Origin of the sequence: Citromicrobium bathyomarinum, from assembly GCF_021021475.1 — a bacterium.
Classification (GTDB): Bacteria; Pseudomonadota; Alphaproteobacteria; order Sphingomonadales; family Sphingomonadaceae; genus Alteriqipengyuania; species Alteriqipengyuania bathyomarina.
In genome coordinates this window covers 108,313-556,449 of the sequence record NZ_JAINWL010000002.1, presented here as the reverse complement: position 1 = coordinate 556,449, position 448,137 = coordinate 108,313, and the positions used below count along the sequence as shown (strand labels likewise).

The following is a 448,137-nucleotide window of genomic DNA, read 5'->3' as shown; positions in this document are numbered from 1 at the left end:
TGGCGGGTGTTGATCTGGTAGAGGACCGCATCGCGGCTCCATTCGGGATGCTCGATCTCGACGAAGGGCCGGGGTTGCCACGGATCGGCGGTCTGCGCGGCGGCGGGCGCTGCGGCGCAGGCCAGCAGCGCGGCGATGGCGAGTTTACGCATCGGTGGTCTCCGTACTGGATTGCGCGGGCAGGACCGATCCGACCCGCAGCATGGCCAGCGCGGCGAGTGCCCACGCGGCGGCGGCGAACAGCATGGTCCAGATGGGTTCGCCGGGGAAGAACGCCTTCATGATCGATCCCATGATCGTCGCCACCAGCAGCTGCGGCACCACGATGAAGATGTTGAACAGCCCCATGTAGATACCGAGCTTGGCCTGCGGCAGATTGCTGGCGAGGATCGCGTAGGGCATCGCGAGGATGCTGGCCCACGCAATGCCCTTCAGCACCTCGCACCCGATCAGCAGCATCGGATCGCGCAGCACGAAGAAGCCGAGGAAGCCCAGCGCGCCCGCCAGCAGGCATGCCATGTGGGTGTATGCCTGGCCGAACTTGCGCGCCATCACCGGCAGCACGAACAGCGCGGCGATCGCGGCGACCCCGTTCTGCACGGTGTAGATCAGGTTCCACCAGTTGGCGCCGTCGTTATAGGCCGCGCTCGCCGCATCGGCGCTGCCGTAGAAATATTGCGACACGATCGGGCCGGAATAGATCCACATGATGAACAGCGCGGACCAGCTGAAGAACTGCACCAGCGCGAGCCGTTTCATCACTTCAGGCATGCCGGAAAAGTCGCCCACGATGCTCGACAGCATGTTGGCCGACTGGCCTTTGCGCGCCATGGAAATGCCGATCGCGCTGAGCAGGCCGTAGGTCGCGAGCAGGCCGCCGAGCAGGTAAATCTCCTTCTCCAGCCCCAGCGGCGCAACTGCGAGGATCACCGCCGCGCCCGCCACCAGCCAGACCAGTGCGAAGCCGTAGTTCTTCGCCGCCAGCGCGCGGATCGTGTGGCTTTGCTCGATCTGGTTCTCGGCCTCGAACGCGGCCATTTCCTCGGGCGAATATTCTCGCGTGGTCAGCACGGTCCACGCGATCGCCACGAACAGCGCGCCCCCGCCCGCCCAGAAGCTCCACCGCACGGTGTCGGGAATCTGCCCTGGCGGCGCGATATTGGCGACGCCCAGATGCTCCAGAAACCACGGGAAGATCGCCGCGACCACCGCGCCGCTGCCGATGAAGGCGGTCTGCACGGCATAGCCGGTCGCGTGCTGCGACTTGTCCAGCATGTCCCCCACAAAGGCGCGGAACGGCTCCATCGAGATGTTGAGCGATGCGTCGAGCAGCCACAGCAGGCCTGCCGCAAACACCAGCGGCGCGGCGAAGGCGGGCGCGAAGGGCATCAGGAATAGGGAGAATGCGGCGAAGATCGCCCCGGTCAGGAAATAGGGCCGCCGGCGGCCCAGCCGGTTCCACGTCCGGTCGGACAGGTAGCCGATGATCGGCTGGACGATCAGCCCGGTCAGCGGCGCGGCAACCCACAGCGCGGGCAGATCGTCGAGCGATGCCCCCACCGTCTGGAAGATGCGGCTCATGTTGGAATTCTGCAGCACGAAGCCGATCTGGATTCCGAAGAAGCCGAAGCTGATGTTCCACAGCCCCGCCCAGCTCTGGCGTGGTTTCTCCATCGGCCTTGTTATCCTTTCCCCTGTCGGCGGGCGAACTCGCGTCACCCTGCCGATCGATGATGGGGCAAGGCTTTCACCAATCCGGGAGGCCGGACAAGCAACATACGAATGCGCTCAGGAGCTTGCGCGCACGATCAGCCTGGTCGGCAGCCGCGTGGGCGGCGGGTCGGAGCCTTCGATATGCGCCAGCAGCGTTTCCACCAGCAGCTCGCCCGCACCCTGCGTGTCCTGCATGATGGTGGAGAGCGGCGGGTGGGTCATGCTGGCGGCAGGGATATTGTCGAACCCGACCACCGCGACATCGCCCGGAATAGACAGCCCCGCCTCATCCAGCGCGCGCATCGCGCCGATCGCGATCACATCGCTCGCCGCGAACACCGCGTCGAACGCAGCGCCGCTTTCGATCAGGCGGCGCGCGGCGGCATAGCCCGCCTCGTCCGATGTCACCGCGTCGAATTGCAGCGCCGGATCGGGCTGCACGCCGTTGCTGCGGAGCGCCTCGCACAGGCCCTGATAGCGGTGCGCGAATTCGGGATAATGCTCGTCCGCATGGCCCAGAAACGCGACCTTCATGCGTCCGCGCTCGATGAAGTGTTCGCCGACCAGCCGCCCCGCGTCGATATTGTCCGAACCGACAGTGGCCCCGCTGCTGTCGCTGCTGACCGATCCCCAGCGGGCGAAATGCGTCCCCGCCTTGACCAGCTGGGCGAGCCTCTCAGCGTAGAGCGTGTAGTCGCCATAGCCGAGCAGGATCAGCCCGTCCGCCCGCTTGCTGTCCTGATATTTGACGTGCCAGTCGTCTTCCATGCGCTGGAAAGAGATCAGCAGATCGAGTCCGCGGTTTCCGCAAGCGCGGGTAATCGAACCGAGCATCGAGAGGAAGAACGGGTTGATCATGCTCTCGTCGGGCGTCGGGTCCTCGAAGAACAGCAGCGCGATGGTATTGGTCCGCTGGGTTCTGAGCGAGGAGGCATTGCGATCGACCGCATAGTTCAGCTCGCGCGCAATCCGCTCGATCTTCTCGCGGGTCGCCTGGCTGACCGACTTGTCGCCACGCAGCGCACGGCTGACCGTGGGCTGCGAGACGCCGGCCCGGTAGGCGATATCGAAGCTGGTCGGCCTGCCTGACGGGGTGCGGCCCATGCTCTCTCCCGAAAGGCGTCGTGCGCCTCTCATGCTTACGTATTCATCGGATTACGTCAGGTCGCCGTGCAAGGCAATTGCCGCACCCCGGGCGGCGCACCTCGCAGCCGCGAAAATGGCGTGATTGCGCCTATGATGGCCCCCTGCGCGCCGCGCAAGCGGGCCATCGACATTTATGCCACAGCCCCACGCGCACCATCGCCGCGCAGGGCACGCGTATACGTATGCGATCTTCCGGCGCGCCCACGGTGCTGCATTATGACCGCCGCAGACGCGCCAAGGACCGGCCGATCGAGACCGGGCCACGCGCATCTGGCGACGCTGGGAATGGCAGCGCCGCACACGGGAGAGAGAGAAGAGTCATGTCCTACCGCAATTCGCTTCGCAGCGGCACCAGCCTGCGCACCTGTGCCATCGCCCTGATCCTGGCCGGTGCTGCCGTGCCGGGCATCGCCGCCGCGCAGACCACCCAGCCGCCCGTCCCCGATACGGAAGAAGACGGTCAGCCGGTTGCCGACGACGATACCGACGAGAACGTGATCGTGGTCAGCGGCTTTCGCGCCGCTCTGGAGAGCGCGGTCAACGAGAAGCGCAACAGCGACCTGATCCTGGAATCGGTCACTGCCGAGGATATCGGCAAGCTGCCCGATGATTCGATCGGGGAATCGATCGCCCGCCTGCCCGGCATCACCTCGCAGCGGCTCAACGGTCGCGCCAACGTGATCGCCATTCGCGGCCTCGGCCCCGACTTCTCCCAGACGCTGCTGAACGGGCGCGAACAGACCTCTACCGGCGATAGCCGCGCGGTCGAATTCGACCAGTACCCCTCCGAAGTCGTCAGCCAGGTCAATGTCTACAAGACCCCCTCGGCCAGCCTCGTCGGCCAGGGCCTGGTCGGCACGATCGACGTGCGCACGATCCGCCCGCTGGAAGTGGACGAGCCGATCTTCGCGATTGGGGCCAAGGGTTCCTATGCGGATATCGGCGCGCTCAACGCGGGCTCGCGCGATTACGGCTATCGCCTGAACGCGACCTTCGTCGACCAGTTCGCCGACGACACGATCGGCGTCGCGCTGGCGGCGGCCTATACCGACGAGCCCTATCAGCTGCAGGAATTCAACGCCTGGGGCTATGCCGGCGATGGCACGCCCGGCAATCCCTACATCATCGGCGGCAACAAGAGCTTCGTCACCTCGACCCGGCTCAAGCGCTTCGGGGTCAACGGCACGCTGCAGTATCAGGCGTCGCCCAATTTCATGGTCACCGTCGACGGCTTCTATTCCAGTTTCGACGACGACCAGTCCAAGCGCGGGATCGAGCTGCCGCTGGGCTTCAGCAACCCCTACACCACCAGCAGCGTGGTCGACGGGCCGTTCGGCGGTTTCGCCGAGTCCGGCACCTTCACCGATGTGCGCGGCGTGGTGCGCAACGACGTGTTCCAGCGCCAGGCGGACCTCTATTCGGGCGGTCTCAACCTCGATTACGACGGCGACGACGGGTGGAGCGCGTTCTTCGATTTCGGTTATTCGCGCACCGACCGCAACGAACTGAGCATCGAAAGCTATTCGGGCACCGGCTATGGCGGGGGCAACGGCGCGGCCGATACGATCGGCTTCACCTCCGACACCAACGGCACCGCGTTCACCCACACGCTCGACTACAGCGACCCGAGCCTGATCCGGCTAACCGACCCGCTCGGCTGGGGCGGCGCGCGGGTGCAGGCCGGCTACTGGAACAACCGCATCATTGCCGACGAGCTGTTCCAGTATCGCGTGGGCGTATCGAAAGAACTGGGCGGCTTCCTGTCGGCCATGCATTTCGGGATGGCCTATACCGACCGTTCCAAGAGCCTGACGCCGGACGAGTTCTTCGTCTCGCCGCCGGGCGGCGCAACCGAAGTGGCCATTCCCACGGGCGCTCTGCTGCGGCCGACCGACCTCGACTATCTCGGCCTCGGCCCGATCGTCAGCTACGATGTCCGCGACCTGATCGCGGATGGCACGCTGATCCTCGACCCGAACACCTCCAACGATGTTCCGGCCAAGGCCTACGGCATCACCGAAGACCTGATGACCATCTACCTGCAGGCGGATATCGAGCAGGAACTGGGCATCGGCGTGCTGACCGGCAATTTCGGCGTGCAGGCCATCAATACCGACCAGAACTCGACCGGGCTTGCGTTCGCCGGTGGCCAGCCGGTCGACGTGTCGCTCGGCGCGGACTACTGGGACGTGCTGCCAAGCGCCAACCTCTCGCTGCGGCTCGATAGCGGGTGGGTCTTCCGCCTCGCCGCCAGCCGCCAGATCCAGCGCCCGCGTCTCGACGATCTGCGCGTGGCGATCAGCTATGGCGTGAACACCAACGCGGGCGAAAGCCCGACCGGTGTGGCGCCGTTCATCAGCGGCGGCGGCGGCAACCCGCTGCTGCGCCCGTACCGGGCCAATGCGGTCGACTTCAATATCGAGAAGTACTTCGCGAACGGTGCGGGCGTCGTCGCCGTGCAGGCCTTCTACAAGGATATCGTCAACTGGATCGCCAACGGGCGCTACACCTTCGATTATTCCGGCCTACCGACCCCGGCGGGTCAGACCCCGGCGACCACCATCGGTTTCCTCGATACGCAGGTGAACACCGGCGGCGGTAACTTCTACGGGGTCGAACTGTCGGCGACGGTACCGTTCGACGCCTTCTTCTCCGGCCTCGAAGGCTTCGGCGCGACCGGCGGCGTGGGCTACACCAAGTCGGAAGTGGAAGACTTCAACGGAGATATCGCACCGATTTCCGGCTATTCGGAATGGGTAGCCAACGGCACGCTCTATTACGACCTCAACGGCTTCAGCGCCCGGGGCAGCGTCCGCTATCGCTCCGAATTCATCGGCGAATTCAGCGGCTTCGGCGGTTCGCCGACGCGGCGTCTGGCGCGGGCGGAGACGATCGTCGATGCGCAGATCGGCTATGAATTCCAGCCGGGCAGCGCGCTGGAAGGGCTCTCGGTCTACCTCCAGGGGCAGAACCTCACCAACGCGCCGTTCGTCTCGCAGTTCAACGTGCCCGAACCGCGCGCGGTGATCGACTATCAGGAATATGGCCGCCGCTTCCTCGTCGGCGCGACCTTCAAGTTCTGATAGCCAAGGTCCGGAGCAGGCGGCGCATTCCTCCCAAGCCGCGCCGTCTGCCCCGGGCCCTAATTCTTGCCATGCGCCCTGCGGGCGGGTGAGGATGGGAGGTGAGCGTGATCCGGACCAGTTCCAGCGAAACCGAACCGCCCGCCATCGTCATCGTCGGCGGCGGCACCGCCGGGTGGATGGCGGCGGCGGCGCTCGCGCGGCTGACGCCCTGCGCGGTCACGCTGGTCGAGTCCGAGGCGATCGGCACGGTCGGCGTGGGCGAGGCGACGATCCCGCAGATCCGCCTGTTCAATCAGGCGCTGGGGATCGACGAGGCGGAGTTTCTGCGCGAGACCAAAGCCACCTTCAAGCTGGGCATCGAATTCGCCGGCTGGTCGCGCGCGGGTGCCAGCTACATGCACGCCTTCGGCGAGATCGGCACGGGCGCGGGCCTGCTCCCCTTCCATCAGCTGTGGCTGCGCGGCCGCGAGCTGGGCGTGGCAAAAGACCTCGCGACCTATTCGCTCAACGAGCGCGCCGCCCGTGCGCTCAAGATGCAGATGTGGCGCGGTGATGCCGGGCACAGCGTGCCCGACATGCCATGGGCGTACCACTTCGACGCCAGCCTCTACGCCGCGTACCTGCGCCGCCTGGCAGAAGCCCGCGGCGCGTCGCGGATCGAAGGCAAGGTCGCCTCGGTCGAGCGCGATGGCGCAAGCGGCGACATCGCGGCGGTTACGCTGGAGGACGGACGCCGGATCGCGGGCGATTTCTTCATCGATTGCAGCGGCTTTCGCAGCCTGCTGCTCGGGCAGGAACTGGCGACGGCGTTCGAGGACTGGAGCCACTGGCTCCCCTGCGACCGCGCGGTCGCTGTGCCGTGCGCCACGAAAGGGGAGTTCACCCCCTACACCCGCTCCACCGCGCACTCCGCCGGCTGGCAGTGGCGCATTCCGTTGCAGCACCGGATCGGCAACGGGCTGGTCTATTGCAGCGACTATCTCTCCGATGACGAGGCCGAGGCGCAGCTGCTCGCCAATCTCGACGGCGCGCCTCAGGCCACGCCCAATCGCCTGCGCTTCACCACCGGGATGCGCGCGCAGCAATGGTCGCACAACTGCCTCGCGCTGGGACTGGCCGCCGGGTTCATGGAGCCTCTGGAATCGACCAGCATCCACCTGATCCAGTCCTCGATCGCACGGTTCCTCAACATGCTGCCGAGCAAGCAGCCTGCGCCCGCGATGCGCGCGGAGTTCAACCGGCAAGCCGAGTTCGAATGGACCCGCATCCGGGACTTCCTGATCCTGCATTACTGGGCGAACGGGCGCGTCGGCGAAGCTTTCTGGGATCGCTGCCGGGAAATGGCCCTGCCCGACACACTGACCGCGAAGATCGAGCAGTTCAAAGCCAGCGGCTTCATCCATCGCGAGCACGAAGAGCTGTTCACCATCCCCGGCTGGGCGCAGGTGCTGATCGGGCAGGAGGTGATGCCGCAATCGCTCCACCCGCTCGCCGCGTCGACCGATCCGGCTGCGCTGGAGCGGATGCTGGGCGAGATCGAGGCGGGGATCGGCCGATTGGTCGATGCCATGCCGTCGCATGTCGAGTTTCTGCGCGCCTACTGCATGCCCCGCGCTACCAATCCATCCCCCACCCCGGTTCCGGAGACCGCCCGATGAAGCGCGCCGTCACCCTGCTCGCCGCAGCCAGCCTGCTCGGCGTTGCCACCTCCGCGCTCGCGCAGGAGCCAGCCGCCGCAACGGGCGAGCGCCTGTCTCAGGACGAGGTGATCTACTTCGTCCTGCCCGACCGCTTCGCCAATGGCGATACGGCCAACGATACCGGCGGCTATCCGGCGGACCGGCTCCAAAGCGGCTACGACCCGACCCATCGCGGCTTCTATCACGGCGGCGACCTGAAGGGCCTGACCGAGAAGCTCGACTATATCCAGGGCCTCGGCGTCACCGCGATCTGGTTCGCGCCGATCTTCAAGAACAAGCCGGTGCAGGGCCCGGCGGGTGACGAGAGCGCGGGCTACCACGGCTATTGGGTGACCGACTTCACCTCGGTCGACCCGCATCTGGGCACCAATGCCGAATTCAAGGCCTTCGTCGATGCGGCGCACGCGCGCGGGATGAAGGTCTATATGGACATCATCACCAACCACACCGCCGACGTCATCCAGTATGCGGGCGGCGACTATGCCTATCGCAGCAAGGCGGACTATCCCTATTCCACCCTTGGCGGGCCCGAGGGTGAGCGGATCAACCCGGGCTTCGCGGGCGACGATGATCCCAGCCCAGAGAACTGGGCCAAGCTGACCGATCCGCGCTTCGCCTACACCCCCGTGGTGCCCGAGGCGGAGCGGGACATCAAAGTGCCCGCATGGCTCAACGATCCGATCTACTACCATAATCGCGGCAACAGCGAGTGGTGGGGCGAAAGCGCGGTCTACGGCGATTTCGCGGGGCTCGACGATCTGGCGACCGAGCATCCGCGCGTGCTTGCCGGGATGATCGATATCTTCGGCAGCTGGATCGACCGGTTCGGGATCGACGGTTTCCGGATCGATACGGTCAAGCATGTGAACCCCGAGTTCTGGCAGGCCTTCGTGCCCGCGATGCAGGCGCGCGCCGAGGCGAAGGGGATCGCGGATTTCCTGATCTTCGGCGAAGTCTATGTCGACGGTGCGCGGCCCGGCCCGCTGGCGGCCTACACCCACCGCGACGCCCTGCCCGCCGTGCTCGACTTCACCTTCCAGTCCGCGGTGCGCGATGTGGTGGCAGACAATGCCTCGCCCGAAGTGCTGGTGCAGATGCTCGAAGGCGATGTGCTCTACGCGGGCGGCGAGGAAGCCGCGCTGCGCCTGCCGACCTTCCTCGGCAATCACGACATGGGCCGCTTTTCGATGTTCGTGAAAGCGGGCAATCCGGATGCCGGCCAGTCGGACCTGCTTGCGCGCACGATGCTGGGCCATGCGATGCTGCTGACCCTGCGCGGCATCCCGACGGTCTATTACGGGGACGAGCAGGGCTTCATCTCCGACGGCAACGACCAGCAGGCGCGCGAGGACATGTTCGCCAGCCAAGTTGCCGACTACAACGACAACGACCTGCTCGGCACGCAGGCGACTACGGCGGACGCGAACTATGCCGCCGACCACCCGCTTTACCGCATGATCGCGCGGCTTTCCGCGCTGCGCAAGGCGACGCCCGCGCTGAGCCGCGGGCTCACCGAAATCGGCACGTTCGACCGCGAGCCGGGCCTGCTCTCACTCATCCGCCGCGACCCCGAAAACGGGCAGACTGTCCTGCTGGTGTTCAACACCAGTGGGCAAGCGATCACGCGGAACGTGGAAATCGACATGAAGGAAACCACGCTGAAAACCCTCGACGGCACCTGCCCCGCCCAACCGACCGCGCCGGGCAGCGCGCGGTTCACCCTTCCCCCCTTCGGCTGGGCCGTGTGCGAGCTGGGGCGCAACTGATGGCGAGCGCGATGCAACCCTCTCCCGCTGCTGCGAAAGACGCGCAATGGTGGCGCGGCGCGGCGATCTACCAGATCTATCCGCGCAGCTTCATGGATTCCAACGGCGACGGCATCGGCGATCTGCCGGGCATCACTTCGCGGCTGGAGCATGTCGCCGATCTGGGCGTCGATGCGATCTGGGTCAGCCCCTTCTTCACCAGCCCGATGAAGGATTTCGGCTACGACGTTTCCGATTACTGCGATGTCGATCCGATCTTCGGCACCCTCGCCGATTTCGACGCGCTGGTCGCCCGCGCGCACGAACTCGGCCTCAAGCTGCTGATCGATCAGGTCTATTCGCATACCTCGGACGAGCATGAATGGTTCGCGCAGAGCCGTTCGGACCGGACCAATGCGAAGGCCGACTGGTACGTATGGGCCGATGCCAAGCCCGACGGGTCGCCCCCGTCCAACTGGCAGTCCGTGTTCGGCGGCCCGGCATGGACCTGGGATGCGCGGCGCGGGCAGTATTATCTGCACAACTTCCTCAGCAGCCAGCCGCAGCTCAACGTGCACAACGCGCAAGTGCAGGATGCATTGCTGGGCGTGATGCGCTTCTGGCTGGATCGCGGGGTCGACGGCTTCCGCATCGATGCGCTCAATTTCGCGATGCACGACCCGCAATTGCGCGACAATCCGCCCGCGCCCGCAACCGACAAGCCGCGCACGCGCCCGTTCGATTTCCAGCTCAAGAAATACAACATGTCGCACCCCGACATCCCGCATTTCATCGAGCGGATTCGCGCGCTGACCGACGAATACACCGACGATTCGGGGGCAATCTTCACCGTCGCCGAGGTCGGCGGGGACGAGGCGGAGGCGGAGATGAAGGCCTTCACGCAGGGCGAGGCGCATCTCAATTCCGCCTATGGCTTCAACTTCCTCTATGCCGACCGGCTGACCCCCGGGCTGGTCTGCGCCGCGCTGGCCGAATGGCCCGACGATCCGGGCACCGGCTGGCCCAGCTGGGCGTTCGAGAACCACGACGCCCCGCGCGCGGTCTCGCGCTGGTGCCCGGCCGGTTGCTCGCCCGAAGACATCGCCGCCTTCGCGCGGATGAAGATGGCGCTGCTCGCCTCGCTGCGCGGCAACATCATCATCTATCAGGGCGAAGAGCTGGGGCTGGAACAGGACGACATTCCCTTCGAACTGCTCCACGACCCCGAAGCGATCGCCAACTGGCCGCTGACCCTCTCGCGCGACGGGGTGCGGACCCCGATGCCGTGGGTCGCGCATGATCCAAGGGGCGGGTTTTCCACCGGATCGCCGTGGCTGCCGGTCGGTGAGGCCAACCGGACCCGCGCGGTCGATGTCCAGGCGAACGATCCCGAGGCGCTGCTTGGCTTCACCCGCCGGATGCTCGCGCTGCGCAACGAAACCCCCGCGCTGCGGCAGGGGCGCGTCGCGCAGTGCCGCGCCGATGGCGACCTGCTGTGGCTGACCCGCGAGGCCGCAGGGCAGAGCGTGCTGTGCGTCTTCAATCTGGGCGCGAGCGAGCACGCGATCGACGTGACAGGGCGCGAACTGCTCGCCACCAATGGCGCCACCACCAGCGCCCTGCCCCCCTTCGCCGCGCTTATTCTGGAGACCGCGTAATGCGTGCCCTGCTGGTTGCCCTGTTCTCGCTCGTCGCGCTCGCCGCGCCGCTCTCCGCTGCCGAGGTATCCTCCCCCGACGGGCGGATCGTGGTGCAGCTGGACGTCGATAACGAAGGCAAGGCGTTCTACCGCGTGGACCGCGACGGCGAGCCGCTGATTGCCGACAGCGTGCTCGGCTTCACCTTCACCGATGCCGAGACCATGCGCCGCAACTTCGCGATCGAGAGCGAGGCGCGCACCAGCCACGACGATACGTGGGAGCAGCCGTGGGGCGAGCGGCGCTTCGTGCGCGACCATTACAACGAACTGGCGGTCACCTTTCGCGAAACCCGCGATACCTCCAGGCGCGCGCTGACCGTGCGGATGCGCGTGTTCGACGACGGGATCGGCTTCCGATACGAATTCCCCGGCAGCGATGCGGCGCCGGTCACCCGGATTGCCGACGAGCTGACCGAGTTCGTGATCGCGCCCGAAGCCGCAGCAGACGGCACCGCGTGGTGGATTCCGGGCGGCGACTGGAACCGCTACGAATATCTCTACAACGAGACCCCGCTGGCCGAGGTTTCGACCGCGCACACGCCCATGACCGTCCGTCTGGCAGACGGCACGCACCTCGCCTTCCACGAGGCGGCGCTCGTCGATTATGCTGGGATGTGGCTGCGGCGCGTCGACGGCACCCGCTTTCGCGCCGTGCTCGCCCCGTCGAGCCGCGGGGCCAAGGTGGTCCGCGAAGGCGCCTTCACCACTCCTTGGCGCACGATCCGCATCGCCAACGGGCCTGCCGGGCTGGTCGAGAGCAACCTCGAACTCAACCTCAACGAGCCCAACAAGCTGGGCGATGTCAGCTGGTTCGAGCCTGCGAAATATATCGGCATCTGGTGGGGCATGATCCGTGGCGACTGGACCTGGGCGCAGGGGCCGGAGCACGGCGCGACGACCGAGCGGGCCAAGCAATATATCGATTTCGCCGCCGCCAACGGCTTTCGCGGCGTGCTGGTCGAAGGCTGGAACGTGGGCTGGGACGGCCAGTGGTTCGGCAATGGCCGCGATTACAGCTTCACCCAAGCCTATCCCGATTTCGACTTCGACGAAGTCACCGCCTACGCCGCATCGAAGGGCGTCCACCTGATCGGCCACCACGAGACCGGCGGCAATATCGAGGTCTACGAACGCCAGCTGGCAGACGCGCTCGATATGTATGCCGCGCATGGGGTGGACGTGGTCAAGACCGGCTATGTCGCCGATGCGGGCGGGATCATCAGCTGCAACGCCGATATCGCCGAGCCTTGCGGGGAAGAGGTGTTCGAGTGGCACGACGGCCAGCGGCAGGTGCAGCACCACCTCAAGGTCGTCACCCAAGCGGCCAGGCGCGGCATCGCGATCAATCCGCACGAACCGGTCAAGGATACCGGCCTGCGCCGGACCTATCCCAACTGGGTCAGCCGCGAGGGCGCGCGGGGGCAGGAATATAATGCCTGGGGTGCCTTCGCCAACGGGACCGAGCACGATCCGACGCTGGTCTATACCCGGATGCTGTCCGGCCCGATGGACTACACACCCGGCGTGCTCGGCCTGGTCGGCAATAATGGCGATCCGATCGCATCGACGCTGGCCAAGCAGCTCGGCCTCTATCTCGCGATCTATTCGCCGATCCAGATGGCCGCCGATTTCGTCGAGAGCCTCGAGGCGCATCCGAAAGAGCTTGAGTTCATCCGCATGGTCCCAGCCGACTGGGCGGAGAGCCACCTGATCGCAGGCGAAGTGGCCGACTACGCGATCTTCGCGCGCAAGGACCGCCATAGCGAGGACTGGTATGTCGGCGGCGTCAACGACGCAACCGAGCGGACGGTTGAGTTGAGGTTCGACTTCCTCGACGATGGTCAGGCCTACACCGCACGCGTGTGGAAGGACGGCCCCACCGCGACCTACGAGACCGAGGCGCGGCACGACATCGCCTACGACACGCTGACGATCCGGCGCGGCGACACCTACACCGTGCGCCTCGCGCCCGGTGGCGGGCTTGCGATGCAGCTCAAGCCTGTCGGATAAGACCGGGGGGCGTGGCCGTGCGCCGAATATCTGTAGCTGCAATCCGCTGGGGGGAATGAGCCGATGGCGCTCGAGACGATCGACCTGATTATCATCGCGGGTTACGCGCTCGCCCTGCTGGGCATTGCGCTGGCGGTGTCGCGCGAACCCAAGGGGCGCGACAAGAATACCGAGGATTACTTCCTCGCCGGGCGCGCGCTGCCGTGGTGGGCGATCGGCGCATCGCTGATCGCGTCGAACATCTCCGCCGAACAGATCATCGGCCAGTCGGGCCAGGGCTATGCGGTGGGGATCGCGATCGCGGCCTATGAGTGGCAGGCCGCGCTGGTCCTGATCATCGTCGCCAAGTTCTTCCTGCCGATCTTCCTCAAGCGACGCATCTACACGATGCCGCAGTTCCTCGCGCAGCGCTATGGCGAGGGGGTCAAGACGCTGATGAGCCTTTTCTGGGTCGCGCTGTACACGGCGGTCAACCTGACCACCGTGCTGTGGCTGGGCGGGCTCGCGATCTCTTCGCTCACCGGGTGGAGTGTGTTCGGCGCGATGGCCGCGCTGGCGGGCTTCGCCGCGCTCTATTCGCTCTACGGCGGGCTGAAGGCAGTCGCGCTGACCGACATCATTCAGGTGGTGATCCTGATTATCGGCGGGCTGGCGATCACCTGGATCGCGCTCGACGCGCTCGATGGCGCGGATGGTGCGATGGCAGGCCTGGCGCTGCTGATGCGCGAGATGCCGGGGCATTTCGAGATGATCCTCGCCCCCGACAACCCCGCCTATGGCGATCTGCCGGGGATCTGGACGCTGCTGGGCGGGCTGTGGGTGCTCCACTTCAGCTATTGGGGCTTCAACCAGTACATTATCCAGCGCGCGCTGGGCGCGGAGAGCCTGGGCGAGGCGCAGAAGGGCCTCGCCTTTGCCGCCCTCCTCAAGCTGCTGACGCCGTTCATCGTGGTCATTCCCGGCATCGCGGCGGTGATGCTGGCGCAGCAGGGCACGATCGACGGAGCGGCAATCGCGGCGCAGAGCGACCGCACCTATGGCGAGCTGATGGCCTTCGCACCCGCAGGCCTGCGCGGCCTGGTGTTCGCCGCGCTGATCGCGGCGGTGGTCTCCAGCCTCGCCTCGATGATGAACTCCATCTCGACCATCTTCACGATGGACCTTTACCGCGCATGGCGACCCGACCGGGCCGAGACGCATTACGTCACCGTAGGCCGGATCGCCGCCTTTGCCGCGATGGGCATCGCGCTGGTGCTCGCCCGCCCGTTCATCGGCGGCTTTGCCAGCGGGTTTCAGACGGTGCAGGAATATACCGGCTTCATCGCGCCCGGCGTGGTGGTGGTCTTCCTGCTCGGCTTCTTCGACCGGCGGAGCAATGCGGCGGGGGCCTACACCGCGCTGATCGGGTCGCTCGGCGTCAATGTGGTGCTGAAGTTCGCCGCACCAGACGTGCCCTTCATCATCCGCATCTGGATCGTGTTCGTGATCGCGCTGGTCGCCGCCGCGCTGGTATCGCGCGTCACGGGTCGTCCCGAGGAGGAGCGGACGGTGCGGATGGGCGACATCGCCTTCGCCACCAGCCCGCTGTTCAACACGCTCAGCGTAGCGGTGATCGCAATCCTCGCGGGCCTGTACGTCTGGCTTTGGTGAGGGTTGGTGGACCCTGCTGGGCTCGAACCAGCGACCTCGATATTAAAAGTATCTTGCTCTACCAACTGAGCTAAGGGTCCGACCGGGTGCGCTCACTAGGCAGGGCGCGCGGGCGGGTCAAGCGGGCGTGAAGCTGTCGCAAAGAAAGCCCGGTGACAGGATCATGCCAGCCGGGCGCAATCGCGCATGCCGGGCCGAGCACGAAGCTGCGCCGCGCAAAGGCCGGGTGCGGGATCGTCAGGTCATCGCCAAGCCACGCCCCGGCCGACCACAGCACGATATCGCAATCGAGTACACGGTCGCCCCAGGCCTGCCCGCGCCGCCTGCCGAACCCGCGTTCAAGCCGCTTGAGCTCGCCCAGCAGTTCCGGCGGGGCATGGTCGCTCTCCAACTCGGCCACTGCATTGGCGAAGCGCCGCCGCGCAGGGCCGATCGGGGCGCTCTCGATCACCGGGCTGCGTTTCGTCACCGTACCCAGCGCGCTCAGTTCCTCCATCGCGGCACGCACGACCTCATGCGGGCGGCCGTGCTCGCCATGCCGCCGGTTGCTGCCCAGCGCGATCAGATAGGTCTCGCTCAGCTTAAACGTCCTCAGCCAAGCGGCCGTAGAGTTCAGGCCGGCGATCGCGGAAGAAGCCCATCCCCGCGCGGTGCTTCGCCGCCGTATCGAGATCGAGCGTCGCGACCAGCACGCCGTCCTCCTCGCGCCCGAACTCGACCAGCTTGTCGCCCCATTCGTTGGTGATGAAAGAGTGGCCGTAGAAGGTCTGGCCGTCTTCGGTGCCGATCCGGTTCGCGGCGATCACCGGCATGCAGTTGGAGACCGAGTGCCCCTGCATCGCGCGCTGCCACATGCGGCTGGTATCGAAGCTGGCGTCGTAAGGCTCGGAGCCGATCGCGGTGGGGTAGAACAGCAGTTCCGCCCCCATCAGCGCCATCGCGCGCGCGGTTTCGGGATACCACTGGTCCCAGCACACGCCCACGCCGATCTTCGTTCCGAAAACATCCCACACCTTGAACCCGGTATTGCCGGGGCGGAAGTAGTACTTCTCTTCGTAGCCCGGTCCGTCCGGGATGTGGCTCTTGCGATAAACGCCCATGATCTCGCCTTGCGCGTCGATCATCGCGAGCGTGTTGTAGTGGTGCGGGCCGTCCTTCTCGAAGAAGCTAGTCGGGATCGCCACGCCCAGCTTCTTCGCCAGCTTCGCCATCGCGCGCACGTTGGGATGCTCTGCAGTCGGCGCGGCGCGGGCGAACAGCGCCTCGTCCTCGTGCTTGCAGAAGTACGGCCCATCGAACAGCTCGGGCGGCAGGATCACCTGCGCACCGCGAGAGGCCGCTTCCTCGACCAGCGAGGACACCGCCTCGATATTCTCTGCCTCGTCCTGGGCTCCAAGCTCCAGCTGGAGCGCGGCTACGGTGATTTCACGCATGGCCGCCGGTTACTTGGGCACCAGCGCGAAGTCCACCTGCACCGACACGCGGCTGGTCGTCTGGCCGGGCTGGATCACCCCGCCCGCCTGTTCCTCGGGCATGGCCTGCGTGCGGACCACCGGCGAAATGGGCGGCGGCGGAGGCGGCGCACCGGGGATATAGCGATTGCCCTGCGCCCCGCCGCCGTCGCGGATGGTGAGCACACGGGCGATCTTCATGTCGGCGGCATCGGCATAGGCCTGCGCGCGTGCCTTTGCTGCCTTGAACGCCTCGCCATAGGCGGTGTTCGCGGCCTTCTCGCTGTCCGAGATGCGCAGGTCCGGGCCGGAGAACACGTTCGCGCCCGCTTCGGTCGCAGCGGTCACCGCGTCGCCTGCCTTGTCGATATCGCGCACGGTGACCGCGACGATGTTGTTCGCCTGGTACTGGCCCTTGCGATCGCCGTACTGGATGCGCTGGATGCCGACGGTGCGCGTCTGGATGTCCTTCGCCGGGACGCCCGCCTCCTTCAGCGCGGCGACCACCTTGGCGATATCCTCTGCATTGGCATCGCTCGCCGCCTTGCCGGTGCGCCCGAAGTTCTCGACCCCGACCTGGAAGAACGCCTCGTCGGGTCGCACTTCGGATTCGCCCGTTGCGCTGACCGAAAGCAGCGTTTCGTCATGGTCGACCCCGCGCGGGTCATAGGCCGGTTGCTGGCACGCGGCGAGCGTCAGCGGTGCGGCAAGCAGGGGCAGGTACTTCGAACGCATGGCATATCCTCCGATGAGACTGTATCTCACGCGCCATCTGCCGCCGCCTGCCTGAACCGCGTCTGACAGGGCTCAGCGCTTCCTGAAGAGCAGCGTCATTCGGTCGCTTTCGCCCGTGTCACCTGCCCCGGCGACATCGCCGCTATTGCTCGGCGGCAAGGTCCACACGCCGCCTTCCCAGTTGGAAGGGTCGGCAGGGTTGGCGTTGATGTCGCTCATCCCCACCAGCTCGAACCCATGCGCCTCGACCAGCGCGATAACGTCTTCCTGCCGCAGGTAGCCCTTGGAGCCATTGGTGTAGTCACCCGGCGCATCGGCCTTCGCGCGGTGCTGGACGATGCCGAGCATCCCGTCGTCCTTCAGCATCGAGCGGATGCGGGTCAGCTCGGTATAGAGCACGCCCGAGCGCAGCAGGTTGTGCATTTCGCGGAAGATCAGCGCGCGATCGACCTGGCCCGCCATCGCTTCCGGCACGTCCTGCGAGGCGTAGATGCTGACCGGCGCGCCGCTGAGGTTCCAGCCGCCATAGGTCTCCTCGAACTTGCCCGGCAGGCCGCCGAAATACTCGCCGAAACGCTCCGCATCCGCCGCTGCGGGATCGGGGGTTAGGCCGACATAACGCCCCTCGCTGCCGAGATACGGCACCAGGATGCGCGTGTACCAGCCGCCTGCGGGCATGTAGTCGACCACGGTCATCCCCGGCTTCACCCCGAAGAAGTCGAGCGTTTCGAACGGGTGACGCCACTGGTCGCGCTGCGAATCCTCGCCCCGCACATCGGAGGCGACCGCCGCTTTGAGCGCGGGATGGTGGGAATGGCTCTCCCCCATCATCGCTTCGCCGTGGTGATCCGCCAGAGCAGGCGTGGCGACGGCGAACGCGGCAAGCGCGAGCAGGCTGGTGAAACGGCGCATCAGAAATTCTCCCCGGGGTTATGTGTGGCCCGCATTCTAGGGCCACGAGGAGCCAAGGCAAGCAGAGCCGCCGCGCGAGGATGGCAATCGCGCGCAGGCTTCCTACCTCCCCTGCAAAGGAGAATACCACAATGGCAGAGACGGCAATTTTCGGAGGCGGCTGCTTCTGGTGCACCGAGGCGGTGATGAAGGACGTGATCGGCGTCGAGAGCGTCGAGAGCGGCTATATCGGCGGCACGACACAGAACCCGACCTACAAGGAGGTGTGCACCGGCAATACCGGCCATGCCGAGGCGGTGAAGGTGACCTACGACGCCGACGCGATCAGCTATGCCGAACTGCTCGATATGTTCATGGGCACGCACGACCCGACCCAGCTCAACCGGCAGGGCAACGACGTGGGCACGCAGTATCGCAGCGCGATCTTCCCGCTCGACGCCAGCCAGGCCGAGGAAGCCGAGGCCGCGATCGGCCGCTGGAATGCCGCCAACGGCGCGATGGCGGTGACTACGATCGAAGGCATGGCGGGCGGCGAGCAGACCGCGACCTGGTATTCGGCCGAGGGCTATCATCAGGACTATTGGGACGGCGAAGGCCAGCGGAATCCCTATTGCCAGGCGACCATTCCGCCCAAGCTGATGAAGCTGCGCAAGAGCTTCCAGAAATACGTGAAGGACGACGCGTGATCGGTCGTCCGACGCGGAGCCCCTGACACACCTGGCACACAGTCCAGGGCTTAGAAAACCACCGCCGGTCCGGGCGCCATGAAAGGCTGCCCGGGCCGGCGTTTTCGTATCCTTGCGCATCGCGCGAGGATGGCATGCGCGCAGGGCTGTAGGACAGCGCCAAATCGACAGATTTGCCCTTCGGGGTTGCACCTCGCGGCTTTGGCCCCACGTTGGTGCGCATCGAATATTCCCGTGGCCGCGCAATCGCTCGCAGCCCCAACCCTCAGTCAGAGAGGAAATAGCTTATGCCTACCGCAAAGAACGGCGACACCGTCGCGATCGATTTCGTTGTGAAGACCGAAGCCGGCCAGGTCGTCGGCAACACCGAGGAAAGCGGCCCGCAGGTCGTCACGCTCGGCAAGCAGGAAATCTTCCCCGCGATCGAAGCCGCGCTCGACGGCATGGAAGTCGGCTCGGTGCAGCAGGTCAAGATCGAGAGCGACAACGCCTTCGGCCCGCGCCGCGAGGAACTGGTGATCGACGTGCCGCGCGAGAACCTGCCCGCAGAGCCCGCCCCGCAGCCGGGCATGCAGCTTTCGGCGCAGGGCCAGGACGGCCAGCCGATCCAGCTCGTCATCACCGAAGTGCACGACAACTCGGTCAAGGCCGACGGCAACCACCCGCTGGCAGGCGAAGACCTGACCTTCGGCGTGACGCTGGTCGAGATCAAGGAAGCCGCGTAAGGCTTCCAAGAGCCTTTTAAGGCTCTGAAAACATGAAACCCCGGTGCGATTGCGCGGAACGTGCAGATCGCGCCGGGGTTCTTTTTGGCAGACACGATGAGGAGTCTGCCCAATGCCCAAGCCTGACAAATCGATGATCGCCAAGACCATGCGCAGCATGGATCTGTGCATGATGACGACTCATGGCGAGGGTGGCACGCTCACCAGTCGACCGATGAGCAACAATGCGCAGGTCGATTTCGACGGCGACAGCTACTTCTTCACCGCTCCGGACACGCGCAAGCTGCGCGATATCGCACGCGACGATCACGTGGCGCTCGATTTCCAGGGCGACGGCGTGTGGCTCACGATCCGCGGCACCGCGAGCGTCCACGACGATCCCGAGCTCATCAAGGAACACTGGACGCCCGACATCGAAAAGTGGTTCGGCCACGGCCCGGACGAGCAGGATGGCGTGCTGATCGTGAAGGTGACCGCCCGCGAAGCAGAGCTTTACGGCGAGAACGAGGGCGTGGTGGATATGAGCGGCTAGTATCTCCTTCCCCGAAGGGGAGGTCGTGTGGGGGTGTGCAAAGACCGGTGGTGCAGAGCCCCCACCCCCAACCCCTCCCCACCGGGGAGGGGAGTTAAGTGGCTAACTGTTCCGCCAGCGCGCGATGAAGAACCCGTCGAGGCCGCCGTGTTCGGGCAGCATTCCCGGGTCGGTGCGCAGGGTGCCGTGCGCGGTGGGTGACAGGCCTGCGGGCAACTCCTCTGCGCTGACCGGTTCGCGCGGGAGCCAGACTTTCTCCGCCTGCTCCTCCCCCTCCTCGCTCTCGAGCGAGCACACTGCATAGACCAGCGCGCCGCCGGGCGTGAGCCAGCCGCTCGCGCGCTCGATCAGGCGCGCCTGTACCTCGGCCATCTGCTCGATCTGGCGCGGGCCGATGCGGTGGAGCACGTCCGGGTGGCGGCGCGCGGTGCCCGTCGCGGTGCACGGCGCGTCGATCAGGATCGCGTCGAAGGGGGCCTCCGGCTCCCATTTGAAGGCATCGGCGGCGATCACATCCGCCGACAGGCCGGTGCGCCTGAGGTTTTCCTCCAGCAGTTTCAGCCGCTTGGCCGAGATGTCGAGCGCGGTGACCTGCCACCCTTGCGCCGCCAGTTGCAGCGTCTTGCCGCCCGGCGCGGCGCACAGGTCGAGCGCGCGCCTCCCCTGCCCGTCGCCCAGCAGGCGCGCAGGCAGCGAGGCGGCGAGGTCCTGTACCCACCATGCGCCATCCTCGAACCCTTCGAGCCCGTGCACCGCCTGCCCGCGCGAGAGGCGCAGGTGGCCCGGCATCAGGCTGTCCGCGCCCAGCTTCACCGCCCATTCGGCGGTCTGCGAGGGGTCTTTGAGCGTCAGGTCGAGCGGGGGCGGTTCAGCCAGCCCCGCCGCGATGGCTCCGGCGCGTTCGCCCCAGCGCTCTGCGACGGCCTCGGGCAGCGTCGGCGCGGCGGGAAGCTCGACCCCGCGCTTGGTCAGCGCGCCGAACACGCCGTGCGCCAGCCGCTTGGGCCCGCCCGACAGCAGCGGCAGCGCAGTCGCGATCACCGCGTGCGGCGGCGTATCCAGCCGCAGCCACTGCGCCAGCATCAGCCGCAGCACGGTGCGCGGCTTGGCATCGTCTGGCAGGACCTCACGCGTCGCGGAGTCGATCAGGGCATCGAAATCGGGGAGCCAGCGCAAGGTCTCCGCCGCAATCGCACGGGCGAGCCCCGCGTCGGAGGCGGGCAGGCCGCGCAGGGCCGCGGTCTCGTTCTGCTCCAGCGTCTCGCCCCGGCGGAGCACGCCGTCGAGCAGGCGCAGCGCGGCGCGGCGTGCGGGCAGGCCGGGAATATCGTTGCTGTTATTGGCCATGCTTGAAACCGGGGGCGAACAGGATCATTTCTCTCATATGAAACGCGCTACCGAACGCCCCGAAGACTTCAAGAAGCCTGCGCACTGGAGCGACGATCCCGCGCCCGCGCCCGAACCCATCGACGCGAGCGTGGAGGACCCCAAGGGCCTAAGCCCCACGCGCTACGGCGACTGGGTGAAGGACGGAATCGCGATCGATTTCTGACCATAATCCTCTCCGCTTCGCGCAGCCAAACGGGGAGCGGGACCACGACACCGCAGGTGTCGTGGTGGAGGGGCGCTTGCGCCATTACCCCTCCGTCAGCCGCCTGCGGCGCCTGCCACCTCCCCATTTGCGCTGACGCGAAAACGGGGAGGAGCGACTTTTCTCAAATCCGTACCAGCCTGATCTGTAGCCCGTCCTTGGGCTGCGGGATCGGCCACGCCTGCCAGTCGGGCGCGTAATCTTCCGCCACTTCGATCCGGTAGCGGGTCAGCATGTGCGCCATCAGGATCTTGATCTGCATATAGGCGAAGTGCAGCCCCAGGCACATGTGCGCGCCGCCGCCGAAGGGCACCCAGGCATATTTGTGCCGCGCCTTCTCCGCCTCGCGGGTGAAGCGCATGGGATCGAATGTTTCAGGCGAATCCCAGATTTCCGGGTCGTTGTGGACGAAGGTCGGGTTCACGCCGACGGGAGTGCCCGCGGGGATGTGATACCCGCCGAACTCGAACGCCTCCAGCGCACGGCGCGGGATCGTGGGGACCGGCGGGATCATCCGCAGCGCTTCCTTGAACGCCATCTCGGTCAGTTCGGCCTTGGCCAGCTCCTCGTAATTCAGCGCACGCCCTTCCCCGCCGGTGATCGCGCGCAGTTCCTCGCGCAGCTTCTCCTGCCATTCGGGGTTCTTGGCGAGGTAATAGACCAGCGATGTCGCGGAAGACGTGATCGTGTCGTGCGCGGCCATCATCAGGAAGTTCATGTGGTCGACCACCTCGTCGACCGGCAGCAATTCGCCATTGTCGCGGGTCGCGGTGGCGAACTGGCTGAACATGTCCTGCCCCCCACCTTCCGCGCGGCGGCGCTGCGTTTCCTTGGTGAAATACTCGACCAGATAGGCACGGCCATCGGTGCCGCGCTTCATCTTGGTGAAGGGCAGCGACCGGCGGATCGGCGCGACCGAGGCCTGGACCATGTCGACGAAGGCCTGGTTCACCTTGTCCGCTTCCGCACCGAAGGGGATGCCGATGAAGCTGTCCGCCGCAAGGTCCAGCGTCAGCTGCTTGATCGCGGGGTAGAAACGCATCTCCCCTGCGCCCCATTCCTCCATCCGTTCCGAAATCCCGCGGTTGAGGCTGCCGACGTAATGGCGCATCGGCTCGGGCTTGAAGGCGATCGACAGCGCCTTGCGGTCGGCCCGGTGATGGTCGAAATCCATCAGCATCAGCCCGCGCGGGAACAGCTTGTCGAGAATCGGGCCCCAGCCCTGTTCGCTGGAGAAGATCTTCTGCCGGTCGAACAGCACCAGCTCGTTCGCATCCGCGCCGATCAGCGCCACCACCGTGCCGCCGAACGCGTTGTTGCGATAGACGCGGCCGTATTTCTCGACCATCGACTTGGTAAACCCGACCGGATCGGCCAGCATCTTCAAGGTGTTGCCGACGACCGGCAGGCCCTGTTCGCCGGGAATATGCGACAGGTCGGCCTTGGTCGGATTGGCGTCCTTCCAGTGCTGCGGACGGACGTTTGCGGGCTGGTGAGCTGCGAGCGTGGCCATCGGGTATCCTCTCCTTATTAACCCCAATGTAAATTAGCTCGCGCGGCAAATCCAGTCGTCAGATCCACCCTGCCAGTTCGCGCCGCAACAGCGCCTGGAGCATGGAAAGCCCGGCATCAGATGTATTGAGGCAGGAAAGCGCGGCGAATTGTTCGCCCCCCGCTTCGACGAACTGCTCATGCCCTTCGATGGCCAGCTCTTCGAGCGTTTCCAGACAATCGGCGGAGAAGCCGGGCGCGACCACCGCGATTCGCTTCGTGCCGCTGCGCGCTTCCTCTTCCAGCACAGCATCGGTCGCCGGTTCGAGCCACTTGGCCCGGCCGAAACGCGACTGGAAGCTGGTCCGGAAACGCAGGCCCTTGTGAACACCGCGTGACGCCATCTGCGCTTCGAGCAGGCGTGCGGTCTTGTGGCAGTGGCAGTGGTACGGGTCGCCCAGCGTCAGCGTGCGCGCGGGCATGCCGTGGAAGCTGAGCAGCAGCAGTTCGGGCACGAAGTCCAGCGCATCCAGCTGGCGACCGATATCCGCGGCCAGCGCGTCGATATAGAGCGGCTCGTCGTGATAGGGCGGCAGGGTGCGCAGGCTCGGCTGCCAGCGCTGTTCGCGCAGCCAGTCGCCCGCCTTGTCGACCACGGTGGCGGTCGTCGCAGCGCAATATTGCGGGTACATCGGCGCGAGCAGGATGCGGTCGCACCCGGCATCCTGCAAGGCGGCGAGCCGGTCGGGGATCGACGGCGCGCCGTAGCGCATCGCCCAGTCGACCATCACGCGCCCGTCGCCACCCAGCGCGCCCTGCATCGCGACCGCCTGCCCCTTGGTAATCGCGGCGAGCGGAGAGCCATCCTCGCTCCACACCTTGCGGTACGCCTCCGCCGATTTCTGGGGCCGGGTGTTGAGGATGATGCCGCGCAGGATCGGTTGCCAGACCAGCGCGGGAATCTCGATCACCCGCTTGTCGGACAGGAATTCCGCCAGATAGGTCCGCACATCGGCGGTTGTCGGCGCGACGGGGGTGCCCAGGTTGACCAGCAGCACGCCGATCTTGCCCGAGCGAACGGTGGGGTGCCCCTCGGGGAGTTGCTGATCCTGCCAGGTCATCCGCACCGCCAAGGGCAAGCGAGCGCATTCGTCAAGGTGGCAGTGTTCACGATGGCCCGTCTCACAATGCCCCGCCCCCCGATGGCTGCGCCGATGCGAGATCGAGCGGAAGGCTGCGGAACCGCTGCCCGGTGGCCGAGGAAAGCGCGTTGGCGATCGCCGGGGCGGCGATCACTGTGCCCAGCTCGCCGGGATCGAACGGCGGATCGTCGCTGGCGACGAATTCGACCGCGATCTGCGGGCTGTCCGCCAGCGTGGGCAGGTTGAGCCCGGCAAGGCGGCTGGTGGTGGGCAGTCCGCCGTTGAACCCGATCGCCGACCCGACCGCGAGCGAGAGGCCGTAGATCAGCCCGCCTTCGATCTGCTGGCGCGCCAGATCGAGATTGACGATCCGCCCGATATCGACTGCCGCGCTCAGCCGGGTGACTCGCACCCCGCCCTCGCCCGCGCGCGCCTCGGCAACGCAGGCGATCCGCCCGGTGCGCGTGCCCAGCGTCATCTTGTGGCAGGCCAGCCCCTGCCCGCTGGCAACCTCGCCGCCGTTCCATTCGGCCAGCCGCGCGGCGCGTTGCAGCACTTCGACCATCTTCAGGTCCGGCCCCAGCATCGCCACGCGGTAAGACAGTTTCTCGCGCCCCAGCGCCTCGGCCAGTTCGTCGATGAAGCTCTCGGTGAAGAACGCGCTCAGCGCATCGCCGCCGCCGCGCATCCGCGCCACCGGCAGGCCGATCGAGACCGGTACGTGATCGACCGCAAGATTGGGGATTTCATAGTCCGGCACCGCGCCCGACAGCGCCAGCGGGTCCGCCTGCCCCGCGCTCTCCTCGCGCGCGGCGATGGTGGTGCGGTTGTCGAACAGGCGCGCGCCCTGTTCGCGCATGAAGGGCGGGATCGCGATTGTGGTCTTGAGCGCGATGATGCTGCCGTCGCGCCCCAGCCGCGCGGATATCTCTGCGGCGGCTGGCGCGCGTGGCGGGCTGCCGATCATCTCCTGCCAGCGCGACCAGACCAGCTGCACCGGGCGGTCGAGCTCGCGCGCGATCACCGCCGCCTGGATCGCGTGGGTGTGGTCGAGCCGCGCGTCGAAGCTGCCGCCTGCCGCCATCGGCACCAGCACGACATCTTCCACTCCGATGCCGACCGCGCGCGCCGCCGCGACCCGCGCGCGCTCGGGCGCCTGGCTGGCGATCCACAGCGTCAGCTTGCCGTCCTTGAGCCACGCGGTCGCGCTCGCGGTTTCGATCGGCGCGTGCACGGCGGGGGCGACGTCGTAGCGGCGCGTGACGGTCGGCTTGCCGTCGACCACCTCGCTCGCCCCGATCAGCGCGATCCTCTGCGCCGGGCCTTTTTCCAGCCCTTTCGCGAGCGCATTGGCAATGGTGTCGCTATCGGCAGGGTCGGCCAGCGCGAAGATCGGCTTCATCGCCGCCAGCGCGCGCTCCGCCGCCCACCAGGTTTCTCCGGCCGCCGCGAGCCAGCGGTTGGCTTTGACGATGCCCAGCAGCCCGCGCATGTTCGCCGCCGCCTTGCGGTCGAAGCTCTTGAGCCGCGCATTGGCGAGCGGCCCCTGCCGGATCGCGACGAAGGCCATGCCAGGCAGGCGGATATCGCCCGCAAACAGGAAGCTGCCGTCGACCTTGGCGGGCAGGTCCACCCGGGGAAAGGCCGTGTCCCCGCCCGTCCCCGCGCCGGTCGGTGCCTCGGCGGGCTCTTCACTGAGCAGCGGGGCGACCGACGGTGGATCGCGCCGCGCCGCGCCCTCGGCAAGCTCGGCAAAGCGCAGGCGGCGATTGCCCGCGACCACGAAGCCTTCTGCCGCGCGGCACTGCTCGGGCGCGATGTCCCACCGCGCCGCCGCTTCGGCGATCAGCATCGCCCGTGCGGTCGCCGCAGCTTCGCGCACGGGAATTTCGTACGAGGCAAGCGTGGTGCCTGCGGCGGTGGCGGTAAAGCGCGTGCGCTCTGCGAAACGGCGGGCCAGCAGCGAGTCGGGATCGCTGGCGAGGTCGGCTCCGCCCGCCATCCACAGCGGTGCCCAGTGGCTGGCGAGCGCGAGATTGGGATAGGCGCCGGCAGGCGGTGCAGGCTCGACCGCGATCTGCCGCCAGTCCGCGCCCAGCTCCATCGCGGCGAGCTGCGGGATCAGCGTGGTGACGCCCTGCCCCATCTCGCATTGTGGGACCGCGACCGTGATCACGCCATCCGTGGCGATCTTGATCCAGGCGTTGAACCCGGCTTCGCCCTCGCCGGGTTTGAGCGGTGCGTCGAATCGCTGGGGCAGCAGCAGATAGGCGACCACCAGCCCGCCACCCGCAGCCGCACCCGCGAGCACGCCGCGCCGGGAGACGTGAAAGCCGCGCCGGGCCGGAGCATCCCGGCGCAGCACGGTCATGCCTTCGCGATTCCCTCGGCCACCGCGATCTGCCGCGCGATGGCGTGGAACGCCTGCGCTTCGGGCGTGTCCCCCAGCGCGACCGGATCGCCCGCATCGCTCGATTCGCGCACCGAGTGGCTGAGCGGAATGCGCCCGAGGAACGGCAGGTCGAGGCGGCCCGCCGCGCGTTCCACTCCGCCCGAACCGAACGGGTCGCTCGCCTCGCCGCAATGGGGGCAGACATAGCCCGACATGTTCTCGACCAGGCCGAGGATCGGCACCTCGCCCTGATCGAACAGCGAGCCCGCGCGCGCCGCATCCGCCAGCGCGAGGTCCTGCGGAGTCGACACGATCACCGCACCATCGGGTTTGAACTTCTGGAGCATGGTGATCTGCACATCGCCGGTGCCCGGCGGCAGGTCGACCAGCAGCAGCTCGGTATCACCCCAGTTGGCTTCGAACAATTGCGCCAGCGCGCGCCCCGCCATCGGCCCGCGCCACGCCAGTGCGCGCCCCTTGGCGACCAGATGCCCCATCGAAAGCATGGGAATATCCGCCACGCCGCGCACGGGTTGCAGCGTCTCGCCTTCCGCCTCGGGCTTCAGATCCTCGCTCTTGAGCAGGATCGGCTGAGAGGGGCCGTAGATATCGGCGTCGATCACGCCGACCTTCACGCCTGCACGCTTCAGCGCGACCGCCAGATTGGCGGTCACGGTCGACTTGCCGACCCCGCCCTTGCCCGATCCGATCGCGATGATCCGGCGGCGCACGCGTTCGCCCATGAAGGCGATCGCGGGTGCGGGATCGGCATCGCCGGGCGAAAGCGCGCTGTGCAGCTGCGCCTCCATCCGCTCTCGCGCGGGGGCATCCAGCCCCTCGCCATCCACCACCAGCGTCCATCGATCCTCGCGCTGCCGCGCCGAGATGATCCGCACGGCCAGGTCGGCGGGTAGCGCCTTTCTGACCGTCTCCAGCTCTGTCTGTCCGTTGCTCGTCACGCGCCCGTCATTAACAGCAAAAATGCGCGGGCAACCCCTGTTTTTCGTGAAACTTGGTTCCTATACAGGATGACATGAAAATCTTGGACGGGTTTCACTCGCGAATCGCGCTGGCGATGGCTGGCAAAAATCCCTGGGGCAGTTCTTCCGGCGGCGACGACGACGGTAGCGACCGCTCCGGCGCGCCCGACGGCGATGGCGATGGCTCGGACGGCAAGCCTTCGGAGGACCGGCCCAAGGGCCCCCGCAATCCGTGGCTGCCGCAGGGCGGCCGCGATGGAGAGCGGCGTTCCGCCTCGATCGAGGATATCTTCAAGAACCGCGGCCCCGAAGGCCCGCGCCGTCGCCCCGGTGGCCCGGGTGGCCCCGGCGGTCCCAATTTCCGCATGCCCGAACGGCCCGGCGGCAAGAGCTGGGTGCCGGTGATCGTCGCGGTCGTGGTGCTGATCTGGATCGGCGTGACCAGCACGCACCTGATCGGGCCGCAGCAAAAGGCGGTGGTCCAGACCTTCGGCGCCTATACCCGCACGCTCGATTCCGGCCTCAAGTTCACCGCGCCCTTCCCCATCGAAACCGTCGACGTCGTCGATGTCGAGGGGGTTCGCGCGGTGCAGATCCCGGGCGGCCAGGCCCGCGCCAAGCTGATCCTGACCGGCGACCAGAACCTGGTCGACCTCAGCTATATCGTGCGCTGGAACATCAAGAATCTGGAGCAGTTCAAGTTCCGCCTCGCCGAGCCGGAAGAGACCGTCAACGAAGTGGCCGAGGCTGCGATGCGCGCGACGGTTGCGGAAAAGACCCTCGACGAGACGTTCTCCGGCCAGGGCCGTGCGGAAATCGAACTGGCGGTGCGCGAGCGGATGCAGCGCGTGCTCGACCGCTATCGCGCAGGGATCAACGTGCTCGGCGTCGAAATCGACAAGGCCGACCCGCCCAACGAGGTGGTCGATGCCTTCCGCGACGTCTCGGTCGCCGAACAGAACGCCGATGCGGCGCGCAACCAGGCGCGCGGCTATGCCCAGCAGGTGATCGCCAATGCGCAGGGTGAGGCCGAGGCGTTCGACAAGGTGTACGAGGAATACCGCCTCGCGCCCGAAGTCACCCGCCGCCGGCTTTACTACGAAACCATGGAGCGCGTGCTGAGCCAGACCGACAAGACCATTGTCGAGACGGACAATGTGACGCCCTATCTGCCGCTGCCCGAGATCAACCGTCGCCGGTCCACGACGGTGACGCCCGCGCAGTCGGCCCAGCCTTCCACCAATTCCAACGCCAACGGGAGCCAGTGATCATGAGCAACCTGTGGCAAAGATATAGTAGCCTGCTGGTCCTCGCCGGCGTCGGCCTGGTGGCGCTGATGCTGAGCATCTACATCGTCCCCGAAGGCGAGCAGGCGGTCGTCCTGCGCACCGGTGAGCCGGTGGGCACGGTCAACACGATCAACGGCACCAAGGGTGCCGGGCTCTATCTGCGCATTCCGTTTGTCGACACGGTCCGCCGCGTGGACAAGCGCGTGCTCGACCTCGAAATGACCGACGAGGAAGTGCTCTCGCAGGACCAGCAGCGCTTGCTGGTCAACGCCTATGCCCGGTTCCGGATCGTCAATCCGGTGCGCATGGTCGAACGTGCGGGCACCACCGACGGGGTGCGCACCGCGCTGGAACCGATCCTCAACTCGGTCCTGCGGCAGGAACTCGGCCGCCGCACCTTCCAGGCCATGCTGACGGCGGAACGCGGCAGTGCGCTGGCCGTAGTCCGCACCAATCTGGACCGGCAGGCCCGCCAGTACGGCGCGGAAGTGATCGATGTGCAGATCAAGCGGACCGACCTGCCCGATGGCGCGCCGCTGCAATCGGCGTTCCAGCGGATGGAAACCGATCGCGAGCGCGAGGCGCGCACGATCCGCGCGCAGGGCAGCCGCGATGCGCGGATCATCCGCGCAGAGGCCGATGCCCAGGCCGCGCGGGTCTACGCCACCGCATTCGGCAAGGACCCGGAATTCTACGATTTCTACCGCGCGATGCAGAGCTACGACACAACCTTCGCGGCGACCGACGAAAACGGTCAGCCCAAGAGCGAGAGCAATATCATCCTCTCGCCCGACAACGAATATCTGCGGCAGTTCCGCGGACGCCGTTGACCGTTCGTCGAACAGTTCGGCGTCCGCAGTGCGCGATGCCGGGCTGTTCAAACGCGATTAAGCGCCCGGCCCTTTGAGTGCGGCGGGGATAGAGAACGGCCCCCCTGCGTTACCGACAGGGCTGAGGTCGACGAGTAGAAAAAAGGAACCAGAAGGACGTGAGACCCGTGCGATATGCTTATGGCCTGACTTCGGCGCTGCTGATCGGCGGCGCGACCATTTCCCTCGTGACCGGCCAGCCGGCTGGCGCGCAAGTTGCCCAGAATGCGGACCCCCAGATCCAGACGGCGGTCCCCCGTGCGGGCGCCCCGGCGAGCTTCGCCGACCTGACCGAACAACTCGCCCCGGCGGTGGTCAACATCTCCACCCGCCAGCGGGTCGAAGTGCAAAGCACCAACCCCTTCGCGGGCACCCCGTTCGAAGGTATGTTCGGCGATCGTGGCGGCGGCCAGCCGACCACCCGTGAAGGACAGTCGCTCGGCTCGGGCTTCATCGTCTCCGCCGATGGCTACGTGGTGACCAACAACCACGTCGTCACCCCGCAGGGCAACGGCACGGTCGAAGAGATCACAGTGACCATGCCCGACGGCACCGAATATGAGGCGAAGCTGGTCGGCAAGGATGCCGAGTCTGATCTCGCGGTGCTCAAGATCGACCGCCGCGAACCCTTCCCCTTCGTCAAGTTCGGCGATTCGGAGAAGGCGCGTGCGGGTGACTGGGTGGTCGCGATCGGCAACCCCTTCGGCCTCGGCGGCACGGTGACCAGCGGGATCATCTCGTCGGTCCTGCGCACGGCAGGCGCGGGTGCCTACGACCGCTACATCCAGACCGACGCGGCGATCAATCGCGGCAACTCGGGCGGCCCGCTGTTCGACATGCAGGGCAACGTGATCGGCATCAACAACGCGATCCTCTCGCCCTCGGGTGGCAGCGTGGGCGTGGGCTTCGCCATTCCGGCAGACACCGCCGCGCCGATCGTGGAGCGGCTGCGCAAGGGCGAAACCATCGAACGTGGCTATCTGGGCGTCAGCATCGGCCCGGTGACGGAAGATTTCGCCGCCGCGCTCGGCCTGCCGCGCAACCGCGGCGAGATCGTGCAGTCGGTGGTCGATGGCGAGGCGGCAGCGCGCTCGGGCATCGAGGCGGGCGATGTCGTCGTCTCGGTCAATGGCCGTGAAGTGACCCCGGACCAGACGCTCTCGTTCCTGGTGGCCAACATCAAGCCGGGCACGACCGTCCCCGTCGAACTGATCCGCGACGGCAAGCGGCGCAAGCTGAACGTCAAGGTCGGCACCCGCCCGAGCGCGGAAGAGCTGGCCCAGTCGCAGATGTTCGGTGCCGACGACGAAGAAGACGAGATGAACGCGCCGCTCGATCAGGGCGAATTCCTGGCAGAGAAGCTGGGCCTTGGCGTCGTGCCGATCAATCCGACGATCGCGCGCCAGCTGGGCGTCTCGGCGGATACGCAGGGGCTGGCCGTGGCAGCGGTCAACCAGAACTCGGACGCGGCGCGCAAGGGGATCCAGCGCCGCGACATCATCCTTTCGGCCAACTACCAGCCGGTCACCACCACCGCGCAGCTGGAGGAAATCGTTCGCGCTGCCGAGGCCGACGGACGCCCCTCGGTCGTGCTGCGCATCCAGCGCGTGCGTGGCCCCTCGGGCTATATCGGCGTGCGGATCCAGTAAGGGTTCGCCACCGACGCCCCCTTGTGGGAGCCTAAAGACAAGAAAGCCCCGGAGGAGCGATCCTCCGGGGCTTTTCCTTTGGAGTGGTGGCGCGCCCGGCACGCCGGGCTGGTGATCGCGCCTAGTAGATCCGCTGGCGCTGCTGCGGAGGCTCGTTACGCTCGGGCTGCTGACGCGGTTGAGGCGGGGGCTGCTGCGCGGGCGGCTGCTGGCGATTGCCCTGCCCGCCCTGGCTGTTGCCACCGATCGCGCGGTCGAGGAAATCGTCGTCGATCGCCTGCGGCTCGCCATCCGCGCCCTCGCCCGGTTGCCGAGGGCGCTCGGTCGCGCCCTCGCTCGCCGGGCCTTCCTCGCTCGGGCGGCGGCCCGGCTCGATCAGGTTGCCCTGCTCATCGATGAAGTAATAATCCTCCGGATCGCCGTAGTAGAATTCCTCGTCCGGCTCGACCTGCCATTCGGGCAGATCAGTATCGGTGTCGAAGGGTTCGACCGGGCGATCCTTGACTGCAAACCGCATGAAGGCGGCAAAGGCCTTCGCCGGTGCCGCTCCGCCGGAGAGGCCAGCGACCGCCTTGTTATCGTCGCGCCCCATCCACACGCCGGTGGTCAGGCCGGACGAAAAGCCGACGAAATAGCCATCCTTGTTGGAGCTGGTCGTGCCGGTCTTGCCTGCGACCGGGCGGCCGATCTGCGCCGCGCGACCGGTGCCGGTCTGCACCGCCGCCTGCAGCAGGTCGGTCATCTGGCTTGCGACATAATCGGGCACCAGCCGCACCTGTTGCGGCGGCTCGCGCTCGTACAGCGTCTGCCCGTCGGCCGTGGTCACCTTGGCGATGCCATAGGGCTGCACGGCCATCCCACCATCCGAAACCGAGGCGAAGGCGCGCGTCATGTCGAGCAGGCGGACTTCGGAGGTGCCCAGCACCATCGAGGGGTAGGTGGAGACATCCGAGCCGATGCCGAACCGGCGGGCCATAGAGGCAACCGTGCCGAAGCCGACCTCGTTGCCCAGCTGCGCAGCGATGGTGTTGACCGAGTAGGCGAAGCCCTGCCGCAGGGTCATCTCGCCCGCGTAGCGCCCGTTGTAATTCTTCGGGCTCCAGCCATCGATGGTGATCGGCGCGTCGACCACGGTGTCGTCCGCGCGGTAGCCGGATTCGAGCGCGGCGAGATAGACGAACAGTTTCCACGCCGATCCCGGCTGCCGCTGGGCAACGGTCGCGCGGTTGAAATTGCTGGTCACATAATCCGTGCCGCCGACCAGCGCGCGGATCGCGCCGTCGCGGTCCATCGATACCAGCGCGCCCTGCGTGTCCTTGGGCGCGTTGGCCTTGACCGCGGCGGTGGCTGCGCGCTGCATCCCGGTGTCGAGCGTGGTCCACACTTCGATCGGCTCCATCGTGTTGGGCAGCAGCAGATCGAGCTGCGGCAGGGCCCAGTCGGTGAAATAGCGGACCGAGTTCTGGCCGACATCTTTCTTCAGCTTCACCGCAGAGGGATCGACCGACGCCTGCGCGGCGGTGATCCGGCCCTGTTCGCGCATCAGCCGCAGCACGACCTGCGCGCGCGCCACGGCGGCGTCGACATCGGCGGTGGGGGAATAGCGGCTCGGAGCCTTGACCAGCCCGGCGATGATCGCCGCCTCTGCAGTCGAAAGCTCGGTCGCGGGGTGGCTGAAGAACTTGCGGCTGGCGGAATCGATACCGTAGGCGCCGCCGCCGAAATAGACCTTGTTGAGGTACAGCTCGAGGATCTGCTCCTTGCTGAACTTCGCCTCCAGCGCGAGCGCAAGCACGCCCTCGCGCAGTTTGCGGTCGAGCGTGCGGTTGGAATTGAGGAAGACGTTGCGCGCAAGCTGCTGCGTGATCGTGGAGGTCGCGGCGATCCGCCCGTCACCGGTGAGCGCGACATACAGCGCACGGGCGAGGCCGATCGGATCGACCCCGGGATGCGAATAGTAGCGGCGATCCTCCACCGCGACCATCGCCTGCTTCATCTCGTCGGGAATCTCGTCGCTGTCGAGCCATTCGCCATAGCTCGGCCCGAGTTCGAAAATCTCGCTGCCATCTGCCGCGCGCACGACGATGGTCTGCGCGTTCTGCGCCGCCTTGAGCTCATTGTAGGACGGCAGCGAACGGGCGGCAAAGGCCACCGCCAGCAGCAGGAAAACAACTGCCAGCGTGGCCAGCCCGGCGCCCCACATCAGCGTGAGGCGAAGCCAGCGCGGCGTCTTTTCCCACGTCTGCGCGCCGGGAAAGCGTCGCCCCGCTCCGCGTGCGGTAGTATTCCTCGCCATTCAGGGTCGTCCCAGCCTATGGCGCGTCGTCATGCGCGCCCGTGAATTTCGCCGCTATGCATAGGCGAAGCTCAATGGCGAATGAACGACATTTTTTTGCCGCAATTAACCACTCAGCTCCCGACCGGGGGATCGCCCGCCGCCTCGAACTCGAGCGCGGCGGAATTGATGCAATAGCGCAGTCCCGTGGGCTTGGGCCCATCGGGGAAGACATGGCCCAGGTGCCCGTCGCACTTGGCGCACATCACCTCGGTTCGGGTCATCCCGTGCGAGGTATCCTGCTCGGTTTCGACCGCACCGTCATCCGCCGGGGCATAGAAGCTGGGCCAGCCCGAACCGCTGTCGTATTTCTCGTCGCTGCGGAACACCAGCGAGCCGCAGCCCGCGCAGTAATATTCGCCCTCGTCCTTCAGCTTGTCGTAGGCGCCGGTGAAGGCACGTTCCGTCCCGCCTTCGCGCAGGACCTGGAACTGTTCGGGGGTCAGGCGTTCGCGCCATTCGGCTTCGGTCAGATCGAGCTTGTCGGACATATCGGGAAATCTCCTTTTGCCGGACCAACGCCTGCGCGGCGCACGGGTTTCGTATCAGTCGTCGAGCTGGGCGTAGTGCGCCGATGGCTGGATCACGTCCATCTTGTCCGCCAGCAGCGGGCCGAAGCTCGGACGGCTCTTGAACGCGGCGTACCAGTCGCGCGTCGGCTCGTGGTCCTTCCAGTCGATCCCGCCCAGATAGTCGGCCACGGAAAGCTGCGCGGCAGCGGTGATATCCGCCAGGCTCATCTGCGGCCCGGCGAGCCAGGCGCGATGGTCCAGCAGCCAGTCGAGGTAGTCGAGATGCGCGTGAGCCAGCTTCATCGCCTCACGGATGATCCGCGAGTCGGGCGGCTCGCGCAGCACCAGCCGCTTCTTCATCCGCTCGTGCAGCATGGGCATGGTCACATCGCCGAACAGGTTTTCCTCGAACAGCGCGACCAGCCGGCGGATTTCGGCGCGGTTGAGCGCGGAGCCGTTGATCATCGGCGCCTTGTCGACCGTCTCTTCGAAATATTCGCAGATCGCGGTCGAATCGCTCAGCACGATGCCCTTCTCGGTTTCCTCCACCACGGGCACGCGGCCCGCATGGTTCATATCGAAAAAGTCATCCGCCGCCTTCCAAGGGTCGAGCCGCTGGAGTGCGAAGGGCACGCCCTTTTCGCGCAGCAGGATGCGTACCTTGCGGCTGAACGGGCACAGGGGGAATTGGTGGATGGTCCACATGGCCGATGCAGATGGGCCATGTGGGGCGGCAAATCCAGATGCTGAAAAGAAACTTTGCGCAGCGGGCAGTTCAGCCCGCCGTGCTAAAGCCCCGATGCGTCGAGCAGCATCAGGCAGGCGGGCATGATCTCGTCGAGCGAGCCCTCTGCAAGGATCACCCCGGCCTGCGCGCGCAGCCGTGCCTCCACCGCCTCGCGGGTCATCCCGGTCTCGTCCATCAGCCTGGCGCCGGTGCGCACGAAGAACTCGCGCCCCCGCTCCCCCACCGGCGGGTAGACCAGCGCAGCCTCGTCCCCCTGCCGCTGGCGCTCGGCAACCAGCGCGAACGCGGCGGAGCAGCGGATCGCGCCCTGCTGGTCCGCCGGCAGCGGCGACAGCGCGTCTGCGGCAGGCGCGTCCTGCGGTGCGGGCTGGAGTGCGGGCTGGGTGGGGGCCTGGGCCGCGAAAAAAACGAGGGCGAGGAACTTGGCGATCATGGCCCGGACCTATACCTGATGCCGCGAGCGACCGCTGCCCCTTTCTGGTGGGCGGGGCCAAAACAAGACGAACCGTTGCACAAGAGGAGCGCCAAGCCATGTCCGACCATTCCAATCTCCACCTTCTGATCGGCGGCGAGAAAGTTTTCGGCGGGGGCCGCGACATGATCGAGGTGATCGACCCCGCAACCGCCGAGGTGCTCGGCAGCCTGCCCACCGCGACCACCGACGATCTCGACACCGCGCTCGCCAATGCGGACAAGGGCTTCCACGCCTGGCGCAAGGAAAGCGCGGACAAGCGCGCTGCCGTGCTGACCAAGGCGGGCCAGCTGCTCCGCGAACGCGCGAAGGACATCGGCACCCTGCTGACCAAAGAACAGGGCAAGCCGGTCAAGGAAGCCATCGGCGAAGTGATCTACTGCGCGATGCTGTTCGAATTCTACGCCGGCGAGTGCAAGCGCACCTACGGGCGCGAACTGGTCCGCCCGACCGGCCAGAGCGCGCGGGTGATCTACGTGCCGGTCGGCCCGGTCGCCGGCTTTGCCGCGTGGAACTTCCCCGCGATCAACGTCGCACGCAAGATCGGCGGCGCGATCGCGGCGGGCTGCTCGGTCATCGTCAAGCCGTCCGAGGAAACCCCTGCGGCGGGCATCGCGCTGGTGCAGGCGCTGCTCGACGCGGGCGTTCCGGGCGATGTCTGCCAGGTGGTGTTCGGCGTGCCCGACGAGGTCAGCCGCCACCTGCTCGCCAGCCCGATCATTCGCAAGGTCACCTTCACCGGCTCGACCGCCGTGGGCAAGCACCTGACCAAGCTGGCGGCCGAGGACATGAAGGTCACCACCATGGAACTGGGCGGTCATGCCCCGATCATGGTATTCAAGGATAGCGACGTCGACACCGTGCTCGATACGATGGTCGGCGCGGCATACCGCAACGCAGGCCAGGTCTGCGTCAGCCCGACCCGCTTCCTGGTCGAACAGGACCTGTTCCCCGCCTTCCGCGACGGCTTCGTCGAGCGGGCGAAGGCGATCACAGTGGGCAACGGCTTCGACGATGCCACGCGGATGGGCCCGATGGCCAATGATCGTGGGCCCGAAGGCCTCGCCAAGAAGATCGCCAACGCGAAGGACAAGGGAGCGAAAGTGGATGCCGGGGGCGAGCGGATCGGCAACCAGGGCTTCTTCTTCGAGCCGACCGTGCTCAGCGAAGTGCCCACCGATGCGGACATCATGAACGAAGAGCCGTTCGGCCCGATCGCGCTGATCAATCCGATGGCCAATGCCGACGCGATCATCGAGGAGGCGAACCGCCTGCCTTACGGCCTTGCCGCCTATGCATGGACCAACGATCCCAAGCTGCGCAGCCGTCTGGCCGCCGATGTCGAGGCCGGGATGCTGGCGATCAACGGCGCGAATGTGAGCGCGGTCGATGCGCCCTTCGGCGGGGTCAAATGGTCCGGCCACGGGCAGGAAGACGGCGCCGAAGGCGTGATGCACTGCATGGTCCCCAAGACCGTCCACGAAAGCTGATCTTGAGAAAAGGGGGGCCAGTCGCCCCCCTTTTTTCTTGAGCTGCGGGCCGCATTTCGTTCCGCTTCCTCAACTGGCCGGTTTGGTGTATTGCACGCCATGGCCTTCACGGAGCATCCCTTGCGGCGTGAACTGGTGCACGAGATGCACCTGCGCCGCTTTGCCCCGGTCCATGCCCCCGCCCGCATCGTGCAGATGGTCTACCTGATCGCCGAGGATCGTCGCGGGGAGGAACAACGCCACCTTTCCTCGCTGCCGCTCAAGCCGGTCTCGATCGAACAGGAAAGCCGCCACGCGGTGCTCCGTTTCGCTGGCGACCTGACCGTTCTTTGGGAACGCCACACCGAAGCGACCACCATCACCCTGATCGCCCCGCGCGAAGGGCAGGACGCGATGGCCCCGCTGACCGAATGGTTCGGCGCGTGGCCCGGATCGGTCCTGCGCGCCACCAGGGTGTTCGTCGAACCGGGCGAGGCAGAGGCAGAGGCGCTGCTCCCCGAAATGGGCTTCGAAGACGCTGATCTGGTATCGTGCCACGTGTGTTCGGGCGTGCGCGTATGGTCCGATTTCCGCATCCGCGAGGATGGCTATGGCCGCCTGCTGGTCTCCGCGCCGGGTCGCCAGCCCGACGATCTCGGGCGGATCGTGCAGCGGCTGCAGGAGCTGGGCAATTACCGCAATCTCGCACTGGTCGGCCTGCCGCGCGTGCAGCGGCTGATGCCCGAACTGAACGCGCTGGAAGAGCGGCTCGCCGCCCATGCGCAGGCGCTGGTCAATGATGGCGATGCAGAGGGCGATGGTGGGGGCGACGATGAGCGGCTGCTGCGCGAACTCTCGCAGGTCTCGGCCGAGCTGGCACAGATCCGGGCGGAGAATTCCTATCGCACCAGCGCCAGCCAGGCCTACGCGCAGATCGCCGCCGACCGGCTCGGCGCGCTCGATGTCCAGCCGATCGACGGGTACCAGAGCCTGACCGATTTCACCGAGCGCCGCCTGGTGCCCGCGACCCGCACGATCGAAACCTTCGTCAATCGGCTGCGGCGCCTGTCGGAACGCAGCGGCGACGTGATCGCGCTGCTCAACACGCGGATCGATACGCGGATCAAGGCGCAGAACCTCGAACTGCTGCGATCGATGGAGAGCAGCTTCAACCTCCAGCTGCGGCTGCAAAACCTGGTCGAGGCGCTGTCGGTGATCGCGGCCAGCTACTACGCGGTCGCGCTGATCGCCTATATGGCCAAGGGCGCGGTCGGCTTTGGCGAGGAAGGACACGAAGTCGACGTGGCGATCGCACTGATCGCCCCGGTCGTGATCCTGACGATCTTTCTGCTCGTCTCGCGCATTCGCCATCGTTTCATCAAGGAAACCGAAAACGCCGCCGCTCGTTCAGACAAAGGTCGTCCTTTGAATGACGACTGAAAGGGTTTATACCGAGTCTGTTAAGTGAGTTGGTTCAGGTGAGGAGATAATTAAATGCAGAAATCTCATGGTTTTGTCGGCAGCATGGCTCTGGCGTGCCTGCTTGTCTCCGCTGGCTGTAATAGCCGCGCCGACGAAGAACCGGCTGCTCCGGCGACCACCACCACCGAGGCGCCTGCGACCACTGCGGCCGCCGACACTGCGGCCCCTGCAGCCGACGTCGAATTCGCCAGCCTGACCGGCGATCCCGCCGCTGGTGAAAAGGCGTTCGCGGTCTGCACCACCTGCCACTCGGTCGAAGCGGGCGTGAACAAGACCGGCCCGTCGCTGCACGGCGTTGTCGGCCGCGAGGCCGGTACGGTCGCAGACTTCAACTACACCGACGCGAACAAGAACAGCGGCATCACCTGGACGCCGGAAGAACTGTTCGTCTACCTCGCCGATCCGCAGGCGACCATTCCTGGCACGAAGATGATCTTCCCGGGCATCAAGGACCCGCAGAAGCGCGCGGACGTGATCGCCTATCTCGAAACCCAGTCGTAAGACCGGATTTCACAATCGACACAGAAAGGGCGCTGCCGCGATATGCGGCGGCGCCCTTTTCTTTGTCTTGGGGGAGTCTCCGATCTCGGCGTCAGCCCCGCTCGACCTCAGTCGACCTTCGGCCGCCCCTCCTCGCGCCGCTCTTCTTCCGCTTCGCGGCGGCGCATCTCTTCAGCAGCCTTGCCCTCGGGCGTGTCCATCGGATGGCGGTTGGACCGCTTGCGAATGAAGAGAAAGAACACCACCGCGATGATCGCGAGCACGATCAGCAGCGTCATGATGTTGAGCGGTGCGGCCACCGCCAGCAACGGCATGTTTGAAACGGACATGAGGGATTTCTCGCTTTCTCCCTCCAGCCCCTTTTCTTTCAACGGGTTAGTGCGGCATTTAGTTCCGGACGCGCGCCTGTGCCATCAGGCGACCGCGTCCATCCGCGCCAGTTCGCACTGCGACCAGATCTCGCTCAGCGCGTCGATCAACCGCCCGATATCGCCATCGGTGTGCACCGGAGACGGGGTGATCCGCAGCCGCTCGGTCCCCACCGGCACGGTTGGGTAATTGATCGGCTGCACGTAGATCCCGTGATTGTCCATCAGCCAGTCGCTGATCATTTTGCACTTCTTGGCATCGCCGACCATCACCGGGATGATGTGGCTCGGATTGTCGAGATGCGGGATGCCGATCGCATCAAGCCGACGCCGCACCTGCGCCACCCGATCCTTGTGCCGCGCGCGTTCCATCTCGCTCGCCTTGAGATGACGGATGCTCGCCGCCGCACCCGCCGCCACGGCGGGGGGCAGCGCGGTGGAGAAGATGAACCCGCTGGCAAAGGTGCGGACATAGTCGATCAGGTCGGCGCTCGCGGCGATATAGCCGCCCATCACGCCGAACGCCTTGCCCAGCGTGCCTTCGATCACGGTGATCCGATCCATCAGCCCTTCGCGTTCGGCGACCCCGCCGCCGCGCGGGCCGTAGAGGCCGACGCCGTGCACCTCGTCGATATAGCTCATCGCGCCATGGCGTTCGCAGACGTCGAGAATATCCGCGATCGGCGCGATGTCGCCATCCATCGAATAGACGCTTTCGAACGCGACCAGCTTGGGCACGTCCGGGCCGTAGTCCGACAGCTTGCGGTCGAGATCCTCGACGTCATTGTGCGACCAGATCTTGTACGGCGCACGGCTGTGACGAATGCCCTCGATCATGCTCGCATGGTTGAGCGCGTCGGAAAACACGACGCAGCCCGGGATCTTCGCCGCCAGCGTGCCCAGCCCCGCCCAGTTGGAGACATAGCCGCTGGTGAACAGCAGCGCCGCTTCCTTGCCGTGCAGGTCCGCAAGCTCCCGCTCGAGCTCGACATGATAGTGGTTGGTGCCCGAGATATTGCGCGTGCCGCCCGCGCCCGCACCGCATTCGTCCAGCGCGGCGTGCATCGCGTCGACCACCACCGGATGCTGGCCCATGCCCAGGTAATCGTTGGAGCACCACACGGTGACGGCTTGCGTCTCTTCGCCGATGAAGCGGGTCGCCTGCGGGAAGGACCCGCGGTGCCGCTTGATATCGGTGAACACACGATAACGCCCCTCTTCGCGCACGCCATCGAGCTCGTCCTTGAAGAAGGCATTATAGTCCATCGGGGAAATCTCCGTCTCGTGCATTATAGACCCCTCATCGCGTTCGTGTGCGCCCGCTTGTCGCGCGCGGCAATAGCCCATCCCCATAATGCGCCATCGCGCAACGGCAGGGCAAAAAACAGGTGTTCGAGCGCGCCCAGCGCCGCCATCGCGAACAGCAGGCTCGCCGCCACCGACGCACCCGGGCCGCTCGTCTCCGCCGCGAGCGCGCCCAGCCAGCCGGCCAGCACCAGCGTGCCCGCAATGCTCAGGGCGAGCAGCGCGGTGAAGCGGTTGGGACCGAAATAGCTGGTCAGATAGGCGAGGTGGCGCGGCAGGATATCGGTGCTGGCATTGGGCACGCCCGCAAACAGGTTCAGCTTGGCGACCAGCCGCAGCGCGAACAGCAGCACGAAGACCTGCGCGCCGATCGGATTGGGCTGGCCCCAGCACAGCGCGATCAGGATCGCCGCGGTCGCCGCCAGCGCGATCTCGTGATGCAGCACCGCCGCGCTCGCCTTTGCGAAGCGCACGATGCCGTGCGCGCCCTCGGGGCATGGCTCGCGCCGGGGGCCTGTGACCCCGCCGGTCAGGAATGCAAATTCGTGCCAGCCCCAGATCGCCATTGCGCCTGCAAAGCCGAGATAGGCCCCGCCCGCGCCCGTCACTCGGGCCGAAGCAATCACGCACAGCATCCCGCCCGCACCCACCACACCTGCCCATATCAGGCTGCGGCCATAGCTTTCGCGCGGAGCGTTCGCCGCCCATGCGATCAGCCCGGTGGCGAAGAACCACACCGCGATGGTCGCCAGCACCGGCAGGACATGGCCGGTAAAGCTCACCATGCCGGTTGCAGCCTGACGCTCTGCGGCAGTTCATTGGTCCGCGTGCGGTGGAAATACATGCTGGCAAAGGCAGCGCCCGCGCCGGCCATTCCGCCGACACGTTTCAGCAGACCGCCAATGCCGCCCTCGGCCTTGCCCGCATCGATCCGTTCTGCCGCGCGGCGCAACCGGGCCATCTTGGCGCGGAAGGCGGGATCGTCCGTCTCCAGTTCGACCGGGAAGACCTGCCGGGCGATCTGGTTGCAGACCGAGAATACCTCGTAATCATACTCGGTCGGATCGACGCCCAGCGCCTCGTGGAACACCGGGCGATTGTGATCGCGCACGAACATCGTCGCGTAGACCGACAGCAGGAAGAAGCGGATCCACAACTTGTTCTTGCCCTGCAGCAGCTTTGGGTCGGAGCGCAGAAGCATGGCGAAGGCCTCGCCATGGCGGAACTCGTCGTTGCACCATTCCTCGAACCAGTCGAAGATCGGGTGGAACTTGTGCTGCGGGTTCGCGGCCAGATGCCGGTAGATCGTGATGTAGCGTGCGTAGCCGATCTTCTCCGACAGATAGACCGCGTAGAAAATGAACTTCGGTTTGAAGAAGGTGTATTTCTTGGTCTTCGTCAGGAAGCCCAGATCGACGCCGATCCCGGCATCCTTCAGGCTTTCGTTGATGAAGCCTGCATGGCGGCTCTCGTCGCGGGCGAGCAGTTTGAACAGCTGCTTCACGTCGGGGTTCTTCGTCCGCTTGGCGATCTCGGCATAGAGCACGCAGCCGGAAAATTCCGAGGTCATCGAGCTGACGAGGAAATCGGTGAACTCCTTGCGCAACGCGGGCGGCAGGTTCTCGATCACGCCGGTGAAGCTGTCATTGTGCTTGAAGTGGGTCTTGTTGGGATCGCCGATCATCTCTTCGATCAGCGCGTCCCACTCATCGCGTACCGGCGACACGTCGATCGCATCGAGCGCGTCGAAATCGGTGGTGTAGAACCGCGGGGTCAGGATCGTGTCCTGCGTGGCGAGAGCCATCGCCTCTTCGCTGGTCATCGGCTTGTAGGCGTTCATTTGATCCTCCCGGCGTTGAAGCTGACCTCGTAGAGTTCGGCGAGGTCGAAATAGGCCGCGATCCGAGTGAGGCTGCGCATGACCGGCCCTGCCCGGGTGACGGTGGCGGTGCGCTCGAACACCTCGCGGCTGCCAAAGGGGATCGAGATCGGATCGCCCTGCACCCGAACCCTGTCGCCCGCTTCCATCGCCACCGTCTTCGGCAGTTCGACATGCGCGTGGAAATGCTCGGAGCTTTGCTCGACCAGGATGCGGCAGGGAATCTCGAAGGTCTGGCGCGCCATTACGCGGCCTCCTCTGGCAGCAGCGCGGCGAAGACCGCGCGGTTGTCGTCGCCGAACCCGCCCAGTTCGAGCGCGCGGCCGGTCGCGGGATCGCTCAGCGTCAGCGAGCCGTCGTCCCACCGCGTCAGGGTGAAGGGCGTGCGCGCGGAAATGCCCTGGCTGCGACGAATATGGACGAGGCTGCGCACGGTGGAGCGGATGAAGCCGCCGGTGCCCGGCTCGACCCGCACAATCCGCTCGCCTGTCGTGCCGTCGTCGATCAGCACCGCACCATCGGGTGCGTCGGCAAAGGTCAGGCTGCGGATCGCGCTGGCCTCGGTCCCTGCGGCGGCGCGCGACACATGGGGCACCGCGTCGCGCTCGACCAGACCGAAGCTGGCCGACGCCGCCAGCGCGAGCGACAATGCGGCGATCGCCGCGATCACCAGCAGCGGCGCCTTGGGAGAGGGTTCGGCATGATCGTGATGCAGGCTCATGCCAGCGCGCCCTCCATCGCAGGCGTGCGCGCCTGTGCAGGCCGCTCCTGCGCCTGTCCGCGTTCGATCGCCTCATACGCCTCGACCGCCCGGGCCAGTTGCTCGGCGACATCCGCCGCCCCCGGCAGCGCACGCAGCATCGGCTGCGGCTTGGCGAAGCGCCACGGGCGCGCATGCGGCCACAGCAGCAGGTAGCCAAGCGTACGCTCTCCATTCGGCTCCAGCGCGATCTCCCCGAAGCCGTGGCCGCGCTCGCTGAGATGCGCGGCACCGATCTGCTTCAGCGGGATATTGACCGTCTTCTCGATCGCGATGCCGATATGCAGGATCACCCGCCGGTCGGTCAGGATGTAGCGGGTGGTCCGCGCCGAGGCGAAGGCCGTCGCATAAAGGATCGCGAGCACCGCCGCGCCTGCGGCGAGCGTGGTCGCAATACCGCCCGGTCCGCTGCCCATCACCACGGCGATCAGGGCGAGCAGCGCGAAATAGCCGGCGATCAGCGGGGTATGAAACGCGCTGCGGGCAAGCACCATCGGATCGGGCCTTCCCTGCCACAGCACCGCTTCGTCCGCCTGCGGATGCCACAGCACATCGATCTGAGTCGGACTGAGCGAAGGAGATTTGCGTGCCGTCACAACGCAGGCTCCTGCCGCTCGGGCGTGGCGTAGAGATAGCCGCCGCCGAAATAGGCGACGATCCGCTCTTCCTCATAGAAAGTGATCTGGTCCGGCGCTGCGGGAACAGGAGCGCCCGTGAACTGATCGGCAGTCAGCGCATCTATCACGATCCGGCCCTGCCGTCCGCGCACCAGCGCCATCGCCATGGGCGCAAGCACGGTCCTGCCCATGCCGAGATCGACCGAGAGATAGCGGATCACATGCTCGGCGCGGTCGATCCACACTTCGCTGACCGTGCCTGCGACCTTCCCATCCGCCCCGATGACGCTCATCCCGATCGGATTGGGATCGCGCGCGGCGATGGCGATGTGCGCGTCGAGGCTCAGCGGCACGATCCGCGGGCGACCATCCGCCGCCAGATCGGGCAGATCCTTGCGGTTCGCCCACGCTGCGGGGCCAAGGCCGTCGACCAGCGGATTGCCGGTCGGGATATAGGGCGCGCCGGAAGCGGCAAAGCTGCGCACCGCGGCCACGTCGAAGCTGTCACGGCCGCCGGTGGGGGTGGTCACCGCCCCGCGTCCATGGGGCAGGATGAAGGTCTTGGGGCTCGCCTGGCTCAGCGCGCCGCCGGGCGATTCCACCAGGCCGGTGCTCTCATCCTCCAGCGGATAGCCCTCGCGCCGGTCTTCGCGCCGCAGGTAGAATATCAGGCCGATGAAGAACAGCACGAAGGCCAGAAATACCAGCTCCGCGATGTCGATCGAACCCACGATTGTCGGGTCGCTCATTGGGATTCTCCTTGGGTGGCCATCATGTCGGGAACTCGCACAGGCCGAAGGGGCGCGCGATGGGCTGCGGGCTGTCGGCGCGATGCCGCGCGACAAGCGGGCCGAGCGCCACGAGCGCGGCCAGCAAGAGCATGATTTCGATGATGTAGACCCCGGCATAACCGGCGGCAGGCGTGTTGAGCGCGCCCGACAATCCGCCAGCGGATGCCGTGTGCGACAGCGCATCGCGCAAGGCCCCGCCGATCGCGATCGCAAGGCCCGCACAGCTCGCCTGCACCGCGCCCCATGCGCCCAGCGCAAGGCCGGCCCCCTCGCCCCGCGCGCGAACCATGGTTTCGGTCAGCGTGCCGACCGAAAACAGGCCGAGGCCAAGCCCGATCGCGAAGGCTCCGGCATAGAGCAGCAGGATCGAGGCAAAGGGCGCGGCGAACAGCACCAGCAGGAATGCGGCGATCCCGGCGACCAGACCAGTGCCCGCCAGCCGCAGGGGGTCCCCTCCGTGCGACAGGCTGCGCCCGGCAAGGCAGAAACCCGCCAGCGCGCCCGCGGCCCATGCTCCGGTCAGCATCGTCGTGCTGCCGACCGACAGGCCCAGAATCTCGCCCCCATAGGGTTCCAGCAGCGCATCCTGCATCGCAAAGGCCGCCGCACCGATGCCGATCGCGGCGAGCAGGCGTGCGGTGCGCTCTTCCGCGACGAATGCACGCCACAGGGTCGCAAAGCTCGGCCCTTCGGGGTCAGAGGGCATGCGCGAGGAGCCGCGCGGCTCCTGCTTCCACAGTGCCACCAGATTGAGCACCAGCGTCAGCGCGGCGGCTCCCTGAATCACCTGCACCAGCCGCGTGGGCGAGAAATCGACCAGCAGCGATCCGATCGCCAGCGCGGCCAGCATCGTGCCCGCGAGCAGCATGACGTAAAGCAGCGCGACCGCGCGCGGGCGCTTGTCCTGCGGGGCAAGATCGGTCGCCAGTGCCAGCCCGGCGGTTTGCGTGGTGTGCAGCCCCAGCCCGGTGAGCAGGAAGGCGATGGCGCTGAAGACGATCCCCAGCCGGACATGATCGGGGTCGGACATCAGCAGCAGCGCGAAGGGCATGATCGCCAGACCGCCGAACTGCATCAGCGTCCCCAGCCAGATATAAGGCACCCGCCGCCAGCCGAGCACTGAGCGATGCGTGTCCGACTTGTGGCCGATCAGCGCGCGCAAGGGTGCCACCAGCAGCGGGATCGCGATGATCGTGGCGACCAGCCCGGCGGGGATCGACAGCTCGACGATCATCACCCGGTTGAGCGTGCCGGTCAGCAACACCGCCGCCATCCCCACGCTCACCTGAAACAGCGCCAGCCGCAACAGGCGCGACAGCGGCAGCTCCGCACTCGCCGCATCGGCGAAGGGCAGCCACGCGGTGGCCACCTGCATCCATTTTGCAGCAAGAGGCGCGCTCTGGCTCATCCGCGGCGGACCAGTTCGATCGCGTGGCTGATGTAGAACCCGCTGGAAACCCGCTCGCTGCGAGCCACGCGCCAGTCGGGCAGGTGGCTTTCCAGCTGTGCGCGCAACCTGTCTTCCAGGATCGGGACCAGCCGGGGCGACCGGTCGCTGCGCGGGAACAGCTTGCCCGCCTGGTACATCGCGAACAGCAGCGGCGTCCGCGGCACGAAGGTGAACAGCATCGAATGCGAGGTCCGCTCACCCAGCTCGGCCAGCGCCGCGACCAGATCCGCCTCGCGGTAGTGGATCAGCGAGTCCATCGCCACGACATGCGCGAACTCGCCCAGCGCGGGGTCGAGCATGTCGCCCGCGCGCCAGGCGATCCTGCCATGGCCGAGGAACGATGGCTCGCGCCGCCGCGCCACTTCGACCAGCCCCGCGGCAACGTCGACCGCGGTCATCTCCGCGCCGCGGAACGCCGCTTCGACGCTCAAGGCACCGGTGCCGCACCCGGCATCGAGCACGCGGGTGCGCCGCAGGTCTTGCGGCAACCATGACAGCAGAGTCTGACGCATCGCATCGCGCCCTGCCCGCACGGTCGCGCGAATCCCGCTGACTGGCGCGTCCGAGGTCAGGTCGATCCACGCCTTCTGCGCGGTGCTGTCGAAATAGGTCGCCAGCCTGTCGCGATTGAGATCGTAGGGCGTGGCCCCACCCTGCTGAATTGCATGACTTGCCATCACTCGAACCCCAGAAAATCGAAGATATCGCGATCCTTCATCGCGGTGGCGTCCTGCGGATCGACACCGTCCCACAGCAGCTGCGCAAGGCGCAGATATTCGTTCTGCGCGGCGAGCACTTCGGGGCTGTCGTCCATCTCGAACAAGGTGCATTTCTTCAGGCGGCTGCGACGGATCGCGTCGAGATCCTGAAAATGCGCCAGCCGCTGCATGCCGATCTCGTCGCAGAAGCGATCGATCTCGTCGGTCTCGCGGCTGCGATTGGCGACCACCCCGGCGAGGCGCACATCGTAGTTCTTGGCCTTCGCGCCGATCGCGGCGACGATCCGGTTCATCGCGAAGATGCTGTCGAAATCGTTGGCAGCGACCACCAGCGCGCGTTCGGCATGTTGCAGCGGCGCGGCAAACCCTCCGCACACCACGTCGCCCAGCACGTCGAAGATCACCACGTCGGTGTCTTCGAGCAGGTGGTGCTGCTTGAGTAGCTTGACCGTCTGGCCAACGACATATCCGCCGCACCCGGTGCCCGCTGGCGGCCCGCCCGCCTCGACGCACATCACGCCGTTATAGCCTTCGAACATGAAGTCCTCGGTCCGCAGTTCCTCGGAGTGGAACTCGACCTGTTCCAGCGCATCGATCACCGTCGGCATCAGCTTCTTGGTCAGCGTGAAGGTGCTGTCATGCTTGGGATCGCAGCCGATCTGCAGCACCCGGTGGCCGAGCTTGCTGAACGCCGCGGAGAGGTTGGACGAGGTGGTCGACTTGCCGATCCCGCCTTTGCCGTAGACGGCGAAGACCTTCGCGCCCTTGATCTTGTCGCTCGGGTCGAGCTGGACCTGGACGGAGCCGTCGCCGTCCGGCGGTGCCTGTGTCGCGGCGTCTAGCATCATAGTCTCCTCATTCGGCCGCGACCACGCCTTCGAGCCGATCTTCCAGATCGTCGCTCGCCGCACGCAGTGCTGCCAGTGTGTCGTCGTCGGGTTCCCAGAGCTTGCGCTCGCAGGCTTCGAGCAGGCGGTTCGCCACCCGCGCGGATGATTTCGGGTTGAGCGCGGAAAGCCGCGCGCGCATCGCTTCGTCGAGCACGAAGGTCTCGCTGATCTGCTGGTAGACCCACGGCTTCACATCGCCGGTCGTCGCCGACCAGCCGAGCGTGTTGGTCACGTGCATTTCAACATGACGCACGCCTTCGAAGCCGTGCTTGAGCATGCCTTCGTACCATTTGGGGTTGAGCGTGCGGGTGCGTGTTTCGAGGTCGATCTGTTCGCCCAGCGTGCGGACCTTGGCCGCCCCGTGCGTCGCGTCGAGGATATAGACCGGCGCTTCCTGGCCGCCCTTTGCGCGGGCGATGGCGCGGTTCATCCCGCCCAGCCCGTCGACATACTGGTCGAGATCGGTGATCCCGACCTCCACGCTTTCGAGGTTTTGATAAGTGAAGTCGACGCTGGCGAGCGCGGAGGCGAACAGTTCGCGGCGCTGCACCGGCGCGCCCTTGGGACCGTAAGCATAGCCCTTGTGCGTCTCGAACGCGTTGGCCAGCTCGTCCGGATCGGTCCACACGCCGCCGTCGATCAGCTGGTTCACGTTCGCGCCATAGGCCCCCTCGGCATTGGAGAAGACGCGGAGGCTGGCGGTTTCGACGTCGCAGCCATGCGCCTCGGCAAAGGCGAGGCTATGCTTGCGCACAAAGTTCTGCTCGACCGGCTCGTCTGCGATGGTCGCGAGCCACGCGGCTTCGGCGAGCATGCGGGTCTGGAGCGGCAGCAGGTCGCGGAAGATGCCCGAGAGCGTTGCGACCACGTCGATCCGCGCGCGGCCCAGCTCGTTCAGCGGGATCAGTTCGGCCCCGCTGAGGCGACCATAGGAATCGAGCCGGGGACGCGCGCCGATCAGCGCCATCGCCTGCGCCAGCTGCGTGCCCTCGCTCTTGAGGTTGTCGGTGCCCCACAGCACCATCGCGATACTCTCGGGCGCTTTGTCTTTCGTAGCGCGGTGACGGGCGAGCAGTTGCTCGGCCTGCCGTGCGCCTTCGGCCACCGCGAAGCTGCTCGGGATGCGGAAGGGATCGAAGCCGTGGATGTTGCGCCCGGTGGGCAGGACGTCCGGGTTGCGTAGCAGGTCGCCGCCGGGCGATGGCAGCACATAGCCACCATCGAGCGCATGGATCAGCGCGGACATCTCGTCATTGGCATCGAGCTTGTCGGCTAGAGCATCGCGGTCCGCATCCGCGTCGGCGCACTCGATAGCGTCGAGCAGGGTTTCGCGCTCCTCGCCTTCGGGGTTGGCACCGAACACGTGCAACCCGTGCGGGATCAGCGTGCGCTCTAGCTCGTAGAGACGGCCCGAGAGGTCTTCGATATCGCCCATGAAAATCTCGAGCGTGTCGCAGGCATCGGCGATCATCGCCTCGACCGATGTGCGTTCCTCCGCGTCGGTCGATCCGCGCCAGCGCTCGGTCAGCGCCTTAAGGTCGGCAAAGCCCTTGTAGAGGCCCGCCTCGGCCAGCGGCGGGGTGAGGTAGCTGATCAGCGTCGCCGAAGCGCGCCGTTTGGCCAGGATGCCCTCGGACGGATTGTTGGCCGCGTAGAGATTGAAGTTGGGCAGGTCGCCCAGCAGCCGCTCGGGCCAGCAATCCCTGCTCAGCCCCGACTGCTTGCCGGGCATGAATTCGAGCGCGCCGTGCGTGCCGAAATGCAGCACCGCATCCGCGCCGAAATCGCGCCGGATCCAACGGTAGAAAGCGGAGAACGCATGCGTCGGGGCGAAGCCGCCCTCGAACAGCAGCCGCATCGGATCACCCTCGTATCCGAAGGCGGGCTGCACGCCGACGAAGACATCGCCCAGCTCGATCCCGTAGATGTGGATCGCCGAACCGTCCGCCTGCTGCTTGCCCGGCGCAGGGCTCCACTGCGCTTCGATCTCTTTCAGGTGCGGCTCGGCGCGGACATGCTCGTCCGCCGGAATGCGCGCGGCGACATTGGCGTCGGCGCAGAACATGTCCGCGTTGCCGTGTAGCACCGCGTCGCGCAGCGCGTCGATGCTCTCGGGCACATCGACCGCGTAGCCTTCGGCGTCGAGCCGGACGAGCGTGGCGTGGAGCGACTCGAACACCGCAAGATGCGCGGCCGTGCCGGTCGCGCCCGAATTGGGCGGGAAGTTGAAGATGACGATCGCCAGCTTGCGGCTTGCCCGCGCGGACTTGCGCAGCGTGACCAGCTTTGCGGTCTTCGCCGCAAGCGCGGCGGCGCGCTCCGGATGACCGCGCATCGCACGCACCGGGCCTTCGGCATCGTCGCTGCGCCCACCGAACAGGCTGGGCGCGATCGCTCCGTCGAGTTCGGGGATTGCGACCATCATCGTGGTTTCGAGCGGCAGGAGTCCCAGCCGGCCCTCGGCCCAGGACTCCAGCGACTGAAACTCGATCGGGTGCGCCGCGATATAGGGCAGGTCGAGGCCGGACAGCGTTTCCACCGCCGCCGCCGTGTCGTTATAGGCAGGCCCGCCGACCAGCGAGAAGCCCGTCAGGTTGACGATCGCATCGACCGACGGCTTGCCGTCCTTGACGAAGAATTTCTCGATCGCAGGCCGCGCGTCGAGACCGGCGGCGAAGGCCGGAACGACCTCCAGCCCGGCAGCCTCCATCGCCGCGATCACGCCATCGTAATGCGCGGTGTCGCGGCCCAGCAGGTAAGAGCGCAGCATCAGCAGGCCGACCCGCCCATGCGCGCCCTTCAGACGCGGCAGCAGGCGCGCGCTTTCCGAAATCAGCTGGTCGGTGCGCGGATGATATACGCCGACCTCGGGATATTCCTGCGGCGCGTCGGCATGGGTCGCCCCGCGCCGTGCCTCGCGCTCGCCAGCGGCGTACCGGTCAATCAGCGCGCGCGCCATGGCGACCACGTTGTCGTCCGACCCGGCGAGCCAGTATTGCAGCGTCAGGAAATAGGCGCGCACATCCTGCGCGGTGCCGGGGATGAATTTGAGGATCTTGGGCAGCCGGCGCAGCATCTTCATCTGGCCAGCGCCCGAGCTGGCGCCCGGCTTGCCCGAGCCGCGCAGCTTCTTGAGCAGCGCGAGCGGGCCCTTGGCAGGCGCATCCATGCGATAGCCGCCCATCCGGGTCAGCTTCACCACTTCGCCCGCCGACATCAGACCGAGCATCGCGTCGCAGTCTTCGCGGCGAGCCTCGAGCGCGGGCATGATCGCGCGGACATGGTCGTCGAGGAACAGCATCGTCGCGATGACGATGTCGGCCTGCGCGATATCGCTTTCCGTCTGTTCGAGCGATCCGGGTACCCGGTCCCAGTCGGACGCCGCGTGGAGCACGATTTCGATATTCTCGTCCGCCAGCCGCGCGCTCGCCCGCTCGACCGCACCCTTGAGGTGGTTGTCGAGCGTCACGATGACGACACGCGTCTGGGGGAGCGCGCTAGCGGGCATAATGCGCCTTCGCATCGTACAGCGTCTCAAGGTCGATCGCGGCGCGGCCCTGCTCGGCGGCGAAGCTCTCCGTGTTCCGCTTCGCCTTGCCGCGCACGAAGAATGGGATTTTCTTCAGCTCGGCCTCGGCCTCTGCGGTCCAGAGCGTATCTTCATCGTCACCCCGGACTTGTTCCGGGGTCCAGTCTTCCTCCTGGATGGCCGGTGCCATTGGCGCACTGGATGCTGAAACAAGTTCAGCATGACGAGAAGGCGAATGGGCAGACAGGTGCGAGGCCCCCGCGGCGTCGGAGAATTCGAAATCCTCGCGGAACATGGTCAGCAGGTGCTCTTCCAGCCCCATGACCAGCGGATGCACCCAGGTGTCGAACAGCACGTTCGCGCCTTCGAAACCCATTTGCGGACTGTGGCGCGCGGGGAAATCCTGCACGTGGACGGGGGCCGAGATCACCGCGCAGGGGACGCCCTGCCGCTTGGCGATGTGGCGTTCCATCTGCGTGCCCAGCACCAGCTCCGGCGCAGCGGCGGCGATCGCGTCCTCGACCTCCAGATGATCGTCGGTGATCAGCGGCTCGACGCCATACAGCTTGGCCGCATCGCGCACTTCGCGGGCGAATTCGCGGTTGTAGCAGCCGAGCCCGACCACCTCGAAGCCCAGTTCTTCCTTCGCGACCCGCGCGGCGGCGACCGCATGGGTTGCATCGCCGAACACGAACACGCGCTTGCCCGTGAGATACGTCGAGTCGACCGAACGGCTCCACCACGGCATGCGCGACTCGCCATCCGCAAGCGCAGGCTCGGGATCGACGCCAGCCAGCGCCGCGACCTCTGCGATGAACTCGCGCGTTGCACCGACGCCGATGGGAATGGTCTTGGTGCGCGGCTGCTTGAATTCGCGCTCCAGCCAGCGGGCGGCGCTGTCGCCGATTTCGGGATAGAGCACGATGTTGAAGTCCGCCGCGCCGATCCGGGCGATGTCGGCGGGCGAAGCGCCCAGCGGCGCTACGCAGTTCACATCGATGCCGAGCCGGTTGAGGATACCACGCACTTCGCGCACATCGTCGCGATGACGGAAGCCCAGAGCTGCGGGGCCGAGGATGTTGACCAGCGGCTTACGGCCATCACGCGAGGCGGGGCGCACATCGCGGTCCGCGATATGACGCACGATCTGGTAGAAGGTCTCGCCCGCGCCCCAGTTTTCCTTGCGCGAATAGCTCGGCAGTTCGAGCGGGACGACCGGGCACGGCAGGCGCATCGCCTCGGCCATACCGGCGGGATCGTCCTGGATCAGCTCGGCGGTGCACGAGGATCCGACCAGCATCACCTGCGGGTCGAACCGCGCGTAGGCATCGCGCGCGGCACGCTGGAACAGGTCGGCGGTATCCTTGCCCAGATCGCGCGCCTGGAAGGTGGTGTAGGTGACCGGCGGGCGCGCATTGCGCCGCTCGATCATCGTGAACAGCAGGTCGGCGTAGGTATCGCCCTGCGGCGCGTGGAGCAGATAGTGGACCCCGCGCATCGCCGTCGCGACCCGCATCGCGCCGACATGAGGAGGTCCCTCGTAGGTCCAGACAGACAGCTGCACCGCTACACCTGCAACACGTCGCGGCGGCGCAGCGGGCGCGCAAAGAGTTCGGCGAGGTCGCCCGCCTGTTCGAACCCGTGGATGGGCGAGAAGACCAGTTCGATCGCCCACTTGGTAGAGAGCCCTTCGGCCTCCAGTGGGTTGGCGAGGCCGAGGCCGCACACGGTCAGGTCCGGCCGGTCGGCGCGCACCCGGTCGAGCTGGCGGTCGACATCCTGCCCTTCGCTGATCCGGGTGCTTTCAGGCAATTGCTCCAGATCGCGGGCGACCAGCTTGCGGTTGAGATAGGGCGTGCCGACCTCGACCGGCTCCATGCCGAGTTCGGTGGCGAGAAAGCGCGCGAGCGGCACTTCGAGCTGCGAGTCGGGCAGGAAGCTGATCCGCTTGCCCGCCAGTTTCTCGCGATGGTGTTCGAGCGCGCGTTTGGCCCGCTCGCGGCCCGGCGCGATGACGCTGTTGGCGTGCATCTCGTCGATCCCGAAAGCCTGCCCCGCCGCCTTGAGCCATGCGGTGGTGCCCTCGGCACCGAACGGGAACGGCGCGTCGATCCGCTGCGCGCCGCGCGCCTCGAGCGCCTGCGCGGTCTCGCCGAGGAAGGGCTGCGCCAGCAGCACGCGCGTATTCGGCCCGACCGCCGGAAGACCATCCGCCGTGCGTGCAGGCAGCACGCCGACATTCTCGATCCCCAGCTGGGCGAACAGGCGCAGGAACTGGTCCTCGACGATGTCCGGCAGCGATCCAACCAGCAGCAGCTGCGGTGCGGCATCGGGCGCGCTCGTGGGCATGACGGGGACGAGCGAGGCGAGGCAGGCATCCTCGCCTTCGGTAAAGGTCGTTTCGATCCCGCTTCCCGAATAGTTGAGAATGCGGACCTGGCCTGCATGCTTTGCGCCGAGTCGCTCTGCCGCTTTGCCAAGGTCCAGCTTGATAACCTCGGAGGGGCACGAGCCGACCAGGAACAACTGCTTGATCTCGGGACGGCGAGTGAGCAGCCGGTCGACCACGCGGTCCAGCTCTTCATGGCAATCGGCCATGCCCGCCAGATCGCGCTCTTCGATGATCGCGGTCGCGAAGCGCGGCTCGGCGAAGATCATCACACCTGCCGCCGATTGCAGCAGATGCGCGCAGGTGCGCGATCCGACCACGAGGAAGAACGCGTCCTGCATTTTGCGGTGCAGCCAGACGATGCCGGTGAGCCCGCAGAAAACCTCACGCTGGCCGCGCTCGCGGAGCACCTCGCGTTCGGGAGGTGCGCCGCAGCCGCTATCTGCGGGGAGCGAGAATGCGTCGGCCTTCATGCCGGCACCGCCATTGGCTGCGCGGCAGGCTGCCCCGCGAGTCGCGCGGCGCGCAGCTTGAGGAGGAACTGCCCGGCATTGATGACGTAGGCGGCGTACCCGGCAAGCGCGACCAGCAGCCGCGTCTCGACACTACCGATCCCGCCGAAAAGCATCACCAGATAGGCCGTGTGCAGGCCGATCACGACCATGCTGAACACGTCTTCCCAGAAGAACGGCCGCGCGAACAGCCATTTGCCGAACACGACCTTCTCCCAGATCGAGCCGGTGATCATGATCGCGTAGAGCGCGAAAGTCTTGGCGAGGATGGAAAGCTCGGCGGCGAACGCGCCCTCCCCCGTCACCAACGTGCGCAGCACCAGCGCAAGACTGATGAGAAAGATCGCGAACTGCACCGGGGCGAGGACGCCCTGAACGATCGTCCACACGCTCGAGTCGCGGCGCACGCGTTCCTCCGGAGTATAGAGCGCAGCGGCCTGCGGACGTGTGGTCACGCCGGTCTTCAGGGCTGCTTCTGGCGATCCGTCGTGCGTCATACTGGCTTCGACGACCTCCTCTCTCGCGATGAAGACTAGGCCTCATTGCGCGAGAGTGTCAATCTCTCATGACGACAAGTAGATTGGACAGATGAGGATTTGCGCTTCTTCAACTTAAGGCGTACGCTTCTCTCAGCCCGGGCCGAGTGGCACTCGCAAACGCATGCCCGAGTCGACGCACTCCGCGCCGCTAACAGACTGGGGAGAGTCTGAAATGGCATCGGTATTTGGCAAGGGTTCCACCGCCTTCCGCAGCATGATCCCGAGCCCCCGGGGCTCGAGACGACGAGCGGAACAGGCCCACACCAGAGATCTGGTCGACATTGTCGAGCATCAGATGATTCCACGCCTGATGCTCGCGCATTCGCGCGAACGCCCGGCAACGATCGTCGAGGAGCGCGCTCCGATCACGCCCGACGATGCGGAAAGCTTCGCGGTCAATCTGCTCGAATGGGAGGCCGACCGCGCTCTGCTCGAAGTGGAAGCGCTGATGAGCGCCGGGCAGGATATCCGTTCCATCTTCCTCGACCTTCTCGCCCCTGCCGCCCGCAAGCTGGGAGTGTTGTGGGAAGAGGACGAATGCGATTTCGTCGAGGTCACCATGGGCCTGTGGCGCCTGCAGGAAGTGATGCGCGAGATCGCCTCGCGCACCCCGCCGGTCGAGCGCGCCATGCAAGCCCCTGCACGGGCACTGTTTTCCGCCATCCCTGGAGATCAGCACGGATTCGGTGCACTGATGATCGATGAAGTCTTCGCCCGCGCAGGGTGGGAAAGCGAAGCTCTGATCGATCCGCAGCGGCGCGAACTGCTCTCCGTGATTTCTCGCAAACCCTTCGATCTGGTGGGATTGACCGTAACAAACGATTGCCCTAGCTCCGCGCTCCAATCCCTGATCCGGGCGATCCGCACGGTTTCGTCCAATCCACAAACCTGCGTTATGATCGGTGGGCGGATGGTCAACGCCAACCCCGGCATCGCAGACGAGGTTGGCGCAGATGGTACGGCGAACGATGCCTTTGCGGCACTCGAACTCGCCGAACAGATGGTCGCGAAGACAGGACTAGTCCTTAACCCCACTTGATGAGGGGGCGAGTACCAGATGCTGACCAAGAAGCACCGCTCCGACGCGGATCGCAAATTCGGCAATCCCGCCGAGCATTTTCGCGCGCTCGACGCAGATTCCGCCCAACGCCTGGCCCTAGCGGCGGGCGACATCGCGCTCGTGCTCGACGATACCGGTCACATCCTCGACGTGTCGGTAGACGAGCGGGAGTTTCCCGATCTGGTGGAGTGGGCCGGGGCGAACTGGCTCGAAACGGTAACCATCGAAAGTCGTCCTAAGGTGATGGAAATGCTCGCCGCGGCGCGCAAGGGCGAAGCCGGACGCTGGCGGCAGGTCAACCACCCGACCAGCCAGGGCGATGTGCCGGTGCGCTACGCGCTCGTCAGCCTCAGCGAAGGGCGGCACCTCGCGCTGGGCCGCGATCTGCGCGACGCAGCCCGCACCCAGCAACGCCTGTTGCAGGTGCAGCAGGCGCTGGAGCGCGACTATATGCGCATGCGCCAGCTTGAAGCGCGCTATCGCATGCTGTTCGACCGTTCGCGCGAGGCAGTGCTGATCGTCGAGGCGGACAGCCACCGCATCCGCGAGGCGAACCCGGCAGCCTACAAGCTCGCCGGAGTGCGCCCCGACAGCCTGCAGGGCAAGAAGCTGGAGGGGCTGTTTCACAGCGGCTCGCGCGATCGGCTGGCGAACCAGCTGGGCTCCGCCCTTGGCGCGGATGCCGCCGCGCCGATCCCGGTCAGGCTCGCCAAGGGAAGCCGCGAAGCCGTGGTTACCGCGACCGGGTTCAGCCAGAATCGCCGCCAGTATCTGCTGCTGATCGTCAACCCGACGGACGAAAGCGCGCCTTCGGACGACCATGTGCTCGCGTCGGTGATCGAGGGAATGCCGGACGCCTTCGTCGTCGCCGACGAAGACATGCGTATCCTGCGGGCCAACGCGGCCTTCGTGGAACTGGTCGACGCCGCGAGCGAGGAGCAGCTGCACGGCCGCTCGCTCTCGCGCCTCATCGGTCGCCCCGGGATCGATCTGGACCTGATCGCGGGGCAGATGGAGAAGGAAGGCGTCGCCCGCAACGTATCGAGCGTCGTGCGCACGCTGAGCGGGACGGCGGAAGAGCCGGTCGAAATTTCCTCCGTCGCGACCGGCACCGAAAAGGACGGCGAACCGCGCCATTTCGGTTTCGTGATCCGGCCGATCGGCCGCCGCCTGCGCGATGTCAGCGGAGCGGGCGAGGAACTGCCCCGCTCGGTCGAGGAGCTGACCGATCTGGTCGGGCGCATGCCGCTGAAGGACATCGTGCGCGAAAGCACCGACCTGATCGAGCGTCTGTGTATCGAGGCGGCGCTGCTCTACACTTCGGACAACCGCGCCTCCGCCGCCGAAATTCTCGGCCTCAGCCGGCAGAGCCTTTATTCCAAGCTCAACCGCTATGGCCTGGGCAAGCAGGGCGAAGAAACCCGGTAGATTTTACCTGACAGATTGACTGTCAAAATGGTTTGACGAGGGCTGTGCCGAGGCATACGCTGCCCGGCATGGAACGTTCGGCGCTCCCCCTGAAAACGTCGCCGCCGCCTGCGGCTCGCGATGTCCTTGCGCTGCTCAAACCGATCACCTGGTTCCCCCCGATGTGGGCCTTCGCGGTCGGAGTCGTTTCCTCCGGCACCGCTGTCGACGGGCGCTGGCTGCTCGTCGCGGGCGGCGTGCTGCTGGCCGGACCGATGGTGTGCGGCACCAGCCAGGCGATCAATGACTGGTTCGACCGGCACGTCGACGCGATCAACGAACCCGACCGCCCGATTCCCTCGGGCCGGATCGCCGGTCGCTGGGGCCTGTTCATCGCCATCGCCGGCACGCTGCTCTCGCTCGCGCTCGCGGCGGCGCTTGGCCCGCTGGTGCTGGGTGCGGCGGTGATCGGGCTGGCGCTGGCCTGGGCCTATAGCGCCCCGCCCTTCCGGCTGAAGTCGAGCGGCTGGTGGGGCCCCGCCGTGGTCGGGCTGACCTATGAGGGGCTGAGCTGGTTTACCGGGGCGACGGTGATGCTGGGCGCAATGCCCTCCGCATCGGTCCTGACCGTGCTGCTGCTCTATTCGCTGGGCGCACACGGGATCATGACGCTCAACGATTTCAAGGCGGTCGAGGGTGACCGGGCGACCGGGCTGCGTTCACTCCCGGTCGTGCTCGGCGTGCGCCGCGCGAGCCTGCTCGCTTGTGCGACGATGGCAGGCGCGCAGGCGATCGTGGTCGCGCTGCTGCTGGCCTGGGGATTGACCCTGTCGGCGGTAATTGTCGCCGCACTGCTGACCGGGCAGTTCGCGCTCATGCCCAAGCTGCTGCGCAATCCAGCCCGGAATGCCCCGTGGTATGGCGCCACCGGGGTAACGCTCTACGTCCTCGGGATGCTCGCTGCCGGGCTTGGCCTCGGAGGCTACATCTGATGGGCAGCACCGCGTCGCATCCGTCCCCGACCGGTCTCGGCTGGATCGCGATCATCCGGCTGGGCCTGGTCCAGGCAGCAATCGGCGCGATCGTGATGCTGGCGACCTCGCTGCTCAACCGGGTTATGGTGGTCGAATACGCGCTCGCCGCGGCGGTCCCCGCCGGGCTGGTCGCGTGGCATTATGCGGTCCAGCTGGCGCGGCCACTGTGGGGGCACGGATCGGATCGGGGCCGCAGGCGCACGCCGTGGATCGTCGGCGGTATGGCGATGCTGGCAGGCGGGGCACTGCTGGCGGTGCGCGCGACGGTTATGCTGCCCGACTCAGCATTGCTGGGCGGCGCGCTGGCGATCTTCGCCTTCACCATGATCGGAGCAGGCGTTGGCGCGGCCGGCACCTCCATGCTGGCGCTGCTGGCCTCGGGAGTCGTGCCCGAGCGGCGCGCCGCCGCGGCGGCAGTTACTTGGACGATGATGATCGCAGGGATCGTGGTTGCCGCAGGCGTTGCGGGCGCCCTGCTCGATCCGTTCAGCGAGGCGCGACTGATCGGCGTTGCCGCAGGCGTCGCCCTCGCCGCATTCGCGCTCGCCTGCGCAGCGATCTGGCGGCTGGAGCCGCGCGCGATGCAGGATTTCTCCGATCGACCCCGCGGCGAGGTTCCCGGCTTCGCCGAGGCGCTGCGCGAGATCATGCAGGAGACCCCGGCGCGGCGCTTCACGGTGCTAATCTTCGTCTCGATGCTCGCCTATTCGATGCAGGACCTGATCCTTGAGCCCTTCGCGGGGTTGGTCTTCGGCATGTCGCCCGGAGAATCGACCAGCCTTTCGGGCACCCAGCATTCGGGCGTGCTGCTCGGAATGATTATCGCGGGCGTGGGCGGCAGCGCCTTTGCAGGACGGCTGCCCGTGGACCTGCGCGTGTGGATCGTCGCAGGCTGCACAGGCTCTGGCCTTGCGCTCGCAGGCCTCGCGATGGCGGCGCTGGCCGGGCCGGGCTGGCCGCTGAGCGCCAATGTCTTCGCCCTCGGCCTGTGCAACGGCGTGTTCGCGGTCTCCGCGATCGGCGCGATGATGGGTCTTGCCGGTGCCGGTGAGAACACCCGCGAGGGGGTGCGCATGGGCGTGTGGGGCGCAGCGCAGGCGATCGCCTTCGGGCTCGGCGGGCTGACCGGCGCGCTCGGCGTCGATGCGGCGCGCCACCTTATCGGCCGCGACGGCGCGGCCTTCCAGCTGATCTTCGCGATCGAGGCGTGCCTGTTCATCCTCGCCGCCGTGCTGGCGGTGCAGGCGACCCGCAGGGCGCCAATGGCAGACAAGGGAGTGGCGACGGCATGACTGAGACGGTTTACGACGCAGTGGTGGTCGGCGGTGGCCCCTCGGGAGCCACGATCGCAACCGACCTTGCCCGCGAGGGGCACCGGGTGCTGCTGCTCGACCGGGCGGGCCGGATCAAACCGTGCGGCGGCGCGGTGCCCCCGCGCCTGCTCAAGGATTTCGAGATCCCGCACCACCTACTGGTCGCCCGCGCCCGCTCGGCCCGGATGATCGCCCCGTCGAACCGCACGGTCGACATGCCGGTGGGTGAGATCGGCTATGTCGGGATGGTCGACCGCGACGTGTTCGACGAATGGCTGCGCGAGCGTGCGGCGGAAGTAGGCGCCGAGCGGCGCACGGGCACGTTCGAGACGATCGAGCGCGAAGAAGGCCAGCCGCCGACCGTGTGCTATCGCGAGCAGCGCGGCGGCAATATCCAGCGGGTGCGCACAAGGCTGGTGATCGGCGCGGACGGCGCACGCTCTGCGGTCGCGGCACAGAACATCGCCGGGGCCGAGCGGATGAAGTGCGTGTTCGCCTATCACGAAATCATCCAGTCGCCCGCGAACGACAGCGATCACTTCGACGCATCGCGCTGCGACGTGTTTTATCAGGGCCGCCTGTCGCCCGATTTCTACGCATGGGTGTTCCCCCACGGCGAAACCGCGAGCGTGGGCGTCGGCAGCGCGAACAAGGGCTTTTCGCTGCGTGGCGCGGTTGCGCGGATGCGCGGCGATCTGGGACTCGATGGCTGCGAGACGATCCGCCGCGAAGGCGCGCCGATCCCGCTCAAGCCGCTCAAGCGGTGGGATAACGGCGCTGACGTGATTGTCGCGGGCGATGCTGCGGGGGTGGTCGCTCCGGCCAGTGGCGAGGGCATCTATTACGCGATGATGGGCGGGCGCTGCGTGGCGCAGGCCGCCGCGCAGTTCCTCGCGACCGGGCAGCCTGCGGCGCTGCGCAGCGCGCGCAAGGCGTTCATGCGCGAACACGGCAAGGTGTTCTGGGTGCTCGGGATGATGCAGCACTTCTGGTATTCGAGCGACAAGCGGCGCGAGCGGTTCGTGACCATGTGCGCCGACCGCGATGTGCAGCAGCTGACTTGGGAAGCATATATGAACAAGCGGCTGGTGCGCGCGAAACCGGTTGCGCATGTCCGCATCTTCCTGAAGGATTGCGCCCATCTGCTGGGGTTGAAGGCACCCGCTTGAGGATACCGACGTAATGGGGCGCAGCTGGTTTTTGCCGATTCTGGTGGCGGGCATTGCCGCGCTTGGCGTGGCGATGCTGGGCGGCACGATCACCGATCTGGGCCCGTGGTATCAGTCGCTCGCCAAGCCGGACTGGACCCCGCCCGGCTACGTCTTCCCCATCGCATGGACCGCCATCTTCGCGCTGGCCGCGCTTGCTGCGGTGAGTGCCTGGCTCTCTGCCCCCAATGCCAACGCGCGCACCACCACGATCGGTCTGTTCGCGCTTAACGGCTTCCTCAACATCCTATGGAGCCTGCTGTTCTTTCGTCTGCAGAGGCCCGACTGGGCCTTCGCCGAACTGGTAGCGCTGTGGCTCTCGGTGCTGGTGCTGATCCTCTATTGCGGGCGCTTCTCGCGCCTCTCCGCACTGGCGCTGGTCCCCTACCTGATCTGGGTCAGCATCGCGGGCGCGCTCAACTGGAACATCGTCCAGCTCAACGGCCCGTTCTAGCATGGCCGCAGCCATGATGGAGGCGCTGTTCGCCAGCGGTCACGCAGCGGACATCGTGCTCGGCGTGCTGGCGATCGAAGCGCTAATCCTCGCCCGGCGCGGCTGGGCCTTTACCGCGATCATCGGCCTGATCGGACCTGCCGCGCTGATCGTGCTCGGCCTGCGCGCGGCCCTTGTAGACGCGGAGTGGTACTGGGTCTCGCTGCCGGTCGCGCTCGCCTTCCCGCTGCATCTGCTCGACCTGCGGCACAGGCTGCGCGCGACCCGCTGATCCCGAAACGACAAGAGCCCGACCACCGGGGCCGGGCTCTCGCGTGTCGGAGTTTGAAACCACGCGTCAGCGCGGCGGCGGGGCGTAGTGGTGCTCCTGCGCCCACAGGTACCAGTTGTCGACCACGGTGCCGGTCAGCAGGATGCCGATCCCGCCGGTCAGCGTGGTCAGGATGGCGAACCACCAGGCCCAGCGGTGGATCGATTCCATCGTCGCGTTGAAGCCCATGGTCCAGCGCCAGAACAGGCCAGCCCTTTCGGACGCGGTGCCGCGATCGGTAATCTGCTCGATCTCGCGCTCCCCGCCATAGCGGCTGACCGCCAGGATAGTGCCCCCATGCATCGCGAACAGCAGCGCGGATCCGTAGAGGAAAGCGATCGATAGCGCGTGGAACGGGTTGTAGAACAGGTTGCCGTAGATGAGCGAGAAATTGTTGGTCCAGTCGAGGTGCGGGAATATCCCGAAAGGCACCGCCTCCGACCAGCTGCCCATCAGCCCCGGGCGGATGAAGCCCAGCACCAGGTACAGCCAGATGGCGCTGGCGAAGGCCCAGCAGACGTGCAGGCCCATCCCCAGCGCTTTCGCGCGGCGGTAGGTCCGGGCCCACCACAGCAGGATCGACGTGGTCAGGAAGAACCCGGCCATGATCCACCAGCCACCTTCGGCCAGCGGGACGAAGGGCGAGAAGCCCCATTCAGGCCCCGGGGGGTCGAGCGAGAGCCAGAAGAACTCGCGCACGAAGGCCACCGGACTCCAGTTGACCGAGGCGAGCATGTTGAGCCCGATGATCTCGATCGCGATGAAGCCGAACAGCAGCGAGGCGACGCCCAGCCAGCCGAGATAGATCGGCCCCAGCTGCGCCTGGCCAAGCTTGCCGAACCAGTAGGCGTTGGAGTGGATCGGGATGCGCGGTTCGTCGGTGAAGGGAAGGTCTATGCCCATCTCGGCGGGCCCTTCAAGCTGCACCTGCGTGAAGATATTCTGGTAGCGTGCCATGACGTACTCCCTTCCTCAGGACCAGATCGGGATGCTGCGCCACCAGCTCCACCATTCGGGAAAGCTGCCCTGGTACAGCGGCCCGGCGAGGATCATGCAGGCCGCACTCCAGAACCCGGCGTTGAGCGCCAGCAGCAGGCCCAGCCGGTGGATGCCGATCGTGCCAATCGAATAGCCGACGAAATCGCGGAAATAGGTATCTTCGTACTCGGGCGACTTCACCTCCGTACCGCGCGGCACGTTGACTGCAGACAGGACCAGCGCACCGTGCAGCGCCAGCGCGAGGCAGGTCGTGAAGAAGAACGTGATCGCGACCATGTGCAGCGGATTATAGTGGAAGTTGACGTAGGAATATCCGGTGTTGGATACCCAATCGAGGTGGGTGAATATGCCGTAAGGAAAGCCATGGCCCCACGCCCCCAGCCATAGCGGTCGGATTACAACCAGTGTGGCATAAGCCAGAATGGCGAAGCTGAAGGCGACCGGCACGTGATAGCCCATCCCCAGCTTGCGGGAGATTTCCACCTGCCGCAGCGCCCATGAAACAAACGCGATCAGCGCGCACACAGTGATGATCTGCCAGTAGCCGCCAGCGTTGAGCGGCGCGGCGGCAAGCCCCGCATCGATGGGGGGCGGTTCGATGGAGATCAGCCACGGATTCCACGTTGGCCCCTGTGAGGCCGAAGCGAAGATCAGCAACGTGCCCAGCAACGCCGCGATCGCCGCGGTCACACCGAAGAACCCGACGTAAAATGGACCGACCCAGAAATCGAACAGGTCGCCACCGATCAGCGTGCCGCCACGCACACGGTATTTTCGCTCGAAGCTAAGGAGCGCCATAGGTCCATCCTTCCCGCCCCGTCACGCGGGGCTTCTAGGGTTCATCCCAGATACTCGTGCCGTGCCGCGCGAGCGACGCCGGCTGCGGGGACGGAAGTTCAGGCCCGCCCCCGTAACGTCCGGCGGGTTGCTAACCCGTCGTCGCCGGGCCTTCGACCGCCGCAGTGGTCGTCGCCGGGGCGGCACTTGCGCCATCCAGCCAGTTGTACCGGTTGGTGCTGAGCAGAATGAAGTGGATCAGCAGCGCGAGAACGAAGAGAAACACGAACAGGCCGGTAAGCGCCCTGCGCGGATCGAAAATGAGCCAGATTCTCCACATTTCATAATTCCTTTCATGTGGTTACGGCAGATGTGGCTCGCTGACGCCAACACGCGTCGGGCGAGCGAGGCGGATCGGTCAGAGCCAGGGCTTGTAGATCCACAGCGCGATGTGGGCGAGGACGGCGATCCCGGTGAAGCCCATGAAGGAACCGAGGAATATCTTGTGAAATTCCTTGGCTTCTTCCGGCGTCAGATAGGTCCGCAGACCGAAGCGATCATCGCCAGGTGTCGGATCGTTCATTGGTCAATCTCCAAACTTGCTGGACAAGGTGGGGCGTCGCCGCCCCGGCGGTATCCGCGTGAGAAACAGCTCTCCCCCACGAATTTCTGGGCCCGAAGCCGGGCAGATCGGATGGCCGCGCGGCTCACCGACCCGCTCCTTCGAGCAGGGCATCGGCAAGCCGGTCGGCGGTGACAGTGGTCTCGCCCGCGAGGCGGGCGGCAGCTTCGGCCGCATCGCGCCAGCGCTTGGCGGCGGAGATACGCACCAGCACGGGCTGTGCCTCCACGATCTGGTCGAGCCTGGCCTTGGCCGCAGGCTCCCAGCCCAGCGCAGCTTGTTTGCGCGCGGGGGTAGCCTCGGCCTTGTCCATGTCGGTGCCGAGCGGGAGGATGTGGAACAGCGCATCGAACAGCGCATTGCAAACCTCCTGCACGAGGTAGGTTGCGCCCGAATAGCCCATGAAGGGCGTTCCGGTGTGCCGCCGGATCGCCGCGCCGGGGAAGCTCGCCGGGATGAACTGGCCCTGCGGGCCGTGGCCGCGCCCTGCGACCTCGGCCATGTACATCCGCTCGTTATAGCTGCCGAACACGACCAGCGGCGGATTGGCGTGGATCGCCGCGCGAACGTCCTCGTTCTTGGGCTTCACGCCGGCGGAACGGGAAAAGGCGAAGCTGCACGGCAGGCCCATGTCGTCTTCGAGAAAGTGCCGGATTCCGCGCGCGTAGGTCTCGTTCGCGCAGATCCCGAAATTGGCGGTGCCGAAGAAATCCTGCGTGACCGAGCGCCACAGATCCCACAGCGGCTTGATCGTGGTGTGTTTTTCCTTCTCGATGAAGGGTTCCGGATCGAGCCCCAGTTCCTCGCCCAGCGCGCGCAGGAATTTGGTGGTCGAGGTCAGCCCGATAGGAGCCTGGAAGAACGGCCGCTCAAGCAGCTCGCACAGGTTGCGGCCATATTCGCGGTACATGCACACGTTGGCGTGCGCGTTGGCGAGCTTGCGCATGTCGGCGAGGTGGCTGCCGAGCGGGAAGACGCAGTTCACCTCCGCCCCGATCCCTTCGACCAGCCGGCGGATTTCGACCATGTCGCTGGCCATGTTGAACATGCCGTAAGCGGGACCGATGATGTTGACGAGCGGCTTCTCGCCCTCTTTCAACGCCTTGGCCTTGGGCATCTTCTTCGGCCCGAACTCGGTCCACAGCCAGCTGAGCGCACGGTCCGCACTCTCCCACTGGTCCTCGTCTATCGTGCGCGGCAGGAACCGGCGGATCGTGGTGCCTTCGGGCGTCACCCCGCCACCGATCATCTCGGCTATCGAGCCTGTGACGACCACCGAGGGCAGTTCGGGGTCGAGCGTCTTCCACGCGCGCTTCATCGCGGCTTCGGTGCCGGTCTTGCCCAGCTCTTCCTCGCCCAGCCCGGTGACGACGATCGGCAGTTCGTGCGGTGGCAGGCCGTCGGTGTAGTGCAGAACGCTGGTCACCGGCAGGTTTTCGCAGCCGACCGGGCCGTCGATGACGACCTGCAGGCCTTTGATCGCGGTAAAGACGTAAACCGCGCCCCAGTAGCCGCCGGCCCTGTCGTGATCGAGAACCAAGGTCATGCCCCGCCTCCCGAGCGACAGGAGATCGCGACGAAACCAAAGGCGCCGTGATCGAGGACGAGCGTCATGATCCCACCGCCTCTGCCGCCTTGAGCGCGGCTGCGGTCTGCGCTGCGAACTTCTTCTTGAACTGCGGGCGGTCGACGGGGGTATCTTCCCAGATACCCGCATTGTCGTCCGCGCCGACGCCTTCGAAGAAGTCGCGCATCCGGTCGAACCGCGCCTTGTTGCCCACCGCGGCGTTGACCACCTGCGCGAGGCTGCCCGCACCCGCCGGCCCCATCAGCGGGCGGGCCGAGATGAGATTGGTGAAGTAGAGCGCCGGGGTGGCGCGCTGCTTGGCGTGCTGGACCACGGGGGTCGTGCCGATGGCCAGATCCGGGCCGAATTCCTCGACCGCGGCGATGTCTTCTTCCAGCGTGGCGCGGTAATTGACGCGCACGCCCTTCGCTTCCAGCCATTCGCGGTCGGGATCGGACCAGCGCGTCTTGGGGCAGGCGGTGCCGACATAGGGCACATCCGCGCCGCTCTCGATCAGCATCCGCGCGACCAGCAGTTCGGAGCCTTCATAGCCCGAAACCGTGATCCGGCCTTTCACCGGCATCGCAGCGAGCGCACCCTCGATAGCAGGCAGGAACGCACTCTTAGCCGCGTCCACCTTGCCCTGCGCAACACCGCAGGCCGCGCCTATCGCATCGAGCCAGGCCGCCGTGCCGTCGCGCCCGACCGGCGCGGAGCCGACGACGGAGCGCCCCGCCGCCTCGAACTCGCGCACGCTGGCGGTGTAGAAAGGATGGATCGCGGCGACGACCCCGCAATCGAGTGCGCTGTACAACTCGCGCCATTCGCGCGTTGGCACCACCGGCCCTGCAGTGAGGCCCAGCGGCTCAAGCATCATGCCGATGCCGACCGGATCGGCGGGGAACATCTCGCCCAGCAGCGCCACGCTCGGGCGATCCGCCATCGGGCCTTCGGGCCGCGCAACAGGGCCTTCTTCGGCCTCCTCGCGCGCATATTTGAGCATCGCCCCGGCGAGGACGTCCTTCGCCTCAGCATGGGTCGGGATGCCGAAGCCCGGTACGTCGATGCCGATCACGCGCACGCCGTTGATCTGGTCGGGCAGCAGCCGCAGCGGCACGCCGCTGGCGGTGGGCACGCACAGGTTGGTGACGATGATCGTGTCGTATTGCGCCGGGTCGGCCAGCTGCTCGACCGCTTCCTTGATATCCTCGAACAGCTTGCCGGTGACCAGCGTTTCGGAGCTGAAGGGCACGTAGCCGACCGTGCGTCGCGCGCCGTAGAAGTGTGAGGTGAAAGTCAGACCATAGACGCAGCACGCACTGCCCGAGAGCACGGTTGCGGTGCGCTTCATCCGCAAGCCGACGCGCAGCGAGCCGAATGCGGGGCACATGCTTTGCGGCTGGTCGTGCGGGCCCTGCTTGGCCTCGTCCAGGGGATAGTCGCGCGCATACTGGTCGAGGATGTCGCTCTTGCCGGCCTCGCGGGCAGCCTCGCGCATCGTGTCGCCACTGGCGCAGTCGCCCCCGTCGGGCTTGCCAAGATCGAGCCGGTCGGCGCTTCTCGTATCGGGGATGATGGCGTCGCTCATTCCATCAAACCTCGTCGTACACGACTTCGAGGCTCGGCTTTGGCTCAAACGAGCCGCCGCGCATATCGGCTTGGGTGGCCGGGATCAGCTGGACGTTGCCGCCGGTATCTTCAGGGCTGAACAGGTCGAGCAGGCCGTCCCCTTCAAGCGGCGTCGGCCGCTGCGGCGGGGCGCTGGCGACGTTCAACGCCAGCTCCTCGAACAGCGGGGCCCATTCGCCGCCGGGCTTGCCGATGATCTGATAGTTTGCCGATTTGCGGCGGATTTCCTCGTTCGCGGGGATCGCGCATAGCACCGGGATGTCGACGGCTTTCGCAAAGGCCTGCGCCTCGCCCGTGCCGTCGTCCTTGTTCACGATCATGCCCGCGACGCCGACATTGCCGCCCATCGAGCGGAAATATTCGACCGCCTTGCACACGTTGTTGGCGACGTAGAGCGATTGCAGGTCGTTCGACCCGACCACGATCACCTTCTGGCACATGTCTCGCGCGATCGGCAGGCCGAAGCCGCCGCACACCACATCACCCAGGAAATCGAGCAGTACGTAATCGAAGCCCCATTCGTGGAAGCCCAGCTTCTCGAGCAGTTCGAAACCGTGGATGATCCCGCGTCCGCCGCAGCCGCGGCCGACTTCGGGCCCGCCAAGCTCCATCGCGAACACGCCGTCTCGCTGGAAGCAGACATCCTCGATGCTCACTTCCTCGCCCGCGAGCTTCTTCTTCGACGAGGTTTCGATGATCGTCGGGCAGGCCTTGCCGCCGAACAGCAGGCTGGTGGTGTCGCTCTTGGGATCGCAGCCGATCAGCAGCACGCGCTTGCCCTGCTGCGCCATCATGTAGCTGAGGTTGGACAGCGCGAAGCTCTTGCCCGAACCGCCCTTGCCATAGATCGCGATGACCTGCGTTTCCTTGGTCACCTCGCCGTCGTGGACCGGATCGGGCTCGATCGCGGCCTCTTCGCGCAGGGCGTCGAGGGCAGAGGGTTGGTCCAGATGGGTCATGCAAGTTCGCTCCAGTCCAGCACCAGCTTGAGGCATTCCTGATCCTCGAAAGCCGTGGGATATGCGGTCCGCGCATCGCTGGCCGGGGCCACGTCGGTGACGAGGCCGGCAAGGTTCAGCGCGCCGCTTTCGATGAGAGTGTGGGTCGCGGCGAGGTCTTCGGGCTGCCATTCGGCGGCAACGCGCAGGCGCGCCTCGCGCTGGAAGGCTGCAGGAAAGGCGAAGCTGATACGGTTGGCGTAGAAGCCGGCCAGCACGATCTCGCCTTGCCGCGCGAGACACCGGATCAGGATATCGATCACGTCGCTGCTGCCGCTGGCATCGTAGATCGCGTGGTAATCGTGCCGGTCGTCGTCCTTCGGCGCGATCACGTCATAGCCGATCGCACCGGTACGGCGGTGGGCCTTGTTGTCCCACACGGTGGGGGCAGGTGCGCCCGCGGCGATCGTCATGCGCGCCAACAGGCGGCCGAGCACACCGTGGCCGACGATCAGATCGGGCGGCTCTCCGCCTGCCAGTGCGTGCTGCGCGGTCGCGGCGAGCGCGAACAGCACGCCCTGCTCAGCCAGCGACTCCGGGATAGGCAGCGCTCGGGCGGATGGGACGATCAGCGTTTTCGCGGCGCCGCCGAACAGTCCACGTGCATCGGCGTAGCAGCTGGCACCGGGGACGAAGACCCACTCGCCAATGCGGCCTTGTGCATCCGGCCCGGCATCGACGATCCGGCCGACCGATTCGTAGCCGGGCACCAGTGGATAGCCCATGCCGGGGAAGGACGGCATTTCGCCGGTCCACAGCAGCTTCTCGGTACCGGTGCTGACACCGCTCCAGTGAATGGAGACGACCACGTCGGATGCCTCGACCGCATGCAGCTCGAGACGCTTGAGCGCGAGGCGCCCCGGTCCTTCGAGTGTGACGGCCATTGCATCCATTGCGTCGGTCCCTCTCTTAACTTGGGTCCGTCGGCGCCCGGAAGGTGCGATGGCCCAACCTTTGGCTACGCCTGACAACCAATACTGTCAATTCCGTATGACATATTAGTTGTCAGGCAACGGCGACGGTTAGTGACGCAATCAGCGGCTGACGCGTGGCAATCCGGCGGATGCGCGCGAAGCCAGCGTCGCGCAGCATTGAACGGATTTCCTTTGCGGTTCGAGGGCGGCCCTGGCCCATGGCCCAGAGGTAGAAGCCGAAATAGGCATCTCCCATCGGTTCGGCGCCGGGCGTGTCGGCCATTGGTTCGGCGATCAGCAATGTACCGCCCGGCTCCAGCGCGGCGCGGATGTTGCGCAGGATTTCCAGCGCCGGGCCGTCGTCGTGATCGTGGAGAATTCGCACCAGCGAGATGCAGTCATAGCCGCGCGGCAGGGCATCTTCGAAGAAGCTGCCGGGATGAACGGCGACTCGGCCCGCCTCGAGTCGCGCGGTCACTTCGGGCAGGTCGAACAGGCCGAGTCGGAGCGCGGGATGCGCGGCACCGACGGCCTCCAGAAATGCGCCCTGCCCGCCGCCGACATCGAGCAGGGAGGCATGGCGCGACAGGTCGTACGCTGCCAGAACCTCCTGCGCGACGGGCGCCTGCGAGGCGGACATCAGCTGCGAATAGGCGCCCGCACGCTGCGGATCGGCCTCGGCCGCCCTCCCTGCATAGGACCAGAAATGCGACAATGCGGTCGGCTGCGCGCGGTCGGCGCGCAGCAAGGCGAGCGGATCGGCGAGATCGGCATAGAGCAGCTTGTGATGGCGGATCATCGCCAGCGCGCCCGCATTCCCGTGCAGCGCAGCGCCGTGACGACCGAGCACCCACCAGTCGCCAGTCACGTGCTCGACAATCCCGATCGCCGCCGCCGCGCGCAGCAGCCTGAGCGTTGCGTCGGATGACAATCCAGCGAGTCGCGCCAGCTCGTCCGCGCTTGCGGGCCCTTCGCCAAGGCGCTGCACACAACCGCTCTCAACCGTGCACAACAGCACCTGAGAGTAGGTGAAGCCCGCCACCAGGTCGAACAGCGCGCCAGCACGCCGCCTCGCGATCGGACGCAGAAAAGGGTTCGCCGCCGCGTGGCGCTGGAACCGGGCGCTGCCAAGAATCCGGTTACGCCAGCCCAGCAGGCGCATTCTCCAACCACGGGGAGGACCATCCGATTGCGCTTGACCGATTATCATTTGTCCAGTGTGTTGGACACATGCTATGTCAATAGCAATCGTCTTGTGGGAGAGCGCGAGGATGAGCGGCAAGGCTGTCGTGATCGGAGCCGGCATCGGCGGGCTGGTCTGCGCCGCGCTCCTCGCCGCGCGCGGGCACGACGTCACCGTGATCGAGAAGGAGCCCAATGTCGGCGGCAAGGCCCGCAGGCTGGCGGTCGACGGCCAGCCGATCGACGCCGGGCCGACCGTGTTCACCATGCGCGAGGTGTTCGAAGAGGTGTTCCGCGCCTGCGGCAGCGACATCCACTCCGCGCTTTCGGTCAGGCCCGCACAAGTCATCGCACGCCACGCATGGTCGCAGGACGAGCGACTCGACCTGTTCGCCGATCCGATGCGCAGCGAAGAGGCGATCGGCGATTTCGCCGGAGCCGATGCGGCGCGCGGCTATCGCGCGTTTCGTGCCGAGGCGCGGCGGATCTACAACATCCTCGACGAAAGCCTGCTGCGGCAGAGCAAGGTCTTCTGGCCGCTGCCGCTGATGCAGCGGATCGGCCTTACCCGGGTCGGCGATCTCGCCGCAATCCGCCCTTACGAGAGCCTGTGGAAGGTGCTGGGCGAGCATTTTCAGGACCAGCGCCTGCGCCAGTTATTCGCCCGCTACACCACCTATTGCGGCTCTTCCCCCTTCTCCTCCCCCGCCACGCTAATGCTGATCGCGCATGTCGAGGCGCGCGGCGTGTGGCTGATCGAGGGCGGGATGAGCGCGCTGGCCGAGGCGCTCAGGACGCTGGCAGAAGCGAACGGCGCACGTTTCCGGCTGGGCGAAGGCGTCGCCCGGATAGAGACCGATCGCAAGGGCGCTTCGGGCGTCATCCTGGCCAACGGAGAGCGGATCGCAGCCGACGCAGTGCTGTGCAATGCGGATCCGGCAGCGCTGGCCCACGGGTGTTTCGGCGAGGAGGCACAGCGCGCGGTCGGCCGCGTGCCGCAGGGCCGCCGCTCGCTGTCCGCAATGGTGTGGCTGGCGCACGCGAAGACCGGCGGCTTCCCGCTCTCGCGCCACAACGTGTTCTTCTCGCCCGACTACCGCGCCGAGTTCGACCAGCTGAAGCAGGGCCGCCAGATCGACGATCCGTCGGTCTACATCTGCGCGCAGGATCGCGCGGCAGACCTGATCGAAGACACCGCTCCGCCACCCGGGCGCGAGCGCTTCCAAGTGATCGTCAACGCCCCGGCCAATGGCGACCGCCACGACTTTACCCAGAAGGAGCTCGACCAATGCACGCGCAGCATGACACGCAGCCTCGCCCGCTGCGGGCTGGAGCTGGAGGCGGATTTCCCGCACCGGCTGGTCACCCCGGCGGATTTCGACGCGCTGTTCCCTTCGACGGGTGGGGCCCTCTATGGACGGGCCTCGCACGGATGGGCGGCGTCCTTCCTGCGCCAGGGGGCAGCCACGCGGATCCCTGGGCTCTTCTGCGTCGGGGGGAGCACCCATCCGGGCGCGGGCGTGCCGATGGCCGCCTTGTCCGGGCAGATCGGGGCGCGCGCGGCGATGGCACGCCTCGCTTCGATGCGGCCATCCCGCCGGGCGGCTATGGCTGGTGGTATGTCGACGCGATCTCGGAAGACGGCCAGCACGGCCTGACCATCATCGCCTTTCTGGGCAGCGTCTTCTCGCCCTATTACAAGGCCAGCGGTCGCGGCGATCCGCTGAACCACGCGGCGCTCAATGTCGCACTCTACGGCCCCAGGGCGCGCTGGGCGATGACCGAGCGCGGCGGCGAGGCGGTGGTGCAGGAGCGCGACACGCTGGCGATCGGGCCGAGCAGCGTGCACTGGACCGGCGAGGCGCTGGAAATCGCGATCGAGGAGCGCGACAAGCGGCTGGGCATCCCCTGGCAGCGCCCGGTTCGCGGGGTCATCCGGGTGATCCCCGAAGCGCTCAACCCGGTCGGCTTCGCGCTCGATCCGGGCGCAAAGCACCACTGGCACTGCCTCGCCCCGCGCGCGCGGATCGAGGCGGAGATGCACGAGCCTTCGCTCAGCTGGACGGGCCGCGCCTATCTCGATTCCAATTTCGGGAGCGAGTCGCTCGAAGACGGGTTCGACGTTTGGCACTGGTCGCGGGCGCATCTGAAAGAAGGCGCGGTGGTCAGCTATGAAGGCAAGCGCAGCGACGGCTCGCGCTTCGCCAGCGCGATCCGGTTCGATGCCTATGGCCTGCCGCAGCAGGCCGAACTGCCGCTCGCCGCGCCGCTGCCCAACACCGCGTGGCAGATGGAACGCCGCACGCGTGCGGATCGTGGCCATGCGAGCGTGATCAAGACATGGGAGGATTCGCCGTTCTACGCCCGCTCGACGCTGGGCGCGCGGATCTACGGCGAACAGGTGGTGGCGGTGCAGGAGAGCCTCAACCTCAAGCGCTTTGCATCGCCGGTGGTGCAGTTCATGCTGCCCTACCGGATGCCGCGGGTCGGCGCTTAAGCGCGAAGCGGCCTCACTCGTCGCGGGCCTCGCGCTCCTTCTCCTCCTTGTCGCGCCTTATCTCCCGGCTGACGGACCAGTATTGCCAGCCGGCGAAGCCCAGCGCGACAACCGCTGTGAACACGATCTCGATCCAGCCGAAATGCTCGCCGAAGCGTTCCATCGCTCGCTCTCCCCTGGCGACTAGATAGCACGGCCTTCCAGAAACGCGCGGATCAGCTGCGCAACCCGCTCGGGCTGTTCCTCGTGCGCGAGGTGGCCGAGGCCGTCGAGCACTTCCAGCGTGGCGTCGGGCAGCTTGCGCGCGGCATCCTGCACGCCGCTGAGTGGAATGGCATCGTCGCCGCGCGCATGGATCAGCAGCACCGGGTTCGCGATGCCCGGCAGCGCGCGGTCGAGCGTGTCCAGATCCCAATTGGCCATCATCGCCAGCGCACCGCGCGCGTGGCGGCTATTACCCAGCAGCGTCGCGTAGCAGCGCGCGCCCTCGCGATCGAGGCGAGAGCCGGTCGACCGCTGGATGAAACCCTCGGTATCGCCCGCAAGCCGCGTCATGCCGGAGAAGAACTTCGGCACCAGCGGATTGAGCGCGAGCAGCCGCGCGACCGCCGGGAAGACCTGCGTCGCGGGCCAGGGAAACGGCGCGAGCGCGGGGTTGAGGCCGATCACCGGCGTATCGGGATAGCGCCCCTGCACCAGCGTGAGCGCGATCGCCGCGCCCGCCGAATGGCCGATGATCGCGGCGGGCGCGATGTCCATCGTCTGGATCAGGCCATGCACCGCGTCGGCCATGCCCGGCAGCGTCATCTGCGAATCGCGCACGCTGCCGGTAAAGGCGTGGCCGGGCAGATCCGGCGCGATCAGGGTGTAGCGGTCCGCCAGCTGCGGCATCACGCCGCGCCACGAGTGGCACGATGCGCCCGTGCCGTGGAGCAGCAGCAGGACCGGCGCGGTGCCAAGCGCCCGCCCCATCACCTGTACATGCCAGCGGATGCCGCCGCTTGTCACGAAGCGGCTGGCGTCGCGATGCGGCCAGTGGCGCCCGTCGCGGTCCCAGTCGAGCGGGTCGCTCATGCCGCGCGCGCCTGCGGGGCGGCAGCACTGACCGCCGCGTGCAGCTTCGCCGCATCGGCCATCGGCAGCGCGAGGAAGCGCGCGTGCATCGCCTGTGCCAGCTCGCCCGCCTCGGGCGCGGTGCGCGCGGAGATGTCGACCACCAGCGCATCGATCCCGCGCGCGGCGATCGCTCGCGCAGCATCCAGCGCGTCGGCCTTGGCCTGCGGGCGTCCACCCTTGCCTTCGGCGTCGATATTGGCGCGCCCGTCGGTCAGGATCACGAGATGCGCGGTCTTGCCCCGCGCCTGCACCGCCTCGGCCAGCTGGTGCCCCGCCTGGAGCCCCAGCGCGAGCGGCGTCCCGCCCCCGCCCGGCATTCCCGACAGCACGCGGCGTGCGCGGGTGAGCGAGCGGGTGGGCGGCAACAGCAGCTCGGCCACCGTGCCCCGGAAAGCGACCAGCGCAACCTCGCTGCGCGTGACGTAGGCCTGCGCGAGCATCAGCTCGACCGCACCCTTGGCCTCGGCCAGCCGCGCCGCCGCCGCCGAGCCCGAGGCATCGACGCAGAAAATGGTCACGCGCCCGCTGCGCTCTTCATAACGCCGCACGCGGATGTCGGAGCTGCGGATGATGAGGCGGTCGTTGGCGGCTTCGTATTCGCGGCGGCGCAGCTGCTGCCACGGCACGGCCGCGCGCAAGGTATCGACCAGCGCCAGCCGCGCCCCGCCGCGCGGCCTGCCGGGCCGCGCGGAGAGCGGCTTGCCGCGCAGGCAGGAGATACGCTTTTTGCCCCCGCCGCTCCCGCTGCTGCGCCGCGCCTTGCCCTCTGCGAGCCGTGCGAGAAGGTCGGGCGGAATGCTCGCCAGCGCGGCGTCGAGCACGACGTCGTCCAGCGGGGTGTCGCCGGGATCGGATGCCTCGTCGCGTTCGCGGGCGTCGGTGTCGTCGGGCGGTGGGGTGGGCTCATCCTCGGGCTGCTCGGGCATCTCGGGCAGCCGGGTCGCGCGCGGGCCGAGCACCAGCCGCGCGGCGGCGGCGATGTCGTCCTCGCTCACCACTACGCGCCCCTCCAGCGCGGCATGGGCACGGGCAGCGGCGTTCGCGAAATTGAGCGCGCGGATCGAGTGGACGCCCAGCGCGGCGGCTGTGGCGGCAAGAGCGTGCAGCGCTTCTTCGTCCAGCGGCGCGACATTGGCGGGGTCGGCGCTGCGCAGCGCGCCCTCGACCAGCCTCGCGTGGGTCAGGTCGCAGTGGAAGGCGATCCGCTCCAGCAGCGCGGCAGGCGGTCCTTCGTCCTCGATGCCATCGTCGAGCAGCACCAGGCCGAACCGCGCATCGCCATCCAGCGCCTGCGCCAGCCGCCCCGCTATCGCGTGGTCGAGCCGTTCGGCCAGCGGCACCACCAGCACCCCGCCCGCGATCTCTTCCAGCAGGCCGCGCGCGCGCACCGTGCGCCCGCTTGCAAGGCTGACGGCGAGGTCGACCCCGCCCAGCAGCCGCTCATCGTCGACATGCGCGGGCATCCGCCGCACCGCCACGCCCGTATCGCGCAGCATCTCCAGCAACGCCTCGCGCGCAGGACCGCTACCGCGCAGGCTGAGCCCGCCCAGCTGGGCCGGAGCGGTCAGAAACAGCGAGAGGGCGAGGCACGCATCGCGTGCCGGGTCTGGCGGTGCGGGCTCTGACCCGCTCACGCAAACACTTCGTCGAGCGCACGCTCGATCCGCGCGGTCGAGCCGGTCTCGTCGAGCACATCACGCCGCAGGCGGTGCCGCAGCGCCGAGGGGGCGACCGCGACCAGATGCCCCTGGCCGACCGTCTTGGCACCTTCCAGCGCAGCCAGGGCCTTGGCCGCGCGCATCAGGGTCAGCTCCCCGCGCAGACCATCCGCGCCCACCGCCATGCACAGCTCGGCGGCCTTGTGCAGCACCGCATCGGGGATGGCGACGGAAGCAAGCCGCTTGCGCCCCCGGTCCACCCGGCGCAGCACCTTGGCGTCTTCGTCCGCCCAGTCGTCGGCGAAGAGTTGAGAATCAGCCTCCTGCGCCGCACACCGCCGCATGATCTCGACGCGAGACTCGATGTCGCCCGGCGTGCGCACTTCGACCGACAGGCCGAACCGGTCGAGCAATTGCGGGCGCAGTTCGCCCTCTTCGGGGTTGCCGCTGCCGATGAGCACGAACTTGGCCGGATGGCGGACCGACAGGCCTTCACGCTCGACCACGTTCTCGCCCGAAGCGGCGACGTCCAGCAGCAGGTCGACCAGATGGTCTTCGAGCAGATTGATCTCGTCGATGTAGAGAAAGCCGCGATGCGCCTTGGCCAGCAGCCCGGGCTCGAACGCCTTTTCGCCGCTGCGCAGCGCACGTTCGAGGTCGAGCGCGCCCAGCACGCGGTCTTCGGTTGCGCCCAGCGGCAGGTCGACGAAGGGCACGGGGCGCTTGCGCAGCGGGCCGGTGCCGCAGACATCGGGGTAGCGCGCCTGATCGTCCTTGGAGCAACCGTAGGGGCAATCCTGAATTGCGCTGATCGGCGGCAGCAGGCCTGCCAGAGCGCGCGCAGCGGTGGACTTGCCCGTCCCGCGGTCGCCGAACACCATCACCCCGCCGATCGCAGGATCGACCGCGGCGATCAGCAGCGCCTGCTTCATCTCGTCCTGACCGACGATCGCTGAAAACGGGAAACGCGCCATCTGGACAGCAGAGTGTCGTAGCGGGAGGGCGCTGGCAAGGGCATTCCTCCCCATTCCCGCATTGTACGACGCGCCCGCGCTGCTAGGGAAAGGTGGCAGACTGAAACCAATATGGGAGAGTGAAAAATATGTTCAGCCACGTGATGCTCGGCGCCGACGATATCGAGGCGTCCAAGACCTTCTACGATGCGTGCTTCAAAGCGCTCGGCGGGCGCGAGGGCTCGGTCGATCCCAAAGGCCGGGTGATCTACATGCACAATGGTGGCATCTTCCTGATCACCAAGCCGATCGACGGCCAGCCCGCAAGCTGCGGCAATGGCTCGACCATCGGCTTCGCCGCCACCAGCGAGGAACAGGCCAATGCATGGCATGAGGCCGGCCTTGCCCATGGCGGCACCGCGATCGAAGACCCGCCGGGCCTGCGCGAAGGCGCGGGGATGAAGCTGTATCTCGCCTATCTGCGCGATCCCGCGGGCAACAAGATCTGCGCGATGTATCGCCCAGGCTGATGCCCGCCACTCCCCCTCCCTGAGGGGAGGCAAGATTGCGGCGCTAACCGCGCCCGATCAGGAACAGGGCGAATTCGGCGCGCAGGTTTGCGCCGAATTCGCCGATCTCGCGGCCCTTGCCGAAATACCACGCGCGCTCGATGCGGGCACCGCGATCGCTCACCAGTTCCTTGAAATCGACCACGGTCAGATTGCGGATATTGCCGGTCGCGTGCCAGCTTTCGGGCAGCGCGGGTGTCACCGGCATGCGCCCACCCAGCCCCAGCGCGACCCGCATCCGCCAGTGCGCGAAGTTGGGGAAGCTGATGAAGGCGGAGCGGCCCACGCGCAGCAATGCGTCGATCACCTCGGCAGGCCGATCGACCATCTGGATCGTCTGGCCGAGGATCGCGTAATCGAACGCGTCGTCCGGGTAATGCACCAGATCGGCCTCGGCATCGCCCTGCACCACCGATAGCCCGCGCGACACGCAGGTCGCCACGCGCTCGGGGTCGATCTCCAGCCCGCGTGCGTCGATTCCCTTGTGCTCCGCCAGCGCGGCGAGCAGCGTTCCCTCTCCGCAGCCGATATCGAGCACGCGCGATCCGTCGGGGATCGTCCCGGCAATCGCCGCAAGGTCGGGGCGCAGATCGGGAAGCGTGCTCATGCGTAGATGTCCGGAAAATGGCGCTGCATGAAAAGGCTCGGGTCGGGAAGAGACTGCCAGCCGAGACTTTCGTACAAACCGTGCGCATCGCGTGTCGCCAGCATCCAGCGGCGCAGCCCCTGCAATTCGGGATGCTCCTGCAAATGGCCGACCATCGCCTTGGCCAGCCCTTTGCCTCCATGCCCGTCGAGCACGTAGACATCCGCGAGATAGGCGAAGGTCGTCCGGTCGGTGATGACCCGCGCCATGCCGACCTGCACGCCGCCATGCAGCGCCGACACGCACAGGCTGTTGGCAAGCGCCCGCTCGACCGTTTCGAGCGGGATGCCCGGCGACCAGTAGCTTTGCGTCAGAAAAGCGTGCGCGGACCGGGCGTCGGCCCCCTCGCGCAGGTCATAGCCTTCAGGGACTTCGGTCACGACACGAACCCCTGCACGACCTCGTCCAGCCCCGGCGTATCGAGCAGGAACCCGTCATGGCCGTAAGGCGATGACAGCTCGACGAAGCTGACCGGCGCGCCCGCAGCGTTCAACGCACGCACGATGTGGCGGCTTTCTTCGGTCGGGTAGAGCCAGTCGGTATCGAAACTGACGATGCAGAACCGGGCAGTGGCCTGCGCGAAGGCATCGGCCAGCCGCCCGCCATGTGTTTCCGCCAGATCGAAATAGTCCATCGCGCGGGTGATATAGAGGTAGGAATTGGCGTCGAACCGGCGGGTGAACCCGCTGCCCTGGTATCGCAGGTAGGATTCCACCTGGAAATCCGCCTCGAACCCGAAGGACTTGGCACCGTCGCTGCCATCGGGCCGCTGTTGCAGCCGGCGTCCGAACTTCTCGGTCAGCCCGGCTTCGGAAAGATAGGTGATGTGCGCCGCCATCCGCGCGACCGCGAGGCCCGCGTCGGGATGCGCGCCACCGTGGTACTCGCCGCCGTTCCAGTTGGCGTCGGCCATGATCGCCTGCCGCCCGACCTCATGGAAGGCGATGTTCTGCGCGGACTGGCGCGCGGCGCTGGCCAGCACCAGTACGCGTTTCGCCCGCCCGGGAAAATCGGACACAAAGGCGAGCGCCTGCATCCCGCCCATCGATCCGCCGACCGCCGCATGGAGCCGCTCGATCCCCAGCGCATCGAGCAGGCGCGCGATCGCGCGGACCATGTCGTGGATGGTCACCACCGGGAAGCGCTGGCCGTAGGGCGTGCCCTCGCCGCCAGCTTCGGGATCGACACTGGCCGGGCCGGTCGACCCCATGCATCCGCCGATCACATTGGCACAGATCACACAGAAACGGTCCGTATCGATCGGCTTGCCGGGGCCGACCATCCGGTCCCACCAGCCGGGCTTGCCGGTCGCCGGATGCGGGCTCGCCACGTACTGGTCGCCGGTCAGCGCGTGGAAAATCAGCACCACATTGTCGCGCTCCGGCGAAAGCTCGCCATATTGCTGGTAGGCGATGGTAACGGGCGCGAGCGTCGCGCCGCTATCCAGCGGCAGCGGATCGGGCAGCGTCAGGCACAGGTCGGGATTACAGGCTGGCATTGTCGCTGGTCGCCTTACCGCCACTTCGCATGCTTGTGAAAGTGCAGATTTTGCGTAAGCGCTTGGGTCCATGACAAACCCGTCCATCCCCACGCCCAAGCCCTACATCCTCGACATCGCGCCCTATGTGCCGGGCGTTGCCAAGGCGGCGGACGGACGCGCGCTGACCAAGCTTTCCGCAAACGAGAACCCGCTGGGGTGCAGCGAAGCGGCGCTGGCGGCGATGATGCAGAGCCGCGCGGCGGCGCGCTATCCCGATCCGGACAGCATCGCGCTGCGCAGTGCGCTGGGCGAACTGCACGGGATCGACCCCGCGCGGATCGTGTGCGGAACCGGCTCGGACGAGCTGCTCAACCTCGCCGCGCAGGCGTTCGCAGGCGTCGGCGACGAAGTGCTGATGCCGCAATTCTCGTTTGCCGTGTACCCGATCGCCGCCCGGCGTGTGGGCGCGGTGCCGGTGGAGGCGAAGGCGAAGGATTTCGGGGCCGATGTGGACGCGCTGCTCGCGGCGGTGACGCCCGCGACGCGGATCGTGTTTATCGCCAACCCCAACAACCCGACCGGCACCTGGCTGCCCCATTCGGAAATTATGCGGCTGCACGCGGGCCTGCCGGGCGACGTGCTGCTGGTGCTCGACCAGGCCTATGCCGAATATTTGGACGACGAGGGTGCGCCCGGGCTCGCTCTCGCGAGCGAGGCGGAGAACGTGCTGGTTACCCGGACCTTCTCCAAGATCTACGGCCTCGCCTCGGCACGGGTCGGCTGGGCGACCGGCGCGCCGCATCTGGTCGATGCGCTCAACCGCATTCGCGGGCCGTTCAACGTGACCGGCGCCGCGCAGGCCGGGGCTCTGGCCGCGCTGGGAGACCAGGATTTCGTGCGCCGATCGCGCGAGGCGAATGCGCGGGTGCGCGCGGATTTCGTCGCGCGGCTGGAGGGTCTGGGCAATCGCGGCGTTTCCGTGGTGCCGAGCGAGGCGAATTTCGTGCTGGTCCGCTTTGGCGACCAGCCGACGGCGGAGCGCGTACGCGATGCCATTGCCGATGCAGGCTACGCGGTGCGGCATCTGCCCGGCCAGGGCCTGGGCGAAGCCTTGCGCATCACCATCGGCAGCGCCGAGGATATGGCGGCGGTCGGCGACGCGATCGAGAGTGCCATTACCGGTTGAGCGCGTTGATCGCCTCGCGCACCAGGCGCTCAACCTCCTCACGCGGCAGGCCGGGTTCGATGGCTGCGCCGAAGCGATAGGTGATCTGGCCCGGGCGCTTGACGAAGCTGCGATAGAGCGGCCCGCTGTTCACCGCGACCGGCACCACCGGCAGGTCGAGCAGCTTGTAGAGCCCCGCAAAACCGGAGACGATATCGCCCTCTTCCCCATGCGGGGTGCGGGTGCCTTCGGGAAAGATCAGGAACGGGCGGCCTTCCGCCTTGGCCTCTTTCGCGGCGCGCATCAGATCGCGCAGTGCCTTGGCCCCGTCCGCGCGGGCGACCGGAATGATGCCGTACTTGGTCGCGGCCCCGCCCCAGACGGGAATTTCGAGCAGCTCCTGCTTCGCGAACACCACCGGCGCATCGAACAGCTTCGCGGAGTCGATCGCTTCGAAAAAGCTCTCGTGCCGCATGGCGTAGAGTGCGGGGCGATCGATCGGCGCGCCCTCGCAGATCACGCGGATGCGCAGGATATGGCGCAGCGCCCAGCGATGCAGCCCGCTCCACGCGCCTGCAACCCGGCGCATCCCATGCCGCCCCTGGAAGGGCACCAGCACCAGCAACACCAGCGTGCCGACGTAGAAAACAGCATAGAACAGGAGGCTGCGGATCATGTTCATATCAGGAGAACAGCGGCCCGACCGTGCGGCTGACCAGCCACTTGTGATATTCGATCAGCAGCAGCCACAGGCTCGGCTCGCTGCGCACGGCATCCTTGATCAGCTTCACATCGCCGGGCAGCTGGCGGCGCAGTTCGGTCGCCGCACGGCGCATGTGCCAATCGCTGGTGACCAGACGCAGGCTCTTGATCCCATGCGCCTCCACCCATTCGCGCGTTTCCTGCGCATTGCCGCGCGTATCGGTCGCCGCGAAGCCCAGCGTGACGCAGCACTCCATCACATCTTCGGGCACCTTGAACTGCGCGGCGAACTCGCCCGGTTTGACCTCGGGATCGACGCCGGTGACCAGCAGGGTGTCGGCGCTGTCGGTCTGGACAACCTCCAGCCCGCGCTCGATCCGCCCGGCATAGCCGGTGGGCACGATCACCGCATCGGTCCGCTCCATCGGCGCAGGGCCCGGCAGCCAGCCGGCAAACCAGATGAAGCCGAGCACCCAGACGAGCACGATGGCAAGGCCGACACGCCAGATCACAACATCTTCCTTACTGCCGCGAGGACGGTGAAGCGGGCAGTCGCGACCGCCAGCAACACCCCGAAAACCGGGATCAGCGCGATCACGATCCAGTCGACCCAGTCAAGCCCCGCGCTCGCGATCATCCCGCTATCGAGCGCCGCGAACTGGTAGCCGAGGGCGAGCACCGCGGCGAGCCCAAGGACCAGCCCGGCCGCCCCGCCGAGGATCGAATCGACCAGCACCGCCCGCTGGAACAGCTGTGCGATCTGCCCGTCGGTCCCGCCCAGCAGGTGGACGATCTCGATCGTCGCACGGTTGTTGCCCAGCGCGCTTCTGGCCGCGAGGAACACCGCCGCCGCACTGGTCACCGCCAGCAGCAGGACCAGCGCGAGCGCGAGATATTGGAGCGACCTGAGCGCACTGAACACCGGCTGCAGCCAGGATGACTGCGCATCGATCCGCGCATCGGGCGCGGTCCCGGCGAGCGCGTCTGCCAGCGCCTCGATCGCCTGCGGGGTCGCCTTGCCGCCCAGCCGCACGTCGATCAGCGCGGGCACCGGCACGGTCTCTGCATCGCCCGCATTGCCCAGCCACGGCTCGATCAGGCGGTCGAGCTCTTCCTGCGGCACGATCCGGCTTTGCGCGACCATATCCATGCCCTGCAGCACGGCCTGCGCAGCCTGCGCCTGCTCGGCCCGGCTGCGCGGATCGGCGTCGAGGATCTGCACGGTCACCCCGCCCGACAATTCCGAGCGCGCATCTCCCGCCAGATTGCCGAGCGACAGCCCCGCGCCCGCCGCCAGCACGGTCAGTGCGACCATGATCGCCAGCACCCACGGCATCGGCCCGGCCAGCCGCGCCTGCGGAATCAGCGCGCGCGCCTTTTCGCCTGCGAAGGGCGAATGGCCTGCGCGCGCCGCATCGCTGAGCGGCGGCTGGCTCATCGCGGCGTTTTCCCGCCCGCGGGGCTGCGCGGGGGATAGCGCAGCGCGCCGGTCGGGTCCGCCAAGCGTCCCTTGTCCAGCCGCATGATCATCGAACTGCGCACGTTCTGCAGCAGGTGCACATCGTGGGTCGCGACGATCACCGTCGTGCCCAGCCGGTTGAGCGATTCGAACAGGCGCATCAGCTTCAATGCCATGTCGGGATCGACGTTACCGGTCGGCTCGTCCGCCAGCAGCATGTCGGGCCGGCCGATCACCGCACGCGCGATGGCCACCCGCTGCTTCTCCCCGCCGGACAATGTCTCGGGCCGCGCCTCGGCCCGATGCGCCAGACCGACCCATTCGAGCATGTCGGATACCGGCTGCACCAGCTCGCTCTCGTCCACCCCCGCAATGCGCAGCGGCAGCGCGACATTGTCGAACGCGGAGAGATGGTCGACCAGCCTGAAGTCCTGGAAAACCACGCCCAGCCGCCGCCTGAAGCCAGGCAGGCGGGATCGCGGCAGGGTGATGACGTCGCTGCCGAACATGCGGATGATCCCGCGCGACGGGCGCTGGGCAAGGTACAGCAGCTTGAGCAGGCTCGTCTTGCCCGCCCCGCTTGCGCCGGTCAGGAAATAGAAGCTGCCCGGCCACAGCGAGAAGCTGACGTCGGTCAGGATTTCCTTGCCGGTCCCGTAACGCAGGCCGACATTGTCGAAGAACGCGACTTCGCCGTCACCCCCCGACATCGTGCTGCCTCATCACCTGTCGACCCGTCCCATCGTTAACCAAGCAGGGGATATAGGGGGCATTGTGTGTGGACAAAAGGCGCAAAACCGGCCCGTCCACCGACGGGAAGCTTGCCTGTCGCCGCTTGCCGGGCGTAATGCAAAAGACACTATGATACTCGCCTGCCCTGCCTGCGATACACGCTATGCCGTACCCGATAGCGCGATCGGCCCCGAAGGACGCACGGTACGCTGCGCCCGGTGCCGCCATAGCTGGTTCCAGTCGGGCAGCGAACTCGACCTCGAAGAGCTTGAGCGCGATGGCACCGCGACCAGCGTCGAGGACGAGCCGACCGCGCGCCAGCCCTGGCACGACGTTCCTCCGATCGCCGCTGCCGAGCCGCGCGAACGGGCGAGCGAGGACCGCTCCCAGTTCTCGGCCGAGCCGCCGTTCCGCCCGCGGCGCAATCCGCTCAAGATGTGGGGCATGGCGGCAAGCCTGTTCGCGGTCATCTCGGTCGGTGCGATCGCGGCGGTAAGCTATGCGGGCCTGCCCGACTGGGTGCCGGTGAGCCGGCCGACTTTCGCGATGGAAGAGCCCGACCTGGTGCTCGAATTCCCGGCCAGCAAGCAGGATCGGCGTACTCTGCCCGACGGCAGCGAATATTTCGGCGTCGCGGGCGAGATCAAGAATGTCGGGCGCGAGACCAAGACGGTGCCGCCGGTGCTGATCGTCCTGTACGATTCGCGCAATCGCAAGGTCTACAACTGGGAAATCCTCCCCCGTCAGGGTCGCCTGCAGCCGGGCGAGACGCTCAGCATCAACGAGGCGATCACCGACCTGCCCAAATCGGCGCGTTTTGCGGAGATCGGCTGGAGCCCGTCCTGACGCAAAAGCCACACAGCAGGCGCGTGTGGAGGTTCTTGCAAGATTGTTCCGCAAACCCGCTTGCGGGGTGCCGCGCCCCCTGCTAGTGGGCCGCTTCCTCACGGGGCAGAGCCTGACTGGCTGGCCCCGGATGCAGCCCGAAACTTACGGGCTTGTGTGCGGTCGTGGCGGAACTGGTAGACGCGCAACGTTGAGGTCGTTGTGGCCGCAAGGCCGTGGAAGTTCGAGTCTTCTCGACCGCACCAAAATCTCCTTAAGGGATCCGGACAAACGATACCGGCCCTGCCGGACCACCCAAAGCGCGTGCTTGCGCGGGCTCGCGGCGAATGAATGGACGACTGAAGGCCAAGAATTCCTAGCTCTCCCTCTTCCTCGCCGAAGACCCGCCAATCCCGGCAGCGCATTTTGCTGTCCGAAAAGCCCCTGAAACCCGATTCGTCTCGCGCGGCATCCAGCCGCTGGCGGAGGTGACATTGCCTTGCCGGACATGCCGCCAAGCGGTCCGCTCAGCCTTGTTCAACCAACAAAAAAGGCCCCGAAAACGGGGCCTTTCGTTGATTGAACTGACGATCGCTTAGCGACCGAAGATCCATTCCCAGATATCCCACATAATTCGTCCCCTTGGTTCTAAGGATAGAGGACGTTTACCTATATTAACCAAGATTGTTAGTAAACCCTTAACCATAATCCGGACGTGGTGTGACATACCGGTTGAGCTCGATCAGACTGGTAAACTGGGACACCAGCATCGGCTTGGCGATGAAGTAGCCCTGGCCGCGATCGCAGCCCAGGCTGGATAACCAGGTGTGCGTCTCGAGATCCTCGATCCCTTCCGCGACAGATGTCATTCCCGCCTTCGAGGCAGTGTGAAGGACGCCCTCGACGATCGCGCGTGTCTTGCATGATCCGGCGAGCTGCTGGATGAAGAGCTGGTCTATCTTGACCTCGTCGAACGGAAGCCGTTGCAACGCCTCCAGATTGGCGCTGCCTACGCCAAAATCGTCGAGCGAGAATGTGATGCCTTGCTTGCGAAGACGCTCGACGATCTGGCAGGCGGTTTCGAAATCCTCGATCCGGGCGGTTTCGGTCACTTCGATCTTCAGGAGCGAGGGATCGACGTCGTACTCTCTGAGGCTCTTTTCAACGATTTCGGCGATGCGTTCGTCCACGAACTGCACGGCTGATACGTTAACCGAAAGAGGAAGGGCGCATCCCGACTCCTGCAAGGAACGCAAGGCAGCCATTGCCTTGTCGAGAATTCGACTTGTGAGCTCGTCGAGCCGTGCCATGCGCTCGAACTGCGGGATGAAGCGCGCCGGCGAAATCTCGTTGCCCGCTTCATCCTGCCATCTCGCCAGCACTTCGGCGCCCACGAATTTACCGGTCTTGAAGTCGACTTGCGGCTGGAGCTTGATCGAAATGCGATCTTCGGCAAGCGCTTCGGCCAGTCGCGCCGTCAGCGAATGGTCCCATTCATCGTCGTCATGGCAGGCGTCCGAAACGATGAAGACGGGCTGGAATGCTTCGCGCGCGTGATCCGCTGCCGCAATGGCCGAGCTCATTCTGTGCGCGGGCAGCCCTCGTGAAGAAAAATCTGCCCCGACCGTGACCGCGACGTCGATCGATTTGCTGGCGATAATGATGGGCTGCGAAACGATTGCGCGCAGACCCGACAGGTGGGACTCATAGTCGATCGCCGCATCCAGTATGAATGCGAAGTACTTCCCGCCGTCGAAATAGATCTTCGTATCCTTGCCCGTGATCGACAAGCGGTCCGATATCTGCCTCAGATAGGCGCGCTTTTCTCCCTCGCTGAGGTGCGCAAAAATGGAGTCCAGGCGGAGGATTTTGACGACCACTACACCCAGATCGCCCTGCCCTTCGCTAGCCGAGAAATCGCGCCTCAATGCCGAGAAATTGGGCAGCTTGCTGATCGGGTCGATGTAGAGGTGGCGCTGCTTGTACAAGACGAATCCGCGCATAATCGCGTAAAGCGTCAAGAGTAGGAACGTGTCGCCGAAATTCGCCTGCATTCCTGCAACGCCTGTCAGAGCAACTCCGCCGAGGAGGGCAAGGACGCAGGCGGCATAAAGAATTCGCCTCAGCCTGGCGGTTCGCGCGAGCCACACACTGAGCAGCAGCGCAAATCCGACCGCGAGCGGGAAGGCATAGAACGGAATGTGTTGTCCTGTACCGCGGAGTAGGGTTTCCGCGGCGAGGATGTGCGGAACCGAATCCGCCACGTAGCCGTCGTTCGCAATCCGCAGTTCGTTACCGAGCCGCGTGACGCCTATCACGAACGTGGTGTTGGGGATGTCGAAGCTATCAATGGCAGCATCGAGGTTTTCGTCGTCGATTCTGGGAATCGACGAGGCATCGATCGTTCCATCGATGAAGACCTGGCCCCGCGCCTCACCGCCCGGAGGAAGCGCGAAGGCCAGGCTTTCGCGCCCGTCGCGCCCCCGCGCTTTGATGTTCCATACGAAACCCAGGAAGTCCTGTTCGATATGGTTGTCGAAAGTTTGCGATCCTGCGGCAAAAGAAGCGTCTGGACGCCGCTCCAAGACACCCCCTTCCCTGCGCGGGGGGCCCTTGTCCGCAAGAAAGACATGATTGCGATTCTCGGCGAAAACGCGCTTGAGGCGTAGGTCGGCTGAAGGCGTGTCGCTACGCCGGAGAGGGATGTTCACGAAGATCCGGCGCGCGCCCGCATCGCGGAGCTTGCTGACCAACGACGCTATGCGGCGATTTCCTTCGGCCGCATTCTGGTCCGTGTATGCACCCACTTCGACAAGCGCGATGGTGCCGCTAGACTCTCTGTCGCCGAGCTTGGACTGGATCGCCCACGCAGTGATGTCCAAGGGCTTGAGAAGGGAAATCGCACCCGCCAACAGCGCGATTGCAATCGCGATGTACACGTGGCGCGATCTCTCGCTCAGCCAGAACTTGCGATGCACGAAATGAGGCCCTTCCGGTTTTGCGCATCCGTCCTAGTAAATATGCGTAAAAGGAGTGTTCACAGCGGCGAGGCAACCGACGCGGCGCTCTCGTGCCGCCTCGCTGATGGTCTGCTCCGCCGCGAAAATGCTTGCGAAGCGTCCTTGATACGCCAAGAATCTGAAACTTTCCGGAAACGGCAAGCCGCAACCGGCCGTTAACCAAGCAAGAGCCGATCGGGTCAATCACGCGATGTTCGATTTTCTGCCATTCAAAGATGCTGGGTACGCCCGATGATCGATATCGGCAGCATCGTCGATGGCACCTTCGCGTGGATCTGGGACCACCTCTTCGCAATTATCGGCTGGATCATCGCCATGATTGCTTTCGTGGTGGTGCCCTTCCGCCGCCCGCCAGCAGAGGCGCGTAACTGGCTGCTGATCTTTTTTGCGCTGCCGTGGGTCGCGCTGCTCATCTACTGGCTGATCGGTCGGCCGCAATATGCGAAGCAGCGTCAGGAGCGGGTCGCGGACCTGCCGCGCATTCTGGACCGGATTACCCGGCAATCGGGGCTCGACAAGGCAGAGATATCACCCCGACTTTGCGAGGATAATCACTCGCTGGCCAACCTGGCACACGGGCTGGGCCAGTTCCCGGCGGTCGATGGCAACCGGATCGCGCCGCTCGGTGACTATCACGCCACGTTCGACCGGATCGTCGAGGATATCGACCGCGCCCGGCACCACGTGCATGTCGAGTTCTACATCTTCAAGAACGACCGTGCGGGCGATCGCGTGCTCGCGGCACTCGAACGGGCGAGCACGCGGGGCGTGACCTGCCGCCTGCTGATCGATGCGCTGGGCTCCTACGGCTCGGTCGCATCGATCAAGCGGCGGCTGGAGCCTGCGGGCATCGAGGTGCACGACATCCTGCCGCTACGCCGGCGTCTGTCCAGTTCACGCGTGGACCTGCGCAATCACCGCAAGATCGTGGTGGTGGATGGTCGGGTCGGCTACACTGGCTCGCAGAATATCTGGGCGCCAGAAGATCATGGGAGACAGGCCAACCGCGAACTCGCGGTTCGCGTTACGGGGCCGCTTGTCGTTCAGCTGCAGGCGATCTTCGTGTGCGACTGGTATCTCGAAACGCTCGAGCAGCTGGTCGAGGAAGCGATGTTCCCTCCGCTCGAACCCGGGGAAGCCGGACTGGCGGCTCAGATGATCGCCACCGGGCCGGACAATCCGGTTGGCGGGATGGATCTGATCGTGGCGCAGGCGATGCACAATGCGAGCGAAGAGATCGTTATCGTCACGCCCTATTTCGTGCCCAATGACTCGCTGCTGACGGCCATCCGCGGCGCGGTGTTGCGCGGGGTCCGGGTGCGGCTGATCACTGCGGCGAAATGCGATCAGTACCTCGCCGGGCTGGCGCAGCGCAGCTATTACGAGGAAATCCTCTCGCTCGGGGCAGAAATTCACCTGTTCGGCCCCGAATTCCTGCACGCCAAGCATTCCCGGGTGGATCACGAGGTTTCGATCCTGGGATCGAGCAATATGGATATGCGCTCGTTCGAACTGAATGCCGAGATCGATCTGCTATGTTACGATCACACTTTCGCCGAGGACCTCCAGCAGGTGGAAAATCGCTATCTCGAACAATCCACTCCCGTGTCGTTCACCGAATGGAAGCATCGCCCCCTGATGCACAAGGTGCTGGAGAACACCGCACGAATGCTGAGCGAGCTGATCTGAAACGATGGCCAATCCCACCTTCAAGCTCGCCAGTTACAACATCCACAAGGCGGTCGGCACGGATCGCAAGCGCGATCCGTCACGCATCCTCAAAGTTCTGGGTGAGGTCGATGCGGACGTCGTGATCCTGCAGGAGGCAGACCGGCGGTTCGGGCAGCGCGAGCGCACCCTGCCCGATTTTCTGGTCGAGCAGCATACCGATTACATGCCGGTGCCCTTCGACGTGCAGCACGATTCAATGGGCTGGCACGGGAACACGATCATGGTCCGGCGCGACATCGCCGTCCTGGAGCATGACGTCCTCCATATTCCCTATCTCGAACCGCGCGGGGTCGTGACCGCGACCCTGCGGCTTCCCACCGGGCCGGAACTGACCGTGTTCGGTATGCATCTCGATCTGTCCGGCCTGTGGCGCGTGCGACAGGCGCGCGCGATCGCCGAACTGGCACGCGTGGCGCAGGAGCAGCGGCCCACGCTGCTGGCGGGTGACCTCAATGAATGGCGACCCAACGGCGGCTGCCTCAAGGAATTCGCACGCCACTTCACCATGCTCGATTGCGGGCGCAGCTTCCACAGCCAGCGCCCGATGGGGCGGCTCGACCGGATCATGCACGGAGCACCGCTGGAGGCCGTGGAGTTCGGCGTGCACCACAGCCCGCTCGCCTCGCGCGCGTCCGACCACCTTCCCGTCTGGGGCGTGTTCCGCATACCGGATTGATGCGCCGACGCTCTGGTAGACCTGGCTGGAGAGAGGCGGCGCTGGTCGGCACACGCCGAACGGCGAAGCAGCCCCGCGTCTCTCGCGTCAGCAGTGATCCGCTAGAACAGCGCAATATTGTCGATCAGCGGTTCCAGTTCCGGCGCAATGGGTGAGACGACGGGCGGCTGATGCAGCGCATCGCCCAACAAGTTCTCCTCTGCCTGCAATGCGCGGAGCGCGGCACTTGCGGCGCCGTACTCAAAGCCCGGCTCGACAACATGCGTGTCGGGCGCACCGAAGACCTGCAGGCCGGCGAGTTCGACCTCGCTCTCCATCACCGAGGCGCGGCCCCATCTGGAACTGTTTTCGAAGCGGAAGACGGGCTGGTCGGGACCGATCAACAGCTCGCGCGATCCTTCGTCGAACACCACGGGGTGCAGCACCCTGTCACTGGGCAGATGGACTTCGTTGTCACGCAGTTCGCCGAACAGGGCCTGATTGGACGCGACATCGAACAGCAGGTCCGCACCGGTTTGCGCGGTCCCGAAACCAGGCTCACCGGAATAGTCCAGCGCGGGGCCGATGCGGACCCAGTCACTGGTGCCGCCGTAAGCGACGACTACGCCGCCGGACGAGAAGCCGACGATATCGTCGGTCCCGTCGCCATTGATATCGGCCAGAATGCGAGGGAAACGATCATTGGTGGCCCAACCTCCGGCTGCATCACCATAGCCGAACTGATCGGTCGCGAGCGTTGCGTTGGAAAACCCGCCCTCACCATCGCCCAATGCCACCCACGTGCCGTTCGAACTGAAGCCGACGATGTCCACGGCTCCGTCGCCATTCAGATCGCCAAGCATTCTCGGGAACCGGTCTTGTGTCAGCCACCCGCCGGCAGACGGGGCCGAGCCAAATCCGCTATAACCGAGGACGGGGTCGGTATAAGTTCCGTTTTCGAGCGCGTAGGAGATGTAGACCCCGCCACTCCCGAAACCGACAATATCCGCACGACCGTCGCCATTGATGTCGGCAAGAGTGCGTTGGTAGAGGTCGTTGTTACTCCAGCCGCCAGCGGACTGGCTAAAACCAAAGCTGTTGGTTGCCAGATAGGTGTTCCCGAAGCCGCCATCGGCGCGCGCCAGCGACACGTAGACGCCTGCGCCGCCAAAACCGATCAGATCGTCGCGTCCGTCGCCGTTCACGTCCGCTACTTCGCGCGGGAAGCGTGTGTTGTCGAGCCATCCGCCCGCTGCGTCGGCGGAGCCGAAACCCGCCAAGGCAAGCACCGGTGCCGCGAAGGTGCCGCTCGCCTGGCCGTAAGACACGTAGGCACCACCGCTGCCAAAGCCGATGATGTCTGCACGGCCATCGCCGTTTACGTCACCCATCGTGCGGGGGAACCGGTCGCCATCCGCCCAGCCGCCTGCGGCATCTGCCGATCCAAAGCCGGCAATGCCCAGCTGGAGCGGCGCGAAGGTGCCATTCGCCTGCCCAAGCGCCACGAAAGTACCCGAAGACGCAAATCCGATCAGGTCGGCGCGCCCATCCCCATTCACATCCGCGACGGTCCTTGGATAGCGCTCGTTGCTCGACCAGCCGCCTGCGGCATCTCCGGCGCCAAACTGGTCATACCGGAACTGCAACTCGCCAGCCTGTGCGCCGAGCGCGTAAATGCCATCGTCAAAAGCGAGGCGTTCAACGCTGAACAGCGTGTCGACGCCGTCGGGCCCGCTGATCTGCTGGACCTGACCATTGGCAATATTGAAGATGGTATAGTCCGACCGGTTGCCAGAGAACACTGCGGTATCCGTGCCAGCGCCCCCGTCGATCGCATCGTTCCCGCCGCTTCCCACCAGAATATCGTCGCCTGCGCCTCCGCGGATCACATTGTCTGCCGCGTTCCCACGAAGAAGATTATCCAGGTCGTTTCCGGCAGCCTCGACTGCACCCGATCCACTGACGAGCGTGAGGTTTTCGATATTCGCGCCGAGTGTGTAGGATACACGGCTAAGGACCGTGTCGGTGCCTCCTCCGGCATATTCGACCAGCAAATCGCCAGCGCCAGCCACCTCATAAACATCGTCGCCCGTCCCCCCATAGACTGTCGCAGCAGCACTGAGCGACGGGATGGTCGTCCCGGTGAGGGAAACATTCATGGTGTAGGAAGAGCCTGCGGGCATCTCCCCGCGCTCGTTGGTGACTTCGATGTAATAGGTGCCGCCTGCTTCGAACGTGTGCGTGAGATAGGCATCGTAGGTAAAATCGCTCCCCGGATCGATCACGCTGGCAGTCGCGTTGGCCGAAATTGTCTGCCCAGCGGAATCGACTATCCTGAGCGCGCTGTCGAAATCGGTCGTCCGATCGATATCGATGATGATCGTGGCCCCTTGGGCCACGGTCACCGCGTAGAACTCCCGCCCGCTGCTGGAGACGGCATTGACGGTCGCATGCGGGATTGTCGCGGAGTCGCCAATCCTCCAGTCGGAGACAAGGTCGAACCCCCCTTCGAGCGCGATCGCGGTTTCGCGGGTTCCATTTACCTGCGTTACCAGCTTGACGATGTCGGGCCGATCTACCGGCGCGCTTCCGGAATCGATGATGAAGCGGTCGTTTCCGCTGCCCCCGAACACGATATCCGCCCCGCCGTTGGTCCGGATGACGTCGCCTCCCGCGCCGCCGTCGAGGCGGTCCGCATACGCACTGCCGACCAGCATGTCGGCGCCATCCCGACCGGTCAGATTGGCGACTCCGCCACCCGCATAGAAGGTATCGGCGCCTTCATCACCCGCCAGAACAAGCTCGCGAGGTGCCGCGTCTTCGGCAGGGCCGGAGCCTGCGACGCTGGTGCTGACCGCGATGACGTAGACGCCCGCATGTTCACCGATGCCGATGCTCCGGATCGACGTGCCAAGCAGGCTTGGGGCGGCTTCAGCGTCGGCAAGGAAGCGCGAAAGAATGTCTTCGGGCTGCACATCGTCGGAATAGACCGCAAAGAACTGGAGGTTCGCACTTCCTCCGAGATAGGATGCGAATGCGTCCGGAATTGCCTGCCCGTTGGACATCGTGGCGATCCAGCCTTGCAGATCGGTCGGCGTGAACGCGACCGAAGGCTCCACGAGCCGGTTGACGGCAACGTCCTGAGCGATCCGGTTGGCAAGCGTGAACAGCGCACCGCTCAGGCCCAGCTCGGATCCGGCGGTTCGCGCATCGTTGAGGGTGGCGGCAATCCCGATCTCAGTGGCGGAAGCGGTATCGCCCGAAAAATCGCCGGCTGCCTGGATGAAGAGCGCGCTGTTGTAGCCTTGCCGGGCGAGCTCTGGGGTCGTCTCGCTGGCAATGGCCGAGGCCGGGATTGGAGCCACCCCCTCTGCGGGCGCATAGCCGAGCGCCGCCCCCACGCCGATATAATGCAGATAGGCGGTCGCATAGTCGCCGTTGGCGACGGCGGTCGCAGCGTCCGCATAGGTGTCGAGATAGTAATCGGCATCGAAGCTTATCGGCGCGGTATTACTGTCGGCGTAATCGGTGTCATACACGTATGGCAGATCATCGAGAGACTGGAAGGACTCCCTGTAAAGCGTCCTCGCATAGTCTTGCACGTCATCACTGAAGAAAACGGTATACGCGACACCTCCGACGAAGCCCGTGACGATACCAAGGGCGATACCTATCGGATGTCGCGTCATCGCGCCTACGGCGGCAGGCCCGGAAGAGACGAGAGTCTCCGTTGCGGCATCGAAAGCCTGTACGAAAAACTCTTCGCGAAAATCTTCCGCATTACGAACCCGGCTAGTTCGAACGGAGGCATCGAATACCAGCCCGACAAGGCTGTACACCCCAGCCACCTTGCCCAGCAGCCGGGCAGCACTATCGGGAGAATCGACGCTTGCCGCGATTTGGAGAAGTTTGAACTTCGCTTCCTGAAAATCGAATGTACCGCCCAGTATGTCCGCTGCCGTGTCGCTGACCCAGGCATCCATGAGCCGTTCGGCATCCGGTTGCTGAATGTCGACATCCATCCGAACGGTGTACGACTGGTCGCTTGTATAGGCCTCTGGGGGCCGGAAGCTGAAAAAGTTACGTCCCTCGGTCACTGCGAAGGTGATTGCGCGGATGTTTCCCGGATCGGAGTCAAGCGCGACGGTAAGAGTAATCGCCCCCGGGGCCGCTGCCGTGAAGGCGATCGTGTCCAAGCTGTCGCCGGGGCCGAGCTCCTCACTGAAGACCAGCGAAGATGGGCCGACCTGTCCGAAATCGCGATCGAGGAGGAGAGCGCCTGCCGTTTGGCTCACCACAGGCGGAGAGAGCGAGGCGACGGGATCGCCGAAAATCACCGTGTCGATCGAGAACCCGGCGGCGTCATAGGATTCATCAATCACACGGACCGAGGCGATGCCCGCTTCGCTGGTAAAGCTGTAGGTCTGTACGCCGAACGCGGAATTGAGAATCGAACTCAGTACTCGGCCAGAACCGTCCAGAAACTCGATCCGCGTGCTGCCGAGATTGTCGAAATAGCCGGCGGCGAGCGAGACCGAAGTAACGGCCCGCTCGAAAAACAGGAAAACAGGGCCGAAATAGTTACTGTTTGCGGCAAAAGAGGGGGATGCTGGCTGAGCGCCATCGCGAACGATCTGCCCCGATGTTCGAACGGTGTTCTCGTCGAAAGAAAATGTTGGGTTACGCGCTCCTACTGATCGCTCGCTGAACGTAATTGTCGGCATAAAGCCACCCCCCTCACCCAATCGCCTCTGCCCGCAGCGAAATCAATCACTACAATTAAGCCGAATCGCCCAATCCAATTTTTACATGCCAATCTATTTTTGGGCAACAGTGATCAATTCGCAATTCCAATCATCTATAGGCAGGAGATTCTCGACGATCTCGCCGCCTGGCAACGATTGATCGGGGTCTGTGCTACAGATTCTTGACAATAGTCCGGTGCAAATGGTGTTCGCCCGACAACGGCATCGCGGCCTGCATGCCCGGTTGGACAAGCCCGCGCACAGCCCTACAACGTTTCGCCTCCCTTCTACGGCAAGACGAGCGAGCCTTCGTGACCGAACATTCCCGCGCATGGCGCTTCGCGGTCGACCGCGGCGGTACTTTCACCGATGTGGTCGCAACCACGCCCGACGGGCGGCTGGTGACCGACAAGCTGCTGTCCGAAAATCCCGGCCACTACGACGATGCCGCGACCGAAGCCGTTCGCCGCCTGATGGCGCAGCACGGCGAGGCACCGATCGCGGAGCTGCGGATCGGCACCACCGTGGCAACCAACGCGCTGCTGGAGCGCAAGGGCGAACGGCTCGCGCTGGTGACCACGCGCGGCTTCGGCGATGGCTTGCGGATCGGCGCGCAGGCGCGGCCCGAGATTTTCGCCCGCCACATCATCCTTCCCGAGCAACTGCCTGCCAAGGTTGTCGAAATCGACGAGAGGATCGGAGCCGACGGAACGATCCTGCACCCGCTCGACGATGATGCCGCGCGCGCGGCGTTGCAGAACCTGCGCAACGAGGGGTTCGATGCGCTGGCGATCATCCTGATGCACGGCTGGAAATACCGCGATCATGAGGCGCGGCTGGGCGAGATCGCGCGCGCACTCGGCTTCACGCAGGTCAGCGTCAGCCACGAGGTCGCGCCGCTGATCAAATACGTGCCGCGCGGCGATACCACCGTGGTCGACGCCTATCTCTCCCCGGTGCTCAAGCGCTACACAGACGGGCTTCAGCGGGACCTGCCCCCGGTCGAGCGGCTCGGCTTCATGCAATCCAATGGCGGGCTGGCGGAGGTCGGCGCGTTTCGCGGCAAGGACGCCATTCTGTCCGGCCCGGCTGGCGGCGTCGTGGGGATGGTCGCGGCGGGCGAACCGCTCGGCCATCGCAAGCTGATCGGCTTCGACATGGGCGGGACCAGCACCGATGTCGCGCATTATGCGGGTGAGCTGGAACTTGCGGCGGAGAACCTGGTCGCAGGCGTTCGGGTCGCCGCGCCGATGATGCAGATCCACACCGTCGCGGCGGGCGGCGGCTCGGTGTGCAGCTTCGACGGCGCACGCTTCCGCGTTGGACCCGAAAGCGGCGGTGCGGACCCGGGCCCGGCCTGCTACCGCAAGGGCGGCCCGCTGACGGTGACCGACTGCAACCTGTTTCTCGGCCGGATCGACCCGGCCTTCTTCCCGCATGTCTTCGGACCGGAGGGCAACCAGCCGCTCGCCCCCGAAGCATCGCGCAAACGGTTGGAAGAGATCGCGGCCCAATTGCCCGAACCCAAGCCGCTGGAAGACATCGCACGCGGCTTCCTCGCGATCGCGGTCGACAACATGGCCAATGCGATCCGCAAGATCTCGGTCGCGCGCGGGCACGATGTGACCGAATATGCGCTCGCCTGCTTCGGCGGCGCGGGCGGGCAGCATGCGTGCAAGGTGGCGGACGAGCTGGGGATCGAGACCGTGCTGGTCCATCCGCTCGCCGGTATCCTCTCCGCCTATGGCATCGGGCTCGCCCCCGTAAAGGCGATCCGCGAGGTCAGTCTGGTCCGGCCGCTGCACGATGGCTTTGCCGAAGAACTCGATACCTTGCGAGACGAGGCTCGCGCCGCGCTGACCGAACAGGGCATCGCCGCGAAAGACGTCACGCTCGCCGCCCGCGCGCGGCTGCGGTTCGACGGCAGCGATTCCATGCTGACCATCGAGTGTACCGATGCGGACGCGATGGATGCCGCCTTCCGCGTGCTCCACCGCCAGCGCTACGGCTATTCGGACAAGGACGCAGCAATCATCGTCGAAGCGCTTAGCGTGGATGCGAGCGGGACATCCGGCGGGCTTGGCGACGCGAGGATTGAGCCGGTCGCAGTCGATGGCGAAGCTTCGGGCGAGTGGCCGACCTACGAACGCGCCGCGCTTACCACTGGACAGGTGATCGCAGGCCCCGCGCTGGTGATCGATCCGGGCTCTACCACCGTGGTCGACGAAGGATGGGAAGCGCAGCTCGCCAAGGAAGGCAGCCTGGTGCTGACCCGCACGGTCCCGCTCGAACGCACGCGCGCGGCGGGGACCGAAGTCGATCCGGTCAGGCTGGAGATCTTCAACAACCTGTTCATGGCGATTGCCGAGGAAATGGGCGTGGTGCTGCAGAACACCGCGACCTCGGTCAACATCAAGGAACGGCTCGATTTCTCCTGCGCGCTGTTCAACGCACGCGGAGAGCTGATCGCCAATGCGCCGCATATCCCGGTGCATCTGGGCAGCATGGGCGACTCCATCGCCCGCGTGATCGAGGTGCGCGGAGATGCGCGCGACGGCCGAGGCATCCAGCGCGGCGATGCCTATGTGGTCAATGATCCGTTCCGCGGCGGCACCCACCTGCCCGACATCACGGTGATCGCGCCGGTATTCTATTCGGACGACGACGACACGCCCGACGCGTTCGTTGCCGCGCGCGGGCACCACGCGGATATCGGCGGGATCGCGCCCGGCTCGATGCCGCCCGAAAGCCGCACCATCGAGCAGGAGGGGGTGATGATCGACAACCTCCTGCTGGTCGATGAGGGCACCTTCCGAGAGGATGCGGTGCGCGCGGCGCTGGCCGATGCGAAATACCCGGCGCGCCGGCCCGATCGCAACCTGTCGGACCTGCGCGCGCAACTGGCCGCCTGCACCCGCGGCGCGGAACTGCTGCATCAGGCGGCGCATGAGCGCGGGGCGCAGATGGTCTCCGCCTACATGGACCACGTCCTCGCCAATGCGGAGGAGAGCGTGCGCGCGCTGCTCGGCCGGCTGGAGGATGGCGCGTTCACCTACCCGATGGACAACGGAGCGCAGGTGCAGGTCGCGATCCGGATCGACGATGCGACCCGCTCCGCGGTGTTCGATTTCACCGGCACCAGCGCACAGCAGGACAACAACTTCAACGCGCCGCGATCGATCACCCGCGCCGCCGCGCTCTATGTGCTGCGCACGCTGATCGACGATCCGATCCCGATGAACGATGGTTGCCTGCGCCCGGTCGAACTGATCGTGCCCGAAGGATCGATGCTCAATCCAAGGCCCGGCGCTGCGGTGGTCGCGGGCAATGTCGAGACCAGCCAGGTGGTAACCGATTGCCTGTTCGCCGCGACCGGTCGCCTCGCCCCCAGCCAGGGCACGATGAACAACTTCACCTTCGGCAACGAGGATCACCAGTATTACGAGACGATCGCTGGCGGATCGGGAGCGGGCCCCGACCATGACGGGACCAGCGCGGTGCAGACCCACATGACCAATTCGCGCCTGACCGACCCCGAAATCCTCGAAACGCGGCTGCCCGTGCGGCTGGACACCTTCGCGATCCGGCGCGGATCGGGTGGCACGGGCGCGCATACCGGCGGCGACGGGGTCGAGCGGCGGGTGACCTTCCTCGAAGAGATGCGCGCCAACATCCTCGCCAACCGGCGCACCGTACCGCCGCGCGGGATCGCGGGCGGCGGCGATGCGCTGCCGGGGGAAAACTGGGTCGAACGCGGAGACGGATCGCACGAAGACTTGTCCGCGACCGACAGCGCGGACATGCAGCCGGGCGACAGTTTCGTGATCCTCACGCCCGGCGGGGGCGGGTATGGAGAGACAAACGGATGAACTACTGGCCGCTGATCGGCATCGCGCTGGTCGTCATCGGGTTTGCCCTCAAGTTCAATCCGCTGCTGGTGGTGGTCGGCGCGGCGATCGCGACCGGACTGTTGGCAGGGCTGGATCCGGTTTCGGTAATCGAGGCGCTGGGGCAAGCCTTCAACGAGAACCGTTACATCTCGGTCACCTGGATCATCCTGCCAGTGATCGGCCTGCTCGAGCGGTATGGGTTGCAGCAACGCGCGCGCGGCCTGATCGAAAGCGTACGCGGGGCGACCATGGGCAAGCTGCTGGTGATCTACCTCGCGTTCCGTCAGCTGACCGCAGCGCTCGGCATGAAGGACATCGGCGGACACCCGCAGGCGGTCCGCCCGCTGGTTGCGCCCATGGCCGAGGCGGCGGCGGTCAAAACCCACGGCGACCTGCCCCAGGGTGAGCGCCAGAAAGTGCTCGCCATGTCGGCGGCGACCGACAATGTCGGGCTGTTCTTTGGCGAGGACATCTTCTTCGCCATCGCCTCCATCCTGCTGATCCAGGGCGTGTTTGAATCGGCAGGCTATCCGATGACGCCGCTGCAACTCTCGGTCTGGGCGATCCCGACCGCGATCTGCGCCTTCCTGATCCATTCGAGCCGGATCATGACGATGGACCGGCGACTGGGCCGGCTTCCATCGGCCATCGCGCACAGAGACAGGCCTGTCGAAGAACCCACCATCGTCCTCACCAAACGGGGAGACGGTCAGTGATCACCTACGAATGGCTCTATATCCTCGCCGGCATCTTCTTCGCCATCTGGGCGGTGCTGAGCGCGCTCGATCGCAGCAATGGCAAGCGGTGGGGCAATGCCGCCTTCTGGGGTCTGCTTGCGGTCAGCTTCCTGTTCGGGAGCCACTTTACGCCTTTGCTCAACGGAGTGCTGGTGCTGGCGCTGGTCGCCATCGCGGGCGTTGGCGGGCTGGGCCGCAGCGATCCGCCGACCACAACGCTGGAAGAGCGGTTCAAGCTGGCCGAGCTGAAGGGCAACAGGCTGTTCGTCCCTGCATTGATCGTGCCCTTCGTCGCGGTCGCAGGCACGCTCGCATATAACTGGACGCCCCTCAGCGGGACCGGCCTGTTCGAGCCGCGGCGCGAGACGTTGCTGCTGTTCGCGATCGGCGTGCTGGTCGCGCTGGTGGTGGCGATGGCGTGGCTGAGGCCCCCTGCCCTCGCCCCTGCGGAAGAAGGCCGCCGCCTGCTCGATTCGATCGGCTGGGCGGCGATCCTGCCGCAAATGCTCGCGGCGCTGGGCGCGGTGTTCGCAGTGGCCGGGGTGGGCGACATCATCGGCAGCCTTGCCGGGCAGGTTATTCCCGAAGGCAGCGTGCTGCTGACGGTGATCGTGTTCTGCCTGGGCATGGCGATCTTCACCATGATCATGGGCAATGCCTTCGCCGCATTCCCGGTAATGGCCGCCGCGATTGGCATTCCGCTGCTGGTGGAAGGCTATGGCGGCAATCCCGCAGTGATCGGCGCGGTCGGAATGCTGGCCGGCTTCTGCGGCACGCTGCTGACTCCGATGGCAGCCAACTTCAACATCGTGCCTGCCGCTCTGCTGGAGCTGGACGATCAGAACGGCGTCATCAAGCAGCAGGTGTGGACTGCGATCCCGCTGTGGGTCTGCAACATCGCAATCATCTATATCGGAGGGTTCCTGCTATGGAGTTGACGCAGGAAACGGCGACACGCTTTGCGCAGGCCGCGCTGGGCCATGTCGCGCGCGAATATCCGCGCAAGCTCGACCATGTCATGGATGGCGATGCCGACGTTCGGCCCCCGCGCGAACTGCATCCGTGCTTCTTCGGCAGTTTCGACTGGCATTCGTGCGTGCATGGCTGGTGGACCCTGCTGACCCTGCGGCGCCTGTTTCCCGAGAGCGACGAAGCGCACGCGATCGAAACGCTTGGCCGAGAGACCTTCACCACCGATAAACTGGCGGTGGAACTGGCCTACGCGCAGCGACCTTCCTCGCGCGGGTTCGAACGGCCCTATGGCTGGGGCTGGCTGCTCTATCTGCACCACGAAGCGGCACGCCATGACGAAGAATGGGCCGCACGGCTGGAGCCGCTGGCGCGCCATTTCGCGCAGGCGTTCAAGGATTATCTTGGCGTCCTCACCTACCCCGTCTTCGTCGGCACGCATTACAACACCGCCTTCGCGCTGACGCTGGCGCGCGAGTGGGCCGAAACCCGCGACCCGGAACTGGTCGAAACGATCGATAGCTGGTCCGCAAAGGCATTCGGCGATCGCCGCGATTATTGCGGATGGGAGCCGGGCGGCGACGAGTTTCTCTCCCCCGTGCTCAGCGCTTCGCTGCTGATGCGCAACGTCATGTCCCGGGTCGATTTTGCTCACTGGTTCGCCGGACTGGTGCTCGACAATCGCTGGCTTGAGCGGCTTCGGCCCGCCAGCGTCTCCGACCGGAGCGACGGCAAGATCGCCCATCTCGATGGGCTCAATCTCAGCCGCGCCTGGGCGCTGCGCGCGATCCTCCCTGCACTCAGCCATGCCGAGGATCGCGACCTGATCGATGCCTGCGCCACCGCGCACCTCGAAGCCGCGCTGCCCCATGTGACCGGCGACTATATGGGAGAGCACTGGCTGGCGAGCTTCGCTCTGCTCGCCCTGCTGGAGAAGCCCTAGCGGGTCAGGCCGGGTGGCCTGCATCCGGCGACCCGAAGAAGGTCGCATGCGCAGTAAAGCCATCCACCTCGCAGGCGAACCATTCGCTTGCCTCGTCGCCGTATGCCGGTGCGTTGATGGCTGCGAAGCCCAGTCGGGGGAAGAGATCGGCAACCAGCGCGTTCTTGCTGGTCGAGATATACTCGCCAAGCACGCGGCCCGCGCCCTCGCGACGCGCAGCCTCGACCAGCCGGTTGGCGATCTCCTGCTCCACCCCGCGCTGCAATATCCGGCAGGATTGCAGCCAGGTGTCGATCACCCAGTCATCCCCGCGCCTGGCCACGATGACGACCGCGATCATGCCGTGATCGGCAAACCGGTCGCTGAGGCGCACCTGCCAGCACAGCACATCGCCTGATGCCTGCATTCGGGCGAGTTCGTCCTTTCCGTGGCGTCGCGTCGTCAGGTTGAACTGGTTCGACTTGGCCACCAGCTGCGCGATGCGCGGCAGGCCTATATCGTCGAACGGGGTGATGAAGATCTCCATCTGGAGCGCGCGCAGGTAATCCTCGTAATTGCCGATGGCCGCCTGCATTTCGACCCGCTTCGCATCGCTGCCGTAAGACTGCGCGCGGGCGAGATCGTCGCCGCTGAGCGGCCCATGCTCGAATGCGCCCGACGCGGCGAGGATCGTGGCGTAGCGGAACGGCTGCTCGGGCAGTTCGGGCACGAAGACGAAGGGCAGCTCCTGCCGCACCCGTGCGCGTTCCGCCGGGTTATCGTCCATGAAGACGAGCGATTCCGGCCCCAGCCGCAGCGCCTGCGCGATGGCCCTGACGCCGCTTGCCTTGTCGTCCCAAGAGGCATGAAACACGGCGAAATCGTCCAGCCGCAGCAGCATGTCGGGATGCTGTGCGAAAGGCTGGCGTGCGGTCTCGTCGTTGTTCTTGGAGCACACGCATAGCGCAACGCCCCGATCCTTGAGGGTCAGCGCGAGCTGCTGCAGCGCAAGGTAGGCCTCGCCCGCCGCACTGCCCTGCCCGACTTCGATCCCCTCCAGCCCGTCATCGCCGATCACCCCACTCCACAGCGTGTTGTCGAGATCGAGCACCAGCGCGCGCCGTGCCTTTCCGAACGCCCCCGCCAGGTGGCGCGCGACATGGTCCGCGACCACGGGATTGAGCTCCATCGCGAAGGGCACTTTGAGATCGAACAGCCGCATCGGATCGCACCAGCCCGCGTGCCCCACATCGGCGGCGAGCGCGGCGATATCGATCACTGTCCAGTCACCCCGTGCCGCGCCCTCGAACACCGCCGCGTTGGTTTGTGCGACATGCGCCGCCATGGAGCCGGGCGTGATTGCGTCGATCGATGACACGCGCTGCGCAGGCGGCAGCGGTGTGGTCGATACCATCACGTCCGCGCGGCACTTTGTCTGCAGCGCTTCGACCGTCTGTCGCAGCGCCGCCGTGCTCGCATGAATCGCCGCCTCTTGCGCCTGCGCGTCGAGCAGCGCGGTACGCGCGTGGGTCATCGTGGCGTCGTGCCAGTAGAGCACGATGTCCACCGGTCCGCCGAACGGGTCGCCTGCGCCGAACGCCAGCGATGCCGCGCTGCCCGGCGGTGCCAGCACCGGCTCGATCAGCAAAAGCCGCGCGAGCCCGGCTGCCTGGAGCGCGGGGGCCAGAAAATCGAGCGTGCGATCGGAGACGATCCCGACCCTCAGAAACCGAAACGGCTCCAGCTGAGGCACGGCCTGGACCGCACGGCGCGCAAGCCGTTCCAGTTGCAACTGCTGCATGGGCCCCAGCTTTTCGCCGGCCATGCGGTGAAGGCACTCGGCCAGCGGCCGCTGCGCGTCGGGACTTAGCTCAGCGCGGTTTTCCGCCTCGGTCAGCAGCGCATCGGCGGTGGACTTCCACTCGCCCCATTCCGGCGACAGCGGAGGCTTCCATTCGAGCATCGCCATTCTCAGCAGCCCGCCATCACGTCAGCGCCCGCCCCGGCGCGGCTCAGGCCTGGGTCTTGGCGGCGAAGAGATCGACCAGCGCGCCCAGATCGGGCAGTCCGGTGACCTCCTGTGGGGCGCAGCGCACGCCGCACTCCTGCTCCAGCGCGACGACCAGCTGCACATGGCCGAGGCTGTCCCACTGCTCGACATCATTGGCCGTCAGCTCGCCAGTGATCGGCCCGTCGTACTGATCGAACAGCTCCCGAAAGATCGGTTCGAGCTTTGCGTAAACGTCTTCCCTGGTCATCTGCACCCTTTCTAGATCGCGGTCCCGACGACGATGGTCGAGATCGTCAGCTTCAGCTTGCGCGCCCGCTCCAGCGAGGCATCCATGCCGGGAAAATTCACCGTCTCGTCGATCGCGAAGCCCGCATCCCGCACCATCTCGACGATCTCCTCCGGCTCGCGAAACAGATAGATGTGATCGGGCGCAGGCGAGTTGACCGGCGCGTGGACGAAGATCTTGCCCCCGTCGTTGAGCAGCGAGCGGAGCGTCTTCAGCGCATCGCGCGGCTGTTCCAGATGTTCGAGCACTTCGGAGAAGGTCAGGCTGTCGAAATTGCCCGAGGGCGCATCGACGATGTTGTGCGCTTCCAGCGTCACCGGCTTCCGCACACCCATCGCCTCGAGTGCGTGGCGCGTATCGCGCAGGCTGGTCGCGCTGACATCCCAGCCGGTCACCGATCCGGTGCGCGGCGAATTGGCGGCCAGATACAGCAGCAGGCCGTGGCCCGGCCCGACTTCCAGATGATGCGCGCCCTGTTTGATGCGGGACAGGAATTCGCGATGGAAGTGGATGATCACGCGCGAGTGATTGCCCCACCACAGGTGGGAAAACAGCACGCCGTTCATGTATTTCTGCATAAACTCCGCATTGGCGTAGACCGTGCGCTCCGCCTCCTCGAAGGTGGAGAGGCGATAGGTGCCATGGCGCCGGAAGTAGTATTCCTCTTCCAGCATCTCGTTTGTCAGCCACGCATAGTCGCGCGCGATCGTCTCCAGCTTGCCTTCGCCGATCCGCGCGATCACCTGCGCCAGATGCTCCAGTTCGACGAGATGCTCGTCGGAACTGTTCGCGATCCGGCGGCTGAGAAAATCCTCATGCTCGGGAAATACCTCCAGCTGCAGCGCATAAAGCCGCGACAAGGTCGAATGCTGTTCCAGCCTGTTCATGTCGTCGGCCCCTTCTGGTTCATCTCTGTGCCCGCGCCCTGCTCCACATTGCGGGTCAGCCTAGCTGCGTAATTCTCGAAATTCCCGGTCGTCAGGCGATGGCGGCCCCGCGCCATGCTGTTCAGAATAAAGCGGTAGATGGCCGGGTTCTGTACGTGCGCCTCGTCGCGATAATTGGTCAGGTCGCCGGTAATCCAGGTCTCGTTGTCGAAAGCGAACACCCTGACATCGTCACGCCCGGCAAAGGCGCGGACGAGGCAGCGGCGGATCGCGATCTGCTTTGACAGAAAGGGTTCGGCCATGGCAACCTCCGCCGCGACGCCATAATCCTGCCAGCTGCGATAAAGCCGCAGGGAATAGGGCGGGATCACGAAATCGACTGTCTTGCCGCGCGCGGTCATCCGGTCGACCAGTTCCGGGAGGATCTGCGAGACCAGCGGGTAGTCCGCGCAGTCCTGCGATGCGCTGTCCATATCTGCGGCGGATGCCCGGTGCCGGTCGTCCTCCCGCTCTTCTGTCAGCTTCTGCTGGAACGCCGCATATTCCTGCCGTTCGGCCGCCAACGCGGTGGAATACTCCCATCCAGGTAGCCCGATCGGCTCTCCCTTCAGCTTCTGCATGGTCAGCCGAAGCACGTTTGGCGATGCGATCCTGAGGTCGTTGAGCGGATTGTCGTCGTACAGATAGGTCGGCAACAGATCCGATGCGTAGTCGGGCGGCAGCACGAAGAGATAGTCGAAGCTCACGATCACCCGCTCGGCGGGCGAATGGGCGGCCACCTGCTGCAGCAGGAAACGGCGGTCTGCGGGGCGTGGGCCGGAGACCGCGAAGTTGAACGCCTTTTCGACGCCGAAGCTCTTTTCCATCTCATCGCTGGTGATCGCGGCGAGCGTCGAGCTGCTGAGCAGCAGCACGTCCACGTCCGTACGCGCCGCGACCATGTACATCTCGCGATTGGTGTGGCGGTTATAGTCCGGCAGCAGACGCGGCGGCTCACCCCAGTCGTAGAGGTCGAGCGGGTCGATCGCGATCACCGCCCCGGTCACCACCCAGAAGAACGCGACCACCGACAGGATCGCGAGGATGAAGGGAGAGCGCAGGAGCCGGCCGCCGCGCTGGCGTTCGGCGGGAGAGGTCGTGCTGTCGTCGGGCTTCGTCACGGTCGCTCAGAATCCCAGATAGATGAACGGCGGAAGACGGCTGACGTAATAGAGCGTGGCGAGCAAGGCCCCCGCCATGATCCCGCCCCAGATTATGTTGGGGGCCCACTTGATCCGCGCCAGCAGGTTGCGGTTGGCCGGGTAGGTCCAGGTGAACAGCCCCGGCTTGTGATCGCGCGCCAGTTCGTAGGCATTGGGCAGGAACCAGCAGAAGCCGAGAATGGCGAAGACCAGCGCCAGCTCGCCGAAGTCGCGCAGGCCGACCCGATCGAGGGGGAGCGCCTGCTGGCCGAACATGGCGCCCACCATATGGCTCCAAGTGGTGACGCTTTCGGACCGGAACAGCGCGAAACACAGCACCATCGGCACGGTGAAGGCGACCCGGCCGATGATGTTGCGCGCGGTCTCGCTAGAGCGTGATTTCCATGTGCGCCAGGCCGACGTCTTCTTCGCCTCGGTCTCCAGCACGTACCACAACCCGTGCAGCAGGCCGAACAGCACGAAGGTCATCGTCGCGCCGTGCCACAGTGCGATCACCTCGAAATTGACCAGCAGCGGAAGCCAGATCAGCGGGAACCGGGCGAGCGGCTTCCACTTGATATGCCTCGCCGCGAACCGCGCGCCGAACAGCGACAGCGGCGTGTACATGAAAAGCGCGATCACGCGGGTCAGCGTGATGTGCCAGCGGCGATAGAAGTCGCCGATCGAGTTCGCTTTGAGCGGCGAGGCGAAGTTGATCGGCAGGATAATGCCGAGGATGCGCGCCGAGCCGAGCGCCATGTCGCTATAGCCCGAAAAGTCGAAATAGAGCTGCGCGTAATAGCCAAGCGCAGCGGTCCACGCGTCGATCAGATTGGGTTCGCCGCCCGCCGCAACCATGTCGAAGACAGGGTCGACATAGCGCGCGATATTGTCCGCGATAAGGACTTTCTTGAACAGGCCGACGATGATCAGAAACAGGCCGACTTCGATATTGATGCGCACCAGCCGCCCGAAATCGGCGCTGCGGACCTGCGGCGCGAATTCCTTCAGATAGACGATCGGGCCGATCACCAGTTGGGGAAAGAAGGCGATGAAGGCGGCGTAGCGCACGAAGCCGCGCGCCCGTCCGCGCGCGCCCCGCTCCGTCCCCAGATAGTCGATCACCTCGCGGTCGCGCCGATACGCGTCGAGCAGGAAGACCGCCTGCTGGAAGGTGTAGAAGGAAATGCCGACCGGAATCGCCACCAGCCCGGCGTTGAAGGCGGCCGAGCTTTCCGCGTAATTCAGGAAGAAGAACGAGTATTTGAACCAGATCAGCGCACCGAAATTGAACGCGATGCCAGCCCAGAAGATCGCCCTTCGCATCCCGCTTCTGTCGTCGCCCAGATGGATCAGCGACTGCGAGGCGGCCCAGTTCACCAGGATGCTCGCCAGCATCATGATCAGATAGTCGACGCCCCAGCCGACGTAGAATGCGCAAGAGGCGATGAACAGGAACGCGAGCGCCCACTCGACCCCGAAGCGCGAGCGTACGCCTGCGCACACGAAGGCGACTATCGGCAGGAACAGGAAGAGGTAGGCCGGGTCAGTAAACAGCACTGTCAGCAGCCTTTTCGAACCCCGGCGCGCCTCGCCAGCCCGGATGGGCCGGACCGGTGGAGGGAGGATGGGAGATCAACGCAAAGCACTCGCTTCCCCCCTCGCCTGCCCGCTGCGATCATCCAGCTTGCATCAGGCCGTCGGCGAAAAATCCCGCGCGCACCAGTAGATATGGCGGCGGATTCGTCAAGCTGCGCCGTAGCGGTCGCGCCCGGCGCGCGCAGGGGTCAAGTGACGCTGGTCTGCTCGAGCGAGACCTCGGAAAACGGGGGGAACGCCGAAAAAAAGAAGTCTTGCCGCGCAGCATAAGACCGAACGAATTTCCTGCCAATATGCGAGGCGATTCACCCTATCCTTCAGTCAACTCCTACTTATACATACCGCCTTTATTACCTTGCCTTCCTGTTTTTCCGTGGTACCGGCAGGTGCGCCGGATGATCCTGTCCTCCGCTTTCCGGAGGAAACATGGAAACTCGCCTCATAATTGCCTATTCGATTATCGCGCTTCTGATTTTATCGGCCGCGCTCGGCATCGTTGCCTACAGGCGCGATCGCAAACGCAAGCGCAAGGACCGCTGGCGCTAGGAAGCGAGCTTCGATCAAAACCCGCGTTGCTGAAGAGGCCGCCCGCCCCCAGGCCAGAAAAAATATTGCTGGCAGCCGCTCAAATGCAAAAGCCAATCCAGCGCCATTGTAATTTTTTCACTTACTGCTATATTGATCTTGCCTGACGTCGTTTGCGACGGATTGTTACCGCCGAGATACGCGCCTGAGCGCAAGTTCGGCACCAATTCCTTTTCACACACCACGGCTCCGTGACGGAATACGTCCGCACGGATGATTTTACGTACGCTAAGGACTATGGTTTGGCGAAAGAAGAGCTCATCACGATGGAAGGCGCGATCGACGAGATCCTGCCTGACGGACGTTTCGGCGTCACCCTCGATAATGAGCACCGCATCATCTGCTACACTGCTGGCAAGATGCGTCGCTATCGTATCCGATCGGTCGTTGGAGACCGCGTACATGTCGAAATGACGCCCTACGATCTGAGCAAAGGCCGGATCGTCTTCCGCGAGCGCACACCCGGGCAAGGGCCCGCCGGTGCGCGCAGCCGCGGTGGCAGGCGCTGACAATACCAGAAGGCGGCGGGAAAATATCCGCCGGACATACTTACAGATGAATATCTCGAATTCGCACGGCGCGCCTCGCGCCAAGCTTTCGCTGCGCTATGGTGCAGTCCATGCACGGGCACTCACGGGCCACGCGCCCGCCCCTGCGACAATCCCAACCCCCGAGCTACGAAAGATCGTAGCAACGATGGTCGACTGAGCCGGTGCGGTTTGCGCCACTGGCACCACGGGTGCTCGCATTGCGGGCATAATAAAAGGCCTCCGCCCTGTTCCAAGGGGCGGAGGCCTCTTTTGTTGAAAGGGTGAGCGTTAGGCCACTTCCTGGCATCCGGTGCCGCCGACGTCAGGCAGACAGCCCACCCGACTGGTGCCGCACCGGAGTGACCGAAGGACCGCGCACCGCACGCCGATCCGCAGCGGGCTCCGCCGGAACAGAAACGGTGATCGTCTGATTGTGCGGCTGGTTCATGGACGGCAGCATGCCGACAGGTGCCGCAGGAGTTGCCGGGCGTGTCGCCGTCGCCGGTTCGATCGCGACCCCGGCCTGCTCTGCCAGCATCGCGAAGCGGGGATCGGTCTGCACCAGTTGCGCCATGTGCTTGCCAGCGCGGCGCACGATCTGGCGGATCCGTTCACGGGTCAGGCTGTTATCGATGCTGAGCGCCAGCTTGGTATCGCCGGAGAACATGCTGCGCTCGATAATCGCACGATCGCGCTCCAGCCGTTCGTGCAGCTTTTCCAGCTCGACCGGGTCGGGGCCTGCCATGTGGGCACGAAAACTCGCCGGAAGATCGGGGCGGGATTCGCGGATGTCACGGGCGGGTCGACGGGTCCGGGCGCGCTTGCGCAACTGTTCGACGCCTGTCTTGCGCTCGGCTTCGATATAGGCGTCGACCAGCGCGATGCAGGCCTGATTGGCGAGATGTTCCGAGGCGGAGCTCTCGGTCCGCTCCAGCGCCGCTTCGTCTTCGATCAGCGCTTCGAGGCTGGTTTCTTCGCCATCGTCGCTGATAGACCCGGTGGTGAGAGCGATAGTCACCGCTTCCACCTTGCGGGCGGACGGCCGCTGATCGGTCATCAGGCGGAAGCGCAGGCTCTGCAGTTCGCCACGGATCTGCCAGTTGAGGAAGGTGGTGAACTTGGCCTTGGTCGGGTCATAGGCCTCGATCGCGCGGTGGACTGCAATCGCACAGACCTGCTCGGCGTCTTCATAATGAGCAGCCAGGCCGTATTGGCGAATGAAGTGCCGAATACGCGGCGCTGCGATCTTGAGAATTCTGATAAAAGCGCGATCGATATTTGCGCGCTGACGAGCGGACCCACGCGATCCGTCCGAATTCATGTTGGCGATAACTTCTGCTACCGCGACTTCCAGTGCTTCAGTACTTTTCGACATGAGTAAGCTCCCCTTACGTCAAATGCTGTCTTGTGACGATCAAGGGATAGTAGGCAGCCTATAAACGACCTCTTTCTTGGAGGTTCCGGTTTTCTCCTTTAAGGAACCATACCGAACTTGGCTTCAGTACTTTTACGGAAGGGCCACTACGGTCATGCCCGGACGGTTTCGGAGCCCCGCCTCGGGGCGCATCGCAGGCCACCGGGGTCGGCAGATTTCCCCGGAAAGTCAGGCATCCTGCGGGTTGTCGGCAGTCCGTCTGTCTGTCTGTCTGGATCAGCTGCTGGCCGCCTGCGGCAGGGCGGCAAACCGATCCGGCCTGATCTTGCGGGCGATGTAGCCGTTGAGCCAGTCACGGTGCGCCTGCGCGGCATCGCCGGTACGGGCGATCCGCTCGCGCGCCGATGCCGATCCGATCTGCGCCTTCAGTAAAACGGTGGCCCGACCCTCCGCCAATCCGCCCTTAAGGTAGCGGATCGCGTCTCCCGGCCCCAGATGGTGGCCGAGATAGGCAATCCGGGCGAGCGCCTGCGGATCGTCTCCAGTCCTGACGCCCGACCTGCGAATGGTCGCGATATTGGATGTGGCATAATCGGCGATGCTGTTGATCGACGCCGTCGCATCGTAACGCAGCGCGAGTAGCGATCCGCGCGCCGCGGGAGCGACGCGGCCGCTCTCGGTCAGCCACCCCTTCTGCCGTGCCACGTCATACAGCCAGGTGCCGGGCTTCTGGGCCATGCCGATCCATGTGCCGGAAAGGAACTGGCCCAGCCCCGCCGCGCTCGAACGCGGATTGCGCGACATCAGATTCCAGCTGCCATCCGGGCGTTTGGCCGCCTCTGCATCGACGATCGCGGCAAGCGTGGTCGCGGGCAGTCCGCTACGCTCGGCAGCCCTCTGCAAGGTCGCCGCGTAGCCGGAATTGGCCCCCAGGCTGCCCAGTGGGCCGCTGGCGGAACTCTCTTTGATGACGGGGCTGTAGGGCGACGGCGCATCGAAACCGAGGCCCGGCTTGGTCACCGCCGGAACGATCGGTTCGATGCTAATCTCGGGCTTGGCCACCGGGGGTCGAATGGAGTCGATCCCGATCCCCGGCTTCGCACCGGCTCCTTGCATGGCTTCGAAGGCCATCGCCAGCGCGCTGGCATCCTGACCGGTGCCGAACAGGTCCATCATCCCCATCGGGAGCCCCATGGGACCGTGGCGACACGGCCCCTGCGCGCCTGACTTATCGTCTTGCGCACTGCCGATGGCCGCCTGCCACAGGCGGTCGGTCATCTCGGAACGGGCCTGCGTATAGATGACGCGTGCCCGGTCCTGCGGGGAGAGCGATTCGAGTCCTACCTGCTGCATCGCACGTCACCGGGCCGTAAGCTGCGGAATGGTAGGCTTGGTCCGTGTGCGCGTGGCGGGAACCACGCGCGCCGCGCACAGATCGTCCGTTTCGCGCTGCTCGGCCCGCGATTGCTGCCGCCGATGGTCGTCTCGAAACGCCTCGGCGGCGTTTTCCAGCACGTGCTGCGAACCATAGGCGTCGACCGCCTCGCGCCGCAGGCGGCCGATTTCCTCCGATACGGCGACGCGCTGCGCCACCAGGTCCGCCTGCTGCGCCATCCTGCGCCGGACAAATGCCTCGGCAGACGAGGCCCAGCTCTGCGCGCAGACCTCGTACTCGCGCGCCAGCTCTTCCTCCAGCGCGCGGCTCTGCTGATCGATCTCCGTGAGCCGCGTGGTTTCCATGTGAATGGCGATGCGGGTGCGGTCGATTTCCCGCCGCCGCATGCGCAGGACGGTGTCGAAGGGCGTCTTCACTGCGAAGTCTCCGTCATCAGTTCGGCGAGCCGGGCGAAGCTGTGGGCCAGCGATCCGCGATCGTCCTTGCGCTGCTTCAGCAGGTCCTCGATCGCCGGCGCGAGGCGGATTGCTTCGTCCACCTCTGCATCCGAGCCGGACTTGTAGGCACCCAGCCGGACGAGCTCTTCCATGTCGGCATAATTGGACAGGTGCCGCAGCGCCGCGAGGCGCAGCCGGTTTTCTTCCTCCGCGTGGCAGTCGGGCAGCATGCGCGAGACCGATTTGAGGATGTCGATGGCGGGGAAGCGACCACGCTCGGCAATCTTGCGCGACATGACGATGTGACCATCCAGAATGCCGCGCACCGCATCGGCGATCGGTTCGTCGTGATCGTCGCCGTCGACCAGCACGCTGAACAGACCGGTGATCGATCCCTGACCGGGACCGCCGGGCCCCGCGCGTTCGAGCAGGCGCGGAAGTTCGGCGAAAACGGTGGGCGTATATCCCTTGGTCGCCGGGGGCTCGCCATTGGCAAGGCCGATCTCGCGCTGCGCCATGGCGAAGCGGGTGACCGAATCCATCAGGCACATCACGTCGCGGCCCGCATCACGGAAGTGCTCGGCGATGGCGAGGGTGGTCCACGCCGCCTGACGGCGCATGAGGGCCGGTGAATCGGAGGTCGCGACGACAACGACGCTGCGCGCCAAGCCTTCCGGCCCCAGATCGTCCTCGATGAATTCCTGAACTTCGCGGCCACGCTCGCCGATCAGGCCGATCACCGCGATGTCGGTTTCGACCCAGCGCGCCAGCATCGACAGCAGGGTCGACTTGCCGACGCCCGAGCCCGCAAACAGTCCCAGCCGCTGCCCCCGGCAAAGCGGCGCGAACAGGTCGAGCGAGCGCACTCCCGTTTCAAGCCTGCGCCCCACGCGGGTGCGGTTGGCAGCTGCCGGCGGGTCGGCCTTGAACAGGCGCGCTTCAGGGCCGACAGGAAGCGGTCCCTTGTCGTCCATCGGGCGACCAAGCCCGTCGACCACGCGGCCCAGCCACTGGTCGGTCGGTCGCAGCATCGACTGCCCTGGCATCAGGTCAACGCGGGTCCCAGTGGCAATCCCGTGCGGATCGTTGAACGACAGGCAATGCGCGGTCTGCCGGTCGAGCCCGGTGATCTCTGCATCCACGGTCCCGCCCTCGCACTCGATCGCTATGCGCGACCCGATGCGGGCGGAGCCGACCAACCCTTCGACCTCGATCAGCGCGCCGCGTACGGCGGCGACGGAGCCGAAGTGCCGATCGGGCGGAAACGCGCGGATTGCCCGCGCGGCGGATGCCAGCGTCTGCATGGCGAAAGGATCAGGCCGCGTTGGCCGCTTGGACGGTTTCGGCCTCTTCGACCGGGGCGAAACGGGCCAGCGCCTGGGTTTCGTAGGCGATCAGGGCGCGGCAATCGTTGAGCGCGCGATAGAAATCGCAATAGGCGACGCTGCGCGCGAACGACACGCAGTGCGCCTTTGCTTCGGGTGCTTCCACCGCTTCGACGAGATCCTCGAACAGCGAAAGGATGCGGCCCTGATACTGGGTCAGGTTGGCCGGATCGAGATAAGCCATCATGCACGCGAAATAGAGCCGGCGCGCCGGAGTGTTCGCTTCTGCGGGCGACATGACGTCGCGCCCGCGCAGGATTGCCGCAGCGTTTTCGACGACGATCTCTGCGCGACCGGTCGAGCGCAGCACCGCACCGTTGATGACGACCTTTTCGCCTTCGCGAAGAGTAATATGGAGCATCGCATGTCCCTTCTGATTGATGGGACCATTATAGAGGGGTGCGAGTGGTGCCGGGGCCGGGTCGGAAAAAATTGCCTGCTTTTGGGTTTGCCTATGCCGCTCTCCTACAATGCTCTTGTGACCGGGCGCGTGCCCGCCAAGCAGGAGTTGCAATTCAGTGAGCCTATATTCTGCCCTGTACGCCGGTGTGTCCGGCCTCGGTGCCCAATCGAGCGCGATGGCGACGGTTGCCGACAACATCACCAACATCAACACCGTGGGATACAAAGGCGCAGAGGCGGACTTTCGCACTCTCGTCACGGACGGACGCCTGAAGAGCAGCTATTCGGCTGGCGGCGTTGCGGCGGCACCCCGCGCGATGATTTCCAAGCAGGGGCTCCTCCAGGCAGCCTCCAGCCAGACCGATCTGGGCATCGACGGGGGCGGTTTCTTCGTCACCCGCACGGGCAGCGGCGCCGATAGCGGCATCGCATTCACCCGCGCCGGGGCTTTCCGCCCGGACGAGCAGGGCTATCTGCGCAATACTGGTGGCTATTTCCTGCAGGGCTGGCGGCTGGACACGACCGGCGGCTACACCAGCACCGGCGGCGTGAGCGAGCTGGAACCTGTCCGACTGAGCGGGCTGACCGGCACCGCCACGGCCACCACCCGCCTGACCGCTCGCATCAACCTGCAATCGACGCAGGAGCCGTTCACCGGTGCCTATGCCGCAGGCGATATGGCGACCGGCGCTCTGGAGCCGCATTTCTCTCGCACCTTCGAAATTTTCGATGCACAGGGTGGCGGCCATCAGGTAACGATGGGTTTCGTCAAGACCGGCCCCAACCAGTGGGTTTCAGAGATCTATGGCGACCCCGCCGATGTGACCGCGGCCAACGGCCTGCTGGCCAGCGGCAACGTCGCCTTCAACCCCGACGGCAGCCTCGATCTCGCCAACTCCTCGCCTGCCCTGTTCGGAACGCTCAACGTCTCCTGGGCCAACCAGGCCGGCTCCTCTCCGATCAACCTCAACCTTGGCAGTCAGGACGGGCTCGACGGTCTGACCCAGTTCGGCAGCAGCTCGGCGCTGATCGCATCCAGCACCGACGGCGGCATGCTTAACAATCTCGTCTCGGTGGAAGTCAGCAAGGACGGTATCGTCAGCGCCGTCTTCGACGATGGCACCTCGCGTCCGGTGTTCCAGCTGCCGATGGCGACCTTCGCCAATCCGGACGGTCTCTCGCGCCTGCCGGGCAATGCCTACACTGTCTCTCAGCAGTCGGGCAATGTCGCCATCGGGCGCCCGGGAGAGCTGGGCGGCGGCACGATTTCGGCCGGCACCCTGGAAGCATCCAACGTCGATCTGGCGCAGGAATTCACCAACATGATCCGCTTCCAGCGGGCCTACAGCGCATCGTCCAAGATCATCACCACGGTCGACGACATGCTCCAGGAAGTCAGCGCGCTCAAGCGCTAGAGCCTGGTCGGGCGAGGAACTGATTAATGTCGCTGAGCAATATCCTGGGAACGGCGGTGTCCGGCCTGTCGGCGTCGCAGGCCGGCATCAAATCGGTATCCAACAACATCGCCAACATCAGTACGCCGGGATACGCGCGCGAGCGCGTATCCCTCTCTACGGGTGTGACCCAGGGCCGTATCAACGGGGTCGTGATCGGCGAGCCCACCCGGATCGCCGACCGCTTTCTGGAGCAGACGGTATATCTTCGCGCGGGCGACATGGGCCGCGCAGAGGTGACCGCGAACTACATGGATCGCTTGCAGGCATTCCTGGGCGCACCGGGGGCCGAAAGCGGCGTGCCCGCGCGGCTCGACGCGATCAGTGCATCGGCGATCGCGCTGACGAGCGGACGAAGCGCGCCGCAGAACGCGGCGAGCTTCGTCGCCGAGGTGCAGGATGCCATCGGCTCCATCCGCCAGCTCGACGACGATATCCAGGTGCTGCGTGGCGATGTTGAATCGGAAGTCGGCTACTCGATTGAAACGGTCAACGACCTGCTCGAACGGATCCATGGCCTGAACGCTACTGTTGCGCAGCTTCGCGGTCTTGGCCGCAGCGCCGGCGGGGCCGAGGATCAGCGCATGTCCGCGCTCGAGGAATTGAGCGGACTGATGAAGGTATCCATCCGTGAGCAGCCCGATGGGCGGGTCAATATCGATTCCGCCACTGGTGCAGTTCTGCTCGACGGGCGACTTCGGAAATTGTCGTACCCCAGCCCCGGCGACGGGGTTGCGCAGCCGACCTACCCGGTGATCGATATCCGTTTCACCAACGAGGCGGGTGAGCCGACCACTGCGACGGGCGAGAAGCTCGATTCTTCTGCCATTGGCGGCAAGCTTGGCGGCCTGCTCGACCTGCGCGATCGTGCCTTGCCGGAATTCTCCGACCAGCTTGGTTCGCTGTTCGGCGGGCTTGCCGAAACCCTCAATTCGGTGTCCAACTCGGGCACCGCGGTCCCGCCTCCCAACCGGCTTGACGGCCGACCTACCGGGCTGATTGGCGGCGACCGCCTGGGGTTCACCGGACAGGCAACCTTCGCGGTAACCGACAAGAGCGGCATTCTCGTCGCGAGCACCACGGTCGATTTCGACGCACTGGGGCCACTGGCTACCGTCGACGATGCCATCGCCGCGATCAATGGTGGTCTGGCAGGCAATGCCACCGTTGCCCTGCAGGACGGGCGCCTGTCCTTCGTCGCCACAAGCGGCAGCAATGGGGTCGCGGTGGCGCAGGGCGATCCGCCAAGCGCGCGCGCGGGTAACGGCTTCTCGCATTATTTCGGCCTCAACGACGTGGTCCGTAGCGAGTCCGCAACGCTCGTCGCGCCGGGTTTCGTCGCCAGCGATCCGCACGGGTTCGGCGCCGGACAGTCCGCGCAGCTGGTGCTGCGCGATGCCACCGGCCGCTCTCTCGCGACCACGACGCTTACCGGCACGGTCGGCCCCACCATGGGCGATCTGGTCACCGAGCTGGGGCAGAGCCCGCTGGCAAAGTTCGGCAGTTTTGCGCTGGATGACCGGGGCCGCATATCCTTTACGCCCAGCCCGGGGGCCAGCGGTTCACTGCTTTCCATCCCCACGGATTCGACCGACCGCTTCGGCACCGGCGTATCCTTTACCGCGCTCTCCGGGCTGACCGGCGGTGCCAGCGGGCTGAACAAAGCAGGCGTGCGAAGCGACGTGCTGGCCAGCGGCGACCGGCTGCCGCTCTCCCGCCTGCGGACGGATGCCGCCGTTGGTGAGCCTGCGCTGGGCGGTGGCGACACGCGGGTTGCCGGTGCCCTTGTCGAAGCGCTGGGTAAGCCGATCGACTTCGGCAAGGCCGGGTCGGCGACGATCGAGCGTTTCTCCAGCCTGCTGATGGGCCGCGCCGGAACCCAGGCCGCGCGCGCGCAGGACATGCTGGTGGATGCCGCTGCGCGGCGCGACGACGCGATCAACCGGCGCGACAGCTTCTCCGGCGTCAATCTGGACGAGGAACTCTCGCAGATGGTGGTCCTCCAGAACAGCTATTCCGCCGCCGCGCGCGTCATGACGACCGCCACCCAAATGTACGACACTCTCCTCGATATGGTCCGCTGAAAGGACATCCAATGACCCGGGTTGCCACCATTCCGCTGCAACGCACGATGGCCGATGCCATCCAGCGCGCTCAGCAAAACCTCGCCAAGACGCAGACCTCGCTGTCGACCGGCAAGAAGGCGCAGGATTATGCGGGCCTGGGTACCGAAGCCGTGCGCACTATGTCGGCACGCTCGATGCTCGCCAAGCAGGAGGCGCAGGCGGTCGTCTCCAAGCACGTGACCACTTCGCTCGCGATCTACGATGCGCACGTCACCGGCCTCGACAACACCCTGATCGACCTGCGCACCCGCATGGCAACCGCGATCGGGACGGAAGATTCCTCGGGCCTGCAGGAAACGATAAAGGGCGCGTTCGAACAGTTCCGCAGCAGCCTCAACGCCAAGGAAGGCGGTATCCCACTATTCGGCGGCTCGCGCACCGATGTGCTGCCCTTCGCCCCCGAAAGCCTGGCCGACGTGGCCGCCACGCCGGCGTCCGACGCGTTCAGGAACGACGATGTGCGCGCCGTCGCGCATCTCTCCGAGGGCACTTCGGTAACATATGGCATTACGGCCAGCGATCTCGGTGCAGAAATCTACGAAGCGTTTCGCACTCTGGCGGCCGCCGGCCCGATCGGCGAACGGCTGACCGATGCACAGAAAACCGCCTTGCAGGACGCACTCGTGCAGATCGATACGGGCTCTGTCGGATTGCGCGCTGCGAATGCCGAAAACGGGCGCAAGCAGGCGCGCGTGGAAACGCTCGGCGAACGTGCCGAACAGCGATCGTTGGTCCTCAGCGACATCATCGCCGCGAACGAAGACGCGGATCTGGGCCAGGTCGCGGTCGATCTCGCGCAGCAGAAGGCGACGCTGGAGGCGAGCTATTCCGTCTTCGCACAGCTCAGCCAGCTCAATCTCACCAAGTACCTCTAGCCAAAGGCCAGCGACTACGCGCGGGGGATGCATGGCAAGCCATGCCGCCCCCGCGCGCTAGCTAGGATTTTTTGGTTTTGGTCTTTGCCTTGCGGGTTTCGCCCGCCAGCAGGTCGGCGAATTCGCCCGCCGGGCTCGCAGTCGGCATAGCGGCCATGGCCTGCGAAACTGCGGCAGGATTCAGATCTTCAACCGGACCTGTCAGCAGATCGAACGCGGCCGCAGTCGGCTTCCCGGCAAAGGCGGTGGCATAGCGCGCGCGCAAGCTTTGCAGGGACGTCTCGCGGCCCAGCATGGCGAGCGCGACAGCGCGCCGGAGGACGACGGTCTGCTCCACTTGGGTCAGGCCCCCGCTTTGCGAAGGTAACACTTCGTCCGAACCGGTCAGTGCCTGCCAGTTCTGGCGCCCCCATTCGATCTCGTCGCGAATGGCATCGCCTTGCGGCACCCCGTCGAGAACCGCCAGCGCCTCGTCGGTCCGTCCCAGCTTGTGCAGCGCGACCGCCTCTATCCGCAGACGTGCCCACAGCATCGGGTTGGGATAGATATTGCCATCGGTAGCGCGCAGCGCCCGCACGGCATCGGTCGGCTTGTCTGCCAGAATATAGAGTTTCGCCACCCGGACAGAGAGCGGGCCTTGCGCAACGTCCTTGGCCCGGGCCATCAGCTGATAGTCCAGCAGTTCCGCCGCGCGTTCATACAGCCCCTCGCCCTGCAGCCGATCGGCCAGTCGACTGACCAGCAGATCGCCGCCAGCCCCGCTCGGGCTGAGATCACGGTAATCCCAGAACAACCCCGCCGCCTCAGGCAGGGGTACCTTGCTATCCGGCGCAAGGATCGCCTGAAGCCGACCTTGCAGCACCTGCAGCATCTCACCGGTATCGACTGATACCGGATGATAGCGCAGGAGCGCCGCACCGGCGGCCAGCGCCGCACGGTCGTCATGCAGCTCTTCAGCCAGCGAAAATCGCAGCTTGAGCCCCCGTCGTTCGAGCGACCCGCCACGCCAGACGTAGCCGAGCCGTTCAAGCTGCTCGAGCGCCTTTCCCGGTTTGGCGCGGCGTTGCGCGACCAGCCCTTCGAGCAAAGAGATCCGCGCATCGATCTGCTGTTCTTGGGAGCCATTATCCGCAGCCCGGTCGAGCCTGAGCCGCGCCTGCTGCTCGCTGCCGAGCCTGAAGAGCGCGCGACCACGGATCAGATTGGCCTCGGGGTCTGCATCGGGGAGATATTTGAGCAAAGCGAGCGTACTACGCGGGCGTCCTTCATCGAGCGCGGCCTGCGCCGCGGCGAGCAGGAAGGATCCACCCTGCTGCGGAGTGCGCGAAGCGATAGCCCCCCGCGCGCAGGTCCACTCGCCGACCGCCTCGGCGGTCATGTCCAGCGCCGCCATCGCCCGCAGCCGCCAGGCACACGCTTCGGGGTTCTGCGCGAGCTGCTCGGTCGCCAACATATCGAGCGCGTCCATCGGCCGGTCGAGTTCCACCAGCGTGGCCCCGAGCGCAAGCCGGTGCGCCGGGACGAGCGAGAGATCGGGATCGTCCTTCGCCATCGTGACGAGCACGCCATAGGCCTCCGCCGCGCGGCCCTTGCCGATCAGGCTGCGCGCATAGCGCCACCGGGCCGCCTGGCGCGTCTGTTCGTTGCTGGCCGCGATCGCCTGCCACGCCTCGTGGTCGGACACGACCGGCCAGCCGTCGGCATCCCGAGCCAGCGGCTGGTTGGCCAGCGCGGCGGCGAAGCCGGGCAGCCGAACGCTCGGCATCGCGTCCCCGGTAGGCGCGTCGAGCGGGCCATCGCCCTGGGTGGCGGCGTCTGCCTCGGCCTGACCGTCGGCGGGTTTTTCATGGCCATGCGTGCCGTCTTCGGCAAATGCCGAAGCGGCCAACGCCAGCGTCAAGGTGGCAGACAGAGCTACGATTTTGCGCATGAATGTGTCAGCCGACCAGATGCGGCCAGGCGACGAGACCCGCGCCACCAACGGCGCAACCGGCGAGGAACAGAATTGCGGACAGGATCGAGAAGCGGCGAGCGGGCGCGACTTCGACCTCGGGCCGCTGTGCTTCTTCGATTGCCTGCTGCAGCGGCTGTGTGTCGGTGGGCGCATTTTGAGGCGCGCGCGCCGACCCGCCAGTGCTGACAAGCTTGATGCGGCTGGGTTTTTGGTCGTAGCTCATGTCCGCTCCGGTCGGGATATCCTCTATTATAGGGGAGAGACCGGCTTGCAGGCCGGCTGCAGCACCCCTTTTTCGAACAGATTGGCAGCGCGACATGAATAGCAAGAAACTCCTGCTGGGCGGCGCCCTCCTCGCTGCGGTGCCTGTTAGCAGCGCCTCGGGGGCAGGCGGCGGCGGCAAGGGTGCCGCCGAGGACCTGATCGATATGGAGGCGATCGCGGTGCCGATAGTCGATGGTGCCAAGCTTCAGGGTACCTTGCGATTCCGCATCGTGCTGGAGGCGCACGACGCCGAGGCGGCCAAGGAAATTGCCGCAGAGCTGCCGGGATTGCGTGCCGAAGCCCTCGCCACGGGGGCAGAGTTTTCCCGCCTGCGGGCGTCGCCATTCCTGGCGGTGGATGCGCAGCGGCTGTCGGACGAACTGACCGAAGCCCTGCACGCACGCTACGAAGGGATCGACAGGGTGCTGCTGGTAGAGGTGGCTGCCCGAACCTCCTGACCCTCAGCTTCCAGTTAACGTTATTGCTGCCGGGCGAGCGTTCAGCTCACCCGACGGGTTCGGACCTTACCCGTTTGGGCGGCGCAGGCCGCTTGCCCGCCAGCGCCATGCTCAGCCGCGCCGCAGCCGCCGGCGTCATCGCAGCGAGGATCTGCGCGGTCGAGCGCTCGCGCATCTTGCGCGCCACGGCGATCTGCACATCGATGTCCAGCTGTTCGAAAACCACCGCCGCCTGCTTCGGCTTCATCGACTGATAGATCCGCGCCAACTGATCGAGCGTCTCTGCCTCCTCGGCCGCCTTATCGGCTTTTGCGTCGGCCTTGGCCGCGGCCGCGCCATCGGTTTGGGGCCGCTGCTGCTGGTTCTGCAGATTGTCCTTCAGCCGCTTCTCCGACGCTCTGATCGCCTGTTCGCGCAGGTCGAGCGCACGTTCGCGCTCTTTGGCGGTCTGCCTTTTTTCGCTCAGTTCCGACTGGATGGCAGAGCCAAGCCGCGACTGCGACGCCTTGGCCGGTGCCTTCTCCTCGCCTGTGCCCGAGGCGCTGACGCCGTGGGCCAGCGTCGAGAGCGCGGCGGCACCTGCCATCAGCATCAGCAAAGAGGGGCGCTTGATGGTCATGCTGCTTCCTTAACACCGGCAGCACGCGTGGAGCTTTTGCGCGACGTGCGGGCCGGAGTCTTCTTGGTCGCCACAGCCTTCGCTGCGGTCGCGGTGGCGGCAGTGGGCTGCGCGGTGGTGGGCTTTGCGGAGGGTGTCTTCTCGCTCGGAGCTTTTGCACTTGGAGCGGTGGCGCTCGTGCTCGTAGCTCTCTTGGTCTTCGCATCTGCGGCCTTGGTCGCCTTGGGCGTATCGGCCTTGGACTGCGTCGGCTTGGTGCTGCGCGTGCGCGCCGGACGGGTCGCCTTGGCCACCTTGGCCGCTTTGGTTTCCTGAGCCGAGCCAACGGAGGCGGCCTCGATCAGGCGCTCCGCCATCGCATTGGCAATGCCGATCATGAGATGGAGCTCTTCGCGCACCTCGCGCGCATCGCCCAGCGCGCGCGCATGGGCCGTCCCTTCGATCGACAGTGTCTGCTTCAGCTCCGAAAGCACGCCCTGCGCCTTCGCCGTGGCCGTATCGAGAGCGCCAACGGTACGATCGAGCTGGCCCTCGCGAACCTGCTTGAGGCTGCGCATCATCCGTACGCTCTGGATGAGCACCGCGATGCAGAAGAGGACCGTGATGACATTGGTGAAGACGGTGAAGCTCATTGCGATTGACCCTGTTTGATGGTGTCGACGATGCCGATGGCGACGTGATTGCGCTGGCGACCGATCTGCGCCCGTGCCAGCGGCACGCCCCCGCAGCAGACCTCGAACGGGTCGTCCGGCGTCACGTCGAAGGGGATCGTCTGGCCGATTTCCAGCGAGTGAACGTCGGCGAGCCGCATCTCCCGTTCGCCAAGGACGGTGTAGATTTCGACCTCGGTCCGGAGAATCTCGTTGCGCATGTGATCGCGCCAGGTGTTATCGCCGCCAAGCTTTTCACCCATGAAGCGCTGCGACAGCTTGCCGCGCACCGGCTCCAGCGTGGCGAAGGGGAGCAGAATGGTGAAGTTGCCGCCCCGCCCGTCCATATCGACGGCGAAGGTTGCGGCCGATGCGACGTTGGTGGGGCCTGCGATCGCCGCAAAACGCGGGCTGGTCTCGATCCGTTCGAGCTCCATCGTAATCGGCGCGATCGGTTCGAATGCGGTGCTGAATTCGCGCAGCACCAGCTCGATCATCTTCGATACCAGCGTCGTCTCGATCGTGGTGAAGGCGCGCCCCTCGATCTTGCGCGGGGCAGCGCCCTTGCGTCCGCCCAGCAGCGCATCGACCACGGCATAGATCAGGTTCGCCTCGATCGTGACCAGACCGTAGTCCTGCCACGCAGGCACCTTGAATACGGCGATCATGCAAGGCAGCGGAACGCGGTTCATGAAGTCGCCGAAGCGGACCGAGGCAATATCGTCGAGCGAGACCTCGATCGCGTCCGAAGTAAGGTTGCGCATGCTGGTGGCGAAGGAACGGACCATGCGTTCGCACACCACCTCCAGCATCGGCAGCCGGGCATGGCTGACGACGCGGGATTCGATCACTGCGCGCAGGCCGCTCTTTTGTGGCAGGTCCGAGCTGGAATCGCCGAACAGCGCATCGATGCTGGCCTGGTCGAACGTCGCCCCCTCCGGCATGTCCATTGCCGGGGGATCGGGAAGGTCGAACTCTTCGAAATCGTCGTCGGTCATCACTGCTGGACCATGTCCTGAATAAGAACGTCGGCGACCACGCCCTCGCCCACCGTGTCCGCTGCGCGCAAAATGAGTTCTTCCTTGAGCCGGTAGACCGCCGCCGATCCGGCCAGATCTTCCGGGCGCAGTTCGCGCAGGAACGGCTGGTAGCGATCGATGATCATCGGCAGGTTCTCTTCGATCGTCGTAGCATCCTCGGGCGAGCCCGGTGCCAGCATGATACGCAGCTTCAGGAACCGGGCCTGGCCATCATTGGTGCGCAGGTTGACCATGAGCGGGGCGACTTCGACCAGCCCGCTCCCGCCCTCTTCGCCGTGGCCACCACCCGATTTTTCGCCGTGGCCCGCATCCTTCTTGGCTTCCTTGCCCGAATGATCGCCGGACTCCTTGGCCTCGGCATCGCCGCCGCCGCCCATAAGAAAGGCCCCGGCACCACCGCCGACCAGCAGCACAGCGCCCGCCGCGGCAATGATCTTTTTCTTCTTGGAAAAGCGCGGCGGCTTTGCGCCCTCTTCAGGCTTGGCCTCGTCCTGCGTCTCGGTGGTCATGGCTCGAATGCCTTTCTTTACCAAAAGCCGGCGGTCGAAACGTCGGCGGTGATTTTCTCCTATTATAGGATCGTCACCCGGCAAGATTTGCCCAGTGGCGATTTTCGAAGCAGTTTTTTCGGAGCGGCAAGCCGATGGATATTTCCTCATACGTTCTGCTCAGCCAGGAACAGGCGCTGAGGCGACGGATGGACATCGTCGCCAATAATCTGGCCAACACCTCGACCGTCGGCTTTCGCCGCGAACAGCCGATGTTCCGCGAATATGTGGAGCGCGCGGACGAGGCGATCATCGACGATGCGAAGCCGACCTCTTTCGTGCTCGACTTCCGCGCGATCCACGACATGACGCCCGGCGCGTTCCAGCCGACCGGCAATCCGCTCGACGTGATGATCGAGGGGCCGGGCTATCTCGCGGTCGAACTGCCCGATGGGGCAGGCACGGCCTATACGCGGGCGGGCTTCGTCAGTATTCTGGAAACCGGCGAACTTGCCACCGCAGGCGGGCAGCGTCTGCTCGACGAAGGCGGGCAGCCGATCGTGGTGCCCCCGGAAGAGGCCGGCCGCGTCTCGATCGCCGCCGATGGCAGCGTGATGGGCGCCGGTGGGCCGCTCGGCCGACTGGCAGTCACCGTATTCGACGACGAGAGCGGCCTCGTCCCCACGGGCGACGGACTCTATTCCGGCGCGCAGGGCCGCGTGCTCCCCGCCGAGGAAACCAAGTTGCGCAGCGGCGGGGTCGAGGGGTCGAACGTCCAGCCGATCGTGGAAACGACCGCCATGATCGACATCCTGCGCAAATACCAGAGCAGCGTGCGCATGGCCGAAAGCCTCAACGACATGCGCAAGCGCGCGCTCGACCGGCTCGGCCGCGTCGGCTGATCGCCCTCACCCAGACAATATCGAAGAAGGACAGAAAATCATGCGTTCGCTCTCGATCGCCGGCACCGGCATGCTTGCTCAGCAGACCAATGTCGACGTCATCTCCAACAACATCGCCAATATGAACACCACCGGGTTCAAGCGTCAGCGCGCCCAGTTCCAGGATCTGCTCTATCAGCAGGTCTCGCGCCCCGGTGCCTCTTCCGCCGGACCCGAGGCGCGGGCACCCACGGGCATCCAGATTGGCGCAGGCGTGCGCACCGGCGGCGTCTATCGCATCGCCGAACAGGGCGCGCTGGTCCAGACCGACAACCGCTTCGACCTGGCGATTCAGGGCCTTGGCTATTTCCAGGTCCAGATGCCGACCGGCGAGATCGGCTATACCCGCGACGGCACCTTCCAGCTGTCCGACCAGGGCGAGCTGGTCACCTCGCAGGGCCTCGTCGTGGAGCCGGGAATCACCATTCCCCAGGGCGCGGTCGATGTCGCGGTGTCGCGCACGGGCGAGGTCCAGATCAAGATCGCCGGCGAGACCGAGATGCAGACCGTCGGCCAGATCGAACTCGCCACCTTCGTCAACGAAGCCGGGCTGGAAGCCAAGGGCGACAACCTGTTCCTCGCCACCGCAGCCTCGGGCGAGCCGACCATCGCCGCGCCGGGCGAGCCCGGCTTCGGCAGCGTGGCGCAGGGTTTCGTCGAAGCCTCCAACGTCAATCCGGTCGCGGAAATCACCGCACTCATCACCGCACAGCGCGCCTATGAGATGAACAGCCGGGTGGTGAAGACCGCCGACGAAATGCTCGGCACGACGAGCCAGCTGCGCTGATGGCCCGGCGTTTCTTTCTCACCGCCCCGCTGCTCGCCGGGCTGGCGCTGCTGCCATGCGGCGCGCTCCATGCACAGAGCACGGGCGATGGCGTGGTGGCAGACGTTCTCACCCGCCCGATCCAGCGCGGCGACCTGCTGTCGGAGCGCGACTTCGCGCCCGAGGAAGTCACCGCCGCGCAGGCGCGGGGAAGCCTCGCCGCGCAGCAGGCGGCAGGCATGGAGGCGCGGCGCACGCTGCGCGCGGGAATGCCGGTGCGCGCGAGCGACCTCGCCGAACCGCGGCTCGTCAAGCGGGGCGAGACGGTCAAGATCAGCGTGCGCGAAGGCGCGTTGACGATCACCGCCATGGGCCGCGCGCTGGCCGATGCCGCGCTGGGCGAGCAGGTGCGCGTCTTCAGCGAAGCCACCAACCAGACGCTTCAGGGTGTCGTCGAAGGCGCCGGCACCGTTCGTGTGCTCGCCCCCTGAGCCACAAGCCAAGGAAACTCAGATGAAAAAAGTCGTTACGATCGCCGTTACGGCGTCGCTGCTGTCGGGTTGCGGCACGATCGATCGCCTCAAGAATGTCGGCAAGGCACCGTCCATGTCGCCGGTAGAGGCCTACACCACCCCTGCTTACGAGCCGTCCATCGCAAGCACGGACCCAGTCCGGATGCGTGGAACCGTGCCGACCGCGCCCGCTCCGCAAGCTCCTGCCCAAGCTCAGGCCCCCAACGCCTCGCTGTTTCGCGCCGGCGCTGGCGAACTGTTTCAGGATCAGCGCGCCTCGCGCGTGGGCGACATCCTGACGGTCGAGATCAACATCGCCGACAAGGCCGAGTTCGGCAATTCGACCTCGCGCTCTCGCAGTGGCTCGGAAAGCATGGGTATCGGCGCCCTGCTCGGCCTGCAGGACCTCCTCCCCGGCAATCCTGCACAGGCGGTCGATGCAACGTCGAACTCGGCCTCGGGCGGTCAGGGGAGCACCACCCGCAGCGAGACGATCAACATGACGATGGCGGCGATCGTCACCGACGTGCTGCCCAACGGCAATCTGGTGATCCGCGGACGGCAGGAGATGCGCGTCAATTTCGAGCTGCGCGAACTGATCGTGACCGGCATCGTGCGACCGCAGGACATCGCCAAGGGCAACACCATCCAGCACGGCAAGATCGCCGAGGCGCGGATCAGCTATGGCGGACGCGGCCAGCTAACCGATGTGCAGCAGGCGCGCTGGGGCCAGCAGATCTACGAAGCGCTGTTCCCGTTCTGAGACGGCGGCGCGGAACGGCAAAAATATCTGCCGATCCGCTTGGGATGGGGTGCCATTTCTTTCCAGAATGAAAGGCGCACCGCAGTTTTTGTTGTGCGTCGTGGCCAGCGCTTCTGGCCGGGACCGCAGAATGCGGTTCGCCTATCCAAGAAGGAAATGAAAAATGGCGTTCTCAGTCAATACCAACACCGGCGCGATGGCTGCTCTGCAGAGCCTGAACCAGACCAACAAGGGTCTGTCGCAGGTTCAGAGCCGTATCAACACCGGCCTGAACGTCGCATCGACCAAGGACGATTCGGCATCGTTCACGATTGCACAGTCTCTCCGCGGCGACGTGGGTGGTCTCTCGGCGGTCAATTCCTCGCTCAACCGGGGTAAGAGCACCGTCGATGTGGCGATTGCGGGTGCGGAGCAGATCTCCGACGTCCTCAATCAGATGAAGGCCAAGGCTATTCAGGCGGCAGATGACGGCCTGGATGCTGAAAGCCGTACCGCGATCAACGCCGACTACACGGCTCTGAAGGAGCAGATCACCACGATCATCGCTTCGTCGGAGTTCAACGGCACGAACGTTCTGAAGGATGACGCGACCTCGACCGGCAAGGTTTCCGCGCTGCAGTCGCTCGATACGACGAGCACGATCGGCGTGGCCAACCAGGCCTTCGATACCAACGTCACCACCGCCCTTGGTACCGGCCTCGGCACCAAAGCCGATGCCGATACTGCACTGACCGAAATCGCCACCGTGACCGCCACGGTGACGTCGACGCTGAGCACTCTGGGTTCGGCTTCGCGCAAGATCGAAGGGCAGCTGTCGTTCAACAGCAAGCTGTCCGACGTGATCGAGAGCGGTATCGGCAACCTCGTCGATGCCGATCTGGCCAAGGAATCGGCCAAGCTGCAGGCCCTGCAGGTCAAGCAGCAGCTGGGTGTCCAGGCTCTGTCGATCGCCAACCAGGCGCCGCAGACGATCACTTCGCTCTTCCGTTAATCGGTCGACGAAGTCTTTCCCCTTCCGGGGGGAAGGCCACCTGGGGCCGGGCGCAAGTCCGGCCCCTTTTGTTTTCCCGTCGCGCGATGCATGAAGCGCCGCCGACGCTGCCGAATGCGGCAGCAAGAACATCAGGCAGGTATCAGTACCCTTGGCGACGAACTTTCCCCGCATTCGCGAAATTGCCGATCCCTACGGGGAAGTCGTGCGGATCAGCGTAGAGCCCCATCCCGGTGGGGCCTTGATTCTGATAGATCGACCCAATGCCCCGCAGTCGGGCCAGGTCATGCTCGATGCCTACGGCGCGGATATCCTGCTCGGCTACATCATGTCGGCCCGCCTTGCCGTGCCGGGCACCATGCCCGAAGAAGAGATCGGGGGCGCCTTTCCGACCCGCTTCCAGCTGGAGCCCGAGCCTGAGGCAGCGGTGATCATCGACCAGCTCAATGCTGATGAACCGCTCAGGATCGTCCTGGCATTGTGGGATCGCGTATACGCCGAGCTGTGCATAGTCTGCGCGCATGCGCGCGAGCTGGGCCGGAGGCGGCAGTCCTACCTTCACTGACTGCGAGGCGTCTGTCGCGGGGCAGCCCAGGTTGCTGTCGAACAAGGTCGATCCGGGGCCCAGATCTCAGACTTGCACAGGGTCAGCGCGGCCACGGGCACGGGCGAACGAGCGGCGCAAAATTGCACGCGGTCATCGCCCGGCAATCCGGTGGCATTGTCTGCAAAAGAATGAAAAAATTGACCTCCGGGGCGGGCGAGAGACGGAACCGCATCTCTACGCCGCAAGAGGGAGGTGGAGAGTGCCCCGGAAGTCAGGCCTGGCAGAGGGAGACTGGGAAACTGCCGACCTTGTTACATTATAGAGGATTGCGCGGGCGCAGGGACGCGCTCGCACAATCTTTATTGACCTGCGACCACCCGAGCCAGCACGGAGGCAGGGAAGTTCAGGCCGTTGATGCCCAGCAACACCGCGCCATTGCGCGTCACCACCTCGTCGATGACACCGGTGCTGCGAACGCCCACCGGCACGTCCTGCCCTGCGCCGTCGACCGCACTGAGCGAGAGCGTATAGGCCCCCTCCGAGGCCGAGCCACCGCCGGTAAGCGAACCATCCCACACAAAATTGCCAGCGGTCGCCGGATCGAGTTCGCGCGTTTCGACCACGCTTCCGCGCGCATCGGTAATGGTCGCGGTCAGGCTCTGGATCGGGCGATCGGCAGACCAGGCCCACTGCGCGGGCGTTTCCCCAGAGAGGCCGGCGGTGCTGCTGTCGAGTTCCGCGCGCTGGCCCAGGAAGTTCGCCGACTGGGCGATATCCTGTGTCGAAAGCGCAGAGAGAATATCCTTTAGCGCGGCGGTCTGCTGGATCGACTGCTCGACCTGCGAATACTGCGTCAACTGCTGGGTATATTCGGAGGTTTCCATCGGATCGAGCGGATCCTGGTTCTGCATCTGCGTGGTCAGCAGTTTCAGGAACATGTCGAAATTGGCGTTCAGTTCGGCTCCCGCCGCACCGCCGGCGCCATTGCCCTGCACGCCGGACGTCATCGAGGAAATTACTGTCATGTCTTGGTCCTCAAGCGAAGAGATCTAGGCTTCCGCTACCGAGGCGCTTCGCGCGGGCTGGCTGCGCGCCGTCATCGCCCTCGGTTTCGGATTGTGCGGTGTTCGCACCGGAAGGAGTTTCGGGGCGGTTCTGCTGGCCCTGCTGGTCGCCGCGGCCCTGGCTGCGCGCCTCGAACTGGAAGGATTGGCCATCGGTACGCACGCCAGCATCGCCCAGCGCACGGACCAGATCGCCACTATCGCGCCGCAGCATATCCAGCGCCGCGGCGCTCTCTGCGGTCACATGCGCCCGCATCGTGCCCTTGTCGTCGAACTGCAGGCGGATATGAATCTCGCCCATTTCCGCAGGATCGAGGCGAATGGTCAGGCTATCCTTGCCATCGAGGCTGCGCCGGGCGATCTCGACGCCAAGCTGATGCCCGATCTCGCCCGGCCGGGCGGAGACGGTTCCGGGAACCGAGGCGGCGGGCCTGACGGTGTCTAGAGCCGGCTTGGCAGGATCAAGCCGGGTCTGGGCCAGCATGTCAGCCGTGCCCTCCCCGCCTTCACTTGCAGGGGCGGCGGCATCTGCGCCATTCTCTTTCACGAGCTGGGCAAAATCGCCGGTGTTACCGTTTTCAGGTGCCTGGGCCGCCGTGGAGCGGGGCGCAGCGGCATCGGGCGCCTGGCGAGCGTCACGAGCGGACACCGGAATGTTGCTGTCGTCCTGAGCAATATCGTCCGCCGTGGGTTCATCCGAAACCACAGAAGGCTGCCGCGCAGGGGACGCAGGGACCGCCTCGGCCACAGCATCTGCGGGCATCGCCACAACGACCCCATCCGCCGTCTCCGGCATATCATCCGCGCTCGGGACGACGTCGGGATCGCTCTCGGGCTGATCGACCGGCACAGGCTCAGCATCCGTGTGAACGGGCACCTGTTCGATCGCGGTGTCGGTGTTTTCACCGACAGGCGGGGCGGGCTGTTCGAGAGCCTGCTCGGGCGTTGCCCGCACAATCGGTTGCGCAACCGATTGCGCAATCGGCTGCGAGATCGGATCTGGGCGGGCAGGGTTGGGCTGCGAGACGGGCTCCGCATCGCGCACCTGTTCATCCGGCGCAATCGCGGGGCTGTCCCCCTCGGCCTGGACGCCCAGCGACGTCGGCAAGCGCTCGCCATCCGGCGAAGGCTGGAGATCGGCGAGTTGGATGGCGCTCTGCCCGGGATTATCGGCGGGCGGCGCATCGACCGGCTGGGCAGACACGTCGGCCGCGACAAGGGTCGCCACCGGCGGCATTGCGGGATCGGGCATCAATGTCTGGCCCGCCATGCCGGACGCAGCGGCGAGCTGGCCCGGGATCACACCAGGGCGCGCAAGCTGCTGGCTACCGTCGAGGATCATGCCCGGCATATTGCGCAGGCCTGCAAACCCGCTCAGTTGCGTCGCCTGCTGCGACGAAGGCGCAGTCAGCAATGCCGCGAAGGAGGGGCCTTGCGAAGGGAATGGGGTGGCGCCCCCAGACAATCCAGAAGGGGAGCTGTTGCCGGGAACAAGCGAGAGGAGTTGGGTCATGCGGTCCTTTCGCCCGGGGGGCGCCTAAGAGCATTATAGGATGATGAAAGCGATCAGGGCGCTTCGAGCACATTTTGTTGACCGATGCTGCCAACCGAACGAACGCGGGTGCGCGGATGGATCTCGTTTTGCGAGAGAACCACGGTCGCAGGGCGCACGCGTTCGATGATCGAGCGCACGAACGGGCGGATCGACGGGCTGACGAGAAGACACGGAATCTCGTTCCTCGCGGCCAGCGTGTCGTAGAGTTCACGCACCTGGGTGATGAAGCGCTGCAGGTTGGATGGAGCCATCGCGAGGTGACGTTCGTCCCCTTCCCCGATGATGCTCTCGGCAAATTGCTGGTCCCAGTCGGGCGACAGGGTCAGGATCGGGATGTAGCCGTCGCGGGTCTGCTGGGCGGAAATCTGCCGGGCCAGCCGGGCGCGGACGTGCTCGGTGATCTGGGTCAGGTTCTGGGTCAGCGGAGCGGTCTCCGCGATCGCTTCCAGAATGGTCGCCATGTCGCGCACGGAGACCCCTTCGGCGAGCAGGTTCTGCAGGATCCGCTGGATGCCCGAGATGCTGATCTTCGCAGGCACCAGGTCGGCGACCAGTTTCTCCGCGTCGGTATGCACCTCGTTCAGCAGTTTCTGCGTTTCGGTGTACGACAGAAGCTCGGCGATATTGTCCTTCACCAGTTCCGCCAGATGGGTGGTGACGATGGTGCCGCAGTCGACCACGGTCAGATTGCGCAGGCCCGCCTCGTCCCGCAGTTCGCGATCGATCCACAGCGCGGGCAGGCCGAACACCGGCTCCTGCGCAGGGTCGCCCGGCAGGCCGACATCGCCGCCGCCCGGGTTAATCACCATCAGCTTGTCGAGCCGCAGCTCGCCCGCCGCGACCTCGGTCTCGCGGATGAAGACGCGGTAGTCGTGCGCGCCCAGCCCCATATTGTCGATGATCCGCACCGCAGGCAGCACGAAGCCGTAATCGGTCGCCATCTGGCGGCGCAGCGCGCGCACCTGATCGTCGAGCCGCGGCTCGGCGGCCGAACCCTTGATGATCGGCAGCAGGCCATAGCCCAGCTCAACCCGCACCGCGTCGATTGCGATAGTATTGGCGATGGGTTCCTCGGATTCGGCCGAAGCGATCTCGGCCTGGGCCTTCTCGGCCTGTTCGTGCGCAAGCTGCTGCTTGTGCTTGCGGCTGGCCCACCAGCCGTAATAGCCGCTGGCGGCGGACACGAAGGCGAAGGGCAGAAAGGGGAAACCGGGCAGCAGCGCGAACGCCCCCATCAGCACGGACACCATGGCGAACGCCTTGGGATAACGGCCCAGCTGTTCGCCCAGAGCATTGCCGGTCTTGCCCGACATACCGCCCTTCGAGACGAGCAGGCCCGCAGCGGTCGAGACGATCAGCGCCGGAATCTGGCTGACCAGTCCGTCACCGACCGTCAGCAGAGTATAAGTGGTGAAGGCTTCGCCGAACTCGACGCCGTGGATCGCCACGCCGACGATCAGCCCGACGATCACGTTGATCGCGGTGATCAGCAGCCCGGCGATGGCATCGCCCTTCACGAACTTTGAGGCACCGTCCATCGCGCCGAAGAAGCCGCTTTCCGCCTCCAGCTCCTGACGCCGCGCACGCGCCTGTTCCTCGTTGATCATCCCCGCGCCAAGATCGGCATCGATCGCCATCTGCTTGCCCGGCATCGCATCGAGGCTGAAACGCGCGGCGACCTCCGCGATGCGCCCGGCGCCCTTGGTGATGACGACGAAGTTGATCACCACCAGGATGATGAAGATGGTGAGGCCGATGACGGTCTCGCCGCCGATCAGGAACTGCCCGAAAGCGCCGATCACGCCGCCTGCGGCCTGTGGCCCTTCGTGCCCGTGGCCCAGGATCAGCCGGGTCGAGGCGAGGTTCAGGCCCAGGCGCAGCATGGTCGCGATCAGCAGGATCGTCGGAAATGCCGAAAGCTGCAGCGGCTTCTCGATGAACAGCGAGGTCATCAGGATCATCACCGACAGCGTGATCGAGATCGCGAGCCCGAAATCGAGCAACCACGCCGGCATCGGCAGGATCAGCATCGCAATGATGCCGATCACACCGATCGCCAGCGCGAGATCGCGGTTGGCACCGATGCGTTCGAGGAAGCTGGTCAGATTCTGGGGCATGGCACGGGCGACCTGTTACGAGGGTATTACTTGGACGGGGCGACGCTGATGCCCGCCTGAACGAAGCTGTTGATCTTGTTGCGCATCGTGCGCACCGAAATGCCCAGGATCGACGAGGCAGACGTCCGATTGCCGCCGCACCGCTCCAGCGTGTGGAGGATCAGCTCGCGTTCGACCTCGGCGACCGTATGGCCGACCAGCTGTTCGACATGGAGACCGTCTTCGCCGACCGGACGGTCAGGCTCGATCGGCGAACCATCGGCGTGCACCAGCGCCTCGGCACCGATGGTGCCCGATCGCGCGAGCAGGATGGCGCGATGAATGGTCGTCTCAAGCTCGCTGACATTGCCGGGCCAGGTATAGCCTGCAAGCACGCGAGCTGCCGTGTCATCGAAGCCGGGCACCGGCGTCGCGTAAACGTCGGCGAACTGCGCAGCGAAATGCCGAGCGAGTTCTATGATGTCCTGCCCCCGGGCGCGCAGCGGCGGCATCCCGATCTCCGCTAAGCCAAGCCGGGCGTGCAGGTCCGCGCGGAACCGGCCCTGCTCAACCAGCGAGCCGAGATCGACGGTTGAACTGGTGATCAGGCGCGCGCCTTGGCGGGTGCTTCCCGGCGTGCCGGTTTGCCTCGTCTGCAGCACGTCGAGTAGCCGCGCCTGCAAGGTCGGGCAGAGGGCTTCGACGCCGCGCACGAAAATCGTGCCGCCTTCCGCCTCGTCCACACGGCCCACCCGGCGCGCGATCGCGCCAGGGAAGGCGCCCGGCTCGTGACCGAACAGCTCCGATTCGAGCATTTCGGGCGACACGCCATGGCACTCGACGGTCACGAAATGGCCAGCTCTGCCAGAGCTGGCATGAACCAGCCGGGCCATGACTTCCTTGCCGGTCCCCGGCTCCCCCCGGATCAGAATCGGTGCCGCGGTGGCGGCCATGGACGTTGCAAACTCCATCGCCTGCCGCATCGCCTCGCACGCGCCGATCATCTGGCGAGAGGGGCGCGCGACGGACATGATAGCCGCAGCAATCAGGTCACGGTCGGGCGGCAGTGGCAGATAATCGCGCGCGCCGCCGCGCACGGCGGCCACAGCCCTCTGGGCACTGGCATCGATGCCGCATGCGATCGTGGGAACAGCGATGCGTTCGGCATGCAGCGCGGCAATGAAGCCGGGCACGTCCAGCGCCACGTCGATCATCACCAGATCCCCGCCAGCACGACGCAGCAGGTCCATTGCCGAGCGCTCGTCATCCGCCATGGTGACAAGAGCACCCGTCTCGCGCGCCATATGCGCCGCTTGCCGGAAGATCGAGTGCTGCGCGCCGACCAGCGTCATGCGCACCGGAGTTGAGAGAGATCCGTTCATCAGTCGTCTTCGTGCACGATCTCGGTCAGGGTCACGCCCAGCGCTTTGTCGATCAGAACCACCTCGCCACGGGCGATCAGGCGGTTGCTGACGAAGATGTCGACCGGTTCGCCAACCTTGCGATCCAGTTCGACCACGCGTCCCGGAGCGATACTCATCAGTTCGGAGACGGTCATACGGGCGCGGCCCAGCACGGCCTGCATCTTGACCGGCACTTCGTGGACCGCGTCGAGCCCAAGCGCGCCACCGTCACCCTCGTACACGGCAAGATCCTCCAGCGGTTCGGGCGCAGCGGTCTCTCCAAGAGACGGCAGGTCAACGAAGGCTTCCGAGTTCTGCTCGATCGGAGCGGCGGCGATGTCATTGTCCATTTCGGTCATGAGAGTATCCTTCAGGCGCTGAGCCATTGGCGAACGACGGCGGCGGATTCGGCCGGGCTGGCGGCAACCGCGTCACCGATTTTCTTGAGTGCGGAAGCCTTGAGCTTGCCTTCGACTTGAGCGAGCGCGATTTCGTCATCCAGTTCGGGCCCGCTCAGCGCGGGGGGGCCGTCGTTTTCGAGTTGTTCGTCGCCACCCCGCCCATCGGGCGTGAGATCGATCACGCCCTGCCCGGGAGGCGGCAGCTGGCCGGCGGCGAGGGCGGGTTCGGACTTGGGCCGGAGCATACGCAGGACGAACAGGCCGACCACCGCGATGACCAGCAGCTTACCCAGATCGAACAGCTGGCCAAGCGGAAGGTCGGACCAAAAGTCTCCTTCGGCATCGGCAATTTCGTCGGGCTGCGCGAAGGGCATGCTCTCCACGATCACGCTGTCGCCACGCTCTGCATCATAGCCGACCGCGTTCTCGACCAACCGGGTCAGGCGCTGCACCTGCGGCGCAGGCAGGCCCTGTTCGCCGCCATCGACCATCACGGCCACGGTCAGGCGAGAAACCTTGCCCGGCATGCGGGTGGTCAGCGTCCGACGGCTGCTGTTCTGGAAGGTAATGTCTTCGGATGTTTCGTTGCGGGCGCTTTCGCGGGTGTCGCCGCCGCCGCCCATGACATCGCCACCCTCAGGGAGCTGCGCGCCAACGGTGACCCCTGGCGTGGCCCCTGCGTTCTCACGATTCTGATCGCCCGATTCGACAGAGATCTGGCGTGCAATCACCTGCGTATCCGGATCGAACACCTCCGCCTCTTCACGGGTCTGATCGCGGTCGATGTTTGCCGACACTTCCGCGCGGACCTTGCCCACGCCGACAATCGGTTCGAGCAGGGCCTCGATCTGGGTGCGGATGCGGGCTTCGGTGGCGACTTGGCGTTCGTCGGCCTGGCTCGCGCCAGCCTCGCCAGCCTCCCCGGCGCGCGCCAGCAGCGCCCCCGTCTGATCGACGATGGAAATGGATTCGGGCGACAATTCGGGCACGGCGGCGGCGACCAGATAGCGGATCGCCTCGACATTGCCGGACGACAGCTTGCCGCGGGTCTTCACGGTCACGGATGCGCTGGCCTTGCGCGCTTCGGGCGCGAACAGCGCGCGTTCGGGCATGACCAGATGGACCCGAGCGTTGACGATCGACTGCAAGGTCGCGATCGAACGCCCAAGCTCGCCCTCGATCGCGCGGGTCTCATTCATCTTTTCACGGGAGGAAGAGACCCCGAAGGCCTGCTGGGTGTCGAGCACCTCGTAACCGATCGTACCGCCCAGCTGTTCGCCCGCCATACTCATACGCAGTTCGGGAAGGCGATTTTCCGGGGCCAGCACCGCAGTGCCGTCGCCCGAAAGCGAGTACGGCACGTTCTGCGCGCGCAGCTTCTCGGTGATCGCCTGCGCCGCCGTGGGGTCGAGATCGGTGTAAAGATAGCCCATCTCGTCGGACGAGCCACCGCTCATCGCGACCGCCGCCAGTGCAGCGAGCAGCGCGAACGCCACGCCGCCCATCATCAGCACCCGGCGTGGCCCGAGTTGTCCGGCAAAGTTGCGCAGTGCTTCCAAGGTGACCCCGTAGGATTGCGCCGACAAAATCGCCGGCTCTCGGGATCATTATAGAAAGGCTGCGGGGCGGCATTTTTTGCCGGTGGGAAATTTTTGCCGGGTGCACAAAAGCCCGGCGCGACAGGTCACTCGGGGGAGTGATCCATGATCGGAGCAAGCTCGTCCAGCACCGCTTGGCGGCGGCTCTGCGCATCGACGATCACCCCGCCACGATCCCAGCGCAGCACCGCATCGCCGGGGGCGAGCGATGCGTCGCCGGATACGACCAGCGCCAGACGACGGCGGTCGCGACTCTGCCGCTCGGCGATCCGCGCCTCGATATCCTCGACCAGATCCGGGTGGACTTTTACATCGATCTCCTGCCCTCGCGCGACCTGCGCGAGCGCGCGCCCGATCGCTTCGTCGACCGCGCCACCGGGCTGCTGCGCAACAGCCTGTCCGGCCAGCGCTTCGGCCGCCGCAAAGGCGACCTCGATCGCATCGGCCTCGGCCTGGGCCTGCAATTCACCGGACTGCTCGGAAAGCTCGTCCAGCGATGCCTGAACCGCATCCAGCGCAGAAAGGATCGCCGCATCTCGTTCTGCGCGCACATGGCTGCACCCGGCCTCGAACGCTTCGGTTCTTGTCCGGGCCAGTTCTTCCGCATGGCTCTCTTCGATCCGGGCGATCTGCCTGCGCAGGGTATCTACGTCGTGCGCCAACTCGGCCGCGTCGGTCTTGCGTCGATATTGCCGTGCCGGTTCGCGAACCGGCATCGCAAACGTGCGGTCGAAGCCGAACGGCCGGACATGAAGGTTATGATCGTGCATCGTCATGCGATCAGTAGATCATCGATTCATCGGACTTCGGATCGACCAGAACGATCTCTCCCCGATCGGCAAGGGATTTGGCCAGGCGGACAAGCGCGGCTTGCGCCTCGTCGCATTCGCGTGCGCGCACCGGGCCCATCGCGCTCATGTCTTCGCGCAGCATCTTGGCCGCGCGCTCGGTCATCGCACCCAGGAACAGCGTGCGTATTTCTTCCGGCGCGCCCTTCAGCGCCAGCGCCATTTCGCGCTTATCGGCGTTCTTCACGATCGTGGCGATCGATGCGGTCAGGAGATTGCCCAGGTCCTCGAAGGTGAACATCAGCGCGCGGATGCGCTCCGCCGATTCCGCATTGCACTCTTCGAGCGCGCTGAGCATCCGCTCCTCGGCGGACCGGTCGAGCGCGTTGAACACCTCGGCCATCATCTCGTGCGGGTCGCGCTTCTGGGAGCGCGCCAGATTGGTCATGAACTCGCTCTTGAGCGTCTGCTCGATCTCGGCGACGATTTCCTTCTGGACCGGCTCCATCCGCAGCATTCGCTGGATGACGTCGGTCGCGAAGTCGCTGGGCAGTTCGGAAAGCACGCGCGCTGCATGCTCGGCCCGCAGCTTGCTAAGGATCACCGACACGGTCTGTGGGTATTCGTTGCGGAGATAGGCGGCGAGAACCGCCTCGTTCACATTGGACAGCTTGTCCCACATGGTGCGGCCCGAGGGACCACGGATGTCCTCCATGATCTCCTTGACCTTGTCTTCGCCGAGGATGCCGGAGAGCAGTCGCTCTGTCGTCTCGTACGATCCGTGCAGCGACGACATGCTGGAGACTTCGCTGCTGAACTGGACCAGCAAGTGCTCCACCGCCACGGCCGGCAACCGGCCCAGCTGGGCGATCCCGGCGGACAGTTCCTTGATCTCGTCGTTGTTCAGCTGCTCCCAGATCGGTGCCCCGTGTTCCTGGCCAAGCGCGAGCATCAGCGCAGCAGCACGCTGCGGCCCCGAATATTTCTTGAGCTCGGCAGGCTCCACGAGATTGGCGGCCATGGTCATGTCAGTTCCCCAGAGAAAGAAATCCCAGCGCCCATCCCGCATGATGGGAGCGCTCGTCCTATTATAGAGGAACGAACAGCCGATTGGACGGACGTAGCAAGAAGGTGCCGACAAACCTCAACAGCAGCCTCGCAGGCCTCAGCCTGCTCAGCGGAACCAACAGTTTCGCGATGTTCTCACCCGGATCGGGAGGGTTCGAAACGCTCGCCGTTCGGCGAGCAAAAGCGAACTTCTCGACGCCCGAAACCACGCCGCCGTGGAAGGAGGCCCAGCCCAGAACGTCGCTGTCATCGCAGGTTTCCGCAATCCGGCGCATGTCGTCGATAATCGATGCAGGGCCCACCGGCGCCCGCAAGCTGCCGAGCGATGTGGCCACCGCCTTCACCACCTACCGCGCGCTAGACCGGCTCCGCATGCTCGCAGAAGCCGCAACCGCTGGGCCCACGGACTCCGTGCGCGAGACGCTGCAGGGCGTGTTCGCAAAGGGGTTGCAGGATCTTGAGGCCTTCGTCGCCTCCGCACCCCGCGAAAAGCTGACTCTCGCGTTTGACGAGCCCAGCACCAGCGTCCGCTCTGTCGCGGTCGCCGCGGATGCCCCCGTCGGCACGGTCGCGGGCAAGGGCGTGGCCGAAGCGCGCGATGCGCCGCTCAGCGCGCTTACGGGTACGGAACGCTTCGCCATCACCATCCGTCGCGGCGATGCGAGCGACGTGATCAATGTCGACCTGGCCGGAGGACCGCAGCCGCCCACGCTCGATTCGATTTCGGGCTCGATCAACGATGCGATCGCCGCCGTGCCGATGCGTGCACCCGACGGCAGCGTCAACCTCGACGCAGACGGCAACCCGGTGCCCCGCTGGCTGGTCCGCTTCGTGCCGGACAAGAGCACCGGAAGCTGGGGCTTCAAGATCGAAAACCCGGGCCTGGAAGAGGTTTCCATCGACCAGATCGATGCGCCCGATGCGCTGATGGTGGTCACCGGCCAGACCGATCCCGATACCCCCGCATCGACGCAGGTGATGCGGATATCCGATCCGGCCGGCACAGCCCAACGATCGACCCTGTCCCAGATCGCCGGGCTCGACCGGCTGGCGACTGAGCGTGCGGAACTGAATGCACCGAAATATGCGCCGATCGAGGGCGTTGAACCGCCTTCGACAGAGCGATTTGCCGCCACCACTGCGCAATCGGTCGTCACTGCTGCCGACGGCACCAGTTTCGTCGTCGGCACGACTTCGGGCGATCTCGATTCCAACCGGGTCGCCGGTTCGCAAGACCTGTTTCTGACCAAGCTGGACAGCGAGGGCGCCGTTGTCTGGCAACGCGCGCTCGGTGCCAGCGGCTCTGCCAGCGGTGCGGCGGTCGCCCTCGGCCCGGATGGCCAGATCGTGGTGGCCGGCACGGTGACCGGCAGCTTCGACGGGGCCAACACCGACGGCGACATGATGGTCGCGCGCTTCGACGCGAACGGCGCAGAGCTGTCCTCCACCGTCATTCGTGCGGTTGGCAGTGACAGCGCAAGCGCGCTCGCGGTTGCCGCAGACGGTTCGATCTTCGTCGGCGGGCGCGGCGCGACGGGCGGCGGCGATGCGTTCATCGCCCGGCTCGACGCGGACGGTCAGCTGCGCGAGCGCCGCCGGATCGACAGCGGCGGCAGCGACACGGTCAATGCGCTGGCGATCGGAAGCAACGGCGAGCTGCTCGCGCTCACCAGCGAAGGCGGCGTCGGCACGCTGCGACGGATCGACAGCACCTCTCTGGTCAACGATCTCGGCTCGATGGATCTCGGTCGGGTCGATGCCCGCGTGCTCGCGGTCGCCGCCGACGGCACCATCGGGATCGGCGGCTCGGCCTCCAGCGCGGTGACCGGCAACCAGCTCAACGCCATGCAGGGCGGGCGTGACGGGTTCGTCGCGCGAGTCAGCGCCGATCTGGCCAGCAGCGATGTCAGCTATATCGCCACCGGAGCGGACGAGCGGGTAGACAGCATCGCCTTCATGGGCGGCAATCTCTACGCGGGCGGACGAACCACGGGCGACCTCGACGGCGCACGCCGCGGCACCAGCGACGGGTTCGTCGCCCGGCTCGATGCAGGAACCGGCGCGATCGCCGATATCCAGCAATTCGGCCTCGCCACCCGCACGACCGAGCCGGTCCGCATCGCTGCGGCCACCAGCGGGTCGACCGTGCTGGGCGCGCTCGGTCTGAAGCGCGGGCGGCTCGACAGCACCGATTCCCCCCTGCTGACCGCGCAGACCAGCCTGCGCGCAGGGGACCAGTTCTCGATCAAGGTCAACGACGGAATCGCACGGCAGATCACCATCGCCGCGGACGAAACCATGGCGACCTTGTCGCAGAAGATTAGCCGGATCACCGGCACCAAGGCGACCGTCACCACGCCATCGGGCGATGATGGCCGAACTCTGAGCATTACGGCGAAGGCAGGCCAGGCGATCGAGCTGGTCAGTGGCGGTGAAGGGCGCGATGCGCTTGCCAAGCTGGGCCTGCCCGAAGCGAAGCTGGTCGCGCCGCCAGCCTACGACAAACGCGCACCCAAGGTTGTGCCAGGCGGCAGCTACGGCCTCGACCTGACCCATGCGTTCGACATTTCGACCCGCGAAGGCGCGGCGCTTGCCACGAAACGCATCAAGAGCGCGATCTCGATGACGCAGACCGCCTATCGCTCGCTCTACTGGGACGATGGGAAGGCCGCGATCGTGAATGGCGGCGCCGGTTCTACCGGCGGCGCATCCCCGCGCCAGCTGGCGCAGATCGCAAACTATCAGGATGCGCTCGCCCGCATCAGCAGCCTTACCGCCGGGCTCAACTCCGGCGGCTTGTTCTAACAACTCAGACCAGGGAGCATGGCATGAGTGAAACGAGTCCAGCCCTCCTGCGGGGCATTGGTGTCGCCATGCGGCATCTTTCGGATCGCCAGCAGGTGATCGCGCAGAATATCGCCAATGGCGATACCCCGGGCTACAAGGCGCGCGAAGTCGAAGCGCCCAGCTTTGCGGGAATGGTGGATGCAAGCGGCGCGGGGCGCGTTGCGCGGCCCACCGTCCAGATCAGTTCCGAAATGCGCGCGCTTGGTGCACGCCAGCAATCATCGAGCGCGATCATCCTGGACGAGAATATCGTCGAGACGAAGCCGGACGGCAATAATGTCACGCTGGAAGAACAGGTGCTGAAGCTGGGCGCAGTGCAATCCGAATTCACCGCGCTGACCAACCTCTATCGCAAGCAGATGCAACTGCTCAAAACTGCGACCGGTCGCGGCAACGGATAAGCCGATCTAAAAACAAAGCGACCCCGGCTGGCGTTGGTGCCAGCCGGGGTCGCTTTGTATGTGTTGGAATGTGGTTCGGGGCCCGACCCGTTAGTGGTCGGAGAAATCAGGCAATCCCGGCCAGCCCCCAGGCTGGCCGGGATCGTCGTGTTAGAGGCTGGTGTTGACCGAGATCGGGCTGGAATCCTGCCGCCACGTCACCGAACCGGTGTCGCGGTAGCTGCAACTGGAATTCCCGGTCAGCCGCTTCGCTTCGGCCGCGACCGCGTCGATCAGATCGTTGGAAAGGTCACGCTGCCGCCTGACCACGGTCGCGTTGGACATGGCCGCGGCCTGCAGCGTGCCCATCGCCTCGGTCAGCGCGGCGTCCTGCTCTGCGTCCAGATCGCGCAGCCAGTTGGGCGTTTCGCGGTTGAGACGGACGATCTCGGCCTCCATCTGCGCCACCAGGCGGCGCTTGGCGGCGACCAGCTCTGCGTGGTCGGCAAGGCGCCCACGCTGGCCGAGTGCTTCGGTTTCCTCATCCATCAGCGAGGCAATCGAGCGGGCAGCATCGAGAATAGTGTCGATCATTGAGAACCCTCCTGCATTTTGATCATCTGTTCCATCACCGACGGGGCCAGGCCTACGCCGCCCCGTCTGGCGATTTCCGCACCCAGCTTTTCAGCCAGGACTCCGCGAAATATCTGCTCGGCATGGCCGCCGGAGAACTCATCCCCCATTTCGACGCTTTCGAGCATGAGCTTGGACATCTCGCCCAAGAAAACCGCTTCGAATTCCTCGGCCGTCTTGGCGATCTCGGCGCGCGATGCGCCGGGCGATGCGCCGCTCGGCACCGCCGCCGGCAGCCCCTGAAAGGGCGTTGCTGAAGCTGCGCTCGTCATTGGATCGTGATCTCCGCCTGCAGAGCGCCCGCGCCCTTGAGTGCGTGAAGGATCGTGATCAGGTCGCGCGGCGACACGCCCAGCCGGTTGAGGCCGTTGACCAGCGACTGGAGCGAGGTGCCCTGTTCCAGCATCGCAAGCGAGGCCCCGCCGCCGTCATCTACCTCCAGCCGGGTGCGCGGCACCACCGTGGTCTCTCCGCCGGAGAACGGGCCGGGCTGCGATACGATCGGGCTTTCGGCGACGCTGATCGTCAGCCCGCCCTGTGCGATCGCCACCGGGCTGATCCTGACGTCGGCGGTCATCACCACCGTGCCCGCCGCCTCGTTCACGACGATCCGCGCAGGCTGGTCGACATCGACCGGGAGGTTCTCGATCTCGGGCAGGAGCTGGAGAAGCGAGCCGCCATAGCCGCCCGCTCCACCCAGCTCGACCGTCGCCGGATCGAGCATGCGTGCCGCACCGGGGAAACGCTGGTTGATCGCCCTTACAATACGATCGGCGGTGGTGAAATCGGGGTTCTTGAGCGCCAGCTTGAGGCTGTCCGCGCTGCCCAGCACATAGGGAACCTCACGCTCGACGATCGCACCACCGGCGATCCGGGCGGAGGTCGAAACCCCGCGGCTGATGCTGGCACCTGCGCCCTGAGCCTTGAAGCCCGAGACCGCAAGCGGACCCTGGGCGACCGCGAAGATCTCTCCGTTCAGGGCGCGCAGGGGGGAGATGAGCAGCGTGCCGCCCTGCAGACTGGTCGCATCGCCCATCGCAGAGACCTGCACGTCGATCCGCGAACCGGCACGCGCGAAGGGCGGCAGGGTCGCGGTGACGGTGACGGCGGCGACGTTCTTGGTCCGCAGCTGCATGTCGCGCACGCTCACGCCCATGCGTTCGAGCATTGATTGCAGCGATTCCTCGGTAAACGGGACGTTGCGGGTACGGTCTCCGGTCCCGGCCAGACCGACCACGAGGCCGTAGCCGACCAACTGGTTCGTACGCACGTTCTCGACATCGACGATGTCCTTGATCCGCGAACCTGACTGGGCCTGCGCGGGCGCTGCGAGAAGCAGGGCCAAAGCTGTGACGACCATTGTCACGATGCGCATATTCTCGCTCCTGTTTACCAAAATGGCTTCCTTTTCTTATAGAATAGAGGAGGACAAGAATCGCACTTCGGTAGGAGTTTATCGTGCAGATCAGCGCGCTGTTGCCTGCCCCGGCTTTGCTTGCGGGGTTCGCCCGCAAGACCCCGACGTTCAACCTCGGGGAAGAGCCGGACGTGCCCACCGCGCAGGTGCCGCAACAGCCTGCCGTCCAGCCCGGCCAGCCGCTGGGTTCGGTGCAGATGCTGGTGACTCTTGCCGCCTATGATCCAGACCGCGAACGCCGCCGACAGATGGCCGAACAGGGTTTGGACGGGCTCGACGAACTCGAAGCGCTGCAGGTGGAACTGGCCACCGGCGAAGTGACGCCCGAACGGCTGGAGCAGTTGGCCGAATGGGTCGCTCAGGTCGAGCAGCCCGCCGATCCTGTGCTTGCCGAAATCATCGCCGATATCGAACTGCGCGTGCGCGTCGAACTGGCTAAATTCGATATCGAGGTCTAGACTCTCCGCATCGGCGGCGAGGCGCAAAGGCGCGGTTGCTACCGCCGTCCTTGCGCGAGCTTCATCACGTAGGAGATGATTTCGGCCACGGCGAGGTAATGCTCTGCCGGGATCGGCTGATCGAGCTTGGCGCTGGCGTGCAGGGCACGCGCGAGCGGCGGTTTCTCGATAATCGGAATGTCGTTGTCTTTCGCAATCTCGCGGATCTTGAGCGCGACCGCGTCGACGCCCTTGGCGACCACGACCGGAGCCGCCATCGCGCCGTGATCATATTGCAGCGCGACCGCATAGTGGGTCGGGTTAACGATAACCACGCTCGCCTGCGGGACCTTGGTCATCATTCGCCGCTTGGCGCGTTCCATGCCGATCGCGCGCACCTTGGCCTTGATCAGCGGGTCGCCCTCGGCGTCCTTGTGCTCGTCCTTGATCTCCTGCAGCGACATCCGCATCTTCTTCAGGAAGGCGCGCCGCTGATAGATGAAATCGGCGGCAGCGAGCGCGGCGACCATGATCGTCGCGGCCTTGACCATCTGGAACACCAGATCCGCCGCGACCTTGCCGACCGCGTGCGCGGGCGCGCCGACCAGCGTTTCGATCCCGCGTGCGTGCGGCCACACCACGATCAGCGCGACCCCGGCGACGAGCCCGAACTTCGCGAGCGTCTTGGCGAATTCGACGAGACCCTGCTTGCCGAACATGCGTTTCAAACCCGACCCGGGGTTAACCTTGCTCCACTTGATCTTGAGGCGCGACAGGGCCAGCGTCGGCCGACCTTGCAGGAACAGCGTGAGCAGCGCGAAGAACATCAGCATGCCGAGCAGCGGGCCCAGCGCGAGCCCGACTTGGCCCATCAGCAGGGCGGCAAAGGTCTGTCCGCTACCGCGAACATCCAGCTCGTCCGCCCCGCCCCACAGGCTCACGAAGACCGTCAGCATGCGCGAGACCGCCCACGCGCCCATCCCGCCCATCACCACGATCGCGGCAACGAACATGCTCGCGTGGCGCATCTCCGGTGCGCTGGCGACGTCGCCCTTCTTGCGCGCATCGTCGAGCTTCTTGTCGGTTGGGTCGTGCGTCTTCTCGCCGGAATCGGATTGCGACATTGATCAGACCCAGCCCTGCTGAACCCATTCGGCCATCGCCATCGCAAAGCCCATCAGCACCGCGCCCAGCGTTGCGCCGAAAAGCGCAAGGCCGAGCAGGATGTTGAGCGGCTGGGCGATGAAGAACACCTGGATGGTGGGCGCAAGCCGCGCGGCAAGGCCGAGCGCGACGTTGAACACGATGCCGTAGACCACCAGCGGCGCGGCGAGCGAAAAGCCCAGCTCCATCGATCGGGTGGTGGTGGCGATCGCCAGCTGCGCGAAATCGGCGGCGGGCGGCAAGCCGCCGACCGGGAAGACGAGGTAGCTGTTGACCATCGCGGCGATCCACAGGTGATGCACGCCGAGCGAGAAGCACACGATAACCGCGGCCACGCTGACCAGCTTGGCGATCACCGGCAATTGCCCGCCCAGCGCCGCATCGGGCATCACCGCAGAGGTCAGGCCCGTCTGCAGGCTGATGATCGACCCTGCGATGGTGATCGCGAGAAACATGATCCGCACGATCGCGCCCAGCGCCAGCCCCGTCAGCAGCTCTGCAAAGGCAGTTGCCGCCAGGCTCACGGCGTTGCCCGTGGGGGGCACCTGCGGCCCGAGCATGCCGAACAGGCCGAGCGAAATGCCCAGCGCAACCAGCAAACGGATGCGGCCGGGTACTGCATCGTCGGAGAACGCGGGCAAAACCATCAGCATCGCCCCCAAACGGGCGAATACCACCAGGAAGCCCTCCACCTGTACGGGCAAGTCTCCCATAGCCTCAGCCGGCCACGATCCGGTCGGAGACCTGGGCCATGAAATTGCCCATCGCATCGCCGATCATCGGCAGGCACAGCAGCAGGACGAAGCCCATCACGAACAGCTTTGGCACGAAAGTAAGCGTCATCTCCTGAATCTGGGTGAGCGCCTGCAACAGGCCGATCGCCACACCGATCACCAGCGAGGTGAACAGCATGGGGCCGCTAATCGTGAGGATCACGATAAGCGCCGCATGGGCAATCTGGATGGCGTCAGTAGAGGTCATGTTCGCTGCCCGATCGCGACTAGATCTGCATCCGCATGATCTCGCCATAGGCGCTGACCACGCGATCGCGCACGGCAACCACCGTGTCGAGGGCGGTTTCGGCGGCACCAATGGCGGTGACCACGTCGATCAGGTCGCCCTTGCCGGCGACCTGGCGAATGCTCGCCTGCTCGGCAGCGTGCAGCTTGCCCGAGGTGTCGGCGACAAGGCCGGAGACCAGATCGCCGAAGCTGCCGCCGTCTTCACCGCCGGGGGCAGCCTTGCCGGCAAGGCCGCCGGGCTTGGAAACGGGAATTCCGGCAAGACCTCCGCCATAAGCGGTCGCTGCGTCATATGCATTAATGGACATCGGGGGCGTTCCTTACTTGAGGAGGTCGATCGTGCGCATCGTCAGGCTGCGTGCCGCTTCGATGGCGTTGAGATTGGCTTCGTAGGATCGCTGGGCGGACTTCATGTCCGCACTTTCGATCAGCGAATTGACGTTGGGCATCTTCACATAGCCATCGGCATCCGCCGCCGGATTGCCGGGCTGGTGAACCCGGGTGAAGTCCGACTGGTCGGCCTGGATGCCGGTGATTTCGACCGTGGTGGCGCCGCTGGTGCGGTCCAGTGCAGCACGGAAAGTCGGCACCTTGCGCCGATAGGGATCGCCCCCGGGCGTGTCGGCAACGGAATTGGCATTCGCCAGATTCTCGGCGATCACACGCATGCGGAGGGTCTGGGCGCGAAGCCCTGCTGCGGAAACGCCGATCGAACTATCAAGAGACATTGTGTGGCCCCGGTTGTGATGCGCCGAGCGGCGCTGACTCACTACTGATAGGAAAATATTGCCTACCCCGGGGCGGGGGGCAGGACTTTTCTTCCTAGAATGCGGGCAAGGAGTTTGTTGCCATGTCCGTACTCAATGATGTCCCGGTCGACTGCACCATCGCGCTGGGTTCGACGACCCTGCCGATCAAGCAGATTCTCAAGCTGTCGCGCGGCGCGACCATTCCGCTCGACTGCAACGAGGACGATCCCACGCTGATCTATATAAATGGCCAGCTGATCGCGAAGGGGCAGATTCTTGTCGAAGGCGACAAGATGCTGCTGGAGATCAGCACCCTCGTAAAGCGGGGGCGCTAGGATGGACACGCTGGTCCTGTTTCGCACCTTTGGCGCACTCACTCTCCTGCTTGGCCTTCTCTCGGGCGCGCTGTGGGCGGTGCGACGGTTCGATATCCGCCTGCCCGGTGCGGTCACCCGCCAGCCGGATCGGCGCCTCGAACTGGTCGAGCGGCTGGGGCTCGACCAGCGCCGCTCGGCAGTGCTGATCCGGCGCGACGATCGCGAGCATCTGCTGATCATCTCCCCGGAGGGCCAATTGCTGGTCGAAACGCTCGAAGCGCGGCCGACCAAGGCCCCCCCGCCTCAGCCGGAACGCGCCGCACGACCACTTCCGGAATCGTTCACCGCATTGCTCAACCACAAGCTGGCAATGCCGGGGAGCACCTCGTCACACCGCGCGAAGCCCGGTTCCAAGCGAAAGAACTGACATGATCTTCCGCCAATTCCTGCGTACCGTAACCGGTGCTGCTGCCCTGCTGCTGATCCCGGGACACGCGCTGGCGCAATCCGCCACGTTCGATCTGGGCGGCGGAGGCTCGATGTCGGGCAGCGTAATTCAGCTGGTCCTGATGCTGACCGTGCTGAGCCTTGCCCCCGGCATCCTGATGACGGTCACCTCTTTCACCCGTATCGTGGTGGCCCTGTCGCTGCTGCGTACCGGGATCGGCGCGCCCGGCGTGCCGCCCAACCCGGTGATCATCAGCCTCGCCCTGTTCCTGTCGTTCTTCGTCATGGCGCCGACTTTCGAGAAGGCGTGGGAAGACGGTGTAACCCCCTACACGCAGGGTGAGATCGGTGAGGAAGAAGCGTTCGCGCGGACCTCTGCCCCCTTCCGCCAGTTCATGCTCAGTCAGGTCAACGAAAGCGATCTGGAACTGTTCGTCGAGCTTTCGGGTAAGCCTGCGCCCAGCCGCAGCGAGCTTGCCATGTCGACGCTGGTCCCGGCCTTCATGATTTCCGAGCTGCGGCGCGGGTTCGAGATCGGGTTCCTGTTGCTGCTGCCGTTCCTCATCATCGACCTTGCGGTGTCCGCCGTGCTGATGGCGATGGGTATGATGATGCTGCCACCACCCACCATATCGCTACCGATGAAGATCGTGTTCTTCGTGCTGGTCGATGGCTGGGCGCTGGTCGCGGGGTCGCTGGTCAAAAGCTTCGGGGGCGGCTGAATAACAGCCCCCCGCCAACCTGCGGGACAGCACCGGGCCATCCGCCTTTGCAGCCTAAGGAGCGGCAAAACGCAGGTCCGGTGCCTCCAACCAGCGGGCGAAGGACCCGAAGTCGGGCCTGACGTGGAAGATCAGCCCGGCGCGATTGCCGGTCGCCCAGCGGCTGGTACACGCCAGCGGCGGCAGACCGGGGATGGTGAGGGACCCATCCGCCCCGAGCGGAAAGCCCGCGTCACTTTCGACCCGGCAACCGCCAAGCGATATATCGACCAGCCGCAGCGTCAAAGCCTCTCCGGCGGTCTGCAATCGCGCGCGCGCGGTTGCGTGAAAGCGCGGACTACGCGCAGCCAGCCTCTTCCCCGAGGGCCCCACCGGCGGAGAGAGCATCTCCTGATGATCGACGTTGTGGGTGAAGGCGATGCCCGCCGCCAGCTGGTTGGTCCATGCAACCTGCCCGTCTATGCACACGCCGCTGCGCGCTTCGATCGCGACCCGATCGCCCTTTTCGAGTGGCGAACCGGTGTCGATGCGCATGCCGCCTTCGGACACGTTACGGATGCGGCAGATCGTATCGCTACCGCGGTGCCGCAACCGCCCGAGCATGAGCAAGGTGACGGTGCGCTCCAGCCGGGGGATCTTGTGCCCGCCGCCCGCAGAATGCGTAACGCGCGACGATCCGGAACCGATGAATGCTTCGCGCCCCATCTCAGACTGGCCTCGCGCTGGCGATGGCGACCGCGCTGACCGTGCCTTTTTCGAAGGCGACATCGGCCGCTTCCTGAACGATCTGGCGGAAGATCTCGAGCGTCGGCAGGGTTCCATCAGGTCCGCTCGCCATCGGCTTGCGATAGGTACGCATGTTGATCTCGTGGCGCAGCAGCGGGAGGCGCGCAGTCACGTCTTCGGATTGATCTTCGGGCACCTGAAGCGCGATCTGGAACGAGACATAGCCGGCGAGACGCTGCCCGTCGGGCAGCACCAGCGGCGCCATCACATCGTCTACCTCGACCAGCGTGGTGGGCTTTTCCTCGGCGCTGCTCGCGCCATCAGCCTCGGCAGGGCCGAGCAGCATCGTGGTGCCGTAGGCCGCGCCGCTCCCGATCCCGACACCGCCCGCCAGCAGCACGATCGGCATGATCATTGTCTTGATACCCGGCATGGCTGCTTACTCGCTAGAATTCGAAACTTGTGTCGGGCGGCAAGGCGGAGCCTTCCGCCTTGATGATGATCGCGATCCGGCGGTTTTCTGGCCGCATGGGCTGATCGGGATAGACGGGGCGCGTGCTCGCCATCGCGGAAACCTGGCTGATCCGGTCGTAAGACAGCCCCGCCGACTGCATGATCCTGCGCGCCGCCTGGGCACGGTCGCCCGAGAGCTTCCAGTTCGCTTCGCTAAGCCCGCCTTCGGCGTCGGTGTGCCCTTCCAGCGCCACGCTCACCCCGGTTCCGGCAACCTCGCGCGCGATCCGCATCAGCAGGTTGGTGGCGTAGCTGTTGGGCTCGCCCGATCCGTCCTTGAACATCGGTCGCTTGGCCGTGTCCATCAGGCTGATGGTCAGCGTGTTGCCGTCCTCCTTCATTTTCGCATTGTCGGAAACGCGGTCGTCGGCGGTACTATCGATGACGAGGCGCAGCTCCTGTGCGAGCACACGCATCGACGCATCCGGCACGTTCGCGGTGCCCCCCCGGGCCGCACCTGCGGTCGCGGCTTCCATCGCCGGGGTGCCCTGTGGCTTCTGCTCGCTCGATTGCGCCGCCCGGCTATTGCCCGCGCCCGCAGACGAACCACTGCTGCCCGGTCCGACAGCGCCGGGATCGGCAGGCGTGAAATACTCGGCCAGCCCCTTGAGCATCTCCTTGTCGGGGTTGGCCGTCAGCCACAGCAGCATGAAGAACGCCATCATCGCGGTCACGAAGTCGGCATAGGCGACCTTCCACGCGCCACCGTGATGCCCCCCGCCGGTGACCTTCTTGACCCGGCGGATGACTATGGGACGATCGGAGGCTTGAGTAGCCATGTTCAGTTCGCGCGGGTCGCCGCCCGCAGGCGATCCTGCAGCGCTTCGAGGCACACCGCATCAATGGCCTGGTGCGAATGCACGCCCGACGCCAGCCGGTCGAGCACCCGGGCGCTCTCACCCACGCGCTGGATGACGAGATCGAACGCCTGCAGGCGATGCAGATGCCTGAGGGCGATGTCCTCGTCGGCGACGAGGACGTGGGCCAGTTCCTCCACCAGAAGGCTTACCTGACGGATTTCGTCAGCAATGGCCCGGCACAGTTCGGCAGTTTGGTTTTCGAGAATATCCATGGCTCATCCCAGGCAAACAAGAAGACGTTCCGACAAACACATCAGAACAGCTCGACATCATTGGTGGCGATCCGCTGCGGGCGCTGCTCGAGCGGTGCGTCGGTGACCTTGATCGAGCGCACCTTGCCGTCGAACGGCAGGAATTCGACCTTGCGCGCGCTGGTCCCACCCAGGTCGCAATGGCGCACCTCCAGACCTTCCGTCTGCATGAACCGGCGGGCAAACTCGGCATTGCTGCTGCCGATCGCCCCCAGCCCGGCGACGATATTGGCGCCGCCGTACAGATGGCCGCAGAGCCGTTCGCGCTTGGCACCGGCCTGCATCATCGCGTTGATGAGCAGTTCCATCGCGTGCACCCCGTAGCGCTGCATTTCCTCGGGCCTGAGATCGTGCCCGGCGGTCGGTTCGCCGAGCAGGAAGTGGTTCATCCCGCCAAGGCGAGCCACGGAATCGTGGAGGCACACTGCAACGCACGATCCCAGCACCGTGGTCAGCATGACCTCCGGTTCGGCAATGACGCGATGTTCGCCCTGGATGATGGAGACGCGGCGCATGGCGTTCAGGACAGCGCCCCGAAGACGCGCTCGATCTTCTCTTTGAGAGCTGCGGGAGTGAAGGGCTTCACCACGTAGTTGTTGACGCCCATCTCGGCGGCCTTCTGGACGATCTCCTTCTCCGCCGACGCTGTCAGCATGATGAAAACCGTCTTGCCGATCACCGAATCCTTGCGCACTTCCTGGAGGAACTGCAGCCCGTCCATCTCGGGCATGTTGTAATCCGAAATGATCAGGTGGACGCGATTGGACCGCACATCGTCGAGCGCTTCTGTCGCGCTCGCCTTGTCGCGCACGTCACGAAAACCCAGATCCTGAAGCGTGCGGCGGATCATCGCGCGCATGCTGGTCTGATCGTCGACCACCATTACCTTGATTGCAGACGCTGCCGGCATAACCGATCCCCTTACTTGCTGCGGCAGGCGCCGATGATCGCCATCGGCAGCGCAGACAGACTCAATTCTCTTTCGACCGCGCCCATGGCTGCGGCCGCACGCGGCATTCCGTAGACGACGCAGGACTGTGCATCCTGGCCGAAGGTGCGGGCACCAGCCTGACGCATGGCCAGCAGGCCGGCTGCGCCGTCCTCGCCCATCCCCGTCAGGATCGCGCCCACGGCCTTTCGACCGAGCGGCGCAACCGACTGGAACAGCATGTCGACGGACGGGCGATGGCCGGACACGCGATCTCCATCGATCAGGCGAACGGTCTTGCCAGAGAGGATCATGTGGCGATCCCCCCCAGGAGCAATATAGACGGTTCCACGCTCCAGCGGGGCGCGGTCGTGCGCTTCCATCACTTTCACTGCGCAGACGCCGTCCAGGCGCCGGGCAAGGCTGCCCGTGAAGGCGGGCGGCATGTGCTGGACCACCAGCACCGGCGGCGCATCCTTGGGCAGGCTCGGCAGAATCGCGAACAGCGCATCGACGCCGCCAGTGGACGATCCGATGACGATCAGACGATCGTCGAGGAAAACGCCGCCGCCGGAATCGACGGGAGCGGGCGTTGCGACGTTCGGCGATTGCCGCACCTGAGAGCGCGCCGCGGCCTTGACCTTTTCGCACAGCTCGGCGGCTGCACGCGCCATATCACCACCCGCGCCGGTCGGCTTGGCGACAAAGTCCACCGCCCCGAGGCGCAGCGCCTCGATGGTGACCTCGGCCGCGTGCGTGGTGAGCGACGAGCACATCACCACCGGCGTAGGCCGCAGGCGCATGATCTTCTCGAGGAAGGAGAGCCCGTCCATGCCGGGCATCTCGACATCCAGCGTGACCACATCGGGATCGAGCTCGCGCATCAACTGCCGCGCCGCATGTGGCTCGGGGGCGGACCCCACCACCTTGATGCCGGGATCGGCATCGAGTGCGGCGCACAGCATCGTGCGCATCGTCGCGCTGTCGTCCACCACCAGTGTCCGGACCGGGGACGTCATTGGCCGCTACCTTCCTTGCGATAGATCGTCTGGCCGCAATTTTTCAGCACGTCGGCACCAGGGCCGATCAGACGTTCCGAATGGCCGATGTAGAGGTATCCGCCAGGCCGCAGCAGGCGCGAAAACCGGGCGATAAGCTCGGAGGTCGCGGTGTCGTCGAAATAGATCATGACGTTGCGGCAGAAGATGACGTCATATTGCTGGCGCATCGGCCACTCGCCGAACAGGTTCAGTTCGCGCGCGGTGACGAAACGGCGCGCGTCGTCGACAACGGCGAAATCATTGCCCTCTTCGCGCAGCCACTGGCGCCGGTACGCTTCCGGTATCGGCTTGACGGTGGCTTCGGAATAGACCGCCTTGCGCGCCGCAGCGACGACGCGCGCAGACAGATCGGTGGCCAGCAACTTGACGTCGCCGTCAGTCGCCCAGCGCGCTTCCGAACGCGACGTTCCAAGCATGCACATCACCAGCGAGTACACTTCCTCGCCGCTCGAGCATCCGGCCGACCACAGCCTGACAGGGTGCCCTGCGCGAGCCCGGTCCTGCAATTCGCCAAGAACGGCGGCCTTGAAGTGGTCGAAGTGATGGTCCTCGCGGAAGAAATGTGTGTGGTTCGTGGTCAACGCCTCGACCATCGCCGCGCGTTCGACAGCGTCGGATTCCACCAGCGAGAGATACTGGCCGAAAGATTCCAGACCGTGCTCGCGCAGGCGGCGGCTCAGGCGCGAGAATACGAGCGTTGCCTTCGTGGGCTGAAGCGCAATGCGCGCTTCACGCCCCACGATGGCGGCAACCCGCGCGAAATCGCGCTGGTCGAGCCGCGCTTCCGCTGGTGCGAGGCCGGCGGACTGGCCGAGAGCGGAGACCGTCTGCATCATTATGCAGCCAGGTCGAGATTGCGGGTCGGGCTGAGCTTGTCCAGATCGAGAAGCGAGACCATGGTCTGGTCCTTCTGGTCCGCGCTTTCCTTGCTGCGCTGGCCGATTTCGACGAGCCCGCGGATCACGCTGGTTTCGGTCACTTCGACTTCCGGGGCCGGCTGGATCGCGCTGTCCGCGACCGACACGATGTCGGCCACTTCGTCGACCAGGAAGCCGGCGTGCTTGCCTTCGATGTTGACCACCAGAATGCACGAGCGCGCGTGCAGCACGCTCGGCTCCCAGCCGAGCCGTTCGGCCAGACCGACCACCGGCACGACATGGCCGCGCAGATTGGTGACACCCTTGATGTAGGCGGGCACGCTGGGCAGCGGAGTGGGATCTTCCCACTCGCGGATTTCGATCAGCGCGGACATGTCGATGCCGAAGGTCTGCTTGCCGAGCAGGAAGGTCACGATCTTGCGCTCTGCATCGTCGACCGTTTCGGTCGCTTGCACAGACGCAGCGGTCATGGTGTTGAGATCGGCGGTATCGGTCGCGTTCATGCTGCCATTCCTTTCAGGACGAATTTGTTGGGAGAATTTGCCGAGGCCACCAGCGCCTCGATATCGAGAATGAGTGCGATCGAGCCGTCGCCAAGGATGGTCGCGCCACCCAGCCCGCGGATCGGGTAGAGGTTCTGGTCGAGGCTCTTGATCACCACTTCGCGGCGGTCTTCGATGGTATCGACCATCAGGCCGACATTGCCTGCGTCGGTTTCGACGATGATCACGACGCTGTCCTCGTCTTCCCGATCGGCGGGAGGCAGCTGGAACAGCTCGGACAGGCGCTTCACGGGCACGTAGGTGCCGCGCATGTCGATCACTTCCGAACTGTTGGCGACCGGGCGCATCTGCCCGGGCTCGGGCTGGACGGTTTCGACCACGTTGGACAGTGGCAGCACGTAGCGCTGGCCACACAGCCGCACGACCATCCCATCCAGGATCGCCAGCGTCAGCGGCAGGATCATGGTGAAGGTGGTGCCCTTGCCGGGAGCCGAGGTGATCTCGATCCGGCCGCCGAGCGCCTCGACATTGCTGCGCACCACATCCATGCCCACGCCGCGCCCGGAAATGGACGAGATCGTTTCGGCGGTGGAGAAGCCGGGGGCGCAGATCAGGTTGTCGATCTCTTCGTCGCTCAGGGTAGCGTCCGCGGCGACAATGCCCTTCTCGACCGCCTTCGCAAGCACGCGTTCGCGATCAATGCCGCGTCCATCATCGGCAACGCGCAGGAAAATACGCGCGCCCCTCTGCTCGGCAGACAGCTTCAGATTGCCCTGGGCGGGTTTGCCCTTCGCAACGCGTTCCTCCGAACTCTCGATGCCGTGATCGACCGCATTGCGGATCATGTGGGTCAGCGGCTCGCCGATCTTCTCGATCACGCTCTTGTCGACCTCGGTCGCCTCACCCGATACTTCGAGCGCGACATCCTTGTTGGTGGCCGAGCACAGCTCGCGCAGCATCCGTGGCACGCGGGAGAAGGCCTGGCGAATGGGCTGCGCACGCAGCGCCATGACATTGTCCTGAATTTCACGCGTCAAGCGCGCCAGTTCAGGCAGTTCGACCCGTTGCTGGTCCGCCGACGAGAGACGGTCCGCCAGGATCGAGTTGCGAATGACAAGCTCGCCAACAAGGTTGAGCAGCATGTCGAGCTTAGACACATCGACACGGATATTCTGCGGTGCCTCGAGCGCCTTGGCCTCCGCCGGCGAAGCGGCGGGCACCGCCTTCACCGGCGGCGCAGACGGCTCGCTCTCGGCTGCCGCCACGCTCGGGCTGGGGTCGGCCGAGACGGGCTGATCGTCCGCTTCGGGCTCGGCTCCGGGCCGCTCTGCAGGCTCACTATCGTGCGACGGCATCGTCTCGCCTTCGACGATGTCGACCACTGAATCGGGCGCGACAAAATCGAAAGCTTCCTCGATGTCCGAACGCGTCACGCTCGCCGGCATGGTAATGGACCAGGCGAAATAGGCACCTTCGGGATCGAGCTCGCGCAACGGAGGGAGAGAAGCGGTTTCCACAGCGACAACTTCGCCGCCCATCCGCTCCAGCTCGCGCAGGACCAGTAGGGGTTCGCTGCCATTGGCCATCGCATCCCGCGAGGGGGCGAAACGGATCGACCAGCCAGCAGCGGCGGTGCTCTCTTCTGCGTCACCATCGCCAAGGTCCATGAACGGATCAGATTCCCCGTCGAGATCTTCGATGTCCACCACGACCGGCATGAAGCCGAACTCGTCCGCTTCGCCTTCGGCTGTAGGTGCGCTCGCTTCGGAGGCCGTGTCTGCGGCCGGCGCATCGCCTGCCCCCTCAACCAGCAGCGCTTCTAGCGTGGCCAGCATCGCGGCATCATCCGGCACCTCGGCATGCCCCTGCGCCGCCTGCACGTGATCGGAGAGCACGTCGAAGGCGAGCAGCATGTTCTTGCAGATGTGGGCGGTCGGCTCGATGCGGCCAGCGCGCACTTCGTCCAGCAGGTTTTCGAAGATGTGTGAGAAGCTCTGCAGCCTTTCGTGCCCGAAGGCACCCGCGCCACCCTTGATCGAGTGGACCGCGCGGAACACGCCAGCGATCACATCAGCCGAGGTATCCCCGTCGGCCATCGTGCTGAGACCTTCTTCGGCGACCGCAAGACCTTCGTTGCACTCTTCGAAGAAGATCGCCTGGATATCGTCGAGATCGTCGCTCATGGGCACACCTTGCGGATTGCCGCCCCCAGTTTGTCAGGATCGAAAGGCTTGGTAATCCAGCCGGTTGCACCCGCGCTGCGCGCCCGCGCCTTCTTGTCGTCGGAAAATTCCGTCGACAGGACCAGGATCGGGGTTCCGCGAAACTCGGGCATGCCGCGGACCGCCTCGATCAGTTCGAAGCCGTCCATCTTGGGCATGTTGATGTCGGTGATCAGCAGGTCCGGATTGAGCTCGCACATGCGCGAAAGGCCGTGCTCGCCATCATCGGCGGTTTCGATGGCGAAACCCTGCTTGGTCAGCGATGCCTTCAGAAGCATCCGCATGCTCGCCGAGTCATCGACGGTCAGAATGCGCTTGGTCACGCGGCAACTCCTTCAGGATCCAGGCCGATCTGGTCGGTCAGTCGGCAACGTTTGACGCGGTCGCGAAAAGCCGCGCTGGGATTGGTAAAAGTTAGCGGGCGGCCCGCGCTGCGCGCCTCGGCCTGCGCGGCCACCAGCAGCTGCAGAACCGCCTGACCGGCGTTCTCCACTTCGCTGGCGTCGATTTCCGCCGGGGCCTGGCCGTCGAGTGCCAGCACCAGCCGGACCCGCAGTTCCTCCGCGGTGGCAGTGGTGCCGTTCGCCGGAAGCGTGACGGAGTCCTGCGGCTTGCCCTTGCTGTCGCCCGGGGGCGTATTGTCTTCAGGCGGGTTGGGCGTTGAGTTCACTGTTCGCCTCCTCAAGTGCGGTCTCGAGCTGTTGGAAGGAGGGCGCGAAACCCGAAGGTGTCATGCGCCGCGCAATTTCGATGGCCACCTGCGTGGGCAGCCCCTGGGCGTGTCCGATGATCGCGGTCTTCGCGATGATGAACGGCTTGGAATCGGACTCGATCGTTTCGAGCAACTTGGCTGCAAGCGGGCCGACGAGGCAGTACGAGAGCAGGACGCCAAGGAAGGTCCCGACCAGCGCGCCACCGATCATTCCGCCCAGAATTTCGGTCGGCTGATCGATAGAACCCATGGTCTTGATCACCCCCAGCACGGCGGCGACGATGCCGATGGCAGGCAGGCCGTCGGCCATCACCTGAAGCGCGTGCTGCGGCTCCAGCTCTTCATGATGATGCCGCTCGATGTCGTTTTCCATCGCTTCGGTCATCTGGTGCGGGTCTTCGAAATTGACCGTCATCATCCGCAGGTAATCGCAGATGAACTCGACCAGGTGATGATCGGCGAGGATCCGCGGATAACGGCTAAACAGCGTACTCTCTTCCGGTGCGTCGAGATGTGGCTCGATGGCAGTCGCCCCGCCCTTGCGAAAGGTGGTCAGCAAGGTGAACAGCATGGTCAGAAGATCGCGGTAGTCGCTTTCTTTCCAGCGCGGGCCTTTGAAGGAGCGGACAATGCCCTTGCCCGCCTTCTTCACCACCGACATGGAGTTGGCGACGAGGAAGGCGCCGATAGCTGCGCCGCCGATAGCCATCATCTCATGCGGCAGCGCATGAGAAATGATGTCCATCTTGCCGCCGGCCAGAATAAAACTGCCGAACACGCAAGCCAGGATCAGAATAAGGCCGATGCCGTTGACCATGGTTTCTCAGTTGCTTTCCTAAAGGACGGGTCTGTGTTGAATTATAGGCTGGTGACGTGCGGTTCGGATGGTGTTGGTGCGGTTTATTCTTCGGCCTTGCCCCCATCACCGCGTGGTCGCCCGATGATGTCCAGGTAATCCAGCAGTTCCTTTTCGCTCATCGCAGCGACGGCTGCGCTGTCGTGAAACCTGGACAGGCGGTAGGCGAGTTCGGGGGCCCAATCGGCCTCCACATCGAACAGGGCGCAAAAGCCGCCGATCGTGGGAAGACAGGTGTAGGCAAGCGCGGTGCCTTCGTCCCAGACCTCCTGGGTGAAGTCCTCGATCGCGGTCAGAACACCATTGCGAAGGCCGCCCTTGATCGTCGCGCGCTCGATCGTCTCGCCGCGGACGAGGCAGGTTTCGGAGCAATGCCGCCATGGAGCGGGCACGCTTGGAACGCCGACATAATAGTCCCGGCGGGCGATGGTGGTTTCGAGCTGCGGGCGCAGGACCAGAAACGGCGTCTGCTGCCTCACCGTCATCGCGCGGATGACGTGCAGCAATCGATAGGCGTGGTAGTAGTTTGCGACGCCCGGGATGATCCAGGCGCACGCGCCCGAATTCATCGGAAAGGTAGAGGCACCGCAGGCGCAGTCCAGTATGTCGAGCGCGCCGCCCGACCTTTCAAACTGCGCGAGAATGTCTGAGGTCAGCGGATCGGCGCGTCCGATCACGCACACTCGATCGACGCCGGCCGTGTCGAGCGTCTCCTTGATCGCAAGGCGCATCCCGGCAAGAGGATGAGTTGGCAGATCCATGGAGAAGTCCTCGTAATCGCACGAACGGCACGCGCTTTTTGATTATAGGAGGATTTCAGGAGGCCACGGCGGCAAGCGCCAGTAAAATGGTCCTTCAGGCCGCTGGAATGTCCGCGAACTGTCTAAAATAGAAAAACACCGTCAAAGGAGTTTTTTTGATGTCGCTTGCCGCTTACCAGAGTGTTCGCCGGCTCTCCGAAGCGCCCCGCGATACAGAGCATCGCTTGATGGGGCAGATCACCGGAGAGATGATCGTCGCCCGCGATGCGCAAAGGCAAGGGGCCGAACTGGCCGAGCCGCTGCATCGCAATCGCGAGATGTGGAACATCTTCTCCGCCGACTGCACTTCACCCGGCAACGAACTTCCCCGTGAACTGCGCGCTTCGATCATCTCCCTCGCGCTCTGGGTCAATCGCTTCTCGAGCGAGGTCATCGCCGGGCGCGAGAGCATCAATGACCTGATCGAGGTCAACCGCAGCGTCATGGAAGGGCTTGCAGCGCAGCGCCTGGCCAAGGCCTGACAACAACGCATCAAGAAAAGAGGAGCGACAGCGGGCCTGTCGCTCCTTTTTTTGTGCCTGGCGTCCGCTGCAGCCACTCAAGACAAGCAAGTTGTACGCACGCCCCGCTTACACCGCCGGCAGCGGCGATACAAAAAGGGCCGCCGCTTCTAAAGAAGCGGCGGCCCGTCTGAACCGGATGGAATATCCGATCGTCCTAGAAGCTGTTCCAGTCGTCCGCTCCCGAACGGCCGGCGTTCTTCGTGGCGGATGATCCCTGGCTCTTCGCAGCAGTGTGGGCAGGGGTCTGGGGCGACCGGACGTTCGAAGCCGGTGCCGTCACCCTGACGCGGGATGAATCGCCGCCGGTCTGGAACATAGCCGCACGCTCCGACAGGGAACCGACCTCGCTCAGCAGGTTGCGGGCCGCGGCAGAGGTCTCCTCCACCATCGCCGCGTTCTGCTGCGTCGACTGGTCCATGCTGGAGATGGCCGAGCTGATCTCTGTGACCGAAGACGACTGCGTCTGGTTGTCGGCCGCCATGGTGCCCAGAAGGGTGTGCACTTCGCTCACCCCTTCGGTGATGTCCGCAAGTGCGCCGTCGACACGCTCGACCGCACCAACCGCAGTCCCGATGTCGGTCTGCGTCACGGTCAGCTGATCGCGGGCAAGCTTGGCCTCTTCCTCGGCGCGCATGGCCAGCGCGCTGACCAGATCGGCGACCACCGCGAAGCCACGGCCTGCCTCGCCGGCACGACCTGCTTCCACGGCGGCGTTCATGGCGAGCACGCGTGTCTGGAAGGCGATCTTGTCGAGCCCTTCGATCACCGCGTCGATACCCTTGGCACTCTCGCTGACACGGCCCATCGCCTGAACCGCCTCATCCGCGATCGAGCGCCCGCCATTGACCGCCTTGATTGCGGAATCGGCGCGCTCGACGGTCTTCTGGCCCGCATCCGCAGACGCCCTGAGACGCTGGTCGATCTGGGTCAGCGAGGCGGAGGTTTCTTCCAGGCTGGCGGCGTTGCTTTCGGTGCGGCGGGCGAGATCTTCCGATGCCTGCGCAATCTCGCGCGAGCCCGTGCCGATTGCCTCGGCACTGTCGGCAACAGCCGAAATTATCTCGCGCAGGTTCGCCACCGCGTCGTTGAAGTTGGTCTTCACCGTCGCATATTCCGGCGCGAGATCTTCGTCGATACTGGCAGTAAGATCGCCCTGCGACAGGCGGCCAAGTTCGCGCTCGAGCGCCTCGACCACTGTGACCTGCGAAGCCTTGGTGCGCTCGAAATAAATCGAGACCGACAGCTCCATGTCCATCAGCGCGGCCTTGAGCACCGAAATGATCAGCTCAATGTCGTTGCCAGGAAGGAGCCGCTTGACACCCGAGCCGCCTGCCAGCCCGCGGAACATCTCCTCGAGCAGCACGGCGTAGGCGCCGATATACCAACGCGGTTCGAGTCCGATGATGGCATGGCGTTCGCCGATACGCCGGACGCTCTCGTAATAGCCCTCGTCGAAATTCGCGGTCGCGATATTGTTCCAGTGGCGCGACTGGGCAGCCTTGGCACCGGTCATGTGCTTCTCGTCCTTGAAGAAGCGTGCCGTCTCCGGCGTCTTGCGGACGACGTCGTAGAACCGGTCGAGAGCCTTCGGGAGAACCCGGTCGATGCGCGACTTGGACTTGGACAGCAGCGATTGCTGCTTGGCGTCGAACGCGGCGAATTCGAGCCGCGACTGCATTTCTTGCTTAGGCATCTTGGGTAATCTCTCGTTGTTAAGGTGCGGGAGACCATCCTGTCGGCCCGACCGCCCGTGTCCTTTACCTACGGAGCGGAACATCACCGTACTCGGCATGGTGGTTACCGGGCCGACAGCCTTTGGGAGGCGCCGGCCCGATTTCGTTTGACGGCTGGACCTCCCTAAAAGTCGTTCCAGTCGTCCGCACCGCTATGCGATGCGCCGTTCGCGGGCAGTGCCGCGACCGGAGATACGTAGGCCTTGGCAGGCTTAGCCGCAGGGGCCGGAAGCGAGCGGGCCTTTGAGGCGGGCGCCGTAACCGTAACCTTGGCCTTGCCGGTCTGGAACAGGGCCGCACGCTCCGACAGCGAGCTGACTTCACTCAACAGGTTGCGGGCCGCGGCAGAGGTCTCCTCCACCATCGCCGCGTTCTGCTGCGTCGACTGGTCCATGCTGGAGATGGCCGAGCTGATCTCGGTCACCGACGAAGACTGCGTCTGGTTGTCTGCCGCCATCGTGCCGAGCAGATTGTGCACTTCGCTGACGCCCTCGGTGATCTCGGCCAGCGCGCCGTCGACGCGCTCCACCGCGTTGACCGCAGTGCCGATATCGGTCTGGGTCACGGTCAGCTGATCGCGGGCAAGCTTGGCCTCTTCCTCGGCGCGCATGGCCAGCGCGCTGACCAGATCGGCAACCACCGCGAAGCCACGACCCGCCTCACCGGCACGCCCTGCTTCGACTGCGGCGTTCATCGCGAGCACGCGCGTCTGGAAGGCGATCTTGTCGAGCCCTTCGATGACCGCGTCGATGCCCTTGGCGCTTTCGCTGACGCGCCCCATCGCCTGAACCGCTTCGTTGGCGATCGAGCGCCCGCCATTGACCACGCCAATCGCGGAGTCGGCGCGTTCGACGGTCTTCTGACCCGAGCCTGCAGTCGCCCGCAGTCGCTCGTCGATCTGCGCAAGCGAGGCGGAGGTTTCTTCGAGGCTGGCGGCGTTGCTTTCCGTGCGACGAGCCAGATCCTCCGATGCCTGTGCGATCTCGCGCGAGCCCGTACCGATCGCCTCGGCACTGTCGGCAACGGCCGAGATCATCTCGCGCAGGCGCACGACCGCTTCGTTGAAGTTGATCTTGAGCTCGGCATAAGCGGGCGGGAATTCTGCGCTCACTTCGGCAGTCAGATCGCCTTCGGAAAGCTTGGCCAGGTGCGCGGCAAGTACGCGGACGACCTCGGCCTGCTCGTCGGCCTGCTTCTTCTGCTCTACGGCCGCATCGCGGAATGTGAACATGGCCCGCGCGATACGGCCTACGCAGTCCTGATAATTGACGAACTCGATCGGGGAGTCGAGGTCCCCAGCGGCGAGACCTTCCATACGGACCACGGTGGTCACGTAGGGATCAGCGATATTGGTGCGATAGACGACACCCAGCAGCGCCGCGATAATTGTGGCTACCGCTCCGGCAACCATGGTGATGACGTCACCCATGATCACGCCGACGATACCAACCATCGCGGTCAGTGCCGTGAGCGAGCCGAATGCTACAAGCAGCTTCAACCTGATCGGGGCAACTGTTCTGAACCAGTGCATAGTTAAACCTCACTCTCATTGTGCGATACTCTAAGGCGCGTCCGCACGATTACGCTTCCAGCTATTATAGCCGAGCATTATGGGTGAGATGCTTTCCTACTGACATTATATAGGGTTACGTAACTTATCGGAGGCTTTTACAATAACTTATTTAGGCACGTCTTTCAGCAAGCCGTGAGGGACCTACAGCACAAGGTTGCCAGGCCGGTCGCACCCTGAAGGTGGCCGGCCTGGCATCGAGCGAGGAACTAGGACTAGAAGTCGTTCCAGTCGTCCGCACCGCCGGCACCCGCCCCGTTGGCAGGAAGGGCTGCGACGGGAGAGACGTAGGCGGGGGAAGGCTTGGCCGCTGGGGCCGGAAGCGAACGCGATTTGGTCGCGGGCGCCGTAACCGTCACCTTGGCCTTGCCGGTCCGGAACAGGGAAGCACGCTCCGACAGCGAGCTGACCTCGCTCAACAGGTTGCGCGCGGCAGCGGAAGTTTCTTCTACCATCGCTGCGTTCTGCTGCGTCGACTGGTCCATGCTGGAGATGGCCGAGCTGATCTCGGTCACGGACGAAGACTGCGTCTGGTTGTCGGCAGCCATCGTGCCCAGCAGGCTGTGCACTTCGCTGACACCCTCAGTGATGTCCGCAAGTGCGCCGTCGACACGCTCCACCGCGTTCACCGCAGTGCCGATATCGGCCTGGGTCACGGTGAGCTGATCGCGGGCAAGCTTGGCCTCTTCCTCGGCGCGCATGGCCAGCGCACTGACCAGATCGGCAACCACCGCGAAGCCACGCCCTGCCTCACCGGCACGGCCTGCTTCCACGGCGGCGTTCATCGCCAGAACGCGGGTCTGGAAGGCGATCTTGTCGAGCCCTTCGATCACCGCGTCGATGCCCTTGGCACTTTCGCTGACGCGGCCCATCGCCTGAACCGCCTCGTCGGCGATCGAGCGCCCGCCACTGACCGCCTTGATCGCGTTGTCTGCGCGTACGACGGTCTGCTGACCGGCATCTGCGGACACCTTGAGGCGTTGGTCGATCTGGGTCAGCGAGGCCGAGGTTTCTTCCAGGCTAGCGGCGTTACTTTCCGTGCGGCGGGCAAGGTCTTCCGATGCCTGAGCAATCTCGCGCGAGCCGGTGCCGATCGCCTCGGCACTGTCGGCAACGGCCGAGATCATTTCGCGCAAGCGGGCAATCGCCTCGTTGAAATTGATCTTGAGCTCTCCGTACGCAGGCGGGAAGTCGGCCTTCAGTTCCGTGGTCAGATCGCCTTCCGAGAGCGCGGTAAGCCCATTGCTCAGCGCAGTGGTCACCACACGCTGTTCCTCTGCTTCACGAATGGCGTCTTCCGAACGTTTGGCGGCGGCCACTCGGAAACTGTCCACGGCCTTGGCGATCTGGCCGACCTCGTCCGCACGATTGGTCGACGGCACGGGAAGGTCGGCACCACCAGCCAGACGCTGCGTCGTATCGGCCAGCGCTGCGAGCGGCTGGGCGACGCTCTTGTTCAGGCCAAACCAGATTGCCCCTAGTGCGCCGATGCCGAATAGGGCGATGAGAAGCGACAGCATTTCCATGAAGCTGCCGAAGTCGCGCGCTTCTTCGAAGGCGGCCTGACGCGTGTCGACCACTTCCTTTACCAGGGTTTCGACTGCTTCGATGGCATCATGCGAGGCTTCCTTTGCGTCGGTGCGCAGGAACTGGATCGCCACTTCGCGCGGCTGTGAGCTGCTGATCGAGACAAGTTGCTTGTTCGTCGCTTCCAGCCGATCGACCGCGCTCTCTAGCAGTGCGAAGTCGCGGGCCACCTGAGAACCTTGGCGCTGCGAAAGTTCGGCTGCTTCGGCATAGTCGGCCATCGCGGCATGGAGCTCGGTCTGAGCCTTGGCCATACGCTCTTCGGTATTGATGCGATCCTCTTCGCTGATCCGGTTGACGTGGGCAAAAACCAGGATCCGGTACTGCTTGACCTGGTCCTGCACCCGAGCAAGCGCAGAGGTCGCTACCAGGCCACGTTTATTGGCCTGTTCGGAATAGGCGAGCGCGGATTTCTCGGCGACGTACGAAACCGTGGCCATGGCCGCGAAGGCGATGAACAGCGCGCCAAAGGCGAGCAGCATCTTGCGCGACAGGGGCCAGTCGTTGAGGCGACTTAGCATTCAGAAATCACTCCATAATTGAGGGCAAAAAGCCGAACAGATGTCCCAATTATAGAATGTCGGCCGTGCAGCCCGGCTGCGGCGGCGCGAAAATCTCGAACCGCACCCCCGCGATCGCCCAAACCATCCATCGCAAACCGAAAAAGCGCGTCCGTCCGCCGGAACCCTCTTCGCTCCAGCTATAAAGCCAGCACAGGTTTCAGATGGAGTGCACTATGATTTTTGGCGAACGTTCCGGCAGCCGCGCCTCTATGGCCGCGGTTGCGGTGCTGTTGGCCCTGCCGGCCCCCGTGCTGGCCGCCGACGACACGCAAGAGGATGACGGCTTCTCGATCGAAGGCAGCGTGCGTGGCCGGTTCGAGCGGATCGATGACGAATTTCGTCCGGGCAAGCTTCCCGACGAGACCATCTGGTCGACCCGCGCACTGGTGAAGGCCGAATATGCCACCGGGCCCGTGCGGTTCGTCGGCGAACTGCTCGACGCGCGTGCCTACGGGGTCGATCCGGGTTCTACCGTGAACACCTCCACCGTAAATGTGCTGGAGCCCATTCAGGCCTATGCCCAGTTCGATCTGGGCGAGGTGGCCGATGGCTGGAAGACGAGCCTGCAGGCGGGCCGCTTCACCATGAAATACGGATCGGGTCGCCTCGTCAGCCGCATCGGCTTTTCCAACGTTCCGACCTCCTTCACCGGTGCACGCGTCGACCTTTCTTCGGAAGGTGGTGACCAGATCAGCCTGTTCTGGACCATGCCGCAAGAACGGCGCCCTGGCGATGCCGCGTCCATTCGCGACAATGATTTCAAGTTCGACCGCGAGGGGGCGGACCTCCAGCTCTTCGGCGCCAATTACCAGTCCAAGCTGGACGCGCTCGGCGCAAGCCTCGAACTCTACGGCTATGGACTGCTGGAAGACGATCGCCCGGACAATGCGACGCGCAATCGGCAGCTTTTCACCCCGGGCCTGCGCCTGCTGCGCAAGCCCAAGGACGGGATGTTCGATTTCGATTTCGAGGCCGCCTACCAGCTCGGCACGATCCGCAGCGGCAAGGCGGCCAACGCTGCGGAACAGGACGTCTCCGCATGGATGATGCACGCCGAAATCGGTCGCTCGCTAGGCGGCCCGGCTGGCTTGCGTATCGCCGCACTATTCGACGCTGCGTCAGGCGAAAGCGCGGGTGGCGACTACACCCGCTTCGATCCGCTGTTCGGCGCGCGCAGCAGCACCTTCGGACCGACCGCCAATTATGGTCCGCTGTCCTTTTCCAACATTATCTCGCCCGGCCTGCGCATCGCGGCAAAGCCCAGCAAGCGCCTCGACGGATCGCTCTCGGTCCGCCTCGCATGGTTGCAGAGCGAGACGGACTCCTTCGCGAAAACGAGCGTGACGGATCCACTCGGCAGCGCGGGCCGCTTCGCCGGAACCCAATACGAAGCCTCGCTCGGCTACTGGATCGTGCCGAAGTCGATACGCTTTGGCCTCGGCGCAGCCTATCTCAGCAAGGGACGCTTTCTCGAACAGGCGGCCAATGCCCCCGATACCGGCGACACCCGCTATATCCTGTCGGATGTGACGCTCAGTTTCTGACGATCGCCCGTCGGGCTCAACACCGCGCGGCTTACCCTTGGCCGCGTGGCCTCTCGCCTAGGCCTCGACCAGACCGGCGGCGAAGGCCACGCGCAGAGCTTCGGGCAGGCTTTGCACTTCCAGCTTGTCCATCATCTTCCCACGGTAGACCTCGACCGTGCGCGGGCTGATATCGAGTTCGTAACCGATGACCTTGTTGGACTTGCCCTCGATCAGACCTTCCAGAACGTCCCGCTCGCGGGCGGACAGGCGGGACACCTTCTCTCGCGCCTCTCCGGTACGCGCGATCACCTGTTCGGTTTCTTCCAGATTTTCGAACGCCTGGTCGATCGTCTGCAACAGGGCCTTGGGATCGCAGGGCTTTTCGAGAAAGTCGATGGCACCCGCCTTCATCGCCTGGACGGCCATCCGCGTATCGCCCTGCCCGGTGATCACGATCGACAAAAGATCCTTACGATCGCGGATTGCCGCCAGCACGTCGAAGCCGCTGGCACCCGGCATGTTCATGTCGAGCAGGATCAGAGCCGATTGAATGTCACCAAGCTCGGCCAGAAAATCGTCGCCGGACGCAAAGGACCGCAGCAATGTGTTGGGATAGACGGACAGCAGGGAATACAGCTCTGAGCGCACCGACTGATCGTCATCGACTATGTAGATGCTGCGCATAATATCCGCTCGAACTCAAAATGACGGGTCGGAATGGATGGTACCCTATCCGCCCAATGATACGTTTGCCCGCGGGCCCGACAAGAGCACTGCTGGGCTCGGCCAGTCCCAGAGATAGCCCTGTCCGCATTGCGCCCCCAGCGAGGTGGCAAAATCGAAATGCGCGACTGTCTCGATGCCTTCAACCGTGGATGTGATCCCGCGTTCCTCGCAGTAATGGACCACCTCCTTGAGCAGACCCGAAGGTTCGTGCCCATCGAAGCATTTCCAGAAAATCTCCTTGTCGATTTTCAGCTCGGTCAGCGGGAGGTCGAAAAGCCGCTCCAGGCTGGTTGTCCCGCGCCCGAAATCGTCGATCGAGATGCCGCAATCGCGCATCGCAAGGCGACACGCAGCGCTGGCAACCTCATGAAACGATTCGATCGCCGCGTTTTCGGTGATCTCGATCATCAGCGTGCCTGCAGGCATCTGCCAGCGCTCCAACGCTTCGAAAACGATCTCGGGAAGATCGGCGGCGCACAGGATCGCTGGGGTACAATTCACCGAAACCGTGGTGTGGGTGCCCGCATCACGCAGGCTCGATACGAACTGCAAGGCGTCGTCGAGCACCTTGCGCGTCAGCGCGAGCTGGTGTGCCACTTCGACGCGCGCATCGAAGATTGCTTCGGGATTGATGGCAACGCCATCTGCCGAAATGCGCAGCAGGGCCTCGTATCCGACTATTGATCCGTCGGCCAACCGGCGCTTCGACTGGAAGACAGTCCGGGCCTGCTGTCCGATCGCATCGCTACCCAAGAGTTTGTCGATCAACGCCGCCTGGTCGTCCGGAGTGCTTCGCACAGGCGAGGCACCCTTCTCCGCAAGGGCCAGAAGCGAGTGGATCGAGTAGGGTTTTTCCAGCGCACCCAAGACACTCAAACCGACATCCCGGGCATAGCGTACGGCAGCTTGAATGATCCTGTGTTCATGTCCGCTGGCCACGATCACGTGGGACCGGCGGCCCTCCCCTGCGAGCCGCTTGATGACCTGAAATCCATCCATACCCGGCAAGCTGAGGTCGAGGAGCAGGATATCAGGATCCCGGTCGCCCGGCCCCGTCATCCGTTCGGCCGACGTCGCCCACGAGCAATCGTAACCCGAAGCCCGCAGCGCACTGGAAATCTCGGCGCAAGCTTCCTCGTCGTCGTCGATGATGTGGAGACTTGGCCTAGGCATTCGCCGACACCTCCCCCGCAGTAGAGGAAGGCACGTCGGGCGGAACCACGACAAATGCGGGGAAGTCGATCGTCACGATCGCGCCTTGCTCGGGTTCCTCGCGCGAGGTGATCGCAATCTTGCCGCCGATCTCCATGACGATTTGCCGTGAGATATAAAGACCCAGCCCGGTCCCACGATCTGAATCCTTGGTCGTCATGAATGCATCGAACGCAGCTTCCGGGTGGCTGAGCGACAAGCCACCGCCATTATCGGCAATGCTGATCTGCAGTCCGTCCTCTGCCATGTTCACGCCAAGCTCGATCACTCCGGTCAACCCGTCCTCGTCGCTCTCGCGGCGCGTCGCGATGGAATCGACCGCGTTCTGGAATGCATTGACCAGCACCTGTTCGAGGCCGACCCGCGGCGCGAGCAAGCGCGGCGGCGGACCTTCCGGCAGGGTGACTTGTACGCCGACATCGTGCTGGACCAGCAGGGGCCGGATGAAAGACAGGGTCGCGGCGATGACCTCACCCAGATCCAGCGGTTCCGGATCGCTATCCTCGATCCGCGCATAGCGGGAAATCCGCCCGATGATGTCCCGTGCCCGGTGCACCTGATCGCTGATCCGATCCAGTTTTCTGCGCGCACGTGCAGAACCCTCTTCATCCCCCTGATCGAGCAGCAGCCGTCCGTTCTCCGCACACAGCGAAATGGTGAACAACGGTTGTTTGAGCTCATGGCTCAGCGCGGATGCCATGCCGCCGAGTTCAACCAGCCGCGCCTGTTGCAACATCCGGTTCTGGGCCAATTTCGACTGGCGCAGGCGTACGATCCAGCCCGAACGCCAATGCCCCGGGGCGAGCAGATCGCGCGCGACGAGCAGATACCAATCGTTTGAAACATCCCCCCCCCAAGCGGAATTCGATGAAAGCCTCGTCCGCCCTGCTCGCCTCGGAAAACGCCATGCAATCGTTGGGATGTACATCGACCGACCGCTGTTGCGCCAGCCGATCAGTGCTGATGTCCTGGAAACTGAGGGCGCAGGCCTCCCGGTCAAAGAGGATATTGGCGGCCAGGCTAAGATCCATCTCCTGTTTAAGTTCGGTCACCGCACGCGTGATGCGCCTGCGTTCCTCCACCAGCCCGGCGAAACTGTTATTGGCCGCGACGATCGCCGCGATCGGTCGCTCGAATTCCGTGATCGCGAGCTGGCGTGGGGCGGACAGCCCCGGACGACCGAAGCCTTCTGTCACTTCTTTCCAGGCGCGCAGCGATCGCTTGAGCGCGCGCGACAAAAACACCTGCAGCAGAATTGCGAAGACGAGGATCAGCGCCGGACCGATCATCTGGAGCAAGACCCCGTGATATGCCTTTTCTGCGAGGGGCCGGGTTGAATAGAGATAGTAATATTGACGGCCCGCGATCTGCACATCGGCGAGCTGGCATGCCGAAACCCAATAGGCAAATGTGCTCCGATCGTTCGGGCCGCTGACCTGAGCCCCGTCGTCGATCCGCTGGCAACCGAACAGGTCCATCGCAGAGCGCGACCGCAGGCTGGTCTCCTCGTCCGAAATCAGCACCTTCTGATTCTCTATCCCGGCATTTTGCAGACTGGCCATGCCCAGAAAGGGTTCCTGCCGGTATAGCCCGCGGCCGATCCGCAATTCGACCTGGAGCGCCGTATCAGCCCGGTAATTGGCGAAATCCTGGGGAAAGCTGCGCACGCTGCCAAGGAACAGAACGAGTGCGGATGTCAGCACGATGAGCGTGATCGAAGCGGGCAGCAATTCCGCAAGGCTGACCGTTCGCCGCCTGAACAGACGCCCGGTGCGAAGATTGAGTGCCAGCATGGCTACGCACAGATCGACCAGCGCGGCCAGCAGCACTTCGTTGAGGACCTTGCGAATGAGCGCCAGCTCGATGATCGTCGCCGACGCACCGTAGTAGAAATACAGGAAGAGGAACGATCCGATGGAACCGAACGTGAGGAAGAATACGAGCGTTGCTATCGCGAGGGAGCGCCCGGCAAAGCGGACCCGATCGATGAACACTACATGGCCCAGAGCCATCGCGATGGTGAAAAGGTGCCCCCACCAGAATACCGATGCACCCATTGTGAGCAATACCACAGGGATCGCCAGCTTGAGCCCGCCCAAGCGGTACGCCATCAGGTAGAAGAACGGCCCGAGATACAGCTCGAAGCCCGGCGCGAGCACGATCCTGAAAGAGCTCGCCGCGGTCGCAAACACAAGGAGAGCCACGGCGACGACCCATCCCCGGGGCGTCATCCCGCGGCACATCGTCAGTCCGAACCATGACCTGTAGTTGGCGTCTAGGGGGCTAGCCATCAGGTCAGCGCGTCTTCTGTCAGCAGCGGCAACAGCAAGCCGGAATCGACCGGCTTAAAGAGGATGGGAATATCCTGCTTGCCAATCTCGAGGTGAATCTGCTCCGTAAGGTCGATGTGACCGGTCATCAGGATCGAGCGCGAGATTTTAGCTTCCAAAGCGGGATCAGCCGTTATCTGCCGGATCAGGTCGAGGCCGCTTCCGTCGCCCAGACGCAGGTCGGTGAGCAAAATGAGCGAGCTCGAAGCTGCCCTGATCTGCTCCATGCCTGATGCAACACTGTCCGCACCGCTCACAGCGAAACGGCGCAATTCGAGCATTTCGACCAACTCCTCGCGGACGTCGGCCTCGTCTTCGACTACCAAAATCATCGTCGACAGTTCTCGCGCTTAACAACCTCAAAGCAATTAGATGAGGGGTACGACCAAGCCGTTAATGTTTCCAGAACGCTCGGTAGGAAGACTTCCTCTCCGCCTCGCGGTTCTCACCCATTATAGACGCCCGGGGCAACTGGCACCCATGACGCCATGGTGCAAAAGTCGCCAGCGCCCCGTGGGCAAGAAGGCCCGCGACGACCTTATGAAATGCTTGGCAAATCTGGAACAGGCGGCCTGGATGGGCACCGTAAGGGCGCGTGCACCTAAGACTGCAGCGCTGCCTTGAGCGGATCGAGCCATTCCTCATACGGCCGCCACGCGCCCTGCCCCGCCCGCGTGATCGGCTGACGCACCTGCTCGCTGCTGGCGGTGCGGACCGCGCGCTTGGTTTCGTGGAAAGCGAGGCATTGCTCCTCGAAGGGGAGGCCTATGTGGTCGAGCATGCGGCGGGTCTGGCCCTCCAGATCGTCCAGCACATCCTCGTGGCTCACCCGCAGAACCCGCCCCGGCAGCACCTCATCCCAGTGCTGCATCAGGTCGACATAATCGGCGTAGTACCGACCGATCTCTTCCAGCCCGTAGGTGAACTCCTGCCCCTCGGCGAACAGCTGCTTGAAGCCGGAGAAACAGCAATCCATCGGCTCACGCCGCGCGTCGATGATGGTGGCATTGGGCAGGATCAGATGAATCAGGCCGATATGCCGGAAATTGTTCGGCATCTTGTCGATGAAGAACGGCGCGCCCTGCCGGTGGATGCGCGTATCAGCGATATATTGCTCGCCGAATTTCGCCAGCTGCTCGGCGGTCAGATCGTGCAGGATGTCGGGATAGCGCGAAGCGCTCGCCTTGCGCCCGCGCAACCGGTGCGCGAGCGAGAGGATATTGGGCAGTTCCAGCGTCCCGTCGATCTGGCTGTGGCTGGCGAGGATCTGTTCGAGCAGGGTCGATCCCGCACGCGGAAGTCCGAGGATGAAGATCGGATCGGGCGCGCGGTGCCCGTCGCCCTCGTGTCGCGCGAACAGGTCGGCGGTGCATGCCTCGCGCTGGCGAGCCAGCTCGGCGGTCATGGCATCGGCGCTGTAGCGTGTCTGTGCGCGCTTGAGATCGTTGCCTTCGCGGTAATGCGCGAAGCTTTCGGCATATTCCCCGCGATCCTCATGCCCCTTGCCCAGCGCGAAGGCGATGTGAACCCGGTCCATGAAGGCAAGCTCCGGACGGGCAGCCTGTTCGCGCATCGCCGCCATTTCTTCGTCGGTGAAGCGGTAGGTCTTGAGATTGGCGAGCGCATAAAAGGCATCGCCATGATCGGGCTTCGCGGTGAAGGCAGCGCGATAACTTTCGACCGCGTCGGCCTGACGCCCCATTGTCTTGAGCGCGTGCCCCCGGCTGGTCAGCGTCGCGGGATCGTGCGGAAGCGCCTTCAGCACCCGGTCGAACAGTTCGAACGCGCGATCGTAATCGCCGGTCTGCAGGCTCTCGATCGCGAGATGCGACTGGAACAGCGGGTTGTCGGGATCGCGCGCATACAGCGCCTCGGCCTCTTCGCGCGAACGCTCGAATTTCTGGCGGCGGCGCAGTGCGTCGATATAGTCGAGCCGCAACTGGATGTCCTCGGGCGCGAAGGCGACTGCGCTCTCCAGCAGGAATTCGGCGTCATCGAGCACGCCCAGCCGGATGCCGATCTGTGCGAGCAGGCGCATCCCCTCCGTCTCTTGCGGGCGCGCGCGCAGATAATGGCGGCAGATTTCCTCGGCACGGAGCAGGCGGCCCTCGTGGAGGTGGTTGGTGACTGCAAGCAACTCGCGCGGCAGCGCCCCGATACGCTCACGCTGGGCGCTGGCCGCCCGCGCCTCGGCAGTCAGGCCCGCGGCTGCCTGCAATCTTGCCAGTTCCCGCCAGCTGGCCTCCAGCGCGGGATTGAAGCGGACCGCCCGTGAGAAAGCGGCGATCGCGTCCGCCGGCCGATTACGCGCCACTGCCAGATGGCCCGCCTCCTGCCACGCGCGCCCATATTCGGGCATCGCACGGTGGAGCGCGGCGAGATGATCGGCCGCTGCCCCAGCCTTGCCCGCGTAGCGCGCAGCGACAGCGGCGACGTACAGCGCATCGCCATCGCCGGCATCTGCCGCCAGCAGATCTTCCGCAATCGCGAGCGCGCCCGCGTGATCGCCTGCCTGCAACGCCTTACGCGCCGCCTGTAGCTGTTCGTCGCGTCGGTCCATGCGCGCGGCCTTAAATGAAGAGCGGCGGCGAGCGCAAACCGCCCGCCGCCGCATGATGATCGGAAATCGTGTCGATCAGTAGTTGTAGCCGACCCGCAGGCCGATCGTCAGCGGACGGTTGGTCACGATGCGCGGACGATCATAGTAGAAGTCGCCTGCGATCTGCGCCCGTTCGTCGGACAGGTTCTCGCCGAAGATTTCGACATTCCAGCGATCGGCCTCGATCCCCGCGGACAGACCGAAGGTCGTGTAACCTTCCAGCTGCCAGCGGTTGATCTTGATGATGTCGGTGTACTTCGACGAGGAGTGCGTCACCTGCGGCATCACATAGGCATCCAGCGCATTGCTGAGCGCCCACTGATACCGCACCCGCGCGTTGCCCTGGAAGTTGGGCGCATAGGCGAGATCGCTGCCAAGCTCGACGTCGTCGGTCGGGGTCAGCACTTCGGTGATCTCGGTATCGAGGATCGAGAACGCGCCCGAGAACGTCAGCCCCGGCACGGCATAGGGTGCGAAGGTGAACTCCGCCTCGACGCCCCAGATCTCTGCATTCGCCGCATTGTCAGAGAAGAACAGGTTGACGATGCTCGGATCGAAGATCGTCGTCTGCAGGTTGCTGATGTCGACGAAGAAGGCACTGCCGTTGAACTTCAGCTGGCGGTCGAACAGCTGGGTCTTCCAACCGAGTTCGTAATTGGCCACCGTATCGGTCTGCAGTTCGAAGGGAACGGTGAAGTTGCCCGGCCCCTGCGCGCCACCCGGCCGGTTGAGAAGACCGGGGCGGAAGCCTTCCGAATAGGTCGCATACAGCAGAATGTCGTCGGCAGGGGTCAGGGTAACCGTACCCTTGAAGATCACCCCTTCGGACTTCGCCACGTCGGGGGCGCTCAGCGCGTTGAACACCAGGTTGGCCTGCGATTCCGAAAGCCCGGCCGCCATGATGTCGTCGACGGTGTCGCCCAGATTGAACGTCTGGCGAAGTGAGGCGTCGCACGATCCGATGAAGGTGTACTGCCCATCGCCGTCGTAAAGATCCGACAGGTTGGTGCCGAACGCGTTCTGATCTTCGGCAGCGCCTGCGTTGCAGAACGAGCTGTTGGCGGTGCCTTCGAAATCGACCTCTACGTTGTAGTAGCGCGCGCCGAAGGTGGCGGTCAGCAGGTCGGGCACGACATCGAAGCTGGCTTCTCCGAAGATACCGATCTGCCGGTCGGTGCGCTTCACGTCGTTGCGGAAGATCGCGGTCGCGGGCAGCGGACCGGCATCGCTGTTATAGGCGCCCGGGAACGGGAAGTTCGGCGCAAAGCCGCCAAAGGGTGCCGCCTCGATATTGCCCGGATAGTTGTAGTCGTTGCGTTCCTTCAGGATCAGGTCCGAATAGAACCCGCCTGCGGTCACCCGGAAGCGGTTTTCTTCCGGCGTGCTGACGCGCAGTTCCTGCGTGAACACGGTGGTTTCGGTATCCGAGGTCACGAACGCATTCGGGGCCTGGCACGTGCCGCTGGGATCGTTGCCCGCACCCGGATAGCTGACCGAACCGTCGCAGATGTAGTACGGCAGGTACTGACCGGCGAACATGTAATCGGTGTAGTCGATCTTCTGGTCGACCTCGCGATCGGTGTAGGCACCGTTGTAGATCACATCCAGCATGCCCAGCCGACCTTCGACGCTCCACGCAGTGTTGGAGAAGCTGTCTTCCAGCCGATCGTCCTCGTACCGCTGGATTTCCAGCTCATCGAGGTCGAGCTCCGGATCGGCGAAGAACACGCCGTCGGTCTCCAGCGACTGGCGCGTGTGCGACACGGTCAGCTTCCAGTCGGGCGAGAATTCATACAGCGCGGAGGCGCGGAAGCCCGAATACTGCGCGTCGTTGAAGTTCTCTTCGACCAATCCTGCGTTGTTGGCTTCGAGGAAGGTGACATCCGACAGGTCGGCGCCCGCCTGGATACCCTGGCGGCGCGGCTCGACGGGCACGCCGTTGCTGCGCACGGTGCCCGCCTCACGGAAGCGCGCGCTTTCGCTGAGGTCGCGGGTGCCAGCGACATTATCGATATAGCCGCCCTGATCGTCCAGATACACCACCGCGCGCAGCGCGAGGTTGCTGGTCACCGGCACGTTGATCATGCCTTCGGCCTTGTAGCTTTCCTCGCCGCCCTTGGTGAAGGACGTGCTGGCCTTGAAGCTGGCGTCGAACCCGGCGAGGCTCGGCTTGTTGGTGATCAGGCGGACGACGCCCGCCTGCGAGCTGGCGCCGAACAGCGTGCCCTGCGGACCCTTGAGCACTTCGATCCGCTCAAGGTCCGCGGCATAGACGTCGAGGTTGCGGCCGGGCTGCGCCAGCGGCTGCTCGTCCAGATACATCGAGACGTTGGGGGCAAGGCCCGCAACGCCTGCGGTGGTCAGGTTCGGCGTGGTCGAGGCGAGGCCGCGAATATAGATCGTGCTCTGCCCCGGGCCGGAGCCGCCCGCAGTGATCGAAGGCAGCTGCTCCAGGTAATCGTCGAAGGTGCTGATGTTGAGCTGGTCGAGCTCTTCGGCGCCGATCGCGTCGACCGCTACCGGCACATCCTGCAGGTCTTCGCTGCGCCGCTGCGCGGTGACGACGATGGTTTTGACCCCGCCTTGCGCAGGCTTGCGGCGGGCGCCGGGCTGCGCAGCTTGGCCGGACTGGCTCTGCTGCGCGGCAGCGGCGGTGGATGTTTCGGCAGGCGCAGCATCCTGTGCAGACGCGCCCGTGGCGAGCGCGAACGTAAGCGCGCCCGACGAAATGCCGGTTAGAAGTCGATTCATTGATAAGCCCCGTTAGATTTTAAGCCACGCCAGACGCGTGAGCGCACCCGGCGATGTCGACGGGCGGCATGCTCACATGCAAAATGGATCTCGCGGCGGTGGAGAGCCAAGGGTAACGGGGCGGGACAACCGCAACCACCGTTGTGGACCATAATCGGGGCCACAAGCATTTTGCGTTGCACAATTACAACATTCCGAGCTGTGTGGTTGGCCCGGGACCTGTTGTCCGGATCGGCCCGATGCTGAGCGCGCTCAGGCGCCCTCACCCTTCCTTCAAGCGCAGTTCGCAATCGCTCAACTCGTAAACGCGATCCGCTGCGCTCAACAGTGCGGGACGATGGGCGATAACAATCCGTGTAATGTTCAGGTTGCGCAGGTGCTCGGCAATCTTCAGTTCCGAAGCCTCGTCGAGATTGGCCGTGCCTTCGTCGAGGATCAGGTAGCTCGGGTTGCGGTAGAGCGCCCGGGCCAGAAGGATGCGCTGGCGCTGCCCTCCGGACAGTGCCGCCCCCATATCGCCGATCATCGTCGAGAACCCTTGCGCCATCTGTTCGATCTCGGTGGCGACGTTCGCCGATCTGGCCGCCTGAACGACCCTCTCAACGCTCATTTCGGGATCGAAGAAGGCGATGTTCTCGGCGATGGAGCCCGAAAACAGCTGATCGTCCTGTAATACGATACCCGCACGCCCACGCCAGCTGTGCCACAACGGCGGGAGCGCCGGTTTGCCGCCGATCGTGATCTTCCCCCCCGCCGGCTCGTAGAGGCCGGTAAGCAGTTTCAACAGGGTCGATTTCCCTCCGCCCGAGCGGCCGGTGATGGCGATGTATTCGCCATAGTGCACTGTCAGGTTAAGCCCCTGCAGGACCGGCGCGGCACCACCCTCGTATGTGAAGGAAACGTCGTGCAGCTCGATGGTCTCTTCCCCCACCGCGACGGGGGCTTCCGGTCCCAGCTCGGTTGGCTGGTGCACCAGCGGGGCGAGGCGCAGAAGGTGCACCCTGAGAAAGCGCAGTTGCATCGCCTGATTGATGAGCGCCAGCGCCCGCTCGCTAAAGGTCGAGCGGAACGACAGGAATGCGACCAGCATCCCGATCGACAATCCGTCGCCTTCGATAGCGATGTTGGCACCAACCGCGACCAGAACGATCATCTGGACACTGCCGCTCAGCCGTTGCAGCGCGGCCAGCAGACTCATGCATTTGGCAAGGCCGAGCGATGATCCGACAACCTGGAGGTAGCGCTGCCGCCATTCCCCCTCACGGATCATCTCCCCACCAAGCAGCTTGACCGTGGTCGTCGCCCGCATGGTTTCGATCAGGTGGCTTTGTTCGACCCCACGATTGAGAAGGTCGCGCTGGGTGTAGTTTCGCATCGGCGCGAGGAACGCCAGGCCGATCGCGACATCGACGACCAGCCCGACCAGAACGATCAGAGTGAGCGGAGCCGAATAGAAGAAGAGCAGGATGATGGCGAAGATGGCCATCACACCGTCGAGCAGGCTTTCGACCATCGTCTTCGTCAGGATTTCCTGAAGGCTGCGGCCCGATTGCATGCGCGAGAGGAGATCGCCGACGCTTTGCTGATTGAGGAAATCCTGGCGAATGCGGATCAGGCGCGCCACCAGCCTCCCCATGGTCTGATAGGCAATCGACTGGCCGATTTCGGCAAGCGCCCAGCTGCGCGTCAGATCGAGCGCGAAGCGCAGCAGCGCAAGCGTGCCAAACCCGATCGCCAGGATCAGCAGCAGCGACGTGTCGCCCTTTCCGATAGCTTCGTCGATCACCAGCTGGGTGAAGAAGGGGAACGCGAAGGTGATGATGAGCAGCGCGACCGAGATAAACAGGATTTGACCGGCCGATTTCGCAAACCCCTCAATCCTCGGCCACAGTTCACGCAGCCTGGCAGGACGTTCTTCCTCCTCTTGCGATTCCGACGATCGCGGCATCGGCTCGAACACGATGCCCTTGAGCGGGTTGGGGCGATGCACGCTCAGGCTGTGCGCCTTGCCGGCAACGTCGAGCCGCAGAAGCCCGGCATTCTCGGCACCGCCGAAGCCGATCCGGCCATCGGGCAACCGTACGATGAAAGAGGCCGAGGTCAGGTCGGCATGATCGTCGATCGTCACGATCCGACCGGATAGGCCGATCCGCTCACCCAGGGTGACCAGTTGGATCAGGCCGATCTCGGCCCGCAGAGCAGCAGCCTGTTCCCGCAGGCTGTTCAGCGAGATTTCGGCACCATGATGTCTTGCGGCGAGCCAGAGCGAGTGGACCGCGCTCTCCGCAATGCTTGCCGCATCGGCTACGGTCAGTTCACCGCGCGTCGATAGCGGGGCGCCTTTCATGAAGTGCCGGCGCTCGCGAATAGGGGATCGAGCAGCCATTCGACGAGTGTTCTGCGATCAGTCACCACCTCGGCCGTAAGCAGGCTGGAGGGCTGCAGCCGGACGCGTTTGCCGTAGGCTCTGATCGACTGGTCGGGCAGGCGCACGCGAACACGAAACACCGGCTCGCCCACGTTGGGGACCGGGATCTTGAGCTCGTCGGGCGGTATGGCGGCCTGCGATACCGAAATCACAGTGCCCGTCGGTGCGCCGAAACGTTCGTGCGGGAAGGCCTGGTATTGCAGGCGAACCGCATTGCCGGGCCGGATAAAGCCAACCGCGCGCGAGGATACGAACAGCTCTGCGAACAGCGCGGAATCTTTGGGCAGGATCGCGCAGAGCGAAGAACCGCTCACCGTATCGCCGGGGTTCGCCGTCAGCCCCGCGATCCGTCCCGAAACCGGCGCGCGAAGAACGAAACCTTCCGCAAGATCGTTCTGGATACGGCGCTGCTCGATCGCGGCCAGTGCGGCGGAACTGTCTGCCTGCGTACGAAGGTTCTCGGCAGTAAGCCCTGAAAGCTGGGCATCGATCATCCGAATCTGGCTGGCGTTACGGTCGTTCTGCTCGCGCAGCTGGATCATCTCGTCCAGAATGGCTGTGCGCCGCACCTCGATTGCCTCGATATCGTCGAGCGACACGAAGCCCTTTTCCAGCAGCGGTTTGCGCCGCTCAAGCTCACGATCGACGAGGCCGAGTTTTTTGTCAGCCAATGCGAGTCGGCTGGCGGTACTCTCGCTTGCAGCCGCAAGGCGACCACGTTCCGCACCCAGTTCCGCACGCCGACTTTCCACCTGGAGCCGAGATGCGCCGGCGGCTTTACGCGCCGCATCGGCCTCCAGGGTCAGCTGCGAGGTGATTGCGGTGGTCACGTCTCCGCTGGAAAGGGACTGCGCTGACTGGACCGTTGCGATGATCTCACCCCGCTCGACAAACTCGCCTTCCTCAACTCCGAGCGACGAGATAACCCCACCCGCTCGCGGTACGACGCGTACGAGACCCTTTTCCGGCACCAGCCAGCCGATGGCGGTTTCCTTGCGCGCGTAGCTTGCAAGCGAAGCGAAGATGAGTGCCGCGACTACGGTCAAGGCGACGATAAGACCGATGATCGAGCCGTACCTCGGCATACTGATGCGCAGCATCTGCGTGTCGGGGTGCGCGGAGGGCACGCCATGGTCCACCCCCCACTTCGGACGCCAGTTCAAGCAGCACCCCCTTGCAGTTCGAGAGAGAGAATATCCGCCGCGTCGTCAGCCGACAGCTGCAGTAGGCCGAGCCCAATACCTGCGCGCCCAACCATCAGCCCCGGCGTCTCTGAAAATTCCGCTATACCGCATCGATAGCCCCCCTCTGCCTCGTGCTCGCGCAAGGTCTTGGCGGCCAGATTCCGGGCATGCTCGCGCCAACTGCCGCCCGCGCGGCGGAAGATCAGCGCATTGCCGATCGCGCCATGGCACAGGCAGTGGCTGCCCCCCGCGCCATGCCTCGCCATTTCCTCCAGCCCCCGCTCAATGCTCCCGGACAGGCCTTCAGTAAGTTCGCCTGCCAATTCGCGGACGACAAGCCGACCGAGGACGATCCCCGGGGCGCCATGGCACCAGGTGGTGGAGGTCGTGATGCCCTCTCGCTGATCGATCCATGTCTGCTGTTCCTTGGCAAAGGTCCGATCCTCGAACAGCAGAGCGCGCCGCGCGAGATCAAGAGCTTGCTCGTTGGACGAAGCGATGCCGTAATGAGTGAGCGCAGCGGCAATGCCAGTGCTTCCGTGTGAAAATCCGGTCAGCCCGCCCGGCTGGATGGCGGTCGGCCAGAAGGCGGCACCATCGGCGTATTCGGCGGCATCGCAAAGCCGATCGAAACACGCCTTTGCCGCAGCCTCTGCCTCCGCAGGATAGGCATCGACCAGTTGGACTGCGACACGCAGCGCACCTGCAACTCCGCCGATCACATCGATCTTGAGGTCTTCGGGTGCGGCCCTCGCGATCGCACGTAGCCGGCCTGTTACACTCTCCTCCTTGCGCGGTTCTGCGATGGCCGCACTGATCCGTTCTTCTGCGTAAGCGAGGGCGGCGTGCCCCTCGAACCCGCCAACCTGGTTGCCAAGGCTTTCAGGGTTGGAACGGCGAACCGCCTCCAGGCAGCGCCCCGCCATCTCTGCAGCCCTTGGCGCTTGCGTCTGGCGTGACAGTTCGGAGAAAAACAGGCCGATCCCGGCGACCCCGTCGTAGATAGAGGAATCGGAGACCCCGATGCCGTAGCTCTCTGCGGTCAGGTTCGTTGCGCCGAACCAGTAAGGCATGCCGTCAAACACAAACGCCTCACGCGCGAGCGCATCGCCGATGCGGGCGGCGGCGGCGCGCCAGGCGGGCGCGTCGACCGAAGTGTCGGGCCTGTCCTCACGCACGGCGTAATGCGGCTGCTCCGGGCCCCCGGTGAGGCGGCTGGAGCGGAAAGCCTGGCGGATGATCGAGCATTGCCGCGCAAGATCGTCTTCGCCCATCGCGCCGATCCGGTCGCGGGACCGATCGTAGCCTGACTGCTCGAAGAAGTTCGGGATCGTCTCGCCGTCGGACGCATGCAGATCGGTTTCACCTGCGCAATAATGGAAGTGCGGCACGTCACCCCGCTGCAGATCCCGGCATTCGGCTGCGACAAGCCGACCGAGGTAGGGTTCGTGCTTGAGCTGCGACCACAGGCTGGCGAAGGACATCGCCCTTTCCGCCGCATCCCGCGCGACCGTGGGGTGGTAGGAACTTCGCAGCAGCTTGGCGTAGTCCACCGTCGCGCGCGCGACGTGGCGAACCTTGATATCCTCGAACCGGGTGAAGGGGCCTGCAAAAAGTTCACTGCGGCCCTTGGCCACTGCGCGATATGCAGCCGAAAAGCCGCGCACTATCTCATCGACGTAATCGTGCGCGGGCATGATCGTGGAGCCGAGGACCGGGTTTGCCCCACGCGTATCCAGCTCGCCCTTGATCGCTTCCAGGCGCGCATCGTCGCGTCCGATGTCGGTCCACTTGAAAGCCTGGATCGGAGACGGCTGCGCCTCGAACAGCCCTGCCGCACTCAGGTCGACACGCTTTCCATTGATGACGGTCGGTGTCGGAAGATAGCCGACCCATAGCATCGTTTCCACGCGCGCCCTGCCGGAGGACGCTGCGTAGTCCGCGCCTTCGACCGGCTTCGGCAGAGCGGTGAACAGGGTCTCGAGATCGACGGCATAGGGATGGGCCCCGTCGAAGATGAGGTTCTCGAAATGGATATCGCTAGCCGCGATGCAGTGGAGTGCGGCCAACAGCACGCCGAGCCGCTGATAGGCCTGGCGAATCTCGTCCCGACTGGTGCATTGCGAATGCTCGATGAAGCGAGCCCAGCCGTATTCGCCACGATCGCGCACGGGCACGCCCTCCGGAGCGGGTGAGACGCGCAGCGCGAGCCAGTCGAGAAAACTGGCGAAAGCGACATCGCCAGCGAGCGAACGGGGCTTGTAGACGATCCGGCCGTGCTCGAACTCCAAGATATTGACCGTGCGCCCGCCGTGATGCGAATCCCCCTCACCGAAGCTGACATCCTTCAGCGCGCCCAGCTGGCGATCGGCCAGAGCGTCGAGCAGGGGCCGATCGGCGGCGAAACGCTCAGCAAATTCGCTGACGGCGGCCAGCGTCGTCGACGAGAGCTCGCCCAGCAGGCGATCCAGCGACGGGAACCGCGCGAGCAGAATGGGGCGGCGGTGCCTGTCGAGCATGCCAAACGCGAAATCCCGGGCGCGATCTTCCGGGCGATCGCCCGCAAGCTTCCTCTCGACCCGCGCGATGTTGAGCGCCATCAGTAGCGACGGCAGGCTCGCCTGCTGCAATCGGCTGGTGAGATATTCGACCGCTTGGGATTGCAGGCACTCGCGATCGCCCGGCGTCAGGTCGAGCGTGGCGAGATGCCGATTGAGGCGGCGCGTGAACTCTCCCAGGATGGGGACAAGTGCGGTGCTCGGCCCGAGGGATTCGACCAGCGCCTCGCGCCGCGCGTCGTCCCTGGCCAGGCGGTGCCAGTAATCATCGTCGCTCAGGTTGGCGAGCATGGCGTGCCATGCCTTGCCTGCGAGGCAGCTGGCATCGACGGTATCGTCGCGTTCGAGCAGGCCCGCGACGATTGAGGGATCCGAAAGCCCCAGGGCTTCCAGAAAACGGTCCCTGTTGGCGTCGTCGCCTTCGAAATAGGACCTGGTGAACCAGTCTGTTTTCTTGGTGCCAGAGAAATGGGGGGTGGGTGACTGACCAGTGTCGGACAGGGCGTGAGCGCGTTCGGCCATGTCCAGCATTCGAATGGCAATCATTTCCACCTCCCATTTCCCTTCAGTTCTCGATCGAACCGTTCAGCACAGCAGGACGGTGGCACAGGCGAGGCACGGCGTGCCGAAGATGCTGCCACAGGAGCATCCACCGGTGGTCGTGTCGCTGCAGCCGCAATCGGCGGTGTAGCTGTTGACGGTGCCCGGCCCGGGCAGCTTCTCATGCGTGTCGAGAGCATAGACCTCCGCGGGCGAGGCACCCATCGGGCTCTCGGGGATTTCGAAGTCGCCGATCAGGTCCAGATCGAGATCGCCGATGTCCATGCCGACACGATCGACCAGCGCGGTGATAGCGGCGGCACGATCGGTCCGCATTTCTTCGGCAAACTGTTCATCGGTCCATGAAACGACCTGGATCAGGTCCCGCAGTTCCTGCCGAACCTGATCTTCAGCCACGTCCGGACGTTTTTCGAGTGTATCGATCATCAGATAACCCCTTCACATCTTGGCGGAATTGCCAAAAATATGAATGCTCCTGGCAAAAGATTCGATCAATAACTTTCAGTTCCATATTGATCAGTAATAGTATTACTCGGATTTATTATTGATTACCTCTTAAATCCCCATTTGTTTCACCGGGGAAAGACTCCCTATCCAGATCAATACGTCGGTTCCACTGCCAAGAGCGTGGAGACCCTGGGTATTTCTCCAGGTGCCTGGGTCGATCGCGGCCCCCACCCATCGACGTCCCAGCGGACATGTACGAAGCTTGCTCCCCCAAGGGACCGGCGGCAGCCATTCGGGCTTGAACCAGAAGCTGCCCGCCTTCGCCGCCTTCAGCAGAAACGCCAGATCGCCATGCTCCGCCGACGGGAGGCTGACCGCACTTCTGCTGGGCGTCGTCGCTCCGGGGAGGCTGAGCGAGTTCGATGCCGAGAGGTCGATGGCGCTCACCGCGCCTTCGTCCCAGGCAAAATTGACGGACACGTATTTCGCGCCGAGCACGTCGCGGAGATAGCCGCCTACGGACGGAGCGGTTACGCTTCGATAGGAAGCCGGAGCCGCGATCACATGCGTATCGTGGGCAAGGAAGATCAGCCGTCCGCCGTCGCTTGCAGCCTGGACATTGCGGGCGATCGCGCGATCGCGGCGCCCGATGAAGTCCGGCGGGATCGGCATGCTGCGCGCGTCGGCGGGGTAATATTCGAACGCTTCCAGACCGGCCAAGGCGTTTTGGACCAGCATCAGGGCACGGCGCTGTGCCGGCATGTCGGTTGCGATGAAATCGCGCAGGGCACGCGCATTGCGGATCTGCGCCTGATGCTGGTCGTAGGAGCTTGCCGAAAGCCAGTCCGCCAGCTTTGCCCCCCGCTCGGCAAGAAGGGGATCTGCCGCCTTGCGAAACTGAGCCACGCGCCCACCTTGCAGTCCGTTTTCGACCAGCGCCAAGGCAGCGCGAAGTTCGTTGGCCGGATCCTGAATGTCGACCCCGACGATTGTCACCGCGCGCTCCGGATGCTCGCTGTTCCACTGTCTCAGCCATTGCAGCAGGCCGACAAACTCATCCGTCCGCAGCGTGGCGAAAAAGGCAGGCGAAGACATGGCGCGGACTGGATCACCAAGCCCACCTTGGATGTACTGGTTGAGAGCTTCGAGCGGCAGGCGGTTGGCCTCAAGCGCGATGGTGGAGACCTTGCCAGCAGCAACCAGCGCGCGCACCAGTTCGAAACGTACGACCTGCTCTTCCTGCGAGCCATGGGTTGCCTCCCCCAGCCCGACAATCGATGCCCGGTCGATCGCCCGGGCGATACCCGCGACCCCTACCCCGCTACCGCCCCCGCCCGCCTCCGCCTCGTGAGAGGTCGAGATTGCAACGGCGTTGGTATCGAGCCAGCGGGCGATGGCCGCCCGCTCTTCGGGAGTGAATACGCACGACTGCGCGACGGGCGCAGCCTGCGACCAAGGCGCAGCGAGCGCGGCGGGTGCGAATGAGGCAGACAGCGCCAGAAGCGCTCCCGCGGCGACGATCCGATAGAGGAGGCCTCTTGGCTGCGTCACCGCGCCTGCGCCTGTGCTACCCGATCGAGCAGCAAAGACATCTTCTGATGCCCCGCGCGCGACAGGGAGAGCAACATGATCCGCCCGTCATCGGGATGGGGCTCGGAGACCAGAAAGCCGTCGCGCCGCAGCCGGTTCACCCACCGCACCGCCGTAGCTGGAGGGGCGCAGCTTGCGATCGCCGCGCTGCCGCACGACGTACACCGCTCCTGCTCGAACGCCACGAACAGGTCGAGCAGGATGTCCCACCCAGGCTCGTTACCCAATGTCTGAAACAGCGAGTCGCGAATGCGACGCTCTCGATAAATGCGCTGCGCAATGGCGACGCGATCGGATGATGGATCGTACGAGACGGACGGGCTTTGCAACGACATTCTTCACCTCTCTGACAAGGTGAGGTCGGCTTTCGGGATCGGCGCATTGCAGCATCGCGATTACCTGGAAACCGCCCCGTCCAGAGCCATCAGCGACTCCAGATCAGGCGAGGATGCCATCCACATAATTTAAGTCAAGGTTAAATCTTTCTCTGGGTCGCACCCGCAGTTCAGTCGTCGCCGTCATCGGCGGAGAAGTCGTCCGGAGAGAACTCGTATCGCAGGATATCCCCCGGCGAGCACGCCAGCGACGCGCAGATCCGCGCAAGCGTATCGAGACGGAAACCACGCACCTTTCCCGATCTGAGGAGCGACATCTGGGTCTGGCTGAGGCCCACCCGCCGCGCCAGCTCCTTGCCGGTCATCTTGCGATCGCGCAGAACCCGGTCCAGATCGATCATCACCGGCACTACAGGAATTCACCAAGTTCCCGCTTGATATCTCCATAGTCCTTCAGGAGATTTCCAAGCATCGTGAAAATGAATCCCGCCACAATAAGAAGCATAGCCGATCGATCGAAGTCCAAAAATGGCCCTTCTTTGAAAACCATACGATGAACAATAGGATTTCCTATGACCGTCAACATACCGCCTATGGATACGGATATGCCAAACTTCGTAAGCAGACGGCCCATTGTGACATCAAATTCTGATTTTTTGGACAGCCTGCGAAAGATCAGGCACAGGCACACAAGCGCGTAGATGTAAAAGACAGCGGGTAATCGCGACAGCAAGGTTTCCGCGTTCGCCTCCCCCATGATGAGGCCGGCAAGCTCGAACACATGAGCCAGGACATAGAGCACCGTAAGCGCGGCAGTGATGGCGAAGAACTGCGACGCACGGCGGCCCACCTTGTTTCGTGAGCGCTTCGAAATTTCCATATTGAAAAGCTCCGATCCAAGTCTACAATTTAACTTACACCTAAATCAAGCTTCCAGCCGGGCTGTGGGATGGCAAGCGTGACGATCGAGATATCCAATATCACAAAGCGGTTTGGGCGGTACCTCGCGCTTGACGACGTTTCCATCTCGCTCGCAGAAGGGTCGCTCGTTGGGTTGGTCGGCCCCAATGGCGCAGGCAAGACGACCCTGATGCGCGTTTGCGCAGGGGTAATCTCTGGTGGGCGGGCAATGGCGATCGGGCAGGATGGAAACACCCGGCCTGCGCGAGTGTCGGCCCTGTTCAACAATCGCGATCTTTACGACCACCTGAGCGGCTACGACAATCTGAAGCTCGAGTGCGTTCTGCAGCGACGGGACACCAATGAGATCGCCCGGCTGTCTGAATATCTCGGCCTCCACGCGTTTCTGCGCAAGAAGGTCGGCACCTATTCTCTCGGCATGCGGCAGAGGCTGGCCTTCGCCCGGGCGCTTGTCTCGCCCCCCGATCTGTTGCTGCTCGACGAGCCGACCATCGGCCTCGATCCCTCAGCGAAGGAGGAGATTTTCCAGCTGTTGCAGAAGTTGCGCTGCGACGGTGTCGCGATCCTGATGTCGAGCCACGATCTGGGCGATCTCGAACGGCTTGCCGATGCCTATGTCCTCCTGCGATCGGGCAAGGTCGTCGCCACGGCGGACCTCGGCGATCCGACCGCCATCCGAGGCGCTGCGATCGTCAGGACATCCGACGCGAGGGCTGCGGCGGCGCTCCTTGCCAAAAGTGGCTATCTGGTACGCGCACTGCCGGATGGTCAGCTCGAAGTCAGGCCCGACGCACGCCCGCTGAAGCCCGATCATATCGCACGGCTACTGGTCGGCGAAGACGTCGCGCTTTATCATCTTACGTCCAATGACCGTTCACTAAGGGCTTTCATCACGGCCAATGGCGGATTTGGTGGCTGAGATGCGGCCTTCCAACCTTGCACTGGCGAGTGTTTTCGCGCGGGCCGAATTCATGAAACTTCGCGGATCGCTTGCGTTGCTCCTCTGCCTGGTCGCCCCGGTCTCCGTTGTCGTGCTGAATCTCGCGATCAGCCTGGATCAGGATATCCGGAGCTTCGCGCAGTTCGCGTCGGCCAGCGCTGCGCTGTGGTCCTTTGCCATGCTACCGATGGCGGTCACCGCACTAAGCGTGCTGCTGACCCAGATGGAACATTCGCGTCAGGCCTGGGACCACGCCCTGTCGCACGAAGGTGCCCGGCCATTCCTCTACACTGCGAAAATGGGGGTCGCGGCCGTGTTGACCTTAGCGATGCACGGCGTTCTCGCAGTGGCAATGCTGATCGGCTGGCTGCTGCTTCGCGGTCTCCCGGGCTCCGACGCCTGGCTAGGGGAGTTTGCGATGAGTTCGCTTGTTCTAGCGAAGATGGCGGCGAGCGCGATGCTGATGGTCGCGCTGCAGATGGGCTGCGCAATCCTGTTCCGCAGCGCCATCCCTCCACTCTGCCTGGGCATCGTCGGCACGATGGCTGCAACAGGGGCAGTGCTTTCGCGGCAGGGAATCTATTTCCCGTGGCTGTTTGCCATCAACGTCATGAGCACCCCGCATCGCGCCGCCTTCGTCATCTGGTTCGGACTGTTGGGCGGATTGGCGATGTTCGCGGGGCTCAGCGCATTCTTCTCTCTCCGAGAGCGGAACTGAGCGCGAAGTCACCCGGCCCGGTCATCGTGCGAACCCGCAATGGCCCGATTTGAGAGCCACCAGCGTCCCGTTGTCCGAGGCAACGCAGAGCACCAAGTCGAGAACCGATCGAATCGCAGGCCGCTCAAAACCTGATCAAGCCAAAGCCATCAGGCTCGCATTGCCGCCAGCGGCGGTGGTATCGATCGACACAACCACTTCTTCCAGCATCCAGGCCGCCATGTATCCGTCGCCTCTACCGCCAAGTTGCACGATAGGGATCGGACCTTCGCCGGCGGCAATCGCCTTCAAAACCGGGCAGATGTCATCGCCATTATCCTCGATCAGCACGTGGGCAAACTCAGGCGCTTTTTCCCAATTTTGGACCCAGGAAAGCCCGCAGCTCAGTTCTGGCCCAACAGCTGCAAACAGCTCCCGCATCGCAGGTTCGTCGGGGAGGACGGGAATATTTCCTGTCGCGCTCACCAACCCCAGCTGCTCCTCCAGGCCTGCCGCAGTCTTGGGAAGCAGCAGCACCCGCCCGCACGGCCTGACGCTGTAAAGATTGCGTTCGCCGACGGGGCCCGGAAGCCCTGTCATGGCCCCCAAGCTTCGCGTATCGCCGGGATCATCGCTCTTGGCTGAGCTTCCGCAGTCCGGCTGCACCAGCCGCGACAGATAGAGCGGGCCGCCCGCCTTGGGGCCCGTGCCTGACAGGCCGCTGCCGCCGAACGGCTGAACCCCCACGATCGCGCCGATGATGTTGCGGTTGATGTAGATATTGCCCGCCTCGACCTCGGCGATCACCTCGGCGACGGTCTCGTCGATGCGGCTGTGAATGCCGAAGGTCAGGCCATAGCCGGTGGCCCCGATCTCCCGCATCAGCTTGCCCAGATCCTCGCGGGCAAAACGCACGACATGCAGCACCGGGCCGAACACCTCGCCGCCCAGCTGGTCGATAGAGTCGATCTCGATGATCGTGGGCGGCACGAAGGATTCGTGCTCCGTCGCGCCGTCGAGCGTCAGCTGCTCGACGCGGAGCCCCTTGGCCCGCATGGCCTCGATATGGGCGACAATCCCGGCCTGCGCCTCAGCCGAAATGACCGGGCCGACGTCGGCGCACAGCCGGTCGGTCGCCCCCACCCGCAGTTCGGCAAGCGCGCCGCGCAGCATGGTCAGGAGCTGGTCGGCGATGTCCTCTTGCAGGCACAGGATGCGCAGGGCCGAGCAGCGCTGGCCCGCGCTGTCGAAGGCGCTGGCGATCACGTCGCGCACCACCTGCTCCGGCAGGGCGGAGGAATCGACCACCATGGCGTTCTGTCCGCCCGTTTCGGCGATCAGCGGTATTGGCGCGCCATCGGGCAGGGTGCGCTGCGCCAGTTGCCGCTGGATCAGCTTGGCGACCTGCGTCGATCCGGTGAAGATAACGCCGCAGGTCTGCTGCGCGGCGACCAGCGCGGCACCGATATCGCCGGCCCCGGTGACCAGCTGCAGCACCGCCAGCGGCACGCCGGCCTCGTGCAGGATCTGCACCGCCTGCGCGGCGATCAGCGGGGTTTCCTCGGCCGGCTTGGCCAGCACCGTGTTTCCCGCCACCAGCGCCGCAGCGACCTGCCCCACAAAGATGGCGAGCGGGAAGTTCCACGGGCTGATGCATACCATCGGCCCGACCGCTTGCGCCTCGGCCAGACCGCCCCGCGCCTCGTTGGCATAGTAGCGCAGGAAATCGACCGCCTCGCGCACCTCGGCGATAGCGTTGGCGGCAGACTTGCCCGCTTCGCGCATGATCAGGCCCAGCAAGGCCTCCATGCGTTCGTCGAGCAGATCGGCTGCGCGATCGAGGTACGCGGCACGAACGGCAACCGGGGTTGCCGTCCATCCGGGAAAGGCATCCGATGCGTTGCGCGCCGCGATCTGCACATCGTCGGGAAGCGCGTTGCGAACATGCCCCGCGATGTCGTCCCTGCGTGCAGGGTTACGCACCGGCTCGGCCTGCCGCGAACCCTCCATGCCGGGGATCAGCGGCGCGGCCTGCCAGTCCGTGACCGCACTTTCGCACAGAGCCTCGCCAAGCTCTGCCAGCACCGTTTCGTCACTCAGGTCGAGCCCGCGCGAGTTACGGCGATCGGGGTAGAGATCGGGCGGCAGATCGATCACCGGATGGCTCGATCCCACAGGTTCAATGGCCTCGGCCTCCACCACCGGATCGGCGATCAGCTCGTCGATCGAGAGATCCTTGTCCCATATGCGGTTCACGAAAGAGGAGTTCGCGCCATTCTCCAGCAAGCGCCGCACCAGATAGGCGAGCAGCGTCTCGCGTGAGCCAACCGGGGCATAGATGCGGCACGGGCGGTCTAGCCGGTTCGGGCCGACCACTTCGCCATAGAGCTTCTCACCCATGCCGTGGAGGCACTGGAACTCGTAGTCTCCCACCGCGAAATCATCGCCTGCCAGATGGTGGATCGTGGCCAGCGTCTGGGCGTTGTGGGTGGCGAACTGCGGGAACACGTGCCGGCGCGCGGCCAGCAGCTTGCGCGCGCAGGCGATGTAACTGACATCGGTGTGGACCTTGCGCGTGAAGACGGGGAAATCCGCCAGCCCGTCGACTTGGGCGCGTTTGATCTCGCTGTCCCAATAGGCGCCTTTGACCAGCCGCACCATGATCCGGTGGCCCGAACGCTCCGCCAGATCGACGATCCAGTCGATCACATGAGGGCAACGCTTGCCATAGGCCTGCACCACGAAGCCCAGGCCGTTCCAGCCGAACAGGGCCGGATCGAACGCGAGCGCTTCGAGAATATCGAGCGAGATCTCCAACCGGTCGGATTCCTCGGCATCGATGTTGAAGCCGATATCATAGGCGCTCGCCAGCGCGGCCAGCGAGCGGACTCTGGGCAGAAGCTCGCCCATCACCCGGTCCGCCTGCGCGCGGGCATACCGGGGGTGCAACGCGGATAGCTTGATCGAGATTCCCGGCCCCGCATAGACGCCGCGCCCCGAGGATGCCTTGCCGATGGCGTGGATCGCGCGCTCGTATTCGGCATAGTAGCGGTCGGCATCGCGCATGGTCATGGCTGCTTCGCCGAGCATGTCGTAGCTGTAGGTGAAGCCGCGCTTTTCCTGCTTCCTGGCCCGTTGCAGCGCCTTGCCGATGGTCTCTCCGGTGACGAACTGATCGCCCATCATTTCCATCGCCATGTTTACCGCGCTGCGGACCACCGGCTCGCCGGCGCGCTTGATCAGGCCGGCCAGCGACACCGACAGGCCGCGTTCGCGCAGGGGAGCTACGAAGGAGCCCGATACGACCAGCCCCCAGGTCGCGGCGTTGACGAAGATGGAGCGCCCATCGCCCAAGTGATCGCGCCAATTGCCACGCGCGATCTTGTCGCGGATCAGCCGGTCGCGCGTGGCGCTGTCGGGGATGCGCAGCAACGCTTCGGCAAGGCACATCAGCGCCACGCCTTCCTGCGTGGAGAGCGAATATTCCTTCATCAGCCCGTCGACGCCGCCGGGCTGGCCGGTGCGCCGCAGCTTGCCCACGATAGTGCCTGCAATCCTGGCGACCGCCGCGCTTTGGGGCGCGGTCAGCCGCGCGGCTTCGATCAGCGGCGCGACGGCCTCAGCTTCCGCCAGACGATAGGCATTGGTGATCGCGCTACGCAGCGGCGTCGGCATGGCAACCGGCGGCGCAAACCGTGCGAAAGCCGGGCTCGTGCCGATTTCGAACATCTTTCCCATGACTGCAAACTCCGGGCAGGCGCAGCCGTCCATGCCCGCCGTTCGCGCGGCGGGCATGGGTCGGTTCTGGTTTCTTGAGGGTTGAAGGAGAGCGGCTAGCTCACGTAGCCGTTTCCAAGGTCGCGCTGGCGTCGCTCGGCGCTGCGCTGCGCCGGGTCGCCGAAGCCGCCCCCGCCGCCGGTCGCCACGCGCACCACGCTGCCCGCCTTGAGCGGCAAGGTGCTGGTCTTGAGCAGGTCGCCGCGCACCGTGCCATCGGGGGCGACGATCTCGACCTTCGGGCCAAGCCCCTCCGAGCCGCCCGACAGCCCCCATGGCCGCGTGAGCGAGCGCTCGAACCACAGCGACAGCGTGGTGTCGCCGTCCAGCTCATATTCGCGGTAGCTGCCGTTGCCGCCGCGGAACTCGCCTTCACCGCCGCTGTCCTGACGGATGCCGTACTTGGTGATGCGCATCGGATAGCGGTGTTCGAACACCTCGATCGGATAGTCGCGGAAGCTGCCGTTGACGTTGTTGATCAGGCAGTCCTGCCCGTCGCCGCCGTTCCATGCGCCCCAGCCGCCGCAGTTCGCCTCCACCGCAACGAAGAAGGCATCCTCGTTGCGCGCGTCGGTGCCGCTGAAGATGGTGACCATCGAATCGCCATAGTGCGCGGCGGCGGCGCGCTGCGGCAGCGCCGGTGCCAGCGCCTTCACCACCATGTCGATCAGCATGCCCAGCGAAGAGAAGTACCACGAGCACGCCGCCGGTGCCGCCGCGTGGAAGATCGTTCCTTCCGGGGCGACGATGTTCAGCGCCCGGAAGGTGCCGCCGTCCACGGGGCGCTCGGGATTGATCAGCAGCTTGAACGCCACGCGCAGGGCCGAGACCGTCTGGGTGAACCCGCAGTTGACACCGCCGACCGTCTGCTTCGACGAGCCGGTCAGGTCCATTTCCATGGTCTCGCCGCTCACGCGCACGGTCAGCTTGACCGGCACCGGGTCGGCCGAGATGCCGTCGTTGTCCAGCGCGCCCTCGGCGCAATATTCGCCATCGGGGATGGCGAGGATCGCCTGGCGTTCGAGCTCGGCGGACTGGGCGAAGATATCGTCGCGCGCTGCCTGCACCGTTGCATAGCCGAACCGCTCGATCAGCGCACGCATGCGCATCTCGCCGGTGCGCCCGGCCGCGATCTGCGCGTGCAGGTCGCCGATCAGGGCACCGCCGAAGCGGCTGTTGGCGCGCATGAAGGCAAGGATATCGTCCTGCGCCACGCCCTTGCGATAGACCTTGGTCGGCGGCCAGCGCATGCCCTCCTGATAGATCTCGCGGGCATCGGTGGGCGAGCCGGCATCCTTGGCCCCCACGTCGAGCCAGTGCGCGCGCGAGGTGGCGAAACCGATCCGCTTGCCCTCCCAGAAGATCGACCTGATCAAGGTGATGTCGTTAAGATGGGTGCCCGCGATATAGGAATCGTTGAGGAGCACCACGTCGCCTTCCTCGTAATAGTCCCAGCCCTTCATCTCGGCGATGATCTGCACGCACAGCGACAGATTGCCGAGAAACAGCGGCAGCCCCAGCGACTGGCCGAGCACGTCGCCGTTCTCGTCAAGCAGGCCTACCGCGCAGTCCTTGCCTTCGTAGATGATCGGCGTGAAGGCGCTGCGGATCAGCGAGGCGTTCATGTCTTCCGCAATGGCGTTGAAGGCATTGCGGATGATCTCGGTGGTGACCGGGTTGGAATGCGGATTGCTGGTGGTCATGCGCTTTCTCCTGCCGCGACGAGCATGTTCCCGCAGGTGTCGATGGTGATGGTGTAGCCCGGAGGCACCACAGTGGTGGCGCTCTCCTCTTCGATGATTGCCGGGCTCGCCATCGGCTTGCCGGGGACCAGTCGCGCGCGCTTCAGGATCGGCGTGCTGTGGGTTTCACCGTCGAAGATGACATCGCGCGTGCCGACCTGCGGCTCGCCGTCCTCGGGCGTGAAGCTGGCCTCCTTGCCGCCGTGCTCGAACTGGCCGGTGGCCGCCAGCCGCAGGCTGATGATCTCGGTTTCCGATTCCGGTTGCGAGTGGCCATAGCGCCGCTCGTAAAGCGCATGAAAGCGGTCGAGCATGTCGGCCAGGGTGTCCCCGTCTTCGAGGGGCACGGCGATCGAATACTCCTGCCCTTCGTAACGCAGGTCCACCGCGCGGGCGAAAGCCATCGCCCCCTCTGCCACGTTCTCTTCGCGCAGCCTCTCGCGGCCCTGTTTCTCCAGATCGGCGAAGGAAGCGCCCAGCTCCTTCTCGTCGACGGCGCTCATCACGCCGATGTGGCTGGCGACCAGATCGTGGCGGATATCGCTCTGCAACATGCCCCAGGCCGAGAAGGTGCCGGGGAAGCGCGGGATCAGGATCTGGGTCATGTCCAGCTCGCGCGCCAGTTCGACCGCGTGCATCGGCCCCGCCCCGCCGAAGGCGACGAGAGTGAACTCGCGCGGGTCGATGCCCTGCCCCACGGTGATGGTGCGCATGGCATCGGCCATCTTGGCATTGCTGATGGCGAGGATACCCTCGGCCAGCTCGCGGTCCGACAGGCCGATCTCGCTGCCCAGCCGCTCCATCGCTTTGCGCGTTGCTTCGCTGTCGAGCTTCATCTTGCCGTCCAGCAGCGAGTCATCACCCAGACGGCCTAGGAACAGGTTGGCGTCGGTTACGGTCGGCTCGGTGCCGCCGCGCGAATAGCTGACCGGACCGGAAAAAGACCCGGCACTTTGCGGCCCCACGCGCAAGCCCCCGGCCTCGACCCAGGCAATCGAGCCGCCGCCAGCGCCCACGGTGTCGATGCTGACGATCGACATCAGCAGCGGCAGGCCTTCCAGCACTGTCTCCGAGGTCATTTCCGGCTGGCCGTCGATAACGAGGCTGAGATCGAACGAGGTCCCCCCCATGTCGACGCACAGCAGGTTTTGCAGACCCGTCCGTCGCGCCAGCTCGCAGCCGCCGATGCTGCCGCCCACGGGGCCGGACATCAGCGTGGCAATCGGCCGCTCCTTGGCGAGGCGATCGGTCATCACGCCGCCGCTCGATCCCATCACGTGGACGGTCTTTTCCATCCCCGACTTGGCCAGTTCGGCCTTGAGCGTGTTGAGATAGAGCTCGACCACCGGCGCGACATAGGCGTCCATCACGGTGGAAGAGGCGCGCTCGACCTCGCGCCATTCGGGCGCCACCTGATGCGACAGCGAAACCGACACATCGGGCAGGGCCGCCTTCAGGATCTCGCGCGCCCGCAATTCGTGCGCGGGGTTGGTATAGGCGTGCAGCAGGCACACCGCGATGGCCTGAAAACCCTCTGCCTTCGCCTTCTCGATGATCGGGGCAAGGTCTTCTTCGGCCAGCTCGGTGATGACCGAACCGTCCCAGGCGAGCCGCTCGCGCACCTCGTGGACATTGCGGCGCGGGACCAGCTGCTCGGGCTTGCGATAGTGCAGCTTGTACAGCTCCTCGCGGTGGCCACGGGCGATGGTGTAGGTATCGCTGATGCCGCCGGTCATGATCAGCATCGTCTTGGCGCCGCGCCGTTCAAGGAAGGCGTTGAGGCCGACCGTGGTGCCGTGCACGAAGAAGTCGATCTCGGACGGATCGCCGACCAGCTGGCCAATGCCTTGCAGCACGCCCAGCGCCGGGTTCTCCTTGGTCGTCGGGACCTTCCCGATGCGCACTTCGCCCGCATCGTCCTCGACCACAATATCGGTGAACGTGCCGCCAATATCGGCAGAAACCTTGAATTTAGCCATTGTTTCAGTTCCACTCTCTGGGCGCCTGCACGCCCGATTTTTCTAACAGTCGTGGACGACCGTGAGCGTGATCGGCTCGCTCAGGTAATCCGTGTCTTCGGCGCGTTCGTAGATGCACCTGAGGGTGTCGAAGCCCGACGTGACCCGTCCGAAGACGGCAAACCCCTCGCCGTCCGCCTGGCGGGTACCGCCGTGATCCAGTTCCGGTTCGTCGCGCATGCAGATGAAGCAGCTGGGATAGACCTCGCCCTTGCCGAAGCGGGCGGCGGAAACCGCCCACTGGTCGTGCTTCAATCCGCTGGTCTCGGTGCCTTCATGCGCGATCCGGTCCAGCGGTCGTTCGTGGTGGTCCAGACCGAGCTGGATGACCTCGATCGGGACTCCCTCGCCCACCGATGAATTCGTCGGGGTGACGATGCGAAACACGCTCGCATCGACGAATTGCGGCTGGGCAAACTGGCGCATGAAATAGGCGCAGGTTGCGGGCGCAGCCTCGGGGGCCAGCGTGATGCCGAAAGAACCGAGCGTGCTGATGAAGCGGTAGCTTGCCATCGCCTCCTCCTGGGGAAGCCCCGTGGCGGGGCCGCACCGATCGTTAGACCGGCACTGCCCCGCCCGCGGGACCATCAGAAGTTGAACCGGAGGTCGGCACGGAACGTGTCCGGCTGCGCCGCATAGGCATAGCCGCCGGTCACGAACTCCGCGTTGTAGACCTCGTCGAAGATGTTGCTGCCCGAGAGCGTGAAGCTCCACCGGCCATCCAGATCCTCGATCCCGACGCGGGCATTGACCAGCTGGATCGCGGATCGCGCGGTGCTGTTCTCCGGATCCCAGAACTGGCGACCGCGATTTTCGAAATCGCCGCGGACGAAGAAGCCCAGCGTGTTCGAAATGTCGGTGCGATACTGGAAGCCTGCATTGATCGTGTTGCTGGCGATGTAGGGGGCGTCATTGCCCACCAGCGTGGGGTCGACGGCGTACTCCTTGATCTCGGCATCGGTGAAACTGACTCCGAGATAGGCGGTCAGTCCATCGGCGATCTCGGCCGAACCTTCCAGTTCGACCCCGAAGATGTCGATCTGGTCGATCGGCACCAGCACCTGCGCGCTGACCGCGCCGATGAACACGAAGTAGGGCGCATTGCTGAGATCGGTCTTGTAGACCGCGCCGCTCACGCTCGTGCGCGGCGCCAGCTGGGCCCGGAAACCGGCTTCCAGAGTCTCGGTCTCTTCCTGCGGCAGGACGTCGGACACACCGTTCACGCCCGCACCGGCGGCAATAACGCCGACGCCATTGGGGTTGAACTGCCCGCTGCGGAAACCCTTGCCCCAAGAGGCATAGAGCGTCGCCGTATCGGTGGGCTGGTAACGCAGCGTCACCTTGGGCTGGAACATGTCGAAGGTGGCCTTGTTCACCGCACCCGGCTGGCCGATCGGTCCCGTGACATTACCCGCGCCGTCATACAGCCCCTGCGCGGGATCGACGTATTGCGTGCGCTCGTCCTTGTCGTAACGCCCGGCCACCGAAAGCTCGAGGCTGTCGGTAAGATCGTAGGCCGCGTTGAAAAACACCGCCCAGGCCTGATTGTCGTTATCATCGGCAATGAAGCTGGTAAGCGGGTTCGTCGGATTGGTGACGGGCTCGCGCCGGATGCGGATGATGCCCTGTTCCAGATCGCTCGAAGCTTTCCGCACGGATCTGGAGGTGATTGAAAGGCCAAAAAAAGGCCCGTGGCGGAGCGGGAGGGATTCGATCTAAGCTATTAAACTACTGTTTAGAGAACCTTTAAGCGAGGCACCTACCGGCCCTTACCCCGACAAATACCCCGCTTTGCTGGCGAAAAATGAATTTCTTACTCCGACCTTTTGTCACGCGCGTGTCGCCATCACACATCTAACAATACCTTGGTCGTATGCAACGCGCTGCACTGGCACAAAGGGGGCGAGTACCGGTTGACGGCTTTGGCCGCTTTGCGCCCCAAATTCGGTCATTCTGCCCATCGGCCTGTTCACTTAAAAACACCCGTTGGAGCGATGGTGCGCTAACCTTGGTTCAGCAGCTTGATGTCACCCCAATGAGCCAGACTGGCAGAAGCTGTAGAAAGCTCTGATTGTGCCTTTAGGGGAGGAGCCCGGAGCGAGACCGGGCTCCATCCGTGATCGACCAACCGGGACTAGAATTCTCCGACCACTCCGACACGTGCGGTGGTGCTCTTGCCGCCTGCGTAGGAGACTCCGGCGGTAATCGCGAAGGGCTCTTCGGTGTTGGCCCTCGCGGCGATCGAGGCGCCGAAGGCCGCCTGGCCGCGATAGATCGAGGTATTCGCGGTATAGCTGATGCGGCCGGGGGCCGAGGGCATGGGTGCGGCCGTCAGCGCGACCGAGGCAGCGATCCCGCGATTGGTCTCGGTCCGCTCGCTCGCTGCCATTTCGTAGAGATCGAAGACACTGCCCTCGAGCGAGGACAGACGCGTGTCCATCCCGTCGAACCGGCTGAGGTCGAAGGTGGTCGTGCCCAGATTGCCCTGCGCATCGGTGGTGACAAGCGAGACCGGGCCGGACTGGCGGGCATTGCTTTCAGCGGACGCAATCCCGGCGAAAGTATAAGTGCTCTGCGAAGATCCGATCGTGACCTGACCGTCCTGCGTAGCGACGGCGCCCGCACCGATCGCCACCGCGCCGTTGCCGGTCGCGCTGGCCCCGTTGCCGAGCGCGATGGCGCTTTCGCCGATGGCCGAGCTGTCATTGCCAAGCGCCACCGCGCCGGTGCCGGTCGCGGTGTTGTTCGCGCCGAGCGCCACCGCACCGGTGCCGGTCGCGCGATTGGGATCGCCGATCGCGACCGCACCGTCACCCGAAGCGATATTGCCCGCGCCGATCGACACGGCCTGGCCGTCCTGCGCCTGCGCCTGATAACCGATCGCGACCGAGCGTTGGCCGCTGGCGCTGGCCCCCGATCCCATGGCGAGCGCATCCTCGCCCGTGGCAGTGGCGCCGGGGCCGGTCGAATTGCTTTCGAAGAAGGCAAGTTCGGCTGCGTTTGCGTCCGCCCGAGCCAGCGCGGTGTCCGCATCCTGCTGGGCGGCTTTCGCTTCATTCCGCGCAAGGTCGGCCTGGGACTGGGCCTTCACTGCGTTCTCGAATGCCACATCGGCGGTTTCCTGCGCCTCGGCCACGCCGACCGTGGCGTTGTTGGCTGCAATCTGAGCGGCGCGCGCTTCCTCCCGCGCGGCATCCGCCGTGCTCTGCGCATCGGCAGCGCTCTGAAACGCCTCGTCGGCGCGGGCCTGCGCAGCATTCGCTTCGCTGCGCGCGAGATCGGCGGTGTTCTGCGCAGCAGCGGCGGCATCGGCGTTCGCGGCAATCTGCGTGTTTTGCGCGTCGTTTTCGGCCAGCGCCTGATCGGCACTGTCCTGCGCGGTCTGTGCATTGGCGAGGGCCGCGTTGGCCGTGCCTTGCGCCGCGTCGGCAGCCCCCTGCGCATTTTCAGCGGCGGTGGCGTTGTTCGCGATCTGCGTGTCCTGCGCGTCGTTTTCGGCGAGTGCCCGATCGGCACTGTCCTGCGCGTTCGCGGCGTTGGCGATGGCCGTGTCCGCAGTGTCCTGCGCGGCCTCGGCGGTAGTTTGCGCGGTCCCGGCACTGGCCAGCGCTTGGTCGGCAGTGTCCTGAGCGGCTTCCGCGGCGCTCTGAGCCGTGGTGGCACTGGCCAGAGCTTGGTCCGCCGTATCCTGCGCCGCTTCGGCTGTTCCCTGGGCCTTCGCGGCGGCGGCGGCCACAGTATTCAGCTGGCCGAGATTGACCGCATCGGTAGTCTCGGTCCCCGCCGCAACATTGACGATCTGCCGCTGCAAATCCGCGCTGCCGACCGAAATGGTGTCGGACCGCGTCGCGATTGAACGGAAGCCGAGCGCCACTGCGCCGGTGACGTTTTGTTGCACCTCAGAAAAAGTGCCCAGAGCGGCGGAGCCAGCAGCGCCGTCGTTGACGAAGGCTTCACTACCGAGTGCCACACTATAAGCGGCGTCTGCATAGCTGTATTGACCTGTGGCGGTGCTGTAAGCACCGATGGCCCTGCTGAGTTGACCTGTCGCGGTGCTGTAATCGCCGAGGGCCCAGCTTTGCTGGCCTGTGGCGGTGCTGGATGCCCCACGTGCCTCGCTCCCTTCGCCCAGGGCGGTGCTGTACTTTCCGCTTGCCACGCTGCCCCCGCCGATTGCCTGGGAGCTGGACCCGCTTGCCACTGCCGCCGCACCGGTCGTGTTGAAGGCCAGGTATTGCAGGCTTGCGTCAAGCTGGCCCACGGTCACGGCGTCGCTGGCGTTTACGCCGTCTGCCAGATTGACGATCCGGCGGGTGATCGCGGCATCGTCGGCATCGATATCGCCGTCGCCATCGGTGTCTACCGTGCCCGCTCTCGCGCCCAGCGAGATCGTGTCCTTCTCGGTCGCCAGCGAACGGAAGCCGAGCGCCACGGCGCCGGTGACGTTTTCTTGAACCTCAGAAAAAGTGCCGAGAGCGACAGAGCCGGTAGCGCCGATGGCGACGTAGGCTTCATGACCGAGCGCTACACCATAAGTGGCGTCTGCATAGCTGTGTTGACCTGTGGCGGTACTGTAATCGCCTAGCGCTCTGCTGCTTTGGCCCGTCGCTGTGCTGTAGTCGCCGGTTGCCCAGCTGAGCTGGCCTGTGGCGGTGCTGTAATCCCCGCTTGCCTCGCTCCATTCGCCTAGGGCGGCGCTGTAATCACCGGTTGCGTCGGCGTCTTCGCCCAAGGCGGTGCTCAACCTTCCGCTTGCCACGCTGCCTTCGCCTACGGCGGTGCTGTAATTCCCACTTGCCTCGCTGCCTTCACCTACGGCGGTGCTCGCAACGCCACTTGCCTGGCTGTCCACACCGCATTCGGTCGACCTCAATCCTGAGCCAGTGTTGCACTCAGGTGTAGAATCGGCCGCGGCAGGGGCGGCGATGATCGCCAGGATCGTCACGCTGGTCCCGGCAAGAAGGTTGCGGGAGAATTTCTGGATAGTGTTTGACACGGGGATTCCTCCGGATGGTAAAAAGCAGGTGAACAGTCGCGCGGTCAGGAGCGCGGGAGAGGGGCGACGATGCGCAGCAGGCCGCCGTCGGCAAAGTGCTCCCGGGCATCGCGGTGCGTGCCGCCATGCGCCGAGGTGACGATGTTGGAGGCACTGTAATGCCGGCCGCCTTCGGTCTCTCCGTCGGCGACTTCCTCAAGCCCGAATTCGTCGGCAGTTGGCCAGAAAACGCAGCCCTCTACGGCGTCGTGGGTCAGTTCCATGACCTCTCCGTGCGCGCGCGCGAAACCCTCGATGAGAACCGGCCCCGGCGCGTTCGCGCATCCGGCCAGCGCACTCGCGGCAGCCAACGACAATAGGCGCGCACCAGCACGCAGGTTTGAAGCAATCACGGCGCGCCCCGAACGTCTTACCCAATCTTGGCTGGGTGGCATTCGGAGACCTGGCTCCAAGCCCCCAGAATTCCGCCCCCGGAGCCATTGTGACCCCTGTTCGGCGAACGACTGCAAAGCCGCTGCGCGTCCCGCAACTAACGGCTGCCGAGTTGCAACAGCGGTTGCTGAACTGCAGAATTAGGCGAATTTTAACGCCGGAAACGGCGTGGTCGGGGCATTGGCGGCGCGAAGGTGCTTCCCATCGGCGCTCCACAGCTTACGGGATTAAGGCGCAATCTATCCTTCCAACCTGAGTTCGCAGGCGACATCCATGGGTTTCGAACATCGCTATCCGAAAGTAGAAATGCACAGCGGAACGCATCCGCGGCTCGGCGGTGGAGTCGCGGTGTGGAAATTCGATGCCCTTCCCGACATGCTCGGGCCCGATTGCTGGGCCGTGGTGGCGGCCCGCCTGCTCCTGTCGCAGCCATTCGAGCCGGGTCTTGCCGCGATGCTTGAATTCATCGGGCGCTCGGCGCGCGCCGACAGGGCCTGGGTGCTCCGTTTCAACCACGATCTCACGACCATGCGCAACACTAACGAATGGTGTGCGGACGGGATCACTTCGCATGTCGAGGATCTGCAGGACGTCCCCGTCACCATGATCGGCGACATGCTGCTGCCGCTCAGGGACGGGCAGACCTTGGCTATCAACGATGTCGAATTGATCGGGCGCGGGATGCGCTCGATGCAGCGCGAGTTCCGCTTGCAGGGTATTCGCAGCACGCTGACGGTGCCGGTTATGGCAGAAGAAGGGCTGATCGCCTGCATCGGTCTTGATTGCACCCGTCAGCAGCGCGACTGGACCGAAAGCGAAGTGCACGCACTCACCCAGATTGCTGCCCTGATCGGCGTCAGCCGGACCGAAGGGGCACCGCTTACGCGCGAACGGATTGACCCGACCACCAGTGCCTCCGCGCGGCTTTACCTGCGCAGCGGACATTCGGCGCGAGGCGTGGATCCCGAGGATATCTGCGCGGTCGAGGCCGACGGCAGCGGGACGACAATCCACCTGTCGAGCGGGGAGACCGTGCCAGACGATCGACCGTTACGCTGGTGGCATTCGGTTCTGCCCGAACAGATGTTCCTGCGGACCCATCGCTCCGCGATTGCCAATCTGCGCAAGGTCGAGCGGTTTCAGCGCCGTTCCCGCGGGCAAGACCCCGAGCTCATCCTCAAAGGGAGCAAACGCCCCACGCCAGTCGCGCGCAGCCAGGTGCCGGAAGTTCGTCGCCGACTGGGAATGTAGAGATCATCGAGACTGGAAGGTGGGACCAGGTCCGCCGAAGCAATTGGTGAAGCTGCATCGGGCAGTTAGTAGCGAGTGGGCGCTCCCGTGTAGAATTTGCCCCATAGCGCAATGTCCTCTTCGGTCATCGCTGCGCCAGCACCGGACAGTAGGCAAACGGCCCACTAGCTGTCTCGCCGCTTTCAACAAAAGCGGCCAGTCTGCAATGCGCCCCAAATTTTAATCGTTAGATAATGCTTCGGCATTTCCCGTAAGCGGACTTTGTCGACTTGGCGGCCCATTGACCGCATGGTGTCGATCCCGGCAGCCTTACCGGTGAGCGAAGCGTTCTAGTTCAGGGGCGGCCAATCACGGAAGCAGCGTTGCTTCCTCGTCGTGAGCGAGCGCTTGAATAAGCATTTCGCCAGGTCCCGCGGGTTCTGGCATCTTCCGTTGGAGAAGGGGGCGCACTCTCCACGGCGGCTGTCAGGAAGATGCGTCCCAGACATTCCGACACAATGGCACCTGTGGGAGAGCATCAGGTGAACAACACTATGGTTGGAGGCAGGGTGCTGAGAGGTACCCTTCAGCAATTTCCGGCTAATCCCGGCTAATTCTCTCAGAGGAGTTTCAGCCTTGGCTAGCGGTCGGGTTGCGCGAGGCGGCGGTGCATCTGCGCGACCAGTTCGTCGGGAAGGATGTCGGCGAACAGGTCCTGCACCTTGTTCATGATGCCGCTGACCTCCTGCGTCTCGCCCTTGAGAAGCGCGCTATAGCCATCGTGCGCGACCTTTGCCGGATCGGACTTGTTGTCCATTTGCCCGGCCTGCGTGTCTTCCATGCTGGCGCGCTTGAAGAACTGCGTGTCGGTCACACCGGGCATGAGGCAGGAAATCACGACATTGGTGTGCTTGATCTCGTTCGCCAGCCCGACGCAGAAATCGTTCACGAAGGCCTTGGTCGAATTGTAGACCAGCTGATAGGCGCCGGGCATGTCGCCCGCGATCGAGCCGGTGACGAGGATGCGCCCCCGTTCGCGCAGCACCATCCGCGCGCCGATCTTGTGAATCAGCGACACCGTACCCTTGATATTGGTATCGATGACATGCGCAATGTCGGTCCACTGCTGGACGAAGAATGCATCGCCGAGGCCGTGCCCCGCATTGGCGACCAGCACGTCGACCTCGCGTTCGCCGATCTTGTTCATCAGGTCCTCGGTGCCCGTCGCCGTGCCGAGATCGACTTCGATCCGCTCCACCGAAGCCGCGCCGCAATCGCGCAGCGTGGCTTCGGCGGAGGCAAGATCGCGGTCGGCCACGACCAGCAGGTCGCATCCGTCCTTCGCGGCGAGCTTGGCGAGTTCGAGGCCGATCCCGCTGGACGCGCCGGTGACGACGCAGAAACCGGAAAGCTTGTCGATCGGGTTTGTGCTCATGCCGCGGCCTCCATTTCCATGCCGGGTTTGAGGACCACCTTGGTCCAGCTGTCCTGCTGCTCGCGGAAGTTCTTGTATCCGCGCGCAGCGTCTTCGAGGGGCAACCGGTGCGAAATCAGGAAGGTGGTATCGAGCGTGCCGTCCTCGATCTTGTCGAGCAGCGGCTTCGTATAGCGCTGCACATGCGTCTGGCCCGAATTGACCTTGAGGCCCTTCTCCATCAGCGCGCCGAGCGGAAACTTGTCGGTCATCCCGCCATAGACGCCGGGGATCGACACGCGTCCGCCGGGACGCACCGCGAGGATCGCCTGCTTGAGCGCCGCCGCGCGGTCGGCCCCCATGCCGATGGTCTGCTTCACCATGTCGAGCATGTTGTCGATTGCGAAACCGTGCGATTCCATGCCCACCGCATCGATTACCGCATCCACGCCGATCCCGCCGGACATTTCCATCAGCGCCTCGCGCACCTCGGTGGTCTCGAAATTGATGACCTCCGCGCCGAGTTGCTTTGCCAGTTCCAGCCGGTGCGGATGGTGATCGATCGCGATCACCTTGCTTGCGCCCATCACGAGCGCGGACTGTACGGCGAACAGCCCCACCGGGCCGCAGCCCCAGACCGCGACGGTATCGTCGGGCTGGATCTCGGCATTTTCCGCGCCCATCCAGCCGGTCGGCAGGATGTCGGACAGGAACAGGACCTTGTCGTCCTCAAGATGATCGGGAATGACGATCGGACCAACATCGGAGAACGGCACGCGGACATATTCCGCCTGCCCGCCCGAATAGCCGCCGGTAAGGTGCGAGTAGCCGAACAGCGCGGACATCGGATGGCCGTAGAGCGTGGCCGACATGTCCTGCTTTTCCGCCGGGTTCGAATTCTCGCACGCCGAATATTGCGTGATCTGGCAATGGAAGCAGTTGCCGCAGCTGATCGTGAAGGGCACGACGACGCGCTGGCCCTTCTTGAGCGTGCTGTCCTTGCCGGTCTCCACCACTTCGCCCATGAACTCATGGCCTAGGACGTCGCCGGGCAGCACGCCGGGGATTACGCCGTCGTAAAGGTGCAGGTCGGACCCGCAGATCGCGGTCGAAGTGATCTTGAGGATCGCGTCGCGCGGGTTGATGATTTCGGGATCGGGCACATTGTCCACCCGCACATCGTGCGTGCCTCGCCATGTTAGTGCGCGCATTATGCGTTCTCCTGTTGCTTGGCCGCGCGCGTCTCGCTCTTGCGATGCGCGGAAGTTGCGATTTCGCCGGTTTCCATCAGCATCTTGAAGCGCTTGAGATCGTGCCGCGCCTGCACTTCGGGTTCGCGCAGGAAGGCCTTTGCGAGCGCGCGGCCCGCCGCACCGCCCGGGGCGTCGTACTCGATGTGGAGCGACACGCGCGTGCCGCGATCGCCGGGTGCCTGCGTGAAAGTAACCTCGCCCTTCGTCTCGATGTCCGATCCTTCGACCGATCGCCAGGCGATGCGCTCGTTCTCGACCTCCTCGGCGATCTCGGTCTTCAGGTCGACACCGGTCCCGCCGGGTGCCTTGATCGTCCACACCGCGCGGCCTTTGGTGCCGCCCTGCTTGGCGATCGACTCGACGTTCTCCATGAACTCGGGGAGGTTCGCGAAATCGCGCCAGTAGGCGTAGAGTTCGCCGGCGGGCTTGCGAATCGTGACCGAGCGGCCGACCAGCGCGTGATCGCCCTGGTCGTTGCGTCGTGCGAATTGCGGCGCATCGTCCTTGCCGCCCTGATGGCGGCGGGAGCGGAAAGCGCCGAAAGCGGCAGCCCCCAGCGCGACCCCTGCGGCCGCGACACTTCCTGCGCCGATTTGTCGGGTTTGTTTCATGTCGGTATCCTTCCCAATCAGTCCTGCTTCACGCTTTCGCGGTCCCAGAAGCGCAGTTTGCCGCACTTCTCGATGAAGTCGTTCGCGGCATCCTTGCCCGTGGAAACGTCGACGAAGCCGTCGTCCATCCAGTTCCACACACCTGCCGTTTCGAAGAGGGGCTGCACCGCGGGGACGTAGGCGACGAACTTGGCGTGGGCGAAGGCGTCGTTTACGAAGTCGATGCTAGGCTTGTCGGTGTTGTACCGCTTGGCGGAAGCCTCGCTCATCACCACCGCCACCGCGTCGTAGGCCACCGACGGGCCGCCATCGATCTTCTCGTCGGCTTCCATCATCTTCCCGTCGGAAAGCTTGGCTCCGGCCACGTGCGGTGCGATGATCTCGACCATCCCGCCCGCAGCTTCTGCTGCTTCCTTCAGCGCCTTGACCACGCCCGCATCGCCGCCTTCGGCGATGTAGATGCCGAGCTTGCGGCCCTTGAAGCTGTCGGGCCCGTTCTTGAGGATCGAGAGCGCCGGGCTCTCGGGCAGGTCGGCGATCGGCTCGCGCGCGGCGGGCACCTTGGCGGGCAGTTCGGTAAGCCCCAGACCGTCCGCGACTTCCTGCGCGAGACCGTCGTCGATGTGCCGCAAATGGCCGACCATCCGCTTGCGGATGCTCATGCGTCCCACCTTTGAAAGCTCGAAGGTCAGTGCGTTGGCCATGTGCGTCTGCTCGACCGGAGTCTGGCTGACGTAGAACTGGCGCGCCTGGCTGTAGTGATCGGCGAATGTTTCGCTGCGCACCCGCACCTTGGGGCCAGTGACGGGGGCTTCGTAGGAGCTGAAGCCGTTCATCGGGCACGCGCGCGGACCGCGATCCTCTTCCTTCCCGTCGCCGTCGCCCCAGCTGTTGGGCTCGTAATTCACGCGGCCCTTGGGATTGGTCATCGCCATGTGCCCGTCCTGCTGGAAGTGGCGCACGGGGCACTTGGGCGCATTGATCGGCAGATGGGTGAAGTTGGGTCCGCCCAGCCGCTTGAGCTGCGTGTCGAGATAGCTGAAATTGCGGCCCTGCAGCAGTGGATCGTCCGAGTGGTCGATGCCGGGCACGATGTTCTGCGTGCAGAAGGCGACCTGCTCGGTCTCGGCGAAGAAATTGTCGACATTGGCGTCGAGCGTCAGCGTGCCGATGATCTCGACCGGGACCTGTTCCTCGGGAATGATCTTGGTCGCGTCGAGGATGTCGAATTCGAACTCCTCCGCGAAATCCTCGTCGAAGACCTGGATGCCCAGATCCCACTGCGGGAAGTCGCCGGCGTCGATCGCGTCCCACATGTCGCGGCGGTGGAAGTCGGGGTCCATCCCGTTGACCTTCAGCGCCTCGTTCCAGACCACCGATTGCAGGCCCAGCTTCGGCTTCCAGTGGAACTTGACGAAGTGGCTCTCACCCTTTTCGTTGACCAGCCGGAAGGTGTGCACTCCGAAGCCTTCCATGAAGCGGAAGGAGCGCGGGATCGTGCGGTCGGACATGATCCACATGACCATGTTCATCGCTTCCGGGCTGAGGCTGATGAAGTCCCAGAAATTGTCATGCGCGGTCTGCGCCTGCGGGAAGCCGCGATCGGGCGCGGGCTTGGCGGCGTGGATCAGGTCGGGAAACTTGATAGCATCCTGGATGAAGAACACCGGGATATTGTTGCCAACCAGGTCCCAGTTGCCTTCCTGGGTATAGAACTTGGTCGCGAAACCGCGCACGTCGCGCGCCAGATCGGGTGAACCCTTGTTGCCCGCCACGGTCGAGAAGCGGGTGAAGGTGGGCACCTTGACGCCCTCTTCATTGAAGATCCTCGCGCGCGAATATTGCGGGATCGCCTTCTTCAGCTCGAAGTGACCATGCACGCCATATCCGCGTGCGTGAACCACGCGCTCGGGAATGCGTTCGTGGTCGAAATGAAAGATTTTTTCGCGCGCGATATGGTCTTCGAGCAGCTGCGGCCCGCGCGCTCCGGCGGTCAGCCAGTTCTGATCGTCGGCGATCGGATGACCCTGCGCAGTGGTCATCACATCGTCGTCGCCCTTGGGCTTCTGGTGGTTTGCGCCACCGTCCGAAAGGTCGAGTTCCTTGGCCATTGAGTGCTCCGAAGTTGGGATATCTATCCCTCCCCAACGGGGCCCTTGGCCAAGAGTTGCACCATCGACGAAAAATATTTCGCCTTGCGGACCAATAAAAGCGCGCGATTAACAAATCTTAATATCAATGACCATTTTCACTTGGGTGCGTTTTCCGCAGCCCGTCTTCGCATTGCAAACTAACATTTGATATTGCCGCGCACTTGTATTTGTCTGTTCGGGAACGAATACCTGCTTCGCCATGTAGGATACCCGCTCGCGATAGTTCTCGCGGGCGCGAGCAAACCGCGAAGGAGCATCCAATGTCCGCCCCCGACAGCCTCACCGATTGCTACACCGAAGAACTGGCCGACCTGTGGTCCGCCAACGACCAGATGGAAAAGGTCGTTCGCGAACTTGCGAGCAAGGCGGGCGACGCCAAGCTCAAGAGCAAGCTGGAGAAGGGTGCCGAAGGCATCGCCAGGCACACCGAGACGATCAAGCAACTGCTCGACGATTGCGGGATCGACGAGAAGGAGCACTGCAAGGGAATGGAAGGCCTCGTGAAAGAGGCTCGCAAGCATGCCCTCGATGCCGATATCTCCGATGATGATGTGCGCGACGTTGTGATCGTCGCGCAGTATCAGCGGATGTGCCATTACGGCATCTGCGGCTTCGGCACCTCCAAGGCCTTCGCCGAAGCGCTCGGCAAGAGCGATCATGTCGCCAAGCTCGATGCGATCACCGAGGATATCTACGACACCGACGAGAACCTGAGCGATCTCGCCGAACGCAGCGTCAATCTGGACGCGAAATGACGCGAACGCCTGCGGCCGGGTGCTATCGCATCCGGCCTTTTCCTCATTCAATCGCCGACACGGGACCGGTGCATCCGGCTAAAGACGCGTCCATCGCGGTGCCAGTCGAACTGGCTGCGCTTCTGGCCAGCCCTCCGTTCGTCGGCAAGGCCGAGGTGTCCCGCTGCCGGGGTGTACTCGAGCGCGACTGCGATTTCGCAGTAGCTGTCCCGGTCCGCGACGAAGAACGCCGCCTGCCGGCCACCCTCGATGCCCTCTCCGCTGCCATGCGGGCCGTGCCCTTCGCAGGGTGCGCGGTGTTCGTCATCAACGACACGAGCGATGTTTCGGCCGACGTCATCGAGCGATGGGCGGTGCGCGAGAGGCAGTCCTTTCTGGCGCTGGAAGTGTCCTTCGATCCGACGATCCGCAACGCTCCGCATGCCCGCCGGCTCGCCCTCGACATTGCGGCGCGCGCGGTGTCCCGCGGCGCTCTCTTCACTACGGATGCCGACACGATTGTGGGCAAAACCTGGATCGACACGGGGCTTCGCTTTCTCGCCGAAGGCTACGACCTCGTCTGTGAGGATGTCTTGCTCGACGAACAAGAGCTTGCGGCCCTGCCTGCGCAAGTTCGCGAGGTCGGCGATGCCGAGCGTGACTATCTCGACCTGTGCGAACGCTTGTGGCGGTACTGGACCTATGGGCGCGCCGGCACGCTGGGATACCGCCCCTCCGGCGCAAGCCTTGCGATGAAGGGATCGAGCTATCTCGCACTCGGCGGCTTGCCGACCCCTGTCGTCGGAGAAGATCGGGCCTTGTGCGATGCGATGATCGGAGCGGGGTTCGCGGTCAAGGCGATGGAGAACTACGGGACGCGCACCTCGGCCCGGCTGAACGGACGTGCGTCTGGAGGATGCGGCGATGCCCTGGCGGACAGGGCCACCTCCGCGGATCCGGAATGCGATTCCCGGCTGAAGCCGGTCTGGCTGCTGCACGACGAAGCGACCTTGTGGATCGAGATAATTGGCGGGGCGAGCCGTGGCTTCCATGCTATCCCGAAGTCGGGCGGCACGATGACGTTCAGCGCCGTGCAGCGCGAATTGAAGATCGCGCGCAAACTGGCCACTACCTACGGCCTGGCCGATGCCTGAACCCGCCGAGACGGAAAGGATCGAGGCGATCCTTCGCGAACTGGCCCCGCTGTCGGATTGCGAAGGCGGTTCGCTTGCCCGGGAAGTCGCGCTGCTGAGCGAACGAGGCTGGTTGCGCGCCTGCCTGCCACGGCGGTGGGGTGGCGAAGGTTGGGGATGCGAACCTGCCGGGACGCGCGATGCATTCGATGCCCTGCGAGCCCTTGGCAGATCCAATCTTTCTGTAGCACGACTCTTCGAGGGCCATATGAACGCGGTCAAGCTGGTCGCCCTGTATGGCGGCGAGAATTCCGTGCGAGATATGGCGGGTGCGGTCGAGGCAGGCGTCCTTTTCGGCGTCTGGGGCGCCGACGAGCCCGCCGCCCCGCTAGGGTTCGAGAGGCGCGGAGGGGCGCTGGCGCTGACCGGAACCAAGCGCTTTGCATCCGGCCTTGGGCTGGTCGGCCGGGCCGTGGTCAGCGCGGCGACCCCCGAGGGCCAGCAGCTGCTGCTCGTGCCGACCGACGAGCCGGAGCGCTGCGATTACTCGGCCTGGTCGATGGGAGGGATGCGCGCCACCCAATCGGGCCGATACGATTTTGCCTGGCTCGAGGTCGGCAGCGATGCTCCGATCGGTGCGCCTGGCGATTACCAGCGCGAACCTCACTTCGAAGGAGGCATCTGGCGGTATTGCGGGGCGCATCTCGGCGCGGCGGAAGCGCTGTACCATGCGATGCTGGCGCAGCTGACCGAGCGCAAGCACGTCGATGATCCGAACCAGCAACGCCGTATCGTCGCCAGTGCAATCGCGATCGAAAGCGCCCGGCTATGGCTGCTGCGCGCCGCCGATGAAGTCGAGGCGAGCGGAGCCGAGGCGGGTAAAGCCGCGCTCTCGCTGCTTGCGCGCGAGGCGACCGAGGATGCGTGTCGACTGGTCATGGAGAACGTCGAGCGCGCGCTCGGGATGGCGGCGCACGACGCAGGTTCGCTCGTCCACCGCATGACCCGCGACCTTAGCCTGTTCCTGTGCCAGGCCATGCCCGATGCAAAGCGCGGCAGGGCCGCAGAGGCCCTGACCGCGATGGCTGCGCGGCCCGAACAGCTGTGAGTGTTCCCACACTTCCCGAAGGTTCGGTACTGCGCGCCGCCCGGTCCGCCCAGCACGTTTCGCTCGAGGCGCTGGCACCGCCCGGCCGCCTGCTGATCGTCTCTCCGCATCCGGACGATGAGACGCTGGGCTGCGGCATGGCGCTGGCGGCAGCACTGGCCGAAGGGCGGCAGGTCGCCATCCTGCTGCTGACCGATGGCGAGGGCTCGCACCCGAATTCGCGCAAATTCGGCACCGCGCGGCGCATCGCCACGCGCGCGGCGGAGTTCGACAGCGCACTGATGGCCCTCGCTCCCGACCATCTCGTCCCGGTGGTGCGCGCCCGGCTGCCCGACGGACGGACGACCGACAGGAGCGCCGCACAGGTTATCAATCGCCTGCTGGAGCACCGCTGCGTCGCAAATGCGGACACGATCTGGTCGACATGGGTTCACGATCCGCATTGCGACCACCGTACCGCCGCCGTTCTCTCGCGCATGCTCGCCGACCGGTCGGAGGCCGCTTTGTGGAGCTTTGCCGTCTGGGGCCGTTTCGGCGAGCGTCCGGTACCCGAGGGCTTGGGGCTCTTCTTCGACAGCCGGTTCCACCGCCCAAAGCGCGACGCGATGGATGCCTATGCCTCCCAGATGACCCCTCTGATCAACGACGATCCGGGAGGGTTTACGATGCCGCCCGCCTTGTTCGAGCACTTTGCCACCCATCCCGAGGTGTTCTTCCATGAGCGATGACCTGTCGGACCGGCGGCAAACTTTCGATGCGCTCTTCGCGAGCGACCCCGATCCATGGGGCTTCGAAAGTACGGCCTATGAAGCTGCCAAACGCCGCGCGACGCTCGCGATGCTGTTTCCTGACCGGTTCGAGCGCGCGCTCGAGGTCGGATGCGCCAATGGCGTCTTGACAGCCGAACTGGCGGGCGTGTGCGATGCGGTTCTGGGCATCGATGTCTCGCCCGCGGCTTTGCGGCTTGCGGCTGCGCGCGTCGCCCATCTCAAAAACGTTTCGCTCGCCCGAGCCGAAGTCCCCCGGGAATGGCCGGAGGGTACCTTCGACCTGATCGTGTTCTCCGAAATCCTCTACTTCCTGTCGCGTGAAGAGATTTCGCAAATCGCGCGGCTCGCCTGGCGGAGCCTTAACGACGATGGCGTATGCTTGCTGGTGAATTGGACAGGCCCGAACGACCTGCCAGTTGATGGACAAAGCGCTCGCGATATATTCGCCGAAGAATTGCCCTGGCTGAGCGCAGCGAGCGGGGTCTGGCCCCAGTATCGCATCGACCGGTTGCACAAGACTTTCCCTCGGAAGGAGGCCGCTTCAGGGCGTCTGGAGGATTAGTGCGAGGTATTGCCGATGCGCTATGGAGCCGCTGGCGAAGGGCAGCTTTCCCCGTCGCCCAAGCATAAGCCGACAGTCACCTTACGGCCCAGAAGCGGTCGATACTCACACCGGCCCATGAGTTCTCCGAGTACGATCTAGCGCCCATATCGTCCGGAGACGCTGCAAAAGTAGTACACTGGCTGGGTGAACTCGATGGTGAAATGCTTCTCCGACGATAAGTTCGCGTTTCTTGCGTCCACGATGATCATCTCCGGTGACAGATAGCTATGTATAAGGAGGTCGGTGACGGGTCTTCCCACGCATTTCAGTAGGACCGTTTCCGGCAGTTCCATGCCGTAAACGGTGACCGTGTTTTTCGCGAGCCGTATTCTATGCTCGGAGTGGACGATCTTGGCGAACGAGATATGACCAAGATCGACGCTAAATGGCCCCGACCAAGGCGACAAGCACTTCCAGTTGCGAAGCTCGGGCTGGACCGAGCCTTCTGCCTTGAGAGCACGAAGCGCCAGCATGTCGATCGAGCCATCCGCGCCATGCAGGTTCAGCTCGCCTTTCGCTGCATGGCGTCGCGATAGGTCTTTAAAAAGCTCCGCGAGCTGGGGCGCCGGGTCGCTGCAAGATCGAAGCTCGAGGTCGAAGGTGTCAGGTTGCAGGTCTTCGCCCAGACCCGAAACGCTGATGATGTGCGGAAATTCTCCGGTGTAACGTTGCCACTCCGTCCATCGCAGTTTCGTGTCGAGCACGTCTGCGGCGATACCGTATGTGCTGAGCCAGGCGGCGAACGTCTTGCGAACCCTTTTCAGCTGCCCGTGAACCGCATCGGCGATGCTCCGGTAGCCTTCATATCGAAGCGAGGTAAGAACATCGTCCACCAAAGCAGAAGCCCATTCGACGTCGGTGACCTCCAGATCATAGAAGATATGCTGGGCGTCCGCAGCGCAGTACGCGATCTCTGCGACGAGCCCTTCGGGAAGGGCGAACGTGAACAGACAGTCGGGACACTCCATTCCCCGTTCATTTTGGGTTTCGATGGAGACGATCTTGGCCGCCCCATCTCCCCGCTCGTCGAGATGCTTCGCTATGTTCCGGTGGACGGCGCTCATGAACGGTGAGAGAGCCTCCAAGCCTTCCCGGGATTGCCAGATCGCCATCTAGATGGCCTCTCTCTTCTGTGTGTAGAGATGCACCACTTCGGTTTTTGCAAGGCTGGGATTTCCAGAGGTGCGCTTTGCTAGGGTCTGGAAATCGAGCGCTTTCATCACCGCTTCGAGGTCGTCGATCCCTGGCGCGGCCTTGAGGAAATAATGCGCGCTGGGTTTTGCCTTCAGATCATGATGCACCCTGCCAGCGGCAGTACCCACCCGCTGCATGGCAAAATCGGCCTTGTGAGCATCGGGCGGATCAAGAAACTGAAAATCCGCGTGCGTTTTGGGAAGAACGATCTTTTGCCGCCGCACGAGTTTTCGCACCCAGATCTGGAAGGTTGCAGGTACATCCTTGCGCTTACCCTCGAACATGAAGCTGTCTTTTGGGACAGGCGTTTCGGCAAGCATATGGAACCGGGGGTCGAGGCGGTTTTGTACCGATACCTTCTGAAAGGTCAGCGGCACGATGAAGGCGATCACACTTGCCGCTGTTGCCGCATGATTGAAGAACCTGACCGCCAAGCTCGCATTCTTGCCGAACGGCGGATTGCCGATGGCGATCAAATTGCCGGATCTCGGCAACTGCATTCGAAGAAAATCGGCCTCGACTATTCCGGGACCTTGGGGATCGATGTCGAAGGCCAAGCTTCCGGGAGGCAGAAGGCGAAGAAATGCGCCTTCACCCGCACTGGGCTCCATGAATACGGGCGGGTTCGAGCGGCCTGGATCGTGTTCTGCAAATTGGCCATAAAACCAGTCGAAAAGCTCTTTTGCGACCTCGTCGCGCGTATAGAACTGGTCGAGATGCCGTGCCGTCTCGCGGCTCGAGAGCGCGGTCCCAAGCGCAGTATCGGAATTCGAGCACGGAGGTTTCTCAGCAAGTCCAGAGGTTCGACTGACGTGTTTAGCGGCGTCCGCATCAAGCGGGAAAAGAGATAGCTGTTCCATCTCCCAGCTTGTGGCGTGGGCATTTCTTGTTTATGCAACAACGTCACAGATGCGGAGGTGATTTTTTGAAAAAAACGTATCGCTATCGTTTGCCGGAGGGTTTTGTGGCTCTCAAAAACAATGTCGGCGAGTTGCTTCGCGATGCTCGTGAGGCGTCATTCGAATATGGCGAGACGCCAAGGAGAGAATTCGCTCAACTGGTCGGCGTTTCGCGCGAGACCCTGTCGCGTATCGAAAATGGAACGCGATGGCCGTCCTATAGAACGCTCATGGAGATCATGGGATTGCTCCGCATCGAATGGAGCCACATCGCTATCAAAGGCACAAGTTCGAAGAAACCAATTCGGGAGACGCCAGAGACGTGCTGCCAGCTCGGTGAGGCGCTTCGTGCCGGACGCAAATCAGCAGAATTGACTTTGCGGCAACTCGCCGAACGCACTGGAATGTCAGCAGCGCAGCTGTCGCGCATCGAGAATGGTCTATTCGTGCGGGGTGGGCATATCGAGATCCTGCCTGGTAAAGGCAAGAAAAAATTCGACGATTGCACGATCGTGCGGTTCACCCATCCCGTTCTAGAATACCATGCTAAGCTGGGGGGCTACGACAGTGACATCGGCAGGCGACTGGATTACGACTAAGTCGCTGGGTGATCGTCCATTGCAGGCGAGAGAGGACGCCCTTTCCCGGCGAGGCGAGAGTGGATGCAAAAAAAGGGCGCGTGATGCACCCCCTAGTTAGCGTTGAACTCTTGTAGTCGACTTTCTCGCGCGCTCGATAGCTTGCCATGCTGCATGGCTTGCAAGCAGGTTGCGGCGACGATGCGGGGCGCAGGATCTGAACAGCCAGTAGACCCACGCGGCCTGCGCTTCGCTGCTAAGCTGACCGACCCTTTGCAGGGGCGATGGGGCGGAGCTTGAAAGGGTCAGTCTCCCAATGGCCGCCGAATGCGCAAGGATATCCCGCGGCACAACTGCAAACACATTCGACAAAAGCCCGACGCACGGTACGAGATCGAAGAACGACGATGGGAACTGCGCTTTGGCGATCCGGCGCCCCCGGGCGTGGGGCTGGTCGGGCATGCAGATCAGGGCTTGAGTCTCGGGTGTAAACAGAGCGCGGATGTCGCCGCGTATGCGTTGCGGATCGTAGCCCGCGCCATAGCCTTGGGCAGACAGCGCAAACTTTGCTTCGGCATGGCCATGTCGGGCGCAGACGAACGCACCGAACCCGAACGGGCGCAATGGCTCGAATGTGTGCGGAGGCGGTAGGATGGAAAGGACGACCATGCGCTCTGGGATGGTCTTAATGATCCGATTGCGCATGATAAGGTTTCCTAAATAGGAAGCGGGCGGCATTCCGATTGAATGCCGCCCGCAAAGATGGGTGGTAAGGTACTGAGATGAATCGACCCTCTTAGGGATCGGTGAATGCCGGTCGATCCGCAAAGGCCAGCTGCAACAGGTGATCGCTCAAGGACTGTGCACCCTTGCGCGCTGCAAGTTCACCCCAATCCTCCCAGCGATCGAGGCGATGCGCGAGCCAGGCGAACATCCGGTCGCGCGCGTGATCGTCGGGGAACGACATCGACCACAATACCCGTGTGAGCGGAATGTTGTTGCCGAGCTGGGCGCCCATTAACTTGATACCGGGCCGATCCGCGATTGCTTCACGGACAAAGCGGTAGGGCAGATCGCGAGCGAACGCTTCCTGCGAAGCCAGCACGCGCTCGCGCTCATCCCTAGTCTCACCTCGGTCGAGACCCATCCGCGGCGTCAGGGCAGGAAGGCCGATCGGCAAGGGTGCCGATCCCGCGCTGCGGGTCGATGCAAGCATGACGAGCACGGCCCGTCCCTCCTGGGTCAGATCTTCGACGCGATTGGTGGATGTTAGCCCAACGCCTTCGAGCCAATGAGCGTAGAATGCCTGCAGGTGCCAGAGACCATCGAAGAGATCGCGCACGCTCTCCTCGGTCTTCACCACCCGGCGGTCGATGGCGACGAGGACCGCCAGCAGGAATTCCAATTCAGCCTCGACTGCATTGGCAGGGTGATGGCCCATGCGAAGTCGGTCGGTCCAAAGGTAGTCGCGCACGCTATCCCAGGCATTGCCGTCTTCGTCATAGAGCCACTCACCATCTTCGCTGGCCACAAGCCAGTAGCCCCATGGCAGGTTCGGGTTGCGCTTCGCGGCGTAAGGAATGTCGTCCATGATCGCCTCCTTCACGTCTTGTCCGGTTCGGTGTCGGGGGCGCCCAGCCTGAGCGTAACCCCACCGGAAAAGGCAGAGGCATGCTCGATCGCCTTGAGGGAGCGTGCGAGCGATCGGGTTTCCTCGTAGACGTAGTCGATCGAACGATAGACCTCGCCCTCCTCGCGATGCAGGGGTGGCTTGTAGCCATCGGGGACGAGATCGCCGGGCTTGTCGCACCCGAACCCGAACCACCACGTGTCGTCCGAGGTATTCTTTTGGCGGCCAGCCGGGTGCGCACGTTTGTTGGTGCGTCTTTCGCTAACGTGACAGATCGCGATCGATTCCCGCTCGTGCTTGCGGCAGGACTCGGAATAGTCGAGACCGCGATGCGCCGAGATGTCGAGCTCGGCAGGGATCGCATCGTAGGCGAAGCCCCAGAGCGGGTGGCCGATCGGGACGGCGACATACCCACCGAGGACGCCGCTCGCCTGGCGCAGGATGATGCAGGACAGGCCGCTCTCGGCATCGACCCACGCCAGTTTGTCGGGTTCACCGCTCCACGGGCCTGCCTCACGCGGATGGCGTTCGGGGTTGCGGTACAGCTGGAGGGGGTGGATTTCGGTATCGCCGATAGCGAAACGCTGGTCCGGCTTGGCGAGATTGGTGTTTGACTTGATTGGCGCGATAGCGCGGCCGGGTTTCTTCCTGGGCATTGGGCATTCCTTTCAGGCATAAAAAATGCCGCGTGTCCTTCGCTGGACAGGCGGCTTGGGGATGGCCTCGATAGAGGCCGACGTTCACTGGAGTGCGCTAATGGTTCGGGCCGCGCGCTTCGCCCTTCGTTGCAACCGCTAGGTCATTGTCTTTTCCTCCCTCTTATTGCCGTCCAAAAACCTTCACCGATCACGCCATTTCGGGCGCGCGAAAGACCGTGCCACGAAGGCCTGCTTCTGCGTGGCGTGCTCGGGCCCAGGGCGCGAAGGTCCGCTTGCAGAACTGCGAGCTCGGAAACGCCTCACCAAGCGTCTGCGCGAGCGCCAGCAGCGATGCGGGTCGATCGATCCGGATGCGTCCTGCGGCACCCAGCTGCATCATCGCGATAATGCTGGTGGTGATCACATCGGCGAGTACCTGTTCTTCGACCTCGCGCCATGCGCCTGCTTCGACCAGCGGCCCGATGCTCTTGCTCGGGCTGGGCTTGGCAGGAATGCCCATCGCTGTCGCAATTTCGGGCAGGTGCACGGTCTTCGCTGCGACCGATGTGGCAAGACACAGATCGACTTTGCGATCGCTGTGCGGGTGAAGATCGGCGATCTGAGTGGGCAGCACCAGGTCCTGCATCATCGCGACCTGGCGTAGCACGGCGAGATCCTTGGTCTCGCCGCCCCATGTGACAAGCTTCGCGTCGGGCTCGGCACGAAGCGCGTCGAAGAACGCGGAAACAATGGCCGCCTCGCTCTTGGTCTCGGCGGTCAGGACGATCGGTTCTCCGATCTCCGGGAGCGGCTTGCCCGCGACGAAGCGCAGCACGATCCAGCTCGCTGCCGCGATGCGATGGAAGGGCCAACGAATGGTCGGCTCCGCGCTTGCTCCTTCGGCAACCCGGTAAGCGTGATGCCGATCACGGTCGTAAGCATATTCGAAGTCGGCGACGACGATGGTTTGCGCACTGTCGACCTGATTGCTGGCGTTAGCGCAAAACAGGCGCGCATCCTCGGCCCATTGGTCGAGGCAGTTGGGTATAGTGGTTGTCACGAAAATCTCCATTGGATAGCGCCCCCGTCCCCGCGCATCGCGCGAGGAGGGCAGGCGGTGATTGGAATGTCGGTTGAGACGAGCGCTTAGCGATGCCGCTCATGCGCGGTGATCTGCCGCGTGGTCATCGCCGGAAGGCCATTGCGGTAGCCCCAGGCCTGCTCGTGTTCGACGCGACCGGGCGCGAGCTCGATTTCCCAGAACCTCTTCGGTGCATTCCAGCGGTAGCCGCGTGCGCGCAGCGCCTCCTTCTTCGAGAACGGCGCACGCTCGGCCTGGACCATCACTGTGGGTCGCTCGGACGCGTCGATCAGGCGGGCGAGATATGTGCGAGTTTCAGTTTCGCCGGGCCCGCGCTGGCGGTGCTGCAAGAGCCAGTGCAGGGCCCATACATCGGCGGCCGCACGGTGCGCGTCGGAGAACCATCCGACGTGTGCAAGAAGCGCTGATTGCGACCGCCCGTCGAAGCCCAATTGCAGCCAATCGATTTCACTGCACGAACAGGCCCAGGCTTTGCCCGCGAGCTCGGGATAGCGGCGCTCGATAAAGCCCGCATCGAAGCTCGCATTATGCGCCACGATCAGGTCCGCCCGGTCGAGCAGTCCGCGCGCGAAATCATCGTCGATCTTGTGGCCCCGAAGGTGCTGCGCACCGAGGCCGGTCACCATGGTGATCCGGGGGTCGAGTTCGCGCTCGGGATCATCGAGCCAACTGTGGGGCATCGAGTGTCCGATCACCTCTCCGCCATCGTCGACAAAGACGAGCTGGATCGCGAGTTCGATGATGACGTCGTTCTCGCTGTCGAGGCCGGTCGTTTCGGTGTCGAGGATCGCGATGCATTTGCCATCGGGCACAGGGCCCATTCGGGGCAGCGATGTAAAGGGTTTGGGCACGCGCCGCAGCACGCGGTATCCCTCGCAGGCTTCAAGTTCCATCGCCAGCGCTTCGGCGTCTGGCGACAGGTGGTCGGTATTCAGCATTTCGGTTTCTCCTGTTGGTGAAACCGGCGAGGCGGGAGCCGAGCGCTCTTGCTCTTTTCCCTTCAACCTGCCGGCTTCAACCGCCAGGTCATCCTTCAGTATTCCGATATTCGAGCCGCGCCGTCGCAGGCAGTCCGGTCTTTTCCATCTGCGGGCTCAAAAAAGGGGATGGCCGATTAGCCACCCCCGGTAACGTGGTCCAAAGTCTCGATATCAATCTCGGTAGTCGTACCGCGACATATCGATGCCAGCTCCGTCGCCGCTCTTGGAAGCTGCCGAGCTGCGCATGGGGTATTCCCGGATATTGAACCGGCCCAGCTGCTCGACCAGACCGTCGTAGTTGGCGCGCAGTTCTTCAAGCCGGGCTTCGGCCTGCTCGGCACGAGCAAGGTTAGTCGCTGCCAAGGTCTTGGCGGCGTCGCGTTCATTCAAGAGCGTCTCCAGCTTGAGGTCGGCTACCAGCTCTGCTTCGCGAGCTCTGTCCAGTTCGGATTCGAGCGCGACGATTCGTTCTCGCAGCAGGCCTTCGGTCTGTTCGCTTCGATGGCGACCCTCGACAATGGCCTTGCCGGCAAGCCCGGTGACGAGGCTGACGATGTTTTCGCCGTGCGCGCGAAGGTGGTGTTCGAGTTCTTCTCCAAGGCCCGCCGGTGCATGCCCGATCTTGTCGAACCCTTCGGAGAGCTTGCGCTGCTTCCAGTCCTCGAGCTTGGTATAGATCGACTCATTCGCGCGCGTCATGCCGAGCGCGGTTGCTATCCGGTTGCCGGTAACTTTCTCGATGTCATCGCCAGCCTCCCTGAGCAGGTCGTTTGCCACCGCATCGACATGGGCCTGGGTGTTCCAGTCAGTACTTTTCTTCATGGTATTCTATCTTTCCGCGTTTGCTCCAGCGAATGCAGCGAAAGTCGCTGGTTTCGCTGGTGGTCCGGTGAGAGAGCCGATCGCGATGAGCGTCCGACTTAAATTCACGGGCAAACGCGGAGATCATCGAATTCGCTATTGCTGCGAAAACAGCGAATGCAGCGAAGCCATGGAGCGCACCGGCCAAGGCGTGCGAGGGCTTCTGCGCACCTCTCGCGATGGGCACGCCATCGGGTGGCAGCGACCAGCACGTGGTCTATTGCAGGGCCCAGCAATGCGAGGCGGATACCGAGGATCAGGAGAATGACGGCCGTCATCGCTCCACTCCCTGTGGGGTGGGATACAATGGTTTCGACCGCCTACTGTTCTCAATTTGACCATGGTCCGGCGTTGGCGACTGCGGCAAGCCGGGCTTTGGAGGCGCATTTTCCTCGGGAGGCGGCGTGTCCTTCGCTGGTCGCTTCGCAGGAAGCGGCGGCTCGTCTACTTGGACGTTGCTGAATCCACCGTTCCGCTGGCTTTGGCGAGTCAGCTCTCGTCCGATGTCCTTGGCGAGAACATGGTCGCCTCGGATCAGTGCGCGTCTTCTTGGTGCTTCACCAGGCTGCAACCCCGGATCATATGCGAAGCGATCGGGCCTTGCCCGCGCGACCTGGATCAACCGATGGAAAATCGGATCGCTGCGCTGCGCTCTCCAGAAATCCTTCGCCCACGAGGCTTGCCGCTCCTCTATCTCGAGTTCGCCATCGACGATTCTGGCCGCACCTGAAATAAGCGCTGCCGCGATCAGTCGGCGTTTGTCGAGCTGGATCGCCTCGATTGCTCTCAGCCTATTCTGGATCTCACGATCGACCAGCACTTCCGGCTCGGATCCGAACGCCCGGGCGAGGCGCTCATCGTCCAGAAAGCGGTATTCCTGACCTTCGAACTTTTTGTGATAACGAGATGCAGCAAGGAAGAGCCGGTTGTGATCGATGTCCTCGTCGAGCTTGCGCCACGCCTCGATCAATATTGGATCGTCGCCTTTTGCGATTGAACGGGTCGGCTCGCGCTCGAGATACACTGCGATAAGACCTTCCAGGCTCATGCCGAGCGCCGGGCGCGCAAGCCCCGTTTGCGTATCGACGCGCTTGTCGCGGGCTTGCGCGGCCGCCTGCCTCGCCCGACGCCGGTCATCACGTGTCGCATAAAAGCGCCATGAGACATCGAGAATGGGCGCAGCCGACCGACCGGCAATCGCATCGAGATGCGCCTTGCCTGTCTCCGCCTGCTCATCTTCGAGCACGATGCCGAGCTCTGCTGCGATCCTGACCGTATCGAGGGCCGCTCGCTGCGTTCCTGCGATACGCACCCGGCTGTACTTGTCCTCTGCGATCCGGAGCGCATCAATGTTCACCTGTCGACCCGTATCGCTGACCGTCACCAGATTGTCGGTTTCGACGAAGGCGATGGTCGGCTCGCCCGAGGTGCTCCGGAGCCAATACTGGACTTCATTGTCGACGCGCTTGATTTCGTAACGCTGCTCCAGGTCGCGTGGTGGCTTATTCCGGTCCTTGCCAATCCGGAGGTGGCCCCAAATGATGAGCCGCACAGCTTGCCAGCCATTGGCCTTCTTGCTCTTCGCCCCAGCCTTATCGGATCCCTTCCTCGTTCGCCTTGCCCCCTTCGCAATCGCGAACTCGCGCACCACGGCTTCTTCCGATCGGCGGCGCGATGCCTGCTCGGCGACGGCCTCATTGTGCCGGCAGCCAAGCTTGGCATCCTGGATGCTCTGGCGCCTGCGCTTGTCGTCCTTCGATACGTGCTCCTCGATTCTCGCGATCTCGGGCTTGAGATCCGCTGCTTCCTGCTTCGCGCGCGCATCATGGTCGATTTCGGCGGTCGTGGTCTCCTCCGGTGGACGGTTGAATACCGGCATGGTCAGGGGGCGCAGATCGAGCTTCCCGCTCGGCGGTTTGAACTCGGCCTTAAAGCGATCTGAAAGCTTGCCGAGTGCAGCATTCGCGTAGGCATCACCGGCGCCCACCCATTCGCCGGTCGGCTGTCCGTCCGGACCGATCGCCTCCAGGCGGCCCGTATTGCCAACCTTCACATAGCGGATGCCAAGGGGCGCAAGCGAGCGATGGGTTTCCTGCCAACCGCCCGATTGTTTGATCCGCGGTGCCACCACGACTTGCACATAGCGTTGAAGCGACCAGGGAGTGCCGGGCTCGATCCCTTGGGGGGCTTCGTTCGTAGCGACAATCGCGTCGTGCTCTTGGCGCACTCGTTTCATCAGCCCGCCATCGGGTCGCTGGCTGCCGTCGCGACGCACGCGGTTTTTGTCCTTGGAGCGAAGGATACGACCCGTGCGATCCGCAACCTGCGTTCCAGTCAGAAATGCGAATACGCCTTCCTCGGTCGCGATGTAGCGTCGCATCGGTTCCGGCCGCAGACGGTCGTCACGCTCGACCACAGCGATCGCCACCTGCGCAGCTTCCTTGAACCAGCCATCGGCGAGTGGCTTGCCTTTGCCCTTGGCATCGACCGACAGCAGGTTGCCATGCCCGTGGACCTGGGGCTCATTCTGCTTGGAACCACGCTGCTCGCGGTGATAGGCTTCCAGTGACGGGCAGCCCGATGCCTCGAGCACATGACGGATCGTTTGGTTCTGCCGGGCGAGCCTGTGTGGCTCGAACATTTCGCCGTTACGATGCGACCATGTGTAGTGGTAGAAATGATCGAGACCGGCTGCAGCTGCGGCCACCGCAAGCCGCTGAATCTTCTTCAGCGTATCTCCATGGCCAAGGCCGTGGCTCGCCGAACCGATGACATCGTGATCGTCTTCGCGCACGATATACGCGCCCGCACGCGTCGCATCGGAAACGAAGTCGGCCTCGATCATAGCCTCCTCATAGCCATCCCTCTGCACACGTTCGATCTCGAACCCGTTGATATAGCTGCCGCAACCATAGACGATGTCGAACGCGTTCTTCTGGGCCGTGCGGGGCCGGCCCCCGGTGCCATCGGGGGCAATGGCGTAGCGCCAGATCTTGATGATCACGCGCTTGCCCTTCCGCGCTTCTGGCGAGTGGCAGCGCGGTGCTGCCGAACCTCCCAGTCCGCACACGCCTCGCTATAGGTTGCAACCGATGCGATGAGGTCCTGCGACAGATCGACACGGTGCTCATGGCTTTCCAGCAACCGTGAGATGAGCGCGTCTACGTCCTTCTCGATCTTCTCGATGGCAGCGTCGCGCGCCTGCGATGGCATCGTCTGCGACACCTGTCGAAGAGCAGTGAGAGCCCGCACGAGATCTGCAACGAGATGCAATTCGCCTGACAGCTCGTCGGCCAGCCGCATGAGCCGCGCCGCGACATCATGGCGCGGGTCTGCATACCCTTCGTCGAACAGCACGCGTTCGCGCACGTATTGCGATACATTCCGGCTCGCGGCGTTCTCGATGCGCTGCTTTTGCTCCTCGCTTTCCCAATAGACCGTAGTCGCGAATTTCTTGCGGTCATCGCCGTCCTTACACCTGCTCATCGCGCGCGGTCCCAGTTCGGCGCACGACGTGCGACGGCACAAAAACCCAACGTCACGAAGCGCAGCGACACGATGTTGGCAGGGGCGGACATTCCGCCCCCATCCTGCTTAACAGCTACACCCCTTTCGGCTGGGGTTCTCATGACAGGGGTATCCCGAGCTTCGCCATCGTCTGGATGAAAAAGGTCTCGGCCTCTTCGCCGAGCCTTTCCATTTCGTCTCTGGCCCAAGGGTCAGAAGCGAGTATGCGGCCAGCCTCGCGGATGGCCTCCATGTCAGTGGATTGCCAATACGCGCGCCAGAAGGTCTTCGCGGTCGAAGAGTTTAGCTCGTTGAACCTGAAGGGCACTTCGCGGGGGCTGCGTGGCAGATCGTCGATGGACGGCTGCGCTAACTCGGGGGGCGAGGCCTCATGGTTCTCATCGTCATCTGGGATGTTATCGAAGCTGTCGATATGGTCGAAGACGTCGAGCTCGACGTCCAGTGCCACGAGAAAATCTGTGCCAGGGCCATAGGTCCCGCCGGACCGCAGTTTGGTCCTGAACTGCCCAAGATAGCCGATCCAGCCTTCGAGCCAGCTGACCTCGTCGGCGTGTAGGTCGAGATCCGGGTAGGCAGCCCGCAACTTTTTGACCACTAGCTTGGGATAGAACTGCGTGCTGTTGCGGGCCTTACGGTGCAGGTCGGCGGCCAACCAGCCGAACGCTTCCGACCAGAGTTCGTACTTGCCGCCACGACGAATTTTCTCACGCAGGCTGGCGAGCATGGGTTTCTCCATGATGGCCAGCTCCTTGGCTTCCGGCCCGTTCGGGAATTTCTTGGCGAGCCGCACTTTCTGGCGACGCTCGCGCTCAGCCTTAGACAGGACGTTACGCGACCGTTGACCTTTTTGGGGAGGCTTGAGCTTACCTTCTGCCCCATCTGTCTCACCTACCTGATGCTCAGCTTTTGCTGAGCAATCGAGTCCGCTGTCTACTCCGTCCATTTCTCTTGCCTCCGTTGATAATACGAAGGGTTTTAGGAAGGTTCTCTCGTACAGCCAACGCGGCCGGTTTCGTGGCAGGTATTCCGGGACGCTACCACTAGAGTTCTCGAGCTTGAATTAAGTCCGATCAGCTTTGTTGTTGTTGAGGGAAGATCAATCATCGATCGTGGCCACGTTGCATACGCAATGCCACGACTGATATTGGGCCGCAGGCAGACAGTCCGCTAATGGCTGAAACTCGTGAACAGTTGCCATTCCGCTCACGCCCCTATCTCGATCGTCCGACCTCGCCAGGCAGATGCCCCAAAGCGGCCGACCGAGGGTCCACGGCCGACCGCCCATTGGGTCAGATTTCAGTGCGCTCTGCTAGAAGAAGGGCGTCTTCGACATCGACGCCGAGATAGCGGACCGTGTTTTCGATCTTCGTGTGACCCAGCAAAATCTGGATCGCACGAATGTTGCCGGTTGCCCGATAAATCATCGCGGCTTTTGTCCGCCGAAGCGAGTGCGTTCCGTATTCGGACTTTCGAAGACCGATCGCAGTCACCCATTCATCGACGAGGCGGGCATACTGGCGTGTGCTCATATGCCCGGCATGATCGACCCTGCTAGGGAAGAGGTAATCGCCTGTCGAACCACCCCGTCGTTCCAGCCAAGCTAATAACGTCGCTCGCACATCGGCGGTGAGTTCGAACTGTACTGGTCTATTGGTCTTCTGCTGGATGACGGTCGCGCGATTGCGGATGTCACAGCCGGCGACGACGTCGCCAATCTTGATCTTCACCAAATCGCAGCCGCGCAGCTTACTGTCGATGGCGAGATCGAAGAGCGCCTTATCCCTCAACCGGCCTTCTCGATCGAGGTGAAAGCGTATCGCCCATATCTGTTTTTGCGTTAGTGGACGCTTGGTGCCGACATTTTTGCCAGCGTTCCAAGCCACGCGTCTCTGCGTGGCATGATCAAATCGTGAGTATCCCATTGTCTTTCTCCTTGGCCCTCAATGGCCAAGGGAAGAGCAACCGAAGAATATGAAAATCTGGGCCGGAAGCTGACTGCCCGCTTTGGGCGGCGAGACGAAAAAACGGACGTCATAACAATGTCCTCATTGTGACCGAATGGGCCAACATCCGGCATTGGCGAGCTGGCTGACAACTGTTGTCCAAGCGTGAGAACACTGACGTATGTCATCAAGTTTTTCGTTCCGGCGCATTGGCTACGCTACGGGCAACTTCGGCAAGAACATCCTTGCCAGTTCAATGGACATTCTGCTCCTTTTCGTGATGACTGACATGCTGGGGATCAATCCGACACTGGCAGGGTTGGTCATGCTTTCATCGCTGGTGCTGGACGCCTTGCTTGATCCACTAATCGGGCTGGCGAGCGACCGCACGCACGGTGTGCTGGGGCGCTATGGACCTTATATCCTGCTTGGCGCACCGATCAGCGCAGGGCTGTTTGTCGCCTTGTTCCAACTGCCCGCACTCGGCCTCGGCTCCGTCCTTCTGGTGGCCCTGCTGTCATGGGGGTTTCGCATCGGCTATTCGCTGATCGACCTGCCCCACAACGCCTTGTTGACTGCAGTCGCCCCGGCCGGGCCCGAGCGCGCACGATTGTCGACCTATCGGTTCCTGTTCAGTTCACTCGCCTCCCTGGTCATCGCGTTGTCATTGCGGCCACTGGCTGATGGGGACGATGCATCGGGGCTTTCGGCGAGCACACTGGCCAGCCTGTCGATCGCGATCGGCCTCTCTTCGGCACTGGTCATGGTTTTCTCATGGTTGTCCGTTGCAGGGCTAGATCGCAAGCACAGCGCTACCGCTGTCGCAGGGCGGGTGGGCTGGCGCGAGCTCGGTCAGGCCCTGCGTGTCCGCTTCCTGCGTCGTACCATTGCCCTTGGCGCGCTCGCTTCGCTTGGCTTGCCACTATTCGCCAAGTCGCTGCTATACGTTGCTGCCAACCTGCTCGACGATGTTGAAGCCGCTTCAGACATGCTCACCGCCATGTTTACCGGGCAACTGGCCGGAATTGCGCTGTGGATCGGGCTGGCCGCGAAAAAGCCCAGTACCGCGCTCCTCACTTACGCCTATTGCGTCGCCGCATTCGGCCTGGCCAGCGCGATGGCTTTTCTGGCGTTCGCGCCGCAGTTCGTTCTGGTCTCCTGCTTTATCGTGGGGATCGGGGCGGCGGGGGCCTACTCGCTGATCTGGACAATCGTGGCCGACGGAGCCGACTGGGTCCAAGCGAAGCTCGGTATCAGTGCGAGCGGGGCGATCTTCGCGGTGGCGATTCTGGCTCAGAAGGCAGCCATAGGACTTGGCGCGATGATCTTCGGCGCAGGGCTCGATCTTGCAGGATATGAAGCCGGTGGCAGCTCACTCGCTATCGACCGCGCCATTCTGGGATGCGGGCTCGCCCTGCCATGTGCGCTCGCGCTGTCTTGTGCCTGGCTATGCCACGAACTCGGCAAGGGAAGCAGTGCCTAGCGCGTGTGGCTGGGGAAGAGCTGTTCGTAACTGGGCAGAACCGCCGCCCCGATCACGCCAGCCTTGCTGCCCAGCAGCGAGCCCAGCACCTTTGGGCGCGGCAGAAAGCGGTCCATCTCGCAAGTGATGCAGAAGTCTGGCTGGTCGATTTCCACCGCCAGCGCCTGGTTGATGTCGCTGGGCAGCCGCCCGCCAATAATGACTGCCTCGGGATCAACGAGCTTGACCGGGTAGTTGAGCTTGTCGCGCAGCTGGGCGCCAGCTCGCCGGATCCATTCGCGGCACTCTGGTATCGTGAAGGGATCGAGACCGTCGAGATCCGAAAAGTCCGCAAGCGAATGACCCGCAGCCTGAAGTGTGTGCAGCAAATCGATGCCCGAAGGCCTTGGCCTGTCGTCCGGAAAGTGGTTTCCGATGATGCCCGCATTGCGATGCGGCCCGAAATAGGCGCGGCCGCCTAGCACCAACCCGCCGCCGACACCGTGGCCAAGATGAACATAGAGATAGTTCTCGTAATTCTTGCCCGCGCCCAGCACGCGCTCGCCCACCGTTGCACAGTTGGAATCGCTGTTGATGGCGACCGGATAACCAAGCGCAGTTGAAAACTCTTGCGCCAGATCGTGCCCCCGAAGCTCTTGGAACAACGCGTTGGCAGCAACACTGCGTCCGTCCGCAGCAAAGTCACCCGGCAGCGATATGCCGATACCGAGCAAGCGATCGGCAAGGGCAAATTCCTGCGCCGCCGCAGTCTCGGCGAGCCAGGCTTCGATCTGCTGCAGGATCGAGCCGGTGGTGGCCTTCTCAATCGGACGGCGTTCGTAGCGGCGCAGGTTGCCCCCGAGGTCGAGGACCCCGAATTCGATCGCGGTCTGGGTGAAATTCACCCCCAGCGAGAACAAGGCTTGGTCATTAATTGATAACGCCTTAAAGGAGTTTCCGCGCCCTCCGCTGCGTTTCTCAACATCAAGTATCAGCGATTTCTCGCCCAATGAGCGGGCAATGCGCGATACCGACATCGCGGTAAGCCCGGTCATCTCGACCAAGGTTTGCCGCATTACGGGGCCGTATCTCATTACAATATCGAGTACTTCCCGCTCGCTGGGGTTGAGCAGGGCCAAGGCCGACTTTGGCAAGACACTCTCCCTTCTGATCGCCTGCAGTCTCTAGCATCCACGCTTTTAATAACACAGCGTTATTAAAATGTCACAAAGCCTGCCTAGGTGTGCCGCAACGCATTCAGGGGGCTTCGGCCTTTGCAGGACGATCAGAGGGACCATCGATGAACCAGAAATTCGCCTACTCCGCTTCGCTCGTGCCACTCGTGGCGCTGCTTTCCGCGCAACCGGCACTCGCTCAGCAGGCAACCGCCACCGATGCACGCTCCGTGATCTCGTCGGAGACCATCGTTGTGACCGGCCGCCGCTCGGTGGTTACTCCGGGCGAGGCGATCAAGGAGGTGTCGCCGGCGATCGTCGATTCGATCACTTCGGAAGATATCGAACAGACCGCCGACATCACCCTGCCCGAAGCGCTCGACCGCGTGGTGGGCGTGAGTTCGGACGGGTTCTTCTCTTCGAGCGACCCCGGCTATGTCTCGCTGCGCGGTTTCGATTCGCGCTACAACTCGATGGAGATCGACGGCAACCCGATCTGGTTTTCGAGCCAGAACAATCGCGGCGCGCAGATTGGCATGTTCCCCTCGGCGATCGTCAAGGAAACAAGCGTCTACAAGACCGTGCTGCCCGACATGGACGCCAACTCGGTCGGCGGCCACATCGCGCTGCGTACGCTGCGTGCCTTCGACGGCGGCACACAGCCCTATTTCAAGGCCGGCGGGCGGATCGGCTTTGCCGAGAATGACAGCCGCGTGAGCGAGCAGCAGTCTTACCAGGTCTACGGCGCGGGCAAGTTCACCTTCGGCCCGGATAACAATTTCGGCGCCGTGTTCGGCTTCAACCGCCAGCACACCGCCGACTACGACGACCTGGGCGCAAGCAGCGGCTATAGCCAACTCGGCGGCTTCGACGGCGAAATTACCGACATCATTCGCGGCAATGTCTTTTCCGCCGATAGCGCGGTCGACAAGGAGACGCGCAACACCGCCCTGTTCGGCAAGCTCGAGGCGCGCTCGACCGACGCCATGTACGCCTTCCTCAGCTTCAACTATTTCGACGAAACCAAGGACTACTACATCCAGCGCGCGGGCGCCTATATCGCGCCCAATGGCAGCCGTACCGTGACCCCGACCGGCCCCGGCACCGCCGACTTCACCAATGGCAACGCCCAGATCCGCGAGTACGACTACGTGATCGAGCGCAGCGCCTTCGTCGTGGGCGCGGGTCTCGACCTGCGTGTGGCCGACCGCGGCGTGCTGGTTCTGCGCGGCAACTACACCGATTTCAGCAACGATACGCTCACCCGCAACCTCGGCAACGGCTTCCGTATCGGCAGCATCGACGGGTCATACGACATCAGCGGCGACGTGCCAGTGATCACCCCCGCCGACCCAGCGCTTTACAACGACCTTGCCAGCTGGAAGTTCAACAACGGCGGGAGCGGTGCCTACAATCGCTACCAGCCGCTGCGCGACAACGTCTACACGCTCGGCGCGAAGTTCAATTTCAATAATCAGCCCGACGCTGAAGGCCTAGGCGGCTCGGTCGGTGTCAACTGGGTGCGGCTCGACCGCAGCTTCGACGAGCAATACGAATACTACAAGCTCAACTCGGGCGTGGCACTTGGATTTGACCAGGTAGCCTCGGGCACGATGGAGAACAATCAGGCCGCCTTGCAGGATTACGATGCGTTCTGGGACTTCATGTACAACCCGGCCAACGCCAAGATAACAACCGACGACCGGCTCACCTCCGACTATACCCTGCGCGAGGACATAATCGGCCTGCATGCGGCGGCTACCTACGCCACTGGCTCGTTCAAGCTGCTTGTCGGCCTGCGCTACGAACACACCACAGACGACACTTTGACCGGACAGATCGTCTCGGGAACCGAGCAGCCGCTTGATCGCCATAATCAGTACGGCAAATGGCTGCCTAACGTGCAGGCCGGCATCGACGCGACAGATCGCCTCAAGCTGCGCGCCGCCTTCACCCAGACGCTCGGCCGCGCCGATTTCGCCGATTTCGCCCCGGGCATCACCACCACCATCGGCGCTGCCGGAGAAACGATCATCTCGGGCACGAACGGCGAACTCGATACCCGCGTGTCGACCAACTACGATGCCAGCATCGAATACTACCTCGACGACGGTGTGCTGGCAGTGGCCTTGTTTCACAAGGATCTCGATGGCGAAATCTTCGACCAGCGTACCGAGTTCTATGATGGCGAAGGGATGCTGACGGAGGTGCGCACTGTGCCGCTCAATAACGGCATGGCGAGCGTGACTGGAATCGAGCTGACCGCCAACAAGCGACGCCTCGACTTCCTGCCGGCGCCCTTCGACCGGCTCGGCATCGCAGCCAACTTCACCTATATGGATGCGACTTGGGACGTGGTCTTCACCGACGGCAGCACCCGCTCGGTGCCGGGACTGCGCAACCAGCCCGAATGGATGAGCAGTGCGCGCGCCAGCTATGATTTCGGGCCGGTAGACATCAACCTGAACTATCGTGGACGCGGACGTGCTTTCACCGGCTCTTTCGGCACCTCGGCGGAATCGGATCGCTACGTCCGACAGCAGCATTTCCTCGATTTCCAGCTGAACGTACGGGCGATCGACAAGCTTCGCATCACCTTCGATGCCAAGAATCTGACCGACGAATACCAGATCCAGACGACCGGTATTAACGATTCAATCTACAACTCCCTTGGCCGTGGCCGCGAGTTCTGGCTCGGCCTGCACTACAAATATTGATCGGTTCGAGGTCCGGAGAATTTCTATGCGTATCGCTACTTGTCTGGCCGCTACACTCGCTCTTGCCTGTTCCTCGGCTGGCGCGGCGCAACCCTGCCTTCCGAACCCCGATCATTTCGTCGAACTGCGCGAGCGCGTCCTCCACCCGCCCGAGGGACATGTCGTGGTGGTGGCACACCGGGCCTGCTTTTCTGCCGCACCAGAAAATTCGCCCGCCGCTATCGATGCCTGCTGGCGCATGGGCGTCGAAGTGGTGGAAAACGACGTACGCATGCTCAAGGACGGGACGCTCGTCGTGATGCATGATGATACGATCGACCGTACCAGCGACGGATGGGGCTATCTCAACGATCTGACCATGGAGGACCTGGCCGGACTGCACCTACGCGATGGCGAAGGCGGCCCCGGGGCCCCGATCACGCCGTTGCCCGTAACGACGCTGCGCGAATACTACCGTGCGGCCAAAAACAAGGTCATGATCAATCTTGAGCTGAAGCCTTCAGCACGTGCCAACTTGCAGACACTTGTGAACGAGGCCCTCGAAATGGCGCGGGAAGAAGGCGTTATCGGCCAGATTGTGTTGAAGGTCCCCGATCGTAACAGCCATGGTCGGGTCAGCACTTCGCTTCCCATCGCCAGGCTCGAACTGCCCGACGACGTGCTTATCTGGCCGATTATCTGGCAAAGCGAAGGGGCCGATCCGGTCGCTCGGCTCGACCAGATGGAAACCTTCGATCCTGATGGCTTTGAGATTCCGTTTCTTGGCGAGGACTTCTTCACTGCAATTGCCAGAGACAGGCGGATTGCCGGACGGCCGGTTATGGCCGTGGCGGTTCGGCCCTACTGGAGCGGCGGCCTGAGCGATGCGGTATCCCTGCCAGCCCCGCAGAATGGCTGGGGCCGACTTGTAGATCTTGGGGCCAATGTCGTGATGACAGATTACCCGGATTACCTGCTCCGCTTTCTTGAACGGCAAGGCATGCGACAAGCCTATAGCTCCGATCTTTGCGCGAGATAGTTCAAGGTTCTGCACTGGCAGCCGTCCAAGCGACACAGATCGGATGTCCGCTTTTAAGCGGTTGTCGGAGTGGCTTGAGCGACCGAGTTTGGGGCGCAAAGCGGACTTATCTTGCCGCAATCATTTGTCCTGCTAGCCTATACAGGTGACTGATCAAATCGAACCCTGGTCAACCTATCTCGGCCGCACGTCGTTGGTCTCGAGCGGAAGAAAACCCCTCACCATGGCCTTTGGCCAGCTTGTACAATCGCAGGCTGGGTTTCCGCCCCACGAATTGCCTGAGATTTTTTCCGCACCCGAGGACGAAGGCGAGAACGACGCCGCCCGAGACTTGGTCCGTCTTAATGCCGAACACCCTGCACGCATGTTCGCCCTAGGGCGCCTTGACACATTCGCTCGCCCACTCGGCGGCGGCGACGTTGCAGCGATCCCTGCTGCATACTGGGAACTTGATGATCCGATGCTAAGGTTTGCCACCGGGACAATGAACCTCGAGCAATGGGCAAATCCGGATGCATCGCCTACCCACCGCATTTTTGTGTGTTCTGCGCAGTTCGATGAATGGCTTGCTGAATTGAAGCCGCTTGGGCCGCTGACCAATCGCCAGATCGAAGAGATTGTCGACCCGCAGCTACGGGCTGCCCGTGCCGTCGCCGCAAGAAAGGTCACAACGGCGCAAGGAGACAATACCGCGCAAAGTCCGAGATACGTCGCTCCAGCCAGTCCGCCCGGAGTTGGTCCAGCCTTGCTGACGATCAAGGAGGTCAGCAAGCTGATTGGGAAAAGCGAGTCGTGGATTCATCAGTACATAAACTATGGCAAGTTCCCCGAGCAGCTAAAGCTCGGCTCAAGTGCGCGTTGGAAGCTGACCGAAGTGTTGGCCTGGATCGAAGAACAAGCTGCCCGACGCGATAAGAGCTAGCGCCGCTTGCGCCGAGGGCTGTCGATTATCTCTTCGACAGGCAGCGCGCCTTCCATGATCAGGTCAGACCATACCTGCGCCAGTTCCCGGCGACGCCCCATATAGGCGGCACGATTATAGCGCAGTTCGCTGGCGCTCATCCCCTTGGGAGTATGGGCAAGCATCAGGTCGATGATGAGGCGATCGGCCAGCAAACGAACATCGGCGCCCAGTTCGCGCTCGACCTTTTCGTTCATGATGGTCGAGAAGCTTGAACGCCAACCATGGGGAACGTGCCGCCCCTTGTAGCCTTCCCGGTTGTAGAGATAGCCGATGGCGTTTTCGCTGATGGGTTTCAGGCCGGAGCGCGCACCGGGAAACACGAATGGCGAACGGCCTGTAAGCCACCGAACAGCCCGCAATGCTTCAACCGCCTGCCAAGTCAGGGGCACCTTGTGCTGGAAGGCTTCGTCGCTGCGCAGGTGCAGCTCCTGCTTCATGCGCTCGGCTGGAATTACCCACAGGGCCTCGCTGCAATCAGCATGTGGGTCTGCCCAGTCGATCCCGGTAATGTCGTCCCACTGCATGAAACGGACCATGCCGGGGCGCTGGGCCGTGATAGCCAGAATACGCCCTGCGATCCGATTGACAGGGGACGCGCCTGCGCGCTCGATGTCACCGATCATCGACCTGATGGAATCCACATCTGTGAGCGCCGGATAGCGGCGAGAGGGTGGCAGCGGCTTTAGCGCATCGTTGATATCGGTCGCAGGGTTGGCGAGGTCAGCACCCTCGGCATTGGCATAGCGATAAATCGCCGCCACCCGCTGCTTGATACGCCGGGCAGTTTCGATGGCACCACGCGCTTCGACTTTGCGCAAGACCGATAACAACAGTGGCTTGTCGATCTCAGCCAGCGGCATCGTGCCGATCTGCGGAAACACGTCGCGCTCAAGGCTCGTAATGACATCGGTCGCATGCACCGGCTTCCATCGATCAATCTGCAGCTTGTGCCACTCTCGAGCGACCTCCTCGAGCGTTTTCGCCTTATCTCCTGTGCTGACCATCCTTGCCCTCCTGGCAACATGGCGGGGGTCACGCCCATCGCGCAGGATCTTCTTTGCCTCATCGCGTTTCTCGCGAGCATCGGCCAGCGACACCTCGGGGTATGCACCCAAGGTCAGTAGCCGTTCCTTGTTTTCGAACCGGTATTTGTAGCGCCAACTTTTGTGGCCGCTCGCAGACACGTGAAGATGCAATCCGCGGCTGTCGGCAAGCTTATAAGCCTTGTCTCTCGAAGCAGCAGCGCGCACCGCCTTGTCCGTCAGCATCCGATACCCCCAGTGCGGTCCGTTCGTTACCCCCAGAATACCCCGAAACGCTTTTGGCTAGGGGTGAAATGGGCTGGACCGCATAGGAGTCGCAAACAGCGGAATTGTAAAGCTTTCCGCACGGATCTGGAGGTGATTGGACAACCTCGAAGAGGTCGATGGCGGAGCGGGAGGGATTCGAACCCTCGATACGGGGTTACCGTATACACACTTTCCAGGCGTGCGCCTTCGACCACTCGGCCACCGCTCCGCATCGCCCGTTCGGGAAGGGAGCGCACCTAGCTGCGTTCCGTGCGCTTCGCAAGACGCGGATGCTCCGCTAGGCACCGGGCATGAGAGAATTCGGACTTCCCGTGACGCTGGACGAGATGGAAGCGCTTGGCCGGGCGGCGATCGCCGCGCTTCCGCAGGCTTTTGCCGAACAGCTGGGCGATGTGGTGTTCGCGGTGGAGGACTTCGCCGACGAGGAGACCCTGCGCGAGCTGGGAATGGAAGATCCCTTCGAACTGACCGGCGTCTACGAAGGCCACGCGCTGACCGAGCGGAGCATCGAGATGTCGGGCACGCTGCCCACCCGCATACGCCTGTTCCGCCGCCCGATTCTCGACGAATGGGCAGAGCGCGGCGATGAGACTCTCGAGCACCTGGTGCGGCATGTCGTGATCCACGAGATCGGCCATCACTTCGGCCTCTCGGACGACGACATGCACGCGCTGGAAGACATGGCCGACCGCTAAATTTGCGTTCGGCATTGCGGGGAGCATCGCAAGGACGCAATCTGGGGCGGCGATGCGCTCCGCTCCGGATTGTTTCGCGCTGCTCGCCATGAGGGGGAAGCCAATGCGTATTCTTTTTGCCGCCAGTGCCGCTCTTGCGCTCGCCAGTACCGCCTTCGCGCAAGAAGCCGAAGCACCTCCGCCGTCCCCGGGCGAAATCGTAAGCTCGGCGCCCACCGATGACTGGATCGCCATCGATCCGGAGAACCTGGTGGTGATGACGCTGCCCCCGCTCGACGACGGGACCGAGCGCAGGATCGTGATGCAGCTGATCGGCGCGCCGTTCAGCCAAGGCTGGGTCGCGAACATCCGCACGCTCGCCCGCGCGAATTACTGGGACGGCAGCCAGATCCTGCGGGTGCAGGACAATTACGTGGTCCAGTGGGGCCAGCCCGACCCGGAGATGGGCGTCGAGCCCAAGGCCGTGCCCGAGGGGCTGAAAGTGATGACCGAGGGCGAGTATGTCGCCGGATCGCCCAACTGGCTCACCGGGCCGGTGCTGCAGGCCAAGCGCCAGCCGCAGGTGTTCGAGGACTGGCCCGCCCCGATGATGACCGACGCCTATGCCGATTTCGCGAGCTTTCGCGACGGCTGGCCGATTGCCGGCGTGCAGGGAATGCATCTCGCGGTCCAGTGGCCGGTGCACTGCTACGGCATGGTCGGCGTGGGTCGCAACATGTCGCCCGATACCGGCGACGGATCGCAGCTCTACACCGTGATCGGCCACGCGCCGCGCCATCTCGACCGCAATATCGCGGTCGTGGGCCGGATCGTGGAAGGCATCGAGCACCTCTCCAGCCTGCCGCGCGGCACCGGCCCGCTCGGCTTCTATGAGGACGAGAGCAAGCGCGTGCCGATCGTCTCCGTCCGCATGGCCGCCGATCTGCCCGAGAGCGAGCAGCCGCACTTCGAATACCTCTCCACCGCGAGCGAGAGCTTCGCGCGCTATGCCGATGCGCGCGCCAACCGGCGCGATCCGTTCTTCATCCAGCCTGCCGGCGGGGCGGACGTCTGCAATATCCCGGTGCCCGTGCGCAGGACAGACGCCGAGTGAGCACATTTGCGCTTCGCACTGCCGATGCTGGCGATGCAGGCGCGATCGCGGCGCTGCACACCGCCAACTGGCGCAGCACCTATGCCGGCATCCTCGACCCCGCCTATCTCGCCGGGCCGGTGGAGGAAGATCGACGCGCGGTGTGGCATGAGCGTCTGACCGCCGGGCCGGACGACCTTGAGGTTGTCGTCGCCGAAAGCGAACAGGGTATCGTCGGGTTCGCCAGCCTGTTCCACGAGCGCGAGCCCGGCTGGGGCGGCTTCGTCGACAACCTGCACAGCGCCGCATCGGTGCGCGGACAGGGTGTGGGCAAGGCGCTGCTGAGCGAGGCGGCACGACGGGTCGCCGCGCGCGATCGGCACAAAGGGCTCTACCTTTGGGTGTTCGAACGCAACGAAGCTGCGGTCGGCTTCTACCGCACGCTCGGCGGGGAGATCGCCGAAAGGCTCATCTCCGACTGGGACAAGGCGCCCGACGAAGTGCGCTATCGCATGCACTGGCCCCGGGCTGCGGATCTCGCCAAGCGCTAGACCTTCTGCATGAATTCCAGCCGGTTGCCGAATGGGTCGGCGGTGAAGAAACGGCGGTAGCCTGCCACTGGCTTGTCGTCGCGGCAGGCGACACCGGCCTGTTCCAGCCGTGCGCGCAGAGCATCCAGATCGCTGGTGAGGAACGCGGGATGCGCCTTGGTCGCAGGGGTAAAATCGGGGTCGACGCCCAGATGCAGCGCGACCTCGCCCGCCGCGAACCAGCAGCCCTGCGGCGAGAGCGTGTCGGGCTTGGCCACTTCGCGCATGCCGATCAGATCGACGAAGAAGGCGCGCGCGCTATCCTCACCACCTTCGGGGATGGCCAGCTGGACGTGATCATAGGCCAGCAGCGCGGTCATATCCGGTCGGCCTGGGCCACCGCATCGCTCGCCCTCAGCGCGCTGAGGATGCGGGTGAGGTGGGCGAGATCCTGCACTTCGATATCGATTTCGTAGGTCGCGAAGGGGTCTTCGATCCGCACCTTGTCGAGGCTGCGGACATCGGCATTGTTGCGCGCGACGATATTGGCCATCTCGGCGATCGTCCCGCGCCGGTCGTACAGCGTGACCGAAAGCCGCCCGGTCGCAAGGCCAGAGCGATTGCCCCAGTCGAGATCGAGCCAGTCGTTGTCGATCCCGCTGGCAAGGCTGAGGCACTGGATATTGTGCACCTCCACACTCTCCCCCTTGCGCCGCAGCCCGACGATCCGGTCGCCGGGCACCGGGTGGCAGCACTGGGCGAGCGTGTAGGCATTGCCGGGTTTGAGCCCGCGGATGGAGAGCGCCTGCTTCTTGTGCCGCGACCAGTCGGGGTCGTCTTCGAAATCGGCGGTGCTACCGGGGACCAGCGCCTCCATCACCTCGTGATCGGTGATCTGCGCCGCCCCGATGGCGTACATCAGGTCTTCCTCTTCCTCCATGCCGAGGCGTTTCAGCGCCTCGCGCAGCGCCTTCTTGCCGACCTTGGCCGGGGTGCGCGCGGCGATCTGGTCGTAGAGTTTGGAGCCCAGCTCGGCGACGTCTTCGCGTTCCTTGTTGCGTACCGCCCGGCGGATCGCGGCGCGCGCCTTGCCCGTCACCACGAAGCCCAGCCAGGATAGCTGCGGCTCCGCCTCGCTGCCCTTGATGATCTCCACCACATCGCCGTTCGCCAGCGGGGTGCGCAGCGGCATGTGGCGCCCGTTGATCTTCGCGCCCACCGTCTGCGCGCCCAGATCGGTGTGTACCGCGAATGCGAAATCGACCGGGGTGGCGCCCTTGGGCAACTGGAACAGCGCCCCCTTGGGGGTGAACGCGAAGATCCGGTCCTGATAAATCGCCAGCCGCGTATGTTCGAGCAGCTCGTCGGGGTCATGGCTGGCGTCGACGATCTCGATCAGGTCGCGCAGCCAGCCGACCTGCCCGTCGGGCCGGTCATGCTGCTTGTACGCCCAGTGCGCCGCGAGCCCGAACTCGTTGGTCCGGTGCATTTCCTGCGTGCGGATCTGCACCTCCACCCGCATCGAATTCTCGTAGATCAGCGAGGTGTGCAGGCTGCGATAGCCATTGCTCTTCGGGGTGGAGATGTAATCCTTGAACTTGCCGGGAATGAACTGCCACACCGTGTGCAGCACGCCCATTGCGCGGTAGCAGTCCTCGACGCTTTCGGTGATCACGCGAAACGCGAAAATGTCGGTCACCTGATCGAACGGCAGATGCCTCTCGGCCATCTTCTTCCAGATCGAATAGGGGTGCTTCTCGCGCCCCGACACCTCGACGCTCAGCCCCGCCTCGGCCAGCGCCTGCTTGATCGCGAGCGCGATCGCATCGACCTGCCCGCTGTCCTGGCTGCGGATTTCCGCAAGCCGTCCGGTGATCGTCGCGTACGCTTCCGGCTCCAGCTGCTCGAACGCGAGCGCCTGCATCTCGCGCATGTATTCGTACATGCCCACGCGCTCCGCCAGCGGGGCGTAGATATCCATCGTCTCGCGCGCGATCCGGCGGCGCTTGTCCTCGTTCTTGATGAAGTGGAGCGTGCGCATGTTGTGCAGCCGGTCGCCCAGCTTGATCAGCAGCACGCGGATATCCTCGCTCATCGCGAGCAGGAACTTGCGCAGGTTTTCCGCCGCGCGCTCGTTTTCGGGCAGCTGCTCGATCTTGGAGAGCTTGGTCACGCCATCCACCAGCCGCGCGATCTCCGGCCCGAAATTGGCCTCGATATCCTCGATCGTGGCGAGCGTGTCCTCGACCGTGTCGTGCAGCAGCGCGGTGGCGATGGTCTGCTGGTCGAGGCGCAGATCGGTCATCAGCCCGGCGACCTCTACCGGATGACTGAAATAGGGGTCCCCGCTCGCGCGCTTCTGCGTCCCGTGCTTCTGCACGGTGTACACATAGGCACGGTTGAGCATCGCCTCATCGGCGTCAGGGTCGTAGGCCTTGACCCGTTCAACAAGTTCGTACTGGCGCAGCATTTCACCCGCAAATGTGCGGTGCAGCGCACATTATTGCAACGCGCAAAATCGCCGCTTGGTTAATCGGCTGCCATCAGCCGGTCGACACCGGCCCGCGTCACCGCGTGATAGCCGTCGCGCGTTTCGGCATAGATGCGCTTTGCGATAGGCCGCCCCCAGTCGCCCTGGTCCCACAGCACCGCGAATAGCGGGCGGACGAACTTGGCCCGGCCGATCTCGCTCAGGAACACCTCCGCCTGCGGCACGGCAGGCTCGTACCGGTTGGCAAGCGCCAGTTCGAGCCACAGGAACAGCACTTCGTTGTTGCCCGTCTCCGACAGGCCCAGCGCATCATTGAGCGCGGCAAGCTGCGCGGCAGTCCGCTCCTTGGGAATATTGTCGAGGAAGCGCATCTGCTCGGCAGCGGTCCAGCCGCTCCAGCCGGTGGGGATGGTGCCGTTGGCGGCATAGGCGGTCACCGCCGTATCGACCGTGGCGAAGGCAGCAGGATCGGGCTTGGCGACATTGCCCGGCAGGCCGGGCTCGAAGATCCATTCGCGCAGCTTCAACTGCTTCGCTTCGGCGGGCGAGGTGACGAGGTTCGCCAGCATGTCGTCGTAGATCATCTGGCTGGTCGCTGGCTGGAACGCGTGGTTGTCGAACCACTGGCGTAGCCATGCGTCGAACCGCTCGCGGCCCACCGCGCGCTCCACCGTGCGCAGGAAGAAGTGCCCCTTGTCGTAGGCGATCGCGCTGCCGATCAGCTCGCCATCGCCTTCGTTGTGGAGCGCGGTGCCCGGCGCGTCATAGCCGACCTCGTCCAGCGTCTCGATGATGTTGGCATAGGAGAGCGCGGCCTCCTGTTCGGCGCGGCTCTTGCCGTAGACCTTCTCGACGATGCGGTTCTCGAAATAGGAGGTGACGCCTTCGTTGAGCCAGCCGTCGCCCCAGACCGCGTTGGTGACGAGGTTGCCCGACCAGCTATGCGCCAGTTCGTGCGCGACCAGCCCGTTGTTCGACCGGTCGCCCGCGATGAAGGTGGGCGTGAGGAAGGTCATCACCGGGTTTTCCATGCCCCCGTAGGGGAACGAGGGCGGCAGCACGATCATGTCGTACCGGCCCCAGCGATAATCACCGTAGAGTTCCTCGGCCGCTTCGACGAGCTGTTCGGTATCCGCCACCTCGTTATACGCCCGGTCGAGCGTGGCCGGTTCGGCCCACACGCCGGTGCGCGGGCCGGTGGCGCGGAAATCGATATCGCCAGCGGCGATCGCGATCAGATAGGGCGGCACCGGCTTGTCCATCACGAAGCGGAAGGCGCGGCGGCCATTGCCGAGATCCTCGGGCTCACCCTGACGCACGCCGCTCATCACGACATCGAGCGGCTTGGGCGCGGTGATGCGCGCCTCCCAGGTCTGGCGGATACCGGGGCTGTCCTGCGTGGGAATCCACGTGCGGTTGAGAATCGCCTGCCCCTGGCTGAACAGATACGGGTACTTGCCCCCGGCGGTCTGCTCAGGCGTCAGCCATTGCAGCGCGTCGGCATCGGGCGCGCTGCGATAGGCGATGCGCAGCTGGCGCGCGCCGTTCAGCTGGATGGTCAGCGGAGCACCCTTGCCCTCCTCTGCCTCACCGATCGTGAACGGGAGCGAATTGCCCTGCCCGTCGGTCACCCGGTCGATCCGCAATCCGTTGCTGTCGAGCACGATCTGCTTGGCATCGTCTTTGGCGAGGATATCCAGCACCGCACCGCCGCCGATCATCTTGGCGTCGAAGTCCAGATCCAGATCCAGCGCCACATGGGTGACCCGCGCGACCTGCGGCTGGGCATAGGTCTGGTCGTCGACCGCATCGGGCGTGGTCAGGATCGGGGAGACCATCGCGCTACGCTCGACCGGAGCCTCCTGCGCGCTGTCCATCGTGGTACAGCCGCTTGCGAACAGGGCGGCGGTGGCGAGCAGGGTGGCGCGAAACATGGGGTTCTCCGGGAAATTCGGGTCGTGTCGGTTCAATGCGGGGGAGCGCGTTCGGTGCCTAGGTCCACACAGCTTCGGGCGGCAGGCTCATCAGGATGGCGTCGACATTGCCGCCGGTCTTGAGGCCGAACAGCGTGCCCCTGTCGTAGACGAGGTTGAATTCGGCGTAGCGCCCGCGCCATTCCAGCTGGGTGCGCTTGTCCGCGTCGGTCCACTCGCTTTCCATCCGGCGGCGGACCAGCTTGGGGAAAATCTCCAGAAACGCGCGCCCGACATCCTGCGTGAAATCGAGATTGCGCGCGAAGCCGCTCTCGTCGTCGCATTCCAGATGGTCGTAGAAAATCCCGCCGACCCCGCGATGCACGCCGCGATGGGGGATGTAGAAATACTCGTCCGCCCATTTGCTGAAGCGTTCGTAATAGGTCGGGTTGTGCTTCGCGCAGGCGGCGCGGAAGGCGGCGTGGAATTCCTGCGTGTCCTCCTCGTAGGGGATCGGCGGGTTGAGGTCCGCGCCGCCGCCGAACCAGGCCTTGCCGGTGACGAGGAAGCGCGTGTTCATGTGCACTGCGGGCACATGCGGGTTGGCCATGTGCGCGACCAGGCTGATGCCGGTGGCGGAGAAGCGAGGGTCGTCCTCGGCCCCGTTGATCGTCTTGGCGAACTCGGGCGCGAATGTGCCGTGCACGGTGGAAACGTTGACCCCGACCTTCTCGAACACCTTGCCCTTCATCAGGCCCTGCACCCCCCCGCCTGGATTGTCGTTGCCTTCCTCGTCGCGATCCCAAGGGGTGTACCGGAAAGTCGCGTCGGAACCTGCCTCGCGCTCGATCGCCTCGAACTCGGCGCAGATCTGGTCGCGCAAGGATTCGAACCAGGTACGCGCTTGTTGCGTTTGGGCAGACCAGTCGGGCATTGTCTTCGCATCCTTGCGTGGCGTCGTGCATCCCTTGCCAATCCTGCCAGCCTAGGGCAAGTGACGGCCATGGTTCCCCTTTCGTTCGGCACAGCAGAGCTGCTTCTGCGCAGCGACGGTGCGGTCTACTGGCCGCGCGAGGCGACGCTGTTCGTCGCCGACCTGCACCTCGAAAAGGCAAGCTTCTTCGCAAGCCACGGCCAGCCGCTGCCGCCCTACGACAGCCGGGCAACGCTGGAACGGGTGGCTCAGGCGGTGGACGAGACCGGCGCGCGAAGAGTCGTGACGCTGGGCGACAACTTCCACGACGCAGAGGGCGCAGGCCGCCTGGAGGAGGGCGCGTGCGACATGCTGCGCGCGCTCACCGCGCGGGTCGACTGGGTCTGGATCACCGGCAACCACGACGGCCCACCCGACGCAGCCGGAGCAGCCGCGCAGTGCGGCGGGGCCTTGCACGAAGAACTGGAGATCGGCGGGGTGATCTGCCGCCACGAGGCGCGGGCCGGCGAGACGCGGGCAGAGCTTTCCGGTCACTGGCACCCCAAGCTTTCCGTCACCCTGCGCGGTCGCCGCGTGCGCCGCCCGTGTGCGGTGATCGCCCGGCGCAGCGATGGACCTCCGCGCATGGTGCTGCCCGCCTTCGGCACGCTGACAGGTGGAATGGCGGCCGACGATCCAGCGATTCGCAAGAGCCTTAGCCCCGCCGAAACGACCGAGGCGCTGTGCGCCGTGCGGGGGCAACTGGTCCGTCTGCCGCTGTGGCGGGCCGAGAAACGCGCGGCCTGACGCGATCTGCCCGCTGCAAAGCGCGGTTCCTCGCGCAGCCCCCTTTCGCATTGCGGCGAAAAGACCTAAATAGCGCGGACATCTGTTCATAACTTCAGGAGAGCATCCCATAGCACGTCCCCCCCGTCGTTCCCTTCAGCCGCCTATCAAGAGCGGCCCACGCTACGACAATTTTATCCAGTCGCCCAAGGTCCGCGTTATCGACGAGACCGGGGAAAACATCGGTGTGCTGAGCACGCGTGACGCGATCGAACGCGCGGCGGAAGTCGGGCTGAACCTCGTCGAGGTGTCGCCCAACGCAGACCCGCCCGTGTGCAAGTTCCTCGATGTCGGCAAGCACCGTTACGAAGCGCAGAAGAAGGCGAACCTCGCGCGCAAGACGCAGAAGACGCAGGACATCAAGGAAGTCAAAATGCGTCCGAACATCGACACGCACGATTACGACGTGAAGATGCGCAATGTGGTGAAGTTCATCGAGAACGGCGACAAGGTGAAGTGCACGCTGCGCTTCCGTGGCCGCGAAATGGCGCACCAGCAGCTGGGCATGGACCTGCTCAACCGGGTGCGCGACGATGTGGAAGAAATCGCCAAGGTCGAAAGCTTCCCGCGTCTCGAAGGCCGTCAGATGCTGATGGTCCTCGCGCCCAAGTAACTGCCTCTTCTACCTCTGCAGCCCAAGGCCCTCCCCATGCGCATAGTCTCCCTTGCCGGAATCGGCGTCGCGACCCTCGCGCTGGTTGCCTGCAATTCGGGTGGGGAGACGCAGCCGGACCAGGCCGCAAGCAGTGGCGAGAATACGCAGCAGGCGGGCAGCGATACCGAGCAGCCGGCGGGCGTGAACAACGGGATTCCCGACCTCACACCCGCCACGCTCACTCCCGACGAGCAGAAAGGGGAAAAGGGCGCGCGCAATGTGCTGCTGTCCTTCACCCGCGCGATCGAGCTGAAGGAGTTCGATCAGGCCTGGAACCTGATGGTGCCGGAACTGCGTGAGAACCTTCCACGCGACCAGTTCACGCAGACCTTCGCCGGTCTCGGGGACCTGACGGTCTCGGCTCCGGCCGGCACCATGGAAGGTGCGGCGGGGACTATCTACTACGAGGTTCCGATTACCATTCGGGGCGGGACCGGACAGACACTGACCGGGGAGATCGTGCTCAGCCGGGTCAACGATGTCCCCGGCGCGACCGAAGAACAGCTGCAGTGGCGCGTGCGCCGCTTCTCGGTTTCATCGAGCTAGCGCGCCGTAGGGATTACTCGATCCGGAAATCCAGCAGAGTGAAACGCGCCGGGCCGGTGGCGTAGACCCCGTGCCCGCGCAGTGCGGGCGAACCGAACACGAAACCGACCTGTGCCGTGCGCTCCAGCGCGCGGTCGAACGCGTCGGGCAGCGTGTAGCTGGTGCCACCGACCATCGCGATCCACTCCTCGTCCAGATCGATGCTGACCTCGTGCATGCCGCGGCTGAGCGGAATGACCTTGTCATTCGGCGCGTACCAGCGGTGGTGCGGCGTGCGCATCGTCCAGCGGTCGCCTGCGCGCTGGAAATAGAGCGACAGGGTCGCGGTGTTCCGCGGGTCTTCCTCCGGCACAAAGCGCACCCCGCGTGCGGCGTCGATCCGGTAACGCATGGTAATCCGCTTCGCGCCCGCAAGCGGCCGGGTTGCCGTGGTCACGTAATGGACGTGACCCGCCGCCGGGCTGGGATAGGGAAAATCGAATACCGCACCGCGCGCGGTATCCTGCATGGTCGCGGGCATCCGGTACGACGAGTTCTTGCCGCGCACGACCGGGCCGATCGACCAGGTCGAACGTACAGACTGCGCCGCCGCCGGTGCCACGGGCGCGACGGCAAGGCCGGTGCCGAGCAACGCAACGGATGCGACGGCGAGGATCAGGGATCGCTTCAACATGCCCCTGACATTGCTCCAGCGCCAATGGATCGACGCTGAACGGGCCGTTGTCGAGCCCGCCCCCTGCCCCCCCTTGTGCTCAGGGTCGCTTGATCGCGGAAACTCCCGGCGGTACTGGCGCGTTCGAAAACCGGCAGCTGGTGGAGATGCGTTCCTGCGGAGGTTAGGAGCGGGCCGCCACCGGCACAGCCTCCAGCCCAAGCCCCCGCCTTCCTGGGGGTATAGTTGAGGAAGGCCGTTCCCCATGACCGACGCCGTCGACGCAGTCGAAACCCCCACCCCCCGCCGCAAGCCCAAGCCCGAAGTCACGAAGATCGACGGGCGCAAGATGAAGCCGTCGACCCTGATGATGGGCCATGGCTACGACCCTGCCTTGTCCGAAGGATCGCTCAAGGCGCCGATCTTCCTGACCAGCACCTTCGCCTTCGAAAGCGCGGCTGCGGGCAAGCGCCACTTCGAAGGCATCACCGGCCTGCGTGAAGGCGGCGCGGAAGGCCTCGTCTATTCGCGCTTCAACGGACCGAACCAGGAAATCCTCGAGGACCGCCTCGCCATCTGGGACGGCGCGGAGGATTCGCTGTGCTTCTCCAGCGGGATGACCGCCATCTGCGTGATGATGATGGCCTACTGCAGCGCGGGCGACGTGATCGTCCACTCGGGCCCGCTCTACGCCGCATCGGAAGGCTTCGTCGCCAAGATCCTCGCCAAGTTCGGGGTGAAGTATATCGACTTCCCCGCCGGCGCGACGCGCGAGCAGTTCGACGAAGTGCTGACTAAGGCCAAGGCCATGGCCGAGGAGAACGGCGGCAAGGTCGCGATGATCTACCTCGAAAGCCCGGGCAACCCGACCAATGCTCTGGTCGATATCGAAATGGTTCGCGATGCGCGCGACGCGGCGCTTCCCGCCGATTGCCCGATCGCGATCGACAATACGTTCCTCGGCCCGCTGTGGCAGCGCCCGCTGGAGCACGGCGCGGACATCGTGTGCTATTCGCTGACCAAATATGTCGGCGGCCACTCGGACCTCGTCGCGGGCTCCATTGCCGGCAACGAAAAGTGGATGAAGCCGGTCCGCATGATCCGCAACACGATGGGCGGCATCGCCGACCCGAACACCGCATGGATGCTGCTACGTTCGCTGGAGACAGTGGAATTGCGGATGCAGCGCGCGGGCGAGAACGCGGCGAAGGTGTGCGAATTCCTGAAGAAGCACCCCAAGGTCGATGGCCTGGGCTATCTCGGCATGATCGAGGATGATCGCCAGCAGGACATCTACGACCGCCACTGCCTCGGCGCAGGGTCCACCTTCTCGCTGTTCCTCAAGGGCAGCGAAGAGGAGTGCTTCCGCTTCCTCGACGCGCTCAAGGTCGCCAAGCTTGCGGTCAGCCTTGGCGGCACCGAAACACTTGCCAGCCACCCAGCCAGCATGACGCACCTCTCCGTGCCCCATGCACGCCGCCAGCAGCTCGGCATTTCGGACGCGCTGGTGCGGATCAGCATCGGGATCGAAGACCCCGAAGACCTGATCGCCGACTTCGATCAGGCGCTCGACGCGGTCTGATCGGTCAGTTCACCGGAAAAATGCGAATGGGCGGAGGCTGCAAGGCCCCCGCCCATTTTTATATCAGCGCCCGAAACGCGCAGTCAGCTCGACCCCGAACAGGCGTGGCTCTGCGGGGATGAAGGTCGGCACGTTGAACGAACCGCCGGTGTTGCCCGCGTCGAGCAGATAATCCTCGTCGAAAGCGTTGCGGATAAACCCTGCGATCTCGAACCGGTCGTCGGCGAAGGATACGCCCGCCCGCGCGTTGACCAGCGTGACCGGCCCCTGCGAGATCAGCGGATCATTCGGCACTTCGAAGAAGATCCGGCTGCGGTAGGTGATGCTGGGGGTGGCGAACAGACGCGCGCCATTGCCCAGCGGATAGTCGATCGTGAAGCCGCCCGCCGCCTGCCACTCGGGCTGAAGGCGGAAACGTGCACCCGAATATTCGGGCGAGTATGCGCCGTCCTCGTCGATCCCGCCGCTGATATAGCCGACATTGCCGAAAATACTCAGCCAGTCGGTCGCCTGCACCGCGAGTTCCGCCTCGACACCCAGGTTCGATGCCGAACCCGCGCTGGCGGTGATGAAGGAGCCGAGGTTGTCGGGGTCTGCCACGGAAACCTGGAAGTTGTCGTAGACCTGATAATAGACCCCCAGCGATCCGGAGATCGGTCCGGCGCCCAGCTTCAGGCCGCCTTCATAGTTCCACACGGTTTCCTCGGGGATGACGGGCTGCACACCGCCTGCATTGACCGGCACCACCGGCGAACGGCGGCCCTTCGAGACCGTCGCGAACACGTTTACGAACGGATTGATGCGATAGAGGATGTTGAAGCGCGGCAGCACGGCGGTAAAGCTGTCTTCACCGGTGATGGTCTGCCCGCCGGTGTCGACCTGACCGGGGATCAGCGGCGCGCCGCTCAGCACCGAATTGGGCACCGTGGCGGTGAAGCCCGACTTGCGCTCCTCGATCAGGATCCGCGCACCCGCCGTCAGTTCGATGCTCGGGGTCGGGATGTAGGTCACGTCGCCGAACATCGAATAGCTGGTGTTTGTGCCCTGGTTCTCGAACACGGAAGCGTAGGGAATCGCGGTCGCTGCGCCACCCGTCGCAAGCTGGGTCACCACGCTGGCAGGCACGCTACCGTCAGGCGCAACACAAGGAATGCCGGGGATCAGCGGCGCACCGAACAGCGAGCTCAGGCACTGCAGGAAGGTACCCTCTTCGGTGGAGAAAGGCACGTTTTGGCGTCCCTTCTCGGCAAAAACGTTCCAGCCGAACGACGCGCGCCAGCTCGGGTCCGCATAGCTGAAGCGGCCTTCGTGGCTGAACTGGTGCCCGGTCGCGATTTCCGCGAATTCGAGGAACGGCGCTGCCGAGCCGTCGGCGTCGAACACCTCGGCGCTGTCGAATTCGCGGTAGCCGTTCACTGTAGTGAAGGTGAGCGAGTCGTTCAGTTCCACCTGTGCGGTCAGGTTGATGTCGTAGACTTCGCGGTTGAGGCCCAGCTGGTCATCGCCCAGCGCCGCCGCCGAATAAGGCGAACCGGCGAGGTTCGCGGGTTCGAAAGCGTTGGCCGGGCCACCCGGCGCTCCGGCAAAGGCCGGGAACGTGCCCGAGATGAACGGCGTGCCGCCATTGCGCTGCTGGTCGTAGGTGCCGACCAGGTCGACAGTCACGAAGGGGCTGGGCGTGAAGCGCAGCGATCCGCGAACGCCGAACTGGTCCTTGGCGTAAAGCTCTTCGTCCTGATTGGTCGCGAGGTTCTCGACGTAGCCATCACGCTTGCGCCATTCGAATGCCACGCGGCCCGCGATCACATCCGACCCTGCGTTGACGAAGCCCGACAGCAGCGTGGCGTCGTAATTGCCGTAGCCGCCGGTCATCTCGGCGGAGAAGCCGGGCTTCGGCTTGGCGGAGACGAGGCTGATCGCGCCGACAGCGCTGGCGGTGCCGAACAGGGTCGCCTGCGGGCCCTTGATGACCTCGACGCGCTCCAGATCGTAGATCGCCTGGTACGACCCGCGCGAGCGCGAGATATCGACGCCGTTGTAATAGAGCGTCACGCGCGGCCCCTGCTGGGCCGAACCGCTGTCCGAAGTGATGCCGCGGATGACGATGCCGGGGTTGTTGGCGCTCTGTTCCTGGATGTTGAGGCCGGGGACATAGTTCGACAGCTCGTCGAGATCGGTGACGCCCAGATTGGCAATCTGATCTCCGCTCAGGGCGCTGATGGTGATCGGCACGTCGAGCGCGCGCTGTTCGATCTTCTGCGCGGTGACAACGATCATGTTGCCGGTTTCTTCGGTGATTTCCTCCTCGCCGGTGGCTTCATCGGCAGGCTCGACCGGGGCCTGGGCGAGGGCGGCGACGGGCGACAGCGCGGCGGTGCCGAGCAAGACGAGACGGAGGATGGAAACGGAAGAAGAACGCATGGTGAGACCCTTTATGCTGCGATTGCGAAGGGTCGTTAGGGCCAGTGTGTTACCGATCCACTGCGCCGAGGTTACGCTTTGGTGAACCTGCCAGGTGAGAAGCCGTAGTCCTTATCCTGGTGCAGCTCCGCAACAGCGGGGGCGAACGGGTGGCTCATGGCAAGAGGCATGCCGCGCCTCTAAATCGGCTAGACCAAGATGACGGGTTCGGCGGTCCACCCGAGCTGATCATCCGGAAACATCGGCATGATTGGCGCAATCGGACTGCCGGCCGCTGGTTCGTATCCCGAAGCGAATATCATATCGAGTGACACGTCGGGCGTATTGGCGGCGTAGAATTGCGGGATGTCGGTGATGCTCAAGTCCTGATTGATGACGACCACCTGATCGCCGACCGTAACACTCTGCCAGGCACCGCGCAGAAAAAAGTTTACGATCGTCACAGCATTATGTTCCGCGTCGAGATTATCGAAGGTAATCCGGAGATTGTCTCCCTCGCGACCCACGGAGATATCATCAACGCTGACGTCGGCTTCGTAGATCAGGCCATTCAGGGCGGTGGTTCCATAGAGAACTTTATTCCCGTGCGGGGACACCGTGATCGTTCCGAAGTGGGAGCCATCGACCAGAATGACGTCGTTCCCCGCTCCTGTTTCGAGGAAAAAACTCGAATAGTGAGTTCCCCCTGTCACATCCGGAATCTGGAAGAGATTGTTCCCATCCGTGCCGATCCCGTTGATCTTGTATGGGGTAAGCTGCCCATGAGGGGGCGCCGTCAGGGAGAGATCTACTATTGAGCTTTCAAGATAGTCGGTCGGATCGAAATCGTCGAACAGGTCGTCGCGAAACCGGCGTTCGCCGCTGAATTCCTCGCCGGGGGCGTGCTGCCGGAACGTACTGGTACCCGGTCTCTGCGTGAGATGCATCAATTCGTGGCCGAGAACCTCGATAAACGACAAGTCATCGTACAGCGGATCATCAAGCCTGTTTCCGACAATCGTAATCACCGCAGTCGAGTCGGGAAGAAAACTCTGGTCCCCGTTCGGCATCTGTATCGCCTGAAACTCAGCCTCTCCGACGTCATTCCCGAAATCGGAAGGAGCAACCTCGGTCAGATTGATTTCTAGGGTAACATTGAGTTCGGCCATTTCTCGAAAAGCTTGGGCGAGCGAATCGTTTTCCGAAGAGTTAGCCAGCGCTGCCATGATGGCCGCAATCTGCTCAGGCGACGCACCCTCGATGGTGGTCTCCGGGCGCCCGTCCTTCTTGCCAATGACGACGATATCGTCCGTATCCACGGAGATGCCTGACAGGTCGAAGGACGAAAAATTGACCGTAGGAACGAACGCCCCCAGATACTCTGCACCGTATAGTCCACTGATCGACGTCGTCCCATAGGACCCGGTGACCGTGATGGTATTTCCGCTGACATTTGTGGGCATTGAGCCTGACCTCCCAAGGTCACTGATCACATGGTCAATCTACGACGCGATCTTCGAGACTTTCGATCAAGTCCGAAGATATCTCGATTTTGGCGAAAGCTGCCTGGCATTCGGTCTGGACGAAAGTTCCATCCTCGAGCCGCGACAGAGCAAGAAAGGCAATCTCGCCTTCGTCATAGTCCAGCTGCCGATTGCGCGAGCCTAGGACCACGACGCCTTCGTTTGTGAAAGGCTGTAGTGCAATCCGGTCGAACTCGCCCTTCAAAGCAAGGAGCACGACATATTGTTGAGAAATAGCACTGCCCGTTTGAGCATTCTCTATTCTACGAACAAAACCAACAAAATCCGATTCATCGAAAACGCGCTCGACCGCAATTTTTGGGTCCGATTCAAAAAAATTTGAAATACCACAGCGCGCATAGGCACCTTGATGGCAAAAGAATAGTAAAAGCGCGAGCAGCTTCAGCGCCTTCATACCGACCCCTTCAGATACTCAATTCGTCAGGAACAGAAAATTCGCATATTTTTGTTTCAGTGCCATTTCATCCAGCCCATTGGATTTTGCGGTGATTTAGAAACCACCGAGCCAGACACTCTTCCCACTAGTCGGCAGAAGCCTAGCCGTGCCATTCGCGCCGCGCTTCTGCGGCTTTGAGCACCTCGTAGGAGACCTGCAGCTTCTGGAATTCTGCGGCGGCTTCCTTGTCGCCCGGCTTCACGTCGGGATGGACGGTCTTCGCCTTTTCGCGCCAGGCGCGCTTGATGGTAGCGAAATCGGCATCGGATTCGAGACCCAGCGCATCGAGCGCGCGCATCTCGTCTGCCGAGCGCGATCCGTCGCCCGATCCGCCCCAGCTATAATGCGAGGCTTCGGCATAGCCTGCATTGTCGCGCTGTTCGGTGCGTGCGCGTTCGGCCGCCTCAGCCTTTTCCAGACCTTCGAAATAGTCCCACTTGGAATTATATTCCGCCGCATGCTTCTGGCAGAAATACCAGCGATCCGGGTTGTTGGGGGATTTGGGTGCGGGGCAGTCGCCGCGCTCGTCGCAGCCGTGGCGATCGCACAGGCGCACGGTCGCGGCCTCGCGGCTTTCCTCGTAGCCGCGCCAGCGCGGGAAACCCCAATCGTTCGATCTGCGCGGTTTTGCCATTGGTTCAATCTAGAGCGATCGCCCGCGCCCGCAACCTCGCAAACCGGTCTTCGAGGCTCTTCGCGCCACTACAGCGCAAAAGAAAAGGCGGGCGGCCCGCAAGCCACCCGCCCTTCCCGAAATACGACGCTCGCCGCCTAGTTGACGACGACGGTCACCGCGCGGCGGTTCTTGGCCCATGCCTCGGGCGTGGAAGCGGTCGCGACCGGGCGTTCCTCGCCATAGCTGACCGTGCGGATGCGGTTGGCGGCAATGCCCAGGCTGACGAGGTAGTTCTTGGCCGAGTTCGCGCGGCGCTCACCCAGAGCGAGGTTGTATTCGCGCGTGCCGCGTTCGTCCGCGTGGCCTTCGATCGTCACGGTGATGTTCGGGTACTGCGACATGTACTGCGCCTGCGTCTGCAGCGCGGCGGCATCGGCGGTGTCGATGTTGTAGCGGTCGGTGTCGAAATAGATCACGTTCTGGCCGTTCACCGCGCGCACGAAGTGCTCCTGCGTGCCGACGCCGGGCCCGCCGGTATTGCCGCCAGTGGTCGGCTGACTCACGCCCGGCTCGGGCGGGAGCTGTTCGGGTGCGGGCGACTTGCACGCCGCCAGCGACACGGTGGCCGAAAGGACGATCGCTGCTGCAATACGAGAATTCATAGGTCTCTCCTCACAAAATTGCCTTCATTCGTCGGTGCGACCCCACGAAAGAGCATCTGTTTTTCCTAACGCCTCAGGGCAGAATCGGGCCCCATGCCGGGTCCGATGCATCCACCGGAGTGGGCAGACGGCGCAGATTCTCGCCAGTCAGGTCCACCTGATAGATCGCGGTGCGGCCCGTGTTCCGCTCGGTGCGGAAGAACTGGAGGATGCGGCCATTGGGTGCCCAGGTGGGGGCCTCGTCCTGCCAGCCGTCCGTCAGCTTGCGGAAGTTCTTCCCGTCGGGGCTCATCGTGGCGATGTTGAAGTCGCCCGGGATGTAGGTGAACGCGATCTGGTCGCCGCGCGGGCTCCATTCGGGCGTTGCCGCACGGCCACCGAAGAAGGTGATCCGCCGCTGGTTCGATCCGTCGGCATTCATCATGTAAATCTGCTGCGCGCCCGAACGGTCGCTTTCGAACACGATCCGCGTGCCGTCGGGCGAGTAGGACCCGCCTACGTCGATGCCCGGCGCATCGGTCAGCCGCTCGCTCGGCCCGCCATTGGCGGAGACGCGGTAGATGTCCGTATTGCCGTTGACCGCCATCGAATAGAGCACCCAGCGCCCGTCCGGGCTCCAGCGCGGAGCGAAGGTAGGGTTGGCGCTTTCGGTGACCAGCGTCTGCCGCCCGGTGCCGATGTCGTAGACGTAGATGCGCGGATTGCCGTCGACATAGCTGAGATACATCAGCTTGCGGTAATCGGGCGAGTAACGCGGGGTCAGCGCGGTCGCGCGGCCGGTGGTGATGAAGCGGTGGTTGGCCCCGTCGCTGTCCATGATCGCGAGCCGCTTGGTCCGGTTATCCTTCGGGCCGGTCTCCGCGATATAGGCGATCCGGCTGTCGAAGAATGGGCTTTCCCCGGTCAGGCGCGAATAGACGAGGTCGGCGCACTTGTGCGCCGCACGCCGCCAGTCGGACGGCGGAACGACCCAGCCCGAGCGCGCGAGCTCGTCGCTGAGCGCAACGTCATACAGATAGCAGCCGACCACCAGCTTGCCGTCGGCGCGCGGGCGGACATAGCCCTGAACCAGCATTTCCGCGCCGCGCATACGCCACATGTTCCACACCGGATCGGTGATCTGCGGGTAGTTCGGCCTGGGCAGCGCGTCCGGCCCGGTGGGGGCGAAAAGGCCGTTGTTCTGCAGATCGGCCGTAATCACCCGGGCCAGCTCCGCACCCAGCGCGGCGGTGCCCTGCGCATTGGCGGCGGTAGGCACGTCGCGCTCCGCGGCGAAGGCCGGGATCGCGAGTTGCAGATCGTCGAGGCTGCCTTCGAAGGAGACGTTGACCGACAGGCCCCCGTCTTCATCGCCATCGCCCGGCGTCGGCACGGTTTCGACCTCGCCACCCACCGGCGGGGCACTGCCCAGGTCTTCGTTCTGCGCGAGGACCGGCGAAGCAATCAGCAGGGCCAGGCTAGCCAGCAAGAATCTCATTGAGCGAGTCTCCAATCGAGGTTGGCAGTCACCGACTTCCAAGCATTATAATATTCGGGCGGCAAATCGAAGGGGGCGGCCAGTTGCACCGCGCGGATGGCCTGTTCAGCATGTCGTTCGGCCTGCGCGCGGTTGGTCTGGTTGACCCCGGTCTGGCGCACCAGACGTGGACGCCCCTTCAGCGATCCGTCTTCGTTGAGCTGGAAAGAAATGTAGCTGACGATCTGTTCCACGTCGGGCCCGCTGGGCGGCTGCCAGTGCGGCTTGATCTGGCGCGAGATCGCCGCAGCGATACTGGCCTTCGCGCTGTTGCCGATCTGCGAAGCGGGAATGCGCGTGTCGGTCGAGGTCGAAGAGCTGCCCGATCCGGCGAGAAAATCGTCGCCGACGCGGCTGCCGCCCGAACGGGTCGGCTCGGCGCTGGGGCGCGGCTGCGGGCGTGGGCGCGGTTGCGCGGTCGCTCGGGGACTCGGCCGCGGCTGCGGGCGGCTGGTCGCGCGCGCGGTCGGCTGCGGACGCGGGGCGGGCGCAGGAGCGGTGGTGGGTTGCGGCAGCGGCGGCGGGGGTACGTATTCGATCGGCGGCGAAACCTGCTCGCCCAGCTCCGGCGCGACCGAGGCCTGCGCTTCCTGAACGGGATCGGGCGAGGTCGAAGTCGTCCCGACATCTTCCGCGAAATTGACCGTGATGCGTTGCGGCTCGGGCAGCTTTTCGCGCGTGGTACCCTGCACCAGCAGCACCGCAATCAGCGCGGCGTGCAGCGCGATCGCGACGATCAGCGCAATGGCATCGAGGCCGGTATGCTGTTTCGCGTCCATCGAGCCTGTGAGCTAGATCGAGTCGCTTGAACTGTTGGTGACCAGCGAGATCGAGTTGCAGCCCATCCGGTTGAGCTCGCCCATCACGCCCATCACGCGCCCGTAATCGAGCGTCTTGTCGGCGCGCAGAACCACCTCACGCTCGGAACAGGCAACGCCTTCGCTGGCCGTGGCGAGCGCCGCGCCCAGATCGCCCTGCGGCACTGCGGATTCGCCGACATAGATCGTGCCATCGCCCGCAATCGACACGTTGAGCGGTTCCTCGTCCTGCGGCAGCGCGTTGGCGCGGCTGTCCGGCAGGTCGACCGGTACGCCTGCGGTCAGCAGCGGCGCGGTGACCATGAAGATGATCAGCAGCACCAGCATCACGTCGACCAGCGGGGTAACGTTGATCTCCGCCATCGGCGCGCGCTTGGCGTTGCGCCCGCGCTTATGGGAATGGACGCCCATCGCCATCAGAGTTCTCCCTCGCGGTGCCGGCCCACACCCCCGCCCGGCCAACCCATGGCATTATCCTGTTGGGTTGGCCGGGCGGGGGTGTGGGCCGGTGCCGAATAAAACATCAAACCCGCTCCAGCTCGCGGCCGAGGTTCGCGTTGAACCGGTCGGCGAAGCGCTGGAGGATCGCTTCGTAGCGGTTCACGCTGGCCGAGAAGCGGTTGTAGGCGATCACTGCGGGGATCGCGGCGAACAGGCCGATCGCGGTCGCGAACAGCGCCTCGGAAATCCCCGGCGCGACCACCGCGAGCGAGGAATTGTTCTGCGCACCGATCTGGAAGAAGCTGTTCATGATGCCCCAAACGGTGCCGAACAGGCCCACGAAGGGCGCAACCGAGCCCAGCGTGGCGAGGAAGGTCAGCCGGTTGGCCATCCGGTCCGCTTCTTCGGCAACATGGCTGTCCATCACGGCGGCGATGCGGCCCTGCGCACCGCGCACGTCTTTCACCCCGCCCTTGGTCGACTTCTTCCACTCGGTGATCGCACCCCATGCGATACGCGCGGGCGCGACATCCTGGTTGCGGTAGGCATCGAGCGTTTGCTCGTAGTTTTCCGAGGCCCAGAAATCCTGTTCGAACTTGCGTGCGCGCTTCTTAGCGCCGCCGATCTTCATCGCGACCGAGATGATGATCATCCAGCTCCAGATCGAGGCGAGCAGCAGCGCAGCCATCACCGCCTTGACCACGATATCGGCGTCCATGAACAGCTTGACCGGCTCCAGCCGGGTCGGCGGAACGGGCATTGTCGCGGCGGCGGCAAGCAGGTCGGAAAGAATCATTCAGGCATGCTCCCCAAGAGAACTGGTATCGGAACTGGTATCGAGAATTCGGGTGAAGGCTTGCCGCCATGCATCGGGCTGGCGGCGCGGGCGGCCATTGGGCGCGACGAAGCCGACCCGGAAGGTCGCGCTGCAAATCGTCTCGCCATCGCGTTTCGCCTCCTGCACCATGCGCACGCTCGCTGCCTTGAGTTCGCTGCACCGCGTATGAATGACGATGTCGTCGTCGAGCAGCGCAGGCCGAAGATAGCGCATCTGCACATCGGCCACGGCATAGGCACCTTCGCCCGCTTCGATCGCGGCGCGCTGGTCGATCTCCAGCATCCGCAGCACATCGGAACGCGCACGTTCGAACCAGCGCAGGTAGTTGGCGTGATAGACGATGCCGGAAAGATCGGTGTCTTCATAATAGACCCGCACCGCATAGAGGTGCAGCGAGCCGTCGAACACGCCACCGGGCGGCGTTGGGCGGACAGGATCGGGTGCGTCGGTCATGCAGGGCACGCCTTTACCGGAAAGCTGTTCGGAGCGGCAATCACATTCAAGCGGACTGTCGCACGGTGGGAGCGGTTCGCCCGCCGCGCCAGAAGAAGCGGTCCGATCAGGCGATCATCCGCCCCAGCTTCTGCCCGCCGAAGATGTGGACGTGGAAATGCGGCACTTCCTGCCCGCCATTCTCACCCACATTGGCCAGCAGGCGATAGCCGGGCTCGACCAGCCCTTTCGCGCGCGCCACGGTGCCGACCGCGCGAACCAGCCCGGCAATCTCCTCGTCCGATGCCTTCTGCGCAAAATCGTCCCAGCTGACATACCTGCCCTTGGGGATCACCAGCGTGTGGATTTCGGCCTGCGGAGCAATATCCTCGAACGCGAAGGCCCAGTCGTCCTCGTACACCTTGGTGCAGGGGATCTCGCCGCGCAGGAGCTTGGCGAAGATATTGTCGTCGTCGTAGGGTGCGGTCGGATCAATCGGCATCGCTCGTCTCCTCCTGGCTCTCGCGGCTGGCCTTCTCCTCGATCCCCGAGATGCCCTCGCGCCGGTCGAGTTCGGCGAGCACGTCGTCCAGCGCGATCCCGCGGTCGGCCAGCAACACCATCAGGTGGAACAGCACGTCGGCGGCTTCGCCGACCAGTTCCTCGTCACTGCCCGAAAGCCCGGCGACCACCGCCTCGACCGCTTCCTCGCCCAGCTTGCGCGCCATCTTGGGCCGCCCGTCGCGCTTGAGCAGAGCGACATAGCTGGTTTCGGGATCGCAATTGCGACGTTCAAGGATCACCTTTTCCAGGCGAGCGAGAGTTTCCATCCAGACGGTCCTCTTTCTGGTTATACGTGACGCCTCAACCGTGCGTCCCTGCGTAGGGTTCCGGGTGGCGCGCAGGCAAGCCCGCCGCGCGTAGCGCGTCCTGCGCCTCGGCAATAGTATGCTGCCCGAAATGGAAGATGCTGGCGGCCAGCACCGCGCTGGCATGGCCCTCGCGCACACCGGCTACCATGTGATCCAGCGTGCCGACCCCGCCACTGGCGATCACCGGCACATCGACCGCATCGGCGATCATCCGCGTCAGTTCTAGGTCGTAGCCATCCTTGGTCCCGTCGCGATCCATCGAGGTGACGAGCAGTTCGCCCGCGCCCAGCTGCGCCAGCTTCGTGGCGTGTTCGAGCGCGTCGATCCCGGTCGCGCGGCGGCCGCCGTGGGTGAATATCTCGTAGCGCCCGCTTTCGCCGCGCCGGGCGTCGACCGAGGCGACCACGCACTGGCTGCCCATGCGCTGCGCGATATCGTCGACCAGTTCGGGCCGCGCCACGGCGGCGGAATTGATAGCGACCTTGTCAGCGCCTGCCAGCAGCAGCGTGCGCGCATCCTCGACGCTGCGCACCCCGCCACCCACGGTCAGCGGCATGAAGCAGACTTCGGCGGTACGCCGGACGATATCGGCCAGCGTCGCGCGTCCTTCATGGCTCGCGGAAATGTCGAGGAAGCACAGCTCGTCCGCGCCCGCGAGGTCGTAGGCATGCGCCTGCTCGACCGGATCGCCCGCATCGCGCAGGTCGACGAAATTGACGCCCTTGACCACGCGGCCCTCGGCCACGTCGAGACAGGGGATCACGCGGATACGAACGGTCATGTCATGTGCTTTTCGTTGGCGACGGTCGGTGCCTGGTCTCCGGTGAAGGTCGATGGCGCAACCTGCCCCGCCAGCCAGAACATCCCGAACGCCATGTTGATGTAGAGGACGATCGCGAACCAGAAGCGGCTCGGGTCTTCATCCTTCTTGCTCAGCCGGAATTTGCCCAGCGCGGTCTTGCCCCGCACCGCGTCGACCGCGGCGATGACCAGCATCACCAAGGTGGCGATCAGCGCGATATCGACGAAGGTCATGGGGCCATCCCCCCTCTCCAACTTCGGCTAGGACCTGGCAGGTCCAAGCCTGCGTATCCTCTCCCGCAAGGGGAGAGGATGGATGCGGCACAATTCCCTCTCCCCCTGTGGGAGAGGATAGCGCAGCTTGCCGCGTCTGCGGCTAGCGAAGCTTGGTGAGGGGGCTGGATCACACCGCCCCCACACGCAGCGCCTCTGCCAGATTCAGCCTCCCGTCGTACAGCGCGCGGCCGGTAATCACGCCTTCGATACCTTCCGCGGCGTGCGGTGCGAGGGCGCGGATATCCTCGATGTCAGCGACGCCGCCGCTGGCGATGACAGGCAGCGACTGCGCCTTGGCCAGCGCCAAAGTCGCCTCGACGTTGCAGCCCTTGAGCAGTCCGTCGCGGCCGATATCGGTGAACAGCAGCGCGGCGACGCCTGCATCCTCGAATCGGCGCGCCAGGTCTTCTACTGGCAGGTCGGAAACGCTCGCCCAGCCCTCGGTCGCGACCATGCCGTCGCGAGCATCGACTGCGACCACCACGCGGCCCGGATGATCCGCCGCCAGCGCCTTGACCAGCTCGGGGTCCTTCAGCGCCGCGGTCCCGATGACCACCCGCGCCACGCCCAGCTCGAGCCAGCGCTCCGCGCCTTCGCGCGTGCGGATGCCTCCGCCCAGCTGCACCTTGCCGGGGAAGCGCTTAAGGATGGATTCGACCGCATGCGCGTTGACCGCCTCGCCGGCGAAGGCGCCGTCGAGGTCGACCACGTGCAGCCAGCTCGCGCCAGCTTCGGCAAAGCGCGCGGCTTGTTCGCCGGGGTCGTCGCCGTAAATGGTCGCGCGGTCCATATCGCCTTCGGCGAGGCGGACGACATTGCCGCCCTTGAGGTCGATAGCGGGGAAGATGATCATGCGTTTGTCTCGATTGTCGTCACCCCCGCGAAGGCGGGGGTCTCCGGCCGCTGGTAGAAGGTTAGCGGGATTCCCGCCTTCGCGGGAATGACGGGAGTTAGGGCTTCCACTTCAAAAACCTCTCGAGCAGCGCCAGCCCGTAGGCCTGGCTCTTCTCCGGGTGAAACTGCACGCCGAGAATGTTGCCGCGCGCGACCGCCGCCGTCACCGATCCGCCGTGATCGGTACGCGCGGCAACGTGCGCGTGGTCGGCGACATCGAAGGCGTAGGAATGCAGGAAATAGGCCTCGCCCGGGTGGATCAGCCCGCTCGCATCGTCGGCAACGACCACGTCGTTCCAGCCCATATGCGGCACCTTCACGTGTTCGGACGGCTCGAGCGCGCGCACCTCGCCGCCGATCCAGCCGAGCCCCGGCGTCTCGCCATGCTCCAGCCCCTTGTCGGCGAGCAATTGCATGCCGACGCAGATGCCGAGGAAGGGCACGCCGTCCTTGAGCACGCGCCCTTCCAGCGCCTCGATCATTCCGGGCAGGCTGGCAAGGCCTTCGTAGCAGGCGGCAAACGCGCCCACGCCAGGCAGCACGATCCGCTCCGCCTTCGCCAGCGCATCCCCATCCGAAACCAGTGCGACATCCGCGCCGACCCGCCTGAGCGCGTTTTCGACCGAATGCAGGTTCCCGGCACCGTAATCGATCAGCGCGACACGATCAGCCACCCAGGATGCCCTTGGTGGAAGGAATGGCCCCGCCCTTGCGCGGGTCGATCTCAACCGCCTGCCGCATCGCGCGGGCGAAGCCCTTGTAGATCGCCTCGCAGATATGGTGGTTGTTGCTGCCGTACAGCAGCTCGACGTGCAGGGTCAGCCCGGCGGTCTGCGCGACCGACTGGAACCAGTGCTCGATCAGTTCGGTGTCCCACTCGCCCAGCTTGGTCTGGCTAAAGCCCGCGCGCCACACGCACCAGGGCCGCCCCGAGATATCCAGCGCAACCCGCGCCAAAGTCTCGTCCATCGGCGAATAGGCGGTGCCGTAGCGCCCAATCCCGCCCTTGTCGCCCAGCGCCTGCGTCAGTGCCTGGCCCAGCGCGATCGCGCTGTCTTCGGTGGTATGATGCTGGTCGACATGCAGGTCGCCATCGACCTTCATCTCCACATCGATCAGCGAATGGCGGGAGAACTGCTCGACCATATGGTCGAGAAAGCCGATCCCCGTCGCCACCTCGTAGGTGCCGGTACCATCAAGGTTCACCGCCACGCGGATGCGCGTTTCCTTGGTATCGCGCTCTATCAGACCGGTTCGCATGGGGACGCGCGCTATCCGTGACCGGGGCTGCGCGCAAGCATTCTGCGCTTGACCATACGCGCGCTCGCCGCCACCTAGCCACGTGATGAGTGACGATGCGCCCGATAGCCTGATCCCCTACGACCAGATCGTGCAGGAGGCCCTGCGCGCCGTGGTCGGCAGCGTGCTTGGTGAAATCGAGGCGGGCGGCGGTACGCTGCCCGGCAACCACCATTTCTACATCACCTTCAAGACCGGCGTGCCCGGGGTCGAGATACCCGACCATCTGCGGGAGCGTTTTCCGGACGAGATGACGATCGTCCTGCAGAACAAGTTCTGGGATCTAAACGTGACCGAAGTGGGCTTTTCGGTCGGGCTCAGCTTCAACCAGCGATCCTCGCATCTGGTGGTGCCGTTCTCCGCGATCACCGCCTTCGTCGATCCGGCGGTCGATTTCGGTCTGCAGTTCCAGGCGACCGAGGTGGAGGACTACCCCACCCCGACCGATGCCGCAGGAAACGACGGGTCGGACGATGCGGAACGCGATCCGCGCGAGGCCGTTACCAAGAACGAAGACGGCTCGAACGTCGTCACGGTCGATTTCGGCCGCAAGAAGTAACGCTCCGCACACACTCGTCAGCGCGTCCGGAGCCTGCAAGCCAGGGGGCCTGACCAGATGAGCAAACGCCGCGAGGAACTGCGCCGCAAGGTCGCCCGCGGACAGGCACGCGCCCGCGGCGAAGCGGTGCCGGGCCTCTCCCCCAATCCGGCAGCCAACCTGATCATGGCCAACGCGATCGTGCGCACCGGATCGATCCTGCTGCGCCGGGCCGTCGACAAGCGCATGCTGCGCGGGCGTTATGGCAAGGATACCGCCGAAGCCGCAGCAGAGAACCAGGGACTGGGATCGACGCTGACCGCACTCGCCCTGTCCAAGGTCGCTGCGCGCTCCTCCACCGGCGCGGTGGTGGTCGGCGGCGGAATGCTGGCCAAGGCGCTGTACGACCGGCGGCAGGCCAAGAAGGCGCGGGCCAAGGGCGATGCGCAGATTCTGGAAGACGCCGCCGACGCGTAAGCGCGCACGCACCCTTTACGGATTTAGCCGACGCGAAGGGTTGATCTGACCCGCCCGGACGGGCCAATGGCGGATATGCCCGACTCCTCCTCCCACTCGCACGAGACCGACACGCTTCATCGCAGGGGCGTCATGTTCATCCTCTCCTCGCCTTCCGGCGCGGGCAAAACGACGCTGTCGCGCATGCTGCTTGCCTCGGACGAGGAGATCATGCTGTCGGTCTCCGCCACCACGCGCGCCCCGCGCGAGGGCGAGGTGGATGGCAAGGACTATCACTTCGTCAGCAACGAAGAGTTCGACCGGCTGGTGGAAGAAGACGGGTTCTACGAATGGGCGCCCGTGTTCGGCAATCGCTACGGCACGCCCAAGGGCCACATCCGCGAAGGGCTGAAGCGCGGGCAGGATTACCTGTTCGACATCGACTGGCAGGGCACGCAGCAGCTTTACCAGAAAGACCAGCAGGACACGGTCAGCGTGTTCATCCTGCCGCCCAGCCTCGAGGAACTGCACCGCCGCCTGACCGCCCGCGCGCTCGACAGCGAAGAGGTGGTCAACAGCCGGATGGAACGCGCGCGCGCCGAAATCAGCCACTGGGCCGAATACGACTATGTCGTGATCAACGACAATGTCGATGCGTGCTTCACCAAGGTGCGCGAGATCCTGCACGCCGAACGCATGAAGCGCACGCGCCAGACCGGGCTGATCCCCTTCGTGCGCGAATTGATGGGGTAGCGCTGGCTCTGCCCCGGCAGCTCTGCCAGTAAGAGCGGACCAATGCGGGCGTTGCCCCAATGCGCATCGAGGAGACTGGCCTGATGACTGATAACGGCTCGACCACTCGCGACGAAGATGTCCCTCCTCTGAGCGACGCGGTGACGCAGGACGAAGATGTTGCGCAGGGCGGCCATGCTTCCGCCAGCGTCCCCTCCAGCCACGACGGGGCGAGCGACGCGGCAGACAATTCGTCGAAGTCGCGCGGTCGCTCCAAATTGGGCTGGATGCTCGGGGTCGTTGGCATCGCCGCGCTGCTGACGATGCTCGCCATGATCGCCGTCAGTGCGCTTGGCGGTATCGCATGGCGACAGGCCGTCTCTATCGTCATGTACGCGGGCCTTGCGGGGCTCATCGCGGTCGTCCTGCTGCTCGCTTTCATCTTTCGTCGGCGAAAGACAGGCAAATCGGCCTTCGAGTTGCCGGTCATCGCCGGTCTCGCCGGTGGCGCGGTCGCGGCTGTCTATGCCGCAAGCTGGGGCCTTGCATGGATTGGCCACCCCGCGATCCACGATATCTCGACCGACCTAGCCGATCCGCCGCAATTCAGAAGCCTCACCGTGCGGCCCGACAATTTCGACGACATTCCCGGCGCGGGCGACAGCGACATGACCGGCCTCAATCCGCGCCAGCGCTGGGCCGCGGTGCATCAGGACGCTTATCCCGACATCCGTTCCGTCCGGATCGATGCGCAGCCTGCGGCGGTGCTCGCCAAAGCACAGCGATTGGCGGAGGACCGCGGCTGGACGATTGCGCCGGGTGACAGCGACACCACGCTGGAAGCACAGGGGCGCGATACCCTGCTGGGTGTCGACTTCATCTTCATCCTGCGCGCCCTTCCGGCGCAGGATGACCGCGCGAGCCTGATCGATGTGCGGATGGTGACGCGTGAGGGCCGGTCCGATTACGGCGTGCTCGCCCCGATCGTGCGGACATTCCTGGCGGATCTCTCGGGTACCACCACTGCGTTGCAGGAAGGGACGACACCGGCAGGCTGACGGCCGGGCAAGCGTGCCCCCGGCAGGCGATCTAAGGGGCCGGCGTCCACTTGCCGCCCGCCCCGTGCCGCTGCGCCTAATCGCCCGACGGATCGACGAAGTTGCCCGCGCCGATATTGGCGTTGACCACGCCGCCGTCGATCGGGATCGTCGTGCCGACGACATAGTCGCCAGCCCGGCTGAGCAGGTAGATCGCGCCTGCGGCCATGTCTTCGGTCACGCCCACCCGCTTGCTGGGGATGCCGCGCTTTACCAGTTCCTCGTTGTCGCGTGCAGCGCGGTTCATCGCGCTGGGGAAAGCACCCGGACCGATCCCGTTGACCACGATGTTGTGGCCGATCAGCTCGGCAGCCATGCGGCGGGTGAGGTGGATCAGCCCGGCCTTGCTCGCCTGATAGGGATAGGTCGGCCACGGGTTGGTCTTCATCCCGTCGATGCTGGCGATCATCAGCACTTTGGCCGGACGCTCAGCCGTGCCTGCCTTCTTGAGCAGCGGCAGCAGCTTCTGGGTGAGGAAGAACGGCGTCTTGAGGTTGAGGTCCATCGTGCGGTGCCAGCCGGCCTCGCTGAACTCCTCGAAGGGTTCGCCCCATGCGGCGCCCGCGTTGTTCACCAGCAGGTCGAGCTTGTCCTCGCGGCTCGCGAGTTCGTCGGCCAGCGCCTTGATTCCGTCCATCTGGCTGAGATCGCCGACCAGGCCGATGACCTTGTCGCCCAGTTCGGCGGCGGTCTCGTCGACCTGCTCCTTCTTGCGCGCGACGATATAGACCTTCGCGCAGCCCGCTTCGAGCAGGCCTTCGACGATCATGCGCCCGATCCCGCGGCTGCCGCCGGTGACCAGCGCGATCTTGCCTTCGAGACCGAAAAGGTCGGTGAGTTTCATCATGACAGAAATCCTTTCTTCGTCATTGCGAGGAGCCGCAGGCGACGCGGCAATCCATGACGCAGGTCCCTGGATTGCTTCGCTACGCTCGCAATGACGAGGGACTTTTCAACATATTGAGGTCTAATATCCGCTCAGTTCCGCCACGCGGCCCGCGTGGTAGTACATGTCGCCGAGGAATTCCTGCAGCGCACGGTCGCGCTTCATGTAGAGGCCGATATCGTATTCGTCGGTCATCCCGATGCCGCCGTGCATCTGCACGCCTTCCTTGACCGCGAGGCCCGCCGCCTTGGCGACCTTGGCCTTGGCGACCGAGGTCATCAGCTCGGCCTGCTCGCTGCCCGCATCGAGCAGCTGCGCTGCCTTGATGGTCACCGCACGGGCGATCTCGACTTCGGAATAGAGGTGGGCGGCGCGGTGCTGCAGGGCCTGGAAGCTGCCGATCAGCTGCCCGAACTGCTTGCGCTGCTTGAGATAGTCGACCGTCATATCCATCGCGCCGCGTGCGACACCTACGCCTTCCGCCGACGCGCCGACGCGGCCTGCGCGCAGCATGGCGTTCAGGATCTCGCGCCCGCCGTCGACTTCGCCGATCACGGCGTCGCCATCCAGCTCCACCCCGTCGAAGGTGATGTGGCTGGCCATCGAGCTGTCGACCAGCCGCACGCTGTCGTGGCTCATTCCGCTCGCGTCCTGCGGCACCGCAAACAGCGTGATCCCGTCGGCATCGCTATCGCTGCCCGAGGTGCGCGCGGCGACCACGATCATCTCGGCGCTGGCGCCGTAGACCACGAAGTCCTTCTTGCCGCTCAGCTTGAAGCCATTGCCCGACTTCTCTGCCTTGCAGGCGATCTTTTCGGGCCGGTGCTTGGGGCCTTCGTCGATCGCGACGGCATAGACGTTCTTGCCCGCGACCAGATCGGGCAGCCAGCGGCCGCGCGTGTCGTCGCTGCCATGCTTGAGCGCGGTCGCGGCGAGAACCGAGGAGCTGAGGAAGGGCGACGGGGTAAGGTTCGCGCCGATTTCCTCGAGCACGATGTTCGCCTCGACCTGGCCCATGCCCAGCCCGCCGTCCTCTTCGGGAAGCAGGATGCCGGTGAAGCCCATCTCGCCGAACTGCTCCCACAAGCCATGGCCGAAGCCGTCCTTGCAGTCGCGGTCGCGCCAGTGGCGCAGCTGCTTGGCAATGCTGCCTTCTTCGCGGATGAAATCGCTGGCGCTGTCGGCCAGCATCGCCTGATCGTCGTCGTAATAAAGTGGCATCTCTTACTCCCTCTCCCCTTCAGGGGAGAGGGCCGGGGAGTGGGGACTGGCCCTTCCCGGCCCTTAAAGTTCATGATCCAGGGAGCGTAGCCGCCCCCTCTCCCAACCCTCTCCCCCAAGGGAGAGGGCTTTTCTCGTTACGCGCCCGGCAGTTCGAGTATGCGCTTGGCGACCACGTTGAGCATCACCTCGCTGGTGCCGCCCTCGATCGAGTTCGCCTTGGTACGCAGCCAGCTGCGGGCGGGCTTGCCGTGCTCGGTCTCTTCGCTTTCCCATTCGAGAGCGTGGCTGCCGCCGGCCGCCATCAGCAGCTCGTGCCGGCGCTTGTTGAGCTCGGTCCCGGCATATTTGAGCATGTTGGGCTGCGCAGGGTGGCCCTTGCCCACCTTCACCTCGTCGAGGAACTTCTCGCTCATCGCGGTAAACGCCAGCGCATCGACATCGAACAGCGCCATTTCGGCGCGCAGCACGGGGTCGAGCTCGCCCTGGCGGCTGGTCACCGCGCCCAGCGAAGAGGCGCGGTCGCCGCCGCCGGTGGCGGAGATCATCTCGCGCTCGTGGCCCAGCAGGTACTTCGCGACATCCCACCCGCGATTGATCTCGCCGACATAGGCCGGGATATCCTCTCCGTATGACTTGGGAACCTTCACATCGTCCATGAAGGTTTCGCAGAAGGGCGAGTTGCCGCTGATCAGCTTGATCGGCTTGGTCGAGACGCCGTCGCCTGCCATGTCGAACAGCATGAAGGTGATGCCCTGGTACTTGTTGTCCTTGTCCGTACGGACGAGGCAGAAGATCCAGTCGGCTTCGTCGGCGTAGGAGGTCCAGATCTTCTGGCCGTTGACGATCCAGTGATCGCCCTTATCCTCGCCAAAAGTCTGCATCGAGACGAGGTCCGATCCGCTTCCCGGCTCGCTATAGCCCTGGCACCAGCGAATCTCGCCGCGCGCGATCTCGTTGAGGAAGCGCTGCTTCTGGCCTTCGGTGCCGAAGTGCAGCAGCGCCGGGCCGAGCATCCAGATGCCGAAGCTGTGCAGCGGGCTGCGCGCGTCGATTCGCGCCATTTCCTCGCGCAACACCTTGGCTTCTGCGGGCGAAAGCCCCGCGCCGCCATATTCCTTTGGCCATGCCGGGACGGTGTAGCCCTTGTCGCGGCACGCCTCGAACCAGGCCTTCTGCGCCTCGTTCTTGAAGGTGGCGTTACGCCCGCCCCAATAAACGTCTTTCTCGTCTTCGGCGGGCTTGCGCATTTCGGGCGGGCAGTTGGCTTCGAGCCAGCTGCGCGTTTCCGCGCGGAATTGCTCCAGATCGGCCATGTATCTCTCTCCTCGGGATGCGGCGGAGCGGTGTGAGACTCTCGCCGCCGGTGCTTTTGCTGACGCCTACGTAAGGCCAAGCGAGGCTCCGCCGCAAGCGTACTTTCGTAAAACCGGTATGCCGTAGCGGCAGAGCGATTGCGCTTGCGCGCCCGCCCGCAACCCCTACTGTTCCGTAAACGTCAAAGGCGGCGCAAAGAAGCTCCGCACGGGAGAGATTCGCACTTCATGGCCTTCACGCAAGGACCGGTTCCGCTTCGCATCAAGCTGATTCAGGGCGTGGGAGCGATGGCCTTCGGAGTGAAGGACAGCGGCTTTTCCTTCTTCCTGCTGATCTTCTACAATCAGGTGCTGGGCATGGACGCGGGGCTGGTGGGCCTCGCGCTGGCACTGGCTTTGCTGGTCGACGCGGTCGCGGATCCATTCATCGGCTATTTCTCCGACCGGACCTATACCAAGTGGGGCCGCCGTCTCCCGTGGCTCTACATCGCACCCTTTCCGCTCGCAGTGGCGTGGATCATGCTGTGGTCCCCGCCCGGCGGTGAGGCGCCCAGCTTCCTCGGCCTGCTGGGCATTGCGGTCGGTGTGCGGCTGCTCTTGTCTGCCTGCGAGGTGCCTCAGGTGAGCCTCGTGCCCGAGATCACGACCGACTACGACGAGCGGACCACGCTGTTCCGTTACCGCTATCTGATGGGATGGAGCGGCGGGATCGTGATGATGATCCTCGCCTACACCGTGTTCATGCGCGGGCCCGACGGGATCCTGGAAGCGGACGGCTATGTCGGCTTCGGAATCGCAGGCGGGCTGCTGATGATAGCCTCGGTCATCGGGTCGGCGATCGGTCTGCACGCGCTGGTGGCGCATCCTCCGCCCGATCGCCCGCCGCCATTCCGGTGGCTCGACGCTTTTGCCGAGATCAAGCAGGCTTTCAGCGAGAAGGCGTTCCTGATCTTCGCCGCGGGCGCCATGGCGGCCTATATCAGCCAGGGCACGACCTTCTCCATCTCGCAATATGTCAACGCCTTCGTCTGGCAGTTCGACGAGCGCGCCTTTCAGGCCTACCCCGTGGTGCTGTTCTTCAGCGCGCTGCTGATGTTCGTCGTGGTGAGCCCGCTGCACCGGCGCCTCGGCAAGCCGCATACGGCCGCCTATGGTGCGCTGGCGGCGTTCGGGTTTGCCTTCACGCCCTACGCCCTGTTTCTGGCTGGTGCGTGGCCGGAGGCCGGAACGTTGCCGTCGACCGCCCTGTTCTATTGCTTCCTGTTCCTCGGCAACACCTCCGGGATCGTGTCGATGATCTCCGCCACGTCGATGGTCGCCGAAATCATCGAGGTGTACGAGGAACGCACGGGCGAGAGGGCCGAAGGCAAGTTCTATGCGGGCAACTGGCTGATCCAGAAATGCGCGACGGGCGCAGGGATTTTCATTTCCGGGCAAATCATCGCGCTGGCGCAACTGCCCACCGACGCGCGGCCCGGCACGGTATCGATGGAGGTGCTGACCCCGATGATCCTGCTCTACGGTCTCGTCTCGCTGATACTTGCCGCTACGGCCGCCTTCTGGCTGGCGCGGTTCCCCATCACGCGGGAGAGCCACGAGGCACGGCTCGCCCTGCTCGACGATGCGGCGCGCACCGATCCGACGGGAGAAGTTTTGCGTCCCTGAGGACCCACAACACGACGATTGCGGGGTTGGCGCAGGCGCGCGGCTCTGCCACGAGGCGTTTCGACTGCATACCTGATATTCGAAGATAGACCGAAGCAAGAGAGGCAAGACATGGATTTCCAACCGACCGAACGGCAAAGCCACTGGCGCGACCGGGTGCGCGACTTCATCGAGAAGGAAGTGCGCCCCGCCGTCCCCACCTACAAGGCGCAGGACGCCGAGGGCGATCGCTGGAAAGTCATCCCCGTGGTCGAGGAGCTGAAGGAAAAGGCCAAGGCCAAGGGCCTGTGGAACATGTTCATGCCCCCGCGCAATGACAGCCACCATCATGTCGATGAGACCTTCGAGTTCGAAGGCCCCGGCCTCACCAACCTCGAATATGCGATGGTCGCCGAGGAACTGGGCCGCATCGGCTTCGCCAGCGAAACGATGAACTGCTCTGCTCCCGACACCGGCAACATGGAAGTGCTCCACCGCTACGGCACACGAGAGCAGAAGGAACAGTGGCTGGCCCCGCTGATGGCCGGCGAAATCCGCAGCGCCTTCCTGATGACCGAACCGCAGGTCGCCAGCTCGGATGCGACCAACATCGAAACCTCGATCATCCGCGAAGGTGACGAATACGTCATCAACGGGCGCAAGTGGTGGTCCAGCGGTGCGGGCGATCCGCGCTGCAAGGTCGCGATCGTCATGGGCAAGAGTGATACCAGCGCCCAGCGCCACCAGCAGCAGTCGATGATCCTCATGCCGCTGGACGCGGAAGGCGTGACCATCGAGCGCCACCTGCCCGTGTTCGGCTATGACGATGCCCCGCACGGCCACATGGAAATCAGCCTCAACAACGTGCGCGTTCCCGCCTCGGCCATGCTGCTGGGCGAAGGGCGCGGGTTCGAGATCGCGCAAGGCCGCCTCGGGCCGGGCCGCATCCATCACTGCATGCGCACCATCGGCGTCGCCGAGGAAGCGCTGGAGAAGATGTGCAAGCGGCTGCAGGCGCGCGAAGCCTTCGGCAAGCCGATCTACAAGCACTCGATCTGGGAACAGCGCGTCGCGCAGGCCCGTATCGACATCGAGATGACGCGCCTGCTCTGCCTCAAGGCGGCCGACATGATGGACAAGGTCGGCAACAAGGCCGCCAAACAGGAAATCGCGATGATCAAGGTCGCCGCGCCGACCATGGCTCTGAAAATCATCGACGATGCGATCCAGGCGCATGGCGGTGCCGGCGTGTCCGACGATTTCGGCCTCGCGCAAGCCTACGCCCACCAGCGCACCCTGCGCCTGGCGGACGGCCCGGACGAGGTTCACGCACGCTCCATCGCGCGCATGGAATTCGCCCGGCACGCGCCGAGCGAGGACGAGATGGAAACCTACAGCTCGGGCGACATGGGCGCGACGCGCTAACGCCCAAAGCAACACTACCGCTCGCCCTGACAGGCTCAGGGCGAGCGGAAAAATCACACGGAGTTGAGAATGGCGAAGGCTGCAATCCTCGAAAAGCCCGGCGAACCGATGGTGATCGGCGAGATCGAACTTGCCGAACCCGCCCCGCACGAGGTTCTGATCGACACCAGGGCGTGCGGCCTGTGCCATTCGGACCTGCACTTCATCGACGGTGCCTATCCGCATGCGCTGCCGCTGGTGCCCGGGCACGAAGCGGCGGGCGTGGTCCGCGCGGTGGGCAGCGAAGTGACGATGGTGAAGCCGGGCGACCATGTCGTCTCGTGCCTCAGCGCGTTCTGCGGCCAGTGCGAATTCTGCGTCACCGGCCGCATGGCGCTGTGCCTCGGTCAGGGAACCCGGCGCGGCAAGGGTGCGGCCTCGCGCCTTTCCCGGGGCGGCGAGCCTGTGCAGCAGTTGCTCAACCTGTCCGCCTTTGCCGAACAGATGCTGATCCACGAACATGCCTGCGTGGCGATCGACAAGGATATGCCGTTCGACCGGGCTGCCGTGCTCGGCTGCGCGGTGACCACCGGTGCGGGCACCATCTTCAACGCGATCAAGCTGACGCCGGGTGAGAGCGTCGCGGTGATCGGCTGCGGCGGCGTCGGCCTTGCAGCGATCAACGCGGCCAAGATCGCGGGCGCAGGCATGATTATCGCCGCCGACCCGCTGCCCGAGAAGCGCGCGCTCGCCGAAACGCTGGGCGCGACACACACGATCGACGCGCTGGCGGAAGATGCCGCTTCGCAGATCGTCAAGCTGTCGGGTGGCGGCGTGCATTACGGCATCGAAGCGGTCGGACGGCAGGCGAGCGCGGATCTCGCGGTCGCATCGCTGCGGCGCGGCGGCACCGCCGTGGTCCTCGGCATGATGCCGCTGGACTGCAGGGTCGGGCTCGGCGCGATGGACCTGCTCGGCGGCAAGAAGCTGATGGGCGCGATCATGGGGATGAACCACTTCCCGGTCGATCTGCCGCGCCTCGTCGACTTCTACCTGCGCGGCCTGCTCGACCTCGACACGATCATTGCCGAACGGATCGCACTGGAAGACATCAACGCCGGGTTCGACAAGCTTCGCGAAGGGCACAGCGCCCGCAGCATCGTGGTGTTCGACTGACGGTTACGGGACCGCGCCTGTCCTACACCGGGCTGGCGCGCTAAAACCTGCGTCGGACAGATCATTCGGCGCAGGGTGATGAATTTTGAAAGGTGACACTTGCCGCTCTCGTTTGCGGTCCGGCCCGGCGAAATAGTGCGACTGCACGCGACGACCGGAATTTCGCGAACGGGCGCGGTACAGGTGCCAGCATAGAGACTGGCCGCCATTGGTTTAGGAGAGGAAGTTCGTGGCAGCTATCGACTACGAGAAGGAAATGGTCGGCACGGTCGACGTGCCCGAGGCCGACAAGCTGGACGAAGCGGCGCTGACCGCGTGGTTCGAGGAGAATGTGGAGGACTTCGAAGGGCCCCTCACCCTCTCGAAGTTCAAGGGCGGACAGTCCAACCCGACCTACAAGGTGGCGACGTCCAGCCGCAATTACGTGCTGCGCCGCCAGCCCTTCGGCAAGCTGCTGCCATCGGCCCACGCGGTCGACCGCGAATACACCGTGATGAGCGCGCTTGGGCCCACCGGCTTCCCCGTGCCGCGCACCTTCGGGCTGTGTGAAGACGCGGACGTGATCGGCTCCAAGTTCTTCGCCATGGAACTGATCCAGGGCCGCAACCTGTGGAACGGCGCGCTGCCCGATTACCAGCCGGACGAGCGGCGCGAGATCTACCACGCGATGGTCGACACGCTGGCCGATCTGCACACCACCGATCCCAAGAAGATCGGGCTGGGCGACTACGGCAAACCACAGGATTACTGCGCGCGCCAGATTGCCCGCTGGACCAAGCAGTACAAGCTTTCCGAAACCGAAGAGATTCCGGAGATGGAAGCGCTGATCGCGTGGCTTCCCGAGACGGTGCCCGAACAGCACGCCAGCGGGATCGTCCATGGCGACTACCGGCTCGACAACATGATCTTCCATGCAGACGAGAACCGCGTTGCCGCGGTGCTCGACTGGGAGCTGTCGACACTGGGCGATCCGATCGCGGATTTCAGCTACTTCGTGCTCAACTGGCACAATCCGTCCGACGGCCGGGCCGGGCTCGGTGGTAAGGACCTGAAGGCGCTGGGCATCCCCACCGCAGAGGAAGTCACCCAGCGCTATGTCGAACGGACCGGCTACCCGGTGCCCGACATGGACTGGTACTTCGCCTTCAACCTGTTCAAGTTTGCCGGGATCATCCAGGGCATCAAGAAGCGCGTGATCGACGGCACTGCCTCGTCAGCGCATGCCAAGCAGATGAGCGAGCGGGTGCGCCCGCTGGTGCAGTCCGCCTACGACTTCGCCAAGCGCGCCGGGCTCGACTGAGCGGGCGCGCTTCACAACCGCGCAGGGGCTCGCTAGCAGGCATGGCGAAGACGGGGCCGGTCCCCGGTGCAGGAGTGATTTGAGGATGAGCGACGAACACCGGCAGGTGATCGAACAGGCATGGGAGAACCGCGATTCTCTCGATACCGGCGATGTGGACCTGCGCGAAGCGGTCGAAAGTGCGATTACCAGCCTCGACGAAGGCAGCGCGCGGGTTGCGGAGCCTGACGGCAATGGCGGCTGGCAGGTCAACCAGTGGCTGAAGAAGGCCGTGCTGCTCTCGTTCCGCCTGTCGGACAACCGGGTGATGGACGGCGCGGTCGGCTCGCCCGCGTTCGACAAGGTGCCCAGCAAGTTCGCCGGCTGGGGCGAAGCGCGCTTCCGCGAAGCGGGTTTCCGCGTCGTTCCCGGTGCGATCGCGCGGCGCGGCAGCTTCATCGGCAAGAACTGCGTGCTGATGCCCAGCTTCACCAATATCGGTGCCTATGTGGGTGAAAACACCATGCTGGACACTTGGGCCAGCGTCGGCAGCTGCGCGCAGGTCGGCGCGAACTGCCACATCTCCGCCGGCGCAGGGATCGGCGGCGTACTTGAACCGCTGCAGGCCAACCCGACGATCATCGGCGACAACTGCTTCATCGGCGCACGCTCCGAAATCGTCGAGGGCGTGATCGTGGGCGAAGGCTGCGTGGTCGCTATGGGCGTGTTCATCACCCAGTCGACCAAGATCGTGGTGCGCGACACGGGCGAAGTGCTGCGCGGACACATCCCGCCTTATTCGGTGGTGGTGCCGGGCAGCCTTCCGGGCAAGGATGGCGAGCCGTCGCTGGCATGTGCGGTGATCGTCAAGACGGTCGACGCACAGACTCGCGAGAAGACCGGCATCAACGAATTGCTGCGCGACTGATCGGCATTCAAGGAACCGCGCGGCAGACGAGCCGTTGGTTATTTTCGGTGGACGGAAAGGTAATTTGAGATGACTGATAACCGCGATAGCAAAGTTCGTATCGACGAAGAAGACGTCAGCGGCGGCAGCAAGGAAGGCGTCGTGCGCTGGGTTCTGGGCATCGGCCTGCTTCTTGCGATCGTGCTGCTGTCGGTCATCTGGATCGTCCCCGCACTGATGCAGGGCGATGCTGAGGAAGAGGCCACGATGACGGGTACGATGGAAGCACGCGGTGCGCCCATCGGCAGCGACACGGACGGCATCATCGAAGAAGCTCCGGGCGACGAAGGCGTTGCCGAGGAACCGGCGGCCAACGACGAAGTTGTTGCTACCGAACAGGAATAACCGGCCAGGAGCCCCGATTTCATGAGCAATACGAACAGCTTCCAGAGCGATCAGTATGTGCAGTGGGATTGGGGCAACGGCACTGCCAAGGGCCAGATCAAGGAGCGTTTCGAACGCGAGGTGACCCGCACCCTGCAGGGCAGCGAGATCACCAGGAAGGGCTCAGAAGACGACCCCGCCTACCTCATCAAACAGGATGATGGCGACGAAGTGCTCAAGCTGGGCTCCGAAATCGAAGCACAAGACAGCTGAGGATCACGCCATGCCCAAGGCCAAATCGAAGAAGCAGCAACAGGCGGCAGGCGCCGCCCTCTCCGCCAAGCGCGGCGAGACGGACAAGTCCGATCTTCAGGGCGCATCCGTGGGCATGTACGAAAGCATGACCGAGGACGAACTGGAGGAAATGGCCTCCACCGACCGCGAAGACCTGCCCGAGGAAGTCGACGGAGACTGAGCGGGCCGGGCGTCAGCCCGCCCTCCTCACTCGCCGCCGCCCGCAGGGTACTCGTAAGGCGGCACATCGGCCATCGCTGCGCTGGTCGCCTCGACGCCGCGCATCACCCGCATCATGTTGCGGAAGCTGATCTTCTCCAGATCCTCCTGCGAGTATCCGCGCCGCGCCAGTTCGGTGAACAGAGCGGGGTATGTCGAGACATCCTCCAGCCCCTCAGGCCCGAAAGGAATGCCGTCGTAGTCCCCGCCGATCCCGATCGCGTCGATCCCGGCAATCTTGCGGACGTGATCGATATGGTCGGCCATGTCGGCGATATTGGCGGGCGGATAGGGGTTGGCCTCGTCCCACGCAGACATGCCTGCCACAACCGCGTCCGGCTGGCCCTGCCACAGCGCCTTCAACCGCGCCTCCTCGGCATCGCGCTGCGCGTTCCACACCCGCGCGTCCTCGCTGATGAAGCCCGGCACCGCGGTGACCATGATGATCCCGCCGTTCTCCGGCAGACGCCGCAGCACCGCATCGGGCACGTTGCGCGCGTGGCCGTTGATCGCGCGGGCGGAGGAATGGCTGAAGATCACCGGCGCGCGGCTCACGTCGAGCGCATCCATCATCGTCTTCTCGGACACGTGGCTGAGATCGACCACCATGCCGATCCGGTTCATCTCGCGCACCAGGTCCTTGCCGAAATCGGTCAGCCCACCATGCTCGGGATCGTCGGTCGCGCTGTCCGCCCACGGCGTGTTGCGGCTGTGCGTCAGCGTCATGTAGCGCGCGCCCAGATCGTACATCTGGCGCAGCACCGCGAGGCTCGACCCGATCGAGTGGCCGCCTTCCATGCCCAGCAGTCCGGCGATCTTGCCCTGCACCTGCGCCGCCGCGACATCGTCCGCGCTCAGCGCCAGCGTCATGTCATTGGGGTAACGGGCGATCAGCCGCTTCGCGACGTCGATCTGCTCGAGCGTCATCTGCACCGCTTCGGGCTCGTCGAGCGAGGCGGGAACGTAGACCGACCACCACTGCGCGCCGACATGCCCGGCACGCAACCGCGCCAGGTCTGTATGCATCGCGTTGCGCGTTTCGGTCCTGGTCGCGCTTGTGTCGGCAAAGTCGAACCCGTCGAGCACATTGTCGAACCGGCTGCGCAGCTGGATCGGCACGTCGTTGTGCCCGTCCCACACCGGCGCTGCTTCGAGCGCGGCCTGCGCGATTTCGTCCGGCGTCTGCGCGAAAGCAGGCGCGCACAACAGCGCGGCGAGTGCGGAAGCGGTGGCGAAACGACGCAGCATGTAGTGACTCCCCTGTCTCTGTCGGCCTAGGCATACCGGTGCACCGGCAAAAAGGAAGATGCGGAGCCATGATGACCGCCCGCGATATGATCGACCGCTATCGGCTCCAGCCCCATCCAGAAGGCGGCTGGTACCGCGAGACCTTCCGCGCAGGCGAGAAGGATGGGCGGGCGAGCGCAACGATGATCCTCTTCCTGCTGGAGGCGGGGCAGGCATCGCACTGGCACCGTGTCGATGCGGACGAGCTGTGGCTGTGGCACGCGGGCGATCCGCTCGCGCTCAGGATCGCGGAAGACGGGGATGCTGCCGTGGATACGATCGTGCTCGGCGACAGCAACGAGCCGGCGTGGCAGGGAGTGGTTCCGCAGGGCCAGTGGCAGGCGGCGATGCCGCTGCCCGGGTCGCACGGCTATGCCTTCGTTTCCTGCGTCGTTGCGCCGGGGTTCGAGTTCGACGGGTTCGAACTGGCACCGCCCGGCTGGGCACCGAAGAGGGCCTGAGGCGATGGCACGTACCGCAACCCGCTGGTTTCTCGCCCTGGCCTACCTCGCGGCGGGCGTCCTGCACATTGCAGCGCCCGGCCCCTTCCTGTCGATCATGCCCGGCTTCGTGCCTCTGCCCGAGGCGGTCGTGTTCGCCACCGGAGTTGCCGAAATCCTCGGCGCCATCGCGCTTGCGCAGCCCGTCTCGCCTGCGCTGAGAGCGGCCGGAGGCATCGGGCTGGCGCTTTACGCGCTGTGCGTATGGCCGGCGAACGTCCAGCACATGATCACAGACCTCGCCAGCGCCGATGGCGGCCTCGGCCTCGGCTATCACATCCCGCGCATGTTCGCGCAGCCGGTCATCATCTGGGCCGCGTTGTGGGCCAGCCGGGTGATCGACTGGCCCTTCGCGAAGCGGGTCTAGGCGTCGTCTTCGAGGTCGCCCAGATCCTCTTCATCCGAACCGCTGTAGCTCGCTGAGAGCACGCAGGCAGCCATCACATGGCCTTCCATCGCGGCAAACAGCTCCGCCTTGCCCGCGCCGGGCATCAGCGCGATCGGCAGGTCGAGCGCGAACAGCTGGAACACGAAGCAGTGCGGCGCGCCATCGGGATCGACCTTGGGGAGCAGCCATTCGGAATTGCCCTGGTCGTTCTTACCCGTGCGCGGCGGGGTCTCGCCCTCCAGCAGCTTGCCGTGCTGCGCGGGCAGGCCCCAGACCAGCCAGTGGCAGGTCGGATCGGCCTGGCTCGCATCCTCGACCGCAAGAACCAATTCCTCCGCGCCCTTGGGCGGCGCGGTCCATTCCATCGGCGGCGCAACCGCGTCTTCTTCATCCGCGGTGAAGCACGGGTCGAGCTCCTCGCCTTGCCCGAAGGCGGGGCTGGTGAGGGAAAAGCCGTTGCGCCCGATCGTCTCGCGCTTTGCGAATCGCGCGATCGCAAGCTTGGCATTGGCAGGGCAAGACGAGGGCAGAACTGCGGAAAGCCAGTCGGTCATGGGTCGGTGAATCTCCTTTGTTCCCCCCCGGGTAGGCGTTTGCGGCGATCGATGTAAGGCCCCGGCGCTCGCTCGCTAGTGAAGAGCACCGCGCGCACGGGGCTTTTCGAGATAGACAAGCAAGGGCGCTGGGGAATATCCCGTGGATACGGGAAGTTGAGAGGAAAATCAGCAATGTCGATCGGTCGCACCTCGCTCGCACTGGCACTCGCCGGGACGCTTGTTGCCTGCGGAGGTGGCGGGGGCAATTCGTCGCCCGCGACGGGAGGCACGCCTACACCGAGCCCGGCGACCTCGGCCTGCTCGCTCGAGAACCGCAAGGCATGGGTGCTCGACCAGCTGCGCACCTATTACCTGTTCCCCGACCTGCTCGATACCGGCGTAAACCCGGCGGCCTATCCGACCGTGCAATCCTATATCGACGCGCTGGTTGCCCCTGCCCGCGCACTGGGCCGCGACCGCTCATTCACCTACATCACGTCGATCGAGGAAGAGACCCGGCTGATCAATTCGGGGGCCTCGGCAGGCTTCGGGATCCGTCTGGCCTACGACACCTCGGCGGGAAGGGTGTTCGTGTTGGAGGCGTTCGAAAATGCGCCAGCCTTCGCGCAAGGTTTCGATCGTGGGACCGAGATTTTGGCGGTCAACGGTACCTCCACCGCCAGCCTGCTTGCCTCTGGCGGGCCGCAGGCATTCAGCGATGCGCTGGGGTCCAGCAACCCTGGCGTTACCCGCACCTTCACGATCCGCCAGCCAGACCAGACCGAGGCGACTGTCAGCGTGATCAAGAGCGAGTACGAGCTCGATCCGATCTCCGACCGATACGGTGTGAAGGTGATCGACAATGGCGGCACCCCGGTCGGCTATATCAACCTGCGCACCTTCATCGTCGAAGATGCAGGTACGCAGTTGCGCGCGGCGATCGACGGTTTCCGCCAGCAGGGTATCAGCGAGGTGATCCTCGATTTCCGCTATAATGGCGGCGGGCTCGTCTCGGTGGCGGAAACGCTCGGCGATCTGCTCGGCGCGGACAAGGTAGGCCAACAATTCAGCCGCACGATCTTCCGCGATTCGCTCTCCAGCAACAACGCGACCAGACTGTTCGAAACCCGGCCTCAGGCCATCGCTGCGACCAAGGTCGCGCTGATCGGTACCGGCTCGACCGCATCGGCGAGCGAGCTGGTCGGCAATGCGTTCATTCCCTATCTGGGCAACAACACCGCGCTGGTCGGCAGCAACACCTATGGCAAGCCGGTCGGCCAGATCGCGCGCGACAAGGCCGAGTGCGACGACCGCCTGCGCGTGGTCGCGTTCCGCACGGTCAATGCCGCCGGCGGTGGGGATTATTACAATGGCCTCGCGAGCGTCTATCCGCAGACCTGCGCAGCGGGGGACGACATCTTCGATCCGTTGGGCTCGGTCGACGAAGCTTCGACCGGTGCGGCGCTAGGCTTCCTGCGCGGAGCAGCGTGCAGTGCCATCGGTCAGGCTGGCGCGGCAGGCCAGAGCCAGCGCGGACAGATCAAGCAGGTCGAATATCAGGCGATCAGGCCGACCGAGCCGAGCGCGGCCCAATACCGCATTCCCGGGCTGTTCTAGCCCGGGCAGTCTTCAGGATGCCTGGCGGGTTGCCGCAGGCTCTGCGAGTGCGAGCGCCGCATCGACGACCTTGCTGGAGCAAGCCGGCTTGGCAATCAAACGCGCATTGAGCGCGGCAAGCGTCCCTTCCTGCCGGTTGAGGTCGCCCGAGTGCAGAATGTAGGGGATCTCGCGCCGCTCCAGCTCGCGTGCGACCGGCATGCAGGTTTCTCCATCGCGCAGCGTCACGTCGAGCACCGCGCACGAGACACTGCCTTGCGCCTCTATATGCGCCAGCGCCTCGCGCACATTGGTCGCGGTCAGCGGACGGCATTCACGGTCTTCCGCCGCGAATTCGAGATCCATCAGGATCAGCGGTTCGTCATCCAGCAACAGGATGCGGCATCCATCGATCACGTATTGCCCCCTTCGATCGGCACGGTCAGGACTGCGTGCAGCCCCTCCGGCTTCCATTCTCTCTCAATCGTGCCTCGCGCCGCAGCTACCATACGATTCATAATAGTCGCTCCGGTGCCAATATGCGCCGGCGCACCGGAAATTGGTGCTCCGCCGGTTTCGATCCAGGTCAGCACCGCGTTGCCATCGCGCCGCTGCCAGTCGACCGACACCTGCCCGTCATACCCCTCGGCCCAGGCGCCGTAGCGTGTGGCATTGGCCGCCAGCTCATGAAGCACAAGGCCGATCAGCGACATGGCCGAAAATGGCACCTGTGCGCCGTTACCCAGAAACTTCACCCGCTCGTCGACCGCGTAAGGCTCGAGGATCGCCTTCACCGCAGGGCCAAGATCGATCACCCCGACCGATGCTTCGTCGAGGGTGGTCTCGTAGGCCCGGCCCAGCGCATGGATGCGGCTGTTGATCTCCGACGTAGTGTCTTCCACCCCGCGCACCCGGCCCATCACGTTGACGATGCCCGATATGACCGAGAACATGTTCTTGATCCGGTGCGACAATTCGCGCGCCATCGCCCGGGCGTGGCGCTCTTCCTCACGCGCGGCGCGCACGTCCGACACGTCCCACTGGCTACCGAAGAAGTAGAGCAGCTTGCCCTGCGCATCGTAGATCGGGCCCAGATGCAGCGCGTTCCAGAACTCGGTGCCGTCCTTGCGGTAGTTGAGCAGTTCGACCACCACCACGTCTTCGTTCTCGATCGCCTCGCGGACCCGGCTGACCTCTGCGCGGTCGGTCTTGGGGCCTTGCAGGAAGCGGCAGTTACGGCCGAGAATTTCGTCTTCGTCGTAACCGGTCAGCCGGCGGAACGCGCGGTTCGCGAACACGATCGGCTGATCGGGCAGGTTCGGATCGCTCAGGCACACCGCCATCCGCGTCTGCGCCATCGCCTGTTCGAACAGCACGCCCGAGGTGTCGGAGAACCGGTCCTCGTGCCCGACATCCTTCATGTCGCGCCGCGGCCGGGCATTGGGATCGCGTTGCGATGCCTGACTATGTACTTCGGGTCGGTCGGCCATAGGTGTCCGTTAAGCTGGTGCCCGAAGGCTGCGCGCTATTAACATTGATCGCTTGAACGAGCATATTCCGCGCTCGTTCCTGCATTTTCTTCGCGCGCATTCCTTTTTCGGGCATCTGCGCGCGTCGATGGTTCGGAAGCATCTCGAGGAGGCATTGATGGGCGTGCGCACCTACACCACTTTTGCGGAGTTCTGGCCCTTCTACCTGCGCGAACACAGCCGCCCGGCAACGCGCCGGCTTCACTATGTCGGCACCGCGCTGGTCATCGCGCTGGCGGTGGTCGCGCTGGCGAGCCGCAACTGGTGGCTGCTGCTTGCGCTGCCCGTGGCGGGCTATTTCTTTGCCTGGATCGCGCATTTCCGGGTCGAACGGAACCGCCCGGCGACCTTCACCTATCCGCTGTGGAGCCTGATCGCCGATTTCCGGATGTTCTTCCTGTGGATCACCGGGCGGCTCGGCCCGGAGCTCGATCGCGCAGGCGTGAACAGACCGCAAGGCTAGGGCGCCTCCGGGCCTTCGAAGGGTTGCGCATCGGTCCACGCGCAGCCTTCGCGCGTGTCGTCGCCGATCTTCAGCGTCACCGTGTAGGGATAGGTCCGGTCGCTCATCCCGTCGGAGCAGGCACCCGGCGTTACCGTCATGTCGAACGCCGCCCCGTCGAGCGTACCGGAAAAGCCGAGCCCGCCCTGCCCGCTGAACCGACGGACAGCAAACCTGATGCCATCAGCATTCTCGGGCGTCTTGTAGGTCAGGCTCTCCCCACTCACCTTGCCGCTCCAGAAAGGCTCGGTGCCGGTGAAGCGGATCGTCTCACTCTTGCCGATAGCGTCGAAACCTTCGGGCGAAGTACCGGGCGCACGCGCTCCGTTCTCGGTCTGGCACGCAGCGAGCAGCAGGGGAATGGCAACAACCAGCAGGCGCATGGGGGTTCCTTTCGGCGAGAGAGGGTGCTTTGTTACAGGCGCGTTATCTATCCTGCCCCGCAGGAAACGGAAAGCGCGGGCGATCGCAAGACCTTACGGGAACCCCAGAAGGCGCTTGCGGATTGTGATGGCAAAGGGATTCGACGCAGAATTTGTCAGGGAGTACAGCAAGATGCGCGCCTTACCCGGGATCGTTGGAGCAGTCGCGGTAGTCGCGATCGGCGGTGCGGTAGCCGGTGCCGCGATTGATACGACCCCGCGCCAGACCCACGCCGAGACGCCGCTGCCCGGCCCCGGACCGATCGCGATCGACGACAAGCGTCGTGCCCTCGGCGCCGCAGATCACTACCCGCTGAAGGCGAACGGAAAGACCTACGAGGTCGCCGAACTGCGCGAACGCGGGCTGTACAGCCAGGATCGGTTCGCTCCACGGTTCGGCTATAGCGAAGCCGGTGCCGACCTAGGCGAATTCGACTTCGAGGCTGCGCAGGCCGAGTCCCTGCGGTGGGAGGCCGAGCAGCGCCGCGCGATCGACCAGCAGCGCAGCTATGCACGTCGGGCACCGCCTCGTCCGGCACCGCGCCGTCCGCTGGAGCTCGACCGGCCCGCCCGTGTCGCCCAGCCTTCGCAAGGACAGGCGATCACCTATGTCTCGCGCCCGGTGGTGCAGGAAACCTCCAGCGCGGCTGCGCGCTGATCGCACAAGCCACCGCTACACACACGAAAAGGGCTCCCGTAACCGGGAGCCCTTCGTCGTTCAGAGGTGCGGATGCGCTTACTGCGGCATCAGCACGGTATCGATCACATGGACCACGCCGTTCGAGGCGTCGATATCGGTCATCGTGACGGTTGCGGTGTTGCCCGCCGCATCGCGCAACACGACATTGTCGCCGTCCATCATCGCGGTAAGCTCTGCACCATTGACGGTGGTCAGCGTGTAACCGTCTTCACCCGCGGCCTCGATCGCTGCGGTCAGCGCGGCTGCATCGGTCGTCCCTTCGACGACATGATAGGTGAGGATGTTGGTCAGGTCTTCCTTGCCTGCTTCGCTCATCAGTTCGTCGCGAGTCGCCTGCGGCACCTTGTCGAAGGCGGCGTTGGTCGGTGCGAACACGGTGTATTCACCGCTCGACAGAGTCTCACCGAGGCCCGCCGTGGTTACCGCTTCGACCAGGGTCGAAAGCTGCGGGTCGGCCTGCGCGACTTCGACGATGGTACCGCTGGCCGCGTCATCGACCGCCATCTGGTCGGCGGCGGTGTCATCGGTCATCGCTGCGTCATCGTTGACGGTGTCGGATTCGGCACATGCGGCGAGCGAGAGCGCGGCGACCGAGGCGAGCGTTAGGGCTAGCTTGTTCATGGGGTTATCGTCCTTTTGGGGGCTTCGTAGACACGTCGCAACCGGTTGGCCGCTCCGTTCTCCCCATCAACGGGCTTGGGCTCGCGATGTTCCGATTTTGGCAAAAATGAGGCATCTGGCCGCAATCCCGCACCAGACCCGATTAATCCTCGATCCGGCCGATCACGCGAACCATGCAGCTGTCGGTGCCGCTCGGCGACGGGACCAGCAGGTTCGCGGTATCCCCGGTGCACAGGTTCGACCCGAAGCGGTTGTCGAGCGCAACTTCGTAGGCAAAGTCGATATCCCGGCAGTTGCTCAGCGTTTCGAGCACGAACCGCTCGTTGGCGCGGGTCTTCACGAAGATCCGCTCATTCCCGTTGGGGGCATCGGGCGCTTCGGAATAGCGATCCGCGTTGCGCATGAAGAAGCACTGATTGCTGGTGTCGAGGCCGGCAAGCGTCTCCTCCGCAGCATCGCCTTGCGCGCTCGCGGGTTCGGGAACGGGTGCGCAGGATGCGAGGACGGTTGCCCCGGCCAGGGCCGTCAAGCAGGCGATTGGATTGTTCATAACGAACCTCCTATGCGGTGCGTAAGCGCGGTTATGCTCTGAAAACGGAAAACCGGGCGCGCGCGTTCCCGCCCGGCCCATTGCCGCTTCCCGCCCACGCGCGGAGGCCCGGCTGGCGCATGCGGATCATGCCGAACGGCAAAAGCTGCGCACAGAAGGACGGATGGTGGGCACTGGCTCATCCCTCGGAACAAGCCATATTTTGGGCGAGTAGGAAAGCGGGCTCAGGCCGCGTCGGCTTCCGCCTGCTTGTCACGCACCAGCTTGGCGCGTTCCTCGGCCACGGCGCGGGCGTGTTCGGCAAGGCCGCGCCAGGTCTTCTCGGCGCGCAGTTCGCGGTCGCGCACATTGGCGAGTTCGGCCTTGTCCGCGGCGGCGGCGGCCTGGTCCGCGCGGGCGCAATAGAATTCGTAGCTCTGACTCATGGGGCGTCCTCCGGCGGGGGGTGTTGAAAGAGAAAGGGCGCCGCTTCGGTGTGAAGCGACGCCCTCGCGATGATCAGTCGGCGGCCGAGAGGTTCACGGCGCTTTCCTTGCCATTACGGCCCTGCTCGACTTCGTAGTTGAGACGCTGGTCCTTATCGAGGCCCTGCATCCCGGCCGCCTGGACGGCGGTGATGTGCACGAAGCTGTCGGCCGAGCCGTCGTCCGGCTGGATGAAGCCGAAGCCCTTGTCGCTGTTAAAGAATTTTACGGTGCCAGTCTTGGCCATGTGATGTTCCTTTCAAGAACAATGAATGCCCCTCGCGCGAAATTGCGCGCAGGGTTTTGCGTCAAATCGTCCGATGAAAGGAAAACGTCGTCTGGTTTACGCCGGGGCCCGGGCGGGTAAGCAGGGGCAAGCGGCGAGGCAAATTCCGAAGTCCGTCGCAAATTTCGACGTCAGCGAGGCTTATGTAGCACCGATCGGCCCAATTACCTAATCCCCATTGCCTCATCTCTTGCGCGCCCCTCGCCGCGCCGCCCTGCGAGCGCCGGAACGCGTGCGCGTTCGCGCCGTTGATCGCCCCATACAAGAGGAGACAGATGATGCAGATTCTCAAACTCGCCGCCCTCCCGCTCGCCGCGCTGGCGATTACCGCCTGCGAGTCCGAAGCGGACACGCAGGCCGACATGGCCGAGGACCGGATGGAAACGCAGGCCGAACAGAGCGCCGCTGCGGCGGGCATGGAAGAGGCCGCGCTGGGCATGACCGAGCTGCAGCTGATCGATGCCGACCTGATCGCCGCCGACGGCACCGAACTGGGCGATGTCGAAGCGGTCCACCGCGATGCATCGGGCGCGGTCGACGGGCTGTTCGTCGAGTTGGACAACACCGATCCCGATCGCTTCGTGATGATCCCGCTCGACGGGCTGAGCATGCGGATGGATGGCGACGACAAGGATGTGCAGACCGGGATGACCGCGCAGGACCTCGCCGCCCTGCCCGATGCGCAGATGCCCGCAGCCGGAATGTAAGCGCACCCCGGCCCCACCCTCGACAAGGCCCGCCCGCGCAGAGCCGCCGGGCGGGCTTTTTCGTAGCCTACACCCGCCCCGCCCGGGCTGCGGCGTGGCGGCGGGAGCGCGGAGCCGACCGGGTGACACGTGTCACCCATCTGTCACCCTCGCCCTCAGCACATCTTGCGCGGCACAAACCCCTGTGACCCCGCGATTTTCACCCGGCGCCATCGCCCGCAGGGTGACACATCGCGCATATTGCCCGCCATTTTATCGCGAGCCGTTGCGCGCGCGATCTTCGCTCGCGTCGAGCATGTGGCGCGCCTCGATATCCTTCGCCAGCTTGGTATCATCGCCGAGCAGCCGCTTGCCGTCCGCATCCTGCCACACGACCGGCCCGTGCTCGACCAGGTCGAGCATCTTCTCCCACCGGTCGGACCAGAACTCCGCCGCCGCGCCATAGCGCGACAATCGCTGTGCCCCCTGCACATTGCGGCGTGCGAGGAGGAAGACGGTCAACCGCTCGTCATACCGCCGCCGCGTGCCGACCTGCTCCCCGCCGTGAAACACCGGCTCTTCCACCCCGTGCAATGCGCGTTCGAGCGCGGCCTGGTGCAGCGCGTCATAGCCGTGCTGGAAAGCCGCCTCCCACGCGATATCGAACGGCTCCCCCTTCAGCCGGTTGCGCAGTTTGTAGGCCGACTGACGCGACATGCCGACCGCCTTCGCAGCCGCCTTCACCTGCTGCGTCGCCGCGAGCACGCGCAGGAACTCGGCCATCTTGCGCTTGGTCCAGCGGTCCTCCGGCGGGACGTAGGGGACATCGGCGATGGCAGGGGTGCGGGCGGAGAGTTTTTCGGGATCGCTCATCGAAGAGGTTAAGGCAGATTTGAGCGGAGTAGGAAAGTCGGGGCGCATTGGCGCAAGACGCGCACGCGGCGATTCACGAATTGATGCAAGGGTTGGGCCGAAGAGGCGTACACCCATGCGCGGGGCATACCGTCCCGATTGGAACCGATATGGCCAAGGGCCAGCAGAAGAAGAGCCGAGAGAACCGCAAGCCCAAGCAGGAAAAGGTGAAGACCAACGCCTCCAACCCCAGCATCAAGCCGGGTGCGATCAAGGGGCTGGAGAATATGAAGAACAGCTAGCGGCGAAATGGCGGGGGCGCCCGGCTTTCGCGCCGGTGGCCCCCGGCCTTCCTACCGGCTGAGGCGCCTGCGATTGGCGCGCACCGGCTTTGCATAATGCGCCAGCGCGCGACCCGTCGCCTCTTCGGCCGACTGGTTTGCGCCGCCTGCCATGATCGCGGGCATCAGCGTCATCGCGGCGGTCATCTTCTCGCTCACCATCCGCTCGGCCTCGCTCTCGGCCAGCTTGCCGCCCGCCATGATCCGCATCGAGCGCAGCCAGATGACATAGGACGCCTCCATCGACAGCGCCCAGGTATCGAACGCGAGCCGCGTCCACGAAGCGGAGAGAGATTGGGTCATCGGAGGTTTCCTAGGGGTGCGGCGGAATGCTGCACTGCGATAACGGACGGCACGGCGGAAGGTTGCGTGGGCGTGTTTCGAGAGCGGCGCTTGCCCGGCCCGGCGGTAGGAATGCGGCAGCGGGCGCGCTACGGATACCTCGATGTACAGCCCCTCCCCTCCCGATAACGCTCCCCAGCCGGACGCCGCAACCATTCTGGTCGATGCCGACGCCTGCCCGGTGAAGGAGGAAATCTACCGCGTCGCCGCGCGCCACAAGGCGCATGTCCGCGTGGTCAGCAACAGCCCCTTCCGCGTGCCGGTGAGCGAGCGGGTCAAGCGCGTGGTGGTCTCGGATGGCTTCGACGCGGCGGATGACTGGATCGCGGAGAATGCCAGCCCAGGCACCGTGGTCATCACCGCCGACATTCTGCTGGCCGAGCGCTGCCTCAAGGCGGGTGCGACGGTGCTGCGCCACGACGGCAAGAGCTTCGACGCCGCCAGCATCGGCAGCGCCATCGCCACCCGCGCGATCATGGAAGACCTGCGCGCCGGGATGGACGGCCCCCTCGGCGTGGCTGGAGGCGGCCCGCCGCCTTTCAGCAAGGCGGACCGCTCGCGGTTCCTGCAGGCGCTGGACCGGGTGCTGGTGGGGATGCGCTAGGCCGCGCAAAGGCGCTGGCGGAACCAGTCGGCCAGCTCGTCTTCCGAAAGTTCGCCTGCGGCCAGCGCCAGCACGATATCGATCGCATCCCTCGGCGCAAACGATAGCGCCTGCCCGTTCAGCCTGAGGAACAGGCGCGCAAACACCCACGCCGTGCGCTTGTTGCCGTCGGCAAAGGGATGGTTGCGCGCAATGCCATAGGCGTAGGCGGCGGCGAGCGCGCACAGATCATCTTCACCATAGGTCCACTGGTTGAGCGGACGGGCCAGCGCGCTTTCGAGCATGCCCTGATCGCGCACGCCCGTAGGCCCGCCATGCTCGGCCAACTGGCGATCATGGATGGCGAGCGCGAGGTCCAGCGAGAGCCACTCGGGTTCGGTGCGGGCGGTCAAACTTCTCCCCTGCCTTGAGGGAGGGGTTGGGGGTGGGTGTACGGCGCTGATTGGCCGCGCCCGACTTCAAGCGTCGATCCCCCACCCCTCGATCCCCCACCCCTCGATCCCCTCCCCACGGGGAGGGGAGGCGCAGCGGCGATCACTTCGCCAGTTCGCGCAGGATATCGCGATCCTCACGCATGATCGCCTCGGCAGCATCCATCTTGGCGGCAAAGTCCGGATCGACCGCCGTCAGCCTTACCCCGTCCGGCGCTTCGGAAAGATAGAGCTGATCCCCCGGCCCGACCCGCAGGCGCGCCAGCACCTCCTTGGGCAGGACGATCCCGGCGGAATTGCCGATCTTGGTGATTTTGAGTGGCTTGTTCATACGGGCGTTATAACATTGGCTGGCGGACGCCACAAGCAGCTTGAAGAGGTGTGCCCTCCCCGGATTCCTCTGCGGGAATTTCCTAGCGATATTTCAGGCGGTCGGATCTTATGTAATAGTGCTCTTACATTTTTCAGGGACGCAAGTTACGCCCGGATGCAGGCACCACCTCTACATGAAAGACCAAGCCCAGCCATGAAGTACAAACTGAAGGAGGTTTTCGCCGCTGGCGGCGTGCCGACGGTCACCTACGTCGATAGAGCTGAGCTCGAACTAGAGAAGAGAATTGAGCGCGCATTAGAGCGAGGCTTTACCTTCAACGTTGTCACTGGCCCGACAAAGTCGGGAAAGTCAGTGCTATGTCAGAAGGTACTTGGCGACGCGAAATTGATTCAGATTGAAGGGGGCCAGGTCGAGAACGCTGAGGAGTTTTGGAGTCAGCTAGGACATTTTCTACAGATCGCAGCAACGGAAACGACAACCGACAAGGCCAGTGGTAAAGTATCAGTCTCAGCCAAGCCTGGCTGGTTTGTCGATAGCCTTGTGAAGCTGACGGGGGGGATGGAACTGGGTGCCGAATCCTCGAATACGAAACAGTTTGTAAAGAGCTTGAAAATTGCTGCCATTGAGGCCCTCATCAGGAGCGATGCAGTTCTTCTAATCGACGATTTTCACTATATACCAGCCGCAACCCAAAAAGAGATTATTCAATCTTTTAAGAAGCCGGTTGCTGACGGGCTTAAACTATTTTTTCTGGCCGTGCCTCATCGCGGCTTTGATCCAATCAATGTTGAGAAGGAAGTAGAGGGCCGCTTTAAGCACATCAAGATCCCCACGTGGGATATGACACATTTAACAAAGATCGCAACACTCGGATTTCCAGCACTCAATGTAAAATGCGACAACTCAAAAATTGCTGACATCGCATCCCAAGCCACCCGAAACCCCCTGCTTATGCAGGAAATATGTGCCGAGCTTTGCTTAGAAAACGGAATCAAAGAGACACAGACCAAACTCATTACGCTTGATATGTCTAAGCTCACCCAAGCCTATCGCGAGGTAGCAGAAAGTAAGGGATTCCCCACATTCCAACTCCTGCAGAAGGGCCCACAAGCCAAGAAGTTAAGAGAGCAGAGGCTTTTGGCTGACGGGACCACTGAGGATATTTATTCCCTGATTATGAAAGCTCTTGCGCATTCCGGACCAAAGCCGACGACGAGCTACGATGAGCTACGATGAGCTTCGCGCTGAAATGAAGGACCTCCTAGATGAGCAGGGAAAGATGCCGCAGAAGAACGAAATTACGAGCGCTTTGAGCCACATGACACAAATCGCCCGAAAGAAAATTGAAGGTGAAACCGCTATTGAGTGGATTAAAGACACCAACGAGATCGTCATCGTTGATCCATTTCTTATATTTTATATGCGGCACGCTGACCTATCGGGCGGCGCAGACTGAGACGCGCCAAGTCAGAGGTCTATTGCTCCGAAGGGCTCCCTCTTCTACCGATACACCTTGTTCACTCCCACAATCCCCTCCAGCGTTTCCACGGCCTCCCCCCCCAGTCCGCACCTCGCGCACCGCCTCCAGAAACGGCGCGTAGTCGACGTAGTCGCGGTGCTCGAAGACTTTGCCGCCTGACAGTGTCAGCACGATCACCATCGGCGTCACGCTGTCCAAGGCGGCGCAGGGGCAGACCGGCGGCACGGGGCGCGCTCAGCCTTCGGGCGTGTCGCCTCCGCCCAGCCGCTTGCGCCAGTCAATCCGGGTCAGCGCGACGATCCCCGCCAGCATCGCGACCTGCAGCGCGATGCCCCACGGGCTAGTGAGGCCGCTGCGGATGACCTCGCCCAGGCTGGTCGCGCGGATGGTGTGCGCGGTCAGGCCGTAGATCGTGTAGGAGACGAACCGGCCCGCGAAGAACGCCGCGGTGAAGGGCAGCAGCCGCATCCGGGCAAGGCCCGCGGCCATGAACAATTGCGCCGATGGCAGCGGGGAGAGCGCGAACAGGCCGAGCCCCAGCAGCGTGCTACCGCGCCGCTTCTCGAGCGCTTCGCGCGCCGCCGCCAGATTGTCCTGCGTGCGAGCGGAGAGGAACCTTGCGCCCAGATACCGCGTGGCAAGGCCCAGCAGCAAGCGCCCCGACGCCGCCGCCAGCGCGCCCACGGGGACGAGGATCGGCAGCGCCAGATCTCCGCCGAGCGTGTAGAGCGCGATGATCGACCAGGTCGGCGGCCCGAACGCGGGCAGCAGGTTCACGCCGAACACGATGGCGAAGAAGATCAGGTATTCGGTCATTCGTCGCCCTGCCCCCTATCGTCGCCGCCGGTCAGCCGGCTTCGACGATCTCCAGCACGCTCGTCTGGCTGGCGGTAACGCCCGCGATCTCGTCGGTCACGTCGAGCTGCACGGTGTAGTCGCCCAGCTGCTCGCCATCCTCGATCACCAGGGCGATCGAATTGGGGGCGACACCGAAGCCCTGCGCGACCGGGGGCGAGAGCGGGAGCGCGTCGAACGCGATCGGATCGCCATAGGGCGTGCCGTCGGGCGCGGTGACGGTGACGACGGCGGAGAGATGGCACCGCCCGGCAAAGTCGCGCTGGCACCCGCCGTACAGGATAAACTGCTGGATCGGCCGGTTGCGGGCCGTCCGCGTCGTGATCGGCAAGGTCGGCGGGTCGGGCTGGTTCCACTGCGCGAGGAACGCGTCGGGATCGACCGACCAGAGGTGGATGATCCGCAGCTCTCCCGCGCGCACCTCAGCGCCGCCCTCGTCCTGTGCGGCGGCCGCACGGGGCACGAGGGCGAGCCAGAGGGCAAGCGAGAGCGCTGCTGCGATGGCGCGCGGCTTCATTCGGTCTCCTGCTCGGGCAGGTAGAGTCGTTCGCCCTTGGCGCGGTAGACTTCGCTCATCGTTTCCATGCCCCGCTCGTTCTCGGCGCGCTGTTCGGGCGAATTCTCACCCTTCAGATCTTCGCTCGCCAGATAGCTGTCGCTATTCTGCCTCGCGGCGAACTCGCGCACTTCCTGGCTGATCTTCATGGAGCAGAATTTCGGCCCGCACATCGAGCAGAAATGCGCGGTCTTGGCGCCTTCTGCGGGCAGCGTCTGGTCGTGATACTGCTCGGCGGTGTCGGGGTCGAGCGAGAGGTTGAACTGATCGCGCCAGCGGAATTCGAAGCGCGCCTTGCTCAGCGCATCGTCGCGCACCTGCGCCGCCGGGTGGCCCTTGGCGAGGTCCGCCGCGTGGGCGGCCAGCTTGTAGGTCACCACGCCGACCTTCACGTCGTCGCGGTCGGGCAGGCCGAGGTGCTCCTTGGGCGTGACATAGCAGAGCATCGCCGTGCCATACCAGCCGATCTGCGCCGCGCCGATGCCGCTGGTGATATGGTCGTAACCGGGCGCAATATCGGTCACGAGCGGCCCGAGCGTGTAGAACGGAGCCTCGCCGCAGGCTTCGAGCTGCTTGTCCATGTTCTCCTTGATCTTGTGCATAGGCACATGGCCCGGCCCTTCGATCATCACCTGCACATCCTGCTCCCACGCCTTCTTGGTGAGTTCGCCCAGCGTGTAGAGCTCGGCGAATTGCGCTTCGTCGTTGGCGTCGTAGATCGAGCCGGGGCGCAGGCCGTCGCCCAGCGAATAGGCGATGTCGTAGGCCTTCATGATCTCGGTGATCTCGTCGAAGCGCTCGTAGAGGAAGCTCTCCTTGTGATGCGCGAGGCACCACTTGGCCATGATCGATCCGCCGCGGCTGACGATGCCGGTCATCCGCTTGGCTGCCATCGGCACGTAGGGCAGGCGCACGCCCGCGTGGATGGTGAAATAGTCGACGCCCTGTTCGGCCTGTTCGATCAGCGTGTCGCGGAAGATCTCCCACGTCAGGTCCTCGGCCACGCCGCCGACCTTTTCGAGCGCCTGGTAGATCGGCACGGTGCCGATGGGGACGGGGCTGTTGCGGATGATCCATTCGCGGGTGTCGTGAATGTTGCGGCCTGTGCTCAGGTCCATGACGGTGTCGGCACCCCAGCGGATCGACCAGACCATCTTGTCGACCTCGTTGGCGACGTCGGATGCGACGGCGGAGTTGCCGATATTGGCGTTGATCTTGACCAGGAAGTTGCGCCCGATCGCCATCGGTTCGCTTTCGGGGTGGTTTATGTTGTTGGGGATGATCGCTCGGCCCCGCGCCACCTCGTCGCGAACGAACTCCGGCGTGATGAAATCGGGGATCGCCGCGCCCCAGCTCTGCCCATCGCGGTCCTTCGCGATCATTTCGCGACCCAGGTTCTCCCGCTCCGCGACATATTCCATTTCGGGCGTGATGATGCCCTTGCGGGCGTAGTGCATCTGGCTGACGTTCTGGCCCGCCTTGGCGCGCAGCGGACGCTTCACGACGCTGGGGAACTGCGGGACGCCGCCCGAACGATCCGGCCCGAGCTGGCCGTTATCCTCCGGCTTCACTGGCCTCGCGTCGTATTCCTCGACATCGCCGCGCGCCATGATCCACTCGCGGCGCAGCTGCGGGAGGCCCATGTTGATGTCGATCGCGACATTGGGGTCCGTGTAGGGGCCGGAGGTGTCGTAGACGCGCAGGGAAGGCTCTCCGCCCTCGAGGTCGATCTCACGCATGGCAACGCGAACGCCGCTGCCGGTGCGCGCGGCGACATGGACCTTGCGGCTGCCGCGAATGGGCCCGGTGGTAACTCCGATTTCGGTGCGGGCGGGGATGTCGGCCATGAAAAACGCTCCTTACAAAGTCGGAGCGAGGGCGGAGGCCGGGAGTTCTTTCCGAAAACCGCTCCCTCCCTCCGCCCGTATTACCGGGATCAGGTTCGACGGGTCGCGGTCTATTCCGCTCTCAACCTGCGATTTCGCGGCAGGCTCCCCGGGGATGTTCATGACTGTAGAGAACGTGATGCCCGGCGTAAAGCGCGCGCCGGATCAGTCGAGCGCGTCGGAGGCCTTCTTGCCGGCCATAATTCCCAGCACCAGGAAGATCACGAACAGGACGGCGGCGATGACCGCCAGCCAGATCGCGATATCGACGAAGGCACCGGCAACGCCGCCGAAACCAAGGATCGCGGCAACAGCGGCGACGACGAGACATATGAGAGCCAGTTTGATCATACCCGACCAACCGGCGGTTGCGCGCCCGGTTCCGCAGTCGGCACTCGTTTAGTGCCAGTTCAGGCGCGTTCGTGCCTGTTGGCGGCTTTGGAGGACGGGCTTGTCCCCCAGGTACTTTTGAGGGCACACCCACTCGCACCTTTTCTTTCGCGCGCCCAGGCCGCCAACCGACCGGAGCCACGATGACCGAATTTCCCCCGCCCGCAGACGAGAATACGCCCGAGGCTGTCGCCAAGCCGAAGCGCAACGCCTTTACCCGCTTTCTCGACGGCGTCGAATGGCTGGGCAACCTGCTGCCCCACCCCGTCACCTTGTTCGCGCTGCTGGCGGTGGGCATCGTGCTGCTGTCGGGCCTGTTCGGCTGGATGGGCGTCGCGGTGGTCGATCCGAGGCCCGCAGGCGCGCCGGGCGTGGCCGATGACGGGATGATCCGCGCGGTCAGCCTGATGAACGTGGAGGGACTGCAACGCATCTTCACCGGGCTGGTCGACAATTTCACCTCGTTCGCGCCGCTCGGCGTGGTGCTGGTCGCGATGCTCGGCGTCGGCGTGGCGGAGAAATCCGGCCTGCTGAGCGCGGCGGTGCGCAGCCTCGTGCTGGGCGCACCGCCCAAGCTGGTGACCGTGGCGATCGTGTTCGCCGGGATCATCTCCAACACCGCGAGCGAAGTCGGCTATGTCGTGCTGATCCCGCTCGGCGGCGCGATCTACTACGCGCTCGGCCGTCATCCGCTCGCCGGGATGGCCGCGGCCTTCGCGGGCGTTTCGGGCGGTTACAGCGCCAACCTGCTGATCGGCACGATCGACCCGCTGCTGGCCGGGATTACCGAGGAAGCGGCGCAGCTGATCGACCCCGACTATACTGTGCTGGCGACCGCCAACTGGTATTTCATGGTCGCGAGCACCTTCCTGATCACCGCGATCGGCAGCCTCGTGTCGATCTATATCGTCGAGCCGCAGCTGGGGAAATTCGACGCCTCCAAGGCCGATCCCGAGATCCTCGACGAAGGAATGATGCAGCCGCTCCAGAGCGAGGAGAAGAAGGGCCTGCGCTGGGCGGGCATCGCGATGCTGGGCGTCTTCGCGCTGATGGCGCTGACGCTGTGGCCCGAGTGGGGGGTGCTGCGCAATCTGGAGACGGGCGAGCGGATGGATTCGCCCTTCTTCGACGGGTTCGTCGTGTGGATCCTGATCTTCTTCGTGTGCGTAGGCTATGCCTATGGCCGCGCGGCCAAGACGATGAAGACCGACCGCGACGTGATCGATGCGATGTCCGGCGCGCTCAGCTCGCTGGGCCTCTACATCGTACTGGTGTTCTTCGCCGCGCAGTTCGTCGCCTTCTTCGGCTGGACGCATCTGGGCGGGATCACCGCCGTCACCGGCGCGCAGTTCCTCAAAGACACCGGGATGACCGGCCCGGCGATGTTCTTCGCCTTCATCGGCATCTGCGCGCTGATCAACCTCTCGCTGGGCAGCGCCTCCGCGCAATGGGCGGTGACCGCGCCGATCTTCGTGCCGATGCTGATGCTGATCGGCTATTCGCCCGAAGCCATTCAGGCCGCCTACCGGATCGGCGATAGCACGACCAATATCATCACCCCGATGATGAGCTATTTCGGGCTGATCCTGGCGTGGGCGACGCGATACCAGAAGGATCTGGGCGTGGGCACGCTGATCGCGATGATGCTGCCCTATTCGATCTGCTTCTTCGTGGCGTGGTCGATCTTCTTCTACCTGTGGACCTTCGTGCTGGGCCTGCCGGTGGGGCCGGGTTCGCCGACCTACTACCCGGCGCAGTGAGAGCTGCCCAACTTGCCGCGTGAGGTATCGCCGGTATGCTTCCCCGCGCGATTGATGGGGGAATGACGATGCGCAGAATGCTGGTAGCCGCGATCCTGCTCGCAGGGGCGGCCTGTTCCGATGGCGACGATAGCCCCGCCGAGGCAGACGAAGCGGTCACCGAGGCCGACCCTGCCCCCGCGCCGGAGGCCGAGGAGACTGCCGAGGCGCAAGCGGAACCGGCCAGCACGCGCGAGACTATCTCCGGCGCGGTGTCGGGCATCGCGCTCGATATGGGCCCGCCGATCGGCGACATGACCACCGCCGACGGGCGCCGCGTGGCGTTCCAGATCCCGGCGGAGAATGTCGAGGCAGTGATCGATGCCTGGGGCGGGGTCGGCGCGGACCTCACCCTCGATTGCGAGAAGGGCGCGCCCTTCACTGGCGAGGGCGGGCAGGCCTACGAATATTATCAGGATTGCCGCCTGCCCTAAGGCCGACAGCGGCTCAGAACGTGCCCAGCCGCGACAGCGCGACGAAGATGCACCCTGCGCCCAGGATCGCGGAAAGGCCCGCCCACACCTCGCTCGCGCTCGCGATCAGCCAGCGACCGAAGGTGACGAAGCGTTCGCCCGCCGCCAGCAGCACGATGCCTTCCAGCACCAGCAGCCCGCCGAGCGCGGAGACTGCGATGAACAGCCAGTCGTCCGGCCGCCACGGCACCACGAGATAGATCACCGCGCCCAGCGTCAGCGTGAGGATCCCGGCGATGAAGCGCATGCCCGGCGACTGCTCGAAATCCTGCATCATCGCCTTCCACGTCCCCGGCAGCCGCAGCTCGCCCATGGCGGCGGCGAAGGCATAGATGCCGATGAACATGGCGATCCAGGCGGGAATGGTGTCGGCGGTGGCCATCGGTGGCGATTGCTCCTGTGATAATCGTGCCAGGCATCGCAAGAACCGGTCGCGATGCGGATGCACCGCGCAGCGGGCAACGGCCCCGCGCGGCAGCTCGCCGCTCCGGTACCGCGCCCGGCCAGATGCCACCGCCACATGATGCGCGTGTGACTCACCACCGGAAATTGCGTAGTTAACAATTGTTTCTTGGCCGATGGCGCTCGCGTTCGCAAGCGGGCCGCAGCCCCGCCGAACGACCGCCCCGTTATGCGACAGCCGCAGCCCGGTTTCTTATCAGGCGCGGGGAGGGATAGTGCCCAGCCGGCGCGCGGTCAGCCGCCGCCGTTCGCGATCCAGCGGTCGATCTTTTCCTCCAGCACGGGCAGCGGCAGGCCGCCGGTGTTCAGCACCTGCGCGTGGAAATCCTTGATGTCGAACGCATCGCCCAGCTTGGCCTTCGCGCGCTCGCGCAGTTCCTGGATCTTCAGCGCGCCGATCTTGTAGGCCAGCGCCTGGCTCGGGATCGCGATATAGCGCTCCACCTCGGCGACCACTTCGGTGCGGGTCATGCCCGAATTTTCGAGCATGAAGTCGATCGCCTGCTCGCGGGTCCAGCCCTTGGAGTGGATGCCGGTGTCGACCACCAGCCGCATCGCGCGCAGCTGTTCGTCCTGCAACGTGCCGTACCGCGCCCACGGGTCTTCATAGAAGCCCATCTCGTTGCCCAGCGTCTCGGCATAGAGCGCCCAGCCTTCGACGAAGGAGGTCGTCCCGCCGAAGCGCATGAAGGCGGGCAGATCCTCGTTCTCCTGCGCCAGACTGATCTGGAAATGGTGCCCCGGCGCGCCTTCGTGCAGATAGAGCGTCACATTGCCCGTCGTCAGGCGGCTGGGCAGGTCGTAGGCGTTGAAGAAGAAGGTGCCCGGACGCGATCCGTCGGGCGTACCAGACTGGTACGAGCCGCCCGCGCTGAACTGCTCGATCGAGGGGTCGTAGGGTTCGATCTTGAGTTCGGACTTGGGGACCAGGCTGAACAGCTCGCCGATCTTCGCATCGACCTGCTTGCCGATATCGTAATAGGTCTGGGTCAGCGCCTCGCGGCTCTCCGGCTTGAACTTGGGATCGGTGCGCACGTAGTCGAAGAATTCGCCCAGCGTGCCCTCGTAGCCGACCTCTTCCTTCAGCGCCTCCAGCTCACCCTTGATCCGCTCGACCTCGGAAAGGCCCAGTTGGTGGATGTAGTCTGCTTTGAGCGGCAGGGTCGTGGTGCTCTCGATCAGCTGTTCGTACAGCTTGGCCCCGCCCTTCATCTGGCTCAGGCCCACTTCCTCGCGCGCGGCGGCAAGATATTCGTCGCGCAGGAAATCGCGCAGCCGCTCGTGCGCGGCGTAGATTTCGCGGGTCTTGGCCTCATAGGCGGCGGTCAGGCGAGCCTTGTCCGCGTCCGAGAAATTCTCGGGGAACATCGTGGTCGGGTCCATGAACTGCGATTCCGCAATCGGGATCGCCAGCTGTGTGTCGAGCTGCGAAATCACGTTGCCGATCGTCAGCTTGGTCTCGACCACGCCCGTTTCCATCCCTTCACGGAACTTCTCGATCGAGCGGTGGGTAATGGCGATATAGTCGTCGTGGCGGCTGAGGTTGTCTTCGTAGTTCGCGATGGTCTTGAACGGTGCCGCGCCGGTACCGCTCGCGAAATTGGGGTAGAAGGTGTGGAAGCCGCTGAAGTGGTTGACCGGGCGCACCTCGGTCAGAGCGCGGATTTCCGGGGTTGCGCCCTTGAGCGATTCATCCTGGTTGTACTTGAACACGTCGTAGGCGAGCTGGTCGGTCGGCGAGAGCTTGGCGCGGTCGATCTGGTCGAGCAGCGCGACGTTGAGCTGCGTGTCGCGCAGCGAGGCGTAATAGCTCGCATCGGTCAGGTAGTCGCCCAGCCGGTCCGCATTGGTGTCGTCGCCGCGAAACAGGCGGCTGAGCGGATTGAGTTCCAGACTGCGCGCATCGGAATCGGCGAACAGCGCGAACAGCTTGTCGTGTTCGGACTGCTGCGCGGCGGCGGGCGCTTCCTCGTGATGATCGGCCAGCGCCACCCCGGGCGAGGCAAGCAGGGCGAGCGCGGCGGCTCCGGTCAGCAGGCGACGGATGGTCATGTCGGTAGTCTCCCCCAGGAATATAATCGCGCGACGATAGGCCGGGCCGGGGCACCGGCCAATCGCCTTCTGCAAAGGCCAGCGGCCAATCGACGAACGTCGGCTATTCGATCACCCGCCCGCGCACCATCGCGAAGTCGACCTTCTCCAGCACCGTCACATCGTCCAGCGGATTGCCGTCGACCGCGATGATGTCTGCCGAATAGCCGGGCGCGAGGCGGCCGATCTGGTCGTCCATTTCCAGCACCTTCGCGGCGACCGTCGTGGCGCTTGCCAGCGCCTGCCGGTCGGTCATGCCCTGCGCGCGCATCAGCGCGAATTCGCCCGCGTTGCGGCCATGCGCGAACACGCCCGCATCGGTGCCGAAGGCGATCGGCACGTTCCAGCGCAGCGCCTTGCCCATGAAGACGCGCGCGGTTTCGGCCACGGCGCGGATCTTGTCCTCCACCACGGGGGTGTAGATGCCCTTGCCCAGCCGCTCGGTCACACCTTGGAACGCCATCAGCGTGGGGACCAGAACGGTGCCGTTCTCGCGCATCGCACGCGCCGCAGCTTCGTCCAGATAGGTGCCATGCTCGATCGTATCGATTCCGGCGCGGCTCGCCGCCTCGATCCCGCGCGCGCCATGCGCATGGGCCATCACCTTGAGGCCGAGCGAGTGGGCGGTCTCGGCAATCGCCTTCATCTCTGCATCGCTGAAATGCGCCTCCAGCCCACGGCCTTGCTGGCTGAGCACGCCGCCGGTGGCGGTGATCTTGATCACGTCGGAGCCGTTCTGGCTCGCCAGCCGCACCTTGGCCGCGCATTCGACCGGGCCGGTGCAGGTGAAGCCGCTGTCGAGCAGTTCGTTGACCTCGGGCCGGAAGCCGTTGACGTCGCCGTGCCCGCCAATGATCGCCAGCGGCACCCCCGCCGCGACGATCCGCGGGCCGGGGATCAGCCCCTCGGCCGTTCCGCGCCGCAGGGCGAAGGCGGTTTCGGGCCCGCTGCCCGCCTCGCGCACGGTGGTGAACCCCGCCAGTGCGGTGATCCGCGCGTTCTTCGCGCCCACGACCACGCCCCACTCGTCAGGCTCGGTCGCTTCCTTCCAGAAATCGCCGCCGGGATCGCCGGTCAGGTGGACATGCAGGTCGATCAGCCCGGGCAGCACGGTCTTGTCGGCAAGGTCGATCACCTGCGCCTCGCCACCCGGCGTCTGGAGCCCGTCGACGATCGAGACGATCCGGCCATCCTCGATCGTGATGGTGGCGCGGCCGCTCGGCTCGCCGTCGGCATCGCGGATCACCGATCCGGCATGGATCACCGTCACCTGCGCCAGCGCAGGCGTTCCCAGCAGCGCAGCAAGCGCCGCCATCATCCAGACCAGTACCCGCATCGTCCTATTCCCCCTTTTGCCCGGTCGCACGTTTGCGCACACCTGATGGCTGGCTATAACCTGCCGCACAGTTTGGCAAAAACAACCGAAACAATACGAGAGGACCACCAGAAGATGCACCACGCCACCCGCACTGCCCTGACCGCCGCCAGCCTGCTCGCCGGGGTGTCGCTCGCCGCGACCGCCCAGGCGCGCCCGATGACGCCGCAGGATGTGGCACAGCTGGAAAGCGTGGGCGCAATCGCCGTCTCGCCCGATGGCAGCCGCGTCGCGTACACCACCGCCAGCCTGCCCGACGTGGTTGCGGGCGAGGATAATGGCAGCACGCAGCAGCAGCTGAAAATGGCCTACGGGCCGGACAACACGCGCGTCTTTTTGCCCGAGGACGTCTCCGTCTCGACGGTCGAATTCTCGCCCGACGGGCGGATGGTCAGCTTCCTGTGGAGCAAGGACGACGAAGATCGCGCGGTCTGGGGCATTCCGGTCGATGGTGGCGCGCAGATGAAACTCGCCGAGGTCAAGGACGCCAGCGTGCGCAGCTACGCATGGGCGCCCGATGGCGCGACGCTCTATCTGCTGGCGAGTGCCGCCCCCGACAAGGACCGCAAGGCAGAGGCCAAGAATGGCTTCAACGCGGTGGTCTATGAAGAGGAAGAGCGGTTCAACCGGCTGTTCGCCGCGCAGGCCGGTGGCGAGGAAATCGACGCGAAGCCGCGCGAGATCGCCGTGTCCGGCTACGTCACCTCGTTCAGGCTCACGCCCGACGGCAAGCTCGGCATTGTCGAAAGCCAGCCGACCCCGCGGATCGACGACACCTATACCGCCAGCCGGGTCAACATCATCGATCTGGGCAAAGGCCGCGTGCTGCGCGAGGTCGAGACGCCGGGCAAGCTGGGCGATCTGGAAGTCTCGCCCGACGGCAGGCAGCTCTCGCTGGTCGCCGGTATCGACCAGCACGATCCCGCCGCGACGACGCTGCATCTGGTCAATGTCGCAAGCGGTGCATACCGCGCGCTCAACCAGGGCGCGGCGGAAGCGGTCGGCGATACCGAATGGCTCGCCAATGGCCAGCTTGCCGCGATCGTGGACAAGGGCGCGGACACGATCCTGCGCATGTACAATGCCGATGGCAGCGTGGCGCAGGAAATCGACCCGGACGAGCTGGTGCCGACTGCCCTCGAAAACGGTGGTAGCGATCGGCTGTTCGTACGTGCCGACAGCCCGCGCCATCCCAGTGAGCTGTTCGCGCTGAACGGCACCACCCTCACCCGCTGGACCAGCCACAACCCGTGGCTCGCCGAGATCGACTTCGGCACCCAGCGCACGATGACGTACACCGCGCGCGACGGGCAGCAGATCGAAGGCATTCTGATCGAGCCGGTCGGCGGTGTGCCCAAGGGCGGCGCGCCGACCATCATGATGGTCCATGGCGGGCCGGAATCGCACTACACCAATGGCTGGCTCACCGGCTATTCGATGCCCGGCCAGGTCGGCGCGGGTCAGGGCTATGCGGTGTTCCACCCGAACTATCGCGGCTCGACCGGTTACGGCACCGCGTTCTCCAAGCAGCATCAGGGCGACTATGCTGGCAAGGAATTCGACGACATCGTCGATGCCAAGCGCGCGCTGGTTGCCGAAGGGGTGACCGATGCGGACCGGACCGGGATCACTGGCGGCTCCTACGGCGGGTTCGCCAGCGCCTGGGGCGCGACGTACTACTCCAGCGAATATGCCGCGAGCGTGATGTTCGTCGGCATCTCCAACAATCTCAGCAAGTTCGGCACCACCGACATCCCCAACGAGATGTATCTGGTGCACGAGCGCAAGTGGCCGTGGGAAGAATGGGATCACCTGCTCGAGCGCAGCCCGATCTATCACGTCGACAAGGCGGAAACCCCGATCCTGATCATGCACGGGGCGGAAGACACGCGGGTTTCGCCTACCCAGAGCTACGAGCTCTATCGCAACATCAAGGTGCGCAAGCCCGATACCCCGGTGCGGCTGGTGCTGTTCCCGGGCGAAGGCCACGGCAATAGCCGCGCGGCCAGCCGCTACGACTACAACCTGCGCATGATGCGCTGGTTCGATACCTATCTGAAGACGGGCGACCGCGATGCGCAGATGCCCGCCCCGCGCCCCGACCTGATGATCCAGGACAAGAGCGAAGACTGAAGACTGAAGCCGCTTTCAGCGGCAAAGAAAGGGCGCGCAAGGGATGACCTTCGCGCCCTTTTCCGTGTCCAAACCATCCGACTTTCCAATATGGAAAGTTTTACCTTGCCAAATTGGAAAGTTACCCGCATAACTTTCCGAACTGGAAAGTGAAGGATAATCCGATGGACAGAAATGAAGCGCAATCGGCACTGGATGCCGTGAAGAATACCGATCGATCGATGGCAGACCGCATGACGTGGCCACTCTGGCGGCATGCGATTTTCGGGATGATGATGGCGCTGGTGCTGCTGGCAGTCGTTTCGCCGCTCGCCGCTCAGCTGCCGATTCTGGGCCTGCTGCTGCTGTTGGTCTACCTGGTCGTTCGCGATGACAAGAAGCGCCACGGCATGTTTGTAAGCGGGTACCAGAAAGGCCGCACAGGCTGGGTATTGGCAGCTCAGTTCGCGCTGCTGCTCGCGGCGCTAGTGCCAAGCCTCGTCTGGCTCGACGATCCGCTGGGGAGCCCGCTGTTCTGGGCCATCGCAGCGTTTGTGCTGATTGGCAGTACCGCGCTCAGCCTGCTGTGGGAAAATATCTATCAAGCAGACCTGAAGGCCGGCCGGCGATGAGCGCGGAGATCGACATGGCTCTGCACGCTCCGGCCCGGTTGCAGATTGCCGCAATGCTGGCGCGCGCCGACGAGGTCGAGTTCGCCACCATGCGCGAGGTTACCGGGGTGAGCGACAGCGTTCTCTCCAAGCACCTCACCGTCTTGGCCGACGCAGGCTACGTCAAGATCGTGAAGGCACCGCGCGACGGCCGTCAGCGAACTTGGGCATCGCTGACGCGTACCGGGCGGAGCGCGTTCGCCGCGCACATGACCGCACTGCGCGAACTCGCAGCAGCGGCAGAACAGGCCGTGGCGACGGAGTGATCCGTCGCCACGGCCTGCGGGAAATCAGAAGGTGTAGCCGATGCCGCCGCCGATCAGGAACTGGTCAGCATCGCCGCGCAGCGCGACGAAGGGCGACTTCTCGGCATCGCCGATCATCCGCGAATAGCCGCCGATCGCGAACAGCGCGAGGCCGCCATTGGCGAGATCGCCATCCAGATCGACCCCGACCAGCAGGTTCGCGCTGAGCTTGTTGAAGCCGGAACCCGCATCGTAGACCGGCAGGCCGCTGGCGGTCGCCTGCGCGGGGGTGACCGAATAGTAGTATTCGTTGAACGCCTCGTCCCCGTGCTCCGCACTGAGCGACAGGCTGATGCCCGCGCCGCGGCTGACCGGGGTGAAGTAGGTGATGCCCGGGTTGATCACCATGCCCTCATGCGCGCCCGCGACATCCCACCGCACGTCGACATTGGCCGACAGGCTGTCGTACGGGTTGAGCACGCCCGACACGCCGATGCTGGCGCTCGGCCCTACCTCGACTGCGGTATCCAGCTCGCCTGCTGCGGCGACCACCGGATCTTCGATATCGCCGGTCCGCGAGGTACGCAGGCGCACCGCAGGTCCGAAGCCGAAATTGACCTTGCTGTCAGCGCTGTCGGGAATGAAATCGAGTGCGAAACCAGCCGCACGCGGGTTGATATCGATCCCCCCGAGGCTCCCCTGGATGATCGGCAGTGGGAACACCTCGTAATCGTCGGAGCCGTCGTAATCGGGCGCAAAGCCCGCGCCTATGCCGACCTGGACCCAGTCGCCGTCGAACACTGTGCCTTCGGCAGAGCGGGCCGGAGCATCATCATCCGGGCCGTCTTGCGCGAGCGCCGGCGTGGCCACCCCGGCACAGGCGAACGCGACCGCAGCGAACGTTGCGGGGGTGGGTAGAATTGAACGCATGGATTATCCCTCATGTTGCGCCCCTTTGAACGGCGATTGAGAGGCATAGTTCCACGCAAAAGCGCATGATTGCGCGGGCAACCGCAAGTTCAATTGCACCTTTTTCCCCAGCGCCCTACGAGCATTGGCGATGACACCGGCGACATCAGGGGCTCGTGCCGACATCGCAATCCTTGGCGGCGGCCTTGCCGGTGGCCTGATCGCGCTCGCCCTGCGCCGGGCGGCCCCCTCGCTGGCAGTGGTGCTGGTCGAGGCAGGAGAGATGCTGGGCGGCAATCACCGCTGGAGCTGGTTCGAAAGCGATCTGACGCGCGACGGCGCGGCGCTGCTTGCCCTGTTTCGCAAGATCCACTGGCCCGCGGGTTACGACGTGCATTTCCCCGAGCACTCGCGGCGGCTGGAGAGCACCTATTTCTCGCTCGCCTCGGCCGATTTCGACGCAGCGCTGCGCCGCGAGCTGGCGCAGTCGACCATTCAAGCGGGCCGCAACGTCGCCTCGGTCGATGCGCGCGGAGCCACACTGGAGGGGGGCGAGCGGATCGAGGCGCGCTGCGTGATCGATGCGCGCGGCTTCATCCTGTCCGACGCGTTCGAGGGTGGCTGGCAGGTGTTCATGGGCCGCCATCTGCGCACCGACGCCCCGCACGATGTCGACCGCCCGATCGTGATGGACGCGAAGCTCGCCCAGCACGACGCCTTCCGCTTCGTCTACACCCTGCCGCTCGCCGCCGACGAGCTGTTCGTCGAGGATACCTATTACCAGGACAGCCCCACGCTCGACCGCGCAGCGCTCTCCAGCAGGATCGATCGCTATTGCGATGCGATGGGCTGGCACGGCGAGCCCCTCGCGTTCGAAACCGGCGTGCTCCCAGTCGTGACCGGCGGCGATCTGGCCCGCTACCAGCGCGAGGTGCGCGTGCCCGGCGTGGCGATGGCAGGCGCGCGGGCGATGATATCCCACCCTCTGACCAGCTATACCCTGCCCTTCGCGGTCGAAACCGCGCTGCTGGTGGCCGACAACCGCGATCTGCCCGGCGAACAGATGGCCGCCCTACTCGAAGCGCATGCGCGCCGTGTGTGGCAGCGGACAGGTTTTTACCGGATGCTCGGCAAAATGCTGTTCGGCGCGGCGAAACCTGAGGAACGATATCGCATCTTCTCGCGCTTCTATCGTCTATCGCCGGGATTGATCGAGCGGTTCTATGCCGCACGTTCGACCACCCCCGACAAGCTCAGGGTCTTGACCGGCAAGCCGCCGGTCCCGATCCCCCATGCCCTGCGCGCGCTGGCATCGCACCGCCCGCCGCTCGCCCCACCAGAAGGAACTGCCGACAATGGCTGAAGGCCGCACAGCATGCGTTATCGGGGCCGGTTTCGGCGGCCTCGCGCTCGCCATCAGATTGCAGAGCGCTGGGATCGCCACGACCGTGATCGAGGGCCGCGACAAGCCCGGCGGGCGCGCCTATTACTGGGAGAAGGACACCGACACGGGCACCTTCACTTTCGACGGCGGGCCCACGGTCGTCACCGATCCCGATTGCCTCAAGGAACTCTGGGCACTCTCGGGCCACGACATCGCGCAGGATGTCGAGTTGGTCCCGGTCAAGCCGTTCTACCGCCTCAACTGGCCTGACGGCACGAATTTCGACTATTCGAACGACCATGAAGAGCTGTTCGCGGAGATCGCGAAGCTCAACCCCAAGGACGTCGAAGGCTACCAGCGCTTCCTCGAATACTCCGCCGGGGTTTACGAGGAAGGCTACGTCAAGCTGGGCACGGTGCCCTTCCTCGATTTCAAATCGATGCTCAAGGCTGCGCCCGCGCTCGCCAAGAAGCAGGCCTATCGCAGCGTCTATTCGATGGTCTCCAGCTTCGTCGAGAACGAGAAGCTGCGCGAGGCGCTGAGCTTCCACACGCTGCTGGTCGGCGGCAACCCGATGAAGACGTCGAGCATCTACGCGCTGATCCACAAGCTGGAGATGGATGGCGGCGTGTGGTGGACCAAGGGCGGCACCAACCGGCTGATCGCCGGCATGGTGCGCCATTTCGAGCGGATCGGCGGGACGATCCGGCTGGGCGATCCGGTGGTCGGGATCGAGGTCGACGACAAACGCGCCAAGAGCGTGATGACCCAGAGCGGTTTCGTGCAGACCTTCGATGCGGTCGCCAGCAATGCCGACATCATGCATTCCTACCGCGACCTGCTGGGCCGCTCACAGCGCGGGTGGAGTATGGGCCGACGTCTGAAGCGCAAGAGCTACAGCCCCGGGCTGTTCGTGGTCCATTTCGGCCTCGAGGGGACATGGCCCGGCATCGCGCACCACATGATTTTGTTCGGGCCGCGTTACAAAGGGCTGCTCGACGATATCTACTCCAACGGCGTGCTGCCGGAAGATTTCTCGATCTACCTCCACCACCCGAGCAAGAGCGATCCCTCCATGGCCCCGCCGGGGATGAGCACGTTCTACGCGCTGGTGCCGGTGGCGCACCAGGGCAAGCTGCCGGTCGCCTGGGACGAGGTCGGCCCGCTGCTCGAAAAGCGCATCCTCGACGAAGTCGGCAAACGGCTGGTGCCCGACATTCACAGCCGGATCGTGACCAAGTTCCACTACGCGCCGAGCGACTTCGCCACCGATCTCAACGCGCACCTGGGCAGCGCCTTCAGCCTCGAGCCCGTGCTGACGCAGAGCGCCTTTTTCCGCGGCCACAACCGTGACGATGTGATCAAGAACTTCTACCTCGTCGGGGCAGGCACCCATCCGGGCGCAGGAATTCCCGGCGTGGTCGGCAGCGCCAAGGCGACCGCCGGCCTGATGATAGAGGATCTCAAATGAAGCGCCTCGCCATCTATTGCGGCGCGGCCACGCCGCCCGATCCGCGCTACATCGAACTGGCGCGCGATGTGGGCGCGGGGCTGGCGCAGCGCGGTATCGGCGTCGTCTATGGCGGCGGGCGGCTTGGCCTGATGGGCGCGCTGGCGCAAGGCGCGCTCGATCAGGGGGGTGAGGTGATCGGGGTGATCCCGCATGCGATGGTAGAGCGTGAATTCGCCAATCACGATTGCACGCAGCTGATCACGGTCGAGACGATGCACCAGCGCAAGCAGCACTTTACCGACCTTGCCGACGGCTTCATCACTCTGCCCGGCGGCATGGGCACGATGGACGAATTGTTCGAAGCATTGAGCTGGGCGCAGATCGGCTATCACGAAATGCCGGTAGGGCTGCTCAACGCCTTCGGTTTTTACGATGATCTTGTGCAGTTCGTAAACCGGATGGCGGATACGGGTTTCGTTCGTGCAACACATCGCGAGATCTTGCAGGTTGCGGACAATTTGCCGGAACTGCTCGACAAGCTTGCGTCTTATACGCCTAATACCCCGATCTATCGCATGAGCGCAGACCAGCTTTGAACCAGGCCCGCCCCCTCGTCCCTTCCCGCTTCGTGCGCCCCTCTATCCCGCGCCCCGGTGGCGGGCGCGACCGGGCTGCGCTGGTCAACGAATCCTACGAAGCGATTGCCGAAGGGTCGCGTAGCTTCGCCTTTGCCTCCAAGCTGTTCGACAAGGCCACGCGCGAACGCGTGTGGATGCTCTACGCTTGGTGCCGCCGGTGCGACGATCTGGCCGACGCGCAGGAGAAGGGCGGCGAGCTGGGCGATCAGGCGGGGATCGAGGACCGACTGCAGGCGATCAAGGTGCTGACCCGCCGCGCGCTGGAAGGCGGCGCAACCGCCGATGTCGCGTTCGACGCGCTGGGGCAGGTTGCAGGCGAGGCGGGCATCACGCTCGACATGGCGAACGAGGTGATCGCAGGCTTCGCGATGGATGCCAACGGCTTCAGCCCGCACAGCGAGAAGGAGCTGATGCGCTATTGCTACCACGTCGCGGGCGCGGTCGGCGTGCTGATGGCCCGGGTGATGTTCGCCCCCAACGACAGCTTCATCTACGACCGCGCATGCGATCTCGGGCTGGCGTTCCAGCTCGCCAATGTCGCGCGCGACGTGATCGAGGATGCGGCAGCCGGGCGCTGCTACCTGCCCGACGAGTGGCTGGAGGACGCCGGACTGACGCGGGAAAACTACGCGGACGAGGACAACCGCTTCGCGCTCGCGGCGGTCTCCGCACGGCTGGTCGACCGGATGGAAATGTACGAGGTCGCGTCCCGACTGGGCGCGAAACACCTGCGTTTCCGCCAGCGCTGGGCGGTTCTGTCCGCCGCGCGCATCTACGGCGCGATCGGGCGCAAGGTCCGCGCGCGAGGCCAGCTGGCGTGGGACACCCGCACCTATGTGCCGTGGTACGAAAAGCTCGTCCATGTGATCGCCGCCTTCGGTGAGGCCGTCACGAAGCACGCGCCCGAGCCCGAGCACTGGCCGCCCTATACCCGCGACGATCTTCGCCCGGTTGCCGGGTGGTAGACCTGCCGCCCACTTGGCGTTAGCGCTGCGGGCATGATCCAGAAGCTCCTGATCGCCAATCGCGGCGAAATCGCCTGCCGCATCATCCGCACCGCGCGTGAAATGGGCATTGCCACCGTTGCGGTCTATTCCGATGCCGACGCCAAGGCGCTGCACGTGCGCTCCGCCGATGAAGCGGTGCATATCGGCCCCTCGCCCGCTGCCGAAAGCTATCTGGTGGGCGAGAAGATCATCGCCGCCGCCAAGCAGACCGGCGCGCAGGCGATCCACCCAGGCTACGGTTTCCTCTCGGAAAACGCCGATTTCGCGCAGGCTGTGAAGGACGCAGGGCTGATCTGGGTCGGCGCGCCGCCCTCCTCGATCCGCGCGATGGGCCTCAAGGACGCGGCCAAGAAGCTGATGCGCGAGGCGGGCGTGCCCGTGACGCCGGGCTATGACGGCGACGACCAGAGCCCCGAGCGGCTGAAGCAGGAGGCCGATGCGATCGGCTATCCCGTGCTGATTAAGGCGGTCGCGGGTGGCGGCGGCAAGGGGATGCGCAAGGTCGATGCCGAGGGAGACTTCCTCTCCGCGCTCGAATCTTGCCGGCGCGAGGCCAATGCCAGCTTCGGCAATGACGACGTGATCTTAGAAAAATGGATCACCTCGCCCCGCCATATCGAAGTGCAGGTGTTCGGCGACAGCCACGGCAACCACGTCCACCTGTTCGAACGCGACTGTTCCTTGCAACGCCGCCACCAGAAGGTGATCGAAGAAGCGCCAGCCCCCGGCATGGACGAGGCCACGCGCGAGGAAATCTGCGCCGCCGCCGTGCGCGCCGCCAAGGCGGTCGATTACGAAGGCGCGGGCACGATCGAATTCATCGCCGACGCCAGCGAAGGCCTGCGCGCGGACCGCATCTTCTTCATGGAAATGAACACGCGCCTTCAGGTCGAGCATCCGGTGACCGAGGAGATCACCGGGGTCGATCTGGTCGAATGGCAGCTGCGCGTCGCTGCGGGCGAGCCGATCCCATGCAAGCAGGACGAGCTGTTTATCGACGGACACGCGATCGAGGCACGGCTCTACGCGGAAGACCCGTCCAGCGGTTTCCTGCCCAGCACCGGGTCACTCGACCATTTCGATATCGGCTTGCGGGGCCGTATCGAAACGGGCGTGGAGGAAGGCGATCAGATATCGCCCTTCTACGATCCCATGGTCGCCAAACTCGTGACCTGGGCAGAGACCCGGGAAGATGCGATCGAGCAGCTGGCAGAGATCGCCGACGGGGTCGAAATCTGGCCCGTGCGCACCAATGCGGCCTTCATCGCGAACTGCCTGCGCGACGAGGATTTCGAGGATGCCAATCTCGATACCGGCTTCATCGAACGCAAGATCGACGATCTGGTGGAATCGGACGAACCTTACGAAGCGATCTGGCAGACCGCTGCCGACTTCGTGGTTCTCGCCGAAACCGACGACTATGACGACCAGCCTGCGGGCTTCCGGCTCAATGCACCGGGCCGCCTCACCACCAGCCTCTCTTTCAAGGGCGATACGCGCGTCGTCGCGGCGGCCGAGGGTGCAGCGTTCGAGGCTGCGACCGGCTTTGTCGATCCGCACCGGGTGGTCGTTTTCGCCGACGGCATGTCTTTCGCCTTCGACCGCGGTTCGCGCGGCTCGGGCGCGGCTGCGGCAGGCGACGGCGCGATCCTCGCGCCGATGCCGGGCAAGGTCATCGCGCTCGACGTGGCCGAGGGCGACAGCGTCACCGCGGGCCAGCGGCTGATGGTGCTCGAGGCGATGAAGATGGAGCATTCGCTCACCGCGCCGTTCGACGGCACCGTGACCCAGCTTTCCGCCAGCGAAGGCGGTCAGGTGCAGGTCGAAGCGGTGCTGTGCGTGGTGGAGCCTTCCGAAGGCTGATCCTCCCCGTTTCTCCGCAGGATAGATGGGGAGGGGGACCACCCGCAGGGTGGTGGAGGGGCCCGATGCCTAAGACACCCCTCCGTCACGCAGCCTGCGGCTGCGCGCCACCTCCCCATTTGCGCTGACGCGAAAACGGGGAGGATCGATCGCTTAATCCTCGTACACCGGCGGGCCGAACAGCTTGCCGCGCTCCGCGAACAGCACCAGGCCGATGCAGATCAGCGCGCCGCCGAACAACGCGGTCGCCAGCGGGATCGCGGTGCCGTTATAGGCATAGCCGATGCTCGCGCCGATCACCGCTGCGGTGACCATCCGCAAGAAGGTCTGCACGCTTGCCGCCGCTCCCGCCGTCTCGCGGAAGGGCTGCATCGCGATCGAGCCGAAATTGGCACCGATGAAGCCGAGCAGCATCATGTTCGCCGCCATCAAAGGGACGAAGGTCCACAGCGTTTCCTCGGTCATGGTCGCGACGAACAGCTGCAGCGCGGCCACGATCAGGAACAGGAACAGGCCGGTGTGGCTCACGCGGCGGGCACCGAAACGCTCGACGATCCGCGAATTGGTCCAGCTGGCCACCGCCATCGCGCCCGCGCAGCAGGCGAAGATCGCGGGGAACCAGGGTCCCGCGCCGAATGCCTCGCCCACCAGCTGCTGCGCCGAGTTGATGAAACCGAACAGCGCACCGAAGATCACCGCGCTGCCCAGCGTGTAGCCCAACGCCTGCCGCATGGTCAGCGTGGCGCGCATGTTGCGCGCGATCACGCGCGGCTGGATCGGCTGTTTGTCTTCGGGATGCAGCGTCTCGGGCAGGTTGCGCCATGCCCATGCGCCCATCGCCACGCCGGCGACCGCGGTGAACACGAAGATCCAGCGCCAGTCGCCCATCACCATCAGCACGCCCTGCCCGATGCTGGGCGCGATCGCGGGCACCATCAGGAAGATGACGAAGATCAGGCTCATCATCCTGGCCATCTTGTCGCCGCCCACCCGGTCGCGGATGATCGCGGGCGGCAGCGCGACGATCCCCGCCGCGCCGAAGCCCTGCAGGAAGCGCAGCGTCAGCAGCGATTCGAAATTCCACGCCATCGCGCACAGCAGCGAAAAGGCGATGTAGAGCCCGAGCGCGGTGAACAGCACCGGCCGGCGACCGTACCTGTCCGCCAGCGATCCGGGGACCAGCGCGCCCAGACCGGCCGCGAGCAGATAGGCACCGACCACGAACTGACGCGAATTGCCGCCTGCGCCCAGATCGGCGGCAAGGTTGTCGAGCGCAGGAAGCACCGCATCGATGCCCAGCGCGTTGAGCGCCATCAGCAGCGCCATCATCGCGATCAGCTGACGCTCGCCGATCCGCTGGCCCGACGGCGGCAGCGCCGCAGGCGCGCGAGCATCGACGCTCTGCCGGTCGATCGACTCGCCGGGCCCGTAATCTGGATTTCGCATGTGCACAAAACCGCAAATGGCGGCGTCGGTTCCGATTGGCAACCTGTGTGCTATCGCAGGCCCGCGATGAGCGAAGGCGAGACCACTCCGGAAGATCGCGGCGAAGCACCGCCGACGCGCAAGATCATCCATGTCGACATGGATGCCTTCTTCGCCAGCGTGGAGCAGCGCGACAACCCTGAATTGCGGGGCAAACCGGTCGCGGTCGGCGGGGCGAGCGGGCGCGGTGTGGTTGCCGCTGCCAGTTACGAGGCGCGCAAGTTCGGCGTAAAATCCGCCATGCCATCGGTCACCGCCAAACGGCTGTGCCCGGACCTGATCTTCGTGAAGAGCCGCTTCGACGCCTATCGCGAGGCATCGGACCAGATCCGCGCGATCTTCCGCCACCACACCGATCTGGTCGAACCGCTGAGCCTCGACGAGGCCTATCTCGATGTGACCGTCAACAAGCTGGGCATCGCCTCGGCAACCCAGATCGCACAGATGATCCGGCAGGAAATCCGCGCGAAGACCCGCCTGACCGCGAGCGCGGGGGTCAGTTACAACAAGTTCCTCGCCAAGCTGGCGAGCGACCAGAACAAGCCCGACGGAATGTGCGTGATCCGCCCCGGCGAAGGCGCGGCTTTCGTTCAGACGCTGCCCATCCGCCGCTTCCACGGGGTCGGCCCGCGTGGGGAGGAGAAGATGGCGCGGCTCGGTATCGCCACCGGCGCGGATCTTGCCGCGAAGGACGCGGCGTGGCTGGCGCAGCATTTCGGCAGCTTCGGCGACTATCTCTATGGCGCGGCGCGCGGAATCGACGACCGGCCCGTGCGCGCCAACCGCATCCGCAAGTCTGTCGGCGGAGAACGCACCTTCTCGGTCGACCGGCACGAGGCGGAAGAACTGCGCACCACGCTGGACGACATCGTCGAGATCGTGTGGGAGCGGATCGAGCGGGCGCAGGCGCGCGGGCGCACGGTGACGCTCAAACTCAAATATAACGACTTCCAGCTGATGACCCGCGCCCGCTCGCTACCGCGTAGCGTCGCGGACAAGGCCGAATTCGCCGCGATCGGGCACGCAATCCTCGATGAACTGCTGCCCCTGCCGCGTCCGATCCGCCTGATGGGGCTGACGCTCTCCAATCTCGAACGGGGCGCTTCCGGGGAGGAGGACGAGGGGCGATCCAACGATGCCAGCGACGGTCAGCTCGCCCTGTTCTAGATCTTCAGCAGGTAGGCGATCCGCCTTTCGGCGAGGCCGCTGACCGGCTGCGGCGGATCGTCCGGCATCGCGAAGCGCACCTCCACGACCTCGCGCCCGTCGGGCACCGGGGCCTCCGCGATCTCCGCCAGGAAAAGGTACGCAGTGTGCGGCGCGCCGGAGATCGTCTCCTCGATCGTGCCCAGTTCGCTGACCGGGCCAAGCGTCAGCGCCAGTTCCTCCGCCATCTCGCGCCGCGCAGCTGCCTCGGGCGCTTCGCCGCGCGCGATCCCGCCGCCCGGCAGGCTCCAGTCGGGCGGGCCATAGGTATGTCGGACGAACAGCACCCGGCCTTGCGCGTCGCGCAGGATAACGCTCACGCCGCGCAGCTGCGGCTTCGCCAGCCGCCGCCAGACGTGGCGCAGACGGTGGGCGACGCGCAGCGCGAGGCGGTGGAGCGAGCGGGGCAGCAGTGGCGGCATGATGGATGCGGGATATAGAAAAGGGCCGGCCCGGCATAGCACCGGATCGGCCCTTCTGGTTGCCTGGCTAACGGGGGATTAGCCGAGCGTCGACTTGAGGAACCACGCGCGTTCCTCCGCCATGTCGGTCCAGTCGTCGAGCAGGCCGTCGGTCGCATTGTCGCCCGCCTCTTCGGCCAGCGGCTTCATGCCCTTGAGGCGCTTGATCATCGCGACGTTGTCGTCGTGCAGTTCCTTGACCATCGCATCGCCATCTAGGTCGGTCGAATCCTGATCCTTGACCTGCGTCGCGCGGGCGACCGAACCGATCGAGGTCAGCGTGACCTCGCCCAGCTTGCGCACGCGTTCACCGATCGCATCGATCTGATCGCGCAGCTCGATCGCCTGTTCGTCGAACAGCAGGTGCAGGTCGCGGAAGCGCGGGCCCTTCACATGCCAGTGGAAGTTCTTGGTCTTGAAGTAGAGCGCGAGGTGGTCCGCCAGCAGGCCGTTAAGTTCCTGCACCAGTGCGGTTTTCGAATTGTCGCCAGCTTGAGCCATGTTTGGTCTCCTGTGTTATTTTATTGGGCCTTGAAAAAGGGTCTCGTGAGGTCAACGGAGCAAGGCCCTCCCGGTTTCCTGCCAAAGCTTCGATTACTGTGATTGACTGGGCCTTCGCCCGGCGGGGGAGCAGCGCTCAGATGATCCCGCGCACACCCAGCCCGATCAGCAGGCCGGCCAGCAGGACGATCCCCGCCATCACCAGCCGGAAGGCGCGCAGCGGCAGGGCCTCCAGCTCTTCCCCCAGCGCCCAGCCACCGGCCAGCGCCACCCCCGCTCCCGCCGCACCGCCGAGCGCGACATAGGCAGGCAGCGCGGTGGCGGCGGCGAGCGCGAAGAGCAGGAAGCGCGCGGCATCGCCCCATTGCCGGGCGAGCAGCACGACGAAGGCTGCGAAGGGAGAGCGGGTCGGCTCTTTCGGGCGCTTGTCCCGCCCCGGCCACACCAGTTCCACCGCAGCCACGACCAGCGCGATGGCGACCAGCATCCGACGCGCCGCGTCGGGCAACATCTGCGCAATCGCATCGCCCGCCAGCGCCATCAGCCCGGCGGTAAAGACCGCAGCGACCAGCGCCGCCAGCAGGATGATCGCGCCGAGCGACCCCGCCAGCCGCGCGACCAGCAGCTGGTCGCGCGCGCCGATGGTCAGCAGCAGGGCAGCGGCAAAGCCGAAGAGGAAGGAGGACATGAGAGGGCGGTGCGCGCGGTCAGGCGGCGTCTGCCACGCGGCCGCTCTCGGGCGCGATCAGCACCGTGTTGCGGCCTGCCTTCTTCGCCTCGTACAGCGCGTTGTCGGCCCGGCGCAGCGTCTCGTCGCTGGTTTCGGAATTGACCGCGACCCCGGCGGAGAAGGTGATCGGCCCCATCGGCTCGTCGGTCTCCCGCAGCTTGAGGTTGCGTTCGGCCAGCGTTTCCTTCGCCTCGGCCACGCGCTCCGCCAGCTTGTTCGCGTCGGCGACCTCGGCGATCACGAGAAACTCCTCTCCTCCCCAGCGCGCGACCGGCCACGGGGAGAGCGATTCGCTCAGCGCTTCGGCAACAAGCTTCAGCGCGCGATCACCCACCGGGTGGCCGTAGGTATCGTTGATCGCCTTGAAATGATCGATATCGATCAGGCCGAGGCAATAGCGGACCTTGCGGATCTCAAGATCCTGAATGGTCGCGCGGGTCGCACGGCGATTGGGGATGCCGGTCAGTTCGTCGACCAGCGCCTTGTTGCGCGCCTCGTCGAGATCGCGCTGGAGCCGGTCGATCCGGTTAGAGGCGTTGGACAATTCCCGCTCCGCCTCCTCCGCCCGGTCGATGATGCGGCGGATCGCGCCGGTCAGATCCTCGCCCTGCGCGCCCTCGCGGATCACCTGGCTTTCCTCCGCGATGTCGCGTCCGACACCGTCCGCCTGGCGTTTTGCCTCGCGGGCGAGCTCTCCAGCAGTGTTGAGAAACAGTTCGACCGCTTCGTCGCGCGCGGCAATCCGCTCTTCGGGATCGTCGGAGGCAGAGGCATGCTTGCCCATGATCTCGACGATCGTCTCCTGCTTCATGCGCATGCCGTTTTCGATGTAGGTGTCGGTTTCCTCGCAGATCACCTTGCTCGACCGGGTCAGGTAGAGATAGCCGAAGCGGTAGTTCATCGGCGTGGGATCGAGCAGATTGCCAGCCAGAAACGTGAGCACGTCGCGCCCGATATTGTCCTTACCCATACCCCACTCGTCCGTCCGGTATCCTCATCGTGCCGCGCCCGATCATCCACGAGCCGCAACGGCATTAACTATACGGCGCGTTGGTGAATTTTTATCTAAGCCCGCACCCGCAGCGCAAATCCAAAAGTCTCAAAAGAGGGGATAATCGTGCCGCCTGCCCGATCGCACCATGCGCGGTGCCGATGCTCATTTGCGTTTTCGGCCTGAGGTCATGAGGTCGGGCTTAGGCGGCTTCTTCCAGCCTGCGGGAGGAATCGGCTTTTGCCGGCTCGTGCCCAGCCCCATGGCACCGGGCTGCTGGCGGATCAGGCCGGAGGTATCCGCCTTTGCCGCCTCTTCGGCATTCGCTCCGCCGCGCATCAGGTTGATCCGGTCACGTATTCGCCCTGCGGTCTCGAAATCGAGCGCACGCGCGGCGGCTTCCATCTCGCGCTGGAGATCCTCGACGGTCTTGCTCATGACGGTTGAACGCGCGGATGCGACTTCCGGTCCCACGCTCCGCACAACGCGCACGCTCGCCTCCGAAATCGCGGTTTTCTGCGGCTAATTCAGGATTGTGGAGCGGGTGAAGGGAATCGAACCCTCGTCGTCAGCTTGGGAAGCTGCTGCTCTACCATTGAGCTACACCCGCATCGGGGCCGCATTGGGCCGTGGCGCGATTGCACCTTCGCCAGGTCCCGGTCAAGATGGGTTGAACGCAGCGCCCCTGACCGCGGCCAACCCCCATGCGATTTCGGGCGCATTGAGCGCGATGGACGCTACGGCTAGCTCTTTCGCCAGTGGTGTGCGGGCCCTTCCTCCCTTGATCTGGTGCGGGCGCAGCGTCTAGCGCGCTACCGAAGAGTAAATTCACGGAGAGCCCCCATGCGCACTATCGACCACCATCTCGCGGCAGGCGTCGCCGCCGGCGAAGCCGCACGCACGCACAAGGTGTGGAACCCCTCCACCGGCGAGGTGCAGGCCGAGGTCGCGCTGGGCGATGCCGCACTGCTCGCACGGGCGGTGGCCAAGGCGAAGGAAGTCCAGCCCGAATGGGCCGCGACCAACCCGCAGCGCCGGGCGCGCGTGATGTTCGAGTTCAAGCGGCTGGTCGAAGCGAACAAGCAGGAACTGGCCGAGCTGCTCTCCAGCGAGCACGGCAAGGTTGTCGACGACGCGCATGGCGACGTGCAGCGCGGGCTGGAAGTGATCGAATATGCCTGCGGCATCCCGCAGGCGCTCAAGGGCGAGTACACGCAAGGTGCCGGCCCGGGGATCGACGTCTATTCGATGCGCCAGCCGCTCGGCATCGGGGCGGGCATCACCCCGTTCAACTTCCCCGCGATGATCCCGATGTGGATGTTCGGCATGGCGATCGCGGCGGGCAACGCCTTCATCCTCAAGCCGTCCGAACGCGATCCCTCCGTGCCGATCCGCCTCGCCGAACTGTTCGTGGAAGCGGGTGCGCCCGAAGGGCTGCTTCAGGTGGTCAATGGCGACAAGGAAATGGTCGACGCGATCCTCGACCATGACGACATCGCCGCGATCAGCTTCGTCGGTTCGTCGGACATTGCGCAGTATATCTACTCGCGCGGCACCGCTAACGGGAAGCGCGTGCAGGCCTTCGGTGGGGCGAAGAACCACGGCATCGTGATGCCCGACGCCGATCTCGATCAGGTGGTGAACGATCTGGCGGGCGCCGCCTTCGGATCGGCGGGCGAACGCTGCATGGCGCTGCCGGTGGTGGTACCGGTGGGCGAGGATACCGCGAACCGTCTGCGCGAAAAGCTGATCCCCGCGATCAACGCACTTCGGGTCGGCGTCTCGACCGACAAGGATGCGCAGTACGGCCCGGTGGTCACGCCCGAGCACAAGGCGCGGATCGAACAGTGGATCGACACCGCCGAGAAGGAAGGTGCCGAGGTCGTGATCGACGGGCGCGGGTTCAGCCTGCAAGGCCACGAAAAGGGCTTCTTCGTCGGGCCAACGCTACTGGACCGCGTGACCACCGACATGGAAAGCTACAAGGAAGAAATCTTCGGCCCCGTGCTCCAGATCGTGCGCGCGAAGGATTTCGAGGATGCGGTGCGCCTGCCGAGCGAGCACCAGTACGGCAACGGCGTCGCCATCTTCACCCGCAACGGCCACGCCGCGCGCGAATTCGCGCACCGCGTGAACGTCGGCATGGTCGGCATCAACGTGCCGATCCCCGTGCCCGTCAGCTACCACAGCTTCGGCGGGTGGAAGCGTTCGGGCTTCGGCGACATCGACCAGTACGGGCAGGAAGGGCTGCGCTTCTGGACCAAGACCAAGAAGGTCACCCAGCGCTGGCCCGATGGCGGTGGCGATGGCTCCAACGCCTTCGTCATCCCCACCATGGGTTGATCAGCAGCCGGAAACCTTGCCAATATCCGCTTGGGGCACACCACTACAGGGGGAAGACGGATGAATATGGTCAGGTTCATTGCGCCAGTGGCGGCTCTGGTCGCCTTGGCAGCATGTGGGGGTGAAACCGAGGACGCGGACGGGAAAAGCGCGGACGCCGCGCCCCCGCCCGCGCGGGCAGAGCCCACGCCGAGCGCACTCGACGCCATTCCCATGAACTTCCGGGGCGGGTGGGACAGTGTCGATGCGGGCGAGTTCGCGTGCACCACGCTCAGCGACACGGCGCTGACGATCGAGCCCAAGCTGCTGCAATATTACGAGGGCGCGTTCACTCCCGAGACGATCTCGCAGATCTCCGACGACCGGATCGAGAGCGAGGGCTTCTTCCAATATGCCGACGACCGGTCGAGAGAGTCCTACACGCTCAAGCTGTCGGACGGTGGCAAGCGCCTGACCCTTTCGGGCGACGGTTTCGAACCGTTCGAATTCCGCAAGTGCGCGACAATCCGCGAGGCGCATCTGATCCCCTCCGAGTACGAAGGCACCTGGTCCACCTACGGCACCTGCAAGGCCGCCGCCGACAGCCTGATCAAGATCGCGCCGACGAAGATCACCTGGCAGGGCAAGACGAGCAATTTCACCAAGGTCCACTACGCCGGGCCGAACGCGATCGAGCTCGAAGACGATGGCCAGGAGGAACCCTATGGCATCGTGCTGGACCAGGGAGGCAAGAGCGGTGCTTTGGTCGGGCCCGGGCATAGCCCGATTCCGCTGACCCGGTGCGGTGGCTGAGCAGTCGGACAGCGAGCGGCAGCAGGACATTCACCGCCGATGAAATCGCTTGCTCTCCTATCGTCAGTCGCTCTGGGTGTGATTGCCTGCTCCGCTGCGGATAGCGACAATGATGCCGCACCCGGCTCGAACGCGCCTGCACCCTCCTTCGAAACCGGCCAGATTCCGATTGCCGTCGAACCGGCCAGGACGATCGGCGGTGGCGCGAGCCAGCTCTACGCGGCGCCTTGGCCCGGGCTGTTTCCGGACGACGACGGATCCGCAGGGCAGAGCACTCTGCCCAGGAGCTTCCCTGCCGCGATCCGGGGAAAGTGGCGCGAAACCAAGGATGCTGCGGCAACCCCCGCGCAGTGCGACGGCTATCTGCCCGGCAACCTGGGCAGGGTGCTGACGATCCGCGACGACAGCTATACGTTTTTCGAAGCGGGCGGGCGCTTCGTATCCGTCAGGGAGCGCGAGCCGGGGCGCATCCGCGCGCTGTTCAACACCAGCTTTGCCGATGAGCCGACCCGTGACGAACTGGAATTCAGCGTCGATCCGGCAACAAAGACTCTGACCGTCCGCAATTTCGACACGGATGAACGCTCAATCAGGACATACCGCCGCTGTCCGCGCTAGCATCGCGACCATGCGTTTGGCCCTTCCCATGCTTGTCGCCCTGCTCGCCACGTCTGCGTGCTCGCCCACACCCAACGAGCAGGAGGTCGACACGACAGCCGCAGATCGAGGCATGCAAGGGCCGGATGCCGGCCAGCCCCCGATCCCGGTCGAACCCGATGGCGGGATCGGCGATGGAGCAGGCCCGCCCAAGGGTCTGCCCTCGGACGGCGACGCACAACAGGAACCTAGCGCCTTTGCCCAGACCTTCCCTGCGGCGATCCGCGGCAAGTGGCGCGAAACTGATGGCGCGGCGGTAACCAAGGCTCAATGTGACGGTTACCAGCAGGACAATATAGGCAAAGTGCTGACCATTCGGGAGGATGGCTATTCGTTCTTCGAGACCGGCGGAAAGTTCATCTCCGTCTCGGATCGCGCGCCCGGCCACATCCGCGCGCTGTTCGACACCACCTATGCCGACGAGCCGACCCGTGACGAGCTCGAATTCCGGGTCGATCCGGTGGCAAAGACGCTGACCGTCCGTAATTTCGACCCGGGTGAACGCTCCACCACTACCTACCGCCGCTGTCCGGGCTAGCGTCCGGGCCATGCGCTGGCTCCTTCCCCTCATGCTCGGCCTGCTCGCCGCCTGCGCGCATGCCGAGGACACATCCGCCCCGCCGCAACCGCCCGAAAAGCGGATTGCGCTGAGCTTCGACGATGCGCCGCGCGCACCCGGCGCCTTCCTCAGCGAGGAAGAGCGCACCCGGCTGCTGATCGCAAACCTTGCCGAAGCGGGCGTCGATCAGGCGGTGTTCTTCGTCAATCCCGGGCAAATCGATGGCGCGGATGACGAGGCACGGATCGTGGCCTATGTCGCCGCCGGGCACGTGATCGCGAACCATTCGGCGAGCCACCCCCACCTCTCGCAGACAGACGCCGCCGCATATCTGGCCGATATCGACGCCGCCGAGGAATGGCTGCACGGGCGCGCGGGATACCGCCCGTGGTTCCGCTATCCTTACCTCGACGAAGGTCGGCAGGATAAGGGGAAGCGCGACGCGGTACGTGAAGGTCTGGCGCAGCGTGGCCTCTCCAATGGCTACGTGACGATCGACGCAAGCGACTGGTTCTACGAAAGCGCCGCCAAGCGCGCGGTTGTAGACGGGCACAAGATCGACCGGCAGGCGCTGCACGATCTTTATATCGAAACGCAGGTCGACGCCGCCGAGTTCTACGACCAGCTCGCCCGGCAGACGATCGGGCGCTCCCCGGTTCACGTGATCCTGCTGCACGAGACCGACCTCAACGCGATGTACATCGGCGATCTGGTCCGCGCGCTGGAGGCAAAGGGCTGGACGATCGTCAGCGCGGACGAGGCCTATGCCGATCCCTTCGCCGATTATGCCCCCGTCTATGACACTCCCTCCGCCCAAGGCAGCCTGACCGAGATGGTCGCGTGGGAAAAGGGCCTGCCCGCCCCGCGCTGGTATCGCGGCAACGACACCGATCGGGCGCAGCAATGGTTCGATACCCGCGTGCTCGGCCTGCCGCGCAAACAGAACGACTGATCTTTAACCACCAAGCTGCTATCGTGGGCCGGCCATGCGATCTGTGCTGGGCCTTCTCGCCGCCATTCTGGTCGGCCTCGCGATAGGCGGTGCGTCCGCGCTGGTGCTGTCCGGCATCTGGCCGCGCAGCAGCGCCCCCACCGGGATCGCCGGGATCGCCATTGATGGCTGGCGCACCGATTTCGCGATCGGTTCGGACGCCGCCGATCCCTACACCCGCGCGCGCGTCGCCAGGCACGGGCTGTTCGCGCTGCAGCGACGCGAGGCGATCTATTTCACCCGCTCTCGCGATGAGCGTGGACGTCCCTTGCGCGAAGGCTGCCGCTATCGCCTGTCGGGCATGGGGCAGGCCGCGCGGTGGTGGTCGATCACGCTCTACGATGCGAACAGCCGCCTGCCGATCAACAAAGACCAGGCGCTGTCGATCAGTGCGAGCGAGACAGGCGAGGGCGCGTGGCAGGCGATCATCGCGCCCCAGCGGCCGGAGGGTGCGGAACACTGGATCTCCAGCCGCAACGCGGGCCATTTCGACCTGACTCTGCGGCTCTACGCGCCATCGGCGGAGGTGCTGGAAACGCCCAAGCTCGCGCTCAACCCGCCGCGTATCGCGCGGCTGGGCTGCACCACTGCGGAGGGCCTGTGATGCGCACGTTTCTGACGCTATTCGTCCTGCTTGCCGCGATCGTGATCGGCCACCTTGCGGTGCTGTACGGCGCGCCTGGCTTTATCATGCAACGCGCAATGGCCGCGATGGAACAGCGTGGCATTCCGCAGCATGGCTTCAGGCTTGCGCCGCGGATGACACCCCAGACCCAACGGGTAGTGCGCGCTTCCCCTGAGCTCGCCTATTCGATCTGCCTTTTCGACTTTTCCGAGGGGGTTGACGCGGTCGCGATCGAGATGGCCGCCTGGCCGGGCTATTCCTCGCTCTCGGTGTATGACGCGCAGACCAATAATTTCCTGACCTTCCGGGGCGAGGGGAAGCGCTTCGCGATGCGGCTGCTACCGCCCCTCAGCGAGCCCGAGGGCTTCTCCATCCCTGCCCCGACCCAGCGCGGGGTCGTGCTGATCCGCCGGATCGCACCGAACGAGGCCGACTATCGCGCGGTGGAGAAGATTGCGGTAGAAGACAGCTGCCGTGCGATCAGAGGGGGCAATGCACGATGATGAGGCGGATCATGCCTGCTACCGCGATGCTGATCGTGCTGGTCGGCTGCGACGGCAGGAACGGGGAGGCGCAGCCGGAACCGGGCGAGGACGCTGCCGGCGATGTGGCGGTGTCAGGCGAGCGCGCCCCGTCGACCACCACATCCGAACCGACCGCGCGCGCACCGACAGGCGATGCAACGCCGACAGCCGTGGAAAGCGCCTCGACCAGCGCTTCGCCCCCGCACTCGACCACACCCCCAACTCCACCCTCGCCTGCGCCCTCTTCCGAACCGACGCTCTACACCCTGCCCAATGTCCCGGCAGACGATGTCGCGCGCAACCGCGCTGCGCTGACCGCGATTCCGGCGAGTTATCTGGGCGAATGGGATGGCGTCGAGGGTAGCTGCGCGCCCGACTCCGACCTGCGCATGATGGTGCGCCCGGGCAGCATCGGCTTCTACGAATCGCGGGGCGAGGTCACCGCGGTGCGCCGCACCCGGGATGGGCTGGTGGTGTCGCTGGCGATGGAAGGCGAAGGCGAGCGCTGGGAAGAAGACTACTCGATGCGGCTGGTCGGCGGGCGGGAGCGGCTGGCCGTCACCGCGTCAAGCTACCCCGATCGCATCACGATGCGCAAACGCTGCCCGGCGGATCGCGGCTCCAGCGCACCCTGATCGCAGCCCGCCCTAGCGTTTTGTCCCCTTTTCTATCCGCGTCCGGGGGGCTAGGTCGCCTCCCATGACCGGACAATTCCAGCTTTCAGACGACCAGCTCGCGATCCAGGACATGGCGCAGCGGTTCACCGCCGACAACATCACGCCCCATGCGGGCAAGTGGGACGAGGATCACCACTTCCCCGTCGACACGATCAAGCAGACTGCCGAGCTCGGCTTCGGCGCGATCTACGTCAGCGAGGAGAGCGGCGGGATCGGCCTCGGCCGGCTCGAAGCGGCGCTGATCATGGAGGCGATGGCCTATGGCTGCCCCACCACCAGCGCGTTCATCTCGATCCACAACATGGCGAGCTGGATGATCGACCGCTTCGGCGGCGAAGGCGTGAAAGAGAAGTACCTTCCCCAGCTGGTGACGATGGAAAAGCTCGCCTCCTACTGCCTCACCGAACCGGGCAGCGGATCGGACGCGGCGGGGCTCAAGACGCAAGCCGTACTGGATGGCGACCACTATGTGCTCAACGGCACCAAGCAGTTCATCTCCGGCGGCGGCGTGAACGATGTCTACGTCACGATGGTCCGCACGGGCGATCACAAGACCAAGGGCATTACCTGCCTGGTGGTCGACAAGGATACGCCCGGCGTCAGCTTCGGCGCGCCCGAGAAAAAGCTCGGCTGGAACGCCAGCCCGACCGCGCAGGTCATCTTCGAAGATGCGCGCGTGCCGGTGGAGAACCGCGTGGGCGACGAAGGCGAAGGCTTCCGCTTCGCGATGATGGGGCTCGACGGCGGACGGCTGAACATCGGCGCCTGCTCGCTCGGCGGGGCGCAGCGCTGCCTCGACGAGGCGGTGAAGTACACCAAGGAACGCCAGCAGTTCGATCAGCAGATTGCCGACTTCCAGAACACGCAGTTCATGCTCGCCGACATGGCGACCGATCTGGAGGCGGCGCGCGCGCTGCTCTATCTCGCGGCGGCCAAGGTCACCGACAACGCGCCCGACAAGTCGCGCTTCTCCGCGATGGCGAAGCGGCTGGCGACCGACAATGGCAGCAAGGTCGTCAACGACGCGCTGCAGCTGTTCGGCGGCTACGGCTATCTCAAGGATTACCCGATCGAACGCTACTGGCGCGACCTGCGCGTGCACTCGATCCTCGAAGGCACCAACCAGGTGATGCGCATGATCGTGGGCCGGGATCTGCTGCGGCAGTGAGCCGGTTGCTGACCATCATCGGGGCGTGCCTCACCGCCGGAGTGGTGGGGGCCTTCGGGATGGCCGTCTGGCTCGCTTTCGTCGATCAGCATTCGATGGCGGCGCTTCCAAATCTATTTGCTTTAATGTATTTTTTTGGCGTTCTTTTTGCCATTCCCGGAGCTGCAATTGTCATTGCTGCCTCTGAATTTTGGAAGTTTGGGCGTTGGTGGTTTTTCGTCCTTGCAGGCCCCCTCGTACTCTTCCTCATTACCCTTCTGTTGAACCCCTCCATGAACTTCAGCGTTGATGGTCTTTGGCCGTGGATCGCTGCGACAGCGATGACGGGTGCCACGTATTGGCTGATCGCTTGGCGTCTCTATCCACCCGAGGGGGCCCGAACACCGAACGACGAAAGTCCAGTTGCATGACCGACCAGCTCAACATCCACACCCACCAGAACGTGGGCCATATCTCGCTCAACCGCCCCAAGGCGATCCATGCGCTGACGACCGAGATGTGCGTCGCGATGGCCGATGCGCTGACCGAGTGGGCCAGCCACGATGGTATCGCGGCGGTGATGATCGACCATGCCGAAGGGCGCGGCTTCTGCGCGGGCGGCGATATCGCGATGCTGCGCAACTCGGCGCTGAACGACGAGGGCAAGACGGGCCGCGAGTTCTTCCACGCCGAGTACCAGCTCAACCACCAGCTGTTCACCTACACCAAGCCGGTGGTCGCCTTCATGGACGGGATCACGATGGGCGGCGGCGTGGGCATCAGCCAGCCTGCAGCGTTCCGCGTGGCAACCGAGAACACCAAGTTTGCCATGCCCGAGACGGGCATCGGCCTGTTTCCCGATGTCGGCGGCGGCTGGTATCTCAGCCGCCTGCCCGGTCGCATCGGGCAATTCCTCGCGCTCACCGGCGCGCGGCTCGATGGTGCGGAGTGCCATGCGGTCGGACTCGCCACGCACTACATCGCGAGCGAGAACCTCGCCCGGCTGAAGGCCGCGATCGTCGACGATCCGGCCAATATCCAGGCGATCCTCGACGAGGCATCCGAGACCCCGCCCGAAGCGCGCATCCTCGCCAATCGCGAGAATATCGATCGCCTGTTCGCGGGCCGCACGCTGGAGAAGATCCTCGCGGCGCTCGAAGCCGACGATTCCGACTGGGCCGCGAAGGAACTCAAGACGCTGCGCGCCAAGAGCCCGCAAAGCTGCAAGGTCGCGCTGCGCCAGCTGGCGGACAGCCTGACGCTGGGCAGCTTCGCCGACGAGATGCGGATGGAATACCGCATCGGCAGCCGCGTGCTCGTCAGCCACGATTTTGCCGAAGGGGTCCGCGCGTTGATCGTCGACAAGACGGGCGACCCGCAGTGGAACCCCGCCACGCCCCAAGGCGTAACCGACGAACAGATCGAGGCGATCTTCGCTGCCCTGCCCGAGAGCGAGGAGTGGACGCCGCTGAGCTGATCCTTTGACAAGACCGTCATGCTGAACTCGTTTCAGCATCCAGCCCGCCTCGCGGGCAGACGGTACGGATCGAAGACTGGACCCTGAAACAAGTTCAGGGTGACGAATTTGAGGAGCCCTGAATGCCCTACGAAACCATCACCACGCAGACCGACGGTGCCGTCACCACCATCACGCTCAACCGCCCGCAGGCGCTCAATGCGCTTTCCAGCGTGGTGCTCGACGAGCTGATCGACGCCTTCACCGCCTATCAGAACGACGACAGCCAGCGGTGCGCGATCCTGACCGGCTCTGGCGACAAGGCCTTCGCCGCGGGCGCGGACATCAAGGAGATGAGCGAGAAGGACGCGGCGGATTTCTACTTGGCTGACTTCTTCGCCAAGTGGACCAGCCACATCGTCGAGGCGGTGCGCAAGCCGTGGATCGCGGCGGTCAACGGCTTCGCGCTCGGCGGCGGGTGCGAGCTTGCGATGATGGCCGACTTCATCATCGCGAGCGACAAGGCCAAATTCGGCCAGCCCGAGATCAAGCTGGGCGTCGCGCCGGGCATGGGCGGATCGCAGCGTCTCACCCGCGCGGTCGGCAAGGCCAAGGCGATGGAAATGTGCCTGACCGGCCGGATGATGGACGCCGAGGAAGCCGAACGCAGCGGTCTCGTTGCACGCGTCGTGCCGCATGACACGCTGATGGACGAAGCGCGAACCACCGCAGCCACCATCGCCGGAATGCCACCAATGGCCGCGATGGTGAACAAGGAAATGGTCAACGCCGCCTACGAGACTTTCCTCGGCCAGGGCGTGCTCCACGAACGCCGCCTGTTCCAGATCCTCACCGCGAGTGAGGACAAGGCCGAGGGCATGAAAGCCTTCATCGAGAAACGCGACGGGCAGTGGAAGGGGCGGTGATCCATTGAGCCCTCTCCCCTTTAGGGGAGAGGGTTGGGAGAGGGGTCTACCAGTCTCGAAGGAGACAGATCACCCCTCTCGAACTTCGGCTAGCGAGCGGGCTCGCAAGCCTGCGTATCCTCTCCCCGCACGGGGAGAGGGAAATTGGAGAGATGCTATGAAAATCGCCTTTATCGGCCTCGGCAACATGGGCGGCGGGATGGCCGCGAACTTGGTCAAGGCGGGGCACAACGTGCTCGCCTTCGATGTGAGTGCGGAGGCGAGGCAGAAGGCCGATGATGCTGGCTGCACCACTTTCTCTGAACCAAAATGGGCGGTAGAAGATGCCGATGCGGTGGTCTCGATGCTGCCCAATGGCGGGATCGTGAAGTCGGTCTATTCCGACGCCGTGATCGGCCATGCACCCGAGGGTGCGGCGCTGCTCGACTGCTCGACCATCGATGTCGCCACCGCCAAGGAAGTGACCGAAATGGCCACCACCAAGGGCTACAAGATGGTCGACGCACCGGTTTCCGGAGGGATCGCAGCAGCAGATGGCGGCACGCTGACCTTCATGGTCGGCGGCACCGAAGAAGCTTTCGCGGCGGCCAAGCCGATCCTCGAAGGCATGGGCAAAGCGGTGATCCATGCGGGCGATGCGGGCGCGGGCCAGACCGCCAAGATCTGCAACAACATGCTGCTCGCGATTTCGATGATCGGCGTGTCCGAAGCGATGCAGATGGCTAAGAAACTCGGCCTCGATCCGCAGAAGTTCTACGAGATCAGCTCGCAGTCGAGCGGGTATTGCTGGTCGCTCAATGCCTATACCCCGCTACCGGGCGTGGGCGTCGAGAGCCCGGCGGACAAGGACTACCAGGGCGGCTTCGCGACTGCGCTGATGCTGAAGGACCTGCGCCTCGCGATGGCGGCGGCGGAGGAGGTCGACGCGGGCGTGCCGCTGGGCGCACGCGCGGCGAGCCTGTACGAGGATTTCTCGGGCGCGGGCAATGACGGCCTCGATTTCTCGGCGATCATCAAGACCTACAAGTAAGCTGGCTTTCGTCATTGCGAGCGGCGAAGCCGCGCGGCAATCCATGGCCAAAGCTAACCGCCTCGCGGGCCGGTCCATGGATTGCTTCGTCGACTGCGTCTCCTCGCAATGACGAACTATGACTGAATCTCATCAATCACCCGCGCGAGCCATTCGCGCGGAGCCTTGCGGCGTCCCACATCCGCCACAAATTCCTGTCCCCGGCTGACCGCGATCAGGCGATTGCGCTCGGCCCAGCGCCACTGCGCATCGTGGTAGGAGAGGTCACCGCGCCGCAGCCACTTAAGCCGTACCCAGCGGCTGAGCGCTTCTCCCGGCGCCGTCAGTCGTAGGGCATCGGACCCCCTGCCCGCCATCCGCCCCGGCCCGACATAGAGCGTATCGTTCGGCCCATGCAGGCCCAGCGCGTGGGGATGACCGAGCGCCGCATACTCGGCACGCTCCGCTTCGTCGCACGCGGTCAGGTCGATCACCTGCTCGACTTCAAGGTATCCGAAGATGCGGTGATGCGGCCCGTGCCCCTCCCCCGCAAACCGCCCGAAGAACACGAACACGTCGCCTCGCCCCACGCCGTGATTGGCGAGATGCGTCTGCGCCGCGCCGACCTGCCCGAACAGGCATCGGCCATCGCCGGTGAACAGCGGATCGTGATGGCACAGGCTGTGCACGCCGTACGCGCCCCTGCTCGCCCGTGCGGCATGGTCACCCAGCCCCAGGTCGCCGTATGTCGTCCTTGCGATCCCCTTGGTATCGGGAATCGGCAGGCTGATCGGCTTGCCATCGACGATGGGCGAGGAGCCCCCGCCCGATCCGCTGTCGAACCCCTTGCGGCTGAAGACGATCTTCATGCCGCGCGGGTTCTACTGCCCGCCGATCTCGCTCGGCACCGGCTTGCCTGCGGGGGCCAGTTCGCCTTCCCACGCCAGGATCGGCTTGCGTGCCGCCTGCGTTTCGTCGAGCCGCCTGCGCGGCGCGAAATAGGGCGCGGCCTTCAGGCTCTCGTCGCCCGCCTTCGCCCGCTCCACCACGGAGCGCAGGGCGCCGATGAACTGGTCGAGGCCCACCTTGCTCTCGGTCTCGGTCGGTTCGATCAGCATCGCGCCATGGACCACCAGCGGGAAGTACATCGTCATCGGGTGATAGCCCTCGTCGATCAGCGCCTTCGCCAGATCGAGCGTCGAGAGCCCCTCGGCAAAGCCCTGATCGCCGAACAGCGCCTCGTGCATGCACGGCCCGCTCTCCCCGAAAGGTGCGTGGAGCAAGTCTTCCAGCGAGCGCAGGATGTAGTTGGCGTTGAGGACCGCGTCTTCCGCGACCTGCGCCAGCCCGTCCGCCCCGTGGCTGAGGATGTAGGCGAGCGCGCGGGTGAACATGCCCATCTGCCCGTGGAACGCGGTCATCCGCCCGAAGGCGTCCGAATGGCCGAACTCGTGCGCGTTCTCTTCCTCGACCAGATGCACCGTGCCGTCCGCGTCGCGCGCGGTGAAGGGCAGCGGGGCGTAGGGCGAGAGCGCTTCGGACAGCACCACAGGGCCGGAGCCGGGCCCGCCGCCGCCGTGCGGGGTGGAGAAGGTCTTGTGCAGGTTGATGTGCATCGCATCGACGCCGAGGTCGCCGGGACGCACCTTGCCGACGATCGCGTTGAAATTCGCGCCGTCGCAATAGACGAAGCCGCCCGCCGCGTGGACTGCGTCGGAGATCGCCTTCATGTCCCGCTCGAACAGCCCGCAGGTGTTGGGGTTGGTGATCATCACCGCCGCCACATCGGGGCCGAGCCGCGCCTTGAGCTTCTCCAGATCGACGCGGCCCTCTGCGGTCGCCGGAATATCCTCCACCTCATAGCCAGCGAAGGCGGCAGTGGCGGGGTTGGTGCCGTGCGCGCTTTCGGGCACCAGCACGACCTTGCGTGCATCGCCGCGCGCTTCGAGGGCGGCGCGGATGCACAGGATGCCGCACAGCTCGCCATGCGCGCCCGCCTTGGGGCTCATCGCGACCGAGTGCATGCCGGTCAGCGTGATCAGCCAGTTGGCCAGCTCGCTGACGACTTCGAGCGCGCCGCGGACCGTATCGACCGGCTGCAGCGGGTGGACGTCGGCAAAGCCGGGCATCCGCGCGACCTTTTCGTTCAGCCGCGGATTGTGCTTCATCGTGCAGCTGCCGAGCGGGAAGAGCCCGAGGTCGATCGCATAGTTCTGCCGGCTGAGCCGCGTGTAGTGCCGCAAGCATTCGGGCTCGGACAGGCCGGGCAGGCCGATCGTGTCGGTGCGCTCAAGCCCACCGAGGCGGCTGGGCGCATCGGCCTGCGGTTCGGGGAGGTCGACGCCGGTGGTCTCGATATGGCCGATCTCGAAGATCAGCGGCTCTTCGAGCATCAACGCACGGTTGCCGGTGAAGGTGGCGCTTTCGGTATCGCCAGCGAGCGGCGCGCTGGGCTTCCAGCCGGACTTGTTGGGCGCGTTCATGCCAGCACCTCCTTCAGGGCAGCGCAGAGGGTCTCGATATCCTCCTCGCTGGTGGTTTCGGTGAGCGTGACGAGCAGGCCTTCGGACAGGGCATCATTGGCCGGGAAGAGCCGACCGAGCGAGACGCCCGCGAGGATGCCCTGATCGGCCAGCTTGCGGACGACCTTGCGTGCATCCTGCCCGATCATGAGCGTGAATTCGTTGAAGAAGCTGTCGTTGAGCACGGTGACGCCGGGCACAGCCGCCAGCTTGTCCGCTGCAAGGCACGCAAGCCGGTGGTTCTCCGCCGCGAGCTGGCGCAGGCCCTTCTCCCCCAGCAGGCTCATGTGGACATTGAACGCCAGCGCGCACAGCCCGCTGTTGGTGCAGATATTGCTGGTCGCCTTCTCGCGCCGGATGTGCTGCTCGCGCGTCGAAAGCGTCAGCACGAAACCGCGTTTGCCCTCGGCATCCTGCGTCTCGCCGCACAGGCGGCCGGGCATCATGCGGACATGCTTGGGGTCGCGCACCGCGAACAGGCCCAGATAGGGCCCGCCGAACTGGAGGCCGACGCCAATCGACTGACCTTCGCCGACGACGATATCCGCGCCCATTTCGCCGGGCGACTTCACCGCGCCCAGCGCGACCGGCTCAAGGTTCACAGCGATCACCAGCGCGCCCTTGGCATGCGCGGCTTCGCTGATCTTTTCGAGGTCGGAGAGACGCCCGAGAATATCAGGGTACTGCACGACGACGCACGAAGTATCCTCGTCGATCCGGCCTATCAGCCCGTCGAGATCGGGCGAGCCCTGCAAGGTCGGCTGCGCGTCGGCGATCTCGTCCTCGGTGAACTTCGCCATGGTCCGCACGACCTCGGCGTAATGCGGGTGCAGCGCGCCCGAGAGGACGACCTTCTTGCGACTGCCGCGCGCGATTCGCCCCGCCATCGCGATCGCTTCCCAGCACGCGGTCGAGCCATCGTACATCGACGCATTGGCGACCGCGCAGCCATAGAGCCGCGCGACCTGCGTCTGGAACTCGAACAGCATCTGCAGCGTGCCCTGCGCGATCTCAGGCTGATATGGCGTGTAGGCCGTCAGGAACTCGCCGCGCTGGATGATGTGATCGACGCTTGCGGGCACATGGTGGCGATAGGCCCCCGCACCCAGGAAGAAGGGCGCATCGCCCGCCGCGAGGTTCTTGCCGGAGAGCGCACGCATGTGCCGCTCCACCGCCATCTCGCTGGCATGCATCGGCAGGCCCTCGATCGGGCCTTTGAGCCGAGCGTGTTCGGGCACATCGACGAACAGGTCGTCGATGCTGGACGCGCCGACCTTCGCGAGCATTTCGCCACGGTCGGCATCGGTCAGAGGGAGGTAGCGCATTGTATAGCTTCCGCTTTATAGAACTCTACGAATTGAACTCGGCTCGATGTCGCTCGCGCGATCGAAGCAGAAAGTGTTGGGTTGGAAACACTCGCTGCTAGCCCGACCCTCAATCACGACTTCACGAAATTGCATTGTGCTAGCGAGAGCATCGAAAGCACTCCCTCCGCCAATACGTAAACTTCGGTCGAACGCGGCCAGCCACTCGTCTGAACCGGTCTCACCATTCTCAACCATCTCGGCGTCTTCAACCGACACGAACAGGCCACAGTCATACCCACTGCAACGGCCGAGCCATCCGTGGACAGTGACGTCCTTTCCATCGAACGCCTCGATATTGGCAATGACCTCTTCCACGGACATCGCATCGCTGGGGACTGAAAACGCACACCCACTCAGCAAGGCGGCGCCCGCCAGAAGAGTGACGCCGCGCAGCATCAAAGACCCTCGACGAAACTCTTGTAGGCGGCTTCGTCCATCAGGCCTTCGAGCTCGCTCTCGTCGGCGATGGTCAGCTTGAAGAACCAGCCGTCTTCCTCGGGAGAGGAGTTGACCAGCGCGGGGTCTTCTTCGAGCGCGGAGTTCACTTCGATCACGGTGCCGGTGATCGGCGCGTAGACATCGCTCGCCGCCTTCACGGATTCGACGACGGCCGCGTCCTTGCTCTTTTCAAGCTCAGCGCCTTCGTCGGGCAGTTCGACGAACACGATGTCGCCCAGCTGTTCCTGCGCATAGTCGGTGATGCCGACCGTCGCGGCTTCGCCTTCGACTTCGATCCACTCATGATCTTCGGTGTAGTAACGGGACATTTGCTAGCTCCCCCGGAAATAGCGGTGTTGGACAAAGGGCATTTTCGCGACGCGCGCAGGCAGGCGTTTGTTCCGGACCTGCACTTCGAGCGCGGTATCGATCTCGGCATGGGCAGCATCGACGTAGCCCATCGCGATCGGGTGACCGAGCGTGGGCGAGAAGCCGCCGCTGGTGACGGTACCGACCTGGGTGTCACCCGCAAAAATCTCCGAACCTTCGCGCGCGGGCAGGCGCCCGTCGAGCACGAGGCCGACACGCTTTTGCGCCGCACCATCGCTCAGCGCGCCACTGATCCGCGCATGTCCGTGGTAGCCACCCGCCTCGCGCCGCTTCTTGCTCAGCGCAAAGGTCAGCTCAGCGGTGACCGGATCGATCTCCGCAGTCAGGTCGTGACCATACAGCGGCAGGCCCGCTTCGAGACGCAGTGAATCGCGTGCGCCCAGCCCGATTGGTTTGACCCGCTTGTCGTCGACCAGCGCCGCGGCGAGCTTTTCCGCGTGATCGGCGGGCACCGAAATCTCGAACCCGTCTTCCCCAGTGTAGCCCGCGCGGCTGATCCACAGCGGCACGCCGTTCCAGTCGTAAAACCCTGCGGTCATGAACACGAGTTCGGCGGCGGCAGGGACCAGTTCGCCCAGCGCATCGACCGCTTCAGGGCCCTGCAGCGCGAGCAGCGCCTGGTCTTCGTGGTGGGTCAGGGTGATGTCGTCGGGCAAATGCTCACGCAAAAAGGCGATGTCGTCCCACTTGCATGCGCCGTTGACCACCAGCGCGACGTGCTGCCCGGTATTGGTCACCATCAGATCGTCGAGAATGCCGCCGTCCTCGGCCAGCAGCAGCGTATAGCGCATCCGGCCCGGCTTCAGGCTGCTGACCAGTCCGGGGACGAGGGCTTCCAGCGCCTCTGCCGCCGCGGCAATGTCTCCATCGGGGCCTTCGAGAGTCAGCTGGCCCATGTGCGACACGTCGAACAGGCCCGCATGCGCGCGGGTCCAATCGTGTTCGGCCACGATCCCTTCGTACTGAATCGGCATTTCGTAGCCCGCGAAGGGCACCATGCGCGCGCCATGCGCACGATGCCACGCATCGAGAGCCAGCTTTTCCGGCGCGGTCTCGGTCTCTTCTTCGCTCATCATTCAATATCCGACAGCTGCGGGAAGACGCGCGTTGGTGCGCATCCTTGCCGCCTGCCCCCTCTGTCGGAATACCTGAGAGCTTACCCCTTCGGTGGTCGCTGGCAGTGCCAGAGACGCTTTCCAGAGTGTCCAATCGGCGCGCGCGGTTCGCCTTGCCTGAGAGTTTCCGGGGCGGTTGCTCCTTCGGCGCCGCGGTTCGGCCAGAGCCTCTCCACGATCTCTCCCGCGCGCTCCGCCGCAGAATCGCTTCCGCGGAGAACGACTGGCGGTGTGCTTTATTTGCTGCGGTGCGTCAATCGAGATTGGGACGCAGCCAGCGTTCGGCGGTCGCGATATCCACGCCTCTGCGCTGTGCATAGTCTTCCAGCTGGTCGCGGCCGATCCGCGCAACCCCGAAATACTCCGCTTCCGGGTGGCCGAAATAGAATCCGCTGACGGCCGCCGTGGGCCACATCGCGAAATTCTCGGTCAGCGTCAGGCCGGTATTGGCCTCGGCATCGAGCAACTCGAACAGCATCGGCTTGAGCGAGTGGTCGGGGCACGCAGGATAGCCCGGCGCTGGGCGAATGCCGCGATAGTCTTCCTTGATCAGCGCATCGTTGGTCAGCTGTTCGTCGGGCGCATAGCCCCACAGATCGGTGCGGACATGCTTGTGCAGCCGCTCTGCAAAAGCCTCGGCAAAACGGTCGGCGAGCGACTTGAGCAGGATGTCCGAATAGTCGTCCTTGTCCGCGATGAACTTGCGCGAAGGCTCGTCGATCCCGTGGATGCCGACCGCGAAGCCGCCGATCCAGTCGCCCGCAGGGTCGATGAAGTCGGCGAGGCACATGTTCGCGCGATCACGGCTCTTCTTGATCTGCTGGCGGAGCATCGGGAGCACAACATGCTCTTCGTTGCGCTCGAGATAGACCGTAATGTCGTCGCCATCGCGCGCGCAGGGCCACAAGCCGCACACGCCGCGCGCGGTCAGCCATTTCTCATCGATGATCCGGTCGAGCATCGCGTTGGCATCGTCGAACAGCGTGCGCGCGGTTTCGCCGACCACCTCGTCGTCGAGGATTTTCGGGTAGTTGCCGTGCAGTTCCCACGCGCGGAAGAACGGCGTCCAGTCGATATATTCGCGCAGGTCCGCCAGCGACCAGTCGTCGAACACGTGCAGGCCCGGCCGCATCGGCGGCGCGGGCTTGTCCGAATAGAACGGATCATAGTGGTTGGCGCGCGCTTCCTCGAGCGTGAACAGCGGGTTCTTGGTCTTGCCCTCGCGCGCCTCGCGCACCTTCACATATTCGCTCGCCGTATCGTCGACGAAGGCATCCCGCTGGGTGTCGGACAGCAGGCGGCTCGCCACCCCGACCGCGCGGCTTGCGTCGAGCACGTGGATCACCGGGCCTTCATAGGCCGGATCGATCCTGAGTGCGGTGTGCACCTTGCTGGTGGTCGCCCCGCCGATCAGCAGCGGGATCGACATCTCAGCGCCCTGCATTTCCTCCGCGACGGTCACCATCTCGTCGAGCGAGGGGGTGATCAGGCCCGACAGACCGATGATATCCGCCTTGTTGTCGTTCGCCGCCTTCAGGATGTCGCTCCACGGCACCATCACGCCCAAGTCGATCACGTCGTAGCCGTTGCACTGGAGCACGACGCCGACGATGTTCTTGCCGATATCGTGGACGTCGCCCTTCACGGTCGCCATCACGATCTTGCCCTTGGTCTTCTGCTCGGCCTCGGGAAGCTTGTCCTTCTCCGCCTCGATATAGGGGATCAGATGGGCGACCGCCTTCTTCATCACGCGCGCCGACTTCACCACCTGCGGCAGGAACATCTTGCCCGATCCGAACAGGTCGCCAACCACGTTCATCCCGTCCATCAGCGGGCCTTCGATCACCTCGATCGGGCGACCGCCCGCCGTTTCGGTGGCGGCGCGCATTTCCTCGGTATCGTCGACGATATGCGCGTCGATGCCTTTGACCAGCGCGTGCTCCAGCCGCTTCTCGACCGGCCAGCCGCGCCATTCGGCGGCTTCCTTCTCCGCCTTCTGGTCTTTGCCCTTGTAGCTTTCGGCGAGCGCGATCAGCCGCTCGGTCGCGGTCTCTTCGCCCGGTACATCGCGGTTGAGGATCACGTCCTCGCACGCTTCGCGCAAAGTCGGGTCGATCTGGTCGTAGATGTCGATCTGGCCCGCGTTGACGATAGCCATGTCGAGCCCGGCAGGGATCGCGTGGTAGAGGAAGACCGAGTGCATCGCGCGGCGCACGACCTCGTTGCCGCGGAAGCTGAAGGAGAGGTTGGAGAGCCCGCCGCTGGTCTTGGCATGCGGGCACGCGGCCTTGATCTCCTTCACCGCTTCGAGGAAATCGAGCCCGTAGCGATCATGCTCCTCGATCCCCGTCGCGACCGCGAAGATATTGGGATCGAAGATGATGTCTTCGGGCGGGAAGCCGATTCCGGTCAGCAGCTTGTAGGCGCGTGTGCAGATCTCGACCTTGCGCTGCTTGGTGTCCGCCTGGCCGGTCTCGTCGAAGGCCATCACCACGGCGGCCGCGCCGTAGTCCATGCACAGACGCGCGTGGGCCAGGAATTCCTCCTCGCCTTCCTTCATCGAGATCGAGTTAACGATCGGCTTACCCGAGACGCATTGCAGGCCCGCCTCGATCACATGCCACTTCGAGCTGTCGACCATCACCGGCACGCGCGCGATATCGGGCTCGGCACCGATCAGCTTGAGGAAGGTGGTCATCGCGTGAACCGCGTCGAGCAGGCCCTCGTCCATGTTGACGTCGATCACCTGCGCGCCGTTTTCGACCTGCTGGCGTGCGACTTCGACCGCGGTCGCGTAGTCGCCGTCCATAATCAGCTTCTTGAACCGGGCGGAGCCGGTCACATTGGTCCGCTCGCCGATATTGACGAAGTTGGCGATATTTTGCTCGGTCATGATTTAAGTCCGGTCCAGATCGCGGGCGAGAACGACATCGTCGTACAGCGTGCCGCCGACATCGAAACGACGCGTACCGATCTGGCGAAATCCCTGTTTGGTGTAGAATCCGATGGCGCGGTGATTATCGTCCTTCACGCCCAGCAGCAGGCGCGCATGGCCCGCCGCCCCGGCGAGTGCGGCGTCCAGCAGGCGGGCCGCGATCCCGCTGCCGTGAAAGCGTGACAGAACGTAGATTTTCTTGAGCTCGACATCCCCCTCGCGCGCGGCGTCGAGTTCGGGCGCGGTGAGCAGGGCATAGCCGATCGGCGCGCAATCCAGCTCGGCCAGCCAGGCCCGCGCCCCGCCTTCGAGCAGTCCGCTCAGATAGGCGGGCGCGTGGCGCTTCTGGCAATGGGTGACGAGCGCGTCGCCCGAAATCATTCCGGCAAAGGTTTCGAGGAAGGTCGCGTCGGACACCAGCGCCAGCCGCCCGGCATCCTCGCCGTCGGCCTCTCGCACCACCACACGTTCCAACGCGGCATCGCTCATGCAGCGATCTCGAAGGGTTCGAGCCCGGCGAGGCGCATGACGGTGGGCGGCTCGGGCAGTTCGCGCGGGGGAAGCCCGACGACCGCCTTTGCCATCGCGGCGATATGCTCAGGCGTCGAGCCGCAGCAACCGCCGAGGATGTTGACCTGGCCCTTGTCCGCCCACGCCTTCACCAGCGCTGCGGTGGTGTCTGGCGCTTCATCGTACTCGCCCAGCTCGTTGGGCAGGCCGGCATTGGGATAGACCATCACCAGCGTATCGGCGAGCTTGGCCAGCAATTGCACATGCGGGCGCAGTTGTTCCGCACCGAAGCTGCAATTGAGCCCGATCGTCACCGGGCTGGCATGGCGAACCGAGTGCCAGAACGCCTCGACCGTGTGGCCCGACAGGTTGCGGCCCGAAAGGTCGGTCAGCGTCATGCTCATCATGATCGGCACCTCGCGGCCAAGCTCGCGCTCCAGCTTCTTCACCGCGAAGATGCCCGCCTTGGCGTTGAGCGTGTCGAACACGGTCTCGATCAGGATGAAGTCCGCACCGCCCTTCACCAGCCCGGCGGCCTGCTGCCGATAGACTTCGACCAGATGATCGAAGGTGATCTCGCGATAGCCGGGGTCCTCGACATCGGGCGAGAGCGACAGGGTCTTGTTGGTCGGCCCGATTGCACCGGCAACGAAACGCGGGCGGCCATCCTTCGCCGCGTATTCATCCGCCAGTTCGCGCGCGATGCGGGCGGATTCGACGTTGATCGCGTCGACCTTGTCTTCCGCCTTGTAATCCGCTTGGCTGATCGTGTTGGCGGAGAAGGTGTTGGTCGAAACGATATCCGACCCGGCATCCAGATAGGCGCGGGTAATGTCGGCGATCACGTCGGGGCGAGTGAGCGCGAGGATGTCGTTATTGCCCTTCTGGTCGGCGGGCAGGTTTAGATCGCCCGCATAATCCGCCTCGGTCAGCTTGCGGTTCTGGATCTGCGTCCCGAACGCACCATCGGATATGAGGACGCGCTTGGCGGCTTCCTGCATCAAGGTCTGGCGGGCGTCGGTCATGCTGGGTTCTCCGTGGGCCGCATGCCGAGCAGGTGGCAGATCGCGTAGGCGAGGTCGGCGCGGTTGAGCGTATAGAAATGATAGTGGCGAATTCCGCCCGCGTAGAGCCGACGGCACATTTCTGCAGCGATCGTGGCCGAAACCAGCTGCCGTGCGGCGGGGCGCTGGTCGAGCCCTTCGAAAAGATTGTCCATCCACTGCGGAATTTCGGCGCCGCACTGCCCGGCGAATTCGCGCGCCTTGGCGACATTGGTGATCGGAAGGATGCCGGGCACGATCGGCACGTCGATACCCGCCTTGTCGGTCTTTTCCAGAAACGCGAAGAATGTTTCGGGCGAGAAGAAGAACTGCGTGATCGCGCGGTCCGCGCCCGCATCGATCTTGCGCTTCAGGTAATCGATCTCCGCCTGCGGGCTCTGCGCGTCGGGGTGGCATTCGGGATAGGCGCTGACCGAAATCTCGAAATCGGCGACCTCTTTCAGCCCGCGCACCAGCTCTTCGGCATTGGCGTAGCCATCAGGATGCGGTTCGAACGGGCCGAGCGTGCCGTCCTCGCGCGGCATGTCACCGCGCAGCGCCACGATGTGGCGCACGCCCGCTTCCCAGTAGTGCTCGGCAATCCGCTGCGTTTCCTTCTTCGAAGCGTTGACGCAGGTGAGGTGCGCAGCGGCCGGCAGCCCCGCTTCGGCGATGATCCGCGCCACCGTCTTGTGCGTGCGCTCCCGCGTCGAGCCACCCGCACCATAGGTGACCGAGACGAAGTGGGGATCGAGGGGTTTCAGCTCCTCGATCGCATTCCACAACGATACTTCCATCTTCTCGGTCTTGGGCGGGAAGAATTCGAAGCTGACGTCGATATCGCCCGGCAGTCCGCTGAACAGCGGCGGGGTGGTCGGATAATCTGCTTCGCGAGCGGGATCGAACATGGTGCCTGGTCCGGCCGTCATCGTGCCGCCTTTCGTGTGGTTTCGCGGGTGCCGAGCGCATCGATGCGCCGGGCGACCCAGATTCTGACCTCCAGCGTGTCGCCTTCGAGCGAGCGCGGAGGTTCGCTCGCAAAGCCGGTCTGCTCCAGAGCGCCGACCAGCTGCCCGTCTTCGAAGCCGAGGCGGGCATGCTGGAAACGTTCGCGCAGTTCTTCCTGCTGGTGTGCGGCGAAATCGACGATCGCGATCCGCCCGCCCGGCCGCAGCACCCGCGCCGCTTCGCGCAGCGGCACCAGCGGATCGGGTGCATAGTGCAGCACCTGGTGGAACAGAACCGTGTCGAACGACGCGCTGTCGAACGGCAGGGAGAGGAAATCGCCCTGCACCAGCTCGACCTTTTCCGCAGGCAGATGCTGCAGCTTGGCCCGCGCCACCCGCAGCATCTCGAGGCTCTTGTCGAGCGCGACGATCCGCGATGCCCCTTCGACGAAGAGTTCCGCCATCCGCCCGGTGCCGGTGCCGATGTCGAGCAGTTCGCCCAGCGGCTCACCCTCCAGCGCGCGGTTCAGCGCGGCTTCGACCTTTTCGTCCGGGCTGTGGCGGCGGCGCAGGTCGTCCCATTCTGTGGCATGCGCTTCGAACCATTCGGCGGCCTTGTCCTCGCGGGCGTTGCGAATCGCGGCGAGCTGGACCCGATCCTCTTCGCACTGCGCGGCGAATTCGGCGTCTTCCTGCTCCGCGATGGAGAGCAGCCGGGCCACCGCCGCCGTCAGCGGCGATCCCTGCGCGGCCTCGGTCGCGGCGCGCAGATAGATCCAGCTTCCCTCCCGCCGACGCACGGCAAGCCCCGCATCACACAGGATAGAGGCATGGCGCGAGACGCGCGGCTGGCTTTGCTGGAGCACCTGCGACAGCTCACCCACGGCAAGCTCTATCGTGCCCAGCAGCCGCATGATCCGCAGCCGGGTGGTGTCGCCAAGCGCGCGCAGGATGGCTTCGGTCCGCATCGCGAGCCGACATATAAAGATATTTTTATATCTACAAGTCCCGCGGCAGCGAGAGGCTCACGCAGCCTGCACTTGTAGCTGCGTCAGCCGCTCTCGATCTGTCGCAGAAGCTGCAGCTGGGCGCGGCCTGCGGAGGTCAGCCGCCAGCCCTCGCCGCCCTGTACGATCAGGCCGTCGCTGACCAGTTGCGCCTTGACGGTATCGCTGGCGGGCTCGCCATCGGGCATGACCCGGCCATAACGCCCGCCGTGGTAGATCAGCGGTTCCGCGCTGGTCCGCTCGAAATCGACCACCTCGCCAAGGAAGATCGCATGATCGCCGCCCTCGTATTCGAACTTGGCGGTGCAGCCGAAGCGCGCCGCACACCCTTGGAGACGCGGAGCCCCTTCCGGGCCGTCGCCACAGTCGAGATCGCCGAACTTGTCCGCCCCGCGGCTGGCGAAGCGGTTGGAAAGCGACTGCTGGTCCGCCGCCAGCACGTGCACCGCCCATGCCTTCGCATTGCGAAACACGGGCAGGTTGCGGCTGCCCAGCGACAGGCTCCACAGCACCATCGGCGGGTCGAGCGAGACCGAATTGAAGCTGTTCGCCGTCAATCCGGAAGGCTGCCCGTCCTCATCATAGGCGGTCACGATCGTCACACCGGTGACAAAAGTACCGAGCGCATCGCGAAAGGCGGATTGATCGATCACGGATCAAGGGCCTAGGCAGGCATCCGAACAAGCGCAAGGCACGTTTGCGCCACCCGGCGCGTTGCCATGCAGACAGACCCCGCGAGAAGGAGAATTCCCCCATGAAAACCCGCGCAGCCGTCGCCTTCGAAGCAAAGAAGCCGCTCGAAATCGTCGAACTCGATCTGGAAGGCCCCAAGGCCGGCGAAGTGCTGATCGAGATCAAGGCGACCGGGATCTGCCATACCGATGCCTACACGCTCGACGGGCTCGACAGCGAAGGCCTGTTCCCCAGCGTGCTCGGCCATGAAGGCGCCGGAATAGTTCGCGAAGTCGGCGCGGGCGTGACGAGCGTGAAGGAAGGCGATCACGTGATCCCGCTCTACACGCCCGAATGCCGCCAGTGCAAAATGTGCCTCTCTGGCAAGACCAACCTGTGCAGCGCGATCCGCGAAACGCAGGGCAGGGGCCTGATGCCCGACGGGACCACGCGGTTCAGCTATCAGGGCAAGCCGATCTACCACTACATGGGCTGCTCGACCTTCTCGAACTTCACCGTCCTGCCCGAGATCGCGGTCGCCAAAATCCGCGAGGACGCGCCCTTCCACACCAGCTGCTATATCGGCTGCGGCGTCACCACAGGCGTCGGCGCGGTGGTCAACACCGCGGACGTACGCCCGGGCGACAATGTCGTGGTGTTCGGCCTCGGCGGAATCGGGCTCAACGTCATCCAGGGCGCGCGCATGGCCGGTGCCGACCGGATCGTGGGTGTCGACATCAACCCCGACAAGAAGGCCTATGCCGAACATTTCGGGATGACCGATTTCGTTAATCCGAAGGATGTCGACGATGTGGTCGCGCATCTGGTCGAAATGCTCGACGGCGGGGCTGATTACAGCTTCGACTGCACCGGCAATACCGATGTCATGCGCCAGGCGCTGGAATGCTGTCACAAGGGCTGGGGCACTTCCATCATCATCGGCGTCGCCGAAGCGGGCAAGACGATCGAGACGCGCCCGTTCCAGCTGGTGACGGGCCGCAACTGGCGCGGGACCGCGTTCGGCGGGGCCAAGGGCCGCACCGACGTGCCCAAGATCGTCGACTGGTACATGGACGGCAAGATCCAGATCGACCCGATGATCACCCACGTGCTGAAGCTGGAAGAAATCAACAAGGCGTTCGACCTGATGCACTCGGGCGAGAGCATTCGCTCGGTCGTCGTCTTCGACTGATGCCGTCCGCAGCATCGCCAATCAAGGTCAACCTGGCGGAGAAGTTCGCCAGGTTCGACGACCATTGGGCACCGCGCATTGCAGGTCGCTACAACGGTAACGAGATACGCCTCGCCAAGGCCTCGGGCGATTTCCAGTGGCACAGTCACCCCGATACCGACGAGCTGTTCATCGTGATCGAAGGCACGCTCAGGATGGAATTCCGTGACCGTGTCGAAACGCTCGGCCCCGGTGAGCTGATCGTGGTCCCGCGGGGTGTCGAGCATTTCCCGCAGGTGCCCGAAGGGGAAGCGAAGCTGATCATCATCGACCCGGCGGATACCGCCAATACCGGCGATCGCGCCACCGCATTCACTCCGACGGAGGTATAGAATGACGTTTGAAACCGTCAGCGAGAACCGCAGCCATGGCGGCACGCAGGGCGTCTATAGCCATGCGAGCACCGCCACCGGCACCGACATGACCTTTTCCGTCTTTGTGCCCGAGCATGAAGAAGGGGCGAGGCTGCCGGTGCTGTGGTATCTCTCCGGCCTCACCTGCACGCACGCCAACGTCACCGAAAAGGGCGAATACCGTGCGGCCTGCGCCAAAGCCGGGATCATCTTCATCGCCCCCGACACGAGCCCGCGCGGCGAAGGCGTTGCCGATGACGATGCGTATGACATGGGGCAGGGCGCAGGGTTCTATGTCGATGCGACGCAGCAGCCGTGGACCCCGCATTTCACGATGCGCAGCTACATCGAGGACGAACTGCCCGCGCTGATCGCAGAGCACTTCCCGGTCGATATGGCGCGCCAGGGAATCACCGGCCATTCGATGGGCGGCCATGGGGCGCTGACCATCGGCCTCAGAAATCCAGAACGCTTCGCTTCGATCAGCGCGTTCAGCCCGATCGTCGCGCCCAGCCGGGTGCCGTGGGGCGAGAAGGCGCTATCGGGCTATCTGGGCGAAAACCGCGCAGCGTGGCGTGCATACGACGCCTGCGCCCTGATCGAGGATGGCGCGCGGGCCGATGTGCTGCTGGTGGAACAGGGCACGGCGGACCAGTTCCTGGCAGAACAGCTCAAGCCCGGACTGCTGGCCGAGGCGTGCGGGAAAGCGAACATCCCGCTCACGCTCAACATGCGCGACGGGTACGATCACAGCTACTATTTCATCTCGAGCTTTCTGGCCAATCACGTTGCGTGGCACGCCGCGCGGCTCAAGGCCTGAGCCCGGCGGGCGGGTCAGCTGACCACGAGGCGAGCGGTCACGTTTTCGGCCGCCTTCTTGCTCATCACCGGCGGCGCGGCATGGACCTGGTTCTTGCCCATCGCCTTCGCTTCGTAAAGCGCGGCGTCGGAGGCGGACAGCAGATCGCTGGATGACTTGGCGGTCTCCGGAATCGAGGCGATCCCGATCGAGGCGGTGACGCGACAGCCATGCTGTTCCGACAGCGATTCGATCCGCGCGCGCACCTGCTCTGCACGCATCATCGCATCGTCGATCCCGCAATCGGGCAGGATCACCAGCAGCTCCTCGCCGCCATAGCGGCACACGATGTCCGACGGGCGCAGCGCACCGACCACATGCGCGGCGACATCCTTGAGCACGGCATCGCCCTTGGCATGGCCATGCTCGTCGTTGAGCATCTTGAAATTGTCGAGGTCGATCATCAGCACCGAGGTGGACTGCCGCTGGCGCTGTGCCAGCGCGAGGAAGCGATCGAGCGTGTCTTCCATGTAGCGGCGGTTGTAGAGCCCGGTCATCGGGTCACGCAGCGACTGGGTGCGCAGCTGTTCGCGCAGCGATATGTTGGACAGCGCGAGCGAGGTCGAATCGGCCAGCGCCCGCGCGATCCGGCGGGCCTTCTCGACATTGGAGCACTTGCCGCCACGATCGCCCAGCACCAGCAGGCCGAAAACCTGCCCGCGCGCCATCATCGGCACTTCGATACTCGCGACCTCACCGATATAGTGGGAACAGCACAGCGACTGTTCCTGCGGATTGTTGAAATGGTCCTTGCCCCGCTTCAGCGCCCAGCAATTGGAGGGCACCAGACTGTCCGAGGCAACATAGGCCTCGGGCATGTCCCAGCTGTCGATCAGGTCGAGCCGGTCGCGCGAATTGTTGAACACATAGAGGGCGACGCCGCAGCCTGGCAGAAGCTTGCGGCTGGTGGCGCGCAGCACCTGCGCAGCGTCCGCATTGCTGTCCGCGCTTTGCAGCGTGTCGGTCATCGCGAACAGCTCTTCGATCTGTTCCTGCGTCTCGTTGATGCCGGTGAGGCGCGCCTTGTTCTCCGCCGACTGCGCTTTCCGGACCCAATGGATGATGAGGCTGAGGGCGAAGGCCAAAAACAGATGCCCGGCCCCAAGGACCTGCAGCATGGTGACCCACGATCCTTGCGCCACCGGAATGCACAACACCGCCGCCAGCGCGACGACCAGTGCGTAGCGCAAGGCGATCTGGGCCAACACGTAGAACAAGGTCCCGTTGCGGCCTTGCAATAGAGTCTCCGGCATCATCAACGAACTCCTCCCTATGCCTATGGCTAGGGCCAAATCGTAAATCAGTGCCTAACTAATGACCGCGCGTTCCTACCGGAGGTATAAGCCGCGTCTACGCGCGCGCGTAGACGCGCAGATCGTCCCGCGTGTCGATATCGACGATACAGCCCGGATCATCGACCGGCAGACGGACTACGCCGGGATGATCCTTTATCAGCGCGCGCGCGCCGCGATCGCCCTCCAGCTGCGCGACCCGCTCGAACAGCGCCCGCGACAGCGCGACCGGATGACCGGGGGCCTGCCCGAAAACCGGGTAGGCCCCCGGGGCTCCGCCCAGCACCGCGCGCAGCGCCTCGCCCGCGAGCTGCCCGCTGAGATCCGGCATGTCGCCAAGGAAGATCGCCACCGCCCGCGCATCGGCGGGAAGCGCGCCGATTCCCGCTTTCAGCGACGCGGAGAGGCCCTGCTGCCAGCTGTCGCAGTGCACGAATTCAGGCGGCGGCGTCTGCTCGGCCAGCACCGCCTCGCGGACCTGCTCGGCGTCGGCGCCTATGACCACCCGGACCGATTCCACCGGCGCTGCGAAGGCGGCCCGCACCGCCCGGCAGACCAGCGGTGTGTCATCGAGCCGTGCGAGCAGCTTGCCGCCACCGAACCGGCTCGCCCCGCCCGCCGCCAGCACCATCGCGTGGCATCCGGCGAGCATTGCCTCGCGCCCAGCGTGGCCTGTCATGCGGATTCACCGCTAGTGCGAGACCGGGCGTCGGCGACGATCTCGGCGATCACCGCCAGCGCGACCTCCCACGGCGATGCCGCGCCAATAGGCAGGCCGATCGGGGCCTTGAGGCGGTCGATCTCGGCCTCGCGCAATCCTGCGGCGCGCAGGCCAGCCCTTCGCTCGTCCAGCTTGCGCCGCGAGCCGAGCACCCCGACATAACCCGCCGACCCGGCAAGTGCGGGCACCAGCGCCTCCCGATCGCGCTCCAGATCGTGCGTTGCGACGGCGATGGCCGTCCATGGGTCGGGCGCGATGCTCGCCAGCGAATCGGCCAAGGCGCTGCGCAGCACCGGCACCTCCAAAGGCGTCTCGCCTTCCGGGGCGAAGGGCGCGAGCAGCACGGTATCCCAGCCGATCCGCTGGCCAAGACCGGCAATCGCGAGCGCGAAGGGGTCTGTGCCGACCACCGCCAGCCGCTGCGCGGGATCGTAGCGACGGCGGACCCGCGCGCGAGGAGCCGGGTCGGTCACCCCGTCCCTGCTGCAGCTTCGGTGCTTGCCGTCGCTGGTCCACAAGGCGGGCTCTCGCGCCTGCGTCAGGCGGCGCAGATCGTGGACTGCCGCATCGTCGGGCAGGACCCGCTCGAGCTCCACTTCGATCCTTCCCCCACACGGCAGGCGAATGTCGATGAACGGGCTGCCCTCGCCATAGACCAGCCGCCGCGGCTGACCGTCGGCGATTGCCTCGCGCGCGTGAAGCGCGACGTCCGCCTCGATACAGCCGCCCGAGAGGAAGCCCCAATAGTCAGCTGCCGTGATCAGCATCTGCGCCCCTACCGGGCGCGGCCCGCCATCGGCCGCCACGATCGTGGCCAGCGCGAACGTCTCGCCGGCGTCGGCCACGCGGAACATCTGCGGGCGGACATCATCCACTAGCCCCTCGGTCGACCACTCTCCAATACCGGGTTCGGCAGCGCTCATGCGGCCACCGTCATGCCGTCGACGTCATGGGCAAATGCCTGATTTGGGGAGGGCTTATGCATTGCTGCACCGCTAGCAGGCCTGCCCGCATAGGGGCCAGCGAAACAGTCAGACCTTGTCGCCCCCGGTCCAAGCACCAGATTGAACCCGCACCCGCGCAGGCCTATACCCCCCTTGGGTATGCAGAAACGAGCGTCGAGAATGAGCGACACCAAGACCGCCAAGATCAATCGGCTGAACCGGATTGCCGGGCAGGTGCGCGGCCTTGCGCAGATGATCGAGGATGATCGTTATTGCATCGACATCCTGCATCAGATGCAGGCGGTCAAATCCGCGCTCGCCAAGGTGGAAACCCAGGTTCTGAAGGATCACGCCGCCTGCTGCGTCGCCGAAGCGATCGCCAGCGGCGACGAGGGCGACCAGCGCGAGAAGTTCGAGGAACTGATCGAGCTGTTCGCCAAGCGCCGCTGACTGGGTAGATTTCTCAGGCTGCGAAGTCGTAGGGACTCGCTGCGTCGTCCGCCTTCCACTTGCGCTCCGTCTCGCTGTCGGGAAGCGGTGCCGGATAGCCCTGAATGCGCCAGAACTTGAATGGGGTCTCGTCGAAATGGACCTCCCAGCGATAGCCCAGATCCGAAGTGAAGGCGGCCAGCGACGCGCTCACATGGTTGAGCCATTTCTGGGCGAGTGCATCCTCGGGGAACTGCCGGGCGATATGATCGACCGCGATGCGGACGAAATCGTCGGTTGGCTTGCCGCTGACGAACATCCTGTCGCGCGGCATCTCGTGGAACACGACGCCCACGTAGAAGGCCGGGAGCATCGGGTAGAAATCGACGATGGTCTTCGCGATCTCGGCCTTGGTCTCGGGCGTGTAGGCATCGACCGGGTGATAGATGGTCCAGAGTGGCATTTCTTCTTCTCCTGTGGTGGTGATCAAGCGCCCAGCGGCGGCGTGCCGCAGGGGACTGCGGTGACGAGTTTGCGATTCAGAAATTCGCCGAAGCCTGCCTCGGCCAGTTCGCGCCCGAACCCCGACTGGCCGATACCGCCGAAGGGCAGATCGGCCTGGGTGCGCGAAGCCTGATTGATAAAGACCATGCCGCTGGCGATGCGGCGCGCCATGCGCTCGGCCGCCTCCATGTCTTCGGACAGGATCGAGGCTCCGAGCCCGAACGGCGTCGCATTGGCGAGCGACACGGCTGCGTCATCGCTTGCCACAGCATCCAGCATCAGCACCGGGCCGAAGAATTCCTCGCGATAGACGGGGTTGTCCGGCGCCATGTCGGCGAGGATTGTCGGCTCGAAGTAGAACCCCGCCCGGTTCATCCGGCTGCCGCCCGCGACCAGGCGCGCACCGTGGGCCACCGCCCGGTCGACCTGATCCTGAAGCGTTTGCGCCGCGCGCGCAGAGACGAGCGGGCCGAGCTTGGTCTCCGGGTCGCCCGGATCCCCCGTGGGAATCTTCGCGAATATCCGCGCGAGCGCGGCTTCCACGATTCGCGCCCGCTCCTTGCCGACAACGATCAGCCGCTTGGTCCCGACGCAGCACTGGCCGGTATTGAGCAATCGCCCGAACAGGGCCTGCTGAGCCGCCCATTCGACCGGCGCATCCTCGCGCACGATCATCGGGTCGTTGCCCCCCAGTTCGAGCACGACCTTCTTCAGGTTACGCCCCGCCTGTTCGGCAATCGCAGCACCGGCCTGTGTGCTGCCGGTGAAGGTGACGCCCTTGATCCGTGCGTCCGCGATCATCTCGCCGATCTGCTTATGCGACCCGAAGATGTTTGTATATACACCTTTGACGTCGCAGTGCTTTTCGAACAGCGCGGCAATCTCCACCGCGCATTCGGGGACCAGCTCCGAAGGCTTCACGATCACAACATTGCCCGCCGCAAGCTGTGGTGCGGCGACGCGGAAGATCTGGTAGAACGGAAAATTCCACGGCTCGATCGCGAGGATCGGCCCTATCGGCTCTTTCAGGACGAGCGCGCCCTCGACGCCGGGCACCTGTTCCGGGGCGAGGAATTGCCCGGCATGGTCCGCGTAATAGTCGCAGATCTGCGCGCAGAGCTGGATTTCGAAAAAAGCCTCCTGAACCCTCTTGCCCATCTCCGCGATGATGACCGAGGCCAGCCGACCGGCATCCTCGCGCAAGGAAGCGGCAACCGCGCGGAGCATTGCGCTTCGGACAGACACCTCGGTGCCTCGCCAGACCTCGAAGGCGTCCGCAGCCTGCTGCACGGTCGCTTCGAGCGCCTCATTCGTGATCAAGGCAAATTCTGCCCCGGGTGAAGCGGTGGCTGGGTTTATCGACTGGTATTGCATGGACTGCCCTCTGCGACTTGGGATCGGCGACGATGACCACCGCCTCCCGACCGCATCATGCATATACATGTTAGAGGGTGCAAGCAAGTCCTGCGGCGCATCTGCCGCAGCGCGGTTGCTAAGCGGTCCTGAGATCGGTCAGGCTGCTACGAACGCCCGCCACATTTTGCGGGCCGAGGCGCGCTTCGAGATCCTGCTGCGTGTCGAGCCAGCGGGGATAGACCTCGCGCAGCGTCGAAATTCCCTTTTCCGTGAGAACCAGTTCCTGCGCGCGCCCTTCGTTACCGAGCGGCTCGACATGACCCGACTTGCGCAGTTTTGCCAGATTGCGCGACAGGGTGCTCGCTTCGATGTCGAGCCATTCGCCAAGCTGCGCGATCGACGTCGGCCGATACTTGGCGATCGTGACCAGCAGCGTGAATTGCGTGATCGTTATCCCGCTTCCGGCGAGCGCGCGATCATAAGATCTGCCGATGACGCGGGCCGTCCTGAGAGTTGGCGCAGCAAGACACCTCGACGTGATCTCGTCGAGCATAGTCCTGTGGTCGGGAGTTTTCGCTTCGTCGCTCATCGGGCCATCATGTGCTCGGCCATGCCTCGATACCCGGCTGTTGCACAAAGCCCGGGCCGGTAATGCCTGCGGATCATCTCTGGCTCAACCTACACGCACAAACATGTATGTGCAATCTCGCTGAGATTACACCAGGTTTCAGCGATCCCACGCTGAAAGCGCCTCGCGCCCGATGGCAACTATGCTGAGCGATGTGCCGTCGAAGAATAGTGGTGCCGCTTTCGTGACTTGCACACGTGACCCCATCGTTACGGAATCATTGGCCCTGTGGGCCTGGCGCAAGCAACCTCCGGCAACCTCACTTCCGTCAGCTTTGCACCCCACTTAAGACCATCCGTAGGTGCTCGGCAGTGCCCCAAAGCTGCCGTCCGGTTGGCATCAACCCAAACTACGCATCCATCTATCAATCGAGTCCAGCCACCATGCGCTTGTAGTCTGCGGCGTTCCCATTCCGAAGCCGTGGCCTCCGTCGCGATAGCAATGGAGTTCCGCGGACCGACCAGCCTCGAGCCATCCCTGAACGAGGCCGAACTCTCGTGAACGCCATAACGGGTCGTCAGCGGCGATGGCGGCGAAAAGCGGTGGGGCGTTTTGCGTCACGGCAACACGCCCCATTGCCGGGTAGATTGCAGCCATCAAGTCAGGCATCGTCTCCGCATCGGCGTTAACCACTGTTTCGATCCCGGCGATCGGGCCTACAGAAAAGCCCAGGAAACCAACACGGTGGGGAACGATATTCCAATCCGTCGCGGATTTTCGGACCATGCGGATAGCCGCCTGTGCATCCGCAACAGCGGATGAAGGAATCGATAGCTCAGGGCCCCCCGCAGCGGCGACAGCGAATCTCTGGATCATCGTACAGCGAAAGGCATCGAGCGGCTCGGGCGTCGGTTCCAGTCGGTATTTGAAAATGAACGCGGCAATGCCGCGATTGGCGAGCCAACAGTTGAGTGCCAAAGCCGAACATCCGCATGAGCGAGTTCGATTGCCAAAAGCGGAAGGTCAGCAAGCCGCCCAAGATCGGCCATAGCAGCCCGTGTGCCGCACACTACAGATCACGCATCTCCGTAGCGGAAATCGGTCCGGATTAAGCGCTGTTCAATCGGCATTTCGCCTATCGGCAAGTCCGTTGGCTGGCGCACGAGAGTTCCTACGTGGGAAGGCAACCACCCCAGCCTTTTCTCTATCCCCGTGGTCACCGGATCGTCTGTCAACTCGACGGTGATGCAGCGCAGCGTCACGCCCTCGCCGAAATGGGTGGCAAGCGCGTCCGGCTCGACCCGGACAACGCTGGCCGGATCGGCGATGTCGCCGAAAGTTACCAGCAGCGGATAGTCTTCCCGCGCCACCTCGCCAGGGCCGGGATACTCGCCATGCGCCAGTTCCTTTGCCACCTCGACCACATCATAGCCGGTGCCGCGAAAGTTCGGATGGAGGGTATTCATCGACAGCCCCATCAGGTCGCGAAAATGCGCACCCGTCCTGCGCACCGCGAACAGGGTTCTTCCGCCTGGAAGGTCGACCGCGACCGCCTCACCTTTCACCGACCAGCCGCGAGTAGCCATTTCGCGCGTGATCGCGACCTTGTTCCCGGCGCCGACTTCATAGACCGATGAACCCGTGCGCACCCCACCGGGCGTCTCCACCTGCACCGTCATGCGGAAGCGGTAGCTGTTCCCTCCAAACAGGCGGCATCCGGAAAGCGCAGCAAACGCAACGCCACCCAGCAGGCCTAAAACACCTTGCCCGAATGTCCGTCGGGCCATCGTGGAGCCTTCCTTTTCGCTGATGTGCGCAAAGGGGTGCCAATCGCCGCCATTTGCTGCTGCCATGCGTGATGCAGTCCCGTCTGGTGATCAATGACATTCCATCAAGATGCTCGGTGGTTAGAACGTCTCGTTTGGCCAGCCTAGTGAGAAAAACCTGACAGTCGGCAGTCGGCCCAACAGACGACATCGGCGGCGAAACCTAACCCTGACAGGCTTTTCGCACGTCAGCCATGAATAACGCCTACCAGTCCAGTCCCACACGCGGGACCAGCCGAACGTCTCTTCGCGTTACAATGGCGCGTGGACAAGCTGAGGATGGTGGTGCCGCTTACGTGACTCGAACACGTGACCCCATCATTACGAATGATGTGCTCTACCAACTGAGCTAAAGCGGCATGTCGCTTGGAGGGACGCCCCTTATCCTCGCTATGCTGTGCCTGCAAGGGGGATGCTGGGGGCAGCTTCGCGAATCCGTTCGCATATGGCCTGCGCGACCTCCTGCGTGGTCGCGTTGCCGCCGACATCGGCGGTGCTCACACCCTCGGCGAGACATTTGGCGACCGCGCGTTCGATCGTTGCTGCGGCCGCTTCCTCGCCCAGCGCGTGGCGCAGCAACATTGCCGCACTCAGGATCGCTCCGATCGGGTTGGCCTTGCCCTGCCCGGCTATATCGGGCGCGGAGCCATGAATGGGCTCGAACAGCCCGCCATGGGTGAGGCCGAGCGAGGCCGACGGCGCGAGCCCGATCGAACCCGCGATCACCGAAGCCTCATCGCTCAAAATATCGCCAAACATGTTCTCGGTCAGGATGACGTCGAAGGCAGACGGGCGCTCGATCAGCTTCATCGCCATCGCGTCGACCAGCACGTGGTCGAGCGCGACATCGGGGAATTCCGCATCGCGCAGCGCGACCACGGTCTTGCGCCACAAGCGGCTGGTCGCGAGTACGTTGGCCTTGTCGACCGAGGTCACCCGGCCATCACGGCCGCGCGCGGCTTCGAAGGCGATCCGGGCGATCCGCTCCACCTCGCTGCGCGAATAGGCGCATTCGTCTGTGGCGTTCTCGTCGCCTTCCTGCCGCTTGCCGAAATAGATGCCTCCGGTCAGTTCGCGCACGATCAGCAGATCGGTCCCCGCGACCCGTTCCGGCTTGAGCGGCGATAGCGCTTCGAGGCCGTCGAACAGGGTAATCGGTCGCAGGTTGGCGAAGGTGCCCAGCTCGGTACGCAGCGCCAGCAGGCCCGCCTCGGGGCGCGGGCCGCCGCCTTCCCACTTGGGTCCGCCGACCGCACCGAGGAACACCGCATCGGCAGAGAGGCAGGCAGATTTCGTCTCTTCGGGAAAGGGATCGCCATGCGCGTCGATCGCGCAGCCGCCGAAATCATGGGTGGTGAAGGCGAGCGAGAGCTCATGCTCCGCCGCGACCGCTTCGAGCACGGCACGCGCGGCGGCAGCGACTTCGGGGCCGATCCCGTCGCCGGGGAGGAGTACGATTTTATGGGTCACGCGGCGGCCTCGTATGCGGTGATCTGCGCGTCGTGCGCGAGGATATGGCCAAGCGGATCGACCCCGTCGAGCAGGCAGCGGCGGGCGAAGGGCTCGACCGTGAAGCTGGCTTCGATGCCGTCCTCGGTCGTCAGGGTGCACTCTTCCAGATCGATGGCGATGGCAACGCCGGGCCGTTCAAGCAGCGCGGCGTGGGTTTCGGCATCGACCTCGACCGGCAGCAGGCCGTTCTTGAGCGAGTTGCTCTTGAAGATATCGGCAATGTCCGAGCTGACCACCGCGCGAAAGCCGTAGTCGAGCAGCGCCCACGGTGCGTGCTCGCGCGAGGAGCCGCAGCCGAAGTTCGGCCCTGCCACCAGCACCTGCCTGTCGCTTGCACCTGCGACCGGGAAGGGCGAAGCGTTCTTGGGCTGATCGTCACCGGTGTAGCGCCAGTCGTAGAAGGCGTTCGCGCCCAGCCCCTCACGCGTGGTGGTTGTGAGGAAGCGGGCGGGAATGATCTGGTCGGTGTCGATATTACTCTGGCGCACCACCAGCGTGCGTGCCTCCAGCCGCTTGAACGGATCAGGCTGCATCGCGCGCCTCCGTGCTGATATATTGCGATGGGTCGGCGATATGGCCCGCGATGGCGCAGGCGGCGGCGGTCGCCGGTCCAGCGAGGACGGTGCGTACGCCCTTGCCCTGGCGACCGACAAAGTTGCGGTTGGAGGTCGAGACGACCAGTTCGCCAGGCGCGCCCTGATCGCCGTTCATCGCGATGCACATCGAACAGCCGGGCAGGCGCCATTCGGCCCCTGCGTCGGTGAAGATCGCGTCCAGCCCTTCGGCCTCGGCCTGCTGACGGATCGCTTCGGAGCCGGGCACGATCAGCGCGGTGACACCGTCTGCCACTGTGCGCCCGCGCATGACCTCGGCGGCTTCGCGCAGGTCGGACAGGCGCGAATTGGTGCAGCTGCCGATGAACACGCGGTCGACCTTCGCCTCGGCGAAGGGCCGGTCGGCGGCGAAGCGCATATATTCCGCCGCCTCGCGTTCGGAATCGTTCGCGGGCGCAGGCGCGTTGCCGGTGACGGGCGCGGCGGCATCGGGAGAGACGCCGTAGGTGATCATCGAGCGGATCGCGGCGGCGTCGACGGTGACTTCCTTGTCGAAGCTCGCATCGGGATCGGAGGGCAGCTCGCGCCAGCGGGCAACCGCCGCGTCCCAATCCTCGCCCTGCGGAGCGCGCTCGCGCCCTTCGAGGTAGGCGAAGGTGGTTTCGTCGGGGGCAATCATGCCCACGCGCGCACCGGCCTCGATCGCCATGTTGCACAGGGTCATCCGGCCTTCCATCGACAGCGCCTCGACCGCTTCGCCAGCGAATTCGACCGCGTAGCCTTGGCCGCCGTCGGCGCCGATCTGCGCGATCATCGCCAGCGCCATGTCCTTCGCGCCGACCCCGGGCGACAACGCACCCTCGAACGTGATCCGCATACTCTTCGGCTTGCGCTGGAGGACGCATTGCGTGGCGAGCACATGGCCGACCTCGGTCGTGCCGATCCCGAAGGCGAGCGCGCCGAAGGCTCCATGCGTGGAGGTATGGCTGTCGCCGCACACGATCGTCTTGCCCGGCTGCGTCAGGCCCATTTCCGGGCCGATCACGTGGACGATCCCGCGCCGCGCATCGTCGAGCCCGAGCAGGTCGATGCCATGCTTCGCGCAATTCGCCTCCAGCTGGTGGACTTGGCGTTCTGCCGCTTCGGTGGCGTAGGGCAGCCGCCCGTCAGCGCCCGCAGGCAGCGTCGGCGTCGAGTGGTCGAGCGTCGCCTGCGTCAGGTCGGGTCGGCGGACCTTGAGCCCGCGCTCTTCCAGCACGGCGAAGGCCTGCGGCGAGGTGACCTCGTGTACCAGGTGCAGGTCGATGAAGAGGATCGCAGGCGCGTCCTCGCTTTCGGGGACGACGACATGTGTGTCCCACAGCTTGTCGAACAGAGATCGGGGGGCAGACATTGCGATACCCTTAAGCCGCGTCGGCGAAGTTCGCGGCGTGCGACAGCCGCTCGTGATTGTTGAACGCCGCCAGCAGGGCTTCGGCGGCGGCGATGACGACGTCGGTGTGCTGGCTGCGGCCCGAAATCGCCACGCCATCGACCAGCAGGCCGACCTCGATCTCCATCTCTCGGCTAAGCTGGTGCGCATCGACGCTTTCCAGCGTGCCGTGCTTCACCTCTGCGGCGACGCAGAAGGCATCGGTCAGCGCCTCGAACGGGCCGGTGCCGTGGCCGATCGTGGTCAGGCGGCCGCGCGTGCGGTGGTCGAGCGTGACCTTGGCGGTGGGCCGGTCGTTGGCCTTGGTCCCGGTGCGCATTTCCACCCGGACCAGCTCCCACGCGTGGCCGCGGCCGTCTTCGGCCAGCAGATCGCACAGGTCGTTGTCGGTCACTTCGCGCTTGGTATCGGCGAGCCGCTTGAAATCGGCATAGAGCTTCTCGAACCGGTTATCGCCCACCTCGCCCTGGCCCAGCGCCTCCAGCCGCGCCTTCAGCGCATGCTTGCCCGAGTGCTTGCCCAGTACCAGCGCGTTGGACGGCAGGCCGATGTCTTCCGGGCTCATGATCTCGTAGGTGCGGCGGTCGGCCAGCACGCCGTGCTGGTGGATGCCCGCCTCGTGCGCGAAGGCGTTGCGCCCGACGATCGCCTTGTTGCGCGGCGGAGCATTGCCGGTGACCTCGCCCAGCAGGCGGCTGACCGCGAAAATCTCGCGCGTCTCGACTCCGCTGGTCGCCCGGTAGTGATCGGGCCGCGTCTTGAGCGCCATCACCACTTCTTCCAACGCGCAGTTGCCCGCCCGCTCGCCGATCCCGTTGATCGTGCATTCGACCTGCCCCGCACCGCCGCGCACTGCGGCCAGGCTGTTGGCCACCGCCATGCCCAGGTCGTTGTGATTGTGGGTCGAGAAGACCACATGACCGGGCCGCGCGACATTGGCGGTCAGGTCCGCGAACAGCGCGTAGATTTCTTCCGGCGAGGTATAGCCCACCGTGTCGGGCACGTTGAGCACGTCGGCCCCTGCGGCGGCGGCGCATTCCAGCGCTTCCTTCAGGAACGCGGGATCGGTGCGCAGCGCGTCTTCGGCGGAGAACTCGATTTCGGTAAAGCGGCCCTTGGCCATCTTCAGCGCGCGCTCGATCGTGGCGAGCGCTTCGGGCTTTTCCATCTTGTGCTTGGCCGCCAGGTGCAGGTCGCTGGTGCCGAAGAACAGGTGCAGGCGGCTGCGCTTGGCCGGGCCCAGCGCGCGTTCGGCGGCGATGATGTCACCTTCCATTGCGCGCGAGAGCGAACACAGCATGGGCGCATCGGGCAGGTAGCCGATCTCGCTGGCGATCGCGTGGATCGCCTCGGCATCGCCGGGCGAGGCGGCGGCGAAGCCGACCTCCATCACATCCACCTTCAGCTTGCGCAGCGCATGCGCCAGCTTCAGCTTCTGCGTGGTGTTCATCGAGAAGCCGGGCGCCTGCTCGCCATCGCGCAGCGACGTATCGAAAATTGCGATCTGGCGCGGCTGCGCCTCATCCGTTTGCGACATGGACGACCTCCGCTACGCGCGTGTCATTGCTCAGGTGAATGGCGTTTTCGACCGCGTAAACCCGGTCCAGCTGGCGCAGCAGCGTGTCGATCCTGCGGGACGGGTCCATCGGCGCGAGCGCGAGGGTCATCACCGCGCGGTCCCCGTCGCTGCCCATCTGCATGGAGCGGACGGAAAAACCGCGCGCCTCGATCACGCCGAGCGTCCGGCGAAGCGCGCCTTCCTCGCACGCGAATTCGATGCGGATATGCTCAAGGCTCGGGGTGTTACGCGTCATGGCGCTTCTCCATCATTTCTGCATTCGATTTGCCCGGCGGCACCAGCGGCCAGACATTTTCTTCCGGGTCGATCCGGACATGGGCGAGGATCGGGCCGCGGGCGTTGATCAGGCGGTCGATCGCCCCGTCCACTTCCTCGCGGCGCTCGATTCCGAAGGCTTCGATGCCGAAGGCGTTGGCGACTTCGACGAAGTCGGGATTGTCGGACAGGTCGACCTCGGAATAATTCCCGTCGAAGAACAGCTCCTGCCACTGGCGCACCAAGCCCAGCATCGCATTGTCGAGCAGCAGGATCTTCACCGGGATCTGGTACCGGCGCAAGGTCGCCAGTTCCTGGATGTTCATCTGGAAGCCCCCGTCGCCGCACACCGCGAAGACGTGGCTGTCGGGTTCGGCCAGCTTGGCGCCGATCGCTGCGGGCAGGCCGAAGCCCATCGCCCCCAGTCCGCCGCTGGTCAGGTGCGCCTGCGGACGCGAGAAGCGGCAGTGCTGGGCGACCCACATCTGGTGCTGGCCGACATCGCAGGCGACCACGAAATCGTCGCCGACCCGCTCCGACAGGGTCTTGAGCATCGCGGGCGCATAGATCCCGTTGCCCGGCGCGTCGTAGCGCGGGGCATGCTTTTCGCGGGTCTCGGCGGTGGAGCGGGTCCACGCGTCGATCTCGCCCTTCTCGAAGTCGATCGTGGCGAGGCTCGCCTTCAGATTGCCGCACACCGCCGCATGGGCGAAGCGCAGCTTGCCCAGTTCGGCGGCATCGACATCGATGTGGACGACCGAGGCATGCGGCGCGAATTCGGCCAGCTTGCCGGTCGCCCGGTCATCGAACCGCGCACCCAGCACGATCAGAAGGTCGCATTCCTGCACCGCCATGTTCGCAGGCCGGTGGCCGTGCATCCCCAGCATGCCCAGCATCGCCGGGTGTTCCGGCGGCAGCACGCCCAGGCCCTGCAGCGTGGCGACTGCGGGGATGCCGCTTTCCTCCACGATCCGGCGGACCATCTCGCTGGCATTGGCGCGCGCGACGCCGCCGCCCAGATAGAACAGCGGCTTCTTCGCGCGGGCGATCAGGCGTTCTGCCTCGGCAATCGATTCGGATGTGGGTGCGGGCAGGATATTGGCTTCGGGCCGCCGCAGCGCGCCGGGTTCGCACACCGCCTGCTGCACGTCCTTGGGCAGGTCGACCAGCACCGGGCCGGGGCGCCCCCCTTCTGCAATGGCGAAGGCTTCCGCCATGGCCGAGGGGATATCCTCGGGCCGGCGGACGATGATCGAATGCTTCACGATCGGCATGGTCATGCCGAAGATGTCGGTTTCCTGAAACGCGTCGGTGCCCATCAGCGTCTGGGGCACCTGCCCGGTGATCGCCACCATCGGGACCGAGTCCAGATAGGCATTGGCGATTCCCGTGATCAGGTTGGTTGCGCCCGGGCCGGAGGTCGCCAGGCACACGCCAGCGCGCCCGGTGATCCGGCCATAAGCATCGGCAGCGAAGGCGGCGGCCTGTTCGTGCCGGACCAGGATGTGCCGCGTGGTGCCCTGCGGCAGCGCGTCATACACAGGCATGATCGCGCCGCCGGGATAGCCGAACACGCAATCGACGCCGAGCGCGGCCAGCGTATCGACTACCAGCTGCGCACCCGTGCGGGTGGCAGGCTGGCTTTGCGGACTGTGCATGGGCTGGGTCATGGTGTTCATGGCTTTCTCTTGGGCAAAGGCGCGCTTACGCGGCCTTTTGCTCCTTCTTCTTCTCGTCGGACTGCAACCACGACATCAGGCCGCGCAGTTCCTTGCCGGTGGCTTCGATCTGGTGCGACAGATCGGCCGCCTGCATCTCGTCGTACTTCTTCTTTCCGGCCTCGTTTTCGGCGATCCAGTTGCGCGCGAAGGTGCCGTCCTGAATGTCGGTCAGCACGTCCTTCATCCGCGCGCGCGTTTCGTCGTTAATGACACGCGGACCTGAGACGAGATCGCCGTAAATCGCGGTTTCGGAGACGAATTCGTGCATCTTCTCGAACCCGCCTTCGTACAGCAGGTCGACGATCAGCTTGAGTTCGTGGAGACACTCGTAATAGGCGATCTCGGGCTGGTAGCCGGCGTTAACCAGCGTCTCGAACCCGGCAGCGACCAGCTCGGTCGCGCCGCCGCACAGAACAGCCTGTTCGCCGAACAGATCGGTCTCGGTTTCCTCGCGGAAGCTGGTCTCGATCGCACCGGCGGTGGTTCCGCCGATCAGGCTGGCATAGGCCAGCGCCCGCTCGCGCGCTTCGCCGGTCGCATCCTGGCGCACCGCGAACAGGCAGGGCACGCCCGCGCCGCGCTCATATTCGCGGCGGACCAGATCGCCCGGCCCCTTGGGCGCGACCAAGATCACGTCGATACCGGCGGCAGGCTGGATGCGTTCGTACAGCACGGTGAAACCGTGCGCGACCAGCACTGCGTCGCCCGGCTCCAGATTGGGGGCGATTTCGGAGGCGAAGATCGTCTCGTGGCTCATGTCCGGGGTCAGCAGCGCGACCAGCGATGCGGCCTTGGCCGCTTCGGCAACGGGCATCACGGTCAGGCCGTCGGCGCGAGCTTTCGCGGCGGTGGGCGAACCGTCGCGCAGGCCGACGGTGACTTCGCAGCCGCTGTCCTTCAGGTTCATCGCGTGGGCGCGACCCTGGCTGCCATAGCCGATGATGGCGACGGGCTTGCCGCGCACCAGTTCGGGATTTGCATCTTCGTCGGTGTAGACCTTGATCGTCTTGGGCATGGTATCAGTCCTTCACTCGGTAACAGGTGGAATGGTTGTTGCGCCGTAGGCGGCGGACGAAACGAGGCGGGCGTATTTGTCGAACACCCCGCCCATGGAGTTTGGCGGTCTGGGAGTGTGCGCCGCGCGGCGGGCATCCCAGTCGATATCGGCGTCGATCCGGCGGGTTTCCGCGTCGATGCGGATGATGTCGCCTTCCTCGACCAGGGCGATCGGGCCGCCCTTGGCCGCTTCGGGAGAGCAGTGGCCGATCACGAAGCCGTGGCTCGCACCGGAAAAGCGCCCGTCGGTAATCAGCGCGACCTTGCCCGCGAGACCCTGCCCGGCGAGCGCGGCGGTCACCGCCAGCATCTCGCGCATGCCGGGCCCGCCGGAGGGGCCTTCGTAGCGGATGATGACGACATCGCCCGCCTGGATCTGGTTGGCGTTGACCGCCGCGAAGCAGGCTTCCTCGCCCTCGAACACCTTGGCCGGGCCTTCGAACGAGGCCGCGCCGTAGCCGGCGGTCTTCAGCACCGCGCCTTCGGGGGCGATGTCGCCGTAGAGGATGCTGAGGCCACCGGTCGCCTTGACCGGGTCGGCAGGCGATTTGACCACCTGCTGCCCCGGCGTTTCCTCGGCGCGGGCCAGTTCGGCAAACAGGCTGTCGCCCGTCACCGTGGGCGTGTCTTCCAGCATCCCGGCGTCCGCCAGCCGCTTGCCGAACAGCGGGACGCCGCCCGCCGCGTAGAGATCGCGCGCCAGGAAGCGCCCGCCCGGCTTCAGGTCGGTGATCACCGGCACGCTGCGCGACAATTCGTCGAAGGTTTCGATCGGGAAGGCAAAGCCCGCCTCCGCCGCGATCGCGGGCAGGTGCAGCACGGCGTTGGTCGAGCCGCCGCTCGCCACCACAGCCGTCGCCGCGTTGCGGATCGATGCGGGGCTCAGAAACGTGCGTGCAGAGGTGCCTTCGTGCGCCAGCTTGGCCGCCAGCCGACCGCAGCGCGCCGCCTCGACCCGCTTGGCGGAGTCGGTCGCGGGCGGATCGCCCGAACCCATCGGCGAAATGCCCATCATCGCCAGCGCCATCGCCATGGTGTTGGCGGTGAACTGACCGCCGCACGCGCCCGCACCAGGGCATGCCGCACGCTCGACCTTGTCCAGCTCGGCATCGCTCATGTCGCCTTTGGCATGCGCGCCGACAGCTTCGAAGACATCCTGGATCGACAGATCGCGACCATCCAGCTGGCCGGGCATGATAGTCCCGCCGTAGAAAACCAGCCCCGGAATATCGAGCCGGGCCAGCGCCATCGCGGCGGCGGGGATGGTCTTGTCGCAGCCGACCAGAATGATCGCCGCGTCCAGCGAATGGCCCTTCACCGCCAGTTCGATCGAGTCGGCAATGATCTCGCGGCTGATCAGCGAGGCGCGCATGCCCTCGCCGCCCATGGTGATCCCGTCGGACACGACGATGGTGTTGAAATCGACCGGGGTGGCTCCGTTTTCGCGCAGGCCCTGCCGGATCGGCTCGGCCAGATCGGCCAGGTGCATGTTGCACGGCGTCACCGTCGACCAGGTGTTGACGACCGCGACCATGGGCTGGGCCATCTGTTCGTCGGAGTAGCCCGCACCACGCAGCATGGCGCGTGCAGGCGCCTTGGCCGCACCCTTGGTGATCGCGTCGGAACGTTTGGAAGAAGTCTCAGTCATCACGTTGATCCCTTGACGGACCCAATAAAAAACCCCGCTTTCCTGTTCGGAGAGCGGGGTTCGAGAGGTCCGTCTGGCTAAGCCTAGCCGATGGGCACTCCCCCCCGCTGAATAAGAAGTACAAGGAAAATAACGAGGAGCAGCGCAAGACCCTGCGCAAACAGCACAGTCTCGTCGGCAGTACGGATGGCGGCCACGGCCTTCATTCGTCGTTCCTCGCATGCGCAGCACGATTGCTGCGGTGGCGAGCGGTTTATAACATCAAAGCTTAATGGCAAGCAAAAATGTTGCCGAACGAGGGGATTTTTCGGATCGTTTCGATCCGAGCGCCTTTTTTGATGTAGTTTTTCTGTTTGGAATCAGGACTTTGCCGGATCGAACAAAGTCGCCCGCGCGCCCTCTCGAAGCCCGCTGACCGGATGGTCGCTTCGGCCGCTCGCGATGATCGTCGCCCGGCCCTGCCCGGTCGCGTGGCGGGCGGCGGCAATCTTGGTCGCCATGCCGCCCGTACCGACACCTTCATGACGCGTTCCGCCGGCCATCGCGGCAATCCCCTCGTCGATGCGAGGGACATAGGCGATGTGGCGCGCGACGGGATCTGCGGGATCGCGGTCGTAAAGCCCGTCCACGTCGGACAGCAGCAGCAGGTCCGCATCGGCCAGCTCCGCCACCCGGGCGGAGAGCCGGTCATTATCGCCCAGCTTCAGTTCTTCAGTGGCGACACTGTCGTTCTCGTTGACCACCGGCACCGCGCCTGCATCCAGCAGCACGCCCAGCGTGGCCCGCGCATTGGCGGAGCGCTGAGGCGATTCGCTGTCGTCATAGGTGAGCAGGAGCTGCCCGACCGTGATCCCTTGCGTCGCGAAGGCGGCGCTCCACGCATTCATCAGCAGGCCTTGGCCGACTGCAGCGGCAGCCTGCCGTCGGTCGAGCTGCGGCGAACGCTCGATCCCCAGCCGCTTCCAGCCGAGCGCCACCGCGCCCGAGCTGACCACGATCACCTGCGCCCCGCCCGCCCGCAGCGCGGCGATATCCTGCGCCAGCGTCGCCAGCCAGGCTGTCCGCGCGGTGCGGCTTTCGGGATCGATCATGAGCGAGGAGCCGACCTTGACGACGATCCTGCGAGCCTGCGCAAGGCTGGCGGCGACGGAGGAATCGGCACTGGTCATGGGCGCACCTCAAGTCGGCCAATGCGGCCTTGTCCTACCCTCGTGTCGCGTGGAGGCCCGAGCCGGAATCGAACCGGCGTGCAAGGATTTGCAGTCCTCTGCGTAACCACTCCGCCATCGGGCCCCGCTGCTCACGGGCTTGGCGCGAAGCGCGCCATCTAGCGGGATGATCGCAGCAGTTCAATCGCCTTTCGGTCTCTAATGTCGCGCCCGCCCTTTCGATGGCCGCAGCCGGGTGTCTTCACATCGCCGCCCCCTTGTATAAGGAAGCCGCCATGACGATCGCTGCCATGCTTGAACCGATCGCCGGCAACGGCGAGACCGTAACCCTTCCCGCCCACGAGTGGATGCAGGGGCGCACGCTTTATGGCGGGGCGAGCGCGCTGATTGCGTACACCGCTGCGATCCGCGCCTTCCCCGATCTGCCCCCGCTGCGCTCCGCCCAGGTTGCGTTCGTCGCGCCTGTGGGCGCCGAGGTGACCCCGCATGCGAGCATCATCCGGCAGGGGCGCAACGTCACGCAGGTGCGGGTCGATCTGCTGGTGGAGGGCAGCCCCGCGCTGACATCGTTCTGGCTGTTCGGTGCTTCGCGCGAAGCGAACGCCGTCCACCCCGCCGAGCCGATCGCCCCCGCTCCGATCCCGATCGACGAGGCCGAACGGCTGATGGAGGGCCAGGGCCCGGCCTTCATCCAGAACAATTACGAACTGCGCCGCGCAGCCCCCTCGGGCGGCGAGGGCGGGCCGGTGGTCCGCCGCTGGCTGCGCCTGAAAGGTGGAGACGACCTCGATCCGACCAGCCACCTGATCCTGATCGGCGACACCATGCCGCCGGGCGCAATGCGCGCGATGCAGCGCCCCGGCCCGGTCAGCTCGATGAACTGGGCGATCAACCTGCTCGATCCGCTGGCGCAGACGCGCGACGGCTGGTGGATCGCGGAAGCCGCGAGCGACCACGCCGACCACGGCTATTCGAGCGAGCGGCTGCGCCTGTGGGACGCCGACGGGCGACTGGTGATGATCAGCCAGCAGGCGGCCGCGGTGTTCGGCTAGCGAACTCGCCTCCCGGTGGGGAGCGGGAGGAGCAGGTTACGCATCCCGGCGACGGACATTTTCCTACTTCGAGCGCACAGGCTATCGTGGCGACGGCTCTTTCCCATCGTCGTCCTCCCCGTTTGCAAACGCCGCCCGCCAGGCTCGCGCGGAGCAAAAATCCGCAATGCGTCACCCAACGCGCACCAAGTCGCTGAGATAACGACGAATTCTCAGGGTGACACTCGGGTGACACGTGTCACCCACGTAACCCAAGGGATTTACGCCCCTCCCCTTGGGGAGGGAGCCGAGTTTTGGTGGAGGTGGGTGGCTCAGGCGGCGTCCGTGAAATTGGGCGCGCGCTTGGCCATGCCGGCCATCACCGCCTCGATCTGATTGGGCTGACGGATCACGCCCGCCTGCTCGACGCTTTCGGCCATCAGCATGTCCTCGCCCGTCTCGTCGTGCATCCGATTGTGGAGCCGCTTGGCCGCGCGCACTGCGTCCGGGTTGCGCTGGGCGATGGTTGCGGCAATCTCCTTCGCCTTGGCCAGCGGATCGTCGGTGACATGCGTCGCGAGGCCGAGGACCTGCGCTTCCTCGCCGGAGAATTCGCGGTTGGTATAGACCAGCTCGCGCAGCACATCGTCGCGCACCAGCCCGCGCCACAGCTGGTATCCGCCCATGTCGGGGACCAGCCCCCACTTCATTTCCATGATCGCCATCCGCGCATCGGGCGCGACCACGCGGATATCGGCCCCGCTCGCGATCTGCATCCCGCCACCGAAGCATACCCCGTGCACCGCTGCGATTACCGGCATGGGCAGTTTACGCCACACGGTCGCGACCTGCTGGAACTTGTTCGAATCGCCATGCGTGCGGTCGGTCAGCTTGGGCTCGTTAGCGTCGGGCGTTCGCGCGAAGCTGGAAGTGTCGAGCCCGGCGCAAAAGCTGCGTCCCTCGCCAGACAGCACCACCACGCGCACATCCTTGCGCTCCATCAGCGATTCGCCCGCGGCAATGATCGCCTCGAACATAGCAGGGTCGAGCGCGTTCATCTTGTCCGGCCGGTTGAGGCGGACATGCGCCACGCCATCCTCGCCGATCTCCACCGTGACCCGCTGTTCCTCGACCTGCGATGCCATGCCTGCGCTCTCCCGTTGTTCGTTCGTTTGAAACCGTTCGGATGATTCGTTGCGCAAGGGCGCGGCGCTGTCCAGCCTGTATCCCGCCCCATCGGTGGCGATCATCGCCGCAAGGCCGACGGTCTCAAGCTTGCGCCGCAGCCGCGCGACATGCACCGCGACGCGATTGGTGCCCGGCTCGAAAGGGAGCCGCCAGACGTCCTGCAGCAGCGCGCGCTGGCTGACCGTGGCGTCCGGTGTCTCCGCCAACCGCCAGAGCAGCGCGAACTCGCGGGGGTGCAGCGCGAGCCAACGGTCGCGCACGTGCGCATCGCGATGGAACAGGTCCAGCCGCAACGGACCCGCTTCCATCCACCTCGCAATGAACTGCTGCGCTGCGTGCACGCGCCCCCGCCGCCCGCTGCCTCCACAAGGACATGCACCGTGGCACGTAGTTTACCTTATTGGAAAACAGGAACACTCCGGACCGGATGTATACCGGTTCAGGCTTGGGCGGCGGTCCCTAGGCGTTCGATCGCTGGAGGAAGCGCTTGATATTGCGCGCGGCCTGCCGGATGCGCTGCTCGTTCTCGACCATCGCGATACGGACGTAACCCTCGCCCTCCTCGCCGTAGCCGATGCCTGCTGCAACCGCGACGCCGGCCTGTTCCAGGAGCTGCTTGGAGAAGTCGAGACTGCCCATGTGCTCGAAGCCCGGCGGCAGCGGAGCCCACGCGAACATACTCGCGGGCGGAGAGGGTATCTCCCACCCGGCGCGGGTGAAGCTCTCGACCATCACGTCGCGCCGCCGCTGATAGCGCAGGCGGTTTTCCTCGACGATGTCCTGCGGCCCGTTGAGCGCCGCGCAGGCTGCTGCCTGAATGGGCGTGAACGCACCGTAGTCGAGATAGGATTTCACCCGCGTCAGCGCGGCGATCAGCGTCGGGTTGCCGACCGCGAAGCCCATCCGCCACCCGGCCATCGAATAGGTCTTCGACATCGAAGTGAACTCGACCGCGACGTCCTTCGCGCCGGGCACTTCGAGGATCGAGCGGGTCGGCTTGCCGTCGTAATAGAGCTCGGAATAGGCGAGGTCGGACAGGACCCAAACCTCATTCTCCCGCGCCCAGGCGACCAGCCGCTCGTAGAAAGCGAGGTCGACCGTCTCGGCGGTCGGGTTACTGGGGTAATTGACCACCAGCACGCTGGGCCGGGGCGAGGTGTAGGCCATCGCCTGATCCAGAGCGTCCCAATATTCCTCGTTCGGCGTGGTCGGCACAGAGCGGATCGTCGCGCCCGCTATGATGAAGCCATAGGTGTGGATCGGGTAGGACGGGCTCGGCGCCAGCACCACGTCGCCCGGCGCGACGATCGCGGTCGCCATCGACGAGAGGCCTTCCTTGGAGCCCATCGTCACCACCACCTCGCGCTCGGGGTCGAGTTCGACCCCGAATCGCCGCGCGTAGTAATTCGCCTGCGCCTTGCGCAGCCCGGGAATGCCGCGCGACTGGCTGTAGCCGTGCGCGGATGCCTTGCCCGCGACCTCGCACAGCTTGTCGATCACATGCTGCGGCGGGGGGTGATCGGGATTGCCCATGCCCAGGTCGATGATGTCGCGGCCAGCCGCGCGCGCCGCGTGGCGCATCGCGTTGACCTCGGCGATCACGTAGGGCGGCAGGCGCCGCATCCGGTAGAATTGCTCGTCGCTCAAGCTGTGCTCCCGCTCGCTCGGTTCGTTTCGTCCTTTCTGGAACGCCGCGCGCTTCTGTGCAATTGAAGCTTGAGAGAGGACGCCCAGAAATTTCTTTGCACGCCCAAGCATGCGGTTGGCGGGAAATTGACCAGAAGGACCGATGCGATGGCCAAGGATTCATCCGATCCAGCCGAGGGGAACATGTTCTCCGCGATGCTGGAGGCGCAGGCGCGCTGGACGCAGATGATGCTCGCGCCGCTCGCTACCCCGGGCCAGAGCGATGCGGGTAGCCATGCGGATGACACGCCGCCCGCGCTCGCCGATCTTCAGAAATGGGCGGAGAATGCGACCCGTCTGCAGACCATGTGGCTGGAATTCTGCCAGACCCACGCGATCGAGACGACCAGCGATATGATGGCGGGTGATCCCACCCAGTGGCCCGCCAAGTGGTTCGCGATGTTCGAAAGCTGGACCCAGCAGCTGCCCTTTGCGGACCCTGCCGAACAGCAGCGCTGGTGGGCGGAAAGCGCGCAGCTGTGGCAGGCGCTGATGCTCCCGCAAGGCGATCCGGACGGCGAGGCCGGGGCGGCCAGCCCGAGCCTGCCCCGCGAAGATCGGCGCTTCGCCGATCCGCGGTGGCGCGAACAGCCGGTCTATGCGCTGATTCACCAGACCTATCTGCTGCTGAGCGAGCGGGTGGAGGCGATGGTCGAGCAGATGGACAACATCGATCCGGCCAAGCGCGAACAGCTCAAATTCGCGACCCAGGCGATGGCCGAAGCGCTCAGCCCAGCGAACTTCCCCGCGACCAATCCGATCGTGCTCGACCGGATCTTGGAGACCCGCGGCGACAGCCTGGTCAAGGGCATGCAGAACCTGCTGCAGGATCTGCAGAAGGGCCAGCTGACCCATTCCGACCCGCAAGCTTTCGTGGTGGGCGAGAATATCGCGACCACGCCGGGCAAGGTGATTTACGAGACCGAGCTGTTCCAGCTGATCCAGTACGACCCGAGCACGGAGAAGGTGCTGTCGGTTCCGCTGGTGATTTTTCCGCCGTGGATCAACCGGTTCTACATCCTCGATCTCAATGAGAAGAAGAGCTTCGTGAGATGGGCGGTCGACCAGGGGCTGACCGTGTTCATGGTCAGCTGGAAATCGGCCGACGCATCGATGAAGGACGTGGTGTGGGACGACTATATCGCCGCCCAGATCGAGGCGATCGACCATGTCCGCAAGCGCCTGCGGCAGCCCGCCGTCCACACGATCGGCTATTGCGTAGCGGGGACCACGCTGGCCGCGACGCTCGCGGTGATGGAAGCGAAGGGTGAGGCCGACAAGGTCAAGAGCGCGACCTTCTTCACCGCGCAGGTCGATTTCGACGATGCGGGCGATCTGCTCCACTTCATCGACGACCAGCAGCTGACCACGATCAAGGGGCTGGAGCGCGACGGCTATCTCGACGGGCGCTACATGGCGGCGACCTTCAACCTGCTGCGCGGCAACGACCTGATCTGGAACTATGTCGTGCGCAATTACCTGCTGGGCGAGGATCACACCGCGTTCGATCTGCTCCACTGGAACGGCGACGTCACCAACCTGCCCGCCAAGTGGCACCGCAATTATCTGCAGGATCTCTACCGCGACAACCTGCTGGTGGAGCCGGGCAGGCTGGAGGCGCTGGGCGAGGCGATCGACCTGACCAAGGTCGAAGTGCCGACCTATATCCAGGCAGGCAAGGACGACCATATCGCGCCCGTGACCAGCGTCTGGAAGCTGACCGAGCACTTCACCGGCCCCACCCGCTTCGTGCTGGCAGGATCGGGCCACATCGCCGGGGTCGTCAATCCACCCGCGGCGGGCAAGTACCAGTACTGGATCAACGAGGACGAGAGCGTCGGGAGTCTGGACGAGTTTCGCAAGGGTGCGACGGAGCATCCGGGCAGCTGGTGGCCCGACTGGATCGAGTGGATCCGCAGCCATGACGACAAGGAAATCGCCGCGCGGGGCAAGCGCAAGCCGGGCAGCGGCAAGACCGACAAGGTCATCGAATCGGCCCCGGGGCGCTACGTAAAAACCCGGTAGAGGGCCCATTTCCCCTCGGTAAACCGCGATTTGTGCACTGCACAAAAACTGCTTGAAGTCGCACTGCACAATCGCTATTTGTGCAATGCAGCAAGTAGTAAGAGGTTTCCGTTCACATGGCTGACCAGACCACCGATAAGGGCGACGCCGCGGCGCAGAAGGCTTACGAGTCCGCCGTTGCCGCGAAGTCCGACAGCGAGCGCAAGCCCGTGACCGAATCGGCTAAGGCGCCTGAGGCGCCTGCCCCGACCGTGACGGCGAAGGAACCTGCGAAAAAGGCAACCACCAAGCCTGCGACCGCCAAGACAGCGGCGCCGGCCAAGAAGACCGCGCCGGCGAAGCCTGCCGTGAAGGCTCCCGTCGCGAAGAAGAAGGCCGGCCCCGCCAAGCGCAAGCAGGCCACCCCCACCAAATCGAAGGCGGCCCCCAAGACCGCTGCCTCCCCCAAGACGAAGGACACCACCATGGCTACCAAGACTGAAACCAAGACCCCCAATTTCGCCCCCAATTTTGCGAACGACATGGCCGCCGAAATGCAGACCCGCCTCGCGGGCATGTATGAAAAGGGTACCGAAATGACCGGCGAAATGGTCACCTTCCAGCGCGCCAATGCCGAAGCGATGGCCGAAGCGGGCAAGATCCTCTTCACCGGCATGCAGGACCTGACTCGCGGTGCCGTGGAAGAAACCCGCAAGGCTGCCGACCAGATGAGCGAAGATGCGCGCCTGATGGCCGCCGCCAAGTCGCCGACCGAACTGGTCAAGCTGCAGGGCGACATCATGCGCCGCTCGTTCGACCACGCAGTCGCCACCGGTTCGAAGAACACCGAAGCTTGGATCAAGCTGACCAACGACGCCTTCGCGCCGCTGACCAGCCGCGTCAGCGAAGCGGTCGACAAGATGAGCAAGCTCGCCGCCTGAGCTTGCGATCATAGCGGGCCGGGCTTCGGCAACGATCCGCCAGTCCGGTAACGGACCAAGTCACGAGGGGTCGGGCGCAGATGTCGCCCGGCCCCTTTTGCATTCCCCCCTCGCCACCGCCGGTCCCTTGCAGATCTGCCCGGCGTTACGATATTGTTTGGCCATGCACGATCCCGCCACACCCCGCGCGCCCGACGCCAGCCTTCGCCCGCGCGATGCTGCGCCCCTTCCTTCGCGCGCACCGACCGCAGCAGGAAACGACGACGAAGGCGAGGATGGTCGCCCGGCCGACCCCAATGTCGGGGTCGCGACCAAGACCCGCGCCAAGCCCAAGAAGCCGAGCCAGTACAAGGTGCTGATGCTCAACGACGATTACACACCGATGGAATTCGTGGTCATCGTGCTCAAGCGGTTCTTCAGGATGGATATGGAAGAGGCGACGCGGGTGATGCTGCAGGTCCACCAGCGCGGCGTGGGGGTGTGCGGAATCTTCCCTTACGAGGTCGCCGAAACCAAGGTGAACCAGGTGATGGATTTCGCCCGGCAGAATCAACACCCGCTCCAGTGCACGCTTGAAAAGGCCTGAACCGGGCGACGTGCGACAAGCCACATGACGTTTGCGCGCATTGCCGCTAGGGCATCGCGACCACGACCGTCCATTTAGCCGCGGGACCACGCTTGCCCTTCTCTTCGCGTCTCGACAGATACATCTTTCGCCTGACCATCGTCCCGATGATCGGCGTGTTCGCGCTCGCCGCGACGCTGTTGATGCTGGAACAGATGCTCAAGCTGTTCCGGTTCGTGTCGACCGAGGGGGGGCCGGTCGGCGTGGTGTTCCAGATGCTCGGCACGCTGCTGCCCGATTATGCTGTGCTGGCGATCCCGCTCGGCCTGCTGCTGGGCACCCTGTTCGCGTTCCGCCAGCTTGCCCTGTCGAGCGAACTGGACGTGATGCGCGCAGTCGGCCTTGGCTACGGGCGCCTGCTGAGGGTGCCCTTCGCGATCACGCTGGCGCTGATGGCGGTCAACGCGGCGATCGTGTTCTACGTCCAGCCCGTCTCCAAATATTACTACGAGGAGTTGCAGTTCGATCTGCGCTCAGGCGCGCTGGGCGCGTCGATCAAGGTCGGCGAGTTCACCACTTTGGCCGACCGTATGGCTTTGCGGATCGAAGAGAGCGAGGATTCCGGCCGCAAGCTCAAGGGCATTTTCGCGCGGATCAACGCCGAGGACGGACAGACCCTCTCGATCAGCGCGCGCGAGGGCAGGTTCCTGTCGACCAGCGACAATCCCGACACGATCATCCTGCGCCTGTCCGACGGCACGATCGTGCAGGACCCGCCGGGCGAGACCCCGCGCGTGCTCAGCTTTACCGAACACGACCTGCCGATCGACCTGCCCGCGATCGAGCAGTTCCGCGCCCGGGGCGAGGCGGAGCGCGAGTATATCCTGCCCGAACTGCTCCGCATGGGGTGGAGCGATACGACCACCGAGGCCCAGCGCCTAGGCAGCCAGGCAAGCTTCAACTACCGGATGGTGGAGCTGGCGATGATGCTGTTCATGCCGCTACTGGCGGTGGCGCTGGCGATTCCGCCGAAGCGGTCGACCAGCGCGCTGGGTGTGTTCGTCGCGGTGATCCTCGTGGTCGCCTATCACAAGGTCAATCAGTACATGCAGGATTTCGCCGCGCTTGGCCGGGTCGATCCGACGCTGGGCCTGTGGGGCCCGTTCGCGATCTTCGCCGGGCTGATCCTGTGGTGGTACTGGCAGATCGCCCATGTCCCCGGCGGCCAGCCAATCGGCGCGCTGGAAAGCGCCTTCGCCAAGATCGTCAAGCGGATCGGCAAGCTGCTGCGTCCCAAGCGCCGGGCCGACGCCTTCCGCGTCGAACAGGCGAGCTGAGCGGCCAGGATATGACGTTCGACTTCTTCCCGTCGCGCACGCTGACGCTGTACCTTGCCAAGATGTTCTCACTGCGCATCTTCGCGGTGCTGGTGATGCTGGTGCTGGTGCTGATGATGCTCGACCTGCTGTCGAACAGCGGCCAGATCCTGGAGGTCCCGGGCAATACCGAGGCGGATCTGTGGCTCTATGCCTCGCTGCGCGTACCGATGCTTATCCAGCGGTTTCTGCCCTATTCGGTGCTGCTGGCGACGATCATCACGCTAGTCACGCTCAACCAGAACAGCGAAGTGATCGCGATGAAGGCGGCGGGCCTGTCTGCGCATCAGGTGCTCGCCCCGCTGATCGTCACCGCACTGCTGGTGGCGGGGATCAGCTTCGCCTTCAACGAACGCGTGGTGACCCGCGCGACCGCACAGCTGACCGCTTGGGAGGCGACCGAATTCGGCGCGCTGCCCGACAAGCCCAAAAGCAAGGGCAGCATCTATCTCGAGGACGGGCAGAACATCCTGACCGCGCGCAGCTATTCAGGTGGCGGCCCCGCCCCGACCCTGCGCGATGTGACCTATTACAGGCGCAGTCCGACGGCCGAGATTACCCAGAAGGTCGATGCCCCGATGGCGGTTCACGGGCCCGACGGCTGGGCGATGCAGAACCCGAGCGTATTCACCGTCGGCACGGCGAGCCTGGCGCAGCCGAGCCAGCTGACCGTTGCCCCCGGCATCACCCCTGCCACGATCGAGCTGCAGGAGATCGACCCCACCACACAGCCGTTCTGGCAGCTGGGCAGCTCTATCGAGGCCTATCGGCAGGCCGGCCGCGACACGGAAGAGCTGGAAGCGAATTACTGGCACAAGATTTCCGGCCCCCTCGCCGCGGTGCTGATGCCCATTCTGGGCGCGGTCGCAGGCTTCGGCCTTGCCCGTTCGGGCCAGCTGTTCATGCGCGCGCTGATCGGCATGGCGCTCGGCTTTGCTTATTTCGTGATCGACAACGCCGCGCTCGCAATGGGCGATTTCGGGGGCTATCCGCCCTTCCTCGCCGCATGGGCACCCTTCCTGCTGTTCCTGATGATCGGCGAGACCGTGCTCGTTCGCACCGAAGAGTGAGCGGCGCAAAGACCGACGACTGGCACATCCGCCTCGCGCAGCGCGACGATGCGGCAGCGATGCCCGCGATCGAGCGCGCGGCGGGCAGGATGTTCGAACGCTTCGATGGGCTGGCGTGGGTCGCCGGGCAGGCACCCGTGCCGGTCGATCGGCTGGAGCGCTATATCGCGCGCGGCCATTGCCTTGTGGCGCAGACCAGCGAGCAGATTGTTGGCTTTCTGGCGACCGAACCCTTCGGGCGCGAGTTGCATGCATACGAATTCAGTGTGCACCCCGATTGGCAAGGGCGCGGGATCGGGTCCGCGCTGCTGCGCGGATGCATGATCGACGCGCGCAATTCGGGCTTCACCGCGATCACGCTTACGACATTCGCCGACGTCCCATGGAACGCGCCGTTCTATCGCCGGATGGGCTTCGTCGACATCGCCGCAGCGCACAACCCGCGTCTCGCAGACGAGCTCGCAACCGAGGCGGAGCGGGGCATGCCGGCCGAAGCGCGCATCGCAATGACCTGCGTGCTTGGTTGACTGGTTTGCAACAATCCCTAAATGCACCGCGCATTCAGAGGGTTGCCCCCAACGGCCTTCTGTCGTGCTAAACGCGGGGTTCGGGCCGTTTGTGTTGGTGTTGCAACCTTCTCGCAAAAGCGTAGAAACACCCAAGGGGACGCAAGACAGGAATTTGCCCGTGTCGGGACCGCACACCGCGAAAGCCCAAGCCGATCTACCGTTCCGCATACGCAGCCACGATCTTGATCGCATGACCTTGCGTGAGCCGATCGTCGGCGTTTTCCAGCACCACACCATCATGGCCCATCTTGCGCTCGCCAGCAGGTCGGCCGGCTGAAATGCCCAGAGATTTATGACCGACATCACCGTCTCGCCGCTCGACGCGACGAAGAGCCGCGAGCGTGCGGCCTTCGTCGACCTGGGCCGCCGCTTCGCCGCACAGCTGCCGCACTCGGTTCCGCAAATGCGGGCCGAGCAGCTCGAACTGATCAATCCGGGCAAAAACCCGTTCTTCGGCCACGCCGAAGCGCAGCTGTTTCTCGCCCATCGCCATGGCAAGCCCGTTGGCCGGATCAGCGCGCATATCGACCGGCTGGCGCTGGAGGCGCCCGCCGAGCAGGGCATGGGCCCTGGCACCGGCATGTTCGGCTATTTCGATGCGGAGGATGAAGCGGTCGCCAGCGCGCTGCTCGCAGCGGCGGAAGACTGGCTGCGGACGCAGGGGATGAACCGCGTGCTGGGCCCGATCTCCATGTCCATCTGGGAAGAGCCCGGCCTGCTGGTGCGCGGGCAGGATCACGCGCCGATGATCATGATGGGCCACCATCCCGAACGCTATGCTGGCTACATCGCCGGCGCGGGCTACGCGCCGGCCAAGCACCTCTATACTTACGATCTGCCTGTCGCTCGGGAATTTCCGCCGCTGGTGCAGCGGATCGTCAAGTCCGGAGAGCGCAACAACCGGATTCGGGTGCGCCCGATCGACCTCGACAATTACGAGAGCGAGATCGAGATTGTTCTCGAAATCCTCAACGATGCATGGTCGCAGAACTGGGGCTTCGTCCCGCTGACCGAGGCGGAGGTCGCCTATACCGGCAAGAAGCTGCGCCCGCTGATCCACCCGGAAATCAACCGCATCGCTGAGTTGGACGGCGAACCGGTCGCCTTCATGATGACGCTGCCCAACGTCAACGATCTGTTCGCGCGCACGCGCGGCAAGCTGTTCCCGTTCGGCTGGCTTGCGACCCTGCGCTGGCTGCGCAAACCGATGCACGCAGGGATGCGGGTGCCGCTGATGGGTGTGCGCAAGCGGCTGCATAACTCCCGCCTCGCCAGCCAGCTCGCTTTCATGATGATCAGCCAGATCAGGCAGTCGGCGAGCAGCGTGTTTCATTCGGATCGTGGCGAGGTCGGCTGGATCCTCGAAGACAACCAGGGAATGGTCGCCATCGCAGACGCGATCGACAGCAGCATCAACCGCGAATACGTGATCTACGAGAAGGATCTGTAAGCGCGCGCATTCGCTCCGGAACGCGAGGGACACCCGCGGCGTTTGCTGCATATCCCCACTTGCCGACCCCGGCCCTCGCGAAGGATACGTACGAATGCCGCCGGACGGCGCCAGCCCCCGAAAGACCCGCAATTACGGGCCTGTCCTGATTGTCGAAGACGATGCCGTCCTTGCCCTCGCGGTGGAAGACGCGCTGATCGAGGCGGGCGCGCGCGACATCGCGATCGCCGCAACGACATCGCAGGCGATCGAGCGACTGCGCGATGGCGACGTGGAAACCGTAATCCTCGACGTCCATCTGGCCGACCGCGGCGATGGCTGGGCGATTGCGGAAGTGCTGCGGGCGCTCGGCCCCAATGCACCCAAGGTCATCTTCGCAACCGGATCGCCCGACGAAATACCCGCCCACGTCGCGGATCTGGGCCCGGTGCTGGGCAAGCCGTACGATTTCGACGACCTGCTGGCGCATGTCGGCAAGCCCGAGCGCCCCTCTTTCCTCTCCCGCCTCAAGCGCGACTGAGCGTTCTTCCGGGCGCCGCCCGGCACGCCCGGACTGCGCCTTTCGCACACGACCCTCAGGCACAAAAAAAGGCCTTCGATCCGCATGGTGCGGAACGAAGGCCTTCGGGATCGTATCACCGGCCGCTTGGACGGGAGGGGGGTCTCGGCGGTGACATAGGGAGAATGCCCCGGCCCGAAGCCGGTTCCTCGCCGTGCAAATTTTTTTCACCCCTTTCACTATCACGTCATCGAAACCACGTTGCGGGCGCTTTACAAGCGAACTTGCGCAGGCTTGGAACCTGGCTCGACGCCGGACGTTGGCGAGAGGTTCAGACGGGAAAGATACTACATGTCCATTGGAGAAAATGTCGCTGCAAACCTCCCCTATCTGCGTCGCTACGCGCGCGCGCTGACGGGATCGCAGCAGACCGGTGACGCCTTCGTGCGCGCCACGCTCGAAGCGGCGTTGGCCGACGACGAGCTCAAGTCCTCGCTCGAAGGCGGCCGCGTGCCGCTGTACCGGGCGTTCAACAAGGTGTGGTCGAGCGCCTATCTCGAAGTGTCGGACCGGGGGGCAGACAATGCCGACCTGCCCGACCAGATCAGCGCCGATCGGCTGCAAACCGTTACACCGCTCAACCGGCAGGCGCTGCTGCTGACCACGCTGGAAGATTTCACGATCGAGCAGTCGGCGGAGATCATGGAGATCGCGCCGCAGGACGTCGAAAAGATGGTCCAGGATGCGATTGCCGAAATCGACCGCGAATCGGCCACCAGTGTCCTCATCATCGAAGACGAGCCGCTGATCTCGATGCAGCTGGAAGACCTTGTCCGCGGGCTCGGCCACGACATCTGCGGCACCGCCGCCACGCGCACGCAGGCGCAGCAGGTGGTCGCAGAACGAACCCCGGGTCTCGTGCTGGCCGATATCCAGCTCGCCGACGGCTCGTCGGGCCTCGACGCGGTTGACGATATCCTGAGCATCGGCAGCGTGCCGGTGATCTTCATCACCGCCTATCCCGAGCGACTGCTGACCGGCGACCGGCCCGAGCCGACCTATCTCGTCACCAAGCCGTTCCAGGAAGCCACGGTGCGCGCAGCGATCAGCCAGGCGCTGTTCTTCAACGCCAGCCGCGAGAACGCCTCCGCCTGAGGCAACGTCTCACGAAACAACAAAAAGGGCGTCGCGATTGCGGCGCCCTTTTTTGTGTCTCCTCCGAAGCCCCCCCGGCGGGCCGGGACATCAGCTCCTCCGATCAGCGCCCGCTCGCAGCCCCTGCCTCGCGCGCCTGCACACCGGCGGGGCGATTGCGCGCCCGCATCCGGAACTCGGTCGGCTTGCGCACCGGCACCCGCAGCACGCAGCGCACGCCCTGCGGCGCAAAGTCGAGCTCGACCGGGTGCTTGAGCTCGTGCGCGACGATCTTCTCGATCAGTTCGGTGCCGAACCCACGCGGGCGCTCGCTCGGTACCGTCGGCCCGCCGCGCTCCTGCCACAGCACCTCGACCAGATTGTCGCGCAACTGGTGCCAGGTGACATCGAGCTGCCCGCCTTCGACCGAGAGGGAGCCATATTTGGACGCATTGGTCGCCAGTTCGTGAATCGCGAGGCCGAACGACAGAGCGTCATTGGGCGCAAGATCGACCTCGGGCCCTTCGAGTTTGAGGATCGATTCGGCGGAATTGGCATAGGGCGCCAACTCCGCCTCCAGCACCGCGCGAAGCGGCGTGGTGCCCCATTCGGACTGGGTCAGCAGATCGTGCGTCGCGGACAGGGCGCGAATCCGCCCGTCGAGCCCGCTGGCGAAATCCTCCAGAGAATGCGCCCGTCGCCGGGTGAGCGCGACAATCGACAGCACATTGGCGAGCGTGTTCTTGACCCGGTGGTTAAGCTCGCGGGTCAGGGAATTGCGGATCGAGTTCTGCTCGGCATAGAAATCGAGCGCCGCCTGGTCCTCATGCGCCTGCTGGGTCAGCAGCCGGGCAACCAGCATCGAAAGGCTGGCGACCGCGATCCCGAACAGCAGGGTGATCATCGACAGCAGCGAAAGCGCATCGCCGCGTGCCGACTCCACCTCCACCGTCATCGGTCGATCGGCCAGATCGACCTCGATCCGCGTCACCCGCCCGGTCCGCCGTCCAGGCGCGTGCGCCGCGACCAGATTGGCGGCCACCGGCTTGCCATCATACAGCCGCACGCCCCGCTGGCCGACCAGTTCGCGCGTCAGCACCGAATCGAGGAACACCTGCGAATTGAACGGGCCGTAGACGAAGCCGCGGATCAGCTCGTCGCGCGTTCCCGGCTCGAACACGGGCATGTAGATGATGAAGCCCGAATCTTGCCCCTGGCCTTCCTGCACCAGCACGATCCGTCCACTCGCGGTCGGGCGGCCCGTCTCGATCGCCTCCTGCATCGCGCTGCGGCGGACGGCCTCGGAATACATGTCGAAGCCAAGCGCGCGCGCATTGCGTTCGCTCATCGGCTCAAGAAAGGTCACCGGCACCGCGAAGTTGCTGTCCGGTCCAGGCCTCGGCGTGATCCGGAACGGCTCGCCGGTATCGGCCTGCACCATGCGTTCGAAGCTGCCGACCTGCCCGCTCGGCACGATCGGCGCCCAGCCGATCCCTTCCGCCCCGCGATAATCGGCGTCCAGCCGCAATTCGGTGGCGAAGCGGCGAAACAGGTCGGCGGGCACCCGGTCGAGCGTGCTGATCAGCGCGGCACCGGCGATCAGGTACGATCCGCTGGTATTGACCCGCCGGTCGAGAGAAGAGGCAATCACTTGCGCGGTTTCGTTGAGCTGCGCCTGCTCGCGCCGCCGCTCGCCGCGTTCGATCGCATAGACGCTCAGCGCAGTGATCGCGGTGATCAGCAGGAAGATTACCACCGGCACGGCACGGGGGTAATGGACCAGCCATCGCCTGAATCGCCGTGTCGGAAGTGTCGGATCGGACGCCACTACTGCTCCGCTTGAATATCGTTCGGGCCGCGCGTCCGGCGGCCTGGTGAATGCTGGATTTAGCAAGGGAACCACGCGCGGGCAGCAACGTTCCTGTTGTCTTGGATCGATTATGGGAAGGGCAGGCTTGGGTTTCGGCTACCGATGCCCCATGTAAGCCGACAGGCATGAACGAAAAACACACTCCAGATACGCAGAGCCAGCACCTCAAGGGCGCTGGCAAGGATGGCGCGAGCATGGAAGAGCCTCGCTGGGCGGACAGCCTGCGAAGCCTTTACGACTCCGTGGTCGACGAACCGATTCCCGACAGCTTCAAGGATTTGCTCGCTCAGTTCGACGATCCTGAAAAAGACGCCGACAAGGGCGGTGGCAAGTCATGAGCGGGCACCCCGCACCCGCCGCCGATCCGGTCGAGTTCAAGCGTGAGCTGACGGGCGTGGTTCCGCACCTACGCGCCTTTGCGCGCGGGCTGTGCGGCAGGCCCGACATGGCCGACGATCTTGTGCAGGAAACGCTGATGAAGGCGTGGGCCGCGCAGGAGCGGTTCGAGCCGGGCACCAGCATGCGCGCGTGGACCTTCGTGATCCTGCGCAATGCCTACCTCACCGACATGCGCCGCAACCGCTTTCGCGGCGAATATGACGAGAACGTTGCCGAACGCATCCTGACCGCCCCGGCGGGCCAGGAAGAGCCGATCCACCTGTCCGACATGCACCGTGCGCTGCTGACCCTGCCGCCCGAGCGGCGCGAGGCGCTGCTGCTGGTGGGCGCGGGTGGCTTCTCCTACGAAGAAGCGGCCAATATCTGCGGCTGCGCGGTCGGCACGATCAAGAGCCGCGTGGGCCGCGCCCGCGCCGCGCTCAATGCGATGCTTGCCGATGGCGATATCCCGCGCCGCTCGATCGACGACGACACCGCCCACCGCGCGATTCTGGAAGAGCTGGACGATGTCGCAGCGGGCAATGGTCTGGCCGAACCGACCAATGGGCGCAGCTGATGGCATCCGCGCCCTGCCCGGGCGCGCCCTGACCGCACACTGCATCGCCGGATCGCCACGATGAGCGAGCCGGGGGGCGAAGCGGAACGTCGGCCTGACAAGCCGCCACGTGCTACCGGCGGTTCCAAGAAACGCACACTGCTGGCCGAACAGGAACTGCGCCTGCTGAGCACGCTGGTGCTGCTGCTGGGCGTGGGGCTGTTCCTCGCCCTGCCCTTCGTCCTGTCGATAGGCTCGGTGGTTTTCCTGCCGGTCACCGCCGCCGTTCTCCTGACCGTATTGCTCGCCCCGCTGGCCGATCGCCTGTCGTCATGGGGCGTGCCCAACACGCTTGCCTCGGTGCTCGCGCTGGTCATTTTCGTCGCGATCGTGGTGCTCGCCTTCAGCGCGATCCTGCAGCCCGCTTTCTCTCTGTTCGACCGGCTGCCCGAACTGATCGAGCAGATCGGATCGCGCTACCGCGAGATGCAGGAGGAGTTTGCCTGGCTCGCCAACGCCAACGAGCGGCTGACCGACTTGGTCGGTGAATCGGGCGCGACCGAGGTGGTGCTGGCCGGGCCTTCGGTGTTCCAGCAGGTCGCGATCAGCGCGCCGGTGCTGCTGCTGGAAGTAATGCTGACCTTCCTGATGGCGTTCTTCATGGTCGAGGCGCGTGGGCGGCTGAGGCGCAACATCCTGTTCGGACGGACCAGCTTCGGCACCAGCGTCAAGGCGGCCCGCGTGCTGCGCGAGGTGCAGGACCGGGTGGCGGCTTACATCCTGACCGTGGCCTGGATCAATCTGGGCGTCGGCATCGTCGTCGCGCTGGGCGCGTGGGCGATGGGCCTGCCCGCGCCGGTCATGTGGGGCGGCCTCGCAATGCTGCTCAATTTCATCCCCTATGTCGGCCCGCTGGCGATGACCGGCCTGCTGGTGCTGTTCGGGCTGGGCACGGCGGATTCGATGTTTCTCGGCATGATCCCTGCGGTCGCCTACATCACGCTGCACGTGTTCGAGGCGAATGCGATCACGCCCGCGATCCTCGGCCGCCGGTTCACCATGAACCCGGTCATGATCCTGCTCGCCTTTTCCTATTTCACCTGGATCTGGGGCGCGATCGGCGCACTGCTGTCGGTCCCGCTGCTGCTGATGCTGACCGCCTTCTTCGACCATGTCGGGCGGCCCAACCTGCTCGGCTTCATCTTCGGCGAACCGCTGTTCCAAACCCCGCTGATCGAAGAGGCGGACGAGACCCTCACGCCTCCGCCCAACGGGTAATACCCACTTCACAAAAAAGGGGCCGGACCGCAGCGCGGCCCGCCCCCTTTTCAATCATTGACGATAGCTCGTCCGATCAGCTGGAATATTTCCAGGTTTCACCGCGCGCGAGGTTCTCGCTCGCGAAGCCCCAGTTCAGCTTCTCGGTCGTCACCGCCTTCAGATAGGCCGGACGCGCATTCTGGTGGTCGAGATAGTAGGCATGCTCCCACAGGTCGATCACGAGCAGCGGGTTCACCCCGGCCTGGTCGGCCAGCGTGTCGCCGTCATGGGTTTCCTCGATCGAGAGCTTGCCGCCCTTTTCGGCGAGCCACACCCAGCCGCTGGCGAAGTGGCCGGCACCGCGTTCCTGCAGCTTTTCCTTGAGCGCATCGACCGAGCCGAAAGCGCTTTCGATCATGCTCTTGAGCTCGTCTGAGGCGGCGGTTTCTTCGCCCGCCATCGAGTTCCAATAGAACCCGTGGTTCCAGCTCTGCGCCGAATTGTTGAACAGGCCCTGGTCGCTGCCGCGCGCGGCAGCGATGATTTCCTCAAGCGACTTGTCCGCGTGATCGGTGCCTTCGATCGCCGCGTTGGTCTTGTCGATATAGGCCTTGTGGTGCTTGCCGTGGTGGTAGCTGAGCGTCTCGGCGGAGACCGCCGGGGCCAGCACGGTGTCCGGATAGGGCAGCGGGGTAACTTCGAAAGCCATGTGTGTTGTCTCCCATTCTTTGGGTTTGTGGTTCAGCTGTCGGTAAGTGAACGCGCGGGCGCGGCATCCGTTGCAAGATTTTCGCCGCTTTCGTTCGGGAATTCGCTTGCGCCCTCGCGATCGGTCGCACTGGCGAGCGCGACGTCGGCGGTCACGTTGGCCAGCGTGCGCATGATGTCGGGGATCATCTCCACCGCGACCAGCAACGCCAGCGGCTCGACCGGGACGCCCATCGCCAGCGCGATCGGCCCGATCGAGACGACGAAGCTGATCGTGCCGGGCAGGCTGACCGACCCGATCGAGATCACGAAGGCGACCGCCAGCCCGGCGAGCATGGCGGTGAGGCTCAGCTCGATCCCGAATAGGTGCGCGACGTAGATCGCCACGGCGAGGTTCATCGCCGGGCTGGTCGCGCGGAAGATCGCGACCGACAGCGGCAGCACGAAATCGGCAACGTTCTCGCTGATGTCGAGCCGCCGCGCGCTCGCCAGCATCGCGGGCAGGCTGGCAAGCGAGCTTTGGGTGGAGATGGCGACCGCCTGCGCGGGCAGCAGCGCGCGTGCGAAACGCAGCGGCCCGTGCCGCACCGCGCCGACCGCGAAGGCCGCAACCAGCACGATCCCGCCCATCGCCGCGACGGTCGCGATATAGTGGATCAGCGTCAGGAACGCCGCATCCCCCCCTGCGCGCACCGCGACCCCGAGCGCCAGCGCGAAGACCCCGACCGGCGCAACCCACAGCACCCAGCCGATCACCATCAGCATCGCATTCGCAACCGCTTCGAAAAAGCTGCGCAGGATTGCGGACTGCTCGGGCGCCAAGCGGGTGATCGCAACCGCGAACAGCGCAAAGAAGATCGTTAGCGGCAGCATCGCGGTCTCGGCCGCGGCGGCGATAATGTTGGGCGCGATCAGCGAGAGGATGAATTCGCTCAGGCCGGGCACCTCCTGCGGCTCGACATTCGCAGCCAGCAGGCTTTGCGCGCCGGCAGGCGCGGGCACCGCATCGAGCAACAACGGCATCGCGATCAATGTCGCAACCCCGCCGAAGACCAGCGCCGCCGCGACGAACACCAGCATCCGTCGCGCCGTCGCCCCGGCGCGCGCGGCACTGGCAAGCTGGGTGATGCCCAGCACCAGCAGCGCAGCGACCAGCGGGATGATCGTCATCTGCAAGGCGCGCAGCCACAGCGCGCCCGCCGGTCCGGTGACCGGCAGAATGCTGTCCGCAACCGGCCGCCCGGCGATCAGCGATCCGGCGATCAGCCCCGCGACGAGCCCGCCGAAGGTCCACCAGACCGGCAGGCGCAAAGTCACCAGCCGTGCGGGACGGGTTGTCTCAGGTGCCGACAAGCGCGATTGCCCCCTTCCATCGCCGTGCCTGCGCGTCCACAAGCGCGCTCCACGGGATCGCCTCGGTACAGACGACAAGCAAGGGTGTGAAGACCTCGATCATGGCACGCAAATACTTCGGCACCGACGGAATTCGCGGAGAGACCAACAAGGGCGCAATGACCGCCGCCATGGCGATGCGCGTCGCGCAGGCCGCGGGCGCGCATTTCCGCAGGGGCGACCATCGCCACCGGGTGGTGATCGGCAAGGACACGCGCCTGTCGGGCTACATGGTCGAGAACGCGCTGGTCGCGGGCTTCACCAGCATGGGCGTGAACGTGATCCAGACCGGGCCGCTGCCCACCCCCGCGATCGCCATGCTGACGCGTGAGATGCGCGCGGATCTGGGGGTGATGATCTCGGCCAGCCACAATCCGTATCAGGACAACGGCATCAAGCTGTTCGGCCCCGATGGCTTCAAACTGTCGGACGAGGACGAGGCTGCGATCGAGGCGCTGATCGAACAGGAGCCCGAACTGGTGCCCGCCAGCGAGATCGGCCGCGCGCGCCGGATCGAGGATTCCCGCGGACGCTATATCCACGCGGTCAAGCAGTCGGTCAGCGACAAGACCCGGTTCGACGATCTGAAGGTCGTCGTCGATTGCGCCAATGGCGCGGCCTATCAGGTCGCCCCCAGCGCGATCTGGGAACTGGGCGCGGAGGTCATCACGCTGGGCGTCGATCCGGACGGGACCAATATCAACGACGGGGTCGGCTCGACCTCGCTCGACGCGGTCAAGGCCAAGGTCGTGGAGACCGGTGCCGATATCGGCATTGCGCTGGATGGCGATGCGGATCGGCTGATCGTGATCGACGAGAAGGGCGAGGCGATCGACGGCGACCAGATCATGGCCTCGATCGCGACCCGCATGGCGGAAAAGGGCCAGCTGCGCGGTGGCGGCGTGGTCGCCACGGTGATGAGCAACCTCGGCCTCGAACGCTATCTGGAAGGCAAGGGTCTGACGCTGGAGCGGACCAAGGTCGGCGATCGCTATGTTCTGGGCCGGATGCGCAGCGGCGGGTTCAATGTCGGCGGCGAACAGTCGGGCCACATGATCCTGCTCGACCATGCGACCACCGGCGACGGAACGGTCGCGGCGATGCGCGTGCTCGCCAGCCTGGTCCGCTCCAACCGCCCCGCGTCGGAAGAACTGCGGATGTTTGAGCCCGTGCCCCAGCTGCTCAAGAACGTGCGCTACGACGGGGCGAGCCCGCTCGACGCGGAAACGGTCAAGTCCGCGATCAAGGATGCGGAGCGGGCGCTGGCGGGCAAGGGCCGGCTGGTGATCCGCGCTTCGGGCACCGAGCCGCTGATCCGCGTGATGGCCGAGGGCGACGATGCGGGCGAGGTGGAACAGGTGGTCGACGCGGTGTGCGACGCGGTCAGGGCGGCCAGCTGATGCTCGACATGCGGCCCGATTGCGAACGCTGCGGTGTGGATCTGCCCGCGCCCCGGCCGGGCGCCTTCATCTGCAGCTTTGAATGCACCTTCTGTGCGTCGTGTGCGGAGGCGCTGGACGATCTGTGCCCCAATTGCGGAGGCGAACTGATGGACCGCCCGACACGAACGGGCGACCTCCTCGAGAAATATCCCGCCAGCACCGAGCGCAAGTTCAAGGGATGAGCGACAAGCCCCCTCCCCGCATTCTTTCCATCGCCGGGTCCGATTCGGGCGGCGGTGCCGGCATTCAGGCTGACATCAAGACGATCACGATGCTGGGCGGCTATGCGATGACCGCGATCACCGCGATCACCGCGCAGAATTCGCGCGGGGTGCAGGGAATCACTCCGCTCGGCGGCGATTTCGTGGTCGAACAGATCGATTCCTGCCTGACCGATTTCGGCGCGGACGCGATCAAGATCGGCATGCTCCACGATGACGGGATCATCGCCGAGGTCGCCAAGGGCCTGGCCACCCTGCCCGAGGCGCAGGGTGTGCCACTGATCCTCGACCCGGTGATGGTCGCCACCTCGGGCGCGCGGCTGCTGCGCGAAGATGCGGTGGAGATCATGCGCGAGCAGCTGTTCCCGCTGGCGACGCTGCTCACGCCCAACCTTCCCGAACTCGAAATTCTCGCCGGACGATCGCTGACCGATACCGGGCAGATCGTGGAGGCGTCGATCGCGCTGGCCGAGGCGAATGACTGCCACGTGCTCGCGAAGGGCGGGCACACGGACGATGCGCGGGTGATCGACATCCTGTGTTCGCCCGAAGGCTTCCTGATGCAGTTCGACGATGCGAAGATCGATTCGCGCCACACACACGGCACGGGCTGCACTCTGTCCGCCGCGATCGCCACGCTGGTCGGCCACGGGCAACCGCTGCATCACGCGATCCGCCTCGCCCGCCAGTTCACCCGCGCGGCAATCGAGAACGCGCCGGGCTTCGGCGACGGCCACGGGCCGATGGGGCATCAGGCGGTGAGGAAGCTGTCGGACTAGGCGCACGAAGCCCGGGCCGCGCGGCCCGCGCCTGTTAAGCCTTCAGGTCGTAGAACTTGGCGATCGCCGCCCATGCCTCGTCGGCGGTTTCGCACCAGGTGATCAGGTCGAGATCGCGCGCGGAGATCGTCCCTTCCTCGGCCAGCGCCTCGAAATTGATCACCCGGCTCCAGAAATCCTCGCCGAACAGCAGGATCGGCATTGGCTTCATCTTGCCGGTCTGGATCAGCGTCAGCAGTTCGAAGAACTCGTCGAAGGTCCCGAACCCGCCGGGGAACACCGCCACCGCCTTCGCGCGCAGCAGGAAGTGCATCTTACGCAGCGCGAAATAGTGGAACTGGAAGCTGAGATAGGGCGTGACGTAGGTGTTGGGCGCCTGCTCGTGCGGCAGCACGATGTTGAGGCCGATGCTCTCGCCGCCCGCATCGCTTGCGCCGCGATTGCCCGCTTCCATGATCGACGGCCCGCCACCGGTGGTGACCACGAACTGCCGCTCGCCATTCTCGATGATCGCCTTTTCGGTGACCATCCGGGCGAGGTTGTAGGCCTCCTGATAATACTTGGCCTTGCCGATCAGGCTCCGGGTGACCTTCGCCTCATCCTCGGGCTCGCTTTCGGCGCGCTTTTCCATCGCCTCGACATCTTCGGTCGAGGGGATTCGCGCAGAGCCGTACATCACCAGCGTGCTGCCCACGCCCGCCTGATCCAGCAGCATTTCCGGCTTGAGCAGCTCAAGCTGGAAACGGACCGGGCGCAGCTCGGGCTTGAGGAGGAACTCCTCGTCGCTGAAAGCCAGCTTGTAGGCCGGGTGCCGCGTCTGCGGCGTATCGAAGCTGCTGGCGCCCTCGGCGAAACCCGCCTCTTCCTGCGCCCCGTAAAACCGGCGATCGTAGAGATCGCGCACACCACCATCTTTGCTCATTGAAGCGGCGATAGGCGGCAATCGCGCGCCCGGCAAGGACCGAGAACGTGTTGGGCGAAATTGGAAAAAGCTGGATGCCCCGTGAGGATTCGAACCTCAATTGACGGAGTCAGAGTCCGTAGTCTTACCATTAGACGACGGGGCAATAGCATTGCGACGGGCCCGCAGAGCGGGCGGAACACGTTCGCGAAGCGGCGCATCTAGAAAGCCGAGGCCGCAGCGTCAAGCACTCATCCGCTCAGGCCAGCCTTGCTCAAATGCGCCCAGGCGTTTAGCGTCCGGGTCAGGTGCCCGCGGGATATCGCTGCGGGTGGATTGGAAAAGTACTTATGGCGGACTTCGCGCCGCCGGACGACAGCAAAGGGGCTTACCCGACGGAGGGCAAAATGTCCGGCGAGGTAGCAGAGAAACGCTACCACCAACCTCCGAAGCCCACGAATTCTCCCAAACGCCACCGCAAGTCCGATGGCAGGCGACGCAATAGCGCTGCCAAGCGCACTCCGGGACCGGGCCAGAAGGGCCCGCGCGGCGGGCGACAGGCCTATGCCGCGCTCGACCTGGGGACCAATAATTGCCGCCTGCTGATCGCGCGGCCATCGGGGCAGGATTTCACCGTGATCGACGCGTTCAGCCGGGTGGTACGCCTTGGCGAAGGCCTTGCCCTGTCGGGAAGGCTGTCCGACGAGGCGATGGACCGCGCGCTGGGCGCGCTGCATGTCTGCGCGGAAAAGCTGCGCCGCCGCAACGTCTTCCTCGCCCGGTCGGTCGCCACCGAAGCCTGCCGCAGGGCGGTCAACGGTGCGCAGTTCATCGATCGCGTGCGCGAGGAAACGGGCATCGTGCTCGACATCATCTCCGCGCAGGAAGAGGCACGGCTGGCGGTTCTGGGATGCCACGTCCTGCTCGAACAGGGGGACGGCCCCGCGCTGATCTTCGATATCGGCGGCGGCTCGACCGAGCTGATTCTGGTCGGCCCGGGCGAAGGCGCGATCCCGCGCATTCTCGACTGGCAGAGCGTGCCGTGGGGTGTCGTCTCGCTGACCGACACGGTGATGGGCGGCATGACTCCGGGTCAGGCCGATGACGAGCAGGGCCGGCTGGACCTCTACGCCGCGATGCGCCGGACGGTGGACGAAAGCTTCGCACCTTTTGCCCGGCGAATCGGCGATGCGCCGTCGGCCGAGGATATCCGCCTGCTGGGCACCAGCGGCACGGTGACCACGCTCGCCAGCCTGCATCTGCAACTGCCGCATTACGATCGCCGTGCAGTCGACGGCCTGATCGTGCCGTCGCGCTCCATGCGCGACATTTCCGCGCATCTCTCCGGCCTCAGCCTGGCAGACCGGGCCAAGGTGCCGTGCATCGGCACCGACCGCGCCGAACTGGTCGTGGCGGGTTGTGCAATTCTCGAATCAATCCTCGACCTGTGGCCAGCCGAACGTCTGGGCGTTGCCGATCGCGGCATTCGCGAAGGCATTCTGCGCAGCCTCATGTCGGGCGACCTGGACCGTGGGACACGAACATAATGAGCCGTAGCCGGGGCGACCCGCAAAAGCGCGTAAAGACCGCCCGCGGGCGCACCGCATCCTCCAACCGCTGGCTGGAGCGGCAGCTGAACGACCCCTACGTGCGCGAGGCGAAGGCAGCCGGCTATCGCAGCCGCGCCGCTTTCAAGCTGATCGAGCTGGACGAGAAGTTCGGCATCCTGCGCGGGGCGGAGCGAATCGTCGATCTGGGCATCGCGCCGGGTGGCTGGTCGCAGATCGCGCAGAAGAAGCGCCCGCAGGCGACGATCGTGGGGATCGACCTGCTGCCGACCGAGCCGCTGGACGGGGTGACGATCCTGGAAATGGACTTCATGGCCGACGAAGCGCCCGAGACGATCATGGGCCACCTGGGCGGGCCGCCCGATCTGGTGATGTCGGACATGGCGGCCAACACCGTGGGCCACAAGCAGACCGATCACCTGCGCACGATGGGGCTGGTCGAAACCGCGGCCGACTTCGCGATCCAGACGCTGGCGCCCGGCGGGCAATTCCTCGCCAAGGTGCTCGCCGGCGGCACCGACGCGCAGCTGCTCGCGCTGCTCAAGAAGAATTTCAAGACGGTCAAGCACGCCAAACCGCCGGCGAGCCGCAAGGGCTCGTCGGAATGGTATGTCGTCGCTCAGGGATTCAAAGGGTCGGATTCGGGGGGCCGCGACTAGCGGCCCTCATCCGGGGGATTGCTCCGGGGCGACCGAGCGCCGCCCCGTCAGCCCTCAGCCTTCGGGATTGGTCGCGGGCGCGCTTTCGGGCACCGGCTGATCGGCACCCATCGCGCTCGCCGCTTCGGCTTCGCCGGTTTCCGCGCCTTCGACTGCACCAGGGCCTTCGCCCGGCGAATCGGCGTCTTCTTCACCCTCTGCAGGCTCTTCTGCTACCGGTGCGGGCAGCGGCGGGCCGCCACCATTTTCGAGCAGATAGAGGATCACGTTGGCGCGATCTTCGGCCTTGGAAAGCCCGGCGAAGCTCATCTTGGTGCCGTTGGCGAAGGCCTTCGGGCTGGTCAGCCAGGCGTCCATGTTGTCGTAAGTCCAGTCCCCGCCATGACCCGACAGAGCCGAGCTGTAGGCGAAACCGGCGGCGTGCTGGCCGATCGGTTTGCCCATAACGCCCCACAGATTCGGACCGATGCCGTCCGCGCCACCCTGGGCGATCGTGTGGCATGCGGTGCACTTGGCGAAGACCGCTTCGCCCGCAGACGCGCTGCCCGCGGCGAGCAGGTTGGCAAACGGCGGGCCAGCATCGGCGGCGCCTTCTTCCTCGTCCGCCTGGATGAAGAAGCCAGGTTCCGCCCCTTCGGGCAGCTCGTTATCGTCGGCATGGAAGTACATCGAGCTGATGCTCGACGCGCCAAGCGCGATAACGCCGGAAAACAGGATCCACCCGAATGCGGTGTTGCGATTGTCTTTCATCGAAATGTGCCTGGCCGTTTCTGGAATGGGAGACTGCAGGAAGGGTGCGCGCGCGATCTAGCCAGAGCGCCCGATATGCGCAAGTGCCACGCTGGCGTTGCGAAACGAACCATTCGCGAACGCGACGGCTTGCGGCCCCGTGTACGCCATGCCAAGCCCGCCGGCGTGACGACAGGGGCAGCGACCAGTGAGGGGGCAGTGGACGCCTGGCGCGCGGTGCGCAGCGATTCGGACATCCAGTTCGCGCCCATCGCACAGCCCGATCCGCCCCAGACGCCCGAATGGCTGCGCGCGCTCGGCGAATTTCTGGTCGATCTGCTGGGGCCGGTAGCACGACTGTTCGTTGCCGCATGGCCGGTGCTGATGTGGGTGCTGATCGCGATCGGCGTCGCCCTGCTGGTGCTGCTGATCGTGCGGATCTTCGACATTCCGGTGCTCAAGCGGCGCAGCAAGGCGTCCGACCAGTCCGAGGATACCCTGCCCGATCGGGCCGAGGCCGAGGCGCTGCTGAGCGATGCCGACGCGCTCGCCGCGCAGGGCCGCTATGGCGAGGCGGTGCGCCTGCTGCTCGCGCGCAGCATCGGGCAGATCGCCAATCGCCGCCCCGATCTGGTCCATCCGTCCAGCACCGCGCGCGAATTGTCCCGGCTCGACGCCCTGCCCGACGCCGGTCGGCGCGCCTTCGCCGCGATCGCGCGCAGTGTGGAACGCGCCTTGTTCGCGCTGGAAGACCTGACCGAGCGCGACTGGAACGAAGCGCGCGCCGCCTATGCCGACTTCGCGCTGGAGCGTGGCTGAGATGGCCGATGCAAAGGCATCCGGCGCCTTCAGCAAGCGCGGCACCTTCGCGCTGGTGCTGTTCGCGGCGCTCGCCTTCGTCGCCTTCCTGTTCCTGATCGGGCGGGGCGGGCTGGAAGGCAGCGGCAATAATGGCCAGGCGCACGCGGCGGGCACCGGGCTCGCCGGATTTGCCGGGCTCACCCGCCTGCTGGAAGAGGACGGCGTGTGGGTCGAGCGGTCGCGCGATCGCGGTGCGCTGAACGATCCCGGCCTGCTGGTCCTCACCCCCCCGGCGAATATCGACGACGAGGAATTCGCCGAGATCATCGAGCGCCGCCGGACCATCGGCCCGACAATGATCATCGCGCCCAAGTGGTTCGCGATGCCCGCGCAGGGGGACAGGAACAGCAAGCCCGGCTGGGTCCACCTGCTGGGCGCGAGCGAAAACTGGGCGATGACGATCGATGGCCGCACGCTCTCCTTCCCCCATATCGACCTGAAGGACCGCACCGCGCGCTGGCGCGGCCTCGGCCTGAGCGGAACCCTGCCCAGCAAGGATGCGCTGGCGGCGGTCGAAATCGGAGCGGTTGACGCCGAGAACAGCGCGGGCAGCGAGAGCGGTTTCCTCGCCCCGCTGGTGGAGGACGGCGACGGGCGCATGCTCGTCGCCTACCTCGCCGATGACGGCAGCTATCTCGATGGCGACCTCTATCTCGATCCCGAACGTGGCGACAGCGCGCCGGTCTATGGCGTGATGCTGGTCGCCGAACCCGATCTCATGAACAACTGGGGGATGGCCGAGGAAAAGCGCGCGCTGCTGGCGCTCGACCTGATCGACATTGCCCGGCAGGGGACCGACGGGCCGGTCCGCTTCGACCTGACGCTGAACGGCATGGGCGGATCGCGCAATCTGCTGACCCTCGCGTTCGAGCCGCCCTTCCTCGCCGCCACGCTGACGCTGCTGCTGGCGCTGGCCATCGCGATGTGGCGCGCCTTCACCCGTTTCGGCCCCGCGCTGCGCCCCGCCCCCGCGATTGCCCCGGGCAAGAGCCAACTGGTTGCCAATGGCGCGCAGGTAATCGCCCGCAGCGGCCGCATGCGCCTGCTGCGCGAGCCTTACGCATCGCTGATGCGCGCGCGAATCGCCCATCGGCTCGGCCTGCAACCGGGCGATGACGAGGGGATCGAGCGCGCACTCTCCGCGCGTGGCGCACCTGCGCTCGACCCAGCGCTGGAGGCGCTCGCCTCGGCCAGCAACCGCAAAGACCTGCTGCGCGCCGCCCGCGCGCTCCGCGATCTCGAAAGGACCCTATGACCCAGGAACTCGAACCGCTCCGCACGCTGGCCGCCGATGTGAAGGCAGAGGTCGGCAAGGCGATCATCGGGCAGGAGGCGATGGTGGATCACCTGCTGATCGCCCTGATCGCGCAGGGGCACGTGCTGATGGAAGGCCCGCCGGGGACCGCGAAGACCTTCCTCGCGCAGTGCTTCGCGCGCGCGACGGGCCTCGATTACGGGCGCATCCAGTTCACGCCCGACCTGCTGCCAGGCGATATCCTGGGCTCCAACCTGTTCAACTTCCAGACCAGCCAGTTCACCCTGACGCGCGGCGCGATCTTTACCGAGCTGCTGCTGGCGGACGAGATCAACCGCACCCCGCCCAAGACACAGGCCGCGCTGCTGGAGGCGATGCAGGAACGGCGCGTGACGCTGGATGGGGAGACACACCTGCTGCCCGACCGCTTCATGGTCGTCGCGACGCAGAACCCGATCGAGAGCCAGGGCGTCTACCCGCTGCCCGAGGCGCAGCTCGATCGCTTCCTGTTCAAGCTGCTCGCCGAATATCCCAGCGAGGAGGAAGAGGCGCGGATCGTCGCGCGATTCGGCACAGAACAGGGCCCGCCCCGGCCCGAGGCCTTCGGGATCGAGCCGGTGACGGGCCGTGACGCGCTGCAGCAGGCCATTGCCGCGGTGAAGGCGGTCACGCTCGCGCCGGAGAATGTCGACTACGTGGTCCGGCTGGTCCGCGCGACGCGCAGCCATGCCGACCTTGCGACCGGCGCAAGCCCGCGTGCCGCGGTGCTGCTGGGCAATGCCGCGCGCGTGCGCGCCGCGCTCGACGGGCGCGACTATGTGGTGCCCGACGATATCAAGGCGCTCGCCACGGCCGTGCTGCGCCACCGCCTGATCCTCTCCGCCGCCGCCGAGATCGAGGGGCGCGAGGTCGAGGGGATCGTCGACGACCTGATCGAAAGCACCGAGGCGCCGCGCTAGCACCATGGCCGCCGCGCTGCTCCCCACCATCCGCACCGCGCGGATCGTCGCGCTGGCCGCGCCGCTGGCGCTGGCGGTCGCGCTGCTCGCGCCGCAGGCGTGGCTCGCGGTGCCGGTCGCGGCGGGGGTGCTGCTGGTGCTGGTGCTGATCGACGCCGCGCGTGCGGGCACGCTCGGGGAATGGACAATCGCGCATGATGGCGATGTCGAGATCGGCCAGCCTGCCCCGCTGAGCGTATCGGCAGACATAAACGGCACTCCGGGAGCGGTGCGCGCCGCCGTGTCGCTCGACCCGCGACTTGCGCCGGGCGGGCGGGCCGATCTGGCTCTGCAACGTAAACAGGAGGTGTGGACCGCGCAGACGCAGCTGGTGCCGCAGCGTCGCGGAACCGCGCCGGTTGATACCCTGTGGCTCGCCTGGGACGGCCCCTGGGGCCTCGGCAGCCGCCAGCAGCGGATCGCGCTGGAGCGGGAAATCCGCGTGTGGCCCGACCTCTCGCCGATCCGCTCGCGCCCATTGCAGGCGCTGCTGCGCGATGCGGAGCTGGGCCTGATCGCCCGGCGGCGGCGCGGCGAAGGCACCCAGTTCGAAGCGCTGACCGAATACGAGGCGGGGATGGACAAGCGCCGGATCGACTGGAACGCGAGCGCCCGCCACGCCGCACTCTATGCGCGCGAGAACGAGACCGAGCGCAACAACCAGATCGTGTTCGCGTTCGATTGCGGGCAGGCGATGTGCGAGCCGATCGACGACGTGCCCCGGCTCGACCGGGCGATCAGCGCGGGGCTGACCGCCGCCTATGTCGCGCTGAAGGGCGGCGATCGCGCGATGCTGTTCGGCTTTGCCCGGCGCCCCGTGCTCGCCAGCCCCTTCGTTGGCGAGACCCGCGCCTTTGCGCGGTTGCAGCAGGCGGCGGCCGGGCTCGACTATCGCCAGGGGGAGGAGGCGAACTACACCCTCGCGCTCGCCACCCTGTCCGCCCGGCTCAAGCGCCGGTCGCTGGTCGTGCTGTTCTCCGACTTCAGCGACACCACTGCGGCGGAGCTGATGATCGAGAGCCTCGGGCGGCTGAGCCAGCGCCACGCGGTGGTGTTCGTCACGCTGGAAGATCGCGAGCTTGCGCAGTTCACCAATGCCGCGCCCGACAGCGTCGACGACGTTGCCCGCGCGGTCACCGCCGACGCGCTTTCGCGCCAGCGCCAGCTGGTGCTCACCCGGCTACGGCGGATGGGCGTGGACGTGATCGAGGCACCTTACGACAAGCTCGGCTTCGCGGTGATCGACCGCTATCTGTCGCTGCGCACGCAGGAGGCGATCGCAGGATGAAGGCCCCCACCATCCGCAACCCCTTCGCGGCGCAGCCCCTGCCCGAACAGCCCGATATCGAGGCGGCGGCGCTTCGGTCCGACCGTTTCCGGCTGGAGCGGGAGGGCGACTGGCGGCGGCTCGAACACATCGTCCGTCGGCTGGAACGCGGCTTCGCCTTCCGCCTTTCGGACGAGGATATCATGGACCTGCCCGTGCTCTACCGGCAGGCCGCATCGAGCCTGGCGGTCGCGCGCGAGACCTCGCTCGATGCGGCGACGCTGCGCTTTCTTGAGGATCTGGTGCAGCGCGCCTGGTATCAGGTCTATGGCCCGCGCAGCGGCCTGCTGCGCTGGCTCGGCGGGTTCTTCCGGGGTGGCTGGAGCCGCGCGGTGCGGGCGATCTGGCTCGACATCCTGCTCGCCTTCGCGGCGATGGCCGCCGGGGTCGCGGCGGGCTGGCTGCTGGTTGCGCGCAACGTCGAATGGTATTTCGCGCTGGTCCCCGGCTCGATGGCGGACGCCCGCGTTCCCGGTGCCAGCCGCGCGCAGCTGGCCGAAACGCTGGCGATTGCCGATGGCGCGGGCGGCCTCTCCGCCTTCGCCGCGCAGCTGTTCTACAACAATGCGAGCGTGTGCATCCTCGCCTTCGCGCTGGGCTTCGCGTTCGGCGTGCCCACGCTGCTGCTGCTGATCTACAATATGGCGCTGCTGGGCGCGATGGCGTGGCTGTACAACTCGGTCGGCCTGCTGCCCGACTTCCTTGCGTGGCTGAGCGTGCATGGCACCACCGAGCTGACAGCGATCCTGCTGGCGGGCGCGGCGGGCGTGCATGTCGGGCGGCGGATGGCCTTCCCCGGCGATGCCAGCATCCTCTCCACGACGGCAGAGGCAGGCCGCCGCGCCGCGCTGGTGATGCTGGGCTGCGTGTTCATGCTGATCTTCGCCGCGATCCTGGAAGCCTTCCCGCGCCAGCTCGCCGGGCCGGAGGCGCGCGCGATCATCGGCGCGTTCATGGCGATCGCGTGGGCTGCGCTGTTCGTGCTGGTGGGCCGAGAGCGCAAGGGAGCGAGCGCGTCATGAGTACCGCTAGCAAATCCCTCGATGCCAAGCGGCAGCGGCAGATCGTCACGCCCGAAGGCGTGCCGCTGGGTGTGACGCTCGCCACGCGCGGCTCGCGCCTGATCGCGCTGATCCTCGACTATGTGATCATGTTCGTCGGCCTGTTCCTGATCGCGCTCGCGCTGCTGCTGGTCGGGATCAATCTCGGCCAGCTGGACGCGCTGGGCACGGGCGCGGGCGAGTTCCTGGTGGTCGTGTTCTTCATCGTGCTGTTCCTGGCGTTCAACGGCTATTTCATCTTCTTCGAGATGGGCCCGCGCGGCGCCACGCTGGGCAAGCGGGCGGTGGGCATCAGGGTCGCCGCACGCCCGCAAGGCCAGTCGGGCGAGCGGCTGACCGCAGAAGCGATCATCGCGCGCAACCTGCTGCGCCAGATCGAGATCTTTCTGCCGCTGACCTTCTTCAGCACCGCGGGCGAGGCAGGCTCCGGCCCTGCATGGCTGGTCGGGTCGCTGTGGTTCGCGGTGTTCATGCTGTTCCCCTTCTTCAACCGCGACGCGCTGCGTGCGGGCGACGTGGTCGCGGGCACCTGGGTGGTCGAGGCCCCGCGCCGCAAGCTGGCCGAGGCGCTGTCGCTGCGGCAGGAGAGCGAGCCTGCGGCCGAGGCGGCCTATCGCTTCGGCCCGGAAGAGCTGGAGGTCTACGGCGAGTACGAGCTGCAGTCGCTCGAACGCGTGCTGCGCGATGGCGATGAGGAGACGCTGGCTGCGGTGCACGCTGCGATCGTGCGCAAGATCGGCTGGCAGGCCGGATCGGGCGACGAGCGTGCCTTCCTCGAATCCTTCTACACCGCGCTCAGGGCCAAGCTGGAAGGCGACATGCGCTTCGGCAAGCGCAAGGCGGACAAGCACGCCGAGGTCGACCGGGGCGGGCCACCCCTGCGCTGATGGGCCCTGCGCTGATCTCCCCCGGCTGATTGCCCGACTCGCGTCGATCCGGTATTGTCTGTGATCGGAGAGACTTATGCGACACGCCCCCGAGATCAACGATTACATCACCCGCGATGAAGTCGCCGCGCTCAGCGCCAAATCGGATGCGCGCGCGGCAGCGACCGTGCTGTTTCAGGCGGGCCTCGCCGTGGCCGCCTTCGCGGTCGCGATCCTCTGGCCCAACCCGCTGACGATCCTTGCCGCGATCATCATTCTGGGCGGGCGCATCCAGGCCTTCGGGATCATCACCCACGACTGCGCGCACGGCGCGTTCTTCCGCACGCCGAAGCTGAATGTCTTGGTAGGCAAGTGGATCAGCGGAGCGGCGGCGCATGTCCCGCTCGATCTCTATCGCCGCTACCACCTCGACCATCACAAGTTCGCCGGCACGCCGGACGATCCAGACAAGTGGATGGTGAAAGCCTATCCGGTCACGCGCGCCTCACTGAAGCGCAAGCTGATCCGCGACATCACCGGCCAGACCGGGTTTCGCGACCTTGTGGGCGAGATCAAGCGCTTCAAATGGAGCGAGACCGGGCCTTCGGTGCTGTTCCACACGCTGCTGTTCGTCGCGCTGCTCGCAGTGGGTGCGCCGTGGGCCTATCTGATGTGGTGGGCGGCGCGGATCTTCGTCTATCCGCTGACCATGCGGCTGCGCCAGATTTCGGAGCATGGCGTCGCGAAGGACCGCGATGCGATGGATGCGCGGATCAACACGGGCACCACGATCCCGCGCTGGTGGGAGGCGCTGCTGCTCTCCCCGTGCAATGTGAACTACCATCTGGAGCATCACATCTTCGCGGGCGTGCCGCCCTATCGCCTCGCGCGGTTGCACCACCTGCTCAAAGAGCGCGGCTATTACCGCGACCACGACTGCATCGCCTACGGCTTCGGCGACGTGTTGCGCCGCGCGACGCGGGTGGGCTGACCAAGAAGTCTCCCCTCCCCTTGGGGAGGGGTTGGGGGTGGGGGTTCCCCACCATCGGCTTAAGCACCACCCCCTCCCCGACCTCCCCCTTCAAAGGGGGAGGAGCAGGTCGCGCTTCACGCGGGCGGGCATTTTCCTACTTCAGACACACAGGTTAGAACGACGACGGCTCTTTCCCATCGTCGTCCCCTCGCTCACCCGCGCGGCCCAAAATCCGCAAAACGTCGCCCGGAGTACCCCAAGCTCTCGAGAGATATGAACTTTCTCAGGGTGACGCATGGGTGACACGTGTCACCCTGCGTCATGCGGCTGCGATCACTCGCCATCGCCGAAGATCGCGACTTCCTTCACGCCCTTGCTGGTTTCGCGGGCGCGATACATGCCCGGCGTGTTGAAGCTGAAGACGGCGGGGCCGAAAGGCGACACCACGATCACCCCACCGTCGCCGCCCAGGTCTTTCACCTCGGCCAGCACCTCGTCCGCCACCTGTCGGACATCGTCTTCGTCCAGCCACAGCTCGCTCGCGTGCACGGCATATTCGGGAAAGCCGAGTTCGTCGCGCGGCACGCTCTCTTCCGCTTCTTCGAGCAGGTCGTTCCAGGCAAGCCGCAGCCGCGTGCAGATTTCCTGCGCCACGCCCACCCGGATGAAGTACTCGCCCGCGCCGGTGGCGGAGACCGCGCAGCTGCGGTTGTCGGCATAGGTGCCCGCGCCGATCACCGGCGCATCGCCGATCCGGCCCCAGCGCTTCCCGGTCAGCCCGCCGGTCGAGGTGCCCGCCGCCATGTTGCCTTCGAGGTCGAGCGCGACCGCGCCGACCGTGCCATATTTGTAATCGACATCGATTGCGGAAAGCTTTTCAGCTTTCAGCCGTTCGAGAGAGCGCAACCGGCTCTCGGTCCGAAACCATTCATTGGGCACCCGCTCCAGATCTGTGCCGTCGGCGAAGGTCTCCGCCCCGGCACCGCTCAGGAAGACATGCCGCCCGTCGCGCATCACTTCCTGCGCGAGCAGGATCGGGTGGCGCACCGTGCCGATGCCGGTGACCGCGCCAGCGGAGCGGTCGCGCCCGTCCATCAGCGCGGCGTCGTGCTCGATCGTGCCATCCCAGGTGAACACCGCACCGCGTCCGGCGTTGAACTTGGGGTCGTCTTCCATGAGGGTGATCGCGGCGGTCACCGCGTCCATCGCGCTGCCGCCATCGCGCAGGATCGCCGAACCTGCTTCGAGCGCGGCATCCAGCGCGGCGCGATACTCCGCCTCCTGCTCGGGCGTCATATTGGCCCGCTCGATCGTGCCCGCGCCGCCGTGGATCGCGAAGGACCAGCGCGGCTCGCCCGGCTCGTAGTCCTCCTGCGCCAGCGCCGGAGCGGTCAGAAAGCTTGCGAGTGCGAGTGCGATGATGGCGCGCATGAAAATCTCTCCTGATGCGGGCGGGACAATGCCGCGCTTGCCCCGCCCGGTCCAGCTTCCCCTGCGTGGTGGCGCGCGCTAGGCCGGTGCCATGATCCTGCGCCCCGCCATGCCCAAAGATGCACCCGCACTCGCCACGCTGGGGCGGGAGAGTTTCTGCGCGGCTTTCGAGCATCTCTACAAGCCCGAAGATCTCGCCGCCTTCCTAGAGCAGGCCTATGCGGAAAACGCCGTTGCCGGCGAGATCGCCGATGATTGCCATATCCACCGCCTCGCCGATGATGGCGAACGGCTGCTGGGTTACGTCAAGCTGCGCGCGCCCAGCGGGTATGCGGGGTATTCGGACGCGGCGAACCCGATCGCGCTCGGCCAGCTCTACACGCAGCCGAAGCTGACCGGGCAGGGCATCGGTGCCGCGCTGATGGACTGGGCGATGGCCGAGGCGCGGGAGCGCGGCCACGATGCGGTCCAGCTATCGGTGTGGAGCGAGAATTTCGGCGCTCAGCGGTTCTACCAGCGGTACGGCTTCGCCAAGATCGCGGACATAGACTTCTGGGTCGGCAATCACCGCGATGATGAATTCCTCTACGAACTCAGGCTTTAGCGACCCGTTCGGCTGTCCGCCCAGGCCTGTCGTTCGTCGAGCGCACCCTTGCCAAGCCCGGCCCGCAGGCGCACGCCTCGCCCGCAGAATATCCAGGGGGAATACCTGACCATGAAGACCTTCGCCGCCGCCATCGCGCTCGTCGCGCTGCTGCCCGCCGCACCCGCTTTCGCCCAGGCCGAAACCACGCAGAGCGCGCCCGCCCAGCCCGACTGGGTCGAGACCAGCAATGCCTACACGCAGAAGCTGATCGACTTCGAAGCGCAGTTCTCTCCCGAAGGCGCCTCGTCCGCCGGGTACGAGCAGTACGACGGGCAGACCTTCGACTATTCGCTCGACGCGGACGAGCGCTACGTCGCCGGGGCGAAGGAACTGAAGGCCGAATTCACCGCCGCGATGGCGCGGGAGAGCAATCCCTTCGTCAAGCAGGACCTCGCGATCCTGATCGACAATCTCGACCTCGAGATCACCGAGCGCGAGTTGAACGACAAATACATGCTCGAATGGGCCGAGCTGCCGCAGGGCATTTTCTATTCGATCGGTTCGATCCTGTCCGACCAGACGGCCGAAAACCGCCACGCCTCCGCGCTGGAGCTGCTGCGCAAATATACCGGTGTAGAGGATGGCTACGAACCGTATACCGAGCAGGCCAAGGCGCATTTCGAAGCCAGCCGGGGCGACGGCAAGATCGGGCCCTACCGGGTCGAGGTCGAGGAATCGATCGGCAAGATCCCGACCTTCGTCGCCGGGATCCGCGAGCTGTTCGACAAGTACGAAATCGACGGGGCGGACGAAGCGCTCGACGCGATGGAAACGCAGTTCGCCGATTACGGCGAGTGGACCCGCGAAACCGTGCTGCCGCAAGCGCGCGACACCGCGAGGCTGCCCGAGGAACTCTACGCGCTGAACCTGCGCGATGTCGGGATCGACATGGACCCACGCGAGGCAATGAGCCAGGCACGCCGCGGCTTCTACGAAATCCGCGCGCAGATGGAGGCGCTCGCGCCGCAAATCGCCGAAAAGAACGGCTGGCCCGAGACGGACATGGCCGGGGTGATGGCACGGCTGAAGCAGCAGACCATCCCCAACGACGAGATCGAGGAATTCTATCGCGGCGTGAACCGCGAACTCGAAGCCAAGGCGCGCGAGAACGACATCGTCAGCGTGCCCGATACGCAGCTGCAGATGCGCGTTGCGAGCGAGGCGGAGAGCGCCGCCCAGCCCGCGCCGCACATGCGCCCGCCGCGTCTGATCGGGAACACCGGCGAACAGGGCACCTTCGTGCTCACCGTGGGCAATCCCACCGCCAGCGCGGACGATGCCTACGACGATTTCAACTTCCCCGCCGCCGCCTGGACGCTGAGCGCGCACGAGGCCCGGCCCGGTCACGAGATGCAGTTTGCCGCGCTGGTCGAGCAGGGCGTTTCGCTCGCCCGGATGCTCTACGCCTTCAACAGCGTGAACGTGGAAGGCTGGGCGCTCTACGCCGAGGCGGAGATGATGCCGCACGAACCGATCGAAGGCCAGTTCATCGCGCAGCAGTTCCGCATGCTGCGCGCGGCCCGTGCCTTCCTCGACCCCGCGCTGAACCTTGGCCTGATGACCCGTGACGAAGCCGAATACGTGCTGCGCGAGGAAGCGCTGTTCTCGCCCGGCATGACCAAACAGGAGCTCGATCGCTACCAGTTCCGCATGCCCGGCCAGGCCGGCGCATACTACTACGGCTACCGCAAGCTGATCGACCTGCGCGTCGAGACCGAGCTGGCGCTGGGCGAGGCGTTCGACGAGAAGGAATTCAACGACTTCCTGCTCGCCCAAGGGATCATTCCGCTGGAACTGATCGCCAAGGCGGTGCGCGAGGAATTCATTCCCGCGCACAAGCAGGCCTCCTAGGGCTGGAGGGCGATCTTCACAGCCACTTCAATCGCTTGAAGATCGCCATCAGCACCGCGATGATCGCCAGGCAAATGCCGGTCACCCACCAGAAGGCATGGCCGTCGTTCACGCCCGGCATCCCGCCGACATTGATGCCGAGCAGCCCGGTAAGAAAACCGAGCGGAAGGAAGATGCCCGCCACGATCGTGAGCATGTAGGTTGCGCGTTCATTGCTGGCGAGCGCGCGGGTGCGCAGCTCGTCCATCAGCACCACCGCGCTTTCCTTGCTGACGTCGATATCGTCGAGATAGCGGCGCAGGCGGTCGATCGTCTCGGCAATCTCGCGCCGGTCGTGCTCCTCGAACCACGGCGGCGCTTCGCGACTGATCGCCTCCAGCGCGACGTGCTGCGGGCCCATGTGCCGTTTCAGACCGAGGCAATTGCGGCGGATGGTCGCGATCTTGGTCAGCATGTCCTCCGGATCGTCGTCCATGTTCATGTCCTCGAGCAGGTCGATATGCTCGTTCATGTCGACGATCGACTGGCTCATCCGGGTGACCATCGACTCAGTCAGCGCGGTGACGATCGCGCCGACATCGCCGGGGCCCGACCCGCGATCGATCTGCGCGAGAATTTCGCGGGGAGTCTGCAAGGGATGGCGGCGCAGCGTGATCAACCGGACCCCGTCGCTCCACACCTGCATCGAGATCATGTCCTCGGGCTCTGCCCCGGGGTTGAAGTTGATCCCCCGCAGCGTGGCCACCAGCGTGTTCCCTTCGCGAAAGGCGCGCGGCCGGGTGTCGTCGCTGGTAAGCAGTTCGGCGGTCGGCTCGGGAATGCCGATGCGCTGCTGCAACCACTCGTAGACACCGGGCGTGTTGCGGCACAGGTGCATCCACAGCACCTGATCGCCCGGCCCCGCACCCGCTGGTGCAGGCTCCCACTCCTGAATGCCCGCCCAGTCGATCGCGCGGCCGCCGCCCGTACCGTCCAGCACCCGCGCAAACAGCAATGGCGTGCCGGGTTCGGTGTCTGTCGCTTCACTCATGCTGCATCCTGTGCCCCAGATCCGACCCGATTCCTACGCCCGGCAGGATCGCGCGGGCACAGCCCAATGCCAAAACGTTCAATTTTATCGATAACTGCGCCAATTCCCTTGATCCGCATTCCAAACGGGGCAACAGGCGCGGCATGACAAAACCCCTCACTTACGGCCTTCGCGCCCTCCCCGTCCTCGCCATCCTGTGCTCCGCCAATCCGGCATTCGCAGGCGCATTTCTCATCCAGGAACAATCCGCCAAGGAAACCGGCCGCGCGCTGTCCGGCGCGGCTGTGGCCGCCGACGGCCCCGCCTCGATCTATTTCAACCCCGCATCGATGACCAAGCTGGACGGCGTGCAGGTCGAAGCAGCCTCGCAGTTCCTGTTCCTCACCGCCTCGCAGGAAGATCAGGGCAGCACGCGCGGCGTGCCGGGCCTGCCCGTCTCGGTTCCGACCGGCGGTAGCAATGGCGGCAACCCCTTCCCCCAGCCACTCCTGGTTCCCTCGGGCGCGATCAGCGCGCAGCTGAGCGACAACGTGTGGGCAGGCCTTGCGGTCAACGCGCCGTTCGGCCTGATCGCGCAGTATGACGACGATTTCTTCGGCCGCTACGATACGCTGCGCGCCGACGTCTTCACGCTGAATGTGCAGCCCAGCCTGGCGGTAAAGATCGGTGACAATGTCTCCGTCGGCGCGGGCATCGACGTGCAGTATATCGACGTCGAGCTGACCAATGCCGTGCCCAATCTCTCCCCCACCGCACCGGACGGTTTCGCCCGGGTGAAGGGTGACGACATCTCGATCGGCTGGAATGCGGGCATCATGGTCGATCTCGCCCCCGTCCGGATCGGTGCGCATTATCGCTCGCAGGTGAAGCAGAACCTGGAAGGCACGTTCGAGCTTTCCGGCCTGCTCGGCCCGCTGGCGGGCAACAATGCGACGGTAGACGCGACCGCGCCGCTGACCCTGCCCGATATCGCGACCCTCAGCATCCAGCTCGGCACGGATACGCCGTGGCGCGTGTTCGGCACCTGGCGCTATTACGACTGGAGTGATTTCAAGGAGATTGCGATCTATCCCGAAGGCGGGGTGCCGCCGCAGATCTCCGAACAGAACTACAAGGACAGCTGGTCGATGTCGCTCGGCGGCGAATATGACGTCTCCGACAAGCTGACGCTGCGCGCCGGTACGGCGTTCGACGAATCGCCGATCACCGACGCGTACCGCTCCGCCCGCGTGCCCGATGCCGACCGGGTGTGGGCTTCGGTTGGCCTGACCTATGATATGAGCGACCGGTTCTCCGCCAACCTCGGCTATTCGCACGTGTTCGTGAACGACGCGCCGCTCGACCGCACGGACGCCTTTTTCGAAGGCACTCCGGCGGAAATCGCGACCACGATCCGCTCCGACAGCTCGGGCAACGCGGATATCCTCGCGGTATCGCTCGGCGCGCGTTTCTGACGCGCTGACGCATCAAAGGGCCATTCGGCTTTTCCCGGCGGACATGAGTGCCTATACAGGCCTCATGTCCGTTCGCCCCTGGAGAGATATCGAACGCCGCCAGTCGCGGCAGATCATGGTCGGCAATGTGCCGGTTGGCGGCGATGCGCCGATCAGCGTGCAGACCATGACCAATACGCCGACCGAAGATGTCGGCGCGACGCTCGACCAGATTCGCCGGTGCGAGGATGCGGGAGCGGACATTATCCGCGTGTCCTGCCCGACCGAAGAGGCGACACGGCATTTCGACAAGATCACCCGCGCCGCGAATGTCCCGATCGTCGCGGACATCCACTTCCACTACAAGCGCGCACTCGAAGCGGCCGACAAGGGCGCGGCGTGCCTGCGGATCAACCCGGGCAATATCGGTAGCAGCGAGCGGGTGGCCGAGGTCGTTCGCGCCGCCAAGGCCAATGGCTGCGCGATCCGCATCGGCGTGAACGCAGGATCGCTCGAGAAGGACCTGCTCGAGAAGTATGGCGAGCCCTGCCCCGAAGCGCTGATCGAAAGCGCGCTCGACCATATCAAGCTGCTGCAGGATCACGATTTCCACGAATACAAGGTGGCGGTGAAGGCCTCCGACGTGTTCCTCGCGGTCGCAGCCTATCATGGGCTGGCGGAAGCCGTGGACTGCCCGCTGCACCTCGGCATTACCGAGGCGGGCGGACTGATCGGCGGGACGGTGAAGTCCTCGATCGGCATGGGTAGCCTGCTCTGGGCCGGCATCGGCGACACGATCCGCGTGAGCCTCTCGGCCGAGCCCGAGCAGGAAGTGCGCGTCGGCTACGAGATGCTCAAGGCACTTGGCCTGCGCACCCGCGGCGTGCGCGTCGTCTCCTGCCCCAGCTGCTCGCGGCAGGGCTTCGACGTGATCCGCACGGTCGAGGCGCTGGAGAAGCGGCTCGAACACATCAAAACGCCGATGAGCCTCTCGGTGCTCGGCTGTGTCGTCAACGGCCCGGGCGAGGCGCGCGAGACCGACATCGGGATCACCGGCGGCGGCAAGGGCAAGCACATGGTCTATCTGTCGGGCGTGACCGACCACCATGTGGAAGACGAGAGCATGCTCGACCACATCGTGCGGTTGGTGGAAGAGAAAGCCGCCCGGATCGAGGCGGGCGAGGATGTCGCCTTCGACCCGCATGCCGCCCCGGCGGTAGAAGCCGCGGAGTAGCTTGCTCCACGTCGTTCATCACGTCGACTACATGGCGCCCGCGCCGACGCGCGGCAGCTTCCGGTTCGACAAGTATCAGCTGGTAATGGTCGCGCTGCGCGAGAGCGGCCATCCGATTACCGAGCATGCTCCCGATCCCTGCCCGCGCGAATGGCTGGAGGCGGTCCACTGCCCCGACTATGTCGAGCAGGTGTTCACCGCGCAGGTTCCGTACGAGAAGGAACGGCGGATCGGCTTTCCGGTCACGCCGCATATCGCGCAGCGGGTGGCGCATACCAATGGCGGCACCTGGCTCGCCGCGCGGCTCGCGATGCGGCATGGCTACGCCGCCAACAGCGCGGCGGGGAGCCACCACGCGCTCTACGATACCGGTGCGGGTTTCTGCGTGTTCAACGATCTGGCGGTGTGCGCCAACCGTCTGATCGCGCAAGGCAACGCGCGCCGCGTGCTGATCGTCGATTGCGATGTCCATCAGGGCGACGGCACCGCCGCGCTGACCGCTGGGCGCGAGGATGTGTTCACTCTCTCGCTCCATGCGGAGAAGAACTTCCCGGTTCGCAAGGCCCGCTCCAGCCTCGATGTCGCGCTGCCCGATGGGACGAGCGATGCGGACTATCTCGATGTACTGGGCACGCACCTGCCGCGCGTACTGGATGAATTCGCGCCCGATATCGTGCTCTACCAGGCAGGGGTCGACCCGCACGAGAACGACAAGCTGGGCCGGCTCGCGCTGACCGACGAGGGGCTTGAGCGGCGCGATCGCTATGTGGTCGAAACCGTGCGCGGGCGCGGTCTGCCGGTCGCGAGCGCGTTGGGCGGTGGCTATGGCACCGACCCGCGCGTGGTGGCGGAGAGACATGCGCGTTCGATGATCGCGATGGCGCGGGAGAATGCGGCGTTCACGCGCGCTTCCTGACAGATCAAGCCGCGCGAGTCGCGGCACCGCCTTCTGCTTTCCGGAAGACTTGGTTAAGCACGTCGACGCATTGCCGCGATCTACGCGGCCCGAGGTTCAGCATATTTTTCAACACTTTCGATGCACCGCACTGACGTAACGGTTCAGCCTCTAGGGGGCCTTACGGATTACGTTGAACGCCGATGGCGCGATAGCATGTCCTCGCTCCATCAGGGGGGCATCACATCGAAAGGAGCGAAAGCATGCGCAACCTCATCTTCAGGATCGCGGCAGTCGGGCTGATCCTTGGCATGTCGAGCGCGAGCGTTCCGGCAATGGCAGAGTCGCCCGAGTTCGAAGAGTGCGTGGCAAACTGCATCGAATATGCGGACGGTAACCAGACGGTCCTCAATCAGTGCATCAACTATTGCTTCCGCACCTATAGCCCCGAGTACTGACATTCTGACGGTGTGGGCCGGGCACCGCCGGGCCCACACCCGCACACCGTCTCACTTCAGAAATAGATATCGACGTAGTCGGTCAGACGATCGCACCACTCGAATTCGCGTAGCCGGTAATAGCGGCGGTTCTGCGTGATCGCGAAATGCCAGGTCTTGTCCGCACGGCATTCGCGCCCGGTATCGGGAGTGTCGGTAATCGCGATCGTCCCGCGCAAGGTGAAGTATCCCTCGCCGATCTCCAGAATAGTCCCATCGACCTCCAGTTCGCTGCCATCGTCTCCGGTCTGGTGGCCCGAGACGTGCCACACCCCGCGCTCGTCCGGGGCGATGGAAACCGGCCCGCGATCGTCCCATCCGATCCATTGCAGCGTGATCCCACCCGGCGAAAGCAGACGATCCGCATCGCGCTGGCTCAGGATCTCGGTCGGATCCTCCAGGAAGGCCGGGTCCGATACACTCGACTGAGCCTCCAGCCCCACTGGCATCGCCGCCCAGATTGCCGCAGCAATCGTCCCCCACAGCGCGACTTGTCGCATTCTGGCACCTCCTCAAGGGCGAAACCGCGAAACGGCTTCAAGCAAGCATTAAGCTCGGTTATAGCACATAGCCGAGATGCAACGTCGCGATCTGATCAAGACCGGGCTCGGCACCGGCATTGCGCTGGGAGCTGGTGTGACCCTGCCGAGCCGCGTGTTCGCGCAACCAATGGCCGGAAATGCGCGCGACCGCCAGCTTTTCGCAATCGCTAAACGCGAGCTGGACAAGGCGGGCGAGGTCATCTGGCGCAAGGACATCGTCGGGATCGCCGATTTCGGGCTTCATTCGGCCGAACGCCGGTTCCATTTCGTCAATCTGGACCGGCAGGAAGTGAAAAGCTTCCATGTCAGCCACGGCACCGGGTCCGATCCCGAGCATGACGGCTGGCTCAACACCTTCTCCAATGTCGAAGGCTCCAACGCGACCAGCCGCGGAGCCTACATCACCTGGGAGTGGTACACCGGAAAGTTCGGCACTTCGGTGCGGCTCGGCGGGCTCGATCAGACCAACAACCATGCGCTTGAACGCTATATCGTGATGCACCGGGCCAGCTATGCCGAGCCCGAGCATGTCGATCGGTGGGGACGGCTGGGGCGCTCCAATGGTTGCTTCGCGCTGGGCGAGGAGCAGTTCAAGATCGCTTTGCTCAACCTGTCCGGCGGGCGGCTGCTCTATGCCGAGGCGCTGGGCCTGAAGGAAGACGGCACGCAGGCCTATCCGCCGCAGGCCATCGTGGGCGAACCGGAGAACGGCTACCACATCCTGCGCCAGCCCCGGCAGGAGACCTTCGAACAGACCAACCCGGGCGTTTACTGATACCATGCCTTACAGACCGCAGTTCGACCGCGGTCACCTGTGGCCTCCCCTTGCAGCGCTGATCCCGGCAGCCGGTTACGCCGCGATCTTCGTTGCGCTCTCGATAATCCCTGCCGTGCTTGCCGAACCATTCGTCAGCGGCTCGATCCCGCTCGGCCCGGCACCCGATTCGCTCTCCGCCATCGCACGATCCGGTGTCGGGATGGCCGTGGTAGTTATCGGGATTGCCATCTTCGCCTTCATCACCATCGCAGTAGCGCTGCTCGTGATAGGCACGCCGACTGCTTGGCTGATCGGCAACCGTATCCGCCACCCGGCCTCGCTGGTGCCTGCAATGCTTGCCGCGATGCTGGCGTTCTGGATATTATTCGGGCGATCCGGATCGTTGTCGACACAGCCTTGGGCGCTGGCGCCGGGCCTATGGTGCGCTTTCGGATCGGCGCTGATCTACCGCCACTTCGTCATCAGGTTCCGCGACGAGAGCGATCTGCTCGACTGAACGGCCCTGACTACGCAATATCGCGCGGATCGTTGACGATCTCGATGATTTCCTCGTCGGTCACCCGGCTGCGGTTCGCCTTGCGCGGAGCTTCGAACGCGGCGAGCACGGGTGCGTCGCGATCGTAGATGTCCTTGAAGGTCGCCATCTCGCCGTCGATGTTGGTGCCCATCGTGAAATAGGTGATGTAGGCGGGCATCGTGCTATTGAACTCGACCCGCGTGTACTCTCCGCTCGCCAGGATATCGGCAGCTTCCTCACCGGTCAGGCCCGCCTGCAGAATCGCGAGCGTGAATGCGAGTTCGGTCGCGCGTTCGGTACGGATGCAGCCATGGCTGAGCGCCCGGTCGGACTGGCTGAACAGCCCGCGCGAAGGCGTATCGTGGAAGAAGATCGCGTGCCGGTTGGGCATGTCGAGCTTCATCCGGCCCAGCGCATTGCCCGGTCCGGGGCCCTGCACCACGCTGATATAGCCGTTCGCGCCGCGCGTCGCCTTGTAGCCTTTCGAGGCGGCCCAGGAAGGATTGCCGAGCACACGCTCACCCAGGCCTTCGCCCTTCACGATGGACTGCGGCACGGTCCAGTTCGGGTTGAGGATCACGCCCTCGACGCTCTCGGCCAGCTGCGGGGTCGCGGTGCGCCCCGGCTTGCCCACAATCGTGCGATAGGTGCGCATGATCTTGTCGTTCACCGTCAGGCGCAGCTGATATTCGGGCACGTTGGTAATCAGGTACTGATGGCCCAGATCGCGCGGCAGCCAGCGCCAGCGATCCATGTTGGCCTGGATCAGCTTGTACCGCTTGCTGCCGGGCTTGGCCTTGGCCAGCTCGCCGAGCAGGGCCTCATAATCGGGGTGCAGCGGAGCCACACCCTCGATCGCGCCCATGATATCGCCGGACTCAAGCGCCTGCTTGAGCACCGCGCCGCTGCGATAGCGGTCCGCATCCGGGTCCATCACGAACCACTGGGTGCGGTGGTCCATTGGCGTACGCCCGTCGCGCATGTCCTCCACCAGCCACACGAACCGGCGGCTGGCCTCTTCATCCAGCATCGCGCCCGGGCCGGCGGCGATCGCCGCACGCAGGCCGGGAAGATCGTAATCCGACGGGATCAGGCCATGCGTGCCGATCCCCTCGATCGCGGCGACAAGCGCCTGCGCCTGCGCCACATCCCACTGCTGCACCACCGGGTCGAATTTCTGGACCACCGGCTCGCTGGTCATCTCGACCGGACCGGTTGCGGTAGAAGGGACCACGGGGCTGGAGGTCACCGCGTCGTCGGCATCCGCGTCAGCCTTGTCATCCTCATCCTGACCGCCCGGCAACAGGTTGGTCGGCGCGTTTTGCGCGACCAGCGCGGTCGGCCCGGCAAGCGTGGCGGTGGCAAGGACAAACAGCGAAGTGGCAAGCGTTTTCATGTCGTAGGATAGACCCTGTTATCGAGCGCGTCGCCTTATATAGCGACGGATCTTTGCGGGCAGAAGCCTCGCGAATTTATGCGCAATCATCAAGCTGCAAGCATTTATCCAACCTGAATTTACGCACGATCTGCGGCACATCGGTGACGCTTGGCAGAGCTTGGGATAGGGCAAGAGCAATGTCCCGGTCCGCCACCCTTGCCCCATTCGCGGTCGCGCTTGCAGGTGTGGCGATGCTTTCGCTGATGGATGCGTTAATGAAGGACGCATCGCTCGCGATCGGGGCCTATTCCGCCGCGCTGATACGCGCAGGCCTGTCCACCGCCATCGCGATGCCCTTATGGCTCGCCCGACGGACCAACTGGCCGGACGCAGGGACCGTGCGCCTGCACGTGCTGCGCGGGGTCTGTTCCGCCTTCATGGGGCTGAGCTTCTTTTTCGCGCTGACCAGACTGCCGATCGCCGAGACCATCGCGATTTCCTTCATCGCCCCGCTGATCGCGCTGTACCTTGCGGCAATCCTGCTCGGCGAGAAAGTCACCCGCCGGGCGGTGCTGGCCTCGCTGATCAGTTTTGCCGGCGCGCTGGTGATCGTGGGCGGGCAGTTCGGGCGCGGCAGGCTGGATGAGGAAGCCCTGGTCGGCCTTGGCGCGATCCTGATCTCGGCGGTGCTCTACGCGCTCAACTTCATCATCATCCGCCAGCAGTCGCAGCGCGCAGGGCCGCTGGAGGTCGCCGCGTTTCACGGGGGCGTATCGACGCTGGTGCTGGGTCTTGCTGCCCCTTGGCTGCTGCTTGCCCCGCCCGTATCCGTCCAGCCGAGCCTGCTGGCCGCCGGACTGCTCACCGTGGGTGGGGCGATGACGATCGCCTGGGCCTACGCCCGGGCAGAGGCGCAGGCATTGTTGCCGGTCGAATATTCCGGCTTCTGCTGGGCCGCGCTGTTCGGCTGGCTGTTTTTCGGCGAAAGAGTAAGTGCGGGCACGCTGGCTGGCGTGGTGATGATCGTGATCGGCACCTATATCGCGGTCACCAGGGGCCGCGCGCCTGCCCGTCCGTCGGGCGGAGCGGAGACTGCGGCCCCCTGAGCCGGCAGCCCTCTTTCGCGCGGACGCTTGATTTTCGCACCCGTACGGGCCAAGCGCGCGGCACATATTTCCGGCACATACCGGCCTCCCGCCCGTTAGTCGCAAGACAGGCCGCCACCAGAAGCAACATGAAAGGACCGCCCACGCTATGACCCAGGTCGGCAAGGACACTCTCGGTACCCGCAGCACTCTCACCGTCGAAGGCAAGGATTACGCCTACTACTCGCTCGCCAAGGCGGCGGAGCAGTTGGGCGATGTTTCCCGTCTGCCCTTCAGCCTCAAGGTGTTGCTGGAGAACATGCTGCGTTTCGAAGACGGCGGGCACACGGTCTCGGTCGACAATGCGAAGGAAATCGCGGACCGGGTCAACAATCCGGTGACCGGCGGCGAAATCCAGTACCGCCCCGCGCGCGTGCTCCTGCAGGACTTCACCGGCGTGCCCTGCGTGGTGGACCTCGCCGCGATGCGCGACGCGATCAAGGCGCTTGGCGGCGACACGCAGAAGATCAACCCGCAGGTTCCCGTGAACCTCGTCATCGACCACTCGGTGATGGTCGACGAATTCGGCCATCCCAAGGCGATGGAAGCCAACATGGAACTCGAATACGCCCGCAATGCGGAGCGTTACGACTTCCTCAAGTGGGGCTCCAAGAGCTTCGAGAATTTCTCCGCCGTGCCTCCGGGCACCGGCATCTGCCACCAGGTGAACCTCGAATATATCGCGCGCTGCACCTGGGCGAGCGAAGGGCCCGACGGCCAGATGGTCGCATACCCGGACACCTGTGTCGGCACCGACAGCCACACCACGATGGTCAACGGCCTCGGTGTGCTCGGCTGGGGCGTCGGCGGGATCGAGGCCGAGGCAGCGATGCTCGGCCAGCCGATTTCGATGCTGATCCCCGAAGTGGTCGGCTTCAAGTTCACCGGCAAGCTCGCCGAGGGCGTCACCGCGACCGACCTCGTGCTCACCGCCACGCAGATGCTGCGCGCGCATGGCGTTGTCGGCAAGTTCGTCGAGTATTTCGGCCCAGGCCTCGAATCGCTCAGCCTCGCGGACCGCGCCACGCTGTCCAACATGTCGCCCGAATACGGCGCGACCTGCGGCTTCTTCGGCATCGACGACAAGACGCTCGAATACCTGCGCCTGACGGGCCGCGACGAGCATGAGATCGCGCTCGCCGAAGCCTATGCCAAGGAACAGGGCCTGTGGGTCCATCCCGATGTCGAGCCGGTGTTCTCCAGCACGATCGAACTCGACCTCTCGAAGGTCGTGCCGAGCCTTGCCGGACCCAAGCGTCCGCAGGACAAGGTCGCGCTTCCCGAAGTGGACGAGCTGTTCAACCGCGACCTCAAGGACGTCTACGGCAAGTCCGAACCGCACCGCGTCGATGTCGAGAACACGCACCACGATGTGGGCGACGGCGATGTGGTGATCGCGGCCATCACAAGCTGCACCAACACCTCCAACCCGGACGTTCTGATCGCGGCCGGTCTGGTTGCCAAGAAGGCGCGCGAGAAGGGCCTGAAGCCCAAGCCGTGGGTCAAGACTTCGCTCGCCCCCGGATCGCAGGTCGTCACGGACTACCTCGTGAAATCGGGCCTGCAGGATGATCTGGACGCGATGGGCTTCGATCTGGTCGGCTACGGCTGCACCACCTGTATCGGCAACTCCGGTCCGCTCGCCCCCGCGATCAGCAAGGCGATCAATTCGAACGACATCGTCGCCGCCTCGGTCCTGTCGGGCAACCGCAACTTCGAAGGCCGCGTGTCACCCGATGTGCGCGCCAACTTCCTCGCCTCGCCGCCGCTGGTGGTCGCCTACGCGATCAAGGGCACGGTGACGCAGGACATTATCGACACGCCGCTGGGTGAAGACCAGCATGGCAAGCCGGTGATGCTGGCGGACATCTGGCCGACCAACCAGGAAGTCGCCGATCTGCGCGCAGCCAATGTGAGCCGCGACATGTTCGTCGACCGCTACGCCAACGTGTACGAAGGTGACGAGCACTGGCGCGCGATCACGGTGGAGCCGAGCGACACCTACAAGTGGAACCCGACCAGCACCTACGTCGCCAGCCCGCCGTTCTTCGACGGGATGAAGATGGACCCCGAGCCGGTGGCGGACATCAACGATGCCAAGCCGCTCGCCATCCTCGGCGATTCGGTCACCACCGACCACATCAGCCCGGCCGGTTCGATCAAGGAAGACAGCCCCGCAGGCGAGTATCTGAAGAGCCACCAGGTTTCGAAGGCGGACTTCAACTCCTACGGCAGCCGCCGCGGCAACCACGACGTGATGATGCGCGGCACCTTCGCCAATATCCGTATCAAGAACGAAATGGTCCCGGGCGTCGAGGGTGGCTTCACCACCTACAAGGGCGAGCAGATGCCGATCTACGACGCAGCGATGCGTCACAAGGAAGACGGCACGCCGCTGGTCGTGATCGGGGGCAAGGAATACGGCACCGGCTCCAGCCGCGACTGGGCGGCCAAGGGCACCATCCTGCTGGGCGTGCGCGCCGTGATCGTCGAGAGCTACGAGCGTATTCACCGCTCCAACCTCGTCGGGATGGGCGTGCTGCCGCTGCAGTTCAAGGATGGCGACACCCGCGAGACGCTGGGCCTCAAGGCCACCGACAGCTTCACCATTCGCGGTCTCGCGGATCTCAAGCCGGCGCAGGACGTGACGGTCGACGTGACCCGCGAAGATGGCAGCACCTTCAGCTTCACCGCGAAGTGCCGCATCGATACCGAGAACGAGCTGGACTACTACCGCAACGGCGGCATCCTCCAGTACGTGATCCGCAAACTCGCCAGCCAGTAAGCATCAGGCTCAACGGCAAACGAAAGGCCCGGCCAAATTTGGTCGGGCCTTTTCGCATGTGCTGCGCAAATCAAAGGGCGGAGGCCGCTCCTGGCAAGCTGCCCCCGCCCAGGTCACGGCGCAAGACTGCGCCGCCCCGTTCGTTTGCCGACAAGACGCCGCAGCGCCGGTCAGTCGTCGTTCTTGGAAGCCCATTTGCGGCGGGTGATGACCGCCAGCGCGGCCGCACCGAACAGCAGGCCGACAGGCGGCGCCGGAACGGGATGGCCGCTGCTGCCGCTGGTACCGCTGGTGCTGCTCCAGCCAGAGGAGCTGGGCGGGTGACCGCTGCTCGAATTACCCGAACTTGTGCTGACATCGCCCGAGGACGAGGACGAACTGGAGACGTCGCCAGAGGTCGACGAGGAGCTAGAGACGTCACCCGAAGTCGAGGATGAGCTCGAAACGTCACCCGAAGTGGAGGACGAACTGCTGACGTCGCCCGAGGTGGAAGACGAACTCGAAACGTCGCCGGATGTCGACGACGAGCTGGAAACATCGCCCGAGGATGAACTGGAAACATCGCCCGAGGACGAGCTCGACACATCACCAGACGACGAACTGGAGACGTCACCTGAAGAGCTCGAGCTGGTCGAACTGGAGGGATTCCCGGACGTGGACGACGAGGTCGACGAGGAGGTGCTGACACCGCCGGTCGAGGTACTGACACCGCTCGAGGTGCTCACGCCGCCAGTCGACGTCGAGACACCTCCGGTCGAGGTGGAAACGCCGCCAGTGGTCGAGGAGCTGCTCGTGGTCGACGTCAGCCCACCCGTGGAGGTCGAGGTCGATCCACCGGAGGTCGAAGTCGACCCGCCCGAGGTCGAGGTCGACCCGCCCGAAGTCGAGGTCGATCCGCCAGTGGTCGTGCTGACGGAAATAGTGCCGCCGCCGCTACCGCCGCCCCCGAAGAAACCGCCGAAGAAGCCGCCGCCGAAACCGCCACCGCCGCCGCCACCGGCGACCGCGACACCGCCGCCCTGGCCACCGCCGCCACCGACGAAGCCGCCGCCAACAGGCAGCGCCGCAGGCGCAACCGCTACCACCGTGCGCGAGGCACCATCGCCATATTCCGCGCAGGCATCCGCCGCAGCGGCAAGATCCGGGTCGTCATAGGAAGAGCCGCCGCGCGCATCATAGATGATCTGCTCGCCCGCGCCGACGCCCGTGCCGCCTGCCATGCTCGCCGGCACGCACTCGACGGTGCGCCGCACGACCCGCCGCTTGCGCAGCGTGGTGCGCGGCACCTGCCGTTCGACGACCCGGTCTTCCTTGACGTAGCGAAGCGCCGGAGTGTCCTTGACCGACTTGTAATCGGTCGTGGCGACCTGCTCCTCGGCCACATGGAGCGCGCCGCCGGCAATAACGGCGGTGCCCGCAGCGGCTGCGGAGAGTTTTGCGAGGGCGATCTTCATCGACATAATGCCAGGCTCTTTAAATTGGAGCGCTTTATAAACCGTTGCCATCGGCGGTTCCGACGGGCGGAGTGAAAGTGCGCCTGTATGCAATAGGCCTTACCGGGCATGCTGACCGCAATGCAATTAACCACGAAAATGCGGTTTTACCGGCCCAATATCAAAGACATTGCCGACCAGAGCGCCCACCTGTCCCAAGCTGGCACCACGGCATGCAGAGTGGTTACGCGCGGCTCACGATTTCCCCGCGAACAGATCGGGCGAATCACTTTTCGGCGCAGCCAGACCAAGATGCCGCCACCCACCCGCGTTGAGGCAACGCCCGCGCGCGGTGCGTGCGACCAGCCCGAGCTGGATCAGGAACGGCTCGACCACATCTTCCAGCGTGTCGCGCGGTTCGGCTAGGCCCGCCGCCAGCGTCTCGATCCCCACCGGGCCGCCGCCATAGGTCTCCGCGATCATGGTGAGGTAGCGACGGTCCATCGCGTCGAGCCCCAGCGAATCGACTTCCAGCTTGGTCAGTGCGCTGTCCGCCACCTTCGCGGTGATGCTCGGCGCGTTGTCGACACTGGCGAAGTCGCGCACGCGGCGCAGCAGGCGGCCCGCCACGCGCGGCGTGCCGCGAGAGCGCCGCGCGATCTCACGCGCGCCATCGGGCTCGATCCTGAGGCCCAGCTTGTTCGCGCCGCGCGTCACCACCCGCTCCAGCTCCTCGTGCGTGTAGAAGTTCAACCGCACGGGAATGCCGAATCGATCGCGCAAGGGAGTGGTCAGCAGGCCCTGCCGGGTAGTCGCGCCGATCAGCGTGAAGGGCGGCAGGTCGATCCGCACGCTGCGCGCCGAGGGCCCCTCGCCGATCATCAAGTCGAGCGCGCGGTCCTCCATCGCGGGGTAGAGCACCTCCTCAACCACCGGATTGAGACGGTGGATCTCGTCGATGAACAGCACGTCGTGCGGTTCGAGATTGGTCAGCAGCGCGGCGAGGTCGCCCGCCTTGGCAATGACAGGCCCGCTGGTGGAGCGGAACCCCGCCCCCAGCTCGCGCGCGACGATCTGCGCCAGCGTGGTCTTGCCCAGCCCCGGCGGCCCGAAGAACAGCGTATGATCCATCGCCTCGCCGCGGCGCTTGGCGGCGGCGATGAACACGCCGAGGTTCTCGCGCGCAGCCTCCTGCCCGATGAACTCGGTGAGGCTCTTGGGCCGCAGCGCCGCATCGGGATCGTCCGGCAGGCGTTCGGGCGTGTGGAGGGGCTGGTCGGTCACACCGCCCCCATAACGTCATGCTGAACTTGTTTCAGCATCCAGCCAGCGGCAATCTCCGCCTTATGCCGACCGAGAAGCAACCCTGCGTCTACATCCTCACGAGCAAGCCCTTCGGCACGCTCTACATCGGCGTCACCTCGGATCTGATTGCCCGCCTCTGGCAGCACCGCGAGGGCACGGGAGAGGGGTTCACCAAACGCTACGCCGTGCATCGGCTGGCCCACTTCGAACTGGTCGACACGATGGAATCGGCGATCAAGCGCGAGAAGCAGCTGAAGAACTGGCACCGCGACTGGAAGCTCAACCTGATAACCCGCGAGAACCCGGATTGGAGAGACCTGGCGATCGACCTGGGCTTTGAGCCGATGCCTCCGGACGAGCGGCACGCTAGACCCTGAAACAAGTTCAGGGTGACGGGAGGGCTAGTGACGCTCAAAACGGGTTCACCGTATAGCCCTGCTGCTGGAGCAGCGCGTGGGCGGTCATGGCGGAGAGGGCTATTTCCACGCCGGGGATCAGTTCGGCCTTCGCCACACCCGGCCCCGCCGCGCTTTGGCCGCAGACGATGAAGCGCACGCCCTGGTCGATCATTGCGCGCACCATCGCGCCCGACGGGTTCGCCTCGCCGCGATCGCGCGCTACCCAAGCGGCGTCGGTCAGCAGGTCGAGCACAGCAGGCCCGTGGACCACCACCGCCGCGCGGTTCTCCATCGGCGGCACCCCGGCGCGCGCGTGCATGTTGATGAGGCGTGCCGCGCTCTCGAAGCCGCGGTTGAGCTTGCCCTCCTCGGCAGCGCGCGACACGTCGAACGCGACGTGGAAGCTCGCGCCCTCGGGAATGGCGAAGTCGGTGTCGGGCACGTCGGCGACCGGGCCGAAGTCTTCGAACACCGGCCCGTAAGACACCTGCGCCGCCGCAGGGGTGCCGACCGCCAGCGCCACAACCGCCATCAATGTCACTCGCATAGCCATCTCCATCACCCCGCCGCCTTCTTCAACGCCACGCGGATCAGCTCGCCCTCGCTCGCGCCTTCGCCCAGTTCGCCCATCGCCTCGGCCACAGCCTTCGCCGCGATCGCGGGCTTGAAGCCCAGGTTCTCCAGCGCGGAGACCGCATCGGCGCTCGCCCCGCCCTTCGGAGCGGCGATCGCCACCCCGCCCGGCGCCACGGGCAGCGCGCCCGCCTTGTCCTGCAGCTCGTTGACGATCCGGCCCGCCAGCTTGGGCCCCACGCCATTCGCCCGCGCGACCATCGCCGCATCGCCGCTGGCGCAGGCCGCCTGCACCTCGCCCGCCGACAGGACCGAGAGGATCGCCAGCGCGACCTTGCTGCCCACGCCCTGCACCGATGTGAGCAGGCGGAACCAGTCGCGCTCCGCCGCCTCGGCAAAACCGAGCAGGCGCATGTCGTTCTCGCTCACCTGCAGGTCGGTGAACAGCCGCGCCTCGTTGCCCTCGCTACCCAGCGCGTCGAGCGTGCGGGTCGAGCAGTGGACGAGGTAGCCCACCCCGCCCACGTCGATCACCGCCCAGTCGGGGCCGGTCGCGTCGAGCGTTCCTGTGAGCTTTGCAATCATGGTTTGTTCCTGCCCTACTCCGACTCGCATTGCCAGCGCAGTGCGCAGGTTTTGCCAATCCGGAGGTGGGCCTGACACACCTGACACACTGTCCAAGGGTTCAAACCGTGTCGATCAATGGAACGTCACTAATCGAGTGAAGCGATTACGAGAGCGGACGACACTTTCCGACGATGGCAAAGAGCAGCCAGCACCCTAGCGCGCACAGAGCGAGTAGGAAAATTCACGAGCTATGACAGGGCGTGGACAGGCACCGCCGCTTGCGGCAACGCTTGCCGTCATGAGCTGGAACACATTCGGGCGGGTCTTCCGCTTCACCACCTGGGGGGAAAGCCACGGGCCGGCGATCGGCGCGGTGGTCGACGGGTGCCCGCCGGGCATTGCGCTCACCGAAGAGGACATCCAGCCGTGGCTCGACAGACGCAAGCCGGGGCAGAGCAAGTTCACCACCCAGCGGCGCGAGCCCGATGCGGTGCGCATCCTCTCCGGCGTATTCGAAGGCAAGACGACAGGCACGCCGATCTCGCTGATGATCGAGAATGTCGATCAGCGCTCGAAAGACTATTCGAATGTCGCGCAGGCCTATCGCCCCGGCCACGCCGACTACACGTATGACGCCAAGTACGGCTTCCGCGACTATCGCGGCGGCGGGCGGTCGAGCGCGCGCGAAACCGCGATGCGCGTTGCGGCGGGCGCGGTCGCGCGGCTGGTCGTACCGCAGGTGAGCATCCTCGCCTATGTGGCGGAGATCGGCGGAGACCGGATCGACCCGGCGAAGTTCGATGCCGACCAGATCGGTCAAAACCCCTTCTGGTGCCCCGACCCTGAGGCGGCCAAGCGCTGGGAGACGCTGGTGGACGATGCGCGCAAGGCAGGCTCCTCGCTCGGCGCGGTGGTCGAATGCGTGGCCACCGGCGTGCCCGCTGGCTGGGGCGCGCCGCTCTACGCCAAGCTCGACAGCGAGCTGGCGGCGGCGATGATGAGCATCAACGCGGTCAAGGGCGTGGAGATCGGCGACGGCTTCGACGCCGCGCGCCTCTCGGGCGAGCAGAACGCCGACCCGATGCGGCCCTCGGCAGGCGGCGACGCACCCGAGTTCACCGCCAACCACGCGGGCGGCATCGCCGGCGGGATTGCCACCGGCCAGCCGGTCACCTGCCGCGTGGCGTTCAAGCCGACCAGCTCCATCCTGACCCCGGTCGACACGATCACCCGCGAAGGTGAAGCGACCCAGATCAGCACCAAGGGCCGCCACGACCCCTGCGTCGGCATCCGCGGTGTGCCGGTGGTCGAGGCGATGATGGCCTGCGTACTGGCGGATCAGGCGCTGCTGCATCGAGCGCAGTGCGGGTAGCGAGCTGTCTGCAAGCCAGCCGTTGTGGCCATCTGCCGAGTGGGACAAAGCCATCTCATGAAGAACATTCAGATCATCGACGGCGCGCCGAATGCCACCTTCAGCATCTTCCAGGCCACGGACGAGGAGTTCGCGATCATCTTCCCCGATGGACGCGACATGGAGGTCGCAGCGGATTTGTGCGAGCGGGTGGGAGATGACGAAGCCGGTCGCGTTTTGACGCCGATCTGGCAACGTCCCGTCCTGAAGTCGGATGCGATGGGCATCCACGGAACCCTCTTCTACGACGCAGAGGAGCGGCGCGAGTTCTTGCCGCCCTCCCGGCGTGAAGTGGATTGGGGCGAGAGTTACATCAACGAGGCGCAGAGGGTGCTGCATCGTCGGCATCGCGATAACCCGCTCAAGCCTGCGCATGCGCTGCGCGGTCGCTGAACGGGCGTCGACCAATGACCTCGCCCTACATCCCCGCAGAGGACAGCAATGGCGCGCAGGTGCGTATCGCACCGATGGAGCCCGGCGATATTCCCGAAGCGGTCGCGATCCAGGCGCAGGCCTATCCCGCGTCGCTTCAGGAAGACGCCCCGGTGTTCGCCGCGCGGCTGGCGCTCTCGCCGTCCTTTTGCTTCACCGCTCGCCGGGCTGGCGCGATGGCCGGGTATCTGATCGCCCATGGGTGGGACCGGGCCAACCCGCCCGCGATCGGCACGCTGACGCGCCCCGCCGGGGCAAGCGCCGTGCTCTATATCCACGACCTTGCGATCGCGCCGGACGCGCGCGGCCTTCGCCTGGGCGAGCGGCTGGTCGGCTGCGCCTTCGATGCCGCCCGGGCCAGCGGGCTTTGCGAGGCGGAGCTGGTGGCCGTGGAGGGCGCGCACGGCTTCTGGCACCGGCTCGGCTTTCGCGAAGGCCACTCGCCCGCCATCGCTGCGAAGCTTGTATCCTACGGCCCGGACGCGCGCTGGATGCGGCGGGACGATCTGACTGCGGGATAGGGCGCGCGCTGCCGCAGGGTCGCTATTTCCGGTTTCGCGCAATCAGGTCGGCCAGAAGGGCGTCGAGGTCTTCGCGATCCAGATAGCGGCCATCGCGGATCACCGCTGCGATCCGCCGCGTGTTCGCAATATCCTCGAGCGGATTGTCGTCGAGCAGGACGAGGTCGGCCCTTTTACCGACGGCAACCGTCCCGCGATCATCCTCGACACCCAGAAACTCCGCGGCGAGCCGGGTGGAGCCTTCCAGGATCAGGCGACTATCCAGCCCCGCTTGCGCCAGCGCCTCGAACTCGTCGTGCAGCGAGAAGCCGGGGGCCACGCCGGGAATACCGGCATCGGTTCCCGTGAGCACCGGGATGCCCGCCTGTGCGAAGGCGCGGACCAGTGGGCCGTTAAATTCCACGATGCTTTGCGTGTAGGCGATGTATCCCTCGTTCGACTGGGCAGCGTAGGGATTGGAGTTGACGGAAAGATCGTAGAACTGCGGCGGCAGCACATACAGGTCTTCGCGCAAGGCGAGCGAGCCCGGGTCGCGCGCGATTTGCGCGATCCGGTCGTTGGCGGTGAGCGTTGTGACGAGCGCGGTGCCGTTTTTGCGAGCCATCTCCACGTAGGATGGAATTGCCGTGAGGTCGGGGGAGCGGGTTTGCTGCGCGAATTCCTCCGCATGGACGACCAGGTCGTAACCCGGCTGGAAGAAGGACCCGGTGATCCCCTCGCCCCGCTGCGGGATATGGCCGACGACCCGGATGTTCCGCGCGCGTGCCTCCTCCACGATGGCGGTGAAGGTCGGCAGGTCGAGATGGCCATACACCTTCACGAACTCGAACCCGTCGGCTGCTGCGTCTTTCACCGCCTGCCGACCCTGCGCGGGCGAGCCCGCACTATGCGTAATTCCGAAGGGCAGGACCGGATCGTTGCTGTCGATCATGGTCGCCATAGCCAGGTGCGGGCCAAGGACACGACCACTCTCGATCGCGATCCGCTGCCCCACGGTCTCGGGCATGGCGGCCAGGTCGAACACCTGAAGCACGCCGTTGACGATGTAGGGCGTGAAGGCGTCCTGCATGTTGGCTGTACCATCTTCGGGCACCGGACTACGCGCCAGCAGGCGCAGCATACGCTCGTTCCCGATATGCACATGCATGTCGCTGAAACCCGGGACCAGCCATTTGCCCGTCCCGTCGATCCGGTTCGCATCCCTCGGACCGCCTGCGTCTGCGGCATCTGCGATGGAGACGATCCGGCCTTCTTCGATCACGACGGTCCGGTTGGGCAGCACGCCGCCCTCCTCTGTCATCGGGATCACGGTGACATTCTCGATCACGAGCGTCTCGCCGGCGGTTGCCGGGGCAGGCGGCGACGCGGCCAGCGGGGCGGTCGCGAGCGCGATCATCGCGAGGAAGGCCAGGCATCTCAACATCGTCGAAGTCCTCCTTGGCTGCAGGTTCGGCGGTTCGAGCTGGGCCGGTCCTGACAGCGGTTTTGAAAATCCGTCTTGTCACTGTCTAGATTGCTTATCGCGACCTATCTAGACGCTGTCAAGTTGCTTCGCTAATGGGGGTCGAACGGCAGACATTGCTGGTTGGGCGAGATGACGGACAAGACCTATCATCATGGAAATCTGGCTGCCGAGCTGTTGCAGGCGGCAGAGCGAGAGCTGGTCCTGAACGGGATCGAGGCGTTTTCCCTGCGGGCGGTGGCCAAGCGTGCCGGTGTCAGCCATGGTGCCCCCGCCTATCATTTCAAAAGCGCCAGAGGATTGCTGACCGCGCTCGCCGCGACCGGATACGAGCGGCTGGTGGAGGCGCAGGAAGCGCGCCAGTCCGACGCCGGGAGCGCCCCGAAGGAGCAGCTTATTGCGATCGGCCTGGGCTATCTCGATTTTGCCGAGGCCAATCCGGACCTTTTTAGGCTGATGTTCTCGTCCGAGAAGCCCGACAGGGGCGATGCCCATTTCGACACCGCAGCGAAAGCCGCCTTCGGAAAACTGCTCGATGGCGTGCGCGAGGTATTGGGCCGCGATCCTTCGGCCCACCCCGCTACCATGACGCAGGTCGCCGCATCCTGGGCGATGGTCCACGGGCTGGCCGACCTCATCATTTCGGGGCGGCTCGACGGGCCGCTGGCGATGAAAGAGATTTCGGGACCGGATCGGGAGATGCTGTTGTCGCGCATCCTGTTGAAAGCTCTGGCGTAACGCTGGCCGCGCGGATGAGGGAAAATCGCGGCACGATGCGTCCGACCCGCTCCTTATCGGGACCCTCGAAAAGTTCCACAAATTTGATCGATAATTCCGATTGCGGCCATCGCCACAAATCGCTTTTGTGCGTTGCAGCAGTCCCTATCTAGGCGTCGAGTTTCAACCCCCAGAGGAGACATTCATGGGTATCATCGGAAGCCAGATCAAACCGTTCAAAGCCACCGCATTCCAGGCCGGCAAGGACTTCTTCGAAGTCACCGACGAGGACGTGAAGGGCAAGTGGGCGATCTTCTTCTTCTACCCGGCGGACTTCACCTTCGTGTGCCCGACCGAGCTGGAAAACCTCGGCGAACAGTACGACATGCTCCAGAAGATGGGCGTGGAAGTCTATGCCGTCAGCACCGACACGCATTTCAGCCACAAGGCATGGCACGACACCTCCGACAAGATCGGCAAGCTGAAGTTCCCGTTCCTCGGCGACCAGCTGCACACGCTGTCGAAGAACTTCGACGTCCTGCGTGAGGAAATGGGCCTCGCCGACCGTGCGACCTTCGTGGTCGATCCCGACGGTGTGATCCAGATCATGGAGCAGACCTGCGAAGGCGTGGGCCGCAATGCCAACGAACTCGCCCGCAAGATCAAGGCGGCGCAGTACGTCCGCGAGAACCCCGGCCAGGTCTGCCCGGCCGCGTGGGAAGAAGGTAGCGAGACGCTGGCCCCCTCGCTCGACCTTGTCGGCAAGATCTAAGCAATACTCTCGGAGGCTCGGCACACGCCGGGCCTCCACTTCCCCTCCCCCAACCCTCCCCGTCTTCGCGAGGGGTGATGACGACAAAGCGATCCATGTTCGAACCGGTCCAGGCCGACCCTTTCGATGATGGATTGCCGCGCCGCTTCCAGCGGCTCGCAATGACGCATTTTTCGATGGAGTCCTTTCCCATGCTCGACGCACAGATGACCGATCAGCTGAAGCAGTATCTGCAAAACCTGCGCGAGCCGGTGGAGCTTGTCGCATCGCTGGGTGACGACGAAACGTCGGCCAAGACGCGCGAGCTGCTCGAAGAGATCGCCGCGCTGCACGATCTGGTCAGCGTGGACTTCGACGGTGACTTCGAACGCAAGCCCAGCTTTATCATCCGCCGTGGCAATGACGCCGAAAAGTGGGTCCGCTTTGCCGGGCTGCCGATGGGCCACGAGTTCACCTCGCTGGTGCTCGCGCTGTTGTGGGCGGGCGGCCATCCGCCCAAGGTCGATGCCGATGTGCTGGAGGATATCCGCCGGATCGAGACCGATCTGGAGTTCGAGATGTTCTTCTCGCTCTCGTGCCACAACTGCCCCGACGTCGTGCAGGCGCTGACGCTGATGGCGCTGGAGAACAGCCGCATCACCGCGACGCTGATCGAAGGCGGCGCGTACAAGGACGAGGTCGAGGCACGCGACATCATGGCCGTGCCAGCGACCTTCCTGAATGGTGAGAGCTTCTACAACGGCAAGATCGAACTGCCGCAGATCCTCGAACGGCTCGATACCGGCGCAGGCGCGAAGGCCGCAGCCAAGCTCAACGAGCGCGAGCCTTACGAAGTGCTGGTGATCGGCGGCGGGCCCGCCGGGGTCGCAACCTCGGTCTACACCGCGCGCAAGGGCTTCCGCACCGGCATCGCGGCCGAACGGTTCGGCGGGCAGTTGCAGGATACGTTGGGAATCGAGAACCTGCCCGGCACCGCCTATACCGAAGGGCCCAGGCTTTCCGCCGACCTCGACGAGCAGGTCAGGGAAAACGAGATCGACAAGATCGACCTCGTGCAGGCCGAAGAGCTGATCCCGGCCACGCAGGAGGGCGGAATGCACAAGGTCCGCTTCGCCAATGGCGGCGAGCTGTCGGCACGCGCGATCATCCTCGCGACCGGCGCACGCTGGCGCAATCTCGGCGTCCCGGGCGAGCAGGAATACCGCAACAAGGGCGTGGCCTACTGCCCGCACTGCGACGGCCCGCTATTCAAGGGCAAGCGGATCTCGGTGATCGGCGGCGGCAACTCGGGCGTCGAAGCGGCGATCGACCTCGCCAAGATCGTCGATCACGTGACGCTGATCGAGTTCGACACGCAGCTGCGCGCCGATGCGGTGCTGGTGAGCAAGCTCAAGAGCCTCGACAATGTCGAGATCGTCACCAACGGCCAGACGACCGAGATCACCGGCGACGGCAGCCGCGTGAACGGGATCATCGTGAAGGACCGCGACAGCGGCGAAGAGCGCACGATCGAACTGGCGGGCGTCTTCGTGCAGATCGGCCTCGTCCCCAACACCGAATGGCTGAAGGATTCGGGCCTCGAACTGTCGAAGCACGGCGAGATCGTGACCGACGAACGCGGCGCGACAAACCTGCCCGGTATCTTCGGCGCGGGCGATGCGACGACCGTGCCCTACAAGCAGATCGTGGTCGCGATGGGCCAGGGCGCGAAAGCGGGCCTCACCGCGTTCGATTACCTGATCCGTACCGAACCGGCGGACGAGATCGCGCAAGCGGCGTAAGTCCCTCCCCTGCAAAGCATTTTGCTTGTCGGATTTTCCGGGCAGATGTATTTTCGATCCCGTCCGGCTTCGGCGCGGACGGGATCGTTCAGGGGAAAAATCCGAATATGAAGTTCAGTCAGTGCGCGCTCGCGAGCGCGCTGGTGGCATTGGCCGTGCCCGCGTCGGCGCACGCCGAAGGCAAATCGCTGCAACTCGCCAAGGTCGTGCTCGACACCGAGACCGCACCGATCGAGGCGCGCGTGAAGGGCGGCACGCTGTGCGTCTTTCCGAGCAATATCGAGCTGCCCAAGGAAAAGAAAACGCAGGATTTCGAGCGTTACGACCGGCTGGTTTCTGACGCGCTGGGCACTAGCGAAGTCGCGGTAGTCTCCGACTCGGACGATCTGTTTGCCGCGGAATCGGACGACAAGGGCGATATCCTGCTGGGCGCGGTGATGGCGCCGACCGCGATCAACATCTGCTCCTCGGTCAACGGCTTCAAAGGCACGATCGATATCAAGGTCGAATGGCAGTTCTACGATCGCGAGAGCGCGAAGGTGGTGGAAACGCTGACCACCGAGGGCTCGGGCACTCTGGCGAAATTCTCGAACAGCGGATTCGAGGAGATGTGGGACGCCGCCTTCGTCGATGCGCTCGCCAAGGTGCAGCAGGCGGGCGTGATCGACCGGGTGCTGGCAGCGGGCGCGACGGTGGACTCGGTCGATCCCGCGGCAGGCGACCCTGCGCAGGCCGATGTGCTTGACGAGCCGCAGGATGTCGCACCCGCGACCTGAGTCCAGACCACACCGAACGCATGAGCGCCGCCATTCGCAAGCCGGATGGCGGCGCTTTGCATTTGGGCTTGCACGAGTCGCACCATCGCTCAGGGTGATTAGTCAAAGCCAATTAATCGATTGGACCAATCACAGGATCGAGCGCATTCTCTCCTCATCGGCGACGCGAGTCGCACACGAGAAGGAGTGGATGATGGACGCGAAGACTGGTTCGATGGGCGGTGGATGCCCGTTTCATGGCGATGGCGGCGTGCGCGCGCTGCTGGGGCGCACCAACAAGGACTGGTGGCCCGATGCACTCGACCTGCACATCCTGACGCAAGGCGGGCAGTCGCCCGATCCGATGGGCGAGGATTTCGATTATTGCGAAGCGTTCAATGCGCTCGACTACGCGTCGCTGAAGGCAGACCTCCACGCGCTGATGACCGACAGCCAGCCGTGGTGGCCGGCGGATTACGGCCATTACGGCCCGTTCTTCATCCGCATGGCATGGCACGCGGCGGGCACCTATCGCACCGGCGACGGACGCGGCGGCGCTTCCAGCGGCCAGCAGCGCTTCGCCCCGCTCAATTCCTGGCCCGACAACGGCAACCTCGACAAGGCGCGCCGTCTGCTGTGGCCGATCAAGCAGAAATACGGCAAGCACATCAGCTGGGCGGACCTGTTCATCCTCACCGGCAATGTCGCGATCGAGAGCATGGGCGGGCCCGTGTTCGGCTTCGGCGGCGGCCGCAAGGACGTCTACGAGCCGGAGAACGACATCTATTGGGGCTCGGAAGAAGAGTGGGTCGACCAGGGCGTCGAGACGCGCATCATTCCCGATGAGGGCAAGGCGCTCGAAAACCCGCTCGCCGCGATCCAGATGGGGCTGATCTACGTCAATCCCGAAGGCCCCGGCGGCAATCCCGATCCGCTGCAATCGGCGCGCGACATGCGCGAGACCTTCGCCCGCATGGCGATGAACGACGAGGAGACCGTAGCGCTGACCGCAGGCGGCCACGCCTTCGGCAAGTGCCACGGCGCGGTGCCCGCCGACCAGCTGAGCGGATCGCCCGAGAGCGAGGCATTGCAGCTGATGGGCTTCGGCTGGGCGACCGATGCCGAGCAGATCGAGAAGGGCCATATCACCACCTCCGGCCTCGAAGGGGCGTGGACGCCCAACCCGACGCAGTGGGGCGGCGATTATTTCCGCCTGCTGTTCAAATACGACTACGAGCTGGTGAAGAGCCCGGCGGGTGCGCAGCAATGGCAGCCGGTGAACCCGGACCCGGAAGACATGGCGCCCGATGCGCGCGATCCGTCCAAAAAGGTGCCGACCATGATGACCACCGCCGACATGGCGCTGAAGATGGACCCGGATTATCGCAAGATATCCGAACGCTTCCGCGACGATCAGGCCGCGCTCGACGATGCCTTCGCGCGTGCATGGTTCAAGCTCTGCCACCGCGATATGGGGCCCAAGGTCCGCTATCTCGGCCCGGATGTGCCGTCGGAAGACCTGATCTGGCAGGACCCGGTTCCTACGGGTCGCGTGGCGTCCGACACCGCAGTCGACATCTTCAAGGACAAGGTGCTGCGCAGCGACCTCAGCGTGCGCGAACTCGTGAAGGCGGCGTGGGCTTCGGCTTCGACCTACCGCAAGAGCGACCATCGCGGGGGCGCCAACGGCGCGCATATCCGGATGGAGCCGATGAAGAGCTGGGCGGTCAACGATCCCGAGGAACTCGGCAAGGTCCTCGCCAAGCTGGACGAGCTGCGCGACGACATCTCGATGGCCGATGCGATCGTGATTGCCGGTTCGGCGGCGGTCGAGAAGGCGGCGAAGGATGCCGGGTTCGACATCAAGGTTCCCGTCACCACCGGGCGCGGAGATGCCAGCGAGGAGCAGACCGATGCGGAGAGCTTCGAGCCGATGGAGCCCTTCGCCGATGGCTTCCGCAACTACCTCAAGACCAAGGCGAGCGTGAAGACCGAAGATCTGCTGATCGACCGGGCCAGCCTTCTGGGCCTCTCGATCCCCGAGATGGTCGTTCTGGTCGGCGGGATGCGCGCGCTGGGCGCGGTGAGCGAGCATGCCAAGCACGGCCATTCGATCGGCGTGCTGACCGACCGGCCGGGCCAGCTGACCAACGACTTCTTCGTGAACCTGCTCGACATGGGCACGAAGTGGGCAACGGTCGACGAGAGCGGCGACGAGGAATTCGTCGGCACCGACCGCGCCTCGGGCGAGGAGAAGTGGCACGCGACGCGCACCGATCTCGTCTTCGGCTCCAACTCGCAGCTGCGCGCGGTGGCAGAGGTCTATGCCGAGAACGGCAACGAGGAGAAGTTCGTGAAGGACTTCGTCGCCGCCTGGACCAAGGTGATGGACGCAGACCGGTTCGATCTGACCTACGCCAAGTACCACTGATGGCGTACCACTGACCGGCACGGCATAGCGCCGCAGACAAGGAAGGCCCCCGGCAGCAATGTCGGGGGCCTTTTGTGTGTGCGGGAAAAGCGAAAACGGTGATCGTTTCTTTGCCGCAGCAATAGCGGAACAGGACCGCGCGCCGCGCGCTATCCCCCTGTTACTCCAAAAAGAAAGCTGCGCGCCATGGCCAAGACCGTTCCCCCCACCACCACCGATGCCGGTATCCGCGTCCAGAGCGACGAGCATTCGCTGACGATCAGCCCCGACGGCCCGATCGTCCTGAACGATCACTACCTGATCGAGCAGATGGCCAACTTCAATCGGGAGCGGATTCCCGAACGCCAGCCGCACGCCAAGGGTTCGGGCGCGTTCGGCACGTGGAAGACCACGGCGGATGTCTCGAAATATACCAAGGCCAAGATCTTCCAGCCGGGCGCGGAATGCGAGGTTGCGATGCGCTTCTCCACCGTGGCGGGTGAGCGCGGCAGCCCCGATACCTGGCGCGATCCGCGCGGCTTCTCAGTCAAATATTATACCGAGGATGGCAATTTCGACATGGTCGGCAACAACACGCCGATCTTCTTCATCCGCGACCCGCTAAAATTCCAGCACTTCATCCGCAGCCAGAAGCGCCGCGCCGACAACGGCCTGCGCGATCACGACATGATGTGGGATTTCTGGACGCTGTCGCCGGAGAGCGCGCACCAGGTCACCTACCTGATGGGCGATCGCGGCGTGCCGAAGAACTGGCGCGAGATGAACGGCTATTCCAGCCACACCTACATGCTGATCAACGAGGACGGCGAAAAGTTCTGGGTCAAGTTCCACTTCCACACCAATGTCGGTGACGAGAGCGGCAACGCCCACCTGACGCAGGACGAGGCAGTCAAGAAGGCAGGCGAGGACAGCGACTATCACCGCCGCGACCTGTTCGACGCGATTGCCGAGGGCAATTTCCCGAGCTGGACGCTCAAATGGCAGATCATGCCGTTCGAGGATGCCAAGACCTATCGCATCAACCCGTTCGACCTGACCAAGACCTGGCCGCACGAGGATTATCCGCTGATCGAGGTCGGCACGCTGACGCTCAACGAAAACCCGGTCGACTGGGATACGCAGATCGAACAGCTCGCGTTCGAGCCGAACAACATGGTGCCCGGCATCGGCCTGTCGCCGGACAAGATGCTGCTGGCGCGCGGCTTCTCCTATTCGGATGCGCACCGCGCGCGTCTGGGCGTCAATTACAAGCAGATCCCGGTCAACGCGGCGAAGAATGCGGAGGTAAACTCCTACAGCCGGGCCGGGCACATGCGGACGCAGAACGCGGTCGATCCGGTCTATGCGCCCAATTCCTACGGCGGCCCCGCCGCGCAGCCGCAGGTTGGCGGCGAGGCGACATGGTATGCCGATGGCGACATGGTGCGGCAGGCCTATACCCTGCGCGAGGATGACGACGACTGGTCGCAGGCCCGCGCATTGGTGAACGACGTGATGGACGACGAACAGCGCGACCGCTTCGTCTCCAACGTCTCCGGCCACCTCGCCGATGGCGTGAGCGAGAAGGTGCTCGTACGTGCCTTCGAATACTGGAAGAACGTCGACAAGACGATCGGCCAGCGGATCGAGGACAAGGTCCGCGAAATGATCGGCGGCAAGTCCACCGCGCCGGGCATGGCGAGCGCGGAATCGATCAAGCAGAGTCAGGGTGCACAATAGGGCCTGATGGTCGATGTCGGTGGGCGAGCGCAAAATCGCCCATCGACATGGCTGCCAAGCCTGTTAATGCGAGCCCTTCGCAAAAAGGAAGGCATATTATGCGCACACTGAAGTTCCTCGTCCCCGTCGCCGCATCCGCACTGGCGCTTGCCGCGTGCTCGGAAGCTCCCGAAGCGACCACCGATGAAACCGCCGCGACCGATACCGCGACGCCCGATGCCGATGCGGTCGAATCGCCCGACGCCGCCTCCACCGTCCTCAACGCCAATGACGCGACCGAGAGCGAACTCGCCGCTGTCGACGGCGTTTCGCCCGAACTCGCGGCCGCGATCGTCGCCGGCCAGCCCTATGCCAGCGTCACCGATCTCGACGCCAAGCTCAAGGAAACGCTGAGCGAGGACGAAGCCAAGGCGGTGCTGGTCAACGTGTTCGTGCCGATCAACCTCAACTCCGCCAGCGAAGAGGAAATCCGCCTCGTTCCCGGCATGACCGACAAGATGGTCCACGAGTTCGAGGAATACCGCCCCTACGCCGACATGGGCGTGTTCGATCGCGAGATCGGCAAATATGTCGACGAAGCGGAAGTCGCGCGCTTCCGCCAGTACGTCACGCTTTGACGCTGGCGCTGGCTGCGCGTTTCTGACGCCATTGCAGCCAGACCCTGACGATCTCGATCGCCGCCAATATCGCGATGTTGATATAGGCGGTGGTCGGATCGAAGGCGGATAGCGCCCAGTGCACGAACACCAGCACCGCGGCGGGATAGACCAGCCGGTGCAGCGTCTTCCATGAGCGCTTGAGCATCCGCATCGAGACATCGTTGGACGTGATCGCCAGCGGCAGGAACAGCGCCAGCGCGACCCATCCGGCGAGGACGTAAGGCGTCGACGCCTCATCCAAGATGATCGCGGGATCGCTCTTGCGCCACAGGTAGATGATCGTGTGCCCGGCGGCATAGGCGAAGCTCGCCACGCCGAGATCGCGCCGTTTGCGCATCAGATACTGGACGAACCGGTTGCGACGGAATGCCAGCCGCAGGGGCGTCACCGCGAGGGTGACCATCAGCAGCCACGCCGCCCAGTCTCCGCTATCGCCGATGATGTGTCCGTATCCATAGGCATCGGGCGTGAACCACCACCGCCCGAGCATCCACGCGCCCGGCAGAGCGAGGATCAGGCACAGTAGCGGGCGTGAGCGGAGCAGGCTCATCAGCGACCTCTCCTCAGAACAATGTACAGCGCACCCTCGCCCCCGTGGCGGCGGTGTGCGGAGCGCACCGCGGCGATCGAGCCGCCATGTTCGCTCGCCGCGAGCCAGTCGAGGATCTTGGCGCGGATCGCACCGCGCCGCTCGCCCCGGTCGGCGGCGTCCCCGCCGCGCGGCTTGCCGGTGACCACCAGCACGGTGCGCGCATCCATGCTGCGCGCCTGCGCCATCCCGTCCATCAGCCGGTCATAGGCGCGCTCCAGCCCGTGGCCGTGAAGGTCGAGGCTGACATCGGGCACGATCTCGCCCGCCTTCAGGCGGCGGTCCCAATGGGAATCGAGATTACCGGGTGGGTTGCGGCCGGAACGCCTTGCGGACGGCGCGGGCGCGATCGCCTTTGGCGGCCTGGCCGACTGTTTGGGCAGCGGGGCAGGCGAAGGGGCTGGGGGAACGGGTACTGCGCGGACTACGGGAGTGGGGCGAATCGGATCGACCGTCGCCGCCAGCGCCGCCCAGGCAGCCGCCTCTTCGGCAGACAATCCGCGCGGCGCGTGTCTCATCGCCCGGTCAGGCGCGCGACGGTCCCCTTGGGCAGGAGCACCAGCGCAGTGCCGCGCGCGCTCATTCCGCCGGCAATCTCGCGTGCGTCGCCGCCATTGCCCCAGAAGGTGTCGAACCGGTTCGGGCCTTTGATCGCGCCGCCGGTATCCTGGGCCACCCACATGCCGGAGGCGACCGGGCGGTCCATCTCCAGCACCACGGGCGCGCCGTAGGGGACGAAGCGCGGATCGACCGCGACGCTGTTCTGCCGCGTGACCGGCACGCCGAGCGAGCCGAGCGGGCCGGAGGTGTCGAGCTCACGGAAGAAGATCCAGCTTTCGTTCTCGCGCATCAGCGCGCGGCCTTCCTCCGGGTTGTCGCGGATGTACTGGACGATGCCCTGCATCGATCCGGGGTACTGGCCCGGCCCGTCGCCCAGCAGCCCGCGCTCGCGCATCAGCCCGCCGATCCCGGTATAGCCGCGCCCGTTCTGCCCCGCATAACCGATCCGCATCCGGCTGCCGTCGGGCAGGCGCAGCAGGCCCGAACCCTGGATCTGGAGGAAGAACATCTCGACCGGGTCGGCCGCCCACGCGATTTCGAGGCCGCGCCCGGCGAGCGCGCCATCCTCTATCTCTGCGCGGGTGTAGTAGGGCACGAAAGCGCCCGTGTCGTCGTAGCGGCCAAGCGGCGGGCGCCCCTCGCGCTCGCTTTCGGGCATGTCGGCGGGCCATGCGCGCACCAGATCTTCGGGCAGGCGGTAGACGGGCACGTCGTAGCCTGCGCGGCGCGTACGGCTGCCGAGGATCTCGGGCTCGAAATAGCCGGTTGCGAAGGCGGTGCCGTCGCCGATCCGGGCGGTTTCGAAGAAGGTTTCGAAGAAAGTCAGCGCGTCACCATCCCACCGCAGCGCGGCGGTGCAGACCGGCAGCCAGTCTTCGGGCCGGGTCAGACCGCTCGCGTCGGCCTTCTCGGACGGCCAGTTGCAGCTGGAGCGGAATGCGGTGAGCGCGGCGGAGGCATCGGCCGCGTCGAGGCGGAGCGAACGGAACGCAGGCCCCGGCGCGACTCCGGCAGCCACCGCGCTCTCGAAAGCGGGCGGCGCGGGCTTGTCGATCGGCGGGAAAGGCGGCTTGTCGGCACCCGGCCCGACGCAGCTTGAGAGAGCGACCAGCGCCGCGAGCGGCCATATCCACTTGAACATCGCGCTCTCCCCCCGGCGTTATGGATCGGGCCGGGCCGCGCGTGCGCCCCGGGCCCCCAAGTCTCAGCCCTAGCCTCAGCCTTCGTCGGTTTCGACCAGCTGCCAGTCCGGCGTGCGCGAGTCGACGCGGCGGGCAAACGTCCAGATGTCGCGGCTCTCGATCGCATCGTCGAGCGATCCGGCGACCATGTTGCCATCGCGGTCGTGGGTGACGGCAGCGATATCGGCCACAAAGCGCACCGTGATGCGCGCTTCCTTGCGCTCCAGCTCGGCATCGCGGATTGTCGCATCCTCGATCCGGATCAGCCGGTTTTCCATCGTTTCGCCCGCTTCCTCGCGCGCGTCGATCGCCTGGGCGAAGCCCTGATAGACCGAGTCGTCGCACAGATCGCGCAGGGTTTCCTTGTCGCCCTTCCAGTAGGCTTCCAGGATCATGCCATAGGCACCCTTCGCCCCTTCGAGGAAGCTGGTGATGTCAAACCCGCGATCCGCCGCGATGATCGACTGCACGCCGCGTTCCACCACCGGCAGCACGTCGGGCTTGGCTTCCTGCTCGGTCACCGCGCGCGGCGGGGCCTGCGTGGTCTGCGGCGATGCGGGCATTCCAGGCTTGTCCTTCGCATCGAAGCGATGCGGCACGGGCTCTTCCTCATGCTCGGCCCGGCGGCCGAGAACCGAATAGAGCCGCAGCCCCAGAAAGACTGCGATCATGGCGAGAATGACGATTTCGTAGATCACTGAATGGGGTACCTGATCCTGCGGGCCTTTGTGGCCGACCGCAAAGCCGACCGAGCCCTGTATTCGTGTAATGGGCCTTCAATCCCACACATAGGGCGCGATATCAAATGCACAACGGCTGCCTAAGTATCCCGCTGCGGCGGTTCGTGCCCGTTGCGGGGCGGGAAAGCGGCTGCTAGGCGGCGTGTCACCGACCACGCGGGCGCAAGGTCAAGCTGCCGCCCGGGTATCCCAACCTTTCGAAAGAGTGCTCTTCCATGGCCGACGAAGGCGACGTTCTGACCGATCTCAACACCCCGTCCAGCGGCAATGGCGCGGACAACCGCCCCACTGCGGGCTTCATCACGCAGTATATCAAGGATCTCTCGGTCGAGAATCCGAATTCTCCGGCCAGCTTCCAGTGGCAGGACGCGCCGCAGATCGACCTGCAGTTCAACATCGGCGCGAACCCGGTGAACGACGAGATCAGCGAAGTCGAACTGAAGATCAACGCGACCGCCAATTGCGAAAACGGGCAGCTTTACGTGATCGAGCTGGTCTATGCCGGCCTCGTCGGCGTGCGCAACATGCCCGAAGACCAGATGCACATGTTCCTGTTCGCAGAAGCGCCGCGCATCCTGTTCCCCTTCGCCCGCCGCGTGGTCGCCGACGCAACCCGCGATCTGGGCTTCCAGCCGCTGATGGTCGATCCGATCGACTTCAACGGGCTGTACCTGCAGCGCCTTCAGGAACGGCAGGCGGAAGACGCCGCTGCGGGCGGCGCGGCACCGGGCGGCAACGCCTGACCACCGCCCGGCAGGGGGGCCAGTAGGGAGGCGGGCGGATGAGCCTGCTCAGGAATGTCGGGACGATCGGCGGGCTGACGCTGGTCAGTCGCTTTGCCGGGCTCGCGCGGGAGATGATCTTCTCCCGCGTGCTCGGTGCCAATGCCGTCACCGACGCCTGGTTTCAGGCGTTCATCATCCCCAACGTCTTCCGCCGCATGTTCGCGGAAGGGGCGTTTTCGGCCGCCTTCGTGCCGATGTTCTCCAAGCGATTGCATGGAGACGGCGGGATCGAGGAAGCGCGCAGCTTCTCCAATGATGTGCTGAGCGTGTTCCTGCCGGTGCTGATCGCGGTCTGCGCGGTCATGATGCTGGCGATGCCGCTGGTCATTCGCCTGCTCGGCGATGGCGATTCCTCGCCCGCCGACTTCGCGATGGAGGTCGACTTCGCGCGGATCATGTTCCCCTACATCGCGCTGGTCAGCATGGTGACGCTGTTCACCGGAATGCTCAATTCGGTCAGCCGCTTCGCGCCCGGGGCAAGCTTTCCGATCATCCTCAACCTGGTCCTGATCGCGAACCTGCTGATCGGCGATCATGCCATTTCGCAATGGGGCTGGACCACGCGTCAGGTGGGCTACACCCAGGCCTGGGCGGTGACGGTGGGCGGTGCGATCCAGCTCGCCTGGCTCTATTACTGGACCCGGGTGGAGGGCTTCCGGCCCAGGCTGCTGTGGCCGCGTATCACGCCCGAGGTAAAACGCCTGTCGATCATCGCGTTTCCCGCAGCGATCGGCGGCGGCGCGTACCAGATCAACACGCTGGTCCAGCTCTACTTCCTCAACCAGCTCGACAGCGGCTCGATCAGCTACATGAATTACGCCGACCGGCTGAACCAGCTGCCGCTGGGGATCATCGGCATCGCCCTGTCGACCGCGATCCTGCCCACATTGTCCAAGTTCGTCGGCGCGAAGAATCGGGCGGGGACCGATCGCATCCAGTCCGATGCGATCGAGCTCGCCATGCTGCTGACGATCCCCGCAGCCGTCGCCCTCGCCATCTGTGCCGAACCCTTCGTCACGATGATCTTCCAGGGCGGCCGCTTCAGCCTCGAACAGGCGGCGCTGACCGGCAATGTGCTCGCCGCGCTGGTCCTCGGCCTGCCCGCATACGTTCTGGTGAAGGTGCTGGTGCCCAATTTCTATGCCCGGTCGGACACGCGCACGCCGGTCTACGCCGCGTTCATCTCGCTGGTCGTGTTCGCGGCGATGAACGTCGCGACGATCGGCCGGTTCGGTGTGGTCGGAGTCGCCTTTGCCAGCGTGATCGGCGCTTGGATCAATGTCGGCTATCTCTATGTGGTGCTGGTCAGGCGCGACTATTACCGCATCCCGTTGAAGCTGGTCGGGCGGATCGCGCGCCAGCTGGTTGCCGCCGCGGCGATGGGCGCTGCCCTGTGGTTCACGCGCGACCTGCTGACCGGGTGGTACGATGCGGGCCTGTTCGCGCGGGCGGGCGCGCTCGCCGCGCTCGTCGTCTGCGCGGGCGCAGTCTATTTCGGGATCGCCTTCGCGATCGGCGCGATCGACCGCCAGCGCATCACCACGCTGACCCGCAAGACCCCGGTGCCCGCAAGCGACGGGCCGGACGATGTTGCCGAATAGACTGCGTGTGATAAGGCTCGCCGCCATGGACCGGATTGCTCAGCCAGTGAACACTGCACCGCGCCGCTTTGCAACGCGCGGGCGGGCGGCCTGGCGATGGCTGGGTCAGCTTTGATCTGACCGCCGGGGGCCAACCCGGCACCAAGCCATTATCCGTTCGATTTTCGAAAGATCTCTCATCATGCGCGTAGTTTCGGGCATCCAGCCCACCGGCAACCTTCACCTCGGCAATTATCTCGGCGCGATCCGCAACTGGGTGCGGATGCAGGACGAGATGGACGCGGACAGCGAATGCCTGTTCTTCCTCGCCGATCTGCATGCGATCTCGATGTCGCACGAACCCGCCGAACTGCGCCGCGCGACGCTGGAAATGGCCGCCGCGCTGGTGGCCTGCGGGATCGATCCCGATCGCTCGATCCTGTTCAACCAGGCGCAGGTGCCCCAGCACGCAGAGCTGCAATGGCTGCTCAACGGCACCGCGCGGATGGGCTGGCTGAACCGGATGACGCAGTGGAAGGACAAGGCGGGCAAGAACCGCGAAGGCGCCAGCGTCGCGCTGTTCACCTACCCGGTGCTGCAGGCCGCCGACGTGCTAGTCCACCAGGCGACCCACGTGCCCGTGGGCGACGACCAGAAGCAGCATCTGGAGCTGGCACGCGACATCGCGCAGAAGTTCAACAACGACTTCTGCACCGAAGACGCCCCGCTGTTCACCCTGCCCGAACCGATCACTCCGCCCGATGCGGCGCGGATCATGAGCCTGCGCGACGGCAGCAAGAAGATGTCCAAATCCGACCCTTCGGACATGAGCCGGATCAACCTGTCCGACGATCCGGACGAGGTGATGAAGAAGGTCAAGAAGGCCAAGACCGATCCCGAGCCGCTGCCTTCCGAGCGCGACGGGCTCGAAGGCCGCGCAGAAGCGCTCAACCTCGTGACGATCTACGCCGCGCTGACCGACCGGAGCGTGGATGACGTGCTGGCCGAACATGGCGGGCAGGGCTTCGGCGCGTTCAAGCCCGCGCTGGGCGAGGTGCTGATCGAAACGCTGCGGCCGATCTCGGCACGGTTCAACCAGCTGCTCGAAGATCGCGAGGCGCTCGATGCGATCCTCGCACGCGGCGCAGCCAAGGCGCGCGACCGCGCTGCGCCCACGCTGGCTGCGACCTACGAAGCGCTCGGACTGGTCCGTGGCTGATCGCAGATCCCGCTAAGTCGAGGAAAGTTAAGGACTTCAAGAGGTTAAAGCAGCGTTCAGGGGAACCTGTCTAGGACGTGAATCGTAATGTCATGCGGGGGGCATCCCCACGGAGTGCCTCCCCTCACCCAGGGGCACTTGCCATGATCAAACCACGTTTTCTCGCTGCCGTCGGCGCGCTGGGCATTCTCGGTGCCGGGCTGACCGCTTGTGCAACCGGCTTCCAGGCCGACGTCTCCCGCTTCCAGGCGCAGCTGCCTGCGCCGCAAGGCCAGACCTTCGCGGTGGTCGCGGACGATCCCTCGCTCGCCGGCGGGATCGAGTTCGGCCAGTATGCGGAGCTGGTAAGCGGTGAGATGGCGCGGCTGGGCTACGTCCCCGGCACGCCCGCCAATGCCGACCTGATCGTGCGGTTCGACTACGATGTCGATAACGGGCGCGAACGGGTCCGCTCGACCGGGACCGGCTTCCGCGATCCCTTCTACGATCCCTGGTATCGTTACCGTGCCGGGGCCTTCGTCCCGCGCGGCTACTGGGGCTACGGCTACTACGACCCGTGGCTCTCCAGCAGCAGCCGGATCGACAGCTACACCGTCTATACCAGCGAGATCGACCTCGACATCGACGACCGGCGGACCGGTGAGCGGCTGTTCGAAGGCACGGCCAAGGCCGTTTCGCCCAGCGACAACCTGCAATATCTGGTGCCCAATCTGGTCGACGCGATGTTCACCGGCTTCCCCGGCAATTCGGGCGAAACCGTGCGCATCTCGATCAAGCCGGAAGAACGGTAAGACCGGGCAGAAATGCGAAACAGGAAAGGGCGGGCCGCATGGTCCGCCTTTTTCGTATCAGAGCGTGGCGTGCCCACCGGTCGAGCCGAAGCCGCCTGCCCCGCGCTGCGTCTCATCCAGATCGTCCACCTCGGCAAATGCCGCGCGGGTAACGGGGGCGAGCACCAGCTGCGCCACGCGGTCGCCGCGGCGGATCGCGAAGCTCTCGTCGCCGTGGTTGATCAGCAGCACCTTGAGCTCGCCGCGATAGTCCGAATCGATCGTGCCCGGCGCATTGGGCACGGAGATGCCGTGCTTGAAGGCGAGGCCGGAGCGCGGACGCACCTGAATCTCGTACCCCTTCGGAATAGCCACCGCGAAGCCCGTGGCGACGGCATGGCGCGCGCCGGGAGCGAGATCGACATCCTCTGCCGCGCACACGTCCATCCCCGCCGCGCCATCTGTGGCGTAGACGGGCAGCGGCAGGCCTTCGCCATGCGGCAGGCGCTTGATCGCCACGCCAACCGTATCAGTCATTATCGTTCTCCAGCGCCAGCGCGATCCGTTCGACCAGCCGCATGGCCACCTCTTCCTTGGGCATTTGCGGCCAGTCCTCGACGCCGTCTTCGGTGACGAGGTGGATGGTGTTGTGCGCCCCGCCCATCACGCTGTGCCCGACACCGCCCGACACATCATTGGCGACGATCCAGTCGGCCTTCTTGCGCGCGCGCTTGGCCTGCGCGTTCTCGACCACATCGTCGGTCTCCGCAGCGAAGCCGATCAGCAGGCCGGGGCGGGCGTCCGAAGCGCCCAGCGTGGCGAGGATATCGGGGTTCTCGGCCAGCTCCAACGCGGGCGGAGCGTCGCCGCGCTTCTTCATCTTGCTCCCGGCGACATCGCGCGTGCGCCAGTCGGCGACGGCGGCGGCCATGATCGCGATATCGGCGGGCAGGCTTTCGCGCACCGCAGCCGCCATGTCACGCGCGGTCTGCACGTCGACGCGGGTGACACCGGGCGGCGTCGCCAGCTCCACCGGACCCGCGACCAGCGTAACCCGCGCGCCTGCCGCAGCGGCAGCGGCGGCAATCGCGAAGCCCTGTTTCCCGCTGGAGCGGTTGGCGATGTAGCGCACCGGATCGATCGGCTCGTGCGTCGGCCCGGCGGTCACCAGCACGTGGCGGCCCGCCAGCGGTGCCCCGTCGAAATGGTAGAAAGCGCCGCGATCCTCTTCGCGCGCAGCCGCAGCCGCGCCGCCTTTCTCTGCCAGCAGCGTGTCCGGCTGCGGCGACGCCTTCCGCCCCCCCCGCGGAATCAGCGATGCGATCAGTCCGCCGAGGCCGCCATGAGGCTCGCGCTCGCGCGTCTCGGTGCCGGTACCCTGCCCCGCCCAGCTGGCGATCGCATTCCAGATCGCGGGCGGTTCGGGCAGGCGCCCTGCGCCGTATTCGCCGCAGGCCATCGGCCCCTCGTCGGGATCGAGCACGATCACGCCCGCCTCTCGCAGCCGCGCGACATTGGCCTGCACTGCGGCGTGGCTCCACATGCGCACGTTCATCGCGGGCACCGCCATCACCGGCTTGTCCGTCGCGAGCAGCAGCGTGGTCGCCAGATCGTCCGCAATACCCGCCGCCATCTTGGCCAGCATGTTCGCGGTCGCAGGGCACACCACCACCAGATCCGCCTCGCGGCTGAGCTGGATATGGCCCATCTCGACTTCGTTCTTCAGGTCCCAGAGTGTCGTGTGGACAGGGTTTTCGGAAAGCGCGGCTAGCGTCATCGGGGTGACGAAATGCGCGCCCCCCTCGGTCAGCACGCAGGTGACGCTGCCACCGTTCTTGCGGATCAGGCGGATCAGCTCGCACGACTTGTAGGCCGCGATCCCGCCGCCGATCACCAGCAGCACCTTGATGCCGCTCGGCGCCGCCATCAGCCGATCACCCCCAAAGCGAACAGACCCGCCATCAGGCCCGCGCCACCCAGCACCAGCGCCGCCTGGCCGAGCCAGCCCGGGCCACTGCTTTCACGCGCGCGCCGATCCCACATCAGCTCGATCTCGGGCAACGGAGCGGGCTCGGGCGCGCCGCCCTTGGGCGGGTATTTCTCCTCGAGCCGGCGAACCAGCCCCGGGATCCGCTGCAGCGTGTCGAAATCCTCGCGCAGGCGCTCGGCAATCGCAGCCTCGGGGCCCAGCTCGTCGCGAATCCAGCTGCGCACGAAGGGCGCGGAGACATCCCACATGTTGATCTTGGGATTGAGCTGCGTGGCGATGCCTTCGACCATCACCATCGTCTTTTGCAGCAGCAGCAGGTGCGGCTGGGTCTGCATGTCGAAATCGCGGGTGATGGCGAACAGCCCGTCGAGCATCTGGCCGACCGACAGCTCGCTCACCGGCTTGCCGCGCATCGGTTCGCCCACCGCGCGCAGCGCCGTGGCGAATTCGCCGACCGAGTGGTGGCTGGGCACATATTGCGCCTCGAAATGGATTTCGGCGACGCGGCGGTAATTGCCCGTTGTCAGGCCGTAGAGGATTTCCGCCAGCCATTGCCGCGCGCGCCGGTCGATCCGGCCCATGATCCCGAAATCGATCGCGGCGATCGTGCCGTCGGGCTCCACGAACAGGTTCCCCTGGTGCATGTCGGCATGGAAATAGCCGTAGCTGATCGCCTGCGTGAGGAAGGCGAGGACCAGCCGCTCGGCCAGCTGCTCCAGATCGTGCCCGGCAGCGACCAGCCCTTCCCGGTCGCTCATCTTGATGCCGTCGATCCACTCGATCGTCATCACGCGGCCATTGGTCCGGTCCCAGTCGACCGCGGGGATGCGATAGCCGGCAAAGCCCTTCATCGCCTCGGCCAGCTCGCTCGCCGCCGCAGCCTCGCGCCGCAGGTCGAGCTCGGTATTGGTCCAGCGCTTGAAGTTGGCGATGGTCAGCGCGGGCCGCAGGCGCGCGGCCTCGCCGCCCATCGCCTCGACATGCGCGGCGGCCCATTCATAGGTCGCGATGTCGCGGGCGAACTGCTCACGGATGCCCGGGCGCAGCATCTTGACCGCGACCTGCCGCCCATCGGTAGTGATGGCGCGGTGGACCTGCGCGATCGACGCCGCGCCGACCGGCTTGGGGTCGATCTCCGCAAACAGCGCGTCGACCGGCTGCGCAAAGGTCGATTCGATCACCGGGCGCAGGCTCTCGAACGGGACCGGCGGCAGGTTGTCCTGCAAGGATAGAAGGTTGAGCGCCGCCTCGTCCCCGACCAGATCGGGCCTTGTGGCGAGCGACTGGCCCAGCTTGATCGCCGCCGGACCGATCGCGCGGAATGCGCCCGCATAATCGGGAGTCGCGGGCTGGCGGGTGCCGAACCGGGCGAGCCTGACCAGACGCTTGACCGGGGCGGGCGTGTTGGGATCGCTCTCGATCCCGCGCAGCGCGCCGTGACGCGCGGCGGTCCGCCCCCATTTCAGCAGGCGCCAGATATGGCGAGACGGGCGTGTCACGCGATCAGATTTTCCAGCCGGAATGAATGTTCACGGCCCCGCCGAGGATCGTCTCGACACGGGTCTGCGTAAAGCCCGCCGCCTTGATCATCGCCTCGAACTCGGGCGGGCGCGGGAAGCGGCGGATCGATTCGGCGAGGTAGCGATAGCTTTCCTCGTCATTGGCGATCAGCTTGCCCATCAGCGGCATCAACCGGTGCGAGTAGAGGTCGTAGACTTCCTTGAAGCCGGGCCAGTCGGTGCTGGAGAACTCCATGCAGTAGAACCGCCCGCCATGCTTGAGCACGCGGTGCGCCTCGGCCAGCGCCTCGTCGATGTGGGTCACGTTACGAATGCCGAACACGATCGTGTAGGCATCGAACTGCCGGTCGGAGAAGGTCAGTTCCTCGGCGTTCTGGCACGACCAGACGAGGCCGTCGATCCCGCGCTCCATCGCCCGTTCCACACCCACGTCGAGCATGTCCTGGTTGATGTCGGACACGATCACGTCCGCGCCGCAATCGGCCATGCGGAAGGCGATGTCGCCGGTGCCGCCCGCCATGTCGAGAATCGCCTCGCCCGGCTGCGGTTTGACCCGCCGCACGAAGCGGTCCTTCCACAATCGGTGCATCCCGCCCGACATCGCATCGTTCATCACGTCGTACTTGGCGGCGACGCTGGAAAAGACGCCGCCAACGCGTGCGGTCTTCTCATCGGGGCTGACATCTTCGTAGCCGAAGGAAACGGTATCGCTCATGGAATTGGGCCTTAGGGGGAAAGGTTTGTGGCGTCTATTCGCTAGCTTGGTTTGATCGGCACCAGCCCTCTCCCCCTCCCAACCACCCATGGCATCATCCTGTCGGGTGGTTGGGAGGGGGAGAGGGCTGGCACCGCCTCCGGCGAACCGCCATATCCACCTCGACACGTTCCCAATCGCCGGAAAACCAATGCCCGAACTTCCCGAGGTCGAGACCACCGTGCGCGGGCTCGCCCTTCATCTGGAAAACCGCACCATCACCGCCGCGCGCACCGCGCGGCCCGACATGCGCAGGCCCTTTCCCGAAGGACTGGGGCAGGCGCTGGTCGGCGCGCGGGTGACCGCGCTGGGGCGGCGCGCCAAGTTCGGCCTGATCCATACCGACCGCGACCAGACGCTGATCTTCCATCTGGGGATGAGCGGGCGCTGGCGGATCGATCCCGACCAGCCCGACCGGCACGACCACCTGCTGATCGAAACCGAATCGAATCGATTCGCGCTGAACGACCCACGGCGATTCGGATGGGTCGATCTGGTCGACACGGCCGCGCTCGACGCTTGGCCCAGCTTCGTCACCATGGGGCCCGAACCGCTCGGCCCCGATCTTACCGCCGCCCATCTGCGCGCCGCGTTGGCGGGCCGCAGGCAGGCTATCAAGCTGCTGCTGCTCGACCAGCGAATCGTTGCTGGGCTCGGCAATATCTACGTGTGCGAGGCGCTGTGGCGCGCCCGGATCAGCCCGAAGCGAGCAGGTGGCCGCGTCTCGCTCGCGGCGCTGGAACGGCTGGTTACGGCGATTCGCGAGGTGCTGGAGCAATCGATTCGCGATGGCGGATCGACCTTGCGCGATTATGCCCGGCCCGATGGCGAGCTGGGCTATTTCTCCACCCGGTTCGACGTCTATGGCCGCACCGGCGAATCGTGCCGACGCGAGGACGGCGGCCATATCGCCCGGATCGAACAGGGCGGTCGCAGCACCTGGTATTGCCCGGTCTGCCAGAGGTAGGCTTTCGGCCAATTTCCTTGACGAGCCGGACACCGCGCCCTATGTGCGCGCCCTTCCGGCGAGCAATCGCCGCTTCCAGGCATTGATTTTAAAAGCAGTTGGCTGCGCGCTTCGCGGCCAGAGACAAGGACGACCATGGCCAATACGCCGCAAGCCCGCAAACGCATCCGTCGCAACGAGCGTCGCGCCGAAATCAACGGTGCGCGTATGAGCCGCATCCGCACCTTCCTCAAGAAGGTCGAGAGCGCGATCGAAGGCGGCGACAAGGAAACCGCCCAGACCGCCCTTCGCGCTGCTCAGCCCGAGCTGGCGCGCGGCGTTGCCCGCGGCGTTCTCCACAAGAACACCGCCTCGCGCAAGATGAGCCGGCTTTCCAAGCGGGTTGCCGCTCTCTAAGCTGCTTTCAGACCACAATCTGACCGCGTTTTCGGGGTCGTCGCCGTGTGCGACGGCCCCTTTTGGTTTTGTCTTAAAACCGACGCACGGGCTTCGCGATTCGGCCTAGGAATCCCGCCGATTCGAGGGGCTATCCGGGGCGAAAAAACAGCGTTTACAGCGCCTTAAACGGAAGGCTGCGGCTCACACCACTGTCAATTTCTTTATTTCAAATTCGCTACCATTTCGCGCTTGCCCATCGCCCCCCAGACCTGTCTATTGATCGTCACCGCCGGGGAGGGACACCGCGGCTGGGACTAAATCGAAGATGGCCGGTGGGGGGCCTCAACACTGCTCGCGATGACACGCGATTCCGGTGAAGGGGGCGCTGTATCCATCGAATGTAAACAGGGAACCCCGGAGGCGACACGCGCTTCCGGAAGCGGAGGTCTATTAGCAAGTCATGGCACGTATTCCCGACACGAACGGTGCCGCACGCAAGCGGGCCAAAGGCGAAGGCGAAGATATGGAGCGCGTGGCGCTGGCCGCGGACTGGGACGATATCAGCACCGGCCTGCGCAAGGATCTTGGCCATCAGCTGCACAGCCAGTGGATCAAGCCGGTCCAGCTGGGCGAGTTCGACTCCGAAACCGGCACGCTGGCGCTGTACCTGCCGTCGGAGTTCGCCGCCGAGTGGGTCCGCAAGCATTTCGCCGACCGTCTCTCGCTCGCGTGGAAGATCATGCGTTCCGAGATCAAGACCGTCGCGATCGAGGTGCACCCCAGCCGCAAGCGGATGGCCGACATCTCGCTGGGCGATTCGCGTCGCCCGGCCAATGACGGGCCCGAGCTGCGCGTGGTCTCCGATGGCGGCTTCGGCGATCCGGGCTTCAGCAGCGTCGGCCTTGACGCTTCGCTGACCTTCGCCGCCTTCGTCACCGGCGATGCCAACGTGCTCGCCCGCAACGCCGCGCAGCGGATGGCCGCCAACGAGAAGCCGCAGTTCTCGCCGCTCTACATCAAGGCGGCGACCGGCCAGGGCAAGACGCACCTGCTGCACGCGATCGGCCACCAGTTCCTCAGCCAGCACCCGCGTGCGCGGATCTTCTACTGTTCGGCAGAGCGCTTCATGGTCGAGTTCGTCCAGGCGCTGAAGCAGAACCGGATGATCGAGTTCAAGACGCGCCTGCGCGGCTTCGACCTGCTGCTGGTCGACGATCTGCAGTTCATCATCGGCAAGGCGAGCGCTCAGGAAGAGCTGCTCTATACGATCGATCACCTGCTGTCGGAGGGCAAGCGACTGGTCTTTGCCGCCGACCGCGCGCCGCAGGCCCTCGATTCGGTCGAACCGCGCCTGCTCAGCCGCCTGTCGATGGGTCTGGTCGCGGACATCCAGCCCGCCGATCTGGAACTGCGCCGTTCGATCCTCGAATCGAAGCTGACCCGGTTTGCACCGCTCAGCGTGCCCGACGACGTGGTCGACTTCCTCGCCCGCACGATCACCCGCAACGTGCGCGAGCTGGTCGGTGGCCTCAACAAGCTGATCGCCTATGCCCAGCTGACCGGTCAGCCGGTCTCGCTGCAGCTGGCCGAAGAACAGCTGACCGATATCCTCTCGGCCAACCGCCGCCGGATCACGATCGACGAGATTCAGCGCACCGTGTGCCAGTTCTACCGCATCGACCGCAGCGAGATGAGCAGCAAGCGCCGCACCCGCGCCGTGGTTCGCCCGCGTCAGGTCGCGATGTACCTGTCCAAGGTGCTCACCCCGCGCAGCTACCCCGAGATCGGGCGCAAGTTCGGCGGCCGCGACCACTCCACGGTGATCCACGCGGTCAAGCTGATCGAGGACCTGCGCACCCGCGATGCCGACATGGACGGCGACGTTCGCAGCCTGCTTCGCCAGCTCGAAAGCTGATCGCACTACCCACAGCGGGCCCACACTTAGCCCACAGCCGATCGACAGCTTGCACACCGATTGTCGACAGACCCATCCACAGGTCTGTCGACAGGTCCGCCACAGGCTGCCAACAGCGTGTCCATGGCCAATCCCCAGCCTTGCCCACAGCGAGTCGACTTGCCCGCCACGCTCGGCGCCGCGCTGCTGCGGGGCTTGCGCAGCACCTGCCCGCGCTGCGGCGAGGGGCGGCTGTTTCGCAAGTGGATCAAGCCGGTCGATGCCTGCCCGCATTGCGCGCAGGACTGGTCCGTCCAGCAGGCGGATGACTTCCCCGCCTATATCGGCATCTTCGTGGTCGGGCATCTGCTCGCGCCGGTCGTGATCGCGATGATCGGGACCTACGATATGTCGCCGATCCTGACGCTGGCGATCATCCTGCCGGTCGCGGTGGCGATGCTGCTGGCGATGCTCCAGCCGGTAAAGGGCGGCGTGATCGCCTTCCTGTGGTGGTTCGGCATCGGCAGCTTCGTGCAGGAGCGGCGCGACGAGGATTCCGACAAACCGTGACCATCGCACCCGAACGGCTGGAGCGTTTCGCGCGCCATATCGTGCTGCCCGAAGTGGGCGGCGCGGGGCAGGCCGCGCTGGCGGACATGCATGTCGCCCTGATCGGCCTGGGCGGAATCGGCAGCCCGGCACTGCAATATCTCGCGGGCGCAGGCGTCGGACGCTTCACGCTTGTCGATTCGGGCGATGTCGAGCTCTCCAACCTCCAGCGCCAGACGATCTACACCACCCGCGACATCGGCCATGCCAAGGCGGTCGCCGCACGCCGCTGGCTCGCCAATTTCGACAATGGCCTGACCGCCGATGTGCGTGACGACCGGATCGATGCGGCCAATGCGGCAGCGTTGATCGAGGATGCGGATCTGGTGCTCGACGGGACGGACAATTTCGCCACCCGCCTCGCCGTGTCGGACGCGTGCGTTGCGGCGCGTGTGCCGCTACTCTCCGCCGCGGTGGGCCGCTTCCAGGGCCAGGTCGGCGCGTTTGCGGGGCACCTGCCCGAACACGCCTGTTATCGCTGCTTCGTCGGCGATGCCTTCGATGCCGAGGATTGCGACACCTGCGCCGAAGACGGCGTGCTGGGCGCGATGGTCGGCTGGGTCGGCAGCTTCGCCGCAATGCAGGCGATCCGCGTGCTGTTATGCGGAGTGAGCGCGCTGGGCGATCCGCAATGGGGCACGCTGCACCTGATGGAGGGGCTCAGCCCCGCGATGCGCAGTTTTCAGATTGCGAAAGATCCGGCGTGCAAAGGGTGCGGCTCAGCCGCCTAGCAGCTCGTCCACCCACGCGGGTACGAGTTCTCCCGCCCTGCCCTGACGCGATTCGTCGAACCAGTGCGAGCCTTCGCTGCGTTCGAGATTGAGCTCCAGCGTGCGCGCGCCGTAGGCCGCAGCCTCCTGCACGAAACCTGCTGCAGGATAGACCGCGCCGCTGGTCCCGATCGAGACGAACAGGTCCGCACCGGCCAGCGCGGCATAAATCCGCTCCATCTCGTAGGGCATCTCGCCGAACCACACGATGTCGGGCCGCAACGCGGGCGCGCCGCACGCCTCGCAGAGCGGCGCATTGCTCAGCGGACCGTGCCACTCCATGCGCGCACGGCAGGCCGTGCACAGCGCGCTACGCAGCCGACCGTGCATGTGAAGCACGCTCTTCGCGCCAGCGCGCTCGTGCAGGTCGTCGACGTTCTGGGTGACGATCAGCAAGCTGTGCGATTCGTCACGCGGCCATTCGGACTCGAGCCGGGCGAGCGCCCGGTGCGCCGCATTGGGCTCCACCGTGTCGAGCGCGGCGCGCCGCGCATCGTAGAACCCCTGCACCAGCGCCGGGTTGCGCGCGAACGCCTCGGGCGTGGCGACGTCCTCTATCCGGTGCCGTTCCCACAGCCCGCCCGCGTCGCGGAACGTGTCGATCCCGCTTTCTGCGGAAATTCCTGCGCCGGTCAGGATGACGATGTTGCGAATGTCTGCCATGCACCCATCAAACACCGGCAAGGCGCGAGGGCAATGGCAGCAATCGGAATCATCGGGCGCGACGGGCGCATGGGGCAGGCCATCGCTGCGGCTATCGAGGGCGGCGAGCACACGCTGGCAGGCGCGGTCGACAAGGGCGAGGATGTCGCCGGCCTTGCCGATCGCAGCGAGGTGCTGATCGACTTCTCCGCTCCGCAGGCGCTCGAAAGCAATCTGCACGCCGCCGTCGGCGCAGGCGTTCCGCTACTGATCGGCACGACCGGGCTTGAGGAAGCGCATCACACCGCGATCGACAATGCGGCGCGCGCGGTCGCGGTGCTGCAGACGGGCAATACCTCGCTCGGCGTGACCATGCTCGCGCGGCTGGTGCGCGAGGCGGCAGGGGCGCTGGCGCAGGGCTGGGATGTCGAGATCGTCGAGATGCACCACCGTGCAAAGGTGGATGCACCGTCTGGCACCGCGCTGCTGCTGGGCGAAGCGGCGGCAAGCGGACGCGGGATCGACCTCACGCAGAATTCCGAGCGCGGCCGCGACGGGCACACCGGCGCACGCGGCGATGGCGCGATCGGCTTTGCAAGCCTGCGCGGCGGCACGGTCGCTGGCGAGCACTCGGTCATCCTGGCAGGCGAGAACGAGCGCATCGTGCTCAGCCACGTGGCCGAGGACCGCACGCTGTTCGCCCGCGGCGCGCTGACCGGCGCGGATTGGCTGATCGGCAAGCCGCCCGGGCGCTATTCGATGGAAGACGTGCTGGGAATCTGATCGGGCATGACCAAGGACCAGATCTTCGAATTCTTTAGCAGGCTGGCGGAGGGCGATCCCTCACCCGAGACCGAGCTGGAATACGGCAACCCGTATCAGCTGCTGGTCGCAGTGACGCTGAGCGCGCAGGCGACCGATGTTGGGGTCAACAAGGCGACCCGTGCGCTGTTCGCGGACGTAAAGACACCGCAGCAGATGATTGATCTGGGCGAGGATGGGCTGAAGGAGCACATCAAGACGATCGGGCTCTTCAACTCCAAGGCGAAGAACGTGATCGCGATGGCACGGCTGCTGGTCGACGAGCATGGCGGCGAGGTTCCGCAGACGCGTGAGGAACTCGTCACGCTGCCCGGTGTCGGCCGTAAGACCGCCAATGTCGTGCTCAACTGCGCCTTCGGGCAAGAAACCTTCGCGGTCGACACGCACATCTTCCGCGTCGGCAACCGCACCGGCCTCGCCAAAGGCAAGACGCCCGAGGCGGTCGAGGCGAAGCTGGAAAAGCGCGTCCCCGGTCCATTTCGCCTTCACGCACACCACTGGCTGATCCTGCACGGCCGCTACGTGTGCAAGGCGCGCACGCCCGAATGCTGGCGATGCGAGGTTTCCGATCTGTGCAGCTACCGCAAGAAGGTGGTAGAACCGCCCAAGGCGCGGCGCTGATTCTCGCCGCGCGCAGGTCGCAGCGGAGAACCCCCATGATGAAACTTGCAGCAGCCCCCCTTGCCGGAATGATCGCGCTGTGCGCCTGTGCGCCGGTCGACCAGCCGGACACCGTGCCTGCCGAGGTCAAGCCTGCGGTGCAGGTCACCGGCGCGGCGAAGAGCTGCATTTCCGCCTCGCTCGTACGTAACACCAAGGTGCGCGGCGACGGGGTGATCGATTTCGAGCTCGACGACGGCAAGATCTATCGCAACGCACTGTCGCAAGGCTGCCCCGCGCTGCGCCGCGGCGATGCCATCGCCTACGATGTGCGCGGCGGCAACCTGTGCAGCGGGGAGATCGTCTTCGAGCTCAACAATATCGGCGGCCAGCTCTCGCGCGGTGCCGCCTGCGGCCTCGGCGAGTTCGTGCCGGTCGAATATGCCGACACGGTCAGCGGTGCGCCGGCAACGATGGACAACTAGCCCACGCTAGACATCGTCCGCGCTGGCGAGCTCGGCCTTGTCGATCTCGCCCAGCATGGTCGCCGTGGCCACCGTCACCGTGGCATCGCCGGTGACGTTGGTCGCGGTGCGCATCATGTCCATGATCCGGTCGACGCCCGCAACGAAGGCAATGGTTTCCAGCGGCACGCCAACGGCGGTGAAGATCGCGCCCATCATCACCAGCCCGCCGCCGGGGATCCCCGCCGCGCCGATCGAGCCCACGGTCGCGAGCAGGGCGATCATCCCGTAATCGCCCCAGCTCAGATCGACCCCGAAGATCTGCGCGCCGAACAGCGTCGCAAGACCGAGGTACATCGCCGTTCCGTCCATATTGATGGTCGAGCCGAGCGAGACGATGAAGCTGGAAGTGGGGCGGCTGACACCGAGGTTGCGCTGGGTGCAGCGCAGCGTCACCGGCAGCGTCGCGCTGGAGGAAGCGGTCGAATAGGCCACTGCGATCGCATCGATCATTCCCCGAAAGAAGCCGATCACCGACACGCGCGACAGCAGCAGGATGGCGACGTACATGATCGCAATGATCAGCAGGCACCCGGCATAGTTGAGCGCGACCAGCTTGCCGAGCGCGGCGACGGCATCAAGGCCGAGCGTGCCGACCACCCAAGCGATCAGCGCGAAAACGCCGAAAGGCGTGAGTTCCATGATCACCATCGTGATCTTCTGGAAGATCACCGCGCCCGCATCGAAGGCACCGGCGACTGCCGCCACCGCACCTCTTGTCGCGCCCGGCGCCTCGGGGTTTTCCTTATCCTCTTCCCGCTTGGCGAGCAGGATGCCGATGCCGACCAGCAGGGAGAAAACGATCAGCGGCAGCACGTTGACGTCCGCCATCACCTTCACCGGACTGACCGGGATCATCGAGCGGACCATTTCGCGCCAGTCGAAGGGCGCAGGCTCGGGCACCGCACCCATCTCGATCCCGCTCGTGTCGAGGCCGATGCCGGGCGCGAAGAAGGTCCCCAGCCCCAGGCCCAGCCAAACCGCGATCTGGCCGGTAACCACGAACAGGAGGATTGCGCGCCAGCCGACGCTGCCCAGCTTGCCGAGATCGCCAATCGCGGTCACCCCCGACACCAGGCTGAGGAAGATCAGCGGGACGATCAGCATCTTGATGAAGTCGATGAAGACATCGCCGACGATCTTGATGCTCTCGGCATCCTCGCCCCAGAAATACCCAACGATCGCGCCCAGTATCAGCGCGAGCAGCACGCGCGCCCACAGCGGTGTGGCGAACCAGGCCTTGAACATTCACTTCCCCCTAGAATCTCTAGCCGCCTCTAGTGCCGTTGCCGGAGGAAGACGGCAAGCCTTGCGCGTTCAGCTCTCCAATGCGGCGCGTGCAACCCGCGCATAAATCCGCGCAAGGACGGCAAGGTCCGCCACCGCGACCGCTTCGTCCGTCTTGTGCATGGTCGCGTTGACCAGCCCGAACTCGATCACCGGGCAGACGCTGCGCAGGAACCGGGCGTCCGACGTCCCCCCGCTGGTGGAGGCTTCGGGCACCACGCCCGTCTCCGCCTCCACCGCAGCGGCGATCAGGCCGGAAAACTCGCCCGGGGGGGTCAGGAACGGCTCGCCCGAAATCACGGGCCGCACGTCGACCCGATGCCGTGCGCAGATCGTGGTGACTTTCTCGCTCAGCGAGGCGCCCGAGTGCAGATCGTTGAAGCGGATGGACAGCCGCGCCCGCGCCTCGCCGGGAATGACGTTGTGCGCCGGATTGCCGACTTCGATATCGGTGATCTCCAGATTGCTCGGCTGGAACCAGTCGGTGCCCTCGTCCAGCTCGAGCGCTTCCAGTTCCGCCATCGCGGCGACGAGGCGCGGGATCGGGTTGTCGGCAAGATGCGGATAGGCGACGTGGCCCTGCGTGCCCTTGGCGCTAAGCCACATGTTGACCGAGCCCCGGCGGCCGATCTTCATCATGTCGCCCAGCCGGTTCACGCTGGTGGGCTCGCCGACGAGGCACAGGTCCGGCGCCTGCTCGTTCGCATGCATGAAGTCGATCAGCGCGCGCGTGCCGTGCAGCGCGGGCCCTTCCTCGTCGCCGGTGATGATGAAGCTGATCGTCCCGGCATCGGCGGGCACCTTCGCAACGGCGGCAACCATGCAGGCGATCGCGCCCTTCATGTCGACCGCGCCGCGCCCGTAGAGCAGGTCGCCCCTGATTTCGGGCGCAAATGCGCCGCTTTCCCAGCCCTCTCCCGGCGGGACCACATCGAGGTGCCCGGCGAAGGCGAAGTGCTTCGGCCCCGCTCCGGTGCGGATCGCGAACAGGTTCTCGACCGGTGCATCGTCCGACCCGGCAGGCCCGCTACCGCGCGTGAAGCGATGGACGGTGAAGCCGAGCGGCTCCAGCATCGCCTGCATCTCATCGAACACCGCTCCGGTTGCGGGGGTGACGCTGGGCGCGGCGAGCAGCCGCTTGGCGAGGTCGAGAACATCAGTCATGTCTTGCGCGCTAGCAGGAGACTTCGCCGATGCCCAAGCTCGATCTCGATGCGATCCCTCAGACCAACGCGACCGGCTATCCCGCCCCGTTCGACCGCGAAGTGCAGGGCCGCTGGTATCGCCGTCTTGCGCCCGTTGCCGGACTGACGCGGATGGGGGCGAGCCATGTGACGCTCAAGCCCGGCGCATGGTCGAGCCAGCGCCACTGGCACAGCGCGGAGGACGAGCTGGTGGTGATGCTGGCGGGCGAGGCGGTGCTGGTCGAGGATGAGGGCGAGACCGTTATCAGACCCGGCGATGTCATCGCTTGGGCGGCAGGCGCAGAAAACGGCCACCACCTTCAGAACCGCAGCGACGCCGATTGCGTGTTCGTGGCGATCAGCGCGGGGCCGAAGGCCGACGACTCAGGCGAATATCCCGATATCGACATGGTGTTCGATGCCGAAGGCTACGCGCGCAAGGACGGCACGCGCTACGCGGCCAAGCGTACGCCCTAGTCGCCCGCGGGCTCAGGCAGCGGTCCCGGCTCCATCGCGCGGTCGAGCAGGTCGGCGATCCGCAAGCCGGCCTGCGTCACGCGGCGCTGCGATACCGGAACCGCCGCTTCGATCGCCTGCTGCGTCATCGCGGTCTCGTCCGGCAGCGGGCCGTCGAGCGGGCTACGGCCGAAGGCATTGGGGTAGACGAAGTCGCGCGCGGTCTCCCAGCTTTCGCGGCCCCAGTCGGCAGGCGTGCCGCCCGCGAGCTCCGCGCGCTCGGCGGCGGTGTAGCGGCGCACCAGAGAAGGCCGCGCGCTGGTGATCGCGCGCTCGGCCAGCGGTCCGTCCCAGATCCAGTGCAGGTTCAGCCCCGGCGCGATGCCATAGGCAGCCTCGCGGTCGTTGCCGCCCCGGTCGTCCAGATCGCCCGAGTGCAGCGGCATGTGGATGTCGCCGGTGAAGTGGACTACGAAGGCGAGCGCTTGCAAGCGGACATTGGCGGGCAGGCTCTCGTCCGCGAGGATGCGGAAATTGCGCTCGATCTGCGCGCTGACGCAATTGCCGCCGGAGCAGTTCTTGCGCACGTCGTAATCCTCGGTCACCGGCTCGGTCTGGTAATGCCACGCCGAGGTATAGCCCCAGCGCCAGCCTTCGCGCCGGATGCAGTCGGGCCAGGTCGCCGCCTCCACCAGATTGCCCAGCGGGCAGTCGGGCGTGCCGATCAGCGGCTCGGCGGCGAACAGCCTGTCGAGCTTTGCGCGCGTCTCGGGCCGGATATTGGCCTGCGCGATCTCTGCGGTGATGCCGTGAGCATAATAGCCCCAGGCATGGCCCGCGCTCGGCAGCAGCAAGGCGATGCCCGCCAGCGCAGCGCCGATGCGCATGCCAACCCCGCGCCTCAAGCCTGTGGCACGCTTTCGTATTGTTCGATGACCCATTGTTCGTCCTCGGCGGCGGCAATCCATTGCTGGAGCCAGTCGTGCGTCCAGACCGCCTGCATGTAGCTGTCGGCGAAGCCCGGTACCCCGAAGCCATAGGTGATGAAACGGCTGACTACGGGGGCGTAGAAGATATCCGCCGCGCCGAAGGTGCCGAACAGGAACGGCCCGCCACTGCCGAAGCGCGCACGCGCCTCCGCCCACAGGCCGAGGATGCGCACGACGTCGTGCCGGGTGCCTTCGGAAATCTTCACTTCCGTGTGCCGCGCGCGGATGTTCATCGGGCATTCGCGCCGCAGCGACAGGTACGAGCTGTGCATTTCGGCGACCATTGCGCGGGCCATCGCGCGCGCCGCGTCTTCCTTCGGCCAGAAGCGATCGCGACCGACCTTGTCGGCCAGATATTCGAGGATTGCGAGACTGTCCCACACGACTGCCTCCCCATTCTCGTTGGTGTCCCACAGCACCGGCACCTTGCCTGACGAGGGCGTGAGGTCGCCCTCCTTCTGCTTGAGCGCGTCCCAATCCTCGCCGAACAGCGGGACGAGCAGCTCTTCGAAGGAGAGGCCCGCCTGCTTGCACGCCAGCCAGCCGCGCAGGCTCCAGCTGGAATAGTTCTTGTTGCCGATAATCAGTTTCATGGGTCTGTCGCGTCGGGCCTTACCGGGATGAACCTCGCGCCTAGAGCGCCACTTCGCCGCTGTCGAGCGTGGCGGCGATGACAGGCAAGAGGCTTACGGGGTCAGCGCGTCGGCCACAATCGCTGCGCGCAGGGCCGCGATCCCCTGCCCCTTTTCGGCACTGGTCAGGTGGATTTCGGGGTAGGCTGCGGGATGCTTCTTGGCCTCGGCGGCGACCTTGTCGTGCGTTTCGGCAAGCGCGCTCGCCTTGATCTTGTCGCTCTTGGTCAGGACGATGCGATAGCCAACGGCCGCCTCGTCGAGCATCTTCATCATCGCCCGGTCGGTGTCTTTGAGGCCATGGCGGCTGTCGACCAGGACGAGGGCGCGCGCCAGCACCGGCCGTCCGCGCAGGTAGGTGCGGACCACGTTCTGCCACTTCTCGACCACGCTCTTGGGCGCCTTCGCAAAACCGTAGCCGGGCATGTCGACCAGCCTGAACTGGGTCGGCTGGCCCACCTCGAAAATATTGAGCTCCTGCGTGCGTCCCGGCGTGACAGAGGCGCGCGCGATGCCCTTGCGCATGGTCAGCGCGTTGAGCAGCGAGCTTTTGCCCACGTTGGAGCGGCCCGCCAGCGCAATTTCCGGCACGGTCGGTTCGGGCAGGAACTTGAGCTGCGGGGCGGACAGCAGGAATTCGACCCGCCCGCTCACCATGCGCGCAGCGGCGACCTCCTCAGGCGTCTGCGGGCCCGGGCCGGGGGCGCTCACGCCTTGCTTTCCGACTGCGCCTTGGCTGCCTTTTCCGCCCGTTCCTTCTCCGCCGCCTCACGCAGCTGCGGGTGCTTGGAATAGAGGTACTTCTGCTGCGCCAGCGTCAGGATGTTGGAGGTGTTCCAGTACAGCAGCAGCCCGGCCGCGAAGGGCGACATCACGAACATCATCACCCACGGCATGATCGAGAAGACCTGCTGCTGCACCGGGTCCATCGCCGCCGGATTGAGGCGGAAGGTGAGCCACATGGTGAAGCCCAGCAGCAGCGCGAGCGGGCCGAGAGCAAGCATGCCCGGCACCTCGAACGGAAGCATGCCGAACAGGTTGAGGATATGCGCCGGGTCGGGCGCGGACAGGTCCCTGATCCAGAAAATGAACGGCTGGTGGCGCATCTCGATCGCGAGGATCAGCACCTTGTATAGCGCGAAGAACACTGGAATCTGCAGCAGCATCGGCAGGCATCCCGCAACCGGATTGACGCCGCGTTCCTTGAACAGCTTCTGCATCTCCTGCTGC

The 448,137-nt window shown here is 65.0% G+C and carries 438 protein-coding genes, 7 tRNA genes and 3 riboswitches (2 of these 448 cut by a window edge); of the genes, 184 read left to right on the top strand and 261 right to left on the bottom strand.

What is annotated here, in order from left to right:
* From K7H93_RS10650 to K7H93_RS10640, 3 genes are all read right to left on the bottom strand, one after another.
* Positions 1-152 carry the start of an alpha-amylase family glycosyl hydrolase gene (locus K7H93_RS10650; RefSeq protein ID WP_230783581.1) on the bottom strand. It extends 1,234 nt beyond the left edge of the window, so 152 of the gene's 1,386 nt are visible here — the first part of the coding sequence; it begins with the start codon at positions 150-152; the stop codon falls past the left edge of the window.
* Positions 145-1,674 (bottom strand): MFS transporter, encoded by a 1,530-nt coding sequence (locus K7H93_RS10645; RefSeq protein WP_230783580.1) that lies wholly within the window; start codon positions 1,672-1,674, stop codon positions 145-147. Before K7H93_RS10645 ends, K7H93_RS10650 begins: the two co-directional genes overlap by 8 nt.
* A 114-nt stretch (positions 1,675-1,788) precedes the next feature.
* A complete protein-coding gene (locus tag K7H93_RS10640) occupies positions 1,789-2,817 on the bottom strand; it encodes a LacI family DNA-binding transcriptional regulator (protein WP_230783579.1) in 1,029 nt (342 codons plus the stop codon).
* A 362-nt stretch (positions 2,818-3,179) separates the two neighbouring features.
* Here K7H93_RS10640 and K7H93_RS10635 point away from each other — a divergent pair, with 362 nt between their 5' ends.
* From K7H93_RS10635 to K7H93_RS10610, 6 genes are all read left to right on the top strand, one after another.
* Positions 3,180-5,942 (top strand): TonB-dependent receptor, encoded by a 2,763-nt coding sequence (locus tag K7H93_RS10635; protein WP_230783578.1) that lies wholly within the window; start codon positions 3,180-3,182, stop codon positions 5,940-5,942.
* A 101-nt stretch (positions 5,943-6,043) separates the two neighbouring features.
* A complete protein-coding gene (locus K7H93_RS10630; RefSeq protein WP_338080309.1) occupies positions 6,044-7,603 on the top strand; it encodes a tryptophan halogenase family protein in 1,560 nt (519 codons plus the stop codon).
* Complete coding sequence (locus K7H93_RS10625) at positions 7,600-9,411, top strand: alpha-amylase family glycosyl hydrolase (protein ID WP_230783577.1); 1,812 nt, start codon at positions 7,600-7,602, stop codon at positions 9,409-9,411. The genes K7H93_RS10630 and K7H93_RS10625 overlap by 4 nt, the downstream gene beginning before the upstream one ends.
* Positions 9,411-11,048 carry an alpha-amylase family glycosyl hydrolase gene (locus K7H93_RS10620; protein WP_230783576.1) on the top strand — a complete coding sequence of 546 codons (1,638 nt, stop codon included), beginning with the start codon at positions 9,411-9,413 and terminating at the stop codon, positions 11,046-11,048. Before K7H93_RS10625 ends, K7H93_RS10620 begins: the two co-directional genes overlap by 1 nt.
* Positions 11,048-13,099, top strand: coding sequence for a glycoside hydrolase family 97 protein (locus tag K7H93_RS10615; RefSeq protein WP_230783575.1), 2,052 nt, complete (start codon positions 11,048-11,050; stop codon positions 13,097-13,099). Before K7H93_RS10620 ends, K7H93_RS10615 begins: the two co-directional genes overlap by 1 nt.
* Before the next feature lie 63 nt (positions 13,100-13,162).
* Positions 13,163-14,749: a sodium:solute symporter family transporter gene (locus tag K7H93_RS10610; protein ID WP_054525076.1), complete on the top strand. Its 1,587-nt coding sequence runs from the start codon at positions 13,163-13,165 to the stop codon at positions 14,747-14,749.
* A gap of 4 nt (positions 14,750-14,753) precedes the next feature.
* On the opposite strand, the gene K7H93_RS10605 is transcribed toward K7H93_RS10610, so the two are convergent.
* The 5 genes from K7H93_RS10605 to K7H93_RS10585 all read right to left on the bottom strand — a co-directional run bounded on the left by K7H93_RS10605 (position 14,754) and on the right by K7H93_RS10585 (position 17,847).
* Positions 14,754-14,829, bottom strand: a tRNA-Lys gene (locus K7H93_RS10605).
* On the bottom strand, positions 14,820-15,305 hold the full coding sequence (folK, locus tag K7H93_RS10600; RefSeq protein WP_231680661.1) for a 2-amino-4-hydroxy-6-hydroxymethyldihydropteridine diphosphokinase: 486 nt from the start codon (positions 15,303-15,305) through the stop codon (positions 14,820-14,822). Before folK ends, K7H93_RS10605 begins: the two co-directional genes overlap by 10 nt.
* A gap of 25 nt (positions 15,306-15,330) precedes the next feature.
* Positions 15,331-16,182: an N-carbamoylputrescine amidase gene (gene aguB / locus K7H93_RS10595; RefSeq protein ID WP_230783573.1), complete on the bottom strand. Its 852-nt coding sequence runs from the start codon at positions 16,180-16,182 to the stop codon at positions 15,331-15,333.
* Positions 16,183-16,191: 9 nt separating this feature from the next.
* Positions 16,192-16,935, bottom strand: coding sequence for an SIMPL domain-containing protein (locus K7H93_RS10590; RefSeq protein ID WP_230783572.1), 744 nt, complete (start codon positions 16,933-16,935; stop codon positions 16,192-16,194).
* A gap of 72 nt (positions 16,936-17,007) precedes the next feature.
* Positions 17,008-17,847, bottom strand: a complete 840-nt coding sequence (locus K7H93_RS10585; protein ID WP_230783571.1) for a class I SAM-dependent methyltransferase — start codon at positions 17,845-17,847, stop codon at positions 17,008-17,010.
* 131 nt (positions 17,848-17,978) lie between these two features.
* Between K7H93_RS10585 and msrA the strand changes: the two genes are divergently transcribed.
* From msrA to K7H93_RS10570, 3 genes are all read left to right on the top strand, one after another.
* Complete coding sequence (msrA, locus tag K7H93_RS10580; protein WP_230783570.1) at positions 17,979-18,533, top strand: peptide-methionine (S)-S-oxide reductase MsrA; 555 nt, start codon at positions 17,979-17,981, stop codon at positions 18,531-18,533.
* Positions 18,534-18,820: 287 nt separating this feature from the next.
* A complete protein-coding gene (locus tag K7H93_RS10575) occupies positions 18,821-19,258 on the top strand; it encodes an FKBP-type peptidyl-prolyl cis-trans isomerase (RefSeq protein ID WP_010234970.1) in 438 nt (145 codons plus the stop codon).
* Between the two features lie 112 nt (positions 19,259-19,370).
* Positions 19,371-19,790 carry a pyridoxamine 5'-phosphate oxidase family protein gene (locus tag K7H93_RS10570; RefSeq protein WP_230783569.1) on the top strand — a complete coding sequence of 140 codons (420 nt, stop codon included), beginning with the start codon at positions 19,371-19,373 and terminating at the stop codon, positions 19,788-19,790.
* Between the two features lie 102 nt (positions 19,791-19,892).
* On the opposite strand, the gene K7H93_RS10565 is transcribed toward K7H93_RS10570, so the two are convergent.
* Complete coding sequence (locus K7H93_RS10565) at positions 19,893-21,137, bottom strand: RsmB/NOP family class I SAM-dependent RNA methyltransferase (RefSeq protein WP_230783568.1); 1,245 nt, start codon at positions 21,135-21,137, stop codon at positions 19,893-19,895.
* Between K7H93_RS10565 and K7H93_RS10560 the strand changes: the two genes are divergently transcribed.
* Positions 21,136-21,342, top strand: coding sequence for a DUF1674 domain-containing protein (locus tag K7H93_RS10560; RefSeq protein WP_230783567.1), 207 nt, complete (start codon positions 21,136-21,138; stop codon positions 21,340-21,342). The two genes, K7H93_RS10565 and K7H93_RS10560, sit on opposite strands and share 2 nt — an antisense overlap.
* A gap of 163 nt (positions 21,343-21,505) precedes the next feature.
* On the opposite strand, the gene K7H93_RS10555 is transcribed toward K7H93_RS10560, so the two are convergent.
* The 4 genes from K7H93_RS10555 to K7H93_RS10540 all read right to left on the bottom strand — a co-directional run bounded on the left by K7H93_RS10555 (position 21,506) and on the right by K7H93_RS10540 (position 27,365).
* Positions 21,506-22,894: a cytochrome P450 gene (locus K7H93_RS10555; protein WP_230783566.1), complete on the bottom strand. Its 1,389-nt coding sequence runs from the start codon at positions 22,892-22,894 to the stop codon at positions 21,506-21,508.
* 58 nt (positions 22,895-22,952) lie between these two features.
* Complete coding sequence (gene hemH, locus K7H93_RS10550; protein WP_230783565.1) at positions 22,953-23,993, bottom strand: ferrochelatase; 1,041 nt, start codon at positions 23,991-23,993, stop codon at positions 22,953-22,955.
* A 61-nt stretch (positions 23,994-24,054) separates the two neighbouring features.
* The gene (locus K7H93_RS10545; protein ID WP_230783564.1) at positions 24,055-26,385 is read right to left on the bottom strand and encodes a xanthine dehydrogenase family protein molybdopterin-binding subunit; all 2,331 of its coding nucleotides are present in this window, start codon (positions 26,383-26,385) and stop codon (positions 24,055-24,057) included.
* Positions 26,382-27,365: an Mrp/NBP35 family ATP-binding protein gene (locus K7H93_RS10540; RefSeq protein ID WP_338080308.1), complete on the bottom strand. Its 984-nt coding sequence runs from the start codon at positions 27,363-27,365 to the stop codon at positions 26,382-26,384. Before K7H93_RS10540 ends, K7H93_RS10545 begins: the two co-directional genes overlap by 4 nt.
* A 74-nt stretch (positions 27,366-27,439) precedes the next feature.
* On the opposite strand from K7H93_RS10540, the gene hflK reads away from it, so the two are divergent.
* The 3 genes from hflK to K7H93_RS10525 all read left to right on the top strand — a co-directional run bounded on the left by hflK (position 27,440) and on the right by K7H93_RS10525 (position 31,193).
* Positions 27,440-28,654, top strand: a complete 1,215-nt coding sequence (gene hflK, locus K7H93_RS10535) for a protease modulator HflK (RefSeq protein WP_230783563.1) — start codon at positions 27,440-27,442, stop codon at positions 28,652-28,654.
* Between the two features lie 2 nt (positions 28,655-28,656).
* Complete coding sequence (hflC, locus tag K7H93_RS10530; protein WP_230783562.1) at positions 28,657-29,505, top strand: protease modulator HflC; 849 nt, start codon at positions 28,657-28,659, stop codon at positions 29,503-29,505.
* 167 nt (positions 29,506-29,672) lie between these two features.
* On the top strand, positions 29,673-31,193 hold the full coding sequence (locus tag K7H93_RS10525; protein WP_054525064.1) for a Do family serine endopeptidase: 1,521 nt from the start codon (positions 29,673-29,675) through the stop codon (positions 31,191-31,193).
* Positions 31,194-31,314: 121 nt separating this feature from the next.
* On the opposite strand, the gene K7H93_RS10520 is transcribed toward K7H93_RS10525, so the two are convergent.
* The 4 genes from K7H93_RS10520 to K7H93_RS10505 all read right to left on the bottom strand — a co-directional run bounded on the left by K7H93_RS10520 (position 31,315) and on the right by K7H93_RS10505 (position 35,221).
* The gene (locus tag K7H93_RS10520; RefSeq protein WP_420840381.1) at positions 31,315-33,489 is read right to left on the bottom strand and encodes a transglycosylase domain-containing protein; all 2,175 of its coding nucleotides are present in this window, start codon (positions 33,487-33,489) and stop codon (positions 31,315-31,317) included.
* Between the two features lie 113 nt (positions 33,490-33,602).
* The gene (gene msrB / locus K7H93_RS10515) at positions 33,603-34,019 is read right to left on the bottom strand and encodes a peptide-methionine (R)-S-oxide reductase MsrB (protein ID WP_010236007.1); all 417 of its coding nucleotides are present in this window, start codon (positions 34,017-34,019) and stop codon (positions 33,603-33,605) included.
* 54 nt (positions 34,020-34,073) lie between these two features.
* Positions 34,074-34,745: a glutathione S-transferase family protein gene (locus tag K7H93_RS10510; RefSeq protein WP_010236009.1), complete on the bottom strand. Its 672-nt coding sequence runs from the start codon at positions 34,743-34,745 to the stop codon at positions 34,074-34,076.
* Positions 34,746-34,828: 83 nt separating this feature from the next.
* Positions 34,829-35,221, bottom strand: coding sequence for a hypothetical protein (locus tag K7H93_RS10505; protein WP_230783561.1), 393 nt, complete (start codon positions 35,219-35,221; stop codon positions 34,829-34,831).
* A gap of 98 nt (positions 35,222-35,319) precedes the next feature.
* On the opposite strand from K7H93_RS10505, the gene K7H93_RS10500 reads away from it, so the two are divergent.
* From K7H93_RS10500 to K7H93_RS10490, 3 genes are all read left to right on the top strand, one after another.
* Complete coding sequence (locus K7H93_RS10500; RefSeq protein ID WP_230783560.1) at positions 35,320-36,750, top strand: NAD-dependent succinate-semialdehyde dehydrogenase; 1,431 nt, start codon at positions 35,320-35,322, stop codon at positions 36,748-36,750.
* A gap of 99 nt (positions 36,751-36,849) precedes the next feature.
* On the top strand, positions 36,850-38,169 hold the full coding sequence (locus K7H93_RS10495) for a DUF3422 family protein (protein WP_230783559.1): 1,320 nt from the start codon (positions 36,850-36,852) through the stop codon (positions 38,167-38,169).
* A gap of 54 nt (positions 38,170-38,223) precedes the next feature.
* Positions 38,224-38,712, top strand: a complete 489-nt coding sequence (locus K7H93_RS10490) for a c-type cytochrome (RefSeq protein ID WP_029140360.1) — start codon at positions 38,224-38,226, stop codon at positions 38,710-38,712.
* A gap of 107 nt (positions 38,713-38,819) precedes the next feature.
* Here K7H93_RS10490 and K7H93_RS10485 read toward each other — a convergent pair whose 3' ends face one another.
* The 15 genes from K7H93_RS10485 to bchF all read right to left on the bottom strand — a co-directional run bounded on the left by K7H93_RS10485 (position 38,820) and on the right by bchF (position 54,418).
* On the bottom strand, positions 38,820-39,041 hold the full coding sequence (locus K7H93_RS10485) for a hypothetical protein (protein WP_156320607.1): 222 nt from the start codon (positions 39,039-39,041) through the stop codon (positions 38,820-38,822).
* 84 nt (positions 39,042-39,125) lie between these two features.
* Positions 39,126-40,346 (bottom strand): 5-aminolevulinate synthase, encoded by a 1,221-nt coding sequence (gene hemA, locus K7H93_RS10480; RefSeq protein ID WP_230783558.1) that lies wholly within the window; start codon positions 40,344-40,346, stop codon positions 39,126-39,128.
* 23 nt (positions 40,347-40,369) lie between these two features.
* The gene (puhE, locus tag K7H93_RS10475; protein WP_230783557.1) at positions 40,370-41,170 is read right to left on the bottom strand and encodes a putative photosynthetic complex assembly protein PuhE; all 801 of its coding nucleotides are present in this window, start codon (positions 41,168-41,170) and stop codon (positions 40,370-40,372) included.
* Positions 41,164-42,225 carry a magnesium-protoporphyrin IX monomethyl ester (oxidative) cyclase gene (gene acsF, locus K7H93_RS10470; RefSeq protein WP_230783556.1) on the bottom strand — a complete coding sequence of 354 codons (1,062 nt, stop codon included), beginning with the start codon at positions 42,223-42,225 and terminating at the stop codon, positions 41,164-41,166. The genes puhE and acsF overlap by 7 nt, the downstream gene beginning before the upstream one ends.
* The gene (locus K7H93_RS10465) at positions 42,222-42,509 is read right to left on the bottom strand and encodes a hypothetical protein (protein WP_230783555.1); all 288 of its coding nucleotides are present in this window, start codon (positions 42,507-42,509) and stop codon (positions 42,222-42,224) included. The genes acsF and K7H93_RS10465 overlap by 4 nt, the downstream gene beginning before the upstream one ends.
* Entirely contained in the window at positions 42,509-42,985 is a 477-nt protein-coding gene (gene puhC / locus K7H93_RS10460) for a photosynthetic complex assembly protein PuhC (protein ID WP_230783554.1), read from the bottom strand. Before puhC ends, K7H93_RS10465 begins: the two co-directional genes overlap by 1 nt.
* Positions 42,982-43,620, bottom strand: a complete 639-nt coding sequence (puhB, locus tag K7H93_RS10455) for a photosynthetic complex putative assembly protein PuhB (protein WP_230783553.1) — start codon at positions 43,618-43,620, stop codon at positions 42,982-42,984. Before puhB ends, puhC begins: the two co-directional genes overlap by 4 nt.
* Complete coding sequence (gene puhA / locus K7H93_RS10450) at positions 43,617-44,390, bottom strand: photosynthetic reaction center subunit H (RefSeq protein ID WP_230783552.1); 774 nt, start codon at positions 44,388-44,390, stop codon at positions 43,617-43,619. Before puhA ends, puhB begins: the two co-directional genes overlap by 4 nt.
* A 22-nt stretch (positions 44,391-44,412) precedes the next feature.
* Complete coding sequence (locus K7H93_RS10445) at positions 44,413-45,807, bottom strand: BCD family MFS transporter (RefSeq protein WP_230783551.1); 1,395 nt, start codon at positions 45,805-45,807, stop codon at positions 44,413-44,415.
* Between the two features lie 29 nt (positions 45,808-45,836).
* A complete protein-coding gene (gene bchM, locus K7H93_RS10440) occupies positions 45,837-46,559 on the bottom strand; it encodes a magnesium protoporphyrin IX methyltransferase (RefSeq protein ID WP_230783550.1) in 723 nt (240 codons plus the stop codon).
* Positions 46,559-47,446 (bottom strand): ferredoxin:protochlorophyllide reductase (ATP-dependent) iron-sulfur ATP-binding protein, encoded by an 888-nt coding sequence (gene bchL, locus K7H93_RS10435; protein WP_230783549.1) that lies wholly within the window; start codon positions 47,444-47,446, stop codon positions 46,559-46,561. Before bchL ends, bchM begins: the two co-directional genes overlap by 1 nt.
* A 10-nt stretch (positions 47,447-47,456) precedes the next feature.
* Positions 47,457-50,999 (bottom strand): magnesium chelatase subunit H, encoded by a 3,543-nt coding sequence (gene bchH / locus K7H93_RS10430; protein ID WP_230783548.1) that lies wholly within the window; start codon positions 50,997-50,999, stop codon positions 47,457-47,459.
* Complete coding sequence (bchB, locus tag K7H93_RS10425) at positions 50,989-52,584, bottom strand: ferredoxin:protochlorophyllide reductase (ATP-dependent) subunit B (RefSeq protein WP_230783547.1); 1,596 nt, start codon at positions 52,582-52,584, stop codon at positions 50,989-50,991. The genes bchH and bchB overlap by 11 nt, the downstream gene beginning before the upstream one ends.
* A gap of 2 nt (positions 52,585-52,586) precedes the next feature.
* Complete coding sequence (locus K7H93_RS10420) at positions 52,587-53,882, bottom strand: ferredoxin:protochlorophyllide reductase (ATP-dependent) subunit N (protein ID WP_230783546.1); 1,296 nt, start codon at positions 53,880-53,882, stop codon at positions 52,587-52,589.
* Complete coding sequence (gene bchF / locus K7H93_RS10415; protein ID WP_269060192.1) at positions 53,879-54,418, bottom strand: 2-vinyl bacteriochlorophyllide hydratase; 540 nt, start codon at positions 54,416-54,418, stop codon at positions 53,879-53,881. The genes K7H93_RS10420 and bchF overlap by 4 nt, the downstream gene beginning before the upstream one ends.
* A 214-nt stretch (positions 54,419-54,632) precedes the next feature.
* Here bchF and K7H93_RS10410 point away from each other — a divergent pair, with 214 nt between their 5' ends.
* From K7H93_RS10410 to K7H93_RS10380, 7 genes are all read left to right on the top strand, one after another.
* Complete coding sequence (locus tag K7H93_RS10410) at positions 54,633-55,499, top strand: cobalamin B12-binding domain-containing protein (protein WP_230783544.1); 867 nt, start codon at positions 54,633-54,635, stop codon at positions 55,497-55,499.
* Between the two features lie 18 nt (positions 55,500-55,517).
* Complete coding sequence (ppsR, locus tag K7H93_RS10405; protein ID WP_230783543.1) at positions 55,518-56,948, top strand: transcriptional regulator PpsR; 1,431 nt, start codon at positions 55,518-55,520, stop codon at positions 56,946-56,948.
* 68 nt (positions 56,949-57,016) lie between these two features.
* Entirely contained in the window at positions 57,017-57,919 is a 903-nt protein-coding gene (chlG, locus tag K7H93_RS10400) for a chlorophyll synthase ChlG (RefSeq protein WP_230783542.1), read from the top strand.
* A complete protein-coding gene (locus K7H93_RS10395; RefSeq protein ID WP_230783541.1) occupies positions 57,919-59,253 on the top strand; it encodes a BCD family MFS transporter in 1,335 nt (444 codons plus the stop codon). Before chlG ends, K7H93_RS10395 begins: the two co-directional genes overlap by 1 nt.
* Positions 59,250-60,443 (top strand): geranylgeranyl diphosphate reductase, encoded by a 1,194-nt coding sequence (locus tag K7H93_RS10390; RefSeq protein WP_230783540.1) that lies wholly within the window; start codon positions 59,250-59,252, stop codon positions 60,441-60,443. The genes K7H93_RS10395 and K7H93_RS10390 overlap by 4 nt, the downstream gene beginning before the upstream one ends.
* 13 nt (positions 60,444-60,456) lie before the next feature.
* Positions 60,457-60,936 carry a TspO/MBR family protein gene (locus K7H93_RS10385; RefSeq protein ID WP_230783539.1) on the top strand — a complete coding sequence of 160 codons (480 nt, stop codon included), beginning with the start codon at positions 60,457-60,459 and terminating at the stop codon, positions 60,934-60,936.
* Between the two features lies 1 nt (position 60,937).
* Positions 60,938-61,207 carry a hypothetical protein gene (locus tag K7H93_RS10380; RefSeq protein WP_230783538.1) on the top strand — a complete coding sequence of 90 codons (270 nt, stop codon included), beginning with the start codon at positions 60,938-60,940 and terminating at the stop codon, positions 61,205-61,207.
* A 66-nt stretch (positions 61,208-61,273) separates the two neighbouring features.
* On the opposite strand, the gene pufM is transcribed toward K7H93_RS10380, so the two are convergent.
* From pufM to K7H93_RS10335, 9 genes are all read right to left on the bottom strand, one after another.
* A complete protein-coding gene (gene pufM, locus K7H93_RS10375) occupies positions 61,274-62,203 on the bottom strand; it encodes a photosynthetic reaction center subunit M (RefSeq protein ID WP_230783537.1) in 930 nt (309 codons plus the stop codon).
* Positions 62,204-62,218: 15 nt separating this feature from the next.
* Complete coding sequence (pufL, locus tag K7H93_RS10370; RefSeq protein ID WP_029140363.1) at positions 62,219-63,043, bottom strand: photosynthetic reaction center subunit L; 825 nt, start codon at positions 63,041-63,043, stop codon at positions 62,219-62,221.
* 130 nt (positions 63,044-63,173) lie between these two features.
* The gene (gene pufA / locus K7H93_RS10365) at positions 63,174-63,362 is read right to left on the bottom strand and encodes a light-harvesting antenna LH1, alpha subunit (protein ID WP_010236080.1); all 189 of its coding nucleotides are present in this window, start codon (positions 63,360-63,362) and stop codon (positions 63,174-63,176) included.
* A gap of 78 nt (positions 63,363-63,440) precedes the next feature.
* Positions 63,441-63,605: a light-harvesting antenna LH1, beta subunit gene (pufB, locus tag K7H93_RS10360; RefSeq protein ID WP_010236081.1), complete on the bottom strand. Its 165-nt coding sequence runs from the start codon at positions 63,603-63,605 to the stop codon at positions 63,441-63,443.
* Positions 63,606-63,729: 124 nt separating this feature from the next.
* On the bottom strand, positions 63,730-65,190 hold the full coding sequence (gene bchZ / locus K7H93_RS10355) for a chlorophyllide a reductase subunit Z (protein WP_230783536.1): 1,461 nt from the start codon (positions 65,188-65,190) through the stop codon (positions 63,730-63,732).
* A 64-nt stretch (positions 65,191-65,254) separates the two neighbouring features.
* Positions 65,255-66,799, bottom strand: coding sequence for a chlorophyllide a reductase subunit Y (gene bchY, locus K7H93_RS10350; protein WP_230783535.1), 1,545 nt, complete (start codon positions 66,797-66,799; stop codon positions 65,255-65,257).
* A gap of 4 nt (positions 66,800-66,803) precedes the next feature.
* Complete coding sequence (locus tag K7H93_RS10345; RefSeq protein WP_226662151.1) at positions 66,804-67,799, bottom strand: chlorophyllide a reductase iron protein subunit X; 996 nt, start codon at positions 67,797-67,799, stop codon at positions 66,804-66,806.
* Positions 67,796-68,731 (bottom strand): chlorophyll synthesis pathway protein BchC, encoded by a 936-nt coding sequence (bchC, locus tag K7H93_RS10340; protein ID WP_230783534.1) that lies wholly within the window; start codon positions 68,729-68,731, stop codon positions 67,796-67,798. The genes K7H93_RS10345 and bchC overlap by 4 nt, the downstream gene beginning before the upstream one ends.
* Before the next feature lie 112 nt (positions 68,732-68,843).
* On the bottom strand, positions 68,844-69,914 hold the full coding sequence (locus K7H93_RS10335) for a methyltransferase (RefSeq protein ID WP_230783533.1): 1,071 nt from the start codon (positions 69,912-69,914) through the stop codon (positions 68,844-68,846).
* Positions 69,915-70,023: 109 nt separating this feature from the next.
* Here K7H93_RS10335 and crtD point away from each other — a divergent pair, with 109 nt between their 5' ends.
* Entirely contained in the window at positions 70,024-71,592 is a 1,569-nt protein-coding gene (gene crtD / locus K7H93_RS10330) for a 1-hydroxycarotenoid 3,4-desaturase CrtD (RefSeq protein ID WP_230783532.1), read from the top strand.
* A complete protein-coding gene (locus K7H93_RS10325; protein ID WP_338080318.1) occupies positions 71,526-72,431 on the top strand; it encodes a hydroxyneurosporene dehydrogenase in 906 nt (301 codons plus the stop codon). Before crtD ends, K7H93_RS10325 begins: the two co-directional genes overlap by 67 nt.
* Before the next feature lie 13 nt (positions 72,432-72,444).
* Here the strand turns inward: K7H93_RS10325 and K7H93_RS10320 are convergent, their stop codons facing one another.
* The 4 genes from K7H93_RS10320 to bchI are packed head-to-tail and all read right to left on the bottom strand — an operon-like array spanning position 72,445 to position 76,179.
* On the bottom strand, positions 72,445-72,594 hold the full coding sequence (locus K7H93_RS10320; RefSeq protein ID WP_222825317.1) for a hypothetical protein: 150 nt from the start codon (positions 72,592-72,594) through the stop codon (positions 72,445-72,447).
* Between the two features lie 20 nt (positions 72,595-72,614).
* A complete protein-coding gene (bchO, locus tag K7H93_RS10315) occupies positions 72,615-73,505 on the bottom strand; it encodes an alpha/beta fold hydrolase BchO (RefSeq protein ID WP_230783530.1) in 891 nt (296 codons plus the stop codon).
* The gene (locus K7H93_RS10310; RefSeq protein WP_230783529.1) at positions 73,502-75,181 is read right to left on the bottom strand and encodes a magnesium chelatase subunit D; all 1,680 of its coding nucleotides are present in this window, start codon (positions 75,179-75,181) and stop codon (positions 73,502-73,504) included. Before K7H93_RS10310 ends, bchO begins: the two co-directional genes overlap by 4 nt.
* Positions 75,178-76,179 (bottom strand): magnesium chelatase ATPase subunit I, encoded by a 1,002-nt coding sequence (bchI, locus tag K7H93_RS10305; protein ID WP_230783528.1) that lies wholly within the window; start codon positions 76,177-76,179, stop codon positions 75,178-75,180. The genes K7H93_RS10310 and bchI overlap by 4 nt, the downstream gene beginning before the upstream one ends.
* Before the next feature lie 128 nt (positions 76,180-76,307).
* Here bchI and K7H93_RS10300 point away from each other — a divergent pair, with 128 nt between their 5' ends.
* A complete protein-coding gene (locus K7H93_RS10300; RefSeq protein ID WP_010236104.1) occupies positions 76,308-76,688 on the top strand; it encodes a VOC family protein in 381 nt (126 codons plus the stop codon).
* Between the two features lie 43 nt (positions 76,689-76,731).
* Here the strand turns inward: K7H93_RS10300 and metW are convergent, their stop codons facing one another.
* Genes metW through metX form a run of 3 tightly spaced genes read right to left on the bottom strand, consistent with a single transcriptional unit; the run spans position 76,732 to position 78,871 of the window.
* Positions 76,732-77,334, bottom strand: coding sequence for a methionine biosynthesis protein MetW (gene metW, locus K7H93_RS10295; protein ID WP_230783527.1), 603 nt, complete (start codon positions 77,332-77,334; stop codon positions 76,732-76,734).
* A complete protein-coding gene (locus tag K7H93_RS10290) occupies positions 77,331-77,753 on the bottom strand; it encodes a GNAT family N-acetyltransferase (RefSeq protein ID WP_230783526.1) in 423 nt (140 codons plus the stop codon). Before K7H93_RS10290 ends, metW begins: the two co-directional genes overlap by 4 nt.
* Positions 77,750-78,871 carry a homoserine O-acetyltransferase MetX gene (gene metX, locus K7H93_RS10285; protein ID WP_230783525.1) on the bottom strand — a complete coding sequence of 374 codons (1,122 nt, stop codon included), beginning with the start codon at positions 78,869-78,871 and terminating at the stop codon, positions 77,750-77,752. The genes K7H93_RS10290 and metX overlap by 4 nt, the downstream gene beginning before the upstream one ends.
* Positions 78,872-78,941: 70 nt before the next feature.
* On the opposite strand from metX, the gene hisC reads away from it, so the two are divergent.
* A complete protein-coding gene (hisC, locus tag K7H93_RS10280) occupies positions 78,942-80,039 on the top strand; it encodes a histidinol-phosphate transaminase (protein WP_230783524.1) in 1,098 nt (365 codons plus the stop codon).
* Here the strand turns inward: hisC and K7H93_RS10275 are convergent.
* From K7H93_RS10275 to ftsE, 4 genes are read right to left on the bottom strand one after another with little or no spacing between them, the layout of a single operon-like run.
* Positions 80,029-80,700: a lysophospholipid acyltransferase family protein gene (locus K7H93_RS10275; protein WP_230783523.1), complete on the bottom strand. Its 672-nt coding sequence runs from the start codon at positions 80,698-80,700 to the stop codon at positions 80,029-80,031. The genes hisC and K7H93_RS10275 overlap by 11 nt on opposite strands.
* Before the next feature lies 1 nt (position 80,701).
* Positions 80,702-81,232 (bottom strand): YdcF family protein, encoded by a 531-nt coding sequence (locus K7H93_RS10270; RefSeq protein WP_222825327.1) that lies wholly within the window; start codon positions 81,230-81,232, stop codon positions 80,702-80,704.
* Entirely contained in the window at positions 81,229-82,158 is a 930-nt protein-coding gene (locus tag K7H93_RS10265) for a cell division protein FtsX (RefSeq protein WP_230783522.1), read from the bottom strand. Before K7H93_RS10265 ends, K7H93_RS10270 begins: the two co-directional genes overlap by 4 nt.
* Positions 82,155-82,889 (bottom strand): cell division ATP-binding protein FtsE, encoded by a 735-nt coding sequence (gene ftsE, locus K7H93_RS10260; protein WP_010236124.1) that lies wholly within the window; start codon positions 82,887-82,889, stop codon positions 82,155-82,157. Before ftsE ends, K7H93_RS10265 begins: the two co-directional genes overlap by 4 nt.
* A gap of 151 nt (positions 82,890-83,040) precedes the next feature.
* Here ftsE and K7H93_RS10255 point away from each other — a divergent pair, with 151 nt between their 5' ends.
* On the top strand, positions 83,041-83,757 hold the full coding sequence (locus K7H93_RS10255) for a zinc-ribbon domain-containing protein (RefSeq protein ID WP_010236126.1): 717 nt from the start codon (positions 83,041-83,043) through the stop codon (positions 83,755-83,757).
* Positions 83,758-83,915: 158 nt separating this feature from the next.
* Positions 83,916-84,002, top strand: a tRNA-Leu gene (locus K7H93_RS10250).
* Between the two features lie 432 nt (positions 84,003-84,434).
* On the opposite strand, the gene K7H93_RS16090 is transcribed toward K7H93_RS10250, so the two are convergent.
* Complete coding sequence (locus tag K7H93_RS16090) at positions 84,435-86,714, bottom strand: EAL domain-containing protein (RefSeq protein WP_230783521.1); 2,280 nt, start codon at positions 86,712-86,714, stop codon at positions 84,435-84,437.
* A gap of 273 nt (positions 86,715-86,987) precedes the next feature.
* On the opposite strand from K7H93_RS16090, the gene cls reads away from it, so the two are divergent.
* Together cls and K7H93_RS10235 are read left to right on the top strand one after the other, a co-directional pair.
* A complete protein-coding gene (gene cls, locus K7H93_RS10240; RefSeq protein ID WP_230783520.1) occupies positions 86,988-88,445 on the top strand; it encodes a cardiolipin synthase in 1,458 nt (485 codons plus the stop codon).
* A gap of 4 nt (positions 88,446-88,449) precedes the next feature.
* Positions 88,450-89,163, top strand: a complete 714-nt coding sequence (locus tag K7H93_RS10235) for an endonuclease/exonuclease/phosphatase family protein (RefSeq protein WP_230783519.1) — start codon at positions 88,450-88,452, stop codon at positions 89,161-89,163.
* Between the two features lie 101 nt (positions 89,164-89,264).
* On the opposite strand, the gene K7H93_RS10230 is transcribed toward K7H93_RS10235, so the two are convergent.
* Positions 89,265-93,866, bottom strand: a complete 4,602-nt coding sequence (locus K7H93_RS10230; protein ID WP_230783518.1) for an FG-GAP-like repeat-containing protein — start codon at positions 93,864-93,866, stop codon at positions 89,265-89,267.
* Between the two features lie 332 nt (positions 93,867-94,198).
* Here K7H93_RS10230 and K7H93_RS10225 point away from each other — a divergent pair, with 332 nt between their 5' ends.
* Genes K7H93_RS10225 through K7H93_RS10210 form a run of 4 tightly spaced genes read left to right on the top strand, consistent with a single transcriptional unit; the run spans position 94,199 to position 100,426 of the window.
* A complete protein-coding gene (locus K7H93_RS10225) occupies positions 94,199-97,756 on the top strand; it encodes a hydantoinase B/oxoprolinase family protein (protein ID WP_230783517.1) in 3,558 nt (1,185 codons plus the stop codon).
* Positions 97,753-98,493, top strand: coding sequence for a DUF969 domain-containing protein (locus K7H93_RS10220; protein WP_230783516.1), 741 nt, complete (start codon positions 97,753-97,755; stop codon positions 98,491-98,493). Before K7H93_RS10225 ends, K7H93_RS10220 begins: the two co-directional genes overlap by 4 nt.
* Complete coding sequence (locus K7H93_RS10215; RefSeq protein ID WP_230783515.1) at positions 98,490-99,452, top strand: DUF979 domain-containing protein; 963 nt, start codon at positions 98,490-98,492, stop codon at positions 99,450-99,452. Before K7H93_RS10220 ends, K7H93_RS10215 begins: the two co-directional genes overlap by 4 nt.
* Positions 99,443-100,426 carry a DUF2891 domain-containing protein gene (locus K7H93_RS10210; protein ID WP_230783514.1) on the top strand — a complete coding sequence of 328 codons (984 nt, stop codon included), beginning with the start codon at positions 99,443-99,445 and terminating at the stop codon, positions 100,424-100,426. The genes K7H93_RS10215 and K7H93_RS10210 overlap by 10 nt, the downstream gene beginning before the upstream one ends.
* 4 nt (positions 100,427-100,430) lie before the next feature.
* On the opposite strand, the gene K7H93_RS10205 is transcribed toward K7H93_RS10210, so the two are convergent.
* From K7H93_RS10205 to K7H93_RS10185, 5 genes are read right to left on the bottom strand one after another with little or no spacing between them, the layout of a single operon-like run.
* Positions 100,431-102,374, bottom strand: a complete 1,944-nt coding sequence (locus tag K7H93_RS10205) for an HAD-IIIC family phosphatase (RefSeq protein WP_230783513.1) — start codon at positions 102,372-102,374, stop codon at positions 100,431-100,433.
* A 43-nt stretch (positions 102,375-102,417) separates the two neighbouring features.
* Complete coding sequence (locus tag K7H93_RS10200) at positions 102,418-102,663, bottom strand: acyl carrier protein (RefSeq protein ID WP_230783512.1); 246 nt, start codon at positions 102,661-102,663, stop codon at positions 102,418-102,420.
* 11 nt (positions 102,664-102,674) lie between these two features.
* Positions 102,675-103,589, bottom strand: a complete 915-nt coding sequence (locus K7H93_RS10195; RefSeq protein WP_230783511.1) for a class I SAM-dependent methyltransferase — start codon at positions 103,587-103,589, stop codon at positions 102,675-102,677.
* On the bottom strand, positions 103,586-104,749 hold the full coding sequence (locus K7H93_RS10190; protein ID WP_230783510.1) for a hypothetical protein: 1,164 nt from the start codon (positions 104,747-104,749) through the stop codon (positions 103,586-103,588). The genes K7H93_RS10195 and K7H93_RS10190 overlap by 4 nt, the downstream gene beginning before the upstream one ends.
* Before the next feature lie 6 nt (positions 104,750-104,755).
* Positions 104,756-106,330: an MBOAT family O-acyltransferase gene (locus K7H93_RS10185; protein ID WP_230783509.1), complete on the bottom strand. Its 1,575-nt coding sequence runs from the start codon at positions 106,328-106,330 to the stop codon at positions 104,756-104,758.
* A gap of 866 nt (positions 106,331-107,196) precedes the next feature.
* Between K7H93_RS10185 and infA the strand changes: the two genes are divergently transcribed.
* Positions 107,197-107,463, top strand: coding sequence for a translation initiation factor IF-1 (gene infA, locus K7H93_RS10180; RefSeq protein WP_010236168.1), 267 nt, complete (start codon positions 107,197-107,199; stop codon positions 107,461-107,463).
* A 343-nt stretch (positions 107,464-107,806) separates the two neighbouring features.
* On the opposite strand, the gene K7H93_RS10175 is transcribed toward infA, so the two are convergent.
* From K7H93_RS10175 to K7H93_RS10155, 5 genes are all read right to left on the bottom strand, one after another.
* The gene (locus K7H93_RS10175; protein ID WP_010236169.1) at positions 107,807-108,859 is read right to left on the bottom strand and encodes a sigma factor; all 1,053 of its coding nucleotides are present in this window, start codon (positions 108,857-108,859) and stop codon (positions 107,807-107,809) included.
* 276 nt (positions 108,860-109,135) lie between these two features.
* The gene (locus K7H93_RS10170; protein ID WP_230783508.1) at positions 109,136-110,212 is read right to left on the bottom strand and encodes a peptidoglycan-binding protein; all 1,077 of its coding nucleotides are present in this window, start codon (positions 110,210-110,212) and stop codon (positions 109,136-109,138) included.
* A 6-nt stretch (positions 110,213-110,218) separates the two neighbouring features.
* The gene (locus K7H93_RS10165; protein WP_230783507.1) at positions 110,219-110,671 is read right to left on the bottom strand and encodes a hypothetical protein; all 453 of its coding nucleotides are present in this window, start codon (positions 110,669-110,671) and stop codon (positions 110,219-110,221) included.
* Positions 110,668-111,996, bottom strand: coding sequence for a flagellar protein export ATPase FliI (gene fliI, locus K7H93_RS10160; RefSeq protein WP_230783506.1), 1,329 nt, complete (start codon positions 111,994-111,996; stop codon positions 110,668-110,670). The genes K7H93_RS10165 and fliI overlap by 4 nt, the downstream gene beginning before the upstream one ends.
* A 10-nt stretch (positions 111,997-112,006) precedes the next feature.
* Positions 112,007-112,438 carry a flagellar biosynthesis repressor FlbT gene (locus tag K7H93_RS10155; protein ID WP_010236178.1) on the bottom strand — a complete coding sequence of 144 codons (432 nt, stop codon included), beginning with the start codon at positions 112,436-112,438 and terminating at the stop codon, positions 112,007-112,009.
* Positions 112,439-112,595: 157 nt separating this feature from the next.
* Between K7H93_RS10155 and K7H93_RS10150 the strand changes: the two genes are divergently transcribed.
* Genes K7H93_RS10150 through K7H93_RS10140 form a run of 3 tightly spaced genes read left to right on the top strand, consistent with a single transcriptional unit; the run spans position 112,596 to position 116,934 of the window.
* On the top strand, positions 112,596-113,894 hold the full coding sequence (locus K7H93_RS10150) for a flagellar hook protein FlgE (RefSeq protein ID WP_338080306.1): 1,299 nt from the start codon (positions 112,596-112,598) through the stop codon (positions 113,892-113,894).
* 26 nt (positions 113,895-113,920) lie between these two features.
* Complete coding sequence (locus tag K7H93_RS10145) at positions 113,921-116,017, top strand: flagellar hook-associated protein FlgK (RefSeq protein ID WP_230783505.1); 2,097 nt, start codon at positions 113,921-113,923, stop codon at positions 116,015-116,017.
* Between the two features lie 11 nt (positions 116,018-116,028).
* A complete protein-coding gene (locus tag K7H93_RS10140; protein ID WP_010236188.1) occupies positions 116,029-116,934 on the top strand; it encodes a flagellin in 906 nt (301 codons plus the stop codon).
* A 61-nt stretch (positions 116,935-116,995) separates the two neighbouring features.
* On the opposite strand, the gene K7H93_RS10135 is transcribed toward K7H93_RS10140, so the two are convergent.
* On the bottom strand, positions 116,996-118,864 hold the full coding sequence (locus K7H93_RS10135) for a hypothetical protein (RefSeq protein ID WP_230783504.1): 1,869 nt from the start codon (positions 118,862-118,864) through the stop codon (positions 116,996-116,998).
* Positions 118,865-118,871: 7 nt separating this feature from the next.
* Positions 118,872-119,207, bottom strand: a complete 336-nt coding sequence (locus tag K7H93_RS10130; RefSeq protein WP_226662287.1) for a hypothetical protein — start codon at positions 119,205-119,207, stop codon at positions 118,872-118,874.
* Here K7H93_RS10130 and K7H93_RS10125 point away from each other — a divergent pair.
* Positions 119,206-119,610: a hypothetical protein gene (locus K7H93_RS10125; RefSeq protein WP_010236196.1), complete on the top strand. Its 405-nt coding sequence runs from the start codon at positions 119,206-119,208 to the stop codon at positions 119,608-119,610. The two genes, K7H93_RS10130 and K7H93_RS10125, sit on opposite strands and share 2 nt — an antisense overlap.
* Positions 119,611-119,656: 46 nt before the next feature.
* Here the strand turns inward: K7H93_RS10125 and K7H93_RS10120 are convergent, their stop codons facing one another.
* The 4 genes from K7H93_RS10120 to K7H93_RS10105 are packed head-to-tail and all read right to left on the bottom strand — an operon-like array spanning position 119,657 to position 122,428.
* Positions 119,657-120,229, bottom strand: a complete 573-nt coding sequence (locus K7H93_RS10120; RefSeq protein WP_230783503.1) for a MotE family protein — start codon at positions 120,227-120,229, stop codon at positions 119,657-119,659.
* On the bottom strand, positions 120,226-120,861 hold the full coding sequence (locus K7H93_RS10115; RefSeq protein WP_230783502.1) for a DUF6468 domain-containing protein: 636 nt from the start codon (positions 120,859-120,861) through the stop codon (positions 120,226-120,228). Before K7H93_RS10115 ends, K7H93_RS10120 begins: the two co-directional genes overlap by 4 nt.
* Positions 120,858-121,877, bottom strand: coding sequence for a flagellar motor switch protein FliM (gene fliM, locus K7H93_RS10110; protein ID WP_010236202.1), 1,020 nt, complete (start codon positions 121,875-121,877; stop codon positions 120,858-120,860). Before fliM ends, K7H93_RS10115 begins: the two co-directional genes overlap by 4 nt.
* Positions 121,877-122,428 carry a flagellar basal body-associated FliL family protein gene (locus K7H93_RS10105; protein ID WP_230783501.1) on the bottom strand — a complete coding sequence of 184 codons (552 nt, stop codon included), beginning with the start codon at positions 122,426-122,428 and terminating at the stop codon, positions 121,877-121,879. The genes fliM and K7H93_RS10105 overlap by 1 nt, the downstream gene beginning before the upstream one ends.
* Positions 122,429-122,562: 134 nt before the next feature.
* Here K7H93_RS10105 and K7H93_RS10100 point away from each other — a divergent pair, with 134 nt between their 5' ends.
* The 6 genes from K7H93_RS10100 (at position 122,563) to K7H93_RS10075 (ending at position 126,945) form a co-directional block, all read left to right on the top strand.
* Complete coding sequence (locus K7H93_RS10100; RefSeq protein WP_230783500.1) at positions 122,563-123,309, top strand: flagellar hook basal-body protein; 747 nt, start codon at positions 122,563-122,565, stop codon at positions 123,307-123,309.
* Positions 123,310-123,349: 40 nt separating this feature from the next.
* Positions 123,350-124,135 (top strand): flagellar basal-body rod protein FlgG, encoded by a 786-nt coding sequence (gene flgG, locus K7H93_RS10095; RefSeq protein ID WP_010236210.1) that lies wholly within the window; start codon positions 123,350-123,352, stop codon positions 124,133-124,135.
* A complete protein-coding gene (gene flgA, locus K7H93_RS10090; RefSeq protein ID WP_230783499.1) occupies positions 124,135-124,605 on the top strand; it encodes a flagellar basal body P-ring formation chaperone FlgA in 471 nt (156 codons plus the stop codon). Before flgG ends, flgA begins: the two co-directional genes overlap by 1 nt.
* Positions 124,606-124,627: 22 nt before the next feature.
* Positions 124,628-125,389, top strand: a complete 762-nt coding sequence (flgH, locus tag K7H93_RS10085) for a flagellar basal body L-ring protein FlgH (protein ID WP_010236214.1) — start codon at positions 124,628-124,630, stop codon at positions 125,387-125,389.
* Between the two features lie 163 nt (positions 125,390-125,552).
* Entirely contained in the window at positions 125,553-126,380 is an 828-nt protein-coding gene (locus tag K7H93_RS10080) for a flagellin (RefSeq protein WP_230783498.1), read from the top strand.
* A gap of 151 nt (positions 126,381-126,531) precedes the next feature.
* Positions 126,532-126,945 carry a hypothetical protein gene (locus tag K7H93_RS10075; protein ID WP_230783497.1) on the top strand — a complete coding sequence of 138 codons (414 nt, stop codon included), beginning with the start codon at positions 126,532-126,534 and terminating at the stop codon, positions 126,943-126,945.
* Between the two features lie 341 nt (positions 126,946-127,286).
* Here K7H93_RS10075 and K7H93_RS10070 read toward each other — a convergent pair whose 3' ends face one another.
* From K7H93_RS10070 to K7H93_RS10035, 8 genes are all read right to left on the bottom strand, one after another.
* Entirely contained in the window at positions 127,287-127,952 is a 666-nt protein-coding gene (locus K7H93_RS10070) for a flagellar hook assembly protein FlgD (RefSeq protein ID WP_230783496.1), read from the bottom strand.
* 10 nt (positions 127,953-127,962) lie between these two features.
* A complete protein-coding gene (locus K7H93_RS10065) occupies positions 127,963-129,342 on the bottom strand; it encodes a flagellar hook-length control protein FliK (RefSeq protein WP_230783495.1) in 1,380 nt (459 codons plus the stop codon).
* 215 nt (positions 129,343-129,557) lie between these two features.
* The gene (gene flhA / locus K7H93_RS10060) at positions 129,558-131,663 is read right to left on the bottom strand and encodes a flagellar biosynthesis protein FlhA (RefSeq protein ID WP_230783494.1); all 2,106 of its coding nucleotides are present in this window, start codon (positions 131,661-131,663) and stop codon (positions 129,558-129,560) included.
* Positions 131,664-131,689: 26 nt separating this feature from the next.
* The gene (locus tag K7H93_RS10055; RefSeq protein WP_230783493.1) at positions 131,690-133,024 is read right to left on the bottom strand and encodes a sigma-54-dependent transcriptional regulator; all 1,335 of its coding nucleotides are present in this window, start codon (positions 133,022-133,024) and stop codon (positions 131,690-131,692) included.
* A complete protein-coding gene (gene fliN, locus K7H93_RS10050; RefSeq protein WP_050775848.1) occupies positions 133,024-133,395 on the bottom strand; it encodes a flagellar motor switch protein FliN in 372 nt (123 codons plus the stop codon). Before fliN ends, K7H93_RS10055 begins: the two co-directional genes overlap by 1 nt.
* A gap of 20 nt (positions 133,396-133,415) precedes the next feature.
* On the bottom strand, positions 133,416-134,951 hold the full coding sequence (fliF, locus tag K7H93_RS10045; RefSeq protein ID WP_230783764.1) for a flagellar basal-body MS-ring/collar protein FliF: 1,536 nt from the start codon (positions 134,949-134,951) through the stop codon (positions 133,416-133,418).
* A gap of 179 nt (positions 134,952-135,130) precedes the next feature.
* Positions 135,131-135,820 (bottom strand): FliH/SctL family protein, encoded by a 690-nt coding sequence (locus tag K7H93_RS10040; RefSeq protein ID WP_010236233.1) that lies wholly within the window; start codon positions 135,818-135,820, stop codon positions 135,131-135,133.
* 4 nt (positions 135,821-135,824) lie between these two features.
* Positions 135,825-136,859, bottom strand: a complete 1,035-nt coding sequence (locus K7H93_RS10035) for a flagellar motor switch protein FliG (RefSeq protein WP_010236235.1) — start codon at positions 136,857-136,859, stop codon at positions 135,825-135,827.
* Between the two features lie 83 nt (positions 136,860-136,942).
* On the opposite strand from K7H93_RS10035, the gene K7H93_RS10030 reads away from it, so the two are divergent.
* Positions 136,943-139,705, top strand: coding sequence for a WD40 repeat domain-containing protein (locus K7H93_RS10030; protein WP_230783492.1), 2,763 nt, complete (start codon positions 136,943-136,945; stop codon positions 139,703-139,705).
* A 23-nt stretch (positions 139,706-139,728) separates the two neighbouring features.
* Positions 139,729-140,148, top strand: coding sequence for a flagellar basal body protein (locus K7H93_RS10025; protein WP_029140373.1), 420 nt, complete (start codon positions 139,729-139,731; stop codon positions 140,146-140,148).
* 150 nt (positions 140,149-140,298) lie between these two features.
* Here the strand turns inward: K7H93_RS10025 and K7H93_RS10020 are convergent, their stop codons facing one another.
* The 3 genes from K7H93_RS10020 to K7H93_RS10010 are packed head-to-tail and all read right to left on the bottom strand — an operon-like array spanning position 140,299 to position 142,120.
* Positions 140,299-140,721, bottom strand: a complete 423-nt coding sequence (locus tag K7H93_RS10020) for a hypothetical protein (protein ID WP_226662312.1) — start codon at positions 140,719-140,721, stop codon at positions 140,299-140,301.
* Positions 140,718-141,032, bottom strand: coding sequence for a rod-binding protein (locus tag K7H93_RS10015; protein WP_010236247.1), 315 nt, complete (start codon positions 141,030-141,032; stop codon positions 140,718-140,720). Before K7H93_RS10015 ends, K7H93_RS10020 begins: the two co-directional genes overlap by 4 nt.
* Positions 141,029-142,120, bottom strand: a complete 1,092-nt coding sequence (locus K7H93_RS10010; RefSeq protein ID WP_230783763.1) for a flagellar basal body P-ring protein FlgI — start codon at positions 142,118-142,120, stop codon at positions 141,029-141,031. The genes K7H93_RS10015 and K7H93_RS10010 overlap by 4 nt, the downstream gene beginning before the upstream one ends.
* Before the next feature lie 98 nt (positions 142,121-142,218).
* Here K7H93_RS10010 and K7H93_RS10005 point away from each other — a divergent pair, with 98 nt between their 5' ends.
* A complete protein-coding gene (locus tag K7H93_RS10005; protein ID WP_010236249.1) occupies positions 142,219-142,635 on the top strand; it encodes a flagellar assembly protein FliX in 417 nt (138 codons plus the stop codon).
* Between the two features lie 38 nt (positions 142,636-142,673).
* On the opposite strand, the gene flhB is transcribed toward K7H93_RS10005, so the two are convergent.
* Genes flhB through flgC form a run of 5 tightly spaced genes read right to left on the bottom strand, consistent with a single transcriptional unit; the run spans position 142,674 to position 145,528 of the window.
* Entirely contained in the window at positions 142,674-143,738 is a 1,065-nt protein-coding gene (flhB, locus tag K7H93_RS10000; RefSeq protein ID WP_230783491.1) for a flagellar biosynthesis protein FlhB, read from the bottom strand.
* A gap of 3 nt (positions 143,739-143,741) precedes the next feature.
* Entirely contained in the window at positions 143,742-144,491 is a 750-nt protein-coding gene (gene fliR / locus K7H93_RS09995; protein ID WP_230783490.1) for a flagellar biosynthetic protein FliR, read from the bottom strand.
* Positions 144,492-144,495: 4 nt separating this feature from the next.
* Positions 144,496-144,759 carry a flagellar biosynthetic protein FliQ gene (locus K7H93_RS09990; protein WP_222825370.1) on the bottom strand — a complete coding sequence of 88 codons (264 nt, stop codon included), beginning with the start codon at positions 144,757-144,759 and terminating at the stop codon, positions 144,496-144,498.
* Positions 144,760-144,778: 19 nt separating this feature from the next.
* Positions 144,779-145,108, bottom strand: a complete 330-nt coding sequence (gene fliE / locus K7H93_RS09985) for a flagellar hook-basal body complex protein FliE (RefSeq protein ID WP_230783489.1) — start codon at positions 145,106-145,108, stop codon at positions 144,779-144,781.
* Between the two features lie 12 nt (positions 145,109-145,120).
* Complete coding sequence (gene flgC, locus K7H93_RS09980; protein WP_222825372.1) at positions 145,121-145,528, bottom strand: flagellar basal body rod protein FlgC; 408 nt, start codon at positions 145,526-145,528, stop codon at positions 145,121-145,123.
* A gap of 122 nt (positions 145,529-145,650) precedes the next feature.
* On the opposite strand from flgC, the gene K7H93_RS09975 reads away from it, so the two are divergent.
* Genes K7H93_RS09975 through fliP form a run of 3 tightly spaced genes read left to right on the top strand, consistent with a single transcriptional unit; the run spans position 145,651 to position 147,035 of the window.
* Positions 145,651-145,884 carry a FliM/FliN family flagellar motor switch protein gene (locus K7H93_RS09975; RefSeq protein ID WP_226662325.1) on the top strand — a complete coding sequence of 78 codons (234 nt, stop codon included), beginning with the start codon at positions 145,651-145,653 and terminating at the stop codon, positions 145,882-145,884.
* Position 145,885: 1 nt separating this feature from the next.
* Positions 145,886-146,293, top strand: a complete 408-nt coding sequence (locus K7H93_RS09970; RefSeq protein WP_230783488.1) for a flagellar biosynthetic protein FliO — start codon at positions 145,886-145,888, stop codon at positions 146,291-146,293.
* Between the two features lies 1 nt (position 146,294).
* Positions 146,295-147,035: a flagellar type III secretion system pore protein FliP gene (gene fliP / locus K7H93_RS09965; RefSeq protein WP_230783487.1), complete on the top strand. Its 741-nt coding sequence runs from the start codon at positions 146,295-146,297 to the stop codon at positions 147,033-147,035.
* 54 nt (positions 147,036-147,089) lie between these two features.
* On the opposite strand, the gene K7H93_RS09960 is transcribed toward fliP, so the two are convergent.
* From K7H93_RS09960 to K7H93_RS09895, 14 genes are all read right to left on the bottom strand, one after another.
* On the bottom strand, positions 147,090-147,740 hold the full coding sequence (locus K7H93_RS09960) for a PilZ domain-containing protein (protein WP_230783486.1): 651 nt from the start codon (positions 147,738-147,740) through the stop codon (positions 147,090-147,092).
* A gap of 1 nt (position 147,741) precedes the next feature.
* Entirely contained in the window at positions 147,742-148,194 is a 453-nt protein-coding gene (locus K7H93_RS09955; RefSeq protein ID WP_230783485.1) for a flagellar basal body-associated FliL family protein, read from the bottom strand.
* Positions 148,195-148,207: 13 nt separating this feature from the next.
* Positions 148,208-149,053, bottom strand: a complete 846-nt coding sequence (locus tag K7H93_RS09950; protein WP_230783484.1) for a flagellar motor protein MotB — start codon at positions 149,051-149,053, stop codon at positions 148,208-148,210.
* A gap of 2 nt (positions 149,054-149,055) precedes the next feature.
* A complete protein-coding gene (locus K7H93_RS09945) occupies positions 149,056-149,346 on the bottom strand; it encodes a hypothetical protein (protein WP_226662344.1) in 291 nt (96 codons plus the stop codon).
* A 41-nt stretch (positions 149,347-149,387) separates the two neighbouring features.
* Positions 149,388-149,900, bottom strand: a complete 513-nt coding sequence (locus K7H93_RS09940; protein WP_226662346.1) for a chemotaxis protein CheD — start codon at positions 149,898-149,900, stop codon at positions 149,388-149,390.
* A 5-nt stretch (positions 149,901-149,905) separates the two neighbouring features.
* Positions 149,906-150,295 carry a response regulator gene (locus K7H93_RS09935; RefSeq protein ID WP_226662348.1) on the bottom strand — a complete coding sequence of 130 codons (390 nt, stop codon included), beginning with the start codon at positions 150,293-150,295 and terminating at the stop codon, positions 149,906-149,908.
* A gap of 11 nt (positions 150,296-150,306) precedes the next feature.
* Entirely contained in the window at positions 150,307-151,332 is a 1,026-nt protein-coding gene (locus tag K7H93_RS09930; protein ID WP_230783483.1) for a protein-glutamate methylesterase/protein-glutamine glutaminase, read from the bottom strand.
* The gene (locus K7H93_RS09925; protein WP_230783482.1) at positions 151,329-152,210 is read right to left on the bottom strand and encodes a CheR family methyltransferase; all 882 of its coding nucleotides are present in this window, start codon (positions 152,208-152,210) and stop codon (positions 151,329-151,331) included. Before K7H93_RS09925 ends, K7H93_RS09930 begins: the two co-directional genes overlap by 4 nt.
* Positions 152,210-152,722 carry a chemotaxis protein CheW gene (locus K7H93_RS09920; RefSeq protein ID WP_226662567.1) on the bottom strand — a complete coding sequence of 171 codons (513 nt, stop codon included), beginning with the start codon at positions 152,720-152,722 and terminating at the stop codon, positions 152,210-152,212. The genes K7H93_RS09925 and K7H93_RS09920 overlap by 1 nt, the downstream gene beginning before the upstream one ends.
* Positions 152,723-152,751: 29 nt before the next feature.
* Positions 152,752-154,938 carry a chemotaxis protein CheA gene (locus K7H93_RS09915; RefSeq protein WP_230783481.1) on the bottom strand — a complete coding sequence of 729 codons (2,187 nt, stop codon included), beginning with the start codon at positions 154,936-154,938 and terminating at the stop codon, positions 152,752-152,754.
* A complete protein-coding gene (locus K7H93_RS09910) occupies positions 154,935-155,300 on the bottom strand; it encodes a response regulator (protein WP_222825384.1) in 366 nt (121 codons plus the stop codon). Before K7H93_RS09910 ends, K7H93_RS09915 begins: the two co-directional genes overlap by 4 nt.
* Positions 155,297-155,647: an STAS domain-containing protein gene (locus tag K7H93_RS09905; RefSeq protein WP_226662360.1), complete on the bottom strand. Its 351-nt coding sequence runs from the start codon at positions 155,645-155,647 to the stop codon at positions 155,297-155,299. Before K7H93_RS09905 ends, K7H93_RS09910 begins: the two co-directional genes overlap by 4 nt.
* Positions 155,622-156,506, bottom strand: coding sequence for a flagellar motor stator protein MotA (gene motA / locus K7H93_RS09900; protein ID WP_230783480.1), 885 nt, complete (start codon positions 156,504-156,506; stop codon positions 155,622-155,624). Before motA ends, K7H93_RS09905 begins: the two co-directional genes overlap by 26 nt.
* A gap of 83 nt (positions 156,507-156,589) precedes the next feature.
* Positions 156,590-157,306 (bottom strand): hypothetical protein, encoded by a 717-nt coding sequence (locus K7H93_RS09895; protein ID WP_226662366.1) that lies wholly within the window; start codon positions 157,304-157,306, stop codon positions 156,590-156,592.
* Between the two features lie 158 nt (positions 157,307-157,464).
* Here K7H93_RS09895 and flaF point away from each other — a divergent pair, with 158 nt between their 5' ends.
* The gene (gene flaF / locus K7H93_RS09890; protein ID WP_226662369.1) at positions 157,465-157,827 is read left to right on the top strand and encodes a flagellar biosynthesis regulator FlaF; all 363 of its coding nucleotides are present in this window, start codon (positions 157,465-157,467) and stop codon (positions 157,825-157,827) included.
* 196 nt (positions 157,828-158,023) lie between these two features.
* Here the strand turns inward: flaF and K7H93_RS09885 are convergent, their stop codons facing one another.
* From K7H93_RS09885 to K7H93_RS09875, 3 genes are all read right to left on the bottom strand, one after another.
* The gene (locus tag K7H93_RS09885) at positions 158,024-159,562 is read right to left on the bottom strand and encodes a globin-coupled sensor protein (RefSeq protein ID WP_230783479.1); all 1,539 of its coding nucleotides are present in this window, start codon (positions 159,560-159,562) and stop codon (positions 158,024-158,026) included.
* A 164-nt stretch (positions 159,563-159,726) separates the two neighbouring features.
* Positions 159,727-161,100, bottom strand: coding sequence for a methyl-accepting chemotaxis protein (locus K7H93_RS09880; RefSeq protein ID WP_230783478.1), 1,374 nt, complete (start codon positions 161,098-161,100; stop codon positions 159,727-159,729).
* Positions 161,101-161,387: 287 nt separating this feature from the next.
* Positions 161,388-163,280 carry a methyl-accepting chemotaxis protein gene (locus tag K7H93_RS09875; protein ID WP_230783477.1) on the bottom strand — a complete coding sequence of 631 codons (1,893 nt, stop codon included), beginning with the start codon at positions 163,278-163,280 and terminating at the stop codon, positions 161,388-161,390.
* A gap of 215 nt (positions 163,281-163,495) precedes the next feature.
* On the opposite strand from K7H93_RS09875, the gene K7H93_RS09870 reads away from it, so the two are divergent.
* Positions 163,496-164,866, top strand: coding sequence for an alginate export family protein (locus tag K7H93_RS09870; RefSeq protein WP_230783476.1), 1,371 nt, complete (start codon positions 163,496-163,498; stop codon positions 164,864-164,866).
* 57 nt (positions 164,867-164,923) lie between these two features.
* On the opposite strand, the gene K7H93_RS09865 is transcribed toward K7H93_RS09870, so the two are convergent.
* The 15 genes from K7H93_RS09865 to K7H93_RS09795 form a co-directional block, all read right to left on the bottom strand.
* Positions 164,924-165,532: a response regulator transcription factor gene (locus K7H93_RS09865; protein ID WP_230783475.1), complete on the bottom strand. Its 609-nt coding sequence runs from the start codon at positions 165,530-165,532 to the stop codon at positions 164,924-164,926.
* A gap of 45 nt (positions 165,533-165,577) precedes the next feature.
* A complete protein-coding gene (locus K7H93_RS09860) occupies positions 165,578-166,801 on the bottom strand; it encodes an EAL domain-containing response regulator (protein ID WP_230783474.1) in 1,224 nt (407 codons plus the stop codon).
* The gene (locus K7H93_RS09855) at positions 166,740-167,486 is read right to left on the bottom strand and encodes a sensor histidine kinase (protein ID WP_230783473.1); all 747 of its coding nucleotides are present in this window, start codon (positions 167,484-167,486) and stop codon (positions 166,740-166,742) included. Before K7H93_RS09855 ends, K7H93_RS09860 begins: the two co-directional genes overlap by 62 nt.
* Positions 167,487-167,496: 10 nt before the next feature.
* Positions 167,497-169,077: a hypothetical protein gene (locus K7H93_RS09850; protein WP_230783472.1), complete on the bottom strand. Its 1,581-nt coding sequence runs from the start codon at positions 169,075-169,077 to the stop codon at positions 167,497-167,499.
* The gene (locus tag K7H93_RS09845) at positions 169,077-169,448 is read right to left on the bottom strand and encodes a response regulator (protein WP_230783471.1); all 372 of its coding nucleotides are present in this window, start codon (positions 169,446-169,448) and stop codon (positions 169,077-169,079) included. Before K7H93_RS09845 ends, K7H93_RS09850 begins: the two co-directional genes overlap by 1 nt.
* Before the next feature lie 269 nt (positions 169,449-169,717).
* Complete coding sequence (locus tag K7H93_RS09840) at positions 169,718-171,676, bottom strand: tetratricopeptide repeat-containing sulfotransferase family protein (protein WP_230783470.1); 1,959 nt, start codon at positions 171,674-171,676, stop codon at positions 169,718-169,720.
* 75 nt (positions 171,677-171,751) lie between these two features.
* Positions 171,752-174,466: a TonB-dependent receptor gene (locus K7H93_RS09835; RefSeq protein ID WP_230783469.1), complete on the bottom strand. Its 2,715-nt coding sequence runs from the start codon at positions 174,464-174,466 to the stop codon at positions 171,752-171,754.
* Between the two features lie 262 nt (positions 174,467-174,728).
* Positions 174,729-176,852: a peptidase domain-containing ABC transporter gene (locus K7H93_RS09830; protein ID WP_230783468.1), complete on the bottom strand. Its 2,124-nt coding sequence runs from the start codon at positions 176,850-176,852 to the stop codon at positions 174,729-174,731.
* Positions 176,810-178,057, bottom strand: coding sequence for an HlyD family secretion protein (locus K7H93_RS09825; protein WP_230783467.1), 1,248 nt, complete (start codon positions 178,055-178,057; stop codon positions 176,810-176,812). The genes K7H93_RS09830 and K7H93_RS09825 overlap by 43 nt, the downstream gene beginning before the upstream one ends.
* On the bottom strand, positions 178,054-181,158 hold the full coding sequence (locus tag K7H93_RS09820) for a type 2 lanthipeptide synthetase LanM family protein (protein ID WP_230783466.1): 3,105 nt from the start codon (positions 181,156-181,158) through the stop codon (positions 178,054-178,056). Before K7H93_RS09820 ends, K7H93_RS09825 begins: the two co-directional genes overlap by 4 nt.
* 63 nt (positions 181,159-181,221) lie before the next feature.
* Positions 181,222-181,623, bottom strand: coding sequence for a hypothetical protein (locus tag K7H93_RS09815; protein WP_230783465.1), 402 nt, complete (start codon positions 181,621-181,623; stop codon positions 181,222-181,224).
* Between the two features lie 129 nt (positions 181,624-181,752).
* Positions 181,753-183,195 carry an erythromycin esterase family protein gene (locus K7H93_RS09810; protein WP_230783464.1) on the bottom strand — a complete coding sequence of 481 codons (1,443 nt, stop codon included), beginning with the start codon at positions 183,193-183,195 and terminating at the stop codon, positions 181,753-181,755.
* On the bottom strand, positions 183,192-183,569 hold the full coding sequence (locus K7H93_RS09805) for a helix-turn-helix domain-containing protein (protein WP_230783463.1): 378 nt from the start codon (positions 183,567-183,569) through the stop codon (positions 183,192-183,194). Before K7H93_RS09805 ends, K7H93_RS09810 begins: the two co-directional genes overlap by 4 nt.
* A gap of 170 nt (positions 183,570-183,739) precedes the next feature.
* On the bottom strand, positions 183,740-183,970 hold the full coding sequence (locus K7H93_RS09800; RefSeq protein ID WP_264182914.1) for a helix-turn-helix domain-containing protein: 231 nt from the start codon (positions 183,968-183,970) through the stop codon (positions 183,740-183,742).
* Positions 183,971-183,978: 8 nt separating this feature from the next.
* The gene (locus K7H93_RS09795; protein ID WP_226662424.1) at positions 183,979-184,449 is read right to left on the bottom strand and encodes a hypothetical protein; all 471 of its coding nucleotides are present in this window, start codon (positions 184,447-184,449) and stop codon (positions 183,979-183,981) included.
* A gap of 69 nt (positions 184,450-184,518) precedes the next feature.
* Between K7H93_RS09795 and K7H93_RS09790 the strand changes: the two genes are divergently transcribed.
* Together K7H93_RS09790 and K7H93_RS09785 are read left to right on the top strand one after the other, a co-directional pair.
* Positions 184,519-185,409: an ABC transporter ATP-binding protein gene (locus K7H93_RS09790; protein WP_230783462.1), complete on the top strand. Its 891-nt coding sequence runs from the start codon at positions 184,519-184,521 to the stop codon at positions 185,407-185,409.
* Positions 185,390-186,148, top strand: coding sequence for an ABC transporter permease (locus K7H93_RS09785; RefSeq protein WP_230783461.1), 759 nt, complete (start codon positions 185,390-185,392; stop codon positions 186,146-186,148). Before K7H93_RS09790 ends, K7H93_RS09785 begins: the two co-directional genes overlap by 20 nt.
* Positions 186,149-186,283: 135 nt before the next feature.
* Here K7H93_RS09785 and putA read toward each other — a convergent pair whose 3' ends face one another.
* The 7 genes from putA to K7H93_RS09750 all read right to left on the bottom strand — a co-directional run bounded on the left by putA (position 186,284) and on the right by K7H93_RS09750 (position 198,923).
* On the bottom strand, positions 186,284-189,865 hold the full coding sequence (putA, locus tag K7H93_RS09780) for a bifunctional proline dehydrogenase/L-glutamate gamma-semialdehyde dehydrogenase PutA (RefSeq protein WP_230783460.1): 3,582 nt from the start codon (positions 189,863-189,865) through the stop codon (positions 186,284-186,286).
* A 95-nt stretch (positions 189,866-189,960) separates the two neighbouring features.
* Positions 189,961-191,607, bottom strand: coding sequence for a hydantoinase B/oxoprolinase family protein (locus K7H93_RS09775; protein ID WP_230783459.1), 1,647 nt, complete (start codon positions 191,605-191,607; stop codon positions 189,961-189,963).
* Positions 191,604-193,625, bottom strand: coding sequence for a hydantoinase/oxoprolinase family protein (locus K7H93_RS09770; RefSeq protein WP_230783458.1), 2,022 nt, complete (start codon positions 193,623-193,625; stop codon positions 191,604-191,606). The genes K7H93_RS09775 and K7H93_RS09770 overlap by 4 nt, the downstream gene beginning before the upstream one ends.
* A gap of 42 nt (positions 193,626-193,667) precedes the next feature.
* The gene (locus K7H93_RS09765; protein ID WP_230783457.1) at positions 193,668-194,177 is read right to left on the bottom strand and encodes a peptidylprolyl isomerase; all 510 of its coding nucleotides are present in this window, start codon (positions 194,175-194,177) and stop codon (positions 193,668-193,670) included.
* Between the two features lie 74 nt (positions 194,178-194,251).
* The gene (locus K7H93_RS09760) at positions 194,252-195,379 is read right to left on the bottom strand and encodes a TonB-dependent receptor (protein ID WP_338080317.1); all 1,128 of its coding nucleotides are present in this window, start codon (positions 195,377-195,379) and stop codon (positions 194,252-194,254) included.
* A 419-nt stretch (positions 195,380-195,798) separates the two neighbouring features.
* A complete protein-coding gene (locus tag K7H93_RS09755) occupies positions 195,799-198,660 on the bottom strand; it encodes a hypothetical protein (RefSeq protein WP_230783455.1) in 2,862 nt (953 codons plus the stop codon).
* A gap of 44 nt (positions 198,661-198,704) precedes the next feature.
* Complete coding sequence (locus K7H93_RS09750; protein WP_230783454.1) at positions 198,705-198,923, bottom strand: cyclase family protein; 219 nt, start codon at positions 198,921-198,923, stop codon at positions 198,705-198,707.
* Between the two features lie 442 nt (positions 198,924-199,365).
* On the opposite strand from K7H93_RS09750, the gene K7H93_RS09745 reads away from it, so the two are divergent.
* Entirely contained in the window at positions 199,366-200,343 is a 978-nt protein-coding gene (locus K7H93_RS09745) for a GAF domain-containing DNA-binding protein (RefSeq protein WP_230783453.1), read from the top strand.
* A 619-nt stretch (positions 200,344-200,962) separates the two neighbouring features.
* Here K7H93_RS09745 and K7H93_RS09740 read toward each other — a convergent pair.
* From K7H93_RS09740 to K7H93_RS09725, 4 genes are read right to left on the bottom strand one after another with little or no spacing between them, the layout of a single operon-like run.
* Positions 200,963-201,757, bottom strand: coding sequence for an SDR family NAD(P)-dependent oxidoreductase (locus K7H93_RS09740; RefSeq protein ID WP_230783452.1), 795 nt, complete (start codon positions 201,755-201,757; stop codon positions 200,963-200,965).
* A complete protein-coding gene (locus K7H93_RS09735; protein WP_230783451.1) occupies positions 201,754-202,947 on the bottom strand; it encodes a zinc-dependent alcohol dehydrogenase in 1,194 nt (397 codons plus the stop codon). The genes K7H93_RS09740 and K7H93_RS09735 overlap by 4 nt, the downstream gene beginning before the upstream one ends.
* Positions 202,947-203,600, bottom strand: a complete 654-nt coding sequence (locus tag K7H93_RS09730) for an SRPBCC family protein (RefSeq protein WP_230783450.1) — start codon at positions 203,598-203,600, stop codon at positions 202,947-202,949. Before K7H93_RS09730 ends, K7H93_RS09735 begins: the two co-directional genes overlap by 1 nt.
* A 17-nt stretch (positions 203,601-203,617) precedes the next feature.
* Entirely contained in the window at positions 203,618-205,711 is a 2,094-nt protein-coding gene (locus tag K7H93_RS09725) for a catalase (RefSeq protein ID WP_230783449.1), read from the bottom strand.
* Between the two features lie 302 nt (positions 205,712-206,013).
* Here K7H93_RS09725 and K7H93_RS09720 point away from each other — a divergent pair, with 302 nt between their 5' ends.
* The 5 genes from K7H93_RS09720 to K7H93_RS09700 all read left to right on the top strand — a co-directional run bounded on the left by K7H93_RS09720 (position 206,014) and on the right by K7H93_RS09700 (position 210,060).
* A complete protein-coding gene (locus K7H93_RS09720; RefSeq protein ID WP_230783448.1) occupies positions 206,014-206,508 on the top strand; it encodes a YciE/YciF ferroxidase family protein in 495 nt (164 codons plus the stop codon).
* Positions 206,509-206,606: 98 nt separating this feature from the next.
* Positions 206,607-207,641: a glycosyltransferase family protein gene (locus K7H93_RS09715; protein ID WP_230783447.1), complete on the top strand. Its 1,035-nt coding sequence runs from the start codon at positions 206,607-206,609 to the stop codon at positions 207,639-207,641.
* Positions 207,634-208,728: an acyl-CoA dehydrogenase family protein gene (locus tag K7H93_RS09710; RefSeq protein WP_230783446.1), complete on the top strand. Its 1,095-nt coding sequence runs from the start codon at positions 207,634-207,636 to the stop codon at positions 208,726-208,728. Before K7H93_RS09715 ends, K7H93_RS09710 begins: the two co-directional genes overlap by 8 nt.
* On the top strand, positions 208,725-209,456 hold the full coding sequence (locus tag K7H93_RS09705) for a PIG-L deacetylase family protein (protein ID WP_230783445.1): 732 nt from the start codon (positions 208,725-208,727) through the stop codon (positions 209,454-209,456). The genes K7H93_RS09710 and K7H93_RS09705 overlap by 4 nt, the downstream gene beginning before the upstream one ends.
* Positions 209,446-210,060: an SAM-dependent methyltransferase gene (locus K7H93_RS09700; RefSeq protein WP_230783444.1), complete on the top strand. Its 615-nt coding sequence runs from the start codon at positions 209,446-209,448 to the stop codon at positions 210,058-210,060. The genes K7H93_RS09705 and K7H93_RS09700 overlap by 11 nt, the downstream gene beginning before the upstream one ends.
* 137 nt (positions 210,061-210,197) lie before the next feature.
* Here the strand turns inward: K7H93_RS09700 and K7H93_RS09695 are convergent, their stop codons facing one another.
* Together K7H93_RS09695 and K7H93_RS09690 are read right to left on the bottom strand one after the other, a co-directional pair.
* Complete coding sequence (locus K7H93_RS09695) at positions 210,198-211,214, bottom strand: hypothetical protein (protein ID WP_230783443.1); 1,017 nt, start codon at positions 211,212-211,214, stop codon at positions 210,198-210,200.
* Entirely contained in the window at positions 211,215-212,156 is a 942-nt protein-coding gene (locus tag K7H93_RS09690) for an SAM-dependent methyltransferase (protein WP_230783442.1), read from the bottom strand. It lies immediately after the preceding gene.
* 65 nt (positions 212,157-212,221) lie between these two features.
* On the opposite strand from K7H93_RS09690, the gene K7H93_RS16050 reads away from it, so the two are divergent.
* Entirely contained in the window at positions 212,222-212,794 is a 573-nt protein-coding gene (locus tag K7H93_RS16050; protein ID WP_276530711.1) for a helix-turn-helix domain-containing protein, read from the top strand.
* A gap of 96 nt (positions 212,795-212,890) precedes the next feature.
* Here K7H93_RS16050 and K7H93_RS09675 read toward each other — a convergent pair whose 3' ends face one another.
* The 10 genes from K7H93_RS09675 to K7H93_RS09630 all read right to left on the bottom strand — a co-directional run bounded on the left by K7H93_RS09675 (position 212,891) and on the right by K7H93_RS09630 (position 223,434).
* Complete coding sequence (locus K7H93_RS09675; RefSeq protein WP_230783441.1) at positions 212,891-213,478, bottom strand: hypothetical protein; 588 nt, start codon at positions 213,476-213,478, stop codon at positions 212,891-212,893.
* 91 nt (positions 213,479-213,569) lie between these two features.
* Positions 213,570-214,364 (bottom strand): hypothetical protein, encoded by a 795-nt coding sequence (locus tag K7H93_RS09670; protein ID WP_230783440.1) that lies wholly within the window; start codon positions 214,362-214,364, stop codon positions 213,570-213,572.
* Between the two features lie 11 nt (positions 214,365-214,375).
* Positions 214,376-215,059: a hypothetical protein gene (locus tag K7H93_RS09665; protein WP_230783439.1), complete on the bottom strand. Its 684-nt coding sequence runs from the start codon at positions 215,057-215,059 to the stop codon at positions 214,376-214,378.
* 190 nt (positions 215,060-215,249) lie between these two features.
* Positions 215,250-216,101: a 3'-5' exonuclease gene (locus tag K7H93_RS09660; protein ID WP_230783438.1), complete on the bottom strand. Its 852-nt coding sequence runs from the start codon at positions 216,099-216,101 to the stop codon at positions 215,250-215,252.
* Between the two features lie 86 nt (positions 216,102-216,187).
* Positions 216,188-217,081: a 3'-5' exonuclease gene (locus K7H93_RS09655; RefSeq protein WP_230783437.1), complete on the bottom strand. Its 894-nt coding sequence runs from the start codon at positions 217,079-217,081 to the stop codon at positions 216,188-216,190.
* Between the two features lie 213 nt (positions 217,082-217,294).
* Positions 217,295-217,945, bottom strand: coding sequence for a hypothetical protein (locus K7H93_RS09650; protein WP_230783436.1), 651 nt, complete (start codon positions 217,943-217,945; stop codon positions 217,295-217,297).
* Between the two features lie 313 nt (positions 217,946-218,258).
* The gene (locus K7H93_RS16085; RefSeq protein ID WP_230783435.1) at positions 218,259-220,988 is read right to left on the bottom strand and encodes an LPD7 domain-containing protein; all 2,730 of its coding nucleotides are present in this window, start codon (positions 220,986-220,988) and stop codon (positions 218,259-218,261) included.
* Positions 220,985-221,470 (bottom strand): hypothetical protein, encoded by a 486-nt coding sequence (locus K7H93_RS09640; RefSeq protein ID WP_230783434.1) that lies wholly within the window; start codon positions 221,468-221,470, stop codon positions 220,985-220,987. Before K7H93_RS09640 ends, K7H93_RS16085 begins: the two co-directional genes overlap by 4 nt.
* A 139-nt stretch (positions 221,471-221,609) precedes the next feature.
* On the bottom strand, positions 221,610-222,455 hold the full coding sequence (locus K7H93_RS09635) for a hypothetical protein (RefSeq protein WP_230783433.1): 846 nt from the start codon (positions 222,453-222,455) through the stop codon (positions 221,610-221,612).
* Between the two features lie 346 nt (positions 222,456-222,801).
* Positions 222,802-223,434, bottom strand: coding sequence for a tyrosine-type recombinase/integrase (locus K7H93_RS09630; protein ID WP_230783432.1), 633 nt, complete (start codon positions 223,432-223,434; stop codon positions 222,802-222,804).
* Positions 223,435-223,636: 202 nt separating this feature from the next.
* Between K7H93_RS09630 and K7H93_RS09625 the strand changes: the two genes are divergently transcribed.
* A complete protein-coding gene (locus K7H93_RS09625) occupies positions 223,637-224,938 on the top strand; it encodes an MFS transporter (protein WP_269060189.1) in 1,302 nt (433 codons plus the stop codon).
* Here K7H93_RS09625 and K7H93_RS09620 read toward each other — a convergent pair.
* Positions 224,935-226,056 (bottom strand): ROK family transcriptional regulator, encoded by a 1,122-nt coding sequence (locus K7H93_RS09620; protein ID WP_230783430.1) that lies wholly within the window; start codon positions 226,054-226,056, stop codon positions 224,935-224,937. The two genes, K7H93_RS09625 and K7H93_RS09620, sit on opposite strands and share 4 nt — an antisense overlap.
* Positions 226,057-226,217: 161 nt before the next feature.
* On the opposite strand from K7H93_RS09620, the gene K7H93_RS09615 reads away from it, so the two are divergent.
* The 3 genes from K7H93_RS09615 (at position 226,218) to K7H93_RS16080 (ending at position 230,749) form a co-directional block, all read left to right on the top strand.
* Positions 226,218-228,809 (top strand): TonB-dependent receptor, encoded by a 2,592-nt coding sequence (locus K7H93_RS09615; RefSeq protein WP_230783429.1) that lies wholly within the window; start codon positions 226,218-226,220, stop codon positions 228,807-228,809.
* Between the two features lie 25 nt (positions 228,810-228,834).
* Positions 228,835-229,827: a glycerophosphodiester phosphodiesterase family protein gene (locus K7H93_RS09610; RefSeq protein ID WP_230783428.1), complete on the top strand. Its 993-nt coding sequence runs from the start codon at positions 228,835-228,837 to the stop codon at positions 229,825-229,827.
* Between the two features lie 145 nt (positions 229,828-229,972).
* Positions 229,973-230,749 (top strand): helix-turn-helix transcriptional regulator, encoded by a 777-nt coding sequence (locus K7H93_RS16080; RefSeq protein WP_230783427.1) that lies wholly within the window; start codon positions 229,973-229,975, stop codon positions 230,747-230,749.
* Here the strand turns inward: K7H93_RS16080 and K7H93_RS09600 are convergent.
* Positions 230,746-232,059, bottom strand: a complete 1,314-nt coding sequence (locus tag K7H93_RS09600; protein WP_230783426.1) for a tyrosine-type recombinase/integrase — start codon at positions 232,057-232,059, stop codon at positions 230,746-230,748. The two genes, K7H93_RS16080 and K7H93_RS09600, sit on opposite strands and share 4 nt — an antisense overlap.
* Before the next feature lie 159 nt (positions 232,060-232,218).
* A tRNA-Ser gene (locus K7H93_RS09595) sits at positions 232,219-232,309 on the bottom strand.
* Positions 232,310-232,391: 82 nt separating this feature from the next.
* Here K7H93_RS09595 and K7H93_RS09590 point away from each other — a divergent pair.
* The 3 genes from K7H93_RS09590 to K7H93_RS09580 all read left to right on the top strand — a co-directional run bounded on the left by K7H93_RS09590 (position 232,392) and on the right by K7H93_RS09580 (position 234,419).
* On the top strand, positions 232,392-232,796 hold the full coding sequence (locus tag K7H93_RS09590; protein WP_054527281.1) for a metallopeptidase family protein: 405 nt from the start codon (positions 232,392-232,394) through the stop codon (positions 232,794-232,796).
* Positions 232,797-232,899: 103 nt separating this feature from the next.
* Entirely contained in the window at positions 232,900-233,889 is a 990-nt protein-coding gene (locus K7H93_RS09585) for a peptidylprolyl isomerase (RefSeq protein WP_230783425.1), read from the top strand.
* The gene (locus K7H93_RS09580; protein WP_230783424.1) at positions 233,886-234,419 is read left to right on the top strand and encodes a GNAT family N-acetyltransferase; all 534 of its coding nucleotides are present in this window, start codon (positions 233,886-233,888) and stop codon (positions 234,417-234,419) included. The genes K7H93_RS09585 and K7H93_RS09580 overlap by 4 nt, the downstream gene beginning before the upstream one ends.
* On the opposite strand, the gene K7H93_RS09575 is transcribed toward K7H93_RS09580, so the two are convergent.
* From K7H93_RS09575 to hemF, 4 genes are read right to left on the bottom strand one after another with little or no spacing between them, the layout of a single operon-like run.
* Positions 234,416-234,778, bottom strand: a complete 363-nt coding sequence (locus K7H93_RS09575) for a VOC family protein (protein WP_054524974.1) — start codon at positions 234,776-234,778, stop codon at positions 234,416-234,418. The two genes, K7H93_RS09580 and K7H93_RS09575, sit on opposite strands and share 4 nt — an antisense overlap.
* Complete coding sequence (locus K7H93_RS09570; RefSeq protein ID WP_230783423.1) at positions 234,775-236,868, bottom strand: RelA/SpoT family protein; 2,094 nt, start codon at positions 236,866-236,868, stop codon at positions 234,775-234,777. The genes K7H93_RS09575 and K7H93_RS09570 overlap by 4 nt, the downstream gene beginning before the upstream one ends.
* Positions 236,869-236,927: 59 nt before the next feature.
* A complete protein-coding gene (locus K7H93_RS09565; RefSeq protein WP_230783422.1) occupies positions 236,928-238,823 on the bottom strand; it encodes a M1 family metallopeptidase in 1,896 nt (631 codons plus the stop codon).
* Between the two features lie 58 nt (positions 238,824-238,881).
* Positions 238,882-239,736, bottom strand: a complete 855-nt coding sequence (hemF, locus tag K7H93_RS09560) for an oxygen-dependent coproporphyrinogen oxidase (RefSeq protein ID WP_230783421.1) — start codon at positions 239,734-239,736, stop codon at positions 238,882-238,884.
* Between the two features lie 69 nt (positions 239,737-239,805).
* Between hemF and pdeM the strand changes: the two genes are divergently transcribed.
* From pdeM to K7H93_RS09545, 3 genes are all read left to right on the top strand, one after another.
* Entirely contained in the window at positions 239,806-240,522 is a 717-nt protein-coding gene (gene pdeM, locus K7H93_RS09555) for a ligase-associated DNA damage response endonuclease PdeM (RefSeq protein WP_230783420.1), read from the top strand.
* Between the two features lie 109 nt (positions 240,523-240,631).
* Complete coding sequence (gene infC / locus K7H93_RS09550; protein WP_082379104.1) at positions 240,632-241,174, top strand: translation initiation factor IF-3; 543 nt, start codon at positions 240,632-240,634, stop codon at positions 241,172-241,174.
* Positions 241,175-241,210: 36 nt separating this feature from the next.
* Positions 241,211-241,762, top strand: coding sequence for a hypothetical protein (locus K7H93_RS09545; RefSeq protein WP_230783419.1), 552 nt, complete (start codon positions 241,211-241,213; stop codon positions 241,760-241,762).
* A gap of 13 nt (positions 241,763-241,775) precedes the next feature.
* Here the strand turns inward: K7H93_RS09545 and K7H93_RS09540 are convergent, their stop codons facing one another.
* Entirely contained in the window at positions 241,776-242,435 is a 660-nt protein-coding gene (locus tag K7H93_RS09540; RefSeq protein ID WP_230783418.1) for a hypothetical protein, read from the bottom strand.
* Between the two features lie 244 nt (positions 242,436-242,679).
* Between K7H93_RS09540 and K7H93_RS09535 the strand changes: the two genes are divergently transcribed.
* Positions 242,680-243,996, top strand: a complete 1,317-nt coding sequence (locus tag K7H93_RS09535) for a cystathionine gamma-synthase family protein (RefSeq protein ID WP_230783417.1) — start codon at positions 242,680-242,682, stop codon at positions 243,994-243,996.
* A 63-nt stretch (positions 243,997-244,059) separates the two neighbouring features.
* Here K7H93_RS09535 and K7H93_RS09530 read toward each other — a convergent pair whose 3' ends face one another.
* The 17 genes from K7H93_RS09530 to hisB all read right to left on the bottom strand — a co-directional run bounded on the left by K7H93_RS09530 (position 244,060) and on the right by hisB (position 257,802).
* The gene (locus K7H93_RS09530; protein WP_029140378.1) at positions 244,060-246,417 is read right to left on the bottom strand and encodes a TonB-dependent receptor; all 2,358 of its coding nucleotides are present in this window, start codon (positions 246,415-246,417) and stop codon (positions 244,060-244,062) included.
* A gap of 188 nt (positions 246,418-246,605) precedes the next feature.
* Positions 246,606-247,859, bottom strand: coding sequence for a hypothetical protein (locus K7H93_RS09525; RefSeq protein WP_230783416.1), 1,254 nt, complete (start codon positions 247,857-247,859; stop codon positions 246,606-246,608).
* 34 nt (positions 247,860-247,893) lie between these two features.
* Positions 247,894-248,334 carry a hypothetical protein gene (locus K7H93_RS09520; protein WP_230783415.1) on the bottom strand — a complete coding sequence of 147 codons (441 nt, stop codon included), beginning with the start codon at positions 248,332-248,334 and terminating at the stop codon, positions 247,894-247,896.
* Positions 248,335-248,476: 142 nt separating this feature from the next.
* Positions 248,477-249,010 carry a J domain-containing protein gene (locus tag K7H93_RS09515; protein ID WP_054524964.1) on the bottom strand — a complete coding sequence of 178 codons (534 nt, stop codon included), beginning with the start codon at positions 249,008-249,010 and terminating at the stop codon, positions 248,477-248,479.
* Positions 249,011-249,147: 137 nt separating this feature from the next.
* The gene (gene pal / locus K7H93_RS09510) at positions 249,148-249,654 is read right to left on the bottom strand and encodes a peptidoglycan-associated lipoprotein Pal (protein WP_010236294.1); all 507 of its coding nucleotides are present in this window, start codon (positions 249,652-249,654) and stop codon (positions 249,148-249,150) included.
* 73 nt (positions 249,655-249,727) lie between these two features.
* On the bottom strand, positions 249,728-251,131 hold the full coding sequence (gene tolB / locus K7H93_RS09505) for a Tol-Pal system beta propeller repeat protein TolB (protein ID WP_230783414.1): 1,404 nt from the start codon (positions 251,129-251,131) through the stop codon (positions 249,728-249,730).
* Positions 251,128-251,949 carry a TonB C-terminal domain-containing protein gene (locus tag K7H93_RS09500; protein ID WP_230783413.1) on the bottom strand — a complete coding sequence of 274 codons (822 nt, stop codon included), beginning with the start codon at positions 251,947-251,949 and terminating at the stop codon, positions 251,128-251,130. Before K7H93_RS09500 ends, tolB begins: the two co-directional genes overlap by 4 nt.
* Positions 251,950-251,961: 12 nt before the next feature.
* Positions 251,962-252,405, bottom strand: a complete 444-nt coding sequence (locus tag K7H93_RS09495; protein WP_230783412.1) for an ExbD/TolR family protein — start codon at positions 252,403-252,405, stop codon at positions 251,962-251,964.
* A gap of 106 nt (positions 252,406-252,511) precedes the next feature.
* Positions 252,512-253,225 (bottom strand): protein TolQ, encoded by a 714-nt coding sequence (gene tolQ / locus K7H93_RS09490; RefSeq protein WP_230783411.1) that lies wholly within the window; start codon positions 253,223-253,225, stop codon positions 252,512-252,514.
* On the bottom strand, positions 253,226-253,720 hold the full coding sequence (locus K7H93_RS09485) for a YbgC/FadM family acyl-CoA thioesterase (protein ID WP_230783410.1): 495 nt from the start codon (positions 253,718-253,720) through the stop codon (positions 253,226-253,228).
* A gap of 106 nt (positions 253,721-253,826) precedes the next feature.
* Positions 253,827-254,201, bottom strand: coding sequence for a histidine triad nucleotide-binding protein (locus K7H93_RS09480; RefSeq protein WP_230783409.1), 375 nt, complete (start codon positions 254,199-254,201; stop codon positions 253,827-253,829).
* Positions 254,191-254,529: a phosphoribosyl-ATP diphosphatase gene (locus K7H93_RS09475; protein WP_230783408.1), complete on the bottom strand. Its 339-nt coding sequence runs from the start codon at positions 254,527-254,529 to the stop codon at positions 254,191-254,193. Before K7H93_RS09475 ends, K7H93_RS09480 begins: the two co-directional genes overlap by 11 nt.
* A 34-nt stretch (positions 254,530-254,563) precedes the next feature.
* Positions 254,564-255,352: an imidazole glycerol phosphate synthase subunit HisF gene (gene hisF, locus K7H93_RS09470; protein WP_230783407.1), complete on the bottom strand. Its 789-nt coding sequence runs from the start codon at positions 255,350-255,352 to the stop codon at positions 254,564-254,566.
* The gene (locus K7H93_RS09465) at positions 255,349-255,606 is read right to left on the bottom strand and encodes a hypothetical protein (RefSeq protein WP_230783406.1); all 258 of its coding nucleotides are present in this window, start codon (positions 255,604-255,606) and stop codon (positions 255,349-255,351) included. The genes hisF and K7H93_RS09465 overlap by 4 nt, the downstream gene beginning before the upstream one ends.
* A 169-nt stretch (positions 255,607-255,775) precedes the next feature.
* Positions 255,776-256,501, bottom strand: a complete 726-nt coding sequence (hisA, locus tag K7H93_RS09460) for a 1-(5-phosphoribosyl)-5-[(5-phosphoribosylamino)methylideneamino]imidazole-4-carboxamide isomerase (protein ID WP_230783405.1) — start codon at positions 256,499-256,501, stop codon at positions 255,776-255,778.
* A gap of 97 nt (positions 256,502-256,598) precedes the next feature.
* Positions 256,599-257,216 carry an imidazole glycerol phosphate synthase subunit HisH gene (hisH, locus tag K7H93_RS09455; RefSeq protein WP_230783404.1) on the bottom strand — a complete coding sequence of 206 codons (618 nt, stop codon included), beginning with the start codon at positions 257,214-257,216 and terminating at the stop codon, positions 256,599-256,601.
* The gene (hisB, locus tag K7H93_RS09450) at positions 257,209-257,802 is read right to left on the bottom strand and encodes an imidazoleglycerol-phosphate dehydratase HisB (RefSeq protein ID WP_230783403.1); all 594 of its coding nucleotides are present in this window, start codon (positions 257,800-257,802) and stop codon (positions 257,209-257,211) included. The genes hisH and hisB overlap by 8 nt, the downstream gene beginning before the upstream one ends.
* An 85-nt stretch (positions 257,803-257,887) precedes the next feature.
* Here hisB and K7H93_RS09445 point away from each other — a divergent pair, with 85 nt between their 5' ends.
* The 4 genes from K7H93_RS09445 to K7H93_RS09430 all read left to right on the top strand — a co-directional run bounded on the left by K7H93_RS09445 (position 257,888) and on the right by K7H93_RS09430 (position 260,625).
* Positions 257,888-258,400: an SspB family protein gene (locus K7H93_RS09445; protein ID WP_010236326.1), complete on the top strand. Its 513-nt coding sequence runs from the start codon at positions 257,888-257,890 to the stop codon at positions 258,398-258,400.
* 57 nt (positions 258,401-258,457) lie between these two features.
* On the top strand, positions 258,458-258,856 hold the full coding sequence (locus K7H93_RS09440) for a hypothetical protein (RefSeq protein WP_010236329.1): 399 nt from the start codon (positions 258,458-258,460) through the stop codon (positions 258,854-258,856).
* A gap of 66 nt (positions 258,857-258,922) precedes the next feature.
* Entirely contained in the window at positions 258,923-259,588 is a 666-nt protein-coding gene (gene gmk, locus K7H93_RS09435; RefSeq protein WP_010236332.1) for a guanylate kinase, read from the top strand.
* An 83-nt stretch (positions 259,589-259,671) separates the two neighbouring features.
* Complete coding sequence (locus K7H93_RS09430; RefSeq protein WP_230783402.1) at positions 259,672-260,625, top strand: DUF1499 domain-containing protein; 954 nt, start codon at positions 259,672-259,674, stop codon at positions 260,623-260,625.
* A 76-nt stretch (positions 260,626-260,701) separates the two neighbouring features.
* Here the strand turns inward: K7H93_RS09430 and K7H93_RS09425 are convergent, their stop codons facing one another.
* The 3 genes from K7H93_RS09425 to K7H93_RS09415 all read right to left on the bottom strand — a co-directional run bounded on the left by K7H93_RS09425 (position 260,702) and on the right by K7H93_RS09415 (position 264,087).
* A complete protein-coding gene (locus K7H93_RS09425) occupies positions 260,702-261,508 on the bottom strand; it encodes an SDR family NAD(P)-dependent oxidoreductase (protein ID WP_054525389.1) in 807 nt (268 codons plus the stop codon).
* A gap of 123 nt (positions 261,509-261,631) precedes the next feature.
* The gene (locus K7H93_RS09420) at positions 261,632-262,771 is read right to left on the bottom strand and encodes an acyl-CoA dehydrogenase family protein (RefSeq protein WP_230783401.1); all 1,140 of its coding nucleotides are present in this window, start codon (positions 262,769-262,771) and stop codon (positions 261,632-261,634) included.
* 137 nt (positions 262,772-262,908) lie between these two features.
* Entirely contained in the window at positions 262,909-264,087 is a 1,179-nt protein-coding gene (locus K7H93_RS09415) for an acyl-CoA dehydrogenase family protein (protein WP_010236342.1), read from the bottom strand.
* 228 nt (positions 264,088-264,315) lie between these two features.
* Here K7H93_RS09415 and K7H93_RS09410 point away from each other — a divergent pair, with 228 nt between their 5' ends.
* The 8 genes from K7H93_RS09410 to K7H93_RS09375 all read left to right on the top strand — a co-directional run bounded on the left by K7H93_RS09410 (position 264,316) and on the right by K7H93_RS09375 (position 271,356).
* Positions 264,316-265,752 carry an MFS transporter gene (locus K7H93_RS09410; protein WP_230783400.1) on the top strand — a complete coding sequence of 479 codons (1,437 nt, stop codon included), beginning with the start codon at positions 264,316-264,318 and terminating at the stop codon, positions 265,750-265,752.
* A gap of 111 nt (positions 265,753-265,863) precedes the next feature.
* The gene (locus K7H93_RS09405) at positions 265,864-267,156 is read left to right on the top strand and encodes an acyl-CoA dehydrogenase family protein (protein WP_230783399.1); all 1,293 of its coding nucleotides are present in this window, start codon (positions 265,864-265,866) and stop codon (positions 267,154-267,156) included.
* Between the two features lie 69 nt (positions 267,157-267,225).
* Positions 267,226-268,311 (top strand): Zn-dependent alcohol dehydrogenase, encoded by a 1,086-nt coding sequence (locus K7H93_RS09400; RefSeq protein WP_230783398.1) that lies wholly within the window; start codon positions 267,226-267,228, stop codon positions 268,309-268,311.
* A gap of 256 nt (positions 268,312-268,567) precedes the next feature.
* Positions 268,568-269,611 (top strand): phosphotransferase family protein, encoded by a 1,044-nt coding sequence (locus tag K7H93_RS09395; RefSeq protein WP_269060211.1) that lies wholly within the window; start codon positions 268,568-268,570, stop codon positions 269,609-269,611.
* 85 nt (positions 269,612-269,696) lie between these two features.
* A complete protein-coding gene (gene dapD / locus K7H93_RS09390) occupies positions 269,697-270,518 on the top strand; it encodes a 2,3,4,5-tetrahydropyridine-2,6-dicarboxylate N-succinyltransferase (protein WP_230783396.1) in 822 nt (273 codons plus the stop codon).
* 69 nt (positions 270,519-270,587) lie between these two features.
* Positions 270,588-270,902 carry a hypothetical protein gene (locus K7H93_RS09385; RefSeq protein WP_010236354.1) on the top strand — a complete coding sequence of 105 codons (315 nt, stop codon included), beginning with the start codon at positions 270,588-270,590 and terminating at the stop codon, positions 270,900-270,902.
* 21 nt (positions 270,903-270,923) lie between these two features.
* Entirely contained in the window at positions 270,924-271,154 is a 231-nt protein-coding gene (locus K7H93_RS09380) for a hypervirulence associated TUDOR domain-containing protein (RefSeq protein ID WP_054525362.1), read from the top strand.
* A gap of 10 nt (positions 271,155-271,164) precedes the next feature.
* On the top strand, positions 271,165-271,356 hold the full coding sequence (locus tag K7H93_RS09375) for a DUF3008 family protein (RefSeq protein WP_010236360.1): 192 nt from the start codon (positions 271,165-271,167) through the stop codon (positions 271,354-271,356).
* A gap of 26 nt (positions 271,357-271,382) precedes the next feature.
* Here K7H93_RS09375 and K7H93_RS09370 read toward each other — a convergent pair whose 3' ends face one another.
* Positions 271,383-272,642, bottom strand: coding sequence for a dipeptidase (locus K7H93_RS09370; RefSeq protein ID WP_230783395.1), 1,260 nt, complete (start codon positions 272,640-272,642; stop codon positions 271,383-271,385).
* 68 nt (positions 272,643-272,710) lie between these two features.
* Between K7H93_RS09370 and K7H93_RS09365 the strand changes: the two genes are divergently transcribed.
* Both K7H93_RS09365 and K7H93_RS09360 read left to right on the top strand, forming a co-directional pair.
* A complete protein-coding gene (locus K7H93_RS09365; protein WP_230783394.1) occupies positions 272,711-273,142 on the top strand; it encodes a cupin domain-containing protein in 432 nt (143 codons plus the stop codon).
* Positions 273,143-273,146: 4 nt separating this feature from the next.
* Positions 273,147-273,548 carry a DoxX family protein gene (locus tag K7H93_RS09360; protein WP_230783393.1) on the top strand — a complete coding sequence of 134 codons (402 nt, stop codon included), beginning with the start codon at positions 273,147-273,149 and terminating at the stop codon, positions 273,546-273,548.
* Here the strand turns inward: K7H93_RS09360 and K7H93_RS09355 are convergent.
* Positions 273,545-274,123, bottom strand: a complete 579-nt coding sequence (locus tag K7H93_RS09355) for a YbhB/YbcL family Raf kinase inhibitor-like protein (RefSeq protein ID WP_230783392.1) — start codon at positions 274,121-274,123, stop codon at positions 273,545-273,547. The genes K7H93_RS09360 and K7H93_RS09355 overlap by 4 nt on opposite strands.
* Positions 274,124-274,297: 174 nt before the next feature.
* Between K7H93_RS09355 and K7H93_RS09350 the strand changes: the two genes are divergently transcribed.
* Entirely contained in the window at positions 274,298-275,722 is a 1,425-nt protein-coding gene (locus K7H93_RS09350) for a S41 family peptidase (protein ID WP_230783391.1), read from the top strand.
* 12 nt (positions 275,723-275,734) lie between these two features.
* On the opposite strand, the gene K7H93_RS09345 is transcribed toward K7H93_RS09350, so the two are convergent.
* Both K7H93_RS09345 and K7H93_RS09340 read right to left on the bottom strand, forming a co-directional pair.
* The gene (locus K7H93_RS09345; RefSeq protein WP_010236368.1) at positions 275,735-276,118 is read right to left on the bottom strand and encodes a response regulator; all 384 of its coding nucleotides are present in this window, start codon (positions 276,116-276,118) and stop codon (positions 275,735-275,737) included.
* Positions 276,115-277,191, bottom strand: a complete 1,077-nt coding sequence (locus K7H93_RS09340; protein WP_082385221.1) for a PAS domain-containing protein — start codon at positions 277,189-277,191, stop codon at positions 276,115-276,117. Before K7H93_RS09340 ends, K7H93_RS09345 begins: the two co-directional genes overlap by 4 nt.
* 127 nt (positions 277,192-277,318) lie before the next feature.
* Between K7H93_RS09340 and K7H93_RS09335 the strand changes: the two genes are divergently transcribed.
* On the top strand, positions 277,319-277,693 hold the full coding sequence (locus K7H93_RS09335; RefSeq protein ID WP_230783390.1) for an Mpo1-like protein: 375 nt from the start codon (positions 277,319-277,321) through the stop codon (positions 277,691-277,693).
* Here the strand turns inward: K7H93_RS09335 and K7H93_RS09330 are convergent.
* Positions 277,690-278,115, bottom strand: coding sequence for a COG3650 family protein (locus K7H93_RS09330; RefSeq protein ID WP_054525355.1), 426 nt, complete (start codon positions 278,113-278,115; stop codon positions 277,690-277,692). The two genes, K7H93_RS09335 and K7H93_RS09330, sit on opposite strands and share 4 nt — an antisense overlap.
* Before the next feature lie 172 nt (positions 278,116-278,287).
* Between K7H93_RS09330 and K7H93_RS09325 the strand changes: the two genes are divergently transcribed.
* Entirely contained in the window at positions 278,288-278,812 is a 525-nt protein-coding gene (locus tag K7H93_RS09325; RefSeq protein ID WP_230783389.1) for a hypothetical protein, read from the top strand.
* Between the two features lie 78 nt (positions 278,813-278,890).
* On the opposite strand, the gene K7H93_RS09320 is transcribed toward K7H93_RS09325, so the two are convergent.
* From K7H93_RS09320 to K7H93_RS09305, 4 genes are all read right to left on the bottom strand, one after another.
* Positions 278,891-279,475: a fasciclin domain-containing protein gene (locus tag K7H93_RS09320; protein ID WP_226663242.1), complete on the bottom strand. Its 585-nt coding sequence runs from the start codon at positions 279,473-279,475 to the stop codon at positions 278,891-278,893.
* Positions 279,476-279,617: 142 nt separating this feature from the next.
* Positions 279,618-280,025, bottom strand: coding sequence for a DUF6491 family protein (locus K7H93_RS09315; protein WP_230783388.1), 408 nt, complete (start codon positions 280,023-280,025; stop codon positions 279,618-279,620).
* A 224-nt stretch (positions 280,026-280,249) separates the two neighbouring features.
* A complete protein-coding gene (locus K7H93_RS09310; protein WP_010236380.1) occupies positions 280,250-280,450 on the bottom strand; it encodes a hypothetical protein in 201 nt (66 codons plus the stop codon).
* Positions 280,451-280,523: 73 nt separating this feature from the next.
* Positions 280,524-280,736 (bottom strand): cold-shock protein, encoded by a 213-nt coding sequence (locus tag K7H93_RS09305; protein WP_010236382.1) that lies wholly within the window; start codon positions 280,734-280,736, stop codon positions 280,524-280,526.
* A gap of 317 nt (positions 280,737-281,053) precedes the next feature.
* Here K7H93_RS09305 and K7H93_RS09300 point away from each other — a divergent pair, with 317 nt between their 5' ends.
* On the top strand, positions 281,054-281,482 hold the full coding sequence (locus tag K7H93_RS09300; protein ID WP_230783387.1) for a PRC-barrel domain containing protein: 429 nt from the start codon (positions 281,054-281,056) through the stop codon (positions 281,480-281,482).
* Between the two features lie 252 nt (positions 281,483-281,734).
* Here K7H93_RS09300 and K7H93_RS09295 read toward each other — a convergent pair whose 3' ends face one another.
* On the bottom strand, positions 281,735-282,334 hold the full coding sequence (locus K7H93_RS09295; RefSeq protein WP_230783386.1) for a hypothetical protein: 600 nt from the start codon (positions 282,332-282,334) through the stop codon (positions 281,735-281,737).
* 149 nt (positions 282,335-282,483) lie between these two features.
* Here K7H93_RS09295 and K7H93_RS15965 point away from each other — a divergent pair, with 149 nt between their 5' ends.
* On the top strand, positions 282,484-282,615 hold the full coding sequence (locus K7H93_RS15965) for a hypothetical protein (RefSeq protein ID WP_269060179.1): 132 nt from the start codon (positions 282,484-282,486) through the stop codon (positions 282,613-282,615).
* 51 nt (positions 282,616-282,666) lie between these two features.
* On the opposite strand, the gene K7H93_RS09290 is transcribed toward K7H93_RS15965, so the two are convergent.
* On the bottom strand, positions 282,667-282,957 hold the full coding sequence (locus tag K7H93_RS09290) for a hypothetical protein (protein ID WP_230783385.1): 291 nt from the start codon (positions 282,955-282,957) through the stop codon (positions 282,667-282,669).
* A 142-nt stretch (positions 282,958-283,099) separates the two neighbouring features.
* Between K7H93_RS09290 and K7H93_RS09285 the strand changes: the two genes are divergently transcribed.
* On the top strand, positions 283,100-283,600 hold the full coding sequence (locus K7H93_RS09285; RefSeq protein ID WP_230783384.1) for a YaiI/YqxD family protein: 501 nt from the start codon (positions 283,100-283,102) through the stop codon (positions 283,598-283,600).
* On the opposite strand, the gene K7H93_RS09280 is transcribed toward K7H93_RS09285, so the two are convergent.
* Both K7H93_RS09280 and K7H93_RS09275 read right to left on the bottom strand, forming a co-directional pair.
* A complete protein-coding gene (locus K7H93_RS09280; RefSeq protein WP_230783383.1) occupies positions 283,597-283,992 on the bottom strand; it encodes a type II toxin-antitoxin system death-on-curing family toxin in 396 nt (131 codons plus the stop codon). The two genes, K7H93_RS09285 and K7H93_RS09280, sit on opposite strands and share 4 nt — an antisense overlap.
* Before the next feature lie 142 nt (positions 283,993-284,134).
* Positions 284,135-284,362 (bottom strand): AbrB/MazE/SpoVT family DNA-binding domain-containing protein, encoded by a 228-nt coding sequence (locus tag K7H93_RS09275; RefSeq protein ID WP_230783382.1) that lies wholly within the window; start codon positions 284,360-284,362, stop codon positions 284,135-284,137.
* Between the two features lie 195 nt (positions 284,363-284,557).
* On the opposite strand from K7H93_RS09275, the gene K7H93_RS09270 reads away from it, so the two are divergent.
* Together K7H93_RS09270 and K7H93_RS09265 are read left to right on the top strand one after the other, a co-directional pair.
* Positions 284,558-285,601 (top strand): ATP-binding protein, encoded by a 1,044-nt coding sequence (locus K7H93_RS09270; RefSeq protein ID WP_230783381.1) that lies wholly within the window; start codon positions 284,558-284,560, stop codon positions 285,599-285,601.
* Entirely contained in the window at positions 285,588-285,821 is a 234-nt protein-coding gene (locus tag K7H93_RS09265) for a hypothetical protein (RefSeq protein ID WP_230783380.1), read from the top strand. Before K7H93_RS09270 ends, K7H93_RS09265 begins: the two co-directional genes overlap by 14 nt.
* A 258-nt stretch (positions 285,822-286,079) precedes the next feature.
* On the opposite strand, the gene K7H93_RS09260 is transcribed toward K7H93_RS09265, so the two are convergent.
* From K7H93_RS09260 to K7H93_RS09245, 4 genes are all read right to left on the bottom strand, one after another.
* Complete coding sequence (locus tag K7H93_RS09260) at positions 286,080-286,661, bottom strand: SNARE-associated domain-containing protein (protein ID WP_230783379.1); 582 nt, start codon at positions 286,659-286,661, stop codon at positions 286,080-286,082.
* A 31-nt stretch (positions 286,662-286,692) separates the two neighbouring features.
* On the bottom strand, positions 286,693-287,217 hold the full coding sequence (locus K7H93_RS09255; RefSeq protein ID WP_230783378.1) for a hypothetical protein: 525 nt from the start codon (positions 287,215-287,217) through the stop codon (positions 286,693-286,695).
* Positions 287,214-289,103 carry a phosphomethylpyrimidine synthase ThiC gene (gene thiC / locus K7H93_RS09250; RefSeq protein WP_230783377.1) on the bottom strand — a complete coding sequence of 630 codons (1,890 nt, stop codon included), beginning with the start codon at positions 289,101-289,103 and terminating at the stop codon, positions 287,214-287,216. Before thiC ends, K7H93_RS09255 begins: the two co-directional genes overlap by 4 nt.
* A 49-nt stretch (positions 289,104-289,152) precedes the next feature.
* A riboswitch (TPP riboswitch) is annotated at positions 289,153-289,264 on the bottom strand.
* A 43-nt stretch (positions 289,265-289,307) separates the two neighbouring features.
* Entirely contained in the window at positions 289,308-289,493 is a 186-nt protein-coding gene (locus tag K7H93_RS09245; RefSeq protein WP_230783376.1) for a DUF1328 domain-containing protein, read from the bottom strand.
* Positions 289,494-289,675: 182 nt separating this feature from the next.
* On the opposite strand from K7H93_RS09245, the gene K7H93_RS09240 reads away from it, so the two are divergent.
* The gene (locus K7H93_RS09240; RefSeq protein WP_230783375.1) at positions 289,676-291,292 is read left to right on the top strand and encodes an AbgT family transporter; all 1,617 of its coding nucleotides are present in this window, start codon (positions 289,676-289,678) and stop codon (positions 291,290-291,292) included.
* Positions 291,293-291,354: 62 nt separating this feature from the next.
* On the top strand, positions 291,355-291,765 hold the full coding sequence (locus K7H93_RS09235) for a hypothetical protein (protein ID WP_230783374.1): 411 nt from the start codon (positions 291,355-291,357) through the stop codon (positions 291,763-291,765).
* Between the two features lie 13 nt (positions 291,766-291,778).
* On the opposite strand, the gene K7H93_RS09230 is transcribed toward K7H93_RS09235, so the two are convergent.
* The 3 genes from K7H93_RS09230 to K7H93_RS09220 form a co-directional block, all read right to left on the bottom strand.
* Complete coding sequence (locus K7H93_RS09230; protein ID WP_230783373.1) at positions 291,779-292,186, bottom strand: hypothetical protein; 408 nt, start codon at positions 292,184-292,186, stop codon at positions 291,779-291,781.
* Positions 292,187-292,500: 314 nt separating this feature from the next.
* Positions 292,501-294,318, bottom strand: coding sequence for a DUF885 domain-containing protein (locus tag K7H93_RS09225; protein ID WP_230783372.1), 1,818 nt, complete (start codon positions 294,316-294,318; stop codon positions 292,501-292,503).
* 103 nt (positions 294,319-294,421) lie between these two features.
* Positions 294,422-295,693 carry a metal-dependent hydrolase family protein gene (locus K7H93_RS09220; protein WP_230783371.1) on the bottom strand — a complete coding sequence of 424 codons (1,272 nt, stop codon included), beginning with the start codon at positions 295,691-295,693 and terminating at the stop codon, positions 294,422-294,424.
* A 45-nt stretch (positions 295,694-295,738) separates the two neighbouring features.
* On the opposite strand from K7H93_RS09220, the gene K7H93_RS09215 reads away from it, so the two are divergent.
* From K7H93_RS09215 to K7H93_RS09205, 3 genes are all read left to right on the top strand, one after another.
* Positions 295,739-297,865: a S9 family peptidase gene (locus K7H93_RS09215; protein WP_230783370.1), complete on the top strand. Its 2,127-nt coding sequence runs from the start codon at positions 295,739-295,741 to the stop codon at positions 297,863-297,865.
* Between the two features lie 164 nt (positions 297,866-298,029).
* Positions 298,030-298,476, top strand: a complete 447-nt coding sequence (locus K7H93_RS09210) for a hypothetical protein (protein WP_230783369.1) — start codon at positions 298,030-298,032, stop codon at positions 298,474-298,476.
* Positions 298,473-298,781, top strand: coding sequence for a transcriptional regulator (locus K7H93_RS09205; RefSeq protein WP_230783368.1), 309 nt, complete (start codon positions 298,473-298,475; stop codon positions 298,779-298,781). Before K7H93_RS09210 ends, K7H93_RS09205 begins: the two co-directional genes overlap by 4 nt.
* A gap of 24 nt (positions 298,782-298,805) precedes the next feature.
* On the opposite strand, the gene K7H93_RS09200 is transcribed toward K7H93_RS09205, so the two are convergent.
* The gene (locus K7H93_RS09200; protein ID WP_054525337.1) at positions 298,806-299,690 is read right to left on the bottom strand and encodes a MipA/OmpV family protein; all 885 of its coding nucleotides are present in this window, start codon (positions 299,688-299,690) and stop codon (positions 298,806-298,808) included.
* Positions 299,691-299,820: 130 nt separating this feature from the next.
* Here K7H93_RS09200 and crtY point away from each other — a divergent pair, with 130 nt between their 5' ends.
* The 5 genes from crtY to K7H93_RS09175 are packed head-to-tail and all read left to right on the top strand — an operon-like array spanning position 299,821 to position 306,014.
* The gene (gene crtY, locus K7H93_RS09195; protein ID WP_230783367.1) at positions 299,821-301,032 is read left to right on the top strand and encodes a lycopene beta-cyclase CrtY; all 1,212 of its coding nucleotides are present in this window, start codon (positions 299,821-299,823) and stop codon (positions 301,030-301,032) included.
* A complete protein-coding gene (locus tag K7H93_RS09190) occupies positions 301,025-302,524 on the top strand; it encodes a phytoene desaturase (RefSeq protein WP_230783366.1) in 1,500 nt (499 codons plus the stop codon). The genes crtY and K7H93_RS09190 overlap by 8 nt, the downstream gene beginning before the upstream one ends.
* Positions 302,521-303,102 (top strand): LOG family protein, encoded by a 582-nt coding sequence (locus K7H93_RS09185; RefSeq protein WP_054525335.1) that lies wholly within the window; start codon positions 302,521-302,523, stop codon positions 303,100-303,102. Before K7H93_RS09190 ends, K7H93_RS09185 begins: the two co-directional genes overlap by 4 nt.
* Positions 303,099-304,109: a phytoene/squalene synthase family protein gene (locus K7H93_RS09180; RefSeq protein WP_226663196.1), complete on the top strand. Its 1,011-nt coding sequence runs from the start codon at positions 303,099-303,101 to the stop codon at positions 304,107-304,109. The genes K7H93_RS09185 and K7H93_RS09180 overlap by 4 nt, the downstream gene beginning before the upstream one ends.
* Before the next feature lie 33 nt (positions 304,110-304,142).
* Positions 304,143-306,014: an acetyl/propionyl/methylcrotonyl-CoA carboxylase subunit alpha gene (locus K7H93_RS09175; protein WP_230783365.1), complete on the top strand. Its 1,872-nt coding sequence runs from the start codon at positions 304,143-304,145 to the stop codon at positions 306,012-306,014.
* Positions 306,015-306,167: 153 nt separating this feature from the next.
* Here K7H93_RS09175 and K7H93_RS09170 read toward each other — a convergent pair whose 3' ends face one another.
* Complete coding sequence (locus tag K7H93_RS09170; RefSeq protein ID WP_230783364.1) at positions 306,168-307,460, bottom strand: multidrug effflux MFS transporter; 1,293 nt, start codon at positions 307,458-307,460, stop codon at positions 306,168-306,170.
* 66 nt (positions 307,461-307,526) lie between these two features.
* Here K7H93_RS09170 and dinB point away from each other — a divergent pair, with 66 nt between their 5' ends.
* The gene (dinB, locus tag K7H93_RS09165; RefSeq protein WP_230783363.1) at positions 307,527-308,666 is read left to right on the top strand and encodes a DNA polymerase IV; all 1,140 of its coding nucleotides are present in this window, start codon (positions 307,527-307,529) and stop codon (positions 308,664-308,666) included.
* Here dinB and K7H93_RS09160 read toward each other — a convergent pair.
* The 6 genes from K7H93_RS09160 to K7H93_RS09135 all read right to left on the bottom strand — a co-directional run bounded on the left by K7H93_RS09160 (position 308,663) and on the right by K7H93_RS09135 (position 311,998).
* Positions 308,663-309,127: an NUDIX hydrolase gene (locus K7H93_RS09160; protein WP_230783362.1), complete on the bottom strand. Its 465-nt coding sequence runs from the start codon at positions 309,125-309,127 to the stop codon at positions 308,663-308,665. The genes dinB and K7H93_RS09160 overlap by 4 nt on opposite strands.
* Before the next feature lie 78 nt (positions 309,128-309,205).
* A complete protein-coding gene (locus K7H93_RS09155; RefSeq protein ID WP_010236441.1) occupies positions 309,206-309,667 on the bottom strand; it encodes a Dps family protein in 462 nt (153 codons plus the stop codon).
* A gap of 136 nt (positions 309,668-309,803) precedes the next feature.
* Complete coding sequence (locus K7H93_RS09150; protein WP_230783361.1) at positions 309,804-310,355, bottom strand: hypothetical protein; 552 nt, start codon at positions 310,353-310,355, stop codon at positions 309,804-309,806.
* A 19-nt stretch (positions 310,356-310,374) separates the two neighbouring features.
* Positions 310,375-311,367 carry a GGDEF domain-containing protein gene (locus K7H93_RS09145; RefSeq protein ID WP_054525329.1) on the bottom strand — a complete coding sequence of 331 codons (993 nt, stop codon included), beginning with the start codon at positions 311,365-311,367 and terminating at the stop codon, positions 310,375-310,377.
* 186 nt (positions 311,368-311,553) lie between these two features.
* Positions 311,554-311,826 (bottom strand): UvrB/UvrC motif-containing protein, encoded by a 273-nt coding sequence (locus K7H93_RS09140; protein ID WP_230783360.1) that lies wholly within the window; start codon positions 311,824-311,826, stop codon positions 311,554-311,556.
* A 98-nt stretch (positions 311,827-311,924) separates the two neighbouring features.
* Positions 311,925-311,998: transfer RNA gene (locus tag K7H93_RS09135), tRNA-Gly, on the bottom strand.
* A 233-nt stretch (positions 311,999-312,231) separates the two neighbouring features.
* Here K7H93_RS09135 and K7H93_RS09130 point away from each other — a divergent pair.
* The 13 genes from K7H93_RS09130 (at position 312,232) to mmsB (ending at position 323,115) form a co-directional block, all read left to right on the top strand.
* Entirely contained in the window at positions 312,232-313,731 is a 1,500-nt protein-coding gene (locus tag K7H93_RS09130; protein ID WP_010236450.1) for a CoA-acylating methylmalonate-semialdehyde dehydrogenase, read from the top strand.
* Between the two features lie 60 nt (positions 313,732-313,791).
* Positions 313,792-314,523 (top strand): hypothetical protein, encoded by a 732-nt coding sequence (locus K7H93_RS09125; RefSeq protein WP_230783359.1) that lies wholly within the window; start codon positions 313,792-313,794, stop codon positions 314,521-314,523.
* Positions 314,524-314,562: 39 nt separating this feature from the next.
* Positions 314,563-315,141 (top strand): hypothetical protein, encoded by a 579-nt coding sequence (locus K7H93_RS09120; RefSeq protein WP_230783358.1) that lies wholly within the window; start codon positions 314,563-314,565, stop codon positions 315,139-315,141.
* Between the two features lie 10 nt (positions 315,142-315,151).
* On the top strand, positions 315,152-315,718 hold the full coding sequence (locus K7H93_RS09115; RefSeq protein ID WP_230783357.1) for a hypothetical protein: 567 nt from the start codon (positions 315,152-315,154) through the stop codon (positions 315,716-315,718).
* A gap of 10 nt (positions 315,719-315,728) precedes the next feature.
* Positions 315,729-316,691 carry a polysaccharide deacetylase family protein gene (locus K7H93_RS09110; protein WP_230783356.1) on the top strand — a complete coding sequence of 321 codons (963 nt, stop codon included), beginning with the start codon at positions 315,729-315,731 and terminating at the stop codon, positions 316,689-316,691.
* Positions 316,692-316,725: 34 nt separating this feature from the next.
* On the top strand, positions 316,726-317,334 hold the full coding sequence (locus tag K7H93_RS09105; RefSeq protein ID WP_230783355.1) for a DUF1214 domain-containing protein: 609 nt from the start codon (positions 316,726-316,728) through the stop codon (positions 317,332-317,334).
* On the top strand, positions 317,334-317,858 hold the full coding sequence (locus K7H93_RS09100; protein ID WP_010236460.1) for a DUF1254 domain-containing protein: 525 nt from the start codon (positions 317,334-317,336) through the stop codon (positions 317,856-317,858). The genes K7H93_RS09105 and K7H93_RS09100 overlap by 1 nt, the downstream gene beginning before the upstream one ends.
* 11 nt (positions 317,859-317,869) lie before the next feature.
* The gene (locus K7H93_RS09095; RefSeq protein WP_230783354.1) at positions 317,870-318,514 is read left to right on the top strand and encodes a hypothetical protein; all 645 of its coding nucleotides are present in this window, start codon (positions 317,870-317,872) and stop codon (positions 318,512-318,514) included.
* Positions 318,515-318,578: 64 nt separating this feature from the next.
* Positions 318,579-319,724: an acyl-CoA dehydrogenase family protein gene (locus tag K7H93_RS09090; protein WP_230783353.1), complete on the top strand. Its 1,146-nt coding sequence runs from the start codon at positions 318,579-318,581 to the stop codon at positions 319,722-319,724.
* Between the two features lie 5 nt (positions 319,725-319,729).
* Entirely contained in the window at positions 319,730-320,134 is a 405-nt protein-coding gene (locus K7H93_RS09085) for a hypothetical protein (RefSeq protein WP_230783352.1), read from the top strand.
* Positions 320,131-321,180 (top strand): enoyl-CoA hydratase/isomerase family protein, encoded by a 1,050-nt coding sequence (locus K7H93_RS09080; RefSeq protein WP_230783351.1) that lies wholly within the window; start codon positions 320,131-320,133, stop codon positions 321,178-321,180. The genes K7H93_RS09085 and K7H93_RS09080 overlap by 4 nt, the downstream gene beginning before the upstream one ends.
* A 122-nt stretch (positions 321,181-321,302) precedes the next feature.
* The gene (locus K7H93_RS09075) at positions 321,303-322,085 is read left to right on the top strand and encodes an enoyl-CoA hydratase-related protein (RefSeq protein ID WP_230783350.1); all 783 of its coding nucleotides are present in this window, start codon (positions 321,303-321,305) and stop codon (positions 322,083-322,085) included.
* Positions 322,086-322,089: 4 nt separating this feature from the next.
* Positions 322,090-323,115 (top strand): 3-hydroxyisobutyrate dehydrogenase, encoded by a 1,026-nt coding sequence (mmsB, locus tag K7H93_RS09070; protein ID WP_269060178.1) that lies wholly within the window; start codon positions 322,090-322,092, stop codon positions 323,113-323,115.
* A 116-nt stretch (positions 323,116-323,231) separates the two neighbouring features.
* Here mmsB and K7H93_RS09065 read toward each other — a convergent pair whose 3' ends face one another.
* The 12 genes from K7H93_RS09065 to K7H93_RS09010 form a co-directional block, all read right to left on the bottom strand.
* The gene (locus K7H93_RS09065) at positions 323,232-323,963 is read right to left on the bottom strand and encodes an Nmad3 family putative nucleotide modification protein (protein ID WP_230783348.1); all 732 of its coding nucleotides are present in this window, start codon (positions 323,961-323,963) and stop codon (positions 323,232-323,234) included.
* Positions 323,964-323,975: 12 nt separating this feature from the next.
* A complete protein-coding gene (gene gcvPB, locus K7H93_RS09060) occupies positions 323,976-325,577 on the bottom strand; it encodes an aminomethyl-transferring glycine dehydrogenase subunit GcvPB (protein WP_230783347.1) in 1,602 nt (533 codons plus the stop codon).
* Positions 325,574-326,941, bottom strand: a complete 1,368-nt coding sequence (gene gcvPA, locus K7H93_RS09055) for an aminomethyl-transferring glycine dehydrogenase subunit GcvPA (protein ID WP_230783346.1) — start codon at positions 326,939-326,941, stop codon at positions 325,574-325,576. Before gcvPA ends, gcvPB begins: the two co-directional genes overlap by 4 nt.
* Before the next feature lie 15 nt (positions 326,942-326,956).
* Complete coding sequence (locus K7H93_RS09050; protein WP_230783345.1) at positions 326,957-327,382, bottom strand: hypothetical protein; 426 nt, start codon at positions 327,380-327,382, stop codon at positions 326,957-326,959.
* Positions 327,379-327,750 (bottom strand): glycine cleavage system protein GcvH, encoded by a 372-nt coding sequence (gene gcvH / locus K7H93_RS09045; protein WP_010235657.1) that lies wholly within the window; start codon positions 327,748-327,750, stop codon positions 327,379-327,381. The genes K7H93_RS09050 and gcvH overlap by 4 nt, the downstream gene beginning before the upstream one ends.
* Before the next feature lie 3 nt (positions 327,751-327,753).
* Positions 327,754-328,884: a glycine cleavage system aminomethyltransferase GcvT gene (gene gcvT, locus K7H93_RS09040; RefSeq protein ID WP_230783762.1), complete on the bottom strand. Its 1,131-nt coding sequence runs from the start codon at positions 328,882-328,884 to the stop codon at positions 327,754-327,756.
* Positions 328,885-328,937: 53 nt separating this feature from the next.
* Positions 328,938-329,020: riboswitch (glycine riboswitch) on the bottom strand.
* A riboswitch (glycine riboswitch) is annotated at positions 329,021-329,123 on the bottom strand.
* Between the two features lie 56 nt (positions 329,124-329,179).
* The gene (gene metH / locus K7H93_RS09035) at positions 329,180-331,819 is read right to left on the bottom strand and encodes a methionine synthase (RefSeq protein WP_230783344.1); all 2,640 of its coding nucleotides are present in this window, start codon (positions 331,817-331,819) and stop codon (positions 329,180-329,182) included.
* Positions 331,820-331,822: 3 nt separating this feature from the next.
* Positions 331,823-332,350: a GNAT family N-acetyltransferase gene (locus tag K7H93_RS09030; RefSeq protein WP_230783343.1), complete on the bottom strand. Its 528-nt coding sequence runs from the start codon at positions 332,348-332,350 to the stop codon at positions 331,823-331,825.
* Positions 332,347-333,396 (bottom strand): homocysteine S-methyltransferase family protein, encoded by a 1,050-nt coding sequence (locus K7H93_RS09025; RefSeq protein WP_230783342.1) that lies wholly within the window; start codon positions 333,394-333,396, stop codon positions 332,347-332,349. The genes K7H93_RS09030 and K7H93_RS09025 overlap by 4 nt, the downstream gene beginning before the upstream one ends.
* Entirely contained in the window at positions 333,393-334,343 is a 951-nt protein-coding gene (gene metF / locus K7H93_RS09020; protein ID WP_420840380.1) for a methylenetetrahydrofolate reductase [NAD(P)H], read from the bottom strand. Before metF ends, K7H93_RS09025 begins: the two co-directional genes overlap by 4 nt.
* Positions 334,340-335,329, bottom strand: a complete 990-nt coding sequence (locus tag K7H93_RS09015) for an ArsR/SmtB family transcription factor (RefSeq protein WP_230783341.1) — start codon at positions 335,327-335,329, stop codon at positions 334,340-334,342. Before K7H93_RS09015 ends, metF begins: the two co-directional genes overlap by 4 nt.
* An 83-nt stretch (positions 335,330-335,412) precedes the next feature.
* Positions 335,413-336,021, bottom strand: coding sequence for a flavin reductase family protein (locus K7H93_RS09010; RefSeq protein ID WP_230783340.1), 609 nt, complete (start codon positions 336,019-336,021; stop codon positions 335,413-335,415).
* A 101-nt stretch (positions 336,022-336,122) separates the two neighbouring features.
* Here K7H93_RS09010 and K7H93_RS09005 point away from each other — a divergent pair, with 101 nt between their 5' ends.
* The 3 genes from K7H93_RS09005 to fghA are packed head-to-tail and all read left to right on the top strand — an operon-like array spanning position 336,123 to position 338,444.
* Positions 336,123-337,232, top strand: a complete 1,110-nt coding sequence (locus tag K7H93_RS09005; RefSeq protein ID WP_230783339.1) for an S-(hydroxymethyl)glutathione dehydrogenase/class III alcohol dehydrogenase — start codon at positions 336,123-336,125, stop codon at positions 337,230-337,232.
* Positions 337,232-337,603 carry a cupin domain-containing protein gene (locus K7H93_RS09000; RefSeq protein ID WP_230783338.1) on the top strand — a complete coding sequence of 124 codons (372 nt, stop codon included), beginning with the start codon at positions 337,232-337,234 and terminating at the stop codon, positions 337,601-337,603. The genes K7H93_RS09005 and K7H93_RS09000 overlap by 1 nt, the downstream gene beginning before the upstream one ends.
* Before the next feature lies 1 nt (position 337,604).
* A complete protein-coding gene (gene fghA / locus K7H93_RS08995) occupies positions 337,605-338,444 on the top strand; it encodes an S-formylglutathione hydrolase (RefSeq protein WP_230783337.1) in 840 nt (279 codons plus the stop codon).
* 14 nt (positions 338,445-338,458) lie between these two features.
* Here fghA and K7H93_RS08990 read toward each other — a convergent pair whose 3' ends face one another.
* The 3 genes from K7H93_RS08990 to K7H93_RS08980 all read right to left on the bottom strand — a co-directional run bounded on the left by K7H93_RS08990 (position 338,459) and on the right by K7H93_RS08980 (position 341,419).
* Positions 338,459-339,739: a sensor domain-containing diguanylate cyclase gene (locus tag K7H93_RS08990; RefSeq protein ID WP_230783336.1), complete on the bottom strand. Its 1,281-nt coding sequence runs from the start codon at positions 339,737-339,739 to the stop codon at positions 338,459-338,461.
* 94 nt (positions 339,740-339,833) lie between these two features.
* Positions 339,834-340,454, bottom strand: coding sequence for a nucleotidyltransferase family protein (locus K7H93_RS08985; RefSeq protein ID WP_230783335.1), 621 nt, complete (start codon positions 340,452-340,454; stop codon positions 339,834-339,836).
* Positions 340,451-341,419, bottom strand: coding sequence for an XdhC family protein (locus tag K7H93_RS08980; protein WP_230783334.1), 969 nt, complete (start codon positions 341,417-341,419; stop codon positions 340,451-340,453). The genes K7H93_RS08985 and K7H93_RS08980 overlap by 4 nt, the downstream gene beginning before the upstream one ends.
* A gap of 201 nt (positions 341,420-341,620) precedes the next feature.
* Here K7H93_RS08980 and K7H93_RS08975 point away from each other — a divergent pair, with 201 nt between their 5' ends.
* On the top strand, positions 341,621-341,890 hold the full coding sequence (locus tag K7H93_RS08975; protein WP_010235679.1) for a metal-sensitive transcriptional regulator: 270 nt from the start codon (positions 341,621-341,623) through the stop codon (positions 341,888-341,890).
* A gap of 13 nt (positions 341,891-341,903) precedes the next feature.
* Here the strand turns inward: K7H93_RS08975 and K7H93_RS08970 are convergent, their stop codons facing one another.
* From K7H93_RS08970 to K7H93_RS08895, 17 genes are all read right to left on the bottom strand, one after another.
* The gene (locus tag K7H93_RS08970) at positions 341,904-342,332 is read right to left on the bottom strand and encodes a tautomerase family protein (protein ID WP_230783333.1); all 429 of its coding nucleotides are present in this window, start codon (positions 342,330-342,332) and stop codon (positions 341,904-341,906) included.
* Positions 342,333-342,355: 23 nt separating this feature from the next.
* The gene (locus K7H93_RS08965) at positions 342,356-343,747 is read right to left on the bottom strand and encodes an aldehyde dehydrogenase family protein (RefSeq protein WP_269060177.1); all 1,392 of its coding nucleotides are present in this window, start codon (positions 343,745-343,747) and stop codon (positions 342,356-342,358) included.
* A gap of 118 nt (positions 343,748-343,865) precedes the next feature.
* Positions 343,866-344,318, bottom strand: a complete 453-nt coding sequence (locus K7H93_RS08960) for a MarR family winged helix-turn-helix transcriptional regulator (protein ID WP_230783331.1) — start codon at positions 344,316-344,318, stop codon at positions 343,866-343,868.
* A gap of 378 nt (positions 344,319-344,696) precedes the next feature.
* On the bottom strand, positions 344,697-345,275 hold the full coding sequence (locus tag K7H93_RS08955; RefSeq protein ID WP_230783330.1) for an alpha/beta hydrolase: 579 nt from the start codon (positions 345,273-345,275) through the stop codon (positions 344,697-344,699).
* Between the two features lie 98 nt (positions 345,276-345,373).
* Complete coding sequence (locus K7H93_RS08950) at positions 345,374-346,150, bottom strand: hypothetical protein (protein ID WP_230783329.1); 777 nt, start codon at positions 346,148-346,150, stop codon at positions 345,374-345,376.
* 256 nt (positions 346,151-346,406) lie between these two features.
* Positions 346,407-346,482, bottom strand: a tRNA-Thr gene (locus K7H93_RS08945).
* A gap of 31 nt (positions 346,483-346,513) precedes the next feature.
* Entirely contained in the window at positions 346,514-347,593 is a 1,080-nt protein-coding gene (gene leuB / locus K7H93_RS08940; RefSeq protein ID WP_230783328.1) for a 3-isopropylmalate dehydrogenase, read from the bottom strand.
* Positions 347,590-348,168 (bottom strand): 3-isopropylmalate dehydratase small subunit, encoded by a 579-nt coding sequence (gene leuD / locus K7H93_RS08935; RefSeq protein ID WP_230783327.1) that lies wholly within the window; start codon positions 348,166-348,168, stop codon positions 347,590-347,592. The genes leuB and leuD overlap by 4 nt, the downstream gene beginning before the upstream one ends.
* Positions 348,158-349,582, bottom strand: coding sequence for a 3-isopropylmalate dehydratase large subunit (leuC, locus tag K7H93_RS08930; RefSeq protein WP_230783326.1), 1,425 nt, complete (start codon positions 349,580-349,582; stop codon positions 348,158-348,160). Before leuC ends, leuD begins: the two co-directional genes overlap by 11 nt.
* A 10-nt stretch (positions 349,583-349,592) precedes the next feature.
* A complete protein-coding gene (locus K7H93_RS08925; RefSeq protein ID WP_230783325.1) occupies positions 349,593-351,158 on the bottom strand; it encodes a 2-isopropylmalate synthase in 1,566 nt (521 codons plus the stop codon).
* The gene (locus K7H93_RS08920; RefSeq protein ID WP_010235704.1) at positions 351,142-351,435 is read right to left on the bottom strand and encodes an ACT domain-containing protein; all 294 of its coding nucleotides are present in this window, start codon (positions 351,433-351,435) and stop codon (positions 351,142-351,144) included. Before K7H93_RS08920 ends, K7H93_RS08925 begins: the two co-directional genes overlap by 17 nt.
* Positions 351,425-353,134, bottom strand: coding sequence for an acetolactate synthase 2 catalytic subunit (gene ilvG, locus K7H93_RS08915; protein WP_338080303.1), 1,710 nt, complete (start codon positions 353,132-353,134; stop codon positions 351,425-351,427). The genes K7H93_RS08920 and ilvG overlap by 11 nt, the downstream gene beginning before the upstream one ends.
* Positions 353,135-353,159: 25 nt before the next feature.
* Positions 353,160-354,191, bottom strand: a complete 1,032-nt coding sequence (gene ilvC / locus K7H93_RS08910; protein ID WP_269060176.1) for a ketol-acid reductoisomerase — start codon at positions 354,189-354,191, stop codon at positions 353,160-353,162.
* Between the two features lie 12 nt (positions 354,192-354,203).
* Positions 354,204-355,880 carry a dihydroxy-acid dehydratase gene (gene ilvD / locus K7H93_RS08905; RefSeq protein WP_230783324.1) on the bottom strand — a complete coding sequence of 559 codons (1,677 nt, stop codon included), beginning with the start codon at positions 355,878-355,880 and terminating at the stop codon, positions 354,204-354,206.
* A gap of 83 nt (positions 355,881-355,963) precedes the next feature.
* On the bottom strand, positions 355,964-356,086 hold the full coding sequence (locus K7H93_RS15960) for a hypothetical protein (protein WP_010235715.1): 123 nt from the start codon (positions 356,084-356,086) through the stop codon (positions 355,964-355,966).
* A 153-nt stretch (positions 356,087-356,239) separates the two neighbouring features.
* On the bottom strand, positions 356,240-357,049 hold the full coding sequence (proB, locus tag K7H93_RS08900) for a glutamate 5-kinase (protein ID WP_230783323.1): 810 nt from the start codon (positions 357,047-357,049) through the stop codon (positions 356,240-356,242).
* A 50-nt stretch (positions 357,050-357,099) separates the two neighbouring features.
* A tRNA-Cys gene (locus K7H93_RS08895) sits at positions 357,100-357,173 on the bottom strand.
* Between the two features lie 151 nt (positions 357,174-357,324).
* On the opposite strand from K7H93_RS08895, the gene K7H93_RS08890 reads away from it, so the two are divergent.
* Positions 357,325-358,101, top strand: a complete 777-nt coding sequence (locus K7H93_RS08890) for an acyl-CoA thioesterase (protein WP_230783322.1) — start codon at positions 357,325-357,327, stop codon at positions 358,099-358,101.
* Between the two features lie 311 nt (positions 358,102-358,412).
* Here the strand turns inward: K7H93_RS08890 and K7H93_RS08885 are convergent, their stop codons facing one another.
* Entirely contained in the window at positions 358,413-359,576 is a 1,164-nt protein-coding gene (locus K7H93_RS08885) for a crotonase/enoyl-CoA hydratase family protein (protein WP_338080302.1), read from the bottom strand.
* A gap of 151 nt (positions 359,577-359,727) precedes the next feature.
* Entirely contained in the window at positions 359,728-360,915 is a 1,188-nt protein-coding gene (locus K7H93_RS08875; protein WP_269060175.1) for an LL-diaminopimelate aminotransferase, read from the bottom strand.
* A gap of 147 nt (positions 360,916-361,062) precedes the next feature.
* Here K7H93_RS08875 and K7H93_RS08870 point away from each other — a divergent pair, with 147 nt between their 5' ends.
* From K7H93_RS08870 to K7H93_RS08825, 10 genes are all read left to right on the top strand, one after another.
* Positions 361,063-362,979, top strand: coding sequence for a PHA/PHB synthase family protein (locus tag K7H93_RS08870; RefSeq protein ID WP_230783321.1), 1,917 nt, complete (start codon positions 361,063-361,065; stop codon positions 362,977-362,979).
* 116 nt (positions 362,980-363,095) lie between these two features.
* A complete protein-coding gene (locus K7H93_RS08865; protein WP_230783320.1) occupies positions 363,096-363,899 on the top strand; it encodes a phasin family protein in 804 nt (267 codons plus the stop codon).
* 163 nt (positions 363,900-364,062) lie between these two features.
* The gene (gene clpS, locus K7H93_RS08860) at positions 364,063-364,485 is read left to right on the top strand and encodes an ATP-dependent Clp protease adapter ClpS (RefSeq protein ID WP_054525289.1); all 423 of its coding nucleotides are present in this window, start codon (positions 364,063-364,065) and stop codon (positions 364,483-364,485) included.
* Positions 364,486-364,577: 92 nt separating this feature from the next.
* Entirely contained in the window at positions 364,578-365,801 is a 1,224-nt protein-coding gene (locus K7H93_RS08855) for an LptF/LptG family permease (protein WP_010235731.1), read from the top strand.
* Between the two features lie 11 nt (positions 365,802-365,812).
* Positions 365,813-366,910, top strand: a complete 1,098-nt coding sequence (lptG, locus tag K7H93_RS08850) for an LPS export ABC transporter permease LptG (protein ID WP_010235734.1) — start codon at positions 365,813-365,815, stop codon at positions 366,908-366,910.
* Positions 366,907-367,437, top strand: a complete 531-nt coding sequence (locus K7H93_RS08845) for a GNAT family N-acetyltransferase (RefSeq protein ID WP_230783319.1) — start codon at positions 366,907-366,909, stop codon at positions 367,435-367,437. Before lptG ends, K7H93_RS08845 begins: the two co-directional genes overlap by 4 nt.
* A gap of 160 nt (positions 367,438-367,597) precedes the next feature.
* Positions 367,598-367,756 carry a hypothetical protein gene (locus K7H93_RS08840; RefSeq protein ID WP_230783318.1) on the top strand — a complete coding sequence of 53 codons (159 nt, stop codon included), beginning with the start codon at positions 367,598-367,600 and terminating at the stop codon, positions 367,754-367,756.
* 15 nt (positions 367,757-367,771) lie between these two features.
* Positions 367,772-368,929: an N-acetyltransferase gene (locus K7H93_RS08835; protein WP_230783317.1), complete on the top strand. Its 1,158-nt coding sequence runs from the start codon at positions 367,772-367,774 to the stop codon at positions 368,927-368,929.
* A gap of 94 nt (positions 368,930-369,023) precedes the next feature.
* Complete coding sequence (locus K7H93_RS08830; protein ID WP_010235745.1) at positions 369,024-369,449, top strand: response regulator; 426 nt, start codon at positions 369,024-369,026, stop codon at positions 369,447-369,449.
* Between the two features lie 330 nt (positions 369,450-369,779).
* Positions 369,780-370,583, top strand: coding sequence for a response regulator (locus tag K7H93_RS08825; protein ID WP_230783316.1), 804 nt, complete (start codon positions 369,780-369,782; stop codon positions 370,581-370,583).
* 103 nt (positions 370,584-370,686) lie between these two features.
* Here K7H93_RS08825 and K7H93_RS08820 read toward each other — a convergent pair whose 3' ends face one another.
* Positions 370,687-372,318, bottom strand: a complete 1,632-nt coding sequence (locus K7H93_RS08820) for a CHASE domain-containing protein (RefSeq protein WP_338080301.1) — start codon at positions 372,316-372,318, stop codon at positions 370,687-370,689.
* Between the two features lie 239 nt (positions 372,319-372,557).
* On the opposite strand from K7H93_RS08820, the gene K7H93_RS08815 reads away from it, so the two are divergent.
* From K7H93_RS08815 to K7H93_RS08805, 3 genes are read left to right on the top strand one after another with little or no spacing between them, the layout of a single operon-like run.
* Entirely contained in the window at positions 372,558-372,770 is a 213-nt protein-coding gene (locus K7H93_RS08815; RefSeq protein ID WP_226663094.1) for a NepR family anti-sigma factor, read from the top strand.
* Positions 372,767-373,387, top strand: a complete 621-nt coding sequence (locus tag K7H93_RS08810) for a sigma-70 family RNA polymerase sigma factor (protein WP_010235755.1) — start codon at positions 372,767-372,769, stop codon at positions 373,385-373,387. Before K7H93_RS08815 ends, K7H93_RS08810 begins: the two co-directional genes overlap by 4 nt.
* A gap of 60 nt (positions 373,388-373,447) precedes the next feature.
* Positions 373,448-374,644, top strand: coding sequence for an AI-2E family transporter (locus K7H93_RS08805; protein ID WP_230783314.1), 1,197 nt, complete (start codon positions 373,448-373,450; stop codon positions 374,642-374,644).
* 76 nt (positions 374,645-374,720) lie between these two features.
* Here the strand turns inward: K7H93_RS08805 and K7H93_RS08800 are convergent, their stop codons facing one another.
* The gene (locus tag K7H93_RS08800) at positions 374,721-375,335 is read right to left on the bottom strand and encodes a superoxide dismutase (RefSeq protein ID WP_230783313.1); all 615 of its coding nucleotides are present in this window, start codon (positions 375,333-375,335) and stop codon (positions 374,721-374,723) included.
* 32 nt (positions 375,336-375,367) lie between these two features.
* Positions 375,368-376,645 (bottom strand): dicarboxylate/amino acid:cation symporter, encoded by a 1,278-nt coding sequence (locus K7H93_RS08795; RefSeq protein WP_230783756.1) that lies wholly within the window; start codon positions 376,643-376,645, stop codon positions 375,368-375,370.
* Between the two features lie 143 nt (positions 376,646-376,788).
* Between K7H93_RS08795 and glmM the strand changes: the two genes are divergently transcribed.
* Genes glmM through thiD form a run of 3 tightly spaced genes read left to right on the top strand, consistent with a single transcriptional unit; the run spans position 376,789 to position 379,168 of the window.
* Entirely contained in the window at positions 376,789-378,126 is a 1,338-nt protein-coding gene (gene glmM / locus K7H93_RS08790; RefSeq protein ID WP_230783312.1) for a phosphoglucosamine mutase, read from the top strand.
* Positions 378,126-378,350 carry a DUF1272 domain-containing protein gene (locus K7H93_RS08785; RefSeq protein ID WP_230783755.1) on the top strand — a complete coding sequence of 75 codons (225 nt, stop codon included), beginning with the start codon at positions 378,126-378,128 and terminating at the stop codon, positions 378,348-378,350. The genes glmM and K7H93_RS08785 overlap by 1 nt, the downstream gene beginning before the upstream one ends.
* On the top strand, positions 378,347-379,168 hold the full coding sequence (thiD, locus tag K7H93_RS08780; RefSeq protein ID WP_230783311.1) for a bifunctional hydroxymethylpyrimidine kinase/phosphomethylpyrimidine kinase: 822 nt from the start codon (positions 378,347-378,349) through the stop codon (positions 379,166-379,168). The genes K7H93_RS08785 and thiD overlap by 4 nt, the downstream gene beginning before the upstream one ends.
* A 34-nt stretch (positions 379,169-379,202) precedes the next feature.
* On the opposite strand, the gene K7H93_RS08775 is transcribed toward thiD, so the two are convergent.
* Positions 379,203-380,090: an LOG family protein gene (locus K7H93_RS08775; RefSeq protein WP_230783310.1), complete on the bottom strand. Its 888-nt coding sequence runs from the start codon at positions 380,088-380,090 to the stop codon at positions 379,203-379,205.
* A 71-nt stretch (positions 380,091-380,161) separates the two neighbouring features.
* Positions 380,162-380,235: transfer RNA gene (locus tag K7H93_RS08770), tRNA-Gln, on the bottom strand.
* 184 nt (positions 380,236-380,419) lie between these two features.
* On the opposite strand from K7H93_RS08770, the gene K7H93_RS08765 reads away from it, so the two are divergent.
* A complete protein-coding gene (locus tag K7H93_RS08765) occupies positions 380,420-381,616 on the top strand; it encodes a Ppx/GppA phosphatase family protein (protein WP_230783309.1) in 1,197 nt (398 codons plus the stop codon).
* Entirely contained in the window at positions 381,616-382,296 is a 681-nt protein-coding gene (locus K7H93_RS08760; RefSeq protein ID WP_010235771.1) for an RlmE family RNA methyltransferase, read from the top strand. The genes K7H93_RS08765 and K7H93_RS08760 overlap by 1 nt, the downstream gene beginning before the upstream one ends.
* Before the next feature lie 54 nt (positions 382,297-382,350).
* Here K7H93_RS08760 and K7H93_RS08755 read toward each other — a convergent pair whose 3' ends face one another.
* Positions 382,351-383,046: a c-type cytochrome gene (locus K7H93_RS08755; RefSeq protein ID WP_230783308.1), complete on the bottom strand. Its 696-nt coding sequence runs from the start codon at positions 383,044-383,046 to the stop codon at positions 382,351-382,353.
* Positions 383,047-383,211: 165 nt separating this feature from the next.
* On the opposite strand from K7H93_RS08755, the gene K7H93_RS08750 reads away from it, so the two are divergent.
* From K7H93_RS08750 to K7H93_RS08720, 7 genes are all read left to right on the top strand, one after another.
* Complete coding sequence (locus K7H93_RS08750; RefSeq protein WP_230783307.1) at positions 383,212-383,844, top strand: hypothetical protein; 633 nt, start codon at positions 383,212-383,214, stop codon at positions 383,842-383,844.
* Position 383,845: 1 nt separating this feature from the next.
* Positions 383,846-385,141 (top strand): DUF4350 domain-containing protein, encoded by a 1,296-nt coding sequence (locus tag K7H93_RS08745; protein WP_230783306.1) that lies wholly within the window; start codon positions 383,846-383,848, stop codon positions 385,139-385,141.
* A complete protein-coding gene (locus K7H93_RS08740) occupies positions 385,138-386,100 on the top strand; it encodes an AAA family ATPase (RefSeq protein ID WP_197637602.1) in 963 nt (320 codons plus the stop codon). The genes K7H93_RS08745 and K7H93_RS08740 overlap by 4 nt, the downstream gene beginning before the upstream one ends.
* Positions 386,101-386,104: 4 nt before the next feature.
* On the top strand, positions 386,105-387,427 hold the full coding sequence (locus K7H93_RS08735; RefSeq protein WP_230783305.1) for a DUF58 domain-containing protein: 1,323 nt from the start codon (positions 386,105-386,107) through the stop codon (positions 387,425-387,427).
* A complete protein-coding gene (locus K7H93_RS08730) occupies positions 387,424-388,488 on the top strand; it encodes a stage II sporulation protein M (RefSeq protein WP_230783304.1) in 1,065 nt (354 codons plus the stop codon). The genes K7H93_RS08735 and K7H93_RS08730 overlap by 4 nt, the downstream gene beginning before the upstream one ends.
* A complete protein-coding gene (locus K7H93_RS08725; protein ID WP_230783303.1) occupies positions 388,485-389,414 on the top strand; it encodes an RDD family protein in 930 nt (309 codons plus the stop codon). The genes K7H93_RS08730 and K7H93_RS08725 overlap by 4 nt, the downstream gene beginning before the upstream one ends.
* Before the next feature lie 76 nt (positions 389,415-389,490).
* On the top strand, positions 389,491-390,384 hold the full coding sequence (locus K7H93_RS08720) for a fatty acid desaturase family protein (RefSeq protein ID WP_230783302.1): 894 nt from the start codon (positions 389,491-389,493) through the stop codon (positions 390,382-390,384).
* Positions 390,385-390,699: 315 nt separating this feature from the next.
* Here the strand turns inward: K7H93_RS08720 and K7H93_RS08715 are convergent, their stop codons facing one another.
* Positions 390,700-391,797: an isoaspartyl peptidase/L-asparaginase family protein gene (locus K7H93_RS08715; RefSeq protein ID WP_230783301.1), complete on the bottom strand. Its 1,098-nt coding sequence runs from the start codon at positions 391,795-391,797 to the stop codon at positions 390,700-390,702.
* Between the two features lie 91 nt (positions 391,798-391,888).
* Here K7H93_RS08715 and K7H93_RS08710 point away from each other — a divergent pair, with 91 nt between their 5' ends.
* The gene (locus tag K7H93_RS08710; RefSeq protein ID WP_010235798.1) at positions 391,889-392,401 is read left to right on the top strand and encodes a GNAT family N-acetyltransferase; all 513 of its coding nucleotides are present in this window, start codon (positions 391,889-391,891) and stop codon (positions 392,399-392,401) included.
* Between the two features lie 111 nt (positions 392,402-392,512).
* The gene (locus K7H93_RS08705; protein ID WP_230783300.1) at positions 392,513-394,294 is read left to right on the top strand and encodes a DUF885 domain-containing protein; all 1,782 of its coding nucleotides are present in this window, start codon (positions 392,513-392,515) and stop codon (positions 394,292-394,294) included.
* Positions 394,295-394,310: 16 nt separating this feature from the next.
* Here the strand turns inward: K7H93_RS08705 and K7H93_RS08700 are convergent, their stop codons facing one another.
* On the bottom strand, positions 394,311-395,324 hold the full coding sequence (locus K7H93_RS08700; RefSeq protein WP_230783299.1) for a zinc transporter ZntB: 1,014 nt from the start codon (positions 395,322-395,324) through the stop codon (positions 394,311-394,313).
* A gap of 143 nt (positions 395,325-395,467) precedes the next feature.
* Between K7H93_RS08700 and K7H93_RS08695 the strand changes: the two genes are divergently transcribed.
* The 4 genes from K7H93_RS08695 (at position 395,468) to K7H93_RS08680 (ending at position 399,344) form a co-directional block, all read left to right on the top strand.
* Positions 395,468-396,778 (top strand): OmpP1/FadL family transporter, encoded by a 1,311-nt coding sequence (locus K7H93_RS08695; RefSeq protein WP_230783298.1) that lies wholly within the window; start codon positions 395,468-395,470, stop codon positions 396,776-396,778.
* A gap of 64 nt (positions 396,779-396,842) precedes the next feature.
* Positions 396,843-397,991: a flavodoxin-dependent (E)-4-hydroxy-3-methylbut-2-enyl-diphosphate synthase gene (gene ispG, locus K7H93_RS08690; RefSeq protein WP_100068250.1), complete on the top strand. Its 1,149-nt coding sequence runs from the start codon at positions 396,843-396,845 to the stop codon at positions 397,989-397,991.
* Positions 397,992-398,022: 31 nt separating this feature from the next.
* Positions 398,023-398,907 (top strand): histone deacetylase family protein, encoded by an 885-nt coding sequence (locus tag K7H93_RS08685; protein ID WP_230783754.1) that lies wholly within the window; start codon positions 398,023-398,025, stop codon positions 398,905-398,907.
* Between the two features lie 242 nt (positions 398,908-399,149).
* Entirely contained in the window at positions 399,150-399,344 is a 195-nt protein-coding gene (locus tag K7H93_RS08680; protein WP_230783297.1) for a hypothetical protein, read from the top strand.
* Between the two features lie 56 nt (positions 399,345-399,400).
* Here K7H93_RS08680 and K7H93_RS08675 read toward each other — a convergent pair whose 3' ends face one another.
* Positions 399,401-399,883 (bottom strand): hypothetical protein, encoded by a 483-nt coding sequence (locus K7H93_RS08675; protein WP_054527172.1) that lies wholly within the window; start codon positions 399,881-399,883, stop codon positions 399,401-399,403.
* 76 nt (positions 399,884-399,959) lie between these two features.
* Here K7H93_RS08675 and K7H93_RS08670 point away from each other — a divergent pair, with 76 nt between their 5' ends.
* Both K7H93_RS08670 and K7H93_RS08665 read left to right on the top strand, forming a co-directional pair.
* Entirely contained in the window at positions 399,960-400,700 is a 741-nt protein-coding gene (locus K7H93_RS08670) for a murein L,D-transpeptidase catalytic domain-containing protein (protein ID WP_230783296.1), read from the top strand.
* A gap of 4 nt (positions 400,701-400,704) precedes the next feature.
* Positions 400,705-401,199, top strand: a complete 495-nt coding sequence (locus K7H93_RS08665) for a hypothetical protein (protein WP_230783295.1) — start codon at positions 400,705-400,707, stop codon at positions 401,197-401,199.
* Positions 401,200-401,209: 10 nt separating this feature from the next.
* On the opposite strand, the gene K7H93_RS08660 is transcribed toward K7H93_RS08665, so the two are convergent.
* Positions 401,210-402,616, bottom strand: coding sequence for a L,D-transpeptidase family protein (locus K7H93_RS08660; RefSeq protein WP_230783294.1), 1,407 nt, complete (start codon positions 402,614-402,616; stop codon positions 401,210-401,212).
* A gap of 179 nt (positions 402,617-402,795) precedes the next feature.
* On the opposite strand from K7H93_RS08660, the gene K7H93_RS08655 reads away from it, so the two are divergent.
* Together K7H93_RS08655 and acnA are read left to right on the top strand one after the other, a co-directional pair.
* Positions 402,796-403,704, top strand: coding sequence for a DMT family transporter (locus tag K7H93_RS08655; protein WP_230783293.1), 909 nt, complete (start codon positions 402,796-402,798; stop codon positions 403,702-403,704).
* 148 nt (positions 403,705-403,852) lie between these two features.
* Positions 403,853-406,528 (top strand): aconitate hydratase AcnA, encoded by a 2,676-nt coding sequence (gene acnA / locus K7H93_RS08650; RefSeq protein ID WP_230783292.1) that lies wholly within the window; start codon positions 403,853-403,855, stop codon positions 406,526-406,528.
* Positions 406,529-406,698: 170 nt separating this feature from the next.
* Here acnA and K7H93_RS08645 read toward each other — a convergent pair whose 3' ends face one another.
* Entirely contained in the window at positions 406,699-407,988 is a 1,290-nt protein-coding gene (locus tag K7H93_RS08645) for a PEP-CTERM sorting domain-containing protein (protein WP_230783291.1), read from the bottom strand.
* 228 nt (positions 407,989-408,216) lie between these two features.
* On the bottom strand, positions 408,217-409,245 hold the full coding sequence (gene ruvB, locus K7H93_RS08640; protein WP_230783290.1) for a Holliday junction branch migration DNA helicase RuvB: 1,029 nt from the start codon (positions 409,243-409,245) through the stop codon (positions 408,217-408,219).
* Between the two features lie 17 nt (positions 409,246-409,262).
* On the opposite strand from ruvB, the gene K7H93_RS08635 reads away from it, so the two are divergent.
* Entirely contained in the window at positions 409,263-409,643 is a 381-nt protein-coding gene (locus K7H93_RS08635) for a GIY-YIG nuclease family protein (protein WP_230783289.1), read from the top strand.
* A 34-nt stretch (positions 409,644-409,677) separates the two neighbouring features.
* Here the strand turns inward: K7H93_RS08635 and K7H93_RS08630 are convergent, their stop codons facing one another.
* Both K7H93_RS08630 and ruvA read right to left on the bottom strand, forming a co-directional pair.
* Positions 409,678-410,223 (bottom strand): DsrE family protein, encoded by a 546-nt coding sequence (locus tag K7H93_RS08630; RefSeq protein WP_230783288.1) that lies wholly within the window; start codon positions 410,221-410,223, stop codon positions 409,678-409,680.
* Positions 410,223-410,822, bottom strand: a complete 600-nt coding sequence (gene ruvA / locus K7H93_RS08625) for a Holliday junction branch migration protein RuvA (RefSeq protein ID WP_230783287.1) — start codon at positions 410,820-410,822, stop codon at positions 410,223-410,225. The genes K7H93_RS08630 and ruvA overlap by 1 nt, the downstream gene beginning before the upstream one ends.
* A 280-nt stretch (positions 410,823-411,102) precedes the next feature.
* Between ruvA and aroC the strand changes: the two genes are divergently transcribed.
* Genes aroC through K7H93_RS08610 form a run of 3 tightly spaced genes read left to right on the top strand, consistent with a single transcriptional unit; the run spans position 411,103 to position 413,168 of the window.
* Positions 411,103-412,176 carry a chorismate synthase gene (aroC, locus tag K7H93_RS08620; RefSeq protein WP_230783286.1) on the top strand — a complete coding sequence of 358 codons (1,074 nt, stop codon included), beginning with the start codon at positions 411,103-411,105 and terminating at the stop codon, positions 412,174-412,176.
* 57 nt (positions 412,177-412,233) lie between these two features.
* Positions 412,234-412,608, top strand: a complete 375-nt coding sequence (locus K7H93_RS08615) for a hypothetical protein (RefSeq protein WP_230783285.1) — start codon at positions 412,234-412,236, stop codon at positions 412,606-412,608.
* A 14-nt stretch (positions 412,609-412,622) separates the two neighbouring features.
* Complete coding sequence (locus K7H93_RS08610) at positions 412,623-413,168, top strand: GNAT family N-acetyltransferase (RefSeq protein ID WP_230783284.1); 546 nt, start codon at positions 412,623-412,625, stop codon at positions 413,166-413,168.
* A 22-nt stretch (positions 413,169-413,190) separates the two neighbouring features.
* Here K7H93_RS08610 and K7H93_RS08605 read toward each other — a convergent pair whose 3' ends face one another.
* Complete coding sequence (locus K7H93_RS08605) at positions 413,191-414,591, bottom strand: amidohydrolase family protein (RefSeq protein ID WP_230783283.1); 1,401 nt, start codon at positions 414,589-414,591, stop codon at positions 413,191-413,193.
* A 171-nt stretch (positions 414,592-414,762) separates the two neighbouring features.
* Between K7H93_RS08605 and K7H93_RS08600 the strand changes: the two genes are divergently transcribed.
* The 7 genes from K7H93_RS08600 (at position 414,763) to K7H93_RS08570 (ending at position 423,422) form a co-directional block, all read left to right on the top strand.
* The gene (locus tag K7H93_RS08600; RefSeq protein ID WP_230783282.1) at positions 414,763-415,368 is read left to right on the top strand and encodes a TetR/AcrR family transcriptional regulator; all 606 of its coding nucleotides are present in this window, start codon (positions 414,763-414,765) and stop codon (positions 415,366-415,368) included.
* 184 nt (positions 415,369-415,552) lie between these two features.
* Complete coding sequence (ahpC, locus tag K7H93_RS08595; RefSeq protein ID WP_010235851.1) at positions 415,553-416,119, top strand: alkyl hydroperoxide reductase subunit C; 567 nt, start codon at positions 415,553-415,555, stop codon at positions 416,117-416,119.
* Between the two features lie 191 nt (positions 416,120-416,310).
* Positions 416,311-417,900, top strand: a complete 1,590-nt coding sequence (gene ahpF, locus K7H93_RS08590) for an alkyl hydroperoxide reductase subunit F (protein ID WP_230783281.1) — start codon at positions 416,311-416,313, stop codon at positions 417,898-417,900.
* Positions 417,901-418,007: 107 nt separating this feature from the next.
* Positions 418,008-418,676 carry a hypothetical protein gene (locus K7H93_RS08585; RefSeq protein WP_230783280.1) on the top strand — a complete coding sequence of 223 codons (669 nt, stop codon included), beginning with the start codon at positions 418,008-418,010 and terminating at the stop codon, positions 418,674-418,676.
* 193 nt (positions 418,677-418,869) lie between these two features.
* Positions 418,870-421,086 carry a catalase/peroxidase HPI gene (gene katG, locus K7H93_RS08580; protein ID WP_230783279.1) on the top strand — a complete coding sequence of 739 codons (2,217 nt, stop codon included), beginning with the start codon at positions 418,870-418,872 and terminating at the stop codon, positions 421,084-421,086.
* Positions 421,087-421,272: 186 nt separating this feature from the next.
* Positions 421,273-422,805 (top strand): catalase, encoded by a 1,533-nt coding sequence (locus K7H93_RS08575; protein WP_230783278.1) that lies wholly within the window; start codon positions 421,273-421,275, stop codon positions 422,803-422,805.
* Positions 422,806-422,903: 98 nt separating this feature from the next.
* Complete coding sequence (locus K7H93_RS08570; protein WP_054525254.1) at positions 422,904-423,422, top strand: helix-hairpin-helix domain-containing protein; 519 nt, start codon at positions 422,904-422,906, stop codon at positions 423,420-423,422.
* Here K7H93_RS08570 and K7H93_RS08565 read toward each other — a convergent pair.
* The 4 genes from K7H93_RS08565 to K7H93_RS08550 all read right to left on the bottom strand — a co-directional run bounded on the left by K7H93_RS08565 (position 423,412) and on the right by K7H93_RS08550 (position 426,493).
* Entirely contained in the window at positions 423,412-424,014 is a 603-nt protein-coding gene (locus tag K7H93_RS08565) for a protein-methionine-sulfoxide reductase heme-binding subunit MsrQ (RefSeq protein WP_230783277.1), read from the bottom strand. The two genes, K7H93_RS08570 and K7H93_RS08565, sit on opposite strands and share 11 nt — an antisense overlap.
* Complete coding sequence (locus tag K7H93_RS08560; protein WP_230783276.1) at positions 424,014-424,571, bottom strand: Smr/MutS family protein; 558 nt, start codon at positions 424,569-424,571, stop codon at positions 424,014-424,016. The genes K7H93_RS08565 and K7H93_RS08560 overlap by 1 nt, the downstream gene beginning before the upstream one ends.
* On the bottom strand, positions 424,568-425,755 hold the full coding sequence (mltA, locus tag K7H93_RS08555) for a murein transglycosylase A (protein ID WP_230783275.1): 1,188 nt from the start codon (positions 425,753-425,755) through the stop codon (positions 424,568-424,570). The genes K7H93_RS08560 and mltA overlap by 4 nt, the downstream gene beginning before the upstream one ends.
* A 75-nt stretch (positions 425,756-425,830) precedes the next feature.
* Positions 425,831-426,493 carry a Tim44/TimA family putative adaptor protein gene (locus K7H93_RS08550; protein ID WP_064305660.1) on the bottom strand — a complete coding sequence of 221 codons (663 nt, stop codon included), beginning with the start codon at positions 426,491-426,493 and terminating at the stop codon, positions 425,831-425,833.
* Between the two features lie 257 nt (positions 426,494-426,750).
* Here K7H93_RS08550 and secB point away from each other — a divergent pair, with 257 nt between their 5' ends.
* From secB to K7H93_RS08530, 4 genes are all read left to right on the top strand, one after another.
* Positions 426,751-427,278, top strand: a complete 528-nt coding sequence (secB, locus tag K7H93_RS08545; protein ID WP_230783274.1) for a protein-export chaperone SecB — start codon at positions 426,751-426,753, stop codon at positions 427,276-427,278.
* A 38-nt stretch (positions 427,279-427,316) separates the two neighbouring features.
* Entirely contained in the window at positions 427,317-428,921 is a 1,605-nt protein-coding gene (murJ, locus tag K7H93_RS08540; protein WP_230783273.1) for a murein biosynthesis integral membrane protein MurJ, read from the top strand.
* A 181-nt stretch (positions 428,922-429,102) separates the two neighbouring features.
* Positions 429,103-430,119: a tryptophan--tRNA ligase gene (gene trpS / locus K7H93_RS08535; RefSeq protein ID WP_230783272.1), complete on the top strand. Its 1,017-nt coding sequence runs from the start codon at positions 429,103-429,105 to the stop codon at positions 430,117-430,119.
* 143 nt (positions 430,120-430,262) lie between these two features.
* Entirely contained in the window at positions 430,263-430,910 is a 648-nt protein-coding gene (locus tag K7H93_RS08530) for a DUF4136 domain-containing protein (RefSeq protein ID WP_230783271.1), read from the top strand.
* Between the two features lie 57 nt (positions 430,911-430,967).
* Here the strand turns inward: K7H93_RS08530 and dut are convergent, their stop codons facing one another.
* The 4 genes from dut to K7H93_RS08510 are packed head-to-tail and all read right to left on the bottom strand — an operon-like array spanning position 430,968 to position 435,114.
* On the bottom strand, positions 430,968-431,426 hold the full coding sequence (dut, locus tag K7H93_RS08525; protein WP_230783270.1) for a dUTP diphosphatase: 459 nt from the start codon (positions 431,424-431,426) through the stop codon (positions 430,968-430,970).
* Positions 431,419-432,816: a bifunctional phosphopantothenoylcysteine decarboxylase/phosphopantothenate synthase gene (locus K7H93_RS08520; RefSeq protein ID WP_230783269.1), complete on the bottom strand. Its 1,398-nt coding sequence runs from the start codon at positions 432,814-432,816 to the stop codon at positions 431,419-431,421. Before K7H93_RS08520 ends, dut begins: the two co-directional genes overlap by 8 nt.
* Positions 432,816-434,378 carry a 2-polyprenylphenol 6-hydroxylase gene (ubiB, locus tag K7H93_RS08515; protein ID WP_230783268.1) on the bottom strand — a complete coding sequence of 521 codons (1,563 nt, stop codon included), beginning with the start codon at positions 434,376-434,378 and terminating at the stop codon, positions 432,816-432,818. The genes K7H93_RS08520 and ubiB overlap by 1 nt, the downstream gene beginning before the upstream one ends.
* Positions 434,379-434,382: 4 nt before the next feature.
* Positions 434,383-435,114 carry a class I SAM-dependent methyltransferase gene (locus tag K7H93_RS08510; protein ID WP_230783267.1) on the bottom strand — a complete coding sequence of 244 codons (732 nt, stop codon included), beginning with the start codon at positions 435,112-435,114 and terminating at the stop codon, positions 434,383-434,385.
* A 190-nt stretch (positions 435,115-435,304) separates the two neighbouring features.
* On the opposite strand from K7H93_RS08510, the gene mutM reads away from it, so the two are divergent.
* The 5 genes from mutM to K7H93_RS08485 all read left to right on the top strand — a co-directional run bounded on the left by mutM (position 435,305) and on the right by K7H93_RS08485 (position 439,732).
* Positions 435,305-436,120, top strand: coding sequence for a bifunctional DNA-formamidopyrimidine glycosylase/DNA-(apurinic or apyrimidinic site) lyase (gene mutM, locus K7H93_RS08505; RefSeq protein ID WP_230783266.1), 816 nt, complete (start codon positions 435,305-435,307; stop codon positions 436,118-436,120).
* Between the two features lie 135 nt (positions 436,121-436,255).
* On the top strand, positions 436,256-436,516 hold the full coding sequence (rpsT, locus tag K7H93_RS08500) for a 30S ribosomal protein S20 (RefSeq protein WP_010235894.1): 261 nt from the start codon (positions 436,256-436,258) through the stop codon (positions 436,514-436,516).
* A gap of 442 nt (positions 436,517-436,958) precedes the next feature.
* Positions 436,959-438,413: a chromosomal replication initiator protein DnaA gene (gene dnaA, locus K7H93_RS08495; RefSeq protein ID WP_230783265.1), complete on the top strand. Its 1,455-nt coding sequence runs from the start codon at positions 436,959-436,961 to the stop codon at positions 438,411-438,413.
* A 123-nt stretch (positions 438,414-438,536) separates the two neighbouring features.
* The gene (locus K7H93_RS08490) at positions 438,537-438,962 is read left to right on the top strand and encodes a DUF983 domain-containing protein (RefSeq protein WP_230783264.1); all 426 of its coding nucleotides are present in this window, start codon (positions 438,537-438,539) and stop codon (positions 438,960-438,962) included.
* Complete coding sequence (locus K7H93_RS08485; protein ID WP_010235904.1) at positions 438,959-439,732, top strand: HesA/MoeB/ThiF family protein; 774 nt, start codon at positions 438,959-438,961, stop codon at positions 439,730-439,732. The genes K7H93_RS08490 and K7H93_RS08485 overlap by 4 nt, the downstream gene beginning before the upstream one ends.
* On the opposite strand, the gene K7H93_RS08480 is transcribed toward K7H93_RS08485, so the two are convergent.
* Entirely contained in the window at positions 439,721-440,434 is a 714-nt protein-coding gene (locus K7H93_RS08480; RefSeq protein WP_230783263.1) for an NAD-dependent deacylase, read from the bottom strand. The two genes, K7H93_RS08485 and K7H93_RS08480, sit on opposite strands and share 12 nt — an antisense overlap.
* 33 nt (positions 440,435-440,467) lie before the next feature.
* Here K7H93_RS08480 and dapB point away from each other — a divergent pair, with 33 nt between their 5' ends.
* The 3 genes from dapB to K7H93_RS08465 are packed head-to-tail and all read left to right on the top strand — an operon-like array spanning position 440,468 to position 442,320.
* A complete protein-coding gene (gene dapB / locus K7H93_RS08475; RefSeq protein WP_230783262.1) occupies positions 440,468-441,196 on the top strand; it encodes a 4-hydroxy-tetrahydrodipicolinate reductase in 729 nt (242 codons plus the stop codon).
* A gap of 6 nt (positions 441,197-441,202) precedes the next feature.
* A complete protein-coding gene (nth, locus tag K7H93_RS08470) occupies positions 441,203-441,856 on the top strand; it encodes an endonuclease III (protein WP_054527146.1) in 654 nt (217 codons plus the stop codon).
* Positions 441,857-441,891: 35 nt separating this feature from the next.
* A complete protein-coding gene (locus tag K7H93_RS08465) occupies positions 441,892-442,320 on the top strand; it encodes a hypothetical protein (protein WP_230783261.1) in 429 nt (142 codons plus the stop codon).
* A gap of 6 nt (positions 442,321-442,326) precedes the next feature.
* Here the strand turns inward: K7H93_RS08465 and K7H93_RS08460 are convergent, their stop codons facing one another.
* Positions 442,327-443,607, bottom strand: a complete 1,281-nt coding sequence (locus tag K7H93_RS08460) for a dicarboxylate/amino acid:cation symporter (RefSeq protein ID WP_010235917.1) — start codon at positions 443,605-443,607, stop codon at positions 442,327-442,329.
* Between the two features lie 69 nt (positions 443,608-443,676).
* Positions 443,677-444,810, bottom strand: coding sequence for a succinyl-diaminopimelate desuccinylase (gene dapE / locus K7H93_RS08455; RefSeq protein ID WP_230783260.1), 1,134 nt, complete (start codon positions 444,808-444,810; stop codon positions 443,677-443,679).
* Positions 444,811-444,839: 29 nt separating this feature from the next.
* Between dapE and K7H93_RS08450 the strand changes: the two genes are divergently transcribed.
* Entirely contained in the window at positions 444,840-445,307 is a 468-nt protein-coding gene (locus tag K7H93_RS08450; RefSeq protein ID WP_230783259.1) for a cupin domain-containing protein, read from the top strand.
* Here the strand turns inward: K7H93_RS08450 and K7H93_RS08445 are convergent.
* The 4 genes from K7H93_RS08445 to yidC form a co-directional block, all read right to left on the bottom strand.
* The gene (locus tag K7H93_RS08445) at positions 445,304-446,173 is read right to left on the bottom strand and encodes a S1/P1 nuclease (RefSeq protein ID WP_230783258.1); all 870 of its coding nucleotides are present in this window, start codon (positions 446,171-446,173) and stop codon (positions 445,304-445,306) included. The genes K7H93_RS08450 and K7H93_RS08445 overlap by 4 nt on opposite strands.
* A 14-nt stretch (positions 446,174-446,187) precedes the next feature.
* Positions 446,188-446,868, bottom strand: a complete 681-nt coding sequence (locus K7H93_RS08440; protein ID WP_230783257.1) for a glutathione S-transferase family protein — start codon at positions 446,866-446,868, stop codon at positions 446,188-446,190.
* A 93-nt stretch (positions 446,869-446,961) separates the two neighbouring features.
* Positions 446,962-447,564 carry a ribosome biogenesis GTP-binding protein YihA/YsxC gene (gene yihA / locus K7H93_RS08435; RefSeq protein WP_082379120.1) on the bottom strand — a complete coding sequence of 201 codons (603 nt, stop codon included), beginning with the start codon at positions 447,562-447,564 and terminating at the stop codon, positions 446,962-446,964.
* A gap of 50 nt (positions 447,565-447,614) precedes the next feature.
* On the bottom strand, positions 447,615-448,137 hold the end of the coding sequence (gene yidC, locus K7H93_RS08430) for a membrane protein insertase YidC (RefSeq protein WP_230783256.1). Its footprint extends 1,235 nt past the window's final position; only the last 523 of its 1,758 coding nucleotides appear in the window; its start codon lies beyond the right edge, outside the window; the stop codon is at positions 447,615-447,617.

What these genes read in the sequence shown, in the direction of transcription:
- bchH (WP_230783548.1), bottom strand. Translation starts at nt 50,999, where the DNA reads ATGCCCGCTAGCGCGCTCCCCCAGACGCGTGTCGTCATCGTGACGCTC.
- K7H93_RS09545 (WP_230783419.1), top strand. Translation starts at nt 241,211, where the DNA reads ATGCGCATAGTCTCCCTTGCCGGAATCGGCGTCGCGACCCTCGCGCTG.
- K7H93_RS09305 (WP_010236382.1), bottom strand. Translation starts at nt 280,736, where the DNA reads ATGGCCAAGACTGGCACCGTAAAATTCTTTAACAGCGACAAGGGCTTC.
- hisF (WP_230783407.1), bottom strand. Translation starts at nt 255,352, where the DNA reads ATGACCGTTCGTATCCGCGTGATCCCCTGTCTCGACGTGGCCGAGGGC.
- K7H93_RS10575 (WP_010234970.1), top strand. Translation starts at nt 18,821, where the DNA reads ATGCCTACCGCAAAGAACGGCGACACCGTCGCGATCGATTTCGTTGTG.
- K7H93_RS09015 (WP_230783341.1), bottom strand. Translation starts at nt 335,329, where the DNA reads ATGCGGACCGAAGCCATCCTGCGCGCGCTTGGCGACACCACCCGGCTG.
- hemF (WP_230783421.1), bottom strand. Translation starts at nt 239,736, where the DNA reads ATGCCCGACTGGTCTGCCCAAACGCAACAAGCGCGTACCTGGTTCGAA.
- puhE (WP_230783557.1), bottom strand. Translation starts at nt 41,170, where the DNA reads ATGGTGAGCTTTACCGGCCATGTCCTGCCGGTGCTGGCGACCATCGCG.
- K7H93_RS10065 (WP_230783495.1), bottom strand. Translation starts at nt 129,342, where the DNA reads ATGCCGGGCATGATCCTCGACGGTAGCCAGCAGCTTGCGCGCCCTGGT.
- ahpF (WP_230783281.1), top strand. Translation starts at nt 416,311, where the DNA reads ATGCTCGACGCACAGATGACCGATCAGCTGAAGCAGTATCTGCAAAAC.
- K7H93_RS08730 (WP_230783304.1), top strand. Translation starts at nt 387,424, where the DNA reads ATGAAGGCCCCCACCATCCGCAACCCCTTCGCGGCGCAGCCCCTGCCC.
- fliM (WP_010236202.1), bottom strand. Translation starts at nt 121,877, where the DNA reads ATGACCGACGACGATTTCGAAGAGTTCGACCTTCCCGATCCCCCGGCA.
- K7H93_RS09140 (WP_230783360.1), bottom strand. Translation starts at nt 311,826, where the DNA reads ATGAGCAAGACCGTCGAGGATCTCCAGCGCGAGATGGAAGCCGCCGCG.
- glmM (WP_230783312.1), top strand. Translation starts at nt 376,789, where the DNA reads ATGGCACGCAAATACTTCGGCACCGACGGAATTCGCGGAGAGACCAAC.
- hisB (WP_230783403.1), bottom strand. Translation starts at nt 257,802, where the DNA reads ATGCGAACCGGTCTGATAGAGCGCGATACCAAGGAAACGCGCATCCGC.
- K7H93_RS08765 (WP_230783309.1), top strand. Translation starts at nt 380,420, where the DNA reads ATGGCGGACTTCGCGCCGCCGGACGACAGCAAAGGGGCTTACCCGACG.
- K7H93_RS09540 (WP_230783418.1), bottom strand. Translation starts at nt 242,435, where the DNA reads ATGTTGAAGCGATCCCTGATCCTCGCCGTCGCATCCGTTGCGTTGCTC.
- K7H93_RS10500 (WP_230783560.1), top strand. Translation starts at nt 35,320, where the DNA reads ATGTCCGACCATTCCAATCTCCACCTTCTGATCGGCGGCGAGAAAGTT.
- K7H93_RS09100 (WP_010236460.1), top strand. Translation starts at nt 317,334, where the DNA reads ATGCGCACGTTTCTGACGCTATTCGTCCTGCTTGCCGCGATCGTGATC.
- K7H93_RS08755 (WP_230783308.1), bottom strand. Translation starts at nt 383,046, where the DNA reads ATGAAAGACAATCGCAACACCGCATTCGGGTGGATCCTGTTTTCCGGC.
- hisA (WP_230783405.1), bottom strand. Translation starts at nt 256,501, where the DNA reads ATGATCATCTTCCCCGCTATCGACCTCAAGGGCGGCAATGTCGTCCGC.
- katG (WP_230783279.1), top strand. Translation starts at nt 418,870, where the DNA reads ATGGACGCGAAGACTGGTTCGATGGGCGGTGGATGCCCGTTTCATGGC.
- K7H93_RS10520 (WP_420840381.1), bottom strand. Translation starts at nt 33,489, where the DNA reads ATGGCGAGGAATACTACCGCACGCGGAGCGGGGCGACGCTTTCCCGGC.
- gcvH (WP_010235657.1), bottom strand. Translation starts at nt 327,750, where the DNA reads ATGTCCCGTTACTACACCGAAGATCATGAGTGGATCGAAGTCGAAGGC.
- pdeM (WP_230783420.1), top strand. Translation starts at nt 239,806, where the DNA reads ATGGTTCCCCTTTCGTTCGGCACAGCAGAGCTGCTTCTGCGCAGCGAC.
- K7H93_RS10565 (WP_230783568.1), bottom strand. Translation starts at nt 21,137, where the DNA reads ATGGCCAATAACAGCAACGATATTCCCGGCCTGCCCGCACGCCGCGCC.
- K7H93_RS09210 (WP_230783369.1), top strand. Translation starts at nt 298,030, where the DNA reads ATGGACAGAAATGAAGCGCAATCGGCACTGGATGCCGTGAAGAATACC.
- K7H93_RS09375 (WP_010236360.1), top strand. Translation starts at nt 271,165, where the DNA reads ATGCCCAAGGCCAAATCGAAGAAGCAGCAACAGGCGGCAGGCGCCGCC.
- gcvPB (WP_230783347.1), bottom strand. Translation starts at nt 325,577, where the DNA reads ATGAACGCGCCCAACAAGTCCGGCTGGAAGCCCAGCGCGCCGCTCGCT.
- fliP (WP_230783487.1), top strand. Translation starts at nt 146,295, where the DNA reads ATGATCTTCCGCCAATTCCTGCGTACCGTAACCGGTGCTGCTGCCCTG.
- flgC (WP_222825372.1), bottom strand. Translation starts at nt 145,528, where the DNA reads ATGTCTCTTGATAGTTCGATCGGCGTTTCCGCAGCAGGGCTTCGCGCC.
- K7H93_RS09465 (WP_230783406.1), bottom strand. Translation starts at nt 255,606, where the DNA reads ATGACCTTCGTCGATATCGCGCTGATCGCCACCTTGGTGATGCTGGTC.
- flgH (WP_010236214.1), top strand. Translation starts at nt 124,628, where the DNA reads ATGAAAAAAGTCGTTACGATCGCCGTTACGGCGTCGCTGCTGTCGGGT.
- putA (WP_230783460.1), bottom strand. Translation starts at nt 189,865, where the DNA reads ATGGGAAAGATGTTCGAAATCGGCACGAGCCCGGCTTTCGCACGGTTT.
- K7H93_RS08775 (WP_230783310.1), bottom strand. Translation starts at nt 380,090, where the DNA reads ATGAGCAAAGATGGTGGTGTGCGCGATCTCTACGATCGCCGGTTTTAC.
- leuD (WP_230783327.1), bottom strand. Translation starts at nt 348,168, where the DNA reads ATGCAGCCTGATCCGTTCAAGCGGCTGGAGGCACGCACGCTGGTGGTG.
- dapD (WP_230783396.1), top strand. Translation starts at nt 269,697, where the DNA reads ATGAGCGACGAACACCGGCAGGTGATCGAACAGGCATGGGAGAACCGC.
- K7H93_RS08655 (WP_230783293.1), top strand. Translation starts at nt 402,796, where the DNA reads ATGTCCCGGTCCGCCACCCTTGCCCCATTCGCGGTCGCGCTTGCAGGT.
- K7H93_RS08685 (WP_230783754.1), top strand. Translation starts at nt 398,023, where the DNA reads ATGGCGCCCGCGCCGACGCGCGGCAGCTTCCGGTTCGACAAGTATCAG.
- K7H93_RS09920 (WP_226662567.1), bottom strand. Translation starts at nt 152,722, where the DNA reads ATGACCGCTGCGTCTGTGCAAGCGACCGAAACGGTCGACGATGCAGAG.
- K7H93_RS09355 (WP_230783392.1), bottom strand. Translation starts at nt 274,123, where the DNA reads ATGACCGACTGGCTTTCCGCAGTTCTGCCCTCGTCTTGCCCTGCCAAT.
- motA (WP_230783480.1), bottom strand. Translation starts at nt 156,506, where the DNA reads ATGGTCAACGGCATCGGCCTTATTCTGATCCTGGCTTGCGTGTTCGGC.
- tolQ (WP_230783411.1), bottom strand. Translation starts at nt 253,225, where the DNA reads ATGATTCTTTCCGACCTGCTTGCCGCCGCCGCGACAATGCCCGTTCCG.
- bchF (WP_269060192.1), bottom strand. Translation starts at nt 54,418, where the DNA reads ATGACGCACGACGGATCGCCAGAAGCAGCCCTGAAGACCGGCGTGACC.
- bchL (WP_230783549.1), bottom strand. Translation starts at nt 47,446, where the DNA reads ATGCTAGACGCCGCGACACAGGCACCGCCGGACGGCGACGGCTCCGTC.
- K7H93_RS09800 (WP_264182914.1), bottom strand. Translation starts at nt 183,970, where the DNA reads ATGATCGATCTGGACCGGGTTCTGCGCGATCGCAAGATGACCGGCAAG.
- K7H93_RS09370 (WP_230783395.1), bottom strand. Translation starts at nt 272,642, where the DNA reads ATGCTGCGTCGTTTCGCCACCGCTTCCGCACTCGCCGCGCTGTTGTGC.
- K7H93_RS09710 (WP_230783446.1), top strand. Translation starts at nt 207,634, where the DNA reads ATGCCTGAACCCGCCGAGACGGAAAGGATCGAGGCGATCCTTCGCGAA.
- crtY (WP_230783367.1), top strand. Translation starts at nt 299,821, where the DNA reads ATGACACCGGCGACATCAGGGGCTCGTGCCGACATCGCAATCCTTGGC.
- K7H93_RS10040 (WP_010236233.1), bottom strand. Translation starts at nt 135,820, where the DNA reads ATGACGATGCACGATCATAACCTTCATGTCCGGCCGTTCGGCTTCGAC.
- K7H93_RS09230 (WP_230783373.1), bottom strand. Translation starts at nt 292,186, where the DNA reads ATGGCCACCGCCGACACCATTCCCGCCTGGATCGCCATGTTCATCGGC.
- K7H93_RS09785 (WP_230783461.1), top strand. Translation starts at nt 185,390, where the DNA reads ATGGCGGATTTGGTGGCTGAGATGCGGCCTTCCAACCTTGCACTGGCG.
- K7H93_RS09330 (WP_054525355.1), bottom strand. Translation starts at nt 278,115, where the DNA reads ATGCGCCTGCTGGTTGTTGCCATTCCCCTGCTGCTCGCTGCGTGCCAG.
- K7H93_RS09535 (WP_230783417.1), top strand. Translation starts at nt 242,680, where the DNA reads ATGACCGACGCCGTCGACGCAGTCGAAACCCCCACCCCCCGCCGCAAG.
- K7H93_RS08805 (WP_230783314.1), top strand. Translation starts at nt 373,448, where the DNA reads ATGAGCGAGCCGGGGGGCGAAGCGGAACGTCGGCCTGACAAGCCGCCA.
- K7H93_RS08480 (WP_230783263.1), bottom strand. Translation starts at nt 440,434, where the DNA reads ATGGCAGACATTCGCAACATCGTCATCCTGACCGGCGCAGGAATTTCC.
- K7H93_RS10490 (WP_029140360.1), top strand. Translation starts at nt 38,224, where the DNA reads ATGCAGAAATCTCATGGTTTTGTCGGCAGCATGGCTCTGGCGTGCCTG.
- K7H93_RS09110 (WP_230783356.1), top strand. Translation starts at nt 315,729, where the DNA reads ATGCGCTGGCTCCTTCCCCTCATGCTCGGCCTGCTCGCCGCCTGCGCG.
- K7H93_RS10545 (WP_230783564.1), bottom strand. Translation starts at nt 26,385, where the DNA reads ATGACCGTGCTGCGCCGGGATGCTCCGGCCCGGCGCGGCTTTCACGTC.
- K7H93_RS10265 (WP_230783522.1), bottom strand. Translation starts at nt 82,158, where the DNA reads ATGAGCCAGCCGCCGCTCAGCGATGCGGCGCGCGCAGGCCATTCGCCC.
- K7H93_RS08835 (WP_230783317.1), top strand. Translation starts at nt 367,772, where the DNA reads ATGACCGACATCACCGTCTCGCCGCTCGACGCGACGAAGAGCCGCGAG.
- K7H93_RS10020 (WP_226662312.1), bottom strand. Translation starts at nt 140,721, where the DNA reads ATGATCGACACTATTCTCGATGCTGCCCGCTCGATTGCCTCGCTGATG.
- K7H93_RS08870 (WP_230783321.1), top strand. Translation starts at nt 361,063, where the DNA reads ATGGCCAAGGATTCATCCGATCCAGCCGAGGGGAACATGTTCTCCGCG.
- K7H93_RS09025 (WP_230783342.1), bottom strand. Translation starts at nt 333,396, where the DNA reads ATGACCGACGCCCGCCAGACCTTGATGCAGGAAGCCGCCAAGCGCGTC.
- K7H93_RS09445 (WP_010236326.1), top strand. Translation starts at nt 257,888, where the DNA reads ATGAGTGACGATGCGCCCGATAGCCTGATCCCCTACGACCAGATCGTG.
- K7H93_RS08740 (WP_197637602.1), top strand. Translation starts at nt 385,138, where the DNA reads ATGACCCAGGAACTCGAACCGCTCCGCACGCTGGCCGCCGATGTGAAG.
- K7H93_RS09065 (WP_230783348.1), bottom strand. Translation starts at nt 323,963, where the DNA reads ATGAAGATCGTCTTCAGCCGCAAGGGGTTCGACAGCGGATCGGGCGGG.
- bchC (WP_230783534.1), bottom strand. Translation starts at nt 68,731, where the DNA reads ATGGATGCAATGGCCGTCACACTCGAAGGACCGGGGCGCCTCGCGCTC.
- K7H93_RS09415 (WP_010236342.1), bottom strand. Translation starts at nt 264,087, where the DNA reads ATGGCCGATCTGGAGCAATTCCGCGCGGAAACGCGCAGCTGGCTCGAA.
- K7H93_RS10135 (WP_230783504.1), bottom strand. Translation starts at nt 118,864, where the DNA reads ATGCGCAAAATCGTAGCTCTGTCTGCCACCTTGACGCTGGCGTTGGCC.
- K7H93_RS09845 (WP_230783471.1), bottom strand. Translation starts at nt 169,448, where the DNA reads ATGATTTTGGTAGTCGAAGACGAGGCCGACGTCCGCGAGGAGTTGGTC.
- aguB (WP_230783573.1), bottom strand. Translation starts at nt 16,182, where the DNA reads ATGCGTGAAATCACCGTAGCCGCGCTCCAGCTGGAGCTTGGAGCCCAG.
- K7H93_RS09480 (WP_230783409.1), bottom strand. Translation starts at nt 254,201, where the DNA reads ATGCCGATTGATCCGACCGCACCCTACGACGACGACAATATCTTCGCC.
- K7H93_RS10510 (WP_010236009.1), bottom strand. Translation starts at nt 34,745, where the DNA reads ATGTGGACCATCCACCAATTCCCCCTGTGCCCGTTCAGCCGCAAGGTA.
- K7H93_RS09315 (WP_230783388.1), bottom strand. Translation starts at nt 280,025, where the DNA reads ATGAACAATCCAATCGCCTGCTTGACGGCCCTGGCCGGGGCAACCGTC.
- K7H93_RS10410 (WP_230783544.1), top strand. Translation starts at nt 54,633, where the DNA reads ATGGCATCGGTATTTGGCAAGGGTTCCACCGCCTTCCGCAGCATGATC.
- K7H93_RS09440 (WP_010236329.1), top strand. Translation starts at nt 258,458, where the DNA reads ATGAGCAAACGCCGCGAGGAACTGCGCCGCAAGGTCGCCCGCGGACAG.
- K7H93_RS09125 (WP_230783359.1), top strand. Translation starts at nt 313,792, where the DNA reads ATGAATATGGTCAGGTTCATTGCGCCAGTGGCGGCTCTGGTCGCCTTG.
- K7H93_RS10640 (WP_230783579.1), bottom strand. Translation starts at nt 2,817, where the DNA reads ATGGGCCGCACCCCGTCAGGCAGGCCGACCAGCTTCGATATCGCCTAC.
- K7H93_RS08735 (WP_230783305.1), top strand. Translation starts at nt 386,105, where the DNA reads ATGGCCGCCGCGCTGCTCCCCACCATCCGCACCGCGCGGATCGTCGCG.
- K7H93_RS09820 (WP_230783466.1), bottom strand. Translation starts at nt 181,158, where the DNA reads ATGGCCGAACGCGCTCACGCCCTGTCCGACACTGGTCAGTCACCCACC.
- ruvA (WP_230783287.1), bottom strand. Translation starts at nt 410,822, where the DNA reads ATGATTGCAAAGCTCACAGGAACGCTCGACGCGACCGGCCCCGACTGG.
- K7H93_RS10205 (WP_230783513.1), bottom strand. Translation starts at nt 102,374, where the DNA reads ATGGCGATGCTCGAATGGAAGCCTCCGCTGTCGCCGGAATGGGGCGAG.
- K7H93_RS09590 (WP_054527281.1), top strand. Translation starts at nt 232,392, where the DNA reads ATGAGAGAATTCGGACTTCCCGTGACGCTGGACGAGATGGAAGCGCTT.
- K7H93_RS10615 (WP_230783575.1), top strand. Translation starts at nt 11,048, where the DNA reads ATGCGTGCCCTGCTGGTTGCCCTGTTCTCGCTCGTCGCGCTCGCCGCG.
- mltA (WP_230783275.1), bottom strand. Translation starts at nt 425,755, where the DNA reads ATGTTCAAGTGGATATGGCCGCTCGCGGCGCTGGTCGCTCTCTCAAGC.
- K7H93_RS09225 (WP_230783372.1), bottom strand. Translation starts at nt 294,318, where the DNA reads ATGACCATCCGTCGCCTGCTGACCGGAGCCGCCGCGCTCGCCCTGCTT.
- K7H93_RS09960 (WP_230783486.1), bottom strand. Translation starts at nt 147,740, where the DNA reads ATGGGGCGCGAAGCATTCATCGGTTCCGGATCGTCGCGCGTTACGCAT.
- ahpC (WP_010235851.1), top strand. Translation starts at nt 415,553, where the DNA reads ATGGGTATCATCGGAAGCCAGATCAAACCGTTCAAAGCCACCGCATTC.
- metH (WP_230783344.1), bottom strand. Translation starts at nt 331,819, where the DNA reads ATGACCGAGCAAAATATCGCCAACTTCGTCAATATCGGCGAGCGGACC.
- K7H93_RS08665 (WP_230783295.1), top strand. Translation starts at nt 400,705, where the DNA reads ATGCCTTACAGACCGCAGTTCGACCGCGGTCACCTGTGGCCTCCCCTT.
- K7H93_RS09310 (WP_010236380.1), bottom strand. Translation starts at nt 280,450, where the DNA reads ATGAGTCAGAGCTACGAATTCTATTGCGCCCGCGCGGACCAGGCCGCC.
- K7H93_RS09720 (WP_230783448.1), top strand. Translation starts at nt 206,014, where the DNA reads ATGTCCGCCCCCGACAGCCTCACCGATTGCTACACCGAAGAACTGGCC.
- K7H93_RS08705 (WP_230783300.1), top strand. Translation starts at nt 392,513, where the DNA reads ATGAAGACCTTCGCCGCCGCCATCGCGCTCGTCGCGCTGCTGCCCGCC.
- K7H93_RS09575 (WP_054524974.1), bottom strand. Translation starts at nt 234,778, where the DNA reads ATGACCGCGCTGCTGGCCTATGATCACGTCCAGCTGGCCATCCCCGAA.
- K7H93_RS08440 (WP_230783257.1), bottom strand. Translation starts at nt 446,868, where the DNA reads ATGAAACTGATTATCGGCAACAAGAACTATTCCAGCTGGAGCCTGCGC.
- K7H93_RS09695 (WP_230783443.1), bottom strand. Translation starts at nt 211,214, where the DNA reads ATGGCGATCTGGCAATCCCGGGAAGGCTTGGAGGCTCTCTCACCGTTC.
- K7H93_RS09325 (WP_230783389.1), top strand. Translation starts at nt 278,288, where the DNA reads ATGCGCGCCTTACCCGGGATCGTTGGAGCAGTCGCGGTAGTCGCGATC.
- chlG (WP_230783542.1), top strand. Translation starts at nt 57,017, where the DNA reads ATGGAACGTTCGGCGCTCCCCCTGAAAACGTCGCCGCCGCCTGCGGCT.
- K7H93_RS10175 (WP_010236169.1), bottom strand. Translation starts at nt 108,859, where the DNA reads ATGTCGAAAAGTACTGAAGCACTGGAAGTCGCGGTAGCAGAAGTTATC.
- K7H93_RS09095 (WP_230783354.1), top strand. Translation starts at nt 317,870, where the DNA reads ATGCCTGCTACCGCGATGCTGATCGTGCTGGTCGGCTGCGACGGCAGG.
- K7H93_RS09700 (WP_230783444.1), top strand. Translation starts at nt 209,446, where the DNA reads ATGAGCGATGACCTGTCGGACCGGCGGCAAACTTTCGATGCGCTCTTC.
- K7H93_RS10170 (WP_230783508.1), bottom strand. Translation starts at nt 110,212, where the DNA reads ATGCAGCAGGTAGGACTCGAATCGCTCTCCCCGCAGGACCGGGCACGC.
- K7H93_RS09300 (WP_230783387.1), top strand. Translation starts at nt 281,054, where the DNA reads ATGCAGATTCTCAAACTCGCCGCCCTCCCGCTCGCCGCGCTGGCGATT.
- K7H93_RS08745 (WP_230783306.1), top strand. Translation starts at nt 383,846, where the DNA reads ATGGCCGATGCAAAGGCATCCGGCGCCTTCAGCAAGCGCGGCACCTTC.
- K7H93_RS10395 (WP_230783541.1), top strand. Translation starts at nt 57,919, where the DNA reads ATGGGCAGCACCGCGTCGCATCCGTCCCCGACCGGTCTCGGCTGGATC.
- K7H93_RS08700 (WP_230783299.1), bottom strand. Translation starts at nt 395,324, where the DNA reads ATGAGTGAAGCGACAGACACCGAACCCGGCACGCCATTGCTGTTTGCG.
- K7H93_RS08815 (WP_226663094.1), top strand. Translation starts at nt 372,558, where the DNA reads ATGAACGAAAAACACACTCCAGATACGCAGAGCCAGCACCTCAAGGGC.
- K7H93_RS10645 (WP_230783580.1), bottom strand. Translation starts at nt 1,674, where the DNA reads ATGGAGAAACCACGCCAGAGCTGGGCGGGGCTGTGGAACATCAGCTTC.
- K7H93_RS08830 (WP_010235745.1), top strand. Translation starts at nt 369,024, where the DNA reads ATGCCGCCGGACGGCGCCAGCCCCCGAAAGACCCGCAATTACGGGCCT.
- puhA (WP_230783552.1), bottom strand. Translation starts at nt 44,390, where the DNA reads ATGAGCGACCCGACAATCGTGGGTTCGATCGACATCGCGGAGCTGGTA.
- K7H93_RS09160 (WP_230783362.1), bottom strand. Translation starts at nt 309,127, where the DNA reads ATGCCGCCACTGCTGCCCCGCTCGCTCCACCGCCTCGCGCTGCGCGTC.
- dapB (WP_230783262.1), top strand. Translation starts at nt 440,468, where the DNA reads ATGGCAGCAATCGGAATCATCGGGCGCGACGGGCGCATGGGGCAGGCC.
- K7H93_RS09525 (WP_230783416.1), bottom strand. Translation starts at nt 247,859, where the DNA reads ATGCCCACAAATGTCAGCGGAAATACCATCACGGTCACCGGGTCCTAT.
- K7H93_RS10220 (WP_230783516.1), top strand. Translation starts at nt 97,753, where the DNA reads ATGAACTACTGGCCGCTGATCGGCATCGCGCTGGTCGTCATCGGGTTT.
- flgA (WP_230783499.1), top strand. Translation starts at nt 124,135, where the DNA reads ATGGCCCGGCGTTTCTTTCTCACCGCCCCGCTGCTCGCCGGGCTGGCG.
- K7H93_RS09130 (WP_010236450.1), top strand. Translation starts at nt 312,232, where the DNA reads ATGCGCACTATCGACCACCATCTCGCGGCAGGCGTCGCCGCCGGCGAA.
- K7H93_RS09955 (WP_230783485.1), bottom strand. Translation starts at nt 148,194, where the DNA reads ATGCCGGGTATCAAGACAATGATCATGCCGATCGTGCTGCTGGCGGGC.
- crtD (WP_230783532.1), top strand. Translation starts at nt 70,024, where the DNA reads ATGAGCGGCAAGGCTGTCGTGATCGGAGCCGGCATCGGCGGGCTGGTC.
- pufM (WP_230783537.1), bottom strand. Translation starts at nt 62,203, where the DNA reads ATGGCACGCTACCAGAATATCTTCACGCAGGTGCAGCTTGAAGGGCCC.
- K7H93_RS10585 (WP_230783571.1), bottom strand. Translation starts at nt 17,847, where the DNA reads ATGCGCCGTTTCACCAGCCTGCTCGCGCTTGCCGCGTTCGCCGTCGCC.
- murJ (WP_230783273.1), top strand. Translation starts at nt 427,317, where the DNA reads ATGAGCCTGCTCAGGAATGTCGGGACGATCGGCGGGCTGACGCTGGTC.
- K7H93_RS08600 (WP_230783282.1), top strand. Translation starts at nt 414,763, where the DNA reads ATGACGGACAAGACCTATCATCATGGAAATCTGGCTGCCGAGCTGTTG.
- K7H93_RS09615 (WP_230783429.1), top strand. Translation starts at nt 226,218, where the DNA reads ATGAACCAGAAATTCGCCTACTCCGCTTCGCTCGTGCCACTCGTGGCG.
- K7H93_RS09475 (WP_230783408.1), bottom strand. Translation starts at nt 254,529, where the DNA reads ATGGAAACTCTCGCTCGCCTGGAAAAGGTGATCCTTGAACGTCGCAAT.
- fliE (WP_230783489.1), bottom strand. Translation starts at nt 145,108, where the DNA reads ATGTCCATTAATGCATATGACGCAGCGACCGCTTATGGCGGAGGTCTT.
- K7H93_RS09665 (WP_230783439.1), bottom strand. Translation starts at nt 215,059, where the DNA reads ATGCCCAGGAAGAAACCCGGCCGCGCTATCGCGCCAATCAAGTCAAAC.
- hflK (WP_230783563.1), top strand. Translation starts at nt 27,440, where the DNA reads ATGAAAATCTTGGACGGGTTTCACTCGCGAATCGCGCTGGCGATGGCT.
- bchY (WP_230783535.1), bottom strand. Translation starts at nt 66,799, where the DNA reads ATGAGCGACGCCATCATCCCCGATACGAGAAGCGCCGACCGGCTCGAT.
- K7H93_RS09895 (WP_226662366.1), bottom strand. Translation starts at nt 157,306, where the DNA reads ATGGATCTGCCAACTCATCCTCTTGCCGGGATGCGCCTTGCGATCAAG.
- K7H93_RS09320 (WP_226663242.1), bottom strand. Translation starts at nt 279,475, where the DNA reads ATGAACAAGCTAGCCCTAACGCTCGCCTCGGTCGCCGCGCTCTCGCTC.
- K7H93_RS09950 (WP_230783484.1), bottom strand. Translation starts at nt 149,053, where the DNA reads ATGGCTACTCAAGCCTCCGATCGTCCCATAGTCATCCGCCGGGTCAAG.
- K7H93_RS09495 (WP_230783412.1), bottom strand. Translation starts at nt 252,405, where the DNA reads ATGGCGATGGGCGTCCATTCCCATAAGCGCGGGCGCAACGCCAAGCGC.
- thiC (WP_230783377.1), bottom strand. Translation starts at nt 289,103, where the DNA reads ATGGCCGACATCCCCGCCCGCACCGAAATCGGAGTTACCACCGGGCCC.
- K7H93_RS10230 (WP_230783518.1), bottom strand. Translation starts at nt 93,866, where the DNA reads ATGCCGACAATTACGTTCAGCGAGCGATCAGTAGGAGCGCGTAACCCA.
- K7H93_RS09190 (WP_230783366.1), top strand. Translation starts at nt 301,025, where the DNA reads ATGGCTGAAGGCCGCACAGCATGCGTTATCGGGGCCGGTTTCGGCGGC.
- K7H93_RS09815 (WP_230783465.1), bottom strand. Translation starts at nt 181,623, where the DNA reads ATGATCGATACACTCGAAAAACGTCCGGACGTGGCTGAAGATCAGGTT.
- K7H93_RS08530 (WP_230783271.1), top strand. Translation starts at nt 430,263, where the DNA reads ATGATCAAACCACGTTTTCTCGCTGCCGTCGGCGCGCTGGGCATTCTC.
- K7H93_RS08760 (WP_010235771.1), top strand. Translation starts at nt 381,616, where the DNA reads ATGAGCCGTAGCCGGGGCGACCCGCAAAAGCGCGTAAAGACCGCCCGC.
- K7H93_RS09385 (WP_010236354.1), top strand. Translation starts at nt 270,588, where the DNA reads ATGACTGATAACCGCGATAGCAAAGTTCGTATCGACGAAGAAGACGTC.
- K7H93_RS08520 (WP_230783269.1), bottom strand. Translation starts at nt 432,816, where the DNA reads ATGGCGGCGCCGAGCGGCATCAAGGTGCTGCTGGTGATCGGCGGCGGG.
- K7H93_RS09395 (WP_269060211.1), top strand. Translation starts at nt 268,568, where the DNA reads ATGGTCGGCACGGTCGACGTGCCCGAGGCCGACAAGCTGGACGAAGCG.
- bchO (WP_230783530.1), bottom strand. Translation starts at nt 73,505, where the DNA reads ATGAGCGACCCGCTCGACTGGGACCGCGACGGGCGCCACTGGCCGCAT.
- K7H93_RS09670 (WP_230783440.1), bottom strand. Translation starts at nt 214,364, where the DNA reads ATGGACGACATTCCTTACGCCGCGAAGCGCAACCCGAACCTGCCATGG.
- K7H93_RS09840 (WP_230783470.1), bottom strand. Translation starts at nt 171,676, where the DNA reads ATGGACCGACGCGACGAACAGCTACAGGCGGCGCGTAAGGCGTTGCAG.
- fliN (WP_050775848.1), bottom strand. Translation starts at nt 133,395, where the DNA reads ATGGACAATGACATCGCCGCCGCTCCGATCGAGCAGAACTCGGAAGCC.
- K7H93_RS08920 (WP_010235704.1), bottom strand. Translation starts at nt 351,435, where the DNA reads ATGACGCGTAACACCCCGAGCCTTGAGCATATCCGCATCGAATTCGCG.
- msrA (WP_230783570.1), top strand. Translation starts at nt 17,979, where the DNA reads ATGGCAGAGACGGCAATTTTCGGAGGCGGCTGCTTCTGGTGCACCGAG.
- K7H93_RS10420 (WP_230783546.1), bottom strand. Translation starts at nt 53,882, where the DNA reads ATGAAGGCCGACGCATTCTCGCTCCCCGCAGATAGCGGCTGCGGCGCA.
- K7H93_RS10155 (WP_010236178.1), bottom strand. Translation starts at nt 112,438, where the DNA reads ATGCTCCATATTACTCTTCGCGAAGGCGAAAAGGTCGTCATCAACGGT.
- K7H93_RS10465 (WP_230783555.1), bottom strand. Translation starts at nt 42,509, where the DNA reads ATGGCGCGCCAGACCTTCGAGATTCCCTGCCGCATCCTGGTCGAGCAA.
- K7H93_RS09585 (WP_230783425.1), top strand. Translation starts at nt 232,900, where the DNA reads ATGCGTATTCTTTTTGCCGCCAGTGCCGCTCTTGCGCTCGCCAGTACC.
- K7H93_RS08610 (WP_230783284.1), top strand. Translation starts at nt 412,623, where the DNA reads ATGACCTCGCCCTACATCCCCGCAGAGGACAGCAATGGCGCGCAGGTG.
- K7H93_RS10010 (WP_230783763.1), bottom strand. Translation starts at nt 142,120, where the DNA reads ATGGTCGTCACAGCTTTGGCCCTGCTTCTCGCAGCGCCCGCGCAGGCC.
- K7H93_RS10570 (WP_230783569.1), top strand. Translation starts at nt 19,371, where the DNA reads ATGCCCAAGCCTGACAAATCGATGATCGCCAAGACCATGCGCAGCATG.
- leuC (WP_230783326.1), bottom strand. Translation starts at nt 349,582, where the DNA reads ATGTCTGCCCCCCGATCTCTGTTCGACAAGCTGTGGGACACACATGTC.
- nth (WP_054527146.1), top strand. Translation starts at nt 441,203, where the DNA reads ATGACCAAGGACCAGATCTTCGAATTCTTTAGCAGGCTGGCGGAGGGC.
- K7H93_RS08660 (WP_230783294.1), bottom strand. Translation starts at nt 402,616, where the DNA reads ATGAAAACGCTTGCCACTTCGCTGTTTGTCCTTGCCACCGCCACGCTT.
- pufB (WP_010236081.1), bottom strand. Translation starts at nt 63,605, where the DNA reads ATGAACGATCCGACACCTGGCGATGATCGCTTCGGTCTGCGGACCTAT.
- K7H93_RS09120 (WP_230783358.1), top strand. Translation starts at nt 314,563, where the DNA reads ATGAAATCGCTTGCTCTCCTATCGTCAGTCGCTCTGGGTGTGATTGCC.
- K7H93_RS10195 (WP_230783511.1), bottom strand. Translation starts at nt 103,589, where the DNA reads ATGAACAGGCTGGAACAGCATTCGACCTTGTCGCGGCTTTATGCGCTG.
- hflC (WP_230783562.1), top strand. Translation starts at nt 28,657, where the DNA reads ATGAGCAACCTGTGGCAAAGATATAGTAGCCTGCTGGTCCTCGCCGGC.
- K7H93_RS09750 (WP_230783454.1), bottom strand. Translation starts at nt 198,923, where the DNA reads ATGGAACTGACCCACGACGCCGTAGAGGGCTGCGTTTTCTGGCCAACT.
- K7H93_RS10345 (WP_226662151.1), bottom strand. Translation starts at nt 67,799, where the DNA reads ATGACCCATCTGGACCAACCCTCTGCCCTCGACGCCCTGCGCGAAGAG.
- K7H93_RS09245 (WP_230783376.1), bottom strand. Translation starts at nt 289,493, where the DNA reads ATGATCAAACTGGCTCTCATATGTCTCGTCGTCGCCGCTGTTGCCGCG.
- K7H93_RS09255 (WP_230783378.1), bottom strand. Translation starts at nt 287,217, where the DNA reads ATGAAGCCGCGCGCCATCGCAGCAGCGCTCTCGCTTGCCCTCTGGCTC.
- K7H93_RS09005 (WP_230783339.1), top strand. Translation starts at nt 336,123, where the DNA reads ATGAAAACCCGCGCAGCCGTCGCCTTCGAAGCAAAGAAGCCGCTCGAA.
- K7H93_RS10335 (WP_230783533.1), bottom strand. Translation starts at nt 69,914, where the DNA reads ATGCGCCTGCTGGGCTGGCGTAACCGGATTCTTGGCAGCGCCCGGTTC.
- ftsE (WP_010236124.1), bottom strand. Translation starts at nt 82,889, where the DNA reads ATGTCGGGGGGTGACGGCGAAGTCGCGTTCTTCGACAATGTCGGCCTG.
- K7H93_RS09805 (WP_230783463.1), bottom strand. Translation starts at nt 183,569, where the DNA reads ATGTCGTTGCAAAGCCCGTCCGTCTCGTACGATCCATCATCCGATCGC.
- ilvG (WP_338080303.1), bottom strand. Translation starts at nt 353,134, where the DNA reads ATGAACACCATGACCCAGCCCATGCACAGTCCGCAAAGCCAGCCTGCC.
- ilvD (WP_230783324.1), bottom strand. Translation starts at nt 355,880, where the DNA reads ATGACTGAGACTTCTTCCAAACGTTCCGACGCGATCACCAAGGGTGCG.
- K7H93_RS09870 (WP_230783476.1), top strand. Translation starts at nt 163,496, where the DNA reads ATGATTTTTGGCGAACGTTCCGGCAGCCGCGCCTCTATGGCCGCGGTT.
- K7H93_RS08965 (WP_269060177.1), bottom strand. Translation starts at nt 343,747, where the DNA reads ATGCAATACCAGTCGATAAACCCAGCCACCGCTTCACCCGGGGCAGAA.
- gcvT (WP_230783762.1), bottom strand. Translation starts at nt 328,884, where the DNA reads ATGAGCGAAGAAGAGACCGAGACCGCGCCGGAAAAGCTGGCTCTCGAT.
- K7H93_RS09600 (WP_230783426.1), bottom strand. Translation starts at nt 232,059, where the DNA reads ATGCTGACGGACAAGGCGGTGCGCGCTGCTGCTTCGAGAGACAAGGCT.
- K7H93_RS09075 (WP_230783350.1), top strand. Translation starts at nt 321,303, where the DNA reads ATGCCCTACGAAACCATCACCACGCAGACCGACGGTGCCGTCACCACC.
- K7H93_RS08810 (WP_010235755.1), top strand. Translation starts at nt 372,767, where the DNA reads ATGAGCGGGCACCCCGCACCCGCCGCCGATCCGGTCGAGTTCAAGCGT.
- K7H93_RS08565 (WP_230783277.1), bottom strand. Translation starts at nt 424,014, where the DNA reads ATGAGCCTGCTCCGCTCACGCCCGCTACTGTGCCTGATCCTCGCTCTG.
- fghA (WP_230783337.1), top strand. Translation starts at nt 337,605, where the DNA reads ATGACGTTTGAAACCGTCAGCGAGAACCGCAGCCATGGCGGCACGCAG.
- K7H93_RS09520 (WP_230783415.1), bottom strand. Translation starts at nt 248,334, where the DNA reads ATGAAGGCGCTGAAGCTGCTCGCGCTTTTACTATTCTTTTGCCATCAA.
- K7H93_RS09530 (WP_029140378.1), bottom strand. Translation starts at nt 246,417, where the DNA reads ATGCGTTCTTCTTCCGTTTCCATCCTCCGTCTCGTCTTGCTCGGCACC.
- K7H93_RS09155 (WP_010236441.1), bottom strand. Translation starts at nt 309,667, where the DNA reads ATGGCTCAAGCTGGCGACAATTCGAAAACCGCACTGGTGCAGGAACTT.
- K7H93_RS09745 (WP_230783453.1), top strand. Translation starts at nt 199,366, where the DNA reads ATGGGTTTCGAACATCGCTATCCGAAAGTAGAAATGCACAGCGGAACG.
- K7H93_RS09260 (WP_230783379.1), bottom strand. Translation starts at nt 286,661, where the DNA reads ATGACCGAATACCTGATCTTCTTCGCCATCGTGTTCGGCGTGAACCTG.
- K7H93_RS08560 (WP_230783276.1), bottom strand. Translation starts at nt 424,571, where the DNA reads ATGAGACACGCGCCGCGCGGATTGTCTGCCGAAGAGGCGGCTGCCTGG.
- K7H93_RS08675 (WP_054527172.1), bottom strand. Translation starts at nt 399,883, where the DNA reads ATGCGACAAGTCGCGCTGTGGGGGACGATTGCTGCGGCAATCTGGGCG.
- metX (WP_230783525.1), bottom strand. Translation starts at nt 78,871, where the DNA reads ATGCCAGCCTGTAATCCCGACCTGTGCCTGACGCTGCCCGATCCGCTG.
- K7H93_RS09185 (WP_054525335.1), top strand. Translation starts at nt 302,521, where the DNA reads ATGAAGCGCCTCGCCATCTATTGCGGCGCGGCCACGCCGCCCGATCCG.
- K7H93_RS10385 (WP_230783539.1), top strand. Translation starts at nt 60,457, where the DNA reads ATGGGGCGCAGCTGGTTTTTGCCGATTCTGGTGGCGGGCATTGCCGCG.
- metW (WP_230783527.1), bottom strand. Translation starts at nt 77,334, where the DNA reads ATGAGCACGCTTCCCGATCTGCGCCCCGACCTTGCGGCGATTGCCGGG.
- K7H93_RS10380 (WP_230783538.1), top strand. Translation starts at nt 60,938, where the DNA reads ATGGCCGCAGCCATGATGGAGGCGCTGTTCGCCAGCGGTCACGCAGCG.
- K7H93_RS09090 (WP_230783353.1), top strand. Translation starts at nt 318,579, where the DNA reads ATGACCGGACAATTCCAGCTTTCAGACGACCAGCTCGCGATCCAGGAC.
- K7H93_RS09740 (WP_230783452.1), bottom strand. Translation starts at nt 201,757, where the DNA reads ATGAGCACAAACCCGATCGACAAGCTTTCCGGTTTCTGCGTCGTCACC.
- K7H93_RS09735 (WP_230783451.1), bottom strand. Translation starts at nt 202,947, where the DNA reads ATGCGCGCACTAACATGGCGAGGCACGCACGATGTGCGGGTGGACAAT.
- K7H93_RS10115 (WP_230783502.1), bottom strand. Translation starts at nt 120,861, where the DNA reads ATGAGCTTCACCGTCTTCACCAATGTCATCACGGTCCTCTTCTGCATC.
- K7H93_RS08450 (WP_230783259.1), top strand. Translation starts at nt 444,840, where the DNA reads ATGCCCAAGCTCGATCTCGATGCGATCCCTCAGACCAACGCGACCGGC.
- metF (WP_420840380.1), bottom strand. Translation starts at nt 334,343, where the DNA reads ATGACGGCCGGACCAGGCACCATGTTCGATCCCGCTCGCGAAGCAGAT.
- K7H93_RS08785 (WP_230783755.1), top strand. Translation starts at nt 378,126, where the DNA reads ATGCTCGACATGCGGCCCGATTGCGAACGCTGCGGTGTGGATCTGCCC.
- K7H93_RS09285 (WP_230783384.1), top strand. Translation starts at nt 283,100, where the DNA reads ATGTACAGCCCCTCCCCTCCCGATAACGCTCCCCAGCCGGACGCCGCA.
- K7H93_RS09235 (WP_230783374.1), top strand. Translation starts at nt 291,355, where the DNA reads ATGACGATGCGCAGAATGCTGGTAGCCGCGATCCTGCTCGCAGGGGCG.
- K7H93_RS09270 (WP_230783381.1), top strand. Translation starts at nt 284,558, where the DNA reads ATGAAGTACAAACTGAAGGAGGTTTTCGCCGCTGGCGGCGTGCCGACG.
- K7H93_RS09485 (WP_230783410.1), bottom strand. Translation starts at nt 253,720, where the DNA reads ATGACCGACGCACCCGATCCTGTCCGCCCAACGCCGCCCGGTGGCGTG.
- bchM (WP_230783550.1), bottom strand. Translation starts at nt 46,559, where the DNA reads ATGGCAAGTCATGCAATTCAGCAGGGTGGGGCCACGCCCTACGATCTC.
- K7H93_RS08950 (WP_230783329.1), bottom strand. Translation starts at nt 346,150, where the DNA reads ATGGCAGCAGCAAATGGCGGCGATTGGCACCCCTTTGCGCACATCAGC.
- K7H93_RS10130 (WP_226662287.1), bottom strand. Translation starts at nt 119,207, where the DNA reads ATGTCGCGCTGCCAATCTGTTCGAAAAAGGGGTGCTGCAGCCGGCCTG.
- mutM (WP_230783266.1), top strand. Translation starts at nt 435,305, where the DNA reads ATGCCCGAACTTCCCGAGGTCGAGACCACCGTGCGCGGGCTCGCCCTT.
- K7H93_RS10255 (WP_010236126.1), top strand. Translation starts at nt 83,041, where the DNA reads ATGATACTCGCCTGCCCTGCCTGCGATACACGCTATGCCGTACCCGAT.
- K7H93_RS08445 (WP_230783258.1), bottom strand. Translation starts at nt 446,173, where the DNA reads ATGCGCATCGGCGCTGCGCTGGCGGGCATCGCCTTGCTGCTGCCGAGC.
- K7H93_RS09975 (WP_226662325.1), top strand. Translation starts at nt 145,651, where the DNA reads ATGTCCGTACTCAATGATGTCCCGGTCGACTGCACCATCGCGCTGGGT.
- K7H93_RS15960 (WP_010235715.1), bottom strand. Translation starts at nt 356,086, where the DNA reads ATGAAGGCCGTGGCCGCCATCCGTACTGCCGACGAGACTGTGCTGTTT.
- K7H93_RS08570 (WP_054525254.1), top strand. Translation starts at nt 422,904, where the DNA reads ATGCGCACACTGAAGTTCCTCGTCCCCGTCGCCGCATCCGCACTGGCG.
- K7H93_RS09775 (WP_230783459.1), bottom strand. Translation starts at nt 191,607, where the DNA reads ATGACCACCAGCAATCCGCATTCCAACCCGGTCACCACCGAGATCATC.
- fliI (WP_230783506.1), bottom strand. Translation starts at nt 111,996, where the DNA reads ATGCAGACGCTGGCATCCGCCGCGCGGGCAATCCGCGCGTTTCCGCCC.
- ispG (WP_100068250.1), top strand. Translation starts at nt 396,843, where the DNA reads ATGTCCGTTCGCCCCTGGAGAGATATCGAACGCCGCCAGTCGCGGCAG.
- K7H93_RS09865 (WP_230783475.1), bottom strand. Translation starts at nt 165,532, where the DNA reads ATGCGCAGCATCTACATAGTCGATGACGATCAGTCGGTGCGCTCAGAG.
- lptG (WP_010235734.1), top strand. Translation starts at nt 365,813, where the DNA reads ATGACGTTCGACTTCTTCCCGTCGCGCACGCTGACGCTGTACCTTGCC.
- trpS (WP_230783272.1), top strand. Translation starts at nt 429,103, where the DNA reads ATGCGCGTAGTTTCGGGCATCCAGCCCACCGGCAACCTTCACCTCGGC.
- K7H93_RS08605 (WP_230783283.1), bottom strand. Translation starts at nt 414,591, where the DNA reads ATGTTGAGATGCCTGGCCTTCCTCGCGATGATCGCGCTCGCGACCGCC.
- K7H93_RS09115 (WP_230783357.1), top strand. Translation starts at nt 315,152, where the DNA reads ATGCGTTTGGCCCTTCCCATGCTTGTCGCCCTGCTCGCCACGTCTGCG.
- K7H93_RS09790 (WP_230783462.1), top strand. Translation starts at nt 184,519, where the DNA reads ATGGCAAGCGTGACGATCGAGATATCCAATATCACAAAGCGGTTTGGG.
- yihA (WP_082379120.1), bottom strand. Translation starts at nt 447,564, where the DNA reads ATGGTGAGCGGGCGGGTCGAATTCCTGCTGTCCGCCCCGCAGCTCAAG.
- K7H93_RS09400 (WP_230783398.1), top strand. Translation starts at nt 267,226, where the DNA reads ATGGCGAAGGCTGCAATCCTCGAAAAGCCCGGCGAACCGATGGTGATC.
- K7H93_RS08465 (WP_230783261.1), top strand. Translation starts at nt 441,892, where the DNA reads ATGATGAAACTTGCAGCAGCCCCCCTTGCCGGAATGATCGCGCTGTGC.
- K7H93_RS09640 (WP_230783434.1), bottom strand. Translation starts at nt 221,470, where the DNA reads ATGAGCAGGTGTAAGGACGGCGATGACCGCAAGAAATTCGCGACTACG.
- K7H93_RS09145 (WP_054525329.1), bottom strand. Translation starts at nt 311,367, where the DNA reads ATGGGTAAGGACAATATCGGGCGCGACGTGCTCACGTTTCTGGCTGGC.
- ilvC (WP_269060176.1), bottom strand. Translation starts at nt 354,191, where the DNA reads ATGCCCAAGACGATCAAGGTCTACACCGACGAAGATGCAAATCCCGAA.
- pufL (WP_029140363.1), bottom strand. Translation starts at nt 63,043, where the DNA reads ATGGCGCTCCTTAGCTTCGAGCGAAAATACCGTGTGCGTGGCGGCACG.
- K7H93_RS08710 (WP_010235798.1), top strand. Translation starts at nt 391,889, where the DNA reads ATGATCCTGCGCCCCGCCATGCCCAAAGATGCACCCGCACTCGCCACG.
- K7H93_RS09730 (WP_230783450.1), bottom strand. Translation starts at nt 203,600, where the DNA reads ATGAAACAAACCCGACAAATCGGCGCAGGAAGTGTCGCGGCCGCAGGG.
- K7H93_RS09030 (WP_230783343.1), bottom strand. Translation starts at nt 332,350, where the DNA reads ATGAGCGATGCCGCGTTGGAACGTGTGGTGGTGCGAGAGGCCGACGGC.
- K7H93_RS09570 (WP_230783423.1), bottom strand. Translation starts at nt 236,868, where the DNA reads ATGCTGCGCCAGTACGAACTTGTTGAACGGGTCAAGGCCTACGACCCT.
- hemH (WP_230783565.1), bottom strand. Translation starts at nt 23,993, where the DNA reads ATGACCTGGCAGGATCAGCAACTCCCCGAGGGGCACCCCACCGTTCGC.
- pal (WP_010236294.1), bottom strand. Translation starts at nt 249,654, where the DNA reads ATGAATTCTCGTATTGCAGCAGCGATCGTCCTTTCGGCCACCGTGTCG.
- K7H93_RS08800 (WP_230783313.1), bottom strand. Translation starts at nt 375,335, where the DNA reads ATGGCTTTCGAAGTTACCCCGCTGCCCTATCCGGACACCGTGCTGGCC.
- secB (WP_230783274.1), top strand. Translation starts at nt 426,751, where the DNA reads ATGGCCGACGAAGGCGACGTTCTGACCGATCTCAACACCCCGTCCAGC.
- K7H93_RS08460 (WP_010235917.1), bottom strand. Translation starts at nt 443,607, where the DNA reads ATGTTCAAGGCCTGGTTCGCCACACCGCTGTGGGCGCGCGTGCTGCTC.
- tolB (WP_230783414.1), bottom strand. Translation starts at nt 251,131, where the DNA reads ATGAGATTCTTGCTGGCTAGCCTGGCCCTGCTGATTGCTTCGCCGGTC.
- dinB (WP_230783363.1), top strand. Translation starts at nt 307,527, where the DNA reads ATGAGCGAAGGCGAGACCACTCCGGAAGATCGCGGCGAAGCACCGCCG.
- K7H93_RS08695 (WP_230783298.1), top strand. Translation starts at nt 395,468, where the DNA reads ATGACAAAACCCCTCACTTACGGCCTTCGCGCCCTCCCCGTCCTCGCC.
- K7H93_RS09795 (WP_226662424.1), bottom strand. Translation starts at nt 184,449, where the DNA reads ATGGAAATTTCGAAGCGCTCACGAAACAAGGTGGGCCGCCGTGCGTCG.
- K7H93_RS10100 (WP_230783500.1), top strand. Translation starts at nt 122,563, where the DNA reads ATGGATATTTCCTCATACGTTCTGCTCAGCCAGGAACAGGCGCTGAGG.
- flhB (WP_230783491.1), bottom strand. Translation starts at nt 143,738, where the DNA reads ATGTCGCAATCCGATTCCGGCGAGAAGACGCACGACCCAACCGACAAG.
- proB (WP_230783323.1), bottom strand. Translation starts at nt 357,049, where the DNA reads ATGACCAGTGCCGATTCCTCCGTCGCCGCCAGCCTTGCGCAGGCTCGC.
- K7H93_RS09335 (WP_230783390.1), top strand. Translation starts at nt 277,319, where the DNA reads ATGGTTCGGAAGCATCTCGAGGAGGCATTGATGGGCGTGCGCACCTAC.
- flaF (WP_226662369.1), top strand. Translation starts at nt 157,465, where the DNA reads ATGTCGCTTGCCGCTTACCAGAGTGTTCGCCGGCTCTCCGAAGCGCCC.
- K7H93_RS09885 (WP_230783479.1), bottom strand. Translation starts at nt 159,562, where the DNA reads ATGCCTAAGCAAGAAATGCAGTCGCGGCTCGAATTCGCCGCGTTCGAC.
- K7H93_RS09420 (WP_230783401.1), bottom strand. Translation starts at nt 262,771, where the DNA reads ATGCCACTTTATTACGACGACGATCAGGCGATGCTGGCCGACAGCGCC.
- dut (WP_230783270.1), bottom strand. Translation starts at nt 431,426, where the DNA reads ATGACTGATACGGTTGGCGTGGCGATCAAGCGCCTGCCGCATGGCGAA.
- K7H93_RS10390 (WP_230783540.1), top strand. Translation starts at nt 59,250, where the DNA reads ATGACTGAGACGGTTTACGACGCAGTGGTGGTCGGCGGTGGCCCCTCG.
- K7H93_RS10105 (WP_230783501.1), bottom strand. Translation starts at nt 122,428, where the DNA reads ATGACCACCGAGACGCAGGACGAGGCCAAGCCTGAAGAGGGCGCAAAG.
- K7H93_RS09610 (WP_230783428.1), top strand. Translation starts at nt 228,835, where the DNA reads ATGCGTATCGCTACTTGTCTGGCCGCTACACTCGCTCTTGCCTGTTCC.
- K7H93_RS09200 (WP_054525337.1), bottom strand. Translation starts at nt 299,690, where the DNA reads ATGCGTTCAATTCTACCCACCCCCGCAACGTTCGCTGCGGTCGCGTTC.
- K7H93_RS10610 (WP_054525076.1), top strand. Translation starts at nt 13,163, where the DNA reads ATGGCGCTCGAGACGATCGACCTGATTATCATCGCGGGTTACGCGCTC.
- K7H93_RS10200 (WP_230783512.1), bottom strand. Translation starts at nt 102,663, where the DNA reads ATGACCAGGGAAGACGTTTACGCAAAGCTCGAACCGATCTTTCGGGAG.
- gmk (WP_010236332.1), top strand. Translation starts at nt 258,923, where the DNA reads ATGGCGGATATGCCCGACTCCTCCTCCCACTCGCACGAGACCGACACG.
- K7H93_RS10080 (WP_230783498.1), top strand. Translation starts at nt 125,553, where the DNA reads ATGGCGTTCTCAGTCAATACCAACACCGGCGCGATGGCTGCTCTGCAG.
- K7H93_RS08715 (WP_230783301.1), bottom strand. Translation starts at nt 391,797, where the DNA reads ATGCGCGCCATCATCGCACTCGCACTCGCAAGCTTTCTGACCGCTCCG.
- K7H93_RS10125 (WP_010236196.1), top strand. Translation starts at nt 119,206, where the DNA reads ATGAATAGCAAGAAACTCCTGCTGGGCGGCGCCCTCCTCGCTGCGGTG.
- K7H93_RS09725 (WP_230783449.1), bottom strand. Translation starts at nt 205,711, where the DNA reads ATGGCCAAGGAACTCGACCTTTCGGACGGTGGCGCAAACCACCAGAAG.
- K7H93_RS09265 (WP_230783380.1), top strand. Translation starts at nt 285,588, where the DNA reads ATGAGCTACGATGAGCTTCGCGCTGAAATGAAGGACCTCCTAGATGAG.
- K7H93_RS09690 (WP_230783442.1), bottom strand. Translation starts at nt 212,156, where the DNA reads ATGGAACAGCTATCTCTTTTCCCGCTTGATGCGGACGCCGCTAAACAC.
- K7H93_RS08890 (WP_230783322.1), top strand. Translation starts at nt 357,325, where the DNA reads ATGACGATCGCTGCCATGCTTGAACCGATCGCCGGCAACGGCGAGACC.
- K7H93_RS09295 (WP_230783386.1), bottom strand. Translation starts at nt 282,334, where the DNA reads ATGAGCGATCCCGAAAAACTCTCCGCCCGCACCCCTGCCATCGCCGAT.
- K7H93_RS08825 (WP_230783316.1), top strand. Translation starts at nt 369,780, where the DNA reads ATGTCCATTGGAGAAAATGTCGCTGCAAACCTCCCCTATCTGCGTCGC.
- K7H93_RS09970 (WP_230783488.1), top strand. Translation starts at nt 145,886, where the DNA reads ATGGACACGCTGGTCCTGTTTCGCACCTTTGGCGCACTCACTCTCCTG.
- flhA (WP_230783494.1), bottom strand. Translation starts at nt 131,663, where the DNA reads ATGCCCCAGAATCTGACCAGCTTCCTCGAACGCATCGGTGCCAACCGC.
- K7H93_RS09150 (WP_230783361.1), bottom strand. Translation starts at nt 310,355, where the DNA reads ATGTCCTCCTTCCTCTTCGGCTTTGCCGCTGCCCTGCTGCTGACCATC.
- K7H93_RS10635 (WP_230783578.1), top strand. Translation starts at nt 3,180, where the DNA reads ATGTCCTACCGCAATTCGCTTCGCAGCGGCACCAGCCTGCGCACCTGT.
- K7H93_RS08725 (WP_230783303.1), top strand. Translation starts at nt 388,485, where the DNA reads ATGAGTACCGCTAGCAAATCCCTCGATGCCAAGCGGCAGCGGCAGATC.
- K7H93_RS10555 (WP_230783566.1), bottom strand. Translation starts at nt 22,894, where the DNA reads ATGGCCACGCTCGCAGCTCACCAGCCCGCAAACGTCCGTCCGCAGCAC.
- bchZ (WP_230783536.1), bottom strand. Translation starts at nt 65,190, where the DNA reads ATGACCTTGGTTCTCGATCACGACAGGGCCGGCGGCTACTGGGGCGCG.
- K7H93_RS09930 (WP_230783483.1), bottom strand. Translation starts at nt 151,332, where the DNA reads ATGACGTCCCCGGTCCGGACACTGGTGGTGGACGACAGCGCGACGATG.
- K7H93_RS09205 (WP_230783368.1), top strand. Translation starts at nt 298,473, where the DNA reads ATGAGCGCGGAGATCGACATGGCTCTGCACGCTCCGGCCCGGTTGCAG.
- K7H93_RS10320 (WP_222825317.1), bottom strand. Translation starts at nt 72,594, where the DNA reads ATGGAACGCTTCGGCGAGCATTTCGGCTGGATCGAGATCGTGTTCACA.
- K7H93_RS09290 (WP_230783385.1), bottom strand. Translation starts at nt 282,957, where the DNA reads ATGACCCAATCTCTCTCCGCTTCGTGGACGCGGCTCGCGTTCGATACC.
- K7H93_RS08885 (WP_338080302.1), bottom strand. Translation starts at nt 359,576, where the DNA reads ATGGAAGCGGGTCCGTTGCGGCTGGACCTGTTCCATCGCGATGCGCAC.
- ppsR (WP_230783543.1), top strand. Translation starts at nt 55,518, where the DNA reads ATGCTGACCAAGAAGCACCGCTCCGACGCGGATCGCAAATTCGGCAAT.
- K7H93_RS10620 (WP_230783576.1), top strand. Translation starts at nt 9,411, where the DNA reads ATGGCGAGCGCGATGCAACCCTCTCCCGCTGCTGCGAAAGACGCGCAA.
- cls (WP_230783520.1), top strand. Translation starts at nt 86,988, where the DNA reads ATGATCGATATCGGCAGCATCGTCGATGGCACCTTCGCGTGGATCTGG.
- K7H93_RS10625 (WP_230783577.1), top strand. Translation starts at nt 7,600, where the DNA reads ATGAAGCGCGCCGTCACCCTGCTCGCCGCAGCCAGCCTGCTCGGCGTT.
- dapE (WP_230783260.1), bottom strand. Translation starts at nt 444,810, where the DNA reads ATGACTGATGTTCTCGACCTCGCCAAGCGGCTGCTCGCCGCGCCCAGC.
- K7H93_RS10495 (WP_230783559.1), top strand. Translation starts at nt 36,850, where the DNA reads ATGGCCTTCACGGAGCATCCCTTGCGGCGTGAACTGGTGCACGAGATG.
- K7H93_RS10300 (WP_010236104.1), top strand. Translation starts at nt 76,308, where the DNA reads ATGTTCAGCCACGTGATGCTCGGCGCCGACGATATCGAGGCGTCCAAG.
- K7H93_RS10120 (WP_230783503.1), bottom strand. Translation starts at nt 120,229, where the DNA reads ATGACCATCAAGCGCCCCTCTTTGCTGATGCTGATGGCAGGTGCCGCC.
- K7H93_RS08985 (WP_230783335.1), bottom strand. Translation starts at nt 340,454, where the DNA reads ATGACAGGCCACGCTGGGCGCGAGGCAATGCTCGCCGGATGCCACGCG.
- K7H93_RS09915 (WP_230783481.1), bottom strand. Translation starts at nt 154,938, where the DNA reads ATGAGCGACGATCTCGACGATATCCAGGCGATCTTCTTCGAAGAGTGC.
- K7H93_RS08510 (WP_230783267.1), bottom strand. Translation starts at nt 435,114, where the DNA reads ATGAGCGATACCGTTTCCTTCGGCTACGAAGATGTCAGCCCCGATGAG.
- K7H93_RS10235 (WP_230783519.1), top strand. Translation starts at nt 88,450, where the DNA reads ATGGCCAATCCCACCTTCAAGCTCGCCAGTTACAACATCCACAAGGCG.
- K7H93_RS09360 (WP_230783393.1), top strand. Translation starts at nt 273,147, where the DNA reads ATGGCACGTACCGCAACCCGCTGGTTTCTCGCCCTGGCCTACCTCGCG.
- K7H93_RS10505 (WP_230783561.1), bottom strand. Translation starts at nt 35,221, where the DNA reads ATGATCGCCAAGTTCCTCGCCCTCGTTTTTTTCGCGGCCCAGGCCCCC.
- K7H93_RS10015 (WP_010236247.1), bottom strand. Translation starts at nt 141,032, where the DNA reads ATGACGAGCGCAGCTTCAGCAACGCCCTTTCAGGGGCTGCCGGCGGCG.
- K7H93_RS08645 (WP_230783291.1), bottom strand. Translation starts at nt 407,988, where the DNA reads ATGTCGATGAAGATCGCCCTCGCAAAACTCTCCGCAGCCGCTGCGGGC.
- K7H93_RS09105 (WP_230783355.1), top strand. Translation starts at nt 316,726, where the DNA reads ATGCGATCTGTGCTGGGCCTTCTCGCCGCCATTCTGGTCGGCCTCGCG.
- bchI (WP_230783528.1), bottom strand. Translation starts at nt 76,179, where the DNA reads ATGGCGCGTTTCCCGTTTTCAGCGATCGTCGGTCAGGACGAGATGAAG.
- K7H93_RS09410 (WP_230783400.1), top strand. Translation starts at nt 264,316, where the DNA reads ATGGCCTTCACGCAAGGACCGGTTCCGCTTCGCATCAAGCTGATTCAG.
- K7H93_RS09770 (WP_230783458.1), bottom strand. Translation starts at nt 193,625, where the DNA reads ATGGCTAAATTCAAGGTTTCTGCCGATATTGGCGGCACGTTCACCGAT.
- K7H93_RS09635 (WP_230783433.1), bottom strand. Translation starts at nt 222,455, where the DNA reads ATGGACGGAGTAGACAGCGGACTCGATTGCTCAGCAAAAGCTGAGCAT.
- K7H93_RS10035 (WP_010236235.1), bottom strand. Translation starts at nt 136,859, where the DNA reads ATGACCATGGCCGCCAATCTCGTGGAGCCTGCCGAGCTCAAGAAATAT.
- K7H93_RS09350 (WP_230783391.1), top strand. Translation starts at nt 274,298, where the DNA reads ATGTCGATCGGTCGCACCTCGCTCGCACTGGCACTCGCCGGGACGCTT.
- clpS (WP_054525289.1), top strand. Translation starts at nt 364,063, where the DNA reads ATGCACGATCCCGCCACACCCCGCGCGCCCGACGCCAGCCTTCGCCCG.
- K7H93_RS08990 (WP_230783336.1), bottom strand. Translation starts at nt 339,739, where the DNA reads ATGATGCCGGAGACTCTATTGCAAGGCCGCAACGGGACCTTGTTCTAC.
- K7H93_RS08925 (WP_230783325.1), bottom strand. Translation starts at nt 351,158, where the DNA reads ATGTCGCAAACGGATGAGGCGCAGCCGCGCCAGATCGCAATTTTCGAT.
- K7H93_RS10055 (WP_230783493.1), bottom strand. Translation starts at nt 133,024, where the DNA reads ATGAACGGATCTCTCTCAACTCCGGTGCGCATGACGCTGGTCGGCGCG.
- K7H93_RS09565 (WP_230783422.1), bottom strand. Translation starts at nt 238,823, where the DNA reads ATGTTTCGCGCCACCCTGCTCGCCACCGCCGCCCTGTTCGCAAGCGGC.
- K7H93_RS15965 (WP_269060179.1), top strand. Translation starts at nt 282,484, where the DNA reads ATGGCCAAGGGCCAGCAGAAGAAGAGCCGAGAGAACCGCAAGCCCAAG.
- aroC (WP_230783286.1), top strand. Translation starts at nt 411,103, where the DNA reads ATGAGCTGGAACACATTCGGGCGGGTCTTCCGCTTCACCACCTGGGGG.
- K7H93_RS09875 (WP_230783477.1), bottom strand. Translation starts at nt 163,280, where the DNA reads ATGCTAAGTCGCCTCAACGACTGGCCCCTGTCGCGCAAGATGCTGCTC.
- acnA (WP_230783292.1), top strand. Translation starts at nt 403,853, where the DNA reads ATGACCCAGGTCGGCAAGGACACTCTCGGTACCCGCAGCACTCTCACC.
- K7H93_RS09500 (WP_230783413.1), bottom strand. Translation starts at nt 251,949, where the DNA reads ATGGACGCGAAACAGCATACCGGCCTCGATGCCATTGCGCTGATCGTC.
- K7H93_RS08970 (WP_230783333.1), bottom strand. Translation starts at nt 342,332, where the DNA reads ATGCCACTCTGGACCATCTATCACCCGGTCGATGCCTACACGCCCGAG.
- K7H93_RS08670 (WP_230783296.1), top strand. Translation starts at nt 399,960, where the DNA reads ATGCAACGTCGCGATCTGATCAAGACCGGGCTCGGCACCGGCATTGCG.
- K7H93_RS10590 (WP_230783572.1), bottom strand. Translation starts at nt 16,935, where the DNA reads ATGCGTTCGAAGTACCTGCCCCTGCTTGCCGCACCGCTGACGCTCGCC.
- K7H93_RS09940 (WP_226662346.1), bottom strand. Translation starts at nt 149,900, where the DNA reads ATGCGCCGCGTCTCCATCATCCAGGGCGAACATCGCGTCATTGCCGAA.
- K7H93_RS10025 (WP_029140373.1), top strand. Translation starts at nt 139,729, where the DNA reads ATGAGTGAAACGAGTCCAGCCCTCCTGCGGGGCATTGGTGTCGCCATG.
- flgG (WP_010236210.1), top strand. Translation starts at nt 123,350, where the DNA reads ATGCGTTCGCTCTCGATCGCCGGCACCGGCATGCTTGCTCAGCAGACC.
- K7H93_RS09080 (WP_230783351.1), top strand. Translation starts at nt 320,131, where the DNA reads ATGACCGACCAGCTCAACATCCACACCCACCAGAACGTGGGCCATATC.
- K7H93_RS10210 (WP_230783514.1), top strand. Translation starts at nt 99,443, where the DNA reads ATGGAGTTGACGCAGGAAACGGCGACACGCTTTGCGCAGGCCGCGCTG.
- K7H93_RS08960 (WP_230783331.1), bottom strand. Translation starts at nt 344,318, where the DNA reads ATGAGCGACGAAGCGAAAACTCCCGACCACAGGACTATGCTCGACGAG.
- fliF (WP_230783764.1), bottom strand. Translation starts at nt 134,951, where the DNA reads ATGGGCGGCGTGGCGTTCGCGCTGCTCGCTGCACTGGCGGCGGTCGCG.
- fliR (WP_230783490.1), bottom strand. Translation starts at nt 144,491, where the DNA reads ATGGGAGACTTGCCCGTACAGGTGGAGGGCTTCCTGGTGGTATTCGCC.
- K7H93_RS09830 (WP_230783468.1), bottom strand. Translation starts at nt 176,852, where the DNA reads ATGGCTGCTCGATCCCCTATTCGCGAGCGCCGGCACTTCATGAAAGGC.
- K7H93_RS10485 (WP_156320607.1), bottom strand. Translation starts at nt 39,041, where the DNA reads ATGTCCGTTTCAAACATGCCGTTGCTGGCGGTGGCCGCACCGCTCAAC.
- K7H93_RS09850 (WP_230783472.1), bottom strand. Translation starts at nt 169,077, where the DNA reads ATGGCTAGCCCCCTAGACGCCAACTACAGGTCATGGTTCGGACTGACG.
- K7H93_RS09650 (WP_230783436.1), bottom strand. Translation starts at nt 217,945, where the DNA reads ATGAAGAAAAGTACTGACTGGAACACCCAGGCCCATGTCGATGCGGTG.
- K7H93_RS08720 (WP_230783302.1), top strand. Translation starts at nt 389,491, where the DNA reads ATGCGACACGCCCCCGAGATCAACGATTACATCACCCGCGATGAAGTC.
- K7H93_RS08980 (WP_230783334.1), bottom strand. Translation starts at nt 341,419, where the DNA reads ATGAGCGCTGCCGAACCCGGTATTGGAGAGTGGTCGACCGAGGGGCTA.
- dnaA (WP_230783265.1), top strand. Translation starts at nt 436,959, where the DNA reads ATGGCACGTATTCCCGACACGAACGGTGCCGCACGCAAGCGGGCCAAA.
- K7H93_RS09765 (WP_230783457.1), bottom strand. Translation starts at nt 194,177, where the DNA reads ATGGCAAGCTACCGCTTCATCAGCACGCTCGGTTCTTTCGGCATCACG.
- K7H93_RS09380 (WP_054525362.1), top strand. Translation starts at nt 270,924, where the DNA reads ATGAGCAATACGAACAGCTTCCAGAGCGATCAGTATGTGCAGTGGGAT.
- K7H93_RS08630 (WP_230783288.1), bottom strand. Translation starts at nt 410,223, where the DNA reads ATGGAGATGGCTATGCGAGTGACATTGATGGCGGTTGTGGCGCTGGCG.
- K7H93_RS09365 (WP_230783394.1), top strand. Translation starts at nt 272,711, where the DNA reads ATGATGACCGCCCGCGATATGATCGACCGCTATCGGCTCCAGCCCCAT.
- K7H93_RS09515 (WP_054524964.1), bottom strand. Translation starts at nt 249,010, where the DNA reads ATGGCAAAACCGCGCAGATCGAACGATTGGGGTTTCCCGCGCTGGCGC.
- K7H93_RS09220 (WP_230783371.1), bottom strand. Translation starts at nt 295,693, where the DNA reads ATGCGGGTACTGGTCTGGATGATGGCGGCGCTTGCTGCGCTGCTGGGA.
- K7H93_RS09340 (WP_082385221.1), bottom strand. Translation starts at nt 277,191, where the DNA reads ATGGCCGACCGACCCGAAGTACATAGTCAGGCATCGCAACGCGATCCC.
- K7H93_RS09275 (WP_230783382.1), bottom strand. Translation starts at nt 284,362, where the DNA reads ATGAACAAGCCACTCAAAATCACCAAGATCGGCAATTCCGCCGGGATC.
- K7H93_RS08865 (WP_230783320.1), top strand. Translation starts at nt 363,096, where the DNA reads ATGGCTGACCAGACCACCGATAAGGGCGACGCCGCGGCGCAGAAGGCT.
- K7H93_RS10070 (WP_230783496.1), bottom strand. Translation starts at nt 127,952, where the DNA reads ATGACAGTAATTTCCTCGATGACGTCCGGCGTGCAGGGCAATGGCGCC.
- K7H93_RS09935 (WP_226662348.1), bottom strand. Translation starts at nt 150,295, where the DNA reads ATGCCGGCAGCGTCTGCAATCAAGGTAATGGTGGTCGACGATCAGACC.
- K7H93_RS10560 (WP_230783567.1), top strand. Translation starts at nt 21,136, where the DNA reads ATGCTTGAAACCGGGGGCGAACAGGATCATTTCTCTCATATGAAACGC.
- K7H93_RS10140 (WP_010236188.1), top strand. Translation starts at nt 116,029, where the DNA reads ATGACCCGGGTTGCCACCATTCCGCTGCAACGCACGATGGCCGATGCC.
- K7H93_RS08975 (WP_010235679.1), top strand. Translation starts at nt 341,621, where the DNA reads ATGAGCGACACCAAGACCGCCAAGATCAATCGGCTGAACCGGATTGCC.
- puhC (WP_230783554.1), bottom strand. Translation starts at nt 42,985, where the DNA reads ATGAGCCTGCATCACGATCATGCCGAACCCTCTCCCAAGGCGCCGCTG.
- K7H93_RS09215 (WP_230783370.1), top strand. Translation starts at nt 295,739, where the DNA reads ATGGCTGGCTATAACCTGCCGCACAGTTTGGCAAAAACAACCGAAACA.
- pufA (WP_010236080.1), bottom strand. Translation starts at nt 63,362, where the DNA reads ATGTGGAGAATCTGGCTCATTTTCGATCCGCGCAGGGCGCTTACCGGC.
- K7H93_RS10145 (WP_230783505.1), top strand. Translation starts at nt 113,921, where the DNA reads ATGTCGCTGAGCAATATCCTGGGAACGGCGGTGTCCGGCCTGTCGGCG.
- K7H93_RS10445 (WP_230783551.1), bottom strand. Translation starts at nt 45,807, where the DNA reads ATGCAGGTGGCCACCGCGTGGCTGCCCTTCGCCGATGCGGCGAGTGCG.
- K7H93_RS09655 (WP_230783437.1), bottom strand. Translation starts at nt 217,081, where the DNA reads ATGCTGAATACCGACCACCTGTCGCCAGACGCCGAAGCGCTGGCGATG.
- K7H93_RS09630 (WP_230783432.1), bottom strand. Translation starts at nt 223,434, where the DNA reads ATGGGATACTCACGATTTGATCATGCCACGCAGAGACGCGTGGCTTGG.
- K7H93_RS08680 (WP_230783297.1), top strand. Translation starts at nt 399,150, where the DNA reads ATGCGCAACCTCATCTTCAGGATCGCGGCAGTCGGGCTGATCCTTGGC.
- K7H93_RS08615 (WP_230783285.1), top strand. Translation starts at nt 412,234, where the DNA reads ATGAAGAACATTCAGATCATCGACGGCGCGCCGAATGCCACCTTCAGC.
- K7H93_RS08490 (WP_230783264.1), top strand. Translation starts at nt 438,537, where the DNA reads ATGGCCAATCCCCAGCCTTGCCCACAGCGAGTCGACTTGCCCGCCACG.
- K7H93_RS08575 (WP_230783278.1), top strand. Translation starts at nt 421,273, where the DNA reads ATGGCCAAGACCGTTCCCCCCACCACCACCGATGCCGGTATCCGCGTC.
- rpsT (WP_010235894.1), top strand. Translation starts at nt 436,256, where the DNA reads ATGGCCAATACGCCGCAAGCCCGCAAACGCATCCGTCGCAACGAGCGT.
- gcvPA (WP_230783346.1), bottom strand. Translation starts at nt 326,941, where the DNA reads ATGCGCTACCTCCCTCTGACCGATGCCGACCGTGGCGAAATGCTCGCG.
- K7H93_RS09175 (WP_230783365.1), top strand. Translation starts at nt 304,143, where the DNA reads ATGATCCAGAAGCTCCTGATCGCCAATCGCGGCGAAATCGCCTGCCGC.
- K7H93_RS09240 (WP_230783375.1), top strand. Translation starts at nt 289,676, where the DNA reads ATGACCGAATTTCCCCCGCCCGCAGACGAGAATACGCCCGAGGCTGTC.
- msrB (WP_010236007.1), bottom strand. Translation starts at nt 34,019, where the DNA reads ATGTCCGACAAGCTCGATCTGACCGAAGCCGAATGGCGCGAACGCCTG.
- K7H93_RS10275 (WP_230783523.1), bottom strand. Translation starts at nt 80,700, where the DNA reads ATGAACATGATCCGCAGCCTCCTGTTCTATGCTGTTTTCTACGTCGGC.
- K7H93_RS09405 (WP_230783399.1), top strand. Translation starts at nt 265,864, where the DNA reads ATGGATTTCCAACCGACCGAACGGCAAAGCCACTGGCGCGACCGGGTG.
- K7H93_RS09990 (WP_222825370.1), bottom strand. Translation starts at nt 144,759, where the DNA reads ATGACCTCTACTGACGCCATCCAGATTGCCCATGCGGCGCTTATCGTG.
- hisC (WP_230783524.1), top strand. Translation starts at nt 78,942, where the DNA reads ATGACAAACCCGTCCATCCCCACGCCCAAGCCCTACATCCTCGACATC.
- K7H93_RS09945 (WP_226662344.1), bottom strand. Translation starts at nt 149,346, where the DNA reads ATGGATATTCTCGAAAACCAAACTGCCGAACTGTGCCGGGCCATTGCT.
- K7H93_RS08635 (WP_230783289.1), top strand. Translation starts at nt 409,263, where the DNA reads ATGCTGAACTTGTTTCAGCATCCAGCCAGCGGCAATCTCCGCCTTATG.
- K7H93_RS09625 (WP_269060189.1), top strand. Translation starts at nt 223,637, where the DNA reads ATGTCATCAAGTTTTTCGTTCCGGCGCATTGGCTACGCTACGGGCAAC.
- thiD (WP_230783311.1), top strand. Translation starts at nt 378,347, where the DNA reads ATGAGCGACAAGCCCCCTCCCCGCATTCTTTCCATCGCCGGGTCCGAT.
- K7H93_RS09855 (WP_230783473.1), bottom strand. Translation starts at nt 167,486, where the DNA reads ATGGCATCCGCGCTGAGCCATGAGCTCAAACAACCGTTGTTCACCATT.
- K7H93_RS08585 (WP_230783280.1), top strand. Translation starts at nt 418,008, where the DNA reads ATGAAGTTCAGTCAGTGCGCGCTCGCGAGCGCGCTGGTGGCATTGGCC.
- K7H93_RS09430 (WP_230783402.1), top strand. Translation starts at nt 259,672, where the DNA reads ATGACTGATAACGGCTCGACCACTCGCGACGAAGATGTCCCTCCTCTG.
- K7H93_RS09925 (WP_230783482.1), bottom strand. Translation starts at nt 152,210, where the DNA reads ATGATGCAGACGGTCTCCGCTCTCGGCCAGTCCGCCGGCCTCGCACCA.
- K7H93_RS09000 (WP_230783338.1), top strand. Translation starts at nt 337,232, where the DNA reads ATGCCGTCCGCAGCATCGCCAATCAAGGTCAACCTGGCGGAGAAGTTC.
- K7H93_RS09170 (WP_230783364.1), bottom strand. Translation starts at nt 307,460, where the DNA reads ATGCGAAATCCAGATTACGGGCCCGGCGAGTCGATCGACCGGCAGAGC.
- K7H93_RS09425 (WP_054525389.1), bottom strand. Translation starts at nt 261,508, where the DNA reads ATGAAACTCACCGACCTTTTCGGTCTCGAAGGCAAGATCGCGCTGGTC.
- K7H93_RS09835 (WP_230783469.1), bottom strand. Translation starts at nt 174,466, where the DNA reads ATGAATCGACTTCTAACCGGCATTTCGTCGGGCGCGCTTACGTTCGCG.
- hemA (WP_230783558.1), bottom strand. Translation starts at nt 40,346, where the DNA reads ATGGACTATAATGCCTTCTTCAAGGACGAGCTCGATGGCGTGCGCGAA.
- acsF (WP_230783556.1), bottom strand. Translation starts at nt 42,225, where the DNA reads ATGAACGCCTACAAGCCGATGACCAGCGAAGAGGCGATGGCTCTCGCC.
- K7H93_RS09675 (WP_230783441.1), bottom strand. Translation starts at nt 213,478, where the DNA reads ATGCGCAATCGGATCATTAAGACCATCCCAGAGCGCATGGTCGTCCTT.